Genomic DNA, 327620 nt, shown 5'->3' on the forward strand with positions numbered 1-327620 from the left:
GGAACTCTTCCGGATACGGCTTTGCCACAATGGCCATCCTTCCAGGAGGACAGAATCCTCACAGGCTAGATGGAAACCGAACCTTCAGCAGTCCCTGGTGCCCTAACCCAGACACTGCTGAGCGGTGTCGGACCCGTTCACCTGCGCTAGGCCAGAGTGGCGAATACGAACGTATTCGCTACCGGCAGTTGCGACACCGCGAAACAGCGCGTAGAAGCTTCTTTCGTGTAGCAATACTCAGTGCCAGAATCTATGTTTCACTTCTGCTTCTTTGGGATGAGTTCCGCAACATTGGAGAGCATGGGACACCTTCTGGGCTACGCGCGAGTGTCGACGACCGACCAGGACGCCGCGTTGCAGGTCGACGCGCTGACTGCTGCCGGCTGCTATCGCGTGTTCGTCTCGAGGCCGCACCGGTGGGTGCCCACCGCGACTCAGTCCTCAACAGGCCACGGCCGCGAGGCGAATGTATGAGCAGAAGGACATGACCGTCGAACAGATCGGTCAGGTCGTTGGAGTCAGCAGGACCACCATTTACCGGACACTCAAGCGTGACCAGGCAACTCCTGCAAAGGGGCGAAAGCCGAGATCGAAATCACCGGCGAAATCAGCGGCCGAGGTCGAAGCACTCGAGGCCAGGCTCGCACCAGAGGTCTCTCGATGATCAGGACAACATGATGATCAGACTCATCCGCTGGTTGCTTACCTCGAGCATCCGGTACAGCTACCGGTTCGTCCGCGCCATCCTCCGGCTGCCGCTGCCGCTGCCGCTGCTGCCCATCCCGCCGAGGGTCCGGAACCAGATCGCCAGCGCCCTGGTGATCGCGCTCTGGTTCTTCCTGCTGCTCATTCCGGTCGCCGTCTCCGACAGCCCGTGGTGGGCCGATTGGCTGGTCATTGGCGCGGCCGCTCTAATCATTGTCGGAGTGGTGCGGATGGAGGGTCGCCGGCCGATCGCCCGTCGGCCGGCGCGGGCCCGATGACGTCCTGGTGGAGGTAGTCAGCGATGAGACAGCGCAGGGGAGAGGCTGACCGGTTCTGGGAGAAAGTCGTCAGGGGCCCGCGGCCGCATGACTGCTGGATCTGGACCCCCGCCCCCGCCGTCGCCGGCGCCGTGGCCGACGACGGGTACGGGCGGTTTTGGGTTACCAGGGACGGCGAGCAACGCGCCCTGCGGCCGCAACGCCACGCCTATGAACACCTCACTGGAGAGACCCTGCACCCCGGCAACCCTCTCATGCACGTCTGCGACGTGCCCTTGTGTGTCCACGCCAGTCAGCTGCGGTGACGCTTGTACCGGTGGTGGCGTAGCGGTAACCGGTAAGCGTGGAAGCGCCGGTCAGGGTGCTGCCGACGACGCCCATGTGAGATGAGCGTGTAGTCGCCTGCCGTCATGCCCGTGGGCAGTGGCACGGACAGGTGGTTACGGAGGCGGTCGATTCGGTGATACCACCCGCAAACATGGTGACGCTCACGATTCGCCTCCTTTCAGATATGGGATTGTGGGGGCCCCCTTTCGGCAGCCCCCACAGTTGGTTGGACTACTGGCGGGAACCGCTATCGGTTCCTGTGCCACCATGTACGCCTACGAACTGCCATGTGTACGAGCCGTTATCGTTCAGGCTCATACGCAGGTGACCCCACGTATCGCTGAAACGCTTCTGGACGTACGCCGGGCTGGACGTGAACGCCCTCAGGCCGATACCGCCCGTGGATACCTGAAACTGCTGCATCCCATCGGTGGTGCACTGGTCAGCGTTGTTGACCGGGCACGTGCGCTCGTAGTTGTGCTGGCTACCCGAGAGCAGGACCTTCACCCTGTTCTTGTGGAACACGTCGATCCAAGGCTTGGCCTCAGTAGAGCGGCTGTGTGAGGACGTGTTCGACGTGAAGTACGGGTCGTGGTAGACGACTGCCAGATGCTTCCCCTGAGCCTTGGCGGCTGCAAGGTTGGCGTCAATCTCGGCTGTCATCGCCTGAGCACGTGTGGCGTTGTAGCGCCACGCTCCGGTGGGGGCGAACAGAATGTGCCAGTTGCCCTTGTCTACGGAGTACCACTCGTGAGCGGCCTGAAAACCTGCCGCCGTGCCTGAGCCCTTAGCGTTCGTACGGGTCGGGTCAGTGCTGGTGGCCGACTTGGCGGTGCTTCCACACGCACCGTCCATCCACTTGTCGAACTCGGCGTTACGTCCGGGCTCGTGGTCGTGGTTCGGTCCAGCCGTCCACAGGGTCTTCGCTTTTACGGGACCCCATCCTGCGGCTTCCCACTTGGCGAACGTGTCACCCGTGTAGCTGCTGTTCGTGCAGTTGCCGACGCTGTACTGGAAGTCACCGATACCGATGAAGTTGTCGAGCGTCCCATCGGCCAGTCCCGCCTTGATGCTGCTGGCGTTCTTGCCCGAAGCTGAGGTCGTTGATGTGTTGCCTGACGGATTCATGTCACCAACGGCGGCGAAGTCGAACGACCCTCCTGTCGAAGGAGGCGGCGTCGGGGTAGGCGTCGGAGTCGGAGTAGGAGTCGGAGCCGGAGCCGGCTGCGTGATGGTTGCGGGGTTGTGGACGCGGACCCAATCGACCCGCATCTCACCTGCACCGTTAGCGGTGCTGTTCGGGAACCAGTCAAGCTGCAGGGTCTGGTGCATCGGGCCGGGAGGCTGATGGCCGGGCGTGTTGTCCTCGAACCACTTCACACCATCCACGTATCCGACGATCCCGGCTGGAGACCAATCGACCGCGTAGTTGTGGAACTGGCTCACATCGAGGGCCTTCGACCCTGAGGTCTGCCGGTTGTCGCACGAGTAGTGGTGGAAGAACTTGATGACGTTCCAGTCGCCGGTTGTCTCAGCGAAATCAACCTCACCGTCGCACGGCCAGTTCCCACTGTCAGGCCAGAGGATGCTGACCATGTGGTACTCGTCGTCGCCTGAGCCTGCGGCCCTGACTTCCCAACGCCCGTACATCTGGTTGGCGAACTTCCCGCTCATCCCGGCTGTCGTACCATCGGGGGTGCCAGTCAGGACTGCCTTCGTCCCGTCAACGGTGACCTGCGCTGGGCGGCGGAGCCCGTTACCTGCGTGACCAGCCGAGTTGTAGACACTCCACTTCGCGGCGTCAGGCGCTCCTGTGTAGTTGAACTCGTCCCCAGCTACCACAGGACCCCAGTTCTGGGTGGAAGCAGCTGTCGTACCATCACCCGTTACGGGAGGAGGAGGCGTTGTCGGGGTGGTCCCGGTCGGCTCTGTGGTGATGACGAGCTTCGGGCGGCGAGCGGGGTCAGCGGACTCGTCGGACTTGAACCCGATCCACTTCTGGGCACCCGATTCGAGCTTGAAGTTGTTCGCCCCAGCCACCGTAGCGGCTGTCACGTCCCACTCCACCCACGAGCTACCTGCGAAGCCACCCGTCTTGCCCAGCCACGTCCCACGGGCGGGTGCGTTGTTCCACGTAACACCCGTCTCGGTCCAGTCGCCGGTCGTCTTGTACACCTCAACGAACTCAGTGGCTGTTGCGCTCGCCTCCGAGTAGGCCCGGAGCTTGGCGGATACGATCCGCTCTCCTGCCGGTACGACCACATCGAACTTGAGGAGGGCGTTGCGCCGCATGGAGTTGCGGCCCTCTGTGCTCCAACGGACGCTGTTGCCGTAGTTCGTAGTCGGGAAATCAGCCTGAACGTACGTGTCCGCTACCGGAGCGATGGAGACTGGTGCGCTTACCGCTGCACGAGTCCCTTCAAATGTTGGTGCTGAGCACCCTGTGGCAACCAATGCCGACAGGGCGACCACGGTCAATAACTTCCTCATGGAGAGGACAGATCGAGTAGAGCGCTTGTTGATTTTTTGATGATGTTCACTTTCTGATGGGCATGGCTGAGAAGACCACGCGAACAAGCTGACGCCTCCCCAGACGACACAGCACCATGAAGGGCCCCGGAGCGTTGTTCCACGAGTGGATGAGACCGCAGCGCCGGGCTTTCAGAACTAGGTGATTGAGACGTGACCAGTGTTACCCGTGGTACTGGAGTGAAGGACTACTCAGACGGCCAGGAGAGTCAATCTTGTGCAGATACTGCGTCCGCCTTCGACAAACGAAAGGGCGGGCCACCCGTCCGCGTGGCCGGCACCGTCCTAGTCGGGGTTCCTGGCCATTCCACGAACAGATGCCGTCCTCCGGACCCGGACGGAGAGGGCAGTCCACAACGACATCGCACTCCTCCAGCGAGGAGATCTGAGTAGTGTTCGGGCTATGGGCACCATCATCCAGACCGTCGGCCTGCACAAGCACTTCGGCAGGGTCCGAGACCTCGACGGACTCGACCTCGAGGTCCGCCGCGGCGAGATCCACGGATTTCTCGGGCCCAACGGCGCGGGCAAGTCGACCACCCTCCGGATCCTGCTGGGCCTGGCCAGGGCCACGGCCGGCACGGCCCGCGTCTTCGGCCTCGACCCATGGGCGCAGTCGGTGCAGGTGCACCGCCGCCTGGCCTACGTCCCCGGTGACGTGAGGCTGTGGCCCAATCTCTCCGGCGGCGAGACCATCGACCTGCTCTCCCGTCTGCGAGAGGGCTCCTCCGGTCGCGCCTCGGAGGACGCGGCCTATCGGCAGCGAAAGGCACACCTCTGCCAGGCGTTCGACTTCGACCCGGGCAAGAAGGGCCGCGCCTATTCGAAGGGCAACCGGCAAAAGGTGGCACTGATCGCGGCCCTGGCCACGGACGCCGAGCTCTACCTGTTCGACGAGCCCACCAGCGGCCTCGACCCGCTCATGGAGATGGTCTTCCGCCGGGAGACACTCGCCGCCGTCGAACGCGGAGCCACCGTGCTTCTCTCCAGCCATATCCTCTCCGAGGTGGAAGTGCTGTGCCGGCGCGTCAGCATCATCCGCGCAGGCAGGATCGTGGACGGCGGGACTCTGGACTCGCTGAGGCACCTCAGCCGCACGGAGGTCTCCTTCGCGGACGACGGCGTGGACACCCGCACCCTCGGAAGGCTGGGCACCGTCCACGACCTGAGAGCCGACGGCGGACGGGTGAGGTTCGGTGCCGACTCGGACCGTATCGCGGAGGTGCTTCCGGTGCTGGGAGCCCTCGGTGTCCAGGGACTGACCATCACGCCACCGTCCTTGGAGGAGCTGTTCCTGCGGCACTACGGCGACACGTCCGTGACGGATGAACACGATGCCCCCGGGACGGCGACAGGGCGGCGCCGCCATCGGCTCCGCGCGAGAGGACACGGCTGAGGTGAAGGCACTCCGGATCCTGTGGGGCCAACGGCTGCGGCGTGACCGCTGGCAGGTGATGGTCTGGGTCCTCGGCATCGGCGCCCTTGCCCTGTTCGCTGCGGCCGCCATCCAGCAGACCTTCGGCGAACAGTCCAGCCGCGCGGAGATCCTGCAGGTGGCCGTCGCCACTCCTGCCATCCTGATGCTCCGCGGCCTGGCTCGCGGAGCGGACCAGGGTGCCTTCACGTTCTTCCAGATCTACTCCTTCCTTGCCCTCCTGGCCGGTCTGATGAGCACCTTCCTGGCCGTGCGCCACTCGCGGGCCGAAGAGGAGAGCGGGAGTGCGGAGCTGATCTCGGCCACTCCCGCCGGCCGCCTGATCCCTGCAGCGGCCACGTTCCTGCACGGCACGGCGACGAACGTCCTCGTGGGGCTGGCGGTGTTCGCCGGTTTCGCCGCCCAGGGGCTCGATCCTGCCGGTTCCCTTCTTGCGGGAGCCGCCACCGGCGCCGTCGGGATGGCGTTCCTCGGCGCAGGCCTCCTCGTGGCGCAACTGATGGGAACGGCTCGCGGAGCGAACGGACTCTCCGCGGCGCTGGTCGTCCTGGCCTACTTCCTGCGTGGCATAGGCGACGCCACGGGCACGCCGAACGCGGACGGGACGGTGATGACAGCAGGAGCCGCAAGCTGGTTCTCGCCGATCGGGTGGGGCCAGCAGACGTTCGCCTACACGGGGGACCGGTGGTGGCCGCTCCTCCTGCCCCTGGCTCTCGCCGTCGCGTGCGGGGCCGCAGCCTGGGTGATCCTGCAACGGCGGGACAGCGGCACCAGCGTCTGGGGAGCGCTACCCGGCAGGGCGGCCGCACGGCCGGGACTGGCTAGCGCCACCGCGCTGGCCCTTCGGCTGCAGGCCGGCTCGATCATCGGCTGGAGCCTCGGCGGGCTGGCCACGGGGCTCCTGGCGGGCTCACTGGGGGGCGCGATCGCCGCCGCGGACACAGCCGACAGCAACATCACCGGGTCCCTGCGTGCCATGCTTCAGGCCCAGGGTGTATCCCTGACCCAACTCTTCATCTCCGCCCTGTTCTCCATCGCCGGTGTCCTGGCAGCAACCTGCGCGCTGCAGGCGATCATCCGGCTTCGCCAGGAGGAGGCGGGCGGCACCGCGGAACTCCTGCTTGCCGCCCCCGTCAGCCGGACGCGATGGCTGGCGGGTTACCTGGTGCTGGGAGCGGCCTCGGTGGTGCTGGTCATGGTTCTGACGGCATTCGGCGCCTGGTTCTCCCTGACCGTCTCGCGCGACACCTCCGTGGACGGGTGGACCGTGTGGGAGACCGCGGCGGCTCAGCTTCCCGCAGCACTCATCTACCTCGCGGTCCCCGCGCTGGTGTTCGTCCTCCGACCCTCGGCCACCATCCCGATGGGCTGGGCACTCCTGGGAGCCGGCGTCGTCCTCGGCATCTTCGGCGGCATGGTGGGACTGGACCAGGACGTGCGGAACATCTCCCCGTTCTCCCACACCCCGGTGCCGAACGGTACGACGACGGACTGGACCGGTGCCTGGTGGATGCTCGCCATCGCTGTCCTTGCCGCCCTGGTGGCCCTTCTCGGCATGCGACGGCGGGAGATCACGACGGCATGAGGGCGGCAGGAAGCGGAGGTCGCCAGGGGGCCCAGGACCGCTCCTCTCCTGCGGACCGAGTGGCCCTGGGCCTCGCGCTACTGCTTGCCGTACTTCCGGTGGACTGCCTGCTTGGTCACCCCGAGGCACTGGGCGATGGCCTCCCATGACAATCCGGCCTGACGGGCGCTCCGGACGAGGCCGGCCTCTGCACGCCCTACCTCCCGGTGCAGCTCAGCAACGATCTGCAGGGATTCAGCGGGTCCCTTACCGTCCATCGATCCAACGAGTGTCTTCAATCCCTTCACCTCCATTCGTCAACACTAGTTGACACTCGGTGGTGGAGGCAAGGGCTCACTTGTGGTCCGGGCCGGCGCTTCTGTCGGGACGGGACTCCTTCGCCGCGTCCGGGACCGGCGTCGTCCGCGCTAGTCGCGGATCCGCACGGCCGTCTCCCGCAGGTAGAGGTCGACGCGCGAATAGGCGTCCCGCGTCAGGGCTTTCCAGAGCTCGACGGCAAGGCGCGGGTCGTCCTTCTCGATGGACCGGATGGCCTGCGCGGTGAGCACCTTCACGTGCACGTCCTCCAGCGCCTTGACGGTGGTCTCCTGCCGGTCGTCGCTGCCGAGGGCAAGTTCCCCGAACGTCATGCCCGCGCTGAGGGTGGTCAGCTTGAGGCGTTCACCGGAGGGTCCGGGGGCCGAGGTCACGATCTTGCCGGAGAGGATGAAGTAGACCCCACCGAAGGGCTGGCCGACGCGCCGCACCACGTGGCCCTTGTCGTAGGTGCGGTCCTCCATGCGCTGCGTCAGCGCCTCCACGTCCTCGTCCGTGAGGGGACTCAGCGCCGGGCACTGGGACACCTCCACTTCGGACGGCAGGACGAGGTCACCGCCGTAGCGCGTGATGAGCTCGTTCTCGCACCACTCGACGGCCGCCGTGCGGGTGTCGAACGTCGGTACTGCGCGGTCGACGTCCCTGAAGGTCTCCGCGAGGGTGCCCTCGCTGTCGATCAGGACCAGGTCACGGTCCACCGTCGCGAGGTTCTGGCGTACCTCACCCAGCAGGCGGAGGGAGACGTCCGCCACCTCGTCGACGCGGCGGAGGTCGAGGATCACGAAGTCGACGTCGTCGTCCAGGCCGCTGAGCTCGCGCACCATGGACTCGGTACCCGCGAAGAGGAGGTCGCCGTTGAGCTCGATGACCATGGCTCGATGGCCGTGCTCGCGGAGGACGTCCATCGCCTCGTCCGTCCGCCGGATGCCCGACGGCGCCGCCGTGATGTCGTAGGTGGCGCGGATGGCCGAGCGTCCGGCCCGAGCCGCCCGCACGAAGTGCAGTTCCATGTCGCGTGACAGCCGCTGGCTCGTGGCCATCCCGCGGACGCTGCTCCCGTGTTCGTCCAGCGGCGGCGAGTAGACGGCGAGCCCCACCTGGCCGGGCAGGACGGCGATGGTACCGCCGCCCACGCCGCTCTTCGCCGGCATGCCGACGGTGCTGATCCACGAGCCGGCGTCGTCGTACATCCCGCAGGTCGTCATGACCGAGAGGACCCGCTCGACGGCGAGCAGGTCCATGGCCTCCACACCCGTCAGCGGGTTCCGCCCGGAGTTGGCGAGGGTGGCCGCCATGACGGAGAGGTCGATGCAGTTGACCATCACCGAACACTGGCGGAAGTAGTCCTCGATGACGGGGGTCGGGTCGTCCTCGATGATGTCGAAGGAGCGCAGCAGGTAGGCCAGGGCCCGGTTGCGGTGGCCGTGCTCCAGTTCGGAGCGGAAGATCTCCTGGTTGACGCCGAGCTGTCGGCCGGCGAACTGGGAGTAGGTGTTCACGATCCGCTTGAACCGCGAGTTACCGCCCCTGGACCTGACCAGGGAGGTGGCCGTCAGGGCGCCGGCGTTGATCATGGCGTTCGAGGGGCGGCCGCTGCCGGGGGCCAGGGAGACCTCGTTGAACGAATCCCCCGAGGGCTCGACGTCGACCTTGGCGTCCACCGCGTCCATCCCGAGGTCGGAGAGCGCGAGACCGTAGGTGAAGGGCTTGGAGATGGACTGGATGGTGAATTCCTCGCGCGTGTCACCGACCTCGTACATGTAGCCGTCCACCGTGGTCAGGCAGATTCCGAAGTTGTCGGGATTGACGTTCGCCATGGCGGGGATGGTGCTGTAGGGCTTGCCGTCCCGCAGATCCGAGATCTCCCGGTGGATGGTCCTGAGGTACGTCTCGATCGGCGATTCCATGTCTTCCACCCTACGGCGGGGGAGCCGCCCGAGCCCGCAGCGGGCAATCCGGCGGCCCGGGGGAACACCGGGCGCACCGGGGACCAGCGGGGATCGGGGGACCAGCGGGGATCAGCGGGGACCGGGGGGATCAACCGGGGATCAGCGCACGCGGAGCGTGTGCCGGATCGAGAGGATGAACAGCTGGGTGACGGCGGTGGCGACGCCGAGGAGGATCAGCGGTGGTCCGGCCGTCGACGCGTAGTTGAACCAGGGAGTGGTGTAGCCCATCGTGGGAGCCCCGAGGTTGAGCTGCTCCATGTACTGGCGCTCGAAGAGCATCGGAGCCGAGAGGAAGTAGCTGCCGAGTCCGGTGAGGGCCGCCGCCACCAGCCAGATCCACACGTCGAAGGGATTGCGGGGTTTCGGCTCGTACTCCTCCCGCGTGGCCGTCGCCGGTCCTACTTCGCTGATCCCGGACGAAGATTCATCGGTGCGGTCCGTTGGAAGGGGTAGCGCGGGTGCTGGAGCCGCTGGAGACGTCACCCTGGGCGCCGCCTCGGTCGTACCGCCACGCTGGTAGATGTCGTCGTAGCGTGCGTCGTACGCACCCTGCAAGCGGTCATTGCTCATCGGTCTTCCTCCCCCTGGACTGACGGATGCTCCCCAGTAAAGCACGGAGCCATGGTGGGTGATTGGATGGGAGGACAGCCGTGATGTGTGCGGCCCGGATGACGATCGGATGAAGCCATGCACCCGCGGTTGACGCGCAGCACGACCACCGCCCCACGCCTGTCCCTGCGCCCTCCGCGGGCCGTCTCGCGCGTCGAGGAGCCACGGCTGCTCGACGGCGACCACCGCGAGGGTGAGCACTATGAGCGGCTCATGCTCGACGGCGAGGATCTGGCCGGCATCACCCTGCAGGAGTGCATCCTCGAAGGCGTGAGCCTCAACGACGCCGAGCTGCGGGGCGCACGCTTCATCGAGTGCTCCTTCGAGGACCTCTACGCGCCCGTCTTCCGCGCTTCCCGCAGCAGTTGGCGCGAGACTTCGCTGAAGAGCACGCGGTGGGGTTCGGCGGAGCTGTACGACAGCAGGCTCGACGGCGTCCATCTCGATGGTGGCAAGCTCGACTACGTGAACCTGCGCAGCTCGCAGCTGTCGGATGTGCTCATCAGCGGGTGCATCATCGGCGAACTGGACCTCACCGGTGGAAAAGCAACCCGTGTGTCCCTGCAGGACTGCACCGTCGGAACCCTGACGCTCGACGGCGCCCGGCTCAAGGACGTCGACCTCCGGACCAGCAGTTTTCGGAGCATCAACGGGCTGGACGGCCTGCGCGGCGCGACGATCGACGAGTACCAACTGCAGCTCCTCGCCCCCTTCCTCGCGGAGAGCATGGGCCTGCGGATCGAGGGCTGACGAATCCGCGGCCCGTCACGCAGCGGGAACGGCGCCCCTTCTAGGAGGCCCCGTGCACGGTGTCAGCGTGCCCGCGGTCCTTGTCGGCGACCGACGGTCCTGTCCCCGGGTAGCCCGGCCCCGCCGGGTGCGGTGTGCCGGAGGGATAGCCCGGTCCCGGCGGATGGGCGGGGCCGGAAGGGTGTCGGTCAGCAGAATAGTCCCGCTCGGAGGTAGCACGAGCAGCGTCAGCGTCAGCGTCAGCGTCCGCGGGCGGCGTGGGGGTCGGAGTGGGGGTCGCCGTCGGGGTCGGCGTGAAGGTCGGCGTGAAGGTCGGCGTGGGGGTCGGAGTGGGGGTCGCCGTCGGGGTCGGCGTGAAGGTCGGCGTGAAGGTCGGCGTGGGGGTCGACGCACGGCCAGGAGCCGGACGTCCGGAGGAGTCCGGCCAAGTCGGTCGCATCGGGGGAACCAGTGGTGCCGCCCCTGCGCCGAGGGCGGCCGGGCGGTCCTCCAGGGTCGGCGGAACGCGCGCGGCGTCATACCGTGCGGTGTCATACTGCGTCTGGTCCCAGGTGCCGTGTGCCGGCACCTGGGCCGGACGTGGGCCCCAGGGGGAGCGGCCGGGTTGGATCCATGGCTGGTGGGCGGGTGGCCTCGGGCCGCCGTCCGGAGCAGCCATGGCATGGGCGGACTCCTCGATGATCGTCACCGAACGGGTCCGGTCGATCCCGCGCCGCTTCGCCAGACGGACGATGACCCCGGTGGTCACGGCCATGGCCACCACCGACCCGATGAGGTCACCGACCGATCCTTCGGTCGAGTTGACGTCCGCCAGTCCGAAAGCACCGAGGACGAAGATCGTCATGTTGTTGATGGCGTGGACGGCGATCGCCGCCTCCAGTCCGCCCGTCCGCCAGCTGATCCAGCCCGCGAAGATGGCGAAGACGGCCACGCTGCTCTGACCGAGGGGATCGTAGCCGTGGGCGACGACGAAGAGCGGGACCGGCAGCAGGATCGCGAAGGCAGGGTGCCGCAACCAGCTGCCGATCGCCTGCATCAGGAACCCGCGGAACACGTACTCCTCGGCGGCCGCCTGGAACGGCACCGCGAAAATGGAGAGCGCCAGCATGATCACCAGGAGCGAGGTGTCCTGCTGGGTGGGAGAGGCGACGGCGTCTCCCGGGAAGAAGAATCCGATGAGGGCCGAGAGCAGGAAGCTCGCAAGGAAGACGGCGATGGCCACGAGGAAGCACGTGGCGAGCCAGCGCCAGCGGATGCGACCGGCCACCGAGGAGAGCAGTCCGATGGGCCGCGGCCCCAGAATCAGCGCAGCGAGCCCGAGGGCCGGGATCATGAGGATCAGCGAGACGAGGGTGAGGGCGAAGATCACCGGATCACTGAGGTCGATCGCTTCCGCCGCCGCAAGGTACTGCTCGACGTCGGCTGACGTCACCAGGGCCACGACCGCCCCGACGAGCAGGAGGAGGACGGTGAGGACCAGGTAGAAGGCGATGCCGAGCAGCGCGGTCAGGAGCGGCCTCCACCACCTGTACCGGGGCCACGAGCGTGCTAGGCGGTGGAATTCGTACTGCCGGTCAACCTGTTCCATGCACCTACCGTAGTGCGGATTCCTTGGCGTTCCCTGCCGCCGCTTCCCGTCGATCCCGCCGGTGGCGCACGTGTCCCAGGAGGGTGACGACGGCGGAGAGCAGCGCCGAGACCGCGATGCCGAGCCAGAGATCCACCTTCAGGGCCAGGGCCCCGACGACGGCGCCGGCCATGATCAGCGCGATGGCGGAGAACCGCCGGGCCCAGAACGGGCTCTTGCCGCCGGCAAGGCGGGAATCGGAGGCGAGACCGGTGATGGTGGACGTCACGACGACGGTGGTGATCTCCGCGACCTTCAGCCGCTTCGCCGTCGCGGCCTGGATGCCCATCACGGTTGCGAGGATCGACGTCGTGATGCTGCCCAGGATCTCCTCCGCGTGCACGTCGACCAGGGCCACGTATGCCGCGAGGCCGGTCAGGCCGACGGTGACCGCCAGGAGGGTGCTCGAGGTGCGGCCGGACCATCCCTCCGGTCCTTTCCTCAGCACCCGTCCGGCGAGCGCGGCGCCGACCATGAAGAAGACGAGTGCGAGGGCGGGCCTCAGGATCGGGAGGTCGGCGCCTCCCGCGAAGGCCATTCCGAGGAGCACGACGTTGCCCGTCATGTTCCCTGTGAAGACGCGATCCAGCCCGAGGTAGCCGACGGCGTCGATCACTCCCGTGGAGAACGTGAGTACGAGCATGAGCCAGAGATGGAGGCGGTCCGTCGCCACCCGGTTCTTCTTCACGATGGTTTCCTTCGTCGACAGCCTTGAAACGAATGTATACGAAGCCTATCCTCATATCAGCGATTGTATTCAATCGGCCTTCCGCCCAGCGGGATGGTACTCCCGGGCATGGTGATCGCCGTGGTCTGCCTGGCCTTCGACCTCTTCGGCAACGCCCTGCGCGACGCCTTCGTCCCCACCCGAAAGTGAACCGATGACGTATACACCCCCTCCTTCCTTCACCACGCGGCCCACGCTCCAGGGCACGTTCGGCATGAGTGCCTCGACGCACTGGCTGGCTACCGCGTCCGCACAGGCAGTGCTCGAACGGGGTGGCAACGCATTCGACGCCGCCGTCGCCGGGGCCTTCGTCCTGCACGTCGTCGAGCCCCACCTGAACGGACCGGGTGGAGACATGACCGGCGTCTTCGCCACGGCCGGGGAGCCGGACAGGCCCGTCGTCCTCATGGGCCAGGGTCCGGCCCCGGCCGCAGCCACGCGTGAGCACTACCTCGCCGAGGGCCTCGAACTCGTGCCGGGTGCGGGTGCCCTTGCCGCCGCCGTTCCCGCGGCCGTCGACGCCTGGCTCCTCCTCCTGCGTGACCACGGCACGTGGGAGCTCGAGGACGTGCTGGCCTTCGCGATCGGGTACGCCCGAGACGGGCACCCAATCGTCGGCCGCGTCGGAGCGACCGTCGCGGCCGTCGCGGACCTCTTCACCGAGCACTGGCCGACGTCGGCCGCCCTCTGGATGCCGGAGGGCAGGGCACCGCGCGAGGGTGAGGTCATCCGGAACGAGGCCTACGCCCGCGTCCTCGGATCCCTCGTCAGTGCGGCGGCGGACGGCGCCACGCGGACCGAGCGCATCGATGCCGCGCGGCTCGAATGGCGGACCGGGCTCGTGGCGCAGGCGGCCGCCGACTTCGTGAGGACACCCCACCGGCATTCGTCCGGGCTCGACCACGCCGGCGTCCTCACCGTCGAGGACTTCGCCGGCTTCGAGGCGGGCTACGAGGAGGCGACGACGTTCGACTTCCGCGGGCACACCATCGCCAAGACCGGCCCATGGGGACAGGGCCCGGCGCTGCTGCAGACCCTAGCCATCCTCGACGGGTTCGACGACGAGCGGCTCGACCCCTCGACAGCGATCGGCGCGCACACCATCCTCGAGGCGCAGAAGCTCGCCATCGCGGACCGCGAGGCCTACTACGGTGACGCCGACGTCCCGATGGACTACCTCCTCTCCCCGGAGTACGCCGAGGAGCGCCGCGCGCTCATCACCGACGAGGCCTCCCTCGAGTTCCGGCCCGGTACGGTCCCGGGGGTTCCCCCCTTCACCCCGCCACTGCGCACCGAGTACACGCCGCCGGCCCTCGTCGGCGGCGGCGGTTTCGCCGGGGTCGGCGAGCCGACGGTCTCCCGCAGCGGGGAGACGCGCGGCGACACGTGCCACATCGACGTCGTCGACTCCGCGGGCAACATGGTTTCCGCGACCCCGAGCGGTGGCTGGCTGCAGTCCTCGCCGACCATCCCGGAACTCGGCTTCTGCCTCGGTTCCAGGCTGCAGATGACGTGGCTGGAGGAGGGCGGGCCGTCGACGCTCGAGCCCGGTAAGCGCCCCCGCACCACGCTCACGCCGACGCTGATCCTAAAGGACGGGAAGCCCGTCGTCGCCCTCGGTTCGCCCGGCGGGGACCAGCAGGACCAGTGGCAGCTGCTCTACATCCTCCGCACCATCGTCGGGGGCTACACGCCGCAGCAGGCCATCGACGCACCGTCCCTCCATACCACCTCCATCCCCGGATCCTTCTGGCCCCGTACCTGGGAGCCGGGCGGCGCCGTCGTCGAGGACCGCCTGGGCGAGGACGTCATCGCGGACCTCGAACGCCGGGGCCACGTCATCACGCGCGCAGGGGACTGGTCGCTCGGCCGGCTGTCCTCCGTCGCCAAGGACCATGAGACCGGGGTGCTGTCCGCCGCCGCCAATCCGCGAGGAGCGCAGGGCTATGCTGCAGGCCGCTGAGAGCATCGGCACGCCCAGCCTCTCCGGCGTGCGGCAGGCCGTTAACCTGGGGGCGGCATTTGCGGCCTGAACAGGATGCGGCGGCTCCGCAGCGCGTCCTCGACGCCATCCGCCGCGACATCATCTTCGGCGCACTCCGTCCCGGCGTCCGCGTGACCGAGGCTGCGCTGGCCGCCAAGTACGGCGTCTCGCGGGTTCCGGTGCGCGAGGCACTGCGTGCCCTCGAGGCCGAGGGGTTCGTCGATTCGAAGCCCTATGCCGGATCCACCGTGGCCGAGATCCCGCTCGACGACGCCGCGGACCTCTTCGCCGTCCGCGGCGTCATCGAGTCGACGATCGCCCGGCGCGCCGCCCGGCGGGCGACGGCGCAGTTCGCGGCCGACGCCCCGAGCACCGGCTGGTGGGCTGCCCGGCGGGCGCTGGCGGACATCCTCGACGACGGCGACCGCGCCGTCGCGGCTGACGCCCTCGCGGACCTCCCCGAGCTGAACATCCGCTTCCACCTCGGCGTCGCGGAGCTGGCCGGGAGCTCCTCGCTCGCAGCCCTCCTCCGCCAGATCTCCGGCAAGATCGAGTGGCTCTACGCGGCCGATGTCGACAACCGCGGCAAGCAGTCGTGGGGCGAGCACCGGCTGATCATGGCAGCGATCGACGCCGGCAGCGAGGCGGAGGCGGAACGACTGATGGCCGGGCATGTGGGCTCGTCGCACCAGGGCTACATGGAGCGTTTCGCCGCACCCCGCGGGGTGCGTGCCACAGGGGCTAAAGGAAGGGACGGAGTGGAGCGATGATGAGTTCGCTCACCCGTGCCACCACATGGCGGCTGTCCCACTCCTCCTTGGTCAGCACCCGGCTGTTGGAGGAATCCACCTCGTAGATCTGCTCCATGGTGGCGGCGAGTTCGCGGTCGAAGATCTCGAGGTTGATCTCGTAGTTGCCCGTGAGGCTGAGCCGGTCGATGTTCGCGGTGCCCACAGTGCTCCACTCACCGTCGATCGTCGCGGTCTTCGCATGGATCATGGAGTTCTGGTAGAGCAGGATCTGCACCCCGGCGCTGATCAGGGACGAGTAGAAGCCGCGCGACAGCCAGTCGGACACCACATGGTTGGAGTCCTCGGGAAGGATCACTCGGACATCGACTCCCCGCCTGCTGGCGCGCAGCAGGGCATCGAGGATCTGCCGGTCCGGGATGAAGTAGGCCGTGGTGATGAAGATGTGCCTGTGGGCCCGATTGATCGCGTCCAGGTAGATGCCACGGATGGGGAACACGAGCTGGGCCGGGATGTTGTTGACGGCCCGGATGCGCGGTTCCCAGAACGACGCGCTGAGGTCCGGCAGGACCGGCCGCCGTGGGATGGCACGGTGGTTCCAGAAGCTGGCGAAGGCCTCACGGAGCTCCCAGACGGACGGACCGCGAAGCTCGAGGTGCGTGTCCCGCCATTTCGTCGCGTAGAGGGAGCCGATGTTGTAGCCGCCCACGAACCCCACCTCGTCGTCGACCACCAGCACCTTGCGGTGGTCGAAGCCGGTGCCGCGGATGTTCGTGAAGACGATCGACGGCCGGAGGACGGGGAAGCGGTACGTGTTGACCAGCGGGTGGAAGCGATAGAAGAACGGGTTGACCACGAGATTGGCGAAGCCGTCATAGATGACGAAGACCTTCACGCCGCGCTCGGCAGCCCGGTTCACGGCGTCGCGGAAGCGCGCTCCGACCTCGTCGCCCTTCCAGATGTAGGTCTCGAGCAGCACCTGGTGCTCGGCCCTGTCGATCGCTTCGATCATCGCGTCGAAGAGGTCCTCGCCGTACGTGTAGACCGTGGTCTCCGTCTCGGCGATCCTCGTGTGGAAAGTGCCCGGCTGGGGGAACCCCGGGCGCTTGGTGCGTTGCCGCTTTTGGTAGGTGTCCACGCCCACGAGCCCGCCGATCACCACGGCCTGCGCCGAGAAGAGTGCTATCGCCGCGCGCTTCACCGTGACACGGGCGAACCCCAGTATCGTCCTCCGCTTGTACCAGCCCATGGGCTCAGCGTATCGCCTCCTCCCAGCCGCCCGGAGGATCTCCGCGCCTAGTGCCCGCCGACGTCGAGGGCCTGCGCGACCGCTGATTCGACGCCCGCCCGCCAGGGGAAGCCATGACCGGGCAGCACCGTTCTCGCCGACGTCGAGCGCAGTGCATCCAGTGACTTCAGCGCCGTCGCGGTGTCCGCCGTCGCGGCCCTTGCCACGATCTGCGGGCCGGGACGTCCCGTGTAGGGGTCCAGCGTCACGAGGGCGTCACCACTGACGACGGCGTCGCGGTCGGGAAAGTGGAGGCCGCAGTGGCCCTTCGTGTGGCCAGGGGTCGGAACCAGCAGCGGAGCCCCCGGGAGGGCGGCCGCTGCTTCGGGGGTGAGCGGAAGGGTGTCCTCCACGCCCTTGACCGCGATTGCGCCGGCAGCCGTCATCCGCAGGAGCCCGGGGATGGCGCGGGGATACCTCAGCGGATAGAGGAACGGCGATCGCTCCCGCTCGTAGCTGTAGGGGTGGGCGGCGATGTAGGCGTCGTCGGGGTGGCAGTAGACGGGAATGCCGTAGCGGGACCGCAGGTATCGGGCCGTGCCCACGTGGTCGAAGTGCCCGTGGGTCAGCATGATCGCCCTGACGTCCCCGATGGACCGGTGTATGCGGCTGAGGCCCTCCAGCAGGAGGCCCGTGGACCGGGGCAGACCCGTGTCCACCAGGAGCACGCCGTCGTCGTCCTCGATCAGGTAGACGTTCGTCCGCGCGTGCTCCAGGTAGTGGATCCCCGGTGCGATGTCCGTCCTGATCATGCGTCTCCTTCGCTGGTCACCTGGTCCCGACCCTAGGCATGGCGGCCTGCGGCGACAAGGAACCCGGCACCCAGGCCACGGGGTTCCCTTTTCGGCGCTGCCTCGCTACCTTGTGAACGACAGGACACGCACGACGACGGCGCGGCCGTGGACACGGACGGGTGCCGTACCTGTGTCGGGCGGGCCTGCGGAAGGCATGGGGATGACGACGCGCATGAGCCAGCAGGAGCAGCAGCGCCGCACGTGCGATGCGTTCCGTTCGACGGCGCTCTCCACCTACGAACTCTGGCTCCGGTACTTCAGCCTCGGCGGCAACGCGGGGGAGGAGGAGGTCGACGCCTACCTCTACAGCTCACTGCTGCTTCCCGCTTTCGAGCGTGACATGCTCGCGCTCGCCGTGAACGAGTACATCGCCGATCAGCCGCCGCCCCCGCGCGCGCCCTACAGCGGTAGGGAGGGGCCGCCGGCCCTCTAGAGCAGCGTCTGCTGCTCGGCGTCGGCCGTGATGTCACAGGGAAGGGGTTCGATGAGGGCAGGGCCATTGTTCCGGACGGAGCCGACACGCGGTCCGACCAGCCGCGGCACCAGGTGGGGATCAGGGATGGCGTCGAGGAGTTCCTGCACCGCCGGCCGGGAGTCGTTCCGGGGGTCGAGCCAGTCGCCTCGCAGTTCGGCGGGAACGATCACCGGGGTACGGTCGTGGATCTCGCCGAGGGCGTCGCTCGCGGGGCGGGTGATGATGCTGCAGCTCACCACCCAGGAGCCTTTCGGATGCTCCTCGGACGCGGTCGCCGGGTCGCGCCAGAACTCGTACAGCCCGGCGAATCCGAGGTGCGTGCCGTCCGGGCCGTGCAGGTAGATGGGGGTCTTCGAACCGTCGCCGTTCTTCCGCCACTCGTAGTAGCCGTCCGCGGGAACGATCCCGCGCCGCTTCAGGGCCGCGGTACGGAAGGACGGTTTCTCCAGGAGGGTCTCGCTGCGCGCATTGATCATCCGGGATCCAACGGACGCGGACTTGGCCCAGGACGGGATGAGGCCCCAGCGCGCGGGTTCGAGCCACCGCGTCAGCTCGCCGGTCTCCGGATCCAGCCTCTCGACGACGAGCTGCACGGTATCGGTCGGGGCCACGTTCCAGGACGGTTCGACCTCGTCCTCCACCGACTCGTCCACCTCGAAAGCGTCGATCAGGTCAGCCTTGTTGCCTGCGATGACGAATCGTCCGCACATGGTCCTGGGTCCCCTTCCGCGCCGTCTCGTGGTGGACCGGGCTCTCCGGCCCTGCCCCTGAGTGCACCGTGGCTCCGCCGGCCGGCGGAGCCACGGTGCGTCGGGTGCCTACTTCTTCTTGCGATCCAGCAGGAGCGACAGGGCGACGCCGACCAACCAGATGTCCTTCGCCACGGAGGTGCCGTCCTGGGTGGGGCGGACACCGTCCTCCTGCGTCAGCTCGGGCGTGCGGAAGTACATCGTCATCATGCCCGCCGAGAAGGCGAGGAGCCCGAGGCCGGCCAGCTTGCTGGACACGAAGGGGGCCAGCAGTGCCGAGCCGACGGCGATTTCCGACGCGGCGAGGATCTTGCCGAACTGCTGGGCCTCGAGCTGGCCGATCTGGGGGAAGGCCTTGGACGCCATGGCCTGCATGTAGCCGGCCGATCCTTCGTCGAGGTTCGTCTTACCGAGGCCGGAGTTGAGGATGAAGGCGCCCGTGGTCAGGCGGAGCGGAACGTGGCTGGGGCGGAATCCCATGGTGGTGCCTTTCGATGCAGTGTGGTTGGTCCGCTTGTGAGCCTACGGCGGGTGGTGCCGGCCCGCCACTCATTCCGTCGCCGCCGGCTGCGTGTGTTTCCACAATGTTTCTCGACCTGCCGTAGTGAGTTCACGAAGATCCGGTGCTCCTCTGCTTTGATGGCAAGCAGCTAAGCGTGACCCATCGGCTATCGGAGTAGGTTTCATGGTCTCCCGGACAGCAGAACACCCCCGGCCTCAGCACTTCGTCCTGCACATGAGCGACACGCACCTGCTCGGGGGGAATGTTCCGCTCTACGGCGCCGTGGACAGCGAGCAGCGGCTCCGTGAGGTGTTCGACGACCTCGAGGCATCGGGAGCACGGCCCCAGGCGATCGTCTTCACCGGTGACCTCGCGGACAAGGGGGAGCCACGCGCTTACGCGAAGCTCCGCGCCATCGTCGATCCGGCAGCCTCCCGGCTCGGCGCAACCGTCATCTGGGCCATGGGCAACCACGACGACCGCGCCGCCTTCCGGGCGGGACTCCTCGACGAGCGGCCCCCGGTCTCCCCTCCGGACGCTCCGGTGGACGCCGTCCACTTCATCGACGGGCTCCGCATCATCACCATGGACTCGACCGTCCCCGGTCACCACCACGGCGAGTTCACGCAGCAGCAGCTCCGCTGGCTGGCCCACGAGCTCGTGGTGCCCGCTCCGCACGGGACCATCCTCGCCCTGCACCACCCGCCGGTCCCCAGCGTCCAGGACCTCGCCGTCCTCGTCGAGCTCCGGGATCAGCGATCACTGGCCGACGTCGTCCGTGGCTCGGATGTGCGCACCATCCTCGCCGGGCACCTCCACTACTCGACGACGGCGATGTTCGCGGGCGTTCCCGTCTCGGTCGCCAGTGCCACCTGCTACACCCAGGACCTCATGTTCGACGGCGGCGGCTCCCGGGGGCGCGACGGGGCGCAGTCCTACAATCTCGTGCACGTGTACGAGGAGACGATCGTCCACTCGGTGGTTCCGGCGGGGCGGCATGCGACGGTGGGCGAGATCGTCCCGCGCGAGGAGACCCGACGGCGGCTCGAGGCCCATGGCGTGGTCATCGCGGAAGGAAGCCGGGCACGGGAGTTCGCCTCGGCGTAGCAGTTCCCCGGAGCTTCCTTCGACCCTTCGGCCGAAGGAGCCTCCCGGATCAGGTCCTGAGGGACTCCGGGAGGCCGACGCTGAAAAGAGTCCGCGGATCCTGCAGCAGGGCCGGCGGGTCGAAGTCCGAACGACGCAGCCAGCCATGCAGGCGGGCTGCCCGGATCAGCCCGTCCTCATGCATCAGCACCGGACCGACGTGCCCGGTCCGGAAGTGTTCGCCGTCGGGATCGGCGATGGCCACGGCGTCGCCGTCCTCCACCGCCTCCTCGAACGTATGGAGCTGGCGTTCCCACTTCGGTGCGGCACGCCCTCCCGGCGGTTCGGGCGGCATGAGCAGCGTCGCGTCGCCCTCGGGCGGATGCGAGGCCGCGCGCCACACCCAGAGGCGGCGGCCCTCCGGCTCGGAGGGGATGCGCTCCTCCTCGGGTGGGGGCCAGAAGTAGGGCAGGTCCTCGGGGATGCCGGGAAATCTGCTCCGGTAGATGTCCGGCGCCTTTTGGATCAGGTTGGACTGGTGGCTCACATGGAGTGCTGGTTCGCCGAGCCACGGCGGCATCGGCACATCAGGATCGTCGAGCACGTGCGGGGCGAATTCGAGGATCTGGCGATGGGTCGAGTCGGCGTGACCCCGCGAGACCCACTCCGACACCATCGCGAGGCCGTACACCGTGAGGGCCGGAACATACCCCATCCACATCCGGATGGCTGGATGCTGCCGCCATCCGTAGTCGGGGATCACCAGGGCCCGCAGGGCCTGCAGGGTCTCGACGCGCTGCTTGCCGAGCCTGGCCTGGTCCAGTACCCGTGCACTCGCCGCGAAGTCCGGATACGGCAGGAAGGTCTGCATGGCGCCAGTTTTGCACGTCGCGCCGACACCCTGCAGGGCGCCTAGATCTCCCAGGGAGCCTTGACCGGGAAGTACTTCTCGAGGAAGTCCGTAACGAGGCGGGCCCGCTCCTCGGCCCCCACTTCGGGGAAGCTGCCGTCGTTGAGGCAGAAGAAGTCGTGGTTCCGCTTGTCGAGCATCTTGTTGAGGCTCTTCAGGCCCGAGCGCTGCGTGGTGTCGACATACCCGACGCGCGCCAGTTCCTGCGTGACGGCACGGCCGGTCAGCAGTGCGTAGTAGTGGTACAGGGAATTGGTCACCGAGATGTTGTCCTTGGCCCGGAAGCGGGATGCCGCCGTCGCCGCGAACTCCGTGACGAATTCCGCTTCCATCTCGAGCAGGACGCTCTTTCGCAGGGGAGCGGCCGTGTGCTCCAGGTGCCGCGTGGTGATGCGGCCGAAGCGCTCGTGCAGGAGGCGGCGATTGACGCGCGCCGCGTTCTCGAAGCCGCTGCGCTCGGCGTCGTTCTCACCGAGTCCTATGCGGGTGTCCGCCTCGATGAACTTCGTCACCCCGCCGGGGGAGAAGAACATGTCCGGTGCCACGGGCCGCCCGAAGAACATGTCGTCGTTCGAGTAGAGGAAGTACTCCGACAGACCGGGGATGTGCTGGAGCTGCGCCTCCACGGCCTGGGAGTTGTGCGTGGGAAGGACGGATGGGTCCTTGAAGTGCTCCTCAGAGCGCACGAACGTGACGGACGGGTGCTTCGCCAGCCAGGCCGGCCGGTCGGAATCGGTGGCGATGAAGACGCGGCGAACCCACGGCGCGAACATGTATACCGATCGGAGCGCGTACTTGAGCTCGTCGATCTGGCGGTAGCGGGCCTCGTGGTCGTCGCCCTCTCCCACCACCACGCCCTGCATGCGCGCCGCCCGCGCCGCCAGGTACTCGGGGCTGCTGCCGTCCACCCAGGAGAACACCAGGTCGATGTCGAAATCTATGTCCGTGGCATGGTCGGCGAACATGTTGTCGATCGTGGGCCAGGTAAGGCCGTGGCGTTCCACCTCGCCGCGCACCACTTCGGCGGCGGGAAGGGTGCGGCGCGTCAGGGAGTTCTCGACGGGTAGTTCGATCGACGTGGCGTCGAGCGTCCACAGCTCGATCTGCACGCCGGCGGAGGGCCCGTAGGCGAGTCCGCCGAGGGGTTCTATGCGGGGGCGGAACAGGCGGAAGATCCGCGCCTTCCCGCTCTTGGAGAGTTCGCCGTCGCTGACGAGCAGGGTGGTCCGGCGTTTGGTGTCGACCGTGCGTGAGTAGAACGGTTCATCGCGGCACGCCTCCACCAGCGCGGCACGGAGCCTCTCCCGATCGGCCAGGTCGACGGCGATGACGGGGCGCTGGTCGTTGCCGCGCACCAGGAGGAAGCCGATACCGGCCTTGTCGAGGGCCGCGCGGATGAGCAGCAGGTCCTCGACCATGGCCTGGTGCGGCGTGCGGTCCTGGTTGATCAGCGTGAAGCGCCGCTTGATGGTCGTGATGTCCGAGCGGCCCTCGAAGCGGGCCACCGCCGCGCGCGACGCCGATTCGAGGATTTCGGCTTCATTCTCCGGTTCGGGTGCACCGAAATAAACGTCGTGTTGCGCGGCCGTGTCTGTAATCGGAACCTCCGGAAGTGGGTGGGTGACGCTCCTAATGATAGGGCCTAGGACCACTGGGCGGATGCGAACGGGCACCATACCCCGTCAGGATGATGCAGTCCAGCGTCCCGGCCATCGGGTTCAGGGTTGCGTCGATGAGGTGTAGTCGGGCCATCGGTTTCCCACCACTGCGCCCGGTCAGTCTTCCGAGTCGTGCCGTGGGTGGGAGCCGTGGGCGAGCTGACGTGTAAGGGTGTCGATCTGCAGGCTCACGCTCGTCAGCTGGTCCTGCATCCGGGTATCGGAGGCGGTGGCCTCCGCCTCGGCCCGTGCCGTTCCGACGTTCTCCACGAGCCAGGAGGCGAACGCCGCGGTGACCGCGCTCAGCACCCCGATTCCCCCGATCATGAGGCCGGCCGCCACGAGGCGGCCGGCACCTGTCACGGGGTAGTAGTCGCCGTAACCGACGGACGTCACGGTGGTCAGCGCCCACCAGAGGGCGTCGGGGAGGGTGACGATGGTCGCGCCCGGAACGTCCTGTTCGACGTCGAGCACCGCCAGGGCACCCGCGTATCCGAGCACCGTCATGGCGGAGATGACGTAGAGCACGATATGCCCGCGCAGGGCGTCCCCGCCCGATCGGTTGAGGACGCGCAGCAGGGGGATGAGCCGGAGCAGCCGGAGTGGCCTCAGCATGGGAAGCAGGAGGATGACGAGTTCGTGCAGGTGCCGGATGAACCAGCGACCCCGCGACGGCGCCAGGAGGAGACTCACCAGGTAATCCACGAGGAAGAGGCACCACACGCCCCAGATGATGCCCTCGAGGAGCCGGCCTACTGCAGGGTCGGGGTCACCGGTGACCTGGATCGAATAGGCCGCCAGGTAGAGGATGGCCCCGATGATGAGCGGAACCTCGGAGCGGCGGCGCCACAGTGCCGCGTCGATGGGGGTGCGATGCAGCCGCGTCTGCTTCGTTCGTTCCTGGTCCACCGGCTTCTGCTTCATGTGGTTCTGCTCATCGTTCGCACTCCTCGGTGGGCTGCCGCCAGCCTCGGTGCCGACATTGTAAGCCTACGTACTATCGACGGGGAGTGGAGCCGCTCCTGGTCAGTAGGACCGGTACAGCTCTCCGACCGGGACGTCGTCCGCCAGGCGGTTGTCCGGGCCCGGCAACGGGCAGGCCCACTGCTCGTCATAGGCGCAGGACGGGTTGTACGCGAAGTTGAGGTCGACGACCAGACTGCCGGGAACTCGTCCCTCGCCGAGGTGCGCCCCCTTGATCGTGTCGAGGACGTAGCGCCCACCGCCGTAAGTGCCCCCAGGCTTGCCGGCCGTCGCGTCGCGTAGGGGGAGGAAGAGTCCGCCCCCGTAGGAGGCCAGCTTCCACAGGGCCAGCTTCCCGAGCCCCGGCAGCACCAGGGTCCCGAGTCGGTGGAAGGGCACGACGCCGTCCGTCCCGGTCGCCACGTCCATCACCTCACCCGCGCCGTCACTGTCCACGAGCGCCTCGAAGCGGAACGCCGGATCGTAGGGCGCGATCTCCAGCCCGGTGAAGGCCGCCTTCGCACTGGCCTGCAGAGCCGACGCCGGATGTGCGCGGAACAGCTCGTCGCGCCCCGACCGCCACAGGGCGTGAGCCGACTCGGGGGAGTCGGACGCGGCGCGCCCGCGGACGTCGTCGTAGAGGCCGAAGACGCGCCGGCGCCAATCCGCCGTCGCCAGTGCGCTGGTAAGAGCCGTCATGGTGTCAGGCTACCGCCGGTGGTGCGGTCCTTGGCCGCACGTGGGTTGGTTGCCCCGGCGTACTGTAGCTCGGGTGACTCTCGGGATCTTCTGCATCGTGCTCTTCTCCATCCTCGTGGGGGCGGTGGCGCAGCGCATCGCCGGCCTCGGGTTCGCCCTGCTCATCGCGCCGTTCCTCGTGATCATCCTCGGACCGCACGCCGGCGTCCTCCTCGTCAACATCTGTGGGGTCGTCTCCTCGGCCATCATCGTCGGCCGGGTGTGGAAGGAGATCGACTGGAGCATGTTCCGCTGGCTCGTCGTGCCCTCGATCTTCGGCTCCGTCCCCGGCTCCATCCTCGCGGTCGCCGTGCCTTCGGCGCCGTTGTCCGTCACCGTCGGAGCAGTGGTGCTCGTGGCGCTGACGATCTCCCTCGTGCTGCAGCGCTCCGACGTCGTGGTGCGCGGGAATCTGCCGAAGGCCGTTGCAGGGTTCACGGCGGGAGTGACGAATTCGATGGCAGGCGTCGGCGGTCCCGCTGTGAGCGCCTACGCGCTCCTCTCCCGATGGCCACAGCGGCCGTTCGCCGCGACGCTCCAACCCTTCTTCGTGTGCATCGGACTCGTGACGCTGATCACCAAGCTGCTCATCGATCCGTCGCAGGCGCCGGTCCTGGCGCCGTGGATGTGGGGCGCGATCGGAGCCGCCATCGTCGCGGGGATCTTCGCGGGTGAAAAACTCGGGCGCTTCGTCCGGGACGACCAGGCGCGGCTGTTCGTCATCGTCGTCGCCTTCGTCGGCGCAGGGCTCGCCGTCATCAAGGGTTTGATCGACCTGTTCGGCTGAACCGGGGCGTGAGGACGACGCACCCGTAAATTCCGCAGGCGGCGACCGCGAGTGGATGGTGCCCGAGTCGTTCGTCCACCGCGGCGGGTGCCGGTGGCACCATGGAGGTGATGAAACTCCCCACCAAACCCCGTGCCCTTCCCATGCCCCTGTGGCTGCAGGGAGCGTTCGAACTCGGGCAGGCCGCCGTGATCTCGGCCCTGCTCGTCGCGCTCCCGGTCGCCGCAGTCTGGCTTACCGGGGGTTTCGCGGACCGTGGGCCGGAGTCCGCGGCGCGGCTCGCGGGCCAGGGGTGGCTCGTGATGCATGGGGTGCCGCTGGTGCTGCAGTTCCCGGCGGGCATCGCGGGGAACGAGGCCGCGACCGGCCTGATGCACGTGGTCCCGCTCGGCCTGGTACTCGTGCCGCTGATGCTCGCCTGGCGCGCAGGACGGCGCCTCGCGCGGGCCTCGTACACGGACCAGTTGTGGCAGGCCGTGCTTGGAGCCCTCGTCACCTACGCCCTGATCGGCGCCGGCGTCGCCTACCTGTCCATCACCCCCGATGCTTCCGCACCGCTCATCGCGGGCGCCCTCGTTCCGCCGGTCGCCGCCGGCATCGGACTCATCACCGGCGCCTACCGTGAGGCAGGCGCCTGGAGCCGTCTCGTCGGGGTGGATGCCGCAGCCTGGGTCGGCCGCACCAGCCAGCACTCACGCTGGGCAGGCTCCTACGTGTGGTCCATCCTCCGCTCGGGTTTCCTCGCCGTGATGGTCGCGCTGTCCCTCTCCGCGGCTCTGCTCGCTGTGGCTATCGGTCTGAGCTGGGCAGGAATCGCGGCAATCTACGAACGGCTCGACGGCGGCATTGCCGGCGCCTCCGTGGTGACCCTGTTCCAGCTCGGGCTCCTGCCCAATCTCGCGGTCTGGACCATGTCCTGGTCCACGGGCGCCGGGTTCGCGCTCGGTACGGGCAGTTCGCTCACCCCTCTGGGCAGCACAGTCGGGCCCCTGCCCGCCCTGCCCATCCTCGGCGCGCTGCCGGCAGGCACCCTCGACTACGGCTATGCCGCCCTCGCCATCCCCGTCCTCGCAGGACTCCTGGCCGGATGGTGGTTCTTCCGCGAAGGGGAGAACCACTTCGACGAATGGCTCGTCCTGCGCAGTCCCCAGCGGTGGCTGACCTCGACGGCGTCCACCCTGGCGCTCGCCGTCCTCATCGGGATCGCCGCCGGGCTGGGCGGCGCCTTCGTGGCACTGGTGTCCCGTGCCTCGCTCGGACTCGGGCGCTTCACCGAGCTCGGCCCCGATCCGCTGGCCGTCGGTCTGTGGCTCGGGCTCGAAGTGGCCGTGGGCGCCCTCCTCGGTCACGCCGTCGGGCCCCTGCTGGAGCGGGAGCCGCGCCGCCGCTGACGGTGGCGAACCGCCGCTCACGCCGGCGCATCGGGAGCCGGCTCGGCGCGCCTGCCGCACGGTAGACGGGAGACCACCGCCGGCTCTGGGCGATAAGCGTGCCGGCGACTAGCCCAGGCCGTCGAGTCGCTGCAGGCCGTCCTGGCACTCACTCTCAGCCTGCAGGGTCAGGGCGCGCGACATGCAGTCCTCATAGGTCTGTGTCACGGGCCACAGTAGAACCGACGCCGCCGTGCCCGCCGCGAGGAAGAGGGAGGCTGCGAGGCCGAGCGAGGTCGAGAGCACTACGAGCCGTGGCAGTTTGAGCTTGATCGCCTTGACGAGCGCGACCACGCCGGACGCGAGGGCGAAGAGCGAGAAGACGAGGGCGAGCACCTTCCACGGCAGCATGAGACTGCTCGTCAGCACCCCGCAGAGCAGTGCCAGCAGGAACAGTCGGAGCCACGTCCGCGCGGACGCCGTGGCGCGGACTTCCGCGTCGTCGTCGTGCCCTGCACGTCCGCTTCCTACCGAACTATGCCGGCCCTGTCCGTTGCCCTGCCGCGTCATCGTTGCTCCCTCTGCATGGTTCAACCCTAGGCGAGGAGAGACCATAAGGTTGAGCCATGCGCATCGTAGTCCTCGTCTCCGGAACCGGATCGAACCTCCAGGCCGTGATCGACGCCGTCGCTGATGGCACCCTTCCCGTGGCCATCTCGGCGGTCGGCGCGGACCGCCGCGGCACGGGGGGCGTGCAGCGGGCTGCTGACGCCGGCATTCCCACCTTCGAGGTGGACTTCCGTGAGTATCCGGAGCGGACGGACTGGAACCGGGCCCTCACGGAGGCCGTCGCCGCCTACGAGCCGGACTACGTCGTCTCTTCGGGCTTCATGCGGATCGTCGACCAGCACTTCCTCGACCGGTTCCCGAGCCGCTACCTCAACACGCATCCGGCGTTGCTGCCGAGTTTCCCGGGCGCACATGGCGTCCGAGACGCCCTCGCCTACGGCGTCAAGGTGACAGGCTGCACCGTGATGATCGCCGACGCCGGGGTCGACACCGGTCCCATCCTCGCCCAGACAGCCGTTGCCGTGCTGCCCGATGACACGGAGGACACCCTGCACCAGCGCATCAAGGTCGAGGAGCGCCGGCTCCTGATCGAGACGCTCCGCGATCTTGCCGTCGGGGATGATCTCTTCGTGCGGGCCTCCCGGACCGACAACGCGAGGGGTGCCTGAGATGCCCCTGGTCGCCAACGCCGTCTACGTCGACGGAAAGAAGCGCATCAATCCGGAGACACTCGACCAGACGTTCGAACTGATGCGCGACAGCCGGGGCATGGGCTGGATCGGACTGTACCGGCCCGAGCGCGAGGAGATCAGCGCGGTGGCGCAGGAGTTCGGGCTGCACACCCTCGCCGTCGAGGACGCGACCAACGGGCACCAGCGCGCCAAGCTCGAACGCTACGAGGACACCCTCTTCGTGGTCCTGCGGCCCGCACGCTATCTCGACGCCGAGGAGAAGGTCGAGTTCGGCGAGCTGCATATCTTCATCGGCCCCGATTTCGTGGTGACCATCCGGCACGCGGAATCACCGGATCTCGGCATCGTGCGGCGGAGGCTGGAGGCGGATCCCGTCCTCCTCGGTACCGGACCCCAGGCCGTGCTCTACGCACTGCTCGACCAGGTCGTCGACGAGTACGAGCCCGTGGTGCTGGGCCTCGAGAACGACATCGACGAGATAGAGAACGAGCTGTTCGGGGGCGCACCCGACGTGTCGCGCAGGATCTACGAGTTGCACCGCGAGGTCATCCTCTTCCAGCGCGCCACCCAGCCGCTGCAGTCCATGATGGAAGCACTGCTGCGCGGATCCGAGAAGTACCAGATGGATCCCGAGCTCAGCCGGAACCTCCGCGACGTACAGGACCACGTGATCCGCGTCGTCGAGCGTGTCAATACGTTCCGCACCCTGCTCCAGAACGCGCTGACGGTCCACTCCACGCTGGTGGCGCAGCGGCAGAACGAGGAGATGACGCGGCTCACGGAGACATCGCTGACGCAGGGTGAGGAGGTCAAGCGCATCTCCTCCTGGGCCGCCATCCTCTTCGCACCCACCCTGATCGCGTCGATCTACGGTATGAACTTCGACCTCATGCCCGAGCTGCACTGGACTCTCGGCTATCCGTTCGCGCTCCTGCTCATGGTGGGCATGGGGGCCGGCCTGTACTGGGCGTTCAAGCGCAGGGACTGGCTCTAGGACTCAGCCCTCCCGGGCCTTGGCGCGCGACGACGGCCGGGACCATCAGGCCCGGCCGGACGCCGATGCGCCCTGTGAGGCGTAGCCCCGGGCTGCGGCCTGGAACGGGAAGTCGAGCACCGACTGCCAGCACAGTGTCGCATGTCACAGGAAGAGTCGATCGGACGACGGCCCGGAGGGAGGGAAGTTGCCTTGGGCACCGGTAAGGTGAGGGAGACCCTAGGCCACGTCCGTTCTCCGAGCATTGTTGGGACCACCATGAACCTCTCCCGTATCGCGGCAACAGCCGCCGTCACCCTGCTGGCACTGACCGGTTGTGCCGGCGCCTCCGAGTCCACGCCTGCGACCTCGGCCGAGACGAAACCCGCACCCGCCAGTTCGACGGCGGCTGCTGCGAACATCCAGCGGCCCGCCACCAATGACCTCGTCGGTGAGGCGACCCCCGAGGGTGCCCGCGCCTTCCTCTACTACTATTTCGATCTGAAGGCCTACGTGCTCCAGACCGGTGATGCCGCCGCGATGGTCGAGCTCGTGGACGGCGCCGCGAGCGAGCAGGCCGAGGCGGAGAGACTCCAGGGCGTGTACGACGACGGCGGTTGGGTGCTCGGCGGTCAGCCGAAGGTGGAGAACGTGCTCCTGACCACGCCGGAGGAGGAAGTCGTTGAAGGTGCAGATGTCACCGCGCTGATCCCCGTGAACCCCGATGCCTATACCGAGTTCGCCGAGGACGGCTCCGTCAGCGAGCAGCGTCCGTTCTCGCCGGAGGGAACCATCTACACCGCCGGCATCCGCTACACCGATGGCGCCTGGAAGGTCACCTCGCTCGAGGAGACGCCGGACGCGGAACTGCCCGAGTAGCGACACCCGGAAAAGGAAGAGGAGGGGTGCCCGCCGCCACGGCGGCACCCCTCCTGCGCGTCCTGCAGGTCCCTGACGAGCTTCAGCGCAGCTTGGCGCTCCGCGTCTCGGGGGCGTTGAAGGCCATGAACACGACGGCGAGGAGTACGAGTCCACCCGTCAGCGCGAACGTGAGCGGAAGGCCGAGGTAGGGCCAGAGGAGGCTGCCGAAGATCAGCGGCACGAGGCCTGCCCCGATGCGTGAGATGGTCGATGCCCACCCGAATCCGCTGCCCCGCAGTTCCGTCGGGTACAGCTCGGAGACGTAGGTGTAGAGGACGGGAATCGCTACCTGCACCACGAAGCCGAAGGCCAGCAGCCAGGCCGTCGCGACCGCGGGAAGGTCGAGCGTCAGGGCGAAGACCACGAGGAGCGCCGCCGATCCCGGCCCCGTGATCGCAAGGAGCCACTTGCGGCCCACGCGCTCCACGAGCAGGGCTGCGGCGATGACGCCGAGGAATCCGACGCCGGTCATGAACGTGGTGGTGATGAACGCGACGGACTGCGCGTAGCCCGAGGCGATGAGGATGCGCGGCATCCAGGTCAGCGCGCCGTAGTACACGAGCAGGATCGTCAGGAAGAGGCTCCACGCCGTCAGCGTGATGCGCCAGTTGTAGCGCCAGAGCCCGGTGAGTTGCCCGGAGATGCTGCCGATGGACAGCTTCGGCGTTTCTTCGGGATCGGGGAGGCGCCACTCACGCTGTTCGCCGCCGGTCCGTGCCACGAGGTCGTCGATGACCGCCCGGGCTTCCTCGCGCCGCCCGCGCTGCACCAGGTAGAGCGGGGACTCGGGGACTCCGCGCCGCACCCAGAAGACGAGCAGGGCGGGTAGCACCATGACGAGCATCGCATAGCGCCACTCGCCGGTCTGTGCCACGATCGCCGTCGTGACGGCTCCGCAGAGGAACGCGCCCACGGGCCACCATGCGTCCATCGCGGTAAGGACGCGGCCTCGCTGGCGCCGCGGGGTGAACTCGCCGACGAGCGCGTAGTCCACCGGGATGCATCCGCCGAGGCCGAAACCTGCCAGGAACCGGAAGATGCAGAACCAGACGATGTCGGGCGAGAAAGCACCGAGCACGGTGAAGACCGAGAAGACGAGCAGCGTCAGGGTGAAGGCGCGCTTGCGTCCGATGAGGTCTGCCACGGACCCCCAGGCGAAGGCGCCGACCGCCATGCCGATCAGGTTCGACGTGGCGATCCACGCGGACTGGCCCGAGGTCAGGCCCCAGTCGCCGATCAGGAGCGGGATGAGGTAGGCGTTGAGGGTGACATCCCAGGCGTCGAACATGAAGCCGAGGCCGCCGATGAGGAAGATCTTCCCCTGGACCTTCCAGCGCCAGGGGAGGTCCTGGACCACCTGGTCGCCGGTGGGGAGCTGCGTATTGATGCTCATGATGCCTTCGTGGAGGGGGCCGGGTACTGCGAGAACTGTACCGCCAAGCATCGGGGCACCCGCTGCCCGTCCACCCCGCCACCACGCGGATCATCGGGAGCCGGCCTATAGACTTGTGGGCGACCCCCAGCGACGCTCTACTGACGGAGATCTGCGTGAGCCTGATCCACCTTGACCGTGTCCCCATCCGCCGAGCATTGATCTCGGTGTTCGACAAGACCGGCCTGGAGGAATTGGCGGAGGGCCTGCACCGCGCGGGTGTCTCCATCGTGTCCACCGGTTCGACGGCGCAGCGCATCGCGGCCACGGGCGTCCCGGTCACCGAGGTGTCCGAGCTGACCGGGTTCCAGGAGACCCTCGACGGGCGCGTGAAGACGCTGCACCCCAAGGTGCACGCAGGCATCCTCGCCGACCGGCGTCGCCAGGAGCACATCGACCAGTTGGCCGAGCTCGATATCGAGGCGTTCGACCTCGTGGTGGTGAACCTGTACCCCTTCGTGCAGACGGTGCGCTCGGGTGCTGAACCCGATGCCGTCGTCGAGCAGATCGATATCGGCGGGCCGGCCATGGTCCGGTCCGCAGCGAAGAACCACCCCTCGGTCGCGGTCGTCGTCGATCCCGCCCTGTACGGTGACGTCGTCGCCGCTGCCGAGGAGGGCGGCTTCGACCTCCAGGCACGACGCCGGCTCGCAGCCCTCGCCTTCGCGCACACGGCGGCGTACGACACGGCCGTCGCCTCCTGGACCGCCGAGCAGTTCGACACCGACGACGACGGCTTCACCTGGCCCGGCTACGCGGGCCTCGCCCTCGAGCGGTCCGAGGTGCTGCGGTACGGCGAGAACCCGCACCAGCAGGCCGCGCTCTATGTCGAGAAGGGTGCCACGCCGGGTATTGCCCAGGCGGACCAGCTCCACGGCAAGGCCATGAGCTACAACAACTTCGTCGACGCCGATGCTGCACTCCGCGCCGCCTTCGACTTCGACGAGCCCGCCGTCGCGATCATCAAGCACGCCAACCCGTGCGGCGTCGCCGTCGGCTCGGCGGACTCCGAGGACCCGATCGCCGATGCGCACGCCAAAGCCCACGCCTGCGACCCGGTGTCGGCATTCGGCGGCGTGATCGCCGCGAACCGCGAGGTCACGGCAGGCATGGCCCGCGCAGTGAAGGACATCTTCACGGAGGTGGTGATCGCGCCGTCGTTCTCGGAGGAAGCGGTGGAGATCCTCTCGCAGAAGAAGAACATCCGGCTCCTGACGCTGCCGGAGGGATACGGCCGGAATCCGGTCGAGTTCCGCCAGGTGTCAGGGGGAGTCCTGATGCAGGTCGCGGATACGCTCGACGCCGACGGGGACGACCCCTCGGGCTGGACCCTCGCCGCCGGTGATCCCGCGGACGACAAGACCCTTGCCGACCTCAGCTTCGCCTGGAAGGCCTGCCGAGCCGCCAAGTCGAACGCCATCCTGCTCGCCGCAGACGGTGCCTCGGTCGGGGTGGGTATGGGCCAGGTCAACCGCGTGGACTCGTGCCGCCTCGCCGTCGAGCGGGCCAACTCCCTCGCCGAAACCGAGAGGGCACGCGGCTCCGTCGCGGCGTCCGACGCCTTCTTCCCGTTCGCGGACGGACTCCAGATCCTGCTCGATGCAGGTGTCCGCGCCGTCGTCCAGCCCGGTGGTTCCGTCCGGGACCAGGAGGTCATCGACGCGGCGAACGCCGCCGGAGTCACGCTGTACCTGACAGGCGCGCGCCACTTCTTCCACTGATAGGTGGAGTTCTTCCACTGATGTATCGAGCAGGTAGCCGGGCGGCCATGCGGCCCGGCGACCTGCCCACACCGCCCGTCAACGCCGTGGTTCCGGGGCCCGCGCCGTTAGGCGAAGCCTGAAGGATCTCGGTAGGTTAGAGCCGATGGGCAACCCCCAACCAACCGCACAACGCACGAGCACCAGGGAGACGCCACCCATGGCCAAGATCATCTACACCCACACCGACGAAGCGCCGATGCTGGCTACCTACTCGTTCCTCCCGATCATCGAGGCGTTCGCCTCCACGGCGGGCGTCGAGGTGGAGACCAGGGACATCTCCCTGTCGGGACGCATCATCTCGTTGTTCAACGATCGCCTCACCGAGGACCAGCAGATGGCGGATGCGCTCGCCGAACTCGGCGCACTGGCGAAGACGCCGGACGCCAACATCATCAAGCTGCCGAACATCAGTGCCTCGATCCCGCAGTTGAAGGCGGCCATCGCTGAGCTGCAGAGCCAGGGCTACGCGCTGCCGGACTACCCCGACCACCCCTCCACTGACGAGGAGAAGGACGTCCGGGCCCGTTACGACAAGGTCAAGGGCAGTGCCGTGAACCCCGTCCTCCGTGAGGGCAATTCCGATCGCCGTGCTCCTGCGTCCGTGAAGAACTACGCACGCCAGAATCCGCACAGCATGGGAGCGTGGACGCCCGAGTCGAAGACGAACGTCGCGCACATGACGAGCGACGACTTCCGCTCGAACGAGCAGTCCGTCGTCATACCGGCCGACGGCACCGTGAGCATCCAGCACGTCGGCGCGGACGGAACTGTCACCACGCTCAAGGGCTCCTTCCCCGTTCTCGCGGGCGAGGTCGTCGACGGAACGGTCATGCGGGCCGCTGCGCTGAACAGTTTCCTCGAGGCGCAGGTCGCCAGGGCGAAGGACGAGGGCGTGTTGTTCTCGGCCCACCTGAAGGCCACGATGATGAAGGTCTCGGACCCGATCATCTTCGGCCACGTGGTCCGCGCCTTCCTGCCCGAGCTCTTCGCGAGCTACGGCGAGCAGCTCACTAAGGCAGGCCTCAGCCCGAACAACGGTCTGGCCTCCATCCTCAGTGGACTCGACAAGCTCCCCGAGGAGGTCCGCGAGGGCGTCCAGCAGGCCATCGCGAAGGGTATGGAGGACGGCCCGGCAATCGCGATGGTCGATTCCGACAAGGGCATCACCAACCTGCACGTCCCGAGTGATGTGATCGTCGACGCGTCCATGCCGGCGATGATCCGCAGCTCCGGGCACATGTGGGGCCCCGACGGCCAGGAAGCGGACACGCTCGCCGTCATTCCCGACAGCAGCTACGCCGGGATCTACCAGGTCGTGCTCGACGACTGCCGCGCCAACGGCGCTTTCGACCCGACCACCATGGGCACCGTTCCGAACGTGGGCCTCATGGCGCAGGCCGCCGAGGAGTACGGCAGCCATGACAAGACGTTCGAGATCACGGCACCGGGCAAAGTGCAGGTCCTCGACGCCGAGGGCGCCGTCCTCATCGAGCACGACGTCGCACCGGGCGACATCTGGCGCGCGTGCCAGACGAAGGATGCGGCCATCCTCGACTGGGTGAAGCTCGCCGTCACCCGTGCCCGCGCCTCCGCGACGCCGGCCGTCTTCTGGCTCGACGAGGGACGCGCGCACGACGCGAACCTGATTTCGAAGGTCAACGAGTACCTGACCGCACACGACACCGACGATGTCACCCTCGAGATCATGACGCCCGTCGATGCGACGGCCTTCACCCTCGAGCGCATCCGGCGGGGCGCGGACACCATTTCGGTGACGGGCAACGTCCTCCGCGACTACCTGACCGACCTCTTCCCGATCCTCGAACTCGGCACCAGCGCCAAGATGCTCTCAGTCGTGCCGCTCATGAACGGCGGCGGGCTCTTCGAGACCGGTGCCGGCGGATCCGCTCCGAAGCACGTGCAGCAGCTCGTGAGGGAGAACCACCTTCGTTGGGACAGCCTCGGCGAATTCCTCGCCCTGGCCGTCAGCTTCGAGCACCTGGCGACAACGACGGGTAACGCCCGCGCACAGATCCTCGCCGACACCCTGGATCGTGCAACCGGGACGTTCCTGCTGGAGAACAAGTCGCCCAGTCGCCGTGTCGGTGAGCTCGACAACCGCGGCAGCCACTACTTCCTCGCCCGGTACTGGGCCGAGGAGTTGGCCAAGCAGGATCAGGACGCTGACCTGGCCGAAAGCTTTGCGCGCGTGGCAGAGGCCCTGACAGGCAACGAGGACACCATCGTGTCCGAGTTGCTCGCCGTGCAGGGTCAGCCTGCCGACATCGGAGGATACTTCCACCCCGACGTCACGAAGGTCACCCAGGTCATGCGTCCATCCGCCAAGCTGTCCGAGGTTCTCGCGATCCTCGCTCGGTAGATTCCACCCGCACCACGAACAGCCGCTGTACCGCTTGCGCGGTGCAGCGGCTGATTTTGTTTGGACGTTTTCATTTACAGTGCCTGTGGTTCCGGTCTATGGTTGCTCCACGGTCTCAGCCTGGGGGTGAAGGTGCAGTGAAGATGCAAAAGCGTCGGTCTCTCCCTTCCACTGTGCGCCTGTCACTCCTTGCAGGAGCAGGTGCACTCGGCTGGATGGCATTCGGCACCTCAGGCGCATCCGCCGCACAGGATCCCGCCGGAGTCGGTCTCGTCGAGTCGACCTCGAGCGTCGTGGTCGCGACGATCGCCCCCACCGATTCTCAGCTGCCAGGCATCACAGCACCGCTCGCCACAGCAGCCACCGCCGTTACACCGTCTCCCTCCGCCGTCCCGTCTGTCCTGGCCGGGGTCCCAGCGGTCCAAGTACCTCAGCTTCTTTCCCAGCCCGCCGCGACCGTCCTCTCTCCCGTGACGGCGGCGGTCGATCATCTGGCCGCGCACGTCCCGATCGTGCATCAGCACGTCCCGGCCGGAACGGTCACCGAGGTAATCGCTCCCGTGGTGGAGGCCGTGGACGGAGTCATCGGCGGCGTCGCCCAGCCAGTGCTCGGGGGGGTCCCTCCCGTCACGGATGTCGTTGAGATTGTTCCGATCACGGACGTCGTGGTGCCGGAGGTCGTAGGCTCGGTGGCCGACGCCGTTGCGGTGCCGGAGGCTCCTCAGCCAGCCTTGGAGCCCGCCATGCCGATCGTCGTATCGACTCCGGACTCCGGTGTGCTGCCCGCCCTGAATGATGTCCGGCTGAGCGGTGCCGTGATCGCGCCCGATTTCGTGAATGCCCGCGCCGCAGCCGATGACTCAGCGACCGGGGCGGGGACGTTCGCAGTTCCGACGTCGTTGGTGCTCAGTTCTCTCGACGACGCGAATCTTCCCGTCCTGACGCATCTCGTGGCGTCGTCGGATGCTGCCCCAGCGCCCCTTTACGGAGCTCTCGCCGCTTTCGCCGGTGTTGCTGCCTCCATGACCGGCGGCGGTTCTTCGGCACCGATCGCGGCCATTGGCGCATCGGCTCTCCTCGTCGTTGTTCTGTTCGTGGATCGTGGCCGTCGCGCGGCGACGGCCGGCCTTCCCACCAGCCCCAGCTTCGATCCGGGCTCATCTCCTGATTAGTGGTGGCCTCGCCGCGCCTTCGTGCGCGGCTGACGGCTATCGGTGCTGAATGCACCTCCACACCACTTTGATCTACAGGAGAACATCATGCGTACATGCATGCAGCGGGGGCTCTACGGGGCCCTTCTAGCCGGGGGCGTCGTCGTCCTCGGAGCAGGAGCGGCGACAGCTGCGGACCTGCCTACACCCTCCACTGCGGGGGCTGAAAGCGACCTCGGCGTCATCATCACAGCACCGCTTCAGCTGGGCACGACCAGCGGCTCGATCATCGAAGCGACAGCCGGTTCCCTCAACGGTTCCGTCGATCTCGTTGCAGCCTTGGACGCCGATCCAGGCAGCAGCGATGGTGGTCTGCTCGGAGGTTCGGCGGCCGGCGGGTTGCTCGATGGCGGTTTGCTGACGGGGAATGTGGTTTCTCCGGAGGTCGTGGTGCCGGTGAATGTGTCCAGTAATTCGGTGTCCGTGATCGGCGATTCTTCGGCGACGGGCACTTCAGGTTCGACCGGTTCGACCGGCGGTACAGCCCCGGCTCCTGTCCCGGTTCCTGTCCCGGTTCCTGTCCCGGTTCCTGTCCCGGTTCCCGGTGATGGTGCCCTGCTCGATGGCGGTTTGCTGACGGGGAATGTAGTTTCCCCGGAGGTCGTGGTGCCGGTGAATGTGTCCGGTAATTCGGTGTCCGTGATCGGCGATTCCTCGGCGACGAGCACTTCAGGTTCGACCGGTTCGACCGGCGGTACAGCCCCGGCTCCTGTCCCGGTTCCTGTCCCGGTTCCCGGTGATGGTGCCCTGCTCGATGGCGGTATCGCGAACGGGAATGTGGTCTCGCCCGTGATTACGGTGCCGGTCAGTGTGAGTTGCAACGGTGTCACCCTAATCGGTGACAATGCCTCGGATTGCACGACCGGTTCGACCGGTGGCAGCACTGGTGGTTCGACTGGTGGGAGCACTGGTGGTTCGACCGAGGGTGGTCTTGTCGATGGTGGCATTGCGAACGGGAATGTCGTCTCGCCCGTTATCACGGCCCCGGTCAATGTGAGTTGCAACGGTGTCACCCTGATCGGTGACAGCGCTTCGGATTGCAGGACCGGTTCCACCGGTGGCAGCACTGGCGGTTCGACCGGTGGCAGCACTGGTGGTTCGACTGGTGGGAACACCGGTGGTTCAACGGACGGTGGTCTTGTCGATGGTGGCATCGCGAACGGGAACGTCCTCTCGCCCGTCATCAGCGCGCCGGTCAATGTGAGCTGCAACGGTCTCACCCTCATCGGTGACAGCGCTTCGGAGTGCACGACCGGTTCGACCGGCGGCCCGGTCACGCCGACAACCCCGACTACGCCGACAACGCCGACAAGGCCGACAACTCCGACGACGCCGGTTACGCCTACTCCGACCGATCCCACAACGGGCGGTAACGGGGGCACAGGTGGCAGCAGCGACTCGGATTCCGGGTCTCCTGCAGGAACTACGGTCCCACGTTCGGTTCTCGTGGGTACCACCGGTGTTCCGACAGGGACGGTCTCCGTGGCGAGCAGTTCAGTGAGGGGTTCCACCCCCGCAGCAGCTCCGGCAGCGTCGGCACCTGGTACGCCGAAGGCCCTTGCTACGACAGGCTTCAACGAGCAGCAGATCCTGCTGTTCGGCTCGCTCCTCCTGCTCAGCGGCGTAAGCGGCCTGATAGCCGCACGCCGCTCGAAGTCAGGCGTCTAGGCGAAACCAGCCCCTGACTACAGGGAAGGACGGGTCCCCTGCAGCGTGTGCTGCGGGGGCCCGTCCTTCGGCGTGGGATTGACGATCAGGCTGCGTCGTTCACGTAGCTCAGACCGATCTGCGCACGGATGCCGTCCAGCAGGCGCATGGTTTTCACCGTGTCGCTGACGGGCATCGTGGGGCTCTGGGTGAGGCCTTCCTGGATGCAGCGAGTCACCTCGCGTAGCTCGTATGTATACCCGGCGCCGACCTGCTCGAACTGCTCTACGCGGGCTTCGCCCTGGCCAACCTTTACGGTGAGCTCCTTGGGATTGTGGAGATTGCCACCGCCGGTCTTGAGCCAGCCCTTTGATCCGCAGACCGTTGCCTGTCCTGGACAGGAGGCGATGAACGACGACGACAGCTGGGCATACGCTCCACCCTCATAGCTCAGCGTCACCGCGTTCTGCAGGTCGACGCCGTCGTTGTTCAGCGTTCCGACAGCAGATACGGAGTCAGGGAATCCGAGTGACCCCAGGGCCCAGGTCAGCGGGTAGACCGTGAGGTCGAGCAGGGCGCCACCGCCTGCCTTCGGATCCCACAGGCGACTCGTAGGGTCATCGGGGGCGGTGAAGCCGAGGTCGCCCTGGACCCAACGGATGTCGCCGAGCTCCCCGGAGTGGATGATTTCCCAGGCACGGTTGACGCTCGGCAGGAAGCGGGTCCAGACAGCTTCCATGAGGAACAGTCCGCGATCTGCAGCAAGAGCAGCCAACTCCTCCGCTTCTGCTGCGTTGATGGTGAACGGCTTCTCGCACAGGACGTGCTTGCCACCTGTGAGCGCGGCCTTCGCCACGTCGTAGTGCTGGCCGTGCGGAGTGGTGATATAGACGACGTCGACCTCGGGGTCGTTCACGAGCCGCTGGTAGCCCGCCACCCCGTCGTCATTCCCGTAGCTGGTGGCGAAACCGAAGCGCTCGGCGAAGGCCGCGGCGCTGTCCGCGCTGCGGGAGCTGACCGCATGGAGCACGGCGTCCTCGAGCAGGGCGATGTCCGCGGTGACCTTCGAGGCGATACCTCCGGTCGCGATAACACCCCATTTCAGGGGACGGCCTGTCTTGGCGAGGGGGCTGGGAGCTCCTGCTTCCGCGCAGGGAGGAACGGCGATTCTGGTCTGAGGGTTCATGAACCCATCCTTGCCGCTGGCTGGTTCCGCGTCCATCGATCACACTCGCGTTCACAGCTCAGGCCAGCGGGATGGCATTCCACGGACAGCTGAGCACGGTCGCGGACAAGCTGCGGTCGTTTCAGGGCGCCGACGAGGGCTACCAGGAGGACGGGATCCTGACGTTGGACAGGAACCGACATCACGAAGCCGAGAAAGAAAGAAGTGCCCCGACCGTAGCCGGGGCACTTCCTGGTACTACTGCCGGACGAGTCCGGGTAAATGCGTGCTACTTCGTGAGTGCTGAGAGCGTGGGATTGTTGGCGTACGCCTCCGCAGCGTTCTCCTTGGTCACGATCTGTGGCTCGAGGAGGTAGGCGGGAACGGTCTTGACGCCGTTCTCGTAGGAGTCGGGATCATTGATCTCGACCTCTTCGCCGGCCTGCAGGTTGTCAACCATCTCGATGACGTGCTCGACGAGGGCAGTCGTGTCCTTGTTGATGGTCGAGTACTGCTTGCCTTCCATGATGAGCTTGACGGACTCGACCTCGGAATCCTGACCGGTGACGACGGGCAGTGCCTTGCCTGCACCCTCGACCGAGGTCAGGATGGCGCGGGCGAGCGTGTCGTTGGGGGAGAGCACGCCGTCGAGTTCGGTGGAGCTGTAGTTGCCGGACAGCAGCGTGTCCATCCGCTTCTGGGCGTTCTCGGCCTTCCATCCCTGGGTGACGGCCTGGTCAAAGGTCTCCTGGCCGGAAACCACGACCAGGTTCCCGTTGTCGATCTCGGGCTGGAGGATGCTCATGGCGCCGTCAAAGAAGACCTTCGCGTTGGCGTCATCGGGTGATCCGGCGAAGAGCTCGATGTTGTACGGGCCTTCAGGCTTGGCAGCTTTCATTCCGTCGAGGAGGGCCTGGCCCTGGAGCTCGCCGACCTGGAAGTTGTCGTATGCCACGTAGTAGTCGACGTTCTCCGTGTTGGTCAGGAGGCGGTCGTAGGCGAGGATCGTGATGCCGGCGTCCTTCGCCTGCTGCAGCTGGGTGCCGAGCTGAGCGCTATCGATGGCTCCGACGACGAGCACCTTCACGCCGTTGGTGATCATGGAGCTGATCTGGTTCTGCTGCTCAGACACGCCGCCGTTGGCGAACTGGACATCCGGCTCATAACCGGCTTCGGTCAGACCGTCGTTGAACAGGGTCTCGGCAAGAACCCAGTTCTCCGAGGTCTTCTGCGGCAGTGCCACGCCGATGGCCGATCCTGCTTCGAAGCCGGAGGCTGCGGCGTCGCCGCCCTCGGTGGCCGGGGCCGCTTCTTCACGACCGCAACCGGTCAGCGCCAGTGCTGATATCGCAGCGATCGCTGCGAAGGACTTTGCGAACTTACGCATTGCATTCTCTTTCTCTTGCTCTTGCTGTGGTGGACGGGTTGGAGCATGGTGTCCGGGTGTCCGGAAGTAGCGGATGCCTAGACGTCGTGGGTGATGACTTCCTTCGTTCCGACGGCCTGCTCCGTGGGAGCGGGCTGCGGGGTGGGGGCGGACGACTTGCCGCCGCCACTGCCTCCGCCGAAGTTCCTGGTGAGCAGGCCGATGATCGACGGCTTGCCCTGGCTCTTGTTGTAGACATCGAAGGCGACAGCGACGAGCAAAACGATGCCCTTGATGATCTGGGTGTCGTCAGCACCGGCTCCGAGCAGCTGGAGGCCGTTGTTGAGGACGGCCATGACGAGACCGCCGATGATCGAGCCGACCACGGTGCCGACGCCACCGGTGACGGCTGCGCCACCGATGAAGACGGCTGCGATGGCGTCGAGTTCCCATCCGACGCCGTCGGACGGGCCTGAGGCGGTGGACCGGCCGACGAAGATCATGCCAGCGAGGGCGGCGAGGATGGACATGTTCATCATGACCATGAAGTTCACGCGCTTGCTCTGCACGCCGGAGAGCTCCGCTGCGTGGCGGTTGCCACCGACCGCGTAGACGTGGCGTCCGAGGATCGTCTTGTTCGAGATGAAGGCATAGATGATGACGAGGACGCCGAGGATCAGCCCGGGAACCGGGAAGGAGGTGCCGGGACGGCCCGTCGCGAACAGGTACGTCGCGTAGAGGATGACGGCGGAGAGCAGGACGACCTTGGTGACCGGCACCCACGTGGGGGGCAGGTCGGCGTGGATCTTCGCCAGCCTGCGGCGGCCGCGGATCTCGTTGTAGATCACGAACGCCACCAGGGCGAAGCCGATCAGCAGCGTGAGATTGTTGTAGCCCGTGTTCGGGCCGACCTCGGGGAGGTAACCGGCGCCGAGGTAGCGGAAGCCCTCGGGCACCGGGACGGTGAGGGAATTGCCGACCGACTGGTTGGCACCGCGGAACAGGAGCATGCCGGCCAACGTCACGATGAACGCCGGTATGCCGACATAGGCAACCCAGAAGCCGTGCCAGGCCCCGATGAGCGCACCGAGGACGAGGCCCAGCAGCGCGCCCATGTACCAGGGGATGCCCCAGTCCCTCATGGCGATCGCGACGACGATGCCGACGAACGCCGCGACCGAACCGACCGAGAGGTCGATGTGTCCGGCGATGATCACGAGCACCATGCCGATGGCCAGGATCAGGATGTACGAGTTGCCGTTGAAGAGGTTCATCATGTTCACGGACGTGAGCGTCTTGCCGCCCGTGCGCCACTGGAAGAACACGACGAGCGCGACCAGGGCGAAGATCATCCCGAACTGGCGGGTGTCTCCGCCGAAGATTTGTTTGAGGGAATTCATGGTGTCTTTCCTAGGGGCTTCGGTCAGGCAGATTTCCTGCTGGCGGTCATGAGTTTCATCAGGGATTCCTGGTTCGCGTCCTCGCGGGCTACTTCTCCGGTGATCGCGCCTTCGAAGATGGTGTAGACGCGGTCCGAGAGGCCGAGCAGTTCGGGCAGCTCCGAGGAGATGACGATGACGCCCTTGCCCTGGTCGGCAAGTTTCTGGATGATGCCGTAGATCTCGTACTTCGCCCCGACGTCGATACCCCGGGTGGGCTCGTCGAGGATCAGCAAATCAGGGTCCGTGAACATCCACTTCGCGAGGACGACTTTCTGCTGGTTCCCACCGGAGAGCTTCGCGACGCCCTCGTTGACGCTGGGCGTCTTCGTTCGCAGCGACTTACGGTATTCCTCAGCAATCCGGAACTCCTCGTCCCGGTCGACGACGAGCCCGTGCGTGATGCGCTTGAGGTCCGCGGACACCGTGGTGGACTTGATGTCATCGAGCAGGTTCAGGCCGAGTGATTTGCGGTCCTCGGTCACGTAGGCGAGCCCGGCCTTGATCGCCTGGGGTACCGAGCGCAGCGTGACTTCCTTGCCGTTGATGAGGATCTGGCCCGACTTGAAGGTGCCGTAGGACCGGCCGAACACGGAGCGCGCGAGCTCCGTCCGTCCGGCTCCCATGAGCCCCGCGAAGCCGACGATCTCGCCGCGACGGACGTGGAAGCTGGAATTCTTGCAGACCAGGCGGTCGGAGACCGTGGGGTGCGCGACGGTCCAGTTGCGAACCTCGAAGAAGGTCTCCCCGATCTTCGGCGTGTGGTCGGGGAAGCGGGATTCCAGTGAGCGGCCGACCATGCCGCGGATGATGCGGTCCTCGTCGACGCCGTCGTTCTTGATGTGGAGTGTCTCGATCGCCTTGCCGTCGCGGATGATGGTGATCGAGTCGGCGATCTGCTCGATCTCGTTGAGCTTGTGCGAGATCATGATGCACGAGATGCCCTTGGAACGTAGGCCCGCCATCAGGTCCAGGAGGTGCTGCGAGTCCGATTCGTTGAGGGCCGCGGTGGGCTCGTCGAGGATGAGCAGCTTCACCGATTTGTTGAGCGCCTTGGCGATCTCGACGAGCTGCTGCTTGCCGACGCCGATGTCCTTCACCTTCGTGATCGGGTCCTCGCTGAGGCCTACCCGAGCCATGAGTTCCAGTGTCGTCCGGTTGACGTAGTCCCAGTCGATCACGCCGAAGCGGGTGGGCTCGTTACCGAGGAAGATGTTCTCCGCGATCGACAGCTCGGGGATCAACGCGAGTTCCTGGTGGATGATCACGATGCCCGCGGCCTCGCTCGAGCGGATGTCCTTGAACTGGACTTCCTCGCCCTGGAAGAAGATCTGACCGGAGTAGTCGCCGTAGGGGTAGAGGCCGGAGAGCACCTTCATGAGGGTGGACTTCCCGGCGCCGTTCTCACCGCAGATGGCGTGGATCTCGCCGGCCTGGACCTCGAGCGAAACCTCGGACAGGGCCTTGACTCCCGGAAATTCCTTGGTGATCGAACGCATCTCAAGGATGGTGTGGTTGTTCATGGGGCCTCCCGCGGTGACGGCGTTGTCGTGGTGCAGGCCCAACCTCGGCCCGAAAAGAATTGAACACGCTCTGATGCCTTGGCGTCAAGTGTTGAACGCAAAGCACCGGGAAAACAGAGCAAATCTTTATGCAGAGCTTGCCAGCGCGAGGGAGATTCCCGGCTGTGCGAGGACGACGGCGGCCCCTCCGAGGGCCTCCGCCCGGTCGCCGAGGGAGGACATGCAGACACTCGTCGTGTCCCCGATGATCGGTACCGCGTGACGGGCCAGGCTGCGGCGGACGGGCTCCAGCAGGATCTCCCCGAGACTCGTCAGGGGGCCGCCGATGACGATCGTCTCGGGGTTGATGAGGTTGGCCATGTGGGCCAGTGCCCGGCCGATGGCGGCACCGGCGTCGTCGATCACGCGCAGCGCCGCCGTGTCCCCGGCCAGGACCCAGTCGATGATGCGCTGGGTATCCACCGTCTCACTACTCCCGCGGCTCAGCAGTTCGATCATCGTGGACGTCGAGGCGACCGTCTCGAGGCAGCCTCGGTTGCCGCACCGGCAGATGACGCCCTGCTCGTTGATGGTGGTGTGGCCCAGTTCCCCGGTGACGCCGACATTGCCGTAGTACAGCGAGCCGTTGAGGACCAGTCCGGAGCCGATGCCGGAGCCCACCTTCATGAACATGAGATTGTCGACGGCGCTGTGCGGACCCCAGGTCACCTGCGCCAACGCACCGAGATTGGCGTCGTTGTCTATGAACACCGGGACCTGCAGCCGTTCGCTGAACGTCTCGTGGATGTTGATTCCGACCCACTCGGGCAGAATGGCGCCCTGCACTACGGTGCCGGTACGCCGGTCGATGGGCCCGGGTATCCCTATGCCTGCGCCCAGGAGCGCACGGCGGTGGATGCCGCCGTTCTCGAGCAGTTCATCAAGGAGGTCCGACGCCGCGGCCAGGCCGTCGACGGCGCTGTGCCCGAGCGGCAGGGCGACGGAGGCTTCCTGGAGGACGCGGTAGTCGGGGCTGGCAAGGACCACGCGCAGGTGGCGGCGACCGATGTCGATGCCGGCGGCTACCTGACCGTTGCCGTTCAGCATCACGGAGAGGGCACGCCGGCCCGAGCTCGTGGTCGGCGCCGTGCTGACGATCCCGGTAGCGGCCATGACCTTCACGAGATTCGAGACCGTGGCCGTCGAGAGACCGGTCTGTCGTGAGAGTTCTGCCTGCGTCTGGGGCCCCCCGCTCATCAGCGCGGCGATCACGCGCTGCTGGTTCTGTTCGCGGAGCGCGGATTGGGAGCCCGGCCTGGAGGGTGCGGCGCTCAAGGTGGTCCTCGCCGTCGAGGGGGATTCTGCGGGCATGATCTCTAGGGTGCCGCAGCCTCCCCTTGTAGTCAAGAAGTTAACGCGTGACGATACTCCTCGGCGAGCAACCGGTACTGGGCCGCATTGTCCTTGACGCCCTCGACCTCGTCATCGTTCAACTCCCTGCGTACTTTCGCGGGCACACCGGCAACGAGGGATCGCGGCGGAATGACGGTGGCTTCCAGCACGACGGCGCCGGCGGCAACGAGGGAGCCGGAACCGATGACAGCCCCGTTCATGACGGTGGCGCTCATGCCGATGAGGCAGTCGTCCTCGATGGTGCACCCGTGGACCACGGCGCTGTGTCCCACACTGACCCGATCGCCGATGTGCGCAGGGAAGCCGGGGTCGGCGTGCACCACCACGTTGTCCTGCAGGTTGGTGCCCTCGCCGATGGTGATGGAGGACGTGTCGGCGCGGACGCTGGCTCCGAAGAAGACACTTGCGTGTTCGCCGACGGTCACGTCACCGATGAGCGAGGCGGTGGGGGCGATGAAAGCGGAAGCGCCGATCCTCGGAGTCCTGCCGCGGAAGGTGTGGTTAGCCATGGCGCCAGCCTAGGCGACGTCGTCGCGCGCGGGCAGGTGTGCAATCCGGGCGGCGACGGATCAGTTGAAGACGATAGTCCTGCGTCCGTCGAGAAGGACGCGGCGTTCGGCGTGCCACTGCACGGCCTGGACGAGGGCACGGCCCTCGAGCTCCCTCCCGATCGACGTCAGCTGCTCGGCCGTCCGCGCATGGTCCACGCGGATGACCTCCTGCTCGATGATGGGACCCTCGTCGAGAGCACCGGTGACGTAGTGGGCCGTGGCGCCGATGAGCTTCACGCCCCGCGCGTGGGCCTGATGGTACGGGCGGGCCCCCTTGAAGGACGGCAGGAACGAGTGGTGGATGTTGATCGCCCGGCCCAGGAGGTCCTCACAGAGGCGGTCGCTGAGGATCTGCATGTAGCGCGCGAGCACCACGAGTTCGATGCCGTGCTGCTCCATCAGTGCGCGCAGCGCATCCTCGGCCTCGTCCTTGGTCTCCGGAGTCACCGGAATGTGGTGGAACTCGATGCCATAGAAGGCAGCGAGATCTTCGAGGTCGCGATGGTTCGACACGATCACGGGAATGTCGATGGCGAGTGTGCCCGAGCGGTGCTGGAAGAGCAGGTCATTGAGGCAGTGCGCTGCCTTGGACACCATGATCAGCGTGCGGGTGCGCCGCTCGGCTTCGTCGAGCGACCAGTCCATCCCGAACTCGGCGGCCACGGGGCGCAGTGCTGCGCGAAGGTCCTCCGCAGAGGCATCCGTGGTGAGTGCCACGCGCATGAAGAATGTGCCGGTCTCGGGGCTGCCGTACTGCTGGGACTCGGTGATGTTGGCGCCGAGGCCCACGAGGGCACCGGACACGCCGTGGACTATTCCGGGCCTGTCGGGGCAGGACAGCGTCAACGAGTAGGAGCGGGTTGCGTCGTGGGAGGTCACCTACGCCAGATTACCGGCCACCCCGTCATGTGACGCGATGCCCCGGAGCGTGCGGACTGCTGCACCCGCCGCGGCGCGGCCGGCCCTCGAGGCGCCGAGGGTCGAGGCGGAGGCACCGTAGCCGACCAGCAGGAGCCGGCTCTCCTTCACCACGTGCACGCCGTCCATGAGGATTCCGCCGCCCGGTTCACGCAGGTGCAGGGGCGCGAGGTGATCCAGCGCGGCACGGAATCCGGTGGCCCAGAGGACGACGTCGACAGGCTCCTCCGACCCGTCGGTGAAGACCGCCGAGTGCTCCCGGAGTTCGGCTAGGGCGCCGCGCGAGACGAGGATGCCGGCGTCGATCCCTGCCTGGTACTGCGCGGTCAGCGACAGGCCCGTCGCCGACACGACGCTCTCGGGCGGAAGGCCGGCACTGGTCCGCGCGTTTACCGCGGCCTCTACTTCCCGCCCCCACTCCGGGTCGAACGGGCGGCGCGTGAACGACGGCGGACGACGCGTGGACCAGAGGGGAAGGGCGCCGGCCTCGTGGAGCTGGAGCATGAACTGCACGGCGGACGTCCCCCCGCCCACGACGAGCACCCGTTGCCCCTCGAACTCGGTTGCCGAGCGGTAATCGTGCGTGTGCAACTGTCGGCCGGCGAAGACGTCCCGTCCCCGGTAGTAGGGCCAGTACGGGCGGTCCCAGGTGCCGGTCGCGCTGATCACGACGTCGGCGATCCAGGTTCCGGCGGTGGTGGTGACCCGCAGGGGACCGCCGTCGCTCTCGTCCGGTCCGCCGTCGTCGCACTGCTGTCCGTCCTCCGGCCCGCGTGCGTGCTCCCGCTCCACCCGCACCACCGAGACCGGGCGGACGACAGGGAGGTCGAACTCGCGCTCGTAGGCGCCGTAGTAACGGGAGACGACGTCGGACGCGGGCTCCTCGGGATCCGGCGCGCCCAGGGGGAAGCCGGGAAGATCATGCAGGGCGTGCGCGGCGTCGAAGGTCAGGGCCGGCCAGCGATGGAGCCAGGCTCCGCCCGGCGCTCGATTCGCATCCAGCACGACGACGTCGCGATACGCGTGCAGGCCCCGGCGGAGCAGGTGGTACGCACTGCTCAGGCCCGCCTGGCCGGCGCCGATGATGACCACCCGCACGCGTTCTGGCGGACTGCCGCCCGTTTCTTCCCGTGCTGTCCCGCCCATGTGCCAGACCTTTCCGAATCGGCGCCGTCCGCCGGAGAACCGTTCCTGATGCGGAACGGCCCGGGCAGGACGCCTATTCCTGCAATGGGAGGGCGCCGGTCCCGGTGGCGGGGCGGGCTCCCGAACGGCTAGCATGGGAGCGTCGCGACTGGCGTAGGGTGGGCAACCACCAGGGAGCGGCGTGGAACCAGGCTCATCCTCCGGGAGGCCCTGACGTTCTAGTGCAGACCACGGATCGCACGCCTGGGCCGCGGGTCACCTTTCACGAGCGGCCGGGGCGCGGAGATCGATCCGCCACCCACCCGCGACTCAAGCTGACCTCTTGCGAGACCCAGAGAAGGATCAAACGATGACCACGTCGCCCATGGCTCCGTCCCGTACCGCCGCAGATTCCGTGACCAACGCGCCGCTCTCCGAGGTGGACCCGGAGATCGCCGCCGTTCTGCGGAACGAGCTCGCACGACAGCGGGACACCCTCGAGATGATCGCCTCGGAGAACTTCGCTCCGCGCGCCGTCCTCGAGGCCCAGGGGAGCGTGCTCACCAACAAGTACGCGGAGGGCTACCCGGGACGTCGGTACTATGGCGGCTGCGAGCACGTCGACGTCGCCGAGAACCTCGCGATCGAGCGCGTGAAGGCACTGTTCGGCGCTGAGTTCGCGAACGTGCAGCCGCACTCCGGTGCACAGGCGAACGCCGCGGCCCTGTCGGCGATGATCAAGCCCGGCGACAAGATCATGGGCCTGTCGCTCGCGCACGGAGGGCACCTGACCCACGGCATGAAGCTCAACTTCTCCGGCAAGCTCTACGAGGTCGCGGCCTACGGTGTCGAGGAGGACACGCACCGCCTCGACATGGACCGCGTGCGCAAGCAGGCCGTCGCCGAGAAGCCCCAGGTCATCATCGCGGGCTGGTCCGCCTACCCCCGCCAGCTCGACTTCGCTGCCTTCCGCTCCATCGCCGACGAGGTCGGCGCACTCCTCTGGACGGACATGGCGCACTTCGCCGGCCTCGTCGCAGCGGGTGTGCACCCGAGCCCTGTCCCGTACTCCGACGTGGTCACTTCCACCGTGCACAAGACGCTCGCCGGTCCCCGCTCCGGCGTCATCCTCGCGAAGCAGGAGTGGGCGAAGAAGATCAACTCCAACGTCTTCCCCGGACAGCAGGGCGGGCCCCTCATGCACGTGATCGCAGGCAAGGCCACGGCGTTCAAGATCGCCGGATCGCCGGAGTTCAAGGAACGCCAGCAGCGCGTCCTCGAGGGCGCACGCCTCATCGCCGAACGGCTCACCGCGAGCGATGTCGCCGAGCACGGCGTCTCGGTCCTGACGGGCGGCACGGACGTCCACCTCGTCCTGGTGGACCTGCGCCATTCGTCGCTCGACGGCCAGCAGGCGGAGGACGTGCTCCACTCGGTAGGCATCACCGTGAACCGTAACGCCGTCCCGTTCGACCCTCGTCCGCCGATGGTCACCTCCGGCCTCCGTATCGGAACGCCGGCCCTGGCGACCCGAGGGTTCGGCGCACGCGAATTCGCCGAGGTCGGCGAGATCATCGCTGCCGCGCTCAAGCCTTCGCCCGACGTCGAGGCACTTCGTGCCCGGGTCTCGGCCCTCACCGCGGACTTCCCGCTCTACCCGGGCCAGGAGGAGTGGTAGGTCCCTTTCCGCCCGGCGCTCTCAGCTCGAAGGCTGCAGCGTTGACGGACTTCGACATCCGCACCGAGGAATGCTGCTTCACCGGCTGCTGCGACCGCGGCAAGGTATTCCTGCTCGAGCAACTGGACCAGCACGTCGAAAAGGACTCCTAGCATGAGTACGACAGCCCGCATCCTCGACGGGAAGGCGACCGCCGCCCGGATCAAGTCGGAACTGACCGAGCGCGTCAGCGCCCTGCGTGAGCGCGGCATCACGCCCGGCCTCGGCACCGTCCTGGTCGGGGAGGACCCCGGGAGTCACTCGTACGTCGCTGGTAAGCACAGGGACTGCGCGCAGATCGGCATCACCTCGGTGCGGAGGGACCTGCCGGACACCATCACGCAGGAGGAACTCGAAGCGGTCATCGACGAGCTGAACGACGACGACCCCACCACGGGCTACATCGTGCAGCTTCCGCTTCCCTCGCACATCGATACGAACGCGATCCTCGGGCGCATCGATCCGGCAAAGGACGCCGACGGGCTGCACCCGACGAACCTGGGCAAGCTGGTCCTGAACGTCAACGCTCCAATGGATTCGCCCCTGCCCTGCACACCGCACGGGATCGTCGAGCTCCTGCTCCGGCACGACATCGCGCTCAAGGGACTCAACGTCCTCGTCGTCGGGCGGGGCGTGACCGTCGGGCGACCGCTCGGGCTGCTGCTGACCCGCAAGCAGATCAACGCGACCGTGACACTGGCACACACCGGCACCGTCGACCTCGCGGACCACCTCGGCCGCGCCGACGTCGTCGTCGCTGCTGCCGGTATCCCGCACATGATCGGTGCGGAGCAGCTGAAGCCGGGGGCGATAGTGCTCGATGTCGGCGTGAGCCGCGTCGAGGATCCTGAGACGGGCAAGGCGAAGCTGACCGGCGACGTCGACCCCGCCGCGGCATCCGTAGCCGCCTGGTTGTCGCCCAACCCCGGAGGAGTGGGTCCAATGACCAGGGCCATGCTCCTGACGAACGTGGTCGAGGCCGCCGAGCGCCGGGCCGACCTGGCGTAGAACAATCGGACTCCCATTGGCTTGTCCCAATGGAGTTCTCGCCTAGGCTGGGCGGGTGCCCACTCTCCCTGCCGGACCTCCGGTCATCTCTGCCCAGCAGCTCAGCAAGCACTACGGCGACTTCAAGGCGGTCGACGGCATCTCCTTCGAGGTTCCCGCGGGGGAGTCGTTCGGCCTGCTCGGGCCCAATGGTGCCGGCAAGTCGACGACCATGCGCATGATCGGCGGGGTATCCCAGCGGACATCCGGGCAGCTGACCATCATGGGCCTCGACCCCGAGGAGCACGGGCCGGAGGTGCGGGCCCACCTCGGTGTCGTGCCACAGCAGGACAACCTCGACGAGGAACTGAAGGTGCGCGACAACCTCCTTGTCTACGGTCGCTACTTCGGACTCCCGATGAGCTACCTGAAGCCGAAGGCCGACGAGCTCCTCGAATTCGCGCAACTCACCGACAAGGCGTCCGCGAAGGTCGACGCCCTCTCCGGCGGGATGAAGCGGCGCCTCACCATCGCCCGGTCGCTCATCAACGAACCGAAGATCCTCCTGCTCGACGAGCCCACCACCGGCCTCGATCCGCAGGCACGCCACATCCTGTGGGACCGCCTCTTCCGGCTCAAGGAGTCCGGCGTGACGCTCATCCTGACGACGCACTACATGGACGAGGCCGAGCAGCTCTGCGATCGCCTCGTCGTCGTCGACAAGGGCCGGATCATGGCCGAGGGATCGCCGGCCCAGCTCATCCGGGACCACTCCACGCGGGAAGTGCTCGAACTCCGCTTCGGGTCCGAGCGCAATACCACCGTCGCGGCGGACCTGCAGGGCATCGGCGACCGGCTCGAGCCGCTACCCGACCGCGTGCTCATCTACACGCACGACGGCGAGGCCGCGTTGGAGGAGGTGACCGCGCGGGGGCTCCGGCCCATCACCTCGCTGGTCCGCCGCTCCTCCCTGGAGGACGTGTTCCTGCGCCTGACGGGAAGGAGCCTCGTTGACTGACCGTGATCCCGCAGCGTCCGTCCAGGACGCCGTCGTGAACCAGCCGTACCGGCTTCACGCACACAAGCCGGAGGTGTCGGCCAGGCGAGCCCGGGCTTTCGGTTCCTGGTACTACGCGGAGCACGTCCTCCGCTCCATGAACAGCTACAAATGGACGCTGCTCGCCTCCAGCGTCGGCACGCCGGTCATGTACCTCTTCGCTATGGGGATCGGCCTGGCCACCCTCGTCGACCGGAACGCGGCCGGTGCCTTCGGCGGAGTCAGCTACCTCGCCTTCATCGCCCCGGCGCTGCTGGCCTCGGCGACGATCATGATTGCGGCCACCGAGTTCACCTATCCGGTCATGGACGGGTTCAAGTGGAGGCGGGTGTACTACGGCCCCCATGCGTCCCCGCTGAACACGGACCAGATCGTCAACGGCCACGTCATCGCGGTCACGGCCCGTCTGACGGCCAGCACCATCATCTACTTCCTCATCGTCGCGGCTTTCGGGGCTTCACCGTCCCTGACCGGCGCTGCAGTGATCCCGGTCGCTGTGCTCAGCGGGCTCGCCTTCGGCCTCCCCCTGATGGCGTATTCGGCGAGCGTCGAGGAGGACAAGGGGCAGTTCGCCCTGGTGATGCGGTTCATCGTCACGCCGCTCTTCCTCTTCTCGGGCACGTTCTTCCCGCTGGATACGCTCCCAGTGTTCCTCCGCTGGATCGGATGGATCTCGCCCCTGTGGCACGGCACCGAACTAGGACGCGCGCTGACCTACGGGTACGACCTCCCGGTCTGGCTCGCCGTCGTGCACGTCCTGTTCCTCGTCGTCCTGGCCGCCATCGGTCTGCGACTTGCCCGGTCCGTCTACGCGAGGAGGTTGGGAAAGTGAGCGCACAGTTGACGGCACAGGACTACACCCTCGACGGCTCGAAGCGACCCCTGGCGGCGCTCTACTCCCGCAATGCCCGTGCCGTCATCGCACGCGGCTTGCTGGCAACCCGCAGCAGCAACTGGCTCGTGATGGTCTCGGGGTTCTTCGAGCCAGTGCTCTACCTCGTGTCCATGGGCGTCGGCCTCGGCGCGCTCGTAGGCACCGTCGAGGGTCCGGACGGGCGGGCCATCAGCTACGCCGCCTACATCGCGCCCGCACTCCTGGCGGTCTCCGCCATGAACGGCGCTGTCTACGACAGTACGTGGAACGTCTTCTTCAAGATGAACTTCGCCAAGCTGTACCAGGGCATGCTCTACACCTCGCTCGGACCGCTCGACGTCGCGATCGGGGAGATCTTCCTCGCCCTCCTCCGCGGGGCCATGTACGCGACAGGCTTCACCGCCGTCATGGCTCTCATGGGGCTGATCACCAGCCCGGTGGCGCTCTTCATGATCCCTGCGTCCGTGGTGATCGCCTTCGGCTTCGCGTCCTTCGGGATGGGCATCACGAGCTTCATGAAGACCTTCCAGCAGATGGAATGGGTCAACTTCGTCATGCTGCCGATGTTCCTGTTCTCGGCCACCTTCTACCCCCTCAGCGTGTACCCGCAGGGTATCCAGTGGTTCATCCAGGCACTGCCGCTATGGCACGGGGTCGAGTTGCTGCGACAGATCAGCATCGCGTCCTTCACCCCGGCCACGGTCATCCACCTGAGCTACTTCCTGGTGATGATTGCCGTGGGGATGCTGCTCACAACCCTTCGGTTGCGCAAGCTGTTCCTACGGTAGGCCGGCTACCCGTGTTCCACGAGGGAAAGCGACGGCCGGGCTGGAGGGCCCGACCGTCGCTTCTCAGTGGTGGTGCCCGGGACTTCGCGGGCTCAGGACGCGTCTGTCAGAGCACCAGGGTCGCGTAGACGACGAAGTTGTCGTCGAACTCGCCGGTGTCGGGGTTGTAGCCGTCACAGGTGATGAGCCGCAGTTCCGAACCCGGGGTGTTGCCGTACACCGTCAGGGTGGGGAAATCGTTCTTCTGGTAGGCCTCGCCGCGCTGGTACTCGAAGACCGCCGTCGAGCCGTCCTCGCGGATGACGTTCATGCGGTCCCCGGCCTTCAATGTGCGCAGGTCGGCGAAGACACCCTTGCCGCCGTCGGTGGCATTCACATGGCCGAGCATCACGGCCGGGCCGCGATCGCCCGGCGTCGGGGACTGGTTGTACCAGCTGGCCGGAGCGCCTGGTCCGTCCGGTGGAACCTCGAGGCTCTGGTTGTCGCGAAGACCCAGGCTGAGCAGGTCCGTGCGAATCCCGATAGAGGGGATGTCGAGCGTGACCGGCGGAGAGGCGGGGAGCACGGGGGGCAGGGCCGTCGGAGCCGGTGCCGGAGCGGCGGCAGGGGAGGAGGGGGCAGGCGCCGCTGAGGAGGGCGGGGGAGCCGATGGTGCTGCTTCGACCGAGGCGCTCGCGGACGAGGTCGCAGGTGTAACTGCGGGCCCGTCTGCGGACCCACATCCGGCAAGGAGGAAGAGGGCGGCCACCGCCGGGGCCGTGAAGCCCCAGCGGTGGCCATTTACTCTACTGATCACGGTGAGGGATCAGTATTAGGCGTTGTCTGCTGCGCGACGACGAACGGCGTAGGTGCCACCGGCTGCTGCTGCGAGGACGAGGCCGCCACCGAGGGCGATCATGCCGGCGGTGTTGGAGGAGGACTCGGTGGCAACACCGGTGTCAGCTCCGCCGTAGGGCATTTCGCCCATCTGGGTCTTCACGAGCGTGCCGCAGAGAGCAGGCGAGGTTGCACCGAGGGGAAGCTCGGGAGCGATCTCGGAGGGGCTGCCGAAGACCTCTGCGGGAACACCGGCGGTCGTGGCATCAAGACCGTGGACGACGACGACGGCGGTGCCGGCGGCGAGCGACTTCTGGGTGGCCTCATCGATGGTGATGGTGCGCGCGACCGAGTAGGTTCCACCCTGGCCGCCGAGTGCCAGGTTCAGGCCCTCAGCAGGCGTGGAGGCGCCGGACGTGGTCAGAGTGGTGAGGATGTCACCGTAGCCCGGGACGCCTTCAGCGACGTTGATGATCCCGTCACCGTTCGCATCATCGGCAGGCGTGGGGCAGACACCCTTTGCTCCACCGTGGATGTGCTGGACGTGGGGGAACGGCGCGTCCATGAAGGTCTCGGCGAGACCTGACACCTGAAGGTTGACCGTCGCCTGGTCGCCCGCGACGTCGAGGGTGATGGTTCCGGTACCGGTGGTGCCGTTCAGCTGGCCCAGGGTGGACGAGTATGAGCCGTCGTGTGCGGCCATGGCGGGGGAGCCGGCGAGGGCGACGGCGCTGATGGCGAGTGCCGGTACTGCGAGAAAACGCATCTTCTTGTTCATCGGAAATTCCTCCAGTGTGCGAATGAAGCGCTCCGTGGGGCGCGCATGACTGTACTTCGGGGTGATACCCATCACGGATTGGTGTGGATGTGCAAGAACTTTGAAACGCCTGGGAGTTCGCCCGCGGTGGAAGCAGCAGGGGTGCCGTTGTCCATGCGCGAGAATGGCATGATGCAGACACTAGGGAGTAATGGGCGGCCTTCGGGCCGGGGTGTGAGCATGCGCATGGGCAGTGCCGGGATGGCAGTCATGCTGGTCGTGTTCCTCGTAGCAGTGGTCTTCGCGGCCAACCAGAACGACGTCATCGGCTGGCTGGTCGCGATCATCTCGCTCGGCTGGCTCCTGATCTTCAGTTACGTGGTCCTCAGTCTCCGGTCCGCGGCGAGGAAGGCCGCAGACCGGATCCAGGCGCACGGCGGGTTCGGCAGTGCCGGTGCACCCCAAGCAGGCACCGCCGCCGTCGACCGGGCTCGCGACCTGAAGCTCGATCACAGCTTCAAGATCATCCAGGTGCAGGTCGGCGTGGTCAGGGAGTACCTCGGCAAGGACGCGGAGATGGTGGAGCGGGCGCTCGAGACGATCGAGATCACCTCCCACAACGCGCGGTCCATGATGAAGGGTTCCAGCGAGGGTCCGGTCGAGGGCACTGTCGTTGACTGAACGGCCCCGCCGGAACGAATCGATAGACCCTGCGGGGTAAGGTGGATCGAGTGAGTCCGGCATCGAATCCATCGCGAAAACCCTTGCGTATCGCGTCCGTGAACGTCAACGGAATACGGGCCGCCTATAAGCGCGGAATGCAGGAATGGCTCGACGGACGCGACATCGACATCCTCTGCCTGCAGGAGGTTCGGGCGCCCGACGCCGTCGTCCGCAGCCTCCTCGGTGACGGCTGGTCCATCCTGCACACCGAGGCAGAGGCGAAGGGCCGTGCAGGAGTGGCCATAGCCTCGCGTCAGGAGCCTTCGGCCACGCGCACCACCATCGGCGACAGCTACTTCGATACGGCCGGCCGATGGGTCGAGGCGGACTTCGAGATAGACGGGGTGACCCTCACGGTGGTCAGCGCCTACGTCCATTCGGGTGAGGTCGGCACGCAGAAGCAGGATGACAAGTACGCCTTCCTCGAGGCGATGGTCACGCGGCTGCCGCAGCTGAGGGATGGCACGGATCATGCAGTGGTCACGGGCGATCTCAACGTCGGTCACACGCAGCTCGACATCAAGAACTGGAAGGGCAACGTGAAGAACGCCGGCTTCCTGCCGGAGGAGCGGGCGTACTTCGACCGGTTCTTCTCGGACGAGTGCGGTTTCATGGACGTGGCGCGGTTGCTCGCGGGCGAGGTCGACGGTCCCTACACCTGGTGGTCCTGGCGCGGTAAGGCGTTCGACAATGACACCGGCTGGCGCCTCGACTACCAGTTGGCCACGCAAGCCCTCGCGAAAAGCGCGCTGAGCGCATCCGTCGACAGGGCGCCGAGCTGGGACACGAGGTTCTCGGACCACGCGCCGCTCGTCGTCGACTACCGGATCTGAACCCCAGGAAACCCATTTCATGACAGAACCACAGCATGACCCGGCCATCGCGCGGCGGCAGCGTATCCTCTCCGGGATGCAGCCGTCCGCCGGCTCGCTCCACCTCGGCAACTACCTGGGCGCGCTCGTCCACTGGGTGCGGCTCCAGGAGACCTACGACGCCGTATTCTTCATTCCCGACCTGCATGCCATCACGGTGCCGCAGGACCCCGCCGAACTGGCACGCCGGACGCGCACAACGGCTGCCCAGTACATAGCGGGTGGGGTCGATCCCGACCGGGCTACGCTGTTCGTCCAGTCCCAGGTGCCGGAGCACGCGCAGCTCGCCTGGGTGCTCAACTGCCTGACGGGTTTCGGCGAGGCCTCCCGGATGACGCAGTTCAAGGACAAGGCATCGAAGCAAGGAACCGACTCCGCCACCGTCGGACTCTTCACCTATCCGATCCTCCAGGCCGCCGACATTCTTCTGTACCAGCCTGACGGTGTTCCCGTCGGCGAGGACCAGCGGCAGCATGTGGAGCTGAGCCGCGATCTCGCCCAGCGCTTCAACGCCCGCTTCGGGGAGACCTTCGTCCTGCCGAAGCCCTTCATCCAGAAGGAGACTTCCAAGATCTACGACCTGCAGAATCCGACGGCGAAGATGTCGAAGTCGGCCTCGTCCGCCGCCGGTCTGGTGAACCTCCTCGACGACCCCAAGGTCACGACCAAACGCATCAAGTCCGCCGTCACGGATGCCGGGACGGAGATCCGCTTCGACCGGGATGGGAAGCCCGGCGTCTCGAATCTCCTCGCCATCTTCTCGTCCATGTCGGGCAAGAGCGTGAGCGAGCTCGAGACCGAGTACGAGGGGCGGATGTACGGACACCTGAAGGTCGATCTCGCCGAGCTCGTCGTCGAGACGCTCACCCCCGTGCGTGCCCGGGCCGAGGAGCTCCTGTCGGACCCGGCGGAGCTCGATCGGCTGCTCGCCAAGGGCGCTGCCAAGGCTCGCGAGCTGGCTGCTCCCACCCTGGCCGATGTCTATGCGCGTGTGGGGTTCCTTCCAGCGGCGGGAGCCCGCTGATCCATGTGCGTCTCCACGGGTCATCCCAGCCGGTTGGCGACAGCCCTGTCGCAGCCGGGACTGAGCGGCAGCTGCGTCGGGATCACCATTTCCATCCCGGAACCGCTCGCGAGCAGCCTGAAGGCGTGGAGGGCGTCGTTCGGTGATCCCATGGCGGCTGTCGTCCCACCGCACATCACCCTCATCACGACGACGCCGGCCCACGACTGGGCTGCGACCATCGAGCATGTCCGCGCAGTGGCCCAGGAACAACGGCCCTTCGAGGTCCGCCTTCGCAGCACCGGATCCTTCAGGCCTGCATCGCCCGTGGTGTTCCTGAAGCTGGTCCAGGGATTCGACGAGTGCGTCGAGCTCCACTCCAGGCTCCAGAAGGGCCCTCTCGAACGCGATCTCGAATTTCCCTTCCACCCTCATGTGACGGTTGCGCACGACGTGTCCGACGCAGGCATGGACGCCGCCGTCGAGGAGTTGAACGGCTTCGAAGCCGCGTTCGACGTGGGGTCGATGGGACTGTACGAGCATGTGCCCTCGGGACTGTGGAAACTGCGGGAGGAGCTGCACTTTGGCGAGGACGCTGACCGCCCCCAAACCGCCTCCTATTGACCAGCCGTCACCGGCGAGCCTGCCCGAGCTCCGTCGCAGGGTCATCGACGCACAGGTCAGGCTCGGTCGCCTGACGCGTTCCGGCAGGGGCGGCCCTGAGGTATTGCTCGCGCGGGTGGACCTCGCTCTCTGCCGTTTCTTCACGCTGCGACCCGTTCGGGTGGTCCTGCTCTACAACGAGCGGCGCGGCCCGCTGATGGCGGCGGGACTGGCCTATCGACTGTTCTTCGCGATCGCGGCACTGCTGGTCGTCGTGTTCGCCGCCCTCGGGATAGTCATCGCCGGTGATGATGCCCTCCGTGCCCTCTCCGTGGATGCACTTGGTCGGGCGGTACCCGGACTGATCGCCGAGGAGGACGGCGCGGGAGGCATCATCACTCCTGAGCGGCTCTTCGAGGCGACGAGTGGACTGGGCTGGACGATCGTCGTCTCCGCGGCGGTGATGCTGGCCACGGCCCTCGGGTGGATCGGCGGGATGCGGCAGGCCATGCGCGGCATCTTCGCCCTCCAACCGGTTGCCGTCCATCCGGTACTCCTGTGGCTGAAGGACCTCGGAACCCTCGCGCTGCTGGGTGTCATCATGGTCGTGACCACGGCACTGGGTGTGGTTGCCACGAACACACTCGGCACGCTCCTCACGATCCTGAAGCTGAACGCCGTGAGTCAGGTCCTGACGCAGGGAGCGGGCTTCCTGGTGATGGTCCTGCTGGACATCCTCGTCGCCGTGGTGCTGTTCCGATCGGCGTCCGCCATCGACATGCCCAAGCCGATCCTGCTGCAGGGAGCATTCATCGCAGGGCTCGGTACCACCCTGCTTCGTACCTTCTCGACACAGATCCTCGGCAGCTTCGGCAACAATCCGCTCCTGTTGTCCTTCGCCGTGATTCTTGCGCTCTTCATCTGGTTCTTCCTGCTCAGTCAGGTGTACCTGCTGGCGATTGCCTGGTGCGCGGTGGGCTCGGCCGATGCGGAGGTCGATGCCGAGCGCCAGCACCACGCGAAGGCGGGGACGCTCAGGCAACGCAGCCGCCGGAAGAACCGCGGCTGATCGGCCCGCCCACGAACAAAGGGCGGCCCCTCCTGAGAGGGGCCGCCCTTTGCCGTCGACCTGGACTGCGGAACAGCTGTTGGAGCCGACCCTGTCGTATCAGACCCTTCGCGTCAGGATGGCCTGCTTGACCTCGGAGATGGCTTTCGTCACCTGGATGCCACGCGGGCAGGCCTCGGAGCAGTTGAAGGTGGTCCGGCAGCGCCAGACGCCTTCCTTGTCATTGAGGATCTCGAGCCGCATGTCACCGGCGTCGTCACGCGAATCGAAGATGAAACGGTGCGCGTTCACGATGGCGGCCGGTCCGAAGTACTGGCCGTCGGTCCAGAACACCGGGCACGAGGAGGTGCAGGCGGCGCACAGGATGCACTTGGTCGTGTCGTCGTAGCGGTCGCGCTCCTCCGCGGACTGGAGGCGCTCCTTGGTCGGCTCGTGGCCCTTGCTGACCAGGAACGGCATGATCTCCCGGTAGGACTGGAAGAACGGTTCCATGTCCACGATGAGGTCCTTCTCCACCGGCAGGCCCTTGATGGGCTCCACGAGGATGGGCTTGGACGTGTCGAGATCCTTCAGCAGGGTCTTGCAGGCGAGCCTGTTCCGGCCGTTGATGCGCATGGCATCGGAGCCGCAGACGCCGTGGGCGCAGGATCGGCGGAAGGAGACGGAACCGTCATGCTCCCACTTCACCTTGTGCAGGGCGTCCAGCACGCGGTCCGTGCCGTACATGGTCAGTTGCCACTCGTCCCAGTGGGCCTCGTCCGAGACTTCGGGGTTGTAGCGGCGGACCTTGAGGGTGATGTCGAACGTGGGGATCTCGCCGCCGGCGACGTCCGGGCTGATCTCGATCTTCGAGGCCGGCTCTTTCTGTACGGTTTCGGTGCTCATCAGTACTTTCGCTCCATGGGCTGGTATCGGGTGAAGATTACCGGTTTGGTCTCAAGGCGTACGCCGCTGGTCTCGGTGGCGCTGGGGTCCTTGTAGGCCATGGAATGGGTCATGAAATTCTCGTCGTCGCGCTCCGGGTAGTCCTCGCGGAAGTGACCGCCGCGGGACTCCTTGCGGTGCAGGGCCGCCGCCGTCATGACCTTCGCCATGTCGAGGAGGAACCCGAGCTCCACGGCTTCGAGCAGGTCGAGGTTGAACCGCTTGCCCTTGTCCTGCACCGTGATGCGTGTGTACCGCTCTTCAAGGGTATCGATGACCCGCAGGGCCTCGAGGAGCGTCTGCTCCGTGCGGAACACCTGGACATTGGCGTCCATGATGTCCTGCAGTTCCTTCCGGATGAGAGCGACGCGCTCCCCACCCTCCGAGCTGCGTGCCCGGTTGAGGAGTTCTTCGGTCTCGGTGGTCGGGTTCTCGGGGATCTCCACGAAATCAGCCGTCAGGGCGTACTCCGCGGCGGCGATGCCGGCGCGCTTGCCGAAGACGTTGATGTCCAGGAGCGAGTTGGTGCCCAGGCGGTTGGAGCCGTGGACGGAGACGCAGGCGACTTCGCCGGCCGCGTACAGCCCGGGGACCACGGTGTCATTGTCCGCGAGCACCTCGGCCTTGATGTTGGTCGGAATGCCGCCCATCGCGTAGTGCGCTGTCGGGAAAACGGGAACCGGCTCGGTGTAGGGCTCGACGCCGAGGTAGGTGCGGGCGAACTCGGTGATATCGGGGAGCTTCGCGTCGATGTGGGCAGGCTCGAGGTGAGTCAGGTCGAGGAGGACGTAGTCCTTGTTCGGTCCGGCGCCGCGTCCCTCGCGGACCTCGTTCGCCATGGAGCGGGCGACGATGTCACGGGGGGCGAGGTCCTTGATGGTCGGGGCGTAGCGCTCCATGAAGCGCTCACCCTCCGAGTTGCGAAGGATCGCACCCTCACCGCGTGCTGCTTCGGACAGGAGGATCCCGAGGCCGGCCAGGCCGGTCGGGTGGAACTGGAAGAACTCCATGTCCTCGAGGGGGATGCCACGGCGGAAGGCGATGCCCATTCCGTCACCGGTCAGCGTGTGGGCGTTCGACGTCGTCTTGTAGACCTTGCCGACACCACCGGACGCGAAGACGATCGACTTCGCCTGGAAGATGTGCAGTTCGCCGGACGCGAGGTCGTAGGAGACGACCCCGGCGACGCGCTTCTCGATGCGGGTCACGCCGTCGACGGTGACTTCCTGGTCCACCATGAGCAGGTCGAGCACGTAGTACTCGTTGTAGAACTCGACGTTGTGCTTGACGCAGTTCTGGTACAGCGTCTGCAGGATCATGTGGCCCGTGCGGTCAGCCGCGTAGCAGGAGCGCCGGACGGGTGCCTTGCCGTGGTCACGCGTGTGACCGCCGAAGCGCCGCTGGTCGATGCGACCCTCGGGGGTGCGGTTGAACGGGAGGCCCATCTTCTCGAGATCGAGGACCGCCTCGATGGCTTCCTTCGCCATGACCTCGGCCGCGTCCTGGTCCACCAGGTAATCGCCACCCTTGACGGTGTCGAACGTGTGCCACTCCCAGTTGTCTTCCTCGACGTTGGCGAGTGCTGCACACATCCCACCCTGCGCTGCGCCCGTGTGCGAGCGGGTGGGGTAGAGCTTCGTCAGGACGGCGGTGCGGGCGCGCTGCCCTGATTCGATGGCTGCGCGCATTCCGGCGCCGCCCGCGCCGACGATGACGACGTCGTACTTGTGGACCTGCATGCTGGTCGCTCTTTCTGTTGAACCGGTGTGGGTGCATGAGGTCCCCCAGTGGGCCTGTCATGCGGGAACTGCAGACGTGCGGTAGGGGTTACGGGGCGGGGCAGTAATCCGCTACGTGGGCCACTCCGTCGATGACGGGGCAGGGATCGAAGGTGAAGATGACGAGTGTGCCGAGCACCACGATGACGACTGTGGCCGTGTACAGGACGCCCTTGAGGATCATGCGGGTGCTGTTCTTCTCGGCGTAGTCGTTGATGATCACACGGATGCCGTTGGTGCCATGCAGCATGGACAGCCAGAGCAAGGTCAGGTCCCAGATCTGCCACACCGGGTCGGCCCACTTGCCGGCGACGAAGCCGAAGTCGATCCCGCTGATGCCGTCACCGGCGACGAGGTTGACGTAGAGGTGGACGAAGATCAGCACCACCAGGATGGCGCCCGAGAGGCGCATGAAGAGCCATGCGATCATCTCGAAGTTTCCGCGTGAGGTGCTGGATCGGGAGTAACCCGGGGCGACACGACCGGAGCGGGGCGTTTCGATGATTGGGGTGGCCATGGGTACTAACCTCCGAAGACGTGCGTGAGATGGCGGATCGAGAAGGCGATCATGACGACTGCCCAGAGGCCTACGACGCCCCAGAGCATCTGGCGATGGTATTTGGGGCCCTTCTTCCAGAAATCCACGAGGATCACGCGGATGCCGTTGAAGGCGTGGAACACTATCGCTGCGACCAGGCCGAGCTCACCCAGACCCATGATCGGGTTCTTGTACGAGGCGATCACGGCGTCGTACGCCTCGGGCGACACGCGTACGAGGGACGTATCCAGCACATGGACCAGGAGGAAGAAGAAAATCACGACCCCGGTGATGCGGTGGGCTACCCAGGACCATTGGCCTTCGCGGCCACGGTAGAGGGTGCCTGCTGGCGTCAGTGTCTTCGGCATTGAAATGACCTCCCTGCATCGCCTGGGCGTTAGCGCGTTATACGCAGGGATTACGCCGGTGCGACAGCACTCTTCAGATAAGAATAATCTAGGGCGGTGACACTCCTGGTTCAATTTAGGGGTTCCTCACCTGTGACCTTGTTAACACCCGCCGCGGTTCCCGCGTTCCCCCGGGATGGCATCCGATAGTGGACGTTATGCTCACGCCCGGCGCGCTTCGGGTTACCGTGGAACGGATGAGTACCGAGAGGGCGTCTGCCCATACCCCTGACAATGTGCTGGAGCGCTTCTACGGCGTCATCCCCGCGGGAGGCACCGGGACACGCTTGTGGCCGCTCTCGCGCGCCGCGGCGCCGAAGTTCCTGCATGACCTCACCGGTTCCGGCAGTACGCTGATCCGCGCGACCTACGACCGCCTGCGCCCGCTGTGTGATGGCCGCACCATGGTCGTGACCGGGATCGTCCACCGGCGCGCGGTCCTCGCGCAGCTTCCCGAGATCGATGACGTGAACCTGGTGCTCGAATCCGAGCCGAAGGATTCGGGCGCAGCCATCGGTCTCGCCGCCGCCATCCTGCACCGGCGCGACCCGAGCATCATCATGGGGTCCTTCGCGGCCGACCAGGTGATCTCGCCGGTCGAGGTCTTCCAGGATGCCGTTCGGGAGGCCATCCACACCGCTGCCCGCGGATACATCGTCACCATCGGCATCAAGCCGACGCACGCCTCCACAGGATTCGGGTACATCAGGGCGGGCGAGCCCCTGTCCATCGAGGGTGCGCCCAGCGCACACGCGGTCATCGAGTTCGTCGAGAAGCCCTCCCAGGAGGTTGCGGACGGCTACATCCAGAGCGGGAACTACTCCTGGAACGCCGGCATGTTCGTGGCGCCGGTGGACCTCATGCTCAAGCACCTCTCCGCCAACGAGCCCGAGCTCTACGCGGGCCTGATCGAGATCGCCGACGCCTGGGACACCCCCCGCCGCGTCGAGGTGGCCCGCAAGGTCTGGCCGACCCTCCCGAAGATCGCCATCGACTACGCGGTCGCCGAACCGGCCGCTGTCGCCGGTGACGTCGCCATGATCCCGGGTGAGTTCAATTGGGACGACGTCGGGGATTTCGCTGCCATCGGTCGCCTCAACCCCGCCGAGGAGAACAGCGAGCTGAGGGTCATGGGGGAGGGAGCGAGGGTCTTCTCCGAGAACGCTTCCGGGATCGTCGTCTCCGACACAAAGAGGGTCATCGCCCTGATCGGTATCGAGAACGTCGTCATCGTCGACACCCCCGACGCACTGCTGGTGACGACGAAGGAGCACGCCCAGGAAGTCAAGAAAGCCGTGGAGCGGCTACGCGCCAGCGGCGACACCGACGTTCTCTAGGACGCTCAGCCGACAACTCGCCAACGGCTGCCCGGCGGCTTGCACAGATCCCTACGGCGCGTCCACGACCGGGGCGTCCGGACGCCCCGGCCCCGGTCGGTAGGCTGAGGGAGTGGAAACGTCCAGCACCCAGAGCCCGCCGACCTCCCGGGTCGGTGCCTCCCTCGAGCCGCTGCTCACAGAGTTGACGGAAATCCGCCGTGACATCCACCGTCACCCGGAGCTGTCCTACAAGGAACACCGCACCACGGACCTGATCGTCGCGAGGCTCGAGCGGGCAGGGCTCGTTCCCCGACGGCTCGAGGGCACCGGAGCGTATGTGGACATCGGAAGCGGGCCGCTACGGCTCGGCCTGCGCGCGGACATCGACGCCCTGCCGATCATCGAGGAGACGGGCCTCCCGTACGAGTCGGCAGCCACGGGCATCACCCATGCGTGCGGACACGACATCCACACCACCGTGATGCTCGGCGTCGCGCTCGTCCTCGCCGACCTCGACGCCTCGACGCCGCTCCCCGGAACTGTGCGCATCATCTTCCAGCCCGCGGAGGAGATGATGCCGGGCGGCGCGATCGACGTCATCGCCCAGGGCGTTCTCGTCGGACTCCCGCGCATCCTGGCACTGCACTGCGATCCGAGGATCGACGTCGGCCTGGTGGGCACGCGCATCGGTGCCATCACCTCGGCGTCGGACACCATCCGTGTCGAGCTGAGCGGACGAGGCGGCCACACCTCGCGCCCGCACCTCACCGAGGACCTCGTGTTCGCGCTCGCCGCCATAGCCGTCAATGTCCCGGCCGTCCTGTCCCGCCGCATCGATGTGCGCAGCGCCGTGTCCGTGGTGTGGGGACAGATCCATGCCGGGTCGGCCCCGAACGCGATTCCCGCCCACGGCTTCATGTCCGGCACGCTTCGCTGCCTCGACGGCGAGGCCTGGGAATCGTCCGGCGAACTGCTGGACCGTGCCGTGCGCGAGGTGGCCGCGCCGTTCGGCGTGGACGTGAAGCTGGAGCACATCCGCGGCGTACCACCCGTGGTGAACCAGGAGCACGAAACCGGACTCCTGGAGGCGGCGGCACGCGCCGAACTCGGTTCGAGCGCCGTCGTGCTCACCCCGCAGTCCATGGGCGGAGAGGACTTCGCATGGATGACGCAGGAGGTTCCCGGCGCCATGATGCGCCTCGGCACGCGGACTCCCGGGGGCGAGACGTACGATCTCCACCGCGGTGACTACGTGCCGGACGAACGCGCCATCGAATACGGTGTGCGCGTGATGGCGGCCGCGGCACTTCAGGCTGTCCTCGGCAGGGACCACTGAGGCTTCGGCAGCCGCCTGTGCATAACGAAATCCGAACGATCGATGCCCGCCTACGGCCCGTGTAGTGTTCCCCATCACTTGGCCCTTAGGATGTTCGCATACGTGCTGCACCGACGGTGTCGCGGCGCCACGGTCTTTCAGTGAAAACAGAGCCTCGGATCAATCGTGAACCGTGATGGACACTCACTGGTATTCGTCCCCGTGGCGCATTTCTTTCCTGGAGGCATTTTGAAGAATTCACTGCGCAAAATTTCGCGCGGCACAGGCCTGTCCGCCGCCGTCCTCGGCGTCTCGGCCCTCGTCCTCTCCGGCTGCGGTGCGCCGCCGGCGGAGGACTCGTCCGGAGGTGGCGCAAGCGCCGAGGCCGGCACCGACTACCTCGGTTGCATCGTCTCCGACTCCGGCGGGTTCGACGACCGTTCGTTCAACCAGTCGAGCTATGAGGGCCTGAAGAAGGCCGAGACGGACCTCGGCATCCAGATCAACCAGGCGGAGTCGCAGGCCGAGACCGACTTCGGCCCGAACGTCGACCAGATGGTCCAGGCCGGCTGCAATCTCACCGTCACCGTGGGCTTCCTGCTCGCCGACACCACCAAGGCCGCGGCCGAGGCGAACGTCGATTCCAACTTCGCGATCGTGGACGACAACTCGATCGACCTGCCGAACGTCAAGCCGATCATCTACGACACGGCGCAGGCCGCGTTCCTCGCCGGCTACGCCGCAGCGGCGACGAGCGAGACCGGCAAGGTGGCGACCTTCGGCGGCGTCAATATCCCGACCGTCACCATCTTCATGGACGGCTTCGCAGAGGGCGTCACCTACTTCAACGAGGAGACCGGCGGCGACGTGCAGCTCCTCGGCTGGGACAAGGAGAGCCAGAACGGCACGTTCGTCGGCAACTTCGAGGACGCGGCCGCGGGCAAGACCAACACCCAGAACTTCATCAACGAGGGTGCGGACATCATCATGCCGGTCGCCGGTCCTGTCGGTTCCGGCACGCTGGACGCCGTCATCGAGGCCAACGCGGGCGGCAAGGACGTGAAGGCGATCTGGGTCGACTCCGACGGCTACGAGACCGCGGGCAAGGGCGAGGAGTTCATCCTCACCTCGGTCATGAAGCTCATGGGTGACGCCGTCGAGGACGTCATCAGCACCGACGTCGAGGGTAACTTCGACAACGCCCCGTACGTCGGCACCCTGGAGAACGGTGGCGTAGCGCTCGCTCCGTTCCACGACCAGGAAGCAAACGTCCCCGCCGACCTCCAGGCCACGCTCGACGGCCTGAAGGAACAGATCATCGCGGGCGACATCAGCGTCGAATCGGCTGCAAGCCCCAAGTAGTCCCGACGCAGGACAGCAACGCCACTGAACCGCCTCCCTCCCCGCGGATCCACGCCGGGAGGAAGGCGGTTCGCGTTTGCCCGGGTGGGTACCCCGGAGCGGGACCCGGTATCCTTCACCTGACTTCCGCTCGATCCCGACACGAAGACAACAGAACAGAACAGGCTGGTTGAGTTGTGAAACTCGAACTGATCGGTATCACGAAGCGCTTCGGATCGCTCGTCGCCAATGATCACATCGATCTCGTCGTGCTGCCGGGACAGGTCCACAGCCTGCTCGGCGAGAACGGGGCCGGTAAGTCCACGCTCATGAACGTGCTCTACGGACTGTACGACCCCACCGAGGGCGAGATCCTCGTCAATGACAAGCCCGTCACCTTCAAGGGTCCCGGGGATGCCATGGCCGCCGGTATCGGGATGGTGCACCAGCACTTCATGCTCGTACCGGTCTTCACGGTCGCGGAGAACGTCGCTCTGGGTAACGAGTCCACGAAAGCGGGCGGCATGCTCAACCTGCAGGAGACGCGGACGCGCATCCGGCGGATCTCAGACCAGTACGGGTTCGACGTCGATCCCGATGCCGTCGTCGAGGACCTGCCGGTGGGCGTCCAGCAGCGCGTCGAGATCATCAAGGCCCTCGTGCGTGATGCCGAGGTGCTGATCCTCGATGAGCCCACCGCCGTGCTGACACCCAGGGAGACGGACGAGCTGCTCGGCATCATCGCCCAGCTCAAGGCGGACGGGAAGTCCATCGTCTTCATCTCCCACAAGCTGCGCGAGGTCAAGGCCGTCTCGGACGTGATCACCGTCGTGCGACGCGGCAGGGTCGTCGGCACCGCAGACCCGAGCGCGCCGACCACGGAGCTCGCGTCCCTCATGGTCGGCCGGTCCGTCAGCCTGACGCTGGACAAGAAGCCGCCGACACCCGGCGAGGTGACCTTCAGGGTGCGGGACCTGACGGTCCAGGCCGCCAACGGCCAGCATGTCGTCGACGGACTCAGCTTCGACGTGGCCGAGGGGGAGATCCTCGCGATCGCCGGCGTGCAGGGCAACGGCCAGACGGAACTCACCGAGGCCATCATGGGACTCCAGGACCACGTCACAGGATCCATCACCCTCGGCGGCAACGAGCTCGTGGGCCGCTCGGTCAAGGACGTCATCCGCGCGGGCGTCGGCTTCGTCCCCGAGGACCGGAGCGTCGAGGGACTCGTAGGAACGTTCTCGGTCGCCGAGAACCTGATCCTCAACCGGTACGACGGCGCCCCCTTCGCGAAGGGCCTGTCCATGTCACGGGCTGCGATCGACAAGAACGCCGAGGAGAAGATCGCCGAATTCGACGTGCGAACCCAGTCCGCGTCCTCTGCGGCCGGCACGCTGTCCGGCGGTAACCAGCAGAAGGTCGTCATGGCCCGCGAGTTCTCACGGCCACTCAAACTGTTCATAGCCTCCCAGCCCACCCGCGGCGTCGACGTCGGATCGATCGAGTTCCTGCACCGCCGCATCGTGGCAGAGCGCGACGCCGGCACTCCAGTCATGATCGTCTCCACGGAGCTCGACGAGGTCCTGGAGCTCGCGGACCGAATCGCGGTGCTGTACCGCGGGCGCCTGATGGGCATCGTGCCGGGCACGGTCTCGCGCGATGTCCTGGGCCTCATGATGGCCGGTATGCCCGCCGACGAGGCGCTGGCGCAGGCACACGACGTTCAAGGAGGGAACCTGTGACACCGCAGGATGACAAGCCGGTCCCATCGCCCACCGACGGGGGAGCACGCCTCACCCGGCGGGAAGCGAAGGACACGGCACGCAAGGACGAGGCGCGCCTCGAGAACGCGGTCGAGACAGCAGGCGGGGCGGTACCGCCGCCCGCCGTCCCGGCTACGGCGGCAGCCCTCGGAGCGGGTCCGGCTCCGGAATCGACGCTGATGCAGCGCATCATGACCGGTAACGCGCTGGTTGCCTTCCTGTCCGTGGTCCTGTCCCTGATCCTGGGCGGGTTGCTCATCGCGGTGACGGACCAGAACGTGGCGCGGACGTCGTCGTACTTCTTCAGCCGCCCGCAGGACATGATCGGTGCGGCCTGGACCGCGGCCTCGAGTGCCTACCTCGCGCTCTTCCAGGGCTCCGTGTTCAACTTCGAGGGCGACTCCTTCGTCCGGATGATCTACCCGCTGACGCAGACGCTGACCGTTGCCACACCGCTCATCTGCGCCGGCCTCGGTGTGGCACTCGCCTTCCGGGCAGGCCTCTTCAACATCGGCGCGCAGGGGCAGATCCTCATCGGTGCGACCTTCGCTGGCTGGATCGGCTTCACCCTGCACCTGCCGGCGGGTATCCACCTGCTGCTGGTGATCCTCGCGGGCATGGTGGGCGGCGCTGTCTGGGCGGGCCTGGTGGGGCTCCTCAAGGCCCGCACCGGGGCCCACGAGGTCATCCTCACCATCATGTTCAACTACATCGCGACGAACCTGGTGCTCTACTTCCTCAGCACCCCCGCGTTCCAGCGTCCGGGCTCCACCAATCCGATCAGCCCGCAGCTGGACGCGACGGCGCTGTACCCGCCGCTGCTCGGGCCGGCCTTCCGCCTGCACTGGGGCTTCGTCGTCGCCGTGCTGGCCACGATCTTCGTCTGGTGGCTGCTCGAACGGTCCACGATCGGTTTCGAACTCCGCGCCGTAGGCGCCAACGCGAGCGCCGCCCGGACCGCCGGCGTCAACGTCAGCAAGGGCTACATCCTCGCGATGGCGATTGCAGGGGCGCTCGCCGGCCTTGCCGGCGTCGCCCAGGTCTCGGGTACCGAGAAGGTGCTGACCTCGGGTGTCGCCGCGAGTTTCGGTTTCGACGCGATCACCGTGGCACTCCTCGGCCGGTCCTCACCCTGGGGGACCTTCGCCGCCGGCATACTCTTCGGAGCCTTCCGTGCCGGTGGGGTGGCGATGCAGGCATCCACGGGTACCAGCATCGACATCGTCCTCGTGGTGCAATCGCTGATCGTGCTCTTCATCGCAGCGCCGCCGCTCGTCCGCGCGTTGTTCCGCCTCCCGTCTCCCGGCGCCAGGCGCGCCGGGAAGGGCGGCTCCACGACCCCCACGCCAGCCTCGACCGGAGCAGCAGCATGAGTACAGCAACCACCGCTCGTGACGAGCGCAAGAACGGAGCAGGCGATGCGACCGTGCGGAGCTGGAAGACTCCCGTCATCCTCTCGGTCGTCGCCCTGTTCGCCCTCCTCGTGTTCGCCCTCGGAGCGCCGGGCAACGAGGTCACCTTCAGGCTCTCCGAGGAGAACGATCCGATAGTCCTGCCGTCGATCGTCGTCTCCGCTCCCGTGATCGGGTGGATCGCCGCCCTCGCGATGGCGGCACTGGCGGTCCTCGCGATCCTGCGCACCAGATCCGAGCGGAAGATCCCGACGTGGGTCCTGGCGGTCTTCGCCGTCCTGTTCCTCGTCGCATTCCTGACCTGGGTGGTGGGCAGCGCCCGCACACCGAACGTCGCCCTCTACGGGCTCCTCGCGGGGTCGGTGACCCTTGCCGTCCCGCTCATCTTCGGTTCGCTCTCGGGCGTCCTCTGCGAGCGGTCAGGCGTCGTCAACATTGCCATCGAGGGACAGCTCCTGTTCGGCGCCTTCGCAGCAGCAGTGGCGGCATCCCTCTCGGGTAGCGCCCTCGTCGGGCTCCTCGCGGCGGCCGTCGCAGGCGTCCTCGTGTCCCTCGTCCTGGCTGTCTTCAGCATCCGGTACGTGGTCAACCAGGTCATCGTCGGCGTCGTCCTCAACGTCCTCGTCTCGGGGCTCACCGGTTTCCTGTTCTCGGCCGTCCTCAGTGAGGACTCCGAGCGCTGGAACTCGCCGCCCCGCCTGCCCGTGATCGAGATCCCGCTCCTCGCGGACATCCCGGTGATCGGACCGATCCTCTTCCAGCAGACCATCGTGGGCTACCTGATGTACATCGCCGTCGCGGCGGTCTACGTGGCGCTCTACCACTCCCGCTGGGGCCTGCGCACACGTGCCGTCGGCGAGCACCCGAAGGCGGCTGACACCCTGGGTGTCAACGTCAACCGTATGCGCTTCCTGAACGTGCTTCTCGCCGGCGTCGTAGCGGGTGTCGGAGGCTCCTTCTTCACCCTCGTGGCGGTCTCCGGCTTCGGCCGGGACATGACGGCGGGCCAGGGCTACATCGCCCTGGCAGCACTCATCTTCGGCCGGTGGAATCCGATCGGGGCCTTCTTCGCGGCCCTGCTGTTCGGTTTCGCCACGAACCTGTCCAACGTCCTCAGCCTGCTCGGAACCCCGGTCCCGGACCAGTTCCTGCGCATGCTGCCCTATGTGGTGACGGTCTTCGCCGTCGCCGGCCTCGTGGGCCGTTCACGGGCGCCGGGAGCCAGCGGCATCCCCTACATCAAGGGCTAGGAGTCTTCTCTATGACCGATCAGCAGATTCCCTGGGACGACCTCGCCGCTACGGCGAGGGACGCCATGGAACGCGCCTATGTCCCCTATTCGAAGTTTCCCGTCGGAGCAGCCGCACTGCTCGACGACGGTCGGATCATCTCCGGCTGCAACGTGGAGAACGCGTCCTACGGGCTGACCCTGTGCGCCGAGTGCGCCCTCGTCAGTGCCCTCGCGATGAGCGGTGGCGGACGTATCAGGGCCTTCAGCTGCGTCGACGGGGAGGGCAACACGCTCATGCCCTGCGGCCGCTGCCGGCAGCTGCTGTACGAGTTCCGAGCTCCCGACATGGTGCTGATGACCGTCGGGGGGATCCGCACGATGGACGAGGTCCTGCCGGACGCCTTCGGTCCACAGCACCTCGCATGACCTCGGGACGCCGGCGTGCTTGCTGCGTACCCCTCGTATCGGCCCTTCGCCCCTTCCCGCTGTCCTGACCCTGTCCTGACCCTTCCCTCCACGTGACGGCGCCAACGAGCAGCCCGATCGTCCGAACAACCCGAGGATCCTCCATGACCGAAGCCTTCGACGCCGTCGACATCATCCGCATCAAACGCGACCGCGGGACGCTCACGCCCGAACAGATCGACTGGACCATCGACGCCTACACGCGCGGTGCGATCGCCGACGAGCAGATGTCCGCCCTCAATATGGCGATCCTGCTCAACGGCATGGATCGCACCGAGATCTTCCGCTGGACGGCGGCGATGATCGCCTCGGGGGAGCGGATGGACTTCTCCTCGCTGGGCCGCCCGACGAGCGACAAGCACTCGACCGGCGGAGTCGGCGACAAGATCACGCTGCCGCTGGCCCCGCTCGTCGCCGTCTTCGGCGTCGCCGTACCGCAGCTCTCCGGCCGCGGCCTCGGCCACACCGGCGGCACGCTCGACAAACTCGAGTCCATCCCGGGCTGGCGGGCCCAGCTCAGCAACGAGGACATGATGCGGCAACTGGCCGAGGTCGGCGCGGTCATCTGCGCAGCCGGCGCCGGGCTCGCTCCCGCCGACAAGAAGCTGTACGCCCTGCGCGACGTCACCGGCACGGTCGAGGCGATCCCACTCATAGCGTCCTCCATCATGAGCAAGAAGATCGCCGAGGGAACCGGCTCCCTCGTCCTCGACGTCAAGGTGGGCAGTGGAGCGTTCATGAAGGACATCGCCCAGGCGCGCGACCTCGCCGAGACGATGGTGGCGCTCGGCAAGGACGCCGGCGTCAACACCGTGGCACTGCTGACCGACATGAGCACCCCGCTCGGCCTCACCGCAGGCAACGCCATCGAGGTCGAGGAGTCGGTGGAGGTCCTCGCCGGTGGGGGACCGTCCGACGTCGTCGAGCTCACCGTGCGCCTCGCCGAGGAGATGCTCGCCTGCGCGGGCGTGCACGGTGCCGATCCCGCGGCCGCATTGAAGGACGGACGCGCGATGGACGTCTGGAACCGGATGATCGAGGCGCAGGGTGGCGATCCTCGGGCCACCCTGCCGGTCGCGAGGGAGTCCGAGGTCATCCTCGCGCCGGCCGACGGCGTCCTGGTGGGTCTGGATGCGCTTGCCGTAGGAGTAGCAGCCTGGCGTCTCGGCGCCGGCCGTGCCCGCAAGGAGGACCAGGTGCAGGCGGGAGCCGGCGTCCGCCTGCATGCGAAGCCCGGTGCGCAGGTCCGGGCGGGAGAGCCGCTCATGACGCTGCTCACGGATACTCCGGACAAGTTCGACCGCGCGCGCGAGGCCCTGGCCGACGCCGTTGTCATCGCCCCCGAGGGCTCCCGGCCGGCGCAGCAGCTCATCATCGACCGCATCGCCTAGGCCGCGTCGCCTGGAGCACCTCGGGTAGGGGTCACCCCTAGGGGATGCGCCGCCGGTCTCATCCCCAGGGGTGAGTCCGGCCGTCGCATGTGTCGCCCGCAAGGGCGACGACTCGCGGGCAGGCCCGCCGGTAGCGTCGAAGGCAGACGCACGGCAGCGAATCGCGGTTCGACCGGAACAGCGGAGACCGGCGTCATGTCCCATCCCGAGGGCCCCGTGCACTGTCCGCCGGAGCGCCGTCGGTGGGGGCGGACGAGCGGAGGAGCTCCGGATGGACGCGATCATCAGTGCAGCCAACGGCATCAGCGACGTCGTTCTCGCTGCAGCCGAGCAGCCCTGGGTGTACCTGCTCGTCCTCGCCTGCTGCGTCCTGGACGGGTTCTTCCCACCGGTCCCCAGCGAGTCCGTCGTCGTAGGTCTCGCCTCCCTCGTCATCACACAGGGCGTGCCGAACCCCTGGCTACTGATCCTTGTCGCAGCACTCGGAGCATTCCTCGGCGACAACATCGCCTTCCGTCTCGGTCGGGGCATCGGCACCACCCGCTTCCGGTGGATGCGCCGCCCTCGCATGCAGCGGTCCTTCACCTGGGCGGGCAAGGAGCTCGCGAGGCGGGCAGCCTCGTTGATCCTGGTGGCGCGGTTCATCCCGATCGGCCGGGTGGCCGTCAACCTCACCGCGGGAGCGACCGGATATTCGCAGCGGCGCTTCGTCGCGCTCACCGCACTGTCCGGAACGGTGTGGGCCGGCTACTCCGTCGGTATCGGCGCAGTCGCAGGCACCTGGTTCCAGCACAACCACCTGCTCGGTGTCGCGGTTGCCATCGCGGTAGCCGTCGTCATCGGGGTGGGTGTGGACCGCGTGATCGTCCTCGTCAGGGGGTCCGCCCCTCTGCGGGCCTCCCGGGATGAGCTCCTCGCGGACGCCCGGGACGAGGCCGAAGCGGTCCTCGAGTCAAGCCCGCGCTGAGGGGCATCGCGTAGGCTGGAAGGCGTGACCCAGACCCAGAACGACGCCGTCTCCGACGCTGCCATCGACATCCAGACCCTTCCGAAGATCTCCCTGCACGACCATCTCGACGGCGGGCTGCGGCCGGCCACGATCCTCGAGCTCGCCGCAGAGATCGGCCACGAACTGCCCGCGTCGGACGCTGAGTCCCTGGGGGCCTGGTTCCGCGAATCGGCGGACTCGGGATCGCTCGTGCGGTACCTCGAGACCTTCGACCACACCATCGCCGTCATGCAGACGCGCGACGGCCTGATCCGTGTCGCCCGCGAGTTCGTCGAGGACCTCGCGCTCGACGGCGTCGTGTACGGGGAGGTCCGCTGGGCTCCGGAGCAGCACACCCAGAAGGGCCTGACCCTGGACGAGGCCGTGGAGGCCGTGCAGGAGGGGCTCGAGGCAGGAGCCGCTGCGGCGATAGCCGCCGGCCGCGTCATCCAGGTGGGGCAACTGATCACCGCGATGCGCCACGCCGACCGCGGCCAGGAGATCGCGGAACTCGCCGTCCGCCACCGCGACACGGGTGCGGTCGGCTTCGACATCGCCGGCGCCGAGAACGGCTTCCTGCCCTCGCGCTTCGCCGACGCCTTCACCTACCTCGCCTCCGAGCAGTTCCCCGTGACCATCCACGCGGGCGAGGCGGCGGGCCTCGACAGCATCCAGGATGCGCTCGTCGCGGGCCGTGCCCTGCGCCTCGGTCACGGTGTCCGCATCGCCGAGGACATCGAGATCGAGGAGTCCGAGGACGAGGAGGCGGCGGACGGCGAGGAGGTCGGCATCGCGAACCTCGGGCGCATCGCCTCGTGGGTCCGCGACCGCGGGATCCCGCTCGAGCTGTGCCCGTCGTCGAACCTGCAGACCGGGGCCATCGAGGCTTTCGGTACCACCATCGACGCGCACCCCTTCGACCTGCTGTACCAGCTGGGCTTCAAGGTCACCGTGAACACCGACAACCGGCTGATGAGCGGCGTGACGCTGACTGGTGAGTTCGAGCTGCTCGTGGACACCTTCGGCTACGACCTCGGGGACGTCCTGGAACTCACGCTCAACGCCGTCGACGCCGCTTTCCTGCCGCTCGAGGACCGCGAGGCGCTCGCCGAGCACATCACGTCGAGTTTCGACAGGGCCGTGCGCCAGGCGTCCGAATAGCGGATGCACGGAGGGGCGCAGTGACGGGTGCAGGGGTTCCACCGTCCGACGCCGTACCCGGGGCGTCCCCGGGTGCGGCAGTGGATCGTCTCGTCGAGGTGGTGGCCCTCCTCCGCAGGCACTGCCCCTGGACGGCGGCACTCGGCCACGCGTCGCTGCTCGAGTACCTGGTGGAGGAGACCTACGAACTCTACGAAGCCGTCGACGACGTCACGCGCGCGGAGCGGCCCTCGCCCGAGCTGCTCGATGAGTTGCGCGGCGAGCTGGGAGACGTGCTCTTCCAGGTAGTGCTCCATGCGCAACTGCAGGCGGAGAAGGAGGTGTTCGACCTGGCCGATGTCGCGGCGGGGCTGACGGAGAAGCTGGTGCGCCGCAATCCGCACGTCTTCTCCCCGGACGGGAACCTGCTGCCGATCTCCTCGGGCTCCGCGGCGTCGACGGACGAGATCGTCGAGACGTGGCACGCCGTCAAGCGCCGGGAGAAGCCCTTGCGCTCTTCACCCTTCGACGGCATCCCGCGTCACCTCCCCGCGCTGGCGCTCGCCGCGAAGACGCTCAAGCGGGCGGGGGAGGGGGCTGCCGACGGAGCCATCGAGAACGCCGGCCTCACCGGACCGATCAACAATGCCGGACCTATGAACAGTGCCGGACCCATGAACAGTGCCGGACGTATCGACGACGCCGGCCCGGCGCACGATTCCCGTCCGGCCGACGACGAGGCGGCGCTCGGAGAAGCCCTGCTGGACCTCACCCGCCGGGCCGTCCATCTCGGGATCGATCCGGAGAGGGCACTGCGCCGGGCCGTGACCGACTACCAGGACCGTGCAGCCGGGAATACGTGATGCGGTGCCACGGCCTCCACGCCGGGGTGACGCCGGTGCGCGTCACACGAAGGGCATGCACCCGACGCGCAGCACCGGCGTGAACTACGCTGGGAGCAACACCTCCGTTGCTCTGACAAAGACGTCCCAACACGATGTGAACCCCTACACTCCAACGAAGAGGAGCAATTCCATGGCCATCATCGATGCCATCCACGCGAGGGAAATCCTCGATTCCCGCGGCAATCCCACGGTCGAGGTCGAGGTCCTGCTCGACGACGACACCTTCGGCCGCGCCGCCGTCCCCTCCGGTGCATCCACTGGCGCCTTCGAGGCAAACGAGCGCCGCGACGGCGAGAAGGACCGCTACCTCGGTAAGGGCGTCCTCCAGGCCGTCGAAGCCGTCATCGAGCAGATCCAGCCCGCGCTCCTCGGCTTCGACGCCGCGGACCAGCGCGCCATCGACCAGGCGATGATCGACCTGGACGGCACCGAGAACAAGTCGAACCTGGGCGCAAACGCCATGCTCGGTGTTTCCCTCGCCATCGCCCGCGCAGCAGCCGAGTCCTCGGCCCTCCCGCTCTACCGCTACCTCGGCGGACCGAACGCGCACGTCCTGCCCGTCCCCCTCATGAACATCCTCAACGGTGGATCACACGCGGACTCCGACGTCGACATCCAGGAATTCATGATCGTGCCGCTCGGCGCGCAGACCTACTCGGAGGGCCTCCGGTGGGGCGTCGAGGTCTACCACGAACTCAAGTCCGTGCTGAAGGAGAAGGGCCTGGCGACGGGCCTCGGCGACGAAGGCGGCTTCGCCCCGAACCTGCCGTCGAACCGCGACGCACTGGACCTCATCACCACCGCCGTCGAGCGCGCCGGATACACGCCGGGAACGGACATCGCGTTCGCACTGGACGTCGCCGCTTCCGAGTTCTACAAGGACGGTGCGTACCAGTTCGAGGGCAAGTCCCTCAGCACCGAGGAGATGAGCGCCTACTACGTGGAGCTCGTCCGCGACTACCCGCTGGTCTCCATCGAGGATCCCCTCGACGAGGAGGACTGGGAGGGCTGGAAGCACCTCACCGACTCGATCGGCGACAAGGTGCAGCTGGTCGGCGACGACCTGTTCGTCACGAACCCGGTGCGCCTCGCCCGGGGCATCCAGAACAACACCGCGAACTCGCTGCTCGTGAAGGTCAACCAGATCGGCACCCTGACCGAGACGCTCGACGCGATCTCGATGGCGCAGCGCGCCGGCTACACGACGATCACCTCGCACCGCTCCGGCGAGACCGAGGACACCACGATCGCCGACATCTGCGTCGCCACCAATGCGGGCCAGATCAAGACAGGCGCGCCCGCCCGTAGCGAGCGTGTCGCCAAGTACAACCAGCTGCTGCGCATCGAGGAGGAGCTCGACGACGCCGCACGCTACGCCGGCCGTGCTGCCTTCCCGCGTTTCACGGCGTAGTTGATCCGCAGTTGATCAGGACGGCAGTTACCCTCGTTATACGGACTTCGCAAGAAGTCCGACGCGAATCTACGCGAAAGAATGAACGAGGAGCTTCATGACTGCCCGCCGCCCCAACGTGCCGCGAGCCGGCCGTCCGACGCCGGCGGCGGAGGAACGGTCGGACGCGGGGACGGCCAACGGCCAGAACCCTGGCCGTGGTTCCCTCGGAGCGGGAACCACGGCCCATGCCGGAGCAGCATCACGGGCAGGTGCCCGCGGGCAGGGCTCCCGATCTGTCCAGCCGCGCGACCCCGGATCCACCCCGCGCAAGCCGGCGACGCCCCGCGCCGCAGGTCCCTCTGCGACGAAGGATCCCCGTGACGCCGGAAGGAGCACTCCCTCCAGGCCGCGCCAGGCCGGAGTAGCGGGAGCACCGGCATCGGCGCGGGCCGGCGCGGGCGCTCCCAGGGCCGCTGCCACGTCGGGTTCGGCGTCAGAGATACGGGCGGCCGAGAGGTCGCAGCTGGCCGGCAGCATTCGCCGCGGGCGGCTCGGGTCACGGCGAGCCGAGTCACCGATCCAGCCTGCCGAGGAAGCGACGCCCATCCCGGCGAAATCCTTCTCGGGACGCCTGCTCGCCCTCGCCGTCGTCCTCATCGCCGTGATCGTGCTCCTGGCGCCGTCCGTGAGCCGCTATGTGCAACAGCAGTCCGAGTTGGACGCCCTGCGCGCGGATATCGCGCGGCAGCAGCAGGAGCAGGCGGACAACCAGTCCGAGCTCGCACGGTGGGATGACCCCGCGTTCGTCAAGCAGCAGGCGCGCGAGCGGATCTTCCTGGTGATGCCGGGCGAGACCCGCTACCTCGTCAAGGGCGGAGCAGGCATCGAGGAGAGCACCGGCGAGGGATCGGCAGCCGAGCCGGCGGACCTGCCGTGGGTGGACTCCCTGTGGAGCTCGGTGGCGCGCGCAGCGACGGACTGAGCGTCAGGAGGCTGTCCCTCCCGGAGCGAGTCGACGGCCTGTCGAGGAACGGACGCCCTCCCAGGGCATCCCAGGAAGGAACAGTGTGACCGAGCAGGACCAGCAGGATGAAGGGGGCAGGCGGCTTCGCCAGGCCCAGGTTTCCAGGATCCCGAGCGAACGCGACCTCGACGTCCTCAGCAGACAGCTCGGACGTCCTGTCCGCGACGTCGTCGAGATCGGCGCGCGATGCGTGTGCGGAAATCCGCTGGTCGCCACGACGGCCCCCCGACTGTCGAACGGCATTCCTTTCCCGACCACGTATTACCTCAGCCACCCGGTCATCACGTCCGCGGTGTCCCGCCTCGAAGCCGACGGCGTCATGACCGAGATGAGCGACCGCCTCACCTCCGACGCCGACCTCTCCGCCGCGTACCGTGCCGCCCACGAGGCGTACCTCGCCGCTCGGGACGCCGTCGGAGAACGGGCAGGGACGGGACACGTTCCGGAGATCGACGGTGTCTCCGCCGGCGGCATGCCGGCGCGGGTCAAGTGCCTCCACGTGCTGGTGGGACATGCCCTCGCAGCCGGACCGGGCGTCAACCCGCTGGGCGACGAGGCGATCGATCGGATAGCGCCGTGGTGGACGCTCGAGCGCTGCTATTGCGAAGGTGCCTGGGACACCACGGGCCAGGCACCCGACGCCGACCTCAGCAGGCATACCCTGACCCAGGGCCTGAGCTCCGAAGACCTCGCGGCGAAGCGCGAAGCCAGGAGGCGCGGCGCAGCAGCGGGTGATCCGGCAGCCGATGCCGGGCCTGCGAACCCTCCGAAACCCCTTCACACCGCACCCAGCGAGGAGATCTGATGCGCACAGCTGCCATCGACTGCGGCACCAATTCCATCCGCCTCCTGATCGCGGACATCGAGGACGGTGTCCTCACCGACGTCGTGCGACTCATGCGCGTGGTGCGCCTCGGCGAAGGCGTCGACGCGACCGGGCGCCTGTCGGAGGCGGCACTCGGACGTACCTTCGCGGCAGCCGAGGAGTACGCCGCGCTCATCGAGCAGCACGGTGCCCCGCCCGTCCGTTTCGTGGCGACGTCGGCATCGCGCGACGCCGAGAACCGCAAGGTCTTCGTCGACGGTATCCGGGCGCGCCTCGGAGTCGAGCCCGAGGTCGTCTCCGGTGACGAGGAGGCGCGTCTCTCCTTCGATGGAGCGGTCAGCGTCCTCGCAACGGCCGACGACGAGACCGTCCTGGTGATCGACCTCGGTGGTGGCAGCACGGAGTTCGTGGCGGGCACCACCGAGGGCCTGATCGCCGCCCGGAGCACCGACATGGGCTGCGTCCGCTACACGGAGCGTTTCCTTCAGGACGACCCGCCGAGCCCGGCGCAGATCGAGGCCATGACCGCTGAGGTGGGGCGGCTCATGGACGAGGCCGCGGCCGAGGTCCCACTGGAGCGGATCACGAAGATCGTCGGTGTCGCGGGAAGTGTGACGACCGTGACGGCGCACGCCCTCCACCTGCCCGGCTACGACCCCGACAGGATCCACGGGGCCGAGCTGACCACCGACGCCATCTTGGCAGCGGCGTCGGACCTCCTGCACCTGTCACGCGACGCGCGGGCGGCGCTGCCCTACATGCACCCCGGACGCGTCGATGTCATCGGTGCGGGCGCCCTCATCTGGATGTCCATCGTCGAGCGCGTCACCGCCGTGACCTCCGGACGCGTCGCCACAGCCATCGCGAGCGAGCACGACATCCTCGACGGCATAGCGCTGAGCCTCGCGGAGCGGGACGGGTGAGCTGATGCGCACCCGAACGCGGCTGGCCATCCGGGCGGCAGCGGCCGTCGTCGTGGTCCCGGCCGTGCTGTTTCCTGGCGCAGTTCCGGCCTCCGCCGACGACATGCGGGCCAAGGAGTACTGGCTCGAGGATTACGGCATCGCCGAAGCATGGAAGAGCACGCAGGGCGAGGGCGTCACCGTGGCCGTGATCGACAGTGGGGTCGACGGCACGCATCCCGACCTCGCGGGGGCCGTCGTCGGGGGCACCGATGCCTCGGGCGCGGGCGATCCGGACGGACAGCGTGGTATCGGCGAGGTGCCGGGCCACGGGACCCTGGTCAGCACCCTGCTCGCCGGGCGAGGGCACAGCGACGAGCCCGAGGCGCCCGGAGCCGGCCCCGGATCGACGTCCGAACCCAGCCGTGCCGGCACCGGCAAGGCGACGCCGCCGGCAAAGCCGACGCCGAAGCCGGAACCGTTCAGCCAGTACGGCGACGGTCCGGACGGGATCGTCGGCGTGGCGCCGGAGGCCGATCTCCTCGCGGTCTCCGTATGGATCGAGGGGCAGAGCAGTGGCCCGAATCCCGCCGGTATCCCGGTCGATCAGCAGGTGCCGAACGCCGTCCGTTGGGCCGTGGACAACGGAGCCGACGTCATCAACATGTCGCTCGGCAGCACCAGCACCGCATGGCCCGAGAGCTGGGACGAGGCCTTCCTGTATGCCGAGCAGAACGACGTCGTCATCATCGCCGCCGCGGGCAACCGTGCCGGTGGCCTGACGCAGGTCGGAGCGCCCGCCACCATTCCCGGCGTCCTCGCCGTCGCCGGACTCGACAGGGCGGGCCGCGCGAGTACGGAAGCGTCCTCCGAGGGCATCAGCATCGCTGTCGCCGCGCCGTCGGAGAACCTCGTCGGAGGACTTCCCGGCGGCTTCTACGCCGACTGGTCCGGGACCTCGGGCGCTGCTCCCCTCGTGTCCGGCGTCGCCGCCCTCATCAGGTCCCGGTATCCGGACCTGTCGGCGGCGGAGGTCGTCAACCGCATCGTCGACACGGCGAAGGACGCCGGCGAGCCGGGATTCGACACCCTGTACGGCTTCGGCGTCTTGGACGTGGCTGCCGCCGTCGGTAAGGACATCACGGTGCCGCAGGAGAACCGCCTCGGCAGCATGGAGGAGTGGATCCAGGTCTACCGGCGTGGCGGGCAGGTCCCGGCGCCGCAGCCCGCCCCTCCGAGCGAGGTACCGGTGGAGGTCCTTCCTCCGCCGCCGGCACCCGAGGCCGAGGATCCACTCCAGTCGGTGCATGACGTCCCGGCTCTGGTGGTGCTCGGATTCGGCGGCCTGATGCTTGCCGTCATCGCAGGTGGAGCCCTGCACGTAGCGCGGGTCCGGGGACGTCCGGCAGTGGTTCCGGAGGACGATACCGGCACCATCGAACGCGTTCCGGACGCGGGGGGCGAGCAGTCGTCACGAGGTGTTCCCGGAGCGCCCCCGAGCTAGTGAAGATTTTCACAAACTCCGGTAACATCGAGGAATGGCATCGAATCCACATTTCTCCGACCGCCCGCGCGTCCTCGTCGTCGGCGGCGGTTACGTCGGCCTCTACGTCGCGCACAGGCTTCAGAAGCAGATCAAGGACCACGGTGGCATCGTTACCCTGGTCGATCCCCTGCCCTACATGACGTACCAGCCCTTTCTCCCCGAGGTCGCCGCCGGAAGCATCGAGGCGCGCCACGCGATCGTGTCCCACCGCAAGCACCTGCGGAAGACCGAGCTGATCTCGGGCAAGGTCACGTCGATCGACCACGCCGGCCGCACCGCAACGATCGCTCCGACAGGCGAGGGTGAGCCCTTCGAGCTCGCGTACACCGATGTCGTCGTCGCAGCAGGGTCCATCACGCGTACATTCCCGATCGAGGGTCTCAAGGACCAGGGCATCGGCCTGAAGACCATCGAGGAAGCGGTGGCGCTACGCAACCGGATGTTCGAGCGCATCGAGACCGCCTCCGTCATGCCCGAGGGTCCCGAGCGCGACCGTGCCCTGACCTTCGTCGTCGTCGGCGGCGGTTTCGCCGGTATCGAGACCATCACCGAGATGGAGGACGCTGCCCGCGAGGCCGTCAAGGCGAACAGCCGCCTCAGCCGCTCCGACCTGCGCTTCGTCCTCGTCGAGGCCATGGGACGCATCATGCCGGAGGTCACGGCCAAGCAGGCCGAGTGGGTCGTCGGACACCTCCGGTCACGCCAGATCGAGGTCCTGCTCAACACCTCGCTGTCCAGCGCCGTCGACGGCACACTCAAGCTCATCAACATGCCGGACAAGACGCCGGCCGACGAGTTCACCACTGACACCCTCATCTGGACCGCAGGCGTCCAGGCCAACCCCGTGGTCCGTTCCACGGATTTCCCGGTCGATGAGCGCGGCCGCGTCCGCGCCTCGTCCGAACTGCGCATCACGGGCGATGACGGACCCATCGACCATGCCTGGACCGCTGGTGACGTGGCAGCCGTTCCCGACCTGACCGGTGGGGGAGTGGGCGGCTTCTGCGTACCCAACGCCCAGCACGCCGTGCGCCAGGCGAAGCTGCTCGCAGCCAATATCCTCGCCTCCAACCACGGCATCGGTGAGGTCAAGGAATACCGCCACACCAACCTGGGCGCCGTCGCCGGCTTCGGCCAGTTCAAGGGTGTCGCGAACATCATGGGCTTCGGGATGAAGGGCTTCCCGGCCTGGCTCGCGCACCGTGGATACCACGGCTTCGCGATGCCCATGTACGAGCGGAAGGCGCGCGTCATCATCAACTGGAGCATGAGCTTCCTCTTCGGCCGCGACCTCGCCCCGATCTCCGACCTCCAGGAGCCGAGGCGCCAGTTCCGCGAGGCGGCCACGCCGTCGCCGAGGAAGGACACGGCGCTGCAGAGCCAGCCGCCGACACCTGCGGGCCAGGCTTCAGCGGCGAAGGCTTCCGCCTGACGCACCAGTTCCACTCGAGCGCATGAACGACGGCGGCCACCTTCGGGGGGTCGCCGTCGCTCTGCGTCTGCCGGTTCGAGGATTCGTGTTTCCCGGAAAATCCTCCGGCATCCCTCCACGTTCACGTCGTCGGGTCGCCTTCCTGTCCGGGGTAGGCTGATGCCGCGGCCGGCCCCAGTAGCCCAATGGCAGAGGCACCAGACTTAAAATCTGTTCAGTCAGGGTTCGAGTCCCTGCTGGGGCACCCTCATCGGCAGGATCGCGCTTGCATCCCGCATCCAGGGGTCGAGAGAAGATGCCCCGAACTGCATCCACTGTCAAGAGTGCTTTTGGCCGCCTGTGATGAGCGTTACAAGGATGTAACCCGATTCCCTTATCTCAGACACAAATTTCGATTAGCTTTTCTACAAGCCAGGAACACCTGGCAATCGCATCAAAGGCAGCAAGAGCCTTTCGGTCGAGGAGACTAATTGATGATTGCAACACGCAACTCCGCGCGGTTCGGCATCGGGGAGAATGCCCCGCGCACGGCGAAGGTCGCTGCCCTGAGCCTGGGTATCGCGCTCTTTGCCTCAGGCTGCGGCGGCGGCGGAACCACGGGTTCCGAGGGCGACGGTGCCGACACCGAGACCAGCGCTGCTGCTGCTACGTCGGCGCTGGCGTGCCCCGAGAGCGAAGGCGGCACCGGCGAGGAGCAGGGCGAGAAGGGTGATCCTGCCGCCGTCCCGGCCGCTACGACAACCAGCCCGGAGCCCCTCAAGATCGGCTCCATCCTGCCGACCACCGGCACCCTCGCGTTCCTCGGCCCGCCAGAAATCGCAGGCGTCAACCTCGCTGTCCAGGAAATCAACGAGGCCGGCGGCGTCCTCGGACAGGACATCACGATCACCCACCGCGACTCCGGTGACACAACGACCGACATCGCGACCCAGTCCGTCGGAGACCTGCTGTCACAGAATGTCAGCGCAATCGTCGGTGCCGCATCGTCGGGTGTCTCGAAGACCGTCATCAACCAGATCACTGGCGCGGGCGTCGTGCAGTTCTCGCCGGCCAACACGGCAGCTGAGTTCACCACCTGGGATGACAAGGGACTGTACTTCCGCACCGCTCCCTCTGATGTTCTGCAGGGCCGTACGCTCGGCAACTACATCATGACCTGTGGCGCGCAGACGGTAGGCATGATCACCCTGAACGACGCCTACGGAACCGGTCTGCAGGGCACTATTCAGGAGACCGTCGAGTCAGCGGGTGGCCAGGTCGTTGCCAATGAGATGTTCAATACGGGTGACTCGCAGTTCTCGAGCCAGGTGGATGCAATCGCAGCCGCCAAGCCCGATGCGGTCGTCCTGATCAGCTTCGACGAGGCCAAGAGCATCGTCCCGCTGCTGGTCGCCAAGGGTATCGATGCCAGCACCCTCTTCATGGTGGACGGCAACACGTCCGACTACAGCAAGGACCTCGAACCGGGAACACTCGAAGGAGCCCAGGGCACCATCCCCGGCCCCTTCACGGGCACCGGCTTCCAGGAAGCCCTCGCGACGGTCGACCCCGCCCTGAACAGTTTCGCCTACTCCGGTGAAAGCTATGACGCCGTCAACCTCATCTCGCTGGCGTCCGAAGCCGCGGGGAGTGTCGAGGGCACCGAGATCGCCAAGCAGCTCGAGGCCGTGTCGAAGGAAGGCACCGAGTGCTTCGACTTCGCGGGCTGCGTCACGCTCCTGCGCGAAGGCGAAGACATCGACTACCAGGGGGTGTCCGGTCCCGTGACCTTCGATGAGAATGGTGACCCGACCGAGGCCGCCATCGGTATCTACAAGTACGACGCCGACAACAAGCCCCAGCCGAGCCGTTCCGAGGTCGGAAAGCTCTAGGGCACACGTCGGGGCTCCGCCCCGGTAGGTAGCACAAGCACAAGGAGGCCCCAGCCGCCCTTCCCCTCGGAAGGAGCAGCTGGGGCCTTCGTGCTGTGCGCATGGCACACCGACCCTGGCCGCCCTGGAGAACGCCCGTTGGGCGTCTACCCGTTGCCCGCCCTGCAGGAGTGGGTCAGGAGTCCCCTGGTTCGCGCCTGGAGAGGGCGTAGGAGGGCTCGCGCACCGTTCGGGACCAGTCGTAGGTTCCGGCACCGGCCAGGGGATGGAGGACGGCGTCGAAGCGCAGGTCCTTCTCCTCACCCTGCGGATCCAGGCGGAGCGTCAGGGTACCGAAGTGCTGCCATGGACCGCGCGGTGTCGCGAAGTACAGGCCGAGCTGCCACGGAGCGGCCCCCAGGACGCGCTCGAACGCCCGCAGCGAGGAGGGCAAGCCCGAGGGGGTGAGCGTCCGGGCCCCGAGCAGCACGGGGCCGTGCTCGCCGCGGTACGGCATCATCGTGGTCAGGGGAGCCCGTGAGGTGCGGAGCCGGGGGACCAGGGCGAAACGCGCCGGGAAGGACCACCCGGTCGAGGACAGCAGGATGTCCGAGAACGTCGACGGTGCCGGGGCGGCTTCCGGATGATGGATCCGCACCGCGAGGCCGACGATGTCCGGCAGCCCGTCCGGGGTCCCCGCCGATCGTGAGACCCGTGCCGTGGCCGGGCCCGCGCTCGGCTGGTCGATCCATGAGATCCCGCTGCGGAGGCCATGGTCGTGGACCTCGACGTCGCCGTCGAGCCTCAGTCCCCGCGTATGGATGGGGCGGTGTCGGCGTACGTGCTTGATGCCGCGGAACAGGACCTCGAATCCCTTGCCGATCGTGGTGCTGGCCAGTCCTGCCATGTGTCCGGCATCCTTCCGTCGTCCTGCCCCGTCTCTCTTCCCCCAACGTAGCGGTCGTTAAACGGCGGTGGGCGGAACCGCTGCCGGTTCCGCCCACCCCTTGCGCTTTGCGCCCGGGTTACTCTCGCACCCGGTGAATCACCGGTCCCGGCTCAGGCGGTATCCGCGAGCGTGCCGAGGTAGAGCTGGATGACCTTAGGGTCCTTCATGAGTTCGCGGCCGGTGCCCGTGTACGCGTCCTTGCCCTGGTCCAGCACATAGGCGCGGTCGCAGATCTGCAGGCATCGACGGGCGTTCTGCTCCACCATGATCACGGAGACGCCCGCCCGGTTGATCTCATGGACGCGGAGGAACGTCTCGTCCTGCTTCACGGGGGAGAGGCCCGCGGACGGCTCGTCCAGCAGCAGTACCGCGGGATTCATCATCAGGGCACGGCCCATGGCGACCATCTGCCGCTCTCCACCGGAGAGTGACCCGGCGCGCTGGGCCTTCCTCTTCCCCAGTTCGGGGAACAGCCCGGTGACGAAATCGAAGCGCTCCTTGAAGTCCTTGGGCCGCTGGTACATGCCCATCTGAAGGTTCTCCTCGATGGTCAGCGTCCCGAAGACGTTGTTGTTCTGCGGCACGAACCCGACACCTCGGCTGACGAGCCGGTTCGCCTTCAGCCCGGTCAGGTCCTGGCCGCGAACGATGACGGTGCCAGAGTGGACCTTCACCAACCCGAACATCGCCTTCAGGAGCGTCGACTTGCCCGCACCGTTGGGGCCGATGATGCCGATCAGTTCACCGCGCCGGGCTTCGATGCTGCAGCCGTTGAGGATGTTGACGCCGGGGATGTAGCCCGCAACGAGATCGGTGACCTTGACGACGGAGTCGCCCTCGAATTCCTCCATTACTTCGTCTCCTCATCCTTGTGGGTGGAGTCCGCGGCGCCTGCGCCGCCGACCTCCGTGACGCCGTGGCCGAGGATGCCCTCGTCCTCGGTACCGACGACCGAGTTCTCGTCGTGAGCCAGCTCCTCCTCGAGCCGCTCGATGCCCGTGGAATCGCCGAGGTCGACATCGTGGTGTGCGCCGAGGTAGGCGTCGATGACGGCCTGGTCCTTCATCACGATGTTCGGAGGACCCTCCGCCACGACCTTGCCTTCGGCCATGACGACCACCCAGTCCGCGATGTGGCGGACCATGTGCATGTCGTGCTCGACGAAGAGGACGGTCATGCCCTCGGCCTTGAGGTTCTTGATGTGATCGAGGAGGGACTGCGTCAGCGCAGGGTTGACGCCCGCCATCGGTTCGTCGAGCATCACGAGCCGCGGGCGCACCATGAGCGCCCGCGCCATCTCGAGGAGCTTCCGCTGTCCGCCCGAGAGCGACGCCGCGTAGTCGTCACGCTTGGTGTCGAGCTTGAACTTGGCCAGCAGCACCTCCGCCTGCGCGGTGATCTCGCGCTCGCGCTTACCCCAGATGCCCTTGAAAAGAGCGCGGGCCAGGCTCTCGCCCGGTTGGTCCGTGGCCCCGAGCCTCATGTTCTCCATGACCGTGAGCTTGCCCATGACCTTGGTGAGCTGGAAGGTGCGCACCATGCCCATGCGGGCGACCTTGTGCGAGGCCACCTTCGCCAGCGGCGTACCGTCGAACTCCCAGTCACCGCTGTTGGGGATGTCGAATCCGGTGAGCAGGTTGAACAGGGTGGTCTTGCCGGCTCCGTTGGGTCCGATCAGGGCCGTGATCTTGTGCCGGGGAATCTCCAGGTACTCGACGTCGACGGCGTTGACGCCGCCGAAGCTGCGCGTCACGTTCCTCGCGACGACGATGGGATCCCGCTTGCGGCACCCCGGGCCCGTCTCGTCGGTGGTGATCGGTTCGGAGTCCGTCATGTAGTCACGCTGCCCCGGCGACGGCACCGGCGGGGATCCCGCCGGGTGTTCCGAGGGGGACGCAGGGGAGCCGACGTTGAAGGCGTCCCCGCCGACGGCGTCCTGGGGGGCGTTCGCCGCATGTGCGCCACCGGTGGACCGGGCGTCGTCGTCGGGAGTTCCCGTGGTGTCGTGTCGATGGCTGTCGTCGTGGTTGCCGGTCATGCGAACGCCAACTCCTTCTTGTTGCCCAGGACGCCCTGCGGCCTGAAGACCATGAGCAGCATCAGCGCCACACCGACAAGGATGTAGCGGAGCTGGCCGGCCTGTGAGTTGGTCAGGAACGTAATGGCGCCGACCTCGATCGCGCCGTAGAGCAGTCCCTGCGTGAGGGAGAGCACCACCCAGAAGATCATCGCGCCGATGACCGGCCCGAGGACGGTGGCCATGCCGCCGAGGAGGAGGCATGTATAGAGGAAGAACGTCAGTTCCGTCGCGTAGTTGGCAGGCTGCACGGCGCCGCGGGGGAGCGTGAAGATGATGCCCGCCAGGGATCCGAGGACTCCGCCGATCACGAGGGCCTGCATCTTGTAGGCGTAGACGTTCTTGCCGAGCGAGCGCACGGCGTTCTCGTCCTCGCGGATGCCCTTCAGGACGCGTCCCCAAGGGCTACGCATCAGGAGCCAGACCACGAGGCAGGCGATGATGACGACGCTCCAGCCGACGATGCGGATCCAGAAGTCCCGCTCGTTCATTCCGAGCGGGCCGATGTTGTATCTGCCGGGAGGGAACGGGTTGAGGCCGTAGAATCCGCCCTCGAAGGCCGCGAGCCCGTTGGCGGAACCCGTGACATCCGTGAGGCCGTTCGTGGTCACGATATAGCGGATGATCTCAGCTGCCGCGATGGTGACGATCGCGAGATAGTCCGCCCGGAGGCGGAGGGTCGGTATGCCGAGCACGATCGCGAAGATCACCGACGACAGCAGCGCCACGAGGACCGCGACGGGCAGCGGCGCGTTGAAGGAGAGGGTCGAGATGGCGTACCCGTACGCGCCGACGGCCATGAATCCGGCCTGTCCGAAGTTCAGGAGGCCCGAGTAGCCGAAGTGCACGGCCAGGCCGAGGGCGGCGAGCGCGTAGGCCGCCGTCGTCGGGCTGATCAGTTCGCCGAAGGCGTTGACGAGGATGTTTCCGAAGTCCATGGGGAGCCCCTAACCTATGCGCTCTCGGCGGCCGAGGATACCCTGCGGCCGGAACAGGAGCACGAGAATCATGATCAGCAGCGCCCCTACGTACTTGAGGTCTGCCTCGAGCCAGATCGTGGAGATCTCCACGAACAGGCCGACGATGATGGAACCGACGAGGGCGCCGAAAACGGTGCCCAGACCGCCGAGGGTGACGCCGGCGAAGATGAGCAGCAGGATCTGCTGGCCCATGTTGTAGGAGACGCCCGGGCGGTAGTACGCCCAGAGGATACCGCCGAGCGCTGCGAGCATCCCGCCGATGACCCAGACGATCCGGATCACGCGATCCACGTCGATGCCGGACGCAGCGGCCAGCGCGGGGTTGTCGGCCACGGCGCGCGTGGCCTTGCCGATCCGGGTGCGGAGGAGGAGGAACGCGACCACCAGGATGATCACGAGGCTCACGATGAGCGAGGTCAGGTTGTTGCGGGAGATCGAAACCGAACCCAGGTTGATGATCGCGCCCTGCGAGCCGGGCAGCTGCTGCGTCGCCCCGCCGAAGTAGAACTGGATGATGTAGCGGAGCGCCAGGGCGAAGCCGATGCTCACGATCATCATCGGGACCAGGCCGGTGCCGCGGTGCCGCAGCGGCTTCCACAGCGCGGCGTCCTGGACGTAACCGAGCAGCCCGCCGCCGATGACGGCGAGCACGATCGCCACGGCGATGGGCAGTCCGGCGGCTGCGAAGGCGAAGGCGAGGACGGCTCCCAGTGTCACCATCTCGCCGTGGGCGAAGTTGGTGAGCCCGGTGGTGCCGAAGATCAGGGAGAGGCCGACGGCGCTCAGCGCGAGGAGGAGGCCGAAGCTGAAGCCCGCCAGTGCGCGCTCGGCGAGGGTATCCAGGAAATTAGCCTGCTGGGAGACGATGCCCTCACCGAACAGGAACAGCGTCGTCGCGCTGGAGGTATTGGCGAACGTCACCTCACGGGGGTTCTCCTGGCCCTCGGCGAGTGTGATGCCGTCGGGAAGGGTGTCCTCGTCGATGGCCACCTCGTAGGTACCCTGCTCGGGGACGCCGATCCTCCAGGCGCCGTTCGGGCCGGAGGTGGCTTCTCCCTCGAAGCCGTTGCCGGTCGCGGTGACCGTCACGTCGGCGATGGGGCCATCGACCCCTCGCAGGACACCGCCGATGCTGTTGTCGAACTCCTGTGCCTGCACAGCGGACGCTGGCTGCACCTGGTGTGTCGCCGGTACAGGCAACTGGGGAGACGCCTGCGCCGGGGGGGCGCCGAGCAGCACGATGGCCAGGAAGCCGAGTACAAGGAGCAGCGACCTCCAGATCCGTGCAGGCGTCGATAGGGTGATCAAAATGGGAACCTCCACGGTGGGGGCAGGCCCGGCGGCCAGGCGTCGGGATCAACTGTTGTGACGAGTGTCACGGGCGTGGGGATCATGTTACTAGCGGCATGTTTCGGCATTCCGCAAAAGCATCCCGGCAACGTAGCGATTCGGTAACGAATGTTTAACCGAAGCTTCTCGGTGTTGTAATTTTCCACGGAACGCCGCCGGTCAGTAGGACCCTTGGAGGGAACGAAAACGCCGCTGAACCGTTGGCATTGGTAGGGTTTGCAGGAACACTCAGCCCCCTAATGGAGGACTAACAGAAATGGCACTTGGCGGCAATCCGGTATTCAACGGAAAGAACTTCCGATCCGCGACCCGAGGCAACCAGGCGGCGGGCGTCGGTACTGCGACGTACGCAGGCCAGACCATCGCGAACCAGCAGCAGCTGGAGCACATGTACAACCAGCCATCGGCGGGTCCCGCCCAGACGGGGCGCATGACGTTCGACGACGTCATCGTCAAGACACTGCTGTGCATCGGCGTCGTGCTCGTCGGCGCTGCCATCCCGGCGTTCGTCCTTCCGGGTCTCGCCCTTCCCCTGATGGTGATCGGGGCGCTCGGCGGCTTCGTGCTCGGACTCGTCAACGCATTCAAGCGCGAGCCGTCGCCCGCGCTGATCCTCGCCTACGCGGGTCTCGAGGGTCTGTTCCTCGGCGGACTCACGATGTTCCTCGAGGCCCAGTTCCCCGGCATCGCCATGCAGGCCGTGCTCGGCACGCTCGTGGTCTTCGGCGTGACACTCGCGCTCTTCAAGAGCGGCAGGGTGCGCGCGACCCCCAAGGCGATGAAGTTCTTCATGATCGCGCTCATCAGCTACGCAGCGTTCTCGCTGCTGAATCTGGGTCTGATGCTCTTCGGCGCGACGGAGGGCATGTTCGGTCTGCGCAGCAGTGGCATCCCGGGCACGCAGGGGATGTTCGGTTTCGAGAACGGCATTCCGTTCGGTCTCGTTATCGGCATCTTCGCCATAGGACTGGCGGCGTTCTCCCTGATCATCGACTTCACCTCGATCAGCGAGGGTGTGCGGCACGGAGCTCCCCAGAAGTACTCATGGACGGCTGCCTTCGGCCTCACCGTCACGCTCGTGTGGCTGTACGTCGAGATCCTCCGCCTCATCGCGATCATCCGCGGCAGCGACTAGCACAGAAGCGACTAGCACAGCAGCTGCCGGCAGCGACCGACGGCTGCGACCGAAGCAGAGGACCCGCGACCTTTCGGTTGCGGGTCCTCTGCTGTCTCGGCAGTCCCTAGGCGATCCGGGCGGCGCCGGCGCCGGGAAGGACGCTGAAGATCATGGGCGCGCGGAATCCAGCGGCGGAGAAGGCTTTCTCGACCGCTGAACCGATGGCGGCGACGTCGTCGGCCCGCGCCAGCGCGATCGCGGCACCGCCGAAGCCGCCGCCCGTCATGCGGGCGCCCAGGGCGCCGGCGTCGAGCGCCGCATCCACGGCGGTGTCCAGCTCTGCGCAGGAGATTTCGAAGTCGTCTCGCATGGAGGCGTGGCTGGCCACGAGCAGTGGCCCGAGCTGGGCCGGTCCCTTGCTCGTGAGGACCTGGACGGCGTCCTCGACCCGGGCATTCTCGGTCACTATGTGCCGCACGCGCCGGAATGTCTCCTCGTCGAGGACGCCGGCCGCCTCCGCCAGATCCTTGACCGAGAGGTCGCGAAGGGCGGGCACTCCCATGAGTTCCGCGCCGAGTTCGCAGGAGCGACGGCGTGCGGCATAGCCGCCGGTGGAATGCGAGTGGCTGACGCGGGTGTCGATCACCATGAGCTCGAGCCCGGCTCCCTCCAGGTCGAGCGGAACCAGGCGGGACTCGCCGGATCTGCAGTCGAGGAAGACCGCGTGCCCCACCTCGCCGAGGAGGGACGCAGACTGGTCCATGATGCCCGTCGGCGCCCCGACCATGCTGTTCTCGGCGAGCTGTCCGATGACTGCGAGCTCCCGTCGGGACACGTCGGCCTGGGACAGGTCGTTGACCGCGACGGCGACCGAGCACTCGAGGGCCGCGGAAGAGGAGAGCCCCGCGCCTACCGGCACGGACGAGTCCACGAGCAGATCCATGCCGGGGCATCGGTACCCCGACTGCTCCATGGCCCAGAGGACGCCCAGGGGATAGGCGGCCCAGCCCTTCACGCTCCCTTCCTCGAGCGCGTCGAGATCCGCGGTCACGGGTGCCTCTTCGGGCGCGAAGGTGGAGGCGACCCGGACGATCCGATCGGGCCTGACGGCGGCCGCCACCGTCGTCGAATGCTTGATGGCGAAGGGAAGCACGAAGCCGTCGTTGTAGTCGGTGTGCTCACCGATCACGTTGACGCGTCCCGGCGCCGACCAGAGCCCGTCCGGTTCGGTGCCGAAGCGGTCGGTGAACGCCGCCGCAAGGTCGAGGGGGCTGGAGGTCATGCCTGGTCCTTCCGGGCTGGAGCTGCGGGGGCCGGAGTGGCGGCGCGGAGTGCGTCCGCGACCTTCTCCGGGGTGGTGTCGTTGATGAAGGCACCCATCGCGGCTTCCGAACCGGCGAGGAACTTCAGCTTATCGGCGGCCCGGCGGGGCGACGTGAGTTGCAGGTGCAGGTAACTCGTCGGGCGGAGAACGTCGTCGATCGGGGCCTGCTGCCACGCCGCGATGTACGGGGTGGGGGTCGGGTAGAGCGCGTCGAGCCGGCCGAGGAGGTCGAGGTAGACGGTGGTGAGCTCGTCGCGCTCCTCGCCCGTCAGGCCGGCGATGTCGGCGACGTGGCGGTGGGGGACCAGATGGACCTCGAGCGGCCAGCGGGCGGCGAAGGGGACGAAGGCGCTGAAGTGCTCTCCCTCGATGACCATGCGTTCTCCGGACTCCCGTTCCGCAGCCAGCGCGTGGCCCATCAGCGTCCGGGTGCCGCCGGACGCCTCGAAGAACTCGTGTGCCCGGGCGGCAAGCGTGGCGGCGCGCGGTGGGATGAAGGGGTAGGCGTAGATCTGCCCGTGCGGGTGCAGCAGGGTCACGCCGATGTCCGCACCGCGGTTCTCGAAGCAGAAGACCTGCTTGATGCCCGGCATCGCCGACAGGGCCTCGGTGCGCTGGGCCCACGCGTCGATGACGGTCCGTGCGCGCTCCGGGCCGAGGGAGCCGAAGGAGCCCTCGTGCGCGGAATCGAATGCGACGACCTCGCACCGACCGTAGGCCGTCGTCGTCGTACCCCATCCCGGGGCGGGCGGGAGATCGCCGAGATCCGGGCCGAAGGACGAGAAGCGGTTCTCGAACACCACGACCTCGTAGTCGGAGGCGGGGATCTCCGAGAGGTTCGCCGCCGTCGTCGGGCAGAGGGGGCACTGGTCGGCGGGTGGCAGGTGCGTCCGCGACTGACGGTGGGCGGCGACGGCGATCCACTCCCCGGACAGGGCGTCGTACCGAGCCGTACCGGCCGGGCCGCGTGCCGGCAGTCCGCGCTCGTCGCGGGTGGCATCGGCATTCCGGTGCCGGGCAGCGCTCTCCTCGCGCGCATCGAAGTAGATCAGTTCGCGCCCGTCGGACAGGCGGGTAGGGGTGACGTGGGTCATGGGCGCTCTTCCAGGTGGGGGTCGGGAACGGGGTCACAAAGGATCCGGGTGAGTGCGGCGTAGTCGCTGCCGGGCCGGCGGTCGGTGACGAGGGCCGCGGCGGCGTCGAGGGTGGACACGCGGGCGAGGCTGACGACGCCGATCTTGCTCGAGTCCGCGAGGACGACGAGCTGTCCGCAGCTGCGGACGAAGGCCTGGTTGGTGTCCGCCTCGGCGAGGTTGGGGGTGGTGATGCCGGCGGACGCATCGACGCCGTGGGCACCCATGAAGCAGAGATCCGCATGGAGGGATTCGATGGCACGGGTGGCGAGCGGGCCGACCAGGGCCTTCGATGGCGTGAGTTGCCCGCCCGAGAGCAGGACCTGCGCAGCGCCGTCGCCCTGGTTGGCGGTGTGCAGCCGATGGAGCTCGTCGGCCAGGGGCAGGGAGTTGGTGATGACGGTCAGTCCCGGCACACGTGAGAGGAGGGGAGCCAGCGCGTAGGTCGTGGTGCCACCCGTGATGGATACGGTCATGCCGGGAGCCAGGAGCGATACGGCTGCGGCCGCGATCCGCCGCTTCGCCTCACCGCCACGCGTCCGGTTGAAATCGAAGTCGGCCTCCACCGAACTGAGGCTGCCGGGACGGACTGCTCCTCCGTGGACCCGGACCAGGGCACCCCGGGCTTCGAGGATGTCGATGTCACGTCGGACCGTCATCTCGGAGACGCCGAGGGCCAGTGCGAGTCCACTGACACGCACCGCGGGCTGGTGGGCCAGGCGTTCGAGGATCACTCCGTGGCGCTCTGCTGCGAGCATGACCCTCCTTGCATCTCGTGGACAGGCGGGCAATCGAACTAGTCCGCACTGAAACGAACAAAACGTATCATAGGCGTTCGCGCCACCCACGTGCAGCAGGCAGGGTGCGTCGCACCCGGCGGTAGCATCGCTGCATGACCTCAGCGACTCCACGCCCGGCAAGCGGCATCAACTACACGCTGCGGGCAGGCGCCTCGACCGTGGTCGTAGCGAGCCTCGCAGCAGCACTGCGCTCCTACGAGGTCGGCGGCACGGCCCTGACGGAGACATGGGGCGACGGCGATATCCCCGCGGGCGGTGGCGGCATCCTCCTGGCTCCGTGGCCGAACCGCGTGGCCGACGGCCGCTGGTCCCTGCGCGGCAAGGAGCAGAGGCTCGACATCACGGAGCCCTCCAAGGGCAATGCCAGCCACGGACTCCTCCGCAACACCGGCTACCAGGCCATCGACGTCGCACCGGCCCGGATAGTCCTCGAAGCCGAGATCTTCCCGCAGCACGGCTATCCGTTCCACCTGCTGCACCGGGCCACCTACCAACTGACGGAACAGCAGCTGACGGTCACGCAGGAGCTCAGCAACCTGTCCGACGACGCCGCCCCCTTCGCCCTCGGCGCGCACCCCTATCTCAAGATCTCCGACGTTCCCACGGAGGACCTCACCCTGACGCTGCTGGCGGCCGAAATGTTCGAGTCCGATGACCGGTCCATCCCGACAGGAAAAGTACCCGTCACCGGACAGCGCGACCTGCGGAAGGGGCAGCGGATCGGCGACGTCCAGTTCGACACCGCCTTCACCGGCCTGGCGATGGTCGGGGACCGCTATGAGCACGTGCTGTCCGCCCCGGACGGCCGCAAGGTCACCCTCTGGGCGGATGGGTCGTTCGCCTATGCGCACGTCTACGTGAGCACCATCTATCCCGGCGTGGACAAGGCGGTCGCGATCGAGCCGATGACCGCGCCGGCGAATGCCCTCAACTCGGGCGAGGGACTGCGCTGGCTCGACGCCGGTGCGTCATTCTCCGCAGAATGGGGCATACTGCCAGGTCTCGGATAGGGGACGCCTGGGCCTTCTATGGAAAGATTGGCCCATGCAGCGTCTCCCCGGAGCGAAACCTCAGCGCGTCCTCCAGCGTGCGGTGAGCCGCGGAGCCGCCGCAATGCCCGGGCCGCTGCCGGTGCCACCAGCGACAGACCGGCAGGCCCCCCGGACCGATGACCGCACGGACGTTCCCTTCGCGCTTCGCGTTGCAGCCTCCTGGTCCTGGCGCATCGGGCTCGTCGTCGTCGTCGGGGGCGTCCTCGTCTACCTGCTCGGCATGGTCTCGCTCCTCGTCATACCGCTCATGATCGCGGGCCTCGTCGCCGCCCTGCTCATGCCCGTCAAGAACGCGCTGCGCCGCCGCATGCCAAACGGGCTGGCGGTCGCCGTGACACTGGTCGGGTTCTTCAGCGTGATCGCAGCGGCGCTCCTGCTGGTGGGGCAGCAACTCGCACTCGGATTCACCAGTCTGTGGAGTGAAGCCCGCGCCGGGATCCAGCAAACGCTGGACTGGTTGTCACAGGGCCCGTTGCGGCTCACGACGTCGGAGATCGACCAGTTCCTCCAGGACATCGGCGACGCAGCCCAGAACAACAGCGCCTCGATCCTCAGCGGTGCACTCTCCTTCGGCACGACTGCGGGACACGTCGGAGCGGGAACGCTCCTGACGGTGTTCACCCTGATCTTCTTCCTGCTCGACGGCGGACGGATCTGGCGATTCGTCGTCGGACTCGCGCCGGTCCCGGCACGAGCTGCCGTGGACGGAGCCGGCCGGCGGGGCTGGACGTCGATGGCCAGCTACGTGCGCGTGCAGATGCTCGTGGCGGCGGTCGACGCGATAGGCATCGGTGTCGGCGCGGCGATCATCGGCGTTCCGCTGGCGCTCCCACTCGGGGTGCTCGTCTTCCTCGGATCCTTCATCCCCATCGTCGGTGCGCTGGCCACCGGCTCCGTCGCCGTCATGCTGGCCCTGGTCACCAACGGATGGGTCAATGCGCTCGTCATGCTCGCGATCGTGCTGCTCGTGCAGCAGGTCGAGGGCCATATCCTCCAGCCCCTCATCATGGGGCCGGCCGTCGCTCTGCACCCGCTGGCCGTCGTCCTTGCTGTGGCAGGTGGGACGCTCCTGGCGGGTATCCCGGGGGCCCTGTTCTCCGTCCCGATCCTGGCGGTGCTCAACACGTCCGTCCGCTACATCGCGCACCGCGCCTGGGAATACGATCCGGTGGTGGCGCAGGAAGGCTGGCCGATCGGGGGAGGGCACGGCATTAGCGGGCCGGCGACGGCGGAGCAGGAGCCTCCCTCGCCGGCCAACACCCCGGAACTTCACGCACCCGCGGCGCCAGCCCTTCAGGAAGAGCTTTCCCCATGACCGATCAGACCGTAGCAACCCCGTCCGGCTCCATGTACGGCACAACAGTCCTCGACCTCGCCTCGGATGCGGCCCTCCCGGTGACCCTGGCCGATGTCCAGGCCGCACAACAGACGCTCGACGGCGTCATCGCACGCACGCCCATCGAGCAGTCACGCGCCCTCGGCCGCCTGACCGGCTCCACGGTGTCCTTCAAATGCGAGAACCTGCAGCGCGCCGGGTCCTTCAAGGTCCGTGGCGCCTACAACCGCATGGCAAAGCTGACCGAGGCCGAGCGCGAGCGCGGCGTGGTCGCAGCTTCCGCCGGCAATCATGCGCAGGGGGTTGCGGTGGCAGCCGCCCGTCTCGGCATCTCCGCGCGGATCTACATGCCGCTCGGCGTCGCACTCCCGAAGCTCGCCGCGACGCGGGGCCACGGTGCCGAAGTGGTGCTGCACGGGCACAACGTGGACGAGGCGCTGGCCGAGGCGAAGAGATACGCCGATGAAACAGGCGCGGTCTTCGTGCACCCCTTCGACAACGTCGACGTGGTGGCCGGTCAGGGGACTATCGGCCTGGAGATCCTCGAGCAGGTGCCCGACGTCGACACGATCCTCATGGGCGTGGGCGGGGGAGGCCTCCTGGCCGGCGTCGCCGTAGCCGTCAAGGCGAGGGCGAAGGAGCTCGGAAGGGAGATCCGCATCATCGGGGTGCAGGCCGAGAACGCCGCAGCTTATCCGCCGTCGCTCGCCGCCGATGCGCTCGTGCCCCTCACCAAGGTGTCGACCATCGCCGACGGTATCGCCGTCGGACGTCCGGGGCAGCTGCCCTTCTCGATCATCCGGGAGTTGGTGGACGACGTCGTCACGGTCAGCGAGGACTCCCTCGCGCGTGCCCTCATCTTCCTCCTGGAGCGAGCGAAGATGGTCGTCGAGCCGGCCGGCGCCGTGGGCGTCGCCGCACTGCTCGACGGCAAACTGACGGAGAATGGAGCCAAGCCCGGGAACACCGTCGTGGTTCTCTCCGGCGGCAATATCGACCCGATGCTGATGCTGAAGGTCATCCAGCGCGGCCTCGCGGCAGCAGGGCGCTTCCTCGTGGTGCGCATGCTGCTCGACGACCGGCCGGGCTCCCTCGCTACCATTTCGAGGATCATCGCCGAATCGGACGCGAACGTGACCGGTGTGGACCATACCCGGGTGGGCGGATCGATCAGCATGGGTGACGTCGCGATCACCATCAACATGGAGACCAAGGGCGATGAGCACTGCGAGCAGGTCCTCAGCAACCTTCGCGCAGAGGGCTTCCAGCCGGTGGTCATCCGGGGCTGAGTCGTGATTCCGCTCGTGCGAAGGGCCCAGACCGGCCTGATCACCGTCGTCGCCCTCGTCGCCGTGATGTGGGCCGCCTTCCTGCTCAACGCGTTGCTCGGCAACCAGCTGGTCAGGACGCTGGGCATCGCACCCCGCCGCGTGGACGGGCTCGACGGCGTGGTCTTCGCCCCGCTCCTGCACGGGGGAGTGGAGCACCTCGCGAGCAACTCCTTCCCCCTCCTGGTCCTGGGCTTCCTCGCGTTCCTCGAGGGAGCGCGGCGCTTCGCGGTGGCGCTGGGGTCCAGCTGGCTCGCGTCCGGCGTCGGCACCTGGGTCTTCGGAGGGGGACTGACCATCGGCGCGTCCGGGGTCGTCTTCGGCCTCTTCACCTACCTGGTCACGCGCGGCTTCTACAACCGCGACTGGAAGCAGATCCTCCTCGCCGTGATCCTCTTCGCCGCCTATGGGTCCATCCTCTGGGGCGTACTGCCGACGGTGGGCTCGAACATCTCCTGGCAGGCGCACCTTTTCGGGGCCCTCGGCGGTGTCCTGGCGGCGTTCCTCCTCAAACGGAAGCGGTCCGTTCCCTTGGGAACGAACCGCTTCGGAACAGCTGCCTGACCGACGCTGCCTGACCGGCCGATAGTGATCAGTGGCCGGGGTCGCCGATCGGCAGCCTGGGTGTCAACCGACGTACGGTGTCGCCGAGATGATGTCGACCGTGATCTTCCTGCCGTTCGGGGCGGTGTAGGTGACGGTGTCGCCGGCCTTCGTGCCCTGGATGGCTGCGCCCAGCGGGGACCTCTCGCTGTAGACATCGACCTTGGTGTCACCGGCGACCTCGCGGCTGCCGAGGAGGAAGTTCTCGACATTCCCGGCGATCCTCGCGGAGACCATCATGCCGGGCTCGACGATCCCGTTGTCCGCCGGAGCCTCACCCACGTGGGCGTCGTTGAGGAGCTGGGTGAGCTGGCGGATCCGGGCCTCGGCCTTGCCCTGCTCCTCCTTGGCGGCGTGGTAGCCGCCGTTCTCTTTCAGGTCACCCTCGGAGCGGGCCTGCTCGATGCGGGCCACGATCTCGGTGCGGCCGGGACCGGAGAGGTGTTCCAGCTCGGCCTTGAGTCGGTCATAGGACTCCTGCGTGAGCCAGGCGGCGGGGGCACTGTTCGTGGACACGGGATAACTCCTTAGGTACGGCCTCCGCCTGCTCAGGGGTGGCTCATGGTCGCTCGTCCGGGCAATGACGGTACTTCTCAGCACGGCAAGCAAACACCCCGCCTCGTGGGACCGGTTGCCCGGTACGCCGGTGAAGCGGGGCGATACGTATCCGATCATTCTAGAGGCGTGCGGGTCATATCCCAACAAGCCCCGGGAAGTCTGCTCACTCCTCGACGATCCAGCAGGCATTGACGCCGCCGGTGACGCCGGGTGAGTCCGTGCGGACGTCGGTCCTGTGAGCCGTCGTTCCACCGCTGTTGGCACCGTCCTCGGCGCTGTTCGGCCCGATCGTGACGACCTTCCAGCCCACGACGGCATAGTTCTCGCTGAGGACCTGTACGGCGCACTGCGCGGTGGCTGCGCGATCCTTCGACACCTCGAAGTCGACGCTCGCCCGTCCGTCGGAGGCCAGCGAGAATCCGACGTCCTTGGCGGACACATCGGGGCTCCCGGTCGTGAGGGCGACGGCGGCAACGGCCGCCACGGCTGCGAGGATCACCGCGATGACCAGCATCCGCGCGCGGCTCAACGGCTTTTTCGGCTTGGGGGTGCCGTAGCGATTGGCTACTCTTGATGTTGGCGTGTAGGAGGAGCTCACTCTCCCATTTTACCGCTCACCGATGGTGTTCGACTCCGGCCGCCGTCCCACCCGCAGAGCCAGGAGCACGTGTGCCAAGCCATGATCAATCCCGTGTGTCCCGCGAGGGCTTCCGCCTTCTCGCGGTCCATGCCCACCCGGACGACGAGTCGAGCAAGGGCGCGGCCACCATGGCCGGCTACGCTGCGGCAGGGGCGGAGGTCATGGTCGCGACCTGCACCGGCGGCGAGCGGGGCGACATCCTGAATGCTGCCATGGAGGGCGATCCGCACGGCAAGCGTGACCTCACGGGTCTGCGCCGCGTCGAGATGGCCAACGCCATCGCGGAGCTCGGTGTGCAGCAGCGGTGGCTCGGCTTCACCGATTCGGGCCTACCCGAAGGAGACCCGCTCCCGGACCTCCCCGCCGGCTGCTTCGCCCTGCAGCCCCTCGAGCGTGCGGCCGCACCGCTCGTGAAGCTGGTCCGCGAGTTCCGACCGCACGTGATCGTCAGCTACGACGAGAACGGGGGTTACCCGCACCCCGACCACATCATGGCCCACCGCGTCGCCGTCGAGGCGTTCGAGGCTGCGGCGGACCCGGCCCGCTATCCGGGGACGGGCGAGGCGTGGAGCGTTTCCAAGCTCTACTACGACCGCGCCTTCAATCCGGAGCGGTTCCGTGCACTGCACTTCGCCCTCGAGGAAGCAGGGCTCCAGTCGCCCTACGCGGAGCGTCTGGCCCAGTGGCTGGAAGCAGACGCAGAAGGTCACCAGCCTCCCGCGCCCACCCACCCGACCACGACGCAGATCGACTGCGGCGACTTCTTCGGGCACCGCGAGCGGGCGCTGCTGGCCCACCGGACGCAGGTCGACCCAGAGGGGTTCTTCTTCGCCGTATCGACAGACCTGCAGCAGAAGGTGTGGCCGTGGGAGGACTACTCACTCATCACATCGAGGGTCGAATACCAGATTCCCGAGAACGATTTCTTCGCCGGCATCTCGACCGGATCGTAGGTCTGTCCGTCAGTTCTATGCCGCGTAGAATTGCACGCGGCGGGCCACCGTGATCCGCTGCGAGCTTCGAAAGTGGTGCATGCGTGTTCCTTGACCTCAGCCTGGCAGCAACGACGACGCCGTCAGGGGATCCGACCCTGCGTCCGGACCTCGATCCGGCCTCCGTGACCCCGGGAACACTGGGTTTCCTGGCGACCCTGTTCATGGTGGTGGTGGTCATCTTCCTGATCCGCGACATGGTCAAGCGCATCCGGCGTGTGCGGTACGCCGCGGAGGTAGCGCAGTCCCGGGCGCAGCGGGGCGATTCCCGGACGCGCGGGGTGCCTCCGGCCGCAGGCGGCACTGGCGACGGACCCGGCGGACCTGACGGACCCGGTATATCTGACGGACCCGGTATATCTGACGGCACTGGAAACGGACCCGGCAGCACCGGCGCCGGCGATGGACCAGACGGACCCGGCGGCTCCGGACGTCCCGCGCCCGGCGGCAAGCGCGGCCCCGATAACCGCTGAACGGCTGGTTCAACGTCCCGACGGGGTGGACCGAGGACGGCGTGCTAGGACTGGACCGGTTGTAGCACGGCAAGCATGATCGCGATGAAGTGCGCTGCGAAGGCAGCCACGGTGAAGGCGTGGAAGAGTTCGTGGAACCCGAACACGCGCACCGAGAAGTTGGGGCGCTTGATCCCGTAGAACACGGCGCCTGCGATGTAGAGGGCACCTCCCACGCAGATCAGCACGCCGGCGGCCAGGTTGGCGGCGAAGAAGTCCGGCATGTAGAACACCGAGCCGAGGCCCAGTGCCACGTAGATCGGAACGTACAGCCAGCGCGGTGCGTCGACCCACAGATTGCGGAAGAGGACCCCGGCGATCGCCCCGCCCCAGATGACCCAGAGCAGCGTCTCCGCCTTCCCTCGTTCCAGCAGGGCCCAGGCGAGCGGCGTATAGGACCCGGCGATGACGAGCATGATGTTCGTGTGGTCAAGACGCTTCAGGACGACCTTGACCCTCGGACTCCAGTTCCCGCGGTGGTACACCGCACTCACGCCGAAGAGCAGCACGCCCGTGAAGGCGTAGATGGCAGATGCGGTTCTCAGGCCCGCGGTCGGCGCCAGGATGATCAGCACGATGCCCGCAGCGACGGCCAGCGGAGTAGCGACGGCATGGATCCACCCCCGCCAGAGCGGTTTGGTCACCATCGCGTCGGCGAGGGGCCCGGCCATCGCCCCGACCGCTTCCTCGAACCTCGTCCCGGGTGCGCGGGCTGAATCCGAAGGGCCTGGAACGGGGGCCGAAGGGCGCGGGGTCATGCCGGGATTCTAGCCCACGGCGCTCGACGTCTCCCGTCGGGAGCGGGGTCTTCGCGGGCTGCCGGCAGCATGAATGCAGCCCTTTGCACGGCAACTGCCGGTACGGTAGGAATGGTGAGCGGGGAGCAGGCTTCCCGCCGAGGAAGAAGCCTCCGGACGCGCCGGAGCAGGACCAGGGGAGGGTAGCCGGGCGTGACGTGGGCCTTTCCCGAAGTCGGCTACAGCTTCTACGAGCGCAGGCTCCAGCGGAACCTGGCTCCCGAGCGCATCCCGCACCACATCGGCGTCATGGTGGACGGCAACCGGCGGTGGGCGAAGCTCGCGGGAGCTCCGACGAGCCATGGGCACCAGGCTGGGGCCGACAAGATCCACGAGTTCCTCGGGTGGTGCGAAGAACTCGGCGTCGACGTCGTGACCCTCTACATGCTCTCCACCGACAACATGGGACGGCCCCAGGAGGAGATCGACCAGCTCCTCGACATCATCGCCAACACGCTCGACCGGCTGGGCGAGAGCAACCGCGTTCGGGTCCAGCCCGTGGGAGCACTCGACCTCCTGCCCCACGACCTCAGCAACAAGCTTGTCAGCTTGGCAGCATCGACCGAGAAGATCGACGGTCTCCACGTCAACGTCGCCGTCGGATACGGGGGACGGCGCGAGATCGTCGACGCCGTCAAGGAGCTCATGCGTGACGCCGCCGGCAAGGGTGAAACGCTCGAGACCCTGGCCGAGGAGCTGACGGACCAGCACATCTCCTCCTTCCTCTACACGCGTGGGCAACAGGATCCGGACCTCGTGATCCGGACCTCGGGGGAGCAGCGGCTCTCCGGGTTCCTCATGTGGCAGAGCGCCTACAGCGAGTTCTATTTCTGCGAGGCCCTGTGGCCCGATTTCCGCCGCGTCGACTTCCTGCGGGCCCTGCGCGACTTCGGCCGCAGGCAGCGCCGCTTCGGCTCCTGAGACTTCACCGGCCCTTAACGATCGACACGCGCGAACAGACTGCGCCAAATCGCCGAACAGCGTACTGTCGAGCCATCGATGGGCTCCATACCTGTCGACGGAAGGCCGCTGATGACGCCGACGGTGCTGACAGGCATCTCGTACGAGTCGGGGAGGCCGCGCCCGGCCTCCAGGCCGGACAGCCTCACCCAACCCTACGAATTCGGGGTGTGCTCACCCCCGGAGCGGAGTTCACGTGGCTACAACCAAAACCTCCCAGCAGGACGCCGGAACCACTGTGGGAACCCGAGCGGACATTCGAGCTGCGGCCGGGTCGGCTGACCGCACCGGCGTGGAAGCGCCCGCCCGGCGCAGCTACGTCATCGACACCTCCGTGCTGTTGTCCGATCCCCGCGCGATCCTCAGATTCGCTGAGCACGAGGTGATCCTGCCGATCATCGTCATCACCGAGCTGGAAGGTAAGCGCCACGATCCGGAGCTGGGGTACTTTGCGCGGAAGGCCCTCAGGTTGCTCGATGACCTGAGGGTGACGAACGGTGGACTCGACAGGGACGTCCCCCTCGGGGAAGAGGGCGGAACGCTGCGTGTCGAACTCAATCACGTCTCGCCCGAGGTGCTGCCCGTCGGCTTCAGGAGTGGTGACAACGACTCACGGATCCTGGCGGTGGCGAAGAACCTCTCGGTCGCGGGGCACGACGTCACCGTCGTCTCCAAGGATGTTCCGATGCGTGTCAAAGCCTCAGCCATGGGTCTGCAGGCGGACGAGTACCGCAACGAATTCGTGAAGGACTCCGGCTGGACCGGTGTGGCTGAGCTCGACGCCACGGTGGAGGAGGTCAACGCGCTCTACGACCACGAGGCCGTCTTCATCCCGGCGGGGGCGGAACAACCCGTCAATACGGGCGTCATCATGCTGTCGCCGCGAGGATCGGCGCTGGGGCGGGTCGGTGCGGACAAGCAGATCCGTCTCGTGCGCGGCGATCGCGACGTCTTCGGGCTGCACGGGCGCTCAGCGGAGCAGCGCCTCGCGCTCGACCTGCTGATGGATCCGCAGGTCGGGATCGTATCCCTGGGCGGGCGTGCCGGAACGGGAAAGTCGGCCCTGGCGCTGTGCGCCGGTCTCGAGGCGGTGCTCGAGCGCAGGGAGCACCGGAAGGTGGTGGTCTTTCGTCCCCTCTACGCCGTCGGTGGCCAGGAGCTCGGGTACCTGCCCGGGAGCGAGAACGAGAAGATGAACCCGTGGGCGCAGGCCGTCTTCGACACGCTCGGTGCACTGGTGTCGCAGGAGGTCGTGGAGGAAGTCATGGACCGCGGGATGCTCGAGGTACTGCCCCTCACCCATATCCGTGGGCGGAGCCTGCACGATTCCTTCGTGATCGTCGACGAGGCGCAGTCCCTCGAGAAGAACGTGCTCCTCACCGTCATGAGCCGCATCGGACAGAACTCGAAGATCGTCCTGACGCACGATGTCGCGCAGCGTGACAACCTGCGCGTCGGACGGTACGACGGCATCGCGGCCGTCGTCGAGACGCTGAAGGGCCATCCGCTGTTCGGCCACGTCACGCTCACCCGGTCCGAGCGCTCACCGATCGCCGCGCTGGTGACGGAACTCCTGGAAGGAGCGGATAACTAGGCCACCGGCCCGGCAGGGTGTGATGACCGGGGCGCCGACGTCCTGTGTATCCACCGTTCGGCCAGCGCCCGGTCAGGGGCCGGGCAGTCGCGTAGCGTGGGGGCGTGACCGCAGTGCTCGCTGGATACCTGGAAAAGGAGCCCGCCGCCTTCGTGCTCCTCGTGGTGGCGCTCGCGGCCTTCGTGGTGTTCGGCCTGCGTCTGGGTCTGACCGACTGGCGCACGCACCGGCTGCCCGATCGGATCGTCCTGCCGTCCTACCCCGCGTCCATCCTCGTCCTCGGTGCAGCGGCGGTGGCCGCCGGCGAGTGGCACCGCGTGCTGGGCATGCTCGGCGGCGGGGTGATCCTCTGGGCCGCCTTCGCGGCGCTGCACCTGCTTCGTCCGAGCGGGCTCGGATTCGGCGACGTCAAGCTCGCCGGGCTGCTCGGCCTCTACCTGGGATTCGCCGGCTGGGCGGAGCTGTGGTGGGGGCCCGTCTTCGGCATCGTGCTCGGTGGCCTCTGGAGTTCGTTCCTCGTCACCGCGCGCAGGGCGACGCTGCGCTCATCGGTGGCCTTCGGGCCGTTCCTGATCGCCGGTGCTGCGCTCGCGCTCGCTGTACTACCCTGACAACCGTGCCTACCCCGGATTTCGTCCTAGCCCTCCGCCGCAAGATCGGGCACGACCCCCTGTGGCTGCCCGGCGTCGGGGGCGTGGTGTTCGACGACGAGGGACGGGTGCTTCTCGGGCAACGGGCGGACACCGGCGCCTGGACCATCATCACGGGGATGGTCGACCCGGGCGAGGAACCCGCCGTCGCGCTGCGGCGGGAGATCGAGGAGGAGACCGGCGTCGTCGTCGAGGTCGAATTCCTGCTCGATGTCGGCGTCGTCGGGCCGGTCACGTTCCCCAACGGGGACGTGTGCACGTTCCTGACCCTCGACTTCCGGTGCCGATGGGTCGGCGGGACCGCGCGCGTGAACGACGACGAGTCCCTGGATGTGCGCTGGTTCCCCCTGGACGCCCTGCCCGCCCTCAACGCGCGGCACCTCGCCCTCGTGCAGGAGGCGGGTAGCTTCGACGGCAGGACCCGTTTCATCTCCTGACGCCGCGGCTGTCCCTCACTGCGCTCGTCGGGCCCCGTGGAACGCCGCAGGCCCGGCAGTCGGGAAACTGCCGGGCCGGCGAGTGATGCGGCGGCAGGGTTACGCCCTACCTCGTTATCAGGAGTCGGAGCGGTCTGCGGCCCCTGCTGGTGGGACTGTCGGCCGTGACCCGGACGCACCGACGTCGGCTGACATGCGGGGTCCGGTGGTGGCGGCCGCCGTCGTGCGTTCACGCTCGAGGCGGACCGCTTCCTCTCCGCCGATGGCCTCGCCGCGCGCCACCATGCCCGAGGTGTCGGACAGCGGGATCTCGCGCAGCAGGAGGGCGAGCACCAGGGCGATCACCAGGAACGGGACGAGGTAGAGGAACACGGGCGCCAGGGACTCGGCGTAGTCGCTCACGACGGCGTCGCGCACCTGATCGGGGAGGGCGTTCAGCGCGGCCGGGTCGAGGGTGGAGGTCGCCTGTCCGGCGGCCTCCGGGGTGGCCCCGAAGGCGGAGAAGGTCCCGTTCAGCCGCTCGGACAGGCGGCTCGTGAAGATCGCACCGAAGACGGCGACACCGAGTGAGGCGCCGACCTCGCGGAAATAGTTGTTCGTGCTCGTCGCGACACCGATCATGGTCGGGGCCACCGAGTTCTGCACCACGAGGACGATGACCTGCATGATGAGTCCCAGACCGGCGCCGAAGAAGAACAGCATGCTGCAGATGACCCAGATGGGCGTACTCGCGGTGAGGGTGGACATCCAGAGCAGTGTGGCGAGGGTCAGCGAGACGCCGGTGATCGGGTACTTCCGGTAATGGCCCGAACGTGAGATGGCGATGCCCGAGTAGATCGACGTACCCATGAGGCCCACGATCATCGGGACGAGCAGCAGGCCGGAGACGGCCGCTGACGTACCGGAGGCCATCTGCAGGAAGGTCGGCATGAAGGCGAGCGCCGCGAACATCCCGAGGCCGAGCGTCAGGCCGATCCCCGTGCTGGTCACGAAGGTGCGGTTGCGGAAGAGCTCCAGCGGGATGATGGGATCCTCGGCGCGACGCTCCACCATGACGAAGGCGAGTACCGCCAGGATCATGGCGCCCCCGAAGGCCCAGGTCAGGGGCGAGGTCCAGCCCTCCTCGGCGTCGCCGCCGAAGTCGGTGAAGAAGATGAGGCAGGTCGTCGCGAGGGACAGCAGGACCACGCCCGGGATGTCGATGCGCTTGGTGGCCTTCTTGGACGGGAGGCGAAGGGTGAACCAGGCGATGGCGAACGCGGCAATGCCCACGGGGATGTTGATGTAGAAGGCCCAGTTCCACGTCAGGTGGTCCACGAAGTAGCCGCCGAGGAGCGGTCCGGCGACGGCGCTGAGGCCGAAGATCCCGCCCAGGGGGCCCATGTACTTGCCGCGCTCGTTCGCGGGGACGATATCGGCGATGATCGCCTGCGACAGGATCATGAGCCCGCCACCGCCGAGGCCCTGGATGGCCCGGAAGATGACGAAGGCCCAGAAGTCGGTGGCGAACGCGCAGCCGACGGAGGCGATGGTGAACAGGGCGATGGCGAAGAGGAACAGGTTGCGGCGTCCGAGGACATCGCCGAACTTCCCGTAGATCGGCATCACGATCGTGGTCGCGAGGAGGTACGCCGTCGTGATCCAGACCTGGTGCTCGACGCCGCCGAGCTGGCCCACGATGGTGGGCATGGCAGTCGAGACGATGGTCTGGTCGAGGCTGGAGAGCAGCATTCCGGCGATGAGTGCCGAGAAGATGATCCAAATGCGTTTCTGCGTCAGGAGGAGCGGGCCGTCGGGCGCCGTCGTGGTACTCATGCTGGGTCCTGGTTCTGGGAGGCGGGGACGTCGGAGGACAGCCCGGGTGCGGCGGATGGGAAGAGGTAGCGCAGCGCCTCGACGTTCCGGCGGAACACCTCGGCGTAGGTGAGGGCGTTGCCTTCGGCGAAGAACTCGTCGAGCGACCGGCGGGCGAGTCCGCCGAGGACGAAGGTGGCGACACGGGCAGCCGGGTCATCCGACGGCAGGCCCTCCCTCGCCAGGATGAGTTCCGTCAGGAGCTGGGACTTCGATTCGGCCCGGGCGAAGATGCGCGCCATGAGCTGCGGCTCCCGCTGCAGGACCGCGGACATGGTCCGGTACTCCTCACGGGACATAGCCATCCTGCTGCCGAACTCGGCGAACAGCACGGTGAGAGCCTCGAGGAGGGGTACGGGTGGGTCGGCCCTTCCCGATTCCACGAAGGCGTCGAGCAGCTCCTCCGGGCGGGCCTCGTCCGAGTGGCCCAGGACGGCGTCCTCCTTGGAGGGGAAGTAGTTGAAGAACGTGCGGCGGGAGATACCCACCTCGTCGCAGAGCTGCTCGACGGTGAAGCCCGTCAGGCCGTGCTCCAGCGTCAGTCGTCGCGCAGCCGCCACGAGAGAGGACCTCGTCTGGAGGCGTTTCCGTTCCCGCAGCCCGAGATCCTGGTTCGTTGCACTAGAAGTCACGAAGTACATATTTGCACTCTCGCTTAGCGAGTGCAAATTGCCGTCACGGGACATGCAGAAGGGGTGCACCGCAAGCAACGGCACACCCCTTCGGTGGATCCTGGGCGGTCAGCCCTGGGGCGGCCGCGTCATCGACAGCACGTCGAGGGCCGAGTCCAGCTGCTCCACCGTGAGCTCGCCCCGCTCCACGAATCCGAGGGCGAGAACGGACTCGCGGACCGTGAGCCCTTCCGCGACGGCCTTCTTCGCGATCTTGGCGGCATTCTCGTAGCCGATGTACTTGTTCAGCGGGGTCACGATCGAAGGCGATGCCTCGGCGAGGAAACGAGCCCGCTCGACGTTCGCGGTGATGCCGTCGATCATGCGGTCTGCCGAGACCCGGGTCGAGTTGCTGAGCAGGCGGATCGACTCGAGGACGTTGCGCGCGATCACGGGGATGCCGACGTTGAGCTCGAACGCACCGTTGGTGCCGGACCACGCGACCGTGGCGTCGTTGCCGACGACCTGCGCGCACACCATGATGACCGCCTCGGCGATGACCGGGTTCACCTTTCCGGGCATGATCGAGGAGCCGGGCTGGAGGTCGGGCAACGAGATCTCACCCAGTCCCGTATTGGGTCCGGAGCCGAGCCAGCGCAGGTCGTTGTGGATCTTGGTGAGGGAGACGGCGATGGTGCGCAGCATGCCCGAGACCTCCACGAGCGAGTCGCGGTTCGCCTGCGCCTCGAAGTGGTCCCGGGCCTCGGTGAGGGGGAGGCCCGTGTCCGCGGCGAGGAGTTCGATCACGCGCGCCGAGAAACCTGCCGGGGTGTTGATGCCGGTTCCGACGGCGGTCCCGCCCAGCGGTACCTCGGCGACGCGGGGGAGGGACGCCTCGATGCGCTCGATCCCGTAACGGACCTGCGCGGCGTAACCGCCGAACTCCTGGCCCAGGGTGACCGGCGTGGCATCCATGAGGTGCGTCCGGCCGGACTTCACGACGGTCTTGAATTCGTCGGCCTTGCGCTCCAGCGCCTCGGCGAGATGCGCCAGGGCGGGGATGAGGTCCTTCACGAGGGCGGAGGTCGCCGCAACGTGGACGGACGTCGGAAAGACGTCGTTGGAGGACTGCGACGCGTTGACGTGGTCGTTCGGGTGGACGGACGCCGTACTTCCGGCGGCTTCGAGCGCGCGGCTGGCGAGGGTCGCGATGACCTCGTTGGCGTTCATGTTCGACGACGTGCCGGAGCCGGTCTGGTAGATATCAACCGGGAAGTCGCCGTCGTACCGGCCGGAGGCGACATCCTCCGCCGCGGCCTCGATGGCCCGCGCGCGCTCGTCGTCGAGCACGCCGAGTTCGGCGTTCGCGGTGGCCGCGGCCTTCTTGATCCGGGCAAGGGCCTCGATATGGGCCCGCTCGAGGGCGGTCCCGGAGATCGGGAAGTTCTCCACGGCGCGCTGCGTCTGCGCGCGGTACAGGGCGTTGACCGGGACGCGGACCTCACCCATGGTGTCGTGTTCGATGCGGTACCCCGCACCCTCCAGGCTGGTACCGCCGGTAGGGGAGCTGGAATCGGGGCTGGCTGCAGGCGTTGGAGTCATGCGGCAATTCTCGCCGTTCGCTCTACACTGCGCCAAATCCCGTCACGAGCACGGCCTTGCCTTCATCCAAGCGGTAGGAGACACCGATGACGGCCACGTTCCCGCGCTCGACGGCGTCCGCGATGACCCGTGAGCTGTCGACGAGGCGGCGGGAGGTCTGCCTGGTGTGTTCGATGACCGTGGCGTTGACCTCCGTGACGCCGGAGCGGCGGGCGGTCAGCACCGACGGCGTGATCCGCTCGACGAGGTCCCGGAGGAACCCGATGGGCATCACGCCGGTGTCGATCGCGTTCATGGTCGCGGTCACGGCTCCGCAGTTGTCATGTCCAAGGACCACGATCAGGGGCACGCCCAGCACGCTGACGCTGTACTCCAGCGAGCCGAGGACGGCGTCGTCGATCACCTGGCCGGCCGTCCGCACCACGAAGACGTCCCCCAGCCCGAGATCGAAGATGATCTCCGCGGCCAGGCGCGAGTCGGAGCAGCCGAAGATGACGGCGAAGGGGTTCTGGTCGTTGACGAGGGCCGCGCGGCGCGACGCGTCCTGGTTCGGATGGGAGACGTCCGAGGCGACGAAGCGATCGTTGCCTTCCTGGAGGCGGAGCCATGCGGCGGCGGGCGTCAGTTGCTGGGTCACGCCGCCCACTGTACTGTCCGGTGTCTTTCGACCTGTCCTCAGGAGCCGTCCGTGTCCGAAGATGACAGGCGCTCGGCCTCCTCGACGGCGTTCTGCCGGACGTCCTCGATGACGGCCCCACCCATCGTGTCGAATTCGGTCAGCGAGGCCTCACCGTTCAGGATGACGGTCGAGCCGTCGACCTCGGACGTCAGGACCGTGTCGCCGTCCGGTGCGTCCAGCAGTTGCCATTCGATCCCGCCGATGGTCCGCGTACCCGAAACCTGCGCGTCGCCGACGCGCTGGGCCACCCACGTGGGATTGGCGTCGTCGGTCTGCGTGAGCTGGATGAAGCCGGTGTCCGCGGTGAGGAACCCGACCTCCCAGTAGTCGACACCATCACTGCGGCCGGTCACCCAGCGGGCGTAGTTCGAGGACCAGTCCTCCGGCAGCCCGGGTGCGGCCGGGAGGTAGCCGGCATCGCCCGCTGCCTGTCGCGCGACGGTTGCGACGTCGATGTCGCGCCTGTAGGTCTCGGCCGTGTAGGTCGGGTTGAGGAAGTAGACGGGCAGGACGACGGCGATGGTCGCGCCGGTGGCGATCAGCATGCCGCGGGCGGTGGAACTGGCGCGCTTCGCCTGGTTCGGTGTGAGGGTGATGGGCGGCGCGTCGTCGTTCAGTTCCGCCTCGAGCCGCGCGTCCGCTGCCGCCTGCTGCGTCCGCCGGCCGGTGTCGTCATGACCGGCACCGTCGTGGCCGGCGCCGTCGTGTCCGGAGCCCGCTTCGGTCGCTCGGGTGTCCCGCTCTTCGCCTTGGTTGCTCACCCCTCCATTTTCGCTGACGCTCGGCGCCCTGCCTAACCGGAGGGGCGCCGTCGGCTGTGTGCGTGCCGAGCGTCACGGGGTGCGGTGTACTCGGCTCGCCTATGATGACAGCACGGAACAAGGACGCCCGCGTCCTGCCGAGCAACCTTCGACGATGAGGATAGACGTGTCCCAAAAAGCCACCAATGCCCAGTATTCGACACTGTCACCGGCCCTGGCCGTCGGGGACGACGAGCCGGATCGGAACCTCGCCCTGGAGCTCGTGCGCGTCACGGAAGCCGCGGCGATCGCCGGCGGCCACTGGGTGGGCTTCGGGGACAAGAACCTCGCCGACGGCGCCGCGGTGGACGCGATGCGTTCCCTGCTGCAGACCGTGCATTTCAACGGCATCGTGGTCATCGGCGAGGGCGAGAAGGACGAAGCGCCCATGCTGTTCAACGGTGAGCACGTCGGTGACGGCAGCGGACCCGAGTGCGACGTCGCCGTCGACCCGATCGACGGGACCCGCCTGGCCGCCCTCGGCATCAACAACGCCCTTGCGGTGCTCGCTGTAGCGGAGCGCGGATCGATGTTCGACCCGTCCGCGGTGTTCTACATGGAGAAGCTCGTGACCGGCCCCGAGGCCGCTGACATGGTGGACCTGCGCCTGCCCGTGAAGCAGAACCTCCACCTCATCGCCAAGGCGACCAACAAGAAGGTCGGCCAGCTCAACGTCATGATCCTGGACCGTGACCGGCACAAGCCCCTCGTGGAGGAGATCCGCGCCGCCGGGGCCCGCACCAAGTTCCTCATGGACGGCGACGTCGCAGGCGCCATCGCCGCAGCCCGCGAGGGCACCGACGTCGACGCCCTCATGGGCATCGGCGGAACACCCGAGGGCATCGTCGCGGCGTGCGCCATCAAGTCCCTCGGCGGTGTCATCCAGGGACGGCTCTGGCCCACGAGCGACGAGGAGAAGCAGAAGGCGATCGATGCCGGCCACGACCTCGACCGCGTGCTCTCCACCAACGACCTCGTCACGAGCGACAACTGCTACTTCGCGGCGACGGGCATCACCGACGGTGACCTGCTGCGCGGCGTCCGCTACAGCAAGGACAAGGTCCTCACCCAGTCCATGGTCATGCGTTCGAAGTCCGGCACCATCCGTGTCGTCGAGGGCGAGCACCAGGCCCACAAGTGGGAGACCTACGCACGCATCAGGTAGCCGCGCCGGGGCGCGCGCCCTCCGCCGGAAGGCGGTACCGGCGCGCCCCTATAGGCTGGTCGGATGAGTCTTTCCGTGTCGCCCTGCCTCGATCGCGCCCTCTGGGACACCACCGTCAACCAGCTGGGAGGCCACCCCCAGCAGCTGTGGGGCTGGGGTCAGACGAAGGCCGCACACGGCTGGAGCGCCGACCGCGTCCTCGTCGCCGAGGACGGCATGGTCATCGGAGCGGCGCAGCTGGTCCTGAAGGCCCTGCCGGTCCCGCTGCGGAACCTCGCCTACATCCCGCGCGGACCCCAGACGGCCGAGGGCCGCGGCGTCGAGGTCCTCGAGGCCATCGCGGGCTACGTCCGCGCAGCCCACCATTCGGTCGCGCTGTCCATCGAACCGGACTGGAACGCGGACAGCGACGCCGTGCGCGCCCTTCCCGCCGCCGGCTGGACCCCGAGCGGGAACACCATCCTGATCGGCCGGACGCTCATCCTCGACCTCGCCCGCTCCGAGGACGACCTCCTGGCCGGGATGTCGAAGAAGCACCGGCAGTACATCCGCAAGTCGGGTCGCGAGGGACTGGACATCCGTCGTGTGGTGCGCAGCGAGATCAGCGCCTGCCTCGACGTCTACCGGCTGACGGCGGAGCGGGCCGGCTTCGGGATCCACGAGGACTCCTACTACCTGGACATCTTCGACAACCTGGGTGAGGCCTCACCCGTATATGCGGCGTTCCAGGGGGACGACGTCGTCGCCTTCCTCTGGATCTCCACGACGGACACCACGAGCTTCGAGCTCTACGGCGGCATGACCGACGAGGGCGAGCGGCTGCGTGCCAACTACGCGCTGAAGTGGTTCGCGATCCAGGAGATGAAGGCCCGCGGAGTCACGCGCTACGACTTCAACGGACTGCTCAACGACGGCGTCTCCCGCTTCAAGATGGGCTGGGCGCAGCACGAGGACCAGCTCGCCGGTACCTGGGACCTGCCGCTCTCGCCGTTCTATCCCCTGTTCAGCCGCGCGCTGCCCCTCGCCAAACGGGGCATGCAGCTGGCCCGCCGGCAGGCTGGACGAGCGCTCGGGCTGGTGCGGAAGGTCCGCGGAAGCCGCGCCTAGAGGGCGGGCGCCTTCCCGCCGACGGTGACGGCGAAGGCCAGGACCGGACCGTCGGTCCCGCCGTGGGCGTCCGCTGCCGGGCGGACGACGAGGGGCGCCTCCGACGCCGCGACGAAGGCGCTGCCGCCGCGTGGCACCAAGAGGGTCGAGTTCGGGGTGTCCAGCAGGATCGGCCCGCTGACCGCGAGGACCACCACCGGACCGTTCTGCACCACGGGGACATGGGCAGGAGTCATGCTCTCGGCGGCAGGCAGGGCGCTGTCCGGCCGGCCGTCGTCGGAGCCGTCGGCCGATGTCTCGGACGGGCCCGCAGCAGGATCCCCCAGAACGATCCGCTGCAGCTGGAACTCGTCGAACGGGGGGCGGTAGAGCTCCTGGTCGAGGAGGGTGTACTCGGCAGCCAGCGACCGTGGGGCGTGGGGCTCGAAGGCGACGGTGGAGAGCAGCTCCTCGGTATCCACGTGCTTGGGGGTCAGGCCGCCCCGCAGCACGTTGTCCGAGGACGCCATGACTTCGATGCCCAACCCGCTCAGGTAGGCGTGGATCTTTCCTGCCGGAAGGTAGAGCGCTTCACCGGGGCGCAGGGAGACGCGGTTCAGCAGAAGTGCCACGAGGACACCGGGATCCCCGGGGTATTGGCCGGACAGCTCTGCGATGGTCCCGAGGTCACGGCCGACGGAGCCGGCAGCTTCGGCAGGAGAAACGGTGTCGACCGCCCGGCGCGCCGCTGCGTGCTCGACGTCCTGCACGATCTCCTGCGGTGCCCCGAGCAGCATCGTGAAGGCCGAGCGCAGGGCGTCCTCCCCTCCGGATGCCAGGAGCGCAGACACGGCGTCGAGCAGCTCGTGCGACGCCGAGCCGGGCTCGACGGCGGAGGCGAGGACGCTGAAGATCCCCACGGACTCGGGGAGGGGCCGGAATCCGCACAGGGTTTCGAACGGCGCCAACGCGTAGAGCAGCTCGGGCTTGTGGTTCCGGTCCCGGTAGTTGCGGTTCGGCGCATTCTGCGGGATGCCGGCGGCCTCCTCGGCGTCGAAGCCGGCCACGGCCTGCTCGAGGCTCGGGTGCACCTGGAGCGACAGGGCCGAGCCCGCCGCGAGCACCTTCAGGAGGAAGGGGAGCCGGCCCTCGTAACGATCCGCGACGTCGTCACCGAGGAGTGATCGAGGATCCTGCTCGATCAGGTCGTGCAGGCTGTGCCGGGTGCCGTCCGGCCGCACGACCTGCGAGGGCGAGTCGGGGTGGGCTCCGACCCACAGTTCCGCCTCCGGTCCGCCTGAGGGCTCCCTGCCCAGCAGGTCGGCGATCGCATGCCTCGACCCCCAGGCGTACGGGCGGAGGGGGTTGTCGAGGAGGTGCATCGTCGGAATCCTTCGCTGGTGGTAGTCCTGCTCGTAGCTCGTCAAGCGGGGGAGCACTGACCGTTGTCGGCCAGCAGGTCGCCGAGCGTGGCGTCGTCGCCGATCGTGGCGAGCTCCTGCAGGTACTCCTCGGTGATGCCGTCGTCGGTGGTCTGCGATGGCACCTGCGCGACGACGCCGGCGCGATCGAGCTGCAGGACGCCTGCAGCGCCCGGGTCGGCATCTGCCTGGACGAACATCTCCTGCACGCGGCTGTGGATGAGGTCGAACTCGGGGTAGGTCACGAAGTTCTCCGCGGGGGTGCCGAAATCTGGAGGCCCGATGGTCAGGCGCCGGGTCTCCTGTCCCTTGGCCTTTATGGCGAGGTCCACGAAGCTCGCGAGCTGGTCCTGCGGTAGGTCGGTCTCGACGATCTGCGTACCGGCAGCGGCGATGGACTGGAACCTCGTGAGCAGAGTAGCAGGATCGAGCTGCGCGATCATCGCCTGCTGCACGCACTGCTGCCGGGAGATCCGATCGTAGTCCGTGACGAACTCGCGCGACCTCGCGTACCAGAGGGCGTGGTAGCCGTCGAGGGTCTGGACGCCGGGTCTGATCCAGCCGTCCGGCGGGTAGTGGCGGATCGGATCGGTGCCCGGGATCTCGGCGGCCGTGATGGGGACCCACCCCCCGGCGTCGATCCGGATACCTCCCATGGCGTCCACGAGCTGCTCGAAGCCACCCATGTCGACCATCAGATAGGCCTGCACCTCGATACCGAGGACTCCGCTCGCGGCCTCCATCATGGCCTCGGCGCCCGGGTCCGTCGCGTCGGGATAGAGGTCTGCGTAGTTCTGCGTCACATCGGTATAGAGGCTGTTGATGATGCAGGGATCCCCGCAGTTGTAGCCGTCGGGATAGATGCCCCACAGGGGGGAGTCGTCGGAGAACTGCGCATTCTGGAAGTTCCGGGGGATGCTGAAGGTCACGGTGGAGCCGGTCTCGGCATCGACACTGACGACCGAGATGCTGTCGGGCCTGCGGCCGGTGCGGTCCTCGCCGGCGTCGCCACCCATCAGCAGGAAGTTGTAGCGACCGTCCACGGGATCGAAGGCTGGTCCGGACTGGAAGATGGACCCCACGGTTGCCCGTCCGACATTGAGGACGTACGCGCCGTAGAGGACGGAACCGCTGGTCAGCAGCATCAGGAGCGCAAGCACTCCTGCCACGAGCGGGCGCACCCCGCGGTCCAGCAGGGGCATGCGGATCAACCGCAGCGTGTTGATGAAGAGAAGAGCCCAGCCCACGGCGATGCCGAGCATCACCACGATCAGGACCAGCGACCACCAGCGGTTCGTCACGATACCCACCACGAGGGATCGCTCGGTCAGTGCGAGCACGATCCCGAGCAGGACCAGCGCCCAGCACGCGAAGGTGATCCGCAGCGCCCGCCGGCCCAGGCGTCGATCACCTGCGACGATCTGCGCGGATCCCGGCAGGACGAGGGTCATGGCCAGGAGGACGAAGGCCCGCTTGGTGCGGACGGGTGGTGGCGCGGACTCGGGGTACCTGACCGGGTCGATCAGGCCCGAGCTGTTCCCGGCGTCGGCGCCCTGGACACGCATTCCGGAGATCATGAGCCGTCCGCCGTCGGCGTCGAGATCCGTGACCGCAGGGCTGCACCCTTCTCCTCGGCCGTCCGCCGGAGGGCACCGGCGAACTCCACGAGCTGCCCGCGCAGCACCTGCGCCTGGTCATCGGTACCCGCGGCGAGCATGCGGACCGCAAGGAGCCCCGCGTTGCGTGCGCCCCCGATCGACACGGTGGCGACGGGCACTCCGGCCGGCATCTGCACGATCGACAGCAGCGAGTCCATGCCGTCGAGGTAGCGCAGGGGGACCGGCACCCCGATCACGGGCAGCGGTGTCACCGAGGCGAGCATCCCGGGAAGGTGGGCTGCCCCTCCGGCTCCGGCGATGATGACGCGCAGGCCCCGCTCATGGGCGGTGCGGCCGTACTCGATCATCGCCGTCGGCATACGGTGCGCGGACACGACGTCGGCCTCGAAAGGGATGCAGAACTCTGCCAGCGCAGCCGCTGCGGCCTCCATGACCGGCCAGTCCGAGTCCGAGCCCATCACGAGTCCTACCTGGGCGTTCGTCACTGCATTCCCTTCGGTCATTCCTGATTGGTGGAGGGCGCTTCCATGCCGTCGCGGAGTATCGCGGCAACCCTCGCGGCCCTTGCGCGAACGGCGGCGAGTGGTTCCCCCGGGCCCGCCAACGCGTTCACATGGCCGATCTTGCGACCCGGACGCACGTCCTTGCCGTAGATGTGCACTTTAGCCGACGGCCCTGAGGACAACGCCGATCGGTAAGCCCCATAGAGGTCTGTGTTCGAACCTCCGAGGACGTTCTTCATCACGGCGTGCTGTGCCACGGGCTCCGTCGATCCGAGCGGGAGATCGAGGACGGCACGCAGGTGCTGCTCGAACTGCCCCGTCACGGAGCCGTCCATGGTCCAGTGGCCGGAGTTGTGGGGGCGCATGGCGAGCTCGTTGACCAGGTACCCCACGCCGACCCCGGGAGTCTCGAAGAGTTCGACGGCCATGACCCCCGTCACACCCAGGCTCTCGGCGAGTCGCAGTGCGGCGGCGGTGAGGGACGCGGCGAGATCATCGGGCAGGCCGGGCGCCGGCGCGAGCACCTCGTCGCAGACGCTGTCGACCTGGATCGACTCGACGACCGGCCACGTGATGGCCTCACCCGACGGACGCCGGGCCACGAGCACGGAGAGCTCGCGGCTGAACGGCACGAACTGCTCGACGAGCAGTTCGCCGCCCGTGAACCAGGACTCTGCCGCAGGCAGGGCGGCGGCGTCCCGGAGCACCAATACGCCCTTGCCGTCGTATCCGCCGCGCGGGGTCTTCAGGACGACGGGCCAGCCCGTCTCGTCGGCGAAGGCCTCGACGCCGGCCGTTCCCGTCACCGCTCGCCACTGCGGGTTCGGCAGGCCTAGGTCATCCACGGCTCGGCGCATCACCAGTTTGTCCTGAGCATGGATCAGGGCCGCCGGCGAAGGGTGGATGACGACACCCTCGCGCTCAAGCTCCTCGAGGAGCCCACCCGGGACATGCTCATGATCGAAGGTCACGACGTCGACGCCGGCGGCGAACGCGCGCAGCGTCTCACGGTCCCGGTAGTCGCCGACCTGCGCGTGGGCCACAGCGGCTACGGCCGAGACGTCCGGGCCTTCTGCAAGCACGTGGAGTTCGAGGCCGAGTTCGACGGCGGGGCCAGACATCATGCGCGCGAGCTGGCCGCCGCCCACTACGCCTATCACGGGAAAAGTCACCATCTCAGGGTACCCACGGAGCTCGCCGGGAGTGTCATCGGGTGCCGGACCGGGCTACCCGGGGGCCGTGTCCGGAGGCTGTTTCCGGGTGCCGGAAGGGCCGGCTGCGCACGGGGACGCGGGCAGATTCACGGTGAGCTCTCAGCCCGTCCCCAGGGATCCGACGACACAACGGGCCGCGCCTGCCCGTAAAATGGAGGAAATCACGCCATGCAAAGGTCAGCCGGGTGGTCCGCTCGGGTGACCTCCATCGTGGCTCGTCCAGTGATCGCCGGGTCGACGCCCCGCGGTACATGGTGTTCGTACCCAGACCGCGGAGGTAAGCAGTGGCAGGACTCATGGACAGGATCAGGGGCCTCGCGTCCCTCTTTTGGCGCGAGGTGGCGAAGTTCGGTGCTGTCGGCGGCGTGGCCTTCGTCATAGACAACGGCTTGTACTGGTACCTCATCCACGGTCCCATGAGCGGGAGCGAGGTCAAGGCTCGCTTCGTCTCCGCCGGAATCGCGACCATCTTCGCCTGGGTGGCCAACCGCTACTGGACCTTCCGGCACCGTCGTCAGCCCAATGCAGCGCGTGAGCTCGTCATGTTCGTCTTCATCAACATCATCGGCATGGGAATCGCGGCCGGGTGTGTCTGGATCGCGAAGTACCCGTTCGATGTGACCGAGCCGAGTTCCCTGTTCCTCGTCGGCATCTTCGGCACGCTCCTCGCCACCCTGGTCCGCTTCGTGGCCTACCGGTTCTGGGTCTTCAACGTAGAACTGGATGCCGAACCCGAGTTCAGCCACGACCAGGAGATCCTCCATCCGCACGGCGTGCGCCGAACCGGGTCGGCGCAAGCAGCGCAGGCACCCGGCAATGAACCCGTCAGGCAGGCCCCAGGCGGCAAGTGATGCGCTCGCCGGCCATCATGCTCTCCGTGACCGGAACTCCCTCGTCCACGATCACGAGCGTGCCCTCGTCCTGCCAGACAGCCATCGCGACGGCGAGGGCCCGCAGCGGACCGGAGCCCGGTTCGAGGAGGACCGTCGCAGGGTGCGCCGAGGCGCCGCCGGCTGCAGGCAACGTCACCGAGTCCAGAAGCTCGGCCCCCGTCACCAGGCGGCCCTCGACGGACACGAGGGGTGCGTCGCCGGAATCGGCAGCAGAGCCGAAGAAGACATCACCGTGGGAGCGCACCTCGGCAGCGAAGTCGATGGCGCCCTGCGGCAAGGGGCCGTCCCAGCGCATCGCCAGGGAGCCGAGTGCCACGCATACGAGGAGGCGTGGAGGCTCGATCCCGGGTACGGCGCGGGAGGACAGGATGATGTCGGCACCGCCGATGACGTCCACTGCTCCGCCTCCACCGCCGCAGTCGTCGGGGTCGCGGTCGTCGGTGTCGCGGTCGTCGGTGTCGCGATCGCTGTCGCTGTCGAGGACGACGACGGCACCCACCTGCCAGCAGGCGAAGGCGAGTGCGAGGGTCTTCCAGTGCACCGGCAGGTCGAAGGCCACCGCGGTTTCATCGGAAGCGTCGAGCTCGTCGACGAGGAGGTTGGCGCCCTTGGCGACCCAGTTGTCGAACACCCGCCCTGACAGCTCGATGCGCCCGTCCGCGCCGTGCCAGACGAGCCGGGGTGAGGACGCATTGACCGACCTCATGTGGGCGAGGATTCCTGCGGGCGTTCGTGGCATGGCGGCCTCTTCCGATCGATGATGGGTACTTGCCGACGCGCCGATGAAGACAGGTAGTCACACCGGCGTGGCGCCCGTGATTGTCTCGAGCCGACTCTATAAGGTTCCTCCCCGGCTTGCGAAAATCGACTTACACACGTGTAATTAGCTATCGGATTTGTTCCAGCAGCGGGGCGCGAGGGTCGACCCATGCTGATGTTGGAACGGCAACACCGGGAGGGCTGACCATGGGGCAGGCAGAACGCATTCAGGAACGACCAGACATCGCAGGGCAGGCATCTGCCCGCTATGGCTCGAGGGGCGTTCCCGCGGACTGGTTCCTGGACCCGGCAGATCCCCTTGCAGCAGAGCGTTACCGCGAGGGCAGCCGCTCCTCTCTCGAGGACCAGGCCACGGCCTTCCTCGGCGCACACGAAGCGCTCGTGGGGCTTCCCGACGTCGAAGAGGGGCCGAGCAGCCTTCTGGCACTGCCGACCATGGACCCCGGGTCGTTCACGATCCTGCCCGACGTGCAGGAGGACGCAAGGCCCCGGTCCATGCCGTCGGGACAACCCGTGTGGATCGGTCTGCCGATTGCTCCGGGCAACATCGACGACGACGGTGAGCTGTCCTGGCAGGCGGACTCCCTGTGCGCACAGACGGACCCCGAGGCGTTCTTCCCCGAGAAGGGCGGCTCCACACGGGACGCCAAGAAAGTGTGCGGGGCGTGCATGGTGAGGTCCGAGTGCCTCGAGTATGCGCTGGAGAATGACGAGCGCTTCGGGATCTGGGGCGGCCTTTCCGAGCGCGAGCGGCGCAGATTGCGGAAGCGAGCGGTCTGATCCAGCACCAACTCCGCGTCACCGCCGTTGTCGTAGCCCACAACGGTGCCGAGTACCTTCCTGAAACCCTGGAATCCCTCGAACGCCAGACGCGCCCGGCCGACTTCTGCGTCGGCGTCGACGCCGGGTCGACCGACACATCGGCCTCCATCCTCCAGCTCCACCTCCCTGTCGGGAGCCCTGTTGTCGGAGCGCCCGCGCGCGCCGGTTTCGGCACTGCCGTGCGCACCGGAGTCGGAGAGATCCCCGTCCATGGGACTGCGGACGGGACAGTCGACGGAGACTGGCTGTGGTTGCTCCACGACGATTCGGCGCCCGAGCCCGACGCTCTCGCTGAGATGCTCCTCGCCATCGAGCGCGCACCATCGGTCACGGTGGCAGGCGCGAAACAGGTGGCCTGGAACGATCGCCGCGAACTGGTCGATGTAGGCCTCTCCATCAGCAGGTGGGCCGAACGCCTGACACTCATCGACGTGGATGAGCACGACCAGGGACAGTACGACGCCCGGAGCGATGTCTTTGCCGTCAACTCCGCGGGCATGCTGGTCCGCAGGGACGTGTGGGACGCCCTCGGGGGTTTCGACCCGGCGCTGCACGGAGTCGGCGACGATGTCGACCTGTGCTGGCGCAACCGCCTCGCCGGAAACCGTGTCGTCGTCGTACCGGGCGCCGTCGTGCGCCACGCCGTGTCGAGGGCTCACCCCGTCTCCACTCCGCGAAGCGCGCGTGCCGCCGAGGTGTACCTCAGGCTCAAGCATGCGCCGCTGTGGATTGTCCCCTTCCTCGCCGTCGGCGCAGTGCTCGGCGGTATCGGCAGGCTCCTGCTCAGCCTCCTGGCGAAGGACCCCGGACACGGTATGGGCCAGTTCCTCGGAAGCCTCGCCGCCGTCGCGCGGCCTTTCCAGCTTCTCCGGTCCAGGCGTTCGGCGGCGCTGACACGTGAGCGCCCGCGCTCGATCGTCCGGCCGCTCATCACCTCCAGGCGGGAGGTCTGGTCGCATCGGAAATCCGTCGTCGACGCCTTCACCTCCCGCGGGTCCTACAGCGGCCGGCACAGCCCGCAGACGGAGGAGTACATACCCTCCGGTGACAGCACCGACGATTTCGTCGCCCTGACGACGCCGACCCGGCTGTGGGTGGGATCCGGAGCCCTGCTGGCCGTCGCCCTCCTGCTGGCCGCGGCCCTCGTGGGCCTCCACCGTCTCGTCGGCGCGCCCGCGCTGGCGGGTGGTGCGTTGCTGCCCGTCGCAGCGACACCCGGCGCGATCTGGGCTGATGCGACGGCATGGTGGACCTCCCTCGGCCTCGGTTCCGCAGCGCACGGGTCGCCGTTCTCCTACGTCCTATGGCTGCTGTCCCTGCTCGGATTCGGGTCCGGCAACACGGCCGTCGTGGTCACGATCATCTGCGCCCTGCCCCTTGCGGGGCTGGCCGCATGGTTCGCGTCCGGCGCCCTGACGAGGTCCCGGGGGCTCCGGCTGTGGGCTGCTCTCCTGTGGGGTGCCGCACCGGCCCTGCAGGTGGCGCTCGGCACCGGGCGCCTCGGAGCGCTGATCGCGCACATCCTGCTTCCGCTGGCCCTCCTGGGCGCTGTTCGCGCGGTCGGCGGAGCGCTTCCGTCCGCCGCTCTGCCGGACGGGATCACCAAGCCGGGGATCAACGGTTCCCGCAGTTGGACCGCGGGGGCTGCGACGGGCCTGGTCCTCGCCCTGGCGACGGCCTCTGCACCCTCGCTGCTCCCCTTCGTGGTCGGGGGACTGGTCATCGTGCTCATCGGAGGGCGCCGACGGGCCAGGACACTCTGGTGGGCGCTGTTGCCCGTCGTCGCGATCCACCTTCCCTATGCGCTCTCGGCCGTGGGGAATCCGCGCGGCATCCTCGGGGATCCGGGCATCCCGACCTCCTTCGACCCGGCGGCCCCCTGGCAGCAGCTCCTCGGCTTTCCGGTGTCCTTCGATCCGATGCTTCCTCCAGCTGCCGCAGACCTCCTCGGGCAGGGTCCGTGGTCGTTGGTGGCCGCCGTCGTCATCGGGGCTCCCGTGGTGGTCCTGGCCGCGGTGGCGCTCTTCGTCCGGCGCGTGCGCGCCACTGCTGTCCGGTCCTTCTGGCTCCTCGCCGTGCTGGCCCTCGTGCTGGCCGCTGCTTCTCCCCTCCTGCCGGTGGCGGTCGGGACGACGTCGCTGATCGGCGTGTTCCCCGGTCCGCTGGTCTCCGCCCTGTCCCTGTGCCTGCTGGCCGCGGCTCTCTCGGGACTTCCCGGACGCCGGGACCAGGGTGCCCCAACCCCTCCACCCACCCCCCGGCGTCGTCTGCTGACGGTCGCCGGAGGGCTCGCCCTCGCCGTCGGCCCGCTCCTGAGTCTCGGTTTGTGGCTGGCGCCGGAAATGGCGGCCCCGCCCGCGGCGGTGGCCGAGCCCGTGGTCATCCCGGGAAGCCCCACGGAGGCCGAGCCGGCGCCCGGTTCCGGCACCACCACCTTCGGGACGGGTGTCGACCTGCTGCCTGTGGCTGAGCGGTCCCTGCCCGCCACGGCCGCTGATCGGGGGAACGGGCCCGACCAGACCCGGACCCTGGTGATCACGGTCGACGACGACGACAACGTCGCGGCAGCGCTGATGCGCGGGGCCGGAACCACGCTGGATGCGCTGAACCCGCTGTTCGCCGCCCGAGTGCTGCAGGGCGGCGACCAGGTGACCGTGCAGGCCGACAACGAGTCCACCAGGATCCTCCGCACCAGCGTCGCGGTCATCCTCGGCGCGACCGGCGCCGATCCCCGTGGCGATCTCCGGGACCTCGGCGTCGGATTCGTCGTCCTGCAGCAGTCGGAGACGGCGGGCGACTTCCTCAGCGGGCGCATCGACTCCGTACCGGGCCTCACCGCGGTGGGAGACACGGAGGCCGGGCGCCTCTGGCGCGTTGCCCCGGCCACGCTCGATGACGGTACCGAGGACGCGGGCGGCAGCACAGGCCGTGTGCGGGTTCTCGACGCCGACGGTCGCACCCAGGCCACCGTCCCCTCCGAGCGGATCGATGCCGAGGGCACGATCCCGGCCGGTACCGACGGCCGGACCCTCGTGCTCGCCGAGGAAGCCGACGCGGGCTGGCAGGCGAGCCTCGACGGCCGGCGCCTCGAGCCGTCGTCGGACGGGTGGCGGCAGGCGTTCGCCCTGCCGGCCGAGGGTGGAACCGTGAAGCTCACCTTCGTGAGCCCCTACCAGCCGTGGTCCGAAGCTGTGCAGGCCGTCATCATCGCCCTGACCGTCCTGCTGGCGATTCCCATTCCGTCCAAGCCCCAGGTCGTGCGCCCGGGGGGTGGTCGGCGTCCCGGACGGACCGGAGGCCCTCGTCCGTCCGAGCCTGCGCTCCGGGATCCGGCGTCCGGCGACGGCGCCGGGTCCGAGGATCGCAAGCAGACCGTGGCCAGTGGAAGAAGTCCGATGTGACGTGGGGACGTAAGAACAACCGGCGGGATCGAAAAGAACAGGACGTCGCCGTTGCTCCGGATGCTCCTGCGCCGGGTGCTCCGGCTCCCGATGTTCGGGATGCTCCTGCTCCGGATTCCCCCGCGGACGCCGCCATCGCAGCCCGCGCGGTCGCCCGTGATAAGGCCGCCGGAACAGGTGCAGGCGCCCGTCCTCGGACGGGACTCGGCGCTGCCGCCGGTGCGGCGACCGGTATCGTCCTCCTCGCCGCCACTGCCGCGATAGCATCCGGCGCCGTCACTGACGCCCTGGCGGGACCGCCTGCCGCAGCCCTCACGGTACCGGCGGCGGCCGTGCCTGCAGGGGACTATTCGGCCGTCTGTCCGTCGACGCCACGCCTGATCGAGGCCGCTGTCGAGGGTGCAGATCCCCAGTTCAGCCCTGCCTCGTCCACGGCGAGGACCACGGTGTCCAGCGTGGTGCTCAGCGACCTCAGCGCCACGCTGACCGGGAGCGGCCTGCTGCCCGTCGGCGGGGGCGAGCCGCTCTCGGTCACCCAGCCCTTCGTGCCCGAGTCCTCCCTCGCAGCCGACGCCCCGGCAAGCAGCGGGGAGGACGGCCTGACCAACCGGATCGCCGGAGTCTCCCGGGGAGTGCGCCTCGATGCTCCCTCGATGTTCCGTGCCCAGCCCCAGGGCGGAGTTACGCCCGTAGCAGCTGCGATGACCACCTACACCGCCACCGACGGCGATCTCCGTGGGCTGGCGGCCACGGGTTGCCAGGTACCGTCGAACGACTTCTGGCTCCTCGGCGCATCCACCACGGTGGGGCAGTCGTCGATCCTGATCCTGACCAATCCCACCGGGACCCCCGCGACGGTGACCCTCGAGCTGCAGGGACAGGACGGCCCCATCGAGGCAGCCGGGCTGCGCGGACAGCTGGTCGCTCCCGGAGAGACCCGGCGGATTGTCCTGGCCGGGCTGGCAGGCAACCAGGACCACGTCGCCGTCCGGGTCCGCAGCGACGGAGGCCGGATCACGGGCGTCGTCCAGCAGAGCGTCCTGCGCGGACTGACGCCCGGCGGCGTGGAGCTGCTGTCGCCCAGTGCCCCTGCGGGTGTGACGCAGGTGGTGCCCGGCGTCGTCATCCAGGATCCGGCGACGGCGCGCCGCGTCCGGGAGCAGGAGGGCTACGGCACCGCCGCTCCCGAGCTCCAGGTGCTCGTCCCGGGTTCCAGCGACGCCGTACTCGATATCAAGGTGTATGGACCGGACGGGGAAGTGGACCTGCCCGACGGGGGAGTCGCAACGGCCCCAGCCGGGTCAGTGACGGCCGTTCCGCTCGCCTTCCTTCCGGAGGGGAACTACACCGTCGCCGTGACCTCGGACGTGTCGGTCGTGGCAGCAGCACGGGTGACCCGGGGCATCGACGACGGCGAGCCCGTGGATCTCGCCGGCGCCCCCTCGGCCGTGCGGCTGGGTAGCGACCACGCGATGGCCCTGGCGGAGGGCGTCGACTCGGCCCTCGTCCTGGGCGCGCCGACCGGCAGGGGCGAGGTCACGCTTACTCCGGTGGCAGCTGACGGCGTCCTGGGAGAGCCCGTGGTCATCGGCATCGCCGGGGGCACGTCCGTCACGGTGCCGTCGACGTCGCTCGGTCGATCGGCGGCAGCCGTCGTGATCAACGCGACCGGCGACCCGGTCTACGGCGCCCAGACCATGACCCTGCCCGGAGCCGGAGCGGGAATCTCCGTCGCGAGCGTTGCAGCCGGAGCAACAGGTCCGCAGAGCATTCCGGTGGAACTCGGCTACTAACGGAGCGACACCCCGGCCGGAGCGGACAACTCTGTGGCGGACTCGGGGGCCGGCGTCAGGCCTGGGAACGCCCGTAGGCGGGATCGACGGCTTCGGGCGAGAGGCCCATCAGTTCGGCGGTCTGCTCGACGACGACGTCGTGCACCAACTCGTTGACCGGCAGGAGTGCCTTGGCGGCCATCAGGACGGGGTGGCGGTAGATGGTGATGACCGCCGGCCGGCCCGGCGTGGCTGGGGAGCAGGAGCCGAGCAGGTCCTTGAGCTCGTCCGGCGTCATCTCCTCGAGTCCGTCGGGGATCTCCTGCACCACGATCTGCAGGTCCTGGATGCGCTCGCCCCACAGGCGTTCGAGCCGTTGCGCCGATTCCATCACCCAGTCGTCGAACTGCTCCGACCGTGAGCGGGAGCCGGGCAGGTGCGGGGGAAGCAGTTCTCCGCGCATGCCGCGTCCCCGACGGTTGCGCCGGCGTTCGTAGAACGACCTCGCCGGACGTCCCGCAGGGGACGACGGATCGGTCAGGTTGACCGAAAAAGTGGATGCATCCTGCATGTAAAGACTGTAAGCCTTCTATCTCCTGCACGCACTCCCGCCTTGCCATGCGCGCCAGGAGTGCGTGGCTGCCCGCGACCGCGACGAAGTGCGGGATTCTCCGTCCCCGGATTCAGTGGATCCTTGCGGACCCGGAGCGCCGATGGCGGTGATCCGGGCTGATGCCCGGTAGGCTTGCCGATCGTGGGATCACTCCGTCAATGCTCCAGATCTGCCTGCCAACGGCGGGCGATAGCGACACTCACCTTTGTCTATGGAGACTCGACGGCGGTACTCGGGCCCCTCGCGACGTACGCCGAGCCGCACACTTATGATCTCTGCGCCGTGCACGCCGAACGGCTGACCGTTCCGCGTGGGTGGGAGGTGGTTCGCCTCACGCTTCCCGACGCCGTACCCGAGCACAACACGGATGATCTCCTGGCCCTCGCCGATGCCGTCCGTGAGGCTGCAGCCGAACCGGTGACGGAGAACCTACCCCCTGCGCAGCGCGGAAGCAGGGCGCCGATGGAGCCTCCTGCCGGGGTGCCCGGGGCTCGCCGCGGACACCTCAGGATCCTCCGGGAGCCCTGAGGGGCGGGATCGAGCGGTCTGTCGACGAAGGGTTGGTTGGGGCCTCCGGACGCGTTCGCGGTAGAATGGGCAGGAGAATTTTCATCTTCCCGACCGAAAGTTTTCCCATGGCGAATCTCCCAGCACGGCTGCTCGATGTCCTCCGCTGCCCCGTGACCGGAGCCGAGCTCACCCAGGACGGCGCCGTGCTGACGTCGTCGTCACCCGGGCCCGACGGCGAGACGCTCACCTACGGGCTCGACGAAGGCATCCCTGTGCTCCTCCGTGCCGAACTGCTCGACGGTGCCGCCCGCACCTGACGTCGGCCCCCCGGGCCGGGGAGGACCTCCAGCGCCCGTGCAGCACCGCTCCACAATCGCCGAACCACAGCTAGGAACAGCAGATCATGACGCTCGACTACAAAGTTGCAGACCTCTCCCTCGCCGAGGCGGGGCGCCACCAGATCCGCCTCGCGGAGCACGAGATGCCGGGGCTGATGGCCCTTCGCCGTGAATACGGCGAGGCGCAGCCGCTCGCGGGTGCGCGGATCGCGGGATCCCTTCACATGACCGTGCAGACGGCCGTCCTGATCGAGACGCTGACCGCTCTCGGTGCCGAGGTCCGCTGGGCCTCCTGCAACATCTTCTCCACCCAGGACGAGGCCGCGGCGGCCGTCGTCGTCGGCAGGGGCACTGTCGAGGAGCCCGCGGGCGTCCCCGTGTTCGCATGGAAGAACGAGACCCTCGAGGACTACTGGTGGACCGCCACGCAGATCCTCACCTGGCCCGGCCAGGCCGAGGGGCTCGGCCCGAACATGATCCTCGATGACGGTGGAGACGCCACGATGCTGGTGCACAAGGGTGCGGAGTTCGAGGCTCTGGGCGCCGTGCCGGCGAACCCGCAGGAGGGCGACGCCGACTACTCCCACGAGTACACGGTCTTCCTTGACACCGTCCGCTCCACGATCGAGACGGAACCGCAGAAGTGGACCGCCATCGCCGCGGGCATCAAGGGTGTCACCGAGGAGACCACCACGGGCGTGCACCGCCTCTACCAGCTCGCAGCGCAGGGCAAGCTCCTGTTTCCCGCGATCAACGTCAATGACTCGGTCACCAAGTCGAAGTTCGACAACAAGTACGGTATCCGCCACTCGCTGCCCGACGGCCTGAACCGGGCCACCGACGTGCTGATCGGCGGCAAGGTCGCGGTCGTGTGCGGCTATGGCGACGTCGGCAAGGGCGCTGCCGAGGCGCTGCGCGGCCAGGGCGCGCGCGTCATCGTCACCGAGATCGATCCGATCTGCGCACTGCAGGCGGCCATGGACGGCTACCAGGTCGCCACGCTGGAGACGGTGCTGGCCCAGGGCGACATTTTCATCACCACCACCGGCAACAAGGACATCATCATGGCGCGCCACATGGCGGGCATGAAGCACCAGGCCATCGTCGGCAACATCGGCCACTTCGACAACGAGATCGACATCGCAGGCCTTGCACGCATCCCGGGGGTCGAGAAGATCGAGATCAAGCCGCAGGTCCACGAATGGGTCATTCCTGCCAACGAGGCGGAGGGTGTCGAACAGCACTCGATCATCATGCTGTCCGAGGGCCGCCTGCTGAACCTCGGCAACGCGACGGGCCATCCCTCGTTCGTGATGAGCAACTCCTTCGCCAACCAGACCATCGCCCAGATCGAGCTGTACACGAAGTTCGAGCAGGACGACGCCGAGGGGAACCGCGAGTACGAGAACGAGGTCTATGTCCTCCCGAAGATCCTCGACGAGAAGGTGGCGCGCCTGCACCTCGACGCGCTCGGCGTCGAGCTCACGGAGCTGACCAAGGGACAGGCCGAGTACCTGGACATCGATGTCGCCGGGCCCTACAAGCCCGAGCACTACCGCTACTAGGCCTCCGCCCGGGCTGCAGCAGGCCCGCGTAATCACTCCCGTCCGGCCGCTGCCGGTGCCCATCGGGTGCCGGCAGCGGCCGAATCGTTGTCGAAACCGCATGCCGCCTCCGCGATGCGGTCCACCCGTTCGCGTAAAATCGCACTGGGCTAGCTACGTCAAGGGGCAAAGGTATGCGCATGAAGCAGGAGTCGAGCAAGGCCGCGGCACACCGGAGGGGCTGGAAGATCGCGGCCATCGGTGCGGCGGCGGTCGTCGTTGTCGGTGGTGGCGTAGGCATTGCCACCGCAGCGCCCTGGAATGACGGCGCGCCCTCGTCGTCCTCAACCCCGCCAGCCGCGGCACCGCAACCGGAAGCATCGGGGACTGCGACCGAGCCGGCCGGCCCGCTTGACCCCGCTGGGGAATACACGGTGGGCATCACGCCCACCGACGGAGCCTATGCCGTCAATCCGGCCACGGTCGCCACCATCGCGGTCGAAGGCACAAGGCTCGACGCCGTCGAACTGGCGCCGCGCGCGGGCGGCACGCCCGTCGCCGGAAAGATCTCCCCCGACGGCACCACCTGGACAGCGACCGGGCGGCTCGCCTTCGACACCGAATACCTGTTCTCCTACACCGTGCTCGACCCGGCCGGAGAGCGGTTGCGCGGAACATCGACGTTCCTGACGGTCGAACCCGCCAACGAGGCCGACGCGGCGATGTTCCCGCTCGACGGCAGTACGGTCGGCACCGGGCAGCCGCTGGAGTTCAGCTTCAGCGAACCGGTCGTCAATCGGACCGAGGTGGAGAAGTCCATCACCGTCACCAGTACCAGCGGCCAGCCGGGCGCCTTCTACTGGCTGTCCGACACGAAGGTGCGGTACCGTCCCGAGACCTTCTGGGCTCCGAACAGCACCATCACCGTGAACGCCGATCTCTTCGGCGTCGACCTCGGCAACGGAATGATCGGCAACGCCGACCGGACCATGACGGTGAAGACGCACAACACGCGCCTCGCCGTCGTCGACAACGCCACCAAGACCATGAAGGTGTACCTCGACGGGAAGCTGGACCGGACCTTCCCCATCACCCTCGGCACCGAGGAATGGCCCTCCACCGAGGGGTACATGGTGGTCATGGAGCACTACGAGTCCACGGAGTTCAAGGCCGAGTCCATCGGGCTCGAGCCCGGCGATCCCGCCTACTACCCACCGACCGTCGTGAACCATGCCAGCAGGCTGAGCAACGGTGGAGCGTTCGTCCACGAAGCCCTCCCGGCCGCACAGGTGGCGCTCGGTAACTTCAATGTCTCGCACGGCTGTGTCGGGATGTCCCCGGAGGGAGCCGAGTACTTCTACAACACTTTCGGCCCGGGCGACGTGGTGCAGATCCTGAACACCGACTACGGGCCCATGTACGTGTGGGACGGGTTCGGCGACTGGAACGTGCCCTGGAACGAGTGGGTCAACCAGCCCTAGGGCACCTGTCGGGACGGCTGCGAAGGCATTTCCGCATCAGCTGAAAGGCAGCGTGTGGAGCCTCTTCGCTGTCGACTCCGTGCGCTCGCGCTGGCGCATCATCGCGGCGTAGTCGCGGTCCCTCCGCGCCGCGAGCACGGCGTGCACGAATTCCTCCGGGTGGGTACCCGACGGAGGCGCGGGAGACACATGGTGGCTTGCCTCTGCGGCGAGGTCGAGGGCGAGTGTGTGGCGTGCCTGCGGCGTCAGCCGGGGAGCCTGGGAGAGGAACTGGGACATCCGGCGTGCCAGCGGGTCGGGGAGACGCCCGATGTCGGCGGTCGCCGACCATTCCAGCAGCCCGGACGGCATGGCGGCGAGTGCACGCGGCCTCGCGACAACGCGTTCGCGCATCGCGTAGGTGCCGGCGAGGAGATCGCCCAGCCGCTTCGAGCGCTCATTGAACAGCGACACCAGGAACGCGAGCGACCCACCGAGCATGTAGATCTCGAGGATCGCGAGCATGCCGCGGATGAAGGCGTGGCGGAAGCGGATGGCGCCGCCGTCGTCGCGCACGATCCGCAGTCCCATCACGAGGCGACCGAGTGACTTCCCGCGGGTGAGGGTCTCCACTGTCACCGGTACGACGACCAGGACGAGGACGACGAGGACGAGCAGGAGGGCGTTGGTCAGTGCTTCGTCGAGGACACCGCCGAATACGTTCCCGACCAGCAGCACCAGGAGGATCGCGAGGACGAGCTGGGCGATGATGTCGATGATGATGCTCAGTCCACGCGCCGCGAAACCCGCGGGTTTGAGTTCGAGGACGACTGCCTCGCCGGTGACGACCGAGCTCATGGTTTCCCCCTGATCAGGTGCTGCGCGTGCGGCGCTCCCTCAGCCTAGCGCCGTGGGCCGGCACGCCGTCGGGGCCCTGCTCGTGTGCCGAGTGGCCGGCACACTCCTGCCCGCGAGCAGGGCGGCGTCGGTGCAGCTGACTATAGGGTTGGGCTCATGGACGTCGACGCTTTCATCGCGGTGCACCGCAGCGACTGGCAACGGCTGGATGACCTCGTGCGCCGACGGAGACTCGACGGAGCGGAGTCCGATGAATTGCTGGTGCTCTACCAGCGCGTGTCGACGCACCTTTCCATCATCCGATCGGTCGATCCCGAGAGCGCCCTCTCGGGTGCCCTGTCCACCCGTCTGTCCCGTGCCCGGACGCGTTTCACCGGTGCGCGGTCGAACGTCGCGGAGGACGTGGCCCAGTTCTTCGTCCTGTCCCTGCCGTCGGCCTTCTACCGCATCCGCCGGCTCACCGCGGTGGTCGGGGTGCTGTTCATCGCCGTAACGTGGCTCTACGCCGCCTGGGTGGTCGACACCCCGGGCGTCATCCCGGCACTCGGAACCGACGAGGAACTCCGACGCTTCGTGGACGAGGACTTCGTCAACTACTACTCGGAGAATCCCGCTGCATCGTTCGCCGGGCTGGTGTGGACCAACAACGCGTGGATCGCGCTGCAGGCGGTCGCCTTCGGCGTCACAGGCATCTGGCCAGCGTTCATCCTCTACCAGAATGCGCAGGGTATCGGGATGGCCGCGGGCATGATGGCGTCCTACGACCGGCTCGACGTCTTCTTCGTCTATATCCTGCCGCACGGCTTCATGGAACTGACCGCGATCTTCATCGCCACTGCCGCAGGTCTCCGCATCTTCTGGGCGTGGGTGGCGCCCGGACGCAGGCCCCGCTCCGTGGCGCTCGCAGAGGAAGGGCGCGCACTGATCACGGTGGCACTGGGGCTGGTGCTCGTCCTGCTCGTCTCGGGACTCGTGGAGGGTTTCGTGACGCCGAGTGGCCTTCCAGCGTGGCTCCGGCTGGCGATCGGCTTCCTGGTCTTCGCGGCGTACTGGGCCTACACGCTGATCCTCGGACGGCGTGCAGCCGAAGCCGGGCACCGGGGGGACCTGGGCGTCGTTGACCGGGGGGACGCCATCATCACCGCCTGATCCTGCCGGCGCAGGGCTGCGGGGAGTCTTCCGGCCGGGTGCGGGCGAGCCCGGTATGGTCGAAAGACGCCGGACCGAGCGCCGGCGGGCACCGAACGAGGAGACAGCGCAGTGGCAAAGATCGACAGCACCCGTCCAACGGATTCCGGCGGACCGCGCCTGGTCGACGACGCGCGTCAGGGCCACGAGCCCGACGCCTCGGCGGACATGAGCGACGCACCTTTCCCGGAGCACTCTGGCGCCGCCGCCGACGAGCCCGACACACCTTTCCAGCATCCCGACGCCGTCGGCGACGAGCGCGACGCACCTTTCCAGGATCCCGACGCCGTCGGCGACGAGCCCGACGCTCTCCCTGCCCCTTCCCGTGGAGCAGGGCAGCGGGCCGGCTCATCGTCGGGCATCGCGCAGCGCCACAACCTTCCCAGGCGGAAGGCCTCGACCCTGCCCGACGTCTCCCGCATGGACGACGACGAGTCCGAAGACCGTGCCGACGATGGCGACGCCCCTGCCGAAGCGGGCGGACGAGCGGTGGATGCTTCCCCCTCGACGCAGGCGATGCCCACGACCCCTGCAGCCGACGACGGCGGAACCTCGCCGGAACGGGCCGACGACTCCCGGGCCGGCGGGGGAGCGCATCCTGCTTCCGCTGACACATATGACGAGCCGACCACCGACACCGGAGCACTCTCGGTGCGTCCACCCGACAAGGACGTGGCTCGCCGGGCCGCGGTCCGCGACCAGGCCGTGTCGGCGAAGCCCGCCCTCGCACGCTTCCTGCAGGTGGTCGTCGCCCTGTTCTTCCCCGTCATCGTCGTTGCGGCCGCAGTCCGTGCCGTCGCGACGTCGTCGTTCCTGTGGCTCGAGTACAACCGGCCGGGCTTCCCGGCGGACCAGTACGGTTACTCGCTGGACGACCGCATGACCTATGGCTCCTACGCTTTGGACTACGTGCTGAACTTCGCCCCGCCCCGGTACCTCGGCGGGCTGGTGACGCCGGAGGGCGCGCCGCTGTTCCTCGAGTCGGAGGTCGGGCACATGGCGGACGTGAAGAGCGTCCTCGGGCTGTCCTTCTTCATCGCCCTCGTGATGTTCGTGCTGGCCGTGATCGCGTGTGCCTACCTCGCGAGGCGCTACAAGGGCGGCGTCCGGCGCGCGCTGTTCTCGGGAGCAGTCCTGACGCTGGTCGGTATAGTCGTGCTGACGGTGCTCGCCGTCATCGGATGGGAGACGTTTTTCACGCAGGTACACGCACTGTTCTTCGCGGACGGCACGTGGACCTTCCGGGTCGACGACACACTCATCCGGTTGTTCCCCGAGCAGTTCTGGACCGATTCGGCCGTGATCATCGCGCTGCTGGTCCTCGGGGCGACCATCGTCACGATCCTCGCCACGTGGCCCACCAGGGCGCGTCGGGAACGCTCGATGCTGGCGCAGGACGCTGCGCAGGCCCGGTACCGCGAGGCACTCGAAGCCTCGTAGGGCACTCAGCCGGTCCTCAGCCCTCCGCCGGCCCTAGACCCAGCTCGGCAGCCACATGCGCATGCGCCACTGCCCATAGGTGATGATCTCGGCCGTCCAGATGGGCATGAAGAAGGCCGACAATGCCACGGCGGCGGCCAGAAAGACTCCCACCAGCACGAGGCCCCGCCGGCGTCGAGCCCTGTCGGCGCCCGGTCCGCCCAGGACGAGGCCCAGGCAATAGACCAGCGACAGCACGAGGAAGGGCTCGAAGGCCACGGCGTAGAAGTAGAAGGTGGTGCGCTCCGGGTACAGGAACCATGGCAGGTACCCCGCGGCGACGCCCGTCAGGATGGCCGCGGCACGCCAGTCCCGGCGACCCAGCCAGAGGAACAGCAGCACGACGAGGGACAGCGCCGCGCTCCACCAGATGAGCGGATTCCCCAGCACCGTGACCGCCTGGGAGCAGGAGTCGGTGCCACAACCGGCCGGTGTCTCGTAGAAGAACGACGTCGGGCGTCCCACCACGAGCCAGGACCAGGCGCTCGCCTCGTAGGGGTGGTCCGAGCCCAAGCCCTGGTGGAAGGTGTAGGCGCTGCGGTGGTACTCCGCCAGGGACCGTAGCCCTGCCGGCACCCAGCCCCACTCGTCCGAGGGGTTCCTTGCCGCCCAGGTGCGGTCATAGGCATCCGTCGAGCGGAACCAGCCGGTCCAGGTCGCGAGGTAGGTCAGGAGCGCCAGGGGGACGAGGGAGACGAAGGCGAGCAGGCCGTCCTTGACGGCGCCGGCCAGGAACCAGTGATGGACGCCTGCGATCCGCCGGGCGCTCATGTCCCACGCGACCGTCAGGAGGCCGAAGGCGGCGATGAACGGGATGGCTGACCACTTGGTGCCGAGGGCGAGCCCCAGGCAGACTCCCGCGACCAGACGCCAGGGCCGGACGCCGAGGAACGGTCCGTACGCCAGCTGGGCGCGGGAGGGTGCGCTCCCACCGTCCCGCCCTGCCGGCGCGGAGAGGCGCCGGCACAGCCGCCGTCGGCCGTCGTCGCGATCCAGCAGCAGTGCCGAGAAAGCGGCGAGGAGCCAGAAGCTGAGGAAGATGTCCAGCAGCGAGGTGCGCGACTCGACGATGTGGTGGCCGTCGACGGCGAGGAGGAGCCCCGCTGCGGCGCCCAGGAGCGCCGAGCCGAACATCCGCTGTGCGACGAACGCGAGCAGGAGGACCGAGACGGTTCCGATGAGGGCCGCGGAGAAGCGCCAGCCGAAGGCGTTGTCCGAGCCGAACAGCAGCATCCCGAAGGCGATCATCCACTTGCCGACGGGAGGGTGCACCACGTAGTTGGGGGAGTCGAGCAGTACGTCGGGGTCACCGGCATTGAAGGAATCGTTCGCGTTCTCCGGCCACGCGCGCTCGTACCCGGACTGCAGCATCGAGTAGGCGTCCTTGACGTAGTACGTCTCGTCGAACACCAGCGATCCGGGCTCGTCCAGGCGTACGAAGCGCAGGATGCCGCCGAGCAACGCCATGGCGAGGGGGAGGAACCAGCGGAGTGCACCGCCTGGAGCTACAGGGCCGAGGAGGCGAAGGGCCAGGGCGTCACGCGTGTAGGCGAGTGCCGGAGGGATGATCCATGCTGCGCCCTGACGCGGAGATTCCCCTCGGGGTCGGACGGCGGTATGACTCACCCCGTCATGCTACCGGCGGTGCCTGTGCAGCCCCGGCAGGCGGGTTGGGGAGGCTAGGCTGGTGCGGTGAATCAGCCATATGACGATGCTTCCCCCGAACAGCCCGGCGAAGACCCCTCCGAGGATCCGCAGTCCCCGGAGCAGGAGGAGACCCGTGCGCCCATCACCGCCTACCGCGGCACCGCCGGCGATGGCAGTGGCCGGGGCCGCATCGTGCTCGCGGCGACGCCGATCGGCAACATGGGCGACGCCACCGAGCGGCTGGTCGGCCTGCTGCAGACCGCCGACGTGGTTGCTGCCGAGGACACCCGCCGTCTCCACCGGCTGGTGCAGTCGCTCGGGGTGACCGTGACGGGCAGGGTCATCAGCTATCACGAGCACAACGAGGGCGAGCGCACGGCGGAACTGCTCGACCTCGTCCGCGACGGCGCCACCCTCCTGATGGTGACCGACGCCGGCATGCCCTCCGTCTCGGATCCCGGCTACCGCCTGGTCGAGGCGGCCGTGGCCGAGGGCCTGGACCTCACGGCCGTACCCGGGGCGTCGGCAGTGCTCGCCGCCCTCGCCCTCTCCGGACTTCCCACGGACAGGTTCTGCTTCGAGGGCTTCCTGCCGCGCAAGCCCGGCGTGCGGGCGGGCCGGCTGGCCGACCTCGCCGCCGAGCGCCGCACGATGATCTTCTTCGAGGCACCCCATCGCCTCGAGCCGATGCTGCGATCGCTGCAGCAGGCCTTCGGATCGGATCGTCAGGCCGCCGTCGCCCGTGAGCTGACCAAGGTGCACGAGCAGGTGGTCCGGGGCTCGCTCCTGGAACTGCTGCAGTGGGCCCAGGCCGGCGAGGTACGGGGGGAGATCGCCGTCGTCGTCGCCGGTGCTCCCGAGGCGCCGCCCTCCCGGCCCGAGGACCATGTCGCCGACGTCAATGCCCTGATCTCCGGCGGGATGAGGCTCAAGGACGCCGTGGCCGCCGTGGCATCGGACAGCCGGGTGAGCAAGCGGGAGCTGTACGCGGCGGTGATCGCCGCGCGCTGACCTTCCTGTGCAGTCGCCCAAAGGAAGTGGTGCAACCCCGTGCAGGGTTCACTGGACACTCCTTCGCCGCCGGGCTTAGCGTGAGCGGGAATGCCCTTCGGGGCGCGCCCGGGAATTCTCGCGAAGGAGCTCAGCATGGCCGTCACCGCCGACCAGGAAAAGGCAGTACTCGACAAGGTGCCCACGGGGCTCCTGATCGGCGGGGAGTGGCGAGCTTCCTCCTCCGGGGCCACCTTCGACGTCGAGGACCCGGCCACCGGCCGCACTCTGCTGACCCTCGCCGACGGCTCGCCCGAGGACGGCATGGCCGCACTCGATGCCGCGGTTGCCGCCCAGGCAAGCTGGGCCCGCACAGCTCCCCGTGAGCGCGGGGAGATCCTGCGCCGGGCCTTCGATCTGGTGACCGCCCGGGCTGACGAGTTCGCCCTCCTCATGACGCTCGAGATGGGCAAACCGCTGGCCGAGGCGCGGGGCGAGGTCACCTACGGTGCCGAATTCCTCCGCTGGTTCTCGGAGGAGGCCGTCCGCGCCACGGGCCGGTACTCGATGGCGCCGGATGGCAAATCACGGCTGCTCGTGAGCAAGAAGCCGGTTGGACCGTGCCTGCTCATCACGCCCTGGAACTTCCCCCTGGCAATGGCCACCCGGAAGGTGGCCCCGGCCATCGCCGCCGGCTGCACCATGGTGCTCAAGCCCGCCAACCTCACACCGCTCACCTCCTCCCTGTTCGCGACCGTGCTGCAGGAGGCGGGGCTGCCTGCAGGGGTGCTGAACATCGTCAACACGACCACCGCAGGCGACGTCACCGGCCCCCTCATCGACGATCCCCGGCTGCGCAAGCTCTCCTTCACGGGCTCGACCCCCGTCGGTCGCACCCTTCTCGCGGCTGCGTCGAAGAACGTGCTGCGGACATCCATGGAGCTCGGCGGGAATGCGCCGTTCCTCGTCTTCGAGGACGCGGACCTGGACGCCGCGGTGCAGGGCGCCATGCTGGCGAAGCTCCGCAACATGGGCGAGGCCTGCACCGCAGCCAACCGCTTCATCGTGCACGAGTCCGTGGCGGACCGCTTCGCGTCGGCGCTCGCCGAGCGGATGCAGGGCATGACCACGGCTCGTGGCACGGAGGACGAGTCCAAGCTCGGCCCGCTCATCGACCGGAAGAGCCGCGACAAGGTGCACGAGCTCGTCACCGCAGCCGTGGGCGATGGTGCGACGACCGTCACCGGCGGCGCCCCTGTCACCGGTGACGGCTACTTCTACGAGGCCACGGTGCTGACGAACGTCCCGCGGTCCGCGCGGATCATGCAGGAGGAGATCTTCGGCCCGGTGGCGCCCATCATCACCTTCAGCACGGAGGACGAGGCGGTGGAACTGGCCAACGACACCGAGTACGGTCTTGTCGCTTACGTCTTCACGCGGGACCTCAACCGCGGTCTCCGCCTCGGCGAGCGGCTCGACACCGGCATGATGGGGCTCAATGCCGGAGTCGTGTCGAACGCCGCCGCTCCCTTCGGCGGGGTCAAGCAGTCAGGCCTGGGCCGTGAGGGCGGCGCCGAGGGCATCGAGGAATACCTGTACACGCAGTACGTGGGCATCGCGGACCCCTACGCGTCCTAGCGGGCTCCGTCCCTACGAGGCGCCGTCCCTACGAGGCGCCGTCCCTACGAGGGTCAGTCGCGCGGGTCGCTCCTGAAACGGTTGAGGAGCGACTGCGGGAACAGGCGGGCCCTGATCCTCGTGGACCAGGAGCTGCCGCGCCGCAGCGCGCGCGTGACGGTGTCGACGTCGTCCCACCGCGGCGGGGAGACGGCCCGTGCCAGGGTCCCGACAGCGGGGGTGCCCGATGGGTCCGGACGGCCGGACCCGTGGAACGGAACCCGGGGAGTCACCGCTCCTGGGGACGCGACGACCGCTCCGCGCTCGGCGTATTCCTCGCGCTCGTAGGCGTTCCTGAGCCTCGCCAGCGACGAGGCGGGTTCGCCCGCCAGGTCGGCCTCTTGGGCGAGCCGGCCGGCGAAGGTGCGGGGAGTGTCGGTCGGCTCGAGGGGGTAGCCGTGATCTCCGGCGATCTCCGTCGTCTCCGCCCAGGCGGCGGTCGCCGCTCCGGCGGAACCCGCCGAGACATCCGTGATGGCCACCGACCTGCGGCGGGACCGCGTCCGCACCGTCCGCAGCAGGAGCGGCAGGAGGGCCAGGAGTGCAGCGCTCCCGATGGCGAGCAGACCCGTTGCGGGGGTCGCCTCGCCCTCGGAGCCGGCGCCCTGGGACCCGGTGGCGGCGTTCGTCGGGTCCGTCGCGGGATCCGTTCGACCCGTTGCGCCGGGGAGTCCGCTGGGGTTCAGCGCGTTGCCGTCGTCCGCTCGGGGACCCACCGGCGAGAAGGCCTGCTGGGCGTATGTGGGAACGACGCCGCGTGACGGAGTCGGTTCGAACTGGACCCAGCCGACGCCCTCGAAATAGAGCTCGGGCCAGGCGTGCGCGTTGCGGGAGTCGACGACGAATTCGCTCAGCTCGACACCGTCCGGACCCTCCTCGGTGTCCCCCGTGGGACTGCCGGGTGTGTAGCCGATGGCCACCCTACTGGGGATGCCGGCGGCACGGGCCATGACGGCCATGGTGCCGGCGTAGTGGACGCAGTAGCCGGACTTCGACTCGAGGAAACGCGCCATGACGTCCATCCCGCTGCCGTCGTAGCCACCTTCCACCGGGGCTTCCACCGAGTACTCGAACTCGGGCCCGCGAAGGTAGCTCTGGATCGCCATGGCCTTGTCATAGGGGTTCACGAACTCGCCGGTGATCTCCTCGGTCCGGGTGCGCACGATCTCCGGGGTGTCATCCGGCAGCGCGGCGAAGACGTCCGGGACGGCTTCGGTATCAGATGGCCCGATGTTGCCGAGCCCCTCCCTGGTGAGTGCCGACGAACGGCTCTGCACGAGGTATTGCTGCCTCGCCGTCGACCCTCCGTCGGTGGCGAGGATGGACAGGTTCGCCGGATCCCAGGCCCAGTTGCCGGTCAGGTTGCTGATGCCCACGGGCGCGTAGGGGGTGAGGAGCCAGGGGCTCGCGTAGCTCTGCGTGGAGACGCGCGTGAAGACGGGGCTGCTGTCGGCGGGGGCGCCCGGCACGCCGTCCTCCGCGCCGATCTCGGCGACGTCGGACTCGCGGTCGCCGTTCCTCTCATCCGGCTCCCAGCGCCGGCCGCTGAAGTCCTCGAGGGTGACGGCGCGAAGGTACACCGGGTTGTCCGAGTTGGTGGAGTAGAGGATGCGCCCGAAGCCGGTCGGGTTCCGGAGGTCGTTCCCGAGCGTCACGGCCGGGTTCAGTCCGGTGGCGTTGCCCCACACGTTGAGCCGGGCGCCCTGCGGGAAGGCGCCCGAATTGAAGCCGGGGACGAACATCGGCAGGATCACGGTCACGGCGAGTGCCGCCGCGCCGATGATCGCGCTGCGGCCCGCGAAGCCCGACGACGCACGCGCGCCTCCCGAAGCGAGCCGGTTCTCACGCCACTGGGCGGTGGCGAGCAGGAACAGGAATGCCAGGACCGTGACGATGAAGGCGAACATGCCGACACCGGTGGGCTTGACGATGGCGGGAGAGACCATCACGAGGATGAGCGCCAGTCCGCAGGGCGCGGGCATGCGCATGGTCGTGGCGAGGAGGTCGACGACGATCGCGATGAGTCCCAGCGCGGCGCAGACGAGTAGGAAGATTCCGGCGCCCGGCAGGACAGGTGCCACCTGCGAGACGACGGTCTCCTCGGCCTGTGCCAGGAGGTGCTGGAGTTCGAGGGAGGTCCCAGGCCCCGGGATGACGCCGATGAGGGCCTGCCGCGGGAAGAACTGCGCCGTCAGCGCCCCGACGAGGGCCAGGACGCCGGCCAGTGCCGTGATCATGCTGCCCAGGCCGAGGGCCCGCGTGAGCGCCGCCGCCAGGAGAACGGGAACGAGGGTGCGGAGGACCGGCATCAGCCACGTCCAGGGTTCCACGACCCCGTTCAGGCTCGAGGCAGCAGCGAGGACCGCGAGGAGGGACGCGCCCGTGACGGCCCAGTGCCAGGGATCGGCGGAGGGCACTCGCCGTGGGGCCTGGGGGGCGGACGCGGGGGCCGGCGCCGGTCGGGAGAGAGTCGAGGTCATGCTGGTCCCCTGTAGGTGGTGGCGCGGGATGCGCGGTTCTGGTCCGACGGGCGGACGGCCGCCGCGGGGGCGGCGTTCGGGGCGGAAGCCCGGCCGACCGCGTGTTCGAGTCCTGCCCAGACGATGGGCAAGGAGGCCGAGGGGGAGGCCGCCGTGGCGTGCCAGCCGGCATCACGGAGGATATCGAGCTGTCGCTGGGAGTCGGCGGGCCGTTCGGACGTGAGGATGGCGTAGGACGCCGAGCCGTAGTCAGAGGCCGAGGCGAGGGCCCTGGCCTCTTCGATGGTGATCACGCCGAGCACGGCGATCAGCGAACCCCTGTGCCGTGTCGCGGCAAGCTTGTCCAGCAGGTCGTCACCGAAGGCGGCGTGCGGTGCGTGCAGGGCCGCGTCCGCCGTCGAGCGTCGGATGCGCCGGGCCGCGGTGCGCGCGGCCTCTCCCGCCCGCACCACCGTGCTGCCCGTGTGGTCCTCCCCCTGGGTGCGCCTCCCGGTCTCGGGTGCGAGCTCGAGGGCCGCGAGCCCCTCCGCGATACCTCCGATCGCACCCGAGCCCTGGTGCTCCTCGTCCTCGGGGAAGGGGGCTGAGGGGGAGCGCAGCAGCGCCGGCGAGCCCACGTGGTCGAGCAATCGCAGGGCGTAGTTGCGCTCGAGGAGGTGCGCGCTGATCGACATCACGGCGGTGACCGCCCATTCGAAGGTCGGCGACGTGGACAGGCCATTCCCTCCCGTGCCGTCGACGCCGAAGGCCGCGCTGAAACCCGTGCTGAAGCTGTGGTGGCGCTGGTCCATGAGCAGCGTCGCCTGGGGAGTCGTCACCGACTCCTCCTGCCGCACCATGAGTTCACTGTGACGGGCAGTCGCGGCCCAGTGGACCCGCCGCATCGAGTCGCCGTGCCGGTACTCGCGCGTCATGACGTCGTCGTCGCTGGGGTTGGCCTGGCGACGTGTGGCCGCGAGACCGTCATTACCGCGCGAGCCGGACAAACCCGACGCCAGCAGCTCGACGGGAGCGGGCGTGACGACGAGGGCGTCGGTCGCGCCGAGGACGTGCCGCGACTTCCCCAGGCCGAAGGGGTCGGTGAACTCGGCCGTCACGGGACCGATTTCGTAGACCCCCCGCGAGACCGAGCGGAGCCGGTACTCATAGACGGAGATGCCTTCGCGGGTCGGGTTGCGTGACGGGTAGGTGAACTGCGGTGCCTGGCCGAACCGGGCCGGGAGCTGCTCCTCCATGGAGATGGTCGCCCCTCCCGCCACGGCGGCCGTGAGCGAGAGGGTGACCGTCGTCGTCGAGCCGATCTCCATGGACTGCGGCTGGAAACGGCGGCTCACCGTGAAGCGGGGCTTGACGATCCGAAGGACGATGATCGAGGCCAACGGCAGGGCGAGCAGCAGCACGCCCACGTAGAGGAGGTCGCGCCGCCCGAGGACCTGGGCAGCCAGCAGGGCGACGACGGCGGTGAGGACGAAGGCCCAGCCGCGCACGGTCAGGATCCGCGAGGGGAGTCTGTCGAGAAGGGCCATCAGGTATCCGCCGGAGCTAGGAGGGGAACATGCCGGGGGCAGGTCAGCGACGCTGCGAATCGCGGGCGACCGGCACGCGGGCGAGGACGTCCGCGACGATCGTCGACGCCGTATCCCCGGCGCTGGTCGCCTTGCGGTCCAGCAGGAGGCGATGGGCGAGGACGGCGTCCGCGATGGCCGCGATGTCGTCGGGCAACACGAAGTCACGGCCCTCGAGCGCGGCCCCGGCCTTCGCGGCCCGGAGGAGCTGCAGCAGCGAGCGTGGGCTCGCGCCGAGCCTCAGCCGCGGGTGCTCACGCGTGGCCCGGCCGATCGCAACGGTGTAGTCCTTGACGGCGGGCGAGACGTACACGCTGCGCACCTGCCGCATCATGCCGGCGATGTCGGCGACGCTCGCCACAGGACGGATCGCCTCGAGCGGTGACACGGACTGGTGGGTCTCGAGCATGTCCGCCTCGGCACGCGCGTCCGGGTAGCCCATGGAGATGCGGGCCATGAAGCGGTCCCGCTGGGCCTCGGGAAGGGGATAGGTGCCCTCCATCTCGATCGGGTTCTGTGTGGCGACCACCATGAACGGCTGACCGAGCACGTGGGTGTGCCCGTCCACCGTCACCTGGTGTTCCTCCATGCACTCGAGCAGGGAGGATTGCGTCTTGGCGGAGGCGCGGTTGATCTCGTCGCCGATGACGATGTTCGCGAACACCGGGCCCCGCCTGAACTCGAAGCGCCGGGAGTCCTGGTTGAAGATCGAGACGCCCGTGACGTCGGACGGCAGCAGATCGGGGGTGAACTGGATGCGGTTGACGGTGCAGTCGATCGTCCGGGCGAGGGTCTTCGCGAGCATGGTCTTGCCGACACCGGGCACGTCCTCCAGCAGCAGGTGTCCCTGCGCCAGCAGGACGGTGAGTGCGAGGCGTGCGGCCTCGGGCTTGCCGTCGATGACCGTCTCGATCGAATCGAGGATTCGGGTGCTGATGTCGTGGAACGGCGCTCCGGGAAGATCCGGGTCCGCCGGTGCCACCAAGCGCGGATCGGCTGCGATCTCGGCGATGTTGTGCTGGACGTTCATGGGCACCTTCCATGCAAGCGGCTGGGGCGGCGAGCATCGGCCGGGCGGCCGGGATCATCGACACAGTGAACGGCCGCGACCGGTCCGGCGCTGGGCAGGAAAGACCGGGCTGAATGATTCAACAGGTTACTAGGTCAACTTGCTCTCCGGGAGATAAGTTCCGCGCGCTGGCTAGGCTTGCGGCATGTGTACCAGCGCTGCCGCCCCCCGCCACCCCTATACGCCGGGCGAGACCCCGCCCGGCTATCGGGAGCCGGAGGACACGGAGACGGGAGAACAGCCGCCGACGACGGCAGGGGATGACGACGCGACGGTGGCACGACGCCGCAGGAAGGGCGGGTATCCGCCGTTGCCGGAACCGCTCGCGGTGCCCGTGATCGACAACCACACCCACTTCGACTTCCGGGACGGTCCGGTCGAGGTCTCGATCCACGAGGCCCTCGACGCGGCGGAGGCGGCCGGCGTCAGGGGAGCGGTGCAGGTCGGCACCGACCTGGCATCCTCACGCTTCACGGCCGCCGTCGTCGAGCAGGATGCCCGCCTCCTCGGCGCGGTCGCCCTGCACCCGAACGATGCACCCCTGCTCGCCGACGCCGGCACACTCGACGACGCCCTGTCGGAGATCGAGCAGCTCGCCGCCGGGCCGCGCATCCGCGCCCTCGGAGAGACCGGCCTGGACTACTTCCGGACCGGCGAGGCCGGACGGGGAGGCCAGTTGGCGTCCTTCCGCAGCCACATCGACATCGCCAAGCGACTGGGGAAGGCGCTGCAGATCCACGACCGCGAGGCGCACGACGACGTCGTGGACACCCTGCTCGCCGACGGACCTCCCGAGCGCGTGGTGCTGCACTGCTTCTCGGGTGACGCAGCCCTCGCCCGCATCTGCAACGAGCACGGCTGGTTCATGTCCTTCGCCGGGACGGTCACCTTCAAGAACGCCACGAACCTCCGTGAGGCGCTGCTTGCCGCCGATCCCGGGCTCGTCCTGACCGAGACCGATGCACCGTTCCTCACCCCGCACCCCCACCGCGGCCGGCCCAACGCCAGCTACGTCCTGCCGAACACGGTGCGGGCCATGGCCGGCATCCTGGGAATGGACGTCGACACCCTGTGCGCCCGACTGACGAGCAATACCGAGGCCGTCTACGGCAGCTGGAACAACGCCTGAGGCGGCTGCAGCGTGCGCCGGCTGCAGCCTTCTGGGCGGTGAGGCGTGCCGGCACCGTATGGAGCAAGTAGTGCCCCGTGCCGGTTCACGTACCTCGCCTCAGGGATCGGGTGCGATCCACTCGGGTAGGCCAGGTGCCGGATCTGTAATGTCTTTCGAGGAAGGTCCGCTCGTTGCCTCGGCTCGAGGTTCGCGTAGGTGGTTCACTTCCGGGACGGCCCATCCGCTTCTCTGAGACCGGAGGCGGGGAGTGGGCTGTCTGCCTTCCCAGAAGGCATATCAGGGGTCGGCAGCGTCGAGCGCCCTCTCAAGACCAGGGCGCCCCCCCAGCGGCGCTGCCGGCTCCCTGTATGTGGCAAGACCACGAGATGCTGCCCCTCGCGCCGGAAACCGCTCGATGGTGCCGATACGATGACACGGTGACCACGCACCAGGCCGCCGGCCAGCCCGCACCCCTTTTCGGTGCCGCAGACGTACGACGCCTGGCGGCGGAGGTGGATATCCGGCCGACCAAGTCGCTCGGGCAGAACTTCGTGATCGACGGCAACACCATCCGCCGGATCGTCGCGTCGGCAAACCTGGCTCCCGGCGAGACGGTCCTCGAAGTAGGGCCGGGGCTCGGTTCCCTGACCCTCGGACTGCTCGACGCTGCCGAGCGCGTCATCGCCGTCGAGATCGATCCGGTCCTGGCCGGCAAGCTGCCCGGCACCATCGCCCAGTGGCGGCCGGAGCGCGCAGGGGCGCTCGACGTCGTCCTCGAGGACGCGCTGCGCGTCACCTCGCTGCCCCACGAGCCGACGGCGCTCGTGGCCAACCTCCCGTACAACGTCGCCGTGCCCGTGGTGCTCAACCTCCTTGCACGCTTCCCGTCGCTCCGCCACGGCCTGGTGATGGTGCAGGACGAGGTGGCGGACCGCCTTGCGGCTCCTCCCGGTTCCAAGGTGTACGGCGTGCCGTCGGTCAAGGCCGCCTGGTACTCGAGCATGGCCAAGGCCGGTGTGATCGGGATGAACGTCTTCTGGCCGGCACCGAAGATCGCCTCGGGACTGGTCCGGTTCACGCGCCGGGATCCCCCCGTCACCACGGCCACGCGCGAGCAGGTCTTCGCCGTCATCGACGCCGCGTTCGCGCAGCGCAGGAAGACGCTCCGTGCCGCGCTGGCGGGCTGGGCGGGTTCGCCCGTCCTCGCGGAGCAGGCCCTGCGCGCCGCCGGGGTGGACCCGACCGCGCGCGGTGAGGTGCTCGACATCACTGCATTCGCGCGTATCGCCGAAGCGCGCGTGGAGACGCCCTCCAGCGCGTCCGCACCTGCGTCCCCCACGGCACCGGACGCGCCCGGTGCGGCCTGACACGGTGGGCTAGGTTGGTGGGTATGGTCTCGGGCAGAACGGTCGTCATGCGCTCCGGAGCACGGTCCGTGCGCGTCAGGGCCCCCGGCAAGATCAACGTCTCGCTGCAGGTGGGCCCGCCCCGCGAGGACGGCTATCACGGGATCGCCAGCGTCTTCCTTGCCGTGTCCCTCTATGAGGAGGTCACGGCCACGGAGACCCCGGGTGACGGGATCAGCGTGACGGTCAACGGCAAGGGCATGCTCAACCTTCCCGCCGACACCATCCCGCTTGACCGGACCAATCTCGCCGTGCGCGCCGCGGAGCTCCTCGCCGAGGTCAGCCCGGGCCGCACCGGCGTGCACCTCGACATCACCAAGCGCGTGCCGATCTCCGGTGGGATGGGCGGTGGCTCGGCCGACGCGGCCGCAGCCCTGCTCGCGTGCGATGCCCTGTGGGGCAGCGGTTTCTCGCGGGACGAGCTGGCGAAGATCGCCATCGACCTCGGCGCGGACGTCCCGTTCGCGCTCGTCGGCGGGACCGCCGTCGGGCTCGGGGTGGGGGACCAGCTCACCCCGGCCATCTCCAAGACACCCCTGCACTGGGTGCTCGTGACCTCCGCCTACGGCTTGTCCACCCCGGAGGTCTACCGGACGCTCGACGCCATCCGGTTGCGGGACGGCGTGGAGCCGGACCCCCAGCCGCAGATCGACCCGGCGATCCTCGGGGCGATGCGCGCGGGGGATGCGCTGGGGCTGGCGCCGCTGCTGCACAACGACCTCCAGCAGGCCTCGCTCGAACTCGCACCCGCGCTGGGCGATATCCTTGATACCGGGAAGGCCTTCGGGGCACTGGCCGGCATCGTGTCCGGTTCGGGGCCCACCATCGCCTTCCTCGCCCGAAGCTCCGGCCACGCGGCCGAACTGGAGGCGCTCCTCGACACCGAGGGGCTCCAGGCAGCGTCCGTCCATGGTCCGGCGCACGGGGCACGCATCGCCACAGACTTCGCGGGCTGACCGCGCACCACCGTTTCAACCGAAAGCAGTATTTCCTTGGCCCACCTCCTCGGCGCGGAAAGCGTCAGCGTCGCCTATGTCACCCGCTCCATCCTCGACAACGTGTCCCTGGGACTCGAGGACGGCGACCGTATCGGCATGGTGGGGCGCAACGGTGACGGTAAATCCACCCTCATGCGCCTCCTCGCCCAGCGCAGCACACCCGATTCCGGCCGCGTCACGAAGCGGCGCGATGTCTCGGTCGGCTACCTCGACCAGTCGGACGTGCTCGACGGCGACCTCGAGGTCGGGACCGCGATCGTCGGGGACCAGGCGGACCACGAGTGGGCGTCCAACCCGAAGATCCGCGATGTCATGGGCGGACTCGTGTCCGAGGTCGACTGGCACGCCAGGGTGTCGTCGCTCTCGGGCGGCCAGAAACGCCGCGTGGCCCTCGCCAAGCTCCTCATCGGCGACGACGACGTCATCATGCTCGACGAGCCCACCAACCACCTCGACGTCGAGGGCGTCGCCTGGCTGGCGCGGCACCTGCAGCAGCGCTGGCGTCCCACCGAGGGTGGCCTGCTCGTCGTGACGCACGATCGGTGGTTCCTCGACGAGATCTGCAACCACACGTGGGAGGTGCACGACGCCGTCGTCGACGACTTCGACGGCGGGTACGCGGCCTACGTCCTCGCGCGGGCCGAGCGTGACCGCATGAACTCCGTGATCGAGTCCAAGCGCGTGCAGCTGGTGAAGAAGGAACTGGCCTGGCTGCGTCGTGGGGCGCCGGCGCGGACCGCCAAGCCCAAGTTCCGCATCGAGGCCGCGAACGAGCTGATCGCCGACGTCCCCGAGCCGCGTGACTCGCTGGCCCTGAGCAAGATGGCGATGTCCCGGCTCGGCAAGGATGTGCTCGACCTCGAGGACATCAGCCTGGCCATCACCGACGGCGAGGGCCAGGACCGCCAGCTGTTCGACAAGATCACCCTTCGGCTCGCGCCGGGCCAGCGGCTCGGGCTCGTCGGGGTCAACGGCTCGGGGAAGACCACCCTGCTGCGGCTGCTCAACGGCGAACTCCAGCCGACGACGGGCAAGGTCAAGAAGGGCAAGACGGTGCAGACGGCGGTCCTGTCGCAGGAGGTACGCGAACTCGACGACGTCAGCAACAGCAGGGTCATCGAGGTCATCGAGTCGGAGAAGCGTGTCTTCGCCGTCGGCGGCAAGGAGGTCTCGGCCAGCCAGCTCGTGGAGCAGCTCGGCTTCACGAACGAGAAGCAGTGGACCAGGGTCAGTGAACTCTCCGGTGGTGAGCGGCGCCGGCTGCAGCTGCTGCGGCTCCTCGTCGGGGAACCGAACGTCCTGATGCTCGATGAGCCGACGAACGATCTCGACACCGACACGCTCTCGGCCATCGAGGACGTCCTCGACGGCTGGCCCGGAACCCTCGTGGTGGTCTCCCACGACCGCTACCTGCTCGAGCGCGTCACCGACTCACAGATGGCCCTGCTCGGGGACGGACGCCTGCGCGACCTGCCGGGCGGCGTCGACCAGTACCTCGAGCTCCGCAAGGCCGCCGGCCCCATGACGGCGACCGGAAGCGCCGCTTCTCCCGCGATCAGCGGAGGTTCCGCGGGTAGCTCCTCCGAGGCGGAGCTGCGACAGGCTCGCAAGGACCTTGCGCGGATCGAGCGCCAGATCACGAAGGTCGATGCCCAGAAGGGCAAGCTCCAGCAGCAGATGAACGACGCCGGCGCCAGGTCCGACGCCGATTTCGAGCAGATCGCAGGACTGAACACCCGCCTGCAGGAGCTGCAGGCGGAGATCGAGGACCTCGAGGTGCAGTGGATGGAGGCCGCGGAGGTCCTGGGGGAGTAGGCCCGGGAACCGGGCGGTTTCGTCCGCCTGTCCGCAAGGTTTCCTGCGAGTAGGCGTTGTGTTAACACTTGGTGCACCCGAGTCGGGGGATTCGACCGGGCAGGTGGCTATCGCGGCACGCGGCAGGACCCCGGAACCAGTATGTGGCGACGGCTGCGATGGGCGGGCACCGGGTGGTCCTGCCTTTCCGCGCGGACGATGAATGCGCAGGTCAGAGGGGTAGGACGGGCCTGGAGCAGCCTTCCGACCAGGCCTTCCGGGACCTCGCGGATGGAGATGCGGTCGGGGCATGGGGGAGAGCCGGAGCACGTGTAGGTACGCGGATGGAACCACGTAGGAGCGCCGGTTTTTCAGGTAGTGCTCGGCATCGGATCCTTCCCATAGCCTCAGGCCATAAGGTCCCTGATGATCTTTCCGGACCATGCGCCCCGCCTGGAAGCAGCTGAGCTGCTGCAGGCAGGGGACCGGTCTGACGCCCACCGTCGTGCACCTCCCGCCATTCCGTCCTGCCCGAGGAATCCGATGCACCCCTTTGCGCCTGCAGCACCATCCACACCGACCCCCGCCGTCGACTTCGTCGTCGCGGCACTGGGCGACCGGTGGTCCGCCTGGACCTCCGGTTTCGACTGGACGGACGTCAGCGCCTTCTGGGTCGAGGTCTCGCCCTACTTCCCGATCGCCGTTGCCGGCGCGATCGTCTGGGGACTGTGGCTCTACCGCTTCATCCTGTCCCACCGGGCGCAACCGATCGTGACCAACTATCGGACGACGACCTCCGTGGTGGTGCCGTCCTTCCACGAGGATCCGGACATCCTGATGAGCGCCCTCGAGTCGTGGCGCGCCCAGCACCCGGACGAGATCATCATCGTCCTCGACGTCGAGGACCTCGACGCCTACGCACGGATCGAGGCACTCCAGGATCCCGTGATCAAGCCGATCCTGTTCCACCATGTGGGCAAGCGATCCGCCCTCGGTGCCGGCATCCGCCTTGCGCAGCACGAGATCCTGGTGCTCACGGACTCGGATACCTGGTGGCAGCCCGATCTCCTGCAGAACGTGCAGATGCCGTTCATCGACCCGCTCGTGGGGGCCGTGGGAACCCATCAGACCGTCTACAAGCGGGAAACCAGCGTCTGGCGTCGGGTTGCCGACTGGCTCGTGAACCTCAGGTACCTCGACTACGTCCCGGCCATGGGTGCCGCGGGGGCCGTCCCGTGCATCTCGGGCCGGACGGCCGTCTACCGTCGATCCGCCGTCCTGCCCGTCCTCGAGCACCTGGAGAACGAGTACTTCCTGGGCAAGCGGTGCATCTCGGGCGACGACGGGCGCCTCACCTGGCTCGTCCTGGCTTCCGGGTACAAGACCGTCCACCAGTCGACGGCCCGTGCCCTCTCGATGTTCCCCGCGAGCTTCCGGGCCTTCGTCAAGCAGCGCATCCGCTGGAGCCGCAACTCCTACCGCTGCTACCTCACCGCCATCGGCACCGGGTGGCTGTGGCGGACCCCGTTCATCACCAAGGTCACCGTCCTGCAGATCCTGCTGACGCCGCTGACCATGGGGCTGACCATGTTCTACCTCATCTTCAACCGCCTCGACCTCACGGTGCTCGGTGTCAGCGCCGCGCTCTGCTGGCTGCTGCTCGGCCGCGGCATCCGCGGTATCTCCCACCTCCGCCGCCACCCGCAGGACATCCTGATCCTGCCCGTCCTCGCCTTCGCCGTGATCCTCGTGGCACTGCCGATCAAGCTCTACGCCTTCTTCACCATGAACAAGCAGGGCTGGCTGACCCGCCACGCCGACCAGATCGGTGGTGACGGCCAGGATGCCGTGAGCCTGGAGACCAAGACCGAGGCAGCCACTGCCGCACAGGACACCCGGGAGGCCGTCGCATGACCAGCCGGAAACCCATCCTCCTGGGCGCGCTCGCGGTCGTCTTCATCGCGCTCGTCGCAGCCGGCTTCCTCGCGGCCGGCAACCTCTGGAAGAAGTCCGAGGTCGACGCCCTCGGACGCAACGAGATCGCCGCGAACGGCAACGTGCAGGGCGAGCTGTATACCGGGGACCCCCGCAGTGAAGCCCGGGTCGTCCAGAGCGAGGAGGAGCGGCTGGTGTACGTGCGCACCATCGCCTCCGCGGCCCGCTGGCGCGTCGACGGACTCGAGGGCCCCTACCGCCTCCATACCGGCGTGACGAACACCCTCGTGCTGCCTGCCCGCACGGAACCGTACACCGCCGCGGACCTGCTCCTGCTCGCCCCGGACACCTTCAAGCAACTCGCGTCGTCGACGTTCATGCTGACCGAGAGCATCGTGGTGCTGCCCGGAGCAACGCTCGCGTTCACCGGCGGAGAGGGCATCACCGTCCGCCTGCAGAGCAACGAGGATGCCTTCGTGTCGATCGTCGCCCTGGGCGGCTCGCTGACGGTTGCGGGCACCGAGGAGTCCGACGTCGAGATCACCAGCTGGGACGGTTCCGGTGCGGATACCGACACCTCGGACGGGCGAGCGTACGTCCGGGTGATCGGCGGTCACGCATCGTTCTCCCACGCCACGGTGTCATCACTCGGGTTCTGGAGCGGCAACACCGGTGGCCTCGCACTGACCGGTACCGACACCGCCGGTACCTTCCTGGAATCGGGCGCGACGGCGGCCGAACCAGCAGCTCCGGCGGGGGCGCGGCTGCTGCCGGAGGCGGACCTCAAGTCGCTGGCCGACCAGACGGACCTCGACTACAGCGTGGTCACCGCCGGCATCGACAATCTCACGGTCAGGGACAACGCGTTCGGACTGTTCATCACCAACGCCCGGGACATCGCCATCCGTGACTCCGCCATCAGCGGGAGCCTGGTCGACGGACTGGTGCTGCACCGTTCCGTGACCGACGCGACCATCACCGGGACGACGTCGACGGACAATGCGGTCGACGGCATCACCGTCGGCCGGTCCAGCACGCGGGTCGAGCTGCAGGACGTAACGGCGAGCGGCAACGGCAGGAACGGGATCTCTCTCGACGGCCAGCCCCTCGCGGACGGCCCCAACGCCGTCGGCACGGCGGTCGTCACCTATGGCGGGAACCGCATCCTGGGAAGCACCGTCGCCGACAACGGACGGTACGGGGTCGAGCTCAGCGGCGGCAACAAGCTGCGCCTCACGGGCAACACCATCCAGGGCAACGAGGTCGGAGTCGTCGTCAACTACGGTGCAGAGGGCGTGAGCATCATCGACAACGAGATCCGGGACCAGCACAAGCAGGGCATCGCGGTGCGGGAGGCCGGGGCGCAGGCCGATATCCGCAGGAACACGATCTCCGGCGGCGACACCGGCGTGTACGTCCGGGACGCTACTGCGTCCATCACCGGCAACACCATGAGCTCGCTCTCCGGGCACGGCGTCTCCCTCCTCGGCAACGTGCCCGATACCAGGGTCGCCGGCAACGACGTGGGCGGTTATGGAACCGTGGCGATCTGGGACGAGACCTCCACCGGAGCCGTGGTGGAGGAGAACGACCTGCTGAGCTGGCATCCCGCTCCCACCGTCCATAGCGTCATGAATTCCGTCTTCCAGCCCCTGACCTTCATCTGGCTGTTGCTCGGGGCGCTACTCGTGGCGACGGCTTTCACCCGCAAGCGGCACCTCCGCGTGCGGACCATCCGCGATCCCTACAAGGAGCGTGTCCCCTTGACGACCCTCAGCCGCGGCATTGTGCGCATCGATGACATCCGGCGGGCCCAGTGACCCGCCGCGGAGGGATCCTGGCCCTGCTCCTGGCAGCGCTGGCCCTGGTCGTTGCAGCCGTCGTCGTCGTGGTGGGCCTGAACAGGGCCGACAACCAGGACACGGCCGGCGACCAGCCGGACCCCGGGCAATCTTCCACGCAGGACGCAAGCCCTGAGCCCGGACCTGTGGCATCTCCGGTCGAATGCCCTGCGTCGACCGTGCAGGTGGGGAATTCGGCCGATCTGTCGAACGCCCTGGACGCCGCCCGGCCGGGAGACGTCATCGGCCTCGGACCGGGCGTATATACGGGTAATTTCGCAGCGTCCGCATCGGGAACAGCGGAGCAACCCATCACGGTCTGCGGCGGCGCGGAGAGCATCCTCGACGGCGGTACGACCGACGACGGCTATGTGCTGCACCTCGAGGACTCCGCGTACTGGGTACTCCAGGGCTTCACGGTCCGCAACGGCCAGAAGGGCGTCATGGTGGACCAGGGCACCAACCTGCTGATCCAGGGGCTGACGGTCACCACCACCGGCGACGAGGCGATACACCTCCGGAAGTTCAGTACCGACAACCGGGTCATCGGCAACACGATCAGCAACACGGGCCTGCGGAAGCCCAAGTTCGGCGAGGGTATCTACATCGGCACGGCCGAGAGCAACTGGTGCGACATCAGCAACTGCGAGCCCGACCGAAGTGACCGTAACGAGATTGCCGGCAACACCATCTCGGGAACCACCTCCGAGAATGTCGACATCAAGGAGGGCACCTCGGACGGAATCCTGCGCGACAACAGCTTCGACGGGTCGGGCATCGTCGAGGCCGACTCCTGGGTCGATGTGAAAGGCAGGGGCTGGGTCATTGCAGACAATGCCGGGGCCGATTCCCCGCAGGACGGATTCCAGACGCACGAGATCGTGGACGGCTGGGGCACCGAGAACGTCTTCCGTGACAACGTCGCCCAGGTCAACGGACCGGGGCTCGGGTACTCACTGAAGCCCGTGCGCGACAACGTCGTCGAATGCAGCAACACGGCCTCCGCTGCCGGAGAAGGCCTGTCGAACGAACCCTGCACCTCCGGCTGACCGCTTCTTTCCACTACCCCTCACCAGACCACCCTTCAACAATCCGCGATACCCCCTACCCAAAAGAGGATGAACGATGAGCACTTCCCAGCACAACGACCAGCCCGCACCCCGCGTGACGGTGATCGGCACGGGTTATCTCGGAGCAACCCACGCCGTCTGCATGGCGATCATGGGCTTCGAGGTCCTCGGCGTGGACGTGGACCAGCGCAAGATCGACCTGCTGTCAGCCGGTGAGGTGCCCTTCTTCGAGCCAGGCCTCCCCGAGAAGCTCCAGGAGGCCCTCGCGACAGGCCGCCTGCGCTTCAGCACCGATTTCGACGAGGCCGCAGCTTTCGGCGACGTGCACTTCGTCTGTGTCGGGACGCCACAGGCCCCGAATTCGTCGGCGGCGGATCTGAAGTACGTCGACGCCGCCTTCACGGCGCTGGCGACGCGGATCGACCGGAAGGTCCTGCTCGTCGGGAAATCGACCGTCCCGATCGGAACAGCAGCCCGCATCACCTCCATGGTGCAGTCGCTGTCCCCGCTCGGCACGGAACTCGAACTCGCCTGGAATCCCGAGTTCCTCCGCGAGGGTTTCGCCGTCCAGGACACGCTCTTTCCCGATCGCCTCGTCTTCGGCGTGAGCTCCAGCTGGGCCGAGCAGCAACTCCGGAGGGTCTTCAAGCCCATCCTCGATCTCGAGACACCGGTGATCGTCGCTGACCTTGCGACGTCCGAGCTGGTGAAGGTCGCAGCGAACTCCTTCCTCGCCACGAAGATCTCGTTCATCAACGCGATGGCGGAAATCTGCGAGGCGACCGGCGCCGACGTCAACCAGCTCGCCAAGGCGCTCAGCCTGGACGACCGCATCGGCGGTCGCTTCCTGAAGCCCGGCCTCGGTTTCGGCGGCGGCTGCCTCCCGAAGGACATCAGGGCGTTCAAGCACCGCGCGGAGGAGCTCGGGGTCGGACAGGCCGTCAGTTTCCTCGGCGAGGTGGACTCCATCAACAACCGACGCCGCGTCCGTACCGTCGACCTCATCCGCGAACTGGCGGGCGGCAGCCTCGCCGGGGTACGGGTGGCGGCCCTGGGTGCCGCGTTCAAACCGAACTCCGATGACGTCCGTGATGCGCCGGCGCTCGACGTCGCCCGCCTGCTGTACCTCGAGGGGGCCATCGTCTCGGTGTACGACCCCCAGGCCAACGAGAACGCCCACCGCGCCTACCCGGACCTCAACTACGTGGATTCCATGGCCGAGGCGGTGGACAAGGCCGACGTCGTCGCCCTGCTCACGGAGTGGTCCGAGTTCCGCAACGCGGATCCGGACGCGCTCGGTGCCTTGGTCCGTCATCGTCGGATCCTCGACGGACGCCACGCGCTGAACGCCAATGACTACACGTCGAAGGGCTGGCAGTACCGCGCCCTCGGCCGGCCGGCCCAGGCCGCCACCGTGGAACTGGCGTTCGACGTGCGCGACGAGACGCCCAGCCTCGTGGTGTAGCTGTAGCTTGATCGCCGACAGCGCCGGGTGGGAATCTCCACCCGGCGCTATCGGCGTCGACGGTGGATCAGCGGCAGGCGATGTTGCTGAGCCCGCGGGCCGCCCCGCTCGCCTTGCAGGCGATGGTGGTCGCGAGCGATGCCGACTGGACCCAGACCTCATAGCCCGGTACGCCGCCCTGCACGGTGTTGCCCGTGAAGCTGTTGCCCATGCCCCACCCTGCGAGGACGGAGTGGACCTGGAAGGCGTCGAGCTTCGTCCCAAGGCCGGAATTGCCTTCGATGCGGTAGCCGTTGCCCTTCACGTCGACCCAGGAGTCCGCGTAGTTCGCGCCGGAGAAACCCGAGTTGGTAAACACGTTCCCCGCTATTACGCCGCCCGTGGTCCCCTCCTTGATGTCGATGCCCTCGGCGGAAGTATTGGTGACCCGATTGCCACGCACCGTGATCCGGTCCGACCGGTCCGGTGTCCCGCTGACCCAGTTGCTCTTGGCGCTACCGATATAGATGCCCTCGCCGTACTCGGGCTGGGTCAGTCCGGTGTCGTGGATGAAGGAGTCGAGGATCGCGCCGTCGGAGCTGCCGGAGCGGAAATGCACCGCTTCCGCGCCGATGGTGCCGACGTCGACGCCGTTGATGACCGTGTTCTTCGAGCCGTCGAGCACAATGCCCTTGGCCGACGAGGCGACGGAGATGCCGGTGATGCGCCAGTTCGACCCGGTGACATGGAGGCCGTAGCCCGACGACGTGGATCCTGTGGAGAGGACGGCGTTGCGGGAGCCGCGAAGGGTGATCGGCGCGGATGCCGTGCCGGAGGCCGACGCCGTGAATGCGCCGATGTAACGGCCGTCCCGCAGTTCGATGATCTGTCCGGGCTGCGCGGAGGCAAGGGCGGACTTCAGTCCGGCCGCAGTGGACACCTGGACGACACCAGCGGGCGAGGGGGCGGGCGACGTCGTAGGTGGCGTGGGTGCGGGAGCGGGAGCCGGCGGTGCCGGTTGAACCGGTGCCGGCGTCGTGGTTCCCACGGAGAAGTTCACGGTCGCCTCCTGTCGTCCGGTAGACGTTTCCCACCGGACATTGAGCTTATGCAGTCCGGTGCCCGCCGTCACGGGCCAGGTGTAGGGAGCCTCGGTGTCCTGGCCCAGATAGGTGCCGTCCAGCTTGAACTTCACCGTCGTTCCCGTCGGCGCCTGGACGGATGCGGTGAAACTGCCGTTCTGCTGCACCGCGTCGGCAAGGTTCTTCCCGTCCCCGAGGATGGTGATGACTGCGGCGGATGCAGGAGATGCCAGACAGGACAGGGCGATGGCGGTGACGACGACGCCCACCGCTGCCCGGTGTGCCGAGCGCAGGCTGAGGGAAGGAATCATGGGCTTCTTTCTGGGGAGACCATCCCGCAGATGCGGGCCAGTTCGTCAGAGGCTAGCGAAGCTCGCCGAGGACCCCTACGCCCTTCGTCCCAACCTCACAAGAAACAGGGGAAAGTCCGCGAATGCTTGTTATTCCTTGCGCCAACGGTGCCGGAAGGGGACAAGTAGTGCTGCATCGAAGACGAGTACACGAAGCGGGGCATTACTCTCGTTTCGCTCGTTACCGTCCTGTTAGCTGGGGCCGAGTGGTCAGGACGAGCATGACACGGGGAAGCTATGAGCTACGGTCTCAGCATTGATGTAGGAACAAGTTTCACGGCAGCAGCTGTCATCGAGACAGGACCGCAGGGGCTTCGTGAGCCACAGGTCCTGGCACTGGGCAGCAGGGCCTCGGTAATACCGACGGTCGTCTTCATCGGCCAGGACGGCACCCGACTGGTCGGCGAGGTCGCCGAACGCAGGGGAAGTTCCCAGCCGGAGCGCCTGGCACGGGAGTTCAAGCGCCGGATAGGCGACGAAGTGCCCCTGATGGTGGGTGACATCGCCGTCCTGCCGCAGGAGCTTTTCGCCACCGTCGTTCTGTGGGTGGTGGACGTAGCCGCCGAGAGGCAGGGCTGTTCCCCGGAGTCAGTCACGCTGACGCATCCGGTCGGGTGGGGTGAGCACAGGCAGTCACTCCTGAGATCGGCGCTGGCCGAGGCAGGCCTGCAGGACGTCGTCCTGATGACCGAGCCCGAAGCCGCAGCGCTGTTGTACGCCTCTCGGGAGCACATCGAAGGCGGAACCACCCTGGCTGTCTATGACCTCGGCGGGGGAACCTTCGACGCGACCGTGGTCCGCAAGACCGGCTCCAACGCGTTCACGGTCCTCGGAGTACCCCAGGGCCTCGAGCGGCTGGGCGGAGCCGACTTCGACCAGGAGGTTTTCAGTCACGTCATCAACGAGCCCGGAGTCCATCTCGCGGACCTGGACACCTCCGCGCCGGAGGTTCTTGCCGCACTGAGCCGGCTTCGCAGGGAGTGTGCCGAAGCCAAGGAGGCACTCTCGTCGGACTCGGAGGCGATCATCGCGGTCATGCTTCCCGGGGCGCACTCACAGGTACGCCTGGTTCGGTCGGAACTCGAGGCCATGATCGAACCCGCCTTGGGCGAGACGGTGGACACCCTGCGCTGTGCGCTGACGAGTGCGCAGGTCGATGCCGAGGACCTGACCGCGATCCTGCTCATCGGTGGATCATCACGCATACCGTTGGTCGCGCAGCTCCTGTCCGCCGAATTCAACCGCCCGCTGGCAGTAGACCTGGACCCGAAGGCATCGGTTGCCCTTGGCGCGGCCTTCGCAACAGCGGTGCTGGAAGAGATTCCGGACCAGGACGAGGGGCTGGTTCCCGCGGCAGGGACGCCGGCTTCCATCGCAGGCGAAATGCAGGACGGCGATGCGCTGCCACACCGCGTCAATCGAGCAGGCTTCTCACTGCATGCCAGGAAGCCGGAAGCGGTTCCGCGCCACGGTCCGGCAGCCATGACGCCGAACAGGCTCATCGGAGTACGCGTCGGCGCCATTGCGGCGGCAGTTGCCTTGCTGGGAGTTGCGACCGCGACAGCCGTCAATGCTCCCGGTGGCCTTGCTGCCCTGTCGGGGTTCGTGGCCAACGAACGGGCGGAGGCTGCCGAGGAGCCCCGGCCCATCACGCCGACGGAGCTGTCACCCACCCCGCTCGACGAGGCTCGGGATGGGGAGAACGTCGGTCCCCTGGCCGGCCCCTATCTCGGTCAGAACTTCCTGGAACGAGCCGGGATCGAGGGAGCGGCGCCAGCGCCGAAGGACGGGGACAAGGGTGCGGAGGCCGAACCCTCCGGTTCGTCGGACCTTCCGGGCCGAAACGCCGCCAAGACTACGGAACAGACGGAGGGAGGGAAAGCGACATCCGACAAAGCAGCCGACGGGACGCCCTCAGGGGTAGGAGCAGCGCCCGCTCCTTCACTTTCTGCCGCCGGCTCGTCCGCGTCCGCTTCGAAGCCCGGTACAAGCCCGGACGTTCCCACGCCGCCCGCCCCTTTCCCGTCGACCCCAGCCCCGACGACCCCAGCCCCGACGACGCCTGTCGAACCGGGTCCAGCACCCTCGGAGCCGACCCCGACGACTCCGGTGGATCCCACGACGCCGGTGGATCCCCCTACGACTCCGGATCCCACTCTGGAACCTCCTGTCGTGGAGCCCACAACCCCCGTTTCGCCCGACCCGGTCACGGACCCGACCACGCCCCCGCCGGCCCCCGAGCCGACCGCGGGCCCCGAGCCCGAGCCCACGTTTTCATCAGCCGATCCGACACCCGCCGATCCGCCGTCTCCTGGTGAATCGTCCGTCGCCTCGTCCGCGGCAACGGTGGCTTGATCATGGGGGCCAACTACCTTGAAACACACGTGCGCATGACAACAGGCATCGATCCGCAGGACCTGGACACAGCAACCTACGAGGTCGTCCTCGCCCTGTGCATCGGATTCAGTGTCCCCGGTCTCGTGCCGCCACTGCTGTACAGCGGAGGTGTTCCTGCCGAGCAACTGGCGGCCCGCGCGACGAGTGCCGGGTTCCTCCAGGCCGACGGGCGGCCATCGCCCGAGCTTCGCGCCGTCATGCTGAGGGACGCCGACGTGTACCAGGTACGTCGGCTACAGCGCGCCCTCGTCGACCTCTACTGTTCCGAATCCTTGCCCCTTGGTGCACTCGCCCGTGGGCTCGCTGCAGAAGGGTACGTGGACGAGCGTCTTGCGGACGTGCTCGGGCACCAGGGCACTGCCCTCCTCGGCACTGATCCCGCCGGTGCGCTGGAACTGCTGGACCTCGCGGTCGCCGCCGGCGCGGATTCCCTGTCCACTGCACCGCGCCGGGCTGAGGCAGCCCTTGGCTTCGGTGATCTCGACACCGCCTCCCGCATCCTGGATATCTATTTCGGGCAGCAGCCCCCCGATTCCCAGCTGGTGCTCCCCGATTTCGCGCGGGCAGTCCAGGTGTCCTGCGCGGTCTGGTCGCACCGGGGCATGATGTCCCGTGCGGCGGACGTACAACAGTGGGCAGCAGCGCTCCGATCACCAGGAGTCGAGCCTCTCGGCGCCCTGGCACTGCTCGCTGCCGGTGATGCGGCAGGCGCCCGTTCCATGGTCGGCGGTGGAACCGCGGCTCCTTCCCCATCCCTGAAGGACGTCGCATACATGCTGTTGGCCGAGGGAGCCCTGCTGTCCCTCGAGTCGGAACCGTACGGCGCGCTTCCGATGCTGATCCGTGCCTCCGACACCCTGAACGCGACGGGGCAGGGCTCGTCCGCGCCGGAGTTACCCGCGTGTTTCGCCGCGATCGTCGGGCTCCTGGCCGGCAGCCCGCAGACCGCGCTCTCCGTCATCCAGGCAGCTCTCGCAAGCAGCCAGGGGGGTCCGGTCCTCCGCCCGCGCCTGTGCCTCCTCGGCGGATGGGCGGCCATGCTCCTCGACCAGCCGGCCCTTGCACGGACGTTCATCGTCGACGCGGGCAGGCTCGAGCAACACCTCGTTCCACGCGATGAACTGCTGCTGCAGGCACTCGAGGTGGGGCTGGCACGGCGCGCGGGGGACACCTCCGCGCTCGTTCAGACCTGGCAACGCGCCCGGGAGGCGCTGCTTCATGTCTCCGTGGACCTGATGGCAGTCCTTCCGCTCAACGAACTCGTCATCGCCGCGGCCCGGCTCCGCGACGTCGAGAGGCTCAAGCCGCACCTGGAAGAAGCATGGTTGCTTCTCTCACGGCTGGGCAATCCTCCCCTGTGGTCCGTGCCCCTGCACTGGTCCGCCGTCCAGGCCGCCCTTCTGCAGGAGCGCCCGGATGACCTCGGACCACATGCGGCGGCGTTGGTGAACCAGGCCATGAGCTACCCCCTGGCGGCCACGTTCGCCGGTGCAGGCAAGGCATGGGTGACGGTACTTGCCGAACGTTTCGACACCGACTTCGTCGAGCTTGCGGCGAGGAACCTTGCGGCAGCAGGTTTCCCCTGGGAGGGTGCGCGCCTGGCCGGTCATGCTTCGGCGCGTGCCGCAGAGCGAAAGGACATGACCAGGTTGCTTTCGTGTGCACGCGACCTGCGACCGGTCCGGGAGCGGCTGATACGACCGGAGGTGACGAGGCCACCCCAGGAGCGGCCCGGCACGCAGGTGGGCGTCGCTCGACCTCCGAGCGCGGGAGCCGGCGAGCGCGGCATTCCCCGCGACAGTGCGCCGAGGGGTGACACCCCGATGCTCAGTGGCCGCGAACGCGAGATCGCCCACCTGGTCCTGCAGGGCAAGACGTACCGCGAGATCAGCGAGGAGATCTTCATCTCGCCCCGGACGGTGGAGCACCATGTGGCGCGTATCAGGCGCCGCTACGGTGCGTCGTCGCGCTCGGAACTGCTGGCACGGCTTCGTCTTTCACTCGAGCAGACAACCACCCCGGGTACTACCGCCGGCGGCGGTTCACCCGTGAGTGCCCCTAATCGGAGCGCGCGAAACCCCTAATCAGTGCCCCGGGTTAGGGGTGGACCTACCGATGCACCGGGTGCCCCCGGGCTCCTAGGTTTGGAACAAGCCAGGCAGAGCAGCCGGCGTAACAGATACCGAAGGAATATGTCATGACTACTCTTGCCTCAGATCTCCTCGACTTCCTCATGAACCTCTTCCATGACGCGGATGCGGCCAACGAGTTCATCAGCGACCCGGAGGCGGCCCTCGCACAGGCAGGCCTCAGCAACGTCTGCATGGACGACGTCGACGCCGTCATGCCCGTGGTCCTGGATTACGCTCCGGTGAGCTTCGGCGGTGACAACGACAGCTCGTTCGACCGCAGGTACGACACCGGCGGAAACTCCTCGGGCGATGTCACCCCCGGCGCCTACACGCCAGGAACCGGCGGCGGCAGCACGACGACTCCGGGCGGCGGCGGCGGCGGCAACACGACGAATCCGGGCGGCGGGGGCGGCGGCGGCAACACGACGAATCCGGGCGGCGGGGGCGGAACGACGAATCCGGGCAATCCAGCTACCGGTGGGGACGACAACGACCACGGCAATGCTGTCCAGCAGCTCCTGCACGTCGTCAACAACTACTCCTACACCTCGTCCGTGGATGACCGGGACACGATCACCGACCAGTCGGTGAACCAGAACATCTGGGCCGACGGTGACGTCAGCCAGATGTTCGACAACGAGGCCTACGTCGCTTCGGGTAACAACGCGGTTGCTGCGAACGGCGACGCCGAGGTCGACAACTCCGTCGACAACTCCGATGACCACTCGCAGGACAGCTCCACCAAGGTCAACGCGAGCGGCTCTGCGGAGGTCGAGATCGGCAACACCACAGACTCGAACAACGACAATTCCGACAACTCGGATCGCTCCGACAATTCGATCGAGGACTCGTTCAACGACGACTCGGACAATTCGGTCGAAACAGACATCGACGTGGAGCTCGAGGACTCGTTCAACGACAACTCCGACAACACGGACGTGGACGTGGAGGTCGACGATTCCTTCAACACGGACAACACGGACAACTCGGTCGAAACTGAGATCGATGTCGAACTGGAGAACTCGCTCAACACCGACAACACCGACAACTCGACCGAGATCGACGTGGAGCTCGAGGACTCGTTCAACTCCGACAACTCGCTCAACACCGACGTCGTGATCGAGGACGCGTTCAACGAGACCTCGACTGTCATCGACACCGACGTCGCGCTGGAAAACTCGTTCAACGAGGTCGACAACTCCATCGTTGCCGAGGTCGAGCTGGAGAACTCGTTCAACGAGGTCGTGACCGACAACACGACGGTGGAATACACCTCCATCGACGAATCGGCGATCTTCGTCGACAACGAGTTGGATGTCGTCGTCGATACCGATGTCTCGGTGGACGACTCGTCGCTCTGATCGCAGCACAACGAAGGCAAGCCCAACGGGGATGATTCCCCGTTGGGCTTGCCTGTGGTCTCATAGAACAACTCACCGGGGAGTCCTACATGAACGATCTCATCACGCTCGTGAACCGCGGTCTCAGCCTGGTTGCCAACGGCGATCGGGCAGACCTGCGCCAGAGGCTGGAGCAGACGCTCGCACGCCTGGCGAATCCGGATGTGCGCGTGATCGTGGTGGGGGAGTTCAAGCAGGGCAAGAGCAAGCTGATCAATGCCCTTGTCAATGCCCCGGTCTGCCCTGTGGATGATGACATCGCGACCTCCGTACCTACCCTGGTCAGCTTCGGTGATCCGGCAAGCGCCTCGGTCCTCATACCCCACAAGGACGGGGGTCCGGACCAGGACACCTCCTCGGTCGAGCGCCGGCCCATCGCACTCGAGGACATTGCAGGCTTCGTGTCGGAACGGGGCAACCCCTCGAACCGGCAGGGCCTGGCCTCTGCCGAGGTGCGCCTTCCTCGACGGGTCCTGGCCGACGGCCTCTCGATCATCGACTCCCCGGGCGTCGGCGGCCTCGAATCGGCCCACGCGCTGACCACCCTCACCGCCCTGCCCACGGCCGATGCCATGCTCCTGGTGTCGGACGCCTCACAGGAGTACACCGAACCGGAGCTGCGGTTCCTGAAGCAGGCCCAGCGCATCGTCCCGAATGTGGCGTGCCTGCTCTCCAAGACCGATCTCTACCCACAGTGGAGGGCCGTCGCCGACCTCGACAGGGGCCACCTCGCGACTGCAGGCATGGACAGCACGCCGCTGATCCCGGTTTCTTCGGACCTCCGCCTGTTCGCTGCCCAGACCGGTGATGCGGAGTTGAACCGCGAGTCCGGTTTCCCGGAACTCATCGCCTACCTCAGGAACGACGTCGTCGGCAAGGCCCAGGCGCTGCGCAGGAATTCCGTGGCCCAGGACCTGCTGTCCACGACAGAGCACCTGCGCCTGTCGGTGCAGTCCGAACTCCAGGCGCTGCAGCACCCCGAGGGAGTGCCTGTGCTCCTGGCCGAGTTGGAGGAGGCCAAGGAGAAGGCGGACCAGCAGCGAAAGCGTTCCTCACGCTGGCAGACCACGCTGAACGATGGTGCTTCCGACCTGATCTCGGACATGGAGCACGATCTCCGTGACCGGCTCCGGACCATCCAGCGGGAGGCGGAGGCCGCTATCGACGAAGGGGACCCCGGGCCCGTCTGGGACCAGTTCGCGGAGTGGCTCGAGCAGCGGGTCGCTTCCGCGGTGTCTGACACGTTCGTGTGGACGAACGAACGCTCGCACTGGCTCGCCGAGCAGGTGGCTGAACTGTTCGCGGTGGACAACGTGCCCCTGCCACTCCTGGAGGTGTCCGGCACGGACGGTGTCCTCGCCCCGGTCGAGGAGGTACCTTTCCTCGACCCCGGACACGTCAGCGCAGCAGGAAAGGTGTTGATCGGCATGCGCGGTTCCTACGGAGGCGTGCTGATGTTCGGGTTGCTGACCGGCATCATCGGCATGTCCCTCATCAATCCACTGTCGGTGGGCGCCGGACTGCTACTGGGCCGCAAGGCGTACCGGGAGGACAAGGATGCCCGGCTGAAGCGCCGTCAGTCGGAGGCGAAGGCGCTTGTCCGGCGACAGATGGACGACGTCGTCTTCCAGGTCGGGAAGCAACTGAAGGACCGGCTGCGCCTGGTGCAGCGCGAGATCCGCGACCACTTCGGTGATATCGCCGAGGAGCATCATCGGTCGCTGGCCGATTCTGTCGCTGCCGCCCAGCGGACGGCCTCCACCTACCGCCAGCAGCGCGACGAGCGTGTAGTCCAGCTGAAAGCCGAACTTGCCCGGATAGACCAGGTGCACGCGCAGGCGAAGGCGCTCCTTCCCGTCCCCGGGGCCGTGCTGGTCGCACAACGTTCTCCGGACGAGATCGCAGCAGGGACATGAGGGACAGCGGCGCCGTCGAAGCCCTGCTCCAGGCCGCGATCCAGGTGTACGACGACGAACCGGCGCTGCGGACGCAGCTCGAGGACTACGCCCAGCGCCTCCGGGAACCGCTGCGCGTCGCCGTCGCGGGCATGGTCAAGGCCGGCAAGTCCACGCTCCTCAACGCGATCATCGGCGAGGAGATCGCTCCCACCGATACGGGGGAGTGCACCCGCATCATCACCTGGTACCGTCACGCCGCGACGCCCCGGATCACGCTGTATCCCCTGGAGGGTGAGGCGCGGCTGCTTCCCCTGACGAGGGTTGACGGGCGGCTCGTCTTCGACCTCGGTGGGTTGCGGGCCGAGGACGTAGCCCGGCTCGTTGTGGAGTGGCCGGCCGAGAACCTGCGCACCATGACCCTGATCGACACCCCGGGCATCGCCTCCCTCTCCGCTGACGTGTCCGCGCGGAGCACCCGGTTCCTCACCCCGGAGGATTCCCCGTCCGAAGCGGACGCGGTCATCTACCTGATGCGGCATCTCCACAGTTCCGACCTGAAGTTCCTCGAGGCCTTCCGGGATACCAGCGCCGCCCACGCCGGGACCGTGAACGCGCTCGCGGTCCTGTCACGGGCGGACGAGGTCGGTGCAGGGCGCATCGACTCCCTCATCTCTGCCTCCCGGATCGCTGACCGCTACCGCACTGATCCGTCGCTGAAGTCACTGGTCCTGGACGTGCTGCCCATCGCAGGCCTGGTCGCCCAGAGCTCGCGGACGCTGCGGCAGGCGGAGTACGAAGCCTTCGTGGCCCTGGCGGCGCTCGGCAACACGGAGCGTGAACGCCTGCTGCTCTCCGCCGACCGCTTCGTGGCGGGAAGCAGCGCCGTCGGCATACCCACCGATGAAGCGGCACGCCTCCTCGACCGCTTCGGCATGTTCGGACTCCGCCTCGGAGCCGCGCTTGTCCGCGGCGGTATCAGGGATTCCACGGTGCTGGCACACGAGCTCGCCCGGCGCAGTGGGCTCGACAACCTGATGTCACTCGTGACGCGGCAGTTCGACGCCCGCGCCTCGACGCTGCGGGTCCGGACGGCGCTGACGGGCCTCGAGGCGTTGGTCCACAGCAATCCGAGGGACTCCGGTGGTGCGGTTCTGGCAGGCATCGAAAAGATCAAGGCCAATGCACACGAGATCAGCGAGTTGAGGCTGCTGTCGGCGCTGCGCTCGGGCCAGGTGCCGCTGCCGGTGCCGGCCGCGGGCGAGGCGGAGCGGCTCGTCGGAGGCTCGGGTACAGGTGCTCCGGAGCGCCTGGGCCTCGAGCCGGCCGCCGGTCCCGAGGACATTCGCGCCGCGTCGCTCGGGAAACTTCACCGGTGGAGGGTGCTGTCGGAGAATCCGCTGACGGACAGGGGAGCCCTGGAAGCGTGCCAGGTCGTCGTGCGCACCTGCGAGGAACTGGTGGTCCGTGCCGGCTCGGGCACACAGGACAGGGAGTTGGCACGGGGTTGACGCTTCCCGCTATTTCGTGACTGCTCGCGCCTGACGCCCATGCTCCTTGAACCACCGTGAAGCGGACGGGAACAGGCTGAGGACAAGAGCCACGACGGCGAGCACCAGGTGGACGACTGCCAGGTGGGGCGCGGGCTGGAACCCTGCAGAACCGTCCCCTAGGAACGCCAGGACCAGCAGCACGGCACCTGCGTCGGCGACCACCATCGCGAGGAGCGCCCAGCGTGCCCACCCTCGGCCACGGAGGAGCGGCCGCACCAGGAGCGCCTCGATCAGCAGCACGAGGGCAAAGACCCCCGTGGTTCCCCACAGGGCGATCAGGGCTACCTGGTCCAGCCTGGCGGCATCCGCCCCGCTGTCGATGGTTGCGGCGGTCTCCGCCAGAGTGTCGAGAAGCGCTTCACGGTCGAGGAAGGCGAGGACGAGCGCCACGACCCCGACGCCCACTGCCAGGAGCCAGAGGCCGCCGGACCTCCGGACCGAAGGGGGAGGAGACTCCTCCTTGAGCACGGGAGGCGGAACGGCGTTGGACATCGCTGGCCGGGGAGGACGCATGCTCGTAATCTAGCCCGGCTGCCTGTGAGCTTCAATGACGAGCCGGATCTGCCTCGGTCGTGGATGTCTGCGGTTCTGCTGGTCATGGCCATAGCCGTCGTGCTGGTTCTGATCTAGCCCCTACCCGGATCGCGGGCGCCTGATGTCGCCCACCCTCCGCGAGCATGGCAAACTAGAGAACCGTGCGCACATGCTCCACCACCCAGCGGAGCGTCGTCGCGGTCCGCCCTGGTGTAATGGCAGCACCCCAGCCTTTGGAGCTGTGGAGTATAGGTTCGAATCCTATGGGCGGAACGGCGAATTGCCGGCCGGACAGGCCCGTCCGCCGCACACGCCGGTCACCTATAGGTAGGAGCGCTTCTTCGTGAGCAACCAGGTCGGAACCACTGCCACCACACACCTGAGGGACACCGAAGCGCCGGCCGCGGTCATCGTCCTCGCCGCCGGGGCGGGAACGCGCATGAAGTCGCGTACGCCGAAGATCCTTCACCGCATCGGCGGTGTCTCCATGATCGGCCACTCCCTGCAGGCAGCACGGGCGGTGCAGCCGCGGGAACTCGCCGTCGTCGTCCGCCACGAGCGCGAGCGCGTAGCCGAGCACGTGACCAGCGTCGATCCGGCTGCGGTGCTCTTCGACCAGGACGACGTCCCGGGTACGGGGCGGGCCGTCCAGGTGGCACTCGCCGGCCTCGACGAGCGTCTGGGGAGCGCGGTCAGCGGAACGGTCGTCGTCACGTACGGCGATGTACCCCTCCTCACGCCGGAGACCCTGCAGGAACTGGTGGCGGTGCACCAGGGCGAGGGGAATGCCGTCTCCGTCCTCACCGCAGTGCTCGAGGACCCCACGGGGTACGGGCGCATCCAGCGCCATGAGGACGGGACGGTGGTCGCGATCGTGGAGCACAAGGACGCGTCGGCGGAACAGCGCGCCATCCGCGAGATCAATTCGGGCATCTACGCCTTCGATGCCGCGGTCCTGAGAAGCGCCCTGACACAGGTCGGCTCGGCCAACGCCCAGGGCGAGATGTACCTCACCGACGTCGTCGCCATCGCGCGGGCCGCAGGGGGCCGTGTGGCGGCCGTCGTGCAGGAGGACCGCTGGCAGGTCGAGGGCGCCAACGACCGCGTCCAGCTCGCGTCGCTCGGCGTCGAACTCAACCGGCGCCTGGTCGAGAAGTGGATGCTGGCGGGGGTGAGCATCATCGATCCGGCCACCACCTGGATCGACGCGACGGTGGTCCTCGAGGAGGACACGACACTGCTGCCGGGCACGCAGCTCCATGGGGAGACGTTCGTGTCCCGGGGGGCGGTGGTCGGCCCGGACACCACCCTCACGGACGTCGTCATCGGCGAAGACGCCCACGTGGTCCGTACGCACGGAAGCGGCTCGCGCATCGGCGCCGGGGCCAGCGTGGGGCCCTTCACCTACCTCCGTCCCGGAACGGTCCTGGGCGAGGACGGCAAGATCGGCGCGTTCTACGAGACCAAGAACGTCACCATCGGGCGCGGCTCGAAGCTGTCCCACCTCGGCTACGCCGGTGACGCCGAGATCGGCGAATTCACCAACATCGGGTGTGGCAACATCACCGCGAACTACGACGGCGTCAACAAGCACCGCACCGTCATCGGATCCCACGTCCGCACCAGCTCGAACACGGTCTTCGTGGCGCCGGTGACGGTCGGCGACGGTGCCTACACCGGCGCCGGCGCCGTGGTGCGCCAGGATGTCCCGGCCGGGGCGCTTGCAGTGAATGTGGCACCCCAGCGGAACATCGCCGACTGGGTGGCCGGAAAGCGACCAGGCACCGCGTCCGCCACGGCGGCAGGCGCAGCCTCCACGAACGACACGCCCTCGGGCAACCCCACGGAAGAGAGCACCCAGGCATGAGCGAGATCACGGCACGCGGCGAGAAGAAGTTGGTCCTGGCATCAGGACGTGCCCACCCCGAACTGGCGGAGGAGATCGCCTCGTGGCTGGGGACGGAACTGCTGCCGGTCTCGGCCTATGACTTCGCCAACGGCGAGATCTATGTGCGGTCGGGTGAGAGTGTCCGGGGCACGGACGTCTTCGTGATCCAGGCGCATCCCGCCCCCCTGAACAACTGGCTGATGGAACAGCTCATCATGGTGGATTCGCTCAAGAGGGCCTCGGCCAAGCGCATCACGGTGGTGTCGCCGTTCTACCCCTACGCCCGCCAGGACAAGAAGGGGCGCGGCCGCGAGCCCATCTCGGCGCGCCTCATCGCCGACCTCTACAAGACCGCCGGCGCGAACCGGCTCATGTCCGTGGATCTCCACACCTCCCAGATCCAGGGATTCTTCGACGGGCCGGTGGACCACCTCATGGCCATCCCGCTGCTGGCGGACTACATCCGGTCACGGGTCGACGCCGACAACGTCACTGTCGTGTCCCCGGATACCGGCAGGGTGCGCGTCGCCGAGCAGTGGGCGGAGCGGCTCGGTGGGGCACCGCTCGCCTTCGTGCACAAGAGCCGTAACCTGACCGTCCCCAACCAGGCCATCTCGAAGCAGGTCGTGGGCCAGGTGGTAGGCCGTACCTGTGTCCTGATCGATGACATGATCGACACCGGTGGCACCATCTCGGGCGCCGTGCAGGTGCTCAAGAGCGCCGGCGCCAAGGACGTCATCATTGCCGCCACGCACGCCGTCTTCTCGGATCCGGCACCCCGCCGCCTCGCGGAATCGGGCGCACGCGAGGTCGTCGTGACCAATACGCTTCCGATACCCTCGGAGAAGCGCTTCCCGCAACTGACGGTGCTCTCGATCGCACCCCTGATTGCGCGGGCCATCCGAGAGGTGTTCGACGACGGTTCGGTCACCAGCCTGTTCGACGGCAACTCCTGACTACGCGCGGACCCAGTAGTAATTGCGGGGTTTCCAAGTAGTCGTAGGGTACCTACTCGGGTGAAATGCGAGTAGGTGGAGTAGAACTCCCGTAAGTGGTACTCGTGTAGGCTCCTGAAACTCTTTCTAGTCTCGAAGACGAACGACCTTTGATCTTCGATCTTCGAAACTAGGGAGTGGTCTCATGGCTGCGACTGCCTTCAGCGTACCGACTGCACAGTCTCGCACTGGTGCTGCATCAGGCGGTGGCGACCTGAACCGCCTGCCCGATACGCCCTCCTTCGTGGGCCGGCAGGACCTCCTCGTCGCAGTGGAGGAGGCGCTGGCAACGGCAGGATCGGCCGGTGCGGTGCTCGTGGGGCACGCGGGTGTCGGCAAGACCGCGGTCATGCAGCAGGTGCTGTCAGTTCGGGCGGAAAGCCACTACATCCTCCGCATCCGCGGGTCGAAAGGGTCCCGGCACCAGGCGTACCGGCCGGTGAACTTCCTCCTGTCGGAGTTCGAGGCCGATGTGGTCGAGCATCCCGTGATGGTCCTCCGGGCCGTGACCGACCTGCTCAACCAGCAGGCGCGCGGCCGCCGGGTGGTTCTCGCCGTCGACAACGTCGAGTACCTCGACCCGTCCTCCGCTGCGCTGATCGGGCAACTCGTGCTCAGCGAGACCGCCATCGTGCTGCTGACGGCCCAGGATTTCGCTGCGGCCGATCCCCTGTTCGCAGCCCTGTGGCGGGACGGCTCGCTCAGGCGGTTCGACGTGGAGCCCTTCAACGCGCTGGAGGCCCGGGCCTTCGTCGAGACGGCGCTGGAGGGCCCCGTGAGCTCCGAGGGACTGCGCCTGCTGCACGAGATGAGTGGGGGCAACGCGCGGTTCCTGCAGGCCTCGACACGTGCGCTGCGCGGACGCCGGCTGGTGCAGCAGGGCGCTTCCTGGGTGCTCCTTCCGGGCAGCACGCCCGTGCCGACCGAGATCATCGATGCGGCCCAGCTCCTCCTTCAGGACCTGCCCGCCGCGCAGCAGGACATAGCCCGCGTCACCGCGCTGGCAGGGCGGGTGCCGCTTGCAGTGGCGCAGGCGATCACCAGCAGCACCGACGTGGATGCCCTTCAGACCGCCGGCCTGCTCGCCGTGCGGCACGGCAGGCAGGAGTGCGTGGAGTTCACGGATCCGGTCATGGCCGCGGGTACGGCGGCGTCTCTCTCCGCGCTGCGTGCCGGCGAGTTGTACGGGCGCTGGGTCGAGGACGCCGGGTTCGGCCACCTTCTCGACCCCGAGCGACATGCGGAGTGGGTGGTGAGGTGCCACCGGCCGGTACCCGCCACGCTCGCCCTTGCCGCCGCACGGGCAGCCAACCGCGCCGGAAGGTACTCGGAGGCCGCGGCCTACGCCGAACTGGAGGATGCGCACCGGTCGTCGCCCGCAGCCGCAGTCGAGCTGGTCAGGGCGCTCACCCTCATCGGCCGCTTCACGGATGCTGCTGACGCAGTGCTGGCTGCTGCTCCGCTCATGGCCCAGGCGCCGGTGACGGACGCCGTAGCGTTGCTCCTTGCAGACGCCACGCTGCGGAATCGCCTCGGCCAGGCCGGAGTGGAGGAAACTCTCGTCGACGCCGAGGAGCGACTCGCGCCGGATGCCGGCCTCGACGCCGTCGAACGTGCCCGGCTCCAGGCCGAGATCGTCATAGTCCGTGCGGAGGTTGCGTCCCTGCAGGGCAACTTCGCCCAGTCACGGGACCTCGTGCTGTCCCTGCAGGCATCCTCCATCCGCCTCAGTAGCGAGCAGGGAATCTCCAGCGACGTGCTGCTGTGTGAGGCATGGGGGATGATGGAGAACCAGCTGGACGCGCTTCAACTCGCCTATTCCCTCGCGGGCCGGCTGCGGGAGGTGGACATCAGCCACCGAACCAGGGAGATCGCGTACCTGCGCCTGGCTTCCGTCTACAGCGCAACGGGTTGCTGGGGTCCGGGCTCCCGCGAGCTACGCCTTACCGGCAAGGACAGTGCGGCGATCTACCACGGTTCCGCCGTGCAACTGGCGGTAGGGCTCGCCCACGGCCGCTACGGTACGCCCGCGGACGCGCTCGTGGTCCTGGGGCCGGCGTTCGACCAGCTGCGGGTCGCCGACCCGCACCGGATGCTGCCGCTCGCGGCCAGCGCGATTGCGTTTTGCTACACGATGGCGGATGACATCAAGGCCGCGATCCCGTTCCTGAGGGACACAGAACCCGCAGCCGGTGAGCCCTGGGTGGTGCGCCGGATGGCCACCCAGCTGCAGCTGCTCAGCCTGGGGCTACGTGAGGCGAAACCTGAAGCGGCAGAGCAGTTGCAGGCGCTGGGACGGAGCGACAGGGAACGCGGTGCCTCGCTCTTCGGGTTGTCCGCCCTGACGAGCTCGGTCAGGCTCGGGAACAGCGGGGCGCTGCCGGAATCGTCCGAACTGGCAGCGCGGGTGCAGGGTCCTTTCGGACACCTGTGCGAGATGTTCGCGAAGGGGGTGGGCAGTCGTGACGCCGAGGTCATCCTGCAGGCCATGGAACTGGCTGCGGCCGTCGGTGACCAGGCATTCAGTCGTGACGCAGCCCGCTCGGCCCTCAACGTAGCTCGCGCCCTCGGTGACAAATCCACCGTGCGCGACGTGCAGCAGAGGGCACGGCGCGTGCTCAGCGAGATGGGTGTCGGCGGTCCCGCATCCCCGCCTGACTGCCTCACCCCGCGTGAGGGGGAGATCGCCCAGCTGGCGGTCGGTGGTTACACCAACAGGGAGATCGCCGAGTCCATGTGCGTGTCCGTCCGGACCATCGAGGGCCACCTGTACCAGATCTACTCCAAGCTGCACATCTCCTCGCGATCACAGCTCGCGGAGCTTCTCCCGGCACCGCTCTGATGATGCTCGACGACGGTCGGGTTCCCCTCGTAGGCGTCGAGAGCACGATCGACGCCATAGCCAGGACACTGTCCAATCCGAATGTGAACGGCGCGTTCGTGGTGGGCGAGGCCGGCACGGGCAAGAGCGCGATCGCCCGGCGGCTCGTGTCCATCATCGATCCGCAGCACACGAAGGTCTTCATGGTCCGCGCGTCCGCGAGCCTCGCAGACGTACCCTACGGATCCCTCGGCCCCTACCTCACGCATGCGACGCCGCAGACGCTCAAGTCCTCCCTTCCCGCCCTGCGCGCGCTTGTCGCCTTCTTCCGCCAGGCGTCCGAGGGACGGGAGGCCGTCGTCGTCATCGATGACGCCCACTACCTCGACGAGGACAGCAGCCATGTCCTCACCCAGCTCGTGATCTCCCGCATCATCAAGGTGGTGCTCTTCTCCAATGGCATGCCGCCGCGTTCGGGAGACCTGTTCTCCCTCTATACGGACGGATTCATCAGCCGGGTTGACCTTGAGGGGCTCAACGATGCGGAGGTGGAGACACTCTGCGAGTCGATCCTGGGCGGGCGCCTGGCCCAGGGAGCAAAGCATTACCTTGCGCGGCAGAGCGCCGGGAATCCCCTGATGCTGCGCGCGCTGCTCGATCACGCCACCGCCACCGCTGAGCTGGTCGACCGCGACGGGGTGTTCTGCCTCTCGGGGCGCTTCCACCGGCCCGTTCCCCAGCTGATGGACCTGGCGAAGACGCTGCTGCAGGGACTGACGGAGCAGGAGCGGACCATCTACGAGGTCGTCGCGCTCAGCGGCGGCATCACCCAGGCGAAGCTCGCGGGCATCGAAGAGGACGCCGTGACGCAGCAACTCCTCCGGCGCGGGCTCCTGCGCACCCTCGGTTCCTCCACGAGTCCGGTCCGGGTCACGCATCCCATCCTGGCGCGCGTCATCCGGGCGCTCGTGCCCGCCGGGCGGAGCGCCGAGTTGCGGCATCTGCTCTTCGGTGACGAGGTGGTCCTGCCCGCCCTGCACGAGGGCATGGTGCAGTACCTCGACTGGGCCCTCGACTGCGGCGTGATGGTGCCGTCCGCGGTTCTTCTCGGTGCGGCGCGCACCGCGGCGCACGTGTCCGAACCGGAGTCGGCCCTGCGGTTCGCGAGCGCTGCCAGGGCCGGGGGAGAGGACGACGCCGGGGCCGTGGAGGAGGCGCGGGTCAGGGTCAATCTCGGTGAGTACGCCGTTGCCGTGGACCTGCTCGATCAGGTCCTGTCCGGCGCTGTCCGGCCACCCACCGTAGCGGACGCCGCTACCCTCAAGGCTCTGGCCTCTGTGCAGCGGGGCGACGATCCGGGCGGCATCCACGGGATCGCCGATGCCTGCATGGAGCAGCTGGCTTCGGCCGGCACCGGGAGTGACGACGCGGGCCCATCAACGCCGGCCGCAGGGCCGGCGCCGTATGCGCTGAGGCTGCTCCACGTGCTCGGGTCGGTCCTGGAAGGGGAATTCCCCGTCGCCCGCACCGCGGTGGACGCCGTCGATGCCGAACTCCCAGCAGCAGTATCCGAGGCCGACGCCCGACTGCCGGTCTTCCTCCTGCTGCTCCGGGGGGAGATCGACGCCGGTCTGGGTCACTCCGACGCGGCGCTGGCGGAAATCAGGACGGCGCTCGACACGGTGAACCGCTCGCACGGGGACCTCGAGTATCTCCGCCCGCACGTCGTCGCACGCTACGTCAACGCCCTGATCCACACCGGCGAGTTCGCCGTAGCCATCGATGCGCTCGAAGAGTACCGGCGGCGGCCCGTGGTGAGCCTGGACTACCTCAGCGGTCCGCTGGCTGCGCTCGAGGCCGTCCTCGAGGTACGCCGGGGGAGGTTCCAGACAGCACTGCACATCCTGCAGCCGGCCCTGGCCTCGCTGCGTCAGGTGGACAGCGAGATGCTGTTGCCGTACGCGCTGGGCGTCGCAGCCTGGGCTGCACACTCACTGGGGGACTATCCCGCGAAGCGGGCCTATAAACAGGAGTTCGATGGGGTGGCCTCCATCGGTAGCCGCCCGCTGCTGCTGCTCGGGCGGGCGTTCCTCGCCGCAGCCTGCACGGGAGGAGCCGACGGCAACTTCAGCGGTCTGGAGGGCGTCGCCGTGACGGCGCAGTCCGCTCCGTACCCCTCCTGCGAGAAGGACACCCTGGAACTCCTCCTGGTCCTCGGCGATACGGCACGGGCCTGGCGCCTGGCCGAGCTCGCGGACCAGTTCGAGGGCGCGGAGGCGCAGGTCCTCTCCCGCTACGCGCATGCAGTGGTCGACGACGACGCCAATTCCCTGCTCCTGGTTGCCGACCAGGCGGAGCGCATGCAGAAGGTCCCCCTCGCGGCGGCGGCTTCGGCCAGGGCCATGCGCCTGTTCGACCAGCAGGGCGACAGCAGGTTGCGGCGCCTGGCGCTGCGAGCCGTGAGGCACCGGCAGTCCCTCCTCGAAGGCCTGCCGCCCCAAGAGGAGGGGGACCTGCGTAGCGCACACGAACTGACCTCCAGGGAACGCGAGATCGCGAGGCTGGCCGCCGCCGGGGCGACGAACCGTGCCATCGCGAGGGCGCTGGTCCTCTCGACGCGCACGGTGGAGGGGCACCTGTACCGCATCTACGGGAAGCTCGGCATCACCGCGCGAGACGAGCTGGCGGGCGAGATGGAAGCGTACGACGACGACCGCTGACCGTTCGTCAGGACCGAGCACGTAGGCGCTGCGGGGGGACAGGTAGTTGAACCCATCCATCCCCGTGGTAGTGCAGTGAAACTGGAGTGGGTAGTACTGGTGAGCAGTCCTTGTGATTTGCGTAGGGTTGCACTTGTTGAACCGATGAAGCTTCAACAGCAGGGCTCGCGCCCTCACCCGAATGATGGCGGGTCCCGGATCGGGGCCAGCGGCATAGGAGTCTTCCTGAGACCAAGACTCCGTCCCCAGCTGCCGCTGGCCTCTTCCCGTTTAACAGGGGACTCCTGATGTAGGCCACATAGATGTAGGACAAGAAAAGCCGGGCCGGAGCAGTTGCTCCGGCCCGGCTTTCTCAGTACTGGATGTTGCGGGGGATTACGCTACGGCGGAGCGGCGGCGAGCCACCACGATGCTGCCGGCGCCCAGGCCGAGTGCGCCGATACCGGCTGCGCCCCAGAGCAGCATTGCTGAATCCATACCTGTGTTGGCGAGGCCGCCCTTGACCGACGACTTCGATCCGCCGGAAGTACCGGTGGTGCCACCGACAGCGTTAGCGGAGTCGACAACGACGGTTTGCGACATCGACTTGCCCGCGGCGTTCGTCGCGGTGAGCGTGTAAACGCCTTCATCCTCAAGCGTCACCGGGTAGGAGAAGTTGCCGTTTCCGTTAGTTGTGACGGTGTCGGTGAGCACGACGGCGTTCAGGATAATCAGACCACCACGTGCTGCGGCAGCTCCACCGGCACCAAAGCCAGCAGCGGAGGGCGTGCCATCGGTGCGGTCGACGGTGATCGTAACGAGCTCGGAGGGACCGAAGAACCCATCGACACCACCGAAGACGACGGACTCGCCCGGAGCGATGGTGCCATCGCTGACGGTGCCGGATTCCACCGGGGCGTAGCGAAGCGAAGAGACGGGAGCGGCTTGCGCTGCACCGGATCCAAGGAATGCCAGGGTGCCGGCGACGGCCAGGACTGAGGCGATTTTGTTCATGATGGGCTCCCCATAAAGGTGTTGAGACGAGAGAAAAAACGTGAAGTGACCGGGCGTTCGTTCCCCAAATGCCCTGCGCCTACTTCCGCCACCTTATAGGACACGTCACGATACTCGAAATGCGACCAAGTACTACGCGGATCAGGAAGTTCGGCTACTCAGAAAATAGCAAGGATCTCTAGGTAGCGAAAGCCTACGAAGGCTTCTGGCCGAGATGTAACACACTGTTTACCTCCCGGCCCAGCACAGGAGCCTCAATCCCGCGGAATCAACCGCACGATTGCAGGCCCTCGGGCGGCAGGAGGACGTCCGCCGGGTCCTGCACAGTGGGGGTGACGTCGACCACCGGCTCGGTGTCCTGCACCACCTTCGAGAAGTCCATCTCGAGAGTGGTGGTCTCGCCGGGGCCGAGCTCTGTGGTGAGGATGCCGACGGGCCGGTTGCCGTGGGCAAAGGAGCTGATGGGCACATCGGCGCCGTTGATCCTCGCTTGCTGCAGGAGGGACTGCGCCGGGCCATAGCTGACCGTGTTGGTTTTCACTCGTCCGGGTTCCACTCCGTAATCACCGCCGCCGGTGACGTACTCAGGGAGGCTGGTGGCAGCGTCGGCCGGCGCCGTATTCGTCAGGGTCACCTTGACGGTATACAGGGAGTAGCCGTCACCCGGGCAGGTTTTCACGAGCTGCACCGTCCGTCGAACGTAGTAATCCATCTTCGCGCCGGTGCCGTCGTTGAAATACACGCCGAAGGCGGCTCCGCCGACTGTAGGGCCAAGAGCGGCGCCCGCCAGGTCGGTCTCCGCCAGGAGGTCCTGCTCCTCCGAGGTGGCGGACCACAGGTACAGGCGGCCCTGCTCGGCACTGGTCACCAGGGCCTCGATGAGTTGTGTGCTGTCGCCCTGCACGTCGGTGAGCGCTCCGAAGACCTTGCCGGCCACAGCTGCGAAGTACTCGTCCTGCAGCGCCGGCTCTTCGATCTGCGCATACACATCCGACAGGAGGGTCGGCACCACGTTGGTGGAGTCGAGCGCAGTCGGCAATGACGTTTCCGCGAGGAGCGCGTCGACAGCGGGATCGCCGAAGTCACCGAGCTCTACCGGTCCTGTTGCCCAGAGGATGTTCGCCAGGACCACGGGGTCAAGCGCAATGACTCCGTCGATGCGGGACTCCGGATGACGGTCTTCCCACATCTGCTGGGCGGTTGATGCGGCGGTGGGGAAGTCGGGCGTGATGTTGACGCTCTGCATGAACGACGCCATGCGGGAGGAATAAATTTGTTCCTGCTCCGGGTCCGCTGCAAGGGGTGGGTCGAACTTGCCCAGCTCGGAAGCGCTGCCCTGATCCGTCAGGGAGATCCGCCCGTCCTCGACCGTGAGAACGGCCAGCGCACCGGAGATGCCGCCTGTCGCGCGGATCTCGGCACTGTTTTGCACCAGCACCAAATAGTTGCGAAATCCCTCTGCGCCCAGCATGGACGGCAGCAAATGGCTGGCGCGAGAGGCATTGCTGATGGGGCCTCGCACCTCGTCGAGGGCCTCGACCGCCTCTTGCAATGGGCCCGCGATCTGCGGAAGCAACTCTGACTGATCGAGCCCCTCGAGTCGACCGTAGGACAGCTCCACTGTGTTGGCGGCAGCAGAAAGCGTCGGTGCAATCTCTGCTAGTGGAGCGGTATCGATGCGCCCATCGACGGGCATAAGCGAATCCCAGTCCAAGGTGGCAAACTTATCGATCATGGGTGTGACTGCTCGGCTGATGACATCGTCGGCAGACACCGTCATCTCAGAAACGGCGCTGAAGTTCTGCCCAACAAAGGGGAGGAGACCAGCGGCTTTCCACAGCGGATCCGCGCCTGCGGCTCGAGCCATGGTCGTGTGCTCCTGCAATCGAGCTGTCATCGCGCTAGCGCGCTCCGTATCCCGATCGACAACAGCCGCCCGCAACTCGGGCAGCAAAGTCATGCTGCTTTCAAGGTTGCTGCGGACCTGCTGCGCGCGGTGAGCGAGCCAACCGCCCGCGGCGACAAGCAGAACCAACGCAACTGCGGCAAACACCAGCAGCAAGCGAATGCGATTTCCGCCCTCTCCCCTCGTTGTACGAAATCGTCGGCGAAGAGTCTGCGCTGCGCCCGCTCGTGTCATCTCGGGGCTCGTCGAGTGTCCGTCAGTCATTCGGGCGAATCCTTAATCAGTTTGCGTGGCGAGGCTATTAGAAGGCGCCGTGGCGTCCGAGCACGGCCTTGAATGTCCGTAACAGAATGGTCAGGTCGCCCAGGAAGGACCAGTTCTCAACGTAGTAGAGATCGAGGCGTACCGTCTCGTCCCAGGAAAGCAGCGACCGGCCGCTGACCTGCCACAATCCCGTCATACCCGGGCGAACGAGGAGTCGGCGGTGGGCGCGAATGTCATAGCGCTCGACTTCTGCCGCTAAGGGTGGCCGGGGTCCAACCAAGGACATCGAACCTCCGAGAACATTGAACAGCTGCGGCAACTCGTCAAGGCTGAACTTACGCAACACTCGACCCACCCGTGTGATCCGCGGATCGTTTATCAACTTGAACAGGACTTCGTTGCCCTCGTGGTTCGCCCTGAGCTGTTCCAGCCGCGATTCGGCGTCTACCACCATAGATCGAAACTTGAACATTCTGAAGTGTTCACCAGCTGTGCCTACCCGTTCCTGGCGGAACAGCACCGGACCCTGTGAATCAAACCGTACGAGTAGCGCGAGCAGGGCGAGAAGAGGCGAGAAGGCAACAATCAGGATTCCAGCACCAAAAATGTCCATGGTGCGCTTGATGAAGCGCTGGCCTTTCTCAAGATTCGGTGTGGAGACATGAATCAGGGGCAAACCGGCTACGGGCTGGGTATGGATGCGTGGCCCGGCGACATCTGTTAGCGCAGGAGCCAGAATGAGGCGGATATTCAGATCTGCAAGCGCCCATCCAAGCGCCCTGATGGTCTCAGGTGCCAGTTGCATACTGCTTGAAAGCGCGACCGCATCGGGGCTGAAGACCTTGATATCCGCAACAATGTCGTCTGCATTGGTTGCCCTTCCGACAATGGGTAGATCTAAAGTTCGGGCCGTACTCCCTTCCGTCTCTACGCCGGGTAGGTAAGCGCCGACGGGAATGTAGCCGGCCATTGGTTGAGCTCGGAGGGAGTCGGAAAGATGCTGAACCCCACTTGTGCTCCCGATGACCAATACACGCAGTGAACTCTTGCCGTGGGCACGTTCGATGTGAAGTAGTCGTCGCACAATGACGCGGGAGAGCAGAAGCATGATCAATCCGGCAGGAAGCGCGACGCCAACATAGCCTCGGGCAGTATCGAGCTGAAGGGCGTAGCTGACGATGGCTACGATGCCGAAGAGAATGAGAGAAGCGCTGACGACACGCTTGTACTCCTCAGCGCCGTGTCCCAGGACGGTTGGTTCGCGACTGCCCCGCAGCGATAGCACGGCCCACCATCCAGCAGCAAGGACAAGCGACAAAACTACATAAGGCTGGCCACGAGCACTGAGTCGCTCAGTTTCAGGCACTCCGAACCGAATGATTAGCGCACCGACTGTCGCCCACAGGACTACTGCGGCATCTACTATTGCTAATTTGCGGCCATAACGCTGAGCCCACCCGACATTCTGTTTTATCGTCGACACCAGTTCCCCACACAGTCTAACCCAGCGCCGGAAAGCCCGGCGTGCTACTTGCTTGTCTGAGACCGGACGCCGAAAATTTGCTCATCGAAGTCGGATCCATTGTTTTTTGATGGACCGCTCGCGCGCACGGGCGCTTTCTTCATGGAGGAAGCCTCTGTTGAGCCATACGAATAGTAACTATAGGCATAGGCGTCCGGGCCTTTGCTCGGTAGCAGATTGAACACGACGCCGAGCAAATCAGCGTCCACCATGTTGAGATTTCCTAGCGCCTTTTGCAGGTCGGGTAGCCTCACCTTGGACGATCCCACCACCAGCACCACGCCACCGACTTCTTGCGCAAGAACTGCGGCATCGGTAACAGGAAGCAGTGGAGGTGCGTCGATGATTACAGCATCAAACTTCTGCTCAAGCTTAGTGATCAACTGCTTCATGGCATCTGACCCAAGCAGCTCGCTCGGATTCGGTGGAATCTGGCCAGCGGTGAGGATGTAGAGCTCCTCGGTGCCCCAAGGCTGCAGGAGATCTTCGACGTCCGCTCGGCCGATGAGTGCGGTAGTGAGGCCAGCGTTGCGTTCAAGTCCAAGGTACTCGTCCACCCGCGGACGCCGGAGGTCTGCGTCCACTAGGACTACCGACTGGCCGGACTGAGCGATGGCGATGGCGAGGTTGGTTGCAGTGGTGCTCTTTCCCTCACCAGGAAGCGAAGAAGTGATCAGCACAGCCTTGGACTTGTGGCTGACGTGGGCGAACTGGAGATTGGTGCGAATTTGTCGGAAAGACTCGGCGCGCGGACTTTGTGCCGGAGCTTGAGTGAGCAGAGGCTTTTTCTGTGCATCCACATCAAAGGAAATGCCGCCAAGAAGAGGGGCGTCGCTGATGCGGCGCAAGTCAGATTCCCCACGAACCCGGGTATCCAGCGTTGTGCGCAACACAGCCGCACCAACTCCGAGCGCGAGCCCAACAAGCAGACCCAGGGCGAGATTCAGACGCGTGTTCGGGGCCGAGGGCTGCGAGGGTGCAGTCGCGGGTGTGATGACCGTCAAGTTCACAGGCGAGCTGCGTCCCTCAGCGGGGCTCTCGAGGCTGCCGACCGATTGCACAAGGCTATCCGCAGTGGCCTGTGCGATTGCGGCAGCTTGGACGGGAGAGGTGTCCTCTACTGAAATCGAAATTATGACCGTATTTAGATCCGCAGTGGCGCTAACCTTTCCAGCCAGCTGTTCTGCTGTTATCTCGAGTCCCAGCGACTCGACCACGGGTTGCAACACCAGCGGCTCTGTCACCGTCTCTACGTATGACTGAACGCGAGCCTGTGTGAATGTGTTGCCCTGCTGCAGATCCTGCACGCTGCCTGAACTCTGCGTCGCAACGAAGAGCTTGGTTTGGGCAGTGTAAGTGGGCCGAATAGCGAGAGACGCCGCGCCTCCTATTAGGAGGCCAACGACGGCACAGACAGTGATCAGCAGCCAACTGCGCCGCAGAATGCGTAGGTAGTCACTCAGCTCCAACGTTTCGGCCTTCCCTATAGCTAGGCCGCTCGCGCTCAAGACACGTTTGGCTTATGTTTACATCGTCGGACCAGCCGGCGTAGAGAACCCACACGTCCCGTCACAGTCTAAGCCTCCTGGAGCGAGGTTCCGCCACGCTCAAAGGTGATGTCCCATCTGGAGGAGCGCAGGCTCGTCGGCCCTCCTTCACCTGCAACAAATCTGACGCCGGAGTTGGAGTGAGCCGTGTAGCGCATGTTGGGGCCTAACGGCGACGGTAACCCCGAACAGACATCCAATTGAGCACGCAGTAAACGCATTGACCAGTGCCCAAACCTAGCCCCACTCCAGCGATCCCTAGAGTTGCCGCTCCAACCAGCATGAGGGCTATACCACCCACCACCGCCACGATATTGTTGCGAAGCACAATTTTCGACAGACCTTCGGGTATTAGCACAAGTCGAACAGCAACAGTCGCAATGCTGCTAGCGAGGTAAGCAAGCGCGAATCCGAGGTTGACGTCCCGGTGAGCCGCCACCTCGCTCCCGAATAAAAGTGTTGTGAGACCGGTGCCTCCGAAGGCGAACACTAAGGCGCCAGCTATTCCTACTAGTCCCATAACTACCGATACCCGCGCAGTGCGTGCTTCACGATCCGCGGCGTCGCCCTTTAATGCCCATGCCTGAACCGCGTCCATTGTCGAGGTAACAACAATCAAGCCATAAACGTACAATTTCTGCGCCGATGCGAATTGACCGGTCTCAACGAGCGATTGTGTTGCCGAAACGAGGGGAAGTGGGAGAGCGCTAAAACCTAAGCTCACCGTCGCGACGATCGCCGCAGGGAAGCCGAATCGTAGCGCCGATACTAGGGGACGTGCCGGAGGCTCGAGAAAAATGAACGTGCGCTGGAAAGTTTTTCGATGGAACATGGCAATGGAAGTGAGACTGACTACCGTCATGATGAGGCCGTAGTGCACAAGATCGCCGCTCCAAATGATTGTCACTACAGCCACGCAAGTTCCTGCTAAACGAGGGAGGGTTTCATACAGTGCGATTGGCTTAGGGTTTCCCAATCCGACTTGATACCAAGTAAATGTGAAGCCGTATAAGACAGCCGAGGCGATGCATGTCGCGACCGCTATGGGGCCGAAGCCCTCGGCGGCGAGACGAGCGGCCAAGACAGAAGCGAGAGGTAGTAAAACGGCCGATAGTGCAAGCTTGCAGCGGAGCGATTCTGAATAGATTGCTGCATGTTCACTTGGGGCAGAAGCTACAATTCGAGGCGGACCGACGATGTACCAGCCATACGAGATGAGCACGCCAGCGGCTGTCCCAATGGCTTGCGCTGTTGTAAAACTGGCCCAGCCTGAGGCCCCTCCTACACGAGCCACAACCGGTAGGAGTATGAGAGGAGAGAGGGCCGACAGCAACGGCAAGGTCAGAAAGCCTAACAACCTGAACCTTGAAGACACCTACTGCATCCTTGTCTCTAAAGAGAATCGATCGAGTACGCGCTTCCGTGAGTTGCGGCCCAATAGCAGCCGGCGATCGCGCTTGAGACGAGGCCCGTGCCGCCACTTGCACAACTCTGCCGCTGGATATCGTACGCGGCCCGGCGAGGTTGCCAGACCACACCAACGCCTGCCTCGAGCCGCACGATAGGCCGAATGCGCATCACGGCCAAGGTCCCACCAGTAACAGCGGTCGAAGGTAGAGTCACGTTCGATGAAACAGACACTGAAGAAGCTTGCGGGAAGAGTTGTTGGATCGCCTTGGTATCTAACTGCATCAAGCGCCGTGGACGTCCTCGTGGGGGTTCCCCTCGCCGTGTTGTCCAACGGAAGGCGGAACAGCGAAGCCCAGGGACACTTGTTGATACCGCCACTCGGCAGAGGCAACATCGGAGACCAAGCGATGTTGGACGCGTTCCTCGACAACGTTCCTGGCACCGTCACCGTCGTGCTGGCCCGACTTGGTGACCTGACAATTAGACCGACCGCTCAAGATCGCGTTCAAGTCCTAGAAATACCTCAACTTTTCTCAGTTGCTGGGCGCATTAGAGCGCGGATTATTTTACTTCGATGCCTAGTACAATCCTCTACACTGAGTGTAGTGGGAGCTGACATTATGGACGGTGGCTATTCCCGCCGTATATCGATGCTGCGTATCTCAATGCTGAACCTAGCTCGAATTGTGGGTGTGCCTTCTCAAGTTTTGGGCTTCAGCTGGAAAGAATCGGCCGACGAGCTCGTAGTTCGGGCGATGAGAAAAGCGAGCGTCCACGCCCGTCTCATTGTCCGCGACCCAATCTCGCTTCAGAGAATGCACAAGCGCGGTATCGACCGTGCTGTACAGGGTGCAGACTTGGTTTTCGCAGCGACCCAAGCTGCAGAGGCCGCAGATATTGCCCTATGGCTCGCACCAAGAAAGAGTCGCCCAACTATCATTCTAAATTTCTCCGGATTAATCAATCGGACCGTCAACTTGGATGACGACTACTCGAGGCTTATCAGGTGGGCGCGGTTGCGAGGCCTGGCGGTAATCGTTCTTCCGCACGTCATCCGAACTGGGGACGACGATCGGGGGGTGAGCCGGCGGATCAAAAATGAGGGGCTATGGGACGACGATATCCTATTTGTTGACCGGCAACTTAGCCCGCAAGAAGTCAGCTGGCTTGTAAGCAGGGTCCATACCGTTGTCACCGGGCGTATGCACCTAGCGATCATGGCACTCCGGTCCGGTAAGCCAGCGTATGTACTTGCTACGCAAGGGAAGGTTGAAGGGTTGATGGATCTTTTTGCGTCTCCCGAATTTGTGGTAAATCCCAAACCTGGCTTCGCAGACTATCTTACGGACCGGATAGAAGCCTGGTCAGTAGAACAGGAAGCCAAACTAGAAAGCAGCGTAGCCCGCTGTACCGAGCTTGCGCAGCAGAATTTCATACTAACTCGGCAAAGACCGCTTGGAGACGAATCATTGAGCGAGCTTCCCGGGATCAATCGGGGGACTGATGAACGTTTCTAAATTGAAAACGACGCTCAAAAGCGTCATGCCGATCAAAATGCAGTCCGATGTGCTGGTCCTCCTTGACGAAGCGATTGCCCTTCGCGAGTTCCTCGTTGACGGATGGCGCTATCAAAGGACCAGTGGCGAGCGAGACAGCAATTCCCGCAGGAACACTAGCGGAGATAACCTCGAAGCTCAGGTTACAAAAGATTATCACCGAGTAGAAAAAGGCCTCGCTCTACACGCTCCAAAGCGCCCGTTCGGTGCTGGAGTGAAAGCGAGACTAACCTGGCTGCTGCCGGTCGCGACCGACGAGCCATACGCATCACAAGCGAGGAGGGCAGTTGACGCTCTCGATCAATGGAACCTACATGGTGAGATCGACGAAAGCATTAGTCCGCTCGCGGATACTCAATATGAACCTCTGACGGCAGGCGCCCTTAGCGATTTCTTCAACTCAAGGCGCAGCGTCAGGAACTTCGATCCTCGAAAATCGATTACTGAATCTACGCTACGCCAAGCGGCACAGCTGGCCTCGGCCACTCCGTCCGTGTGTAATCGCCAGGCTGCGCGCGTTCACTTCTACACCGGTAGCGACGACGTTGAGCGAATACTGCGGCATCAGAACGGGAACTCTGGCTTTCGTTCGTTTATTCCGGCAGTTGCTATTGTTACTGTAAGGCGTGGCATGTTCCTAGGTCCCTCTGAGAGGAACCAGCGCTGGATAGATGGTGGTTTGTTTGCGATGACCTTAGTCTGGGCCTTGCACGGCTTAGGTCTTTCTACGTGCATGCTCAATTGGTCGATGAATAACGCGCAGTCGGACGCGCTTCGACAGACTGCACAAATCGAGTCATCTGAGGATGTCATTGTTCTAATTGCCATTGGCTATTCGCGGAACGGCCATCGGATCGCCCGTTCGATCAGACGAGAAGTGAATGACTTCGCAACCTTCAATTGAGCGGGTCAGAAAGCGATCATGGGAGATCATCTAGAGTATCTAGATTTCTTTGATGATCGCGTCTCGCTCAAATAAACCGTCAGTTCATTCTAAGCAAGGCGATGTCGAAGAATCATTATTTGTGGCTTGCCAGATGTCGATCATCGCTAGCACTAGCCACCATCTAAGCTGATATAGGACACCGAATGCCGATTTGAGGGCGGGTTCGTCAAGTACGAACCCGCCCTGAAGCTTATTCGTAGTTAGGCGGAGAAGACCTTACGCCTGATGCAGGCTCCAGCGCCGACGAACCGCACCAAGCTGGAGCAAGAAAGTATCACGTTTCCTTCCAAATATCGCGTCTAGCCTACGGCTCTTTGTCGTGAAGCTACTGGAATTGAGCCACGCCGATATGACGCCAGCGCGAGGGAGGGCGTCTTCAGGATGGCCTTCTGCAACGCTGTGCTGCGCCTGGCGAAGTAGCCGGGCGGAAGTAGCCGGGAGAACGAGAGGTGCGCCGTTTCAGTTATACTCGGTCGGCAAATACCCTCTTTCTACATCGCCGACGATTGAGGGCTCAGTACTCGGACCCCTCACAATACTCCCTGGCGAGACAACGCCGACGGTCGTAAAAGTCAATCTAAAGCGGTATCACGAAACCTTTGTTGGCAGACCTGTGCAACCGCGTCACCAATCGCGCAGAAGGCCGAGTGGAGGATGCGGACGACGCCACAATAGGCGAACAAGTGTCGGCTGAAGGCTCGGATGGCCTATCTGTGAAGAATAGCGCGATTGCAAGGGGGACGCTTTGGCGTCGTCCGGCCCCTTACCTGTCAACACTCGGCGCAGTTGATCGTAACTCGTTGCTGAGGCAATGGGACTCGGTTGAAATAGCCATAGCTGCGTAGCAGATTATGGGTCAGTGCTCTGCACGGGATATTCCTTTTTTGGATAAGACGAGACAGCACCTACGCAGCAGCGAAACAGTAGTTAAGTATCTACGGAGAGACTCTCCCTCCTGCCTATAGTCCGAGGCAGGAAACCTCTATCAGCGGTGTAAAGACGAACGGATGGCGCTAAGACCTGAATGACATCCCGAACTGTTTTGTCCGATCTCGTGAGGTCAGCGCCTAAACAAGGAGGTTGTCCTCGCCGTCTCGACGCCCGATCGCTACCGAAGACGGGCTCTTCGTGCCTGGAGTAACGTAACGGTGTTGACGGTGCCATGCCCCAAGGGTGAGACCGAGCGCCAGGTAGATCAGTTGCGACCCACCTGCGTCAATCAGGTAGGGGTGAAGGAACTGGGCTCCCGCCAAGAATAGAATTACCAAAACCAAGACTCTGGAGATCTCTCGGATGGAGGAAGCCTCCCTGCTCTCCCCCTCGATTTTGCTGATACTTCTCAGCTTGAAGAATGCGACAAGCGTAAAGCAGCAATAGGCAAGAAGAAGCGGCACGCCCCCAGCCATCAGAAGAGTTATATACATCGACTCGGTGTATCGAAATATCCCTGAGTCTGAGGAGCCCAAAGGGCCGTAACCGGATAGCAGATTCTCTTCGATTATGGGTAAATAATCGTTTCTCCAGACCATGAGGCGGTATGAAATGGTCTGCGGTAGCCAGTCAATGCCCTCCCCTGAATGCGAAAATTGTGCATCTAACCGCTCAGAAAAGAGTGAGCCGAGGGGAGTAGCAAGTACTACAGCAAGGCTAATTAAGATGAATGCCGGAGTGTACAGGATTCCCTTCGAGCGCAAGCTATAAAAAACCAATAGAACTCCGGCAAGTAGGATCGGCGTAGCAGTCAGTGCGCTAAGTAGCCCACACAGAACAATGATAGAAAGAGCAAGGGTTTTATTTCGTTCTGACCGGTTTAGGAACCCTTTAAACAGAGCGACGATTGAGAACGCAAGCGTGACAGCGAGGTACATCCCAAGTGCGTGCCAACTAACAAATGTGCCCGAGGCACGATACGTCTTCCATGCGAGGGGATTGAGAATCTCTTGGTTGCCGGTAAGTGTTGCTAGTACCGCGCGAACCGAACCTACGTCGAAAAGTTGAGCCAGGGCGATTATGCTTACTGCAGCAGCGAAAATTAGGTTCCACTTTAGAACGATGAGAGGACTGATGTTCTGCTGACCGAAGGCGAATGCAACTAAGTAAAGTAGAAAAAACTGGGGGATTGATGCAAGCTCCATTGCTATCGGAGCATCGTTCGTCAAACCCGGCCGATCAATATAATTTACCAGTGTAAGTACGACGGAAGTGAAAGCAAAGAACAAAAGGGCGAGGCCCACTCCATCTGCAACTTTCCATTTGCCGCCCCAATTCAGCAGAAGGATAGCGGCTACAAGGACGATTATCACTTCGGAAACTTTGAGTCCCGGCAGCAGCAATCCTCGCAGGGTTCCCGATGTTGGAGGGATTAGGGCGAGTAATACGGCTAGGACACGAAGGGAGAAAGGAATCGACTGTTTCTGGAGGCCATTCGCTACCCTAGGCTGAATCCCTAGCCCCGAACCTGCAGTTGTACTTAGCCTCGGGCCCGAAGATCTAAGTATTAGTTGCTTGTGCACGCTAGGCACTCTTACTCTCGGCTGTCTTTACGGAGGCAGTGGAGGTCAGTGGGCTGGCCACGTCTTCTTCACTTCTGTTGACGCCTCTACGGCGAAAGGATTCTGGAACCTCAAATATTCTTAGGGCTTTAGCCGGGTTACCGCCGACCAGCGTCCCTTGCCCGAAGCTCTTAGTCACAACTGAACCTGCAGCGACCACGCACCCTCGACCCAGGGTAACGCCCGGCAATATTGTCGCGCCGGCACCAATCCAACAATCGTCACCTATTGCAACGGGAGAACATATAACTGGATCAAGAGGAGCGACTGCATGAAAATTTGTGTCGTATATGGCGACGAAATCAGCAATTTCCGTTCGTGCTCCGATACTGATCTTGTCCTGTGCGTGAATTCTTGTTCCTTGGTTGATGAAAACGTCGTCGGCGATTAGCAGTCGCGCTCCCTCTGCCACTGAGAAGCTTGCGGGGGCGATCCTTGACATGACGATAAATCGCTTTCCAATTATCAAATCTCCATATATATCCAGCTTTGGGAATCGATAAATAAAACCGGCATCAAGGCGAATTCGCCCAGTTGGAAGGAAAGCGAGTGCACCGCGCAGCCGTCCGACGGCATGTGCCTGAGTAGCGCGCATTAGTCGTTTGTTGATCATGAAGTTACCCACTATAACGTCTCGTCTCCCGGACAAGTAATATCAGCCGAAGGTATGCTGGTCCGCAATGAAGGACATAACGCCTGAAGAGGTGCCGCGGGTCTTGAATAAGTCTATAGGCCCACTCGAGTCGAATCCGCTGCACCACGAAAGGCGCCCTCTTGCGTATCCCCAAAAGCATTTCGATCGCTCCGCCAATGCCTATCATAAATCCGGGTGAGTCAAACTCCTTCATTCGGTTGGCAATCAAGTCTCCGAAAGGAGGCGTTACCGCTATCAAGGTGATACTCGGGTTCGACTTCCTCAGTTCGTTGGTCATCTCTTCGACGTCCCAATCCTCTTTCCGGCCAAAGTTGCTATAGACCAAGGCTGCTCCTGCCTCTGACAGGCGCCTAGCCATCAGTTCATGGGAGGTTTGTGAGCCCCCAATTATTGCAACTTTGGTATTTTTGATCCGGGGGTCCGATAGAAGTCGAACAAGGAAGTCCGACCCTGTCACTCGGTGCACTGGTCGACTGCTTGAGCGGTTCACGCTGGACACGATCGGCCACCCATCTGCGGATAGGAAGTCAGCGGTAGCAATAGAGCGGCGGAAGTCGCTTCGATTCATTGCCAAATAGATATGATGCAAGTTAACGGTTTGAACCCGAGCGCCGGCGTTGCCGTCGAAGGCAAGATTGATCAAGCTGTCTAAGTCAGGAATCCATCTTTCTAAAGTGCCCCGCCAAACGCTCGCTATTGGGCCGACGCTTTTTCCTTTCACGGTGGGTTCTCCTAGAAGGACTTTAATCTGCGTCTTCATGCCAGAGTTTATGAATAAATTCGACTGCTTGGGTTGACCGGTGTTCTTAGCATCCGCGCGCAACCATGCATCTGTTTTACGGACAATCTGATTTGTATCGTCGGCGGGAATTGCTCGCGATGGACTAAGCCCGGCATCGGTTATCAATTTCGTTGGCGCTACAACCATCTTTCCGTAACTCGCGGCCTCAAGCATTTTCACACTTATGCCTGTCGATTCTCCGGTTCGGGGTATGACCACGAGGTCTACTAAGTTGTAGAAGTGATCGACACTGTCGACTATTCCGAGCGCTCGAACATTCGGTCGGTGGGCATATGCTTCTGATCCTCTTCCGGCGAGAACAACTTCAGCGGGCTGTTCTTTCTTCTCATTGAGAGCTGGAAGTACCCGGTTTAGGAGGTTGTCGACAGCCATCTTATTCGGCGGCCAAGACATCTTCCCGATGAATCCGAGGTTTCCGGTCCGCGTTGCAGGGCCTGCAAGAACATCGGGCGCAAGCGCAAGATGGTGAGCAAATATACCGTTTGACCGTAGTCTTTCTACGTCACTCTTTGACAGGGCCAAGACTGCGCAGGGATTGCCGAGAAGGTCAATTTCGCGGAGCTTCATTCGTTTACCATTTTGCAGGAGGCGGAACAGAAGGGGGTCGTAGAGTTCTGAGAGCACCCAATCTACGTTATGGGCAAAGTGCAGGTCCGGGCGAATACCTGCTTCATTCGTCAGGAGGAGAGCCGGCCATTGACTGGAGACAATTAAATCGGCTTGTGACGCCATTTCGATGAGGAGGTTTCGTTTTGCAGCCCAGTTCCGATGCCACACAAATTTCGCTTCTTGGTAAGGCTCTGCTTTGGTGAGCATGTGCTGCAGGGTCCGAGCCGCCATGGCGATATTGCGCGAGACTTCGAGCGGGACGTCCTTGTCGACATCGCTCGAAGCTATGGTCATCACTTGTAAATCGCCCATGATCCGAAGCTGCGTCACAAGTAGGCGATCAACCCAGCTGGCGCCGCCTAGACTTTGGTCGCTCATGTCGTATGTGGTCACGAACAGTATTCGCACTTGATACCCCATTCATCTTGTTCAACGCGATCAGTGTTCGGAGTCAAAGTAGAGTACTCTTCGTTGAGCGGATGGTCCTGCCCAGGCGCGTCTCGATACACGTTGGCGGTGGTCCTTCGGACCCGCGAACCTGCTGATTTCCTTTGTTCGTATGCCACCCACCGCGGTCACCTGTGCCTGTTCTCCCAGCGCACCAGGGTGTGGACCGCGGGCACCAGTTCACGCACCATCTGCTGGTAAACCTCGTCCGGGCGTCGGTAGGGATCGACCACATCATCATTGCTTGCGTCCGTCGGCTGCATTGCACGATTGCGTTGAGCCGCTGGAAGAATCGCGCGCCAGCGGTGAGGGCTATCCAATGATGCATCGCCCTCTAATGGGCTGATCAGGCGCGCAAACTCGCGCAGAGTAAAGGTCTTCCGGAGGAGCGACGGGGCCATCTCGACCACCCTGCTCCGGTGCTCGCGGGTAAGGGTAAGGACGAGGTCTTGACCCTGAAGAACGCTTTTGTCGAGTTGCCTGGCGTGAAACTTGTCGGTTTCGCCGCCAAAGACGCGGACCAAGCCGGCTACCTGTGCGTCGATCGGAGAACCTACTAGTGCTCCCGTGCCCGCGCTAGAGATTTCGAATCTGCCAGCCGCCATGCTGGCGAATCCGCTTCGTAGCAGGCGCTCGACCATGGGGGATCGGCAGATGTTGCCTGTGCAAACGGCAAGAATGCGGAATGGCATGTCCGTTGTCATGTCCTCTTATTCTCTAGACTGCACCTCGCGCACCAGTGCCTGTAGCAGTGAAGGTGACTTTCCACTGAGCCTACCTGCCGGATGTTGCCGAACCGGGGAGCGACGTGCGGCGATACGGTAGTGATCGATTACTTCAAGGCCTGCCGATGCCCTTGTAGGCCCATTCCGCCGCACGCCAGAGCCCGCTGTCGAAGATGTTTCGTTCGTCGAAGATGTTTTTGGTTTGAACGAGCCCTCCAAGGTACTCGGGCGTAAGCGCCCTGTACTCGTCCCATTTCGTCAGCAGAACAAGTGCGTCTGCCAGTCGGGCCGCGCTGCTCACCGGGACCGTGGATTTGCCGACCACCACGTTGCCCGGTTTCAAGGAGTCCAGCAGGGAGGCGAATGCGGAGACGACGTGGCGCATGTTCGCTGCATACCCGCCCTTCCTCTGCGGCGTCCCAACGCAGACGAAGTGGACCTGCGATCCCTTGGCATCGGCGGTGTTGGGGCTGAATTCCAATCGGCCTGTCGCCAGTACTTCCTCGATGGGCTGGGGGAGGCCTGGCTCGAAAAAGGGAATTCTGCCGGCCTGCAGTTCGTCGACCTTCCATGCGTCGACATCGATGCCGACGATGTCGTGGCCCAGCTTCGCCATGCACCCTGCATGGACGCGCCGAGGTACACGCAGCCGATGATGGATATGCGCATGCTGATGCTCCTCACCGAAGGAATGATCCGCGGACGACGTTAGTGGGTTCGGGCAGACCTCCGATGTGCGCAAGCTGGGAAGGGCTGAACAGTGGATGGACCTAGGGCGTCCCGTTCCGGTGACGCCTCAACAGCGTCCAGGCTGCCAGTGTGCCGCCCATCGCCCCGAGAGTATTTGCGATTAGATCATCCGGCGTCGCGACCCGCTGGGGCAGCAGGAGCGCCTGTGTCCCCTCGATTAAGAGCGAAAGGGTCAGGCCCGCCAATGGTGCCACCCAGCGCCAACCCCGAGGAGCCAAAATTAACCAGAACAGACCCAGTGGGACGAACATCAAGACGTTCGCGGCGAATTTTATGCAGCCATACGTAACGAAGGGGGGTAATCCGTGCGCATGTAGAACCTCGAGCCCGCGACGGAGGCTGCCGCCCCTAGCGCGGTCCACCGGCGTCGGCCACAGCACAATGAACGCGACCGCTAGAAGTCAAACTGCGCACAGCGCGGCGCCAACGGCCCTGTACTTGCGGGAACGAACCGGCGCACTACTCAGCGGAAGTCCTTCGAGGAATGAGCCGGACGGCTGACGGCGGAGTTGCCCCATTATGGCCTGCCCCAGCTGAAGGGACAGCCGACAGTGAGCGGTCCTGTAGTATTGAATGCGATGCCTAGGCGAGGGAGCGGGCCGGATTGCAGTATTTCCGGTCGGACTCCGTGATCGACGGTGGCTAGTGACTCAACTGGTTTCTAGACAACTGCCCCACTCGCGTGTTCCTTCCGCCCCGGCAACGTCCCAGTGCTCGCGCAGACCGCGGAGAGCCTCAACGTCCAGGAGAAACCATGTCCGAGCAGAAGCTCGCAGCACACGTCCGCACCGAGTTCGGCAAGGGCGCTGCCCGCCAGGCCCGCCGCGCCAACATGATCCCCGCGGTCATCTACGGCCACGGCGCCGAAGCCATCCACATCCTGTTGCCCTCGAAGGCGACCACCCTCGCCGTGCGCACGCCCAACGCGCTGCTCACGCTGGACATCAACGGCGAGGACCACCTGGCCCTGGTCAAGGACATCCAGCGCAACCAGCTCAAGCGGATCGTCGAGCACCTCGACCTCCTGACCGTTCGCCGCGGCGAGAAGGTCCAGGTAGACGTCGCCATCCACGTCGAGGGCGAGACCCTGCCGGACGTTGTCTCGAACCTCGAGACCAATACGGTCCTCGTCGAGGCAGAGGCAACGCACCTGCCCGAGACCCTCACCGTCAGCATCGAGGGCCACAACATCGGCGAGCACGTCTACGCCTCGGACATCGTGCTCCCCGAGGGAGTCACGCTGCTCACCGATCCCGAGACGCTCATCGTCAACGTCATGGCCCCCACGGTCCAGGACCTCGGCGAGGGTGACGAGACGGACGCAGCCACTGAAGGAACCTCCGAGGGTGCCACGGCAGCTCACGGTGACGCTGACGCTGTCATCACCGACGCCGACGAGAAGTAGGCAAGCAACCGGTGTCCACTGACACCTGGCTCGTAGCCGGGCTCGGGAATCCCGGGCCCGGCTACAGCGGCAACCGGCACAACGTCGGCCAGATGGTCCTGGACCTGCTGGCCGACCGCGTGGGCGGTCGCTTCACCTCGTCGAAGGCTCAGGCCGTCACGCTCGAGGGCCGGCTCGGCATCGGCGGGCCGCGGCTCGTTCTCGCCAAGCCCCTGACGTACATGAACCTCACGGGCGGGCCGATCTCCGCGCTCGCGCGCTTCCACGACGTCGCGCCCGACCATGTGATAGCCGTGCACGACGAGATCGACATCCCCTTCAATACCCTCAAGCTCAAACTCGGCGGGGGGGAGGGCGGGCACAACGGCCTTCGCGACATCAGCAAGACCCTCGGCACCAAGGACTACTACCGTGTCCGGGTCGGCGTCGGACGACCACCCGGTCGGCAGGACCCGGCCGACTTCGTGCTCAAGGACTTCAGCACCGTGGAGAAGAAGGAACTGCCGTTCCTGCTCGACGACGCCGCGGACGCCGTCGAGCTCCTGATCCGGGACGGCCTCTTGGAAGCCCAGCAAAAGGTACACCCACCGAAGTAGGAACACTTCTGGGAGTCGCTGCTGGCCCAGGCGACGCCTGCGTCAGCAGGGCCGCCGAGACGCCCCGAGGTCCAGGGGCTTGAGCATCGAGGAGAAACCCCTCCGCTCCGCCTCGGCGCAGAAGCTCAGCGAGCCTTGGTACTCGACGTGCAGAACGGCCTTGCCGGCGTCGGTGAAGGGCTCATACAGACCGCATTCCGCATACCGGACGCATTCCTCGTTGATGGCGAAGTCGAAATCGTCCACGAGGTCGGGGATCTGGTCGACGTCGTTCTTCAGTGCGACCGACAATCCGCGTGCGTGGGCCAACTCGGCGGCGGCCCGGTTGTATGCCAGCTGGTCGGCTGCCGTCAGCGGAAAGCCCGTCGCATTCAGATAACCGTCCACGTTGTCCGGTTCGACGGCGTCGAACCCCTTTGCGACACAGGTATCCATCCGTGCTGCCATGATCGGCAGGAGGACGTCCATGCGGCGGATGTCGAGCCACCGCTCGTCCGGCCAGCCGGACATGACGTCACCCAGGACGGCTGGCGGGAAGGCGCCGGCGTCGGCCCGGAAGTCCTCCAACGAACCGGCCGAGAGATAGCAGATCAGTCGTCGCCCATCGTCCTTCAGCGCCTCGGCTTCAGCGCGCGTCGTCCTTTCGTAGTCGACGTCGAAGACATCGGCATCCACGTCGAGGTCGAGGTCTCCACTGAGTTGCCACTGCCAGCTGGTCGTAGGGGCCGGAGACCACCGTGAGTCGGCTGAGCCTGCCTGGACGGCCCGGGCCGCCGGAGACCCGCCGTCGTCCGGAGTCCCACAGGCGCCCAGCGCAAAGGCAACAGCCAGGCCGGCAACCACGGACCAGGGGCGCGCCTTCATACGCGGCCGGGGTGCTCGGCGAGGAGACGCGCGGAGACGACGGCCGGCGGACCCAGCCATGGGTTGGGGAGAGATCGATCGGTCACGAAGACGTGCCCGGCACCACGATGGCGGGCGGCGCGGTGGAGGGCGGTCAGCTGGTTCGGGTCGCACTCGTACACCAGATGCCACAGCCGGGACGGTGCCACATCCCGTGCCCACGCCGGGTGCTCGAAGTCCGCGTAGGCTTCGGCCGTCCCTTCGAAGACCGAGGTGACGTCGAAGAGATTCAGGTGAGCCAATGAGGGGAATACACCGGGATTCGCTGCCAGGAACGTGATGCTCGCAGCCCGCGCCGCGGCTGCGTACTGTGCACACCGGGCAAGGCTCTGCGCCGTAGCTGGAAGCTCGTCCAGCATGATTCCGTCCACGTTGTACAGCCGTTGCCACCGGGCGATATCGCCTGTGACCTCCGCCACGGGCCGGTTGCCGTAGTCGACCGGGACGTAGCCGAGGATGCGGATGCCCCGCAGCGTGGGTATGGCCTCCGGGTAGTACTCGTCGTCGTCCTGGCCGGGACCGTTGTGGACATTGAGGACGGCGAAGGAGACGTTCCGGCGCTGTGCCGCGAGCCACGCCCAGTCCTGCGGGGCCTCGGCGGGATGCACGTACCACGGGAGCGCGAGGCGGGCCCTCCTCATGCGTAGGCGCGGGGATCGGACACCCGCGCCAGGAGCATGGCACTGCCCGCGGTGACGAAGACGATCGCCAGGAGCATGGCGGGCACGGCGCCCAGGGACAGCCACGCTGCTGCGGACAGGCATGCCGCGCCGGCGAAAAGTACACCCGCGCGCGGCAGGCCGAACGCGCTGAGGGTCGTCGACGTCGTCGCCAGGGAGCTGAAGGCCGCGGCGACGATGACCGTCGTCGCTCGGGCGTCCTCGACCAGGAAGATGACCACAAGGGTGGAGACGGCGGCGGAGACGACGACGATCACCGTGGACATCACCAGCGTGGACACCCACGCGTGCCGGGCGGCATGCGTCAGCAAGGGCGTGCGATGCGAGGACCACACCAACCGCTGGCGCATGAGCACCAGGGCCGGATCGGTGGCCGCTGCGGCGACGACGGTGGCCACGATGAGTGCGGTCCCTTCCCAGTCCGGCAGCCGGGTCAGCGCCATGGACAGTGCGGCGGCGAGGAAACCCGCCTGCGCGGCCGGGGCGAGGGCGGCCCGCACGTCGCCCCGGCCGGGCAGGTGCGGCTCATCGATGGTGCGCAGGACGGCGACCAGGTTGATGGTGACGGCGACGAGGACCAGGAGGGCCACGGCCACGACGACGGGAGTCGTGGCGTCGCGTCCCAGCACCAGTGCCACGGTCATCACCGATACGGCGCCGGCGAGCACCGTCAGCAGATACCAGGAGCGACCGAGGATCACGAGCATCGAGACGACGCAGGAGTACCAGCACCACGCGAGGGTGAGGACGGCCGTGGACGCGTGGTGAGTGGGAAGGAGCAGGGACACCGCGAGGTAGCAGGCGAGGACAGCCCCCACGATCAGGGCGGCGCCGGTACCCCTGGCGACACCGCGGTGCACCTGGCCTGTTCCTGCATGTGCCCAGACGATTCCCGAGACGGACTGGCCGATGATCCAGGCGCCGATGCCGGCGATGAGGATCGCGTTGGTGTCGATGGCCAGAACGGTCGCGGTGAGGCCGCCCAGTACGGCACCCAGGATCAGGACGATGCCCCGCCGTACAGCCTCGAGCAGATCGGTCCGGGCCAACCAACCGCCCGGAGTCAGCGGAGCCCGCGCGGGGTCCCTCGACCGGTCGAGCGATTGCGCGTAGGCGAAGACGTCCGTTGCTCCGCTGCGCAGGCGGACAGTGCGGTCGCTGAGGCCGGAAGCTTCGAGCCGTGCAGTGACCTCGTACGTGTCGACGGCATCGAAGGCGATGCGGTCATTCCCGATGGTCGGCAGAGAGTCACCCGACGCCGGCATCATGACGCTGTCGGCGCTCATGCCGACAACTCGAGTGCATGCCTACCGGTCAGCCAGGGCACACGGGGGATGACGGCGTCGGCCGTGCTCGGTTCGTGCTCGAGCAGCCGTCCGTCCCGCGCAGCCATGTAGGCCTCGCGATAACGGTCGAGGCATCGCTCCAGGGTGAACAGGGACAGCGCTCGCCGGCGGGCAGCGGCACCCATGGAGGCTCGCAACACGTGGTCGGACAGCAAGGTGACGCAGGCGTCCGCGAACGCGACGTGGTCACGGGCCGCGACCAGCAGGCCCGTCGTCTGTTGCTCGTCGAGGCATTCGGACACCCCTCCGACGTCGGTGTTGACCGTGGCGCGGCCGCACATCATCGATTCGATAAGGGTGAACGGCAGCCCTTCCGAGACGCTCGACAGAGCCACCACATGACCGGCCTCGATCGCCGGTCGGCTCCCCTTGCTGGGGCCCTCCCAGTGGACGGCACCGGAGACTCCGAGCGCGGCAGCCAGCTCCACGAGCCGTGTCTTGTAGGCAGCGTTCTCGGCAGGAGTCGGACCGAAGATGCGCAGTTGGGCATTCGGGATGCGATCGCGGACCACCGCGAAGGCGGACAGTAGCGTTTCCAGGTCCTTGAGCGGGTCGATCCGGCCGACGAAGCTGATTGTCGGAAGTACCGGCTCGCCGGTGATGGGTTCGAACTTTCCGGGATCGACGCCGTTGGGGATGGTGTGGATCTTCTCCGGGGCGGCACCGAGTTTCCGCTCCCACCGGGCGTTGAACTGGTTGACCGGCAGGATCATCAGTGCGTGGACGTGCACCACCTCGCACAGTCGCCGCAGGAATGCCGTCACCGCGCGGCGCACCGGCCAGGACAGCTTCGCGCCGTGAAGTGCCAGGTACCGCTCCCGCAGGTAGACGCCGTGTTCGGTCAACAGGATGGGGGTGCCGTGCCGCCACGAGTGCGCCAGTGCAAGCAGGGACGAGGGCCCGTTGCTGGATGCATGGACCACATCGGCAGTCCCCAGTTCATGGTCGATGAGGGCCAGCGCGCGGTCCACGATGCCGGCAGCCATGACCGCGTCAGCAACGGACATCGGTGCCTCTCCCGACGTCCGGGCGTGGCGCTCCCAGGCGGCGAGGATGGGAGCCACGGATCCGCGTGTGGACAGTGAGCGGGCCAGCCCGATCCTGTCGCTGATGCCCACGAGCTGCTGGAGTGCGTCGGCCGTCCGCCCTACCGGATCGCCACTGTCCGGGCCGAGCGCGGCATCCCAGAGCTGGGTGAGAGCGTGCTGCGTCGAATCGACCCAGGCTCGGCGTCGGGAACCGGGGCGGAGCGCAGAAGCAGGCGGCCCCCACACCGGAATCATGCGTACGGCCTGCACATTGGACGGCAGGTCCCAGGCGAGCTTGGTAACACCGCTCCCGGTCAGCGCGACGACGTCGAATTCGTGCTCGGGCATTCCCCCGATGAGCTGGTCACACCAGGTGCTGACGCCGCCGGTGACGATCGGATAGGTTCCTTCGGTGACCAGGACGATCTTCACGAGGCCGCCGATCCTGCGTGCCGGAGCGCTTGCCGGACTTTCGGGCGCATGCTTCCCATGGATGCCGTACGAACCAACATTGTGACCCTTCGCCGATCGGTGACATAGCACTTCCAGTACAGGTGGTCGTGGCGGGCACAGCACGAGTAGGTTTCACGCGTCTACTGCGCGCTCTGCGGCAGGCTTACGCGCGTGGGCACTTGCCCTGGCAGGGGAAACTACCCATCCGGCCCGGGAACTGGGGGCACTCCGGTGCCGGCGGCTGATCCTGGGGTTGCAAGGGCGCGTAGTCGTCGTCGTCCATTTCAGGTAGCGCTCGAGATGACCGCAGGGGTTAAGCGAGTAGCTCTGTTCCTACCCTCCGTAGCTTCCACTCGTGTTTGCTGCGGCCTGGATTCCTAGGGTGGGAACAGGTCTTTAGCTGCATCATTTGGGGAACAGGACGACGATCACAGTGGTATCTCAAACGCACGGTCTTATCAGCACGGGTAGGCCCCTGTTCAGCGGCCCCTCGGCAGCCGGGGGAGAGCAGGCATTCCTCGCCACACGGGAGCAACTCGTCGAGAGTGTCCTGAAGCGCATCAGGTCGCCGGACAGGATCGGAGCCGTGCTGCTGGGCGACGAGGGGAGCGGTAAGACAGCCATCCTGCGCACTGTCGCGCACCGTGCCTCACAGACTCATCACGTCGTGCGGATCTGGGCCTCCAAGCGGGCTTCCTCCGAGCCCTACAGGGCCATCGCCTTCCTGCTCGCCGAGCTGGAAACCGAACAGACCGGGCACCCGCTGACCATCCTCCAGGGGATTCGCGCCCTCCTGGAGGAGCAGTCCAACGGCAGGCCCATCGTCCTGGCGATCGACAACGCCGCGTGTCTCGATCACGAATCGGCCATGATCATCAGCCGGCTCGTGATGGCCGGAGTGGCGTCGGTACTCATCGCTTCCAAAGCGCTCAGGCTGATGGACGATTGCTTCGCGGACCTGTGGCGTGAGGGAGACCTGGAGCGCTTCGACCTCCCGTGCCTGACGCGGACGCAGATCCGTGCCATCGCCGAGGCGGCGCTCGACGCCCCCGTGTCCTGGGAAGCCGTCGAGGTGCTGTGGCGCTCCAGTGAGGGCAACGCCCGCTACCTCTACGCCGCTCTCGAGGAACTGTCGATGTCGGGACTACGCGTCCAGGAGGGGACCTGGGTCGCCGCGTCCGGTCAGAGCCTCGTCCCGTCGCCGGTCCATGCCAAGGCCCGTTCGACGCTCGGGGCACTCCAGGACCAGGAACTGCAGATAGTGCGCGCACTCGCCTACGCCGGCTCGCTTCCCGCCGGAGCGGTCCGGCACCTCGCAGGCCTCACACGCGATTTATCGGGTGCACCGGTCACCACCGCAGCAGGACCAGGAGCATCGGCCCGATCAGGAGAGGCAGCCGCGCACCTCGACGCCCTGCAGTCCCTGATCGTGCTGGGGAACAGCGGGGGAGTTACCACCGTGTCCCTTGCCTCCGGGCTTTTCGCCGCCGCCGTGCGGGAGCAGACGACGACGGACGAGGCGGCGGCGCTGTACACGCTGCTGGCCGGCCAGCCCACCGATGCCTTCGATCCCGCCGGCCTCGATCCGATGATGCACGCCGAATGGCTGCTCGCTGCAGGCTTTCCGGTCCCGGAAGACCTGACCCTGGCGGCGGCGAGGCGGTGCATCTTCCTCGGTCTTGATGACCGCGCACACTTCTGGATCGACCTGCACCCCGACGATCAGGACCTCGAGCGCATCCTCGAGGCGGCCCACGCGGCGCTCGCCGTCGGGCACGGAGGTGAAGCCGAGGCCCTGCTGGCTAAGGGGCACGCCCTGGTGGCAGCGGACAGCGCTCCCATCCCGGCAGCAGTCCGCCTTCTCATCCTGCGTTGCCGCGCACTGCGGCTCGTCGGCAGTGCTCCCGCACAACGGACGGCACTGCTCGACGACGCGGAGCGGCGCATAGCCCTTGCCGAGCGGCAGCCCGGAGCCGCGCGTGGCCTCGTACCGCAGCAGTTTCTGGAGCATCGCGCCGATGTGACCCTCACGCGCGCCGAGGATGGTTCATTCGGCGGGAATTACCAGATGGTCGCGAAACTCCTGCAGGGCGCGGACCGGACCGGGTGGACCCAGGACCAGGAGGCGCTTGGCGACGGACTGCTGTGCGAGGCGCTCGCCATGACCGATCAGCAACTCGCCGCCGACGGGTTGGCCCGCTCCATGGGGGCCGGCCTCGGATCCCCGTCGATCAGCCGAGAGGTGCGCGACGCCACCCGTCTGCGTATCGCCGTCGCCCTCGATGCCGGGGGCACTGCGGGTGGGCCGGTGTCGGACGCCGGCCAGGACATCGGGACACACCCTTCCTCCGTCACCCGTGATTCGATCGAGGACATCATCGCGGGAGTCCGTGAGGCCCTCAAGGGCCGGCCGGACCAGGCACGGGCGCTGCTCCTCCCCGTGGCGCAGCAGCTCGTGCTCAAGGATGCCTACTGCCTCCTCCCACTGGTGACGGCGGCACTCGCGAGCACTCCCGCCGACACCGACGCGGCGGGCGCAGTCATCGGCTATTTCCCGCAGGCAGCCGCGCAGTCGACGCCGTGGACCGTGAACGCCCTGATCGGCCACCTGCGGTCGGCGTCACCAGGAGTGCGTGAATCGCGCATGGAGACAGCCGCGAAGTTCGCTGATCTCGCGGACGCGGCCCACGCGCAGGGCGCTCCGATGCTGGAGATGATGCACCGGCTCGCGCAACTCCGCGCAGGTGACACAGGTGCCGCGCGTGCGCTGGCGGCCGCGGCCGCGGGTATCGAGGGGGTCTATGCGGCGGCCTGCGAGCTGTATGGCAGGGCTGCCGATACGGGAGATGCAGAACTCTTCGCCCAGGCGATGGAGAGCGCCCAGCTCGCCGGTGACAGCGGGCTGGCGCGGGACTGCGCCGCCCAGGCCCTCCAGGCGGCGCAGCTCTCCGATGCACGCGGCGTCCTGAGGGATGTCCAGCGGCGGGCGGGCCGACTCTTCGGGGACACCACCGACCTGCAGATGGGGGTCGCGCTCGAACGTCTGACCAAGCGCGAGCGCGAGGTTGCCCAACTCGTGGCCCGCGGGGAGAACAACAAATCGATAGCCGTGACGATGGGCGTCACCGCGCGAACGGTGGAGGGTCACCTCTACCAGATCTTCTCGAAGCTCCACCTTCGGACCAGGGGCGAACTCGTGGACCTGATCCTGGTCGGGGTGCGATGAACTTTCTGCGCACCGATGACCTGCTGCCTTGTCGGCAACCCGTCGTCGACGCCCTGCAGGATGTCCTGGGGCTGGAGAACCGGCACGGAGTCCTGGTGTTCGGAGAGAGGGGAATGGGGAAGTCCTACCTCCTCCGCACCCTCGAGCGCTCGGCCCCTTCCGGCGGACGGCGACGGTACGTCATCCGCGCAACCCATGCCCTGCGGGCCGTGCCCTATGGAGCCCTCGGCGAACTGCTGGGCGGGGTTCCCGGGCCTGACCTGCTTGATCCCATCCAGATGCTGCGGGCGGTGCGGCAACGGCTGCGCAGCTCCGACGGCGGCCAAGCCGGCGAGGTTTTGGTGGATGATGCCCAGTTCCTCGACGAGGAGAGCGCGCATGTGCTGACCCAGCTCGTCGTCACCGGGGCCATCCGGGTCGTCGCGTTCGCCGATTACTCACTGTCCGAGTCCAGCGGGCTCTACAGCTTCGCCAACGAAGGCTACCTCGAACGGTTGCATCTCGAGCCGCTTCCTGCCGCCAGCATGGGCGCAGTGGCGGAATCCGCCCTGGGAGAAGCTCCGCTGGGAGGTCGGGCCGTACACCACCTCCAGCAGGCCACGGGCGGCAATCCGATGCTCCTGAACGCGGTGCTCGGGCACACCACATCGGGCAGGGTGCGTGCCGTCGATACCGCCGGATGGAATCCTGCATCGACGAAGCACCCGGTCGCCGGGCCGATGGCGGACCTAGTCGCGTCGATCCTCGCCCCCATGCCCGAGCCCCAGCGCAAGGCCCTGGACCTCCTGGCGCTCGGCGGTGCGGTGGCGACCGCCGACGTCGAGAGACTGACCAGTGCCGGGACCGTCCGCACGCTGGTGTCCCAGCGACTCGCGGTCACGCACCCGTCCGAGTCCCGCTACCTCACGCTGCGCCATGGACTCTACGGGGAGGTGATCCGCGCGACGTTGCCCCTCGGACGGCAAGCCCTGCTGCGCGATGAGCTCGGCGGCTCCTCACACGCCCTGCCGCCGTACGGTTGCCACCGCATACGCCACGTGGAGTGGGCGGTCGACACCGGACTGCAGGTGGAGGCGGGCACGCTGCTCGACGCGGCGAGGGTCGCCACCCACACCGGGCACCTCGAGGCGTCGGAGCGGTTCATCCGGGCCATCCCTGCCGGGCACCGGTTCGAGGCCGACGTCGAACGTGCGCGCCTGCTCGCCGTTCGTGGCCACGTGGTGGCGGCAGCGCAGCTGGTCACCGGACTGGACGCCGTCGACGACGACCGCGCACGCATCGCCGTCGTCCTTCAGTGCTCGGCGAAGCGGTTGGCCGGAGAGGCCCCGTCCGACCTCCTTGCGCTGCTCGACTCCTCCATCCCGTCCCTACCCAGTGCAGCAACCAGCACGGACGGCGACGAGTCCATGGTGCGCGCGCAGCTCCTGCGGGCACAGCTCCTCCTCGACCAGGGCAACGCTGCTGCCGCGGAAGTCCTCACCGACAACTACAAGGAGCTTTCGCCGGAACCCCGCGCTGTCGCCCTGGCACTGCGCGGACAGGCCTTGGGCATGCAGGGCCGGGCTGTCGAAGCCGAACAGTGCACACAAGCTGCGCTCGACGCGGCCACCGCAGACCCGTATGCGCTGATACATATCCTCGGGGACGTCCTCGCCCAGCACATCCTTGTCCTCGCCCACGCCGGCCGGGCCGACCAGGCGCTGGCCCGGCTCGAGCAGGCCGAGTCCGGCACCGTACCCTTCGGTGCCGCGGATGCCCTGCGGGGCATCGTGCTCATCAGGCAGGGACATTTCTCGGCTGGCATGCAGAGCCTGGTGCCGGCGCTGGCCCGGCTGCGCAGCACGGACCCGCAGCTCCTGCTGCCCTACGCCCTGGGGACAGCCTCCTGGGGGGCGGCGGTACTCGGCAGGACGAACCAGGCCTGGTCGCTGATCGACGAGTTCAGGAAGCTGAAGCCCCGCGGGAGCGTCGAACTCGGGGTGCTCGGCCGTGCCTTCGCTGACGCGGCCGCATCGCTGAGTCCCCGACCCACGGAGCCCCCTGCGTCCCTCGACGCACTGATGGCAGAGGTTCACCCGGCCGGGCTCCGCGCCTGCGAGAAGGACATCCTGGTCCTCGCGGTGCTGCTCGGCCGGGACGAGGCCGCAGACCTCCTCGCGCGGCTCACGACGGACATGCACGGCGACGAAGCCCTGATCCTCGGCAGCTTCGCGCGGGCGGTCGGCGCAGGTGACGGCATCGAGCTCGGCGAGATCTCGGACCGTGCTGCCGCTTTCGGCCTTCCGCTGATCGCGGTGGACGCGGCGGGGCGGGCGCGGACACTTCAACAGGCGGACTCCCGTGCCTCCTCCGGCGCACGATCGGTCTCCCGTCGCCTCGGCAAGTACAGTGCGCCCTTCGTCGGCACGCGATTCGAGGTCCCCGGCGGTGCGCGCTCCGTCACCGACCTCACGAGGAGTGAGGCCGCGGTCGCGCGGCTCATTGCAACGGGGGAGAGCAACAAGGGGATCGCCGAGTCCCTGTTCGTCTCCGTCCGCACGGTCGAGGGCCATCTGCACCGGATCTACGTGAAGCTCGGTATCAACGGGCGCCTCGAGCTGGTGCAGGAGTTGCAGGACCAGGAGCAGGCACTACGGGCGAGCGGAACAGCTTCGCGCTGACGGCTGGTCTCCAGCACACCCGCAGAAGATGCGGACAGACGAATGCGCTGGTGTGGTCCGGGCCATGACACCCGGACCACACCAGCGCATCTTTTATGAGCTGCTGGTGCCGAAGCGCGTTGTCTACGCGCTCAGGGCCACCTGCAGCGGTTCGTCGGCAAGGAAGACGGCTGTTGCCGGATGCTCGGGGCGGCCGAGGGCGCGGTACTCCCACCCGGCGGAGCGGTACGCGTCCGCGTTCAGGGCGTGGCGTCCGTCGACGATCCGCCGCGAGGACACGAGGCGCCCCAGGATCTCCGGATTGGCGTCCGTGAACTCGTCCCATTCGGTCAGGAGGACGACGACGTCGGCATCGAGGACGGCCTCGACGAGGTTGTCCGCGTAGCTCAGTTGCGGGTAGGCCCTGCGGGCGTTGTCCATCGCCTCCGGGTCGAACACGGTGACCGACGCGCCCTCCTGCTGCAGCATGCGGGCCACGTCGAGGGCAGGGGCATCACGGATGTCGTCGGAGTTCGGCTTGAAGGCAGCACCCAGGCAGGCGATCCTGGCGCCGGCCAGATCTCCGGAGGCCAGGTCCCGCACGATGTCCACCGTGCGGTGACGGCGCCGGACGTTGATGCTGTCCACTTCGCGGAGGAAGGCGACGGCCTGCCCGACCCCGAGTTCCTCGGCGCGGTACGCGAAGGCACGGATGTCCTTGGGCAGGCACCCGCCACCGAAGCCGAGGCCGGGCTTGAGGAATCGTCCGCCGATCCTGCTGTCGTACGAGAGCGCCCTCGCCAGGAGGCTGACGTCGGCTCCGGTCGCCTCGCAGACCTCGGCCATGGCATTGATGTAGGAGATCTTGGTGGCGAGGAACGAGTTGGCCGCGACCTTCACCAGTTCGGCGGTCGCCAGGTCCGTGACCACCAGGGGAACCTCGGCGGCGAGCAGCGCGGTGTAGCAGCGGCTCAGCTGCTCGCGTGCCCAGTCGGAGCTGACTCCGAACACGAGCCTGTCCGGCCGCAGGGTGTCCTGTATCGCGTAGCCCTCCCGCAGGAACTCGGGATTCCAGGCCAGCTGGACTGCAGTACCGGCCGGCGCGATCTCCTGCACCAGGGTAGTGAGGCGGTCCGCCGTCCCGATGGGAACCGTCGACTTCCCGACGATCAGCGCAGGCCGGTCCAGGTGCGCGGCGAGCCGGGAGACAGCGGCATCGACGTACTGCATGTCGGCGGCGGGAGAATCCTTCGCCTGGGGGGTGCCCACGCAGATGAAGTGGACGTCGGCGGACGCTGCCGCATCCGCGAAATCGGTGGTGAAACGCAGGCGCCCCGAGTCGAGGGCGGTGCGCAGGAGCTCGGGGAGTCCCGGCTCGAAGAAGGGCACCCGCCCGGACTGGAGGGCCGCGACCTTGTTCTCGTCGACGTCGACGCCGACGACGTCGTAGCCGAGGGTGGCCATGCAGATGGCGTGGGTTGCGCCGAGGTAGCCCGTACCGATCACCGACATACGCGGCTGTTCGATGATGGGTGAGTCGCTCGAGGTCGACTGTGCTTCCGAGATGTGGGTGATGGTCATGACATGCTCCAGACATGGTGGGGTGAGGTGATGATCGGGCTGTTTTCGGGATGGGTGTAGCCAGGGAGGTACGTGCTCGGTGGTGCAGGTGCGGTAGTGAGCCGTGGCTCAGCGGCAGTCCGCGTTCGTGAGGCCCTCTCCTGCGTTCTCCACGAGGTTCGCGCAGTCGACGATGTTCGCTCGTTCGGGGCGGGTCGCTATCGCATGACCTGCTCCGTTGACGATGGCCGTGTTGTCGGCGAACAGGTTGCGGGTGCCCCAGCCGTCGATGATCTCGTGCGTCTGGAACCCGTCGAGCGGGGTGTTCTCGCCCCGGTTGCCGGTGATGGTCCAGGCCGTCCCCTTGACGTCGACCCAGGAATCGGCGCCGGACAGGTCGGACCCGTCGAAGGTGTTGTCGATGATCAGGCCGTTCACTGTTCCTTCCTTCACATCGATGCTCTCGGAGGTCGTTCCGCTGATCGTGTTGCCGGCGATGACATTCCGGTCGCTGCGGTCGGGCAGGCACTCGGTCACGGTGCACCAGTTGCTCTCGGCGGAGCCGATATAGACGCCCTCACCGAATTTCGGTTTGCGCAGTCCCGTGTTGCTGATCGTGTTGTTGAGGACGACGTTCGCCGTGCTGTTGTTCCGGAGGTGGATCGCCTCGTCCCCGATGCCCGTGACGGCCAGATCCTGGATGAAGGTTCCGGTTGTCGCATCGGCCATGACGCCCTTCTGCCCGTTACGGACGGTGAAGCCGATCAGGGCCCAGTGCTCCGCCTGGTCGAGGTGCAGGACGTAACCGCCCTTGATACTGCCGCCGTCGAGGACGGCACCGCGTCCACCGCAGAGGAAGATCCGCTCCACTGCGGTACCTGACGAGCGGGCTACGAACGGCCCGGCGTAGACGCCGTCGGCGAGCCGGATGACATCGCCGGGTGCGGCTGACTCCAGCGCATCCGCCAGTTCCGCGCTCGTGGCGACCTGCTGGGTTGCAGCAGGACACTCGAGCTTCCTGTAGTCGGGGAGATCGGCCTGCCCCGGCTGGGCCTGGGCCTCGATACCGGGTGCGGTGATGGGTTCTTCGTTCTCCTCGTCGTCGGGTTCCTCGGTCTTGTCATCCCCATTGCCGGACTCGCTCGTCGCGGTCGCCCGGGGTGCCAGGGTTGCCTGCGCCGGAGTGGGGAATGCGGTGGCGGTCGGCGGTGCTGCCTGTGCGCCGTCGTCGTTCGTCGAGGCGACAGGTGGGGCGCCGGACGGGGCGAGCAGGGGAGCGACGATGGCGAGCGTCACCAGCACGCCGGCGATGAACGCCGCCAGGGCGGTGATGATGATGGATGCGTTGATGCGTTTCATAGGCCTAGTCCTGCCGTTCTGCGTCCACCGGTCGTGCTGCCGGTGATGACGGTGAGCGGCACCTTGTCCTCGTAGGGATGTTTCTTGTCCCGGCTACGGCCTGCGCCCTTGATCGCCGTGAAGACGACGATCATCGCGAGGAGGAGCCAGAGGACCGTCAACGGTTGGAAGAAGTTCTTCAGGGCGATCAGCCAGGGCGTGGTGTCGTTCCAGGCGCTCGTGGTGTTGCCCGTCACGGTGATATCTTCGGATCGTCGTGAATCGACGGCGCTCGGTCCCTTGCCCGCGATGGTGTTCTGCGCGATCGAGGTCCCCTCCGTTGCCCCGACGATCGTGATCCCGTGGTTCGTGAGGCCCGTGAGGGTGTTGCGTCCGACGTCGGCGATGGAATCCCGCACGTAGATGCCGATCTCACCTCCGTCGACGATGTTCCCCGACACCGTGGCGTCCAGGACCGTGTCCCTGACGGCGATGCCCTGGCTGACCTGGTCACGCAGCTGGTTGCCGACGACGCTGACGTTCCGCGCGCCGTCCCTGACGACGATGCCCATCGTGTTGCCGGTGATGTTGTTGGCGTGCACGCCCACGTTGTCCCCTCCGATGACCTCGATACCGTAGCGGCCGTTGCCGGCCGCCGTGCTGTTCGCAACGGAGTTGTTGCCGTACCTCCCGAGGGAGATTCCTGTTGCGCTGGGGCCGTTGGCCAGGGGCTGGCCCTCGATGGAGATCCCGTTGCGCCGGTTGTCCCGTGCCGTCACTTCACTGAGCACGATTCCCGTCGTCGCCCGTGAGAGCACGAAGCCGTCACCCGCGTTCCCGCTGGACTCCGTCTTGCCGACCGCCGCGTTGGTGACGTACCGGTGCATGACCATCCCGTCGGCGAGACTCCCACGAACCTTGGTGTCCTTGATGTCCACGCCGTTGGCGTTCGCGATGAAGAGCCCGAAGGCGTTCCCGTCGATGACGGTGTCCGAGATCGAGGCAGAGACATAGCTGTAGGTGGGATCCGTGAGGTCGACGTCGGGCAACGGGAGCTCGCCGGCCGGCAGGACGCCGTCGACAGGTGCCTGCGGGGAGTCCGGGGACTGTGCACCGTTCAGTGCTTCGACGCCCGCCTTCACGTCCCTGCCGAAGGTGGCGAGGGTTCCGGTACTGGGGCGATCCGTACCGGTCAGGGACAGTCCGCCCGTCCGGCCGCTCCAGAAGCCCATCTGGCTCAGTTCCACGTAGTTCAGCGCCACCTGGCCACCGATCGAGCGGATGTACGCGCGACCGTCGTCGGTGAGTGTGTCATCGGTTCCCTTGTCGCGATCCCAGCTGCGGATGCTCACGGGATTACCCTCGGACCCGCTGAGCTTGAGGGTACCTCCGTAGTTGACGATGGAGACGAACCCCTTCGCATCACTGGCCAGCTTGAGCTCGAGACCCCCGGGTTCCGAGAGGTCGAGGGTCGCGCCGTTCTGGACCACCAGGTGCTCGGACAGCAGGAATGATCCATCCGGTTGCCGCACGAACGTCTGCGGCGCGAGCTCGAGGAGGCTCTCCACGGTGTACGCCTCGTCGCGGGAGGTCAGCACGAGGGAGTAGGCCGACCCTGCAGACAGCCGGTACGCCGTCTTCACGTCGAGGTTGCGCCAGCGGACCATGGACGCCACGGTCCGCACCTCGGTCAGGCGCCTGTCCTCGTCGGCGACGAGGGCGGCCTCCAGCTCAGGGTTCCCCGGGTAGTCGGTTCCGTCCGCGACGGTTGCCGTTCCCAGGTCCCCGATCTCGTTGTCCGAGGTCGGCTGAAGGTCCGACGTCGGTGCGGGTTCGGGCGCCTCTGCAGCGAATGCGGGAGTTGCAACGGCCGGCAGGGCCAGCCCGACGGCCAGGAGCGCGGGAAGGATGCGTCGGCCCACGAGGGGCATGGTGACCCGCCTCATCGTGCGCCCACCGTCAGCTGCTCTGCTTCCTCCGGCGTGGCGACGGCCACGGGGATGGGAGAGGAGGGAGCCTGCACTGCGTGCGGGGTGACGCGCTGGGCCTGGGGGAATGACTGCGCCTGCGACAGCGAGGCCGAGGTCTGGCCGTCCCCACCGGTCGAATCGGCGTGGCGGGTCAGCCAGCCCTGCTTGTTCATCGTGAAGAAGGCGTAGATCTTGATGGGCAGGGCGATGAAGATCACGACGGCGGTGACGAGGGGCAGGAGGACGATTTCCTTGGGGTGGCGTCGCAGGTGGGAGAATCCGCGGACACCGCGGCCCAGCAGGATCCAGCCCAGGGCGAGGGCAGCTGCGACCGGCGTCAGTTCCAGCCGGCTGAAGACGAGGTAGCCCATGGTCACTCCCATGGTCACCGGTGTCAGCAGGATCTGCAGCACCGTGATCTTCGTGACGAAGGGGACCCGCCAGAGCCATCCCTTGTACACGGCCGTGAGGTAGCAGCGGTAGGAGTTCCGGCTCCATCGGATGCGCTGCTTGACGAATGCGCGGAAGGTCGAGGGGAACATCGACAGGGCCCGTGCACTGGACTGGTGAACGGTCTTGAAGCCGGAGGCCAGGACCAGCCAGGTGAGTCGACCGTCGTCGCCCGAGACGCAGCGCCGCCCGAGGAAGAACTCGTCCTCGAGGTTCTCGAGGACGGGGAGGACCGCTGACCTGCGGTAGGCGCCGGTGCGTCCGGAGATGCATGCGACGGCACCTGCGCGCCCCATTGCGGGCACGTAGTCGTAGTACCGCAGGTTCACGAGCCAATCGGCGACGCGCCGCCACACGCTCGTGGTCCGCTCGTAGACGTTCTGCTGCGTGCTGACACCTCCGACGTCGGGATCCGCGAACGGCATCTGGACGGACGCCAACAGGTTGGGCTGCCAGAAGGTATCCGAATCGGTCAGGATGTACAGCTCGCCCGTTGCACGGCGCATGCCTTCGCCCAGCGCGGAGCGCTTCCCGGCGTGGGGGAAGAGCACCGGCTTGATCCGCGCGTCGTCGAGAGCGACGAGGCGGCTGTAGGCCTCGGTATCCGCCAGGTCGAGCACGATGATGATCTCGTCAGGATCCTGCTTCCGCCAGGTCTCCAGGCATGCCATGAGGATCTCGGTGTCCTCGTGGAAGGAGGGCACGATGACCGAGGTCGTGGTCCGGAAGTCGTTGACGATAGGCCTGGCCCGACGCGAGAGGATCACCCTGTAGAGCCACAGCGACCATACGATGGCGCCGGCAAGGGCAAGAGGCAGGTAGGACGTCCAGTCGGAGAGGTCGAGTGCCGGAAGCTGGACGTCCGAGAGTAGATCGAACAGGTTGCCCGTGGATTCCGGGCTGGGTGAGGTAGTCATGGAACCTCCAATTGATGGATTTGCTCTTGGATGCCGGGTTACGGGGCGGGAGCGCTCGATCGGACGTTCGACGACATTGCAGTTACGCAGTCACGCTGCCCCCAGCGGCATGATTCGAGGTTATGAGCCCCCTGATTGGCATGACACCGTGCCCGACGCCCCAATCACGCGCAGCAATACTTGGGTCGGATCCCATGACGCGCGAGTAAACCCGTTCGACCTACGCGCGGAGGAAAGGAATCGTGTGCGGATCCGGCGAGGGCCGGAGAGGACGCAAAAGTACAGGCGCGGGTAGAAGTGTCCGCGACGTCGCGTATGATTCGGCGAAACTACGGTAGTAGCGGAAAGGGCGCTTCCCGACGGCGGGCTGGGCCGACGTCGGGCTACGCGGGCGATGGGGATGAGCTATGACGCAGTACATGGACGCCGCGGGTCTGCACAGTGCAGGCGGCGTCGGCTCGAGGTTCGGTATGGGCGCGGGTGTCTTCCCGGACGAGCGCGTGCCGCGAGGCGTGTGGCCACTCGTCGGCCGTGATGCCGAGACGGACCGGGTGAAGGAAGTGCTCCTCGATCCGAACGTTTCGGGCGTACTGATCGTGGGTGCGGCGGGCCAGGGCAAAACAGCGGTTGCGCGACATGCCGTGAACACCCTGCCCGGGGAGGCGGAGGTCCTGTACATCCGGGGGTCGAGTATCGGAGCGGGCGTACCGTACAGCGCGCTGACCGTGCTGCTTGTCGATCTCGACGAACGGGTCGCGCGGCACCCCCTTGTGCTTCTCACGGCGCTTCAGGCACTGTTCGGCCGCATGCCCGGCGGCAGGCCCATCGTCGTCGTCGACAATGTGGAGGACCTGGACCCGCAATCGGCTGCCGTCCTCGCCCACCTCGCATCGGTCGAGTCGGTGCGGCTCGTGGTCATCACCGAGCAGCTACAGCGCACGCCCGAGCCCTTCGTCGAACTATGGCGGAACCAGGCACTCGAGCGGATCGACGTCGAACCCCTGACACTCGAGCAGACCCGGGATCTGGTGGAGAAGGTGCTGGGCGCTGCGGTCTCCCGCGCCCTGGTGGTCGCGCTGTGGACGGATAGCGGCGGGAAGGCCGGCAATCTCCGGGCGATGATCCCGCTGGCACGTGATTCGGGCCAGGCGGAATATCGGGAGGGGATCTGGACGCAGCGCTGGTTGCCGCCGGAGGGCGATGTCGCTGATTCCCGCATCGGCGCGAACAGCCTCGACGCCACGTCCGGTGAAGCACGGAAGACCATCGCCCTCCTGTGCATCCTCGGGACGTTGCCCCTGCCGATGCTCCTGCGCTACGTGCCCCAGGTGGAGGTCGACGGGCTGCAGCAGGACGGGCTCGTCCGGGTGCTGTGGAGCGACGGTCCCACCGTCAGCATCGACGACCCGGTCGCTGGAGCAGCATTCCGGGCAGCACTCGCCCGTGTACCGGAGCCGGCGGTCACCGAGGCACTCGACGAGATCGAGCGACACGAGGACCTGCCTCCCGCGTCCGACATCGTGCTCACCGCCTGGCTCATGCAGGCGGGTGCCCCCATCACCGGAACGCGCCTCCTGCGGTCGGCCAGGTACGCGAACCAGCTGGCGATTCCCCATCTGGTGCGCCCGTTCCTCGCCCACCTGAGCGGCTGGCAGGAACACCCCGACGCCGTCATCGAATACGCGCGCCTCGCCCTCGACCACTCCGAAGCGGACGTGGCCCGGTCCGCGATCGATACACTCCTGCAGGCCCCTGACCTCCAGCCGGCCGTGCGGGCAGCACTGCGCCTGGCAGGCGTGCGCGTCAGGATGCGGCAGCCGCCCGCCGAGGAGTGGCTGCCCACCGCGCTCGTCGACTGCGAGGCCGACTGTTCGGCCGTGCCAGGAGCAGACGGCGAGCACCTCAGGGCGGAGCTGATCCTCCTGCGCCTGGAGCTGAGCCTGCTCGACGGTCGCTACCTGGAGGTAGCCGATTCCTCGTCCAGCCTCCTCACCTCGACCCTCGACTATTCCTCCACCGCCATCAGGACGAAAGGCATGCTGATGCTCGCTCTCGCCGCGACGGGGCAGCACGAGCGCGCCGGTGTGCTGGGAGAGGTGCTTGCGCGCAGCCCCCACACCGCTTCCTCTCCGCGCGACCGGGCGGAGGCACACCGCAGTTCCGTGCTCTCCCTGGCCCTTGCCGGACAGCTCGACGAGGCGCTCGAGCGTCTCCACGACGTGTCCTCCTCGCATCGCGACGTCCAGGACGAGGCGTGGGCCGAAAGCATGGCGGGCCTGCTGCTGGCGGGCTCGGGTCGCAGCAGGGATGCGCTTCCCCTGCTGCTTCCTGCGATGGCCCAACTGAGGATGGACGACAGGTTCGGGCTGCTTCCCGCCACCGAGGCGGCCGCGGCGTACGCCTACGCACTCGACGGCCAGGACGAGGCGGCCCGAGCCTATCTCGACCTTGTCGCGCAGCCGGAGCGGTACCGCGGCTGGGTCTCCCGGCACACCACCGACTACTTCACCGTGCTCACCGCGTCCCTGCTGGATGAATCCGGCGGGGCTCAGGTGATGCTGCGCGCAGCGGACCGCGAGCTCGCCCGCGGTAACAAGGGCATCGAGCTCGTCCTCCTCACCCAGGCGGTGCGCCTCGGAGAACACTCCGCTGCTCATCGGCTGTCGGTGCGGTCCAGCGAACTCGGCAGTCCGCTGGCGAGATCGAGCCTGCTCCTGAGCAAGGGAATCCTCGCGCAGGATCCAGCGCTCCTGCTGGAAGCCGCCGAAGCGGCCCTGACCATCGGTCATCATGATCTGGCGGGTTCCTCGGCACTCCTCGCCGTCGAGTTGCGGGCGCGCGACGACGACCCCCTCATCTTCGTCCGCGCGGAACAGATCCTGCGGCAGACCTCGGTCGAGAGGCGACGGTCACTCACCCGCCAGGCCCTGACGGAGCGCGAACGCGCTGTGGCCAGGATGGTTGCCCGAGGCGCGTCCAACAAGGACATAGCTGCGGCCGAGCACTGGTCCATCCGCACTGCCGAGGGGTACGTGCACCGGGCGATGTCCAAGCTGGGCGTGCACAACCGCAAGCAACTGCGCTCCGTGTTCGCGAAGCGATGATGGCCGATATCGAAGCGGTCCCGGCCCTCTTCGGCCGGTCGATCCTCGTCCGCGCCGTCGCCGCAGAGCTGATGTCCCCGGAGTCGGTGGGCGTGATCCTCGTCGGAGAAGCCGGCATCGGCAAGACCGCCATCGCACGCCAGGTGTCGGACGAGCTGCGGAACACCGTCAGGGTCATCCCGGTGAGGGGCGGCGCCGGCCTTCGATCCATCCCGTACGGTGCCCTGTCCCGTTATCTCGTGGGGCTCTCCCTGGCGGACGTGGATTCTCCCGCGGTCATCCTTCGGCACTTCATGAAGCACCTCAGCCGGGAGCTGAGGAGCCAGGTGCCGCCCGTCATCCTGATCGATGACGCCCACAACCTCGACAACGAGTCCTGCCTGCTCATCATGCAGCTGGCAACCGCCCGGAAAGTGAAGGTCCTGGCGACTGCGCGGCAGGCTCCGGGCCCCTCCGGCGAGTTCGAGCGCGCCGCGAAGGACGGGCTGCTGTCACAGCACCTGATCGAGCCCCTCGCGCTCGCCGACGTCCACGAGTTGTGCGAACGCTTGCTGGGTGGTCCCGTGCTCACCGGCACGGCGCGCCTCCTCGCCGCGAAGACGCGCGGGAACCCGCTCCTCCTGACCATGCTCGTGGATCAGGGCAGGGCGCAGGGATACCTCGTCGAGGTGAACGGCGTGTGGCGTGCACGCGGACCCCGCCCCGCGATCGACGCCCCGCTGGCCGACCTGCTGATGCATGACCTGGGAGAGCGGAGCGACGACGAACTCGCGGTCCTCGAAGCCATGGCCGTCTCGGGGCCGGTACGGATTGCCTCCCTTGAGGCGGACGTGGACTGGAGTGTCCTGGCGCAGCTCGTCCAGGAGCAGCTCATCGAGGTCGATCCCTCGAGCGAGCAAGTGGTCTCCCTGAAGCATCCCCTGCACGGCGAGGCCCTCCGCGGCAGCATTCCCCCCGCCCGTGCCCTCGACCTGGCGCAGAGGGCGCTCGTCCCGATGCCTGAATCACCGAGTACTCCGGAAGAACTCACCAGCTTCGTCACCGCCGCCCTCAGGGCATCCTCATTCGTGGAGGATGCGGTGCTGCGCCGGGCAGCCAGGGTGGGAAACCGGCTCCACGACCCGGCTTTCGCGCTGAAGGTACTCGACGCTGTCCGGGAACCGGTGCCAACGCCCTCCTATCTGCTCGAGGCGGCGTGGGCGCAGTGGAACGACCGGAACTTCGCGCTTGCCCGGGTGCTCGTCGACGAGTCGCTCCAGGGGGCCACGGATCCGGGTGTCGTGCGGGACGGAATAGTCCTCTCCCTCCACCTTCACCTCCGGGAGGGGGAGGACGCCGGCGCGCTGCACGACGACGTCGAACGGTGGGCCGACCTGCTCATCGCGGTCGGCAACGAGGACGGCATCGACCCGCTGGTGCGGAGCGCCGCCCTCAGTGAAGTCCGCCTGCTCCGGGTGTCCATCGAGATCATGCGCGGGAACCTGCATGGCACGCCGGACCTGGAGAAGATGCCGGTCGGGCCCGGTCTCCCGGCCGAGGTGAAGCTGGCCCACCTCGGCCTGCTCGCCCATGCCCTGGTCGGGACGGGCAGGCCGCAGGCGGCGTCGCTTGCCCTGGAGGGGGCGCACACCCTTCTCGAGGAGAACCTCGAGCCGCTCCTGACCTACCGTGACTCGGTGGCCGGAGAGCACCTCATGGCGCTCGTGTGCAGCGGCTCCTGGGACAGGGCGCGGGACCTCTTCCACACCACGTACCCGACGGACACCGACAGCGGTTTCCTCCTCAGCGGCTGGCTCGATCTCATCGAGGGAAGCATGAGCCTGCGCGCGGGCAGCTACCTCGATGCCCGGCGGCGCCTCGTCCTGGCCGTCGAGGCCTTCCGGGACATCGATGGCTCGCACATCATCGAGTGGTTGTCCGGACTCGCGGCCTACGCCTGCGCGCGGGCAGGTGATACACCGGGTGCCAGGGCCCTGATCGAGGCGCACACGACACAGCGAGGGCAGTCCGACGCCGTCGCCCACCTGATGGGTGACGCCTACGTCGCGGCGGCGCTCGGGCACCTGCAGGAGCAGGACGCCGTGTCCCGCCTCCGCTGGATCGCGCTGCGCGCGGAGAAGAGCCATTCACTGCTGGTGGCGGCGACAGCGCTGGACCATGCCGTGGTCCTGGGGGACCGGACGGCACTCGAGCCCCTCGCCGCGGTGACCCGGTCATTCGACGGTGAGGAGGGGACCTCCCTGCACCGTTTCGCCGCAGCAGCAGCGGGCGGGGACCGCCAGGCGCTCATCGTCGAGAGCGAAGCTGCCCGCAGGAGCGGCTACCTTCCCCTCGCCATCCGGTGCCTGGAGGAAGCCACGTTGATCGGGCCTCCGTCCGGCGCGGCGTCACGAAGCATGGACCGGCAACTGTCGGCACTGCGTGCCGAACTCAGGATGGCACCGGGTGCCGGCGCTGTCCCGCTGGCACACGGGGCACGGTTGACCCAGGGGGAACAGGTGATCATGAAGCTGGTTGCCGCAGGGCATTCCAACCGGGAGATAGCGGAGATCCGGGCTATCTCGCCGCGGACCGTCGAAGGACACCTGTACCGCATCTTCGCGAAGCTCGGGATCACCAGGCGCGAGGTCCTGCAGCAGCCGCCCGCAACCCCGTGACGTAGCCTGCCTCCGGTCACCCGGCCGCCGATCACGCGCGGGGTGACCGGAGCGAAGGGTGCTAACCCTGTCCTTTCTTAGGCTTCACTGGGATGCCTCCCGGAGCCGGCAGTGGCAGGATTACATCAGAGAATCCTTGCGTAATTGCCGCAGGGGCATCGACCGATCCGAGGAGCTTCCGTGCCCGTCGTTGAAACGCCCGTCACGCTGACCCCGTCCGATGCGGGAACGTCCTACGCCGCGATGACCGACGCCGAGGTGCACCGCATCCGCAACGACTTCCCGATCCTCGGCACCGAGGTCAACGGCAAGCCGCTCGTGTACCTCGATTCCGGGGCCACCTCGCAGAACCCGGTGAGCGTCCTGGAGGCGGAGCAGGAGTTCTACGAGCAGCGCAACGCAGCGGTGCATCGTGGTGCCCATACGCTCGCCGTCGACGCCACCGATGCCTACGAGGATGCGCGCTCGGCCGTCGCCCGCTTCATCGGAGCACGCACCGACGAGCTCGTCTGGACGTCCAACGCCACCGAGGGGATCAACCTGGTGGCCTATGCGATGTCCAACGCGGCCGCGGGGCGCGGGGGAGAAGCCGCACGCCGGTTCGCCGTGGGGCCGGGCGACAGCATCGTGGTGACGGAGATGGAGCACCACGCCAACCTCATACCGTGGCAGGAGCTCGCGGCCCGCACGGGTGCCGAACTCCGTTTCATCCCGGTCGACGACGACGGCGCACTGCGCCTCGAGGATGCCGCCTCCGTCATCACGGGGTCTACGAGGATCGTCGCGTTCTCCCATGCCTCGAACGTCCTCGGCACCATCAACCCCGTGCGCGAACTCGTGCAGCTCGCGCAGGCGGTCGGCGCACTGACGCTCCTCGACGCCTGCCAGTCGGTGCCGCACCTGCCCGTCGATGTGAAGGCCCTCGACGTCGACTTCCTCGTGTTCTCCGGTCACAAGATGCTCGGCCCCACCGGCATCGGTGCGCTGTACGGACGCGCGGAACTCCTCAATGCCATGCCACCCTTCCTGACGGGCGGGTCCATGATCACCACGGTGACCATGCAGGGGGCGGAGTACCTGCCGTCCCCGAACCGCTTCGAAGCCGGGACGCAGCGTATCTCGCAGGCCGTCGCGCTGGGTGCTGCGGCGAACTACCTCACAGAGACCGGCATGCAGCGCATCGAGGAATGGGAGACGGTCCTGGGCGCCCGGCTCGTCGAGGGGCTCACCGCCATCGACGGGATCCGCGTCCTCGGGCCGGCTGCCGGGCTGCCGCGCATCGGTCTAGCGGCCTTCGACGTCGACGGCGTGCACGCGCACGACGTCGGGCAGTTCCTCGACGACAAGGGAATCGCCGTCCGGGTGGGACACCACTGCGCGCAGCCACTGCACCGGCGCCTCGGCCTCACCGCCACCACCCGCGCCAGCACCTACCTCTACACCACGACGGACGAGGTGGACACCTTCCTGAGGGCCGTCGCCGGAGTCCGTCCCTTCTTTGGAGCACACTAGATGAACACCGGCCTCGAGCAGCTGTACCAGCAGATCATCCTCGACCATTCGAAGGCGCGGCACGGGTCACCGCTGGCGGAGTACGACGGCGAGGGCCGGATCGGCGAGTCGCACCAGCTCAACCCCGTCTGCGGGGACGAGATCACGCTGCGGGCGGCCGTGGCCGACGGCAGCGTGGTCGCAGTGACCTGGGACGGTGCCGGGTGCGCCATCTCGATGGCGTCGGCGTCCGTCCTGACCGACCTGGTGCAGGGCCTGCCGCGCGACGAGGTGATCTCCCTGGTCGATTCCTTCCGCGAGGTGATGCGCTCCCGCGGCAGGATCGAGGCCGACGAGGAGGTGCTCGGCGACGCCGCCGCGTTCTCCGGGGTCTCCCGGTACCCGGCCAGGGTCAAGTGCGCCATGCTGGCCTGGGTAGCGCTCGAGGAATCGCTGCTGGCCGCCAACGGGTAGCGCCAGGGTACGGACGCCGCGCCCGCCGCGATCAGCGCCGCGATCAGCGCGCCCCGCGATCAGCCCGGCGGCTGCGGGATGAGGATGGTGAAGCGGGTGCCCTTGCCGGGCTCGCTCACCACGGAGATCCAGCCGCCGTGCTCGCTGACGATGCTCTTGGTGATGAGCAGCCCCAGGCCGACGCCGGGCACCGACGACGTGCGGACGGACGACGACCGGAAGAAGCGGTCGAACACCTGGTGCAGCTCCTCCGCCTCGATGCCGATCCCCGTGTCCTCCACCTCGATCGTCAGGCCGTCGTCGCCCAGCCATGCGTCGAGGGTGATGTCGCCGCCGCGCCTGTTGTACTTCACGGCGTTGGTGAGCAGATTGTCGACGGCCTGGGCGAGCCGGACGGGATCCGCGATCGCGTGCAGGGTCGTCGGCGCCCGGTTCACCAGCACGAGGCCGGCGCGTGCCGCCCTGACATCGCTCGACGACGCCGCCTCCGAGAGGATGCGGCCCACATCGGTCGCGACCGGATTCACCTCGAAGGAGCCCGCGTTGATGGCGAGCAGGTCCTCGACGAGTTGTTCCAGGCGCAGGGCGTTGCGCCGGGCCACCTCGATGTAGCCGACGGCGCCGTCGGGAAGGCTGTCGCCCAGTTCCAGCGTCAGTTCCAGGTAGCCGAGGATGGAGGTCAGGGGCGTACGGAACTCGTGCGAGACGTTGGATACGAAGTCGTCCTTCGCCTCGAGGGCAAGCAGCAGTTCCGTGATGTCGTTGAAGGACACGACCGTCCCGGCGAAGGCGTCGTCGTCGTCGTGCATGGAGCGGGAGGAGATGCTGAAGGCGCGCTGGGCGCGTCCCGCTCCCGCCCACAGCTGTTCGCCCTCGATGTCCTCGCCCTTGATGGCGCGCCCGACGGGACGCATGTCGGCCGGTATGGCCGTGATCCTGTCCGCGCCGAAGAGCAGCAGTTCGCTCTCCTCCGGATCGTCGTTGTCCGGAGGCGCGGCTGCGGCGTGGCCTTCGCGCTGCTGTGCGTTCATGAGGATGTCGTTGCCATCCCTGTCCACGGCGAGAAGTCCCACGTTGACCGTATCCAGCACGGTGCTGAGCAGCCGTTCGCGACTGCGGCCCGCTTCGATGCTGTCCCGCAGGGCCGCCTCCGAGGCCCTGAGGGCCGCCTGGCGCCGGCGGTTGTCCTTGGTGAGGGCGCTGACGAACCAGGCCAGACCCGTCAGCATGATGGGCAGGAGGATCGGGTCGATCAGGGCATCGAGGGTCATCGGCCTGGTCCCGATCACGAAGGGGAGCCAGATGATCGCCAGGGACGCCAGGAAGGCGACGGTGATGGCCGTGAGGGTCCGCACCCTGGACGCGGCGATCCACACGGTCGGGAGGGCTGCCAGGAGTCCGACGCCGGCGAGTGTCTCCCCGGCCGCCGCGCGCGAGAGGGCTACGGCGACGAAGTCCACGAGGGGGACCAGGATGACCCAGCGGCTCGGGATGCGGGACCACGGAAGGATGCAGCACAGCGCGAACACGGCGAAGTGCAGCAGCCAGCCGGAGACGAAGACCGGCACGGAGTCGAGGGACTCCCTCTGGAGGAGCCCGAGGACGATCGTGAGGGTGAACGTGATGGTGAGCGCCAGTTCGCTCAGGATGATCCGACGCCGGTTGCGCTGCCGTCGCGAGGCCGGCCTCGCTCCCGCAAGACCTACATCTTCCGGCACGTGCCCCTGATACCCCATGGATTGGATCCTAGTTGCCCCGGTTCCCGGCGGCACCAACGGCGCTCCGGCACCCGACCTGCGGCATCGGTCGTCCTGTCGCTCGTGGCACGACGGTCCAGTCAGAGAGGGACGGGGTCACGACGCGAACGAGCTCGGGACCTCAGGCGATCAGGGCGCGCACGCCGATGACGGCGGTCGCGGCTCCGAGGATCATCGACGTCGAGATCAGCATGATGTGCACGGTCAGGAACCGCGTCGCCGCACCCTTCTCGTCCCGGGCGCGCGGATCCTTCAGGATGCGCCGCAGGAAGGGCGGCCAGACGATCAGGGTCCAGACGCCGGCGAGGATCAGGATGAGGGCGAGGGGTGTGGGGAGTTGCACGGTGCGCGTCTTTCGGGTGGGTGGTGCGAGGTTGCGGAAGGAAGCGGAGGGGTCAGTGGCTCTCGAGCCAGGTCCGCGCCTCGGCGGCCTGCACGTTGAGGGCCTTGCCGATCATCGGCTCGGCCGCGCCGGCGATCTTGCTTCCGAGGAACGGGATGGATGAGGAGACGTTGCCCTGGAGGTCGACGACGGTGTCGGTGCCCTGGGCGATCAGGCGCTGGACCGCCGCTACGGTGAGCGGCACACCGGCTACCGTCATCTGGAGCGTCGCCTCCCGGGAACCGTCCGCCGTCGGCGCCGACCACTGCTCCGTCTGCGTGACGGAGAGGGTCTCGCCGACGAACTTGCGGGCCATGTCGGGGAGCCGGCCGGTCGGCATGGTGCGGACCGCCGTCAGGGTGAAGGCCCCGCCGGTGTCGCCGTCGACCGTCAGGGACTCGAGGGTGCCGCCAACGTGCTCGCTCATGTGGCGGACGAAGCCCTCGTCGGTGAAGACACCGAGCACGGTTGCGGGGTCGTAGGGGAGCGTGGTGGACGCGTTCAGTGCCATGGTTCCTCCGGGAGGTCGGTCGGGTGCCGCTGGGCGGGGCGGCGGGGTTCTCCCGGCAATCCTACGGCCTGGCACCTGCCGGGCTGCGGCTCGTGGAGGCGGGCTGAAAAGCGTCATGGCCGCTTGATACTCTGGTGGAACTCCCGGGAACGATTCGTCTTTCCGGGCTTTTGTGCTGTCTCAGCTCCATTGCACGCGCGTCGAGGAAGGCGCGCGGGACAACGGATCGGAGACGGAGGAACCCACGCCTGAGGAGCCCCTGACAGATGAGCCTGAACGGATTGCGCACCGCGCTGGCCGAGGACGCGTCCTACGCGCGCGTGCGCACCAACGCCTCGCGCCCTGTCGAGCAGCGCAGCGCGGACCTGCAGATCGGAGCGCCCACGGGCATGCGCGCGCCCCTGATCGCCGAGATGGTGGAGGGCCTCGCAGCAGCGGCGGACACGCCCGACGGCGGGAGCGCCGCCGGCCCGGTGGTCCTCGCCGTCACCGCGACCGGACGGGAGGCCGAGGACCTCGTCTCGGCACTGCACAGCTATCTGCCCGCTAGCGCGATCGAGGAGTTCCCCAGCTGGGAGACCCTGCCGCACGAGCGCCTGTCGCCGCGCTCCGACACCGTCGGGCGCCGGCTGTCGGTCCTCCGCAGGCTGGCCCACCCCGAGGGTGATCCGATCAAGGTCATCGTCGCCCCCATCCGGGCCGTCGTGCAGCCGCTGGTCGCGGGCCTCGGCGAACTGGAACCCGTCACCCTCAGGGTGGGCGACGAGATTGCCTTCTCCGACGTCGTGAAGGCACTGTCCGAGGCCGCCTATGCGCGGGTCGACATGGTGACGCACCGCGGTGAGTTCGCCGTCCGCGGCGGCATCATCGACGTTTTTCCGCCCACGGAGGACCATCCGGTCCGCGTCGACTTCTTCGGTGACGAGGTGGACCAGATGCGGTGGTTCGCCGTCGCCGATCAGCGCTCGCTGACCACGGGGGAGCCGCCGTCGGCGCTGTACGCACCGCCGTGCCGGGAGATCCTGATCACGCCGTCGGTGATGTCCCGTGCGGCGAGGCTGCAGTCCGAGTTGCCGGCCGCCGCCGCCATGCTCGAGAAGATCGCCGGCGGCATCGCCGTCGAGGGCATGGAGTCGCTGGCTCCCGTGCTGGTCGACGCCATGGTGCCGTTCGCCGGCGAGCTGCCCCCGGGGTCGATCGCGGTCGTGATCGAACCCGAGAAGGTCCGCGCCCGTGCCCACGACCTCGCTGCGACCAACGAGGAGTTCCTGGCTGCGGCATGGTCGACGGCGTCCCAGGGCGGTGCCGCACCGCTGGACCTGAGCGGGAGCCTCGGGACGGACCTGCAGGAGGCCAGCTTCAGGTCACTGACCGACACGCGGTCGACGGCCCTCGCCAACTCCGTCGCGTGGTGGAGCATCACGTCCTTCGGCGCGGACGAGGAACTGGCCGACATCGACAGCTTCACGCTGCACGCGCGCGAGCCTCGCGGCTACCAGGGCGACGTCGCCGAGATGATGGACTTCATCGGCGGGCGTGTCCGTGACCAGTGGCGCGTCGTCGTCGCGACCGAGGGGCCCGGTCCGGCGCAGCGCCTTGCCGAGCTCTTCCACGACAACGACATCCCGACGAGCCGCGTCGATTCGCTCGACGCTCCGCCCCAGCCCGGGATCATCGAGATCACGACGGCGTGTGCCGGACGCGGGTTCGTGGTGGAGGGGCTCAAGATCGGCCTCCTGACCGAGGCGGACCTGCTCGGACGCACCAGTGCCTCGGGTACCCGCGACATGCGCAAGATGCCTTCGCGCCGCAGGAACGCCGTTGATCCGCTGCAGCTCAAGGACGGCGATTTCGTGGTCCACGAGCAGCACGGGGTGGCGAGGTTCGTCGAACTGATGCAGCGCTCCACGGGCGCGGGACCCACCCGCACCACGCGCGAGTACCTGGTCCTCGAGTACGCGCCGTCCAAGCGCGGCGCTCCTGGCGACCGGCTCTTCGTGCCCACGGACCAGCTCGACCAGGTGACGCGCTACGTCGGCGGTGACGCCCCTGCCCTCAGCAAGATGGGTGGATCGGACTGGAGCAAGACCAAGAACCAGGCGCGCAAGGCGGTCAAGGAGATCGCCGGCGAGCTCATCCGCCTCTACTCGGCGCGCATGGCGTCGCGCGGCCACGCCTTCGGCCCCGACACGCCCTGGCAGCGCGAGCTGGAAGAGGCCTTCCCGTACGTCGAGACACCCGACCAGCTGACCACCATCAACGAGGTCAAGGCCGATATGGAGCGCGAGGTGCCGATGGACCGCCTCGTCTCGGGCGACGTCGGCTACGGCAAGACGGAGATCGCGGTGCGCGCGGCCTTCAAGGCTGTGCAGGACGGCAAGCAGGTGGCCGTGCTGGTGCCGACCACGCTCCTGGTGCAGCAGCACTTCGAGACGTTCTCCGAGCGCTTCTCCGGATTCCCCGTGCGGGTGCGTCCCATGTCACGCTTCCAGACCGCCAAGGAGTCGCGCGAGACGGCGGAGGGACTGGCTTCGGGCGCGGTCGACGTCGTCATCGGCACCCACCGGCTCCTGTCGAAGGAGATCGCGTTCAAGGACCTCGGCCTCGTGATCGTGGACGAGGAACAGCGGTTCGGAGTGGAGCACAAGGAGGCGCTCAAGAAGATGCGCACAAACGTGGACGTCCTCGCGATGAGCGCGACGCCGATCCCGCGCACGCTCGAGATGTCGCTCACGGGTATCCGTGAGACGTCCACGCTGGCGACGCCTCCCGAGGAGCGCCACCCCGTGCTCACCTACGTGGGTCCCTACACCGACAAGCAGGCGTCCGCCGCGATCCGCCGCGAGCTGATGCGCGAGGGCCAGGTGTTCTTCGTGCACAACCGCGTGTCCTCGATCGACCGCACCGCCGCGCACCTCAAGGAGCTCGTGCCCGAGGCCCGCATCGCGGTCGCCCATGGACAGATGACGGAGTCGCGCCTCGAACAGATCATCGTCGACTTCTGGGAGAAGAGGTTCGACGTCCTGGTCTGCACGACGATCATCGAGACGGGCCTGGACATCTCCAATGCCAACACGCTGATCGTGGACCGCGCCGACTCCTACGGACTGTCCCAGCTGCACCAGCTGCGCGGACGCGTGGGCCGTGGCCGCGAGCGCGCCTATGCCTACTTCCTGTACCCGTCGGAGAAGCCCCTCGGCGAGGTGGCCCTCGAACGCCTCAAGGCGGTCGCCTCGCACAACGAGCTGGGCGCGGGCATGCAGCTGGCCCTGAAGGACCTCGAGATCCGCGGGGCGGGCAACATGCTGGGCGGCGAGCAGTCGGGCCATATCCAGGGCGTCGGGTTCGACCTCTACATCCGTCTGGTCGGTGAGGCCGTCGCCAGCTTCCGCGGCGAGGCGGAGGAGAAGGTAGCCGACATGAAGATCGAACTGCCGGTCAACGCCCACCTGCCGCACGACTACGTGCCGGGCGAGAGGCTTCGCCTCGAGGCGTACCGGAAGCTCGCCTCGGCGGTCACCGACGAGGCGATCGACGCCGTCGTCGCAGAGCTGAAGGACCGCTACGGTGAGCCTCCCGCCGCCGTGGACAACCTGATCTCCGTCGCCCGTTTCCGGGTCGCGGCCAGGGCGCTCGGCCTGACGGACGTCGCACTGCAGGGCAACTTCATCAAGTTCGCTCCGGCCGAGCTGCCGGAGTCCAGGCACATGCGGCTCACCCGCATGTACCCGGGAGCCACCGTCAAGCCGGCACTGAACGCCGTGCTCGTGCCCAAGCCGAAGACGGCGCGGATCGGCGGCCGTGACCTCGTCGACGCGGAGATCCTCGACTGGGCGAAGAACGTGCTGGAATCGGTGTTCACGCCCTGAGGATCCGGGCTGTACGCGAAAAGGCCGTCCCCGAGGGGACGGCCTTTTTCGTGTGCTTTGAAGCAGCGCGCCGGTGGCGGCGGTTCGGAGATCAGGAGCTGACGCCCGCTGACGTTTCCTTCTCGTCGGTCCTGTTGCCCTCGGCCAGGTTGTAGCCCGAGTCCGCGCGCCCGAGGATGCCCTGCGGGATGAAGAAGGCGAGGAAGGACAGCACCACGATGGCGCCCATGGGCCAGATGTCCTGCGGAGTGAACCAGGTCAGCAGGTAGATGCCGAGCAGGAACATGCCGAACATGATCACGAACACCAGGATGTTCCCGACGAGGTGGCCGCTACCCGCATGCGCTGGTTGGCGTTCCGCAGACGTGCTCCCGCGCTCAGCACCGGCTTCGTATGACATCAGATCTCCTTGCGTTCATCCTGGAACTGCCCTGGCTGGTGCGCCGTCAGTACCCTGCGGCGCCTTGCTCTCCCTTAACGATAGCGACTCCGGAGCTCGCTCCGATACGTGTTGCTCCGGCGCCGATCATCGCACGGGCGTCCTCGAGTGAGCGGACACCGCCGGAGGCCTTGACGCCGAGGTCGGGGCCGACCGTTTTCCGCATCAGGGCGACGTCCTGGACGGTCGCTCCGCCACCGTTGAAGCCGGTGGAGGTCTTGACGAAGTCGGCTCCTGCCTCGACGGCGGCCTCACACGCAAGCACTTTCTGCTCATCGGTGAGCAGGAAGGTCTCGATGATGACCTTCAGGATGGCCCCGTGCTCGTGCACGGCGTCGGCCACGGCCAGGATGTCCCGCACGAGCAGGTCCCGGTCGCCGGCCCGAGCGGCTGCGATGTTGATGACCATGTCGATCTCGTCGGCGCCGTCGGCAACGGCGCCGCGGGCCTCGACGACCTTGACCTCGGTGGTGCTGGCGCCCAGGGGGAACCCGATGACCGAGCACGTCAGGACCCCGGTGTCCTTCACTGCCGTGCGGACCGTGCTGACCCAGACGGGGTTGACGCAGACGGACTTGAACTTGTACTCGACGGCCTCACGGCACGCCGTGAGGATCTGCTCACGGCCGGCTTCGGGCTTGAGGAGTGTGTGGTCGATGAAGGAGGCGAGGGAGACGTCGGTAGACATGCCGTCCATCCTTCCACGTCGGCACGGCTCCCTTCCACGTCGGCACGGCTCCTGCGGAGGGTCAGAGCCCGAGTGCCTCGCCGACGTCGCGCCTCACGGCTTCGAGGCGGGCTCGCGCCGCGTCCTTGGCGGCATCGAGCTCTGCAGCGGACCCGACGGGTTCCACGACTTCGAGGTAGCACTTGAGCTTCGGTTCGGTACCGCTCGGCCGGATGATCACGCGTGTCTCGTCGTGCGTCAGGTAGAGGAGTCCGTCGGTGGGGGGCAGGTGCGCCGAGCCCTCCGCGAGGTCCTCGGCGATGCTCACGGGGGAGCCTGCGAAGGACGACGGCGGGTTCTCGCGGAGCCGGTTCATCATCGCGCCGAGCAGCCCGAGGCTGCCGACGCGCACGGACAGCTGGTCCGACGCGTGCAGGCCGTGGACGAGGAAGGCGTCGTCGAGCAGGTCGAAGAGCGTGCGTCCGCCGGCCTTGGTGGCGGCCGCGAGTTCGGCCAGCAGGAGCCCGGCGGAGATACCGTCCTTGTCGCGCACGAGCCCGGGCGCGACGCAGTATCCCAGGGCCTCCTCGTAGCCGAAGGAGAGGTCATGGACCCGGGCTATCCACTTGAAGCCGGTGAGTGTCTGGGTGTGGTCGATACCCGAAACGGCGGCGATGCGGCCGAGGAGACGCGAGGACACGATCGAGTTGGCGAAGACGTCGCGGCCGGCTGCGACGCCGTCCGCCGCGCCCTCCCTGTCCGCCGAACCGAGGCGGGTCGCGAGGTGCAGGCCGAGCAGCGTGCCCACCTCGTCGCCACGCAGCATGCGCCATTCGCCGGACGAGGGCTCGCGCGCAGCCAGTGCCACCCGATCGGCGTCGGGATCATTGGCGATCACGAGATCGGCGCCGACGTCCGCCGCGGTCTCGAGCGCGAGGTCCAGTGCGCCCGGTTCCTCCGGGTTGGGGAAGGCGACGGTGGGAAAATCGGGGTCCGGCTCCGCCTGGCGCTCGACGATCGTGACGTCGTCGAACCCTGCGGCCGAGAACACCGCGAGGGCCGTGCGCCCGCCCACCCCGTGCAGGGGAGTGAGGACGATACGGAGGTCGCGGGCCGTTCCGGCGGGATCGGCGAGGGCGGAGACCGCATCCACATAATCGGACTCGATGGTTTCCGGAAGGATCGTCCAGCCGGCGGATGCGAGGTCGATGGTACCGACGGCGGCGATGTGGGCGGCGATCCCGGCGTCGTGAGGTGCCACGATCTGGACGCCGCGCGCGTCCTCCTCGACGGCCCGTCCGCCGAGGTACACCTTGTAGCCGTTGTCCTGCGGCGGGTTGTGGCTCGCGGTGACCATGATGCCGACCTCGCAGTCCAGCGCGCGGACGGCGTAGGCGAGCAGGGGCGTGGGTAGTTCACGCGGCATGAGGAATGTCTCGATACCGGCGGCGGTGAAGATGGCGGCCGTCTCCTCGGCGAAGATGCGCGAGTTGTGGCGGGCGTCGAATCCGACGACCGCGCGGGGTGCGTATGCTCCGGCCGCGAGCTCGAGTGCGTGGGCTGCGACGCCTGCCGCTGCGCGGCGGACCACGACGCGGTTCATGCGGTTCGGGCCGGCGCCGAGGGCTGCGCGGAGCCCGGCCGTGCCGAACGCCAGCGGACCGGAGAAGCGGTCCTGCAGGTCCTGCTCCGAGACGGCCGCCGAGGCGTCGCCGTCCCGCACGTGACGGGTGAGCGCGCGGAGTTCCTCCGTCGTGTGCGGATCCGGGTCGGCTGCGGCCCAGGCGTCGGCGGTGGCGAGGAGGGTGTCCAGTTCCGAGGTGGTCATGCGAATCCCTAAGGGTGGATCGTCGACGGCGGTCCGGCGGGCGCCGGTCGTGCTGCGGTGGCTCCGGCTGCGGGATGCGGGCGGGACCGGGGGGGGGGGGGGGGGGCTAGATGGTTGCGACGATGTCGGCCAGGAGGCGGGAAATGCGCGGCCCCGCTGCGTGACCTGCCTCGAGGACCTCGGTGTGGCTGAGGGGGACGGGGCTGATGCCTGCCGCGAGATTGGTGACCAGGGAGATGCCGAAGACCTCCATGCCGGCATGCCGGGCCGCGATCGCCTCGAGCGCGGTGGACATGCCCACCAGGTCGGCGCCGATGCGCTTCGCGTACTGCACCTCCGCCGGGGTCTCGTAGTGCGGGCCCGTGAACTGCGCGTAGACGCCCTCCTCGAGCGTCGGATCGACCTGGCGGGCCAGGTCCCGGAGCCTCGAGGAGTAGAGGTCGGTGAGATCCACGAACGTCGCGCCCTCCAGCGGCGAGGACGCCGTCAGGTTGATGTGGTCGCTGATGAGCACCGGCGTCCCCGGCTGCCACTGCTCCTGCAGGCCGCCGCAGCCGTTGGTGAGGATCATCGTCGTCGCGCCCGCAGCCGCGGCGGTGCGGACGCCGTGCACGACGGCGCGGACGCCCTTGCCCTCGTAGAAGTGGGTGCGTGCCCCGAGCACCAGGGCGCGCTTGCCGTTCGGCGTGAGGATGGAGCGGATGGTGCCGGTGTGGCCGACGACGGCGGGGGCGGAGAAACCGGGGATGTCGGCGGCGTCGAGGGTGTGCGTGGTCTCGCCGATCAGCTCGGCGGCCTCACCCCAGCCGGAACCGAGGACGAGGGCGGTGTCATGCCGGTCCACACCGGTGGCACGGGCAATATGGCCGGCAGCGTCGCGGGCCAGGTCAAAGGGATCAGAAGTCACCGCTACAACTTACCCTTTGGGGAAAGAACCCGACCACCGTGCGGGTCCTCCGGTCCCGGCCGCCTCCGCCCCATTTCAGGGGTGTCAGTGGCATGGGCAATAATCAGTGCGTGACCAACCAACTCGATTTCAGCTCATTGCGCCTGGCCGTTCTCGGCGGCGGGCCCGGCGGATACGAAGCGGCGCTCGTCGCCGCCTCGCTCGGGGCCAACGTCACCATCGTCGAGCGGCAGGGCCTCGGCGGCTCCGCGGTGCTCACCGACGTCGTCCCGTCCAAGACCCTCATCGCCACGGCGGACACCATGACGCGCTTCACCGACGCGAGCGGGCTCGGCGTCCACTTCTCCGCCGACAGCAAGGTGTACGCGGATCTCGACAAGGTCAACCAGCGGCTGCTGAAGCTCGCCGTCGAACAGTCGTCCGACATCCGCGCGACGCTCGAACGCCTCGGCGTCCGGGTCATCATCGGCACCGGCAAGCTGCTCGACAACCACCGGCTGGAGGTCGTGTCCGACGGCGAGACGAGCATCATCGAAGCCGACGCCGTCCTCCTGGCCGTCGGCTCGACGCCGCGTGAGCTCCCGAGCGCCATGCCCGACGGCGAACGCATCTTCAACTGGACGCAGCTGTACAACCTCCGCCAGATCCCGGATCACCTGATCGTCGTCGGTTCCGGCGTCACCGGCGCCGAATTCGCGAGCGCCTACAACGGCCTCGGTTCCAAGGTCACGCTGATCTCCAGCCGTGACCGCGTGCTGCCCGGCGAGGACGCCGATGCCGCCGAGGTGCTCGAGGGCGTCTTCAAGGACCGCGGCATGACGGTCCTGTCGCGATCACGCGCCGACGCCGTGGACCGGACCGACGACGGCGTGATAGTCCGCCTTGCGGACGGCCGCACCGTCGAGGGCAGCCACTGCCTCGTCGCAGTCGGTGCCGTCCCGAACACGGTGGGCATCGGGCTCGAGGATGCCGGCGTCGCCGTCGGCGAGTCGGGCCATATCCAGGTCGATGGCGTCTCCCGCACCACCGCACCCAACGTCTACGCGGCGGGGGACTGCACGGGAGTGTTCGCGCTCGCCTCGGTGGCCGCGATGCAGGGGAGGATCGCCATCGCGCACCTGATGGGTGATTCCGTCAGCCCGATCAAGCTGAAGCAGGTCGCCTCGAACATCTTCACCTCCCCGGAGATCGCCACGGTCGGCGTGACGGAGGAGGACATCGCATCCGGGCAGTACCAGGGCGACATCGTGAAGCTGTCCCTGCATACCAATGCCCGGGCGAAGATGATGAACGTCAAGGACGGCTTCGTGAAGGTGATCTCGAGGAAGGGCTCCGGAACCGTCATCGGCGGGGTCGTCGTCGGGCCCAGGGCGTCCGAGCTGATCTTCCCGCTGGCGCTCGCCGTGACCAAGAAACTGCACGTGGACGACGTCGCCAACACCTTCACCGTCTACCCCTCGCTCACCGGATCGATCTCCGAAGCCGCGCGGCGCCTGCACGTCCACACATAGGACCTGGACTGATACGGGATGCCTTCCAGTAGTTCCGCTGTCCACATTGTGGACAGGCTTATCCACCTGATGGACACTGGTGGTCTGATGTCGGGATATCACTGAAGCACGGAGTCCGGGCTGCGCTGCCCCGAAAGGGTTCGCGGTCCGGCGCCCCGCCCGAGAAAGCCGACGCCATGACCTCCTCCACCTCCGCGGGTACCAGCGGAACCACTAAACCCCTCAACTCGCGGGGGAGGGTGATCTTCGCCAGCCTCATCGGGACCACGATCGAGTTCTACGACTTCTACATCTATGCGACAGCCGCCGTGCTCGTGTTCCCGGCCCTGTTCTTCCCGAACCAGACCTCGGCCAACCAGCTGTTGAGCTCCTTCGCGGTGTTCGGCGTCGCCTTCGTCGCCCGGCCCCTCGGATCGATCCTGTTCGGTCACTTCGGGGACAAGATCGGCCGCAAGGCGACGCTCGTCGCGTCCCTGCTCACCATGGGTGTCGCGACCTTCCTCATCGGCGTGCTGCCGACGGCCGAAGGTGCCGGCTGGATCTTCTGGGCCCCGTTCCTGCTCGTGGTGCTCCGCTTCCTGCAGGGCCTTGCACTGGGTGGCGAGTGGAGCGGCGCCGCGCTGCTGGCCACGGAGAATGCTCCCGAGGGCAAGCGCGCGATCTTCGGCACCTTCCCACAGCTCGGCGCACCGATCGGGTTCATCCTCGCCAACCTGCTCTTCGTGCTCCTCAGCACCACCCTCTCGCCGGAGGAGTTCATGTCCTGGGGCTGGCGCGTGCCGTTCCTGCTGAGCGCCGTCATGGTTATCATCGGCCTGTACGTCCGCCTCAAGCTGATCGAGAGCGCCTCGTTCCAGAAGGTCCAGAGCGAGGGCAAGGTCGTCAAGCTGCCGCTCGGCACCGTCTTCCGTGCTCACTGGCGTCCGCTCCTCCTCGGCACGTTCATCATGTTCGCCACCTACGTGCTCTTCTACTTCATGACGGCCTTCACCCTGACCTACGGCACCGCCCCCTCGTCCATCGAGCAGGCCCAGGCACGTGCAGAAGCGACGGGCAAGACGCTCACGCAGGCACAGATCGATTCCTTCGTGCCCGGCCTCGGAATGGACCGCCCCGACTTCCTGTGGATGCTGATCATCGGCGTCGTGTTCTTCGGAATCTTCACGATCGTGTCCGGCCCGCTCGCCGAGCGCTTCGGTCGCCGCAAGATGCTCCTTGCGACGACGATGGGAATCGGCATCTTCGGATTGCTCTGGGCGCCGCTCTTCGGGGCGGGGACCGTAGGCGCGATGGTGCTGCTGATCCTCGGCTTCACCCTCATGGGCCTCACCTTCGGACCGATGGCCGCCGTCCTGCCGGAACTGTTCCCGGCGAACGTGCGCTACACCGGCTCGGCCGTGGCCTACAACGTGTCGAGCATGATCGGTGCCGCCCCGGCCTCCTTCATCGCCGTGGCACTGTGGCAGGCGGCCGGCGGCAGCACGGTCCTCGTCGGCGTCTACCTCAGCGTCGCCGCAGTGGCAACGTTCATCGCACTGCTCGTCTCCCGCGAGACCCGTGACCACGACTACGAAAACAACGTCGCCTAGCTCCTCCTCGCACCGACGACGGCGCCGCATCCACCCGGGTGCGGTGCCGTCGTCGTTCCAATGCCTCGTCGGGGGTGGATGAAATCGGCGCTCGCGCCGCCCTGAAGCCACCCCTAGACTGGAAGCTCAGCCGGCTTAGCACATTCCTGGAAGCGTCATGACTGCGCGCCTGGGGCCGGTCAACGGGGTAGCGGAAGCGGGTGACATGGAGAAGCACGCCCTGGCCGGGCGGTATGCGTTGGGGGAGCGTGTCGGTGTCGGCGGAATGGCTGATGTCTTCACGGCCCGGGATACCCGCCTCGAACGGAACGTGGCAGTCAAGCTCTTCAGGCCCGGAACCGCCGACGGCATCCAGCGCGGTTCGGCGGAAGCGAAGATGCTCGCGCGGCTCGAACATCCAGGGCTGGTGCGCGTACTCGACATGGACAACGGCGAGGACTCGGGTGACGCCGCCTACCTCGTCATGGAGCTCGTCGACGGGCCGGATCTCAATGCACTCCTGCGGACCGGCGGACCCATGGATTGCGAGGCGGTGAGGCTCATGGGACTCGACCTCGCGCGCACGCTGCAGTACATCCACGGCCGCGGGATCGTGCACCGCGACATCAAGCCCTCGAACATCCTGACGCGTGACGTCGACCCGCACAGCGGCCTCTTCCGCTACCTGCTCACCGATTTCGGGATAGCCCGTTTCTTCGACGGCGGCCGGATGACGGCGACAGGTCAGGTCATCGGCAGTGCTGCCTACTTCAGTCCCGAGCAGGCTCGGGGCGACGGCGTGGGGCAGCCGACGGACATCTACTCGCTCGGCCTCGTGATGATCGAGGCGCTGACCGGTGAGCGGGCGTTCCCCGGGACGGGCATCGAGAGCGCTCTGGCCCGCCTCTCCCGGAGTCCGTCGATTCCGCACGCCGCTGGTCCGGCCCTGTCGGACCTGCTGATGTCGATGACGCTCGACGATCCGGCAGCCAGGCCCGACGCCGAAGGAGTGGTGGGAGCCCTCACTGTCATGGGTCCGCAGCAGGGGAACGACGGCGCCGCCAGCGGCACTGATCACGCGACCGACACGGCACGCCTCGACGCAACTCCCGCACCGACACGGATCATCGGGCACTCAGGAGTTGGAGCGGGCGCAGCGGAATCGGCGGGAGCGGGAGCGCCTGCGGATGCGGGTGTGCCTGCGGGAGCGGGAGCGCTTGCGGCTGGGAAAGTGGACCAGGGACGCACTGGCGGGTCTGCGGAACGCCCGCGCGTTGCTGTAGAACGCGCGGGCGTGCTGACCGGTAGCCCGTCATGGAGCGACGAACAGGCGGGACCCGGCTGGGGATCCGATGACGAGCCTGCGCGGTACGTCCCCGATGCTGATGGTCCTCGACAGTCGTCTGCCCGCCCCGCGCGCAGCCGCCGTCCCGCCGCGCTCAGGTGGCTCGTCGTCGTGCTCGGGATCCTCCTCCTGGTGGCCGGCCTCTGGGTCTTCAGCATGCTGGCTGGATCCGGCTCTTCGGCCGACGTCGAGCCGCTGCCGGCCGTGTCCGGCGAGCCCGGCGAGAAACTGCAGGAACTCTACGAAAGCGTGCAGCGATGACCTTCGGCTCCAGGATCAGGCTCCCGCTTCTGGTCGGTGCGGCGCTCCTGCTGACGGGTTGCGGCACGGAAGCCCTCGATGACGCCACGGCCGGTGCCTTCCAGGCAGAGGTGCGGACGATCGCGTCGACCGCCGCTGCGGGAGACACCGCGGGGGCGATCCTCCTGGCGCAGAACCTGAAGGAGGAGGTGGACAGCGCACGTGCGGCGGGGACGGTGACGGAGGACCGCGCCACCCTGATCGGCATGAGGATCGACACTGCCATCGCCTCGCTCGAGGCGGCACAGGCGATCGCTGACGAAGCGGCGGGTTCCACGGGCACGCCCGTAGCTCCACCCGCCGAGCCGGCCCCCGGGACTTCTCCGGTCCAACCCGAGCCCGTGCCGGCAGGAACGGCCCCGGTTGAACCTGCACCCAGCTCCGTCCCGGCTCCACCAGCCGGATCCGGCTCGGACGGTACTGACGGCGGGAACGACGGCGGGAACGACGGCGGGAACGATGCCGGGAACGACGGCGGGAACGACGGCGGGAACGATGCCGGGAACGACGGCGGTGATGATGCCGGCGACGATAGCGGCAGTGACGCCGACAACGGTGGCGATGGGGGCACAGGCTCGGGGACCGAGCCCGAGGCTCCCGGCAACAGCGGCGACTCCGCCGCCGACCGGGCTACCGAGCAGCGCAAGGCGGCGGAGAAAGCCGCCGAGAAAGAGCGGAAGGAGGGCAAGGGCGCCGACGGGAAGTAGGGTACGGCAGCTGCTTCCGCCGCTGCTGTCGATACCGGCGATCAGGCGCTGCCTGTCCGTACCGGCGATCAGGCGCTGCCTGTCCGTACCGGCGATCAGGCACTTGCTGTCCATGCCGGCGGATCAGGCGCTGCCGTCCGCACCGGCAATCAGGCGCTTGCTGTCCGTACCGGCGGATCAGGCGCTTGCTGTCCGTACCGGCGATCAGGCGCTGCCTGTCCGTACCGGCGATCAGGCGCTGCCTGTCCGTACCGGCGATCAGGCGCTGCCTGTCCGTACCGGCGATCAGGCGCTGATGGTGGCGATCACGGAGCCTGCGGAGACCGTGTCGCCGGTAGCTGCCGAGAGGCCCGAGAGGGTCCCTGACTTGTGGGCCGTCAGGGGCTGCTCCATCTTCATGGCTTCGAGCACCACAATGAGGTCGCCCTCGTCGACGACGTCACCGTCGGCTGCCGCCACCTTCACGATGGTGCCCTGCATGGGGGACGTCAGCTCGTCGCCACTGACCGCAGCCTTGCCCGCCCGCGCACGGGAGGACTTCTTGGACTTGGCCGGAGTGCCTGCCTTGCCGTTCGACGGAGCGCCGAGCCCGGAGGGAAGGACCACCTCGAGGCGGCGCCCGCCGACCTCGACGGTCACGCGTTGGCGGGAATGCTCCTCGGCGGTGGGCTCGGCCGGGCCCTTCCACGGTTCGATGGTGTTGTTGAATTCGGTCTCGATCCATCGGGTGTGGATCGAGAACGGTCCGTCGGCGGGGGCGAAGGCGGGATCGGCGACGACGGCGGCATGGAAGGGGAGCACGGTAGGCATCCCTTCGATCACCATTTCGCCGATCGCGCGACGTGCCCGCTGGAGAGCCTGCTCCCGGCTGGCACCGCTGACGATCAGCTTGGCGAGCATCGAGTCGAAGTTCCCGCCGATGACCTCGCCGGCCTCGATGCCGGAATCGACGCGGATACCGGGACCGGTGGGGAGCTTGAACGTCTGCACGGTGCCCGGAGCAGGCAGGAAGCCGCGGCCTGCGTCCTCACCATTGATGCGGAACTCGAAGGAGTGCCCGCGCACCTCCGGGTCGCCGTACCCGAGCGCCTCGCCCCGCGCGATACGGAACTGCTCGCGCACGAGGTCGATGCCCGTGACCTCCTCCGAGACGGGGTGCTCCACCTGGAGCCGCGTGTTCACCTCGAGGAAGGAGATGACGCCGTCCTGTCCCACCAAGAATTCGCAGGTACCGGCACCCTGGTAGCGGGCTGCCTTGAGGATGGCCTTGGACGCCTCGTAGAGCCGGGCGTTCTGCTCGTCGGACAGGAAGGGAGCGGGTGCTTCCTCGACGAGCTTCTGGTTGCGTCGCTGCAGGGAGCAGTCGCGAGTGGAGACCACCACCACATTCCCGTGTGCGTCGGCGAGGCACTGGGTCTCGACATGGCGTGGTGCGTCGAGGAACCGCTCGACGAAGCACTCGCCCCTGCCGAAGGCCGCCGTCGCCTCACGTACCGCCGAATCGAAGAGTTCAGGGATCTCCTCATGGCTGCGGACCACCTTGATTCCGCGTCCACCACCGCCGAAGGCTGCCTTGATGGCGATGGGCAGACCGAATTCCAGCGCGAAGTCGATGACTTCCTGCACCGACCCGACGGGGTCCCTGGTACCGGGGACCAGGGGGGCTCCGACGCGCTCGGCGATGTGGCGCGCCTGGACCTTGTCCCCGAGTTGCGAGATGGCGTCCGGTGAGGGGCCGATCCACGTAATGCCGGCGTCGATCACGCGCTGTGCGAACTCCGCGTTCTCGGAAAGGAAGCCGTAGCCGGGGTGGATGGCGTCGGCCCCGCTGCGCTGCGCTGCGGCCAGGATCCGGTCCATGACGAGGTAGGACTCGGCTGCGGTCTCGCCACCGAGCGCAAAAGCCTCATCGGCCATCCGCACGTGGAGCGCTTCGCGATCGGGTTCGGCGTAGACGGCGACCGAGGTGATGCCCTCGTCCCGAGCCGCCCGGATGATGCGGACCGCGATTTCCCCCCGGTTCGCCACCAGGACCTTCGTCACCCGGTGATGCTGTTGACCGGTGTTGGTGTCGGTGTTGCTGCTGATACTGGTGTGTTCCGACGGGGCGAGACGGGGCTGATTCATGGCGCGGTGGACTCCTTCTTCTCAGATCGGAGCCTAACCCGCTTTGGTGGCTTCCGCCCATGGATCGTGCTGATCGCGAGTGTTGTACAGCGATCCTTTGTAGGGAACCTACAAGGAGGAGGACTTGTCCCACAGGGCGGTGATGGGCACCCCTGCGGAGTGCAGGAGGGAGCGGAGCGTGGAGATGCTGAGCCCGACGACGGCGTGCGGGTCGCCGTCCACGCGGTCGATGAAGGCACCCCCGAGTCCGTCAATCGTGAAGGCTCCTGCGCACTGGAGTGGCTCGCCGCTCGCTACGTAGTCCCGGACCTCAGCGTCGGACATGGCACCGAAGTGCACGGTCGCGGAGGAGACCCTGCCGATCGTGGCGCCGGATCCGCCGTCGCGCGTGTCCACGAGCCAATGCCCGGTATGGAGCACGCCGAAGCGCCCGCGCATGCGGCTGATCCGCTCGATCGCGACGGCGGACTCGTAGGGCTTGCCATGCGCCTCACCGTCGAACTCGAAGACGGAGTCACAGCCGATCACCAGGGCGTCCTCGGCGACCTGCAGCGAGGCGACCGCTTCGGCCTTGGCGCGCGCGAGCAGCAGGGAGGTGTCGTGCGCATCGAGGTCACCGTACGAAGCGACGACGGCGGCTTCATCGACGTCGGACACGAGGATCGAGTGATCGATACCCGCTTCGGCGAGGAGTTTGGTGCGGGCAGGGGACTTGGACGCGAGAATCAGTCGGACGGTCATGCTCCAAGCCTAGGGGCCCGCCCCCACGGATTGGTGGGTGCCGGTCCCGTTCGGACGGGACCGGCAGGATCCTCACCAGTAGTGCGCGACGTCGACCACCACCCTCGAACCGGCACCGGGACCGGGTACCACGAAGACGCGGACGGGAAGCTGGGCCCGGACCCCGACTCCGAAGCTGGTGCGGCCTTCGTAGCTTCCGCCCGTCGCGACCTGACGGAAGGTCGAGTAGCCCGCGACGTTCACGAGCTCCCTCCGGTTCGCGGGTCGGTAGGTCGGCGTGTAGTTCCCGTCGTACGAGGGAGCGATGACGGTCACGGAGAGGCGTGCGCCACCCCGGAGCGGAATCGGCAGGCCCGACCCTATGCCGGTGAACTGGGTGACGTACCGGGCTGAGTATCCGGAGACGGGGCCGCTGACATCGATGACGAGGCGATCGAAGCAGCCGTGCTGACCGGAACGGACGTTGGTGATGGGAGCGGAATAGGTGGGGGTATAGGCAGCTTTCGCCGTCGAACCCCATGTGATGCCGCAGTAGGCGGCGGATGCCGGCGGTGCCCCTGCGAGGCCGAGGCCTGCGGTGAGGGCGAGGGCGGCGAGTGTGGCGGAAAGTTTCTCCGTCAGGCGCGATTTGTTCATAGCGCACCACCTTGTCGTGCTGGATAGGTGCCTTCATGGTGCTCCCGACCACGGGGAAAAGCGCCGCCGTCAAGAGGAACGGCACCGAATCGTTAGAAGTACACCGAAACGTTAGCTTAAACGCCGAACGGCCCGCCCCTGATCTGTGGGGGCGAGCCGTCGGATGGTGCTGCAGGTGGTCACCGGGTGATCGAGGCCGAGATCCCGTCATTGGCTGCGGTGGGATCGATGTCCTCGAGGACGCTGTCATCCGCGAAGGGGTCTCCCGTGCGCTGGGCGTTGTAGAGCTCGAGGTCGAGCAGCCCCTCACGCCTGGCGACGATCGTCGGGATGAGTGCCTGGCCCGCCACGTTCACGGCGGTGCGGCCCATGTCGAGGATCGGATCGACGGCGAGCAGCAGACCGACGCCGGCCAGGGGGAGTCCCAGCGTCGAGAGCGTGAGGGTCAGCATGACGACGGCGCCGGTGGTCCCCGCGGTCGCTGCGGAGCCGAGCACCGACACGAGCGCGATCAGCAGGTACTGCGTCAGTGACAGGTCGATGCCGAAGAACTGGGCGACGAAGATCGCGGCGATCGCGGGGTAGATGGCGGCGCAACCGTCCATCTTCGTGGTCGCTCCAAGGGGGACTGCGAAGGAGGCGTAGCCGCGGGGGACGCCCAGGTTCCGCTCCGTGACGCGTTGCGTGAGGGGGAGTGTGCCTACCGAGGATCGTGAGACGAAGGCGAGCTGGATGGCGGGCCAGGCGCCGGAGAAGTACTGCTTGACCGACAGCCCGTGCGCCTTGATCAGGACGGGGTAGACGGCGAACAGCACGAGTGCGAGTCCGACGTAGACGGCGATGGTGAACTTGCCGAGCGAGCCGATGGTGTCCCACCCGTAGACCGCCACCGCGTTGCCGATGAGACCGACGGTACCGAGCGGTGCGATGCGGATGATCCACCAGAGGACTTTCTGGATGACGGCCAGCGCGGAGGCGTTGAAGGTGAGGAACGGCTCGGCCTGCTTGCCGACCTTGAGGGCCGCGATGCCGACGGCGACGGCGACGACGAGCACCTGCAGGACGTTGAAGTTCAGCGCCGTGGTAACCGCTCCGGTCTCGGCGACGCTGGACGAGGCCTGAAGACCGAGGAAGTTGGCGGGGATCAGCCCGGTCAGGAACGCCCACCAGCTGCCGGTGCTGCCCGTGTACTCGGCGGGCTGCGTGGCGTCCGTGCCGGCGCCGGGCTGGAAGACCACGCCGAGCGCGATACCGATGACGACCGAGATCAAGGCGGTGATGGCGAACCACAGCAGGGTCTGGCCGGCGAGCCGGGCCGCGTTGTTGACTGCACGGAGATTCGCGATCGAACTGACGACGGCCGTGAAGATCAGGGGCACGACGGCGGCGCGCAGCAGGGCCACGTAGCTCGAGCCGAGAGTGGCGAGCGTGGTGCCGAGCCCGGTGGGCGTCTCCTGGGTGTGGCCCGAGTATTTGGCGAGGAGGCCGAGGGCGAGACCCACGACGAGCGCGGCGATGATCTGCGGCCCGAAGGACGTCATCCAGCGGGGTAACGCGCGCCGGGAAGGCAGAGAGTTCAGTTTGGTAGACACGACCGAAACACTAGGGCGGTCCTTATACCCAAGCGAAGCGGGAGTTGCGAAATGTTACGCGGCAGGAGCGCCCGTAGGGGGATGCTGCGGGCGCTCCTGCCGCGTGCAGCCGCCGTCGTTCCTGGTTTTCACCCGCCGGAGCGGGTGTCGCGGCGAGACACGCGGGCTATTGCGGCAATCCGCAGCAATAACCAGGAACGACGGCGGGCGGGGACGCTGCGCCAGGTGGTGGCGCTCGCTGCCGCGTGCAACCGCCGTCGTTCCTGGTTTTCACCCGCCGGAGTGGGTGGCGCGGCACAACACGCCGTCTGGTGCAGCAATCCACAGCAATAACCACGAACGACGGCGGGCGGGGACGCTGCGGCAGGTGATGGCGCTCCCGCCGCGTGCAGTCGCCGTCAGTGGGGGGATGCCGGGGACGCTGCGGCAGGTGGTGGCGCTCGCTGCCGCGTGCAACCGCCGTCGTTCCTGGTTTTCACCCGCCGGAGCGGGTGTCGCGGCGAGACACGCGGCCAATTGCGGCAATCCGCAGCAATAACTAGGAACGACGGCGGGAGGGTCAGGACACCAGTGCCGGGAGGGTCAGGACACCAGCGCCCGGCGCAGCGTGTCGAGACCGACGGAGCCGAGGTTGAGGGCCCTGGTGTGGAAGGCGCGGAGGTCGAAAGCGTCTCCCTCGCCTGCCCGCACCTCGTCACGGACCTGCTCCCAGAGGCGCTGGCCGATCTTGTACGACGGAGCCTGGCCCGGCCACCCGAGGTACCGCGTGTATTCGAAGCTGAGCTGGCCCTCGCTGATGGCTATGTTCTCCTTCAGGAAGTCGTAGCCCTTGTCCGGCGTCCATGTGCCCTGACCCCAGCGCTCAGGCACCTCCAGCTCGAGGTGCACGCCGATGTCGAAGACGACGCGGGCTGCGCGCATGCGCTGGGCGTCGAGCATGCCGAGGCGGTCGCCGGGATCGGAGAGGAATCCGAGCTCCTGCATGAGGCGTTCCGCATACAGCGCCCAGCCCTCCCCTTGCCCTGAGACCCAGATGGCGTTGCGGCGCCAGGGATTGAGCAGAGCGCGCTGGTAGGTCGCCGTCGCTACCTGCAGGTGATGGCCGGGGATGCCTTCGTGGTAGACGGTGGTCGTCTCCTTCCAGGTGGTGAACGAGTCCTCGCCCTCGGGCACCGACCACCACATGCGGCCCGGACGGGAGAAATCGTCACTCGGGCCGGTGTAGTAGATGCCGCCCTCATTGGTGGGGGCGATCCGGCACTCGAGGCGCCGCATCACGTCCGGGACGTCGAAGTGCACGCCGGCCATCGCGTCCACGGCCTTGTCCGACAGCTCCTGCATCCAGGCCTGGAGCGCATCCGTGCCCTGCAACTGGCGGGCCGGGTCCTCGTCGAGGATGCGCATGGCCTCGCTGATCGACGCACCCTTGCTGATCTCGTCGGCGACCGCCTCCTGCTCGGCGATGACGCGGTCGAGCTCCTCGACCCCCCACTGATACGTCTCCTCGAGATCGACGGCGGACCCGAGGAACCGGCGGGACATCAGGGCGTAGTGCTCCCGGCCGACGGCGTCCTTCTCCGGCGCGGTGGGAAGGAGATCGTCCTGCAGGAAGGTCGCGAGGCCGCGATAGGCGCCGCGGGCAGCTTCTGCACCGGATCTCAGCTGCTCCCGCAGTGATTCCGGCAGGTCGCCGTCGTCCGCGCTGACGGTGGCGCCCAGGGAATCGAAGAAACCGCCGTCCTCGGCGTACTTGGCCGATTGCTCGATCACGATGGCGACCTGGCGACGGGCGGCGACCAAGCCTCGCTCACGGCCTTCGCGGAGGGAGGCGATGTACCCGCCGAGGGCGGCCGGGATGTTGGCCATGCGCCCGGCGATGTGGCTCCAGTGTTCCGCTGTAGCGGTCGGCATGAGATCGAAGATCGCGCGGATGTTCTGGGCCGGGCAAGCGATGTTGTTGAGCTCCGAGTAGTCGAGCCCTGCCTCGTGGATCTCGAGATCGAGGCCGAGACGCTCGCGCATGGCGTCGAGCGTGACGACATCGACGTCGTCGGCGGGCTGGAGGTTCTCCAACCGGCGCAGGGCATTACGGGAGGCTTCGGCGAGGGCCTTGATCCCGGCCGGTGAGTAGTCCTGGTATTCGGTCTCGTGTCCGGCCAGGCCCAGTTCGGTGGCGAAGTTGGGCATCAGTTCGAGGAGTGTCTCGTAGTACGACGTCGCCACGGCATCGATGGCGGTGGACGGGCGTGCGGGCTGCGCGCCGGGGGCGGGGGCTGAAGTGTTGTGGGTCACGCCCCGAGCCTAGCCCCAGGCAGTTGCCGGAGGCTACCGTCTCCGGGCGAGCAGGACCGGGGCATTGCGTCCCCTGCGAGTGACCTTGAAGGGCGCGATCCCTGGTGGCGCCCCTCCGAAAAAGCTGGTGGACTCTCCAGGGTGCAGTCGAGTCGACCGATCTCGGGCCGCCATCCCACCACAGGAGAACTGAGATCCATGACGCCACCAGCACACCCCATCCTCGCGAACGACCGTACCTCCGAATGGTTGGGTATCGACGTGGACCGGGCGGATTTCGGCGACGTGCAGATCCGGATGGTCATCCGGAGGGAGATGGTGAACGGCTTCGGCATAGCGCACGGCGGGATCATCTTCGCTTTCGCCGACACGTGTTTCGCCCTTGCCTGCAATGACCCTGCCGGCGACTCCTCGACCATCACGGTCGCTTCCGGCGCCGACATCTCCTTCGTGGCGTCCGCCCTCGAAGGCCAGACCCTCACCGCCGTCGGCACAGTCCTCACCCGGACCGGGCGAAGCGGGCTGTACGACGTCCACGTAACCTCGGGCGACACCCTGATCGCCGAGTTCCGGGGCCGCAGCCGCACCGTAGCCGTACCACAGCCCTGATGTGGTCCCTGCTCGGCGTCGGTCCGGCCACCACCGGTTCCCAGGAGTTGCCCGCGGCCCGAGGAGCAGCGCCGCGCTCAGCGGACGCTACGCCGCCATGAGCCGGGCCCGGGCGTCGGACCGAGCCGGAGCAGGGCCCTACGGACCCAGGACCGCCCCTGATCGGGAGCGTCCGCTGCGTCCTCCGCACCCTGCAGGGCGACGACGACGGCGGTGAGCGCGGCGAGCTCCTCATCGGAGGGGTTGCCAGACACGACGGTGAGGAGCGGAGCGTCCTCGACCGGATCAGGACGCGCGGGCGCGGAGGACCGGGGATCGTCCTCGGGCCTTGCCTTCTTGCCCGTCACAGCGGGATGTTCCCATGCTTCTTGGCGGGGTTGGACGCCCGCTTGTCCCTCAGCGCTCGCAGCCCGCGGACGATGTGCAGCCGGGTCTCCGAGGGCGCGATGACGGCGTCGACGTAGCCGAGCCCCGCCGCCTGGTACGGGTTCAGCAGTTCTTCCTCGTACTGCTGCACGACGTCGGCGCGTGCGGCCTCGACGTCGCCTCCGGCGTCGGCCACTGCCTTCAGCTGACCGCGGTACAGGATGTTGACGGCACCCTGCGCGCCCATGACGCCGATCTGCGCGGTGGGCCAGGCGAGGTTGAGGTCCGCTCCGAGCTTCTTCGACCCCATCACGATGTAGGCGCCGCCGTACGCCTTCCGCGTGATCACGGTCAGCTTCGGCACGGTGGCCTCGGCGTAGGCGTAGAGCAGCTTGGCGCCGCGGCGGATGATGCCCTGGAACTCCTGGTCCTTGCCGGGCAGGAAACCGGGCACGTCCACGAGGGTCAGGATCGGGATGTTGAAGGCGTCGCAGTGCCGGACGAAGCGGGCGGCCTTCTCCGAGGCGTTGATGTCGAGGGTTCCGGCGAACTGCAGGGGCTGGTTGGCGACGATGCCGATGGTGTGGCCTTCCACCCGGGCGTAACCGGTGACGACGTTCGGCGCGTACAGCGCCTGCATCTCGAGGAAGTGGCTGTCATCCACGATCGCGCTGATCACCGCGTGCATGTCGTACGGCTGGTTCGCGGCGTCGGGGATGAGCAGGTCGAGGGCAAGATCCTCGTCGGTCACCTCGGGTTCGTCGACGAACGCCGTCAACGGTGCTTCGGCGAGGTTGTTCGACGGCAGGAAGTCGAGGAGCTCGCGGACGAAGCCGATGGCGTCCGCCTCATCGGTCGCGAGGTAGGCGGAGGTTCCCGTCGTCGTGTTGTGCTGCCGTGCGCCGCCGAGCGTCTCCATGTCGACGTCCTCGCCGGTCACCGTCTTGATGACATCGGGGCCCGTGATGAACATGTGGGAGGTCTTGTCGACCATCACCACGAAGTCGGTCAGCGCGGGGGAGTAGGCCGCTCCACCGGCGCAGGGCCCCATGATCAGGGAGATCTGCGGGACCACGCCGGAGGCATGGACGTTGTTGCGGAAGATGTCCGCGAACATCGCCAGCGAGGCGACGCCCTCCTGGATGCGCGCCCCGCCGCCGTCGTTGATGCCGATGACCGGGCAACCGTTGCGGAGGGCGAATTCCTGCACCTTCACGATCTTCTCGCCGTTGACCTGGCTGAGCGAGCCCCCGTAGACGGTGAAGTCCTGGCTGTAGATGGCGACCTGGCGTCCATCCACGGTCGCGTACCCGGACACGACGCCGTCGCCCAGGGGTTTCTTCCGCTCCATGCCGAAGGCTGTGGAGCGATGGACCGCGAGTGCGTCGAACTCGACGAACGAGCCCTCGTCGACCAGCAGCTCGATGCGCTCGCGAGCCGTGTTCTTGCCGCGCGCGTGCTGCTTCTCGATCGCCTCGGGACCGGAGGGCTGCTCCGAGAGCGCCGTGCGCCTCCGGAAGTCGGCGAGCTTCCCGGCCGTCGTGGTGAGGTCGGGCTGCAGGTCCTGGTGCATTGATACTCCGGTCGGCGGGTGGATGGGGCGGGCGCCGCGTAGGTCCCGGCCGGAACTGGAGGTTTCCGACAACGAGCAGCGCAATCACCCCAGTCTAGTGAGGTTCAGGAGGCGCGCCGTTGTAGGACGCCTACAGTTTCCGCCGTCATCGGTTAGCCGGACCGCCGTAGTTACCCGTCAGTAACATCGACGCGTCGCAGGCTGTCCAGGCGCCCCGGATTGCTTATGGTGGAGCCATGACTGCACGCAACGAAGCCCAGGAACCGCACGCGGTGAGCGCGGGGACCGACGGCGTTCCCCCGCTCGCGGGACGCACCATCATCATGTCGGGTGGAAGCCGCGGCATCGGCCTTGCCATCGCCCTCCGCGCTGCACGGGACGGCGCGAACATCGCCCTCATGGCCAAGACCGGCGAGCCCCATCCCAAGCTCGAGGGCACCGTCCATACCGCTGCCGAGCAGATCGAGGCGGCAGGAGGGCGGGCCCTGCCGATCGTGGGGGACGTGCGGAACGACGACGACGTGCAGGCGGCCGTCGATGCCGCGGTCAGCACCTTCGGCGGGATCGACATCGTGGTGAACAACGCGTCCGCGATCGACCTGTCGAAGACGCCCGACGTCGACATGAAGCGCTACGACCTCATGGCCGACATCAACGTCCGCGGCACGTTCATGCTCAGCAAGTTCTCCCTCGAGGCACTGAAGCGATCGGTGAACCCGCACATCCTCACCCTCTCACCGCCCCTGAACCTCGCGCCCAGATGGGCGGGCATGCACCTCGCCTACACCATGGCTAAATACGGGATGAGCCTGACCACCCTCGGCCTCGCGGAGGAGCTCAAGGATGACGGCATCGCCGTGAACTCGCTGTGGCCCGCCACCCTGATCGACACCGCCGCCATCCGGAACATGCCGGGCGGGAGCCGCATGGTGCAGGCCGCCAGGAGCCCCCGGATCGTCGCCGACGCGGCCTACGCTCTCCTCGTCCGGGATGCCCGCAGCTGCACCGGGAACTTCTACACGGACGAGGAGGTGCTGCGTGAGGTGGGTCTGACCGACCTCACCGGCTACAGCCTGGGGGCTCCCGAGGCCCAACTCGTCCCGGACATCTTCCTCTGACAGCCCGGCTCGGAGGGGAAGGCCCCTCTCCGGATAAGATCGATGCCATGTCCTCCCGCTATTCCAACCTCGAGCGACCGGGCCTCGACCTGGGCGCGCTGAGGTCGGCGCTGTGCATGCCGGCGGGGCCCTTCTCGCGGCTCGACATCGTGGACAGGACCGGCTCCACGAACACCGACCTGGTGGAACACGCCCGGCGGGAGACGGCGGGATGGCCTGATCTCAGCGTCCTCGGAGCCGAGGTGCAGACCGCCGGCCGCGGACGGCTCGACCGCAGCTGGGTGGCACCCGAGCGCTCGTCGCTCTTCGTGAGCGTGCTCCTGCGGCCGTTCAACCGGCAGGGACGGCCCGTACCCACCACCGCCTACTCGTGGTTCTCCCTCCTCGGAGCGCTCGCGCTCGCCGAGAGCGTCGAGGACCGCACGGAGATCGCCCCGCAGCTCAAGTGGCCCAACGACGTCACGGTCGACGGCCGGAAACTCGCCGGAGTGCTGGCGCAGTTCGTCCCGGGCGCGGGCGCCGAGCCTCCCGCGGTCGTCGTCGGGGTGGGGCTCAACGTCAGCCTCACCGATGACGAACTTCCGGTCCCGACGGCCACGAGCCTGCTCCTCGAGTACTCCGGAACGACCGATCGGAACATCCTGCTGAAGTCCTTCCTGCGGACGTTCGCCGATCACTACAGGGCCTTCTGCGACGTCGACGGTGACGCCGGCGCGGCCTGGGACAGCGGGCCGTCCCTGCTGGCCCGCGTAGGAGAACGCATGACCACGCTCGGCCAGGACGTGCGGGCCGAGCTGCCGGGAGGCGGCTTCCTGAGCGGCCGCGCGCTGAGCCTTGACGGGCAGGGCGCGCTCGTGGTGCGCGACGACGACGGCGAGCGGCACACCATCTCGGCGGGCGACGTCGTGCACCTGCGCCCCCAGGTGTAGACCGTGCGCATCAAGCTGCTGCCCGGTGAGCGCGTCCTCGTGCGCACCCGGCCCACCCCGCTGCCGCTGGTCGGACCGGTGATCGCGGGCTTCCTCCTCCTCGCAGTCGGCGGCTTCGGCCTGGGATTCCTGGCCGGCCGGGACGTCCTGGGGCTCGGAGACTGGCGATTCGTCCTGTTCGCCGCAGCCCTCGGCGTCGTCGTGCTCCTGCTCCTGCGCGTCGTCGTCCGTCCGCTGGTCCGGTGGTCCAGCAACCGGTACGTGCTGACGAGCATGCGGCTCATCCATCGGCGGGGAGCGGCCCGGCGCTCGGAGCACCAGATCAACCTGTCGGCGATCTCCCAGCTGCAGACGGAGCAGGGATTGCTGCAGCGCCTGGTCGGCAGCGGGACGCTGATCGCGGACCTCGGATTCGACAGGGCGCATGCCTACAGGGACGTTCCGCAGATTGCAACGTTCAAGGAGTATGTGGTGCAGGCGATCAGCGACCTTCCCCTGACCCGCATGTTCGATGGTGTAGACATGGAAATCGATCCGCAGTACGCCCGCGGCAGCATCGTGCGGGCACAGCAGGAATGGGCACAGAAGGAATGGGCACAGCAGGAGTGGAGGGGCGGGCAGTCATGACAGTCGAGGACCGCCACGAGTCCGGGCAGACGGCACCGTCCGCAGCAGGGGGAGCCGGAGAACCTCACGACGCCCTTCTGGATGCGGGACAGTTCGACGACGCCCCGGACGCAGCTGCGTCGACGGCGTCGAAGGCCGTGTGGCAGCTGCAACCGGATATGGCGACAGCCGGTCCCGAGGACGCGCCGGCCACAGGGTCGACGGGGCCCATCGAGCTCGATCGGGAGACCATCCGCCGCCTCGAGCGTGAACTGCTCGGCGCCGAACGTACGCTCAAGCGACGCGACATCGCGGCCGGTGCGGGCGTCTCCCTCCTGTCCGCCCGCAAGCTGTGGCGCGCGATGGGCTTCCCGAACATCGGCGACGACGACATCGCGTTCACCGAGAAGGACCTCAGCGCCCTCATCACCATCATCGACATGGTCCGCCAGGAGCAGCTCACCGAGGATGCGGCCATCTCCATCACCCGTGCCGTCGGCCAGATGACGGACCGCATGGTCGTCTGGCAGATCGAGGCGATCGTCGAGGAGATGGTCGCCCAGCGGGGACTTACGGACGCTGATGCCCGGAAGACCCTCGTGTCGGAGCTGCCCGACCTGATCGAGCCCCTCGAGAAGACCCTCGTCTATGCCTGGCGCCGGCAGATGAACGCTGCCGTACAGCGGCTGGCGCTGCGCGCGGAATCGGGTCTGGCCTCCAGCGAGGCCGGGCGCGACGGCGACGAGCAGGATGCGCCGCTGCCGCTCGCCCGCGCGGTCGGGTTCGCCGACCTCGTCTCCTACACGAGCCTCTCGCGGCAGATGAACGAGCGCACGCTGGCGCAGCTCGTGCAGCGGTTCGAGAACAAGAGTGCGGAGATCATCTCCGTGGGTGGCGGACGCCTCGTGAAGACCATCGGCGACGAGGTCCTCTACATCGCCGAATCCCCCGAGGCCGGAGCCGAGATCTCGCTGGCGCTCGCCAAGGCCTTCACGGAGGACGAATTCCTGCCGTCCGCGCGCTGTTCCCTCGTCTGGGGCAGGGTGCTCTCGCGCCTGGGCGACATCTACGGCCCCACCGTGAACCTGGCGGCCCGACTGACGGCACTCGCCGAACCCGGGGAGGTGCTCGTCGACGGCGCGACGGCGGCGACCCTCGACCACAACGAGAAGTTCGTCCTGACGCCGCACGAACCCCGGCAGGTACGCGGCTTCGGCGAGGTGCTGCCGGTGACCCTGGCGCGGGGCACCGGTACCGGGATCATCCTCGACTGACCGAGGTTCATCCCCGACCTGCATGGATGGGGAGGACTCCCCATCCATGCAGCGTTGGCAGAGCGTCAGGGCCGTGCGACACTGCTAGCAACCACCATCCTTCTTCCGCCCTCCTTCCGGGGCGTCGCCAGGTCTCATCGGTGGCCGCAGGACCGATCAAAATGGGGCAAGAAGAGTGAAGTTCGAAGGTCTCAGGCGTGCGCAGGCGAAGCATCGGCGCGCCCTCTTCACCGCCGTCGGCACAGCCGTCACGGGCGCCGTCGTCGCCGGTGCCCTGCTCTACCCCGGCTTCGCGACGGCCGACGTCGACCTGAACGACGGCGGCGTGTGGGTCACCAACGAGAACCTCGGGATGGTGGGGCACCTCAACTACCAGTCCCGCCTGCTCGACGGCGGTTACGCGGCCAACAGCGACGCCTTCGACCTCCGGCAGGACGCCTCCACGGTGTTCAACATCAACTCGGACCAGTCGAAGGTCAGTCCCGTGGACATCGCCAACGTGGTGCGCGGCACCGAGGTGCAGCTGCCGGGAGCCGCCGTCCTCGGTATGGGCGGAACCACCGTGACCGTCACGGACGAGACCTCCGGAACCGTGTGGATCACCACGACCGCCCAGCTCGGCGCCTTCAACGACCAGGAAGAGGAGCCGGTGTCCTCGGGGCCGGGATCGGTCGCAGCGGTCTCGCCCACGGGGCGTGTCGTCGTCGCCAATCCTGATACCGGGACCATCACCACCTACGACGTCCGACAGGACGGGACGCATGACGAGCCCGAGATCCGCGAGGCACCTGAGCTCTCGGACACGGGTGACCTCCAGATCGCCGCCGTCGGACAGGATGCGGTCGTGTTCGACCCCGCCTCCGGCCTCGTGGTCCTCCCGGACGGCACGGCGCTGACCTTCGAGGACACCGAACGCGCGAAACTCCAGCAGAGCGGGCCCGCCGCCGACCACGTGGCCATCGCCACCGGGACCTCGCTCATCCAGCAGCCGCTCGACGGCGGGGACGCCATCGTGACGGCCATCGGCAACGGCCGGCCCGCAGCGCCCGTCCGCCAGGGCACGTGCCTGCACGCGGCGTGGGCCGATGCGGCGACCTACATCAGGGACTGCCTGGACGACGCCGACGACCAGCGGGCGGACATCCCCAACCTCGGTACCGAGTCCAGCCTCGTCTTCCGCGTCAACCGCGACGTGGTGGTGCTCAACGACGTCGCCGCAGGGGACGTCTGGCTGGTGCAGCAGAACCTCGAACTCGTCGACAACTGGGGGGACATCGTCCCGCCCAAGGACGAGTCCGACGAGGAGGACGAGGAGTCGGCCAGCGAGAATCCGGTCAACACCCTGCCCGACCGCTCGGGCGAGAACCGCCCTCCGGTCGCCGCCGACGACAGTTTCGGTGCAAGGGCCGGGCGCACGACCATCCTCAACGTGCTCGACAACGACACCGACCCGGACGGCGACCTGCTGACGGCCACGCCGGCCGGTGGGCAGCCGCCGTCGGGCACGGTCCAGAGCATCTACGACGGTGCCGGCATGCAGATCGTGGTGCCCGCCGACGCGCCGGTGGGGCGTAGTACCTTCCGCTACGACATCGAGGACGGGCGCGGTGGCTCCGCCAGCGCGTCGGTGACCGTCGACGTCCGCGGTCCGGACACCAACGAGGCGCCGCGCGCCAAGCGGCCCACGACCATCCTCGTGGAGCAGGGCCGCAGCATCAGCCAGAACATCCTCAACACCTGGCAGGACCCCGACGGCGACGACCTGTTCCTGGTGAGCGCTTCCCTTACACCCGACGGCGACCAGGTCCGTGCCCGCTCCGACGGACTGCTCACCTTCCGCGACGTCGGCAAGAGCCAGGGGTTGAAGGAGGTCGAGGTCATCGTCTCCGACGGCGTCGAGCAGGTCGAGGGCACCATCGTGTTCGACGTCCGCGCCAACGGCGTACTGCCTCCGGTCGCCAACTTCGACCACTTCACGGCGGTCGTGGGCCAGGAGGTGCAGCTCTCCCCGCTGAAGAACGATCTCGATCCTGCCGGCGGGCAGCTCAGCCTGGCGAAGGCCGAGACCACCGGCGGGGACGCGCCGATCACGCCCGACTACGACACCGGGACCATCGCCTTCACGCCGTCCGCGGCAGGCACCGTGTACGTGGAGTACCTCGTGACGAACGGCCCGCAGACGGCGAGTGGGCTCATCAGGGTCGATGCCAGGACCAGCGGCATCGAAGGTGCACCGGTGGCGGTGCGGGACGTGGCGCTCCTTCCCCGGAACGGCGACGTCCTGGTGGACGTGCTCGCCAATGACACCGATCCGACCGGCGGCGTGATGGTGGTGCAGTCCGTGACCGCCCCGGACGGTTCACCGCTCGACGTCGCGCTCCTCGACCACAACATCCTGCGCATCCATGACGTCCGCAGCCTCAATGAGCAGACCACCCTCACCTACACCGTCTCGAACGGCACCGCTTCGGCGACCGGCGAGGTCAGCGTGCTCTCCGTCGCGGGTCCGGAGACCCTCCTGCCGCCGCAGGCGACGCCCGACGCCGCGACGGTGCGCGTGGGCGACGTCGTCAACATCCCGGTGCTCGACAACGACACGCACCCCAACGGCGACACCCTGACGCTCGATCCGGTGCTGGCACAGTCCGTGGACGTCGCGGACGGCCGCATCTTCGCCTCCGAGAACGTGCTGCGCTTCGTCGCCGGGCCGACCGCCAAGACGGTCTACGCGATCTACAACGTGAAGGACAGCACCGGGCAGGTGGACTCCGCAGAGGTGCGGATCACCATCAAGGCGCGCGACGACGCCAAGAACGCGCAGCCCGTGCCGAAGAACCTCGAGGGACGCGCCATCGCCGGGTCGACCATCCGGATCCCGGTCCCGCTCGACGGCATCGACGCGGACGGCGACTCCGTCTTCCTGGTCGGGATCGACAGCGCACCGCGACAGGGTGCGGCCGTGCCCGGTACGAACTACATCGACTTCACCGCATCAGCCACGGGTGCGGGCACGGACTCCTTCACGTACAAGGTGCGCGACCGTTTCGGCCTGGAGAACACCGGTACGGTCCAGGTGGGTATCGCCCCCGCTGCCGAGTCCAACCAGCAGCCCGTGGCCGTGAACGACGGCGTCATCCTCCGGCCGGGCAGGGCGATCGCCGTGGAGGCCCTCCGCAACGATTCCGATCCCGACGGCGACCCCGTCCAGCTCGTCCCCGAGGCCCTGTCGGCAGCTCCCGCGGAGATGGCCCCGGAGATCAGGGACGGCCGGATCCTCTTCACGGCGCCCGAACAGCAGGGAACCTTCAACGTCCGCTACCAGGTGACCGACGGCCGGGGAGGCACGGCGGACGGCAACATCACCGTGACCGTGGACCAGAACGCCGAACTGCTCCTGCCGATCGCGCGTGACGATCGGGTGGAACCCTCCGAGACGCGCGGCGAGACCGCCGTGGACGTCCCGGTCCTGGACAACGACGAGGACCCCGACGGCGTCCGTGAGGACCTCGAGGTCACCGTCGACCCCGCGTTCACCGGCGTGACCGTCACCGGCGACGACGTCGTCCGGGTGAACCTGACCCCGGAGGACCAGCTCATCCCCTACGAGGTCGGGGACATCGACGGGGGAGTGGCGCGCGCCGTCATCTGGGTGCCGAGCCTCGGCGAGCAGTACCCCACCCTCGTCTCCGAGGTGCCGATCGAGGTCACCGCGGGCGAGGACCTCGTCCTCGATCTCGGTGAACTGGTCGAGGTACGAGAGGGACGCACCCCCCGCGTCACCGTGGCGGAGAAGGTCGTCGCCATCGGTGTCGACAACCAGGCCGAGGTCATCAGGGATCCGGCCACCCTCGTCTACGGTGCGGACATCGACTACGCCGGCCGCGGCTCCATCACCTTCGAAGTGACGGACGGTTCCGGGCCGGATGACCCGGAGGGGCTCAGGAGCACGCTCACCATCCTGACCAATGTCCTCCCGGCCGTGGACCGGAATATCCCGCCGACCCTGACTTCGGGCTCGCTCGAACCCGCGATGGCGGAGCCCGCCGTCGCACTGGACCTCCGGCAACTGGCCTTCGACGCAAACCCCGAAGACGCCGATACGCTTGCGTTCGCCCTCGAGGGCGGGATCCCCCCGGGTTTCGAGGCCCGGCTCGACGGCTCGATGCTCGAGGTCGGTGCGGCAGATTCAGCACGTATCGGGACGGTGGGACAGCTCGGCATCTCGGTCACGGACGGGGAGGAGACGGCCATCAACACCGTCTCGCTCACGGTCCTCGCCTCCAGCCGCCCGCTCGCCGTCGCGAACACCGACGTCGTCGCGAAGGCGATCCAGGGCGAGCCCGTGACGGTGCCCGTCCTCGAGAACGATGCGAACCCCTTCGACGACGCCCCGCTGACCATCGTGGACGTCATCGCCGACGGCAACGGCAGCGCAACCCAGCAGGGGGATACGGTGGTGGTGACGCCCGCTGCGTCCTTCGTGGGGAGCATGACCGTGCAGTACACCGTCGGGGACAGAACCGAGGAGAGCAACCGTTTCGTCACGGGGCAGATCCAGCTGACGGTCGAGGGCAAACCCGGGGTGCCGGGCACTCCGACGGTCGAGTCGACGCGTAGCAGGACCGTCGTGATGTCCTGGGATCCGCCTGCGAGCAACGGCTCGCCCATCACCGACTACACGGTGACGAGTGCGAACGGCGTCAGCCAGGACTGCCCCACGACGACCTGCACCATCACGGGGCTGACCAACAACGTGGAGTACGTCTTCCAGGTCACGGCGACCAACGCCAACGGCACCTCCGATCCGTCGCCGGCCAGTGCCCCCGCACGGCCCGACACTAAGCCCGACCAGCCGGCGCCTCCCACCCTCGTCTTCGGCGACAGGGCGCTGACGGTGAACTTCACACCGCCCGGCAACGAGGGCTCGCCGATCGAGGGCTACGAGCTGCAGATCTCGCCCGCGCCGCCGAACGGCGCCGTCCAGCGATCGGCCGCAGGCGGTCCTGTGATCTGGGAGGGACTGGAGAACGGCACGGCGTACAAGGTGCGCGTCCAGGCGCGCAATGCTGCCCCGGACCCCTCGGATTGGAGCGACTATTCGGCTGCCGAGACCCCGGCGGGGCTTCCCGGCGTGCCCCAGGCCCCGACGACGACGCGCGCGCAGTCCGTGGGCGCGCAGAGCCAGCTCGCCGTCGATTGGAACGACGCCGATCCCAACGGCGCCCCCGTCACCAAGTACCAGGTGCAGGAGTACCGCGGGGGAGCCCTCGTGCGGACGCTGCCCGAAGCGCCCGCTTCCTCGCAGACCATCACCGTGGACAATGCGGAAGCGGATTACTCCTATGCCGTGCGCTCGTTCAACAGGGCGGGCTGGTCCGGGTACGGTGCACAGTCGGCACCGAGGCGTGCCGTCGGAAGCCCGGCGCCACCCGCCCCACCGCAGCTGGTCGAAGCCAATACCGGTGGTGCGGGGCGCGCCGTCACGATCACCTACAGCCCCCTGTCACCGGCGCAACGCAACGGCGCCCGGGAGAACGAGGTTTCCTACCAGGCCAGCTTCAACGGCGGTGGGTGGCAGCCCGTCAGCCAGAACCAGACCGTGGGCGGCTTCCCGAACGGCCAGGACGTCGCTGCGACCATCCGCGCCCTCGTGACCAGCGACGGCGCGAGTTACACCAGCGATCCGGGTGCACTGTCGGCTGCCGTGAAGCCCTTCGGGTCGCCGGGCGCGGCGACGGCCTCCGGGCGGGACGCTCCGGAGGGCGATACGAGCGTCGATCTCGGCTGGGGTCCACCGAACAAGGCCAACCACGATGTTGCCCGGATAGAGATCCGTATCGATGGTGGTGGTTGGGAAGCAGTACCGGACAGCGGGGCACGGAGTGTGAACGGCGGCTACGAGCAGGACCACACCATCCGTGTCCGTGCGGTCAACTCGCGCGGTACGGCGGGTCCGGAAGCCGCTGCCACCGCCCGGGCCGGTGCGGAGAAGCGACCCGACCAGGTGCCGACGACGCTCCACGGGAAGATGGAGCGGAGCTGCACGGACACGGCGAATGCAGCGAGCTACGATCCGAAGGAATTCACCTGCGACGGAATCAGCGCCGATCGTGAGCCGTGGTTCTATGCCGGACAGAACTTCACGGTCGGGTGCTACATCACCCACCGGGACGGCTACGGGACCACCGGCAACTGGTACAGGATCGTCAGTTCACGCAACAACGGCCGTTACGTCGATGCCGGACACACCGTCCTCGGGCAGCCGAGCAAGGCGAGCCCCGGCCCGTGCTGAGGCGGCAGCGGGAAATAATCTTCGCCACCGCTTGCTGCTCGTCGGCGAGCGCTTTCCCCGCGGTTACACTGATGCAGGCGCGTGACGGATGGGCGTGCTGAAGAATTTCGGGGAATAGGTCTCAGTTGTCCGGTCTCACTGGGCGCGGAAGCGCGCCATCTCGTTCTGCGCCTTCGTCGGCGTGCTGCACAGCGCAAGGACCGGTGTCCTTCCGGGACCCTCCATCTGCGCGAGTGCCCTTCCCTCCGGTTCTCCGAGCGCGGCGTCGTACGGCCGTCGCTCCGGCCACAGCCACCCTCGCGTCGGCCGGCACCCTCCGTGCAGGCGTAGCCCCGGACACGCCTTTCCCAACCCCATGCCGTTGATCACGTGCCCCTGGCAGTTCGACCTCCAGATCTCCCCCGAAGGACGCATCGCATGACAATGACAGCCGAACAGGCCACCTGGTTCGCCGCAACCTTCGACAAGCTCGTCGACAACGTCGGAGAGGCCGTGCTGGGCAAGACCCGGGTGGTGCGGCTCGTGCTGACGGCGATGCTTGCGGAAGGCCACGTGCTCCTCGAGGATGCGCCGGGCACCGGCAAGACGATGCTGGCCCGTTCGCTGGCCGCCACCGTCCAGGGCAGCCATTCGCGGATCCAGTTCACGCCGGACCTCCTGCCGTCGGATGTCACCGGCGTGACCATCTACGACCAGAAGACGCAGAATTTCGAGTACCATAAGGGCCCGATCTTCGCGAATATCGTGCTCGCCGACGAGATCAACCGCGCCTCACCGAAGACGCAGTCAGCCCTCCTCGAGGTCATGGAGGAATCCCGGGTCACGGTCGACGGCGTGAGCTATACCAACGAGCGTCCCTTCATGGTCGTCGCGACCCAGAACCCGATCGAGCAGGCCGGGACCTATCGCCTGCCGGAGGCGCAGCTCGACCGCTTTCTGATCAAGACCGAGATCGGGTATCCGGACCACGCCTCGACCGTCAGGCTCCTCAGCGGTGCGGCCACGCGCGACCGTTCTCTCGCCCTCAGTCCGATCATCACCACCGCCGCCGTCGTCGACATGGCGGACCTCGCTGCCGAGACACACGTCGACCCTGCCGTCCTCGAATACATCTCCCGCCTCACCGAAGAGACGCGGACCGCTCCCGAGACCCGCCTCGGCGTCAGCGTCCGCGGTGCGCTCGCGATGGTGCGGGCCGCCAAGGTGTGGGCCGCCGGACAGGGCCGCCACTACGTCCTGCCCGACGACGTGAAGGAGCTGGCGCCCTTCGTCTGGACCCACCGCTTCGTCATGGATCCCGAGGCCGAGTTCGCCGGTGCAACGGCCGAGGCGGTCCTCCGGCGCGTGCTCGCCGAGGTCGCCGCTCCGCAGCAGCGCGTCTCCGCCTGACGGCATCGCTTCTTCCCCCGGACAGGCACATGACGACTTCCACCACCGAGAAGCGGTCCCGCTCGCGCAGCGGCGCGCCCTCTGCTCCGACCCTGCGCGGTACTCCGACGTCGCGCGGCACGGGGCAACCTCGTCCCGGCACTTCCACCCGTGTCCGGGACCTGCTCCTCACGCGACCCGCGCGAGCGGCAGGCTCGTTGCTCGGCCCCCTCACGGCCAGCATCGGCGCCGGCGTCAGGCGAATCCTCGCGCCGGTCACCGACGTCGTCAGCCCTCTCGGGTGGCTCCTCCTCGCCGTCGTCGTGGTCCTCGGCACCCTCGGGCTCGCATTCGGGTGGGACGAGGCGCGGATCGCGGCGGTGCTCGGGATGCTGCTGCTCGCGCTGTCCGTCGCCTTCATCCTCGGACGGTCGGCATACGCCGTCGAGCTCGACCTCGCACGGACGCGCGTCGCCGTGGGGGATCGGGCCATCGGCGGCGTCACGGTGTCGAACGCCTCGGACCGCACCCTGCTGCCGGCGTCACTCGAGCTGCCGGTCGGATCAGCCACGGCGCTGTTCCACCTGCCCCGCCTGCGCCCGGACCAGCAGCACGAGGACCTGTTCAGCATTCCCACCCAGCGACGCGCGGTGATCGTCGTCGGACCCGTCCGCTCGGTCCGCCAGGACCCGCTCGGTCTGCTGCGGCGCCAGATGACGTGGACCGACCCGACGGACCTCTACGTGCATCCGCAGACCACGCCGCTCGTCGGATCGGCGGCCGGCTTCATCAAGGACCTCGAGGGCCTTCCCACCAAGGAACTCTCGAGTGCAGACGTCTCCTTCCATGCGCTGCGCGACTACGTGCCGGGCGACGACCGCCGCCACATCCACTGGAAGACCACCGCCCGGACCAATACGTTGATGGTGCGCCAGTTCGAGGAGACCCGGCGCTCGCACCTTGCGGTGGCGCTGTCCACCAACACCGCGGAGTACGACGGCGAGCCGGGCTTCGAGCTGGCGGTCTCCGTGGCGTCGTCGATCGGCCTCCAGGCCATCCGAGAGCAGCGGAACCTGAGCGTCCTCACCCAGGCGGGCCCCCTCCGCTCGGACACCGGACGGAACCTGCTCGACTCCGCCACGCGGATCGAGGGACGGGTCCTGCGCACGACGGCGGTGGACCTCGCACGCACCACGGCCGATGCCGTCCCCAATGCCTCGGTAGTCTTCCTCATCGTCGGAGCGTCGGTCACACCCTCCCAGCTGCGGTCCTCGGCCGCGTCCATACCGCCCGGCATCCGCTGCCTCGCCGTCCGGTGCATCGACGGAACACAGGCCTCCCGCGCATCGATCGGCGACCTGACGGTGCTGACCCTCGGCAATCTCGGCGACCTCGCGCTGGTCCTGCGGAAGGCGGCGGCATGAGCGCCGCACAATCTCCGTCGACAGCGGGTCCGAGCACGTCCGGGGGCGTCCGCATCGATGCGGGCAGGGGTTCCGCCGACGCGCCGACGCCCCCGAGTCACCGCCCGCTGCCCGTGCCCGCCCGCCAAGGGGTCACGGATGCCGTCGCCCTCGTGGTGTTGCTGGGTCTGGGCGTGCTCGCCTTCGGACCGACGTTCGGCGGCAACCCGCGCTACGCCGTCGCCGGCTTCGGGGCCATAGCCCTCGGCCTGGGCCTTGCATGGGAGGGAGCGCGTCGGGGGTGGCGCACGTGGCACATGGTCAATGCGGTGGCACTGACCTACCTCGTGGCGGGTAGTGCGCTCGCGGCTCCCCAGGAAGCCCTCGGCGGTGTCCTGCCCACCCTGCAATCACTGCGGGTGATCGTCCTCGGGGTGGTCCTGTCATGGAAGGATCTCCTCACCGTGGCCGCGCCCGTGGGAACAGGGAGCGGCATGCTCGTGGTGCCGTTCCTCTCCGTGCTCGTGTGCTCGGTCGTCGCGGGCACCCTTGCGTGGCGCATGCGAGCCTTCGCCTGGACGCTCGTTCCGGTCCTCGTCCTGTTCACCACCACGATCGCCCTCGGTACCGACCGAGCCCCACTTCCGTCGGTCCGCGGGACGCTGCTGATCCTGGTGGCCATGGCCTGGCTCGCGTACCGTCGCGACGTCAGCCGCGAGGGCTCCCTGCGCCGTGCTCCCGTTGCGACGCCCGTGGATCCCGCCGGCACTGCAGTAGGACGGAACCGGCGGCTCGCGCTGGGCGCGGGTATGCTCGCCGTCGCCACCCTGCTGACCCTCGCGGTCACACCGCTCGTCACCGGCGGGTCCGACCGGCAGGTACTGCGGGACGCCGTCGAACCGCCCGTAGACCTGTACGCCTACCCCAGTCCCCTCACGAGTTTCCGGAAGTACGTCAAGGACAGCACCGACGACGTGCTCTTCACGGTCGAGGGCCTGCCCGAGGGCGAACGCGTCCGTCTCGCAGCCCTGGACACCTACGACGGCGTCGTCTACAACGTGAATCCGCAGGCAGCAGGTAACTTCTCGCGCGTCGGCGATGCGCAGCAGCTGGGCACGGACGACGACCCGGCCGGCACCCGCGCCCAGCTGAAATTCACGATCGGCGACTACACCGGCGTCTGGCTCCCTGCGGGCGGCGACGTCGAGGGCGTGCGGCTCGACGGACCGCGTGCAGAGGACATGGGGCGGTCGCTGTACTACAACGACGACGCGCGGACTACGCTCTCGACCATCGGCGTCCAGCAGGGCGACACCTATGAGGTCAATGCAGTCTTCCCCGAGAAGTTGCGGGACGAGCAACTGGCCCAGTACGGTTTCGCGCAGCTCTCGCTGCCCCGCGTGCTCAACGATCCACCGGTGATCGCGGCGACGTCGAGCGAATACATCGGATCCGCGTCGGAGCCGCTCGAACGCGCCCGCCGCCTCGAGCAGGTGCTCAGCGCCCAGGGCTACTTCAGCAACGGCAAGGACGACGAGGCGCGGTCACTTCCCGGTCACGGCGCAGCCCGCATGCTGTCGCTGCTGGACGCCGACCAGATGGTGGGCGACGACGAGCAGTACGCCGTCGCCATGGCCCTGATGGCACGAAAGGCCAACATGCCCGCCCGCGTGGTCATGGGTTTCTACCCGGACTGGGACGAGATCGATGATTCGTCGGCGCCGGTGGAGATCACGGGCGAGGATGTCCATGCGTGGGTGGAGATCGCCTTCGACAACGTCGGCTGGGTCCCGTTCGACCCGACGCCGCCGGAGGACAACGAACCGGTGCCGCCGCAGCAGCAGCCGAAATCCTCCCCGAAGCCGCAGGTCCTGCAGCCCCCGCCACCGCCACAGGAGCCCGCTGAATTGCCGCCGGACTCCGCGCCGGAGCCTCAGGACGCCGAGGAACGCGAGAAGGACCTGCTCGACGAGATCGGCCCCGTCCTGACCCTGATCGGGTTGGCCGCGATTCCCCTGGTGTTGCTCGCCCTGCCACTGGTCATCGTCGCGGCGCTCAAGGCGCGACGCCGGAAGAGACGGCGCTTCTCGGGCGAACCTGCCCACCAGATCGGGGGAGGGTGGAACGAGGTCGTGAGCCTGGTGACCGACCTCGGTGCGGAACCGGACCCGAGGTCGACGCGGCGGGAGAGTGCTGCTGCCCTCGGGGAAGCGTTCCCCTCCGGGAAGTCCAGCACCGCACTCCTTGCACGCAGGGCAGATGCGGGAATCTTCGGTTCCGGGCAGCCCTCTGCGGACGAGGTGGAGGACTACTGGCGTTCCGTCGACACCTCGCTCGGGGACCTGAGCGGTTCCGTGGGGTACTGGAAACGGCAGCGCGCCCGCTACTCGCCGCGCTCGCTGCTCAGGGAGCGGCGTCTCCGACGAAGCTCCCTCAAAAAGTCGTCGAGAGGCTGAGCCGCTGATGATCACCGTGGGACAGTCCTCCGGCGTCTGGGCGGCGTCGCTTCCGGTCTCCGGAGGGCGCCGCCTCCGGCGTCTGGACGGCGTCGCTCCCGGCGCCCGAACGGCCAGAGGGCAGAATGGGGACATGACAGACCAGCGAGCCTGCCCAACCGAGACAGCCGTAGCAGTCCCCGGCTCTGCCGCCGGAGGCCGTCATGAGTGACCCGCAGGCACACGGATCGCACGCGATCGACATCGGAGCCGATCCCACAGATCCTGGAACAGGCACCGAGGCACCCACGAACACCGGACCACGGCCTTTTCCAGGACTCGGTGTGCGGCTCACCTACGGCTTCGGGACGGACCGCGGTCTCCGCCGTGAACTGAACGAGGACTCCTTCATCGCCGTCGAACCTGTGTTCGCCGTCGCCGATGGCATGGGCGGGCACGAGGCCGGGGAGGTGGCCAGCAGCATCTGCGTGCGGACGCTCGGGGCAAGCAGCATCATCGGCAGCAGGACCCCCCAGTTCAGCGCGGGAGACCTCGAGGAACTCATCCGCGAGGCGGACCAGCGGATCCGCAGCGAGGCTGGCGGACACGCCGGCACCACGCTGACCGGCGTCCTGCTGGTGGAGGAGTCCGGGGCGCCGTACTGGCTGTTCTTCAACGTCGGGGACTCCCGCACGTACCGACTGAGCAACGGCACCTTCGGGCAGGTCTCCGTGGATCACTCCGAGGTCCAGGAACTCGTGGATATCGGGCGCATCACGGAGGAGCAGGCGCGCACGCATCCGCGCCGGCACGTGGTCACCCGGGCACTCGGGACGGGCGACGACGCGGAGGCCGACTTCTGGCTGATGCCCGTCGAGGAGGGCGACCGCATCCTGCTCTGCTCGGACGGACTGAGCGGAGAGATCACGGACGAGGGTATCTGCACCATCCTCAGCGACGTGCACGATCCGCAGGAGGCCTGCGACGAACTGATCGCCGCCACCCTCCGGTCCGGCGCCCGTGACAACGTCACCGTCATCGTCATCGATGCCACCGACCTCGGCGACCGGGACGCCGAACGCACCACGGTCCCACCCGGCGGCCTCTTCGCCGCCGACGGCAACGGTGTTGTTCCGGAAGGCCCCGCATGACGGGCGGCGTGCTCGCCTATGAGCCCGGCGAGTGGCTCTGCCTCGTGCGGCACGGATTCGTGGCCGTCGTACCCCGCTCGACGGAGGCGGACGACCGTGATCGACTCTGGCACGCCATGCGCCCAGGGGCCACCCTCGGTGACCTGCTGCCGGTCGCAGCACGCGGCTTCGGCTCGGACGTGAGCGCCGTGCCACCGTTCGCACTCCTCTCATCCAACGAGGATCTCCATGTCATGCTCCGCGGGCCGTTCCTCCTGTCGGTGGGAACCGGGGGCGAGCAGGTGATAGGGGGCGGACGCATCACCACGTGGACCGAGCGGGTCATCGAGGGCGGCGGTGGCGAGGACTTCCACCTCGGTCTGGGTGGTGTTCCCGACGCTGATGCTCCCGACGTCGGTGTTCCCGCCGCTGGTGTGTCCCGCATTGGTGTTCCCTTCTCAGGCGGGCCGTACCCGCTGGAGGCCGGCATGGTGCTCGCGTCCGTGATCATCCGGGGCGAAACCGTGCGCGCCGCGGTGCCGGTTCCGGTACGTGCAGCTGCGGTTCCGCCTGCCGTCGCTCAGGCGGCGACCTTCGCGCAGGAGGACGGCCACACCCCTGCGTCGACGTCACCCTCCGACGGTTCCGTGACGGGAAGTCGCTCGACCGGCGTCCCGATCAGCGGGAGGCCAGTCCATACCGGGGACGACTCCGCAACCATCAACCCGTTGCTCTACGCGCCCGACGACGCTTCGCACAGCCGAGATGATGCTGCCCATCCCCAAGGCGATGCTGCCGCGGCCCGCCCGGACACGGGTACCGACACCGACACCGACACCGACCTGCAGGTACCGACACGCGTCACCATCACCGCCGCGCCGGTGGCGACCTCGGCTCCCGGGCAGCGCACCGCACCGGCTGCGAGGGAGCTCATCGACTCCATCCCCTGGCTCTTGCCCAGGACAACCGCGACAGCATCCAAGCCGGCGGAGGAGCTGGAACTCCCCTCGATGTCCTCCCTGGTGAACGCCCCTCAGGTGGTGTCCGACGACGCCGAACAGACCATCCAGCGGCGGTTTCCCTCCTCCGACACGTGGCATCGTGATGAAGCCGGCGTGTCAGGAACACACGGCGGCGCCGTCGCACCCACTGCCGGAGCCCAAGCCGCAGGTGCGACACCCACCCCGACCCCGACGTCGACCGCAGCCTCAGTCGTTATTACGGTCACGCCAACGAGCACGACTGACGCCTCACCAGCAGGCGTCCCCTCCGATCACGACGGCGACACCATCATGAAGCCGACACCCACCCGGAACCCGCCCGCGGACATGGGTGCGCTGCTCGGGAGTGAGTCGGCCCAGCCGGTCACCGCGACCGAACCGACACAGCCGGTCACCGAAGGTGCACCGGGTGCACCCGCCGAGCCGGTCACCGAAGGCGCACCCGCCACTCCGGTCACGGAAGGCGCACCCGCCACTCCGGTCACGGAAGGCGCACCGGCCGCACCTGTCACCGAAGGTGCACCGGCCGCTCCGGCCGCTCCGGCCGCCCTAGGCCTGCCGAAGGACCCGGCGGGGCCGTCGACCCTGCCCACCGCCGTCAACAGCTCGGACGCCGATGCCGCCGATACCGTGGTCCGTCCCCCCGGAGGCGAGGCCGGTTCGGCGCCGAGAGCGCCACGACCGCCGTCGGGACCCGCCACCGGTCCGATGATCGTTGCGCGCTTGTGCCTGCAGGGCCACGCGAATGCACCCACGCGTAGCGAGTGCGCCGAATGCTCCGCTGCGCTCAAGGAGGACACGGAACAGGTCAGGCGTCCGAGTCTGGGGCAGGTGCGGGTGAGCTCGGGTGAGGTGATCGCGTTGGAACGCTCGCTGATCTTCGGCCGTCAGCCCTCCGTCTCCCGGGTCGCAGGCAGGGAGATGCCCCGGCTCGTGCAGGTGCGCAGCAACGCCGGGGACATCTCGCGTTCCCACGTGGAGGTCCGACTCGACGGCTGGCACGTGTTGCTGTGCGATCTCCGTGCGACCAACGGCACCGTGCTGATCCGCGCCGGGCAACCGCAGCGCCGCCTCAGTGAGGGCGAGCGTGCCTTCCTGCTCGACGGCGACATCGCACAGCTGGGCGAGGACGTCTCGCTGCGGTTCGAAGGCCTCCCGTGAGCCCGAAGCGCCTCCCTGCCCCGCCTCCCTCGCTGCCCGGCTACCGGTACGTGAGCCTGCTCGGTTCCGGTGGCTTCGCCGATGTCTACCTGTACGAGCAGGACCGTCCGCGCCGCCGGGTAGCCGTCAAGGTCCTGATCTCGGACCTGAGGACGGAGGGGGCACGCCGCGCGTTCGAGGCGGAGGCGAACCTGATGGCCCAGCTGTCATCACACCCGTACATCGTGAACATCTTCGAGGCGAATACGACGGCGGATGGCCACTCCTATCTCGCCATGGAGTACTGCTCCCGCCCGAGCCTCGACGTGCGCTACCGCAGCGGGCGGCTGTCCGTCGCGGAGGCGCTGACCATCGGCATCCAGGTCGCATCCGCGGTGGAGTCCGCACACCGTGCCGGCATCGTTCATCGCGACATCAAGCCGGCGAACATCCTCGTCACGGACTACAACCGACCGGCGCTGACGGACTTCGGCATCTCCGGCACCACGGACGCCGACGGGTCCGCCCAGGACCAGGGCATGTCCGTCCCGTGGTCCCCGCCGGAGGCCTTCGGGGACGAAGCGGTGGATGGCGTCCTCGCCGACGTGTGGTCATTGGGAGCCACCGTGTACACGCTCCTTGCCGGTCACTCGCCGTTCGTGCAGCCGGGGATGGACAACTCGCAGCTCGCCCTGATGGACCGCATCGGCACCGTGCCGCTGAAGCGCACGCACCGGGAGGACGTTCCTGCGTCCCTTGAGCTCGCACTCGCCACAGCGATGTCCAAGCAGCCGTCCTCGCGCTTTGCGTCCGCCTACTCCTTCGGCCTCACCCTGCAGCGGATCCAGACGGAGCTGGGCTACTCGGTCACGGGTTTCGAGGTCCTCGACGATGCCCGATACACCGTGGAGGTCGACGCCGACGAAGATGCAACCCGCGTACGGCGGGTGATGTCGATCGACCCCGATGCGAACACGTCCTCGCCGACCTTCCCCGACTCACCGACCACCCGGCCCGAGGTGCCGCGGTTCGCGGCGCCCGGTGCACACCAGGATCCCTCCTTCGACGTCACGGAGGCAGGACGCACGGTCCTGCGGGGGAACGATGGTGCCCCAGCCCTCGACCCGACGACGGCGGACGCGGCGGCAGCGATGACGTCGGGCAGCACGACGGGCCGGACCACCTCGTCGACACTCCGCCCCGACCAGGCAGGCGCGACGTCGGACCGGACCGGGAACCATCAGGCCCGTAGGTCCAGGCGCGTGCCGGCCCTGCTGGCCGTCGCGGGCGCCGTCCTGGTGGCCGGCGTCGCTCTTGCCGCAGTAGCCCTCGGCGGCTCGCAGGAGGACGCCGCTCCGCCGCCGGGATTCACGCAGCCGCCTGCCGATCCGCTGGCGGGCGTGGAGGGCAACGTTCCCCCGCCGGAGGCTTTGGCCGGGAGTGCGGCAGGAGCTGCTGTCAGCTTCAGCTGGACCAACCCGGACCCGCAGGACGGCGATGTGTACCGCTTCCGGACGGTCACCGTCCGTGAGACGTCGGATTGGACCCGGACGCTGCAGCTGACGGCGTCCGTTCCGGCGGATGCGTCCGGCACCACGTGCATCGAAGTCCAGACAGCCCGCAGCAACGGCCAGGGTTCGGAGCCCACCGCCGCCTGCTGGCCCGAGTAGTACAGGAAGGATCACGATGGGGGAGCTCGCGCTGGATTTCTGCGGTGAGTGGCATGAGCCTGCGGATGACGCCGTGTTCAGCATCGGCCGCGAAGGTGACCTCGAGGTCGACGACAATCCGTACCTGCACCGACAGTTCCTCGAGCTGGCGCGCCAGAACGGCATGTGGTGGCTGTCGAACGTCGGCAGCATGATCTCGGCCACCGTAGCGGACACCACCGGCGGGATGCAGGCGTGGGTGTCTCCGGGTGCGCGCATCCCCATCGTCTTCGGCCAGACCCGGGTGGTCTTCACAGCAGGGCCGACGACCTACGAATTCGACATCCACCTCCAGACGCCCGCGTTCCGGCAGCAGGCCAGGGCGGAGGACAGTGCGGGTGATTCCACGATCGGTCCTGTGCATTTCACCGACGCGCAGAAGGCGATCATAGTCGCGCTCGCCGAGCCCATGCTGCGGCGCGAGGGTACCGGTTTCAGTGCCATTCCGTCCTCCGCCCAGGCCGCTGAGCGGCTCGGCTGGGCGTTGACCCGGTTCAACCGCAAGTTGGACAACGTGTGCGACAAGCTCGATCGGGTCGGAGTGGTCGGGCTCCGTGGGGGCGGGGGCAAGGTGGCGACCAATCGTCGGGCCCGCCTCGTGGAACACGCCATCACCTCGCACCTGGTCACACAGGACGATCTCGGGCTGCTCGAGACGATGAAGGGTCGTAGCGAGGAGGACTGACGCCCCGACCCCGAGCCGGAACAGGAAGGGTGCCGCAGGCGCCCTAGAATCAGAACGATCGGTGCCGCACGGTGAAGGGGATGGCCCTGCACGGCATCGGACAGGAAGACAGGACCCGCCGCATGGCAACAAAGCTCGTCAACGCCCTGGCCCGCCAGCGGGTGCTGGCCAAGGTGGTCGACACCCTGGTGCCCGCCCTAGCGGTCCTCGTCGCCTACCTGCTCGACGGCGGTACGGCGGCCCTGCTGTCGGCAGGGGTCGTCGTGCTCCTGTACTGGATCGCCGTCCTGGCCTGGGAATCGACCACGGGACGGACGCCGGGCAACCTCGCCCTCGGTCTCGTGACGGTCAGCGCAGCAGGCACTCCTCCCGGGGTCGTGGCTGCACTCGTGAGGGCGCTGGCGCTCGGCGTATCCTCGATCGTTCCCGTCATCGGGCCGCTCGTGCTGCTCATCTCCAACACGTGGGACCGGGACGGACAGCGCCGGGGCTGGCACGACAAGCTCGTAGGTACGTATGTCCTCGACGTCCGTGCCGGCCGCGATCCGCTGCGCACCGGCGGACTCGCAGGCGAAACGGTTCCGTCGAATCCGGAGAACGAAGCGACAGGGGCCGCTGTCGCTTCCGGCAGCCGGCAGGACCACGCGTTCGCGGCAGCCGGCACTCCTCCGCGAACGGAAGTTCCCGCCCTTTCGGGGTCCACGGCGCCGGGCCCGCCTGCTCCATTTGCTCCGATTGCTCCTTCGAGCGGCTGGGCTCCGTGCACGCCCGGCATGGATGTGGAGCTTTCCCCGGTACCCGCGGAGGCATCGGCCGCGTCTTCATCCGGGTCCGGCTCGGGGGCAGCTGTCGACGGTCAGCGGGTGCTGGTATTCGACGACGGCACGGAGGTGGAGATTGCCGGGCAGGCCCTCATCGGCCGCAATCCCGAGCCCCGACCGAACGAGGCCGTCAACTACCTCATCAACTTCGCCGACCTCAATCGCTCGGTCTCCAAGACGCACGTCCATCTGGGCTTCGATCAGGGCGCGGTGTGGGTCACCGACCGCGGCTCCACGAATGGCAGCTTTCTCATCGATCAGACCGGCTCGGAGCAGCCCCTGCACCCGGAGGTCGCGATGTTGCTGCCCGGAGGCTCGAGCGTCCGCTTCGGGGACCGCCGCTTCACCATTCGCTAGGGCAGCCGCCGCTTCACCGGCCGACGAGGGCAGCCGCCGCTGCGCCAACCGGCCAAAGCCGCCCCGGCTGTACCAACATCCGCTGAGCCGGGCGGGGCACGAACCACAGCGACGCTCAGCGAACTACCGCGACGACAAGCACCGCGACGACAAGCAGCACGACGAAGGCTGCAGACCTACTTCCCGGCCGCCGATACCGATACGGACGCCGGCTCGTTCCACAGCAGCTGCACGGTCTGCACCGGTTGTCCGGCCTGCACGAGCTGGCCGCGGCCGGGCGGCAGGGCGCGGGCGCGGACGCCGCTGACCAGCGGACCCTCGGCGCGGTCACCGGACAGGACGAGGGCAGCAGTGCCCGAGTCACGGAGGGAGCTCGAGAAGGATTCGTACAGCCCCCTCGACGATCCCCGGACCCGCCTGGTCAGCACGGCATGCAGGCCGATCTCGCTCGCGAGCGGCAGGTAGGGCGCCAGCCGTGCGAGGGGAGCCGACCCGCCTGCGGTCAGGATGTCGTAGTCGTCGATCACGAGCACGACGCGAGGCATCAGGGACACCTCGGCCCGTGTGGCTCCGGTGCGCTTGTCCAGTTCGGTGGCGACGGCGGCGGCCAGCTGCTCGGCCAGGGCCGCGCTGGTCGCATAGCCACCGAGGTAGGAGTCGGGCACCTGTTCGCTGAGGGTGCGCCGTGGATCGAAGACGGCCAGGACGACGTCGTCGGGAGTGTGCTGGGCGACCATGCTGCGGATGATGGTCCGAAGGACGTTCGTCTTGCCCGAGCCTTCGTCACCGAGCACCATGAGGTGCCGCTCGCGCAGCTCCAGGTCGAGGTACTCGACCCCGAGGTCCGCCTCCCGAAGGCCCAGCGGAACCAGGGCCTGCCGTTCCGGCACCGGCACGGTCGACGCGGGCACCGTCTCGGGTAGCACGCGCACGCGCATGGCCCGCTGGTCGGTGGAGGACGCTACGGCTGCAACGAGCTCGCGCGTGCCCTGGACCGCAGTGTCCTCGTCGGAGACGCCGTCGATCCGGGGGAGGGCGAAGTGTCCCTGCAGCTTGTTCGCCGCTAGTCCCCGCCCTGGCCGTCCGAGGCTGACAGCCTCGCCGACCTTTCGTCCGTGGGCGGATTCACCGGGATCAGCGAGGCGCAGTTCTATCCGGTTGCCGAAGAAGCTCTGCTGGGAGATGCGGATCTCGTTCATGCGTGACGACGTCGTGACGACGTGCAGCCCGTAGCCGCCGCCGCGGGCGATGAGCGAGTGCACCTGCTTCTCCACGTCCTCGAACTCGTCGTTGAGCTGGCCGTAGCCATCGAGGACCAGCACGATGTCCGCGCTTGTGAGTTCGGGGACGCGGCCCTGGGCGCACATGCGTCGAAGCGTCGGAAGGGAGTCGATCCGATAGCGCTCGAAGAGGCGCTCCCGTTCGCCGAGCATGGCCAGCAGCTCGTCCATCGTGCGGCGGATGACCTCGCGATTGCTGCGCACGGCTATACCTCCCACGTGCGGTAGGCCCTCGAGTGCCATGAGCCCGCTGCCCAGCAGATCGATCCCGTAGATGCCCACCTCGGCGGGACTGTGGGTGAGCGCGAGGCTCGCGACGATCGTCCGGAGCGCCGTGCTCTTGCCGGTCTGGGGACCGCCGATGATGGCGAGGTTGCCGCCGTTGGCAGCGAGGTCGAGCTCCCATACGCCCTGCCATTGCCGGGCGGGGTCGTCGAGGAGGCCTACCCCGATGCGCAGGGGAGCGGCCTGCGCCATGGCGTGCCCGAGGCGCAGCCCCTGGCTCGTGGTCTGGATGCCTCCCGCTGCCGCGTCGAGGGAGATGCCGCCCGGCAGGGGCGGCAGCCAGATGGGATCGACCGCCCGCGGGAAGGTGGACAGGGTGTCCATCAGGGTGGAGAGGACGGTGGGGCCGGTGGTGCGCCTGGACCCCGTCGTCGCCTGGGGTGCGGGATCGTCCCTGCCGGCCGGAGTGCCGGACAGCAGGGTCGCCGCGTACTTCGGGACCTCGAGCACCTCGTCCTGTTCGCCTCCGTCGTCGTCCTGCTCCTGCTCCTCGAGCAGGGCCTCGAGTGGCCCGGAGACGTAGCCCGCCTTGAACCTCGTGTAGGTGGTGGTGTCCACCTTGAGGTAGCCGAAGCCGGGGACGGGCGGCAGGTGGAACGCGTCGGGCGTCTCCAGGACGGTCCTGCTCTCGGCTTCGGAGAGCGTGCGGAGCCCGATCCGGTAGGAGAGGTAGGTGTCCAGTCCCCGCAGCTTCCCGGCCTCGATGCGCTGGCTGGAGAGCAGGAGGTGGACACCGATGGACCGGCCGATACGCCCGATGGACAGGAACAGGTCGATGAAGTCGGGGCGGGCCGTCAGCAGTTCGCCGAACTCGTCGATGATCACGACCAGGTGCGGCAGGGGGGCCAGCTCCTCGCCGTGCGCCTTCCGCTCCTGCCGATGGAGCTGGTAGTCCGTGATGTTCGCCAGGTTCCCGGCGGATTTCAGCACTTCCTGGCGCCGCTGGATCTCCCCGGAGAGGCTGGCGTAGACCCGCTCGATCAGGCTGAGGTCGTCGGACAGGTTCGTGATGACACCGGTGACCTGGGGTGCACGTTCGAAGGGGGCGAAGGTGGCGCCGCCCTTGTAGTCGACGAGCACCATCGCGAGTGTCTCGGGCGGGTGGGTGGCGAGCAGCCCGACGACGAGGCTCCTGAGCATCTCGCTCTTGCCCGAACCCGTGGCGCCGATGCAGAGTCCGTGGGGGCCCTGGCCGAACTGGGCCGCTTCCTTCAGGTCCAGGAGGGTGGGGCGGCCGCGGTCGTCGGCGCCGAGGGGTATGCGGAGGAAATCGACGTCGCTGCGGGGCTGCCACAGCCGGCGGATGTCGGCCGTACTGAGTTCAGGGGTGAGGCCGAGCATCTCGAGGAAGCCGACCGAGCTCTCCGTGGAGTCGTGCTCCAGCGAGTCCGGTGAGAGGCGGAGCGGGGCGAGGTCGCGCGCCACGGCCTCGGCGGTGGGTAGGGGCAGCTCGTCGAGGGTGCCGTGGTCGATGAGCGGGTCGACGCTGTCCACGCGGTAGTTTTCCACCGTGAATCCGGTCGCCGTCTCGCTGATGCGCAGTGCCACTTCTCCGGGCTCCTGCAGGCGGTCGGCCACCAGGTGGATCGTGGTGACGCCGAGCTGGCCGGGGGCGGCGTGGGTATCCGGGATGTGGAGCTCCACCGGCAGGTGCCCGTAAGCGTCGGCGATCACGAGAAGGCGTGGCAGGGCGACACTGACTCCCCCGCGGAGGAAGTTCTTGCGGGACTCGGCGGCGAGGCTCGAGCGCTCGAGGAGGTCCCCGCGCAGCAGGTGGGACAACAGGTCCATCGACGGCGCGAGCCGTCGGACGGGGCCGGTGCGGTGCGTCGTGTGCTGGTCGGCGAGGTGCGGGAGCCACGTCGCCCACTCCCAGTCGGTCCGGGCGGATTCGTCGCAGGCGATCGCGAGGAGGAGGTCCTCGGGGGAGTGGAAGGACGCGGCCTCGGCGATCAGCAGCCTGCTGACGTGCAGCACGAAGTCGCGCGAGCCGATCACGCTCACGTTGCCGGCGCAATCCAGGGGAAGGGTGATCGGCAGGTCCGGACTGGACTCGTAGCGCTGCTTGAGCAGCTCGAGCTCGGTCATCATGAAGGTGTCGGTCTGCTGCAGGGCCGAGCCGGAGTGTGCGACGAGGATATCGCGGTTGCGACGGGGGCCCGTCCCGAGGCGGACGCGCAGGAAGTCCTCATTGGAGCGTCGTCGTTCCCACAGCCGCTGTGGGTTTCGGATGATGTCGAAAAGGGCATCGGGGGGAGGGCTGCTCACCCGGGCCACGCGTTCGGCGACCTGCTCCTCCGACCGCAGCTGCGTCCTGGCGCGTTCCAGGTATTCGAGGTAGTTCTCGCGCAGCTCACGGCGCTGCCTGCCCTGCTTGCCCCGCTGACTGACCATCATGACCACCGACGCGAGGACGGTCACGATCATCATGAGGGCTCCGACGGCGGCCAGGGAGGATCCGCGGAACAGCATCATGATGGTCATCGAGAGTCCCGCCCCCAGGAGCGGCACGAGGGACATCATGTTCATCCCGCCGCCTCCGGACTCCACGGCAGGAGGCGCGTCGAGGCTGAAGGGCGGCAGGTCCCGAGCGGGGGCCGTGGTCCGTGCGGGCCGGTGCACGATCCGAACGCTCATCCTGCGCGGCCGTCGATCGCCAGCGCGAGGGCCCGGGAGGCGAGTGCGCTGACCTGGAGGCGGGTCTTCCGCGCGAGTAGACCGAGGTCGAGTTCGACCCCTGCGGCGAGGTGCCGGTCGTAGTCGATGTGCACCGCGGGGATGCCGGCGTCTCTGAGCCGCTTCGCCTGGCGGCCGGCGTCGAGGGCGGCGTTGTCATCGACACTCACGACGACGACGAGCATGGGCACGTGCCCGGGTTCGCCTGCTTCGGGCCGGCGGTATGCCACCGCGAGGGCGTCCTCGACGCCCGCGACCGTCGCCGGTGTCACGAAGAGCGCGGCATGCGCCTGGTCCAGGGACCAGAGGGCGGGAGCGAAGTGCATTCCTGTCCCGCAGTCGTAGACGGTGACGGGGCAGAACCGGGATATGGTGCGCGCCAGGCGGCTCGCACGCTCGTTATCGGCTCCGGTCAGGGGTGGTTCCGCGGTGCGGCCCGCCCCGCTGCCCGCGATCAGGAGGTTTTCCTGCGCCCTGCCCATGGTGCGGGAGAGTTCCTCCACGGTGGTCGCTGGTTCGGCGGCCGCGAGGTCGGCGGCCGTGGGGGCGGAGTCGAGGCCCAGCCGGAGGCTCAGGGTGCCGAGACCCGTTCCGGCGTCCACGGCGGCGATGGTGTCGGACCGCAGTGCGGCGAACACGCGGGCCAGCAGTGCGGCCGTCGTCGTCTTCCCGGCGCCACCGCGGGAGCCGACGACCGCGATGCGTCGGCCCGTGGTGACCGGCACCTGCGTGCCGGCTGCAGCCCTGGTCAGTTCCTCGACGTAGGCGTCACTGCGGAAGAGATCGGTGACGTTGTGCGCCAGGGTGCGCAGGGCCCCGTCCGCCGGGCGGGTCCGAAGGACACGGCGGAGTCGCTCCTCCGGGGTCTCGAAGGGGTCCGTGCGGGTGGTCCGCGGTTCGGTCGACGTGGTCATGGCGCTCACCGGAAGCTTTCGAGGAGTTGTACGAAGACGCCGAACATCCCGACGGTGAGGGGGATGGATGCGAGGATGGCGACCGTCTCGAGGCGTTTCGCCTGCTGGCGGCCCCGCGCGGCGACATGGTCCGCCGGCTCGACGGCCAGCGAGAGTGCGCTCGCCACCGCAATCAGGAGCACGACGACGGCGACCAGCCATGGCTGCTGGGGCAGGAACCGGAGCGCTCCGAGAGCCAGGGCGGTGAGCCCGACGGCGGAGGCGGCATTGAGCGCGATGCGCTCTGCTGCGAGGGGGAATGCCCTGGCACGCAGCGCCGTGGCCAGGGTCAGCGCGGCCAGCAACGGCAGCGTCCACTCCTGGGTCTCGGTATCGGTACCGATGATCCACAGTCCCGCTCCGATCGAGACACCCGTGATGACCGATCCGAAGCTGAGGCTCGCATGCGCTGCGGCGACGGCATCGAGGGCATCGGTCCGGGCGATCGTCCCGCCCTTCGAGCGCTGGTCGTCGAGCGTGGCCAGGCCGGAGGCCGACAGCGCGACCTTCGGCATCAGGCCGAGGACGAGGAGGCCGGCGAGCGCGGTGAGGGCGGCCGCTTTCGGCGGGTCGGGCGCGATGAAGGTCGCGGCGACCCACACGAGGGTGAGGGCGCCGAGGGTCAGGGCCGCACTCGCCATCGCCTTCCTCCGGTCGGCGATGATCCCGACGGCCAGGAGGAGGACGACCGTCAGTGCGGAGGTGAGGAGGGCGACGACCGGCAGGCTGTCGCCCCGGTGCAGGATGCCGGCGAAGGCGGTGATCCAGCCGGCGACGAGTAATGCGATACCCATCTCGCGGAACCGGGCGACGACGCCGGCGACGGTTCCACCGGCCAGGAGGACGCCGCCCAGGGAGCACAGGATCCACCAGGCGCTGCCGGGCAGGTACTCGCGAAGGAGGAGCTCGGCGCCCGCCCACAGGCCGAGCGCGGTGAGGACGATCGCCGTCGCCGTCGTGAAGGTCGTCGTCCAGCGCCCCCGCAGGTCCGCCGTCCGGTCGACCACGAGGTCGGTGACGTCATAGACGACGGCGGCCGGTGGAGCCTCGGCCGCATTGCACAGCAGGAGGGAGGATCCGTCGGCGATCCCGGCGTCGTCGAGGGTACGTCCGGCACTGAGCGGCGTGCCGTCCGGCGTCACGAGCAGCTTCGCGGCGACGTCGTCGCTCGGCTCGTCGTGCAGCAGGTCAAGGACCTGTGGCATCAGCGCGCCGACCGGCCGGTCGGACGGCAGGAGGAGGTCGAGGTGACGCCGTGTGCCGATGAGCGTCACCCGCGTGAAGGCGTGGGCCATCCGGTCAGTCTCCTGCGGGTAGGTGGGCAGGCTGCGACGCTGCCTGGAGGTGGAGGTTCCAGCCGAGATGAGGGACGACGGCGCCTGCACCCGTGTTCTGCTGCTCCTGGCGTTCACGCTGCTCCTGGAGGAGGTTGCCCACGAAGGACACCCCGACGCAGACGGCGGCGACGACGGCGGCGAGGGCGATGCTGAAGAGGAACAGCTTGACCGAATCCATCCACCGTCGCTGATGTGGATTGCCGCCGAAGAGGAGTGCGTTCGTGAGACGGTTCCTGCGGACGGTGACGGACTCGATGAGCTGGCTGTCGTAGTCGTTCGGCAAGGATCCCCCCATGAATGTTCCTGAAACCGTTCATATACTCGCACCTTTTGCCGGTCCTTCCCGCGTTCCCACGGCCGTATGGGGAGAACTACCCATGAGCCGTCCTTGACCGGAGCCGTGAGGGGAGCTGAGATGGACACTGCAGGGCTCGCGGGTGACAACACCTCCGCTGAGCATGCGGCCCGGCAGTGTTTCCCTGACCAGGGTTCGACGAGAAGGATCAAGAGGCGCCATCAGGCGTCGAGGGGGTAATTCGTGAAGTTCGACATGGGTTCGCAGACACTGTCCACACTGACGCAGCAGACCGGCACGTCGAACGAGGATCTCGGGCAGCTCGTCCGCAGCCTCGTGGATGCGGTCGCTCCCCTCGAAGGGAAGTTCAACGGCCAGGGCCGGGTTCGCTTCGACGAATTCAAGCAGCGCACCGATATCGTCGCGAACGAATTGAACACGTCGCTGGGAATCATCCTGCAGGGGCAGTCCGAGATGGACACCGCCTTCCAGACGGGCGACCAGGAATCAGCCGACAACGCCACGCAGCAGCAGGGTTCGGCAGCATTCGATGCCGCGCGCTTCGGCGGCCGCTGAGCACCGTCCTCCTCGAACCGCTTCCAGCGGCTCCACCCCGAGCAGGGGACCCAACCACTTCGAGAAAGGCACCGGTCAGCCGGTGCGGAAGGACACACCATGTCACAGGATCGCGTCAGCTTCGATACCGATACATCGTCGGCCGTGCAGGGGGACATCCAGTCGATCGTCGGGCGCCTCGAGGCGCTGATCGGCGAGCGGGAGAAGGCTGTCAGCACGGCCATGTCCGACTTCCAGGCCGATGGCGTCTCGGAGGAGTACCAGGCGGTCGAGGTGCGCTTCAAGAACGCCGCCAACGAGACCCGCAACATCATCTCGCTGGTCAAGGAAACCCTCGGACTCAACGACCAGACGGCGACGGGCGCCGGATCGCGCGCCCGCTCAGCGGTCCAGAACATCGGCTGACGCAACACCAGGGACCATGACGGGACCCGCATGCAGGATGCTCCGGGCGGAGTGGCACACGGGCTGGCCACGGCAGCCCGTGTGCCCGGTGCATCGCTGGCCCGCTCCGGGGCGTTAGGGCAAGATGGGAAAGTGACCCCAGAACCTGACAGCGCATCGGTAGACGCCACCCCCTCGGAGCAGCCGGGTCCGCCCAGCAGCGAGCTCAGGGAGGAGTACGCGCGCCTCGCCGAGGAGGTTCGGGCGCACCGCATCGCGTACTACCAGGATGCAGCCCCCACCATCTCGGATGCCGAATTCGACACCCTGTTCCGGCGCCTCGAGGAGTTGGAGGCCCTCCACCCCGAACTCGTGTCCAACGACTCGCCGACGCAGGAGGTGGGCGGGGAGGTCTCCTCGGCGTTCACGCCCGTCGATCACCTCGCCCGGATGTACAGCCTCGAGGACGTCTTCTCCCTCGACGAGCTCAAGGTGTGGCTGGATCGCGCCTGCGCCGGGGTCGAGCAGCGCAACCCCGGAGCTGCCATCGAGTGGCTGACCGAACTCAAGATCGACGGCCTCGCCGTGAACCTGCTGTACCGCAACGGCGAGCTGGTCCGGGCGGCGACCCGCGGCGACGGCGTCACCGGCGAGGACATCACGCACAACGTGCTGACCATCGCGTCGATCCCGAGGCACCTCGCGGGCAGCGGCCACCCGGAGGAGGTGGAGATCCGCGGCGAGGTCTTCTTCCCCACCAAGGAGTTCGCGCAGCTCAATGAGCGCATGGTCGCCGCCGGGAAGGCTCCCTTCGCCAACCCCCGGAACGCCGCCGCCGGGTCCCTGCGCCAGAAGGACCCCGCGATGACGGCGGAGAGGCCGCTGGACATGTACGTGCACGGGATCGGTGCCCGTACGGGCCTCGCGGCCGAGACCCAGTCCCAGACGTACGACCTCCTGAAGGAGTGGGGACTCCCCACCTCGCCGTACTACAGGGTGCTCGCGGACCAGGGCGAGGTCATCGACTTCATCGAGCACTACGGCGAGCACCGCCACGACCTCCTCCACGAGATCGACGGCATCGTGGTGAAGGTGGACAGCTTCGCGCTGCAGCGCGCCCTCGGCCACACCTCCCGCGTGCCGCGCTGGTCCGTGGCCTACAAGTACCCGCCCGAGGAGGTGAACACGAGGCTGCTCGACATCCTCGTGAACGTCGGACGGACGGGCCGCGTCACGCCGTTCGGCCTGATGGAGCCGGTCAAGGTGGCCGGTTCGACCGTCGGCATGGCCACCCTGCACAACCAGGAGGTCGTCAAGGCCAAGGGCGTCATGATCGGGGACATCGTGGTCCTGCGGAAGGCCGGCGACGTCATCCCCGAGATCGTGGGTCCGGTCATGGCCCTCCGTGACCCCGACAGGGTGCGCGAGTTCGTCATGCCCACGGAGTGCCCGTCCTGCGGTACCGCGCTGCAGCCGGCCAAGGAGGGCGACGTCGACATCCGCTGCCCCAACGCCCGGTCCTGCCCGTCACAGTTGCGGGAGCGTGTCTTCCACCTCGCGGGCCGCGGCGCCTTCGACATCGAGGCCCTGGGGTGGGAGGCGGCGATCGCCCTCACGCAGCCCGCCGAGCCCGAGGTGCCTCCGATCACCACGGAAGCCGACATCTTCGACCTCACGCCGGAGAAGCTCGCCGACGTGCGGATAGAGCGGGACAAGAAGGTCAAGGGCGTGGTCACAGGCCGTGAGCTCGTGCCCTACTTCTACTCGAAAGGCACGGCGAAGAAACCCTCCGAGCCGAGCGCCACCACCCGCAAGCTCTTCATGGAGCTGGAGAAGGCGAAGACGCAGCCGCTCTGGCGGGTACTCGTCGCGCTGTCCATCCGGCACGTCGGCCCGACGGCGTCGCGCGCCCTCGCCACCGCCTTCGGATCGATGGAGCGCATCCGCTCCTCCAGCGAGGAGGAACTCGCGAATGTCGACGGCGTCGGCCCGACCATCGCCGCCGCCCTCGAGGAGTGGTTCGCCGAGGACTGGCACCGCGAGATCGTGGACCGGTGGGCAGCAGCCGGCGTGCGGATGGAGGACGAGGTCGATGAGAGCACACCGCGCACGCTCGAGGGTCTCACCGTCGTCGTGACCGGTTCCCTGGAGCGGTTCAACCGCGACGAGGCGAAGGAAGCCATCATCACGCGCGGGGGCAAGGCCGCCGGCTCGGTGTCGAAGAACACGAGCTATGTGGTGGCCGGCGAGAACGCGGGCACCAAGCTCGAGAAGGCCGAGGTGCTGGGAGTACCCGTGCTCGACGAGGAGGGCTTCATCGCGCTCCTCGAACACGGCCCGGTGCCCGTGGCGGAGGTCGACGGCGGTGCCGCCGATGGCGACACCAGCGAGAAGAGTGAGGACACGGAAGTCGCCGAGGAACTGGATCGCGGAGCAGGCGCGGATCTGGACAGCCAGGCCGGGGTCCGCACATGATGGCGCGATCCGGTGCAGCCGATGCTGCGCCCGCGTCGACCCACGCCCTCCTGCACCTTGCCCGCCAGGCCGCGGCGGCGGGCGCCGGTGTCCTCGCCCGGCGCGATCCGGCCGCGCTCGCCGCCACCACCAAGAGCTCGGACAGCGACTGGGTGACCGCGTTCGACGTCGCCGCCGAGCAGGCGGTACGCGGAGTCATCGCCGACTCCCGGCCCCACGACATCATCACCGGCGAGGAGCTCGGCACGACCGTCCCGCCCGGGACTCCGGACGACGCCGACCGCATCCGCTGGTCCATCGACCCGCTCGACGGCACCACGAACTTCATCCGCGGCATCGTCTACTACGGCACCTCCGTCGCGGCCGCCGCCGCGGACGGCACCTGGCTCGCCGGCGTCGTGCATGCTCCGGCCCTCGGCCGCGTCTACTGGGCGTGCCGCGGCGGCGGAGCCTGGCTGAGCGACCACGGGACAGTGCGGCGCCTGACCGGTCCGACCGCCGGCCGGGGCCGCCTGCTCGCCACCGGATTCTCCTACGAGCCTGCGACGCGCGCGGCCCAGGTGGGCGAACTGCCCGGGCTCCTCGACGGGTTCGGCGACCTCCGGCGGCTGGGCTCCGCCGCCCTCGATCTCTGCATGGTGGCCGACGGCTCGCTCGACGCCTTCGTGGAGCGCGGCCTGAACGAGCATGACCTGGCGGCGGGCGCCCTGATCGCGGAGGAAGCGGGGGTGACGGTGCACCGGCCCCCACTCAGGCCCATGCTCGACGGCGGCCCGAGCGAGGCCGAGCGCCTCGCCGCCGTGACGGTGGCGGGGTCCGCGGATTTCGTCGCAGCCGTCACGGGCGTACAGGTACGGACCGACGAAAGGGCCTCATGACCAAGCCATCCTGGCAGAAGATCCTCTCCACCCTCGCCGGTGAGCGCTCCCGCGAACTGTATGCCCGGGCCGTGCTCGGGCAACCGCTCGATGCGACGCCGAAGGAGGTGCAGCGACTACGCGACGCCGGCCTCCTGACGGACGGTGACGACGTCGACGGCGAGCTGTTCAAGGTGGTCCTCGCGGCCGCTGCCCCTGGTACCCCGAAGGGTGTCGACAGGTTCTTCCGGAACGGGCGGATCGACGGCCTGCCGCGCGCCGGGCAGGACCGCGCCGACCTGCTGTCCCATCTCGCCGAGCGGCTCCTGCCGGCCGACGAGGAGCTCACCGAGCCCGAGGTCAACCGCCTGCTCGCCACCGTGACGCACGACATCCCTACCCTCCGCCGCGCGCTCGTCGACCACGGCTACCTGGAACGCCATCCGGACGGGACCGGCTACCGTCGGGCGACCGGGGGGTCCTGAGAGCCACCGAGGCCGCGCGTTCCCGCTCCGCGCGCGCCGACGGACCGGCGACACGGCGGGGTTCGCTGCGTGGCAAAATAGGCCGGTGACCACAGCACCGTCCCAGAATTCCATGACCGATACCGGCATCACCATCCGGCCCATCCGCACGCAGGACTTCGAGGATGTCCGACGCATCACGCGCGGCGCGTACCTCGAGGCCGGCTACTTCACCGATGAGGCGCACCCGTACGTCGCCGTCCTCTCGGACATCGAGCACCGGGCGCAGCACGCCGAGGTGTGGGTGGCGGAGCGCGACGGCGTCGTCGTCGGGTCTGTGGCGCTCACGTTCGCGGGCCAGCGGTACACGGACATCGCGGTCGAGGGCGAACTCGAGTTCCGCATGCTCGCCGTCGACCCCGCGGTGCAGCGCGGCGGCGTGGGCAGGGCGATGGTCGAACGCATCATCGACCACGCGCGGACACTGCCCGGTATCGAGGCCGTCAGCCTGACGAGCGGTTCCGACATGGTCCGCGCGCACCGGCTCTACGAGTCGATGGGCTTCGTCCGCGTCCCCGAGCGTGACTGGGAGGTCCCCAACGAGGACATCCTCCTCTGGGTCTTCCGCCTCTCCCTGTGACGCGGAGGCGGCTCGGATCCAGCTGTCGTCGTCGGACGCGTGGACCGCACCGCGCGATGCCGGGGGCCCGGCGCGTCAGCACTAGACTGGACGCAGAAACCCGCGTCCACCTTCCAGGGGAGATCCATGGCTGAGATCAACCGGGACGACGTCGCGCACCTTGCGCGGCTCGCCCACATCGACATGAACGACGACGAGCTCGACCGCATGGCCGGAGAACTCGCCGTGATCGTCGATTCCATCCGGACCGTGAGCGAGGTGGCGGGAGACGACGTCCCCGCGACGAGCCACCCGATCCCGCTGAGCAATGTGTTCCGAGATGACGTCGTCGGGGACACCCTCAGCAACGAGGAGGCGCTCATGGGCGCACCCGACAACGCCGACGGCCGCTTCCGGGTCCCGGCAATCCTGGACGGGGAGTAACCCATGACCGACCTGATCCACCTCTCCGCCCACTCCCTGGCGCAGAAGCTCGCGTCGAAGGAGGTCTCCGCCGTCGAGGCGACGCAGGCCTACCTGGACCGCATCGACGCCGTCGACGGCGCGATCAACGCCTTCCTGCACGTCAACACCGACGAGGCGCTGCTCGTCGCCGCCGAGGTCGACAAGGCCCGGTCCGACGGCGATACCCTGCACCCGCTCGCCGGCGTCCCCATCGCCGTGAAGGACCTCATCGTCACGAAGGGCCAGCCCACCACGGCCGGGTCGAAGATCCTCGAAGGCTGGCAGAGCCCCTACGACGCCACCGTGGTGAAGAAGCTCCGCGCCGCGAAGATGCCGATCCTCGGCAAGACCAACCTCGACGAATTCGCGATGGGCTCCTCCACCGAGCACTCCGCGTACGGGCCCACCCGCAACCCGTGGGACCTCGACCGCATTCCCGGCGGATCCGGTGGCGGGTCCGCTGCCGCCGTCGCCGCCTTCGAGGCACCGCTGGCCCTCGGTACCGACACCGGTGGCTCCATCCGCCAGCCCGGCGCCGTCACCGGGACGGTCGGCGTGAAGCCCACCTACGGCGGCGTCTCCCGCTACGGCGCTATCGCCATGGCGTCCTCCCTCGACCAGATCGGTCCCGTCTCCCGGACCGTCCTCGACAGCGCGCTGCTGCACGAGGTCATCGGTGGCCACGACCCCCACGACTCGACGTCCCTGACCGACCCCGTCGGCGCCCTCGTCGAGGCCGCCCGCATGGGCCAGGTCGAAGGAATGCGCATCGGCGTCATCAAGGAACTGCAGGGCGAGGGCTACCAGGCCGGCGTCCTCACGCGCTTCTCCGAGTCGCTCGAATTGCTGCGGTCGGCGGGCGCGGAGGTCGTCGAGGTCTCCTGCCCCAACTTCCGGTACGCGCTCGGCGCCTACTACCTGATCATGCCGTCGGAAGCTTCCAGCAACCTCGCGAAGTACGACGGCGTGCGCTTCGGCCTGCGCGTCGTGCCCGAGGGCACCCCGACGATCGAACGGGTCATGGGGGCCACCCGCGCCGCCGGCTTCGGTGACGAGGTCAAGCGCCGCATCATCCTCGGCACGTACGCGCTGAGCGCCGGCTACTACGACGCCTACTACGGTTCGGCCCAGAAGGTCCGCACGCTCATCCAGCGCGACTTCGCGGCCGCGTTCGAGCAGGCCGACGTGCTCATCTCGCCGACCTCCCCCACCACCGCCTTCAAGCTGGGGGAGAAGATCGACGACCCGCTGGCCATGTACCTCAACGACGTCGCGACGATCCCGGCGAACATGGCCGGCATCCCCGGACTGTCCCTGCCGGGCGGCCTCGCGGACGAGGACGGACTGCCGGTGGGCATCCAGCTCCTCGCACCCGCCCGCAAGGACGCGCGCCTCTACCGCGTGGGCGCCGTCCTCGAAGCACTGCTCGAAGAGACGTGGGGCGGGCCGCTGCTGGCCAAGGCCCCCGAGATCGCAGGGAGGAAGTAATGACTGCTGCAACCGACGAGATCCTGTCCTTCGAAGAGGCGATGGAGAAGTACGATCCCGTGCTCGGCTTCGAGGTCCACGTGGAGCTCAACACGAGAACCAAGATGTTCTCGTCCGCGCCGAACGCCTTCGGGGACGTGCCGAACACCAATGTGACACCCGTGGACCTCGGCCTGCCCGGCGTCCTGCCCGTGGTCAACGGAGTGGCCGTGGAGTCGGCGATCAAGATCGGGCTCGCGCTGAACTGCAAGATCGCCGAGAAGTGCTACTTCGCGCGGAAGAACTACTTCTACCCGGACACCCCGAAGAACTTCCAGACCTCCCAGTTCGAGGACCCCATCGCCTATGACGGGTCCATCGACATCGAACTCGCGGACGGCACCGTGTTCACGGTCGAGATCGAGCGTGCGCACATGGAGGAGGACGCCGGGAAACTGACGCACATGGGCGGCGCGACCGGCCGGATCCAGGGCGCCGATTTCTCCCTCGTCGACTACAACCGGGCCGGCGTTCCCCTCATCGAGATCGTCACGAAGCCCATCGAGGGTGTCGGTTCCCGCGCCCCCGAGCTCGCCAAGGCCTACGTCGCGGCGATCCGCGAGATCGTCAAGAACCTCGGCGTGTCCGACGCCCGCATGGAACGCGGCAACGTGCGCTGCGATGCCAACGTCTCGCTGCGCCCGTACGGGCAGGAGAAGTTCGGGACGCGTACCGAGACGAAGAACGTCAACTCGCTGCGCGCCGTCGAGCACGCTGTCCGGTACGAGATCCAGCGCCACGCGGCGGTCCTCGATTCCGGCACGCCCATCCAGCAGGAGACGCGCCACTGGCACGAGGACACGCGGTCGACGACGTCGGGCCGCCCCAAGTCCGACGCCGACGACTACCGCTACTTCCCGGAGCCCGACCTCGTGCCCGTCGTGACGAACCACGCCTGGATCGAGAAGCTGCGTGCCGAACTGCCCGAGCCGCCCGCCGAGCGGCGCAAGCGGCTGCAGGCCGACTGGGGCTACTCCGACGCCGAGTTCCGCGACGTCGTCAACGCCGGTGTCATGTCCTCGATCGAGGACACCATCGCTGCCGGCGTCAGCGCCGCCGTCGCCCGCAAATGGTGGATGGGCGAGATCTCGCGCCGCGCCAAGCTCGCGGACCTCGAGCCCGCCGAACTGGGCGTGACGCCCGAACTGATCGTGGAGCTCAACGCGCTCATCGAGAGTGGCAAGATCAACGACAAGCTCTCGCGCGACGTGCTCGACGGCGTGCTCGCCGGTGAAGGCACCCCTGCCGAGGTCGTGGAGAAGCGAGGCCTCGCGGTGGTGTCCGATGACGGCCCGCTGCTCGAAGCGATCGACGGCGCCCTCGCGGCCCAGCCGGATGTCGCCGCGAAGATCCGCGGGGGCAAGGTGCAGGCCGTCGGCGCGATCGTGGGTGGGGTCATGAAGGCGACCCGCGGCCAGGCCGACGCCGGGCGCGTGCGCGAACTCATCCTGCAGCGCCTCGGCGTCGAGGGCTAGGGCCGCTCAGCTCAGCAAGGAGGGCGCGATGGCGGTTCTGCCGAGGGCAGAGATCGACGTCGCGCCCTCCCTCGTCACGTCCCTGCTGACCGACCAGCATCCGGACCTGGCGGATCTGCCGGTCCGCTTCGTCAGTCACGGGTGGGACAACTTCCTCTTCAGGCTCGGAGCGGACCTCGTGGTGCGGCTTCCCCGTCGGGAGGTCGCCGACGCGCTGATGGTCACGGAGCAGCAGTGGCTGCCGGGCCTGACGCGGCACCTGTCCGTGCCGACCTCCGCACCGCTTCGTGCCGGGTTGCCGGGCTCCGGCTATCCCTGGCACTGGTCCGTCTGCCGCTGGATCCCCGGAGCCGGCGGCATCACGGTGCCTCGGGCCCGTCGCGCACCGGTGGCCGTCCCGCTCGCGCGCTTCCTCGCCGAGTTCCAGCGTCCGGCGCCGCCCGGAGCCCCCAGGAGTCCGGTGGGGCGCGGTGGTCCGCTGACGGCGCGCGACGACGTCGTCCGTGCGCGCCTCGCGTCCCTGCCGGGAGTACCGGCCGGCCCGCTGATGGACCTCTGGGACCGGGCGCTCGCCGCCCCGGCCTGGGCCGGGACGCCCCTCTGGCTGCACGGGGACCTGCATCCCGCCAACACGGTACTGACGGCCGGTGGCGTCCTGGCCGGCGTCGTCGACTTCGGTGACCTGTGCTCCGGTGATCCGGCGACCGACCTCGCGGCAGCGTGGCTGCACTTCGACGCGGCGGGCCGTTCCGCCTTCCGCGCGGCGCTGGAGGCCCGTCGCCCGACCGACCCCGCCACCTGGGACCGCGCCCGGGGCTGGGCGGTGAGCATGGGCAGCGCCCTGGCGGCGTCCTCGGACGACGCCCCGGCGTTCCTCTCGCTCGGGCTCGAGGTACTGGCCGCAGTGCTCGAGGAGGAGTCCGGCGCCCCCGCCGTCGCGCGCTGATATTGTGGCTGCGGGCACATCCCGCCCGGCACTCGTACCGCATCGGCCCGGCCTATCCCGCCGGCTGCCGCCGGCGGCATGGAAGGAACTGTCCAGTGAAGGCGCTGTACAAGTCCGGGGCCCACCCCGGTTTCGAACTCATCGACCGACCCGAACCCGAGGCAGGGTGGGGCGAGGTCAAGATCAGGGTCATCACCACGGGCATCGGCGGCACCGACCTCCACATCGAGAGCTGGGACGCCTGGGCCCAGGGCATGATCAAGGCCCCGCTCATCCCGGGCCACGAGTTCTACGGCGAGGTCGTGGCGCTCGGCGAGGGGATCCACGACATCCGGATCGGGGACCGCGTCTCGGGCGAGGGCCACATCGTCTGCGGGACCTGCCGCAACTGCCGCGCCGGCCGTCGCCAGATGTGCATCCGTACCTCGAGCGTCGGGGTCCAGCGCGACGGCGCATTCGCCCAGTTCGTCGTCGTCCCCGAGACCAACGTCTGGGTGCACGACGCGACCATCACGCCCGAGCTCGGAGCCGTCTTCGACCCCTTCGGCAACGCCGTCCATACCGCGCTGAGCTTCCCGCTCGTCGGGGAGGACGTGCTGATCACCGGAGCCGGGCCCATCGGACTCATGGCGGTCGCCGTCGCGCGCCATGCAGGAGCCCGCAAGATCGCCATCACCGACGTCTCGGCCCCCCGGCTGGACCTGGCGCGCGGCGTCGGAGCCGATATCGCCATCGACGTCAGCCGCAGGCGCATCGCGGACGCGCAGCGCGAGCTCGGCATGAAGGAGGGGTTCGACGTCGGGATGGAGATGTCCGGCCACGCGACGGCGCTGCCCGAGATGATCGACAACATGAACCACGGCGGGCGCATCGCCCTGCTCGGGCTGCCCGCCGGTCCCATCTCCATCGACTGGGGCAAGGTGGTCACCCACATGCTCACGCTCAAGGGGATCTACGGGCGCGAGATGTTCGAGACCTGGTACGCGATGAGTGCCATGCTGCAGTCCAACCGGACGCTGCGCGAGGCTGTCTCTTCCGTGGTCACCGACTGCCTGCCGGCCACGGAGTGGCAGCAGGGCTTCACAACAGCGCGCGACGGCGCGAGCGGCAAAGTGGTCCTCGACTGGACCACCTTCTAGGAGGCAGGAACACCATGTATTCAGCAGTCCGCGACCAGCTCGCCGGTGAACTCGACGACATCCGCAGCGCAGGCCTCTTCAAGCACGAGCGCCGCATCTCCTCCCCGCAGTCCAGCCACATCACGGCCGGGGCGCTCGGGGCAGAGGACGCAAGGGTCCTCAACTTCTGCGCCAACAACTACCTGGGCCTCGCCGACCACCCGGACATCATCGCCTCGGCGAAGACCGCCCTCGACGAACGCGGCTTCGGCATGGCCTCGGTGCGCTTCATCTGCGGGACGCAGGACCTGCACCTCGCGCTCGAGCGGCGCGTCTCGGAGTTCCTCGGCACGGAGGACACCATCCTCTTCTCCTCCTGCTTCGACGCGAACGGCGGCGTCTTCGAATCGCTCCTCGGGGCAGACGATGCGGTCATCTCCGACGCGCTCAACCACGCCTCGATCATCGACGGCATCCGGCTCTCGAAGGCGCAGCGGTTCCGCTACGCGAATCGTGACATGGCAGACCTCGAGGCGAAGCTCCAGGAGGCCTCCGGTGCAAGGCGCCGCCTGATCGTGACCGACGGCGTCTTCTCCATGGACGGCTACCTCGCCCCGCTCGAGGCCGTCTGCGACCTCGCCGAGCGCTACGACGCGATGGTCATGGTCGACGATTCGCACGCCGTCGGGTTCATGGGGGCCACCGGCGCGGGTACGCCGGAACACGCCGGGGTCGCGAGCCGCGTCGACATCTTCACGGGCACGTTCGGCAAGGCGCTCGGGGGAGCCTCGGGCGGCTACGTCTCGGCGCGTGCCGAGATCGTCGCCCTGCTGCGGCAGCGTGCACGGCCCTACCTGTTCTCCAACTCGCTCGCGCCGTCGATCGTCGCCGCCACGCTCACCGCACTGGACCTGGTGCAGAACAGCGCCGACCTGCGGTCGGTCCTCTTCGCCAACGCGGCGCTCTTCCGCCGTCGCATGACGGAGGAGGGGTTCGACCTGCTCCACGGTGAACACGCCATCATCCCGGTAATGTTTGGCGACGCCGCGCTCGCCGCACGCACCGCGGACGCCATGCTCACGCACGGCGTCTTCGTGACGGCGTTCAGCTACCCGGTGGTTCCCAGGGGAGCGGCCCGCATCCGCGTACAGCTCTCCGCCGCACATACCGATAAGGACATCGAAGCCTGCGTCCGCGCGTTCGTCGCAGCGCGAGCCGATGTAGCGGCCGGGCAGGAGCCGGCCGGCGACGGCGGTGCGCCCGGTGCGCACGTGGGCGGTGCCTGAGCACACCTGTACCGAGCAGCCCGTCGCGTTGGGGGAGGGCCGCCCTAGGATGACGGGATGAGCTCCCTCGAGTGCGACATCCTGATCATCGGCGGCGGGATCGCCGGCCTCTCGCTGGCGTCCGCCCTGGCGCCGTTCTCCAGCGTGGTGCTCGTCGAGTCGGAGCCCACCCTCGGATACCACACGTCGTCCCGCTCCGCGCGCCAGCTCATCCCGAGCTACGGGCCAGAACCCGTGGTGGACCTGACGCGCCGCACGCTCGAGCTGCTCTCCGGTGTCCAGTCCTCCACCGGGCTCCCGCTCACCGTGCCGCGATCCTTCCTGCTCATCGGGTCGGAGGCCGACGTCGAAGCTGCGGCCGGTGCGTCGATGCGCCGGGTTCCGCACGCCGAGGCACTGGAGCTGTGCCCGCAGCTGCGCCCGGACGCCTTCGTTGCCGCGGCCATCGACACCGACTCCGTCGGCACGGACACGGACCTCCTCCTCGAATACCATCGACGGAGCGCGAGCGACGACGGCGTCCTCATCCTCACGAATGCGCCCGTCACCTCCGCCCGGTACGACGGCACGGGCTGGAGCGTCCGGGCGGGGTACCGCAGCATCACGGCGGAGGTCGTGGTCGATGCGGCGGGGGCGTGGGCGGACGGCTTCGCCGAGCTGTGCGGCATCGCGCCGCAGGGACTGGTACCGCTCCGGCGGACCGCCGCGATCGTCGCCGCCGGGAATGCGCCGCCGGTCGGCACCCCGATGGTCGCCGCGGCCGACGGCTCGTTCTACTACCGGCCCGACGCCGAGGGCGTCCTGATCTCGCCGAGTGAGTCCGAACCCGCCGAAGCAGGCGACGCTCAACCCCGTCCCGGTGACGTCGAGCGGCTGATCGACCACCTCGCATCGGTCACGACCCTCGATATCACCTCGGTCCGGAGGTCCTGGACGGGGCTGAGGACCGAGCGGGCGTCCGGACTCCCCGTGGTGGGGTTCGACGTCGGCCACCCCGGTTTCTTCTGGCTCGCCGGGCAGGGCGGGTACGGCTTCCAGACGTCGTCGGGCATCGCCGAACTCGCCACCGTCCTGCTGACGGGCGCTGATCCCGCCGACCTGGGTGCGGACCCCTCGCGCATCCTGGCCGCGGCGAGCGCGCTCCGACCCGCCTGAGCCGTCCGCAACGGCCTGTCACCAGGTGCACTTTCCTGCCCCGTCGTACCAACTCTTCCGTAGAGTAGTGGCCGGACGCAGCCCCGGGGCCCCTGGCGGTGTGCCTGCAAATCATCGGAATACCCGCGGGAACGCGGGCAGGAGGAACGGAAGCGGATCATGTCGGCAAGTGGAGGCAACAAGGCGATCATCGCGGCCCTCGCCGCCAACCTCACCATCGCCGCGCTCAAATTCGTGGCGTTCGCCCTCACGCGTTCCTCATCGATGCTCGCCGAGGGAATCCACTCGGTGGCGGACTCCGGCAACCAGCTCCTGCTCCTCCTCGGCGGAAAGCGCGCAAAGCGCCAGGCCAGTCCCGAACATCCCTTCGGGTACGGCCGCGAGCGTTACATCTACGCCTTCATCGTCTCGATCGTCCTCTTCAGCGTCGGCGGCCTCTTCGCGCTGTACGAGGCGTACCACAAGTACCAGGACCCGCACCCGATCGAAGGCAGCTTCTGGTGGGTGCCCCTCGCGGTCCTCATCGGCGCGATCATCGCCGAGTCCTTCTCGTTCCGGACCGCCATCAGGGAGTCCAACCACACGCGCGGGGACATGGGTTGGATACGCTTCGTCCGCACGGCGAAAGCCCCCGAACTGCCGGTCATCCTGCTCGAGGACTTCGGTGCGCTCATCGGGCTCGTCTTCGCCCTGTTCGGCGTATCGATGACGCTGCTCACCGATAACGGCATGTGGGACGCCGCCGGTACCGCGATGATCGGACTGCTCCTGGTGGGTATCGCCGCCGTACTCGCCGTCGAGACCAAGAGTCTGCTGCTCGGGGAATCGGCCAAGGCGTCGGATGTCGCGAAGATCGAGGCGGCCATCGCGAGCGACGGATCAACCCGCATCATCCACCTCAAGACGCTCCACCTCGGGCCCGAGGAACTGCTCGTCGCAGCCAAGATCACGGTGGAGGGCCAGGAGAACGGCAGGCAGATCGCAGCGGTCATCAACGGCGCCGAGCAGCGCATCCGGACAGCCGTCCCGATCGCCACGGCCATCTATCTCGAGCCGGATCTGTACTCGCCCCGGGCTGCGGCGACGCCCTCAGCGAACGGAAGCTCCACGCGGTCCCTGCCGTCCGAGGAATAGTCCGCGCAGGTCTAGGATGGGCGCATGAACGTCATCGAAACACGCCTTCCCGGCATCGGAGTGCGGCGCGAGATCGTCACAGGCTCCGGTCGGAGGGTAGGGATCGTCGCCCAGCGCGACGGCGATCTGGACCTCATCATCTCCAAGGCCAGCGATCCCGACGCCTGCGTCGCGTCGATCCCACTGACCCCGGATGAGGCAGCAACCATCGGCAACCTCCTCGGCTCACGCCAGCTCGTCGCACAGCTGACGGAGGAGCATCGTGACCTCCCCGGAGTCTCCACGCGGCAGTTCCAGATCGAGCACGGCTCGCCCTTCGAGGGACGCCCCCTCGCGGACACCCGGATGCGCTCGCGCTCCGGTGCGTCCCTGGTGGCGGTGCTTCGCTCCGGTCAGGTGCAGGCTTCGCCCACGCCCGATTTCATCCTCGCCGCCGGCGACCTGCTTGTGGTGGTGGGCACATCCGAGGGCCTCGACACCGCGGCGGATATCCTGCGAAACGGCTGAGCCGCCTGTGCACACGACCGCCCTGACCCTGATCGAACTCGGCGCCATTCTCCTGTTCCTCGGTATCCTCGGGCGGCTCGCGGGCCGGATCGGACTTTCACCCATCCCGCTGTACCTCATCGGCGGGCTGTTCTTCGGGCAGGGCGGCTTCCTCCAACTCGAGGGCGTCATCGAGTTCAGCCATGTGGCCAGCGAGATCGGGGTGGTCCTGCTCCTGCTGATGCTCGGCCTCGAGTACACGGCGAAGGAACTCGTCACGGGACTGCGCCAGTCCTGGCTCGCCGGGGTCGTCGATCTCATCCTCAACTTCACGCCCGGCGTGCTCGTCGCCGTCGTCCTCGGCTGGGGGCCGGTCGCAGCCCTCGTCATGGGCGGCGTCACCTACATCTCCTCGTCCGGCATCGCGGCGAAGGTCATCAGCGACCTCGGCAGGCTGGGTAACAGGGAGACTCCTACCGTCCTCGCGATCCTCGTGTTCGAGGACCTAGCGATGGCCGTCTACCTGCCCATCCTCACCGCTGTCCTGGCTGGGCTCAGCTTCGCGGGCGGACTCGGCACGGTCGGCATCTCGCTGCTCGTGGTGACCCTCGTGCTCGTGGTCGCCCTGCGCTGGGGCAACGTCGTCTCGGCCGTCGTCGACAGCAAGGATCGCGAGGTCTTCCTCCTGACCCTCATCGGCGCGGCGCTGCTCGTGGCGGGACTGGCCTCGGCCCTGCAGGTATCGGCGGCCGTCGGGGCGTTCCTCCTCGGCATCGCCATCTCGGGGGCGACGGCGGAGAACGCGGCCCGGGTCCTAGAACCCCTACGGGACCTCTTCGCAGCAATCTTCTTCGTGGTGTTCGGGCTGAACACCGACCCGGCGTCCATCCCGCCGGTCCTCGGCTTCGCACTGCTCCTCGCGCTCGTCACCTCGGTGACGAAGATCGGGACCGGCTGGTGGGCGGCCCGCAGGCAGGGGATCGGCCGCATGGGCCGGGCGCGCGCCGGGACCGCGCTCGTCGCCCGCGGCGAATTCTCGATCGTCATCGCCGGACTCGCGGTGGCGTCGGGCGCCGTCGTCCCGGACCTCGCGGCCCTGGCGACGACGTACGTCCTGCTCATGGCCGTCCTCGGTCCCGTGATGGCGCGCCTCGCCGAGCCGGCGATGGACCTCCTGCAAAGGGTCCCCAAGCGGCGGCCGGGACCGGTTCCGGTCGTCTGACGCAACCGGAAGGATCAGTCGTCGAGGATCTGGCCGATCGGTTCGCGCTTCTCCGCCTGGAACGTGTCTTCCTCGCGGCCATAGGCCCAATACCCCGACAGGGAGACCTGCGAGCGGGCCAGGCCCTTGTCCCTGAACAGGACGTCCCGCAGGGCTTTCATGGCACCGCGTTCCCCGTGGACGAAGGCATCGACGCGGCCGCCGGGCCAGGGACCGGCGGCGACGGCGTCGGCGAGCAGCGTCGTCGTCCCGGCCACCTGCCCGTCGCGGTGCAGCCAGTGCAGTTCGAGGCCCGGGGGAGCGTCCAGAGGGATGATCCCGGCGGCGCTGTCCACCTCGAGGTAGGCGTGCCCCACGGCGGCGGGGTGCAGGGCTTCGATGCCCGCGGCGATCGCTGGAAGGGCGGATTCGTCCCCGACGAACAGGTGCCAGTCGGCCGTGGGGTCGGGTGACCATTTTCCGGACGGGCCCATGAGGACCAGGGTGTCACCCGGCACCGCTGCCGCCGCCCAGGGACCCGCGATCCCGGCGTCGCCATGCACCACGAAGTCGATGGCGAGCCGCCGGGCAGCACGGTCGAGCCAGCGGATCGTATAGGTGCGCTTCACAGGGCGGTCCCCGGACGGCAGGTCCTGCTTCAGCGCAGCCAGGTCGTACGGAGGCACCAGGCCGAGCTCGGGCTTCGCGAAGAGCAGCTTGGCGTACCGGTCCGTCGCGTCGCATTCCTGCAGGTCCTCGAAGCCCGGTCCGCCCGCCACCACCCGCACGAGGTGCGGACTCAGCCGATGCGTCTCCAGGACGGCGAGGACCGCCTGCGGACGGGGCGGCTTGCGGGACGGTTCGGGCACGGCGGAGGACATGGGGCAGGGCTTCTTTCTCGGGAAGTAGTTAGCCCACCCTAACAAGTCCTACTGGAGAGGAGCTGGGAGCACGCCGAGGGCTGCGGCGAGCAGGGACCCGTCATCCACGAGGAGGCGGGCGGCCTCGATCTCCGGCGCGAGGTAGCGGTCGGTACCCGGCCCTTCGACGTCCTGCCGGAGCCGGGCGCGCACGGCGTTGATGGGGACCGAGCTTCGCATGCCGCCCGAGGGAGCGGGGGCATCGCCCGTCGGAGCAGGCGTGCCGGGCGTGCCGGGCATGTCGGTGGACGCGCCGCCGTCGCGCATGTCCAGTGCCCTGGCCGCGGTCAGGATCTCGATGGCGAGGACGCGCGTGAGCCCGTCGATCGCCTTCCGCAGCTTGAGCCCCGCGGCCCAGCCCATGGAGACGTGGTCCTCCTGCATGGCGGAGGAGGGGATGGAGTCCACCGACGCGGGGTTCGCGAGGCGCTTGAGCTCGGACACGATGCCGGCCTGGGTGTACTGCGCGATCATGTGGCCCGAATCGACCCCGGGATCGTGCGCGAGGAAGGCGTTGAGCCCGTGGTTGCGCGTCTTGTCGAGGAAGCGGTCCGTCCGGCGCTCGCTCATCGAGGCGACATCGGCGACGGCGATCGCCAGGAAATCCAGCACGTATCCCACGGGCGCGCCGTGGAAGTTGCCGTTGGATTCGATTCGGCCGTCGGGCGTGATGACCGGGTTGTCGATGGCGGACCCCAGTTCGACGGCGGCGACGGACTCCGCGTGCGCGAGGGTGGCGCGGGCGGCGCCGTGGACTTGGGGCGCGCACCGCAGCGAGTAGGCGTCCTGCACGCGCGTGAACCGGTGGCGTCCGGTTTCCGAGGTCAGCTGCTCGGCGATGAGCGGTGAGCCCTCGAGGAGCGCCCGGATGGTGGCGGCGGAGGCGATCTGGCCCGGGTGGGGGCGCAGGGCGTGGAGGTCCTCGGCGAAGACGGCATCGGTGCCGAGCAGGCCTTCGACGCTCATCGCAGCGGCGAGGTCGGCCGTCGTCAGCAGCCGGTGCAGGTCCGCGGAAGCGAGGACCAGCATGCCGAGCATTCCGTCCGTGCCGTTGATGAGTGCCAGGCCCTCTTTCTCGCGGAGCTCGACGGGTGCGATCCCTGCGGTGGTGAGGGCCTCCGCGGCAGGCACGAGTTGCCCGTCGCGGGTCCGCACGGTGCCCTCGCCCATGAGCGCCAGCGCGATGTGCGAGAGGGGGGCGAGGTCGCCGGAGCAGCCGAGCGAGCCGTACTCGCCGATGACGGGGGTGATCCCGGCATTGAGCAGTGCGGCGTAGGTGGTTCCCACGAGGGGACGCACGCCGGTCCGGCCCGTCGCGAGGGTCGAGAGGCGATTGAGCATCAGGGCGCGCACCACTTCGCGGTCCACCTCGGCGCCCGAGGAGGCGGCATGGCTGCGGATGAGGCTCCGCTGGAGCTGGCTGCGCTGATCCAGCGGGATGTGCTTGGTCGCCAGCGCGCCGAAGCCGGTGGAGACACCGTAGTGCGGCGTGCCGTCGTCGACGAGGGAGTCGATGACGGAACGGGACACCGCCATAGCCGCCAGTGCGGCCGGGTCCAGGTCGACCTGCACACCGTACCGGGCCACAGCGACCACGTCGGCGGGGGAGAGGGGGCCGGTCCCCACGATCACGGGGTGCTGGTTCACGTATGCCTCGGTTCCTGCGGAAAGTCCGCTATTGCCATCAGATGAAAAGGACGTTTCAATAAGTGAAATGCACGTCGCGGCCGAAAGCAAGGAGGGGACCATGCCGGAACCATCGACCCGCACCGTTGAGCGCGCCCTCGTCCTCCTCGGCGCGGTGTGTGACGCCGGGTCGCTCACCCTCGCCGACGCAGCGCGGGTGACCGAGCTGTCGGCGTCGACGGCCCTCCGGCTCCTGCGCACCCTCGAGGGCACGGGATTCGTCCGCCGCGACGGGCTCGGCTCCTACCGGCCGGGACTCCGCGTGGTACAGCTCGGGGCGCAGGCGCTCGGGCACGAATCGCTCGTCTCCCTCGCCGAGCCCGCCCTGGAGCGGCTCGTGGAGATGACGGGTGAATCGGCCTACCTGAGTGTCCCGTCCCATGACGGTGAGGGCGTCTACCTCGCCATGCGCGAGGGTACTCACTCGGTCCGGCATGCGAGCTGGGTCGGTCGCAGCCTTCCGCTCGGGGGCACCGCCGTCGGCGCTGTGCTCAGGGGTGGACACCCGGCCGAGGGTTTCGTCGTCGTGCGGAACGGCATCGAGGCGGACGTCACCGCGATCGCCTCTCCCGTCTCACCCGGTGGCCGGGCCGTCGCGGCGATCAGCGTCGTGGTGCCCAGCTACCGCATCACCGGAGCGGATGCCCGCCGTATCGGCAAGCTCGTCGCGGCCGAGGCCGCCGCCCTGCTCACGCACACCGGGAGCGCCGGACCCGGCGGAAGCGCCGAGGACCTTCCGGTCGACGCAGACCCCCTTCAGCAGGACCTGACAGGAGAAACAGCATGACCACCCACGACCCCTCACGCTCGATCCGCGCAGCCCGCGGCACGCGCCTCACCGCGAAGAGCTGGCAGACCGAGGCGCCCCTGCGCATGCTCATGAACAACCTCGACCCGGAAGTCGCCGAGCGCCCCGAGGACCTCGTGGTCTACGGCGGCACCGGCCGGGCTGCGCGCAGCTGGGAGGCGTACGACGCGATCGTCCGCACGCTGGAGACCCTCGACGACGACGAGACGCTCCTCGTGCAGTCCGGGAAGCCCGTCGGCGTCTTCCGCACCAACCCCTGGGCGCCGCGCGTGCTCCTGGCCAACTCGAACCTCGTGGGCGACTGGGCCACGTGGCCGGAGTTCCGGCGCCTCGAGGCCGAGGGCCTCATGATGTACGGGCAGATGACGGCCGGCTCGTGGATCTACATCGGGACGCAGGGCATCCTGCAGGGTACGTACGAGACCTTCGCGGCCATTGCCCGCAAGCGCTTCGCCGGCACCCTCGCCGGCACCCTGACCCTCACCGGAGGCTGTGGCGGCATGGGTGGCGCCCAGCCGTTGGCCGTCACCCTCAACGGCGGTGCCGTCCTCATCGTCGACGTCAGCGAGGCGCGCCTCCGCCGCCGGGTCGCCAAGCGGTACCTGGACACGGTCGCCGACACGCTCGACGACGCCGTCGCCCAGGTCCTCGACGCCAAGCGCGGGAAGCGTGCCCTCTCCGTCGGCGTCGTGGGCAACGCCGCCACCGTGTTCCCCGAACTGCTCCGACGAGGGCTCGACGTCGACATCGTCACCGACCAGACGTCCGCGCACGATCCGCTCAGCTACCTCCCCGAGGGTGTGGCGCTCGACGAGTGGGAGCGCGAATCCTCGGCGGACCCGGACGGGTTCACCAAGAAGGCACAGGCCTCCATGGCCCTGCAGGTCGAGGCGATGGTCGGCTTCCTGGACGCGGGAGCCGAGGTCTTCGACTACGGGAACTCCATCCGCGACGAGGCCCGCAAGGGAGGGTTCGGCCGGGCCTTCGACTTCCCCGGGTTCGTCCCCGCCTACATCCGCCCGCTCTTCTGCGAGGGTCTCGGCCCCTTCCGCTGGGTGGCACTATCAGGCGACCCGGCGGACATCGCGGTCACCGACGCCGCGCTCAAGGAGCTGTTCCCCGAAAACGAGCACCTGCACCGCTGGCTCGAGGCAGCCGCCGAGCACGTCGAGTTCGAGGGCCTGCCCGCCCGCATCTGCTGGCTGGGTTACGGGGACCGAGCGAAGGCCGGGCTGCTCTTCAACCGGCTCGTGGCCGAGGGCAAGGTCTCGGCCCCCATCGTCATCGGCCGCGACCACCTCGACTCGGGGTCCGTCGCCTCGCCCTACCGCGAGACGGAGGCCATGGCCGACGGGTCCGACGCCGTCGCCGACTGGCCGCTCCTGAATGCACTGCTGACGACGTCGTCGGGGGCCACCTGGGTATCCATCCACCACGGCGGCGGCGTGGGGATCGGCCGGTCCATCCACGCGGGCCAGGTCTCCGTCGCCGACGGCACCGAACTCGCAGCCCAGAAGCTCGAACGCCTCCTCACGAATGATCCCGGCATGGGCGTCATCCGCCACGTCGACGCCGGGTACGAGCGTGCGCGGGAGGTGGCCGCCGAGCGTGGCGTCCGTATCCCCATGCAATCCTGAGTAGTCAGAGCAGCCCCACCACCGGAAGGTACGTGCCGTGCAGACCGTTTCCTCAGTCCTCGATTCCATCAGCGACGTAGGCCGAGACGCCTCCCGGGGTGGCTACTCCCGCGGCGTCTACACCGGTGCAGAGTCATCCCTCCGCGAGTGGTTCTCCGCCGAGGCCGCCGCACGGGGGCTGTCCGTGGAAACGGACCGCAACGGGATCCTGTGGGCCTGGTGGGACGCCACGGACAGCCGCGACGGCGCCCTCGTCACGGGCAGCCACCTCGACTCCGTCCCCGGGGGCGGAGCCTACGACGGTCCCCTCGGGGTGGCGTCGGCGCTGGTCGCCGTCGACCTCCTGCGGGAACGCGGCGTCCAGCCGAACCGGTCGCTCGCCGTTGCGGTGTTCCCCGAGGAGGAGGGCTCACGGTTCGGTGTGTCCTGCCTCGGCTCACGGCTCCTCACCGGCACCCTCGATCCGGACCAGGTGCGCTCGCTGAAGGACAGCGACGGGATCACGTTCGCCGATGCGGCCCGGTCCGCCGGCATCGACGTCTCCCACCTGGGCCGGGACGAGGACGCCATCCGGCGGATCGGCGACTTCGTGGAACTCCATGTCGAGCAGGGTCGCGGCCTGATCGATCTCGACGCTCCTGTGGCCATCGGCTCCACGATGCTCGGCCATGGCCGCTGGCGCCTGTCGATCACGGGTCAGGGCAACCACGCCGGGACCACCCTCATGACGGACCGCGCCGATCCCATGATCGCCGCCGCGCAGGTGGTCCTCGCCGCCCGCACGGTCGCAGCCGAGCAGGACGGAGCGCGCGCCACCGTGGGACGCATCCAACCCGTGCCGGGCGGGACGAACGTCATCGCGTCGCGCGTGGACCTCTGGCTTGACGTACGCCACGAGGAGGACGCCGTCACGGCGTCGCTCATCGAGAAGATCCACGGCCGGGCGCAGAAGATCTGCGCGTTCGAGGGCTGCCGGGCCACACTCACCGAGGAGTCCCGGAGCGGCACGGTCCACTTCGACGGGGCACTGCAGCGCACGCTCGGCAACGCACTCAAGCGCTCCTTCCCCGGTGCTCCCACCCTTCCCACCGGCGCCGGGCACGACGCCGGGATCCTCGGCACCATCGCCCCGACCGCCATGCTGTTCGTCCGGAATCCGACCGGCATCAGCCACTCACCGGAAGAGTTCGTGGAGCGCGAGGACGCCGATGCCGGGGCCACCGCGCTCGCGGACGTACTCGAAGACCTGCTATGACAGTGCTGGCCGCCGCCCGGTGGGTGTGGTGCGAATACGCCCTGCTGGACGGAAGGGGAGTGTGCGCTGCCGTGCGCGTCGAGGTCGACGCCGCGGGCTACGTCCACTCCGTCGTTGCCGGAGTGCCCGCGCAGGACGGCGACGTGCTCCTCCACGGTGTGGCATTCCCAGCAGCCGCGAACGCCCACTCCCACGCGTTCCATCGCGCGCTGCGGGGCCGCACCCACGACCACGGAGGAACCTTCTGGACCTGGCGCGACACCATGTACCGGGCGGCTGCTGCCCTCACTCCCGGGCTCTACGAGGAGCTCGCCACGGCGGCCTATGCCGAGATGGTCACGGTGGGCTGGACGAGTGTCGCAGAGTTCCACTATGTCCATCACCACCCCGACGGCACACCCTACGGCGAGAGGGACGCGGATGACGCCGGCCCCCACGCCATGGAGCTCGCCCTCGCCCGCGCCGCTGTCCGGGCGGGCATCCGGCTCACCCTGCTCGATACGTGCTACCTCGCCGGCGGGTTCGGGCAGCACCCCGAGGAGGGGCAGCGCCGGTTCTCGGACGGCACCGCAGAGCGCTGGCTCGAACGGCTCGCCTCCCTCCGCGCTTCGGTTTCCGGGCTGTACCCCGAACACCAGGTGTCCGTCGGTGCGGCCATCCATTCCGTGCGTGCCGTGCCCGAGGACCAGCTGGCGGTCATCGCGGAGCACCTGCCCCCCGACCTGCCGTTGCACATCCACCTGTCGGAGCAACCCGCCGAGAACGACGACTGCCTGCGGGCCACCGGCTTGACCCCCACCGGGCTGCTGCGCCGGCACGGGCTGGTCGGGAACCGGCTGTCGGTCGTCCACGCCACCCATGTGCGCGAGGAGGACATCGCCGCGCTCGCCGCCGCCGGGGCCGTCGTCGTCCTCTGCCCGACCACCGAGGCGGACCTGGCGGACGGCATCGGCCCTGCAGGCGACTTCCGCGGGGCAGGGGCCAGGCTCGCCCTCGGCACCGACCAGCACGCCGTGGTCGACCCGTGGCTCGAGATGAGAGCACTCGAACACGGTGAGCGACTGCGGACAGGGAGGCGGGGCCACTTCGGCCCGGAGGCCCTGCACGGGATCGCCGCGCTCGGAGGAGCAGCGGCCCAGGGACGCCGCTGCGCGGGCTTCCGTCCCGGCTTCGCGGCCGACTTCATGGCCGTCGATCCGCACAGCGCACGCACGGCCGGATCGTCCCGGGAGCAGCTGGCCTACTCGGCCACGGGACAGGACGTAACGGGCGTCGTCGTCGGGGGTGTCCTGGCCGCACGCAACGGTGTCCACACCGTCCTCGGCGATCCCGCGGACCTGCTGGTCGCCGCCATCGCCCGCCTCGACGAAGCGACCGAGGCCCAGGACGTGCCCGCACGGGATCACCAGACCGCGGGGGGCTCCTGATGTCCGTGCTCATCACCAACATCGGCGAACTGATGACGCAGGATGCCGAGGCTACCGTCCTGCGGGACGCCGCTCTGGTCCTCGAGGGGGAGCGCGTCAGCTGGATGGGACCGGCCGCCCGGTCTCCGGCGGCGGACGAGGCGTACGACGCCGGTGGCCGTGCCGGCCTGCCCGGGTGGGTCGACAGCCACACCCATCTCGTGTTCGCCGGTGACAGGACGGCGGAGTTCGAGGCACGCATGGCGGGGGAGTCCTACGCCGCAGGAGGTATCGCCGTCACCGTCGATGCCACCCGCGCTGCCGGCGACTACGACCTCACGCGCCTCCTGCTGGCCCGTGTCGCGGAAGCCGCGGCGGGCGGAACGACGTACCTGGAGACGAAGACGGGATACGGGCTCGACGTCGCGCAGGAGGCCCGCAGTGCCCGGATCGCGGCCGGCGTCGTGGACGAGGTCACGTTCCTCGGCGCCCACCTCGTTCCGGCAGGCCGGGACGCCGACGAGTACACGGCGCTCGTCTGCGGACCCATGCTCGACGCCGTCCTGCCCTACGTCCGCTGGGCCGACGTCTTCTGTGAGGAGGGCGCCTTCACCGCCGAGCAGTCCCGCCGCGTCCTCGCAGCCTGCGGCGCCGCGGGTCTCGGCCTGCGTGTGCACGGCAACCAGCTGGGCCCGGGCGCCGGCGTCGCGCTCGCCGTCGAATTCGGCGCAGCCAGCGTGGACCATGTGAACCACCTGTCCGACGACGACGTCGATGCCCTCGCGGGAACCTGGTCGGCGGACGGTGCGACGCCGGGCACCGTCGCCACCTGCCTGCCCGCCTGCGACCTGTCGACGCGCCAGCCCTTCCCGCCCGCCCGGCTCCTGCTCGATGAAGGAGTGCAACTCGCCCTCGCCAGCAACTGCAACCCCGGCACGTCCTACACGACGTCCATGGGCTTCTGCGTCGCCACGGCCGTCCTGCAGATGGGGCTCACCATCCACGAGGCGGTCCGGGCGGCCACCTACGGCGGCGCCGTCGCCCTCCGCCGGCACACGGGCGACGACGTCGAGGGACGCCGTGCTGTCGGATCCCTCGCCGTCGGGCACCGGGCCGACCTGCAACTGCTGAACGCGCCGTCGGCCACTCACCTCGCCTACCGTCCGGGAATGCCGCTCGTGCATGCCGTCTGGAAGGCCGGGAACCGGGTCCGGTAGCATCGCCGGGGCTCCGCTGCCGGACTGGGAATCCCCAGCGACCGCTGGGAGGATAGCGCCATGAGTGCCCAGCCGAAATCCTCCGCCGCAACCTCCGGAATCGCCGCGAGCCGCGACGCCGAATCGTCGTCGAAGCGCCGCATCACGGCGGAACTGCTCATCGTGTTCGGGCTGTCACTGGGACAGTCCGGCATCTACGCCATCGTCAACCTCGCCGAAAAGCTGACGAGGGGGCCGCTCGCCGGGCAGACCACAACCCTCAACCCCGTCCTCAACGAGCGGCAGTACTTCGACCTCACCTATCAGCTCCTGAACATCTTCTTCGCCCTCGTTCCGGTGGCGCTGGTCCTGTTCCTCCTCAGTGGGCACGGGGTGTCCGCCTTCCGCCGCCTCGGCTTCACCTTCGAGAAGCCGCTCCGCACCGTCGGCTTCGGCGTTGGCCTCGCCGCGATCATCGGCGTCGGGACCCTCGGCGTGTACGCGGGCGGCCGCGCCCTGGGGATCACGACGGCGCTCGTGCCCGCTGCGCTCGATGCCTACTGGTGGACCATCCCCGTGCTCATCCTGTCCGCGCTCAGGCACGCGGTGCTCGAGGAGGTGATCGTGGTGGGGTACCTGTTCATCCGCCTGCGGGAACTGGGCTGGTCGACCCCCGCCATCATCATCACCAGCGCCCTCGTGCGGGGAAGCTACCACCTGTACCAGGGCTTCGGTCCGTTCGTCGGCAACGTGCTGATGGGCCTGCTCTTCGGCTGGTTCTATACCCGCACCCGCCGGGTCATGCCGCTCGTCATCGCCCACGCGCTCATCGACATCACCGGCTTCGTCGGATTCGCGCTCATCGGACCGGCTATCGGAATTGGTGGCTGAATTATTTAGACAAGGCTTGCCTTTGTTTATTCCGCACGATAATCATGACTAAATTATCGGTCAATTGCGGTGCTACCGTGGATTTATCCGCATAAGAGCGGCGGCTCCGACCGGGGCTCCACCGGACCAGCCAGGAGGAATCATGAGCGTCGTCACCAGTGTCTCTGAGTGCAGTGTCCACAACTGCTCGTTCAACCACGACGGCTGTACCGCCGTGGCCATCACCGTCTCCGGGAGCGAAGAACACGCCTCCTGCGCCACCTTCATCGACACGTCGATCAGTGGCGGCCTGCCCAAGATGCTCGCGCACGTCGGCGCATGCCAGCGCTCCGAATGCAGCTTCAACCACGACCTCCTGTGCACCGCGCCGGCGGTCAAGGTGGGGCCGGGCGCCGAAGCGGCAGATTGCCTGACGTACACACACGCCTGAACCACCGAACAGAGGAAAGGACCGGACATCAGTCCGGTCCCTTCCTTGTTCGGTGTCCGTAGCCGGACCGTCAGATCTCGATACGGCCCTCGTCGGTCTCGAAGGTCACGGACATGATGCCCGGGGTCCCGTTGGGGGCGATCCACTGGACCTCGACCCCATCGAGCGTCTCCTCGACGTCCGTGCCGAGCCATTCGGTGACGCGCTCGGAAGAGCCGGCGATGGTCAGGCAGTCGAGCTTGACGGATGCGGGCCGGGCCTTGGACGGGTGCAGGGATTCGGTGCCCTCGTCCCAGCGCAGCAGGTACGGGACCTGGGGATCCGCGATGAGGCCCTTGATGCCGATCTGCCGCCAGGTCAGTTCCTGGCCGTCGGGAAACTTGCGGTTGCCGGGAACGGCGCTGCGGCCGAGCCGTTCTTCGAAGGGGCCGAGATCCTCGACCGCGACGCACCAGCCCATCCAGCCTCCACCGGCCTCGGAGCGGGCACGCACGGCCTGGCCGAAGGGAGCCTTGTCCGACGCCGGGTGGTTCAGGGCCTCGACGACCTCGAGGTACTGGTCGTTCGCCAACGGGAAGATCATGTTGCGGGTACCGAAGCGCGGGTGGACACCACCCTTTACGGGGTCCATTCCGAGCTTGGCAGAGATCCGATCGGCCGTCGCAGCAAGTCCGTCGGGTTCGCAGGCATAAGAGACATGGTCCAGTCGCATGCGATTATCTTGGCACTTAGTGATGCACCTCTCGACTTAGGCAACCCTTACCCCCGATCGCTCCCTCATCCGCGCGTCAACCGGACCCTCCAGCGGTGAACCTGCGGTCACTTCATCCAGTGTCATACGGGTTGCCGGATCCGCCCGGATGCGTTTTCATGAATACAGGTCATGAGTGCCAGCACACAGCCCCGGCTTGCTGGCCGGCAACCCTCCAACCGCGGTGGGGTGCCCCGGGTGAAGACCAGGCTCGGCGCTGCATCGGCGCCGTGCAAGCGCGGGCTCCTGCGGGTCCGGTGTCCTGGAGCAGCAGTTACCGGCCGGAGCATCGGACAGGCGGGGCCCCTTCGAACAGGGAGCACCATGTCCAACGATTGGTCCTTTGAGACACGCCAGATCCACGCCGGCCAGGTCCCGGACGCAACCACGGGGGCGCGAGCGCTGCCCATCTACCAGACGTCGTCGTTCGTCTTCCCGAGCGCCGAGAGTGCCGCCAACAGGTTCGCCCTGGCGGAGCTCGCACCCATCTACACGCGTATCGGCAATCCCACCCAGGAGGCGGTGGAGACCAGGATCGCGAGCCTCGAGGGTGGCGTCGGCGCCCTCCTGCTCGCTTCCGGGCAGGCCGCCGAGACCTTCGCGATCCTGAACATCGCCGAGGCGGGCGATCACATCGTCGCCAGCCCCAGCCTGTACGGCGGCACGTACAACCTCTTCAAGCACACGCTGAAGAAGTTCGGGATCGAGACCACGTTCGTGGAGGATCCGGATGACCTCGAGCAGTGGAGGGCGGCCGTGCGGCCGAACACCAAGCTCTTCTTCGGCGAGGTCGTCTCCAACCCCCGGCAGGACGTCCTGGACCTCGAGGGCATCAGTGCCGTCGCCCACGAGCACGGCCTGCCCCTGATCGTGGACAACACACTGTCCACCCCGTACCTGATCCGGCCGATCGAATGGGGCGCGGACATCGTGGTGCACTCCGCCACGAAGTACCTCGGCGGGCACGGCACCGCGATCGCCGGTGTGATCGTCGATTCGGGCAACTTCGACTTCGCGCAGTACCCCGAGCGCTTCCCCGGCCTGAACACGCCGGACGAGAGCTACCACGGGCTCGTCTATGCGCGCGACCTGGGCGTCGGCAGCCCTCTGGGTGCCAACCTCGCCTACATCCTCAAGGCACGCGTGCAGCTGCTGCGCGACCTCGGCGCCTCGGTGTCCCCGTTCAACGCCTTCCTGATCGCGCAGGGACTGGAGACGCTCAGCCTCCGGGTGGAGCGTCACGTGCAGAACGCCCAGGCCGTGGCCGAATGGCTCGAAGGGCACGACGACGTCGAACGCGTCTCCTACGCCGGACTCGCCTCGAGCCCCTGGTACGAGCGGGGGCGCAAGTACGGCCCGAACGGCACGGGCGCGATCGTCAGCTTCGACATCGTCGGTGGAGTAGAGGCGGGCAAGCGGTTCGTGGACGGCCTCGAACTGCACTCCCACGTGGCGAACGTGGGCGATGTCCGCTCGCTCGTCATCCATCCGGCCTCGACGACCCACAGTCAGCTCGGCGCCGAGGCGCAGTTCACGGCCGGTGTGCGTCCGGGCCTCGTCCGGCTGTCGGTGGGACTCGAGAACATCACCGACATCCTCGCCGACCTGGACGCGGGCTTCCGCGCCGCCAAGGGAGCCTAACCTTTCGTGACCACCTACCCTCCTGCTCCGCTGTACCCGGGGAACGACGCCGGCCCCTCGGGGGACGGGCTCCTGCGCGTCGCCCCCATCGGTCCGCTGTTCCTCGAGACCGGGGGTGAGCTGCCGGACGTGCAGCTCGCCTTCGAGACGTGGGGCGAGCTGGACCGGGATGCCTCGAACGCCGTGCTGGTGCAGCATGCCCTCACCGGCAGTTCGCACGTCGCGCGGGGGGCATCGGAGGAGGAGGGCTGGTGGGACTCGCTGGTCGGTCCAGGACGGACCGTGGACACGGACCGCTTCTTCGTGGTGTCCATCAATATGGTGGGAGGCTGCTACGGCTCGACGGGGCCGGCCAGCCTCGCCCCCGACGGCGCTCCCTGGGGATCACGTTTCCCCTTCGTCACCATCCGCGACTCCGTCCGCGCCGAGGCCCTGCTCGCCGACCTGCTCGGTATCGAGCGCTGGCACTCGGTGCTCGGTGGATCGATGGGCGGCGCACGCGCGCTCGAATGGGCCCTGATGTATCCGGACCGCGTGGAGCGGTGCGCCGTCATCGCCTGCACTGCCGCCTCGTCGGCCGAACAGATAGCGTTCGCCCAGGCGCAGCTTCAGGCCATCCGGCTCGATCCCGCCTATCGCGGCGGCGACTACTACGACGGCCCGCTTCCGGAAGCGGGCCTCGGGTTGGCCCGCCGCATCGCGCACATCACCTACCGCTCCGAACGGGAGCTCGAGGCACGCTTCGGTCGGGCGGAGCAGGACGCCGAGCAGCCCTTCGGGGCCGTCCTGCCCTCCCACCGCGGCCGCTACCAGGTGGAGAGCTACCTCGACCACCAGGCCGAGAAACTGGTGGACCGATTCGATGCCAACAGCTATGTCATCCTGACCGAGGCGCTGATGAGCCATGACGCCGCCCGGGACCGGGGGAGCCTGGACGACGCCCTGGGAGCGGCGACGTCGAAGTTCTTCATTGCCGCCGTCGACACGGACCGGCTGTATTTCCCGGTGCAGTCCCGTCGGCTCGCGGAAGGGCTGCCGGGGAACGTCCCCCTCCACCTGATCACCTCGCCCGTGGGTCATGACGCGTTCCTGACCCAGATCCACCAGCTCGACGATCAGCTCAGGACGGCCTTCTTCTCGTCGTAGCAGGTACCGGTTGGGTTTCGTCCTGCGGGCACCTAGTCTGGAGCTAAGCCTGCTTACCGATTTCGCGCGGGCGCGTCCGAGGTCATCGCCTTGGACTCATCGACGGAAGACGAAGAGGAGCTGTTCATGGACCTGAGCACCATCGGCTGGAACCAGGAAGCACGCGACAAGATCCTGCTGGACTCCGACCGCGCCCTGCAGGGCGCCGTGAAGGAAGCCGTGGAGACGATGGACGGGAAGTCCCGCGACGAGGTCTACGAGTTCCTCTTCCAGAAGCTGCAGCCGCAATTCGTCGATTTCAAGCCCGGGCCGGACCTCAGCGCCTGCGCGGATGCCGTGGCCAACGGCGAGGTCTCGCTCGAGAGTTGAGCCGCGCTCGCCGACCGGTTCGACGGCGTTTCGTCAGTCCGCTGCGCCCGGTGGCATGCCCGGCCCGAAGATCGGCGCCGCCTGCAGGCGCTTTGCGGTGATGCCGTCGCCCGATGACTGGTGGCGCAGGCGGCGCAGTACCCACGGGACGAAGTAGTCACGCGCCCACACGAGGTCCTCGGCGCGTGCCGCGCGCCAGGTCCTCGCGGGAAGATCCTTCGGCTGCAGGGGTTCGAGCGTGTGACGGACGGCGAGGGTGTCGAGGACCATCGCCGCGATGGTGTGATGCCCGAGCGGCGAGAAGTGCAGCCGGTCCGAGGACCACATCTGCGGGTTCAGCAGTTGCCGCAGCGCCCACATGTCGGCGATGACCGCCTCCTGGCGTGCAGCGATGGTCCGCAGGTTCTCGTTGTAGATCGCGGTCTTCGAGCGGATGCTGCCGAGGACGGTCTCGCGGACGTCCGGGCCGGTGAACAGGACCACCGTGGCGCCGGATCCTGCCAGCGTCGCGACGACGCCGTCGAGTTTCTCCGCGAGCAGATCCGGGTCGCCGCCGGGACGGAGGAGGTCGTTGCCGCCGGCAGAGATGCTGACGAGGTCGGGGCGCAGGGCGAGGGCAGGCTCGACCTGCTGGTCGATGACCTGCTGCAGCAGCCGCCCGCGTACCGCCAGGTTGGCATAGGCGAAGTCGGCGCGGCCACGCGTCAGTTCCTCCGCCACCCTGTCCGCCCAGCCGCGATTGCCGCCGATGCTCTCCGGATTCGGGTCTCCGATGCCCTCGGTGAAGGAGTCCCCGAGGGCGACGAACCGGTGCCAGGGATGGGGCTCGGGATTGAGGGTCGGGTCGATCATCGGACCGTTCAGGATAGCTTCGGCACCGCTCGGGGAGGGCGTACCGGCATTTCGGGGGCTCACCGCACCATTCTCCCCGCTGTCCTCGCCGGCAGGCCAACTACCCGGGCACGCGTGTGCCGATTCTCCCGTGACAGGATAGGGGGATGACTGATTCTGCCCACGGCACAGCTGTGCCCTCCGCCCTGTCCTGGGACCCGGTGGTCCTCTGGTCGAAGCCCGAGTTCGAGCGCGCAGGCACGCCCCTGCTGGTCCTGTTCCACGGGTACATGGCCAACGAGGAGGACCTCATGGGGCTGACGGACCACCTGCCGTCCGAGTTCACGGTGGTGTCCGTCCGCGCGCCCCTGGCGGTGGGACAGGGGTTCTCCTGGTTTCCCCTGTCACGCGAGGACGACTACTCGGTGGAGCGCGTGGTCGAGAGCGTCAGCGCTGTGTCGGCTTGGCTGGACACGGTGCGGGAGGTGCACTCCAGCGTCAGCATCCTCGGTTTCTCGCAGGGCATGGCAGTGGCGACCTCGCTCCTGCGACATCGTCCCGCGGACTTCGCCTGCGTCGTCGGGCTGTCCGGTTTCGCGGTGCCGTCGGAGGGCCACAGCTTCTTCCGGGACGACGACGCCGCCGCGGCACCCGCCAGGTTCTTCTGGGGGCGGGACCAGGAAGATCAGGTCATCACCCCCGAGATGATCGGGTTCACCCACGCCTGGCTCACGCAGAACACCAGACTCACGAAGATCCTCTATCCGAACATGCTCCACAGCATCAACCTGCAGGAACTCTCGCACGTCCGTGAATTCCTGACCATGACGGTGCTCAACCCACGCTGAGCAGCGCCGACGGGGCGCGTCGGGCGTTCGCATGCCGAATCCAGACCTGTCGGTCGGGCCCGGGAAGCTTCAGCCGCGGGTGATCCGCACAGCCTGGCCGTTGACGCTCACGGTGTCACCCGGATGGAGCTGGCGGCCGCGGCGCTCCTCGATCTCGCCGTTGACCTGCACGAGGCCGTTGTCGATCAGGGTCTTCGCCTCGACGCCGTCCTCGGCGAGGGAGGCGAGCTTCAGCAGCTGCCCCAGGCGGATCATGTCGTCCCGGATGGGTAGTTCTGCGATGGGGGAGTCGTCGGTCATGCGTTCCATCATGCCGGATGGGCCCGAACTAGGCTGTACGGGTGTCTGATGCGCCCGCGTTGTCCCCAGCTGTCGGTTTCCCCCTTGCCCTCGGGGCAGGTCTCGCCATCCCCGTCCAGGGCAGGATCAACGGCGCGCTGGGTACCGTGCTCGAGGACGGCATCGCCGCCGCCCTGATCAGCTTCAGTACGGGCCTGATCGTGATGATCGCCATCACGCTGGCGTTGCCGGGTGCGCGGGCCGGTGCGCTCCAGATCATCCCCTCCGTGCGCGAGCGCCGCTTCCCGCCCTACTACGTGGCGGCCGGCGCGATCGGCGCGTTCTTCGTGTTCGCGCAGTCGCTGACCATCGGTCTCATCGGCGTCGCCCTGTTCACGGTGGCCGCCGTGATGGGCCAGTCCCTCAGCGGGCTCCTCGTGGACCGGGCGGGCATCGGCCCGGGGGGAAAGCGCGCGGTGACCGCCATGCGGGTGATCGGCGTCGTCCTGACGGTCCTGTCCGTCGTCTGGGCCGTCTCGCCCAGGTTCGGTGCCGCGGGGGAGGCATCGGCCTGGCTCCTGCCCGTCCTGCTGCCCGTCGCCGGAGGTGTCCTGCTGAGCTTCCAGCAGGCCATGAACGGCACGGCGTCCCTGCACTACGGCACGCCGCTCGCCGCGACCCTCATGAACTTCATCGCCGGGACCGTGGTCCTGCTGGCGGCCTGGCTGATCAAGCTCGCGATCGCCGGACCCGGCAACCCGCTGCCGTCGGACTGGTGGTACTACCTCGGCGGACCCATGGGCTGCATCTTCATCGCGCTCGGCGCACTCCTCGTGCGGAGCCTCGGAGTGCTGCTCACGGGGCTCTGCATGATCGGCGGCCAACTCGTCGGCTCCCTCCTGCTCGACCTCGTCGTCCCGGCTCCCGGTACAAGCGTGGTCTTCGCGACGGTCGCCGGGACCCTGTTGACCCTCGGCGCCATCATCCTCACCACCCTGCCGTGGCCCCGGCAGATGCGGCCCCGGCAGTAGGTCGCCCCGCAGGACGGCGAGCACCTGCCCCGGTGCCGTTCCAGCCGAACCGGTAGGCTTGCCGGGTACTCGTCGGCCCCTCCGGGGGTCCTGACGGGCCCTGTTCCACGCGACCCCCACCTGCTGACCGCACCCAGCGGCCTGCACAGAACTGGAGAAGAATCCCATGGCAGCAGCCAAGTCAGCACTCGACCCGATCATCTCGCTCGCCAAGCGGCGCGGCTTCGTCTTCCAGTCGGGGGAGATCTACGGCGGTTCCCGCTCGGCCTGGGATTACGGACCCCTCGGGGCCGAATTGAAGGAGAACATCAAGCGGCAGTGGTGGCAGACCATGGTCCGCGGCCGCGAGGACGTCGTCGGGCTCGATTCCGCCGTGATCCTGCCCCGCCAGGTCTGGGAGGCCTCCGGGCACGTCGACGTGTTCAGCGATCCTCTGGTCGAATGCCTCTCCTGCCACAAGCGGTACCGCGCCGACCACCTCGAGGAGGAGTACGAGGAGAAGAAGGGCCGCGCGCCGGAGAACGGCCTGAAGGACGTTACCTGCGCCAACTGCGGCACCAAGGGCCAGTGGACCGAGCCGCAGGAGTTCTCGGGACTGCTCAAGACCTTCCTCGGCCCGGTGGCTTCGGAGGAGGGTATGCACTACCTGCGGCCCGAGACCGCGCAGGGCATCTTCGTGAACTTCAACAACGTCCTGACGACGGCGCGGAAGAAGCCGCCGTTCGGTATCGGCCAGATCGGCAAGAGCTTCCGCAACGAGATCACGCCGGGCAACTTCATCTTCCGCACCCGCGAGTTCGAGCAGATGGAGATGGAATTCTTCGTCGAGCCCGGCACCGACGAGGAATGGCACAAGTACTGGATCGACCAGCGCTTCGCCTGGTACACGGGCCTCGGCATCGACCCGGACAACCTGCGCCTCTTCGAGCACCCCCTCGAGAAGCTGAGCCACTATTCCAAGGGCACCACGGATATCGAGTACCGCTTCGGATTCCAGGGTTCGGAGTGGGGCGAGCTCGAAGGCGTGGCCAACCGCACCGACTTCGACCTCAGCACGCACTCCAAGCACTCGGGCACCGACCTCGGCTACTTCAACCAGGCCACCAACGAGCGCTACACCCCGTACGTGATCGAACCCGCAGCCGGTCTGACCCGTTCCTTCATGGCGTTCCTCGTCGACGCTTACACCGAGGACGAGGCCCCGAACGCCAAGGGCGGCGTGGACAAGCGCACAGTGCTCAAGCTCGACCCGCGGCTCGCCCCCGTCAAGGCGGCGGTGCTGCCGCTGAGCCGCAACGAGGATCTCTCACCGAAGGCGAAGGACCTCGCTGCACAACTTCGCACGGGCTGGAACATCGAGTTCGACGACGCCGGGGCCATCGGCCGGCGCTACCGCCGCCAGGACGAGATCGGTACCCCGTTCTGCATCACGGTGGACTTCGACACGCTCGAGGACCAGGCCGTGACCATCCGCGAGCGGGACAGCATGGCGCAGGAGCGCGTATCCCTGGACCAGGTGCAGGGATACCTCGCCGCGCGCCTGATCGGAGCCTGATGGCCCTCGAATACCGCGCCTGGCAGGAGGGTGACGACCTCGAGCTCATCCAGCTCTGGGGTGGACCGGAGTCGGCTGCGTCGGAGCAGTTCCGTGGATCCTTCCGGATGCCGTCCGACAGTCCCTGGAACCGCTGCATCACGGTGGTGGACCAGGGCATCCCGGTCGCGGCCGGCTGCGTCTACGGCGCTGCGCTCCATCCGGACCGGCTCTGGTGCTACATCGAGGTCGCGGAGGACCATCGGCGCGCGGGCGTCGGTTCGACTCTCCTCACGATGCTCCAGCACGAGGCCGCTGCCTCGCCGTCGGGCATCACCGCCCTGCGGTCGAAAGTGACGCCCGGGTCCACGGGGGCCGCGTTTGCCGAGGCCACCGGTTTCGGGGTGCTTCAGCGCTCGCGGCTCGTCGTCGTGCAGCCGGGTGCCATCGCCGCGCCGGCCTTCGACGACGCGTCGGGTCCGCAGCTCGAGGAGTCCGCCACCGGCTCCGTGGAACTGACGCGCGCGCTCGCAGCGTTCTACGGGTCCGTCCATGCCTGGGACCGTGCGGACATCAGCCTGGGACGTGCCCAGCAGCTGTTCCTCGGTGATGCGAGCGGTGCCGGCGGGGCGATCGTCCTGCGCGACCGGCCGAAGGCCGACGGCGGTGCCATCGCAGCCTTCGCCGTCAGCTACACGCAGGCCCGCACCGATGACCCGGCCGATGTCCTGGTGGGCTATGACACCTCGCTCGCACCACGGGAGCAGCAGGCGGCCGTCGCCACGATGATCGCGATGCTCGTGCACCAGTTCCCGGTCCAGCTCGAGGTGGATGACTCGATGGAGGCGCTCGTCGCCGTCGTCGAGCCCCTGCTGGCGACCGGTGCCGCGTACCTCGCAGGACCGGAGACGCTCGTCGTCGCGACCGACTGACCGTCGCCGGATACCCACAGGGCCGCCCCTTCCGGAAGGAACGGGTGGCCCTGTGCATTCCGGTGGCCTGTCAGCCCCGGCTGTACCGCCCCGCGTTCCTGTCGGCGACGTCCGCGGCGTCGCGCTCGGCGTCGGTCATCGCGCCGCCGCCGAAGTGCGCCGGCATCCACCACGCGCCGGGTTCCGGTGTCACGGGGAAATCGGCGATGCACACCTCGATGCCGTCCTGCAGTTCCCGCCGAAGCTTTTCTGTCTCCTCGGTCACATCGAGGCCGGGGGAGTGGTGGATCGCCGGGTTGATGTGGAGCCGGACCGGTGCCTTCCAGGCGCGCTTGATGGAGAATCCGTGGCCCCGGGTCAGCAGCCGGTGCGCGCCCCAGACGCTGATCGGGATCACCGGTACGCCGGCCTCTGCTGCCAGCCGGACCGCCCCGGTCTTGAGCGTGCGGACGGTGTAGCTGCGGGACACTCCCGCTTCCGGCAGGATCGCGACGTACTCACCGGCGCGCAGCTTCGCCAGGGCGTCGTCGTACGCCGCCGCACCGGCCGAGCGGTCCGTGACGACGTGACCGAGTCCGAAGACGAACGGGCTGACGAACCGGTTGTCCGCCGCCCGCTTCGAGATCATGTACCTGGCCTGGATGCGCGCGTGGTTCCAGAGGACCAGCTCCGCGAACGCGAAGTCGAGGTACCCGAAGTGGGTGATCGCGACCACCGCACCGTGGCCCGGCACCGCGCGTCGTGAGCGGCCGTTCAGCGGGTCCGACGCGGGCAGGTTCTCCGTGCCGGTGACCTCGACCGGCAGGCGGAGAGCTGCGAAGACTGCCTTGCCCGCGTACACCACGAAGCGGTACATGCGGTCGCTCTGCCGCGGCTTCCATCCCATGCTCAACGCTCTCTTCCGGCCTGCGGTGGGAGCGGGAAGAACCCGCTTCTGCTCTCCATATACCCTTTGTACCCCGCGCGGCTCGACCTACGCCTCCCGGTCAGGAGTTTCCCGTCCCGCTGGCACGCGCCTGGCACCTGATGGCGGACCTGGAGGTTGCTGTGCGCGCCCGTCGCGCCGCCCTCCGGTGCACCAGCACCGCGCCGCCGGATCAGGCTGTTACTCCGAGCGGGTCGGCGGCACGGTACAGCGACGCCGAGCGGTCGATCACGCCGGGATCGACGGCCGCACCGGTGTCAGCAGCGAAGTGGCGGAGGAGGAAGGAGGTGCTCATGCCGTGCCAGACGGGCAGGGTGCGCACCATGAAGTGGCCCGCCCCGAGCATGCGCACGTAGTGGACGTCCCGCGCGACGCGCTGTGCACGGCGCGCGAAGGCGAGCGACGCCGTCGGACTGGTCCAGCGGTCCGTGTCCCCGTGCATAATGAGGATGCTGCGCCCCCGGACCGACTCCACCGGACTCGACGGCTCGAGCCACGGTGCGAGGGCCGCGACGGCGCGGACCTGGATGGAACCGGCGGCGGCGAGCGCGGTCCGCCCGCCCATGGAGTGGCCGAGGAGATAGACAGGGAGCCCCGGATGCTCCGCGGCGATGCGCGCGAGGGCCCACCGCGCGTCCTGCAGTGCGGACTGGTCCGCCCCGTTCCACCCACGCACCCTGTTGCGGAGCGTCCAGACCGCGAGGCCGTGCTCCCCGCCGTCCGCGGCGAGGCGTGCGGCGAAGGGTCGCATGCGCAGCGGGCTCAGATGATGGGGCTGCACGGCGTCGAAGCTGGTCGCCCGTCCGCCATGCAGGACGAGGGCGATGCCGTGCACACCGGAGGTCGCCCCGCTGATGCTGATGACGGGTTCCCTGTCCCTCGCGGGGAGTCCTGCAGATGCTGCCACGAATCGTCCCTTTCCGCCCCGACGGGCCTGCTTCATCCTGATGATGCTCCGTCCTGATGATGGTTGCAGTTCGTGCGGTGCCCGCCGAGTCGGCCTGGTCCTGATGGCTCAATACACGGGCCGACCCGGTGTCCTGCGTACAATCCGTGAGGTGCCCGGAGCGCGGTCACGCCGTCCCGGCCCTTGCGCAACCATGACGCATCGACCAGCCGATACCGACCACCCGGAGGAAATCCGTGGGCCACAGCCACCTGCACGTCACGAGCGCTACCGGGAGTTCGGGGCCGTCCGCATCAGCGATTGCCACGCGGCGCCGGGCAACCCTCCTGCTCTCGGCCATCCTCGTGCCCCTCGGCGTGGTGACCCTCATCGCCATGGTGCTGCTCTGGCCGAGCGGGGACCGCAGTTCCCTCGCGGTCGCCAACCCCTACGCGACGGCGGACGGCGTCAGCTTCGATCGCGGCACCGTGCGGGAGGTCGGCGAAGCGGACTGCCCGTCCTCGCAACCCACCGTCGACGCCGGCGGCACGGCGCTGACCTGCACCATCGCCTACACACAGCCTGCGCTCGGTGGTGAGGTGATCGCCGTGGAGGTCACCCCCGAACTCGCGAAGACGAACGCCGTCGAGCCCGGCGACGAGATCCGCTACCTCAACCTCGCCAATGTCATCCAGGGCGGGGCGGCGCCGTACGTCTTCGTGGACTTCGTGAGGTCCGTCCCCATCGTCGCGCTGGCGGTCGTGTACGCCGTCGTCGTCATCGCCGTAGCGCGCTGGCGCGGTCTGCGCGCCATGATCGGCCTCGTGGGTGCACTGGTGATCCTGGCACAGTTCATCCTGCCCGGTCTCGTGGAGGGCGCACCGCCGCTGCTCCTCGGTCTCGTGGGTTCCGTGGTGATCATGTACGGCGTCCTCTACTTCGCGCACGGCTTCTCCGCGCGGACGTCCACGGCGCTGCTCGGAACGGTGTTCGGGCTCGGCGTGACGGCGGTCCTCGCAGCGTGGGCGACCGACACCGCGCACCTGACGGGTGTGGGGGACGAGAATGCCTACGCGCTCGTGAATGCCTCGGACGAGCTGTCCATCTCCTCGATCATCCTGTGCGGCCTCATCATCTCCGGCCTCGGCGTCCTCAACGACGTGACCATCACGCAGTCATCGTCGGTCTGGGAACTGTACGAGCTCGCGCCCAACACATCGGGGAGGCGGCTCTTCGCGTCCGCGATGAGGATCGGCCGCGACCACATCGCGTCGACGGTCTACACCATCGCGTTCGCCTATGCCGGAGCCGCCCTGCCGGTGCTGATCCTCGTCTCCCTCTACGACCGCGCCCTGATCGAGACCCTCACCAGCGGTGAGCTCGCAGAGGAGGTGGTGCGGACACTGGTCGGGTCGATCGGCCTCGTGCTGGCCATACCGCTCACCACGCTGATCGCGGTACTGGTGGTCAAGGCCGTCGGACCGAGGACCACGGGCGGAGGACACGTCGGCACCACGCACGCCCACCAGCCGGACGACGGAGCGACGCCGGCTGTCCTGGCCTCCGAGGGAGCGGGGACCCTCGCACCCGGTCAGCGGCTCGTCGCCCTCGGGGATCGGCGTGCCCGGCGCGCCGAGGGGGAGGACGCGTGACGAGCGCCTGGCGCAAGGCTGCGGCCGCGAAGCGGAAGCTCAGGCCGGCAGCAGGCGATACCCCCGGATTTGCTCGCTCTTGCGACAATGGAGGGGTGACTGCAGTATCGACCCTCCCTGCCCCAATCGGTGCTCCCGGCGACGGAACTGCCGGGGACGCCCATGCCGCCCCGCCCGCACAGGGGGACAGCGCCCTCAGGCTCGACCTCCCGCCGCTGACGCTCGGCAACATCACCGTGAACACGCCCGTGATCCTGGCGCCGATGGCCGGCATCACCAACAAGGCCTTCCGCAGGCTGTGCCGTGAGTACGGCGGCGGGCTGTACGTATCGGAGATGGTCACCTCCCGCGCGCTCGTGGAGCGCAGCCCCGAGTCGATGCGCATCATCTCGCACGACGGCGACGAGAAGGTCCGCTCCGTACAGCTGTACGGCGTCGACCCCAGGACCGTCGGTGCCGCGGTGCGCCTGCTCATCGAGGAGGACCGCGCGGACCACATCGACCTGAACTTCGGCTGCCCGGTGCCCAAGGTCACCCGCAAGGGTGGGGGAGCTGCCCTGCCCTGGAAGCTCGACCTCTTCACGGGCATCGTCCAGACCGCCGTGCGCGAGGCCTCGAGGGGGAACGTTCCCCTGACCATCAAGATGCGCAAGGGCATCGACGAGGACCACCTCACCTTCCGCGAGGCCGGCAAGATCGCCCGGGACAGCGGGGTCGCCGCCGTCGCGCTCCATGGGCGGACCGCGTCACAGTTCTACTCGGGCAAGGCAGACTGGAACGCCATCGCCGAACTCCGGGAGGCCCTCCCGGACATCCCCGTTCTCGGCAACGGAGATATCTGGAGCGCCGAGGACGCCGTGCGCATGGTGCGACAGACGGGGGTCGACGGCGTCGTCATCGGTCGTGGCTGCCAGGGGCGCCCCTGGCTCTTCGGCGACCTCATGAATGCGTTCGAAGGCAGCCCGACGAGGTACCAGCCCGGCCTCGGCCAGGTCGCCGAGACGGTCTACCGGCACGCGGAACTCCTCGTCGAGACGTTCGGCAGCGAGATGATGGGGCTGCGCGACATCCGCAAGCACATGGCCTGGTACTTCAAGGGCTATGTCGTCGGTGGCGAACTGCGCGCCAAGCTGGCCACGGTCCCGACCCTCGAGGTGCTGCGCGGACTCCTCGACGAACTCGACAAGGACTCGCCGTATCCGGGCCAGGACGCCGAGGGTCCGCGTGGCCGCGCGGGCTCGCCGAAGAAGACCGCCCTCCCCGAGCACTGGCTGGACGGTCGTGTCCTCAACGAGGCGCAGCAGGCGGACATCGCCGCTGCCGAGGTGGACGTATCCGGCGGCTGACCACCGCAACGGACCAGGTCCGGGCGCTGCCCAGCCCGCTTCAGCTCTCCTCCACAGGAGCCGGTACCGGCCGGGTTCACCTGCCTCACTCCGCTAGAAAGGCATCATGAGCTTCCCCGAACTGTCCGCCACCACCGGGTACAGCGCCGCGGACACCGAGCGATGGGTCGAGGAACCGCCGAAGAGCTCCCACCGCACCGACTTCGAGCGGGACCGCGCCCGCGTGCTGCACTCCTCCGCGCTTCGCCGTCTCGGTGCGAAAACACAGGTCGTAGCGCCTGACACGGACGACTTCGTCCGCACGCGCCTCACCCACTCGCTCGAGGTGGCGCAGGTGGGCCGGGAGCTCGGCCGGACCCTCGGCTGCGATCCGGACATCGTCGATACGGCCTGCCTGGCGCACGATCTCGGGCACCCGCCTTTCGGCCACAACGGAGAAACCGCGCTCCACGACATCGCGCACGGCATCGGGGGTTTCGAGGGCAATGCCCAGACGCTCCGCCTCCTCACCCGGCTCGAGCCCAAGGTCCTGGCAGCAGACGGTGGTCCGGCCGGCCTCAACCTCACCCGCGCGAGCCTCGATGCCGCGTGCAAGTACCCCTGGACCGCGGCGTCGGCCCCCGTCATCAGCGGCCAGCGCACCACGAAGTTCGGCGCGTACGACGACGATCGCCCCGTCTTCGACTGGCTGCGCGACGGCGCCCCGGAGGGCCGGTCGTGCCTCGAGGCACAGGTCATGGACCTCGCCGATGACATCTCGTACTCGGTGCACGACGTCGAGGACGCGATCGTCGCCGGGCACCTGCAGCTGAAATGGATGGACAGCGCCGACGCCCGCGCCCGCGTGGTGGGCTACACGCAGCAGTGGTACCTCCCGGGGAGCGACCCGGCCGCCGTCGACGCCGCCCTGGTCCGCCTCGAGAAGACACCGGTGTGGGTCCGGGAGGCGGACGGGACGCGGCGGTCCATGGCGGCTCTCAAGAACATGACGAGCCAGCTCATCGGCCGTTTCTGCCTCAGTGCCATGCAGTCGACGCGCTCCATCTACGGACCGGACCCGCTGACGCGCTACAACGCGGAGATGGTGGTGCCCGAGGAGACCATCATGGAGATCGCCGTCATGAAGGGACTCGCCACCACGTACGTGATGACGACGGACCACCGCCAGCCCCTCTACGAGCGGCAGCGTGAAATCCTCGCCTCCCTCGTAGCGCAGATCCAGGCCGACGGCGACCGCTACCTCGAGCCGATGTTCGCTGCCGACTGGCGTGAGGCCCCGGACGACGACGCCCGCCTGCGCGTGGTCGTCGACCAGGTGGCGTCACTCACGGACGTGTCCGCGCTCAGCCTCCACGAGCGGATCGTCGGGCCCGTTCCCGCGCTCTGGTAGGAGCGGGTCCGAGTGTCGGTGGGGCAGGCATAAACTGGGTTCCATGGCCGGACTCATCAAACGCGAAGACATCGATGAGGTTCGCGAGCGAACGGATATCAAGGAAGTCGTCGAGGCGTACGTGACGCTGAAGTCGGCGGGAATCGGTTCGTGGAAGGGACTCTGCCCTTTCCACGACGAACGGTCGCCATCGTTCCATGTGCGCCCGCAGATGGGCTCCTACCACTGCTTTGGGTGCGGTGAAGGCGGCGACGTCATCTCCTTCGTGCAGAAGCAGGACCATACCTCCTTCAGCGAGACCGTGGAGAAGCTCGCGGCGCGTATCGGTTTCGAGCTGCACTACGAGGACGGCGGCACCGGTCCCCGCCGCGAGGACGTGGGGAAGCGGCAGCGCCTCCTGGACGCCCACAAGATCGCGGCCGAGTTCTTCCGCGACCAGCTCCTCACGCAGGGAGCCGCGACGGCCCGTCAGTTCCTGCAGGAGCGTGGCTTCGACCGGGACGCCGCAGCGCACTTCGGGGTCGGCTATGCGCCCCAGGGCTGGGACACGCTGCTGACCCACCTGACGGGTCGGGGGTTCACGCTCGACGAGCTGAGGCTGACGGGCATGTTCAGCGAGTCCTCCAGCACTGCGGGTCGGTTCTACGACCGCTTCCGCGGACGGCTCATCTGGCCGATCCGCGACATCACCGGAGACACTGTGGGTTTCGGGGCGCGGAAGCTCTACGAGGACGACCAGGGGCCGAAATACCTCAACACACCCGAGACCTCCCTCTACAAGAAGTCCCAGGTGCTGTACGGCATCGACCTCGCCAAGCGGGAGATCGCGAAGAACCGCCAGCTCGTCGTCGTCGAGGGGTACACCGATGTCATGGCGTGCCATCTGGCGGGTGTCGGCACCGCCGTCGCGACCTGCGGAACGGCGTTCGGGACCGACCACATCAAGATCGCGCGCAGGCTCCTGTCCGATGACGGTACCGGCGGCGAGGTGATCTTCACGTTCGACGGTGATGCCGCGGGCCAGAAGGCAGCCCTCCGCGCGTTCGAGGAGGACCAGCGCTTCAACGCGCAGACCTATGTCGCCGTGGAGGCGTCCGGTGCCGATCCGTGCGAGCTGCGGCAGACCCGGGGGGACGACGCCGTCCGGTCGCTCATCGCCGACCGCCGTCCGCTGTTCGAGTTCGCCATCAAGGCCTCCTTCGACAACTTCGACCTCTCCTCGGGGGAGGGGCAGGTCAAGGCACTGCGTCACGCGGCGCCGATCGTCGCCCACATCCGGGACGTCTCGCTCCGGTCCACCTACACCCGCGAGCTGTCCCGCTGGCTGGGCATGCAGTACGTCGGGGAGGACCAGGTGGCACGCGCCGTAGCATCGGCGGTCCGCCGGGACATGGGTGCCTCGACCTCCGGGAACCGGCAGCAGGGCCAGCAGGGCCAGCAGGATCGGCAGGGCCGGCAGGGCGGGCAGGCTCCCTCGAGCCAGCAGGGCCAGCAGGCAGGCGCTCCGGTGGGCCAGGGGGAACCCGGCGGCGGTTCACCGGAGGAGCCGTACTACGAGCGCCCGGATCCCCGCGATCCGATCGCGCGCATGGAGCGAGAGGCTCTCGAGGTCGTGCTGCAGCAGCCCACCATCCTCACCGCGATCCAATGGGAGAGCTTCTCGACGTCCCGCTTCAGCATCCCCGTCTACGAGGCGCTGCACTCAGCCGTGATCGCGGCCGGAGCGGCGGGCACCGAGCTGTCGCGGTGGGTGGAGTCGGTGCGAGAGGGCGTCCCGGACGTCCTCCGTCCCCTGGTCAGCGAGCTGGCCGTCCGACCACTGCCGGCGAAGGACACCGACGCGATGGTGGTGTACGGCAGGGACATCCTGAACCGCCTCACCGAGCTGAGGATCACGCAGCAGAAGGCGGAGAAGCTCGGGCAACTCCAGCGCATGGATCCGGCCGCTGATCCGGCGCTCTACAACCAGCTCCAACGCGACCTGATGGAGCTGGAGATGCAGCGTCGGCTGCTCCGCGAGGACTGAGCCACAGCCAATTTCACTTAGCTCCGGAACCTATGTAAAGTTGTGTCTGCGCATTCCTCCGTAGCTCAATTGGCAGAGCATTCGACTGTTAATCGAAGGGTTACTGGTTCAAGTCCAGTCGGAGGAGCAAGCGGAAGCCCCTGACCTGCGGAAACGTAGGCTAGGGGCTTTCTCGTTTCCCGGCCTAAGAGGCTGCTGGGGACATTATGGAGACATGAGTAAAGGGTGCAGACTGTTCCAGTGCTGCGTTACGGGCCAACTCAAGGGCCGTCGATACCTCGTCCAGACGGTCCGGCCACAGGTGTCCGTAGGTGTTCAGTGTCTCCGTGGCGTCCTTGTGCCCCAGCATCTGCTGCACGACTTTCACGTCCGCGCCGGCAGCGATTGCTGCGCTGGCTGCGGTGTGACGGAGCTTGTGCGGAGTCAGGCTCGCCGCTTCGAGGTCGGCATCGTTGACGGCGAGGTTGAAGACCCGACTGCGCCAGTTGTGGTCGTTGAGCGCTCCGCCCTGGCTGCTCCGGAACACGAAGGACTCGCGCGGGTTGCCAGTGGTGAGTTCCATCAGTTCTTGCGTTAGGAATCGGGGCATTGGGACGGTTCGCTTTTCGTGGTTCTTTGGCGGGCCAAGGACTTTTTTGCCCGCTCGATCGAGCGTCCAGGTTTCCACGACTTGAGCCCGAGACGTCAAAAGATTCAGAGACGAGGTTCGGAGCGCCAGTGCCTCATTGATCCGCAGGCCGGTATAAGCAAGAAAGTGGACTAGGACTCGGTCGGTTTCGTTGCCGCTGACGCCGTGTGCGGCGGTTGCGAGGGCTTCTACCTGCTTGTGGGACAGGTAGACGTGTTCCTGCGGTGTAACGCGCGGCAGGCGTACGCCGGCAGCCGGGTTGCGGGTGATTCGGTCTGTCTCCACCGCCCAGCCGAGCACGGCGGAAAGAACCGTGTGAATCTGGTCAACCGTGGCAGGGCTGAGCGGCCCGTTCATCCTTTCCTTGACCTCGTAGGCTGGCGGAATCACACCGCGCACCTTGTAGGCGGCGGGTGCGATGCCGGTACTGAGTGCGGAGACCCATTCGGCGACCTGGGGCTTGGTGATCGTGCCGATCCTCCGGGTGGACCATTGCGGAAGCACATAGGCGTTCAACGTGCGCTCGTACTGCCGTGCGGTGCCCGGCTTGATGTCCAGGCGGGTATTCAGCCATTCCGTAGCGATTTCGGTCAGTAGAATTTCGGCGTGCTCTGGTGGCCGATAGGTACCGGCGCGCAGGTCGTTGTCTAGTTTCGCGGCGAACTGTTCGGCCTCAGGCTTGCGCTTGAACCGTTTGGAACGTCGGCGCTTCGTCCGTCCAATCGCGTCCGCTGCACAGTCCTCCCACCAATAGACGCGCCACCGGGAACCGACTCCGTCCTGTGGTGACGGCTTCTTGTCTGTAGTTCGCCAACCGTCCTCAATCCATGCGCGTGCCACGTCATTCGTCCTCTGCGACGGAGGGCATTTGTGCTAGCTGGGGCTCGTCGTCGTCTTCTGTTAAAAGTGGCTCTAGCGCGCTGAATACAATCGCGCCAGTTCGCTCCAATCGCTCGTGGCTCCACTCGAAAAGCCTCATGTCATCCCGGGCAAGTGCCTCAGGCCACCGCTCCTGCCGGTAGGTGGCGAATTGGTCGAGCCGTAGCTTCGCTTCGATCAACGCCGCGTCGAAGCGGTAGTACTCATCGCGGATGGTGCGGATTGTTCGCAGGGCGGCCTCTTCCGCGGACCGTTGAGCGGCCCTCAGGAGTTCATGCGCGGTATCGTCGTCAACCATTTGAGCTGCCATATCCCACGGGTCTCCGTGCAATATCTGGGCCAGCAGCACCGCCTCATTAAGACTGACCGGACGGGTCAAGTTTTCGATGCGCTGGATTTGCTGTTGAAAGAGCGGCAGGCCGGCTTCAGTTGCACGGCGCGCAAGTTCGCTTTGCGACATCGGTACTAGCATCCGCGCGCGAGCCAGGGATTTTGCGAAGGCAGCTTCCCAAGGGAGGCGTACGTGATCGGCATCTGTGCTCTTTCGTTTACTCATGGCGTCAGGCTACATACTCACGTTGTTACTTGCAACATAGGGTTGTATCTGACCGCATCGATGTAGTTACATCGTGTTGTTGCAGCTTGCAACAGCACGGAGGGATTGCAGATGCAGACAGAACAAGGAGTGGCGGGCATGCTGACGCCTACAGATCTCGCAGATCGGTGGAAGAAGCCCGCGAGGACTCTTGGGCAATGGCGATACGAAGGTAGAGGGCCCGCATACGTCAAAATTGGCGGCGCGGTCCGCTATCGACTTGCAGATGTTGAGGCATACGAAACCGAGCACCTAATGGGTGCCAGATGAGCGGGGAGGCGGATCCGGGAACCGGCTATAGGCGCGTCGCGTGCAAAAGACCGCTCCCCATGCCCGCGCAGCAAGGCCTCCAAGGCCGGCGAGCGGCGGCGGCGGCGGGGGACGTGACCCTGGATGTGAGTGCAGGATTAGCGCACCGCCGGCTGGCGTCGTCTCGTTGCCCGCCGTTGGAAGACGGCCGTCGTGATCCACTGGACCCAGACCCCGGTTGCGTTCGGTTGGCTCACGCCGTATTTGGGCTCAACCGCCGCGAGTTGTCGGCGGAAACCGAGCGGCTTGAAAGGGCGGGCTGGCGGCCGTGGGAGCTCCGGGCACGGCTGGGACTTGCCCGGCGCGTAGGTGGGAGGCTATGAGCTATCGAGCCGAGTCGACAACGGATCCGGGTTGGGTCCCGAGGTGTCCCCCTGTTACCGCTGTTCCTGATGCTGAGACAAGCGGGTGGGCGGCTCGTGCTGAACTGCTGGACGATGTGCAGCAGTTCCTTGAACGGTTCATTGCCTATCCGTCGCCGGAGACCGCGACGGCCCACGCGCTGTGGATCGTCCACGCGCATCTCATCGAGGCGTTCGAGAACTCGCCGCGCCTCGCGTTCCTGTCGCCGGAGCCCGGCAGCGGGAAAAGCCGCTGCCTGGAACTGACCGAGGCCCTCGTGCCGCGCCCGGTCCTTTCCGTGAATGCTTCGGTCGCCTACATCTTCCGGAAAATCAGCGACGAGGCCGGTTTACCCACGCTGCTCATGGACGAAATTGACACTGTGTTCGGTCGCGGAAAGGCCGACAACAACGAAGATTTGCGCGGACTACTCAACTCCGGTTATCGGAAAGGGGCGACAGCCGGGCGTGCAGCGGTAAGGGGCCGCGAAGTCGTCACTGAGGAGTGGCCGTCGTTCTGCGCGGTGGCACTGGCCGGATTGAATCAGCTCCCGGACACACTCATGACGAGGTCCGTCGTCATACCGATGAAGCGCCGCCGGCCGGGGCAGCGAGTGCAACCGTACCGCCGGCGCGTAAATGGCACGGCGGCCGCGGAACTGCGTGACCGGCTGGCTGACTTCGCGGCCGATGTGCGTGTCGGCGTTGCTGAGGCGTGGCCGGACCTTCCGAAGGGTATCGAGGACCGGGACGCCGATATATGGGAGCCCCTGCTCAGTGTTGCGGATGCCGCGGGCGGGCACTGGCCGGTTACCGCACGAGCTGCTGCTGTTTTCATGGTGGCGAAGGCAAAGGAGAAGCCGGCGACTCTGGGTATCCAGTTGCTTGGCGACATTCGGGCCGTGCTGGGCGATCTGGATCGCATGACTACCGCTGACCTCCTGGAAGAGCTACACGGGCTCGAGAACGCGCCGTGGCGAAGTATCAGGGGCGAACCCATCGACCCCCGATTTCTTGCGCGGACCCTCACTAAGTATGAGATTCCGACGAACAACACGATCAGGACCGAGGCGGGGACGGCGAAGGGATATCGGCGGAGGGACTTCGCGGATGCTTTCGAGAGATATCTCCACCCCGAGACCCCTGTTACCCCTGTTACCCCTTCTGGGATAGGTGAGGGGGGACAAAGCGGCCAATGTCACCCACGCGACCAAAGCGAAACATACATAGATACAGAGATTCTCAATAGTGAGGGCTCCATTCTCAGTAAGGGGCTGGTTGGGGGCCCCCCTTCCGTCCCTCCCCGAATCGGTAACAGGGGTAACAGGGGTCTCGGTGCGCGCGTCTCGGCGTCGGGGCCCGCGCCGGCTCTAACCTCTGACTCTGGCCCGGACCGTGATGGCCGGCGCTGAGTTCGGGGCTGTGGACGGGGCGCGCGGTGGAGCTCACCGGGCGTTGCTGGACGTGCTCGCCGGCCTCATACGGGCTGGCGGTGTCGTGCCGTGCATGGGCGGTCCCGGCTGGACACGGGGTGCCGCAGCGGAGCAAAACGCGGCGGCACTGGCCTGCGGTCGATGTCCGGCCCTGGCTGAGTGCTGGCAGTACCAGCACGAGTACCCCGAGAGTGCCGGCGCACATGCCGGGCTCACTGATAGCGAACGGAAGGCAAAACAATGAACATCGAAAACGACGAAAACGCGGAGCGAACCTCGATTCTAGAGGCCGTCGCGATAGTCGAGTTGATCATTCACGACGAGCGGGACGGGGGCGCGGCGGTCATGCTGACCGAATCGGAGGATCCGGTCCGGCTCGCCCGGTCGGCCTGCGGCCTGGCCGCTGCCCTGCTCATGCGCCTTGCTCCGGGGCACGAGGACGAAATCCTGGACAGGTACCGGCGGGCTTTCTTCGATGAGGTCACGGGCAGCTCGTGAGGACGCCGGACGGGGACGACCTCGACGCGGCCGCGGTGGCGGTCATCGCTGATGCGGGGCTGGCGGGCGTGGGGCCCGCCGGCGTCGTCCCGGTCCGCCGTGACCTCTTCGGCAGGTTGGATTGGGGGTCGGCGGTGAGCATTACCCCCGATTCCTCGGCGGGCTGGGATGAGCGGGCGTGGCGGGACTCGCCGTGACGGGCGCGGTAGAATCGTCGGTATCGTCGGCCCGGTCGGGTGCGGCTGGTTAAGGGATTTGAGGCGCGTAGCCGCGTAAGTTTCCTGAGGACTGGTCGACCATTGGGGCGGCGAAGGGTGACGGGTTCGGGTTTTTGCCTGGACTGGTCGCCTGCTGTCGCTCACCGTTCCGCCGACGCTCCGGCCGGCCGGATTGCCTGAGGCCCTTAGCGGGGTAAGGGCGATTCCTGGTTTCCCGCCGTTCCTGTCCGCGTTTTGAACGCGCCACGGTCCTCTCCACTCAACGCGCCCGGCCCCTTCCTGGGGTCCGCGCTTTTATGCCCTTGGAGGGCCAAAATGACGAATCCACGTAGGGAACTTATCCGGGCGGCTGCTGCCGCTGCCGCGAAGACGGCGACGGAGCTCGCGGCGAAAGCCGAACGCGAGAACCGGAACATGACGGCCGACGAACTGGCTGACTACGGCCGGGCGATGACGGCCTCGAAATCCGACCTCGAACGGCTGCGGAAGATGGACACGGATGACGAGGTTACAGCTCAGGCTCGTGCTCTGGTCGCGGAGGTCGGCGGCGGTATGGGCGGGTCCGGGGTCAAGCACCTTGCTTTGACGGGTGCGGGACGGCGTGACGCGGCCCGCGGTATTGCCTCGAAGATGACGGCGACCGGTGGGACGGGCCTGGGTCGGAAGGGTCTGGTCGATGCCGGGAACGTCATCACGGCGACGCCGACAACTGACATTGTGCCGGCGGGGCGGTTCCCGGCGTCGCTCCTGGAGATCTTGCCGGTCATCCAGCATGACGGGGCAACGTTCAAGTTCCTTCGACAGTCCCAACGAGTCAATAACGCGGCCGTCGTCCCTGCCGGTGCGACGAAACCGACGTCGATCTATTCGATTAGCGGGGTGCCGAACGAACTCGCCGTGCTAGCGCATTTGTCGGAACCGGTCGATAAGTACCTTTTGGCGGACGTAGGAAGCCTGGAACGATTCGTCGGGGACGAACTGCTGGCCGGCCTCGGCCTCGCCGTCGAAGCCGCGATCCTCAACGGCAACGGGGTCGGCGATAACCTCACCGGCATCCTGGCGACGAGCGGCATCCAAGTCCAGACGGCCGGGGCCGACGACGTCGTGACCATCCGCGCGGCGATTACCAAGCTCGAAAGTACGGGTCATGAGGCGTCGGTAGTGGTGCTGTCTCCGGCGTCCTGGGGACGGATCGAATCGGCCCGGAATGCTTCGGGCAACTTTGACCTGGCCGGACCTGTGGACCGGGCGGCTCGGACCCTCTGGTCGGTGCCCGTCGTCCTCTCGAACGCGGTCGCCGGCCGTGCTGCTGTCGTCCTGGACGCCGCGGCCGTGGCGTTGGATACGGACCGGGCGGGCATCGAGACCAAATGGAGCGACGCGGGTGAGCTCTTCGAGAAGAATCAGGTCAAGGCCCGAGTCGAAGGCCGGTTCTCGGTATCCGTGTATCAGGCGCTGGGCGTCGTCGCGGTAACCCTCCCTGCCTAGCATCGTGACGGCGTCAATGTGCGATAGGTCATGAATTTTTGGACTGGCTTCATCGACTCATAAGTAGCATTGATGGTGGGTTTAGCAGTGGGCCCCCACGGTGGCACCGCTGCAGCGGTGCCACCGCGGCCCTCTGAGCTACTTCCGCCGAAGATGGGCGAGAGCTCCACGCGTGGCGATGAGGACGCGAGGGGATGACTTCGCCTGCAGAACCAGGGCGTCGAGGTCTTCGCCGCCGTCCAACAGCTCCGCCACCCACTTCGCGCGCTGCTTGTTCACGTAGCCGAAAGTCACCGGCGGCCTACCCGTCGTAAGTGCCACCGCGTGCGGGTCGTGCTCGTTGTCCGGCTCTCGAAGTAAGCCGACGCGCTGACCGGTACGGAACCGGGACTCAGGCTCGAGGTCGCTGTAGAAGCTGGTGCCTCTGGCCCTGAAGGCGAAAAGTCCGACGTGACGGAGGGCGGGTGTCTGGTAGTCAAGGAGTCGGCCGTCCTCCGTGGAAATCTCCAGGCCATTCGTCGACGTGACCAAGCGAAGCGGGGGGTGCCCCTCCATGCGGGCGGCGGCAAGGAGAAGCACCTTGGCTTCCTCTGCTGGCATGTAGCCGGCACGGTATCCGCGGATGGTCTGGCCGACCGCGGCCGCTTGCTTCTTCTCCGCCGCATAGTGGGCGGCAACGGCGGGGTTCTGCTCTCGCCGGGTATCGAAGTCCGCGGCGTCTAGGCGCTTGAAAGCTGGCTCCGCCTCATTGGCCTGCTCTAGCGCGTCCGCCTTCGCCTCGCGATACGACGCCTTAACCCTGTTCCATATCCCCATGCCGTGACTATAGCCGCGGGCTTACCCCCACCCCTACCCACGGGGGGCCCCAATAATCGCTAGGGCTTTGAAGTGAAGAACCCGATCACCGTTAGGAGGCCCTCTCTCCCCGGCGGGGTAGGGGGGTGGGGCCGCGAGCGGGAATTGATGCGCCCTTTACTGCTTTAGATGCTCCGCCACATATGGTCATCTAATGCTGACAACTTCACACTGGGCCGTAGGGCTTGCGTTCGCCGGTTCAATGATGATTCTGACGGGGATGGTTCAAGGATTCTTCTCTGTGCGCGCTGAACTGAGGGACGGAGGACGGCGACGCAAGCTACGGCAGACGGTGGTGGAGGTTTGGCGGGCAGACCCGCGTTCCTCCCTGAACTTCAGCGGGTCACGCGATGACGTGCAGCGCATGACGGAGGTGCACGACGCCGCGTGGGCAGACTACCGAAGAATCGGCGATGCAGGGGGAGCCAAACTTGCAACGCTCGGGGATTTCTCAAGTGATCCTCTCAGCGAAGAAAGTCAGCTAGCACAACTTCGCCAACAAATCAGGGCTTTGAAGAACGACCTGCTGTGGATTGGAACCGGGACAATTGTGACCGCCGCTGCGGGACTGATGACGATGATGTAATTCCGGCACGTCGTGGGCAGGTGCCCGGCAGTGTGCCGTAGGCTCTCCTTGCGGGCGACGTACGTGACGCGCCGGTAGGGGGACGAGAAAATGGGCCTATTCAGCAAGCTAACCGACCGAGTAAAAGCCGAGCTTTCCACAGCGGTCCAATCCGGAGGGCAGCAGGCCAGTGTTGGTCTGCTGCATGTAGACGGCACAGACGATACAGCAGTCGTCGGTTCCGAATACGTTCGGAAGGATGCCGAAAGGGTCCCCCTTGGATCCACCTTTAACGTCGAGCTGAGGCGCGAGCCCAAGAATTCCCACGACCGGAACGCCATAGCGGTCATTTTCAAGGACCACAAGATTGGGTACTTCAGCGCGTTCAAGGCTGAAAAGTACGCCCCCCTCGTGGACATAGCGAATACAACGGGCCGGATCGTCACTGCTTCAGCTTCTGCGCAGAAACAGCACGACGGAAAGTTTACAAATGTTCAAATGCCCACGGTGTACGACTTTGCCGTGTCGCTGGGAGATGCCGGCAAAGAAATGGCGGCAGTTAACAAGCCGGCGATTAAGGCGAGCCTGAAGCTACTGAACAAGTATCAGGATCAGCTAGAACGAGTCCTAGCCGGCATGCCCCAGCGGGAGATTCAGGCGTCCATGATTCTGACGGAGACACCGTCCGGGAAGTACAAGGGGCAGCGCTCAATTTCTTTCATGTTTCAAGGCGAGGAAATAGGCGTTTTGCAGGCCCAGTACCGCGAAGCTAACCCGGAGTTTTTCGGGGCTGCTGAATCGGGTGATACCAAGTGCATGATTTTGGTTCGCAGGTATGAAGAGAAGATTTGGGCAGGGGCGACGATTTATTAGCTCGCGCCGGGCTGTGAGGGGTGTCCAGTCCTGGGCGGCGGGCCATGCGGGCGGTTTGGCTCCACCGAAGTCCCGCAACCGCCCGCTCGGAGGGGACATTTTGGGGACATGAAAGCGAGAAGGTGCACGAATCAACAGGATTCAGGGAGCGCGCTCAAACCCCCTGCATCCCTACAATGCCGCGGATAGAGGGGGCATCGAGGCGTACCCCGAGTTGTCGAGAATGTTGGGCATTACTTCGAAGGGTTACTGGTTCAAGTCCAGTCGGAGGAGCAAAGAGGGACGGCCCGGCTTGGCATGATGCTAAGTCGGGTCGTCCTTTTCCGTCCTGAAGCCCATGGTTTCCCGCGGTTACCCCGCGTTTTCGTTCGCACTTCCCTGCTCCGGGAGCGCGCAGGATAAGCCTCATGGACCGGAGCACCGGGCGCGATGTACAACGACCTGCTGGGTAACCGTCGCAGACAAAATTGCGGTTGCTCGACCACTGCTCGGCGGAGTAGCACGTCGGCGGCAAACCGGGGGAGTGACGCAGTCCGATGCCCGGCCGCTGTCTCAGGGTGTCCTGGTGCACCAGTCCGGTCGGCGTGCGCATCACCGTAGCCGAGATCGTGACGGTTATCGGAGACCCCCGAGGTCCACGTCCTGCCACCTAAGCGCCAACAACTCGCCCACACGGGCTCCGGTGCCCAAAGCGACGTCGACGAGATCCGCGAGGTCTTGGGGGCGCCCCAGCCCATACTTCACTGGCTCCGCCAGGTACTCTCGCAAACCCGCCCTTAACCCTTGAGCTGCTACCACGGTGAGAGCTCGAACTGGAACCCGTCTCCGTTCGGGTAACCGGGTGTCTCTCACAGGGTTGACTTGCACGGCATCATGGCACGCAGCGAGCGCAAACATCTGTGTGAGCACCGTCTTAGTCGTCTTGGCCTGGCCCGGAGTACGAGCCGCAACTCCCTTTAGGAACCTGTCCAGTTGGCCCGTAGTAGCTTCACAGAGGGCTAAACCACCGATTCCCGGTTGGATGAAGTTCGCCACGTTGCACCGGTACAGCGCTACGGTCTGTGGGATCCAAGTGGACTGTTCAACTTCGGCCAGCCACACCTCAGCAAGCGCTGACACCTTCATGTCCGAGTTAATGACCGCACCGATCGCAGCCGTCTTGGTTCCACCGGGCCGATGGGTCGGGCCATGCTCACTGTCATGTCCGCTTTCGCGCAACTCGAGCGTGACCAGCTGGCCGAACGGACCAGGGCCGGCCTGGCTGTGGCTGTGAAAAGCGGCAGGAAGGCCGGGAGGCGGGAAATCACCAATGACCATGCAAAGGTCAGGCGCACCCGGGACCTCAAGGCCCAGGGGCTCATGCCTGCCGACATCGGAAGAATCGTTGGAGCCAGCCGCGGCACCGTGTACCGCTACCTGAGCATCGGCACCGACGACATACCCTGTTCGGAACCAGCGCGGACACGTGAACATAGTGTCCGGACCGTCCACCGCCACCAACGGCGGAGTTTCCCTATGTGCCGGTCTTGTGCGCCCAGTTCGGCGACGAGCGGTGGATCAGTGCCGCGATCACCGCAACTGACAGCAGGTTCTCCATCGAATTGTTCTGCATCGTCACGGCTGCTCCCTGAGCCTCGTCAGACACGTGCGTTTCTCTGCTAACAGTGACCGCTGCCGACATGGCCCGCAGAAGTCGCCACTACTTCTTTCCCTTGGCCCACGCAGCAAGTAAGTGCCGGAGCTGGTGAACATGTACATTCAGCCATCCCTGACAACCGCCCGCATGGGCGAATCATTAACGGCACTACCCCCTGAGCATGCCCGAGCCTCCGACCTCCAGCGGCAATTCTTCATGCCTGCTACGTGTCGGCGCGGCTCAGACCGAAAGCCAGCCGTAACCCCCG

At 67.5% G+C, this 327620-nt stretch carries 266 protein-coding genes, 3 tRNA genes, 2 pseudogenes and 1 riboswitch; of the genes and pseudogenes, 164 read left to right on the top strand and 107 right to left on the bottom strand.

Features of this window, described 5'->3' with window-relative positions:
- Window positions 1-300: 300 nt before the first annotated feature.
- The 3 genes from RCH21_RS11145 to RCH21_RS11155 are packed head-to-tail and all read left to right on the top strand — an operon-like array spanning window position 301 to window position 983.
- Entirely contained in the window at window positions 301-474 is a 174-nt protein-coding gene (locus RCH21_RS11145) for a hypothetical protein (protein ID WP_326964424.1), read from the top strand.
- On the top strand, window positions 467-664 hold the full coding sequence (locus tag RCH21_RS11150) for a helix-turn-helix domain-containing protein (RefSeq protein WP_326964425.1): 198 nt from the start codon (window positions 467-469) through the stop codon (window positions 662-664). Before RCH21_RS11145 ends, RCH21_RS11150 begins: the two co-directional genes overlap by 8 nt.
- 10 nt (window positions 665-674) lie before the next feature.
- The gene (locus tag RCH21_RS11155) at window positions 675-983 is read left to right on the top strand and encodes a hypothetical protein (RefSeq protein WP_326964426.1); all 309 of its coding nucleotides are present in this window, start codon (window positions 675-677) and stop codon (window positions 981-983) included.
- A gap of 558 nt (window positions 984-1541) precedes the next feature.
- Here RCH21_RS11155 and RCH21_RS11160 read toward each other — a convergent pair.
- Entirely contained in the window at window positions 1542-3800 is a 2259-nt protein-coding gene (locus RCH21_RS11160; RefSeq protein WP_326964427.1) for a DNRLRE domain-containing protein, read from the bottom strand.
- A gap of 442 nt (window positions 3801-4242) precedes the next feature.
- On the opposite strand from RCH21_RS11160, the gene RCH21_RS11165 reads away from it, so the two are divergent.
- Window positions 4243-5235, top strand: coding sequence for an ABC transporter ATP-binding protein (locus tag RCH21_RS11165; RefSeq protein WP_326964428.1), 993 nt, complete (start codon window positions 4243-4245; stop codon window positions 5233-5235).
- Window position 5236: 1 nt separating this feature from the next.
- Complete coding sequence (locus RCH21_RS11170; RefSeq protein ID WP_326964429.1) at window positions 5237-6859, top strand: ABC transporter permease; 1623 nt, start codon at window positions 5237-5239, stop codon at window positions 6857-6859.
- 77 nt (window positions 6860-6936) lie between these two features.
- Here RCH21_RS11170 and RCH21_RS11175 read toward each other — a convergent pair whose 3' ends face one another.
- The 3 genes from RCH21_RS11175 to RCH21_RS11185 all read right to left on the bottom strand — a co-directional run bounded on the left by RCH21_RS11175 (window position 6937) and on the right by RCH21_RS11185 (window position 9693).
- Complete coding sequence (locus RCH21_RS11175) at window positions 6937-7152, bottom strand: AsnC family protein (protein ID WP_120148388.1); 216 nt, start codon at window positions 7150-7152, stop codon at window positions 6937-6939.
- A 114-nt stretch (window positions 7153-7266) separates the two neighbouring features.
- Window positions 7267-9081 (bottom strand): glutaminase A, encoded by a 1815-nt coding sequence (gene glsA, locus RCH21_RS11180; protein ID WP_326964430.1) that lies wholly within the window; start codon window positions 9079-9081, stop codon window positions 7267-7269.
- A gap of 141 nt (window positions 9082-9222) precedes the next feature.
- Complete coding sequence (locus RCH21_RS11185) at window positions 9223-9693, bottom strand: hypothetical protein (RefSeq protein WP_326964431.1); 471 nt, start codon at window positions 9691-9693, stop codon at window positions 9223-9225.
- Window positions 9694-9810: 117 nt separating this feature from the next.
- Between RCH21_RS11185 and RCH21_RS11190 the strand changes: the two genes are divergently transcribed.
- Window positions 9811-10482 carry a pentapeptide repeat-containing protein gene (locus RCH21_RS11190; protein WP_326964432.1) on the top strand — a complete coding sequence of 224 codons (672 nt, stop codon included), beginning with the start codon at window positions 9811-9813 and terminating at the stop codon, window positions 10480-10482.
- A gap of 40 nt (window positions 10483-10522) precedes the next feature.
- On the opposite strand, the gene RCH21_RS11195 is transcribed toward RCH21_RS11190, so the two are convergent.
- Both RCH21_RS11195 and RCH21_RS11200 read right to left on the bottom strand, forming a co-directional pair.
- Window positions 10523-12070 (bottom strand): CPBP family intramembrane glutamic endopeptidase, encoded by a 1548-nt coding sequence (locus RCH21_RS11195; RefSeq protein WP_326964433.1) that lies wholly within the window; start codon window positions 12068-12070, stop codon window positions 10523-10525.
- A 4-nt stretch (window positions 12071-12074) separates the two neighbouring features.
- Window positions 12075-12797, bottom strand: a complete 723-nt coding sequence (locus RCH21_RS11200; protein WP_326964434.1) for a YoaK family protein — start codon at window positions 12795-12797, stop codon at window positions 12075-12077.
- A 193-nt stretch (window positions 12798-12990) separates the two neighbouring features.
- On the opposite strand from RCH21_RS11200, the gene RCH21_RS11205 reads away from it, so the two are divergent.
- Both RCH21_RS11205 and RCH21_RS11210 read left to right on the top strand, forming a co-directional pair.
- Complete coding sequence (locus tag RCH21_RS11205; RefSeq protein WP_326964435.1) at window positions 12991-14799, top strand: gamma-glutamyltransferase family protein; 1809 nt, start codon at window positions 12991-12993, stop codon at window positions 14797-14799.
- A 59-nt stretch (window positions 14800-14858) separates the two neighbouring features.
- Window positions 14859-15590: a GntR family transcriptional regulator gene (locus tag RCH21_RS11210; RefSeq protein ID WP_326964436.1), complete on the top strand. Its 732-nt coding sequence runs from the start codon at window positions 14859-14861 to the stop codon at window positions 15588-15590.
- Here the strand turns inward: RCH21_RS11210 and RCH21_RS11215 are convergent.
- Together RCH21_RS11215 and RCH21_RS11220 are read right to left on the bottom strand one after the other, a co-directional pair.
- On the bottom strand, window positions 15562-16818 hold the full coding sequence (locus RCH21_RS11215; protein WP_326964437.1) for a phospholipase D-like domain-containing protein: 1257 nt from the start codon (window positions 16816-16818) through the stop codon (window positions 15562-15564). The genes RCH21_RS11210 and RCH21_RS11215 overlap by 29 nt on opposite strands.
- A gap of 47 nt (window positions 16819-16865) precedes the next feature.
- Window positions 16866-17609 (bottom strand): MBL fold metallo-hydrolase, encoded by a 744-nt coding sequence (locus RCH21_RS11220; protein ID WP_326964438.1) that lies wholly within the window; start codon window positions 17607-17609, stop codon window positions 16866-16868.
- A 202-nt stretch (window positions 17610-17811) separates the two neighbouring features.
- On the opposite strand from RCH21_RS11220, the gene RCH21_RS11225 reads away from it, so the two are divergent.
- A complete protein-coding gene (locus RCH21_RS11225; protein WP_326964439.1) occupies window positions 17812-18084 on the top strand; it encodes a hypothetical protein in 273 nt (90 codons plus the stop codon).
- Here the strand turns inward: RCH21_RS11225 and RCH21_RS11230 are convergent.
- Together RCH21_RS11230 and RCH21_RS11235 are read right to left on the bottom strand one after the other, a co-directional pair.
- Window positions 18081-18836: an SOS response-associated peptidase gene (locus tag RCH21_RS11230; RefSeq protein WP_326964440.1), complete on the bottom strand. Its 756-nt coding sequence runs from the start codon at window positions 18834-18836 to the stop codon at window positions 18081-18083. The genes RCH21_RS11225 and RCH21_RS11230 overlap by 4 nt on opposite strands.
- 108 nt (window positions 18837-18944) lie before the next feature.
- Window positions 18945-19355 carry a hypothetical protein gene (locus RCH21_RS11235; RefSeq protein WP_120148375.1) on the bottom strand — a complete coding sequence of 137 codons (411 nt, stop codon included), beginning with the start codon at window positions 19353-19355 and terminating at the stop codon, window positions 18945-18947.
- Between the two features lie 256 nt (window positions 19356-19611).
- Here RCH21_RS11235 and RCH21_RS11240 point away from each other — a divergent pair, with 256 nt between their 5' ends.
- Complete coding sequence (locus tag RCH21_RS11240) at window positions 19612-20484, top strand: phosphodiesterase (RefSeq protein ID WP_407923719.1); 873 nt, start codon at window positions 19612-19614, stop codon at window positions 20482-20484.
- A gap of 49 nt (window positions 20485-20533) precedes the next feature.
- On the opposite strand, the gene RCH21_RS11245 is transcribed toward RCH21_RS11240, so the two are convergent.
- The 4 genes from RCH21_RS11245 to RCH21_RS11260 all read right to left on the bottom strand — a co-directional run bounded on the left by RCH21_RS11245 (window position 20534) and on the right by RCH21_RS11260 (window position 24693).
- Window positions 20534-21334: an MSMEG_6728 family protein gene (locus RCH21_RS11245; protein ID WP_326964442.1), complete on the bottom strand. Its 801-nt coding sequence runs from the start codon at window positions 21332-21334 to the stop codon at window positions 20534-20536.
- Between the two features lie 41 nt (window positions 21335-21375).
- The gene (locus tag RCH21_RS11250; protein WP_442784707.1) at window positions 21376-22905 is read right to left on the bottom strand and encodes a stealth family protein; all 1530 of its coding nucleotides are present in this window, start codon (window positions 22903-22905) and stop codon (window positions 21376-21378) included.
- A gap of 243 nt (window positions 22906-23148) precedes the next feature.
- Window positions 23149-23955 (bottom strand): potassium channel family protein, encoded by an 807-nt coding sequence (locus RCH21_RS11255; protein ID WP_326964443.1) that lies wholly within the window; start codon window positions 23953-23955, stop codon window positions 23149-23151.
- A gap of 102 nt (window positions 23956-24057) precedes the next feature.
- Window positions 24058-24693, bottom strand: a complete 636-nt coding sequence (locus RCH21_RS11260) for a DUF1684 domain-containing protein (protein WP_326964444.1) — start codon at window positions 24691-24693, stop codon at window positions 24058-24060.
- A 73-nt stretch (window positions 24694-24766) separates the two neighbouring features.
- Here RCH21_RS11260 and RCH21_RS11265 point away from each other — a divergent pair, with 73 nt between their 5' ends.
- Together RCH21_RS11265 and RCH21_RS11270 are read left to right on the top strand one after the other, a co-directional pair.
- Window positions 24767-25519, top strand: a complete 753-nt coding sequence (locus RCH21_RS11265) for a sulfite exporter TauE/SafE family protein (protein WP_235830607.1) — start codon at window positions 24767-24769, stop codon at window positions 25517-25519.
- Between the two features lie 110 nt (window positions 25520-25629).
- Window positions 25630-26910 carry a cell division protein PerM gene (locus RCH21_RS11270; protein ID WP_442784701.1) on the top strand — a complete coding sequence of 427 codons (1281 nt, stop codon included), beginning with the start codon at window positions 25630-25632 and terminating at the stop codon, window positions 26908-26910.
- Between the two features lie 108 nt (window positions 26911-27018).
- Here the strand turns inward: RCH21_RS11270 and RCH21_RS11275 are convergent, their stop codons facing one another.
- Entirely contained in the window at window positions 27019-27459 is a 441-nt protein-coding gene (locus RCH21_RS11275; RefSeq protein WP_326964446.1) for a hypothetical protein, read from the bottom strand.
- Between the two features lie 56 nt (window positions 27460-27515).
- Between RCH21_RS11275 and purN the strand changes: the two genes are divergently transcribed.
- From purN to RCH21_RS11290, 3 genes are all read left to right on the top strand, one after another.
- Complete coding sequence (gene purN, locus RCH21_RS11280) at window positions 27516-28127, top strand: phosphoribosylglycinamide formyltransferase (protein ID WP_326964447.1); 612 nt, start codon at window positions 27516-27518, stop codon at window positions 28125-28127.
- Between the two features lies 1 nt (window position 28128).
- Complete coding sequence (gene corA / locus RCH21_RS11285; protein WP_120148368.1) at window positions 28129-29145, top strand: magnesium/cobalt transporter CorA; 1017 nt, start codon at window positions 28129-28131, stop codon at window positions 29143-29145.
- A gap of 258 nt (window positions 29146-29403) precedes the next feature.
- The gene (locus RCH21_RS11290) at window positions 29404-30003 is read left to right on the top strand and encodes a DUF6318 family protein (protein WP_326964448.1); all 600 of its coding nucleotides are present in this window, start codon (window positions 29404-29406) and stop codon (window positions 30001-30003) included.
- 82 nt (window positions 30004-30085) lie between these two features.
- Here the strand turns inward: RCH21_RS11290 and RCH21_RS11295 are convergent, their stop codons facing one another.
- Window positions 30086-31438 (bottom strand): MFS transporter, encoded by a 1353-nt coding sequence (locus RCH21_RS11295; RefSeq protein ID WP_120148366.1) that lies wholly within the window; start codon window positions 31436-31438, stop codon window positions 30086-30088.
- Between the two features lie 155 nt (window positions 31439-31593).
- On the opposite strand from RCH21_RS11295, the gene purH reads away from it, so the two are divergent.
- From purH to RCH21_RS11315, 4 genes are all read left to right on the top strand, one after another.
- The gene (purH, locus tag RCH21_RS11300; RefSeq protein ID WP_326964449.1) at window positions 31594-33198 is read left to right on the top strand and encodes a bifunctional phosphoribosylaminoimidazolecarboxamide formyltransferase/IMP cyclohydrolase; all 1605 of its coding nucleotides are present in this window, start codon (window positions 31594-31596) and stop codon (window positions 33196-33198) included.
- A gap of 199 nt (window positions 33199-33397) precedes the next feature.
- Window positions 33398-35620, top strand: a complete 2223-nt coding sequence (locus RCH21_RS11305) for an NADP-dependent isocitrate dehydrogenase (protein WP_326964450.1) — start codon at window positions 33398-33400, stop codon at window positions 35618-35620.
- Window positions 35621-35835: 215 nt separating this feature from the next.
- Complete coding sequence (locus RCH21_RS11310; RefSeq protein WP_326964451.1) at window positions 35836-36792, top strand: hypothetical protein; 957 nt, start codon at window positions 35836-35838, stop codon at window positions 36790-36792.
- A gap of 87 nt (window positions 36793-36879) precedes the next feature.
- Complete coding sequence (locus tag RCH21_RS11315; protein WP_326964452.1) at window positions 36880-38499, top strand: chaplin family protein; 1620 nt, start codon at window positions 36880-36882, stop codon at window positions 38497-38499.
- An 85-nt stretch (window positions 38500-38584) separates the two neighbouring features.
- On the opposite strand, the gene RCH21_RS11320 is transcribed toward RCH21_RS11315, so the two are convergent.
- The 8 genes from RCH21_RS11320 to RCH21_RS11355 all read right to left on the bottom strand — a co-directional run bounded on the left by RCH21_RS11320 (window position 38585) and on the right by RCH21_RS11355 (window position 47978).
- A complete protein-coding gene (locus RCH21_RS11320; RefSeq protein WP_326964453.1) occupies window positions 38585-39664 on the bottom strand; it encodes a Gfo/Idh/MocA family protein in 1080 nt (359 codons plus the stop codon).
- A gap of 268 nt (window positions 39665-39932) precedes the next feature.
- Window positions 39933-41030: a substrate-binding domain-containing protein gene (locus RCH21_RS11325; protein ID WP_120148361.1), complete on the bottom strand. Its 1098-nt coding sequence runs from the start codon at window positions 41028-41030 to the stop codon at window positions 39933-39935.
- 77 nt (window positions 41031-41107) lie between these two features.
- Entirely contained in the window at window positions 41108-42409 is a 1302-nt protein-coding gene (gene mmsB / locus RCH21_RS11330) for a multiple monosaccharide ABC transporter permease (protein WP_120148360.1), read from the bottom strand.
- Between the two features lie 23 nt (window positions 42410-42432).
- On the bottom strand, window positions 42433-43971 hold the full coding sequence (mmsA, locus tag RCH21_RS11335) for a multiple monosaccharide ABC transporter ATP-binding protein (protein WP_120148359.1): 1539 nt from the start codon (window positions 43969-43971) through the stop codon (window positions 42433-42435).
- Between the two features lie 126 nt (window positions 43972-44097).
- Window positions 44098-45321: an ROK family transcriptional regulator gene (locus tag RCH21_RS11340; protein WP_326964454.1), complete on the bottom strand. Its 1224-nt coding sequence runs from the start codon at window positions 45319-45321 to the stop codon at window positions 44098-44100.
- Window positions 45322-45353: 32 nt separating this feature from the next.
- Window positions 45354-45872, bottom strand: a complete 519-nt coding sequence (locus RCH21_RS11345) for a gamma carbonic anhydrase family protein (protein WP_326964455.1) — start codon at window positions 45870-45872, stop codon at window positions 45354-45356.
- A gap of 60 nt (window positions 45873-45932) precedes the next feature.
- Window positions 45933-46793, bottom strand: coding sequence for a formyltetrahydrofolate deformylase (gene purU / locus RCH21_RS11350; RefSeq protein WP_120148356.1), 861 nt, complete (start codon window positions 46791-46793; stop codon window positions 45933-45935).
- Window positions 46794-47978: an FAD-dependent oxidoreductase gene (locus tag RCH21_RS11355; RefSeq protein WP_326964456.1), complete on the bottom strand. Its 1185-nt coding sequence runs from the start codon at window positions 47976-47978 to the stop codon at window positions 46794-46796.
- Window positions 47979-48327: 349 nt separating this feature from the next.
- Between RCH21_RS11355 and glyA the strand changes: the two genes are divergently transcribed.
- From glyA to RCH21_RS11380, 5 genes are all read left to right on the top strand, one after another.
- Window positions 48328-49635 (top strand): serine hydroxymethyltransferase, encoded by a 1308-nt coding sequence (glyA, locus tag RCH21_RS11360; protein ID WP_326964457.1) that lies wholly within the window; start codon window positions 48328-48330, stop codon window positions 49633-49635.
- Window positions 49636-49788: 153 nt separating this feature from the next.
- The gene (locus RCH21_RS11365; RefSeq protein ID WP_326964458.1) at window positions 49789-50682 is read left to right on the top strand and encodes a bifunctional methylenetetrahydrofolate dehydrogenase/methenyltetrahydrofolate cyclohydrolase; all 894 of its coding nucleotides are present in this window, start codon (window positions 49789-49791) and stop codon (window positions 50680-50682) included.
- Between the two features lie 55 nt (window positions 50683-50737).
- Window positions 50738-51679, top strand: coding sequence for an ABC transporter ATP-binding protein (locus RCH21_RS11370; RefSeq protein WP_326964459.1), 942 nt, complete (start codon window positions 50738-50740; stop codon window positions 51677-51679).
- Window positions 51672-52550 carry an ABC transporter permease gene (locus RCH21_RS11375; protein ID WP_326964460.1) on the top strand — a complete coding sequence of 293 codons (879 nt, stop codon included), beginning with the start codon at window positions 51672-51674 and terminating at the stop codon, window positions 52548-52550. Before RCH21_RS11370 ends, RCH21_RS11375 begins: the two co-directional genes overlap by 8 nt.
- Entirely contained in the window at window positions 52547-53380 is an 834-nt protein-coding gene (locus RCH21_RS11380; protein ID WP_442784702.1) for an ABC transporter permease, read from the top strand. The genes RCH21_RS11375 and RCH21_RS11380 overlap by 4 nt, the downstream gene beginning before the upstream one ends.
- Window positions 53381-53486: 106 nt before the next feature.
- Here RCH21_RS11380 and RCH21_RS11385 read toward each other — a convergent pair whose 3' ends face one another.
- Both RCH21_RS11385 and RCH21_RS11390 read right to left on the bottom strand, forming a co-directional pair.
- Window positions 53487-54176, bottom strand: a complete 690-nt coding sequence (locus RCH21_RS11385; RefSeq protein WP_326964461.1) for a sortase domain-containing protein — start codon at window positions 54174-54176, stop codon at window positions 53487-53489.
- A gap of 15 nt (window positions 54177-54191) precedes the next feature.
- Window positions 54192-54974: a hypothetical protein gene (locus tag RCH21_RS11390; RefSeq protein ID WP_326964462.1), complete on the bottom strand. Its 783-nt coding sequence runs from the start codon at window positions 54972-54974 to the stop codon at window positions 54192-54194.
- Window positions 54975-55145: 171 nt separating this feature from the next.
- Between RCH21_RS11390 and RCH21_RS11395 the strand changes: the two genes are divergently transcribed.
- Genes RCH21_RS11395 through RCH21_RS11415 form a run of 5 tightly spaced genes read left to right on the top strand, consistent with a single transcriptional unit; the run spans window position 55146 to window position 59223 of the window.
- The gene (locus tag RCH21_RS11395; RefSeq protein WP_326964632.1) at window positions 55146-55634 is read left to right on the top strand and encodes a hypothetical protein; all 489 of its coding nucleotides are present in this window, start codon (window positions 55146-55148) and stop codon (window positions 55632-55634) included.
- Window positions 55635-55675: 41 nt separating this feature from the next.
- On the top strand, window positions 55676-56509 hold the full coding sequence (locus RCH21_RS11400; RefSeq protein ID WP_442784703.1) for an exodeoxyribonuclease III: 834 nt from the start codon (window positions 55676-55678) through the stop codon (window positions 56507-56509).
- Window positions 56510-56528: 19 nt separating this feature from the next.
- Window positions 56529-57572, top strand: a complete 1044-nt coding sequence (trpS, locus tag RCH21_RS11405) for a tryptophan--tRNA ligase (protein ID WP_326964464.1) — start codon at window positions 56529-56531, stop codon at window positions 57570-57572.
- A gap of 3 nt (window positions 57573-57575) precedes the next feature.
- Window positions 57576-58175 carry a 2'-5' RNA ligase family protein gene (locus tag RCH21_RS11410; protein WP_326964465.1) on the top strand — a complete coding sequence of 200 codons (600 nt, stop codon included), beginning with the start codon at window positions 57576-57578 and terminating at the stop codon, window positions 58173-58175.
- On the top strand, window positions 58135-59223 hold the full coding sequence (locus RCH21_RS11415) for a YihY/virulence factor BrkB family protein (protein ID WP_326964466.1): 1089 nt from the start codon (window positions 58135-58137) through the stop codon (window positions 59221-59223). The genes RCH21_RS11410 and RCH21_RS11415 overlap by 41 nt, the downstream gene beginning before the upstream one ends.
- Window positions 59224-59322: 99 nt before the next feature.
- Here RCH21_RS11415 and RCH21_RS11420 read toward each other — a convergent pair whose 3' ends face one another.
- From RCH21_RS11420 to sdhC, 4 genes are all read right to left on the bottom strand, one after another.
- Complete coding sequence (locus RCH21_RS11420) at window positions 59323-60108, bottom strand: succinate dehydrogenase iron-sulfur subunit (RefSeq protein WP_120148345.1); 786 nt, start codon at window positions 60106-60108, stop codon at window positions 59323-59325.
- A complete protein-coding gene (gene sdhA, locus RCH21_RS11425) occupies window positions 60108-61886 on the bottom strand; it encodes a succinate dehydrogenase flavoprotein subunit (protein ID WP_120148344.1) in 1779 nt (592 codons plus the stop codon). Before sdhA ends, RCH21_RS11420 begins: the two co-directional genes overlap by 1 nt.
- Before the next feature lie 88 nt (window positions 61887-61974).
- Window positions 61975-62442 (bottom strand): succinate dehydrogenase hydrophobic membrane anchor subunit, encoded by a 468-nt coding sequence (locus RCH21_RS11430; RefSeq protein WP_120148343.1) that lies wholly within the window; start codon window positions 62440-62442, stop codon window positions 61975-61977.
- A gap of 5 nt (window positions 62443-62447) precedes the next feature.
- The gene (sdhC, locus tag RCH21_RS11435; protein WP_326964467.1) at window positions 62448-62831 is read right to left on the bottom strand and encodes a succinate dehydrogenase, cytochrome b556 subunit; all 384 of its coding nucleotides are present in this window, start codon (window positions 62829-62831) and stop codon (window positions 62448-62450) included.
- A gap of 236 nt (window positions 62832-63067) precedes the next feature.
- Here sdhC and RCH21_RS11440 point away from each other — a divergent pair, with 236 nt between their 5' ends.
- The 19 genes from RCH21_RS11440 (at window position 63068) to RCH21_RS11530 (ending at window position 85134) form a co-directional block, all read left to right on the top strand.
- Window positions 63068-64207 carry a mannose-1-phosphate guanylyltransferase gene (locus RCH21_RS11440; protein ID WP_120148341.1) on the top strand — a complete coding sequence of 380 codons (1140 nt, stop codon included), beginning with the start codon at window positions 63068-63070 and terminating at the stop codon, window positions 64205-64207.
- Window positions 64208-64319: 112 nt separating this feature from the next.
- Window positions 64320-65525: an amidohydrolase gene (locus RCH21_RS11445; RefSeq protein ID WP_326964468.1), complete on the top strand. Its 1206-nt coding sequence runs from the start codon at window positions 64320-64322 to the stop codon at window positions 65523-65525.
- Window positions 65526-65753: 228 nt separating this feature from the next.
- Window positions 65754-66866, top strand: coding sequence for a BMP family lipoprotein (locus tag RCH21_RS11450; protein WP_326964469.1), 1113 nt, complete (start codon window positions 65754-65756; stop codon window positions 66864-66866).
- Window positions 66867-67042: 176 nt separating this feature from the next.
- Window positions 67043-68587, top strand: a complete 1545-nt coding sequence (locus RCH21_RS11455; protein WP_326964470.1) for an ABC transporter ATP-binding protein — start codon at window positions 67043-67045, stop codon at window positions 68585-68587.
- Window positions 68584-69981 (top strand): ABC transporter permease, encoded by a 1398-nt coding sequence (locus RCH21_RS11460; protein ID WP_442784704.1) that lies wholly within the window; start codon window positions 68584-68586, stop codon window positions 69979-69981. The genes RCH21_RS11455 and RCH21_RS11460 overlap by 4 nt, the downstream gene beginning before the upstream one ends.
- Entirely contained in the window at window positions 69978-71270 is a 1293-nt protein-coding gene (locus RCH21_RS11465) for an ABC transporter permease (protein WP_120148336.1), read from the top strand. The genes RCH21_RS11460 and RCH21_RS11465 overlap by 4 nt, the downstream gene beginning before the upstream one ends.
- A gap of 11 nt (window positions 71271-71281) precedes the next feature.
- Window positions 71282-71677 carry a cytidine deaminase gene (locus tag RCH21_RS11470; RefSeq protein ID WP_120148335.1) on the top strand — a complete coding sequence of 132 codons (396 nt, stop codon included), beginning with the start codon at window positions 71282-71284 and terminating at the stop codon, window positions 71675-71677.
- Between the two features lie 143 nt (window positions 71678-71820).
- On the top strand, window positions 71821-73107 hold the full coding sequence (locus RCH21_RS11475) for a thymidine phosphorylase (RefSeq protein ID WP_326964471.1): 1287 nt from the start codon (window positions 71821-71823) through the stop codon (window positions 73105-73107).
- 271 nt (window positions 73108-73378) lie between these two features.
- A complete protein-coding gene (locus RCH21_RS11480; RefSeq protein WP_326964472.1) occupies window positions 73379-74074 on the top strand; it encodes a DedA family protein in 696 nt (231 codons plus the stop codon).
- 24 nt (window positions 74075-74098) lie between these two features.
- Window positions 74099-75256, top strand: a complete 1158-nt coding sequence (locus tag RCH21_RS11485) for an adenosine deaminase (protein WP_120148332.1) — start codon at window positions 74099-74101, stop codon at window positions 75254-75256.
- Between the two features lie 20 nt (window positions 75257-75276).
- Complete coding sequence (locus RCH21_RS11490; protein WP_326964473.1) at window positions 75277-76098, top strand: MazG nucleotide pyrophosphohydrolase domain-containing protein; 822 nt, start codon at window positions 75277-75279, stop codon at window positions 76096-76098.
- Between the two features lie 172 nt (window positions 76099-76270).
- Complete coding sequence (gene eno, locus RCH21_RS11495) at window positions 76271-77551, top strand: phosphopyruvate hydratase (protein ID WP_120148331.1); 1281 nt, start codon at window positions 76271-76273, stop codon at window positions 77549-77551.
- A gap of 97 nt (window positions 77552-77648) precedes the next feature.
- On the top strand, window positions 77649-78515 hold the full coding sequence (locus RCH21_RS11500; RefSeq protein WP_326964474.1) for a septum formation initiator family protein: 867 nt from the start codon (window positions 77649-77651) through the stop codon (window positions 78513-78515).
- A gap of 85 nt (window positions 78516-78600) precedes the next feature.
- Window positions 78601-79362 (top strand): DUF501 domain-containing protein, encoded by a 762-nt coding sequence (locus RCH21_RS11505; RefSeq protein ID WP_326964475.1) that lies wholly within the window; start codon window positions 78601-78603, stop codon window positions 79360-79362.
- Window positions 79359-80306 carry a Ppx/GppA phosphatase family protein gene (locus RCH21_RS11510; RefSeq protein ID WP_326964634.1) on the top strand — a complete coding sequence of 316 codons (948 nt, stop codon included), beginning with the start codon at window positions 79359-79361 and terminating at the stop codon, window positions 80304-80306. The genes RCH21_RS11505 and RCH21_RS11510 overlap by 4 nt, the downstream gene beginning before the upstream one ends.
- 4 nt (window positions 80307-80310) lie before the next feature.
- Window positions 80311-81789, top strand: coding sequence for a S8 family serine peptidase (locus tag RCH21_RS11515; protein WP_326964476.1), 1479 nt, complete (start codon window positions 80311-80313; stop codon window positions 81787-81789).
- A gap of 34 nt (window positions 81790-81823) precedes the next feature.
- On the top strand, window positions 81824-83263 hold the full coding sequence (locus tag RCH21_RS11520) for an NAD(P)/FAD-dependent oxidoreductase (protein ID WP_326964477.1): 1440 nt from the start codon (window positions 81824-81826) through the stop codon (window positions 83261-83263).
- A 171-nt stretch (window positions 83264-83434) separates the two neighbouring features.
- Window positions 83435-83507, top strand: a tRNA-Leu gene (locus RCH21_RS11525).
- Window positions 83508-83736: 229 nt separating this feature from the next.
- Window positions 83737-85134, top strand: a complete 1398-nt coding sequence (locus RCH21_RS11530) for an ABC transporter substrate-binding protein (protein ID WP_326964478.1) — start codon at window positions 83737-83739, stop codon at window positions 85132-85134.
- A gap of 175 nt (window positions 85135-85309) precedes the next feature.
- On the opposite strand, the gene RCH21_RS11535 is transcribed toward RCH21_RS11530, so the two are convergent.
- The 5 genes from RCH21_RS11535 to RCH21_RS11555 all read right to left on the bottom strand — a co-directional run bounded on the left by RCH21_RS11535 (window position 85310) and on the right by RCH21_RS11555 (window position 90427).
- Entirely contained in the window at window positions 85310-86020 is a 711-nt protein-coding gene (locus RCH21_RS11535) for a hypothetical protein (RefSeq protein WP_326964479.1), read from the bottom strand.
- A 152-nt stretch (window positions 86021-86172) separates the two neighbouring features.
- Window positions 86173-86913, bottom strand: a complete 741-nt coding sequence (locus RCH21_RS11540; RefSeq protein WP_326964480.1) for an ABC transporter ATP-binding protein — start codon at window positions 86911-86913, stop codon at window positions 86173-86175.
- Window positions 86913-87896, bottom strand: coding sequence for an ABC transporter ATP-binding protein (locus tag RCH21_RS11545; RefSeq protein ID WP_326964635.1), 984 nt, complete (start codon window positions 87894-87896; stop codon window positions 86913-86915). The genes RCH21_RS11540 and RCH21_RS11545 overlap by 1 nt, the downstream gene beginning before the upstream one ends.
- Before the next feature lie 200 nt (window positions 87897-88096).
- Window positions 88097-89077 carry a branched-chain amino acid ABC transporter permease gene (locus tag RCH21_RS11550; protein WP_326964481.1) on the bottom strand — a complete coding sequence of 327 codons (981 nt, stop codon included), beginning with the start codon at window positions 89075-89077 and terminating at the stop codon, window positions 88097-88099.
- 9 nt (window positions 89078-89086) lie between these two features.
- The gene (locus RCH21_RS11555; RefSeq protein ID WP_326964482.1) at window positions 89087-90427 is read right to left on the bottom strand and encodes a branched-chain amino acid ABC transporter permease; all 1341 of its coding nucleotides are present in this window, start codon (window positions 90425-90427) and stop codon (window positions 89087-89089) included.
- 298 nt (window positions 90428-90725) lie between these two features.
- On the opposite strand from RCH21_RS11555, the gene RCH21_RS11560 reads away from it, so the two are divergent.
- A complete protein-coding gene (locus tag RCH21_RS11560; protein WP_120148320.1) occupies window positions 90726-91604 on the top strand; it encodes a Bax inhibitor-1/YccA family protein in 879 nt (292 codons plus the stop codon).
- A gap of 106 nt (window positions 91605-91710) precedes the next feature.
- Here the strand turns inward: RCH21_RS11560 and galK are convergent, their stop codons facing one another.
- Genes galK through RCH21_RS11575 form a run of 3 tightly spaced genes read right to left on the bottom strand, consistent with a single transcriptional unit; the run spans window position 91711 to window position 94801 of the window.
- The gene (gene galK, locus RCH21_RS11565) at window positions 91711-92868 is read right to left on the bottom strand and encodes a galactokinase (protein ID WP_326964483.1); all 1158 of its coding nucleotides are present in this window, start codon (window positions 92866-92868) and stop codon (window positions 91711-91713) included.
- The gene (gene galT, locus RCH21_RS11570) at window positions 92865-94004 is read right to left on the bottom strand and encodes a galactose-1-phosphate uridylyltransferase (RefSeq protein ID WP_326964484.1); all 1140 of its coding nucleotides are present in this window, start codon (window positions 94002-94004) and stop codon (window positions 92865-92867) included. Before galT ends, galK begins: the two co-directional genes overlap by 4 nt.
- Window positions 94001-94801 carry a DeoR/GlpR family DNA-binding transcription regulator gene (locus RCH21_RS11575; protein WP_326964485.1) on the bottom strand — a complete coding sequence of 267 codons (801 nt, stop codon included), beginning with the start codon at window positions 94799-94801 and terminating at the stop codon, window positions 94001-94003. Before RCH21_RS11575 ends, galT begins: the two co-directional genes overlap by 4 nt.
- Window positions 94802-94935: 134 nt before the next feature.
- On the opposite strand from RCH21_RS11575, the gene RCH21_RS11580 reads away from it, so the two are divergent.
- From RCH21_RS11580 to RCH21_RS11595, 4 genes are all read left to right on the top strand, one after another.
- The gene (locus RCH21_RS11580) at window positions 94936-95853 is read left to right on the top strand and encodes an aldose 1-epimerase family protein (protein ID WP_326964486.1); all 918 of its coding nucleotides are present in this window, start codon (window positions 94936-94938) and stop codon (window positions 95851-95853) included.
- 103 nt (window positions 95854-95956) lie between these two features.
- Window positions 95957-97210: an AI-2E family transporter gene (locus RCH21_RS11585; RefSeq protein WP_442784708.1), complete on the top strand. Its 1254-nt coding sequence runs from the start codon at window positions 95957-95959 to the stop codon at window positions 97208-97210.
- A 32-nt stretch (window positions 97211-97242) separates the two neighbouring features.
- Window positions 97243-98520, top strand: coding sequence for a threonine ammonia-lyase (gene ilvA / locus RCH21_RS11590; RefSeq protein ID WP_326964636.1), 1278 nt, complete (start codon window positions 97243-97245; stop codon window positions 98518-98520).
- A 3-nt stretch (window positions 98521-98523) separates the two neighbouring features.
- A complete protein-coding gene (locus RCH21_RS11595) occupies window positions 98524-99123 on the top strand; it encodes a rhomboid family intramembrane serine protease (RefSeq protein ID WP_326964488.1) in 600 nt (199 codons plus the stop codon).
- A 63-nt stretch (window positions 99124-99186) separates the two neighbouring features.
- On the opposite strand, the gene greA is transcribed toward RCH21_RS11595, so the two are convergent.
- Together greA and RCH21_RS11605 are read right to left on the bottom strand one after the other, a co-directional pair.
- Window positions 99187-99678: a transcription elongation factor GreA gene (gene greA / locus RCH21_RS11600; protein ID WP_235830601.1), complete on the bottom strand. Its 492-nt coding sequence runs from the start codon at window positions 99676-99678 to the stop codon at window positions 99187-99189.
- A gap of 205 nt (window positions 99679-99883) precedes the next feature.
- A complete protein-coding gene (locus tag RCH21_RS11605; RefSeq protein ID WP_326964489.1) occupies window positions 99884-100318 on the bottom strand; it encodes a DUF4307 domain-containing protein in 435 nt (144 codons plus the stop codon).
- 71 nt (window positions 100319-100389) lie between these two features.
- Between RCH21_RS11605 and mca the strand changes: the two genes are divergently transcribed.
- Entirely contained in the window at window positions 100390-101313 is a 924-nt protein-coding gene (gene mca, locus RCH21_RS11610; protein WP_326964490.1) for a mycothiol conjugate amidase Mca, read from the top strand.
- Between the two features lie 83 nt (window positions 101314-101396).
- Window positions 101397-101825 (top strand): hypothetical protein, encoded by a 429-nt coding sequence (locus RCH21_RS11615; RefSeq protein WP_326964491.1) that lies wholly within the window; start codon window positions 101397-101399, stop codon window positions 101823-101825.
- A gap of 44 nt (window positions 101826-101869) precedes the next feature.
- Here the strand turns inward: RCH21_RS11615 and trhA are convergent, their stop codons facing one another.
- Complete coding sequence (trhA, locus tag RCH21_RS11620) at window positions 101870-102535, bottom strand: PAQR family membrane homeostasis protein TrhA (protein WP_120148311.1); 666 nt, start codon at window positions 102533-102535, stop codon at window positions 101870-101872.
- A 279-nt stretch (window positions 102536-102814) separates the two neighbouring features.
- Here trhA and RCH21_RS11625 point away from each other — a divergent pair, with 279 nt between their 5' ends.
- The 4 genes from RCH21_RS11625 to RCH21_RS11640 all read left to right on the top strand — a co-directional run bounded on the left by RCH21_RS11625 (window position 102815) and on the right by RCH21_RS11640 (window position 106302).
- A complete protein-coding gene (locus tag RCH21_RS11625; protein ID WP_326964492.1) occupies window positions 102815-103582 on the top strand; it encodes an isoprenyl transferase in 768 nt (255 codons plus the stop codon).
- Between the two features lie 295 nt (window positions 103583-103877).
- Window positions 103878-105215, top strand: coding sequence for a PhoH family protein (locus tag RCH21_RS11630; RefSeq protein ID WP_326964637.1), 1338 nt, complete (start codon window positions 103878-103880; stop codon window positions 105213-105215).
- A 104-nt stretch (window positions 105216-105319) separates the two neighbouring features.
- Entirely contained in the window at window positions 105320-105826 is a 507-nt protein-coding gene (locus RCH21_RS11635; RefSeq protein WP_326964493.1) for a prepilin peptidase, read from the top strand.
- Between the two features lie 5 nt (window positions 105827-105831).
- Window positions 105832-106302 (top strand): NUDIX hydrolase, encoded by a 471-nt coding sequence (locus RCH21_RS11640; protein WP_326964494.1) that lies wholly within the window; start codon window positions 105832-105834, stop codon window positions 106300-106302.
- A 117-nt stretch (window positions 106303-106419) separates the two neighbouring features.
- Here RCH21_RS11640 and RCH21_RS11645 read toward each other — a convergent pair whose 3' ends face one another.
- The 5 genes from RCH21_RS11645 to RCH21_RS11665 all read right to left on the bottom strand — a co-directional run bounded on the left by RCH21_RS11645 (window position 106420) and on the right by RCH21_RS11665 (window position 111809).
- Window positions 106420-108117 carry an MDR family MFS transporter gene (locus RCH21_RS11645; RefSeq protein WP_326964495.1) on the bottom strand — a complete coding sequence of 566 codons (1698 nt, stop codon included), beginning with the start codon at window positions 108115-108117 and terminating at the stop codon, window positions 106420-106422.
- Entirely contained in the window at window positions 108114-108788 is a 675-nt protein-coding gene (locus tag RCH21_RS11650) for a TetR/AcrR family transcriptional regulator (RefSeq protein ID WP_326964496.1), read from the bottom strand. The genes RCH21_RS11645 and RCH21_RS11650 overlap by 4 nt, the downstream gene beginning before the upstream one ends.
- A 108-nt stretch (window positions 108789-108896) precedes the next feature.
- Window positions 108897-110369: a class II fumarate hydratase gene (locus RCH21_RS11655; RefSeq protein ID WP_326964497.1), complete on the bottom strand. Its 1473-nt coding sequence runs from the start codon at window positions 110367-110369 to the stop codon at window positions 108897-108899.
- A 22-nt stretch (window positions 110370-110391) separates the two neighbouring features.
- Complete coding sequence (locus RCH21_RS11660; RefSeq protein WP_326964498.1) at window positions 110392-111006, bottom strand: carbonic anhydrase; 615 nt, start codon at window positions 111004-111006, stop codon at window positions 110392-110394.
- A 38-nt stretch (window positions 111007-111044) separates the two neighbouring features.
- Complete coding sequence (locus RCH21_RS11665) at window positions 111045-111809, bottom strand: DUF4245 domain-containing protein (RefSeq protein WP_326964499.1); 765 nt, start codon at window positions 111807-111809, stop codon at window positions 111045-111047.
- A 154-nt stretch (window positions 111810-111963) separates the two neighbouring features.
- Here RCH21_RS11665 and glpX point away from each other — a divergent pair, with 154 nt between their 5' ends.
- Window positions 111964-113013: a class II fructose-bisphosphatase gene (glpX, locus tag RCH21_RS11670; protein ID WP_326964500.1), complete on the top strand. Its 1050-nt coding sequence runs from the start codon at window positions 111964-111966 to the stop codon at window positions 113011-113013.
- A gap of 63 nt (window positions 113014-113076) precedes the next feature.
- Complete coding sequence (locus RCH21_RS11675) at window positions 113077-114120, top strand: lipid II:glycine glycyltransferase FemX (protein ID WP_326964501.1); 1044 nt, start codon at window positions 113077-113079, stop codon at window positions 114118-114120.
- Here RCH21_RS11675 and manA read toward each other — a convergent pair.
- Genes manA through RCH21_RS11695 form a run of 4 tightly spaced genes read right to left on the bottom strand, consistent with a single transcriptional unit; the run spans window position 114117 to window position 118766 of the window.
- Window positions 114117-115481 carry a mannose-6-phosphate isomerase, class I gene (gene manA / locus RCH21_RS11680; RefSeq protein WP_326964502.1) on the bottom strand — a complete coding sequence of 455 codons (1365 nt, stop codon included), beginning with the start codon at window positions 115479-115481 and terminating at the stop codon, window positions 114117-114119. The genes RCH21_RS11675 and manA overlap by 4 nt on opposite strands.
- 41 nt (window positions 115482-115522) lie before the next feature.
- On the bottom strand, window positions 115523-117097 hold the full coding sequence (locus tag RCH21_RS11685; RefSeq protein ID WP_326964503.1) for an LCP family glycopolymer transferase: 1575 nt from the start codon (window positions 117095-117097) through the stop codon (window positions 115523-115525).
- Window positions 117094-117642 carry a 5-(carboxyamino)imidazole ribonucleotide mutase gene (purE, locus tag RCH21_RS11690; RefSeq protein ID WP_120148299.1) on the bottom strand — a complete coding sequence of 183 codons (549 nt, stop codon included), beginning with the start codon at window positions 117640-117642 and terminating at the stop codon, window positions 117094-117096. The genes RCH21_RS11685 and purE overlap by 4 nt, the downstream gene beginning before the upstream one ends.
- Window positions 117639-118766 (bottom strand): 5-(carboxyamino)imidazole ribonucleotide synthase, encoded by a 1128-nt coding sequence (locus tag RCH21_RS11695; RefSeq protein ID WP_326964638.1) that lies wholly within the window; start codon window positions 118764-118766, stop codon window positions 117639-117641. The genes purE and RCH21_RS11695 overlap by 4 nt, the downstream gene beginning before the upstream one ends.
- Before the next feature lie 386 nt (window positions 118767-119152).
- On the opposite strand from RCH21_RS11695, the gene RCH21_RS11700 reads away from it, so the two are divergent.
- Window positions 119153-119707 carry a GtrA family protein gene (locus RCH21_RS11700; RefSeq protein WP_326964639.1) on the top strand — a complete coding sequence of 185 codons (555 nt, stop codon included), beginning with the start codon at window positions 119153-119155 and terminating at the stop codon, window positions 119705-119707.
- Here the strand turns inward: RCH21_RS11700 and RCH21_RS11705 are convergent.
- Complete coding sequence (locus RCH21_RS11705; protein ID WP_326964504.1) at window positions 119682-120488, bottom strand: TIGR03089 family protein; 807 nt, start codon at window positions 120486-120488, stop codon at window positions 119682-119684. The genes RCH21_RS11700 and RCH21_RS11705 overlap by 26 nt on opposite strands.
- A 227-nt stretch (window positions 120489-120715) precedes the next feature.
- On the opposite strand from RCH21_RS11705, the gene RCH21_RS11710 reads away from it, so the two are divergent.
- From RCH21_RS11710 to RCH21_RS11720, 3 genes are read left to right on the top strand one after another with little or no spacing between them, the layout of a single operon-like run.
- On the top strand, window positions 120716-121309 hold the full coding sequence (locus tag RCH21_RS11710; RefSeq protein WP_326964505.1) for a WhiB family transcriptional regulator: 594 nt from the start codon (window positions 120716-120718) through the stop codon (window positions 121307-121309).
- The gene (locus tag RCH21_RS11715) at window positions 121309-124752 is read left to right on the top strand and encodes a glycosyltransferase (RefSeq protein ID WP_326964640.1); all 3444 of its coding nucleotides are present in this window, start codon (window positions 121309-121311) and stop codon (window positions 124750-124752) included. The genes RCH21_RS11710 and RCH21_RS11715 overlap by 1 nt, the downstream gene beginning before the upstream one ends.
- A complete protein-coding gene (locus RCH21_RS11720; protein WP_326964506.1) occupies window positions 124749-126545 on the top strand; it encodes a DUF5719 family protein in 1797 nt (598 codons plus the stop codon). Before RCH21_RS11715 ends, RCH21_RS11720 begins: the two co-directional genes overlap by 4 nt.
- A gap of 55 nt (window positions 126546-126600) precedes the next feature.
- Here the strand turns inward: RCH21_RS11720 and RCH21_RS11725 are convergent, their stop codons facing one another.
- Complete coding sequence (locus tag RCH21_RS11725) at window positions 126601-127095, bottom strand: metallopeptidase family protein (protein ID WP_120148292.1); 495 nt, start codon at window positions 127093-127095, stop codon at window positions 126601-126603.
- Between the two features lie 183 nt (window positions 127096-127278).
- On the opposite strand from RCH21_RS11725, the gene RCH21_RS11730 reads away from it, so the two are divergent.
- The 4 genes from RCH21_RS11730 to RCH21_RS11745 all read left to right on the top strand — a co-directional run bounded on the left by RCH21_RS11730 (window position 127279) and on the right by RCH21_RS11745 (window position 131010).
- On the top strand, window positions 127279-127665 hold the full coding sequence (locus tag RCH21_RS11730) for a DUF3499 domain-containing protein (RefSeq protein ID WP_120148468.1): 387 nt from the start codon (window positions 127279-127281) through the stop codon (window positions 127663-127665).
- A 107-nt stretch (window positions 127666-127772) separates the two neighbouring features.
- Window positions 127773-127964: a hypothetical protein gene (locus tag RCH21_RS11735; protein ID WP_326964507.1), complete on the top strand. Its 192-nt coding sequence runs from the start codon at window positions 127773-127775 to the stop codon at window positions 127962-127964.
- An 86-nt stretch (window positions 127965-128050) separates the two neighbouring features.
- Window positions 128051-129550, top strand: a complete 1500-nt coding sequence (gene ahcY, locus RCH21_RS11740; RefSeq protein WP_120148290.1) for an adenosylhomocysteinase — start codon at window positions 128051-128053, stop codon at window positions 129548-129550.
- A 179-nt stretch (window positions 129551-129729) separates the two neighbouring features.
- Window positions 129730-131010, top strand: a complete 1281-nt coding sequence (locus RCH21_RS11745; protein ID WP_326964508.1) for a L,D-transpeptidase — start codon at window positions 129730-129732, stop codon at window positions 131008-131010.
- A gap of 36 nt (window positions 131011-131046) precedes the next feature.
- Here the strand turns inward: RCH21_RS11745 and RCH21_RS11750 are convergent, their stop codons facing one another.
- A complete protein-coding gene (locus RCH21_RS11750) occupies window positions 131047-131847 on the bottom strand; it encodes an RDD family protein (RefSeq protein ID WP_326964509.1) in 801 nt (266 codons plus the stop codon).
- A 156-nt stretch (window positions 131848-132003) separates the two neighbouring features.
- Here RCH21_RS11750 and RCH21_RS11755 point away from each other — a divergent pair, with 156 nt between their 5' ends.
- Together RCH21_RS11755 and RCH21_RS11760 are read left to right on the top strand one after the other, a co-directional pair.
- On the top strand, window positions 132004-132996 hold the full coding sequence (locus RCH21_RS11755) for a stage II sporulation protein M (RefSeq protein ID WP_326964510.1): 993 nt from the start codon (window positions 132004-132006) through the stop codon (window positions 132994-132996).
- A gap of 111 nt (window positions 132997-133107) precedes the next feature.
- Window positions 133108-134475, top strand: coding sequence for a TIGR01906 family membrane protein (locus tag RCH21_RS11760; RefSeq protein ID WP_326964511.1), 1368 nt, complete (start codon window positions 133108-133110; stop codon window positions 134473-134475).
- A 33-nt stretch (window positions 134476-134508) separates the two neighbouring features.
- On the opposite strand, the gene RCH21_RS11765 is transcribed toward RCH21_RS11760, so the two are convergent.
- Window positions 134509-136140 (bottom strand): dolichyl-phosphate-mannose--protein mannosyltransferase, encoded by a 1632-nt coding sequence (locus tag RCH21_RS11765; RefSeq protein ID WP_442784705.1) that lies wholly within the window; start codon window positions 136138-136140, stop codon window positions 134509-134511.
- Between the two features lie 162 nt (window positions 136141-136302).
- On the opposite strand from RCH21_RS11765, the gene rsmI reads away from it, so the two are divergent.
- Together rsmI and RCH21_RS11775 are read left to right on the top strand one after the other, a co-directional pair.
- Window positions 136303-137172: a 16S rRNA (cytidine(1402)-2'-O)-methyltransferase gene (gene rsmI / locus RCH21_RS11770; RefSeq protein WP_268878014.1), complete on the top strand. Its 870-nt coding sequence runs from the start codon at window positions 136303-136305 to the stop codon at window positions 137170-137172.
- Between the two features lie 135 nt (window positions 137173-137307).
- Window positions 137308-138789 (top strand): NAD-dependent succinate-semialdehyde dehydrogenase, encoded by a 1482-nt coding sequence (locus RCH21_RS11775; RefSeq protein WP_120148284.1) that lies wholly within the window; start codon window positions 137308-137310, stop codon window positions 138787-138789.
- 53 nt (window positions 138790-138842) lie between these two features.
- On the opposite strand, the gene RCH21_RS11780 is transcribed toward RCH21_RS11775, so the two are convergent.
- The 3 genes from RCH21_RS11780 to RCH21_RS11790 are packed head-to-tail and all read right to left on the bottom strand — an operon-like array spanning window position 138843 to window position 143903.
- Window positions 138843-141308 (bottom strand): transglutaminase TgpA family protein, encoded by a 2466-nt coding sequence (locus RCH21_RS11780; RefSeq protein WP_326964512.1) that lies wholly within the window; start codon window positions 141306-141308, stop codon window positions 138843-138845.
- Window positions 141305-142834 carry a DUF58 domain-containing protein gene (locus RCH21_RS11785; RefSeq protein WP_326964513.1) on the bottom strand — a complete coding sequence of 510 codons (1530 nt, stop codon included), beginning with the start codon at window positions 142832-142834 and terminating at the stop codon, window positions 141305-141307. Before RCH21_RS11785 ends, RCH21_RS11780 begins: the two co-directional genes overlap by 4 nt.
- A 43-nt stretch (window positions 142835-142877) precedes the next feature.
- On the bottom strand, window positions 142878-143903 hold the full coding sequence (locus RCH21_RS11790) for an AAA family ATPase (RefSeq protein WP_120148281.1): 1026 nt from the start codon (window positions 143901-143903) through the stop codon (window positions 142878-142880).
- A 184-nt stretch (window positions 143904-144087) separates the two neighbouring features.
- Here RCH21_RS11790 and RCH21_RS11795 point away from each other — a divergent pair, with 184 nt between their 5' ends.
- From RCH21_RS11795 to RCH21_RS11830, 8 genes are all read left to right on the top strand, one after another.
- Window positions 144088-145071, top strand: a complete 984-nt coding sequence (locus tag RCH21_RS11795) for a TatD family hydrolase (protein WP_326964514.1) — start codon at window positions 144088-144090, stop codon at window positions 145069-145071.
- Between the two features lie 419 nt (window positions 145072-145490).
- Window positions 145491-146420 (top strand): 16S rRNA (adenine(1518)-N(6)/adenine(1519)-N(6))-dimethyltransferase RsmA, encoded by a 930-nt coding sequence (gene rsmA, locus RCH21_RS11800; protein WP_326964515.1) that lies wholly within the window; start codon window positions 145491-145493, stop codon window positions 146418-146420.
- Between the two features lie 23 nt (window positions 146421-146443).
- Entirely contained in the window at window positions 146444-147415 is a 972-nt protein-coding gene (locus tag RCH21_RS11805) for a 4-(cytidine 5'-diphospho)-2-C-methyl-D-erythritol kinase (RefSeq protein ID WP_326964516.1), read from the top strand.
- A 36-nt stretch (window positions 147416-147451) separates the two neighbouring features.
- Entirely contained in the window at window positions 147452-149272 is a 1821-nt protein-coding gene (locus RCH21_RS11810; RefSeq protein ID WP_326964517.1) for an ABC-F family ATP-binding cassette domain-containing protein, read from the top strand.
- 522 nt (window positions 149273-149794) lie between these two features.
- Entirely contained in the window at window positions 149795-151165 is a 1371-nt protein-coding gene (locus tag RCH21_RS11815) for a glycosyltransferase (protein WP_326964518.1), read from the top strand.
- Window positions 151162-153006 (top strand): right-handed parallel beta-helix repeat-containing protein, encoded by a 1845-nt coding sequence (locus tag RCH21_RS11820; RefSeq protein WP_326964519.1) that lies wholly within the window; start codon window positions 151162-151164, stop codon window positions 153004-153006. The genes RCH21_RS11815 and RCH21_RS11820 overlap by 4 nt, the downstream gene beginning before the upstream one ends.
- Complete coding sequence (locus RCH21_RS11825) at window positions 153003-154076, top strand: right-handed parallel beta-helix repeat-containing protein (RefSeq protein WP_326964520.1); 1074 nt, start codon at window positions 153003-153005, stop codon at window positions 154074-154076. Before RCH21_RS11820 ends, RCH21_RS11825 begins: the two co-directional genes overlap by 4 nt.
- A gap of 76 nt (window positions 154077-154152) precedes the next feature.
- Entirely contained in the window at window positions 154153-155562 is a 1410-nt protein-coding gene (locus tag RCH21_RS11830; RefSeq protein WP_326964521.1) for a UDP-glucose dehydrogenase family protein, read from the top strand.
- 67 nt (window positions 155563-155629) lie between these two features.
- Here RCH21_RS11830 and RCH21_RS11835 read toward each other — a convergent pair whose 3' ends face one another.
- Complete coding sequence (locus tag RCH21_RS11835) at window positions 155630-156934, bottom strand: right-handed parallel beta-helix repeat-containing protein (RefSeq protein ID WP_326964522.1); 1305 nt, start codon at window positions 156932-156934, stop codon at window positions 155630-155632.
- 276 nt (window positions 156935-157210) lie between these two features.
- On the opposite strand from RCH21_RS11835, the gene RCH21_RS11840 reads away from it, so the two are divergent.
- The 5 genes from RCH21_RS11840 (at window position 157211) to RCH21_RS11860 (ending at window position 166308) form a co-directional block, all read left to right on the top strand.
- Window positions 157211-159328, top strand: coding sequence for an Hsp70 family protein (locus tag RCH21_RS11840; protein WP_326964523.1), 2118 nt, complete (start codon window positions 157211-157213; stop codon window positions 159326-159328).
- 35 nt (window positions 159329-159363) lie between these two features.
- Window positions 159364-161454, top strand: coding sequence for a helix-turn-helix transcriptional regulator (locus tag RCH21_RS11845; RefSeq protein WP_326964524.1), 2091 nt, complete (start codon window positions 159364-159366; stop codon window positions 161452-161454).
- A gap of 113 nt (window positions 161455-161567) precedes the next feature.
- On the top strand, window positions 161568-162863 hold the full coding sequence (locus RCH21_RS11850; RefSeq protein WP_326964525.1) for an IniB N-terminal domain-containing protein: 1296 nt from the start codon (window positions 161568-161570) through the stop codon (window positions 162861-162863).
- Window positions 162864-162952: 89 nt separating this feature from the next.
- Window positions 162953-164818 (top strand): dynamin family protein, encoded by a 1866-nt coding sequence (locus tag RCH21_RS11855; RefSeq protein ID WP_326964526.1) that lies wholly within the window; start codon window positions 162953-162955, stop codon window positions 164816-164818.
- A complete protein-coding gene (locus RCH21_RS11860) occupies window positions 164815-166308 on the top strand; it encodes a dynamin family protein (RefSeq protein WP_326964527.1) in 1494 nt (497 codons plus the stop codon). The genes RCH21_RS11855 and RCH21_RS11860 overlap by 4 nt, the downstream gene beginning before the upstream one ends.
- A 9-nt stretch (window positions 166309-166317) precedes the next feature.
- Here RCH21_RS11860 and RCH21_RS11865 read toward each other — a convergent pair whose 3' ends face one another.
- The gene (locus RCH21_RS11865) at window positions 166318-166863 is read right to left on the bottom strand and encodes a hypothetical protein (protein WP_147394311.1); all 546 of its coding nucleotides are present in this window, start codon (window positions 166861-166863) and stop codon (window positions 166318-166320) included.
- A gap of 222 nt (window positions 166864-167085) precedes the next feature.
- On the opposite strand from RCH21_RS11865, the gene RCH21_RS11870 reads away from it, so the two are divergent.
- From RCH21_RS11870 to RCH21_RS11890, 5 genes are all read left to right on the top strand, one after another.
- Window positions 167086-167157, top strand: a tRNA-Gln gene (locus RCH21_RS11870).
- A 70-nt stretch (window positions 167158-167227) separates the two neighbouring features.
- A complete protein-coding gene (glmU, locus tag RCH21_RS11875) occupies window positions 167228-168751 on the top strand; it encodes a bifunctional UDP-N-acetylglucosamine diphosphorylase/glucosamine-1-phosphate N-acetyltransferase GlmU (RefSeq protein ID WP_326964528.1) in 1524 nt (507 codons plus the stop codon).
- The gene (locus RCH21_RS11880; RefSeq protein ID WP_326964529.1) at window positions 168748-169728 is read left to right on the top strand and encodes a ribose-phosphate diphosphokinase; all 981 of its coding nucleotides are present in this window, start codon (window positions 168748-168750) and stop codon (window positions 169726-169728) included. The genes glmU and RCH21_RS11880 overlap by 4 nt, the downstream gene beginning before the upstream one ends.
- A 184-nt stretch (window positions 169729-169912) precedes the next feature.
- The gene (locus RCH21_RS11885) at window positions 169913-172609 is read left to right on the top strand and encodes a helix-turn-helix transcriptional regulator (RefSeq protein WP_326964530.1); all 2697 of its coding nucleotides are present in this window, start codon (window positions 169913-169915) and stop codon (window positions 172607-172609) included.
- Window positions 172609-175308, top strand: a complete 2700-nt coding sequence (locus RCH21_RS11890) for a helix-turn-helix transcriptional regulator (RefSeq protein WP_326964531.1) — start codon at window positions 172609-172611, stop codon at window positions 175306-175308. The genes RCH21_RS11885 and RCH21_RS11890 overlap by 1 nt, the downstream gene beginning before the upstream one ends.
- 375 nt (window positions 175309-175683) lie before the next feature.
- On the opposite strand, the gene RCH21_RS11895 is transcribed toward RCH21_RS11890, so the two are convergent.
- The 5 genes from RCH21_RS11895 to RCH21_RS11915 all read right to left on the bottom strand — a co-directional run bounded on the left by RCH21_RS11895 (window position 175684) and on the right by RCH21_RS11915 (window position 182456).
- Entirely contained in the window at window positions 175684-176301 is a 618-nt protein-coding gene (locus tag RCH21_RS11895) for an LPXTG cell wall anchor domain-containing protein (RefSeq protein ID WP_326964532.1), read from the bottom strand.
- Window positions 176302-176569: 268 nt separating this feature from the next.
- The gene (locus RCH21_RS11900) at window positions 176570-178168 is read right to left on the bottom strand and encodes a DUF4012 domain-containing protein (protein ID WP_326964533.1); all 1599 of its coding nucleotides are present in this window, start codon (window positions 178166-178168) and stop codon (window positions 176570-176572) included.
- A 340-nt stretch (window positions 178169-178508) separates the two neighbouring features.
- A complete protein-coding gene (locus RCH21_RS11905; protein WP_326964534.1) occupies window positions 178509-179954 on the bottom strand; it encodes a sugar transferase in 1446 nt (481 codons plus the stop codon).
- Window positions 179955-179998: 44 nt separating this feature from the next.
- Window positions 179999-181462 (bottom strand): polysaccharide biosynthesis tyrosine autokinase, encoded by a 1464-nt coding sequence (locus RCH21_RS11910; protein ID WP_326964535.1) that lies wholly within the window; start codon window positions 181460-181462, stop codon window positions 179999-180001.
- A 244-nt stretch (window positions 181463-181706) separates the two neighbouring features.
- Entirely contained in the window at window positions 181707-182456 is a 750-nt protein-coding gene (locus RCH21_RS11915) for a lipopolysaccharide biosynthesis protein (RefSeq protein ID WP_326964536.1), read from the bottom strand.
- A 712-nt stretch (window positions 182457-183168) separates the two neighbouring features.
- On the opposite strand from RCH21_RS11915, the gene RCH21_RS11920 reads away from it, so the two are divergent.
- Together RCH21_RS11920 and RCH21_RS11925 are read left to right on the top strand one after the other, a co-directional pair.
- Window positions 183169-184467 carry a polysaccharide pyruvyl transferase family protein gene (locus RCH21_RS11920; protein ID WP_326964537.1) on the top strand — a complete coding sequence of 433 codons (1299 nt, stop codon included), beginning with the start codon at window positions 183169-183171 and terminating at the stop codon, window positions 184465-184467.
- The gene (locus tag RCH21_RS11925) at window positions 184454-185410 is read left to right on the top strand and encodes a nitroreductase family protein (RefSeq protein WP_326964538.1); all 957 of its coding nucleotides are present in this window, start codon (window positions 184454-184456) and stop codon (window positions 185408-185410) included. The genes RCH21_RS11920 and RCH21_RS11925 overlap by 14 nt, the downstream gene beginning before the upstream one ends.
- Window positions 185411-186519: 1109 nt before the next feature.
- On the opposite strand, the gene RCH21_RS11930 is transcribed toward RCH21_RS11925, so the two are convergent.
- The 6 genes and pseudogenes from RCH21_RS11930 to RCH21_RS17190 form a co-directional block, all read right to left on the bottom strand.
- Window positions 186520-187965 carry an O-antigen ligase family protein gene (locus tag RCH21_RS11930; RefSeq protein ID WP_326964539.1) on the bottom strand — a complete coding sequence of 482 codons (1446 nt, stop codon included), beginning with the start codon at window positions 187963-187965 and terminating at the stop codon, window positions 186520-186522.
- 1 nt (window position 187966) lies between these two features.
- Complete coding sequence (locus RCH21_RS11935) at window positions 187967-188617, bottom strand: acyltransferase (protein WP_326964540.1); 651 nt, start codon at window positions 188615-188617, stop codon at window positions 187967-187969.
- A gap of 4 nt (window positions 188618-188621) precedes the next feature.
- Window positions 188622-190382 carry a WecB/TagA/CpsF family glycosyltransferase gene (locus tag RCH21_RS11940; protein ID WP_326964541.1) on the bottom strand — a complete coding sequence of 587 codons (1761 nt, stop codon included), beginning with the start codon at window positions 190380-190382 and terminating at the stop codon, window positions 188622-188624.
- A gap of 263 nt (window positions 190383-190645) precedes the next feature.
- The gene (locus RCH21_RS11945; protein WP_326964542.1) at window positions 190646-191221 is read right to left on the bottom strand and encodes an arsenate reductase/protein-tyrosine-phosphatase family protein; all 576 of its coding nucleotides are present in this window, start codon (window positions 191219-191221) and stop codon (window positions 190646-190648) included.
- Window positions 191222-191354: 133 nt separating this feature from the next.
- Window positions 191355-191858, bottom strand: a complete 504-nt coding sequence (locus RCH21_RS11950; RefSeq protein ID WP_326964543.1) for a hypothetical protein — start codon at window positions 191856-191858, stop codon at window positions 191355-191357.
- Between the two features lie 154 nt (window positions 191859-192012).
- Window positions 192013-192378, bottom strand: a pseudogene (locus RCH21_RS17190) (VanZ family protein); the annotation flags it as partial.
- 368 nt (window positions 192379-192746) lie between these two features.
- On the opposite strand from RCH21_RS17190, the gene RCH21_RS11955 reads away from it, so the two are divergent.
- Window positions 192747-193397 carry a 50S ribosomal protein L25/general stress protein Ctc gene (locus RCH21_RS11955; RefSeq protein WP_326964544.1) on the top strand — a complete coding sequence of 217 codons (651 nt, stop codon included), beginning with the start codon at window positions 192747-192749 and terminating at the stop codon, window positions 193395-193397.
- Between the two features lie 11 nt (window positions 193398-193408).
- A complete protein-coding gene (gene pth, locus RCH21_RS11960) occupies window positions 193409-193993 on the top strand; it encodes an aminoacyl-tRNA hydrolase (protein WP_326964545.1) in 585 nt (194 codons plus the stop codon).
- Window positions 193994-194035: 42 nt separating this feature from the next.
- Here pth and RCH21_RS11965 read toward each other — a convergent pair whose 3' ends face one another.
- From RCH21_RS11965 to pelF, 4 genes are read right to left on the bottom strand one after another with little or no spacing between them, the layout of a single operon-like run.
- Entirely contained in the window at window positions 194036-194857 is an 822-nt protein-coding gene (locus tag RCH21_RS11965) for an endo alpha-1,4 polygalactosaminidase (protein WP_326964546.1), read from the bottom strand.
- Window positions 194854-195537, bottom strand: coding sequence for a spherulation-specific family 4 protein (locus RCH21_RS11970; protein ID WP_326964547.1), 684 nt, complete (start codon window positions 195535-195537; stop codon window positions 194854-194856). The genes RCH21_RS11965 and RCH21_RS11970 overlap by 4 nt, the downstream gene beginning before the upstream one ends.
- Complete coding sequence (locus tag RCH21_RS11975; protein ID WP_326964548.1) at window positions 195534-196862, bottom strand: hypothetical protein; 1329 nt, start codon at window positions 196860-196862, stop codon at window positions 195534-195536. Before RCH21_RS11975 ends, RCH21_RS11970 begins: the two co-directional genes overlap by 4 nt.
- Window positions 196859-198382 carry a GT4 family glycosyltransferase PelF gene (pelF, locus tag RCH21_RS11980; RefSeq protein WP_326964549.1) on the bottom strand — a complete coding sequence of 508 codons (1524 nt, stop codon included), beginning with the start codon at window positions 198380-198382 and terminating at the stop codon, window positions 196859-196861. The genes RCH21_RS11975 and pelF overlap by 4 nt, the downstream gene beginning before the upstream one ends.
- 454 nt (window positions 198383-198836) lie before the next feature.
- Between pelF and RCH21_RS11985 the strand changes: the two genes are divergently transcribed.
- Entirely contained in the window at window positions 198837-201629 is a 2793-nt protein-coding gene (locus RCH21_RS11985; RefSeq protein ID WP_326964550.1) for a helix-turn-helix transcriptional regulator, read from the top strand.
- Complete coding sequence (locus RCH21_RS11990) at window positions 201626-204289, top strand: LuxR C-terminal-related transcriptional regulator (RefSeq protein WP_326964551.1); 2664 nt, start codon at window positions 201626-201628, stop codon at window positions 204287-204289. The genes RCH21_RS11985 and RCH21_RS11990 overlap by 4 nt, the downstream gene beginning before the upstream one ends.
- Window positions 204290-204412: 123 nt before the next feature.
- Here RCH21_RS11990 and RCH21_RS11995 read toward each other — a convergent pair whose 3' ends face one another.
- The 4 genes from RCH21_RS11995 to RCH21_RS12010 form a co-directional block, all read right to left on the bottom strand.
- Window positions 204413-205849: a UDP-glucose dehydrogenase family protein gene (locus RCH21_RS11995; RefSeq protein WP_326964552.1), complete on the bottom strand. Its 1437-nt coding sequence runs from the start codon at window positions 205847-205849 to the stop codon at window positions 204413-204415.
- A gap of 108 nt (window positions 205850-205957) precedes the next feature.
- Window positions 205958-207187: a hypothetical protein gene (locus RCH21_RS12000; RefSeq protein ID WP_326964553.1), complete on the bottom strand. Its 1230-nt coding sequence runs from the start codon at window positions 207185-207187 to the stop codon at window positions 205958-205960.
- Window positions 207184-209097, bottom strand: coding sequence for a right-handed parallel beta-helix repeat-containing protein (locus RCH21_RS12005; RefSeq protein ID WP_326964554.1), 1914 nt, complete (start codon window positions 209095-209097; stop codon window positions 207184-207186). The genes RCH21_RS12000 and RCH21_RS12005 overlap by 4 nt, the downstream gene beginning before the upstream one ends.
- Before the next feature lie 11 nt (window positions 209098-209108).
- On the bottom strand, window positions 209109-210503 hold the full coding sequence (locus tag RCH21_RS12010) for a glycosyltransferase (RefSeq protein WP_326964555.1): 1395 nt from the start codon (window positions 210501-210503) through the stop codon (window positions 209109-209111).
- A 407-nt stretch (window positions 210504-210910) separates the two neighbouring features.
- Here RCH21_RS12010 and RCH21_RS12015 point away from each other — a divergent pair, with 407 nt between their 5' ends.
- From RCH21_RS12015 to sufU, 4 genes are all read left to right on the top strand, one after another.
- Entirely contained in the window at window positions 210911-213607 is a 2697-nt protein-coding gene (locus RCH21_RS12015) for a helix-turn-helix transcriptional regulator (RefSeq protein WP_326964556.1), read from the top strand.
- On the top strand, window positions 213607-216264 hold the full coding sequence (locus RCH21_RS12020; protein ID WP_326964557.1) for a LuxR C-terminal-related transcriptional regulator: 2658 nt from the start codon (window positions 213607-213609) through the stop codon (window positions 216262-216264). The genes RCH21_RS12015 and RCH21_RS12020 overlap by 1 nt, the downstream gene beginning before the upstream one ends.
- A 180-nt stretch (window positions 216265-216444) precedes the next feature.
- On the top strand, window positions 216445-217776 hold the full coding sequence (locus RCH21_RS12025) for a cysteine desulfurase (RefSeq protein WP_442784706.1): 1332 nt from the start codon (window positions 216445-216447) through the stop codon (window positions 217774-217776).
- Window positions 217777-218229 (top strand): Fe-S cluster assembly sulfur transfer protein SufU, encoded by a 453-nt coding sequence (sufU, locus tag RCH21_RS12030; RefSeq protein ID WP_326964558.1) that lies wholly within the window; start codon window positions 217777-217779, stop codon window positions 218227-218229. It begins immediately after the preceding gene.
- A 59-nt stretch (window positions 218230-218288) separates the two neighbouring features.
- Here the strand turns inward: sufU and RCH21_RS12035 are convergent, their stop codons facing one another.
- The 3 genes from RCH21_RS12035 to RCH21_RS12045 all read right to left on the bottom strand — a co-directional run bounded on the left by RCH21_RS12035 (window position 218289) and on the right by RCH21_RS12045 (window position 220879).
- Window positions 218289-219965 (bottom strand): sensor histidine kinase, encoded by a 1677-nt coding sequence (locus tag RCH21_RS12035; protein WP_326964559.1) that lies wholly within the window; start codon window positions 219963-219965, stop codon window positions 218289-218291.
- Window positions 219966-220107: 142 nt separating this feature from the next.
- Window positions 220108-220329 carry an SCO4848 family membrane protein gene (locus RCH21_RS12040; RefSeq protein WP_120148237.1) on the bottom strand — a complete coding sequence of 74 codons (222 nt, stop codon included), beginning with the start codon at window positions 220327-220329 and terminating at the stop codon, window positions 220108-220110.
- A 52-nt stretch (window positions 220330-220381) separates the two neighbouring features.
- A complete protein-coding gene (locus RCH21_RS12045) occupies window positions 220382-220879 on the bottom strand; it encodes a DUF2505 domain-containing protein (RefSeq protein WP_326964560.1) in 498 nt (165 codons plus the stop codon).
- Between the two features lie 266 nt (window positions 220880-221145).
- Between RCH21_RS12045 and mfd the strand changes: the two genes are divergently transcribed.
- The gene (gene mfd / locus RCH21_RS12050) at window positions 221146-224748 is read left to right on the top strand and encodes a transcription-repair coupling factor (RefSeq protein ID WP_326964561.1); all 3603 of its coding nucleotides are present in this window, start codon (window positions 221146-221148) and stop codon (window positions 224746-224748) included.
- Window positions 224749-224839: 91 nt separating this feature from the next.
- Here the strand turns inward: mfd and RCH21_RS12055 are convergent, their stop codons facing one another.
- The 4 genes from RCH21_RS12055 to RCH21_RS12070 all read right to left on the bottom strand — a co-directional run bounded on the left by RCH21_RS12055 (window position 224840) and on the right by RCH21_RS12070 (window position 228589).
- Window positions 224840-225148 (bottom strand): hypothetical protein, encoded by a 309-nt coding sequence (locus RCH21_RS12055; protein WP_120148234.1) that lies wholly within the window; start codon window positions 225146-225148, stop codon window positions 224840-224842.
- Between the two features lie 46 nt (window positions 225149-225194).
- Window positions 225195-225875: a deoxyribose-phosphate aldolase gene (deoC, locus tag RCH21_RS12060; RefSeq protein WP_326964562.1), complete on the bottom strand. Its 681-nt coding sequence runs from the start codon at window positions 225873-225875 to the stop codon at window positions 225195-225197.
- A 61-nt stretch (window positions 225876-225936) separates the two neighbouring features.
- Window positions 225937-227682, bottom strand: coding sequence for a phospho-sugar mutase (locus RCH21_RS12065; RefSeq protein WP_326964563.1), 1746 nt, complete (start codon window positions 227680-227682; stop codon window positions 225937-225939).
- Window positions 227683-227788: 106 nt separating this feature from the next.
- A complete protein-coding gene (locus tag RCH21_RS12070) occupies window positions 227789-228589 on the bottom strand; it encodes a purine-nucleoside phosphorylase (protein WP_326964564.1) in 801 nt (266 codons plus the stop codon).
- A 110-nt stretch (window positions 228590-228699) separates the two neighbouring features.
- Here RCH21_RS12070 and RCH21_RS12075 point away from each other — a divergent pair, with 110 nt between their 5' ends.
- From RCH21_RS12075 to RCH21_RS12090, 4 genes are all read left to right on the top strand, one after another.
- Window positions 228700-230100, top strand: coding sequence for an NAD(P)H-quinone dehydrogenase (locus tag RCH21_RS12075; protein ID WP_326964565.1), 1401 nt, complete (start codon window positions 228700-228702; stop codon window positions 230098-230100).
- 176 nt (window positions 230101-230276) lie between these two features.
- Complete coding sequence (locus tag RCH21_RS12080) at window positions 230277-231689, top strand: MFS transporter (protein ID WP_326964566.1); 1413 nt, start codon at window positions 230277-230279, stop codon at window positions 231687-231689.
- A 157-nt stretch (window positions 231690-231846) separates the two neighbouring features.
- A complete protein-coding gene (locus RCH21_RS12085; protein ID WP_326964567.1) occupies window positions 231847-233274 on the top strand; it encodes a serine/threonine-protein kinase in 1428 nt (475 codons plus the stop codon).
- Entirely contained in the window at window positions 233271-234020 is a 750-nt protein-coding gene (locus tag RCH21_RS12090) for a hypothetical protein (protein ID WP_326964568.1), read from the top strand. Before RCH21_RS12085 ends, RCH21_RS12090 begins: the two co-directional genes overlap by 4 nt.
- Before the next feature lie 285 nt (window positions 234021-234305).
- On the opposite strand, the gene RCH21_RS12095 is transcribed toward RCH21_RS12090, so the two are convergent.
- The 5 genes from RCH21_RS12095 to RCH21_RS12115 all read right to left on the bottom strand — a co-directional run bounded on the left by RCH21_RS12095 (window position 234306) and on the right by RCH21_RS12115 (window position 241408).
- Window positions 234306-236147, bottom strand: a complete 1842-nt coding sequence (locus tag RCH21_RS12095; protein ID WP_326964569.1) for an acetyl/propionyl/methylcrotonyl-CoA carboxylase subunit alpha — start codon at window positions 236145-236147, stop codon at window positions 234306-234308.
- A 108-nt stretch (window positions 236148-236255) separates the two neighbouring features.
- Window positions 236256-236888 (bottom strand): Maf family protein, encoded by a 633-nt coding sequence (locus RCH21_RS12100; protein ID WP_120148225.1) that lies wholly within the window; start codon window positions 236886-236888, stop codon window positions 236256-236258.
- A gap of 72 nt (window positions 236889-236960) precedes the next feature.
- Window positions 236961-237524: an AMIN-like domain-containing (lipo)protein gene (locus RCH21_RS12105; protein ID WP_326964570.1), complete on the bottom strand. Its 564-nt coding sequence runs from the start codon at window positions 237522-237524 to the stop codon at window positions 236961-236963.
- Between the two features lie 179 nt (window positions 237525-237703).
- Entirely contained in the window at window positions 237704-239065 is a 1362-nt protein-coding gene (locus tag RCH21_RS12110; protein WP_326964643.1) for a dicarboxylate/amino acid:cation symporter, read from the bottom strand.
- A 633-nt stretch (window positions 239066-239698) separates the two neighbouring features.
- Complete coding sequence (locus RCH21_RS12115) at window positions 239699-241408, bottom strand: DUF885 domain-containing protein (protein WP_326964571.1); 1710 nt, start codon at window positions 241406-241408, stop codon at window positions 239699-239701.
- Window positions 241409-241606: 198 nt separating this feature from the next.
- Here RCH21_RS12115 and RCH21_RS12120 point away from each other — a divergent pair, with 198 nt between their 5' ends.
- Window positions 241607-242017, top strand: a complete 411-nt coding sequence (locus RCH21_RS12120; protein WP_326964572.1) for a hotdog fold thioesterase — start codon at window positions 241607-241609, stop codon at window positions 242015-242017.
- A gap of 77 nt (window positions 242018-242094) precedes the next feature.
- Here RCH21_RS12120 and RCH21_RS12125 read toward each other — a convergent pair whose 3' ends face one another.
- Both RCH21_RS12125 and RCH21_RS12130 read right to left on the bottom strand, forming a co-directional pair.
- Window positions 242095-242364, bottom strand: coding sequence for an acyl-CoA carboxylase subunit epsilon (locus RCH21_RS12125; RefSeq protein WP_326964573.1), 270 nt, complete (start codon window positions 242362-242364; stop codon window positions 242095-242097).
- Entirely contained in the window at window positions 242361-243944 is a 1584-nt protein-coding gene (locus RCH21_RS12130) for an acyl-CoA carboxylase subunit beta (protein ID WP_120148458.1), read from the bottom strand. The genes RCH21_RS12125 and RCH21_RS12130 overlap by 4 nt, the downstream gene beginning before the upstream one ends.
- Window positions 243945-244192: 248 nt before the next feature.
- On the opposite strand from RCH21_RS12130, the gene RCH21_RS12135 reads away from it, so the two are divergent.
- The 13 genes from RCH21_RS12135 to RCH21_RS12195 all read left to right on the top strand — a co-directional run bounded on the left by RCH21_RS12135 (window position 244193) and on the right by RCH21_RS12195 (window position 266224).
- Window positions 244193-245074 (top strand): SDR family oxidoreductase, encoded by an 882-nt coding sequence (locus RCH21_RS12135; protein ID WP_326964574.1) that lies wholly within the window; start codon window positions 244193-244195, stop codon window positions 245072-245074.
- Window positions 245075-245121: 47 nt separating this feature from the next.
- Window positions 245122-246003 (top strand): biotin--[acetyl-CoA-carboxylase] ligase, encoded by an 882-nt coding sequence (locus RCH21_RS12140; protein ID WP_326964575.1) that lies wholly within the window; start codon window positions 245122-245124, stop codon window positions 246001-246003.
- Between the two features lie 3 nt (window positions 246004-246006).
- The gene (locus RCH21_RS12145) at window positions 246007-246630 is read left to right on the top strand and encodes a PH domain-containing protein (RefSeq protein ID WP_326964576.1); all 624 of its coding nucleotides are present in this window, start codon (window positions 246007-246009) and stop codon (window positions 246628-246630) included.
- Window positions 246627-247883, top strand: coding sequence for an adenylate/guanylate cyclase domain-containing protein (locus tag RCH21_RS12150; RefSeq protein WP_326964577.1), 1257 nt, complete (start codon window positions 246627-246629; stop codon window positions 247881-247883). The genes RCH21_RS12145 and RCH21_RS12150 overlap by 4 nt, the downstream gene beginning before the upstream one ends.
- 175 nt (window positions 247884-248058) lie before the next feature.
- Window positions 248059-254175: an Ig-like domain-containing protein gene (locus RCH21_RS12155; RefSeq protein WP_326964578.1), complete on the top strand. Its 6117-nt coding sequence runs from the start codon at window positions 248059-248061 to the stop codon at window positions 254173-254175.
- Between the two features lie 417 nt (window positions 254176-254592).
- Window positions 254593-255564, top strand: coding sequence for an AAA family ATPase (locus RCH21_RS12160; RefSeq protein ID WP_326964579.1), 972 nt, complete (start codon window positions 254593-254595; stop codon window positions 255562-255564).
- Window positions 255565-255593: 29 nt separating this feature from the next.
- Window positions 255594-256967: a DUF58 domain-containing protein gene (locus tag RCH21_RS12165; RefSeq protein WP_326964580.1), complete on the top strand. Its 1374-nt coding sequence runs from the start codon at window positions 255594-255596 to the stop codon at window positions 256965-256967.
- Complete coding sequence (locus RCH21_RS12170; RefSeq protein WP_326964581.1) at window positions 256964-259402, top strand: transglutaminase family protein; 2439 nt, start codon at window positions 256964-256966, stop codon at window positions 259400-259402. The genes RCH21_RS12165 and RCH21_RS12170 overlap by 4 nt, the downstream gene beginning before the upstream one ends.
- Window positions 259403-259605: 203 nt before the next feature.
- Entirely contained in the window at window positions 259606-260532 is a 927-nt protein-coding gene (locus RCH21_RS12175; RefSeq protein ID WP_326964582.1) for a PP2C family protein-serine/threonine phosphatase, read from the top strand.
- The gene (locus RCH21_RS12180) at window positions 260529-262673 is read left to right on the top strand and encodes an FHA domain-containing protein (RefSeq protein WP_326964583.1); all 2145 of its coding nucleotides are present in this window, start codon (window positions 260529-260531) and stop codon (window positions 262671-262673) included. The genes RCH21_RS12175 and RCH21_RS12180 overlap by 4 nt, the downstream gene beginning before the upstream one ends.
- Window positions 262670-264322: a serine/threonine-protein kinase gene (locus RCH21_RS12185; protein ID WP_326964584.1), complete on the top strand. Its 1653-nt coding sequence runs from the start codon at window positions 262670-262672 to the stop codon at window positions 264320-264322. Before RCH21_RS12180 ends, RCH21_RS12185 begins: the two co-directional genes overlap by 4 nt.
- 16 nt (window positions 264323-264338) lie before the next feature.
- Complete coding sequence (locus RCH21_RS12190) at window positions 264339-265046, top strand: hypothetical protein (RefSeq protein WP_120148210.1); 708 nt, start codon at window positions 264339-264341, stop codon at window positions 265044-265046.
- Window positions 265047-265168: 122 nt separating this feature from the next.
- A complete protein-coding gene (locus tag RCH21_RS12195; protein WP_326964585.1) occupies window positions 265169-266224 on the top strand; it encodes an RDD family protein in 1056 nt (351 codons plus the stop codon).
- Window positions 266225-266400: 176 nt separating this feature from the next.
- Here RCH21_RS12195 and eccCa read toward each other — a convergent pair whose 3' ends face one another.
- From eccCa to RCH21_RS12215, 4 genes are read right to left on the bottom strand one after another with little or no spacing between them, the layout of a single operon-like run.
- Window positions 266401-270426, bottom strand: a complete 4026-nt coding sequence (gene eccCa, locus RCH21_RS12200) for a type VII secretion protein EccCa (RefSeq protein WP_326964586.1) — start codon at window positions 270424-270426, stop codon at window positions 266401-266403.
- The gene (locus tag RCH21_RS12205) at window positions 270423-271379 is read right to left on the bottom strand and encodes a nucleotide-binding protein (protein WP_326964587.1); all 957 of its coding nucleotides are present in this window, start codon (window positions 271377-271379) and stop codon (window positions 270423-270425) included. Before RCH21_RS12205 ends, eccCa begins: the two co-directional genes overlap by 4 nt.
- Before the next feature lie 5 nt (window positions 271380-271384).
- The gene (gene eccD / locus RCH21_RS12210) at window positions 271385-272713 is read right to left on the bottom strand and encodes a type VII secretion integral membrane protein EccD (RefSeq protein WP_326964588.1); all 1329 of its coding nucleotides are present in this window, start codon (window positions 272711-272713) and stop codon (window positions 271385-271387) included.
- A gap of 4 nt (window positions 272714-272717) precedes the next feature.
- Entirely contained in the window at window positions 272718-273050 is a 333-nt protein-coding gene (locus tag RCH21_RS12215) for a hypothetical protein (protein ID WP_326964589.1), read from the bottom strand.
- A gap of 255 nt (window positions 273051-273305) precedes the next feature.
- On the opposite strand from RCH21_RS12215, the gene RCH21_RS12220 reads away from it, so the two are divergent.
- From RCH21_RS12220 to RCH21_RS12295, 16 genes are all read left to right on the top strand, one after another.
- On the top strand, window positions 273306-273626 hold the full coding sequence (locus RCH21_RS12220; protein ID WP_220725885.1) for a hypothetical protein: 321 nt from the start codon (window positions 273306-273308) through the stop codon (window positions 273624-273626).
- 99 nt (window positions 273627-273725) lie between these two features.
- Window positions 273726-274031, top strand: a complete 306-nt coding sequence (locus RCH21_RS12225; protein ID WP_120148204.1) for a pore-forming ESAT-6 family protein — start codon at window positions 273726-273728, stop codon at window positions 274029-274031.
- 132 nt (window positions 274032-274163) lie between these two features.
- A complete protein-coding gene (ligA, locus tag RCH21_RS12230) occupies window positions 274164-276485 on the top strand; it encodes an NAD-dependent DNA ligase LigA (RefSeq protein WP_326964590.1) in 2322 nt (773 codons plus the stop codon).
- Window positions 276482-277363, top strand: coding sequence for an inositol monophosphatase family protein (locus RCH21_RS12235; protein WP_326964591.1), 882 nt, complete (start codon window positions 276482-276484; stop codon window positions 277361-277363). The genes ligA and RCH21_RS12235 overlap by 4 nt, the downstream gene beginning before the upstream one ends.
- Window positions 277360-277827 carry a DUF2087 domain-containing protein gene (locus tag RCH21_RS12240; protein WP_326964592.1) on the top strand — a complete coding sequence of 156 codons (468 nt, stop codon included), beginning with the start codon at window positions 277360-277362 and terminating at the stop codon, window positions 277825-277827. Before RCH21_RS12235 ends, RCH21_RS12240 begins: the two co-directional genes overlap by 4 nt.
- A gap of 112 nt (window positions 277828-277939) precedes the next feature.
- Window positions 277940-278446 (top strand): GNAT family N-acetyltransferase, encoded by a 507-nt coding sequence (locus RCH21_RS12245; protein ID WP_326964644.1) that lies wholly within the window; start codon window positions 277940-277942, stop codon window positions 278444-278446.
- Between the two features lie 126 nt (window positions 278447-278572).
- Window positions 278573-278869 (top strand): Asp-tRNA(Asn)/Glu-tRNA(Gln) amidotransferase subunit GatC, encoded by a 297-nt coding sequence (gene gatC, locus RCH21_RS12250; RefSeq protein ID WP_120148199.1) that lies wholly within the window; start codon window positions 278573-278575, stop codon window positions 278867-278869.
- A 3-nt stretch (window positions 278870-278872) separates the two neighbouring features.
- Window positions 278873-280378 (top strand): Asp-tRNA(Asn)/Glu-tRNA(Gln) amidotransferase subunit GatA, encoded by a 1506-nt coding sequence (gatA, locus tag RCH21_RS12255; protein WP_326964593.1) that lies wholly within the window; start codon window positions 278873-278875, stop codon window positions 280376-280378.
- Entirely contained in the window at window positions 280378-281892 is a 1515-nt protein-coding gene (gatB, locus tag RCH21_RS12260; RefSeq protein ID WP_326964594.1) for an Asp-tRNA(Asn)/Glu-tRNA(Gln) amidotransferase subunit GatB, read from the top strand. The genes gatA and gatB overlap by 1 nt, the downstream gene beginning before the upstream one ends.
- Before the next feature lie 28 nt (window positions 281893-281920).
- The gene (locus tag RCH21_RS12265; protein WP_326964595.1) at window positions 281921-282838 is read left to right on the top strand and encodes an aminoglycoside phosphotransferase family protein; all 918 of its coding nucleotides are present in this window, start codon (window positions 281921-281923) and stop codon (window positions 282836-282838) included.
- A gap of 95 nt (window positions 282839-282933) precedes the next feature.
- Complete coding sequence (gene tdh, locus RCH21_RS12270; protein WP_326964596.1) at window positions 282934-283977, top strand: L-threonine 3-dehydrogenase; 1044 nt, start codon at window positions 282934-282936, stop codon at window positions 283975-283977.
- A 14-nt stretch (window positions 283978-283991) separates the two neighbouring features.
- A complete protein-coding gene (locus RCH21_RS12275; RefSeq protein WP_326964597.1) occupies window positions 283992-285242 on the top strand; it encodes a glycine C-acetyltransferase in 1251 nt (416 codons plus the stop codon).
- A 57-nt stretch (window positions 285243-285299) separates the two neighbouring features.
- On the top strand, window positions 285300-286397 hold the full coding sequence (locus RCH21_RS12280; RefSeq protein ID WP_326964598.1) for an NAD(P)/FAD-dependent oxidoreductase: 1098 nt from the start codon (window positions 285300-285302) through the stop codon (window positions 286395-286397).
- A 159-nt stretch (window positions 286398-286556) separates the two neighbouring features.
- A complete protein-coding gene (locus tag RCH21_RS12285) occupies window positions 286557-287531 on the top strand; it encodes a cation diffusion facilitator family transporter (protein ID WP_326964599.1) in 975 nt (324 codons plus the stop codon).
- Between the two features lie 24 nt (window positions 287532-287555).
- On the top strand, window positions 287556-288038 hold the full coding sequence (locus tag RCH21_RS12290) for a cation:proton antiporter regulatory subunit (protein WP_326964600.1): 483 nt from the start codon (window positions 287556-287558) through the stop codon (window positions 288036-288038).
- A 7-nt stretch (window positions 288039-288045) separates the two neighbouring features.
- A complete protein-coding gene (locus RCH21_RS12295) occupies window positions 288046-289239 on the top strand; it encodes a cation:proton antiporter (RefSeq protein WP_326964601.1) in 1194 nt (397 codons plus the stop codon).
- A 14-nt stretch (window positions 289240-289253) separates the two neighbouring features.
- On the opposite strand, the gene RCH21_RS12300 is transcribed toward RCH21_RS12295, so the two are convergent.
- Window positions 289254-290099: a siderophore-interacting protein gene (locus tag RCH21_RS12300; RefSeq protein WP_326964602.1), complete on the bottom strand. Its 846-nt coding sequence runs from the start codon at window positions 290097-290099 to the stop codon at window positions 289254-289256.
- A 48-nt stretch (window positions 290100-290147) separates the two neighbouring features.
- Window positions 290148-291785, bottom strand: a complete 1638-nt coding sequence (gene hutH, locus RCH21_RS12305) for a histidine ammonia-lyase (RefSeq protein WP_326964603.1) — start codon at window positions 291783-291785, stop codon at window positions 290148-290150.
- 100 nt (window positions 291786-291885) lie between these two features.
- On the opposite strand from hutH, the gene RCH21_RS12310 reads away from it, so the two are divergent.
- The 7 genes from RCH21_RS12310 (at window position 291886) to RCH21_RS12340 (ending at window position 299447) form a co-directional block, all read left to right on the top strand.
- A complete protein-coding gene (locus RCH21_RS12310) occupies window positions 291886-292611 on the top strand; it encodes an IclR family transcriptional regulator (protein WP_326964604.1) in 726 nt (241 codons plus the stop codon).
- A complete protein-coding gene (gene hutU, locus RCH21_RS12315; RefSeq protein WP_326964605.1) occupies window positions 292608-294269 on the top strand; it encodes a urocanate hydratase in 1662 nt (553 codons plus the stop codon). Before RCH21_RS12310 ends, hutU begins: the two co-directional genes overlap by 4 nt.
- A gap of 37 nt (window positions 294270-294306) precedes the next feature.
- Entirely contained in the window at window positions 294307-295524 is a 1218-nt protein-coding gene (locus RCH21_RS12320) for an allantoate amidohydrolase (RefSeq protein WP_326964606.1), read from the top strand.
- Window positions 295521-296951, top strand: coding sequence for a formimidoylglutamate deiminase (locus RCH21_RS12325; RefSeq protein WP_326964607.1), 1431 nt, complete (start codon window positions 295521-295523; stop codon window positions 296949-296951). The genes RCH21_RS12320 and RCH21_RS12325 overlap by 4 nt, the downstream gene beginning before the upstream one ends.
- A complete protein-coding gene (gene hutI, locus RCH21_RS12330; RefSeq protein ID WP_326964608.1) occupies window positions 296951-298147 on the top strand; it encodes an imidazolonepropionase in 1197 nt (398 codons plus the stop codon). Before RCH21_RS12325 ends, hutI begins: the two co-directional genes overlap by 1 nt.
- Before the next feature lie 60 nt (window positions 298148-298207).
- Window positions 298208-299017 carry a CPBP family intramembrane glutamic endopeptidase gene (locus tag RCH21_RS12335; protein WP_120148182.1) on the top strand — a complete coding sequence of 270 codons (810 nt, stop codon included), beginning with the start codon at window positions 298208-298210 and terminating at the stop codon, window positions 299015-299017.
- Between the two features lie 142 nt (window positions 299018-299159).
- Window positions 299160-299447, top strand: coding sequence for a DUF1540 domain-containing protein (locus RCH21_RS12340; RefSeq protein WP_120148181.1), 288 nt, complete (start codon window positions 299160-299162; stop codon window positions 299445-299447).
- 70 nt (window positions 299448-299517) lie between these two features.
- Here the strand turns inward: RCH21_RS12340 and RCH21_RS12345 are convergent, their stop codons facing one another.
- Window positions 299518-300159: a VOC family protein gene (locus RCH21_RS12345; RefSeq protein WP_326964609.1), complete on the bottom strand. Its 642-nt coding sequence runs from the start codon at window positions 300157-300159 to the stop codon at window positions 299518-299520.
- Window positions 300160-300326: 167 nt separating this feature from the next.
- Window positions 300327-300443: riboswitch (SAM riboswitch) on the top strand.
- A 79-nt stretch (window positions 300444-300522) separates the two neighbouring features.
- Between RCH21_RS12345 and RCH21_RS12350 the strand changes: the two genes are divergently transcribed.
- From RCH21_RS12350 to RCH21_RS12360, 3 genes are all read left to right on the top strand, one after another.
- Window positions 300523-301839: a bifunctional o-acetylhomoserine/o-acetylserine sulfhydrylase gene (locus tag RCH21_RS12350; protein WP_326964610.1), complete on the top strand. Its 1317-nt coding sequence runs from the start codon at window positions 300523-300525 to the stop codon at window positions 301837-301839.
- 6 nt (window positions 301840-301845) lie between these two features.
- A complete protein-coding gene (gene metX / locus RCH21_RS12355) occupies window positions 301846-302985 on the top strand; it encodes a homoserine O-acetyltransferase MetX (protein ID WP_326964611.1) in 1140 nt (379 codons plus the stop codon).
- Between the two features lie 126 nt (window positions 302986-303111).
- Window positions 303112-303354: a hypothetical protein gene (locus RCH21_RS12360; RefSeq protein WP_120148177.1), complete on the top strand. Its 243-nt coding sequence runs from the start codon at window positions 303112-303114 to the stop codon at window positions 303352-303354.
- A 33-nt stretch (window positions 303355-303387) separates the two neighbouring features.
- Here RCH21_RS12360 and RCH21_RS12365 read toward each other — a convergent pair whose 3' ends face one another.
- On the bottom strand, window positions 303388-304206 hold the full coding sequence (locus RCH21_RS12365) for an SGNH/GDSL hydrolase family protein (protein ID WP_120148455.1): 819 nt from the start codon (window positions 304204-304206) through the stop codon (window positions 303388-303390).
- A 146-nt stretch (window positions 304207-304352) separates the two neighbouring features.
- Here RCH21_RS12365 and RCH21_RS12370 point away from each other — a divergent pair, with 146 nt between their 5' ends.
- Entirely contained in the window at window positions 304353-305033 is a 681-nt protein-coding gene (locus RCH21_RS12370; protein WP_326964612.1) for an alpha/beta hydrolase, read from the top strand.
- Between the two features lie 69 nt (window positions 305034-305102).
- Here RCH21_RS12370 and RCH21_RS12375 read toward each other — a convergent pair whose 3' ends face one another.
- Complete coding sequence (locus RCH21_RS12375; protein WP_120148175.1) at window positions 305103-305333, bottom strand: RNA-binding S4 domain-containing protein; 231 nt, start codon at window positions 305331-305333, stop codon at window positions 305103-305105.
- A 41-nt stretch (window positions 305334-305374) separates the two neighbouring features.
- Here RCH21_RS12375 and RCH21_RS12380 point away from each other — a divergent pair, with 41 nt between their 5' ends.
- From RCH21_RS12380 to RCH21_RS12390, 3 genes are all read left to right on the top strand, one after another.
- Window positions 305375-306343, top strand: coding sequence for a DMT family transporter (locus tag RCH21_RS12380; protein WP_326964613.1), 969 nt, complete (start codon window positions 305375-305377; stop codon window positions 306341-306343).
- Between the two features lie 166 nt (window positions 306344-306509).
- Window positions 306510-307898, top strand: coding sequence for a glycine--tRNA ligase (locus RCH21_RS12385; RefSeq protein WP_120148173.1), 1389 nt, complete (start codon window positions 306510-306512; stop codon window positions 307896-307898).
- Window positions 307898-308809 carry a GNAT family N-acetyltransferase gene (locus RCH21_RS12390; protein ID WP_326964614.1) on the top strand — a complete coding sequence of 304 codons (912 nt, stop codon included), beginning with the start codon at window positions 307898-307900 and terminating at the stop codon, window positions 308807-308809. Before RCH21_RS12385 ends, RCH21_RS12390 begins: the two co-directional genes overlap by 1 nt.
- A 70-nt stretch (window positions 308810-308879) precedes the next feature.
- Here the strand turns inward: RCH21_RS12390 and RCH21_RS12395 are convergent, their stop codons facing one another.
- Both RCH21_RS12395 and RCH21_RS12400 read right to left on the bottom strand, forming a co-directional pair.
- Window positions 308880-309695: a lysophospholipid acyltransferase family protein gene (locus tag RCH21_RS12395; protein ID WP_326964615.1), complete on the bottom strand. Its 816-nt coding sequence runs from the start codon at window positions 309693-309695 to the stop codon at window positions 308880-308882.
- 211 nt (window positions 309696-309906) lie between these two features.
- Window positions 309907-310641 carry an alpha/beta hydrolase gene (locus RCH21_RS12400; RefSeq protein ID WP_326964616.1) on the bottom strand — a complete coding sequence of 245 codons (735 nt, stop codon included), beginning with the start codon at window positions 310639-310641 and terminating at the stop codon, window positions 309907-309909.
- 236 nt (window positions 310642-310877) lie between these two features.
- Between RCH21_RS12400 and RCH21_RS12405 the strand changes: the two genes are divergently transcribed.
- The 5 genes from RCH21_RS12405 to RCH21_RS12425 all read left to right on the top strand — a co-directional run bounded on the left by RCH21_RS12405 (window position 310878) and on the right by RCH21_RS12425 (window position 317161).
- On the top strand, window positions 310878-312272 hold the full coding sequence (locus RCH21_RS12405) for a YibE/F family protein (protein ID WP_326964617.1): 1395 nt from the start codon (window positions 310878-310880) through the stop codon (window positions 312270-312272).
- Window positions 312273-312487: 215 nt separating this feature from the next.
- Window positions 312488-313618, top strand: a complete 1131-nt coding sequence (dusB, locus tag RCH21_RS12410; RefSeq protein ID WP_235830621.1) for a tRNA dihydrouridine synthase DusB — start codon at window positions 312488-312490, stop codon at window positions 313616-313618.
- Between the two features lie 106 nt (window positions 313619-313724).
- A complete protein-coding gene (locus tag RCH21_RS12415; RefSeq protein ID WP_120148169.1) occupies window positions 313725-315008 on the top strand; it encodes a deoxyguanosinetriphosphate triphosphohydrolase in 1284 nt (427 codons plus the stop codon).
- 43 nt (window positions 315009-315051) lie between these two features.
- The gene (dnaG, locus tag RCH21_RS12420) at window positions 315052-317034 is read left to right on the top strand and encodes a DNA primase (RefSeq protein WP_326964618.1); all 1983 of its coding nucleotides are present in this window, start codon (window positions 315052-315054) and stop codon (window positions 317032-317034) included.
- A gap of 54 nt (window positions 317035-317088) precedes the next feature.
- Window positions 317089-317161, top strand: a tRNA-Asn gene (locus RCH21_RS12425).
- A gap of 57 nt (window positions 317162-317218) precedes the next feature.
- Here the strand turns inward: RCH21_RS12425 and RCH21_RS12430 are convergent.
- Together RCH21_RS12430 and RCH21_RS12435 are read right to left on the bottom strand one after the other, a co-directional pair.
- A complete protein-coding gene (locus RCH21_RS12430) occupies window positions 317219-318502 on the bottom strand; it encodes a tyrosine-type recombinase/integrase (RefSeq protein ID WP_326964619.1) in 1284 nt (427 codons plus the stop codon).
- 1 nt (window position 318503) lies between these two features.
- Window positions 318504-319097 carry a helix-turn-helix domain-containing protein gene (locus RCH21_RS12435; protein ID WP_326964620.1) on the bottom strand — a complete coding sequence of 198 codons (594 nt, stop codon included), beginning with the start codon at window positions 319095-319097 and terminating at the stop codon, window positions 318504-318506.
- A 138-nt stretch (window positions 319098-319235) separates the two neighbouring features.
- Between RCH21_RS12435 and RCH21_RS12440 the strand changes: the two genes are divergently transcribed.
- The 6 genes from RCH21_RS12440 to RCH21_RS12460 all read left to right on the top strand — a co-directional run bounded on the left by RCH21_RS12440 (window position 319236) and on the right by RCH21_RS12460 (window position 323423).
- Window positions 319236-319406: a helix-turn-helix domain-containing protein gene (locus RCH21_RS12440; RefSeq protein ID WP_326964621.1), complete on the top strand. Its 171-nt coding sequence runs from the start codon at window positions 319236-319238 to the stop codon at window positions 319404-319406.
- A 358-nt stretch (window positions 319407-319764) separates the two neighbouring features.
- A complete protein-coding gene (locus RCH21_RS12445) occupies window positions 319765-321198 on the top strand; it encodes a DUF3631 domain-containing protein (protein WP_326964622.1) in 1434 nt (477 codons plus the stop codon).
- 94 nt (window positions 321199-321292) lie between these two features.
- Complete coding sequence (locus tag RCH21_RS17195) at window positions 321293-321463, top strand: WhiB family transcriptional regulator (RefSeq protein ID WP_442784709.1); 171 nt, start codon at window positions 321293-321295, stop codon at window positions 321461-321463.
- Window positions 321460-321717 carry a hypothetical protein gene (locus tag RCH21_RS12450; RefSeq protein WP_326964623.1) on the top strand — a complete coding sequence of 86 codons (258 nt, stop codon included), beginning with the start codon at window positions 321460-321462 and terminating at the stop codon, window positions 321715-321717. Before RCH21_RS17195 ends, RCH21_RS12450 begins: the two co-directional genes overlap by 4 nt.
- A complete protein-coding gene (locus RCH21_RS12455) occupies window positions 321714-321914 on the top strand; it encodes a hypothetical protein (protein ID WP_326964624.1) in 201 nt (66 codons plus the stop codon). The genes RCH21_RS12450 and RCH21_RS12455 overlap by 4 nt, the downstream gene beginning before the upstream one ends.
- 336 nt (window positions 321915-322250) lie before the next feature.
- Window positions 322251-323423: a phage major capsid protein gene (locus RCH21_RS12460; protein ID WP_326964625.1), complete on the top strand. Its 1173-nt coding sequence runs from the start codon at window positions 322251-322253 to the stop codon at window positions 323421-323423.
- Between the two features lie 138 nt (window positions 323424-323561).
- On the opposite strand, the gene RCH21_RS12465 is transcribed toward RCH21_RS12460, so the two are convergent.
- Window positions 323562-324239, bottom strand: a complete 678-nt coding sequence (locus RCH21_RS12465; protein ID WP_326964626.1) for an HIRAN domain-containing protein — start codon at window positions 324237-324239, stop codon at window positions 323562-323564.
- Window positions 324240-324432: 193 nt separating this feature from the next.
- Between RCH21_RS12465 and RCH21_RS12470 the strand changes: the two genes are divergently transcribed.
- From RCH21_RS12470 to RCH21_RS12480, 3 genes and pseudogenes are all read left to right on the top strand, one after another.
- Complete coding sequence (locus RCH21_RS12470) at window positions 324433-324864, top strand: hypothetical protein (protein ID WP_326964627.1); 432 nt, start codon at window positions 324433-324435, stop codon at window positions 324862-324864.
- 90 nt (window positions 324865-324954) lie between these two features.
- Complete coding sequence (locus RCH21_RS12475) at window positions 324955-325716, top strand: HIRAN domain-containing protein (protein ID WP_326964628.1); 762 nt, start codon at window positions 324955-324957, stop codon at window positions 325714-325716.
- 1173 nt (window positions 325717-326889) lie between these two features.
- Window positions 326890-326988: pseudogene (locus RCH21_RS12480) on the top strand (recombinase family protein); the annotation flags it as partial.
- 241 nt (window positions 326989-327229) lie between these two features.
- Here RCH21_RS12480 and RCH21_RS12485 read toward each other — a convergent pair.
- A complete protein-coding gene (locus RCH21_RS12485) occupies window positions 327230-327361 on the bottom strand; it encodes a hypothetical protein (RefSeq protein WP_326964629.1) in 132 nt (43 codons plus the stop codon).
- Window positions 327362-327620: the final 259 nt, after the last annotated feature.

This window comes from Arthrobacter sp. PL16, assembly GCF_035985055.1.
GTDB classification, from domain to species: Bacteria; Actinomycetota; Actinomycetes; order Actinomycetales; family Micrococcaceae; genus Arthrobacter_D; species Arthrobacter_D cheniae.

What these genes read in the sequence shown, in the direction of transcription:
- RCH21_RS11145 (WP_326964424.1), top strand. Translation starts at nt 301, where the DNA reads ATGGGACACCTTCTGGGCTACGCGCGAGTGTCGACGACCGACCAGGAC.
- RCH21_RS11150 (WP_326964425.1), top strand. Translation starts at nt 467, where the DNA reads ATGTATGAGCAGAAGGACATGACCGTCGAACAGATCGGTCAGGTCGTT.
- RCH21_RS11155 (WP_326964426.1), top strand. Translation starts at nt 675, where the DNA reads ATGATGATCAGACTCATCCGCTGGTTGCTTACCTCGAGCATCCGGTAC.
- RCH21_RS11160 (WP_326964427.1), bottom strand. Translation starts at nt 3,800, where the DNA reads ATGAGGAAGTTATTGACCGTGGTCGCCCTGTCGGCATTGGTTGCCACA.
- RCH21_RS11165 (WP_326964428.1), top strand. Translation starts at nt 4,243, where the DNA reads ATGGGCACCATCATCCAGACCGTCGGCCTGCACAAGCACTTCGGCAGG.
- RCH21_RS11175 (WP_120148388.1), bottom strand. Translation starts at nt 7,152, where the DNA reads ATGGAGGTGAAGGGATTGAAGACACTCGTTGGATCGATGGACGGTAAG.
- glsA (WP_326964430.1), bottom strand. Translation starts at nt 9,081, where the DNA reads ATGGAATCGCCGATCGAGACGTACCTCAGGACCATCCACCGGGAGATC.
- RCH21_RS11185 (WP_326964431.1), bottom strand. Translation starts at nt 9,693, where the DNA reads ATGAGCAATGACCGCTTGCAGGGTGCGTACGACGCACGCTACGACGAC.
- RCH21_RS11190 (WP_326964432.1), top strand. Translation starts at nt 9,811, where the DNA reads ATGCACCCGCGGTTGACGCGCAGCACGACCACCGCCCCACGCCTGTCC.
- RCH21_RS11195 (WP_326964433.1), bottom strand. Translation starts at nt 12,070, where the DNA reads ATGGAACAGGTTGACCGGCAGTACGAATTCCACCGCCTAGCACGCTCG.
- RCH21_RS11205 (WP_326964435.1), top strand. Translation starts at nt 12,991, where the DNA reads ATGACGTATACACCCCCTCCTTCCTTCACCACGCGGCCCACGCTCCAG.
- RCH21_RS11215 (WP_326964437.1), bottom strand. Translation starts at nt 16,818, where the DNA reads ATGGGCTGGTACAAGCGGAGGACGATACTGGGGTTCGCCCGTGTCACG.
- RCH21_RS11220 (WP_326964438.1), bottom strand. Translation starts at nt 17,609, where the DNA reads ATGATCAGGACGGACATCGCACCGGGGATCCACTACCTGGAGCACGCG.
- RCH21_RS11225 (WP_326964439.1), top strand. Translation starts at nt 17,812, where the DNA reads ATGACGACGCGCATGAGCCAGCAGGAGCAGCAGCGCCGCACGTGCGAT.
- RCH21_RS11230 (WP_326964440.1), bottom strand. Translation starts at nt 18,836, where the DNA reads ATGTGCGGACGATTCGTCATCGCAGGCAACAAGGCTGACCTGATCGAC.
- RCH21_RS11235 (WP_120148375.1), bottom strand. Translation starts at nt 19,355, where the DNA reads ATGGGATTCCGCCCCAGCCACGTTCCGCTCCGCCTGACCACGGGCGCC.
- RCH21_RS11240 (WP_407923719.1), top strand. Translation starts at nt 19,612, where the DNA reads ATGAGCGACACGCACCTGCTCGGGGGGAATGTTCCGCTCTACGGCGCC.
- RCH21_RS11245 (WP_326964442.1), bottom strand. Translation starts at nt 21,334, where the DNA reads ATGCAGACCTTCCTGCCGTATCCGGACTTCGCGGCGAGTGCACGGGTA.
- RCH21_RS11255 (WP_326964443.1), bottom strand. Translation starts at nt 23,955, where the DNA reads ATGAAGCAGAAGCCGGTGGACCAGGAACGAACGAAGCAGACGCGGCTG.
- RCH21_RS11260 (WP_326964444.1), bottom strand. Translation starts at nt 24,693, where the DNA reads ATGACGGCTCTTACCAGCGCACTGGCGACGGCGGATTGGCGCCGGCGC.
- RCH21_RS11270 (WP_442784701.1), top strand. Translation starts at nt 25,630, where the DNA reads ATGAAACTCCCCACCAAACCCCGTGCCCTTCCCATGCCCCTGTGGCTG.
- RCH21_RS11275 (WP_326964446.1), bottom strand. Translation starts at nt 27,459, where the DNA reads ATGACGCGGCAGGGCAACGGACAGGGCCGGCATAGTTCGGTAGGAAGC.
- purN (WP_326964447.1), top strand. Translation starts at nt 27,516, where the DNA reads ATGCGCATCGTAGTCCTCGTCTCCGGAACCGGATCGAACCTCCAGGCC.
- corA (WP_120148368.1), top strand. Translation starts at nt 28,129, where the DNA reads ATGCCCCTGGTCGCCAACGCCGTCTACGTCGACGGAAAGAAGCGCATC.
- RCH21_RS11290 (WP_326964448.1), top strand. Translation starts at nt 29,404, where the DNA reads ATGAACCTCTCCCGTATCGCGGCAACAGCCGCCGTCACCCTGCTGGCA.
- RCH21_RS11295 (WP_120148366.1), bottom strand. Translation starts at nt 31,438, where the DNA reads ATGAGCATCAATACGCAGCTCCCCACCGGCGACCAGGTGGTCCAGGAC.
- RCH21_RS11305 (WP_326964450.1), top strand. Translation starts at nt 33,398, where the DNA reads ATGGCCAAGATCATCTACACCCACACCGACGAAGCGCCGATGCTGGCT.
- RCH21_RS11310 (WP_326964451.1), top strand. Translation starts at nt 35,836, where the DNA reads ATGGCATTCGGCACCTCAGGCGCATCCGCCGCACAGGATCCCGCCGGA.
- RCH21_RS11315 (WP_326964452.1), top strand. Translation starts at nt 36,880, where the DNA reads ATGCGTACATGCATGCAGCGGGGGCTCTACGGGGCCCTTCTAGCCGGG.
- RCH21_RS11320 (WP_326964453.1), bottom strand. Translation starts at nt 39,664, where the DNA reads ATGAACCCTCAGACCAGAATCGCCGTTCCTCCCTGCGCGGAAGCAGGA.
- RCH21_RS11325 (WP_120148361.1), bottom strand. Translation starts at nt 41,030, where the DNA reads ATGCGTAAGTTCGCAAAGTCCTTCGCAGCGATCGCTGCGATATCAGCA.
- mmsB (WP_120148360.1), bottom strand. Translation starts at nt 42,409, where the DNA reads ATGAATTCCCTCAAACAAATCTTCGGCGGAGACACCCGCCAGTTCGGG.
- mmsA (WP_120148359.1), bottom strand. Translation starts at nt 43,971, where the DNA reads ATGAACAACCACACCATCCTTGAGATGCGTTCGATCACCAAGGAATTT.
- RCH21_RS11340 (WP_326964454.1), bottom strand. Translation starts at nt 45,321, where the DNA reads ATGCCCGCAGAATCCCCCTCGACGGCGAGGACCACCTTGAGCGCCGCA.
- RCH21_RS11345 (WP_326964455.1), bottom strand. Translation starts at nt 45,872, where the DNA reads ATGGCTAACCACACCTTCCGCGGCAGGACTCCGAGGATCGGCGCTTCC.
- RCH21_RS11355 (WP_326964456.1), bottom strand. Translation starts at nt 47,978, where the DNA reads ATGGGCGGGACAGCACGGGAAGAAACGGGCGGCAGTCCGCCAGAACGC.
- glyA (WP_326964457.1), top strand. Translation starts at nt 48,328, where the DNA reads ATGACCACGTCGCCCATGGCTCCGTCCCGTACCGCCGCAGATTCCGTG.
- RCH21_RS11365 (WP_326964458.1), top strand. Translation starts at nt 49,789, where the DNA reads ATGAGTACGACAGCCCGCATCCTCGACGGGAAGGCGACCGCCGCCCGG.
- RCH21_RS11390 (WP_326964462.1), bottom strand. Translation starts at nt 54,974, where the DNA reads ATGAACAAGAAGATGCGTTTTCTCGCAGTACCGGCACTCGCCATCAGC.
- RCH21_RS11395 (WP_326964632.1), top strand. Translation starts at nt 55,146, where the DNA reads ATGCAGACACTAGGGAGTAATGGGCGGCCTTCGGGCCGGGGTGTGAGC.
- trpS (WP_326964464.1), top strand. Translation starts at nt 56,529, where the DNA reads ATGACAGAACCACAGCATGACCCGGCCATCGCGCGGCGGCAGCGTATC.
- RCH21_RS11410 (WP_326964465.1), top strand. Translation starts at nt 57,576, where the DNA reads ATGTGCGTCTCCACGGGTCATCCCAGCCGGTTGGCGACAGCCCTGTCG.
- RCH21_RS11420 (WP_120148345.1), bottom strand. Translation starts at nt 60,108, where the DNA reads ATGAGCACCGAAACCGTACAGAAAGAGCCGGCCTCGAAGATCGAGATC.
- sdhA (WP_120148344.1), bottom strand. Translation starts at nt 61,886, where the DNA reads ATGCAGGTCCACAAGTACGACGTCGTCATCGTCGGCGCGGGCGGCGCC.
- RCH21_RS11430 (WP_120148343.1), bottom strand. Translation starts at nt 62,442, where the DNA reads ATGGCCACCCCAATCATCGAAACGCCCCGCTCCGGTCGTGTCGCCCCG.
- sdhC (WP_326964467.1), bottom strand. Translation starts at nt 62,831, where the DNA reads ATGCCGAAGACACTGACGCCAGCAGGCACCCTCTACCGTGGCCGCGAA.
- RCH21_RS11440 (WP_120148341.1), top strand. Translation starts at nt 63,068, where the DNA reads ATGAGTACCGAGAGGGCGTCTGCCCATACCCCTGACAATGTGCTGGAG.
- RCH21_RS11465 (WP_120148336.1), top strand. Translation starts at nt 69,978, where the DNA reads ATGAGTACAGCAACCACCGCTCGTGACGAGCGCAAGAACGGAGCAGGC.
- RCH21_RS11470 (WP_120148335.1), top strand. Translation starts at nt 71,282, where the DNA reads ATGACCGATCAGCAGATTCCCTGGGACGACCTCGCCGCTACGGCGAGG.
- RCH21_RS11475 (WP_326964471.1), top strand. Translation starts at nt 71,821, where the DNA reads ATGACCGAAGCCTTCGACGCCGTCGACATCATCCGCATCAAACGCGAC.
- RCH21_RS11480 (WP_326964472.1), top strand. Translation starts at nt 73,379, where the DNA reads ATGGACGCGATCATCAGTGCAGCCAACGGCATCAGCGACGTCGTTCTC.
- eno (WP_120148331.1), top strand. Translation starts at nt 76,271, where the DNA reads ATGGCCATCATCGATGCCATCCACGCGAGGGAAATCCTCGATTCCCGC.
- RCH21_RS11500 (WP_326964474.1), top strand. Translation starts at nt 77,649, where the DNA reads ATGACTGCCCGCCGCCCCAACGTGCCGCGAGCCGGCCGTCCGACGCCG.
- RCH21_RS11515 (WP_326964476.1), top strand. Translation starts at nt 80,311, where the DNA reads ATGCGCACCCGAACGCGGCTGGCCATCCGGGCGGCAGCGGCCGTCGTC.
- RCH21_RS11520 (WP_326964477.1), top strand. Translation starts at nt 81,824, where the DNA reads ATGGCATCGAATCCACATTTCTCCGACCGCCCGCGCGTCCTCGTCGTC.
- RCH21_RS11530 (WP_326964478.1), top strand. Translation starts at nt 83,737, where the DNA reads ATGATTGCAACACGCAACTCCGCGCGGTTCGGCATCGGGGAGAATGCC.
- RCH21_RS11535 (WP_326964479.1), bottom strand. Translation starts at nt 86,020, where the DNA reads ATGGCAGGACTGGCCAGCACCACGATCGGCAAGGGATTCGAGGTCCTG.
- RCH21_RS11540 (WP_326964480.1), bottom strand. Translation starts at nt 86,913, where the DNA reads ATGGAGGAATTCGAGGGCGACTCCGTCGTCAAGGTCACCGATCTCGTT.
- RCH21_RS11545 (WP_326964635.1), bottom strand. Translation starts at nt 87,896, where the DNA reads ATGACGGACTCCGAACCGATCACCACCGACGAGACGGGCCCGGGGTGC.
- RCH21_RS11550 (WP_326964481.1), bottom strand. Translation starts at nt 89,077, where the DNA reads ATGGACTTCGGAAACATCCTCGTCAACGCCTTCGGCGAACTGATCAGC.
- RCH21_RS11560 (WP_120148320.1), top strand. Translation starts at nt 90,726, where the DNA reads ATGGCACTTGGCGGCAATCCGGTATTCAACGGAAAGAACTTCCGATCC.
- galK (WP_326964483.1), bottom strand. Translation starts at nt 92,868, where the DNA reads ATGACCTCCAGCCCCCTCGACCTTGCGGCGGCGTTCACCGACCGCTTC.
- galT (WP_326964484.1), bottom strand. Translation starts at nt 94,004, where the DNA reads ATGACCCACGTCACCCCTACCCGCCTGTCCGACGGGCGCGAACTGATC.
- RCH21_RS11575 (WP_326964485.1), bottom strand. Translation starts at nt 94,801, where the DNA reads ATGCTCGCAGCAGAGCGCCACGGAGTGATCCTCGAACGCCTGGCCCAC.
- RCH21_RS11580 (WP_326964486.1), top strand. Translation starts at nt 94,936, where the DNA reads ATGACCTCAGCGACTCCACGCCCGGCAAGCGGCATCAACTACACGCTG.
- RCH21_RS11585 (WP_442784708.1), top strand. Translation starts at nt 95,957, where the DNA reads ATGCCCGGGCCGCTGCCGGTGCCACCAGCGACAGACCGGCAGGCCCCC.
- ilvA (WP_326964636.1), top strand. Translation starts at nt 97,243, where the DNA reads ATGTACGGCACAACAGTCCTCGACCTCGCCTCGGATGCGGCCCTCCCG.
- trhA (WP_120148311.1), bottom strand. Translation starts at nt 102,535, where the DNA reads ATGGCCGGGCCCCTCGCCGACGCGATGGTGACCAAACCGCTCTGGCGG.
- RCH21_RS11645 (WP_326964495.1), bottom strand. Translation starts at nt 108,117, where the DNA reads ATGAGTACCACGACGGCGCCCGACGGCCCGCTCCTCCTGACGCAGAAA.
- RCH21_RS11655 (WP_326964497.1), bottom strand. Translation starts at nt 110,369, where the DNA reads ATGACTCCAACGCCTGCAGCCAGCCCCGATTCCAGCTCCCCTACCGGC.
- glpX (WP_326964500.1), top strand. Translation starts at nt 111,964, where the DNA reads ATGAGGATAGACGTGTCCCAAAAAGCCACCAATGCCCAGTATTCGACA.
- RCH21_RS11675 (WP_326964501.1), top strand. Translation starts at nt 113,077, where the DNA reads ATGAGTCTTTCCGTGTCGCCCTGCCTCGATCGCGCCCTCTGGGACACC.
- manA (WP_326964502.1), bottom strand. Translation starts at nt 115,481, where the DNA reads ATGCACCTCCTCGACAACCCCCTCCGCCCGTACGCCTGGGGGTCGAGG.
- RCH21_RS11685 (WP_326964503.1), bottom strand. Translation starts at nt 117,097, where the DNA reads ATGATCTCCGGAATGCGTGTCCAGGGCGCCGACGCCGGGAACAGCTCG.
- purE (WP_120148299.1), bottom strand. Translation starts at nt 117,642, where the DNA reads ATGACCGAAGGGAATGCAGTGACGAACGCCCAGGTAGGACTCGTGATG.
- RCH21_RS11695 (WP_326964638.1), bottom strand. Translation starts at nt 118,766, where the DNA reads ATGATGTCTGGCCCCGCCGTCGAACTCGGCCTCGAACTCCACGTGCTT.
- RCH21_RS11700 (WP_326964639.1), top strand. Translation starts at nt 119,153, where the DNA reads ATGGACAGGATCAGGGGCCTCGCGTCCCTCTTTTGGCGCGAGGTGGCG.
- RCH21_RS11705 (WP_326964504.1), bottom strand. Translation starts at nt 120,488, where the DNA reads ATGCCACGAACGCCCGCAGGAATCCTCGCCCACATGAGGTCGGTCAAT.
- RCH21_RS11710 (WP_326964505.1), top strand. Translation starts at nt 120,716, where the DNA reads ATGGGGCAGGCAGAACGCATTCAGGAACGACCAGACATCGCAGGGCAG.
- RCH21_RS11725 (WP_120148292.1), bottom strand. Translation starts at nt 127,095, where the DNA reads ATGCAGGATGCATCCACTTTTTCGGTCAACCTGACCGATCCGTCGTCC.
- RCH21_RS11735 (WP_326964507.1), top strand. Translation starts at nt 127,773, where the DNA reads ATGGCGAATCTCCCAGCACGGCTGCTCGATGTCCTCCGCTGCCCCGTG.
- ahcY (WP_120148290.1), top strand. Translation starts at nt 128,051, where the DNA reads ATGACGCTCGACTACAAAGTTGCAGACCTCTCCCTCGCCGAGGCGGGG.
- RCH21_RS11745 (WP_326964508.1), top strand. Translation starts at nt 129,730, where the DNA reads ATGAAGCAGGAGTCGAGCAAGGCCGCGGCACACCGGAGGGGCTGGAAG.
- RCH21_RS11750 (WP_326964509.1), bottom strand. Translation starts at nt 131,847, where the DNA reads ATGAGCTCGGTCGTCACCGGCGAGGCAGTCGTCCTCGAACTCAAACCC.
- RCH21_RS11755 (WP_326964510.1), top strand. Translation starts at nt 132,004, where the DNA reads ATGGACGTCGACGCTTTCATCGCGGTGCACCGCAGCGACTGGCAACGG.
- RCH21_RS11775 (WP_120148284.1), top strand. Translation starts at nt 137,308, where the DNA reads ATGGCCGTCACCGCCGACCAGGAAAAGGCAGTACTCGACAAGGTGCCC.
- RCH21_RS11780 (WP_326964512.1), bottom strand. Translation starts at nt 141,308, where the DNA reads ATGACCTCGACTCTCTCCCGACCGGCGCCGGCCCCCGCGTCCGCCCCC.
- RCH21_RS11785 (WP_326964513.1), bottom strand. Translation starts at nt 142,834, where the DNA reads ATGGCCCTTCTCGACAGACTCCCCTCGCGGATCCTGACCGTGCGCGGC.
- RCH21_RS11790 (WP_120148281.1), bottom strand. Translation starts at nt 143,903, where the DNA reads ATGAACGTCCAGCACAACATCGCCGAGATCGCAGCCGATCCGCGCTTG.
- RCH21_RS11795 (WP_326964514.1), top strand. Translation starts at nt 144,088, where the DNA reads ATGTGTACCAGCGCTGCCGCCCCCCGCCACCCCTATACGCCGGGCGAG.
- RCH21_RS11805 (WP_326964516.1), top strand. Translation starts at nt 146,444, where the DNA reads ATGGTCTCGGGCAGAACGGTCGTCATGCGCTCCGGAGCACGGTCCGTG.
- RCH21_RS11815 (WP_326964518.1), top strand. Translation starts at nt 149,795, where the DNA reads ATGCACCCCTTTGCGCCTGCAGCACCATCCACACCGACCCCCGCCGTC.
- RCH21_RS11820 (WP_326964519.1), top strand. Translation starts at nt 151,162, where the DNA reads ATGACCAGCCGGAAACCCATCCTCCTGGGCGCGCTCGCGGTCGTCTTC.
- RCH21_RS11830 (WP_326964521.1), top strand. Translation starts at nt 154,153, where the DNA reads ATGAGCACTTCCCAGCACAACGACCAGCCCGCACCCCGCGTGACGGTG.
- RCH21_RS11835 (WP_326964522.1), bottom strand. Translation starts at nt 156,934, where the DNA reads ATGATTCCTTCCCTCAGCCTGCGCTCGGCACACCGGGCAGCGGTGGGC.
- RCH21_RS11840 (WP_326964523.1), top strand. Translation starts at nt 157,211, where the DNA reads ATGAGCTACGGTCTCAGCATTGATGTAGGAACAAGTTTCACGGCAGCA.
- RCH21_RS11845 (WP_326964524.1), top strand. Translation starts at nt 159,364, where the DNA reads ATGACAACAGGCATCGATCCGCAGGACCTGGACACAGCAACCTACGAG.
- RCH21_RS11850 (WP_326964525.1), top strand. Translation starts at nt 161,568, where the DNA reads ATGACTACTCTTGCCTCAGATCTCCTCGACTTCCTCATGAACCTCTTC.
- RCH21_RS11855 (WP_326964526.1), top strand. Translation starts at nt 162,953, where the DNA reads ATGAACGATCTCATCACGCTCGTGAACCGCGGTCTCAGCCTGGTTGCC.
- RCH21_RS11860 (WP_326964527.1), top strand. Translation starts at nt 164,815, where the DNA reads ATGAGGGACAGCGGCGCCGTCGAAGCCCTGCTCCAGGCCGCGATCCAG.
- RCH21_RS11865 (WP_147394311.1), bottom strand. Translation starts at nt 166,863, where the DNA reads ATGCGTCCTCCCCGGCCAGCGATGTCCAACGCCGTTCCGCCTCCCGTG.
- RCH21_RS11880 (WP_326964529.1), top strand. Translation starts at nt 168,748, where the DNA reads ATGAGCGAGATCACGGCACGCGGCGAGAAGAAGTTGGTCCTGGCATCA.
- RCH21_RS11885 (WP_326964530.1), top strand. Translation starts at nt 169,913, where the DNA reads ATGGCTGCGACTGCCTTCAGCGTACCGACTGCACAGTCTCGCACTGGT.
- RCH21_RS11890 (WP_326964531.1), top strand. Translation starts at nt 172,609, where the DNA reads ATGATGCTCGACGACGGTCGGGTTCCCCTCGTAGGCGTCGAGAGCACG.
- RCH21_RS11895 (WP_326964532.1), bottom strand. Translation starts at nt 176,301, where the DNA reads ATGAACAAAATCGCCTCAGTCCTGGCCGTCGCCGGCACCCTGGCATTC.
- RCH21_RS11900 (WP_326964533.1), bottom strand. Translation starts at nt 178,168, where the DNA reads ATGGCTCGAGCCGCAGGCGCGGATCCGCTGTGGAAAGCCGCTGGTCTC.
- RCH21_RS11920 (WP_326964537.1), top strand. Translation starts at nt 183,169, where the DNA reads ATGAAACAGACACTGAAGAAGCTTGCGGGAAGAGTTGTTGGATCGCCT.
- RCH21_RS11925 (WP_326964538.1), top strand. Translation starts at nt 184,454, where the DNA reads ATGAACGTTTCTAAATTGAAAACGACGCTCAAAAGCGTCATGCCGATC.
- RCH21_RS11935 (WP_326964540.1), bottom strand. Translation starts at nt 188,617, where the DNA reads ATGATCAACAAACGACTAATGCGCGCTACTCAGGCACATGCCGTCGGA.
- RCH21_RS11940 (WP_326964541.1), bottom strand. Translation starts at nt 190,382, where the DNA reads ATGGGCGATTTACAAGTGATGACCATAGCTTCGAGCGATGTCGACAAG.
- RCH21_RS11945 (WP_326964542.1), bottom strand. Translation starts at nt 191,221, where the DNA reads ATGACAACGGACATGCCATTCCGCATTCTTGCCGTTTGCACAGGCAAC.
- RCH21_RS11950 (WP_326964543.1), bottom strand. Translation starts at nt 191,858, where the DNA reads ATGGCGAAGCTGGGCCACGACATCGTCGGCATCGATGTCGACGCATGG.
- RCH21_RS11955 (WP_326964544.1), top strand. Translation starts at nt 192,747, where the DNA reads ATGTCCGAGCAGAAGCTCGCAGCACACGTCCGCACCGAGTTCGGCAAG.
- RCH21_RS11965 (WP_326964546.1), bottom strand. Translation starts at nt 194,857, where the DNA reads ATGAAGGCGCGCCCCTGGTCCGTGGTTGCCGGCCTGGCTGTTGCCTTT.
- RCH21_RS11970 (WP_326964547.1), bottom strand. Translation starts at nt 195,537, where the DNA reads ATGAGGAGGGCCCGCCTCGCGCTCCCGTGGTACGTGCATCCCGCCGAG.
- RCH21_RS11975 (WP_326964548.1), bottom strand. Translation starts at nt 196,862, where the DNA reads ATGAGCGCCGACAGCGTCATGATGCCGGCGTCGGGTGACTCTCTGCCG.
- RCH21_RS11990 (WP_326964551.1), top strand. Translation starts at nt 201,626, where the DNA reads ATGAACTTTCTGCGCACCGATGACCTGCTGCCTTGTCGGCAACCCGTC.
- RCH21_RS11995 (WP_326964552.1), bottom strand. Translation starts at nt 205,849, where the DNA reads ATGACCATCACCCACATCTCGGAAGCACAGTCGACCTCGAGCGACTCA.
- RCH21_RS12000 (WP_326964553.1), bottom strand. Translation starts at nt 207,187, where the DNA reads ATGAAACGCATCAACGCATCCATCATCATCACCGCCCTGGCGGCGTTC.
- RCH21_RS12005 (WP_326964554.1), bottom strand. Translation starts at nt 209,097, where the DNA reads ATGCCCCTCGTGGGCCGACGCATCCTTCCCGCGCTCCTGGCCGTCGGG.
- RCH21_RS12010 (WP_326964555.1), bottom strand. Translation starts at nt 210,503, where the DNA reads ATGACTACCTCACCCAGCCCGGAATCCACGGGCAACCTGTTCGATCTA.
- RCH21_RS12015 (WP_326964556.1), top strand. Translation starts at nt 210,911, where the DNA reads ATGACGCAGTACATGGACGCCGCGGGTCTGCACAGTGCAGGCGGCGTC.
- RCH21_RS12020 (WP_326964557.1), top strand. Translation starts at nt 213,607, where the DNA reads ATGGCCGATATCGAAGCGGTCCCGGCCCTCTTCGGCCGGTCGATCCTC.
- sufU (WP_326964558.1), top strand. Translation starts at nt 217,777, where the DNA reads ATGAACACCGGCCTCGAGCAGCTGTACCAGCAGATCATCCTCGACCAT.
- RCH21_RS12035 (WP_326964559.1), bottom strand. Translation starts at nt 219,965, where the DNA reads ATGGGGTATCAGGGGCACGTGCCGGAAGATGTAGGTCTTGCGGGAGCG.
- RCH21_RS12045 (WP_326964560.1), bottom strand. Translation starts at nt 220,879, where the DNA reads ATGGCACTGAACGCGTCCACCACGCTCCCCTACGACCCCGCAACCGTG.
- mfd (WP_326964561.1), top strand. Translation starts at nt 221,146, where the DNA reads ATGAGCCTGAACGGATTGCGCACCGCGCTGGCCGAGGACGCGTCCTAC.
- RCH21_RS12055 (WP_120148234.1), bottom strand. Translation starts at nt 225,148, where the DNA reads ATGTCATACGAAGCCGGTGCTGAGCGCGGGAGCACGTCTGCGGAACGC.
- deoC (WP_326964562.1), bottom strand. Translation starts at nt 225,875, where the DNA reads ATGTCTACCGACGTCTCCCTCGCCTCCTTCATCGACCACACACTCCTC.
- RCH21_RS12065 (WP_326964563.1), bottom strand. Translation starts at nt 227,682, where the DNA reads ATGACCACCTCGGAACTGGACACCCTCCTCGCCACCGCCGACGCCTGG.
- RCH21_RS12080 (WP_326964566.1), top strand. Translation starts at nt 230,277, where the DNA reads ATGACCTCCTCCACCTCCGCGGGTACCAGCGGAACCACTAAACCCCTC.
- RCH21_RS12085 (WP_326964567.1), top strand. Translation starts at nt 231,847, where the DNA reads ATGACTGCGCGCCTGGGGCCGGTCAACGGGGTAGCGGAAGCGGGTGAC.
- RCH21_RS12090 (WP_326964568.1), top strand. Translation starts at nt 233,271, where the DNA reads ATGACCTTCGGCTCCAGGATCAGGCTCCCGCTTCTGGTCGGTGCGGCG.
- RCH21_RS12095 (WP_326964569.1), bottom strand. Translation starts at nt 236,147, where the DNA reads ATGAATCAGCCCCGTCTCGCCCCGTCGGAACACACCAGTATCAGCAGC.
- RCH21_RS12100 (WP_120148225.1), bottom strand. Translation starts at nt 236,888, where the DNA reads ATGACCGTCCGACTGATTCTCGCGTCCAAGTCCCCTGCCCGCACCAAA.
- RCH21_RS12105 (WP_326964570.1), bottom strand. Translation starts at nt 237,524, where the DNA reads ATGAACAAATCGCGCCTGACGGAGAAACTTTCCGCCACACTCGCCGCC.
- RCH21_RS12110 (WP_326964643.1), bottom strand. Translation starts at nt 239,065, where the DNA reads ATGACGTCCTTCGGGCCGCAGATCATCGCCGCGCTCGTCGTGGGTCTC.
- RCH21_RS12120 (WP_326964572.1), top strand. Translation starts at nt 241,607, where the DNA reads ATGACGCCACCAGCACACCCCATCCTCGCGAACGACCGTACCTCCGAA.
- RCH21_RS12135 (WP_326964574.1), top strand. Translation starts at nt 244,193, where the DNA reads ATGACTGCACGCAACGAAGCCCAGGAACCGCACGCGGTGAGCGCGGGG.
- RCH21_RS12140 (WP_326964575.1), top strand. Translation starts at nt 245,122, where the DNA reads ATGTCCTCCCGCTATTCCAACCTCGAGCGACCGGGCCTCGACCTGGGC.
- RCH21_RS12150 (WP_326964577.1), top strand. Translation starts at nt 246,627, where the DNA reads ATGACAGTCGAGGACCGCCACGAGTCCGGGCAGACGGCACCGTCCGCA.
- RCH21_RS12160 (WP_326964579.1), top strand. Translation starts at nt 254,593, where the DNA reads ATGACAATGACAGCCGAACAGGCCACCTGGTTCGCCGCAACCTTCGAC.
- RCH21_RS12165 (WP_326964580.1), top strand. Translation starts at nt 255,594, where the DNA reads ATGACGACTTCCACCACCGAGAAGCGGTCCCGCTCGCGCAGCGGCGCG.
- RCH21_RS12170 (WP_326964581.1), top strand. Translation starts at nt 256,964, where the DNA reads ATGAGCGCCGCACAATCTCCGTCGACAGCGGGTCCGAGCACGTCCGGG.
- RCH21_RS12175 (WP_326964582.1), top strand. Translation starts at nt 259,606, where the DNA reads ATGAGTGACCCGCAGGCACACGGATCGCACGCGATCGACATCGGAGCC.
- RCH21_RS12180 (WP_326964583.1), top strand. Translation starts at nt 260,529, where the DNA reads ATGACGGGCGGCGTGCTCGCCTATGAGCCCGGCGAGTGGCTCTGCCTC.
- RCH21_RS12190 (WP_120148210.1), top strand. Translation starts at nt 264,339, where the DNA reads ATGGGGGAGCTCGCGCTGGATTTCTGCGGTGAGTGGCATGAGCCTGCG.
- RCH21_RS12195 (WP_326964585.1), top strand. Translation starts at nt 265,169, where the DNA reads ATGGCAACAAAGCTCGTCAACGCCCTGGCCCGCCAGCGGGTGCTGGCC.
- eccCa (WP_326964586.1), bottom strand. Translation starts at nt 270,426, where the DNA reads ATGAGCGTTCGGATCGTGCACCGGCCCGCACGGACCACGGCCCCCGCT.
- RCH21_RS12205 (WP_326964587.1), bottom strand. Translation starts at nt 271,379, where the DNA reads ATGACCACGTCGACCGAACCGCGGACCACCCGCACGGACCCCTTCGAG.
- eccD (WP_326964588.1), bottom strand. Translation starts at nt 272,713, where the DNA reads ATGGCCCACGCCTTCACGCGGGTGACGCTCATCGGCACACGGCGTCAC.
- RCH21_RS12215 (WP_326964589.1), bottom strand. Translation starts at nt 273,050, where the DNA reads ATGGGGGGATCCTTGCCGAACGACTACGACAGCCAGCTCATCGAGTCC.
- RCH21_RS12220 (WP_220725885.1), top strand. Translation starts at nt 273,306, where the DNA reads ATGGGTTCGCAGACACTGTCCACACTGACGCAGCAGACCGGCACGTCG.
- RCH21_RS12225 (WP_120148204.1), top strand. Translation starts at nt 273,726, where the DNA reads ATGTCACAGGATCGCGTCAGCTTCGATACCGATACATCGTCGGCCGTG.
- RCH21_RS12235 (WP_326964591.1), top strand. Translation starts at nt 276,482, where the DNA reads ATGATGGCGCGATCCGGTGCAGCCGATGCTGCGCCCGCGTCGACCCAC.
- RCH21_RS12240 (WP_326964592.1), top strand. Translation starts at nt 277,360, where the DNA reads ATGACCAAGCCATCCTGGCAGAAGATCCTCTCCACCCTCGCCGGTGAG.
- RCH21_RS12245 (WP_326964644.1), top strand. Translation starts at nt 277,940, where the DNA reads ATGACCGATACCGGCATCACCATCCGGCCCATCCGCACGCAGGACTTC.
- gatC (WP_120148199.1), top strand. Translation starts at nt 278,573, where the DNA reads ATGGCTGAGATCAACCGGGACGACGTCGCGCACCTTGCGCGGCTCGCC.
- gatA (WP_326964593.1), top strand. Translation starts at nt 278,873, where the DNA reads ATGACCGACCTGATCCACCTCTCCGCCCACTCCCTGGCGCAGAAGCTC.
- gatB (WP_326964594.1), top strand. Translation starts at nt 280,378, where the DNA reads ATGACTGCTGCAACCGACGAGATCCTGTCCTTCGAAGAGGCGATGGAG.
- RCH21_RS12265 (WP_326964595.1), top strand. Translation starts at nt 281,921, where the DNA reads ATGGCGGTTCTGCCGAGGGCAGAGATCGACGTCGCGCCCTCCCTCGTC.
- RCH21_RS12275 (WP_326964597.1), top strand. Translation starts at nt 283,992, where the DNA reads ATGTATTCAGCAGTCCGCGACCAGCTCGCCGGTGAACTCGACGACATC.
- RCH21_RS12280 (WP_326964598.1), top strand. Translation starts at nt 285,300, where the DNA reads ATGAGCTCCCTCGAGTGCGACATCCTGATCATCGGCGGCGGGATCGCC.
- RCH21_RS12285 (WP_326964599.1), top strand. Translation starts at nt 286,557, where the DNA reads ATGTCGGCAAGTGGAGGCAACAAGGCGATCATCGCGGCCCTCGCCGCC.
- RCH21_RS12290 (WP_326964600.1), top strand. Translation starts at nt 287,556, where the DNA reads ATGAACGTCATCGAAACACGCCTTCCCGGCATCGGAGTGCGGCGCGAG.
- RCH21_RS12300 (WP_326964602.1), bottom strand. Translation starts at nt 290,099, where the DNA reads ATGTCCTCCGCCGTGCCCGAACCGTCCCGCAAGCCGCCCCGTCCGCAG.
- RCH21_RS12310 (WP_326964604.1), top strand. Translation starts at nt 291,886, where the DNA reads ATGCCGGAACCATCGACCCGCACCGTTGAGCGCGCCCTCGTCCTCCTC.
- hutU (WP_326964605.1), top strand. Translation starts at nt 292,608, where the DNA reads ATGACCACCCACGACCCCTCACGCTCGATCCGCGCAGCCCGCGGCACG.
- RCH21_RS12325 (WP_326964607.1), top strand. Translation starts at nt 295,521, where the DNA reads ATGACAGTGCTGGCCGCCGCCCGGTGGGTGTGGTGCGAATACGCCCTG.
- hutI (WP_326964608.1), top strand. Translation starts at nt 296,951, where the DNA reads ATGTCCGTGCTCATCACCAACATCGGCGAACTGATGACGCAGGATGCC.
- RCH21_RS12335 (WP_120148182.1), top strand. Translation starts at nt 298,208, where the DNA reads ATGAGTGCCCAGCCGAAATCCTCCGCCGCAACCTCCGGAATCGCCGCG.
- RCH21_RS12340 (WP_120148181.1), top strand. Translation starts at nt 299,160, where the DNA reads ATGAGCGTCGTCACCAGTGTCTCTGAGTGCAGTGTCCACAACTGCTCG.
- RCH21_RS12345 (WP_326964609.1), bottom strand. Translation starts at nt 300,159, where the DNA reads ATGCGACTGGACCATGTCTCTTATGCCTGCGAACCCGACGGACTTGCT.
- RCH21_RS12350 (WP_326964610.1), top strand. Translation starts at nt 300,523, where the DNA reads ATGTCCAACGATTGGTCCTTTGAGACACGCCAGATCCACGCCGGCCAG.
- RCH21_RS12360 (WP_120148177.1), top strand. Translation starts at nt 303,112, where the DNA reads ATGGACCTGAGCACCATCGGCTGGAACCAGGAAGCACGCGACAAGATC.
- RCH21_RS12365 (WP_120148455.1), bottom strand. Translation starts at nt 304,206, where the DNA reads ATGATCGACCCGACCCTCAATCCCGAGCCCCATCCCTGGCACCGGTTC.
- RCH21_RS12370 (WP_326964612.1), top strand. Translation starts at nt 304,353, where the DNA reads ATGACTGATTCTGCCCACGGCACAGCTGTGCCCTCCGCCCTGTCCTGG.
- RCH21_RS12375 (WP_120148175.1), bottom strand. Translation starts at nt 305,333, where the DNA reads ATGACCGACGACTCCCCCATCGCAGAACTACCCATCCGGGACGACATG.
- RCH21_RS12385 (WP_120148173.1), top strand. Translation starts at nt 306,510, where the DNA reads ATGGCAGCAGCCAAGTCAGCACTCGACCCGATCATCTCGCTCGCCAAG.
- RCH21_RS12390 (WP_326964614.1), top strand. Translation starts at nt 307,898, where the DNA reads ATGGCCCTCGAATACCGCGCCTGGCAGGAGGGTGACGACCTCGAGCTC.
- RCH21_RS12395 (WP_326964615.1), bottom strand. Translation starts at nt 309,695, where the DNA reads ATGGGATGGAAGCCGCGGCAGAGCGACCGCATGTACCGCTTCGTGGTG.
- RCH21_RS12415 (WP_120148169.1), top strand. Translation starts at nt 313,725, where the DNA reads ATGAGCTTCCCCGAACTGTCCGCCACCACCGGGTACAGCGCCGCGGAC.
- dnaG (WP_326964618.1), top strand. Translation starts at nt 315,052, where the DNA reads ATGGCCGGACTCATCAAACGCGAAGACATCGATGAGGTTCGCGAGCGA.
- RCH21_RS12435 (WP_326964620.1), bottom strand. Translation starts at nt 319,097, where the DNA reads ATGAGTAAACGAAAGAGCACAGATGCCGATCACGTACGCCTCCCTTGG.
- RCH21_RS12440 (WP_326964621.1), top strand. Translation starts at nt 319,236, where the DNA reads ATGCTGACGCCTACAGATCTCGCAGATCGGTGGAAGAAGCCCGCGAGG.
- RCH21_RS12445 (WP_326964622.1), top strand. Translation starts at nt 319,765, where the DNA reads ATGAGCTATCGAGCCGAGTCGACAACGGATCCGGGTTGGGTCCCGAGG.
- RCH21_RS17195 (WP_442784709.1), top strand. Translation starts at nt 321,293, where the DNA reads ATGGGCGGTCCCGGCTGGACACGGGGTGCCGCAGCGGAGCAAAACGCG.
- RCH21_RS12450 (WP_326964623.1), top strand. Translation starts at nt 321,460, where the DNA reads ATGAACATCGAAAACGACGAAAACGCGGAGCGAACCTCGATTCTAGAG.
- RCH21_RS12460 (WP_326964625.1), top strand. Translation starts at nt 322,251, where the DNA reads ATGACGAATCCACGTAGGGAACTTATCCGGGCGGCTGCTGCCGCTGCC.
- RCH21_RS12465 (WP_326964626.1), bottom strand. Translation starts at nt 324,239, where the DNA reads ATGGGGATATGGAACAGGGTTAAGGCGTCGTATCGCGAGGCGAAGGCG.
- RCH21_RS12470 (WP_326964627.1), top strand. Translation starts at nt 324,433, where the DNA reads ATGCTGACAACTTCACACTGGGCCGTAGGGCTTGCGTTCGCCGGTTCA.
- RCH21_RS12475 (WP_326964628.1), top strand. Translation starts at nt 324,955, where the DNA reads ATGGGCCTATTCAGCAAGCTAACCGACCGAGTAAAAGCCGAGCTTTCC.